At 71.9% G+C, this 452,907-nt stretch carries 403 protein-coding genes, 5 tRNA genes, 1 other RNA gene, 7 pseudogenes and 1 riboswitch (2 of these 417 only partly in view); of the genes and pseudogenes, 208 read left to right on the top strand and 208 right to left on the bottom strand.

Features of this window, described 5'->3' with window-relative positions; genetic code table 11:
• The 4 genes in view from OG462_RS14050 to OG462_RS14065 are tightly spaced (at most 25 nt apart) and all read right to left on the bottom strand, a layout consistent with a single transcriptional unit that may run on beyond the window.
• On the bottom strand, window positions 1-13 hold the beginning of the coding sequence (locus tag OG462_RS14050; RefSeq protein WP_406057766.1) for a spherulation-specific family 4 protein. Its footprint begins 605 nt before the window's first position; 13 of the gene's 618 nt are visible here — the first part of the coding sequence; the start codon lies at window positions 11-13; its stop codon lies off the left edge, out of view.
• Window positions 14-25: 12 nt separating this feature from the next.
• On the bottom strand, window positions 26-1,495 hold the full coding sequence (locus OG462_RS14055; RefSeq protein WP_406057767.1) for a hypothetical protein: 1,470 nt from the start codon (window positions 1,493-1,495) through the stop codon (window positions 26-28).
• Complete coding sequence (gene pelF, locus OG462_RS14060) at window positions 1,492-3,051, bottom strand: GT4 family glycosyltransferase PelF (protein ID WP_406057768.1); 1,560 nt, start codon at window positions 3,049-3,051, stop codon at window positions 1,492-1,494. The genes OG462_RS14055 and pelF overlap by 4 nt, the downstream gene beginning before the upstream one ends.
• 25 nt (window positions 3,052-3,076) lie before the next feature.
• Window positions 3,077-5,170 carry a hypothetical protein gene (locus OG462_RS14065; protein ID WP_406057769.1) on the bottom strand — a complete coding sequence of 698 codons (2,094 nt, stop codon included), beginning with the start codon at window positions 5,168-5,170 and terminating at the stop codon, window positions 3,077-3,079.
• A 315-nt stretch (window positions 5,171-5,485) separates the two neighbouring features.
• On the opposite strand from OG462_RS14065, the gene OG462_RS14070 reads away from it, so the two are divergent.
• The 6 genes from OG462_RS14070 to OG462_RS14095 all read left to right on the top strand — a co-directional run bounded on the left by OG462_RS14070 (window position 5,486) and on the right by OG462_RS14095 (window position 15,262).
• Window positions 5,486-6,994, top strand: a complete 1,509-nt coding sequence (locus OG462_RS14070; protein ID WP_406057770.1) for a leucyl aminopeptidase — start codon at window positions 5,486-5,488, stop codon at window positions 6,992-6,994.
• A 303-nt stretch (window positions 6,995-7,297) separates the two neighbouring features.
• Entirely contained in the window at window positions 7,298-8,686 is a 1,389-nt protein-coding gene (gene lpdA / locus OG462_RS14075; protein WP_056560364.1) for a dihydrolipoyl dehydrogenase, read from the top strand.
• A gap of 62 nt (window positions 8,687-8,748) precedes the next feature.
• Window positions 8,749-10,494 (top strand): 2-oxoglutarate dehydrogenase, E2 component, dihydrolipoamide succinyltransferase, encoded by a 1,746-nt coding sequence (gene sucB, locus OG462_RS14080; protein ID WP_406057771.1) that lies wholly within the window; start codon window positions 8,749-8,751, stop codon window positions 10,492-10,494.
• A gap of 131 nt (window positions 10,495-10,625) precedes the next feature.
• Complete coding sequence (locus tag OG462_RS14085; RefSeq protein WP_266891056.1) at window positions 10,626-11,249, top strand: GntR family transcriptional regulator; 624 nt, start codon at window positions 10,626-10,628, stop codon at window positions 11,247-11,249.
• Window positions 11,250-11,553: 304 nt separating this feature from the next.
• Window positions 11,554-14,259 (top strand): pyruvate dehydrogenase (acetyl-transferring), homodimeric type, encoded by a 2,706-nt coding sequence (gene aceE / locus OG462_RS14090; protein WP_406057772.1) that lies wholly within the window; start codon window positions 11,554-11,556, stop codon window positions 14,257-14,259.
• Window positions 14,260-14,299: 40 nt separating this feature from the next.
• Window positions 14,300-15,262, top strand: a complete 963-nt coding sequence (locus OG462_RS14095; protein ID WP_406057773.1) for a helix-turn-helix transcriptional regulator — start codon at window positions 14,300-14,302, stop codon at window positions 15,260-15,262.
• A gap of 46 nt (window positions 15,263-15,308) precedes the next feature.
• Here OG462_RS14095 and OG462_RS14100 read toward each other — a convergent pair whose 3' ends face one another.
• On the bottom strand, window positions 15,309-16,238 hold the full coding sequence (locus tag OG462_RS14100) for an SDR family oxidoreductase (RefSeq protein ID WP_406057774.1): 930 nt from the start codon (window positions 16,236-16,238) through the stop codon (window positions 15,309-15,311).
• A gap of 99 nt (window positions 16,239-16,337) precedes the next feature.
• Here OG462_RS14100 and OG462_RS14105 point away from each other — a divergent pair, with 99 nt between their 5' ends.
• A complete protein-coding gene (locus OG462_RS14105) occupies window positions 16,338-16,859 on the top strand; it encodes a DUF4240 domain-containing protein (RefSeq protein ID WP_406066531.1) in 522 nt (173 codons plus the stop codon).
• Window positions 16,860-17,057: 198 nt separating this feature from the next.
• Here OG462_RS14105 and OG462_RS14110 read toward each other — a convergent pair whose 3' ends face one another.
• On the bottom strand, window positions 17,058-17,852 hold the full coding sequence (locus tag OG462_RS14110; protein WP_406057775.1) for an SDR family NAD(P)-dependent oxidoreductase: 795 nt from the start codon (window positions 17,850-17,852) through the stop codon (window positions 17,058-17,060).
• Window positions 17,853-18,017: 165 nt separating this feature from the next.
• Between OG462_RS14110 and OG462_RS14115 the strand changes: the two genes are divergently transcribed.
• The gene (locus OG462_RS14115; protein WP_406057776.1) at window positions 18,018-18,707 is read left to right on the top strand and encodes a TetR/AcrR family transcriptional regulator; all 690 of its coding nucleotides are present in this window, start codon (window positions 18,018-18,020) and stop codon (window positions 18,705-18,707) included.
• On the opposite strand, the gene OG462_RS14120 is transcribed toward OG462_RS14115, so the two are convergent.
• Complete coding sequence (locus OG462_RS14120) at window positions 18,679-19,182, bottom strand: GNAT family N-acetyltransferase (protein ID WP_406057777.1); 504 nt, start codon at window positions 19,180-19,182, stop codon at window positions 18,679-18,681. The genes OG462_RS14115 and OG462_RS14120 overlap by 29 nt on opposite strands.
• Before the next feature lie 38 nt (window positions 19,183-19,220).
• On the opposite strand from OG462_RS14120, the gene OG462_RS14125 reads away from it, so the two are divergent.
• On the top strand, window positions 19,221-20,141 hold the full coding sequence (locus tag OG462_RS14125) for a TIGR01777 family oxidoreductase (protein WP_406057778.1): 921 nt from the start codon (window positions 19,221-19,223) through the stop codon (window positions 20,139-20,141).
• A 197-nt stretch (window positions 20,142-20,338) separates the two neighbouring features.
• A complete protein-coding gene (locus tag OG462_RS14130; protein WP_406057779.1) occupies window positions 20,339-21,730 on the top strand; it encodes an NAD(P)/FAD-dependent oxidoreductase in 1,392 nt (463 codons plus the stop codon).
• A gap of 440 nt (window positions 21,731-22,170) precedes the next feature.
• On the opposite strand, the gene OG462_RS14135 is transcribed toward OG462_RS14130, so the two are convergent.
• Entirely contained in the window at window positions 22,171-23,697 is a 1,527-nt protein-coding gene (locus OG462_RS14135; protein WP_406057780.1) for a regulator, read from the bottom strand.
• A 312-nt stretch (window positions 23,698-24,009) separates the two neighbouring features.
• On the opposite strand from OG462_RS14135, the gene lipB reads away from it, so the two are divergent.
• The 4 genes from lipB (at window position 24,010) to OG462_RS14155 (ending at window position 27,075) form a co-directional block, all read left to right on the top strand.
• Window positions 24,010-24,819 carry a lipoyl(octanoyl) transferase LipB gene (gene lipB, locus OG462_RS14140; protein WP_406057781.1) on the top strand — a complete coding sequence of 270 codons (810 nt, stop codon included), beginning with the start codon at window positions 24,010-24,012 and terminating at the stop codon, window positions 24,817-24,819.
• 102 nt (window positions 24,820-24,921) lie between these two features.
• Complete coding sequence (gene lipA, locus OG462_RS14145) at window positions 24,922-25,890, top strand: lipoyl synthase (RefSeq protein ID WP_406057782.1); 969 nt, start codon at window positions 24,922-24,924, stop codon at window positions 25,888-25,890.
• Between the two features lie 254 nt (window positions 25,891-26,144).
• Window positions 26,145-26,360, top strand: coding sequence for a hypothetical protein (locus tag OG462_RS14150; protein ID WP_030208220.1), 216 nt, complete (start codon window positions 26,145-26,147; stop codon window positions 26,358-26,360).
• Between the two features lie 10 nt (window positions 26,361-26,370).
• A complete protein-coding gene (locus OG462_RS14155) occupies window positions 26,371-27,075 on the top strand; it encodes a DUF4191 domain-containing protein (RefSeq protein WP_406057783.1) in 705 nt (234 codons plus the stop codon).
• A 98-nt stretch (window positions 27,076-27,173) separates the two neighbouring features.
• On the opposite strand, the gene OG462_RS14160 is transcribed toward OG462_RS14155, so the two are convergent.
• Window positions 27,174-27,641: an RDD family protein gene (locus OG462_RS14160; RefSeq protein WP_406057784.1), complete on the bottom strand. Its 468-nt coding sequence runs from the start codon at window positions 27,639-27,641 to the stop codon at window positions 27,174-27,176.
• A 255-nt stretch (window positions 27,642-27,896) separates the two neighbouring features.
• Between OG462_RS14160 and glnA the strand changes: the two genes are divergently transcribed.
• The 3 genes from glnA to OG462_RS14175 all read left to right on the top strand — a co-directional run bounded on the left by glnA (window position 27,897) and on the right by OG462_RS14175 (window position 31,469).
• Window positions 27,897-29,321: a type I glutamate--ammonia ligase gene (gene glnA, locus OG462_RS14165; protein WP_406057785.1), complete on the top strand. Its 1,425-nt coding sequence runs from the start codon at window positions 27,897-27,899 to the stop codon at window positions 29,319-29,321.
• A 235-nt stretch (window positions 29,322-29,556) separates the two neighbouring features.
• Window positions 29,557-30,282 (top strand): tRNA-dependent cyclodipeptide synthase, encoded by a 726-nt coding sequence (locus OG462_RS14170; protein WP_406057786.1) that lies wholly within the window; start codon window positions 29,557-29,559, stop codon window positions 30,280-30,282.
• Window positions 30,279-31,469 carry a cytochrome P450 gene (locus OG462_RS14175; protein WP_406057787.1) on the top strand — a complete coding sequence of 397 codons (1,191 nt, stop codon included), beginning with the start codon at window positions 30,279-30,281 and terminating at the stop codon, window positions 31,467-31,469. The genes OG462_RS14170 and OG462_RS14175 overlap by 4 nt, the downstream gene beginning before the upstream one ends.
• A 57-nt stretch (window positions 31,470-31,526) precedes the next feature.
• On the opposite strand, the gene OG462_RS14180 is transcribed toward OG462_RS14175, so the two are convergent.
• Window positions 31,527-31,802, bottom strand: coding sequence for a hypothetical protein (locus tag OG462_RS14180; protein WP_406057788.1), 276 nt, complete (start codon window positions 31,800-31,802; stop codon window positions 31,527-31,529).
• 148 nt (window positions 31,803-31,950) lie between these two features.
• Between OG462_RS14180 and OG462_RS14185 the strand changes: the two genes are divergently transcribed.
• Entirely contained in the window at window positions 31,951-32,310 is a 360-nt protein-coding gene (locus OG462_RS14185; protein ID WP_406057789.1) for an arsenate reductase family protein, read from the top strand.
• Window positions 32,311-32,326: 16 nt separating this feature from the next.
• On the opposite strand, the gene OG462_RS14190 is transcribed toward OG462_RS14185, so the two are convergent.
• Window positions 32,327-33,160 (bottom strand): alpha/beta fold hydrolase, encoded by an 834-nt coding sequence (locus OG462_RS14190; RefSeq protein ID WP_406057790.1) that lies wholly within the window; start codon window positions 33,158-33,160, stop codon window positions 32,327-32,329.
• A gap of 74 nt (window positions 33,161-33,234) precedes the next feature.
• On the opposite strand from OG462_RS14190, the gene OG462_RS14195 reads away from it, so the two are divergent.
• Both OG462_RS14195 and OG462_RS14200 read left to right on the top strand, forming a co-directional pair.
• Window positions 33,235-33,669, top strand: coding sequence for a MarR family transcriptional regulator (locus tag OG462_RS14195; protein ID WP_406066533.1), 435 nt, complete (start codon window positions 33,235-33,237; stop codon window positions 33,667-33,669).
• A complete protein-coding gene (locus OG462_RS14200) occupies window positions 33,666-35,075 on the top strand; it encodes a PLP-dependent aminotransferase family protein (protein ID WP_406057791.1) in 1,410 nt (469 codons plus the stop codon). Before OG462_RS14195 ends, OG462_RS14200 begins: the two co-directional genes overlap by 4 nt.
• Window positions 35,076-35,105: 30 nt before the next feature.
• Here the strand turns inward: OG462_RS14200 and OG462_RS14205 are convergent, their stop codons facing one another.
• A complete protein-coding gene (locus OG462_RS14205; RefSeq protein ID WP_406057792.1) occupies window positions 35,106-36,071 on the bottom strand; it encodes a Gfo/Idh/MocA family protein in 966 nt (321 codons plus the stop codon).
• 268 nt (window positions 36,072-36,339) lie between these two features.
• On the opposite strand from OG462_RS14205, the gene OG462_RS14210 reads away from it, so the two are divergent.
• The 4 genes from OG462_RS14210 to OG462_RS14225 all read left to right on the top strand — a co-directional run bounded on the left by OG462_RS14210 (window position 36,340) and on the right by OG462_RS14225 (window position 41,109).
• Window positions 36,340-37,749, top strand: coding sequence for a hypothetical protein (locus OG462_RS14210; RefSeq protein WP_406057793.1), 1,410 nt, complete (start codon window positions 36,340-36,342; stop codon window positions 37,747-37,749).
• On the top strand, window positions 37,746-38,990 hold the full coding sequence (locus OG462_RS14215; RefSeq protein WP_406057794.1) for an ARPP-2 domain-containing protein: 1,245 nt from the start codon (window positions 37,746-37,748) through the stop codon (window positions 38,988-38,990). Before OG462_RS14210 ends, OG462_RS14215 begins: the two co-directional genes overlap by 4 nt.
• Window positions 38,991-39,128: 138 nt before the next feature.
• Window positions 39,129-40,160 carry a glutamine synthetase gene (gene glnII / locus OG462_RS14220; protein WP_406057795.1) on the top strand — a complete coding sequence of 344 codons (1,032 nt, stop codon included), beginning with the start codon at window positions 39,129-39,131 and terminating at the stop codon, window positions 40,158-40,160.
• A 394-nt stretch (window positions 40,161-40,554) separates the two neighbouring features.
• Entirely contained in the window at window positions 40,555-41,109 is a 555-nt protein-coding gene (locus OG462_RS14225) for a winged helix-turn-helix domain-containing protein (RefSeq protein ID WP_406057796.1), read from the top strand.
• A 6-nt stretch (window positions 41,110-41,115) separates the two neighbouring features.
• Here OG462_RS14225 and OG462_RS14230 read toward each other — a convergent pair whose 3' ends face one another.
• Together OG462_RS14230 and OG462_RS14235 are read right to left on the bottom strand one after the other, a co-directional pair.
• Window positions 41,116-42,546, bottom strand: coding sequence for a PepSY-associated TM helix domain-containing protein (locus OG462_RS14230; RefSeq protein WP_406057797.1), 1,431 nt, complete (start codon window positions 42,544-42,546; stop codon window positions 41,116-41,118).
• A gap of 52 nt (window positions 42,547-42,598) precedes the next feature.
• Window positions 42,599-43,264, bottom strand: a complete 666-nt coding sequence (locus tag OG462_RS14235) for a hypothetical protein (RefSeq protein ID WP_406057798.1) — start codon at window positions 43,262-43,264, stop codon at window positions 42,599-42,601.
• A 276-nt stretch (window positions 43,265-43,540) separates the two neighbouring features.
• On the opposite strand from OG462_RS14235, the gene OG462_RS14240 reads away from it, so the two are divergent.
• From OG462_RS14240 to OG462_RS14260, 5 genes are all read left to right on the top strand, one after another.
• Window positions 43,541-44,542, top strand: coding sequence for an NAD-dependent epimerase/dehydratase family protein (locus OG462_RS14240; RefSeq protein ID WP_406057799.1), 1,002 nt, complete (start codon window positions 43,541-43,543; stop codon window positions 44,540-44,542).
• 177 nt (window positions 44,543-44,719) lie between these two features.
• Entirely contained in the window at window positions 44,720-45,520 is an 801-nt protein-coding gene (locus OG462_RS14245) for a tyrosine-protein phosphatase (RefSeq protein WP_406057800.1), read from the top strand.
• A 148-nt stretch (window positions 45,521-45,668) separates the two neighbouring features.
• Window positions 45,669-48,023 carry a hypothetical protein gene (locus tag OG462_RS14250; protein ID WP_406057801.1) on the top strand — a complete coding sequence of 785 codons (2,355 nt, stop codon included), beginning with the start codon at window positions 45,669-45,671 and terminating at the stop codon, window positions 48,021-48,023.
• Between the two features lie 152 nt (window positions 48,024-48,175).
• Window positions 48,176-49,060, top strand: coding sequence for a metal-dependent hydrolase (locus OG462_RS14255; RefSeq protein WP_406057802.1), 885 nt, complete (start codon window positions 48,176-48,178; stop codon window positions 49,058-49,060).
• Entirely contained in the window at window positions 49,060-50,127 is a 1,068-nt protein-coding gene (locus OG462_RS14260) for a PDR/VanB family oxidoreductase (RefSeq protein ID WP_406057803.1), read from the top strand. The genes OG462_RS14255 and OG462_RS14260 overlap by 1 nt, the downstream gene beginning before the upstream one ends.
• 8 nt (window positions 50,128-50,135) lie before the next feature.
• On the opposite strand, the gene OG462_RS14265 is transcribed toward OG462_RS14260, so the two are convergent.
• Entirely contained in the window at window positions 50,136-50,657 is a 522-nt protein-coding gene (locus tag OG462_RS14265; protein ID WP_406057804.1) for a hypothetical protein, read from the bottom strand.
• 37 nt (window positions 50,658-50,694) lie between these two features.
• Between OG462_RS14265 and OG462_RS14270 the strand changes: the two genes are divergently transcribed.
• Window positions 50,695-51,426, top strand: a complete 732-nt coding sequence (locus OG462_RS14270) for a TetR/AcrR family transcriptional regulator (RefSeq protein ID WP_406057805.1) — start codon at window positions 50,695-50,697, stop codon at window positions 51,424-51,426.
• On the opposite strand, the gene OG462_RS14275 is transcribed toward OG462_RS14270, so the two are convergent.
• Window positions 51,411-51,743: a 5-carboxymethyl-2-hydroxymuconate Delta-isomerase gene (locus OG462_RS14275; RefSeq protein ID WP_406057806.1), complete on the bottom strand. Its 333-nt coding sequence runs from the start codon at window positions 51,741-51,743 to the stop codon at window positions 51,411-51,413. The two genes, OG462_RS14270 and OG462_RS14275, sit on opposite strands and share 16 nt — an antisense overlap.
• Window positions 51,744-51,808: 65 nt before the next feature.
• Between OG462_RS14275 and OG462_RS14280 the strand changes: the two genes are divergently transcribed.
• Entirely contained in the window at window positions 51,809-52,327 is a 519-nt protein-coding gene (locus OG462_RS14280; protein WP_406057807.1) for a GNAT family N-acetyltransferase, read from the top strand.
• A 3-nt stretch (window positions 52,328-52,330) separates the two neighbouring features.
• Here OG462_RS14280 and pulA read toward each other — a convergent pair whose 3' ends face one another.
• The 7 genes from pulA to OG462_RS14315 all read right to left on the bottom strand — a co-directional run bounded on the left by pulA (window position 52,331) and on the right by OG462_RS14315 (window position 65,576).
• A complete protein-coding gene (gene pulA, locus OG462_RS14285) occupies window positions 52,331-57,631 on the bottom strand; it encodes a pullulanase-type alpha-1,6-glucosidase (RefSeq protein WP_406057808.1) in 5,301 nt (1,766 codons plus the stop codon).
• Window positions 57,632-57,713: 82 nt separating this feature from the next.
• Window positions 57,714-59,444 (bottom strand): carbohydrate-binding module family 20 domain-containing protein, encoded by a 1,731-nt coding sequence (locus OG462_RS14290; RefSeq protein ID WP_406057809.1) that lies wholly within the window; start codon window positions 59,442-59,444, stop codon window positions 57,714-57,716.
• 122 nt (window positions 59,445-59,566) lie between these two features.
• Window positions 59,567-60,652, bottom strand: coding sequence for a LacI family DNA-binding transcriptional regulator (locus tag OG462_RS14295; protein WP_406057810.1), 1,086 nt, complete (start codon window positions 60,650-60,652; stop codon window positions 59,567-59,569).
• Window positions 60,640-62,307 carry a glycoside hydrolase family 13 protein gene (locus tag OG462_RS14300; RefSeq protein ID WP_406057811.1) on the bottom strand — a complete coding sequence of 556 codons (1,668 nt, stop codon included), beginning with the start codon at window positions 62,305-62,307 and terminating at the stop codon, window positions 60,640-60,642. The genes OG462_RS14295 and OG462_RS14300 overlap by 13 nt, the downstream gene beginning before the upstream one ends.
• Window positions 62,308-62,369: 62 nt before the next feature.
• On the bottom strand, window positions 62,370-63,269 hold the full coding sequence (locus tag OG462_RS14305; RefSeq protein WP_406057812.1) for a sugar ABC transporter permease: 900 nt from the start codon (window positions 63,267-63,269) through the stop codon (window positions 62,370-62,372).
• Window positions 63,266-64,279: a carbohydrate ABC transporter permease gene (locus OG462_RS14310; protein WP_406057813.1), complete on the bottom strand. Its 1,014-nt coding sequence runs from the start codon at window positions 64,277-64,279 to the stop codon at window positions 63,266-63,268. The genes OG462_RS14305 and OG462_RS14310 overlap by 4 nt, the downstream gene beginning before the upstream one ends.
• A 22-nt stretch (window positions 64,280-64,301) precedes the next feature.
• Window positions 64,302-65,576, bottom strand: coding sequence for an extracellular solute-binding protein (locus OG462_RS14315; protein ID WP_406057814.1), 1,275 nt, complete (start codon window positions 65,574-65,576; stop codon window positions 64,302-64,304).
• Window positions 65,577-65,934: 358 nt separating this feature from the next.
• Here OG462_RS14315 and OG462_RS14320 point away from each other — a divergent pair, with 358 nt between their 5' ends.
• Entirely contained in the window at window positions 65,935-66,963 is a 1,029-nt protein-coding gene (locus OG462_RS14320) for a LacI family DNA-binding transcriptional regulator (protein ID WP_266965325.1), read from the top strand.
• 186 nt (window positions 66,964-67,149) lie between these two features.
• The gene (locus tag OG462_RS14325; RefSeq protein WP_406057815.1) at window positions 67,150-68,112 is read left to right on the top strand and encodes a phosphatase PAP2 family protein; all 963 of its coding nucleotides are present in this window, start codon (window positions 67,150-67,152) and stop codon (window positions 68,110-68,112) included.
• Here OG462_RS14325 and OG462_RS14330 read toward each other — a convergent pair.
• Both OG462_RS14330 and OG462_RS14335 read right to left on the bottom strand, forming a co-directional pair.
• A complete protein-coding gene (locus tag OG462_RS14330; protein WP_406057816.1) occupies window positions 68,096-69,667 on the bottom strand; it encodes an amidohydrolase in 1,572 nt (523 codons plus the stop codon). The two genes, OG462_RS14325 and OG462_RS14330, sit on opposite strands and share 17 nt — an antisense overlap.
• Complete coding sequence (locus OG462_RS14335; protein WP_406057817.1) at window positions 69,574-71,154, bottom strand: APC family permease; 1,581 nt, start codon at window positions 71,152-71,154, stop codon at window positions 69,574-69,576. Before OG462_RS14335 ends, OG462_RS14330 begins: the two co-directional genes overlap by 94 nt.
• A gap of 99 nt (window positions 71,155-71,253) precedes the next feature.
• On the opposite strand from OG462_RS14335, the gene OG462_RS14340 reads away from it, so the two are divergent.
• Window positions 71,254-71,865, top strand: a complete 612-nt coding sequence (locus OG462_RS14340; protein WP_406057818.1) for a TetR/AcrR family transcriptional regulator — start codon at window positions 71,254-71,256, stop codon at window positions 71,863-71,865.
• 123 nt (window positions 71,866-71,988) lie between these two features.
• Here OG462_RS14340 and OG462_RS14345 read toward each other — a convergent pair whose 3' ends face one another.
• A complete protein-coding gene (locus OG462_RS14345; protein ID WP_406057819.1) occupies window positions 71,989-74,976 on the bottom strand; it encodes a bifunctional [glutamine synthetase] adenylyltransferase/[glutamine synthetase]-adenylyl-L-tyrosine phosphorylase in 2,988 nt (995 codons plus the stop codon).
• 302 nt (window positions 74,977-75,278) lie between these two features.
• Here OG462_RS14345 and OG462_RS14350 point away from each other — a divergent pair, with 302 nt between their 5' ends.
• From OG462_RS14350 to OG462_RS14360, 3 genes are all read left to right on the top strand, one after another.
• Entirely contained in the window at window positions 75,279-77,384 is a 2,106-nt protein-coding gene (locus OG462_RS14350) for a PIG-L family deacetylase (protein WP_406057820.1), read from the top strand.
• A gap of 112 nt (window positions 77,385-77,496) precedes the next feature.
• Window positions 77,497-77,997 carry a pyridoxamine 5'-phosphate oxidase family protein gene (locus tag OG462_RS14355; RefSeq protein ID WP_406057821.1) on the top strand — a complete coding sequence of 167 codons (501 nt, stop codon included), beginning with the start codon at window positions 77,497-77,499 and terminating at the stop codon, window positions 77,995-77,997.
• Between the two features lie 11 nt (window positions 77,998-78,008).
• On the top strand, window positions 78,009-78,440 hold the full coding sequence (locus OG462_RS14360) for a VOC family protein (RefSeq protein WP_406057822.1): 432 nt from the start codon (window positions 78,009-78,011) through the stop codon (window positions 78,438-78,440).
• On the opposite strand, the gene OG462_RS14365 is transcribed toward OG462_RS14360, so the two are convergent.
• The 3 genes from OG462_RS14365 to OG462_RS14375 form a co-directional block, all read right to left on the bottom strand.
• On the bottom strand, window positions 78,367-79,056 hold the full coding sequence (locus OG462_RS14365) for a histone deacetylase (protein WP_406057823.1): 690 nt from the start codon (window positions 79,054-79,056) through the stop codon (window positions 78,367-78,369). The genes OG462_RS14360 and OG462_RS14365 overlap by 74 nt on opposite strands.
• Window positions 79,057-79,090: 34 nt before the next feature.
• Window positions 79,091-79,585 (bottom strand): GNAT family N-acetyltransferase, encoded by a 495-nt coding sequence (locus tag OG462_RS14370; RefSeq protein WP_406057824.1) that lies wholly within the window; start codon window positions 79,583-79,585, stop codon window positions 79,091-79,093.
• Between the two features lie 164 nt (window positions 79,586-79,749).
• Entirely contained in the window at window positions 79,750-81,111 is a 1,362-nt protein-coding gene (locus OG462_RS14375) for a glutamine synthetase family protein (RefSeq protein WP_015033133.1), read from the bottom strand.
• A gap of 303 nt (window positions 81,112-81,414) precedes the next feature.
• On the opposite strand from OG462_RS14375, the gene OG462_RS14380 reads away from it, so the two are divergent.
• From OG462_RS14380 to OG462_RS14395, 4 genes are all read left to right on the top strand, one after another.
• Window positions 81,415-81,756 (top strand): hypothetical protein, encoded by a 342-nt coding sequence (locus tag OG462_RS14380; RefSeq protein WP_406057825.1) that lies wholly within the window; start codon window positions 81,415-81,417, stop codon window positions 81,754-81,756.
• Between the two features lie 72 nt (window positions 81,757-81,828).
• On the top strand, window positions 81,829-82,476 hold the full coding sequence (locus OG462_RS14385) for a DUF3105 domain-containing protein (RefSeq protein WP_406057826.1): 648 nt from the start codon (window positions 81,829-81,831) through the stop codon (window positions 82,474-82,476).
• Between the two features lie 17 nt (window positions 82,477-82,493).
• Window positions 82,494-83,144, top strand: coding sequence for a DUF305 domain-containing protein (locus OG462_RS14390; protein ID WP_406066535.1), 651 nt, complete (start codon window positions 82,494-82,496; stop codon window positions 83,142-83,144).
• Window positions 83,145-83,326: 182 nt separating this feature from the next.
• The gene (locus tag OG462_RS14395) at window positions 83,327-83,746 is read left to right on the top strand and encodes a CBS domain-containing protein (RefSeq protein ID WP_406057827.1); all 420 of its coding nucleotides are present in this window, start codon (window positions 83,327-83,329) and stop codon (window positions 83,744-83,746) included.
• On the opposite strand, the gene OG462_RS14400 is transcribed toward OG462_RS14395, so the two are convergent.
• The 3 genes and pseudogenes from OG462_RS14400 to OG462_RS14410 all read right to left on the bottom strand — a co-directional run bounded on the left by OG462_RS14400 (window position 83,731) and on the right by OG462_RS14410 (window position 86,879).
• Window positions 83,731-84,576, bottom strand: coding sequence for an alpha/beta fold hydrolase (locus OG462_RS14400; RefSeq protein WP_406057828.1), 846 nt, complete (start codon window positions 84,574-84,576; stop codon window positions 83,731-83,733). The two genes, OG462_RS14395 and OG462_RS14400, sit on opposite strands and share 16 nt — an antisense overlap.
• Window positions 84,573-85,387 (bottom strand): annotated as a pseudogene (locus OG462_RS14405) (DUF998 domain-containing protein). Before OG462_RS14405 ends, OG462_RS14400 begins: the two are co-directional and overlap by 4 nt.
• 13 nt (window positions 85,388-85,400) lie before the next feature.
• Entirely contained in the window at window positions 85,401-86,879 is a 1,479-nt protein-coding gene (locus OG462_RS14410) for an APC family permease (RefSeq protein ID WP_406057829.1), read from the bottom strand.
• A gap of 128 nt (window positions 86,880-87,007) precedes the next feature.
• Between OG462_RS14410 and OG462_RS14415 the strand changes: the two genes are divergently transcribed.
• Entirely contained in the window at window positions 87,008-88,771 is a 1,764-nt protein-coding gene (locus OG462_RS14415) for an NAD+ synthase (RefSeq protein ID WP_406057830.1), read from the top strand.
• Here OG462_RS14415 and OG462_RS14420 read toward each other — a convergent pair.
• From OG462_RS14420 to OG462_RS14435, 4 genes are all read right to left on the bottom strand, one after another.
• Window positions 88,734-89,975 carry an MFS transporter gene (locus OG462_RS14420; protein WP_406057831.1) on the bottom strand — a complete coding sequence of 414 codons (1,242 nt, stop codon included), beginning with the start codon at window positions 89,973-89,975 and terminating at the stop codon, window positions 88,734-88,736. The two genes, OG462_RS14415 and OG462_RS14420, sit on opposite strands and share 38 nt — an antisense overlap.
• A 93-nt stretch (window positions 89,976-90,068) precedes the next feature.
• A complete protein-coding gene (locus OG462_RS14425) occupies window positions 90,069-91,094 on the bottom strand; it encodes an endonuclease/exonuclease/phosphatase family protein (protein WP_406057832.1) in 1,026 nt (341 codons plus the stop codon).
• A 203-nt stretch (window positions 91,095-91,297) separates the two neighbouring features.
• Entirely contained in the window at window positions 91,298-91,957 is a 660-nt protein-coding gene (locus OG462_RS14430; RefSeq protein ID WP_406057833.1) for a TetR/AcrR family transcriptional regulator, read from the bottom strand.
• A 25-nt stretch (window positions 91,958-91,982) separates the two neighbouring features.
• Window positions 91,983-93,698, bottom strand: coding sequence for an MFS transporter (locus tag OG462_RS14435; RefSeq protein ID WP_406057834.1), 1,716 nt, complete (start codon window positions 93,696-93,698; stop codon window positions 91,983-91,985).
• Window positions 93,699-93,930: 232 nt separating this feature from the next.
• On the opposite strand from OG462_RS14435, the gene panB reads away from it, so the two are divergent.
• From panB to OG462_RS14450, 3 genes are all read left to right on the top strand, one after another.
• On the top strand, window positions 93,931-94,794 hold the full coding sequence (gene panB, locus OG462_RS14440; RefSeq protein WP_406057835.1) for a 3-methyl-2-oxobutanoate hydroxymethyltransferase: 864 nt from the start codon (window positions 93,931-93,933) through the stop codon (window positions 94,792-94,794).
• Window positions 94,795-94,950: 156 nt separating this feature from the next.
• A complete protein-coding gene (locus tag OG462_RS14445; protein ID WP_406057836.1) occupies window positions 94,951-95,943 on the top strand; it encodes an ATP-binding cassette domain-containing protein in 993 nt (330 codons plus the stop codon).
• Complete coding sequence (locus tag OG462_RS14450; RefSeq protein WP_406057837.1) at window positions 95,940-96,794, top strand: ABC transporter permease; 855 nt, start codon at window positions 95,940-95,942, stop codon at window positions 96,792-96,794. Before OG462_RS14445 ends, OG462_RS14450 begins: the two co-directional genes overlap by 4 nt.
• Before the next feature lie 39 nt (window positions 96,795-96,833).
• Here the strand turns inward: OG462_RS14450 and OG462_RS14455 are convergent, their stop codons facing one another.
• Window positions 96,834-100,166, bottom strand: coding sequence for a BTAD domain-containing putative transcriptional regulator (locus tag OG462_RS14455; RefSeq protein ID WP_406057838.1), 3,333 nt, complete (start codon window positions 100,164-100,166; stop codon window positions 96,834-96,836).
• Between the two features lie 114 nt (window positions 100,167-100,280).
• Between OG462_RS14455 and OG462_RS14460 the strand changes: the two genes are divergently transcribed.
• Entirely contained in the window at window positions 100,281-101,075 is a 795-nt protein-coding gene (locus OG462_RS14460) for a site-2 protease family protein (protein WP_406057839.1), read from the top strand.
• On the opposite strand, the gene OG462_RS14465 is transcribed toward OG462_RS14460, so the two are convergent.
• Both OG462_RS14465 and npdG read right to left on the bottom strand, forming a co-directional pair.
• Window positions 101,072-101,266: a hypothetical protein gene (locus OG462_RS14465; protein WP_406057840.1), complete on the bottom strand. Its 195-nt coding sequence runs from the start codon at window positions 101,264-101,266 to the stop codon at window positions 101,072-101,074. The genes OG462_RS14460 and OG462_RS14465 overlap by 4 nt on opposite strands.
• Window positions 101,267-101,412: 146 nt before the next feature.
• Window positions 101,413-102,126: an NADPH-dependent F420 reductase gene (gene npdG / locus OG462_RS14470; RefSeq protein ID WP_406057841.1), complete on the bottom strand. Its 714-nt coding sequence runs from the start codon at window positions 102,124-102,126 to the stop codon at window positions 101,413-101,415.
• Window positions 102,127-102,232: 106 nt separating this feature from the next.
• Between npdG and OG462_RS14475 the strand changes: the two genes are divergently transcribed.
• Together OG462_RS14475 and OG462_RS14480 are read left to right on the top strand one after the other, a co-directional pair.
• Entirely contained in the window at window positions 102,233-102,835 is a 603-nt protein-coding gene (locus OG462_RS14475; protein WP_406057842.1) for a hypothetical protein, read from the top strand.
• Between the two features lie 77 nt (window positions 102,836-102,912).
• Window positions 102,913-104,232, top strand: a complete 1,320-nt coding sequence (locus OG462_RS14480) for an MFS transporter (RefSeq protein WP_406057843.1) — start codon at window positions 102,913-102,915, stop codon at window positions 104,230-104,232.
• A gap of 37 nt (window positions 104,233-104,269) precedes the next feature.
• Here the strand turns inward: OG462_RS14480 and OG462_RS14485 are convergent, their stop codons facing one another.
• Window positions 104,270-104,500 carry a hypothetical protein gene (locus OG462_RS14485; protein ID WP_406057844.1) on the bottom strand — a complete coding sequence of 77 codons (231 nt, stop codon included), beginning with the start codon at window positions 104,498-104,500 and terminating at the stop codon, window positions 104,270-104,272.
• Window positions 104,501-104,561: 61 nt separating this feature from the next.
• Here OG462_RS14485 and map point away from each other — a divergent pair, with 61 nt between their 5' ends.
• Both map and OG462_RS14495 read left to right on the top strand, forming a co-directional pair.
• Complete coding sequence (map, locus tag OG462_RS14490; RefSeq protein WP_406057845.1) at window positions 104,562-105,419, top strand: type I methionyl aminopeptidase; 858 nt, start codon at window positions 104,562-104,564, stop codon at window positions 105,417-105,419.
• Window positions 105,420-105,569: 150 nt separating this feature from the next.
• Window positions 105,570-106,220 carry a heme oxygenase (biliverdin-producing) gene (locus OG462_RS14495; RefSeq protein ID WP_406057846.1) on the top strand — a complete coding sequence of 217 codons (651 nt, stop codon included), beginning with the start codon at window positions 105,570-105,572 and terminating at the stop codon, window positions 106,218-106,220.
• 79 nt (window positions 106,221-106,299) lie between these two features.
• Here the strand turns inward: OG462_RS14495 and OG462_RS14500 are convergent, their stop codons facing one another.
• The 3 genes from OG462_RS14500 to OG462_RS14510 form a co-directional block, all read right to left on the bottom strand.
• Window positions 106,300-106,980, bottom strand: coding sequence for a PhzF family phenazine biosynthesis protein (locus OG462_RS14500; protein WP_406057847.1), 681 nt, complete (start codon window positions 106,978-106,980; stop codon window positions 106,300-106,302).
• Between the two features lie 103 nt (window positions 106,981-107,083).
• On the bottom strand, window positions 107,084-108,733 hold the full coding sequence (locus OG462_RS14505) for an HtaA domain-containing protein (RefSeq protein ID WP_406057848.1): 1,650 nt from the start codon (window positions 108,731-108,733) through the stop codon (window positions 107,084-107,086).
• A 64-nt stretch (window positions 108,734-108,797) separates the two neighbouring features.
• Window positions 108,798-110,240 carry an HtaA domain-containing protein gene (locus tag OG462_RS14510; protein WP_406057849.1) on the bottom strand — a complete coding sequence of 481 codons (1,443 nt, stop codon included), beginning with the start codon at window positions 110,238-110,240 and terminating at the stop codon, window positions 108,798-108,800.
• 65 nt (window positions 110,241-110,305) lie between these two features.
• Between OG462_RS14510 and OG462_RS14515 the strand changes: the two genes are divergently transcribed.
• From OG462_RS14515 to OG462_RS14545, 7 genes are all read left to right on the top strand, one after another.
• A complete protein-coding gene (locus OG462_RS14515; protein WP_406057850.1) occupies window positions 110,306-111,391 on the top strand; it encodes a hemin ABC transporter substrate-binding protein in 1,086 nt (361 codons plus the stop codon).
• Window positions 111,388-112,485: a FecCD family ABC transporter permease gene (locus OG462_RS14520; RefSeq protein ID WP_406057851.1), complete on the top strand. Its 1,098-nt coding sequence runs from the start codon at window positions 111,388-111,390 to the stop codon at window positions 112,483-112,485. The genes OG462_RS14515 and OG462_RS14520 overlap by 4 nt, the downstream gene beginning before the upstream one ends.
• Window positions 112,486-112,499: 14 nt before the next feature.
• Window positions 112,500-113,360 carry a heme ABC transporter ATP-binding protein gene (locus OG462_RS14525; protein WP_406066537.1) on the top strand — a complete coding sequence of 287 codons (861 nt, stop codon included), beginning with the start codon at window positions 112,500-112,502 and terminating at the stop codon, window positions 113,358-113,360.
• A gap of 195 nt (window positions 113,361-113,555) precedes the next feature.
• Entirely contained in the window at window positions 113,556-114,710 is a 1,155-nt protein-coding gene (gene efeO / locus OG462_RS14530) for an iron uptake system protein EfeO (RefSeq protein WP_406057852.1), read from the top strand.
• 28 nt (window positions 114,711-114,738) lie between these two features.
• Window positions 114,739-116,013, top strand: a complete 1,275-nt coding sequence (gene efeB, locus OG462_RS14535; protein WP_406057853.1) for an iron uptake transporter deferrochelatase/peroxidase subunit — start codon at window positions 114,739-114,741, stop codon at window positions 116,011-116,013.
• Between the two features lie 30 nt (window positions 116,014-116,043).
• Window positions 116,044-116,925, top strand: coding sequence for an iron uptake transporter permease EfeU (gene efeU / locus OG462_RS14540; RefSeq protein WP_406057854.1), 882 nt, complete (start codon window positions 116,044-116,046; stop codon window positions 116,923-116,925).
• Window positions 116,882-117,949, top strand: coding sequence for a hypothetical protein (locus OG462_RS14545; RefSeq protein WP_406057855.1), 1,068 nt, complete (start codon window positions 116,882-116,884; stop codon window positions 117,947-117,949). Before efeU ends, OG462_RS14545 begins: the two co-directional genes overlap by 44 nt.
• Window positions 117,950-118,104: 155 nt before the next feature.
• On the opposite strand, the gene OG462_RS14550 is transcribed toward OG462_RS14545, so the two are convergent.
• Window positions 118,105-118,884: a bifunctional DNA primase/polymerase gene (locus OG462_RS14550; RefSeq protein WP_406057856.1), complete on the bottom strand. Its 780-nt coding sequence runs from the start codon at window positions 118,882-118,884 to the stop codon at window positions 118,105-118,107.
• 114 nt (window positions 118,885-118,998) lie between these two features.
• Window positions 118,999-119,619, bottom strand: a complete 621-nt coding sequence (locus OG462_RS14555) for a TetR/AcrR family transcriptional regulator (protein WP_406057857.1) — start codon at window positions 119,617-119,619, stop codon at window positions 118,999-119,001.
• Window positions 119,620-119,801: 182 nt separating this feature from the next.
• On the opposite strand from OG462_RS14555, the gene ddaH reads away from it, so the two are divergent.
• Window positions 119,802-120,632 (top strand): dimethylargininase, encoded by an 831-nt coding sequence (gene ddaH / locus OG462_RS14560; RefSeq protein ID WP_406057858.1) that lies wholly within the window; start codon window positions 119,802-119,804, stop codon window positions 120,630-120,632.
• 97 nt (window positions 120,633-120,729) lie between these two features.
• Window positions 120,730-121,176, top strand: coding sequence for a hypothetical protein (locus tag OG462_RS14565; RefSeq protein ID WP_406057859.1), 447 nt, complete (start codon window positions 120,730-120,732; stop codon window positions 121,174-121,176).
• A gap of 13 nt (window positions 121,177-121,189) precedes the next feature.
• Here the strand turns inward: OG462_RS14565 and OG462_RS14570 are convergent, their stop codons facing one another.
• Window positions 121,190-122,179, bottom strand: coding sequence for a small ribosomal subunit Rsm22 family protein (locus OG462_RS14570; RefSeq protein WP_406057860.1), 990 nt, complete (start codon window positions 122,177-122,179; stop codon window positions 121,190-121,192).
• A 173-nt stretch (window positions 122,180-122,352) separates the two neighbouring features.
• Between OG462_RS14570 and OG462_RS14575 the strand changes: the two genes are divergently transcribed.
• The gene (locus OG462_RS14575; protein WP_406057861.1) at window positions 122,353-122,694 is read left to right on the top strand and encodes a hypothetical protein; all 342 of its coding nucleotides are present in this window, start codon (window positions 122,353-122,355) and stop codon (window positions 122,692-122,694) included.
• A gap of 30 nt (window positions 122,695-122,724) precedes the next feature.
• On the opposite strand, the gene OG462_RS14580 is transcribed toward OG462_RS14575, so the two are convergent.
• Window positions 122,725-124,041: a Bcr/CflA family multidrug efflux MFS transporter gene (locus OG462_RS14580; RefSeq protein ID WP_406057862.1), complete on the bottom strand. Its 1,317-nt coding sequence runs from the start codon at window positions 124,039-124,041 to the stop codon at window positions 122,725-122,727.
• A 70-nt stretch (window positions 124,042-124,111) separates the two neighbouring features.
• On the opposite strand from OG462_RS14580, the gene OG462_RS14585 reads away from it, so the two are divergent.
• Window positions 124,112-125,146, top strand: a complete 1,035-nt coding sequence (locus OG462_RS14585; protein WP_406057863.1) for a Gfo/Idh/MocA family protein — start codon at window positions 124,112-124,114, stop codon at window positions 125,144-125,146.
• On the opposite strand, the gene OG462_RS14590 is transcribed toward OG462_RS14585, so the two are convergent.
• The gene (locus OG462_RS14590; protein ID WP_406057864.1) at window positions 125,133-126,773 is read right to left on the bottom strand and encodes an alkaline phosphatase D family protein; all 1,641 of its coding nucleotides are present in this window, start codon (window positions 126,771-126,773) and stop codon (window positions 125,133-125,135) included. The genes OG462_RS14585 and OG462_RS14590 overlap by 14 nt on opposite strands.
• 102 nt (window positions 126,774-126,875) lie before the next feature.
• Between OG462_RS14590 and OG462_RS14595 the strand changes: the two genes are divergently transcribed.
• Complete coding sequence (locus tag OG462_RS14595; RefSeq protein ID WP_406057865.1) at window positions 126,876-127,652, top strand: SDR family oxidoreductase; 777 nt, start codon at window positions 126,876-126,878, stop codon at window positions 127,650-127,652.
• Between the two features lie 32 nt (window positions 127,653-127,684).
• On the opposite strand, the gene OG462_RS14600 is transcribed toward OG462_RS14595, so the two are convergent.
• Window positions 127,685-128,008: a nuclear transport factor 2 family protein gene (locus OG462_RS14600; RefSeq protein WP_406057866.1), complete on the bottom strand. Its 324-nt coding sequence runs from the start codon at window positions 128,006-128,008 to the stop codon at window positions 127,685-127,687.
• Window positions 128,009-128,110: 102 nt separating this feature from the next.
• Complete coding sequence (locus OG462_RS14605) at window positions 128,111-129,169, bottom strand: excalibur calcium-binding domain-containing protein (protein ID WP_406057867.1); 1,059 nt, start codon at window positions 129,167-129,169, stop codon at window positions 128,111-128,113.
• 224 nt (window positions 129,170-129,393) lie between these two features.
• Between OG462_RS14605 and OG462_RS14610 the strand changes: the two genes are divergently transcribed.
• Window positions 129,394-129,840: a hypothetical protein gene (locus OG462_RS14610; RefSeq protein ID WP_406057868.1), complete on the top strand. Its 447-nt coding sequence runs from the start codon at window positions 129,394-129,396 to the stop codon at window positions 129,838-129,840.
• 127 nt (window positions 129,841-129,967) lie between these two features.
• Here OG462_RS14610 and OG462_RS14615 read toward each other — a convergent pair whose 3' ends face one another.
• On the bottom strand, window positions 129,968-130,705 hold the full coding sequence (locus OG462_RS14615; protein ID WP_406057869.1) for a response regulator: 738 nt from the start codon (window positions 130,703-130,705) through the stop codon (window positions 129,968-129,970).
• Window positions 130,702-132,018 (bottom strand): histidine kinase, encoded by a 1,317-nt coding sequence (locus tag OG462_RS14620; protein WP_406057870.1) that lies wholly within the window; start codon window positions 132,016-132,018, stop codon window positions 130,702-130,704. Before OG462_RS14620 ends, OG462_RS14615 begins: the two co-directional genes overlap by 4 nt.
• A gap of 137 nt (window positions 132,019-132,155) precedes the next feature.
• Here OG462_RS14620 and OG462_RS14625 point away from each other — a divergent pair, with 137 nt between their 5' ends.
• Window positions 132,156-133,337 (top strand): serine hydrolase domain-containing protein, encoded by a 1,182-nt coding sequence (locus OG462_RS14625; protein ID WP_406057871.1) that lies wholly within the window; start codon window positions 132,156-132,158, stop codon window positions 133,335-133,337.
• 863 nt (window positions 133,338-134,200) lie between these two features.
• Here OG462_RS14625 and OG462_RS14630 read toward each other — a convergent pair.
• Window positions 134,201-134,662: a VOC family protein gene (locus OG462_RS14630; protein ID WP_406057872.1), complete on the bottom strand. Its 462-nt coding sequence runs from the start codon at window positions 134,660-134,662 to the stop codon at window positions 134,201-134,203.
• A 130-nt stretch (window positions 134,663-134,792) separates the two neighbouring features.
• On the opposite strand from OG462_RS14630, the gene OG462_RS14635 reads away from it, so the two are divergent.
• Window positions 134,793-135,785, top strand: a complete 993-nt coding sequence (locus OG462_RS14635) for a helix-turn-helix transcriptional regulator (protein WP_406057873.1) — start codon at window positions 134,793-134,795, stop codon at window positions 135,783-135,785.
• A 130-nt stretch (window positions 135,786-135,915) separates the two neighbouring features.
• Window positions 135,916-136,299 carry a VOC family protein gene (locus tag OG462_RS14640; RefSeq protein ID WP_406057874.1) on the top strand — a complete coding sequence of 128 codons (384 nt, stop codon included), beginning with the start codon at window positions 135,916-135,918 and terminating at the stop codon, window positions 136,297-136,299.
• A gap of 69 nt (window positions 136,300-136,368) precedes the next feature.
• Here the strand turns inward: OG462_RS14640 and OG462_RS14645 are convergent, their stop codons facing one another.
• A complete protein-coding gene (locus OG462_RS14645; RefSeq protein ID WP_406057875.1) occupies window positions 136,369-137,109 on the bottom strand; it encodes a hypothetical protein in 741 nt (246 codons plus the stop codon).
• 226 nt (window positions 137,110-137,335) lie between these two features.
• Between OG462_RS14645 and OG462_RS14650 the strand changes: the two genes are divergently transcribed.
• A complete protein-coding gene (locus OG462_RS14650) occupies window positions 137,336-137,857 on the top strand; it encodes a DUF1203 domain-containing protein (protein ID WP_406057876.1) in 522 nt (173 codons plus the stop codon).
• A 52-nt stretch (window positions 137,858-137,909) separates the two neighbouring features.
• Here OG462_RS14650 and OG462_RS14655 read toward each other — a convergent pair whose 3' ends face one another.
• Window positions 137,910-138,869, bottom strand: a complete 960-nt coding sequence (locus OG462_RS14655) for an SMP-30/gluconolactonase/LRE family protein (RefSeq protein ID WP_406057877.1) — start codon at window positions 138,867-138,869, stop codon at window positions 137,910-137,912.
• 119 nt (window positions 138,870-138,988) lie between these two features.
• Here OG462_RS14655 and OG462_RS14660 point away from each other — a divergent pair, with 119 nt between their 5' ends.
• Entirely contained in the window at window positions 138,989-139,453 is a 465-nt protein-coding gene (locus OG462_RS14660) for an Lrp/AsnC family transcriptional regulator (protein ID WP_406057878.1), read from the top strand.
• 73 nt (window positions 139,454-139,526) lie between these two features.
• On the opposite strand, the gene rnpB is transcribed toward OG462_RS14660, so the two are convergent.
• Window positions 139,527-139,925: RNase P RNA component class A (gene rnpB / locus OG462_RS14665), an RNA gene on the bottom strand.
• A gap of 61 nt (window positions 139,926-139,986) precedes the next feature.
• Complete coding sequence (locus tag OG462_RS14670) at window positions 139,987-140,565, bottom strand: Uma2 family endonuclease (RefSeq protein ID WP_406057879.1); 579 nt, start codon at window positions 140,563-140,565, stop codon at window positions 139,987-139,989.
• Window positions 140,566-140,700: 135 nt separating this feature from the next.
• On the opposite strand from OG462_RS14670, the gene OG462_RS14675 reads away from it, so the two are divergent.
• Together OG462_RS14675 and OG462_RS14680 are read left to right on the top strand one after the other, a co-directional pair.
• Complete coding sequence (locus OG462_RS14675) at window positions 140,701-141,474, top strand: MerR family transcriptional regulator (protein WP_406057880.1); 774 nt, start codon at window positions 140,701-140,703, stop codon at window positions 141,472-141,474.
• Window positions 141,471-142,313 carry a hypothetical protein gene (locus tag OG462_RS14680; protein WP_406057881.1) on the top strand — a complete coding sequence of 281 codons (843 nt, stop codon included), beginning with the start codon at window positions 141,471-141,473 and terminating at the stop codon, window positions 142,311-142,313. Before OG462_RS14675 ends, OG462_RS14680 begins: the two co-directional genes overlap by 4 nt.
• A 9-nt stretch (window positions 142,314-142,322) precedes the next feature.
• Here OG462_RS14680 and OG462_RS14685 read toward each other — a convergent pair whose 3' ends face one another.
• Entirely contained in the window at window positions 142,323-143,765 is a 1,443-nt protein-coding gene (locus OG462_RS14685; protein WP_406057882.1) for an RNB domain-containing ribonuclease, read from the bottom strand.
• Window positions 143,766-143,914: 149 nt separating this feature from the next.
• Here OG462_RS14685 and yaaA point away from each other — a divergent pair, with 149 nt between their 5' ends.
• Both yaaA and eda read left to right on the top strand, forming a co-directional pair.
• Window positions 143,915-144,682 (top strand): peroxide stress protein YaaA, encoded by a 768-nt coding sequence (yaaA, locus tag OG462_RS14690; RefSeq protein ID WP_406057883.1) that lies wholly within the window; start codon window positions 143,915-143,917, stop codon window positions 144,680-144,682.
• 63 nt (window positions 144,683-144,745) lie between these two features.
• Window positions 144,746-145,393: a bifunctional 4-hydroxy-2-oxoglutarate aldolase/2-dehydro-3-deoxy-phosphogluconate aldolase gene (eda, locus tag OG462_RS14695; protein WP_406057884.1), complete on the top strand. Its 648-nt coding sequence runs from the start codon at window positions 144,746-144,748 to the stop codon at window positions 145,391-145,393.
• 77 nt (window positions 145,394-145,470) lie between these two features.
• Here eda and OG462_RS14700 read toward each other — a convergent pair whose 3' ends face one another.
• The 5 genes from OG462_RS14700 to OG462_RS14720 all read right to left on the bottom strand — a co-directional run bounded on the left by OG462_RS14700 (window position 145,471) and on the right by OG462_RS14720 (window position 149,886).
• On the bottom strand, window positions 145,471-146,934 hold the full coding sequence (locus OG462_RS14700; protein ID WP_406057885.1) for a bifunctional RNase H/acid phosphatase: 1,464 nt from the start codon (window positions 146,932-146,934) through the stop codon (window positions 145,471-145,473).
• Window positions 146,934-147,677, bottom strand: a complete 744-nt coding sequence (locus OG462_RS14705; protein WP_406066539.1) for a zinc ribbon domain-containing protein — start codon at window positions 147,675-147,677, stop codon at window positions 146,934-146,936. The genes OG462_RS14700 and OG462_RS14705 overlap by 1 nt, the downstream gene beginning before the upstream one ends.
• The gene (locus OG462_RS14710; RefSeq protein WP_406057886.1) at window positions 147,674-148,492 is read right to left on the bottom strand and encodes a Nif3-like dinuclear metal center hexameric protein; all 819 of its coding nucleotides are present in this window, start codon (window positions 148,490-148,492) and stop codon (window positions 147,674-147,676) included. Before OG462_RS14710 ends, OG462_RS14705 begins: the two co-directional genes overlap by 4 nt.
• Before the next feature lie 9 nt (window positions 148,493-148,501).
• Entirely contained in the window at window positions 148,502-148,729 is a 228-nt protein-coding gene (locus OG462_RS14715; RefSeq protein ID WP_406057887.1) for a hypothetical protein, read from the bottom strand.
• A 119-nt stretch (window positions 148,730-148,848) separates the two neighbouring features.
• Window positions 148,849-149,886 carry an ABC transporter substrate-binding protein gene (locus tag OG462_RS14720; protein WP_406057888.1) on the bottom strand — a complete coding sequence of 346 codons (1,038 nt, stop codon included), beginning with the start codon at window positions 149,884-149,886 and terminating at the stop codon, window positions 148,849-148,851.
• Between the two features lie 261 nt (window positions 149,887-150,147).
• Between OG462_RS14720 and OG462_RS14725 the strand changes: the two genes are divergently transcribed.
• Both OG462_RS14725 and OG462_RS14730 read left to right on the top strand, forming a co-directional pair.
• Window positions 150,148-151,341 (top strand): hypothetical protein, encoded by a 1,194-nt coding sequence (locus OG462_RS14725; RefSeq protein WP_406057889.1) that lies wholly within the window; start codon window positions 150,148-150,150, stop codon window positions 151,339-151,341.
• Between the two features lie 48 nt (window positions 151,342-151,389).
• On the top strand, window positions 151,390-151,518 hold the full coding sequence (locus tag OG462_RS14730; protein WP_406057890.1) for a hypothetical protein: 129 nt from the start codon (window positions 151,390-151,392) through the stop codon (window positions 151,516-151,518).
• A gap of 145 nt (window positions 151,519-151,663) precedes the next feature.
• On the opposite strand, the gene OG462_RS14735 is transcribed toward OG462_RS14730, so the two are convergent.
• The 3 genes from OG462_RS14735 to OG462_RS14745 are packed head-to-tail and all read right to left on the bottom strand — an operon-like array spanning window position 151,664 to window position 154,598.
• Window positions 151,664-152,608 carry a 3-oxoacyl-ACP reductase gene (locus OG462_RS14735; RefSeq protein ID WP_406057891.1) on the bottom strand — a complete coding sequence of 315 codons (945 nt, stop codon included), beginning with the start codon at window positions 152,606-152,608 and terminating at the stop codon, window positions 151,664-151,666.
• A gap of 14 nt (window positions 152,609-152,622) precedes the next feature.
• On the bottom strand, window positions 152,623-153,699 hold the full coding sequence (locus OG462_RS14740; RefSeq protein WP_406057892.1) for a Zn-dependent alcohol dehydrogenase: 1,077 nt from the start codon (window positions 153,697-153,699) through the stop codon (window positions 152,623-152,625).
• A 44-nt stretch (window positions 153,700-153,743) separates the two neighbouring features.
• Window positions 153,744-154,598, bottom strand: coding sequence for a MaoC/PaaZ C-terminal domain-containing protein (locus tag OG462_RS14745; RefSeq protein WP_406057893.1), 855 nt, complete (start codon window positions 154,596-154,598; stop codon window positions 153,744-153,746).
• A 274-nt stretch (window positions 154,599-154,872) separates the two neighbouring features.
• Here OG462_RS14745 and OG462_RS14750 point away from each other — a divergent pair, with 274 nt between their 5' ends.
• The 4 genes from OG462_RS14750 (at window position 154,873) to OG462_RS14765 (ending at window position 158,382) form a co-directional block, all read left to right on the top strand.
• Window positions 154,873-155,811: an ATP-binding cassette domain-containing protein gene (locus OG462_RS14750; protein WP_406057894.1), complete on the top strand. Its 939-nt coding sequence runs from the start codon at window positions 154,873-154,875 to the stop codon at window positions 155,809-155,811.
• Window positions 155,808-156,530, top strand: a complete 723-nt coding sequence (locus OG462_RS14755) for an ABC transporter permease (RefSeq protein WP_406057895.1) — start codon at window positions 155,808-155,810, stop codon at window positions 156,528-156,530. The genes OG462_RS14750 and OG462_RS14755 overlap by 4 nt, the downstream gene beginning before the upstream one ends.
• 62 nt (window positions 156,531-156,592) lie before the next feature.
• The gene (locus OG462_RS14760) at window positions 156,593-157,780 is read left to right on the top strand and encodes a sensor histidine kinase (protein WP_406066540.1); all 1,188 of its coding nucleotides are present in this window, start codon (window positions 156,593-156,595) and stop codon (window positions 157,778-157,780) included.
• Complete coding sequence (locus OG462_RS14765) at window positions 157,777-158,382, top strand: response regulator (protein WP_406057896.1); 606 nt, start codon at window positions 157,777-157,779, stop codon at window positions 158,380-158,382. Before OG462_RS14760 ends, OG462_RS14765 begins: the two co-directional genes overlap by 4 nt.
• A gap of 10 nt (window positions 158,383-158,392) precedes the next feature.
• Here the strand turns inward: OG462_RS14765 and OG462_RS14770 are convergent, their stop codons facing one another.
• From OG462_RS14770 to OG462_RS14785, 4 genes are read right to left on the bottom strand one after another with little or no spacing between them, the layout of a single operon-like run.
• Window positions 158,393-159,679, bottom strand: coding sequence for a phospholipase D-like domain-containing protein (locus OG462_RS14770; protein WP_406057897.1), 1,287 nt, complete (start codon window positions 159,677-159,679; stop codon window positions 158,393-158,395).
• Window positions 159,680-159,709: 30 nt separating this feature from the next.
• On the bottom strand, window positions 159,710-161,173 hold the full coding sequence (locus OG462_RS14775; protein WP_406057898.1) for an MFS transporter: 1,464 nt from the start codon (window positions 161,171-161,173) through the stop codon (window positions 159,710-159,712).
• 60 nt (window positions 161,174-161,233) lie between these two features.
• Window positions 161,234-162,427 (bottom strand): lipid-transfer protein, encoded by a 1,194-nt coding sequence (locus tag OG462_RS14780; protein ID WP_406057899.1) that lies wholly within the window; start codon window positions 162,425-162,427, stop codon window positions 161,234-161,236.
• A 13-nt stretch (window positions 162,428-162,440) separates the two neighbouring features.
• Window positions 162,441-164,603 carry an acyl-CoA dehydrogenase gene (locus tag OG462_RS14785; protein ID WP_406057900.1) on the bottom strand — a complete coding sequence of 721 codons (2,163 nt, stop codon included), beginning with the start codon at window positions 164,601-164,603 and terminating at the stop codon, window positions 162,441-162,443.
• 207 nt (window positions 164,604-164,810) lie between these two features.
• Between OG462_RS14785 and OG462_RS14790 the strand changes: the two genes are divergently transcribed.
• Window positions 164,811-165,302: a DUF2716 domain-containing protein gene (locus tag OG462_RS14790; RefSeq protein ID WP_406057901.1), complete on the top strand. Its 492-nt coding sequence runs from the start codon at window positions 164,811-164,813 to the stop codon at window positions 165,300-165,302.
• Here the strand turns inward: OG462_RS14790 and OG462_RS14795 are convergent.
• Window positions 165,288-166,310 (bottom strand): GlxA family transcriptional regulator, encoded by a 1,023-nt coding sequence (locus OG462_RS14795; protein ID WP_406057902.1) that lies wholly within the window; start codon window positions 166,308-166,310, stop codon window positions 165,288-165,290. The two genes, OG462_RS14790 and OG462_RS14795, sit on opposite strands and share 15 nt — an antisense overlap.
• A gap of 203 nt (window positions 166,311-166,513) precedes the next feature.
• Entirely contained in the window at window positions 166,514-166,840 is a 327-nt protein-coding gene (locus OG462_RS14800) for an FKBP-type peptidyl-prolyl cis-trans isomerase (RefSeq protein ID WP_395360347.1), read from the bottom strand.
• A gap of 125 nt (window positions 166,841-166,965) precedes the next feature.
• Here OG462_RS14800 and OG462_RS14805 point away from each other — a divergent pair, with 125 nt between their 5' ends.
• Window positions 166,966-167,382, top strand: a complete 417-nt coding sequence (locus OG462_RS14805) for a cupin domain-containing protein (protein WP_406057903.1) — start codon at window positions 166,966-166,968, stop codon at window positions 167,380-167,382.
• Between the two features lie 59 nt (window positions 167,383-167,441).
• Here OG462_RS14805 and OG462_RS14810 read toward each other — a convergent pair whose 3' ends face one another.
• Both OG462_RS14810 and OG462_RS14815 read right to left on the bottom strand, forming a co-directional pair.
• Window positions 167,442-168,605, bottom strand: coding sequence for a hypothetical protein (locus OG462_RS14810; protein ID WP_406057904.1), 1,164 nt, complete (start codon window positions 168,603-168,605; stop codon window positions 167,442-167,444).
• A 329-nt stretch (window positions 168,606-168,934) separates the two neighbouring features.
• Window positions 168,935-169,912, bottom strand: coding sequence for an endonuclease/exonuclease/phosphatase family protein (locus tag OG462_RS14815; protein WP_406057905.1), 978 nt, complete (start codon window positions 169,910-169,912; stop codon window positions 168,935-168,937).
• Between the two features lie 147 nt (window positions 169,913-170,059).
• On the opposite strand from OG462_RS14815, the gene OG462_RS14820 reads away from it, so the two are divergent.
• Window positions 170,060-170,464, top strand: a complete 405-nt coding sequence (locus OG462_RS14820) for a DUF4259 domain-containing protein (RefSeq protein ID WP_406057906.1) — start codon at window positions 170,060-170,062, stop codon at window positions 170,462-170,464.
• A gap of 175 nt (window positions 170,465-170,639) precedes the next feature.
• Here the strand turns inward: OG462_RS14820 and OG462_RS14825 are convergent, their stop codons facing one another.
• The 5 genes from OG462_RS14825 to OG462_RS14845 all read right to left on the bottom strand — a co-directional run bounded on the left by OG462_RS14825 (window position 170,640) and on the right by OG462_RS14845 (window position 177,991).
• The gene (locus OG462_RS14825; RefSeq protein WP_406057907.1) at window positions 170,640-171,311 is read right to left on the bottom strand and encodes a hypothetical protein; all 672 of its coding nucleotides are present in this window, start codon (window positions 171,309-171,311) and stop codon (window positions 170,640-170,642) included.
• 10 nt (window positions 171,312-171,321) lie between these two features.
• Complete coding sequence (locus OG462_RS14830) at window positions 171,322-175,971, bottom strand: ricin-type beta-trefoil lectin domain protein (RefSeq protein WP_406066542.1); 4,650 nt, start codon at window positions 175,969-175,971, stop codon at window positions 171,322-171,324.
• A gap of 496 nt (window positions 175,972-176,467) precedes the next feature.
• The gene (locus OG462_RS14835; RefSeq protein ID WP_406057908.1) at window positions 176,468-176,896 is read right to left on the bottom strand and encodes a hypothetical protein; all 429 of its coding nucleotides are present in this window, start codon (window positions 176,894-176,896) and stop codon (window positions 176,468-176,470) included.
• Between the two features lie 2 nt (window positions 176,897-176,898).
• Window positions 176,899-177,183: a DUF397 domain-containing protein gene (locus OG462_RS14840; protein ID WP_406057909.1), complete on the bottom strand. Its 285-nt coding sequence runs from the start codon at window positions 177,181-177,183 to the stop codon at window positions 176,899-176,901.
• Window positions 177,143-177,991 (bottom strand): Scr1 family TA system antitoxin-like transcriptional regulator, encoded by an 849-nt coding sequence (locus OG462_RS14845; RefSeq protein WP_406057910.1) that lies wholly within the window; start codon window positions 177,989-177,991, stop codon window positions 177,143-177,145. Before OG462_RS14845 ends, OG462_RS14840 begins: the two co-directional genes overlap by 41 nt.
• Window positions 177,992-178,075: 84 nt before the next feature.
• Here OG462_RS14845 and OG462_RS14850 point away from each other — a divergent pair, with 84 nt between their 5' ends.
• Together OG462_RS14850 and OG462_RS14855 are read left to right on the top strand one after the other, a co-directional pair.
• Window positions 178,076-178,483, top strand: a complete 408-nt coding sequence (locus OG462_RS14850; protein WP_406057911.1) for an ATP-binding protein — start codon at window positions 178,076-178,078, stop codon at window positions 178,481-178,483.
• A gap of 46 nt (window positions 178,484-178,529) precedes the next feature.
• Entirely contained in the window at window positions 178,530-179,162 is a 633-nt protein-coding gene (locus OG462_RS14855; protein WP_406057912.1) for a class I SAM-dependent methyltransferase, read from the top strand.
• On the opposite strand, the gene OG462_RS14860 is transcribed toward OG462_RS14855, so the two are convergent.
• The 3 genes from OG462_RS14860 to OG462_RS14870 form a co-directional block, all read right to left on the bottom strand.
• On the bottom strand, window positions 179,125-180,009 hold the full coding sequence (locus OG462_RS14860; protein WP_406057913.1) for a methyltransferase domain-containing protein: 885 nt from the start codon (window positions 180,007-180,009) through the stop codon (window positions 179,125-179,127). The genes OG462_RS14855 and OG462_RS14860 overlap by 38 nt on opposite strands.
• Window positions 180,006-181,301, bottom strand: coding sequence for a hypothetical protein (locus OG462_RS14865; protein ID WP_406057914.1), 1,296 nt, complete (start codon window positions 181,299-181,301; stop codon window positions 180,006-180,008). Before OG462_RS14865 ends, OG462_RS14860 begins: the two co-directional genes overlap by 4 nt.
• 138 nt (window positions 181,302-181,439) lie before the next feature.
• Window positions 181,440-182,912 carry a hypothetical protein gene (locus tag OG462_RS14870; protein WP_406057915.1) on the bottom strand — a complete coding sequence of 491 codons (1,473 nt, stop codon included), beginning with the start codon at window positions 182,910-182,912 and terminating at the stop codon, window positions 181,440-181,442.
• Between the two features lie 663 nt (window positions 182,913-183,575).
• Between OG462_RS14870 and OG462_RS14875 the strand changes: the two genes are divergently transcribed.
• From OG462_RS14875 to OG462_RS14885, 3 genes are all read left to right on the top strand, one after another.
• Window positions 183,576-184,514, top strand: coding sequence for an N-acetylmuramoyl-L-alanine amidase (locus OG462_RS14875; RefSeq protein WP_406057916.1), 939 nt, complete (start codon window positions 183,576-183,578; stop codon window positions 184,512-184,514).
• A 109-nt stretch (window positions 184,515-184,623) separates the two neighbouring features.
• The gene (locus OG462_RS14880) at window positions 184,624-185,487 is read left to right on the top strand and encodes a DUF5336 domain-containing protein (protein ID WP_406057917.1); all 864 of its coding nucleotides are present in this window, start codon (window positions 184,624-184,626) and stop codon (window positions 185,485-185,487) included.
• 118 nt (window positions 185,488-185,605) lie between these two features.
• Window positions 185,606-186,616 carry an LLM class F420-dependent oxidoreductase gene (locus tag OG462_RS14885; RefSeq protein ID WP_406057918.1) on the top strand — a complete coding sequence of 337 codons (1,011 nt, stop codon included), beginning with the start codon at window positions 185,606-185,608 and terminating at the stop codon, window positions 186,614-186,616.
• 45 nt (window positions 186,617-186,661) lie between these two features.
• Here OG462_RS14885 and OG462_RS14890 read toward each other — a convergent pair whose 3' ends face one another.
• From OG462_RS14890 to OG462_RS14905, 4 genes are all read right to left on the bottom strand, one after another.
• Window positions 186,662-187,222 carry a hypothetical protein gene (locus OG462_RS14890; protein WP_406057919.1) on the bottom strand — a complete coding sequence of 187 codons (561 nt, stop codon included), beginning with the start codon at window positions 187,220-187,222 and terminating at the stop codon, window positions 186,662-186,664.
• A gap of 161 nt (window positions 187,223-187,383) precedes the next feature.
• Window positions 187,384-188,469, bottom strand: coding sequence for a prenyltransferase (locus tag OG462_RS14895; RefSeq protein WP_406057920.1), 1,086 nt, complete (start codon window positions 188,467-188,469; stop codon window positions 187,384-187,386).
• On the bottom strand, window positions 188,466-189,200 hold the full coding sequence (locus tag OG462_RS14900; protein ID WP_406057921.1) for a class I SAM-dependent methyltransferase: 735 nt from the start codon (window positions 189,198-189,200) through the stop codon (window positions 188,466-188,468). Before OG462_RS14900 ends, OG462_RS14895 begins: the two co-directional genes overlap by 4 nt.
• Before the next feature lie 184 nt (window positions 189,201-189,384).
• Entirely contained in the window at window positions 189,385-190,728 is a 1,344-nt protein-coding gene (locus tag OG462_RS14905; RefSeq protein WP_406057922.1) for a glycosyltransferase family 4 protein, read from the bottom strand.
• A 228-nt stretch (window positions 190,729-190,956) separates the two neighbouring features.
• Here OG462_RS14905 and OG462_RS14910 point away from each other — a divergent pair, with 228 nt between their 5' ends.
• Window positions 190,957-191,583, top strand: coding sequence for a TetR family transcriptional regulator (locus OG462_RS14910; RefSeq protein ID WP_406057923.1), 627 nt, complete (start codon window positions 190,957-190,959; stop codon window positions 191,581-191,583).
• Between the two features lie 174 nt (window positions 191,584-191,757).
• Here OG462_RS14910 and OG462_RS14915 read toward each other — a convergent pair whose 3' ends face one another.
• The 5 genes from OG462_RS14915 to OG462_RS14935 all read right to left on the bottom strand — a co-directional run bounded on the left by OG462_RS14915 (window position 191,758) and on the right by OG462_RS14935 (window position 195,156).
• Window positions 191,758-192,306, bottom strand: a complete 549-nt coding sequence (locus tag OG462_RS14915; RefSeq protein ID WP_406057924.1) for a hypothetical protein — start codon at window positions 192,304-192,306, stop codon at window positions 191,758-191,760.
• Between the two features lie 99 nt (window positions 192,307-192,405).
• Window positions 192,406-192,993, bottom strand: a complete 588-nt coding sequence (locus OG462_RS14920; protein WP_406057925.1) for a hypothetical protein — start codon at window positions 192,991-192,993, stop codon at window positions 192,406-192,408.
• A gap of 109 nt (window positions 192,994-193,102) precedes the next feature.
• Window positions 193,103-193,336 (bottom strand): ferredoxin, encoded by a 234-nt coding sequence (locus tag OG462_RS14925; RefSeq protein ID WP_406066544.1) that lies wholly within the window; start codon window positions 193,334-193,336, stop codon window positions 193,103-193,105.
• Window positions 193,336-194,799 (bottom strand): aldehyde dehydrogenase, encoded by a 1,464-nt coding sequence (locus OG462_RS14930; protein ID WP_406057926.1) that lies wholly within the window; start codon window positions 194,797-194,799, stop codon window positions 193,336-193,338. The genes OG462_RS14925 and OG462_RS14930 overlap by 1 nt, the downstream gene beginning before the upstream one ends.
• 171 nt (window positions 194,800-194,970) lie before the next feature.
• The gene (locus OG462_RS14935) at window positions 194,971-195,156 is read right to left on the bottom strand and encodes a hypothetical protein (RefSeq protein WP_406057927.1); all 186 of its coding nucleotides are present in this window, start codon (window positions 195,154-195,156) and stop codon (window positions 194,971-194,973) included.
• Between the two features lie 367 nt (window positions 195,157-195,523).
• On the opposite strand from OG462_RS14935, the gene OG462_RS14940 reads away from it, so the two are divergent.
• From OG462_RS14940 to OG462_RS14975, 8 genes are all read left to right on the top strand, one after another.
• The gene (locus tag OG462_RS14940; protein WP_406057928.1) at window positions 195,524-196,051 is read left to right on the top strand and encodes a GNAT family N-acetyltransferase; all 528 of its coding nucleotides are present in this window, start codon (window positions 195,524-195,526) and stop codon (window positions 196,049-196,051) included.
• Window positions 196,052-196,410: 359 nt separating this feature from the next.
• Window positions 196,411-197,448: an MBL fold metallo-hydrolase gene (locus OG462_RS14945; protein ID WP_406066546.1), complete on the top strand. Its 1,038-nt coding sequence runs from the start codon at window positions 196,411-196,413 to the stop codon at window positions 197,446-197,448.
• Window positions 197,449-197,520: 72 nt separating this feature from the next.
• Window positions 197,521-197,599: riboswitch (cobalamin riboswitch) on the top strand.
• A 95-nt stretch (window positions 197,600-197,694) separates the two neighbouring features.
• Entirely contained in the window at window positions 197,695-198,945 is a 1,251-nt protein-coding gene (locus OG462_RS14950) for a prenyltransferase/squalene oxidase repeat-containing protein (RefSeq protein WP_406057929.1), read from the top strand.
• Window positions 198,942-199,625, top strand: a complete 684-nt coding sequence (locus OG462_RS14955) for an SCO2322 family protein (RefSeq protein ID WP_406057930.1) — start codon at window positions 198,942-198,944, stop codon at window positions 199,623-199,625. Before OG462_RS14950 ends, OG462_RS14955 begins: the two co-directional genes overlap by 4 nt.
• A gap of 7 nt (window positions 199,626-199,632) precedes the next feature.
• Complete coding sequence (locus tag OG462_RS14960) at window positions 199,633-200,769, top strand: energy-coupling factor transporter transmembrane component T (protein ID WP_406057931.1); 1,137 nt, start codon at window positions 199,633-199,635, stop codon at window positions 200,767-200,769.
• A complete protein-coding gene (locus OG462_RS14965; RefSeq protein ID WP_406057932.1) occupies window positions 200,766-202,490 on the top strand; it encodes an ABC transporter ATP-binding protein in 1,725 nt (574 codons plus the stop codon). Before OG462_RS14960 ends, OG462_RS14965 begins: the two co-directional genes overlap by 4 nt.
• A complete protein-coding gene (locus OG462_RS14970) occupies window positions 202,487-203,359 on the top strand; it encodes an ECF transporter S component (RefSeq protein ID WP_406057933.1) in 873 nt (290 codons plus the stop codon). Before OG462_RS14965 ends, OG462_RS14970 begins: the two co-directional genes overlap by 4 nt.
• Window positions 203,360-203,645: 286 nt before the next feature.
• On the top strand, window positions 203,646-204,047 hold the full coding sequence (locus tag OG462_RS14975) for a transglycosylase SLT domain-containing protein (RefSeq protein ID WP_406057934.1): 402 nt from the start codon (window positions 203,646-203,648) through the stop codon (window positions 204,045-204,047).
• 166 nt (window positions 204,048-204,213) lie between these two features.
• Here OG462_RS14975 and OG462_RS14980 read toward each other — a convergent pair whose 3' ends face one another.
• On the bottom strand, window positions 204,214-205,383 hold the full coding sequence (locus tag OG462_RS14980) for a steroid 3-ketoacyl-CoA thiolase (protein ID WP_406057935.1): 1,170 nt from the start codon (window positions 205,381-205,383) through the stop codon (window positions 204,214-204,216).
• Between the two features lie 310 nt (window positions 205,384-205,693).
• Between OG462_RS14980 and OG462_RS14985 the strand changes: the two genes are divergently transcribed.
• From OG462_RS14985 to OG462_RS14995, 3 genes are read left to right on the top strand one after another with little or no spacing between them, the layout of a single operon-like run.
• Window positions 205,694-206,941 carry a cytochrome P450 gene (locus OG462_RS14985; RefSeq protein ID WP_406057936.1) on the top strand — a complete coding sequence of 416 codons (1,248 nt, stop codon included), beginning with the start codon at window positions 205,694-205,696 and terminating at the stop codon, window positions 206,939-206,941.
• 57 nt (window positions 206,942-206,998) lie between these two features.
• Window positions 206,999-208,096: a DUF2330 domain-containing protein gene (locus OG462_RS14990; protein WP_406057937.1), complete on the top strand. Its 1,098-nt coding sequence runs from the start codon at window positions 206,999-207,001 to the stop codon at window positions 208,094-208,096.
• Window positions 208,093-208,797, top strand: coding sequence for an O-methyltransferase (locus OG462_RS14995; protein ID WP_406057938.1), 705 nt, complete (start codon window positions 208,093-208,095; stop codon window positions 208,795-208,797). The genes OG462_RS14990 and OG462_RS14995 overlap by 4 nt, the downstream gene beginning before the upstream one ends.
• A 119-nt stretch (window positions 208,798-208,916) precedes the next feature.
• Here OG462_RS14995 and OG462_RS15000 read toward each other — a convergent pair whose 3' ends face one another.
• Window positions 208,917-209,789 (bottom strand): alpha/beta hydrolase, encoded by an 873-nt coding sequence (locus OG462_RS15000; protein ID WP_406057939.1) that lies wholly within the window; start codon window positions 209,787-209,789, stop codon window positions 208,917-208,919.
• A gap of 301 nt (window positions 209,790-210,090) precedes the next feature.
• The gene (locus tag OG462_RS15005; protein ID WP_406057940.1) at window positions 210,091-211,266 is read right to left on the bottom strand and encodes a serpin family protein; all 1,176 of its coding nucleotides are present in this window, start codon (window positions 211,264-211,266) and stop codon (window positions 210,091-210,093) included.
• Window positions 211,267-211,278: 12 nt separating this feature from the next.
• Between OG462_RS15005 and OG462_RS15010 the strand changes: the two genes are divergently transcribed.
• Together OG462_RS15010 and OG462_RS15015 are read left to right on the top strand one after the other, a co-directional pair.
• Entirely contained in the window at window positions 211,279-211,605 is a 327-nt protein-coding gene (locus OG462_RS15010) for an antibiotic biosynthesis monooxygenase family protein (RefSeq protein ID WP_406057941.1), read from the top strand.
• 58 nt (window positions 211,606-211,663) lie between these two features.
• A complete protein-coding gene (locus OG462_RS15015) occupies window positions 211,664-212,149 on the top strand; it encodes a GNAT family N-acetyltransferase (protein WP_406057942.1) in 486 nt (161 codons plus the stop codon).
• A 32-nt stretch (window positions 212,150-212,181) separates the two neighbouring features.
• On the opposite strand, the gene OG462_RS15020 is transcribed toward OG462_RS15015, so the two are convergent.
• Both OG462_RS15020 and OG462_RS15025 read right to left on the bottom strand, forming a co-directional pair.
• A complete protein-coding gene (locus OG462_RS15020) occupies window positions 212,182-212,973 on the bottom strand; it encodes a hypothetical protein (RefSeq protein WP_406057943.1) in 792 nt (263 codons plus the stop codon).
• Between the two features lie 89 nt (window positions 212,974-213,062).
• Complete coding sequence (locus OG462_RS15025) at window positions 213,063-215,132, bottom strand: DHA2 family efflux MFS transporter permease subunit (RefSeq protein WP_406057944.1); 2,070 nt, start codon at window positions 215,130-215,132, stop codon at window positions 213,063-213,065.
• A gap of 172 nt (window positions 215,133-215,304) precedes the next feature.
• Here OG462_RS15025 and OG462_RS15030 point away from each other — a divergent pair, with 172 nt between their 5' ends.
• From OG462_RS15030 to OG462_RS15050, 5 genes are all read left to right on the top strand, one after another.
• Window positions 215,305-216,531, top strand: coding sequence for a peptidoglycan-binding protein (locus OG462_RS15030; RefSeq protein ID WP_406057945.1), 1,227 nt, complete (start codon window positions 215,305-215,307; stop codon window positions 216,529-216,531).
• A gap of 211 nt (window positions 216,532-216,742) precedes the next feature.
• Window positions 216,743-217,411 carry an HAD-IA family hydrolase gene (locus tag OG462_RS15035; protein ID WP_406057946.1) on the top strand — a complete coding sequence of 223 codons (669 nt, stop codon included), beginning with the start codon at window positions 216,743-216,745 and terminating at the stop codon, window positions 217,409-217,411.
• 302 nt (window positions 217,412-217,713) lie between these two features.
• Window positions 217,714-218,364, top strand: coding sequence for an HNH endonuclease family protein (locus tag OG462_RS15040; RefSeq protein ID WP_406057947.1), 651 nt, complete (start codon window positions 217,714-217,716; stop codon window positions 218,362-218,364).
• 186 nt (window positions 218,365-218,550) lie between these two features.
• Window positions 218,551-219,093, top strand: coding sequence for a DoxX family protein (locus tag OG462_RS15045; protein ID WP_406057948.1), 543 nt, complete (start codon window positions 218,551-218,553; stop codon window positions 219,091-219,093).
• 344 nt (window positions 219,094-219,437) lie between these two features.
• Complete coding sequence (locus tag OG462_RS15050) at window positions 219,438-220,061, top strand: DedA family protein (protein WP_406066548.1); 624 nt, start codon at window positions 219,438-219,440, stop codon at window positions 220,059-220,061.
• Here OG462_RS15050 and OG462_RS15055 read toward each other — a convergent pair.
• On the bottom strand, window positions 220,021-220,281 hold the full coding sequence (locus OG462_RS15055) for a DUF2277 domain-containing protein (RefSeq protein WP_406057949.1): 261 nt from the start codon (window positions 220,279-220,281) through the stop codon (window positions 220,021-220,023). The two genes, OG462_RS15050 and OG462_RS15055, sit on opposite strands and share 41 nt — an antisense overlap.
• A gap of 35 nt (window positions 220,282-220,316) precedes the next feature.
• Window positions 220,317-220,541, bottom strand: coding sequence for a hypothetical protein (locus OG462_RS15060; protein WP_406057950.1), 225 nt, complete (start codon window positions 220,539-220,541; stop codon window positions 220,317-220,319).
• A 188-nt stretch (window positions 220,542-220,729) separates the two neighbouring features.
• Here OG462_RS15060 and OG462_RS15065 point away from each other — a divergent pair, with 188 nt between their 5' ends.
• Window positions 220,730-221,488 carry a GntR family transcriptional regulator gene (locus tag OG462_RS15065; protein ID WP_406057951.1) on the top strand — a complete coding sequence of 253 codons (759 nt, stop codon included), beginning with the start codon at window positions 220,730-220,732 and terminating at the stop codon, window positions 221,486-221,488.
• On the opposite strand, the gene OG462_RS15070 is transcribed toward OG462_RS15065, so the two are convergent.
• Window positions 221,430-222,236, bottom strand: a complete 807-nt coding sequence (locus OG462_RS15070) for an MBL fold metallo-hydrolase (protein ID WP_406057952.1) — start codon at window positions 222,234-222,236, stop codon at window positions 221,430-221,432. The genes OG462_RS15065 and OG462_RS15070 overlap by 59 nt on opposite strands.
• 126 nt (window positions 222,237-222,362) lie before the next feature.
• Between OG462_RS15070 and OG462_RS15075 the strand changes: the two genes are divergently transcribed.
• Window positions 222,363-222,812 carry a lamin tail domain-containing protein gene (locus OG462_RS15075; RefSeq protein WP_406057953.1) on the top strand — a complete coding sequence of 150 codons (450 nt, stop codon included), beginning with the start codon at window positions 222,363-222,365 and terminating at the stop codon, window positions 222,810-222,812.
• Window positions 222,813-222,888: 76 nt separating this feature from the next.
• Here OG462_RS15075 and OG462_RS15080 read toward each other — a convergent pair whose 3' ends face one another.
• A complete protein-coding gene (locus OG462_RS15080; RefSeq protein WP_406057954.1) occupies window positions 222,889-223,425 on the bottom strand; it encodes a DUF4231 domain-containing protein in 537 nt (178 codons plus the stop codon).
• Between the two features lie 114 nt (window positions 223,426-223,539).
• Between OG462_RS15080 and OG462_RS15085 the strand changes: the two genes are divergently transcribed.
• The 5 genes and pseudogenes from OG462_RS15085 (at window position 223,540) to OG462_RS15105 (ending at window position 227,601) form a co-directional block, all read left to right on the top strand.
• Window positions 223,540-223,734: a hypothetical protein gene (locus OG462_RS15085; RefSeq protein ID WP_406057955.1), complete on the top strand. Its 195-nt coding sequence runs from the start codon at window positions 223,540-223,542 to the stop codon at window positions 223,732-223,734.
• Between the two features lie 246 nt (window positions 223,735-223,980).
• On the top strand, window positions 223,981-224,331 hold the full coding sequence (locus OG462_RS15090) for an effector-associated constant component EACC1 (protein ID WP_406057956.1): 351 nt from the start codon (window positions 223,981-223,983) through the stop codon (window positions 224,329-224,331).
• Window positions 224,332-224,346: 15 nt separating this feature from the next.
• Window positions 224,347-225,033, top strand: a pseudogene (locus OG462_RS15095) (caspase domain-containing protein); the annotation flags it as partial.
• A gap of 183 nt (window positions 225,034-225,216) precedes the next feature.
• Window positions 225,217-225,522: pseudogene (locus OG462_RS15100) on the top strand (STAS domain-containing protein); the annotation flags it as partial.
• A gap of 1,737 nt (window positions 225,523-227,259) precedes the next feature.
• The gene (locus OG462_RS15105; protein ID WP_406057957.1) at window positions 227,260-227,601 is read left to right on the top strand and encodes a hypothetical protein; all 342 of its coding nucleotides are present in this window, start codon (window positions 227,260-227,262) and stop codon (window positions 227,599-227,601) included.
• A 536-nt stretch (window positions 227,602-228,137) separates the two neighbouring features.
• Here the strand turns inward: OG462_RS15105 and OG462_RS15110 are convergent.
• Window positions 228,138-228,236, bottom strand: a pseudogene (locus OG462_RS15110) (IS5/IS1182 family transposase); the annotation flags it as partial.
• 95 nt (window positions 228,237-228,331) lie between these two features.
• Here OG462_RS15110 and OG462_RS15115 point away from each other — a divergent pair.
• Window positions 228,332-229,852, top strand: a complete 1,521-nt coding sequence (locus OG462_RS15115; RefSeq protein WP_406066549.1) for a serine/threonine-protein kinase — start codon at window positions 228,332-228,334, stop codon at window positions 229,850-229,852.
• Window positions 229,853-229,861: 9 nt separating this feature from the next.
• On the opposite strand, the pseudogene OG462_RS15120 reads toward OG462_RS15115, so the two are convergent.
• Together OG462_RS15120 and OG462_RS15125 are read right to left on the bottom strand one after the other, a co-directional pair.
• Window positions 229,862-230,431: pseudogene (locus tag OG462_RS15120) on the bottom strand (GntR family transcriptional regulator); the annotation flags it as partial.
• 240 nt (window positions 230,432-230,671) lie between these two features.
• Window positions 230,672-230,746, bottom strand: a tRNA-Val gene (locus OG462_RS15125).
• A gap of 168 nt (window positions 230,747-230,914) precedes the next feature.
• Here OG462_RS15125 and OG462_RS15130 point away from each other — a divergent pair.
• From OG462_RS15130 to OG462_RS15140, 3 genes are all read left to right on the top strand, one after another.
• Window positions 230,915-231,679 (top strand): DUF4097 family beta strand repeat-containing protein, encoded by a 765-nt coding sequence (locus tag OG462_RS15130; RefSeq protein WP_406057958.1) that lies wholly within the window; start codon window positions 230,915-230,917, stop codon window positions 231,677-231,679.
• A 332-nt stretch (window positions 231,680-232,011) separates the two neighbouring features.
• Window positions 232,012-233,292 carry a hypothetical protein gene (locus tag OG462_RS15135; protein WP_406066551.1) on the top strand — a complete coding sequence of 427 codons (1,281 nt, stop codon included), beginning with the start codon at window positions 232,012-232,014 and terminating at the stop codon, window positions 233,290-233,292.
• Window positions 233,293-233,392: 100 nt separating this feature from the next.
• Window positions 233,393-233,608 carry a zinc ribbon domain-containing protein gene (locus tag OG462_RS15140; protein ID WP_406057959.1) on the top strand — a complete coding sequence of 72 codons (216 nt, stop codon included), beginning with the start codon at window positions 233,393-233,395 and terminating at the stop codon, window positions 233,606-233,608.
• A gap of 13 nt (window positions 233,609-233,621) precedes the next feature.
• Here OG462_RS15140 and OG462_RS15145 read toward each other — a convergent pair whose 3' ends face one another.
• Genes OG462_RS15145 through OG462_RS15155 form a run of 3 tightly spaced genes read right to left on the bottom strand, consistent with a single transcriptional unit; the run spans window position 233,622 to window position 238,348 of the window.
• Window positions 233,622-234,458, bottom strand: a complete 837-nt coding sequence (locus OG462_RS15145; protein WP_406057960.1) for an HAD family hydrolase — start codon at window positions 234,456-234,458, stop codon at window positions 233,622-233,624.
• Window positions 234,455-237,133 carry a phosphoribosyltransferase domain-containing protein gene (locus OG462_RS15150; protein ID WP_406057961.1) on the bottom strand — a complete coding sequence of 893 codons (2,679 nt, stop codon included), beginning with the start codon at window positions 237,131-237,133 and terminating at the stop codon, window positions 234,455-234,457. Before OG462_RS15150 ends, OG462_RS15145 begins: the two co-directional genes overlap by 4 nt.
• 18 nt (window positions 237,134-237,151) lie before the next feature.
• Window positions 237,152-238,348 carry an HpcH/HpaI aldolase/citrate lyase family protein gene (locus OG462_RS15155; RefSeq protein ID WP_406057962.1) on the bottom strand — a complete coding sequence of 399 codons (1,197 nt, stop codon included), beginning with the start codon at window positions 238,346-238,348 and terminating at the stop codon, window positions 237,152-237,154.
• A 186-nt stretch (window positions 238,349-238,534) separates the two neighbouring features.
• On the opposite strand from OG462_RS15155, the gene OG462_RS15160 reads away from it, so the two are divergent.
• Complete coding sequence (locus tag OG462_RS15160; protein WP_406057963.1) at window positions 238,535-239,461, top strand: TerD family protein; 927 nt, start codon at window positions 238,535-238,537, stop codon at window positions 239,459-239,461.
• A gap of 33 nt (window positions 239,462-239,494) precedes the next feature.
• Here the strand turns inward: OG462_RS15160 and OG462_RS15165 are convergent, their stop codons facing one another.
• From OG462_RS15165 to OG462_RS15190, 6 genes are all read right to left on the bottom strand, one after another.
• Entirely contained in the window at window positions 239,495-240,235 is a 741-nt protein-coding gene (locus tag OG462_RS15165; protein ID WP_406057964.1) for a Tellurium resistance, read from the bottom strand.
• A 151-nt stretch (window positions 240,236-240,386) separates the two neighbouring features.
• Window positions 240,387-241,535 (bottom strand): DUF475 domain-containing protein, encoded by a 1,149-nt coding sequence (locus tag OG462_RS15170; protein ID WP_406057965.1) that lies wholly within the window; start codon window positions 241,533-241,535, stop codon window positions 240,387-240,389.
• Between the two features lie 29 nt (window positions 241,536-241,564).
• Window positions 241,565-242,140, bottom strand: coding sequence for a TerD family protein (locus OG462_RS15175; RefSeq protein ID WP_406057966.1), 576 nt, complete (start codon window positions 242,138-242,140; stop codon window positions 241,565-241,567).
• Window positions 242,141-242,224: 84 nt separating this feature from the next.
• Entirely contained in the window at window positions 242,225-242,800 is a 576-nt protein-coding gene (locus OG462_RS15180) for a TerD family protein (protein ID WP_229314349.1), read from the bottom strand.
• Between the two features lie 207 nt (window positions 242,801-243,007).
• A complete protein-coding gene (locus tag OG462_RS15185; RefSeq protein WP_406057967.1) occupies window positions 243,008-243,466 on the bottom strand; it encodes a peroxiredoxin in 459 nt (152 codons plus the stop codon).
• A 164-nt stretch (window positions 243,467-243,630) separates the two neighbouring features.
• Window positions 243,631-244,053 (bottom strand): DUF3052 domain-containing protein, encoded by a 423-nt coding sequence (locus OG462_RS15190; RefSeq protein WP_266891447.1) that lies wholly within the window; start codon window positions 244,051-244,053, stop codon window positions 243,631-243,633.
• Between the two features lie 417 nt (window positions 244,054-244,470).
• Between OG462_RS15190 and aceE (OG462_RS15195) the strand changes: the two genes are divergently transcribed.
• Together aceE (OG462_RS15195) and OG462_RS15200 are read left to right on the top strand one after the other, a co-directional pair.
• Window positions 244,471-247,203 carry a pyruvate dehydrogenase (acetyl-transferring), homodimeric type gene (aceE, locus tag OG462_RS15195; protein WP_406057968.1) on the top strand — a complete coding sequence of 911 codons (2,733 nt, stop codon included), beginning with the start codon at window positions 244,471-244,473 and terminating at the stop codon, window positions 247,201-247,203.
• Window positions 247,204-247,338: 135 nt separating this feature from the next.
• Complete coding sequence (locus OG462_RS15200) at window positions 247,339-248,199, top strand: potassium channel family protein (protein ID WP_406057969.1); 861 nt, start codon at window positions 247,339-247,341, stop codon at window positions 248,197-248,199.
• Here OG462_RS15200 and OG462_RS15205 read toward each other — a convergent pair.
• Complete coding sequence (locus OG462_RS15205; protein ID WP_406057970.1) at window positions 248,180-248,548, bottom strand: peptidase inhibitor family I36 protein; 369 nt, start codon at window positions 248,546-248,548, stop codon at window positions 248,180-248,182. The two genes, OG462_RS15200 and OG462_RS15205, sit on opposite strands and share 20 nt — an antisense overlap.
• A 162-nt stretch (window positions 248,549-248,710) precedes the next feature.
• Window positions 248,711-250,204 carry an MFS transporter gene (locus OG462_RS15210; RefSeq protein WP_406066553.1) on the bottom strand — a complete coding sequence of 498 codons (1,494 nt, stop codon included), beginning with the start codon at window positions 250,202-250,204 and terminating at the stop codon, window positions 248,711-248,713.
• A gap of 245 nt (window positions 250,205-250,449) precedes the next feature.
• Between OG462_RS15210 and OG462_RS15215 the strand changes: the two genes are divergently transcribed.
• The 7 genes from OG462_RS15215 (at window position 250,450) to OG462_RS15245 (ending at window position 257,955) form a co-directional block, all read left to right on the top strand.
• The gene (locus tag OG462_RS15215; RefSeq protein ID WP_406057971.1) at window positions 250,450-251,085 is read left to right on the top strand and encodes a TetR/AcrR family transcriptional regulator; all 636 of its coding nucleotides are present in this window, start codon (window positions 250,450-250,452) and stop codon (window positions 251,083-251,085) included.
• A gap of 47 nt (window positions 251,086-251,132) precedes the next feature.
• Complete coding sequence (locus tag OG462_RS15220) at window positions 251,133-252,356, top strand: alpha/beta hydrolase (RefSeq protein WP_406057972.1); 1,224 nt, start codon at window positions 251,133-251,135, stop codon at window positions 252,354-252,356.
• Between the two features lie 65 nt (window positions 252,357-252,421).
• Window positions 252,422-253,318, top strand: coding sequence for a DUF4429 domain-containing protein (locus tag OG462_RS15225; protein WP_406057973.1), 897 nt, complete (start codon window positions 252,422-252,424; stop codon window positions 253,316-253,318).
• Window positions 253,319-253,495: 177 nt separating this feature from the next.
• Window positions 253,496-254,902, top strand: coding sequence for a sensor histidine kinase (locus OG462_RS15230; protein WP_406057974.1), 1,407 nt, complete (start codon window positions 253,496-253,498; stop codon window positions 254,900-254,902).
• Window positions 254,899-255,579 (top strand): response regulator transcription factor, encoded by a 681-nt coding sequence (locus tag OG462_RS15235; RefSeq protein ID WP_318211013.1) that lies wholly within the window; start codon window positions 254,899-254,901, stop codon window positions 255,577-255,579. Before OG462_RS15230 ends, OG462_RS15235 begins: the two co-directional genes overlap by 4 nt.
• A 181-nt stretch (window positions 255,580-255,760) precedes the next feature.
• Window positions 255,761-256,741 (top strand): alpha/beta hydrolase, encoded by a 981-nt coding sequence (locus tag OG462_RS15240; RefSeq protein ID WP_406057975.1) that lies wholly within the window; start codon window positions 255,761-255,763, stop codon window positions 256,739-256,741.
• The gene (locus tag OG462_RS15245; RefSeq protein WP_406057976.1) at window positions 256,738-257,955 is read left to right on the top strand and encodes an acyltransferase; all 1,218 of its coding nucleotides are present in this window, start codon (window positions 256,738-256,740) and stop codon (window positions 257,953-257,955) included. Before OG462_RS15240 ends, OG462_RS15245 begins: the two co-directional genes overlap by 4 nt.
• Window positions 257,956-258,035: 80 nt before the next feature.
• Here OG462_RS15245 and OG462_RS15250 read toward each other — a convergent pair whose 3' ends face one another.
• Window positions 258,036-259,052: an aldo/keto reductase gene (locus tag OG462_RS15250; RefSeq protein WP_406057977.1), complete on the bottom strand. Its 1,017-nt coding sequence runs from the start codon at window positions 259,050-259,052 to the stop codon at window positions 258,036-258,038.
• Window positions 259,049-259,480 carry a MerR family transcriptional regulator gene (locus OG462_RS15255; protein WP_406057978.1) on the bottom strand — a complete coding sequence of 144 codons (432 nt, stop codon included), beginning with the start codon at window positions 259,478-259,480 and terminating at the stop codon, window positions 259,049-259,051. The genes OG462_RS15250 and OG462_RS15255 overlap by 4 nt, the downstream gene beginning before the upstream one ends.
• 51 nt (window positions 259,481-259,531) lie before the next feature.
• Here OG462_RS15255 and OG462_RS15260 point away from each other — a divergent pair, with 51 nt between their 5' ends.
• The gene (locus OG462_RS15260; protein ID WP_406057979.1) at window positions 259,532-260,362 is read left to right on the top strand and encodes a serine hydrolase domain-containing protein; all 831 of its coding nucleotides are present in this window, start codon (window positions 259,532-259,534) and stop codon (window positions 260,360-260,362) included.
• 19 nt (window positions 260,363-260,381) lie between these two features.
• Here the strand turns inward: OG462_RS15260 and OG462_RS15265 are convergent, their stop codons facing one another.
• The 5 genes from OG462_RS15265 to OG462_RS15285 form a co-directional block, all read right to left on the bottom strand.
• Window positions 260,382-261,011: a hypothetical protein gene (locus OG462_RS15265; RefSeq protein ID WP_406057980.1), complete on the bottom strand. Its 630-nt coding sequence runs from the start codon at window positions 261,009-261,011 to the stop codon at window positions 260,382-260,384.
• A gap of 68 nt (window positions 261,012-261,079) precedes the next feature.
• A complete protein-coding gene (locus OG462_RS15270; protein WP_406057981.1) occupies window positions 261,080-262,621 on the bottom strand; it encodes an ATP-binding protein in 1,542 nt (513 codons plus the stop codon).
• Window positions 262,618-263,310: a response regulator gene (locus tag OG462_RS15275; RefSeq protein ID WP_406057982.1), complete on the bottom strand. Its 693-nt coding sequence runs from the start codon at window positions 263,308-263,310 to the stop codon at window positions 262,618-262,620. Before OG462_RS15275 ends, OG462_RS15270 begins: the two co-directional genes overlap by 4 nt.
• Window positions 263,311-263,358: 48 nt before the next feature.
• Window positions 263,359-265,065 (bottom strand): murein biosynthesis integral membrane protein MurJ, encoded by a 1,707-nt coding sequence (gene murJ / locus OG462_RS15280; protein ID WP_406057983.1) that lies wholly within the window; start codon window positions 265,063-265,065, stop codon window positions 263,359-263,361.
• Window positions 265,062-266,237 carry a lipid II:glycine glycyltransferase FemX gene (locus OG462_RS15285; RefSeq protein WP_406057984.1) on the bottom strand — a complete coding sequence of 392 codons (1,176 nt, stop codon included), beginning with the start codon at window positions 266,235-266,237 and terminating at the stop codon, window positions 265,062-265,064. The genes murJ and OG462_RS15285 overlap by 4 nt, the downstream gene beginning before the upstream one ends.
• A 210-nt stretch (window positions 266,238-266,447) precedes the next feature.
• Here OG462_RS15285 and OG462_RS15290 point away from each other — a divergent pair, with 210 nt between their 5' ends.
• Window positions 266,448-267,626: an Ig-like domain-containing protein gene (locus OG462_RS15290; RefSeq protein WP_406057985.1), complete on the top strand. Its 1,179-nt coding sequence runs from the start codon at window positions 266,448-266,450 to the stop codon at window positions 267,624-267,626.
• A 19-nt stretch (window positions 267,627-267,645) separates the two neighbouring features.
• On the opposite strand, the gene OG462_RS15295 is transcribed toward OG462_RS15290, so the two are convergent.
• The gene (locus OG462_RS15295; RefSeq protein ID WP_406057986.1) at window positions 267,646-268,314 is read right to left on the bottom strand and encodes a pirin family protein; all 669 of its coding nucleotides are present in this window, start codon (window positions 268,312-268,314) and stop codon (window positions 267,646-267,648) included.
• 232 nt (window positions 268,315-268,546) lie between these two features.
• Here OG462_RS15295 and OG462_RS15300 point away from each other — a divergent pair, with 232 nt between their 5' ends.
• From OG462_RS15300 to fabF, 5 genes are all read left to right on the top strand, one after another.
• Window positions 268,547-269,728, top strand: a complete 1,182-nt coding sequence (locus OG462_RS15300; RefSeq protein WP_406057987.1) for a PucR family transcriptional regulator — start codon at window positions 268,547-268,549, stop codon at window positions 269,726-269,728.
• Window positions 269,729-269,817: 89 nt separating this feature from the next.
• Window positions 269,818-270,735, top strand: a complete 918-nt coding sequence (locus OG462_RS15305; protein ID WP_406057988.1) for an ACP S-malonyltransferase — start codon at window positions 269,818-269,820, stop codon at window positions 270,733-270,735.
• Window positions 270,736-270,753: 18 nt separating this feature from the next.
• Complete coding sequence (locus OG462_RS15310; RefSeq protein ID WP_406057989.1) at window positions 270,754-271,785, top strand: ketoacyl-ACP synthase III; 1,032 nt, start codon at window positions 270,754-270,756, stop codon at window positions 271,783-271,785.
• Between the two features lie 56 nt (window positions 271,786-271,841).
• Window positions 271,842-272,090: an acyl carrier protein gene (locus OG462_RS15315; RefSeq protein WP_030220891.1), complete on the top strand. Its 249-nt coding sequence runs from the start codon at window positions 271,842-271,844 to the stop codon at window positions 272,088-272,090.
• A gap of 79 nt (window positions 272,091-272,169) precedes the next feature.
• Window positions 272,170-273,432 (top strand): beta-ketoacyl-ACP synthase II, encoded by a 1,263-nt coding sequence (gene fabF, locus OG462_RS15320; protein ID WP_406057990.1) that lies wholly within the window; start codon window positions 272,170-272,172, stop codon window positions 273,430-273,432.
• Window positions 273,433-273,535: 103 nt separating this feature from the next.
• On the opposite strand, the gene OG462_RS15325 is transcribed toward fabF, so the two are convergent.
• Complete coding sequence (locus OG462_RS15325) at window positions 273,536-274,030, bottom strand: DUF3145 domain-containing protein (protein WP_073807023.1); 495 nt, start codon at window positions 274,028-274,030, stop codon at window positions 273,536-273,538.
• Window positions 274,031-274,289: 259 nt separating this feature from the next.
• Here OG462_RS15325 and OG462_RS15330 point away from each other — a divergent pair, with 259 nt between their 5' ends.
• Window positions 274,290-275,183: an SGNH/GDSL hydrolase family protein gene (locus OG462_RS15330; RefSeq protein WP_406057991.1), complete on the top strand. Its 894-nt coding sequence runs from the start codon at window positions 274,290-274,292 to the stop codon at window positions 275,181-275,183.
• 58 nt (window positions 275,184-275,241) lie between these two features.
• Here OG462_RS15330 and OG462_RS15335 read toward each other — a convergent pair.
• A pseudogene (locus tag OG462_RS15335) lies at window positions 275,242-277,703 on the bottom strand (glycoside hydrolase family 3 protein).
• Between the two features lie 151 nt (window positions 277,704-277,854).
• Between OG462_RS15335 and OG462_RS15340 the strand changes: the two are divergent.
• Both OG462_RS15340 and OG462_RS15345 read left to right on the top strand, forming a co-directional pair.
• Window positions 277,855-278,430: a TetR/AcrR family transcriptional regulator gene (locus tag OG462_RS15340; RefSeq protein WP_406057992.1), complete on the top strand. Its 576-nt coding sequence runs from the start codon at window positions 277,855-277,857 to the stop codon at window positions 278,428-278,430.
• A 71-nt stretch (window positions 278,431-278,501) separates the two neighbouring features.
• Window positions 278,502-279,215 carry a carbon-nitrogen hydrolase family protein gene (locus OG462_RS15345; protein ID WP_406057993.1) on the top strand — a complete coding sequence of 238 codons (714 nt, stop codon included), beginning with the start codon at window positions 278,502-278,504 and terminating at the stop codon, window positions 279,213-279,215.
• A gap of 179 nt (window positions 279,216-279,394) precedes the next feature.
• On the opposite strand, the gene OG462_RS15350 is transcribed toward OG462_RS15345, so the two are convergent.
• Complete coding sequence (locus OG462_RS15350; protein ID WP_406057994.1) at window positions 279,395-281,581, bottom strand: M4 family metallopeptidase; 2,187 nt, start codon at window positions 281,579-281,581, stop codon at window positions 279,395-279,397.
• A 146-nt stretch (window positions 281,582-281,727) separates the two neighbouring features.
• Between OG462_RS15350 and OG462_RS15355 the strand changes: the two genes are divergently transcribed.
• On the top strand, window positions 281,728-282,690 hold the full coding sequence (locus OG462_RS15355) for a LysR family transcriptional regulator (RefSeq protein WP_406057995.1): 963 nt from the start codon (window positions 281,728-281,730) through the stop codon (window positions 282,688-282,690).
• A gap of 28 nt (window positions 282,691-282,718) precedes the next feature.
• On the opposite strand, the gene OG462_RS15360 is transcribed toward OG462_RS15355, so the two are convergent.
• The 4 genes from OG462_RS15360 to OG462_RS15375 all read right to left on the bottom strand — a co-directional run bounded on the left by OG462_RS15360 (window position 282,719) and on the right by OG462_RS15375 (window position 286,004).
• Window positions 282,719-283,537 (bottom strand): pectate lyase, encoded by an 819-nt coding sequence (locus tag OG462_RS15360; protein WP_406057996.1) that lies wholly within the window; start codon window positions 283,535-283,537, stop codon window positions 282,719-282,721.
• A gap of 11 nt (window positions 283,538-283,548) precedes the next feature.
• Entirely contained in the window at window positions 283,549-284,388 is an 840-nt protein-coding gene (locus OG462_RS15365; protein WP_406057997.1) for an EI24 domain-containing protein, read from the bottom strand.
• A gap of 109 nt (window positions 284,389-284,497) precedes the next feature.
• Window positions 284,498-284,920, bottom strand: a complete 423-nt coding sequence (locus OG462_RS15370; RefSeq protein ID WP_406057998.1) for an organic hydroperoxide resistance protein — start codon at window positions 284,918-284,920, stop codon at window positions 284,498-284,500.
• 64 nt (window positions 284,921-284,984) lie between these two features.
• A complete protein-coding gene (locus OG462_RS15375; RefSeq protein WP_406057999.1) occupies window positions 284,985-286,004 on the bottom strand; it encodes an NADP-dependent oxidoreductase in 1,020 nt (339 codons plus the stop codon).
• Between the two features lie 105 nt (window positions 286,005-286,109).
• On the opposite strand from OG462_RS15375, the gene OG462_RS15380 reads away from it, so the two are divergent.
• On the top strand, window positions 286,110-286,535 hold the full coding sequence (locus OG462_RS15380) for a MarR family winged helix-turn-helix transcriptional regulator (protein WP_406058000.1): 426 nt from the start codon (window positions 286,110-286,112) through the stop codon (window positions 286,533-286,535).
• 47 nt (window positions 286,536-286,582) lie between these two features.
• Here the strand turns inward: OG462_RS15380 and OG462_RS15385 are convergent, their stop codons facing one another.
• Window positions 286,583-286,993, bottom strand: a complete 411-nt coding sequence (locus OG462_RS15385; protein WP_406058001.1) for a MerR family transcriptional regulator — start codon at window positions 286,991-286,993, stop codon at window positions 286,583-286,585.
• A 59-nt stretch (window positions 286,994-287,052) separates the two neighbouring features.
• Between OG462_RS15385 and OG462_RS15390 the strand changes: the two genes are divergently transcribed.
• Window positions 287,053-287,937, top strand: a complete 885-nt coding sequence (locus OG462_RS15390) for an NAD(P)-dependent oxidoreductase (protein ID WP_406058002.1) — start codon at window positions 287,053-287,055, stop codon at window positions 287,935-287,937.
• 99 nt (window positions 287,938-288,036) lie between these two features.
• Here OG462_RS15390 and OG462_RS15395 read toward each other — a convergent pair whose 3' ends face one another.
• The gene (locus OG462_RS15395; protein ID WP_406058003.1) at window positions 288,037-288,963 is read right to left on the bottom strand and encodes a hypothetical protein; all 927 of its coding nucleotides are present in this window, start codon (window positions 288,961-288,963) and stop codon (window positions 288,037-288,039) included.
• Between the two features lie 252 nt (window positions 288,964-289,215).
• Between OG462_RS15395 and OG462_RS15400 the strand changes: the two genes are divergently transcribed.
• The 4 genes from OG462_RS15400 to OG462_RS15415 all read left to right on the top strand — a co-directional run bounded on the left by OG462_RS15400 (window position 289,216) and on the right by OG462_RS15415 (window position 294,755).
• On the top strand, window positions 289,216-290,277 hold the full coding sequence (locus tag OG462_RS15400; protein ID WP_406058004.1) for a rod shape-determining protein: 1,062 nt from the start codon (window positions 289,216-289,218) through the stop codon (window positions 290,275-290,277).
• 95 nt (window positions 290,278-290,372) lie between these two features.
• Window positions 290,373-291,914 (top strand): GAF domain-containing protein, encoded by a 1,542-nt coding sequence (locus tag OG462_RS15405; RefSeq protein WP_406058005.1) that lies wholly within the window; start codon window positions 290,373-290,375, stop codon window positions 291,912-291,914.
• A gap of 87 nt (window positions 291,915-292,001) precedes the next feature.
• Entirely contained in the window at window positions 292,002-293,237 is a 1,236-nt protein-coding gene (locus OG462_RS15410) for a nitrate/nitrite transporter (RefSeq protein WP_406058006.1), read from the top strand.
• Window positions 293,238-293,300: 63 nt separating this feature from the next.
• Window positions 293,301-294,755: an acyl-CoA synthetase gene (locus OG462_RS15415; protein ID WP_406058007.1), complete on the top strand. Its 1,455-nt coding sequence runs from the start codon at window positions 293,301-293,303 to the stop codon at window positions 294,753-294,755.
• Between the two features lie 63 nt (window positions 294,756-294,818).
• On the opposite strand, the gene OG462_RS15420 is transcribed toward OG462_RS15415, so the two are convergent.
• The 4 genes from OG462_RS15420 to OG462_RS15435 all read right to left on the bottom strand — a co-directional run bounded on the left by OG462_RS15420 (window position 294,819) and on the right by OG462_RS15435 (window position 303,869).
• Entirely contained in the window at window positions 294,819-298,508 is a 3,690-nt protein-coding gene (locus OG462_RS15420; protein WP_406058008.1) for a S8 family serine peptidase, read from the bottom strand.
• Window positions 298,509-298,663: 155 nt separating this feature from the next.
• Window positions 298,664-299,938, bottom strand: a complete 1,275-nt coding sequence (locus tag OG462_RS15425; protein WP_406066555.1) for an MFS transporter — start codon at window positions 299,936-299,938, stop codon at window positions 298,664-298,666.
• A 38-nt stretch (window positions 299,939-299,976) separates the two neighbouring features.
• Window positions 299,977-300,423, bottom strand: coding sequence for a GNAT family N-acetyltransferase (locus tag OG462_RS15430; protein ID WP_406058009.1), 447 nt, complete (start codon window positions 300,421-300,423; stop codon window positions 299,977-299,979).
• A 104-nt stretch (window positions 300,424-300,527) separates the two neighbouring features.
• Window positions 300,528-303,869 (bottom strand): BTAD domain-containing putative transcriptional regulator, encoded by a 3,342-nt coding sequence (locus OG462_RS15435; protein ID WP_406058010.1) that lies wholly within the window; start codon window positions 303,867-303,869, stop codon window positions 300,528-300,530.
• Between the two features lie 144 nt (window positions 303,870-304,013).
• On the opposite strand from OG462_RS15435, the gene OG462_RS15440 reads away from it, so the two are divergent.
• From OG462_RS15440 to OG462_RS15450, 3 genes are all read left to right on the top strand, one after another.
• Window positions 304,014-304,781 carry an SDR family oxidoreductase gene (locus OG462_RS15440; protein WP_406058011.1) on the top strand — a complete coding sequence of 256 codons (768 nt, stop codon included), beginning with the start codon at window positions 304,014-304,016 and terminating at the stop codon, window positions 304,779-304,781.
• 108 nt (window positions 304,782-304,889) lie between these two features.
• Entirely contained in the window at window positions 304,890-305,570 is a 681-nt protein-coding gene (locus tag OG462_RS15445; RefSeq protein ID WP_406058012.1) for an NAD(P)H oxidoreductase, read from the top strand.
• On the top strand, window positions 305,567-307,048 hold the full coding sequence (locus OG462_RS15450) for an MFS transporter (RefSeq protein ID WP_406058013.1): 1,482 nt from the start codon (window positions 305,567-305,569) through the stop codon (window positions 307,046-307,048). The genes OG462_RS15445 and OG462_RS15450 overlap by 4 nt, the downstream gene beginning before the upstream one ends.
• A 109-nt stretch (window positions 307,049-307,157) precedes the next feature.
• On the opposite strand, the gene OG462_RS15455 is transcribed toward OG462_RS15450, so the two are convergent.
• Entirely contained in the window at window positions 307,158-308,435 is a 1,278-nt protein-coding gene (locus tag OG462_RS15455) for a wax ester/triacylglycerol synthase domain-containing protein (protein ID WP_406058014.1), read from the bottom strand.
• 54 nt (window positions 308,436-308,489) lie between these two features.
• Between OG462_RS15455 and OG462_RS15460 the strand changes: the two genes are divergently transcribed.
• From OG462_RS15460 to OG462_RS15480, 5 genes are all read left to right on the top strand, one after another.
• Complete coding sequence (locus OG462_RS15460; RefSeq protein WP_406058015.1) at window positions 308,490-309,764, top strand: cytochrome P450; 1,275 nt, start codon at window positions 308,490-308,492, stop codon at window positions 309,762-309,764.
• Entirely contained in the window at window positions 309,761-310,261 is a 501-nt protein-coding gene (locus OG462_RS15465) for an NUDIX domain-containing protein (protein WP_406058016.1), read from the top strand. Before OG462_RS15460 ends, OG462_RS15465 begins: the two co-directional genes overlap by 4 nt.
• Before the next feature lie 62 nt (window positions 310,262-310,323).
• Complete coding sequence (locus OG462_RS15470) at window positions 310,324-311,994, top strand: prenyltransferase/squalene oxidase repeat-containing protein (protein WP_406058017.1); 1,671 nt, start codon at window positions 310,324-310,326, stop codon at window positions 311,992-311,994.
• Window positions 311,991-312,221, top strand: a complete 231-nt coding sequence (locus OG462_RS15475) for an acyl carrier protein (RefSeq protein ID WP_406058018.1) — start codon at window positions 311,991-311,993, stop codon at window positions 312,219-312,221. The genes OG462_RS15470 and OG462_RS15475 overlap by 4 nt, the downstream gene beginning before the upstream one ends.
• Window positions 312,221-313,492 carry a beta-ketoacyl-[acyl-carrier-protein] synthase family protein gene (locus OG462_RS15480; protein ID WP_406058019.1) on the top strand — a complete coding sequence of 424 codons (1,272 nt, stop codon included), beginning with the start codon at window positions 312,221-312,223 and terminating at the stop codon, window positions 313,490-313,492. Before OG462_RS15475 ends, OG462_RS15480 begins: the two co-directional genes overlap by 1 nt.
• Window positions 313,493-313,517: 25 nt before the next feature.
• On the opposite strand, the gene OG462_RS15485 is transcribed toward OG462_RS15480, so the two are convergent.
• Window positions 313,518-314,000, bottom strand: a complete 483-nt coding sequence (locus OG462_RS15485; protein ID WP_406058020.1) for a MarR family winged helix-turn-helix transcriptional regulator — start codon at window positions 313,998-314,000, stop codon at window positions 313,518-313,520.
• Between the two features lie 118 nt (window positions 314,001-314,118).
• Between OG462_RS15485 and OG462_RS15490 the strand changes: the two genes are divergently transcribed.
• Both OG462_RS15490 and OG462_RS15495 read left to right on the top strand, forming a co-directional pair.
• Window positions 314,119-314,535: an organic hydroperoxide resistance protein gene (locus OG462_RS15490; RefSeq protein WP_189829493.1), complete on the top strand. Its 417-nt coding sequence runs from the start codon at window positions 314,119-314,121 to the stop codon at window positions 314,533-314,535.
• A gap of 233 nt (window positions 314,536-314,768) precedes the next feature.
• A complete protein-coding gene (locus OG462_RS15495; protein ID WP_406066557.1) occupies window positions 314,769-316,826 on the top strand; it encodes a phosphocholine-specific phospholipase C in 2,058 nt (685 codons plus the stop codon).
• A gap of 92 nt (window positions 316,827-316,918) precedes the next feature.
• Here the strand turns inward: OG462_RS15495 and OG462_RS15500 are convergent, their stop codons facing one another.
• Window positions 316,919-318,130 carry a hypothetical protein gene (locus OG462_RS15500; protein WP_406058021.1) on the bottom strand — a complete coding sequence of 404 codons (1,212 nt, stop codon included), beginning with the start codon at window positions 318,128-318,130 and terminating at the stop codon, window positions 316,919-316,921.
• 389 nt (window positions 318,131-318,519) lie between these two features.
• Here OG462_RS15500 and OG462_RS15505 point away from each other — a divergent pair, with 389 nt between their 5' ends.
• Genes OG462_RS15505 through OG462_RS15515 form a run of 3 tightly spaced genes read left to right on the top strand, consistent with a single transcriptional unit; the run spans window position 318,520 to window position 320,830 of the window.
• On the top strand, window positions 318,520-318,975 hold the full coding sequence (locus OG462_RS15505; RefSeq protein ID WP_406058022.1) for a hypothetical protein: 456 nt from the start codon (window positions 318,520-318,522) through the stop codon (window positions 318,973-318,975).
• 48 nt (window positions 318,976-319,023) lie between these two features.
• Window positions 319,024-319,350, top strand: a complete 327-nt coding sequence (locus OG462_RS15510) for a carboxymuconolactone decarboxylase family protein (RefSeq protein WP_406058023.1) — start codon at window positions 319,024-319,026, stop codon at window positions 319,348-319,350.
• A 49-nt stretch (window positions 319,351-319,399) separates the two neighbouring features.
• Window positions 319,400-320,830, top strand: coding sequence for a DUF2252 domain-containing protein (locus tag OG462_RS15515; RefSeq protein ID WP_406058024.1), 1,431 nt, complete (start codon window positions 319,400-319,402; stop codon window positions 320,828-320,830).
• Window positions 320,831-320,861: 31 nt separating this feature from the next.
• Here the strand turns inward: OG462_RS15515 and OG462_RS15520 are convergent, their stop codons facing one another.
• A complete protein-coding gene (locus OG462_RS15520) occupies window positions 320,862-321,443 on the bottom strand; it encodes a potassium channel family protein (RefSeq protein WP_406058025.1) in 582 nt (193 codons plus the stop codon).
• A 249-nt stretch (window positions 321,444-321,692) separates the two neighbouring features.
• On the opposite strand from OG462_RS15520, the gene OG462_RS15525 reads away from it, so the two are divergent.
• The 4 genes from OG462_RS15525 (at window position 321,693) to OG462_RS15540 (ending at window position 324,706) form a co-directional block, all read left to right on the top strand.
• A complete protein-coding gene (locus tag OG462_RS15525) occupies window positions 321,693-322,115 on the top strand; it encodes an SHOCT domain-containing protein (protein ID WP_406058026.1) in 423 nt (140 codons plus the stop codon).
• A gap of 21 nt (window positions 322,116-322,136) precedes the next feature.
• On the top strand, window positions 322,137-322,823 hold the full coding sequence (locus OG462_RS15530) for a GAP family protein (RefSeq protein ID WP_406058027.1): 687 nt from the start codon (window positions 322,137-322,139) through the stop codon (window positions 322,821-322,823).
• Window positions 322,824-322,932: 109 nt separating this feature from the next.
• Window positions 322,933-323,307 carry an amphi-Trp domain-containing protein gene (locus tag OG462_RS15535; protein WP_406058028.1) on the top strand — a complete coding sequence of 125 codons (375 nt, stop codon included), beginning with the start codon at window positions 322,933-322,935 and terminating at the stop codon, window positions 323,305-323,307.
• A 22-nt stretch (window positions 323,308-323,329) separates the two neighbouring features.
• Window positions 323,330-324,706, top strand: coding sequence for a chloride channel protein (locus OG462_RS15540; RefSeq protein WP_406058029.1), 1,377 nt, complete (start codon window positions 323,330-323,332; stop codon window positions 324,704-324,706).
• 762 nt (window positions 324,707-325,468) lie between these two features.
• On the opposite strand, the gene OG462_RS15545 is transcribed toward OG462_RS15540, so the two are convergent.
• On the bottom strand, window positions 325,469-326,953 hold the full coding sequence (locus tag OG462_RS15545; protein WP_406058030.1) for an ice-binding family protein: 1,485 nt from the start codon (window positions 326,951-326,953) through the stop codon (window positions 325,469-325,471).
• Between the two features lie 673 nt (window positions 326,954-327,626).
• Here OG462_RS15545 and OG462_RS15550 point away from each other — a divergent pair.
• From OG462_RS15550 to OG462_RS15565, 4 genes and pseudogenes are all read left to right on the top strand, one after another.
• Window positions 327,627-328,091 (top strand): annotated as a pseudogene (locus tag OG462_RS15550) (IS5 family transposase); the annotation flags it as partial.
• Between the two features lie 103 nt (window positions 328,092-328,194).
• Window positions 328,195-328,413 carry a hypothetical protein gene (locus OG462_RS15555; protein WP_406058031.1) on the top strand — a complete coding sequence of 73 codons (219 nt, stop codon included), beginning with the start codon at window positions 328,195-328,197 and terminating at the stop codon, window positions 328,411-328,413.
• A 20-nt stretch (window positions 328,414-328,433) separates the two neighbouring features.
• On the top strand, window positions 328,434-328,742 hold the full coding sequence (locus OG462_RS15560; protein ID WP_406058032.1) for a hypothetical protein: 309 nt from the start codon (window positions 328,434-328,436) through the stop codon (window positions 328,740-328,742).
• A gap of 343 nt (window positions 328,743-329,085) precedes the next feature.
• On the top strand, window positions 329,086-329,697 hold the full coding sequence (locus tag OG462_RS15565) for a tyrosine-type recombinase/integrase (RefSeq protein ID WP_406058033.1): 612 nt from the start codon (window positions 329,086-329,088) through the stop codon (window positions 329,695-329,697).
• A 111-nt stretch (window positions 329,698-329,808) separates the two neighbouring features.
• Here the strand turns inward: OG462_RS15565 and OG462_RS15570 are convergent.
• The 3 genes from OG462_RS15570 to OG462_RS15580 form a co-directional block, all read right to left on the bottom strand.
• Window positions 329,809-329,885, bottom strand: a tRNA-Ile gene (locus OG462_RS15570).
• A gap of 166 nt (window positions 329,886-330,051) precedes the next feature.
• Window positions 330,052-330,124 (bottom strand) — tRNA-Asn (locus OG462_RS15575).
• Window positions 330,125-330,129: 5 nt separating this feature from the next.
• Window positions 330,130-330,202: transfer RNA gene (locus OG462_RS15580), tRNA-Asn, on the bottom strand.
• A gap of 170 nt (window positions 330,203-330,372) precedes the next feature.
• Here OG462_RS15580 and OG462_RS15585 point away from each other — a divergent pair.
• From OG462_RS15585 to OG462_RS15605, 5 genes are all read left to right on the top strand, one after another.
• Window positions 330,373-330,684: a YtxH domain-containing protein gene (locus OG462_RS15585; protein WP_406058034.1), complete on the top strand. Its 312-nt coding sequence runs from the start codon at window positions 330,373-330,375 to the stop codon at window positions 330,682-330,684.
• Window positions 330,685-330,714: 30 nt separating this feature from the next.
• Window positions 330,715-332,154, top strand: coding sequence for an FGGY family carbohydrate kinase (locus tag OG462_RS15590; RefSeq protein WP_406058035.1), 1,440 nt, complete (start codon window positions 330,715-330,717; stop codon window positions 332,152-332,154).
• A 74-nt stretch (window positions 332,155-332,228) separates the two neighbouring features.
• The gene (locus OG462_RS15595; protein ID WP_406058036.1) at window positions 332,229-333,962 is read left to right on the top strand and encodes an ABC transporter ATP-binding protein; all 1,734 of its coding nucleotides are present in this window, start codon (window positions 332,229-332,231) and stop codon (window positions 333,960-333,962) included.
• The gene (locus tag OG462_RS15600; RefSeq protein WP_406058037.1) at window positions 333,962-335,887 is read left to right on the top strand and encodes an ABC transporter ATP-binding protein; all 1,926 of its coding nucleotides are present in this window, start codon (window positions 333,962-333,964) and stop codon (window positions 335,885-335,887) included. Before OG462_RS15595 ends, OG462_RS15600 begins: the two co-directional genes overlap by 1 nt.
• 33 nt (window positions 335,888-335,920) lie before the next feature.
• On the top strand, window positions 335,921-337,126 hold the full coding sequence (locus OG462_RS15605) for a TerD family protein (RefSeq protein WP_406058038.1): 1,206 nt from the start codon (window positions 335,921-335,923) through the stop codon (window positions 337,124-337,126).
• On the opposite strand, the gene OG462_RS15610 is transcribed toward OG462_RS15605, so the two are convergent.
• From OG462_RS15610 to OG462_RS15635, 6 genes are all read right to left on the bottom strand, one after another.
• A complete protein-coding gene (locus tag OG462_RS15610; protein WP_406058039.1) occupies window positions 337,123-338,232 on the bottom strand; it encodes an RNA polymerase sigma factor in 1,110 nt (369 codons plus the stop codon). The genes OG462_RS15605 and OG462_RS15610 overlap by 4 nt on opposite strands.
• A 48-nt stretch (window positions 338,233-338,280) precedes the next feature.
• A complete protein-coding gene (gene dnaG / locus OG462_RS15615) occupies window positions 338,281-340,173 on the bottom strand; it encodes a DNA primase (RefSeq protein ID WP_406058040.1) in 1,893 nt (630 codons plus the stop codon).
• 29 nt (window positions 340,174-340,202) lie between these two features.
• On the bottom strand, window positions 340,203-341,462 hold the full coding sequence (locus tag OG462_RS15620) for an NAD(P)/FAD-dependent oxidoreductase (protein ID WP_406058041.1): 1,260 nt from the start codon (window positions 341,460-341,462) through the stop codon (window positions 340,203-340,205).
• 120 nt (window positions 341,463-341,582) lie between these two features.
• Window positions 341,583-342,911 (bottom strand): deoxyguanosinetriphosphate triphosphohydrolase, encoded by a 1,329-nt coding sequence (locus OG462_RS15625; protein WP_406058042.1) that lies wholly within the window; start codon window positions 342,909-342,911, stop codon window positions 341,583-341,585.
• A 35-nt stretch (window positions 342,912-342,946) separates the two neighbouring features.
• Window positions 342,947-343,813: a sirohydrochlorin chelatase gene (locus OG462_RS15630; RefSeq protein ID WP_406058043.1), complete on the bottom strand. Its 867-nt coding sequence runs from the start codon at window positions 343,811-343,813 to the stop codon at window positions 342,947-342,949.
• Between the two features lie 139 nt (window positions 343,814-343,952).
• Complete coding sequence (locus OG462_RS15635) at window positions 343,953-344,639, bottom strand: hypothetical protein (RefSeq protein WP_406058044.1); 687 nt, start codon at window positions 344,637-344,639, stop codon at window positions 343,953-343,955.
• A gap of 79 nt (window positions 344,640-344,718) precedes the next feature.
• Between OG462_RS15635 and OG462_RS15640 the strand changes: the two genes are divergently transcribed.
• The 3 genes from OG462_RS15640 to OG462_RS15650 all read left to right on the top strand — a co-directional run bounded on the left by OG462_RS15640 (window position 344,719) and on the right by OG462_RS15650 (window position 348,362).
• On the top strand, window positions 344,719-345,441 hold the full coding sequence (locus OG462_RS15640) for an aquaporin (RefSeq protein ID WP_406058045.1): 723 nt from the start codon (window positions 344,719-344,721) through the stop codon (window positions 345,439-345,441).
• A gap of 38 nt (window positions 345,442-345,479) precedes the next feature.
• On the top strand, window positions 345,480-346,166 hold the full coding sequence (locus OG462_RS15645; protein WP_406058046.1) for a vancomycin high temperature exclusion protein: 687 nt from the start codon (window positions 345,480-345,482) through the stop codon (window positions 346,164-346,166).
• A 75-nt stretch (window positions 346,167-346,241) separates the two neighbouring features.
• A complete protein-coding gene (locus OG462_RS15650; RefSeq protein WP_406058047.1) occupies window positions 346,242-348,362 on the top strand; it encodes a molybdopterin oxidoreductase family protein in 2,121 nt (706 codons plus the stop codon).
• Here OG462_RS15650 and cutA read toward each other — a convergent pair.
• Genes cutA through OG462_RS15670 form a run of 4 tightly spaced genes read right to left on the bottom strand, consistent with a single transcriptional unit; the run spans window position 348,349 to window position 353,350 of the window.
• Window positions 348,349-349,068: a divalent cation tolerance protein CutA gene (gene cutA, locus OG462_RS15655; protein ID WP_406058048.1), complete on the bottom strand. Its 720-nt coding sequence runs from the start codon at window positions 349,066-349,068 to the stop codon at window positions 348,349-348,351. The two genes, OG462_RS15650 and cutA, sit on opposite strands and share 14 nt — an antisense overlap.
• On the bottom strand, window positions 349,065-350,993 hold the full coding sequence (locus OG462_RS15660) for an ABC transporter ATP-binding protein (RefSeq protein WP_406058049.1): 1,929 nt from the start codon (window positions 350,991-350,993) through the stop codon (window positions 349,065-349,067). Before OG462_RS15660 ends, cutA begins: the two co-directional genes overlap by 4 nt.
• Window positions 350,990-352,723 carry an ABC transporter ATP-binding protein gene (locus OG462_RS15665; protein ID WP_406058050.1) on the bottom strand — a complete coding sequence of 578 codons (1,734 nt, stop codon included), beginning with the start codon at window positions 352,721-352,723 and terminating at the stop codon, window positions 350,990-350,992. Before OG462_RS15665 ends, OG462_RS15660 begins: the two co-directional genes overlap by 4 nt.
• Window positions 352,724-352,735: 12 nt before the next feature.
• The gene (locus tag OG462_RS15670) at window positions 352,736-353,350 is read right to left on the bottom strand and encodes an NADPH-dependent FMN reductase (RefSeq protein WP_406058051.1); all 615 of its coding nucleotides are present in this window, start codon (window positions 353,348-353,350) and stop codon (window positions 352,736-352,738) included.
• A gap of 92 nt (window positions 353,351-353,442) precedes the next feature.
• Here OG462_RS15670 and OG462_RS15675 point away from each other — a divergent pair, with 92 nt between their 5' ends.
• The 5 genes from OG462_RS15675 (at window position 353,443) to OG462_RS15695 (ending at window position 357,840) form a co-directional block, all read left to right on the top strand.
• Entirely contained in the window at window positions 353,443-354,204 is a 762-nt protein-coding gene (locus tag OG462_RS15675; RefSeq protein ID WP_406058052.1) for an aminotransferase class IV, read from the top strand.
• 42 nt (window positions 354,205-354,246) lie between these two features.
• Complete coding sequence (locus OG462_RS15680; protein WP_406058053.1) at window positions 354,247-355,968, top strand: right-handed parallel beta-helix repeat-containing protein; 1,722 nt, start codon at window positions 354,247-354,249, stop codon at window positions 355,966-355,968.
• Entirely contained in the window at window positions 355,965-356,369 is a 405-nt protein-coding gene (locus tag OG462_RS15685; RefSeq protein ID WP_406058054.1) for a hypothetical protein, read from the top strand. Before OG462_RS15680 ends, OG462_RS15685 begins: the two co-directional genes overlap by 4 nt.
• 254 nt (window positions 356,370-356,623) lie before the next feature.
• Window positions 356,624-357,130, top strand: a complete 507-nt coding sequence (locus tag OG462_RS15690; RefSeq protein WP_406058055.1) for a hypothetical protein — start codon at window positions 356,624-356,626, stop codon at window positions 357,128-357,130.
• An 80-nt stretch (window positions 357,131-357,210) separates the two neighbouring features.
• The gene (locus OG462_RS15695; protein WP_406058056.1) at window positions 357,211-357,840 is read left to right on the top strand and encodes a class F sortase; all 630 of its coding nucleotides are present in this window, start codon (window positions 357,211-357,213) and stop codon (window positions 357,838-357,840) included.
• Window positions 357,841-357,843: 3 nt separating this feature from the next.
• On the opposite strand, the gene OG462_RS15700 is transcribed toward OG462_RS15695, so the two are convergent.
• The 3 genes from OG462_RS15700 to OG462_RS15710 are packed head-to-tail and all read right to left on the bottom strand — an operon-like array spanning window position 357,844 to window position 360,182.
• The gene (locus OG462_RS15700; protein WP_406058057.1) at window positions 357,844-358,629 is read right to left on the bottom strand and encodes a sulfite exporter TauE/SafE family protein; all 786 of its coding nucleotides are present in this window, start codon (window positions 358,627-358,629) and stop codon (window positions 357,844-357,846) included.
• Between the two features lie 37 nt (window positions 358,630-358,666).
• Window positions 358,667-358,882 (bottom strand): hypothetical protein, encoded by a 216-nt coding sequence (locus tag OG462_RS15705; RefSeq protein ID WP_406058058.1) that lies wholly within the window; start codon window positions 358,880-358,882, stop codon window positions 358,667-358,669.
• Complete coding sequence (locus tag OG462_RS15710; protein WP_406066558.1) at window positions 358,875-360,182, bottom strand: ferric reductase-like transmembrane domain-containing protein; 1,308 nt, start codon at window positions 360,180-360,182, stop codon at window positions 358,875-358,877. The genes OG462_RS15705 and OG462_RS15710 overlap by 8 nt, the downstream gene beginning before the upstream one ends.
• A 367-nt stretch (window positions 360,183-360,549) precedes the next feature.
• On the opposite strand from OG462_RS15710, the gene OG462_RS15715 reads away from it, so the two are divergent.
• The 6 genes from OG462_RS15715 (at window position 360,550) to OG462_RS15740 (ending at window position 367,621) form a co-directional block, all read left to right on the top strand.
• The gene (locus tag OG462_RS15715; RefSeq protein ID WP_406058059.1) at window positions 360,550-361,740 is read left to right on the top strand and encodes an NAD(P)/FAD-dependent oxidoreductase; all 1,191 of its coding nucleotides are present in this window, start codon (window positions 360,550-360,552) and stop codon (window positions 361,738-361,740) included.
• A gap of 14 nt (window positions 361,741-361,754) precedes the next feature.
• A complete protein-coding gene (gene nirB, locus OG462_RS15720; protein ID WP_406058060.1) occupies window positions 361,755-364,322 on the top strand; it encodes a nitrite reductase large subunit NirB in 2,568 nt (855 codons plus the stop codon).
• Window positions 364,319-364,672, top strand: coding sequence for a nitrite reductase small subunit NirD (gene nirD, locus OG462_RS15725; protein ID WP_406058061.1), 354 nt, complete (start codon window positions 364,319-364,321; stop codon window positions 364,670-364,672). Before nirB ends, nirD begins: the two co-directional genes overlap by 4 nt.
• Before the next feature lie 37 nt (window positions 364,673-364,709).
• Window positions 364,710-365,294 carry a TetR/AcrR family transcriptional regulator gene (locus tag OG462_RS15730; RefSeq protein ID WP_406058062.1) on the top strand — a complete coding sequence of 195 codons (585 nt, stop codon included), beginning with the start codon at window positions 364,710-364,712 and terminating at the stop codon, window positions 365,292-365,294.
• A gap of 83 nt (window positions 365,295-365,377) precedes the next feature.
• Window positions 365,378-366,829: an MFS transporter gene (locus OG462_RS15735; protein WP_406058063.1), complete on the top strand. Its 1,452-nt coding sequence runs from the start codon at window positions 365,378-365,380 to the stop codon at window positions 366,827-366,829.
• A 30-nt stretch (window positions 366,830-366,859) separates the two neighbouring features.
• A complete protein-coding gene (locus OG462_RS15740) occupies window positions 366,860-367,621 on the top strand; it encodes an SDR family NAD(P)-dependent oxidoreductase (protein ID WP_406058064.1) in 762 nt (253 codons plus the stop codon).
• A 12-nt stretch (window positions 367,622-367,633) separates the two neighbouring features.
• Here the strand turns inward: OG462_RS15740 and OG462_RS15745 are convergent, their stop codons facing one another.
• Both OG462_RS15745 and OG462_RS15750 read right to left on the bottom strand, forming a co-directional pair.
• Window positions 367,634-368,047, bottom strand: coding sequence for a VOC family protein (locus OG462_RS15745; RefSeq protein WP_406058065.1), 414 nt, complete (start codon window positions 368,045-368,047; stop codon window positions 367,634-367,636).
• Window positions 368,048-368,148: 101 nt separating this feature from the next.
• Complete coding sequence (locus OG462_RS15750; RefSeq protein ID WP_406058066.1) at window positions 368,149-368,598, bottom strand: group III truncated hemoglobin; 450 nt, start codon at window positions 368,596-368,598, stop codon at window positions 368,149-368,151.
• Between the two features lie 266 nt (window positions 368,599-368,864).
• On the opposite strand from OG462_RS15750, the gene OG462_RS15755 reads away from it, so the two are divergent.
• Window positions 368,865-370,025, top strand: a complete 1,161-nt coding sequence (locus OG462_RS15755) for an alkaline phosphatase PhoX (RefSeq protein WP_406058067.1) — start codon at window positions 368,865-368,867, stop codon at window positions 370,023-370,025.
• 35 nt (window positions 370,026-370,060) lie between these two features.
• Here OG462_RS15755 and OG462_RS15760 read toward each other — a convergent pair whose 3' ends face one another.
• From OG462_RS15760 to dusB, 3 genes are all read right to left on the bottom strand, one after another.
• Complete coding sequence (locus OG462_RS15760) at window positions 370,061-371,083, bottom strand: helix-turn-helix domain-containing protein (RefSeq protein ID WP_406058068.1); 1,023 nt, start codon at window positions 371,081-371,083, stop codon at window positions 370,061-370,063.
• A 567-nt stretch (window positions 371,084-371,650) separates the two neighbouring features.
• Entirely contained in the window at window positions 371,651-374,362 is a 2,712-nt protein-coding gene (ppdK, locus tag OG462_RS15765) for a pyruvate, phosphate dikinase (protein WP_406058069.1), read from the bottom strand.
• Between the two features lie 355 nt (window positions 374,363-374,717).
• On the bottom strand, window positions 374,718-375,854 hold the full coding sequence (gene dusB, locus OG462_RS15770; RefSeq protein ID WP_406058070.1) for a tRNA dihydrouridine synthase DusB: 1,137 nt from the start codon (window positions 375,852-375,854) through the stop codon (window positions 374,718-374,720).
• A gap of 52 nt (window positions 375,855-375,906) precedes the next feature.
• Between dusB and OG462_RS15775 the strand changes: the two genes are divergently transcribed.
• On the top strand, window positions 375,907-377,406 hold the full coding sequence (locus OG462_RS15775) for an MFS transporter (RefSeq protein WP_406058071.1): 1,500 nt from the start codon (window positions 375,907-375,909) through the stop codon (window positions 377,404-377,406).
• Here the strand turns inward: OG462_RS15775 and OG462_RS15780 are convergent.
• A complete protein-coding gene (locus OG462_RS15780) occupies window positions 377,393-378,277 on the bottom strand; it encodes a helix-turn-helix domain-containing protein (RefSeq protein WP_406066560.1) in 885 nt (294 codons plus the stop codon). The genes OG462_RS15775 and OG462_RS15780 overlap by 14 nt on opposite strands.
• Window positions 378,278-378,387: 110 nt before the next feature.
• Here OG462_RS15780 and OG462_RS15785 point away from each other — a divergent pair, with 110 nt between their 5' ends.
• On the top strand, window positions 378,388-379,830 hold the full coding sequence (locus tag OG462_RS15785; RefSeq protein WP_406058072.1) for an MFS transporter: 1,443 nt from the start codon (window positions 378,388-378,390) through the stop codon (window positions 379,828-379,830).
• Window positions 379,831-379,943: 113 nt separating this feature from the next.
• Here OG462_RS15785 and OG462_RS15790 read toward each other — a convergent pair whose 3' ends face one another.
• Entirely contained in the window at window positions 379,944-380,171 is a 228-nt protein-coding gene (locus OG462_RS15790) for a DUF6243 family protein (protein ID WP_406058073.1), read from the bottom strand.
• Window positions 380,172-380,410: 239 nt separating this feature from the next.
• Here OG462_RS15790 and OG462_RS15795 point away from each other — a divergent pair, with 239 nt between their 5' ends.
• From OG462_RS15795 to OG462_RS15805, 3 genes are all read left to right on the top strand, one after another.
• Complete coding sequence (locus tag OG462_RS15795; RefSeq protein ID WP_406058074.1) at window positions 380,411-381,448, top strand: aldo/keto reductase; 1,038 nt, start codon at window positions 380,411-380,413, stop codon at window positions 381,446-381,448.
• A 44-nt stretch (window positions 381,449-381,492) separates the two neighbouring features.
• Window positions 381,493-382,083 carry a TetR family transcriptional regulator gene (locus tag OG462_RS15800; protein WP_406058075.1) on the top strand — a complete coding sequence of 197 codons (591 nt, stop codon included), beginning with the start codon at window positions 381,493-381,495 and terminating at the stop codon, window positions 382,081-382,083.
• A 145-nt stretch (window positions 382,084-382,228) separates the two neighbouring features.
• Window positions 382,229-382,930, top strand: coding sequence for a VC0807 family protein (locus tag OG462_RS15805; RefSeq protein WP_406058076.1), 702 nt, complete (start codon window positions 382,229-382,231; stop codon window positions 382,928-382,930).
• A gap of 72 nt (window positions 382,931-383,002) precedes the next feature.
• On the opposite strand, the gene OG462_RS15810 is transcribed toward OG462_RS15805, so the two are convergent.
• The gene (locus OG462_RS15810) at window positions 383,003-384,385 is read right to left on the bottom strand and encodes a glycine--tRNA ligase (protein ID WP_406058077.1); all 1,383 of its coding nucleotides are present in this window, start codon (window positions 384,383-384,385) and stop codon (window positions 383,003-383,005) included.
• A 211-nt stretch (window positions 384,386-384,596) separates the two neighbouring features.
• Between OG462_RS15810 and OG462_RS15815 the strand changes: the two genes are divergently transcribed.
• From OG462_RS15815 to OG462_RS15830, 4 genes are all read left to right on the top strand, one after another.
• Window positions 384,597-385,586: a zinc ABC transporter substrate-binding protein gene (locus OG462_RS15815; protein ID WP_406058078.1), complete on the top strand. Its 990-nt coding sequence runs from the start codon at window positions 384,597-384,599 to the stop codon at window positions 385,584-385,586.
• A 26-nt stretch (window positions 385,587-385,612) separates the two neighbouring features.
• Entirely contained in the window at window positions 385,613-386,380 is a 768-nt protein-coding gene (locus OG462_RS15820; RefSeq protein WP_406058079.1) for a metal ABC transporter ATP-binding protein, read from the top strand.
• 16 nt (window positions 386,381-386,396) lie between these two features.
• Window positions 386,397-387,290, top strand: a complete 894-nt coding sequence (locus tag OG462_RS15825) for a metal ABC transporter permease (protein WP_406058080.1) — start codon at window positions 386,397-386,399, stop codon at window positions 387,288-387,290.
• A 71-nt stretch (window positions 387,291-387,361) separates the two neighbouring features.
• Window positions 387,362-387,772, top strand: a complete 411-nt coding sequence (locus tag OG462_RS15830) for a Fur family transcriptional regulator (RefSeq protein ID WP_030317431.1) — start codon at window positions 387,362-387,364, stop codon at window positions 387,770-387,772.
• Window positions 387,773-387,847: 75 nt separating this feature from the next.
• Here OG462_RS15830 and OG462_RS15835 read toward each other — a convergent pair whose 3' ends face one another.
• Window positions 387,848-388,393 carry a YcxB family protein gene (locus OG462_RS15835; RefSeq protein WP_406058081.1) on the bottom strand — a complete coding sequence of 182 codons (546 nt, stop codon included), beginning with the start codon at window positions 388,391-388,393 and terminating at the stop codon, window positions 387,848-387,850.
• A gap of 98 nt (window positions 388,394-388,491) precedes the next feature.
• Between OG462_RS15835 and OG462_RS15840 the strand changes: the two genes are divergently transcribed.
• Together OG462_RS15840 and OG462_RS15845 are read left to right on the top strand one after the other, a co-directional pair.
• Complete coding sequence (locus OG462_RS15840) at window positions 388,492-389,532, top strand: hypothetical protein (RefSeq protein WP_406058083.1); 1,041 nt, start codon at window positions 388,492-388,494, stop codon at window positions 389,530-389,532.
• Window positions 389,533-389,676: 144 nt separating this feature from the next.
• Complete coding sequence (locus tag OG462_RS15845) at window positions 389,677-392,397, top strand: M4 family metallopeptidase (RefSeq protein WP_406058085.1); 2,721 nt, start codon at window positions 389,677-389,679, stop codon at window positions 392,395-392,397.
• 59 nt (window positions 392,398-392,456) lie between these two features.
• Here OG462_RS15845 and OG462_RS15850 read toward each other — a convergent pair whose 3' ends face one another.
• The 4 genes from OG462_RS15850 to OG462_RS15865 all read right to left on the bottom strand — a co-directional run bounded on the left by OG462_RS15850 (window position 392,457) and on the right by OG462_RS15865 (window position 394,622).
• Window positions 392,457-393,281, bottom strand: coding sequence for an isoprenyl transferase (locus OG462_RS15850; protein WP_406058087.1), 825 nt, complete (start codon window positions 393,279-393,281; stop codon window positions 392,457-392,459).
• A gap of 17 nt (window positions 393,282-393,298) precedes the next feature.
• Window positions 393,299-394,048 carry a DNA repair protein RecO gene (gene recO, locus OG462_RS15855; protein WP_406058088.1) on the bottom strand — a complete coding sequence of 250 codons (750 nt, stop codon included), beginning with the start codon at window positions 394,046-394,048 and terminating at the stop codon, window positions 393,299-393,301.
• 140 nt (window positions 394,049-394,188) lie between these two features.
• Window positions 394,189-394,404, bottom strand: a complete 216-nt coding sequence (locus OG462_RS15860; protein WP_231074811.1) for a hypothetical protein — start codon at window positions 394,402-394,404, stop codon at window positions 394,189-394,191.
• Window positions 394,401-394,622: a hypothetical protein gene (locus tag OG462_RS15865; RefSeq protein WP_406058090.1), complete on the bottom strand. Its 222-nt coding sequence runs from the start codon at window positions 394,620-394,622 to the stop codon at window positions 394,401-394,403. Before OG462_RS15865 ends, OG462_RS15860 begins: the two co-directional genes overlap by 4 nt.
• A 132-nt stretch (window positions 394,623-394,754) precedes the next feature.
• On the opposite strand from OG462_RS15865, the gene OG462_RS15870 reads away from it, so the two are divergent.
• The 4 genes from OG462_RS15870 (at window position 394,755) to OG462_RS15885 (ending at window position 399,844) form a co-directional block, all read left to right on the top strand.
• Window positions 394,755-395,054, top strand: a complete 300-nt coding sequence (locus OG462_RS15870) for a hypothetical protein (RefSeq protein WP_406058092.1) — start codon at window positions 394,755-394,757, stop codon at window positions 395,052-395,054.
• Window positions 395,055-395,170: 116 nt separating this feature from the next.
• The gene (locus OG462_RS15875) at window positions 395,171-396,541 is read left to right on the top strand and encodes an FAD-dependent oxidoreductase (protein WP_406058094.1); all 1,371 of its coding nucleotides are present in this window, start codon (window positions 395,171-395,173) and stop codon (window positions 396,539-396,541) included.
• A 70-nt stretch (window positions 396,542-396,611) separates the two neighbouring features.
• On the top strand, window positions 396,612-398,345 hold the full coding sequence (locus tag OG462_RS15880; RefSeq protein ID WP_406058096.1) for a LuxR C-terminal-related transcriptional regulator: 1,734 nt from the start codon (window positions 396,612-396,614) through the stop codon (window positions 398,343-398,345).
• Window positions 398,346-398,473: 128 nt separating this feature from the next.
• Window positions 398,474-399,844: an FAD-binding oxidoreductase gene (locus tag OG462_RS15885; protein ID WP_406058098.1), complete on the top strand. Its 1,371-nt coding sequence runs from the start codon at window positions 398,474-398,476 to the stop codon at window positions 399,842-399,844.
• Window positions 399,845-399,865: 21 nt separating this feature from the next.
• Here OG462_RS15885 and OG462_RS15890 read toward each other — a convergent pair whose 3' ends face one another.
• On the bottom strand, window positions 399,866-400,558 hold the full coding sequence (locus tag OG462_RS15890; RefSeq protein ID WP_406058100.1) for a TerB family tellurite resistance protein: 693 nt from the start codon (window positions 400,556-400,558) through the stop codon (window positions 399,866-399,868).
• Window positions 400,559-400,906: 348 nt separating this feature from the next.
• Entirely contained in the window at window positions 400,907-402,670 is a 1,764-nt protein-coding gene (leuA, locus tag OG462_RS15895; RefSeq protein ID WP_406058101.1) for a 2-isopropylmalate synthase, read from the bottom strand.
• 296 nt (window positions 402,671-402,966) lie between these two features.
• On the opposite strand from leuA, the gene OG462_RS15900 reads away from it, so the two are divergent.
• Both OG462_RS15900 and OG462_RS15905 read left to right on the top strand, forming a co-directional pair.
• Window positions 402,967-404,037, top strand: coding sequence for a M4 family metallopeptidase (locus OG462_RS15900; RefSeq protein ID WP_406058103.1), 1,071 nt, complete (start codon window positions 402,967-402,969; stop codon window positions 404,035-404,037).
• A gap of 21 nt (window positions 404,038-404,058) precedes the next feature.
• Window positions 404,059-404,322: a protealysin inhibitor emfourin gene (locus tag OG462_RS15905; protein ID WP_406058105.1), complete on the top strand. Its 264-nt coding sequence runs from the start codon at window positions 404,059-404,061 to the stop codon at window positions 404,320-404,322.
• A 16-nt stretch (window positions 404,323-404,338) separates the two neighbouring features.
• Here OG462_RS15905 and OG462_RS15910 read toward each other — a convergent pair whose 3' ends face one another.
• From OG462_RS15910 to OG462_RS15950, 9 genes are all read right to left on the bottom strand, one after another.
• The gene (locus tag OG462_RS15910) at window positions 404,339-405,229 is read right to left on the bottom strand and encodes a hypothetical protein (protein WP_406058106.1); all 891 of its coding nucleotides are present in this window, start codon (window positions 405,227-405,229) and stop codon (window positions 404,339-404,341) included.
• Between the two features lie 4 nt (window positions 405,230-405,233).
• Window positions 405,234-405,590: a peptidase inhibitor family I36 protein gene (locus OG462_RS15915; RefSeq protein ID WP_406058108.1), complete on the bottom strand. Its 357-nt coding sequence runs from the start codon at window positions 405,588-405,590 to the stop codon at window positions 405,234-405,236.
• A 98-nt stretch (window positions 405,591-405,688) separates the two neighbouring features.
• Window positions 405,689-406,714, bottom strand: coding sequence for a helix-turn-helix domain-containing protein (locus tag OG462_RS15920; protein ID WP_406058109.1), 1,026 nt, complete (start codon window positions 406,712-406,714; stop codon window positions 405,689-405,691).
• A 74-nt stretch (window positions 406,715-406,788) separates the two neighbouring features.
• The gene (gene era / locus OG462_RS15925; protein ID WP_406058111.1) at window positions 406,789-407,739 is read right to left on the bottom strand and encodes a GTPase Era; all 951 of its coding nucleotides are present in this window, start codon (window positions 407,737-407,739) and stop codon (window positions 406,789-406,791) included.
• 21 nt (window positions 407,740-407,760) lie between these two features.
• On the bottom strand, window positions 407,761-408,738 hold the full coding sequence (locus OG462_RS15930) for a WxL protein peptidoglycan domain-containing protein (protein WP_406058113.1): 978 nt from the start codon (window positions 408,736-408,738) through the stop codon (window positions 407,761-407,763).
• 61 nt (window positions 408,739-408,799) lie between these two features.
• Window positions 408,800-410,134 (bottom strand): beta-xylosidase, encoded by a 1,335-nt coding sequence (locus OG462_RS15935; RefSeq protein WP_406058114.1) that lies wholly within the window; start codon window positions 410,132-410,134, stop codon window positions 408,800-408,802.
• 215 nt (window positions 410,135-410,349) lie between these two features.
• Window positions 410,350-410,829: a hypothetical protein gene (locus OG462_RS15940; RefSeq protein WP_406058116.1), complete on the bottom strand. Its 480-nt coding sequence runs from the start codon at window positions 410,827-410,829 to the stop codon at window positions 410,350-410,352.
• A 304-nt stretch (window positions 410,830-411,133) separates the two neighbouring features.
• Window positions 411,134-411,496: a cytidine deaminase gene (locus tag OG462_RS15945; RefSeq protein ID WP_406058118.1), complete on the bottom strand. Its 363-nt coding sequence runs from the start codon at window positions 411,494-411,496 to the stop codon at window positions 411,134-411,136.
• A gap of 28 nt (window positions 411,497-411,524) precedes the next feature.
• A complete protein-coding gene (locus tag OG462_RS15950) occupies window positions 411,525-412,346 on the bottom strand; it encodes a helix-turn-helix transcriptional regulator (RefSeq protein WP_406066562.1) in 822 nt (273 codons plus the stop codon).
• Window positions 412,347-412,503: 157 nt separating this feature from the next.
• On the opposite strand from OG462_RS15950, the gene OG462_RS15955 reads away from it, so the two are divergent.
• Entirely contained in the window at window positions 412,504-413,919 is a 1,416-nt protein-coding gene (locus OG462_RS15955) for an MFS transporter (protein WP_406058120.1), read from the top strand.
• Window positions 413,920-413,954: 35 nt separating this feature from the next.
• Here the strand turns inward: OG462_RS15955 and OG462_RS15960 are convergent, their stop codons facing one another.
• The 5 genes from OG462_RS15960 to OG462_RS15980 all read right to left on the bottom strand — a co-directional run bounded on the left by OG462_RS15960 (window position 413,955) and on the right by OG462_RS15980 (window position 419,504).
• Entirely contained in the window at window positions 413,955-414,308 is a 354-nt protein-coding gene (locus tag OG462_RS15960; RefSeq protein ID WP_266891739.1) for an MmcQ/YjbR family DNA-binding protein, read from the bottom strand.
• Window positions 414,305-415,600: a hemolysin family protein gene (locus tag OG462_RS15965; RefSeq protein ID WP_406058122.1), complete on the bottom strand. Its 1,296-nt coding sequence runs from the start codon at window positions 415,598-415,600 to the stop codon at window positions 414,305-414,307. Before OG462_RS15965 ends, OG462_RS15960 begins: the two co-directional genes overlap by 4 nt.
• A gap of 5 nt (window positions 415,601-415,605) precedes the next feature.
• On the bottom strand, window positions 415,606-416,103 hold the full coding sequence (ybeY, locus tag OG462_RS15970; protein WP_406058124.1) for an rRNA maturation RNase YbeY: 498 nt from the start codon (window positions 416,101-416,103) through the stop codon (window positions 415,606-415,608).
• Window positions 416,104-416,115: 12 nt separating this feature from the next.
• A complete protein-coding gene (locus OG462_RS15975; RefSeq protein WP_406058125.1) occupies window positions 416,116-418,266 on the bottom strand; it encodes a PhoH family protein in 2,151 nt (716 codons plus the stop codon).
• Window positions 418,267-418,385: 119 nt separating this feature from the next.
• Complete coding sequence (locus OG462_RS15980) at window positions 418,386-419,504, bottom strand: carbohydrate kinase family protein (RefSeq protein WP_406058127.1); 1,119 nt, start codon at window positions 419,502-419,504, stop codon at window positions 418,386-418,388.
• A 269-nt stretch (window positions 419,505-419,773) separates the two neighbouring features.
• Here OG462_RS15980 and OG462_RS15985 point away from each other — a divergent pair, with 269 nt between their 5' ends.
• Window positions 419,774-421,102, top strand: a complete 1,329-nt coding sequence (locus OG462_RS15985; protein ID WP_406058128.1) for an MFS transporter — start codon at window positions 419,774-419,776, stop codon at window positions 421,100-421,102.
• A gap of 136 nt (window positions 421,103-421,238) precedes the next feature.
• Here the strand turns inward: OG462_RS15985 and OG462_RS15990 are convergent, their stop codons facing one another.
• The 9 genes from OG462_RS15990 to hrcA form a co-directional block, all read right to left on the bottom strand.
• Window positions 421,239-422,237 carry an adenosine deaminase gene (locus OG462_RS15990; RefSeq protein WP_406058130.1) on the bottom strand — a complete coding sequence of 333 codons (999 nt, stop codon included), beginning with the start codon at window positions 422,235-422,237 and terminating at the stop codon, window positions 421,239-421,241.
• Window positions 422,238-422,250: 13 nt separating this feature from the next.
• Window positions 422,251-423,153 carry a ribonuclease Z gene (locus OG462_RS15995; protein ID WP_406058131.1) on the bottom strand — a complete coding sequence of 301 codons (903 nt, stop codon included), beginning with the start codon at window positions 423,151-423,153 and terminating at the stop codon, window positions 422,251-422,253.
• A 3-nt stretch (window positions 423,154-423,156) separates the two neighbouring features.
• Window positions 423,157-423,516, bottom strand: a complete 360-nt coding sequence (locus tag OG462_RS16000; RefSeq protein WP_406058133.1) for a histidine triad nucleotide-binding protein — start codon at window positions 423,514-423,516, stop codon at window positions 423,157-423,159.
• A gap of 76 nt (window positions 423,517-423,592) precedes the next feature.
• A complete protein-coding gene (locus OG462_RS16005) occupies window positions 423,593-424,675 on the bottom strand; it encodes a tetratricopeptide repeat protein (protein ID WP_406058135.1) in 1,083 nt (360 codons plus the stop codon).
• A complete protein-coding gene (locus tag OG462_RS16010; RefSeq protein WP_406058137.1) occupies window positions 424,672-425,994 on the bottom strand; it encodes an ATP-binding protein in 1,323 nt (440 codons plus the stop codon). The genes OG462_RS16005 and OG462_RS16010 overlap by 4 nt, the downstream gene beginning before the upstream one ends.
• 75 nt (window positions 425,995-426,069) lie before the next feature.
• Complete coding sequence (locus OG462_RS16015; protein WP_406058139.1) at window positions 426,070-426,813, bottom strand: 16S rRNA (uracil(1498)-N(3))-methyltransferase; 744 nt, start codon at window positions 426,811-426,813, stop codon at window positions 426,070-426,072.
• Entirely contained in the window at window positions 426,810-427,889 is a 1,080-nt protein-coding gene (locus tag OG462_RS16020) for a nitronate monooxygenase (RefSeq protein ID WP_406058141.1), read from the bottom strand. The genes OG462_RS16015 and OG462_RS16020 overlap by 4 nt, the downstream gene beginning before the upstream one ends.
• A gap of 132 nt (window positions 427,890-428,021) precedes the next feature.
• Window positions 428,022-429,158 (bottom strand): molecular chaperone DnaJ, encoded by a 1,137-nt coding sequence (gene dnaJ, locus OG462_RS16025; protein ID WP_406058143.1) that lies wholly within the window; start codon window positions 429,156-429,158, stop codon window positions 428,022-428,024.
• Window positions 429,159-430,178, bottom strand: a complete 1,020-nt coding sequence (hrcA, locus tag OG462_RS16030; RefSeq protein ID WP_266891771.1) for a heat-inducible transcriptional repressor HrcA — start codon at window positions 430,176-430,178, stop codon at window positions 429,159-429,161.
• A 148-nt stretch (window positions 430,179-430,326) separates the two neighbouring features.
• Between hrcA and OG462_RS16035 the strand changes: the two genes are divergently transcribed.
• Together OG462_RS16035 and OG462_RS16040 are read left to right on the top strand one after the other, a co-directional pair.
• The gene (locus OG462_RS16035) at window positions 430,327-431,055 is read left to right on the top strand and encodes an MBL fold metallo-hydrolase (protein ID WP_406058145.1); all 729 of its coding nucleotides are present in this window, start codon (window positions 430,327-430,329) and stop codon (window positions 431,053-431,055) included.
• A 121-nt stretch (window positions 431,056-431,176) separates the two neighbouring features.
• Window positions 431,177-431,977: a DUF3097 domain-containing protein gene (locus OG462_RS16040; RefSeq protein ID WP_406058147.1), complete on the top strand. Its 801-nt coding sequence runs from the start codon at window positions 431,177-431,179 to the stop codon at window positions 431,975-431,977.
• Window positions 431,978-431,989: 12 nt separating this feature from the next.
• Here OG462_RS16040 and hemW read toward each other — a convergent pair whose 3' ends face one another.
• From hemW to lepA, 3 genes are all read right to left on the bottom strand, one after another.
• Window positions 431,990-433,222: a radical SAM family heme chaperone HemW gene (gene hemW, locus OG462_RS16045; RefSeq protein WP_406058149.1), complete on the bottom strand. Its 1,233-nt coding sequence runs from the start codon at window positions 433,220-433,222 to the stop codon at window positions 431,990-431,992.
• A 65-nt stretch (window positions 433,223-433,287) separates the two neighbouring features.
• Window positions 433,288-435,165: an AMP-dependent synthetase/ligase gene (locus OG462_RS16050; RefSeq protein ID WP_406058151.1), complete on the bottom strand. Its 1,878-nt coding sequence runs from the start codon at window positions 435,163-435,165 to the stop codon at window positions 433,288-433,290.
• 199 nt (window positions 435,166-435,364) lie between these two features.
• A complete protein-coding gene (gene lepA, locus OG462_RS16055) occupies window positions 435,365-437,230 on the bottom strand; it encodes a translation elongation factor 4 (protein WP_406058152.1) in 1,866 nt (621 codons plus the stop codon).
• Window positions 437,231-437,414: 184 nt separating this feature from the next.
• Between lepA and rpsT the strand changes: the two genes are divergently transcribed.
• Window positions 437,415-437,681, top strand: coding sequence for a 30S ribosomal protein S20 (gene rpsT, locus OG462_RS16060; protein WP_030217470.1), 267 nt, complete (start codon window positions 437,415-437,417; stop codon window positions 437,679-437,681).
• A gap of 479 nt (window positions 437,682-438,160) precedes the next feature.
• Here the strand turns inward: rpsT and holA are convergent, their stop codons facing one another.
• Window positions 438,161-439,147 (bottom strand): DNA polymerase III subunit delta, encoded by a 987-nt coding sequence (gene holA / locus OG462_RS16065; protein ID WP_406058154.1) that lies wholly within the window; start codon window positions 439,145-439,147, stop codon window positions 438,161-438,163.
• Window positions 439,148-439,276: 129 nt separating this feature from the next.
• Here holA and OG462_RS16070 point away from each other — a divergent pair, with 129 nt between their 5' ends.
• Window positions 439,277-439,537 carry a hypothetical protein gene (locus OG462_RS16070; RefSeq protein WP_406058156.1) on the top strand — a complete coding sequence of 87 codons (261 nt, stop codon included), beginning with the start codon at window positions 439,277-439,279 and terminating at the stop codon, window positions 439,535-439,537.
• A 26-nt stretch (window positions 439,538-439,563) separates the two neighbouring features.
• Here OG462_RS16070 and OG462_RS16075 read toward each other — a convergent pair whose 3' ends face one another.
• From OG462_RS16075 to OG462_RS16120, 10 genes are all read right to left on the bottom strand, one after another.
• Window positions 439,564-440,457, bottom strand: coding sequence for a YceI family protein (locus OG462_RS16075; RefSeq protein ID WP_406058157.1), 894 nt, complete (start codon window positions 440,455-440,457; stop codon window positions 439,564-439,566).
• A 98-nt stretch (window positions 440,458-440,555) separates the two neighbouring features.
• Window positions 440,556-441,401 (bottom strand): arylamine N-acetyltransferase, encoded by an 846-nt coding sequence (locus OG462_RS16080; RefSeq protein ID WP_406058159.1) that lies wholly within the window; start codon window positions 441,399-441,401, stop codon window positions 440,556-440,558.
• Between the two features lie 38 nt (window positions 441,402-441,439).
• A complete protein-coding gene (locus OG462_RS16085) occupies window positions 441,440-442,702 on the bottom strand; it encodes an MFS transporter (protein WP_406058161.1) in 1,263 nt (420 codons plus the stop codon).
• A 5-nt stretch (window positions 442,703-442,707) separates the two neighbouring features.
• Window positions 442,708-443,331: a winged helix-turn-helix domain-containing protein gene (locus OG462_RS16090; protein ID WP_406058163.1), complete on the bottom strand. Its 624-nt coding sequence runs from the start codon at window positions 443,329-443,331 to the stop codon at window positions 442,708-442,710.
• 56 nt (window positions 443,332-443,387) lie between these two features.
• Window positions 443,388-445,985, bottom strand: coding sequence for a ComEC/Rec2 family competence protein (locus OG462_RS16095; protein WP_406058165.1), 2,598 nt, complete (start codon window positions 445,983-445,985; stop codon window positions 443,388-443,390).
• Entirely contained in the window at window positions 445,982-447,034 is a 1,053-nt protein-coding gene (locus OG462_RS16100; protein WP_406058167.1) for a helix-hairpin-helix domain-containing protein, read from the bottom strand. The genes OG462_RS16095 and OG462_RS16100 overlap by 4 nt, the downstream gene beginning before the upstream one ends.
• A gap of 138 nt (window positions 447,035-447,172) precedes the next feature.
• On the bottom strand, window positions 447,173-448,018 hold the full coding sequence (locus OG462_RS16105; RefSeq protein ID WP_406058169.1) for a DegV family protein: 846 nt from the start codon (window positions 448,016-448,018) through the stop codon (window positions 447,173-447,175).
• 121 nt (window positions 448,019-448,139) lie between these two features.
• Complete coding sequence (locus OG462_RS16110; protein ID WP_406058171.1) at window positions 448,140-448,901, bottom strand: hypothetical protein; 762 nt, start codon at window positions 448,899-448,901, stop codon at window positions 448,140-448,142.
• 122 nt (window positions 448,902-449,023) lie between these two features.
• On the bottom strand, window positions 449,024-451,900 hold the full coding sequence (leuS, locus tag OG462_RS16115) for a leucine--tRNA ligase (protein ID WP_406058173.1): 2,877 nt from the start codon (window positions 451,898-451,900) through the stop codon (window positions 449,024-449,026).
• A gap of 252 nt (window positions 451,901-452,152) precedes the next feature.
• Window positions 452,153-452,225, bottom strand: a tRNA-Ala gene (locus OG462_RS16120).
• A gap of 121 nt (window positions 452,226-452,346) precedes the next feature.
• On the opposite strand from OG462_RS16120, the gene OG462_RS16125 reads away from it, so the two are divergent.
• Window positions 452,347-452,907: the 5' portion of a glycosyltransferase 87 family protein gene (locus tag OG462_RS16125; RefSeq protein WP_406058174.1), read on the top strand. 660 nt of this gene lie beyond the right edge of the window; 561 of the gene's 1,221 nt are visible here — the first part of the coding sequence; it begins with the start codon at window positions 452,347-452,349; its stop codon lies off the right edge, out of view.

Consider the following 452,907-nt stretch of genomic DNA (forward strand, 5'->3'; position numbering starts at 1 on the left):
GGAAACGATTCACGGGCCGAATCCCCTAGAGACGGTGGGCGGTCGGTCGGACCAGCAGGACACAGGTGAGGACGGCGAGCACGGCCGCCGCTCCCCCGGCCGCCACCGGGCCCGCCGCGGGTTCCAGCGTCTGCGCCGCCGCCGCGAGCAGGCAGACGGCGGCCGCGCTGAGCACCGCGCCGAAGGCCTGGAGCAGCAGCCCCAGCCAGAGCACGGTCCCGATCAGGAGCAGGGTGACGAGCCGCGGGAGCGTCGACCAGGGCGCCCCGGGCCACGCCAGGGTCACGGCGAGGGTGAGCGCGACGAGGACGCCGAGGTAGCCGCCGAGGCAGAGCACGAGGGTGCCGGTGACCGCGCGGCGGAACTCGCGCGCGGTGGCGAGGGTCCGCAGCCGGGTCAGGCTCTCGCCCCGGAAGCGGTGCAGCAGCCACTCGGCGGGCCCCATGGAGAGCGTGAGCGCTATGACGGCGCCCGCGCCACCGACCAGGGTGTCCCCCACGCCCGCGTGGAGCACGAGCAGCCCGCTTCCGAGGCCGAAGAGGCCGTACGGGAGGGAGGCCGCGCGCGGGGGGCCGCCGCGTCCCGCCGCGCCGCGCCGCGCGCCCGGCCGGAGGACGAGCCCGGCGAAGGCGACGCTCGCGGTGAGCGCGGTGAGGAGGAGCGCGGCGCGCAGGAGGTCGGGCAGGTCCCAGCGGAAGGCGGGGACGGCTCCGGCGAGCGGCATCAGGGCACAGAGCAGGGCCCGTTCGCGGCCGAGGACCAGGAGGACGGTCGCGGCGGCGAGGTAGACCGACTGTCCGGCGGCGAACAGGGCCGCCGGGGTCTCGCCGGGCGCGGCCGCCGCGAGGGCGACGGCCGTACCGGCGAGGGCGCCGGCCGGGGCACCGAGGAGCAGGGCGCGGGCGGCGGCGGGACGGTCGCCGAGACCCAGCCAGGTGTACGCGCGGTGGGCGAGGGCTTGGTTCCACACCCAGCCGGTGACGGCGCCCGCGAGCAGCGGAACCGTTCCGCCGGGGAGCCCGAACCGGCCCTGCTCCCCGGCGAGCAGGGGCGCGGCGAGGACGTACGCGAGGCCGGGCAGCGCGAAGACGAGCCCGCGCAGGAGGCAGCCCGCGAGTCCGGCGGGCCAGGCACCGCCGGGTGGCGCCTGGGGGGCGGGGTGGCGCCGCTCCACGCGCGCGTAGAGGTCCTCGGCGAGCTCGAAGGAGTCGGCGCGACCGTAGGTGAGCCGGATGTGGTCGTCGGTCATGCCGTCGGACTCGAGGATGGCGGCGATCTCGTCGGGGTGCACGGCGACGGCGGCGAGCGCCCCGATCCGTTCGGCGAGCTCGTCGAGGGGATCGTCGGCGAGGGCGTCCGGGATGCGCGTGTCGTGACCGGGCCCAGGACCGGGGCCGGCGCCGGGCGCGCCCGGGGCCGTCTCCCGTCGCGGCCTCGGGATCATCGGCATCGGGGTGTCCGTCGTCGGGCGTTTCAGCCAGAGGGAGCCGCTCATGCCGGGGTGCCTCCCGCTACCAGGGTCGGGGTGATGCGGCGCGGGGCCGGGAGGCGGGCCGGCCAGGGCTTCGGGAGGGGCTGCACGGGCTGTTCGGGCCGTACCCGCTCGCCCGACAGCTCCCGGTAGATCTGCCGGAAGCCGTCCACCGAGCGGTGCAGGGTGAACCGGTCGACGACCCGCTGCCGGGCCCGGCGGCCGAGTTCTCCACGGCGGGCGCCGTCGCGGAGGAGGGCGGTGACGGCGGCGGCCATGACGGCCGGTTCGCGGGGCGGGACGACGATCCCGGTGTCGCCGACGGCCTCCCGTACCCCGCCGACGTCCGTGGAGACGGTGGCGCGGCCGCAGGACATGGCCTCGATGAGGGAGAAGGGGAAGCCCTCGCTGATGGAGGAGAGCATCACCACGCTGCCGGCCCCGTAGGCCCGTGCCACTTCGGAGACCCGGCCCTCGAAGGTGATCCCGTCGGTGACGCCGAGTTCGGCGGCGAGCTTCTCCAGGCGGGTCAGGTAGTCCTCGTTGCCGGCGGGGACCGGGCCGAACAACCGGAGCCGGAGCGCGGGGAGTTCGGCGCGGCAGATCGCGTACGCCCGGATCAGGGTTTCGAGGTCCTTGATGGGGTCGACGCGCCCGCACCAGCTGAGGGTGGGGGTCTCGGGCTCGGGCCCGGCCTCGGGGAAGGCGGCCGGGTCGACGCCGTTGTAGACGGTGCGGATGCGGTCGGCGGGGGCGCCGCCGCGCTCCTCCCAGCGCCGGTTGTACTGGTTGCAGGGGGTGATGAGGTCGGCCTTGCGGTAGCCGAGGGTGTTGAGCTCGCGGTAGAAGCCGAGCATGAGGGCCTTGACGGGCCAGCGTTGCGTCTCGGTGCGGTAGCCGAGATAGCGCTCGCGGAGGTAGATGCCGTGTTCGGTGAGCAGGAAGGGCACCCCTTCGAAGTGCTGTGCGGCGAGCGCCGGCAGCGTGGCGAGGCCGCTGGAGACGGCGTGGGCGACGCCGCCGTCGGCTATCCGGGCGGCGAGCGGGCGCAGGGCGTGTTCGAGGAGGTCGGTGGCGGTGAGCGCGTCGTGGACGGTGGGGCGGGCCGCGAGCGTCGGCAGATGCGGCATGGTCCAGATCCACATGAGGGAGCGCAGGGCGGCCTCGGAGCGCAGGGCGGTGGTCAGGCGGCCCTGCCGGGCGAGTTCGGCGAGTTCGTACAGGCCGGTGCCGAAGTCGTAGCCCGCCTCCGGGTCGAGGAGGGCCAGCAGCAGACGCTCGTAGGCGTCGAGGAAGCGGCGGCGCGTACGCCCCCGCAGGGGCCGGCGCGCTCCGGCGAACAGGCCGGGCGCGGCCGGCCCCTGCGGGAGTCCCCAGAGGGGGTACGCGGTGTGCCGGGTGACGTTGGACGGCAGCTCCCAGGTGACGGGTTCGCGGCCGCTGCCGGTGAGGGCGAGGATCTCGAAGTCGACCTCGGGCATGCCGCGGACGAGCTGGTCGCACCAGGTGCTGACTCCTCCGTGGACATGCGGGTAGGTGCCTTCGGTGAGCATGGTGACGTGACGGCCACTGCTCGGCATGTGCGTTCCCCCCAGAACGTGCTGGTCAGGCGGTCGGGAGCGTGAGTGTGACGCTGGTCTGGAGCAGTTCGGGCGCGGTCCATGCGGAGCGGGTCCCGGCGTAGGCCGTGCCGAAGACGGTGGTGCCGAGGAGGAGGCGCTTGCGGGTGCCCTCGGGGGCGGTGACGGGTGCGACGAGACCGGCGGGGGCCTTGACGGTGACCGCGGTGCCGATGCGGTAGGCGGTGACCTTTCCGGCGGCGAGGGCCTGGTCCCAGGCGGCACGGCGGGTCAGTTCGGTGCCGGCGTCCCGCTGGGCGGGGTTCACCAGGGGGGCGCTGGGTGCGAACAGGCCCCGGTAGTCGGCGAGCACCCGGTCGAGGACGGGGTAGAGGAGGCGCTCCTCGGCGAGGTTGGACTGGTGCACGTAGTGCGGCCGGGGGTCGTTGCCCAGGACGTGGGAGAGGGCGGTGCGGGCTTCCTGCGGCACGATGTGGTCGGCGTAGCCGGTGGCCGTGGGGAGCGGGGCGGGCAGGCAGGTGGAGGCCGGGTTGGACTCGCAGATGCCGCTGCCGCCGTCGGCGCGTGACGTGTAGATCCAGTTGTACTCGTCGGCCATCTCGGCGGCGGTGCCCACGTTGTAGTACACGTTCATGGGGTGGCGGGGCACGGTCTTCGCGGCGCCGGACGCGGTGCCGACCGACCGCTGCTGCGGTTCGCGGGAGTTGTCGCTGCCGGTCCACTTGACGCCGTTGTCGGCGAGGGCGCCGGCCAGGTTGGGGTTGTCGACGGGCTGCTGGGGCAGGGTCCTCAGCCCGGAGTGCTCGCCGGTGACGAGTTCGGAGCGGTCGACGGAGATGCCCTTGCGGACGGCCCAGTTGTGGTTGTCGCGGATCTGGGCGGAGAGCTCGGCGCGGCTGACCCAGAGGGTGCCGCCCTGGGTGTCCTTGGCGCACTGCCAGGGGACGACGGCGTTGTCCTGGAGGCAGCCGAGGAAGGGGTGAGTGTACGTGTGGTTGATCCACCGGTACTGGGCGCGGTCGGCGACGAGCCGGTCGGTGAGCGGGTCGGAGCCGGCGTGTTCGGTCTTCCACTGCTCGCCCTGGCCACCGTTGTAGACCATGTCGAGGGTGAAGCCGGAGGACTTCTGCCAGGCGGCGGCGTACTGGGCGTCGGCGACCGTCATCCGGATCGGGTCGGCCCCCTCGCCGTCGTCGCCGACGCAGTCGAAGTCGCCGGGCGTGCAGTCGAGTCCGGTGTCCCAGCGGGCGTCGGGGGCGAAGACGTCGTCGACGTGCACGGAGAGGTAGTTGCGGCTCTGGCCGAGGTGGACGCCCTGGGTGAGCCATTCGACGATGCCGCGGGCGAGGGCCCGGAACTGCCGCTGGTACTGGTTGTAGGCGAAGGTGACGACCAGTTCGCGGCGTCCGTCGGCGGTGTACTCGCCGACGAGGCTGGCCCGGCCGCCGCCGGCGCCGTCGATGGGGATGTCGACGTAGCTGGTGTAGCCGGCCCGGGGGCGGCCCGCGTAGCCGTAACTCTCGGCGATCGACGGGTCGTTGTCCTCGAAGGTGAGCGCCCCGGCCAGGTACCGGAAAGGGCCCGCCCTCCCCGCGGTGGTGATGCCGGCCGTGGTCCCGTCGAGGACGCCGGACCAGCCGCCCTCGTTGGTGTAGTCGAGGCCGACGCCGGGGTGCGACCAGGTGTAGGCGTCGACCTGCGGGATCCCGAAGGTCCGCTCGTACGTCTGGAGGGCGGTGTGCTCGGCCGAGTCGGGGCCGAAGGCGCTCTCGTGGGGCAGGACGACGCCCTGGTACTTGGCACGGGGGCGCCCGTCGAGCGTGTCGCTGAGGAAGGCCGTGTCGAGGACCGGCCGGTTCGGGTCGTTCAGGTCGATCCTGCGGAACGGGACACCGGAGCCCTTCAGCTCGGCGGTGATCGCCCCGACCGCGCTGCCGCCGTCGTCGACGACGAGGACGGTGAGGTCGACCCGGGGCACGGGGGCCGCGAGGGCCTGCGCGGACGGGACGACGGTGGCGAGCAGCGCGGCGGCGGCGAGAGCGGCGACCCGGGCGGCTCGGGGTGCGACGCGGCTGGTGCGGGGCGCGGTTCTGGGCGTACGGATTCGGCCGGAGTCCATCAGGTGGTGTCCCCCCTCGGCAGGTCCCCGCGCACCGGGGGCCGGGGCGGCGAACCTGTAGAGATGATGCAGATGATGCGAAGACGAGCGGGTCGTCCTTGCGTGACTGAGGCGAGTGTGACGAAGCGCTCCGAGCCTGAACGGTAAACATGAAAGAGACACCACGGATGAGTGAATCAACGCCGCCGTGAGCGAACAGGGCGAGCGAGCGTAGGCTCGTTCTCGGCGCTCTCCGGGCCGAAATACGATGTGGCGGGCACGGTCGGCCCATCCCTCGACCGCCACAGAACTCAATGGAAGCGAGATTTCACCACCGTGACTGCTCTCACTCTCAGCACTGCCGGTGCGGCGACGCTCCGCGCCGACGCCCTCGTCGTCGGCGTCGCGAAGTCCGGGAAGACGCTCGTCGTCGCCCCGGGCGCCGAGGCCGTCGACAAGGCCTTCGACGGCCGGCTCGCCACCGTCCTGGAGACGCTGGGCGCCTCGGGTGCCGAGGGTGAGGCGACCAAGCTGCCCGCCCCCGCCGGCCTCAAGACCCCGGTCGTCCTGGCCGTCGGCCTGGGCTCCGCCCCCGAGGACGGCGCGTCCTTCGGCACGGAGACGCTCCGTCGTGCCGCCGGCGTCGCCGCCCGCATCCTGACCGGCTCGAAGAAGGCCGCGTTCGCACTGCCGATCTCCGGCGCCGAGGACGCCTCCGCCATCGCGGAGGGCGCGCTGCTGGGCGCGTACGCCTTCACGCAGTACCAGGAGCAGGGCAAGGACGCGAAGAAGCCGCTGGGCGAGGTCGCCCTGCTCGGCGCCAAGCCGCGCGACAAGGCCCACAAGGCCGCCGCCGAGCGCGCCCAGGCCGTCGCGGAGGAGATGAACCGCGCCCGCGACCTGATCAACATGCCGCCGAACGACCTGACCCCGGCCGCCTTCGCCGCCGCCGCCCAGGCCGCCGGCAAGGAGCACGGCCTCAAGGTCCAGGTCCTCGACGAGAAGGCGCTCGCCAAGGGCGGCTACGGCGGCATCCTCGGTGTCGGCGCCGGCTCGGAGAACCCGCCGCGCCTGGTCCGGATCGGCTACACCCACCCGAAGGCGGAGAAGACCCTCGCCCTGGTCGGCAAGGGCATCACCTACGACTCGGGCGGCATCTCGCTGAAGCCGGCCGGCCACAACGAGACGATGAAGTGCGACATGAGCGGCGCCGCCGCCGTGTTCTCCTCCGTCGTCGCCGCGGCCCGCCTCGGTCTCGAGGTCAACGTCACGGGCTGGCTCGCCCTCGCCGAGAACATGCCGTCCGGCTCCGCCACCCGCCCGGGTGACGTGCTGCGCATGTACAGCGGCAAGACCGTCGAGGTCCTGAACACCGACGCCGAGGGCCGTCTCGTCCTCGCCGACGCGCTGACCAAGGCCTCCGAGGAGCACCCGGACGCGATCGTCGACGTGGCGACCCTGACCGGCGCGATGGTCCTGGCGCTCGGCAACCGCACGTTCGCCATCATGGCCAACGACGACGACTACCGCTCCGCGATCCACGAGATCGCGGACGAGGTCGGCGAGCAGTCCTGGCCGATGCCGCTCCCCGCGGACCTGCGCAAGGGCATGGACTCCCCCACCGCCGACATGGCCAACATGGGTGAGCGGATGGGCGGCGGCCTGGTCGCCGGTCTCTTCCTGCAGGAGTTCGTCGGCGAGGGCATCACCTGGGCCCACCTGGACATCGCCGGCCCCGCCTTCCACGAGGGCGCCCCGTACGGCTACACCCCCAAGGGCGGCACCGGCTCCTCGGTCCGCACCCTGGTGAAGCTGGCCGAGCTCACGGCGGCCGGCGAGCTCTGAGCGGTGCTGTGACGGTACGGCCCCGAGGACTCCGGTCCCCGGGGCCGTACCGTTCGCGCGACCTGCGCCCACCGTTCGCCCGCGACGAAATCCGTACGTTCGTACCCGCTGGTCACCCCTGCGTACGGACGATCGGCCGATCTCACACACCGGCCCCGCGTCCCGCCATCCGTCAACAAGTGCGAAGATGGGTTCTCGGCAGGACAGGGCCCCCACCACAGGGCCGAAAATAAGCGGCCGAACACCAGCCGCCGCCCGGTCATCGAGGACCGGCGACGAGCGCACATGCATGGAGGACGTGACGTGGCGAACGACGCCAGCACCGTTTTCGACCTAGTGATCCTCGGCGGCGGTAGCGGCGGTTACGCCGCGGCGCTGCGCGGAGCGCAGCTGGGCCTGGACGTCGCACTGATCGAGAAGAACAAGCTCGGCGGCACCTGCCTGCACAACGGCTGCATCCCGACGAAGGCCCTGCTCCACGCCGGCGAGGTCGCCGACCAGACCCGCGAGGCGGAGCAGTTCGGTGTCAAGGCCTCCTTCGAGGGCATCGACATCAAGGCCGTGCACAAGTACAAGGACGACGTGATCTCGGGCCTGTACAAGGGTCTGCAGGGTCTCGTCGCCTCCCGCAAGGTGACCTACATCGAGGGCACCGGCCACCTCTCCTCCCCGACCTCCGTCGATGTCGACGGCCGTCGCGTCGAGGGCCGTCACATCCTCCTGGCCACCGGTTCCGTGCCGAAGTCCCTCCCCGGCCTGGAGATCGACGGCAACCGGATCATCACCTCGGACCACGCGCTGACCCTCGACCGGGTCCCGGAGTCCGCGATCATCCTCGGTGGCGGTGTCATCGGCGTCGAGTTCGCCTCCGCGTGGAAGTCCTTCGGCACCGACGTCACGGTGATCGAGGGCATGAAGCACCTCGTCCCGGTCGAGGACGAGAACAGCTCGAAGCTTCTTGAGCGCGCGTTCCGCAAGCGCGGCATCAAGTTCAACCTCGGCACCTTCTTCCAGTCCGCCGAGTACACCGACAACGGCGTCAAGGTCACCCTGGCCGACGGCAAGACGTTCGAGGCCGAGGTGCTGCTCGTCGCCATCGGCCGCGGCCCGGTCTCCGCCGGTCTCGGTTACGAGGAGCAGGGCGTCGCGATGGACCGCGGCTACGTCCTGGTCGACGAGTACATGCGCACCAACGTGCCGACGATCTCGGCCGTGGGCGACCTCGTCCCGACGCTCCAGCTCGCGCACGTCGGCTTCGCCGAGGGCATCCTCGTCGCGGAGCGGCTGGCCGGCCTGAAGGCCGTCCCGATCGACTACGACGGCGTGCCCCGGGTGACGTACTGCCACCCCGAGGTCGCCTCCGTCGGCATCACCGAGGCCAAGGCCAAGGAGATCTACGGCGCGGACAAGGTCGTGGCCCTGAAGTACAACCTCGCGGGCAACGGCAAGAGCAAGATCCTCAAGACCGCGGGCGAGATCAAGCTCGTCCAGGTCAAGGACGGTGCCGTGGTCGGCGTCCACATGGTCGGTGACCGCATGGGCGAGCAGGTCGGCGAAGCGCAGCTGATCTACAACTGGGAGGCGCTGCCGGCCGAGGTCGCGCAGCTCATCCACGCCCACCCGACGCAGAACGAGGCGCTCGGCGAGGCCCACCTGGCCCTGGCCGGCAAGCCTCTGCACTCCCACGACTGACGCTCACGTCATCACAGGGCGCGACGACCACTTCCCGCAATTCGTTAGGAGCAACTGAAACCATGTCGGTTTCCGTAACCCTGCCGGCGCTCGGCGAGAGCGTCACCGAGGGCACCGTCACCCGCTGGCTCAAGGCCGAGGGTGAGCGTGTCGAGGCCGACGAGCCGCTGCTCGAGGTCTCGACCGACAAGGTCGACACCGAGATCCCCGCCCCCGCCTCGGGCATCCTCGCCTCCATCAAGGTCGCCGAGGACGAGACGGTCGAGGTCGGCGCCGAGCTGGCCATCATCGACGACGGCACGGGCGCCCCCGCGGCCGCTCCGGCTCCGGCCGCCGAGCCCGTCGCGGCCCCGGCCGCCCCGGCGCCGGTCGCCGAGGCCCCGGCCGCTCCGGCCCCCGTGGCCGAGGCCCCCGCCGCGGCTCCGGCCGGTGGCGCCACCGGTACGGACGTCGTGCTGCCCGCGCTGGGCGAGTCCGTCACCGAGGGCACCGTGACCCGCTGGCTGAAGTCGGTCGGCGAGACCGTCGAGGCCGACGAGCCGCTGCTCGAGGTCTCCACGGACAAGGTCGACACCGAGATCCCCGCCCCGGCCTCCGGTGTCCTCCTGGAGATCGTCGTCGCCGAGGACGAGACCGCCGAGGTCGGCGCCAAGCTCGCCGTCATCGGTGCCGCGGGTGCCGCTCCGGCCGCCGCCCCGGCTCCGGCTCCGGCCGCCCCCGTGGCCGCCCCGGCTCCGGTCGCCCCGGCCGCTCCGGCTCCGGCCCCCGCGCCGGTCGCTCCGGCCGCCCCGGTCGCCGCTCCGGCTCCGGTCGCCCAGACCCCGTCGATCGCCCCGGCCCTGGTCACCCCGGTTCCGGCGGCCCCGGCCGCTCCGGCCGAGGACGGCGCGTACGTGACCCCGCTCGTCCGCAAGCTCGCCACCGAGAACGGTGTCGACCTGGCGGCCGTCAAGGGTTCGGGCGTCGGCGGTCGTATCCGCAAGCAGGACGTCCTCGCGGCCGCCGAGGCCAGGAAGGCCGCCGCCGCTGCCCCGGTCGCGGCTGCTCCGGCCGCCGCCAAGGCTCCGGCCCTGGAGGTCTCCCCGCTGCGCGGTCAGACCGTCAAGATGACCCGCATGCGCAAGGTCATCGGCGACAACATGATGAAGGCGCTGCACGGCCAGGCCCAGCTGACCTCGGTCGTCGAGGTCGACATCACCAAGCTGATGAAGCTGCGCGCCCGCGCGAAGGACGCCTTCGCCGCCCGTGAGGGCGTCAAGCTCTCCCCGATGCCGTTCTTCGTGAAGGCGGCGGCCCAGGCGCTGAAGGCCTTCCCGGTCATCAACGCCCGGATCAACGAGGACGAGGGCACGATCACCTACTTCGACACCGAGAACATCGGTATCGCGGTGGACTCCGAGAAGGGTCTGATGACCCCGGTCATCAAGGGTGCGGGCGACCTCAACATCGCCGGCATCTCGAAGAAGACCGCGGAGCTGGCCGGCGCCGTGCGCGCCAGCAAGATCACCCCGGACGACCTGGCCGGTGCGACCTTCACCATCTCCAACACCGGTTCGCGCGGCGCGCTCTTCGACACGATCATCGTGCCGCCGAACCAGGTCGCCATCCTGGGCATCGGCGCCACCGTGCGCCGTCCGGTCGTCATCAACCACCCGGACCTGGGTGAGACGATCGCGATCCGCGACATGACGTACGTCGCGCTGTCCTACGACCACCGTCTGGTGGACGGCGCCGACGCCGCCCGCTACCTGACGGCCGTCAAGGCGATCCTCGAGGCCGGCGAGTTCGAGGTCGACCTCGGCCTGTAAGCCGTACGCCGAAAGGCATACGCCGAGGCAACGTAACGAGCCTCACCTGCGGCGCCCCCGTCCGGAAGTGTTTCCGGACGGGGGCGCCGCCGTATTGTCTTTAGAGTCAACACTCCCCGAGGAGCCGCTTCATGACCGTCCCCGTCGTCCACTCGCTGCGCGAGCAGATCCGCGAGCACATCGTGGAGGGGATCGTCAGCGGCCGCTGGAAGCCGGGCGAGCGCATCGTGGAGCGCCGGATCGCGACCGAACTCGAGGTCAGCCAGACGCCCGTGCGCGAGGCGCTGCGCGAGCTGGAGTCGCTGCGGCTGATCGAGTCTGCGCCGAACAAGGGCGTCCGGGTCCGCAATCTGACCGCCGCCGACCTGGAGGAGAGCTACCCCGTACGGGCCGGTCTGGAGCAGATCGCGGCCGAGCTGGCGGCCGGGCGGCTCGCGACGGACTGCTCGGCCCTGGAGCCCCACGTGGCGGCCCTCTACGAGGCGGACGCGACCTCCGACGGGACCGCGCAGGTGCGGCACACGGTGGCCTTCCACCGGGAGCTGGTGAAGGCGGCCGGGAACGCCGTCCTGCTGCACACCTGGGAGACGCTCGGCATCGAGGTCTTCACGGCCCTGTCGATCCGGTGGCTGGGCACGGTCCAGAAGTCGTACGCGGAGGAGCACCAGGAGCTGGTGGAGGCCTTCCGGCGTGGCGACCCGAACATCGGCGCCCTGGTGAAGGCGCATGTGCTGGGCTGCGCGCCGCGCGCCTGACTCCGTTCGCCGTCACGGAACGTAGCGGGTCCGCCCCTTCGGGTGGGCCCGCTCATTCGTGCGCGCACCCCCTCAGAAAGCGGCTCCCACCTGCGAAAACAGGGCGAAAACGAGGCACCGGGTGCCCCATTTCGCGGCACCCTGTGCCGACTTTCTCGATCTGAAGAGGTTTTCCCCTTCAACCCTTTGATCGATCATCGATCGCCGGTTTACAGTCTTCGGCGGGCCGCTACCCGGCCCTTCGCCCTGTCCTGCCAGACAAGGCACCCCATCTCCACCCCCACCTGTCCGGAAGGCGGCGATCATGACCGATCCCGTAGGCAAGATTCCGAGCGAGCTCGACCAGCTCCCGGACCGTGACACCGAGGAGACCGCCGAGTGGGCGGCCTCCCTGGACGCCGTCACCAAGGCCGCCGGCCCCCACCGGGCCGCCTACCTGATGCGCCGCACGCTCCAGCACGCCGAGGGCGCGGGCCTCGCCCTGCCCAAGCTGCTGGAGACGGATTACGTCAACACCATCCCGACCTCCGCCGAGCCGACGGGCGCCGCCTTCGACGGCGACGAGGCCATGGAGCGCCGGATCACCGCCTGGAACCGCTGGAACGCGGCCGCGATGGTCACCCGCGGCTCGAAGTACGGCGTCGGCGGTCACATCGCCACCTTCGCGTCGGCGGCCTGGCTGTACGAGACCGGCTTCAACCACTTCTTCAAGGGCAAGGAAGCCGACGGTTCCGGCGACCAGCTCTACATCCAGGGTCACGCCGCCCCCGGCATCTACGCCCGCGCGTTCCTGGACGGGCGCCTGAACGAGGCCCACCTCGACAACTTCCGGCAGGAGTCCGGCGGCAACGGTCTGCCCTCCTACCCGCACCCGCGCCGCCTTCCCTGGCTGTGGGAGTTCCCGACCGTCTCCATGGGTCTGGGCCCGCTCTCCGCGATCTACCAGGCGCGCTTCAACCGCTACCTGACCAACCGCGCCATCAAGGACGTCTCCGCCTCGCACGTGTGGGCGTTCCTCGGTGACGGCGAGATGGACGAGCCCGAGTCGACCGCGGCCCTCGCCCTGGCCGCCCGCGAGGGTCTGGACAACCTGACCTTCGTCATCAACTGCAACCTGCAGCGCCTCGACGGCCCGGTCCGCGCCAACTTCAAGATCGTGCAGGAGCTGGAGGCCCAGTTCCGCGGCGCCGGCTGGAACGTCGTGAAGTCGCTGTGGGGCAACGCCTGGGACGAGCTGTTCGCGCTCGACACCACCGGCGCCCTCGTCCGCCGCCTCCGCGAGGTGCCGGACGCGCAGGTCCAGACGTACCAGACCCGCGACGCCGCCTACATCCGCCAGGACTTCTTCGGCAAGGACCCGGCGCTCGTCGCGATGGCGCAGCTGCTGAGCGACGACAAGATCCTGGAGTGCTTCCACCTCTCGCGCGGTGGCCACGAGCCGCGCAAGGTGTACGCCGCGTACAAGGCCGCCGTCGAGTTCAAGGGCGCGCCGACGGTCATCCTCGCGCAGACCGTCAAGGGCTTCACCCTCGGTGAGGGCTTCGCGTCGAAGAACGCGAACCACCAGATGAAGAAGCTCTCGAACGACGAGTTCAAGAACATGCGTGACCTGCTCGAGCTGCCGATCTCGGACGCGCAGTTCGCCGACGGCCAGGTGCCGTACGGCCACCCCGGCGCCGACTCCCCCGAGGTCCGCTACCTGCAGGAGCGCCGCGCGGCGCTCGGCGGTCCGGCCCCGGCCCGTCGTACCCACGCGCTCGCCCCGCTGCCGGCCCCGGCCGAGAAGGCCTTCACCGCCTTCGACAAGGGCTCCGGCTCCCAGTCGATGGCCACGACGATGGCCTTCGTCCGTCTGATCAAGGACCTGATCCGCGACAAGGAGACCGGCAAGCGCTGGGTCCCGATCGTCCCGGACGAGGCCCGCACCTTCGGTATGGAGTCGCTGTTCCCGTCACTCGGCATCTACTCGCCGAAGGGCCAGACGTACGAGCCGGTCGACCGCGACCAGCTGATGTACTACAAGGAGGCCGTCAACGGCCAGATCCTCAACGAGGGGATCACCGAGGCCGGTTCGATGGCCGACTTCATCGCCGCTTCCACCGCGTACTCCACGCACGGCGAGGCGATGATCCCGTTCTACATCTTCTACTCGATGTTCGGCTGGCAGCGGACCGCCGACCAGATGTGGCAGCTCGGCGACCAGCTCGGCCGCGGCTTCCTCGTCGGCGCCACCGCGGGCCGTACGACCCTGACCGGTGAGGGCCTCCAGCACGCCGACGGCCACTCGCCGGTGATCGCGGCGACCAACCCGGCCGCCCTGACGTACGACCCGGCGTTCGCCTACGAGGTCGCGGCCATCGTCAAGGAGGGTCTGCGCCGGATGTACGGCGAGGCCGCCGAGGGCGAGGACCAGAACGTCTTCTACTACCTCACCGTCTACAACGAGCCGATGCCGCAGCCGGCCAAGCCGGCCGGGATCGACGAGGGCATCGTCAAGGGCCTCTACCGCTTCAACACGGCGGAGTCGGCCGGTCTCGACCTTCCCGCGAACGCCTCGCGGATCCAGCTGCTCTCCTCCGGCACGGCCATCCACTGGGCCCTGGAGGCGCAGAAGCTGCTCGCCGCCGAGTGGGGCGTGGGCGCCGACGTGTGGTCCGCGACCTCCTGGACGGAGCTGCGGCGCGACGCGCTGGAGGCCGACGCGGCGCTGCTGCGCGGCGAGGAGCAGGTGCCGTACATCCGCAAGGCCCTGGAGGGCGTCGAGTCCCCGGTCCTCGCGGTATCCGACTACATGCGCCAGGTCCCGGACCAGATCGCGCAGTGGGTCGAGCAGGACTGGTCCTCGCTCGGTGCGGACGGCTTCGGACTCTCGGACACCCGCGACGCGGCCCGCCGCCACTTCGGTGTCGACGCGCAGTCGATCGTCGTCGCGGCCCTCGCCCAGCTCGCCCGCCGCGGCGAGGTCCCGGCCTCGGCCGTGAAGGAGGCGCGCGAGCGCTACGGCCTGTAGGCCATGCCCGGTTGTCGGTGCGGGCACGCATGATGGGTTCATGCGTGCCGCCCGACTGATCAAGATGGTCCTGCTGCTCCAGTCCCGTCCTTCGATGACGGCGGCCGAACTGGCCGAGGAGCTGGAGGTGTCCGAGCGGACCATCACCCGCGATGCCCTCGCCCTCTCGGAGGCGGGGGTTCCGGTGTATGCGGACCGGGGCAGGACCGGTGGGTACCGGCTCGTCGGCGGCTACCGCACGCGACTCACGGGCCTGGCGCGCGGCGAGGCCGAGGCGCTGTTCCTGTCCGGACTGCCCGGCGCGCTGCGGGACATGGGCCTGGAGGACGCGGCGTCGGCGGCCCGGCTCAAGGTGTCCGCGGCGCTGCTGCCCTCGCTGCGCGACGCCCCGGACTCGGTGGCGCAGCGCTTTCTGCTCGACGCGCCCGGCTGGTACCAGGAGCCGGAGACCCCGGAGATGCTGCCGCCGATCGCAGAGGCGGTCTGGGACGACCGGATGCTCTCCGCCCGCTACCGGCGCGGTGACCGTGAGGTGGAGCGCGAGCTCGCCCCGTACGGCCTCGTCCTGAAGGCCGGCGTCTGGTACCTGTGCGCGCGCTCCGGTACGGCCTTCCGCACCTACCGGGTCGACCGCTTCACGGCCGTCGCCCTCTCCGGGGAACGCTTCGTACGGGACGAGGAGTTCGCCCTGCCGGACTTCTGGGCCCAGCGCGCGGCGGAGTTCGCCCGGTCGATCCTGCGCGCCGAGGTCGTCGTACGGCTCACGGAGGCGGGGGCCCGCAGACTCCCGTACGTGACCGACCGCGCGGCCGCCGAGGAGTCCCTGGCGGCGGGGACGCGGGACGCGGAGGGCGGGGTGACGGCGACGCTCCCCGTGGAGAGCGAGGAGGTCGCCTTCTCCCAGCTGATCACGCTCGGCGCGGAGGCCGAGGTACTGGCCCCGGCCTCCTTGCGCGCCCGGTTCGGGGAGGCGGCCCGGGGCCTCTCGGACCTGTACTCCTGACCGGTGCCTACCGGTCGTCGCGCACGTCCGGCACTCCTGGCTGTGCCTACCGGTAGTCGTGCACGTCCGGCTTCCCCGTCTCGCCCGCGATGATGAAGCCCCAGGCGTCCGGCCGTGACCCGTCGGCGTCGGTGAAGCCGTACTCCCCCGCGAGCTGTCCGCTCGACAGCGACCGGCCGTTCCAGCGGTGCCGGTCGGGGTCGGCGGCGAGGGCCGCGATCGCCCTCCCCACGTACACCGGGGACTCGGCGATCGCGAAGTCCGGGATCTTCTCCACGGCGTCGCGCCAGTTCTCCTCGGTGACGCCGAACCCGGCGAGCATCTGCTCGGACCTGAGCCAGCCGGGGGTGACGGAGACCGCCGTGCCGCCGTACTCCGCCAGTTCCCTGCCGAGTCCGAAGGCCATCCGGATCGGGGCGTTCTTGGCGAGGTCGTAGAAGAGGTTCTCGCGGAAACGGGTGCCGTTGTACTCGGACGTGCCGTCGGTGACCTCGACGACGAGCCCGCCACGGTTCCGGATGAGCAGCGGGATGGCCGTGTGCGAGGTGATGGCGTGCGTCCGCACCCCGAGTTCCAGCATCCGCAGGCCGCCGGTGAGGTCGTTCTCCCAGGTCTTCTTCCCGAAGGCGAGGAGGTGCTCCCCGCCCCAGACGTCGTTCACGAGGACGTCGAGCCGCCCGCGCTCCCGGTCGATCCGGTCGACCAGCGCCCGCACCTGCTCCACCTCCAGGTGGTCGGTGGGGACGGCGATGCCCTCGCCGCCGGCGGCCGTCACCAGTTCGGCGGTCTCCTCGATGGTCTCGGTGGCCCGGCCGACCTCGCTGACGTTCTCGCGGGTGGTCCGCCCGGTGACGTACACCGTCGCTCCCGCCGCGCCGAGCTGGACGGCGATGCCCCGCCCGGCGCCCCGGGTGGCCCCCGCGACCAGGCAGATCCGTCCCCGCAGGGCCTTCGTTTCGTTCGTCTCGGTCGTCATGAGTATCAGACTGGCAGGAAAGTACGACACCTTCTGTCCGGATTCATTTCGGGCTTTCCGGGTGCGTCGCACCCCCCGAACCAGGATGCTGGTCCCGTGATGGACGAGACCGAGTTCTGGGAGATCATCGACGCCAGCCGCGAGGACGCCGAGGGCGACCCCGAGGAACAGGCCGACCTGCTCGTGGAACGGCTGACCCGGCTGGACCCCGACTCCGTGCTCGACTACGCACGCCATTTCGAGGCCCGCTACAACCGCGCGTACCTGTGGGATCTGTGGGGCGCGGCGGCGGTGCTCTTCGACGGGGCCGGCGACGAGACCTTCGACTCGTTCCGCTGCTGGCTCATCGGCCAGGGCCGGGAGGTCTACGAGGGCGCGGTGCACGAGCCCGACGCGCTCGCGGAGCTGCTCGGCGACTTCGACCTGGAGATCGACGGGGACGGTGAGGAGATCGGTTTCGCGGCGGACGAGGCGTACGAACAGCTGACCGGCGCCGAGACCCCGGACCTGGGCATTCCGATGCCGGGCGGGGAGCCTCTGGGCGCGCCGTTCGACCTGGAGGACGACGACGTCCTCGCGGCTCGCTTTCCCCGGCTGTGGGGGCGCTTCGGAGCAGCCTGAGAACAGGGGCGGTACGGACCCCGGGGCCGTCGGAGGCACGGCCCCGGGGGTCTTCGGAGGCACGGCCCCGGGGGTCTTCGGAGGTACGGACCCGGGGGCCGTCCCACCCCGGGTCCGTACCGGCTCTGCGTCCCGCTCAGCCCGGCTGCGGGCGCGGGTTCTCCCGACGGTCTCGGCCTCCGGCCGGGTGCCGGTCGCTCAGAAGTGCGTGCCGCCGTCGATGCGGACCTCGGTGCCGGTGATGAACTTCCCGTCCTCTGACGCCAGCATCGCGACGACGCCGGCGACGGTCTCGGGGCCCGCGAAGCCCTGACCGAGGGCGGGGGCGAGCTTCGCGAAGAGGGACCAGTCGGCGTCCTCGGGGAGGCCGGGGCCGACGCTCTGGCGGCTGGCGCCGGTGCCGTCGGTCATGCCGGAGGAGATGGAGCCGGGCTGGACGGCGGTGAAGCGGATGCCCTGCTTGGCGTACTCGGCGGCGAGCGCGTGGGTCATGGACTGGATGCCGCCCTTGCTGGCCGCGTAGGCCGCCATGTAGGGGTGCGCGAACATCGCCGAGGTGGAGGAGAAGTTCACGACGGCGGAGCCGTCGCCCTCCAGCAGGGCGGGGATCGCCTCGCGGATCATCAGGAACGTGCCGGTGAGGTTGATCCGTATGACCTGCTCGAACGAGTCGAGGCTCGTCTCGTGGGTGTGCGAGGAGCGCAGGATGCCGGCGGCGTTGACCAGGACGTCCAGGCCACCGAGCGCCTCGACGGCGGCGGCGACGCCGGCGCGTACGGAGGCCTCGTCGGCGACGTTCAGGACGACGGTGGTGAGGCGGTCGGCGGCGTCGCCGGCCTTGGCGACGGTGTCCTTGAGGCCGTCCTCGCTGATGTCGGCGGCGACGACCCGGCCGCCCTCGGCGAGCACGCGGAGGACGGTGGCCTGGCCGATGCCGGAGCCGCCGCCGGTGATGAGGGCGCGGCGTCCTTCGTAACGGGTCAGCTGGTTCATGGCGGCAACCTCTCGATGTCGAGCTTCCGACCGGATCTTCCGGGGGACTTCCCGCGGGACTTCCGGGGGACGCTGCCACCGTACGCCCAAGTGGCACGTTTTGCCATAGTTGCATGACGTGCACATCGTGCACGTCTGACAGCCGGCAGGCGTACGCTTCGTACGGTGAGCACCAAGCCCGAGGGCGCCACGCCCCCCACCCGGACGCTGACGGAGCGCCGCAAGGCCGCCACCCAGCTGGACATCGCGCGCGCCGCCGCCGAACTCTTCACCGAGCACGGCCCCGACGGCACCACGGCCGAGGACATCGCCCTGCGGGCCGGGGTCGCGCTGCGCACCTTCTACCGGTACTTCCGCTCCAAGCAGGACGCCGTGGCCCCGCTCCTCGCGGGCGGCGGCGACCGCTGGCGCGAACTCCTCGCCGCGACGGCCGCGACGGAACCGGGCGCGGGACTGCCCGAGGCCCTGGAGCGCTCGATCGCCACGTCACTGACGCCCGGGGACGCGGCGGCGGAGGAGGGGCTGCGCTGGACGCGCGGACTGCTGCGCGCGGCCGCCGAGGACCCGGCGCTCCGGGCCGTCTGGTACCGGGTCAACCAGGAGTCGGAGGAGCGGCTGCGGGAGGTCGTCGCCGGGCTCGCGGGGCCGGGCGCGGACCCGCTGGAGGTACGGCTCGCGGCGGCGGCGGCCACGGACGCGATCCGGATCGCGCTGGAGAGCTGGGCGGAGACGGACGCGCCGGTACGGGGCGCGGGCGCCCCGGCGGAGCTCGCGGTCCGGTGCCTGCGGGAACTGATGGGCGGGATGCGGCTCTTGAACCCCGGCTTCAGCGGACGGTCAGTGAGCGGCCCATGAGGATGTCGTCCACGTACGCCCCGGCCAGGAAGAGCTCCCCCGGCAGGACGCCCTCGACCGCGAAGCCCTCGGAGGCGTAGAGCGCGCGGGCGGGGGCGTTGTGGCCGAGCACGCGGAGGGTGATGCGCACGGCGCCGTCCGCGCGCGCCCTGTCCATCGCGGCCCGCAGCAGAGTCCGCGCCACACCGCACCCGCGGGCGGACTCGGCGACGGCGAGACCCTGGATCTGGCGGACGTGGGCGGTGGCGGCGAGCGGGGTCGGCGGCGCGACCCGGATGTAGCCGACGATCACGCCCTCACGTACCGCGAGGAGGTAGTCCTCGGGCAGATGACGGTCGTCGAAGAAGGGCTCGTACGGCGGGGTCGGGGCGGGCAGCACCGCGTGCAGGGTCGACCAGGCGGCCCGGTCGAGCGCGGCGAGGGCCTCCTCGTCCTCCTGGGCGGCCGTACGTATCAGCGTCTCCGGCACGATCATGGCAGCCACTGTGCCACGCCCCCGCCCGGGAGGGCAGGATGGTGGCCATGCAGCGTTCCGCCACCCGCAAGCGTGTCGCCGTCACCGGTGCCTCCGGGCTCATCGGCTCCGCCCTCGTCCGCTCCCTGCGCGCCGACGGCCATGACGTGCTCCGGCTCGTCCGCCGTCCCGCCCGCACCGCCGACGAGGTCGAGTGGGACCCGAAACGGCTGTACGTGGACGCCGCCGGGCTCGTCGGCGTCGACTCCGTCGTGCACCTGGCGGGCGCCGGGGTCGGCGAGCGCCGCTGGAACGAGGCGTACAAGCAGGAGATCCGGGACAGCCGGGTGCTCGGCACGAGGGCGATCTCCCAGGCCCTCGCCTCGCTCGCGGAGCCGCCGGAGAGCCTGGTGTGCGGCACGGCGCTCGGCTGGTACGGGGACACCGGCAGCCGCGCGGTCGACGAGAGCGCCCCGGCGGGCACGGGCTTCCTGCCCTCGGTCTGCGTGGAGTGGGAGGCCGCCGCGGCCCCCGCCGAGGAGGCCGGCATCCGGGTCACCTACGCCCGTACGGGCCTGGTGGTGGCGCGCGAGGGCGGGGCGTGGGGGCGGCTGTTCCCGGTCTTCCGGGCCGGGCTCGGCGGACGCATGGGCGACGGCCGCCAGTACTGGTCGTTCATCTCCCTCCACGACGAGGTGGCCGCCCTGCGCCATCTCGTCGACACCCCGTCGCTCTCGGGCCCGGTGAACCTGACCGCCCCCGACCCGGTCACCAACCGCGAGGTGACGGCGGCGATGGGCCGGGTGCTGGGCCGGCCGACCCTCTTCACGGTGCCCGCGCCCGCCCTGCGGCTGGTGCTCGGGGACTTCGCGCAGGACGTGCTGGGCAGTCAGCGGGTGCTGCCGGGGCGCCTGTTGGAGACCGGATTCGACTTCGCGTTCCCGACGATCGACGACTCGATCAGGGCGGCGGCGCGCTGAGCCACCCGCGCCCCCGCACCTCCCACCCCCTCCTTCCTCCCCCTCTGCGCGCCCCCGTGCCGCACGCACCCCGGTGCGCGCGGCTGGCACCCGTGGGAGCGCTGCCTAGGCTCGACACGAACGGCGAACTCGGGCATTCCGGAGGCCTGTTGGGGGCATAGGCCTCCCACTGGCCGCGCCGACCTGGGGAGGGGCACGTGCTCAACAGCGCAGACAGCGCAAGGACCGCACAGCGTACGGACGTCGACGTCGCGCAGACTGTCGACGTCGTCATCGTGGGAGCGGGGGTCGCGGGGCTCGCCGCCGCCCGCCGGCTGACCGACGCCGGGCTCTCCACGGTCGTCCTGGAGGCGGAACCCCGGATCGGGGGCCGGATGGCGACCGAGGCCGTCGACGGCTTCCTGCTCGACCGGGTCGGGCCGCTGCTCACCTTGTCGTACGAGGAACTGCGGGCCGTTCCGGGGCTCGACGGCCTGGTGCTGCGGCCGTTCGCCCCGGGGGTGCTCGTGCACAGCGACGGCCGGTACGCGCGGTGGGGCGCCCCGCACCCGCGCCGGACGGCCGGAGGACACCGGGGTGCGGGCCACCGAAGCGTGGGGGGAGCGTTCAGCGTGGCGCGCGCCCTCGCGAGCGCCCCCCGACATCCGGCCGCCTCGCTCGACCAGGCGCGGCTCGGGGCCTCCCTCGTCCGGCTCGCGGCGACCCCGACCCAGCGGATCCTGGCACGGCCCGAGCGGACCGCGCGCGAGGCGCTGACCGCGCGGCTGCCCGCCAGGACCGTGCAGGGGGTGCTGCGGCCGCTGCTCGCGGCGCTCCTCGGCGACCCGGACCTCGGCATGTCGAGCCGCCGCGCGGACCTGGCGCTGCGCGCCTTCGCCCGGGGCAGGCTGGCGGTGCCCGAGGGCGGTTCGGCGGCGCTCCCGGAGCGGCTCGCGGCGGCGCTGCCGCCGGGCACGGTCCGTACCGGCGTCCGGGTCACGGAGGCCTCGATCTCGCGGGTCACGACGGCCGACCACGGAGTCTTCCGCTGCCGTTCGGTCGTCCTCGCCACCGGGGCGCGTACGGCCGCCGACCTGCTGCCCGGCCTGCGGAGGCCGGCCTTCCACTCCGTGACGGTGCTTCACCACACGGCGCCGGCGGCACCGACCGGGGACCCGACGCTGCTCCTGGAGTCCGACCCGGGCGGGCCGGTGGCCCACACCGCCGTGATGAGCGCGGTCGACCCGCGCCGGGCGCCGGAGGGGCGGACCCTGATCACCTCGACGGTGCTCGGAACGCCACCGGACGACACGGAACGGCGGGTCCGCAAGCACCTCGCCACCTTGTACGGCACGTCGACCGACGAGTGGGAACTGCTCGCCCTGCACCACACTCCGGACGCGGTCCCGGCGATGACACCCCCACACGACGCCGGCCGCTCGGTCCGCCTGCTGTCGGGCCTGTACGTCTGCGGCGACCACCGCGCGACGAGCACGCCCCAGGGCGCACTGACCTCGGGCCGGCGCGCCGCCCGCGCGCTCCTGACGGACCTGGGGCTGCGCCCGCCGGGCGAACTCGCGACGGAGGAGGCCTGCGGGGAGGCGGCCTGACCATCCGGTGGCCGGGGCTTCGCAGGGCCGGGGGAGCCCCCCGCCCACCCCGTTGTGGGCATTCGTTCCGCAGGGGCGGAAGGGGTGGGCACAACGGACGACGCCCCTTGCCGGGCCCAGGCTTCCGCGCCTGGACCCGCGCCACAGGTGCGCCGCACGCGGTGGTGCGGGTCCAGGCACGAGGGGCGGAGGCGCCGCCAGGCGCGCCGTCCCGTGTGCCCACCCGTCCCGCCCCAGCGGGACGATTGCCCACACGGCGGGCAGGCGGGCGCGGGCCGCACGGCGTGGGGGCGGGCGCGGGCCGCGCACGGCGGGGCGGGCGCGGGCCGCACCGGCAGGGCGCGGCGGGTCGCACCGGCAGGGCGCTGCCCGCACAGGACGGAGCGCGGCCCGCACGGGCGGGAGCGCAGGGCCCGGGCTGGGGCGGGGCAGGGCCCGGGTCAGCCGATCGCTGCTACCCGGTCTCGGTACGTGCGGGCCGCCGCCGCGTCCCGGTACGGCTCCAGACGGCGTTCGAAGTCCCGTACGTACTCCACCGCCCTCGCCGACCGCATCTCCGACGCCTGTTGCGCGGCCTCCGCGCCCAGCGCGCACGCCTGGTCCAGTTCGCCGAGGGCCAGCCGCGAGGTCGCGAGGACCACCCTGCAGAAGAGGCGGCTGCGGGCGAAGGCGGGGGCGCGGAGCTGGAGGGCGCGTTCGGCGTGCTGGGCCGCCGGCCGGTACTGCTGGAGGTCGCGGTGGCAGTGCCCCAGTTCGTCGGCGAGCTGTGCCTCGTCGAACATCCGGGCCCAGTAGGGCACCTCGTCGCCGGGGCGGGCCGCTTCGAGGGCCCGCTCGGCCCGGACGAGCGAGGCACTGCACGCGCGTGCCTCGCCGAGGACCGCGTGCCCCCGCGCCTCCACCGCGTGCAGCATCGCCTGCACGACCGGCGGCGCGGCCGGCCCGACGCCCTGCTGGGCGACCCGGGCGAGCTGCACGGCCTCCCGCCCGTGACCGAGGTAGACGGCCTGGCAGCTCATGGTGAGGAGCACGTACGAGCCGTAGGCCCGGTCCCCCGCGGCCTGGGCGAGGCGCAGCGCCTGGACGAAGTAGCGCTGGGCCAGGCCGTGCGCGGCGATGTCGTACGAGGTCCAGCCGGCCAGCCGGGTGAGGTCGGCGGCCGCGGCGAAGAGACGGCGGCCCACGGACTCCCCGTACGTCCCGCGCAGCATCGGCTCGGCCTCGTGCTCCAGATAGCGGACGAGGGCCTGGCGGGCGTGCCCGCCGCCGTAGGCGTGGTCGAGCGTGCGGAAGAGTTCGCCGACGGAGCGGAGGGCCGCGATGTCCCCGCTGGAGACCCGCTGGCCGGGCCCCCGGTCCGTACCGCGCTGCCGGGGCACGGAGAAGCGGCCCTGGGACGGCACCCGGGGATCGTGCGCGAGCCGGGGGTCGGGCGCGAGGCGCGGCTCGTGCGCGAGGCGGGCCTCGGCGGTGACGGCCGCCGAGGAGGAGCGGGGGGCCTGCGGCACGTCCCCGCGCGCCACCCGGTCGTCGGCGCGGCCGATCAGCCAGTCGCGGCTGGGAACGACCAGACCCGCCGGGGTGAAGGCGATCTTGCGGAGTTCGGCGTGGCTGCCGGAGTCCTTGCGCCAGAGCCCGCTGACGATGTCGACGGCCTCTTCGGGGGTCGCGGCGAACTCCAGGCCCGCGTAGACCGGCGCGCAGGCGTCGAGACCGAGGTCCTGGGCGGAGAGCCGGCGGCCGAGACGACGGGTGAAGACCTCGGCGATCAGCGCGGGTGTGGTGCCGCGCGGCTGCTGGCCGCGGAGCCAGCGGGTCACCGAGGTCTTGTCGTACCGCAGATCGAGGCCGTGTTCCAGACCGAGCTGGTCCACCCGTCTCGCGAGGCCCGCATGGGAGAACCCCGCTTCGGCGATGAGCGCGGCGAGCTGGCGGTTCGGGATGCGCTGCGGTGGTCGTTCCGTCATCAGCTGTGCGGTCTCCTGCCTTCCGGGTCCGGACGGCAGCCCCGTCGGACCCTCATGGAACGGCGCGAATTTAGCGGTCCTCACGGCCCGTACCGCCGCCTTCGCCCCACATTCATCCGATCGTGTGAGGATTGACGGCATCGCTGACGTAGGTGCCTTCGCCCACCTGCCGGACGGTGTCCCCGTCCACCTGCCGGATGGCGCTCACCGGCACCGCCGTACAGTGGCATGGGCGCGAATGACGCATGGTGCCGCGCCGGCCCGGGATGATCCCCGGAGTCCGGCCCCCGGCACCCAGGAGGAGGCATGGCCGTGAGTGAGCTGCGATTCGTCCGCCTTGGGTTCGGCGAGGAAGCCGTCGACTACCAGGTGGCCTGGGACAAGCAGCGCGAAGTGCACGCCGCACGGTTCGCCGACGAGGTCGACGACACGTGTCTGCTCCTCGAGCACCCGCCGGTCTACACGGCCGGCCGGCGTACGGCGGAGAACGAGCGCCCGCTCGACGGAACGCCCGTGGTGGACGTCGACCGCGGCGGCAAGATCACCTGGCACGGCCCCGGCCAGCTGGTCGGCTACCCGATCATGAAGCTGCCCCGCCCGGTGGACGTCGTCGCGCACGTCCGCCGTCTGGAGGAGGCGCTGATCCTCACCGCCGCCGAGTTCGGCGTGGAGACGAGCCGGGTCGAGGGCCGCAGCGGGGTGTGGGTGCTCGGTGATCCGGTGGAGCAGCGGCCGTCGTTCGGCGGCCTGTCGCTGGACTTCGACCCGCGTCTGAACGACGAGGAGTTCGACCCGCGTCTGAACGGCCCCGAGTACGCCCCGTCCAACGCCGGCCAGCGCCGCGAGGACCGCAAGCTCGCCGCGATCGGCATCCGGGTCGCCAAGGGCGTCACCATGCACGGCTTCGCCCTCAACGTGAACCCGGACAACGCCTGGTTCGACCGGATCATCCCGTGCGGCATCCGCGACGCGGGCGTCACCTCGCTCGCCAACGAGCTGGGCCGTGACGTCACGATCGAGGAGGTGCTGCCGGTGGTGGAGAAGCACCTGCGGGCGGTCCTGGAGCAGGCGGAGCTGAAGCCCCGCGAGATCGAGCGTCCGGTGGAAACGGCCTCGGCCTGAGGAATGCAGGGCGCTGGCCAGAGGTTGGCCAGACGTAGTAAGGCATGGGAAGCAACGGCGTACCCTGGTGTACGCCGAAGAATCGAAGCTACAGGAGCCGATGTGTCCGCAGTCGCACCCGACGGACGCAAGATGCTGCGCCTGGAGGTCCGGAACGCCCAGACCCCCATCGAGCGCAAGCCCGAGTGGATCAAGACGCGGGCGAAGATGGGGCCCGAGTACACGAAGATGCAGGGCCTCGTGAAGAGCGAGGGCCTGCACACGGTCTGCCAGGAGGCGGGCTGTCCCAACATCTTCGAGTGCTGGGAGGACCGCGAGGCGACCTTCCTCATCGGCGGTGACCAGTGCACCCGGCGCTGCGACTTCTGCCAGATCGACACGGGCAAGCCCGAGGCGCTGGACCGTGACGAGCCGCGCCGCGTGGGCGAGTCGGTCGTCACCATGGACCTGAACTACGCCACCATCACCGGCGTCGCGCGCGACGACCTGGAGGACGGCGGCGCCTGGCTGTACGCGGAGACCGTGCGCCAGATCCACCAGCAGACGGCGGAGCGCGCCGAGGGCCGCACCAAGGTCGAGCTGCTCGCGCCCGACTTCAACGCGGTGCCGGAGCTCCTGGCGGAGGTCTTCGCCTCCCGCCCCGAGGTCTTCGCGCACAACGTGGAGACGGTGCCGCGGATCTTCAAGCGGATCCGCCCGGGCTTCCGCTACGAGCGTTCGCTGGACGTCATCACGCAGGCGCGTGACTACGGTCTGGTCACGAAGTCGAACCTGATCCTCGGCATGGGCGAGACCCGCGAGGAGGTCAGCGAGGCGCTCCAGCAGCTGCACGACGCGGGTTGCGAGCTGATCACGATCACGCAGTACCTGCGCCCCTCCGTCCGGCACCACCCCGTGGAGCGCTGGGTGAAGCCGCAGGAGTTCGTGGAGCTGAAGGAGGAGGCCGACGAGATCGGTTTCTCCGGTGTGATGTCGGGCCCGCTGGTCCGTTCCTCGTACCGCGCGGGCCGTCTGTTCCAGCAGGCGATCGAGAAGCGCGGTGCCGTCGACAACGCCACCCAGGCTGTGTGAATCCGAGCACAAGCAGTTACCGGCCGGTAATGGCCGGATCGGACGCGGCCCGTACGCCCCCGCAGCTCAGCGGGGATGTACGGGCCGCGTCGGCGTTTCCCGTGCCCTCCACATGGCCGCATCAACGTTTCATCAGTGTTTGACCACCGGGTCACGCCCTGGTAACACCAGTCTGTGAGCCTGGATTCACTCACCGCCACGACTCGCTCACACCCCCCGCCTCGTCTCACCCGCAATCGAGGGAGGACCCCGCCATGCCGGCCGCATCGACGCACGTCCGCGTCACCGCGATCCCGTCCGTCACCGACGCACTGAAGGCCGTGGAGGCACTGCTCCTCGGCGCCGGGCAGCGCACCGCCCGGCGCAACGCCTGGAACTCCGTCCTGGAGGACCGCCGCCGCGCCAAGGACCGGGTCGAGGCCCAGCACGTGATGGAGGTCGCGTCGGGCCGGACTTCCCGGGCCACGTAAACTTCAGGACATGGCGAGGAAGGCAAACACGGGCAGCGCTGACGCTGCGAACCAGGGGCGACTGAAGCAGATCGCCCTCACGTACAAGATGACCCGAAAGGCTGACCCCAAGGTCGGGCTTGTCGTCGCAGGCGTGGGCATCGTCGTACTCGGTGTCCTCCTCGCGATCGGCTTCCTGATCGGTCACCCGGTCTACCTGGGAATCCTGGGCTTCGTCCTGGCGCTCCTGGCGGCGGCCATCGTGTTCGGGCGGCGCGCCGAGCGCGCGGCGTTCGGGCAGATGGAGGGCCAGCCGGGCGCGGCCGCGGCGGTGCTGCAGAACGTCGGGCGAGGCTGGACGACGACCCCCGCGGTCGCGATGAACCGCAACCAGGACGTCGTGCACCGGGCGGTCGGCCGGGCCGGCATCGTGCTGGTGGCCGAGGGCAACCCGAACCGGGTGAAGACCCTGCTCGCGGCCGAGAAGAAGCGCATGAACCGCGTCGTGGTGGACGTGCCGGTGACCGACATCATCGTCGGCGACGGCGAGGACCAGGTGCCGCTCAAGAAGGTGCGCACGACCATGCTCAAGCTGCCTCGGGTGCTCACCGGCCCGCAGGTGACGGCGGCCAACGACCGGCTGCGGGCGATGGGTGACCTGATGAGCAACATGCCGCTTCCGAAGGGTCCGATGCCGAAGGGCATGCGGATGCCGCGAGGCGGAAAGATGCGCTGACGCGCCCGACCGGAAACAATTGTTTCCAGAACCGCTTCACGAGGAAGGCCCCGGACCGTTGTCACGGTCCGGGGCCTTCCTCGTGCGTTTCCTACGGGTCAGATGCGGACCTGGACCGCGCCGGAGAGGCGGTCGTGGAGGCCGCGGCCGTCGCGGTCCCAGATGAGGGCCGGGATCGCGAGGCAGACGAGCAGGGAGCGGAGCGCGACGCGCGGGAGGCCGAGGCGGCCGCCGTTCACGGAGACGACCTGGAGGCCGAAGAGGCGCTTGCCGGGGGTCGAGCCGATGGTGCCGACGGTCAGCACGCTCAGGACGAGGAGGATGCCGAGGGCCCAGTTGCCGGTGGCCTGGTTGTAGCCGTCGGTGATCAGGCCGTATGCGATCAACGTGCAGAGGGCCCAGTCGACGGCGAGGGCGCCGAGGCGCCGCCCGGGGCGGGCGATCGAACCGGGGCCCTCCTCGGGCAGCCCCAGCTGCTGACCGCGGTAGCCGAAGTCGACGCCTGCGTCCTCGGCCGCCGCGCGGGGGCCGGAGAGCCAAGATCCGAGTGCTTGCCTGTTGTCCACGCGACCACGGTACTGCGCCCGTTTTTGATCACTTCGGCCCGGGTCGGCGAAGTGGGGGCGGAGAGCGGGCGAAGAGGTCGTACGGGGGCGCCGGACCCCGAATCGACACCCACCCCGGTTAACTTCGACGAAACAATTGGGTCATGCTTGAGAAATCCCGTCTGCCTATGGTCGGGTCCAGCGTGTGCCACCGCACTGGCCGCACAACCGAGCTGCAACCCCGCCCCTCCCCGGGCCGGGAGTAGGAGGAGTGGGATGTCCGAGAAGCACGGGTTCCAGAACGCCGACGAGGTCAACAAGTTCATCAAGGACAACGACGTCAAGATGGTCGACGTCCGTTTCTGTGACCTTCCGGGCGTGATGCAGCACTTCACGATCCCGGCGACGGCCTTCGACCCGGCGGAGGAGCTCGCCTTCGACGGCTCGTCGATCCGCGGCTTCCAGGCCATCCACGAGTCCGACATGGCGCTCCGCGCCGACCTGTCGACGGCGCGCGTGGACCCCTTCCGCCGCGACAAGACGCTGAACATCAACTTCTTCATCCACGACCCGATCACGGGCGAGCAGTACAGCCGTGACCCGCGGAACATCGCGAAGAAGGCCGAGGCGTACCTCGCCTCCACCGGCATCGCCGACACCGCGTACTTCGGCCCCGAGGCCGAGTTCTACGTCTTCGACTCGGTGCGCTTCGAGACCTCGGCGAACCAGGGCTTCTACCACATCGACTCCGAGGCCGGCGCCTGGAACACCGGTGCGGAGGAGAACAACCGCGGTTACAAGGTCCGCTACAAGGGCGGCTACTTCCCGGCCCCGCCGGTCGACCACTTCGCCGACCTGCGCTCGGAGATCTCCCTGGAGCTGGAGAACGTCGGCCTGCAGGTCGAGCGCCAGCACCACGAGGTCGGCACCGCCGGCCAGGCCGAGATCAACTACAAGTTCAACACGCTGCTCGCCGCGGCCGACGACCTGATGCTCTTCAAGTACATCGTGAAGAACGTCGCCTGGCGCAACGGCAAGACCGCGACCTTCATGCCGAAGCCGATCTTCGGCGACAACGGCTCGGGCATGCACGTCCACCAGTCGCTGTGGGCGAACGGCGACCCGCTGTTCTACGACGAGACGGGCTACGCGGGCCTCTCGGACACCGCCCGCTACTACATCGGCGGCATCCTCAAGCACGCCCCGTCGCTGCTCGCCTTCACCAACCCGACGGTGAACTCGTACCACCGCCTGGTCCCGGGCTTCGAGGCCCCGGTCAACATGGTGTACTCGCAGCGCAACCGCTCCGCCGCCATGCGCATCCCGATCACGGGCTCGAACCCGAAGGCCAAGCGCGTCGAGTTCCGCGCGCCGGACCCGTCCTCGAACCCGTACCTCGCCTTCTCGGCGCTGCTCCTCGCGGGCCTCGACGGCGTCAAGAACAAGATCGAGCCCATGGAGCCGATCGACAAGGACCTGTACGAGCTGGCTCCCGAGGAGCACGCCAACGTCCCCCAGGTCCCGACCAACCTGGAGGCCGTCCTCTCCGCCCTGGAGGACGACAACGAGTACCTCCAGGCCGGCGGTGTCTTCACCTCCGACCTGATCGAGACCTGGATCGACTACAAGCGCACGAACGAGATCGCCCCGATCCAGCTGCGCCCGCACCCGCACGAGTTCGAGCTCTACTTCGACCTCTAGGCCGTACCGCGCGAGCGAGGTTCTCCCGAGGCCCGTCGTCCCCTTCGAGGGGGCGGCGGGCCTCGCCGTTTCCGGCCAAGATCACAGGAATGCGAACAGGTGACGAACTCTCGTACGTACCTATGAGTAAGGGGTTCACGCTCCGCGACTGATCGATAGCGTGTGGTCGTCGCCGCCGCCACACCCGGAGCACTGGGCTCCGCTGGGACTAGCTGGCGCGATGAGGACTGCCGACGTGACTCAGGCGGCTTTCGCCCCTGCAGAGACGCTCCGACTCCAGCCGTACACCGATCACTGCCGCGTCATCGCCGACGAGGGCGCGCACGTGGTCATCGGCGTCTCTCCGGGAAACAGTTATTTCACCGCCCAGCGGCTGCGCGAGCTGACGCGCTGGGGCTTGGACCACTTCGACCAGGTCGATCTCGTCTACACCGATCTGCATGTTTCCGACATGTACGAGGCGCTGGGGTACGGGGCCGACGAGGCGCGACGGAAGGCCGTCAAGAACCTGCGGGGGGTGCGGGCGAAAGTCGGGGCGGCCGTCGCTGAGGCCGATCCCACGGGGGTGCGGGTACGGGCCCGCGGGATGTCGGAGTTCGGCGACGTCCCGGCCTACCGCGAGCTGCACCGCACGGTGCTCGACGCGGTGGCGACGGACCCGGTGGTGCGCGAGACCTGTGACGCGCTGACCGGGATCTTCCTGGCCGGGAAGCTGGCGCCGGGGCAGCGGACCGACGAGCGGCAGCGGGAGGTGTGCCGCGCGTACATCTGCGCCGAGGTGCCGCTGTTCCTGGACACGCCCGCGATCCTCGGGGTCCCGTCCTCGCTCAACTGCTACCACCAGGCACTGCCGCTGGCCGATCTGCTGTACGGCCGCGGGTCCGGGCTCCGGGCCTCCCGCAATCAGGGCCACGGCATCCTCACACCCACCGGAACCACTGTCCAAGGAGCCACGCGATGAGCGTCGCCGTCGAGACCCTGCCGGCCTTCCCCTTCGACTGGGACGGGACCCGGCTGCCCGCCGAGATCACAGCGCTGCGCGCCGCGCCGGTCCGGAAGGTCCGCACGATCGCCGGGGCCGAAGCCTGGCTCGTCTCCTCGTACGAGCTGTGCAGAGAGGTCCTGGAGGACCCGAGGTTCAGCCTGAAGGACACCTCGGCGCCTGGAGCGCCGCGGCAGTACGCGCTGACGATCCCGCCGCACGTGGTGAACAACATGGGCAACATCACCGGGGCCGGGCTGCGTAAGGCCGTCATGAAGGCGATCAACCCGAAGACGCCCGGCCTGGAGGAGTGGCTGCGGGCGCGGGCCGGGGCACTGGTGGACGCGCTGGTCGCCGAGGGGGCACCCGGGGAGCTGCGGGGCGCCTACGCCGATCCGTACTCGGCGGGGCTGCACTGCCGGATGCTGGGCATTCCGGAGGAGGACGGGCCTCGGCTGCTGCGCAGTCTGGACGTGGCCTTCATGAACGCCCCGCACGAGATCGAGGCGGCCCGGCTCCACTGGGACCGGGACATCGCGTACATGACCGAGCGCCTCGACGATCCGGCGACGGGTGGGCTGATGGCGGAGCTCGCGGCGCTGCGCGAGGACCCCGACTACGCACATCTGACGGACGAGATGCTGGCAACGGTGGGCGTGACGCTGTTCGGGGCCGGGGTGATCTCCACCGCCGGGTTCCTGACGATGGCGCTCGTGTCGGTGCTGACCCGGCCGGACGTGCGGGAGGCACTGACCGCCGGCGCGCGGGGGGTCGCCGGGGCGATGGACGAACTGCTGCGGGTGAATCTGTCGATCGGCGACGGGCTGCCGCGGCTGGCCCTGGAGGACGTGCGGCTCGGCGAGGTCGAGGTGCGGGCCGGTGAACTGGTCCTGGTGCTGGTGGAGGCCGCGAACCACGATCCGGAGCACTTCCCGGACCCGCTGGCCTTCCGGCCGGACCGGGAGAACGCCGCCGAGCATCTCTCCTTCGGCGGCGGGCGGCACTACTGCCCGGCGACGGCCCTCGGCAAGCGGCACGCCGAGATCGCCCTGGAGACGCTCCTCGACCGGCTTCCGGAGCTGCGGCTCGCGGTGCCGGTCGAACAGCTGGTGTGGCGCACCAACTTCATGAAGCGGCTCCCCGAGCGGCTGCCGGTGGCCTGGTAACGGGCGGGATCCGACGACGGCGCTGCCCGGCCCTGGCCGGGCAGCGCCCCTCGGCTGTCAGCGGCCGTAGCGGATCATGGCTCGGACCATGCGGCAGGTGGTGTCCGAGGGCGGGTGGATGCCGATGTGGTGGGCCGTGGTGCGTATCGTCGTGTTCGTGGCCTTCGACGGGACGTAGACGCCGGCGTCGAGAAGGGCGATCGCGAGGCGCATGGCCTTCAGGCGGCGGTTGTGTGTCACGTACCACTCGCGGGGGCGGCCCGCAGGGAGCGGCTTCTTCTGGAGCGGCTTCCAGGGTTCGAGGGACGGTGTCCGGATCACGGCGAGAGCCATGGGCTACCTCCTGGCGAACGGCGGGGTGCGGGCCCTCCCCGGGACCCTCACCTTCACCCCCTATTTTAGAGGTCCCCACTGACAATCGCCCCTGGCCAGAGGGGGTTTAGGGGGTGGTGGAGAGAGGTCTGGGGGGTACCGTGGGGGCATGGAGATCTGGATCAATCCCGCCTGTTCCAAGTGCCGCAGCGCCCTCACCCTTCTCGACGCCGAAGGCGCCGACTACACCGTGCGGCGCTACCTGGAGGACGTGCCCTCGCCGGAGGAGATCCGGCAGGTGCTCGGGCGGCTCGGGCTCGAGCCGTGGGACATCACGCGGACGCAGGAGGCCGTCGCCAAGGAGCTCGGGGTGAACGACTGGCCCCGGGACGCCGAGAACCGCGACCGGTGGATCGAGGCGCTCGCCGGGCACCCCAAGCTCATCCAGCGGCCGATCATCACCGCCGAGGACGGCACGGCCGTCGTCGGGCGGTCCGACGAGGCCGTTCGGGACGCGCTCTCCCGTTGAGGCGGCAAGACACCCGCTAGGTCGGCTTCAGGAAGCGTGTGATGGCGGTCAGGGCCTGGTGCGGCAGCGTCGCCGGGAGGGTGTGGTGGGTCGCGCCGGTCAGGAACTCCGTCCGCAGGCGGAGTGCCGTCGCGTTCGCCGCCACCCTTCGCGGGTCGTGCGCCCTGCTGCCCTCCGCCAGGAGCAGCAGTGTCTGCGGTCTCAGCCCCGCGAGTCCGGTGGGGGTGGGGCGTGGGCCCGTGACCGGGCGGTGGCGGGGAAGCTCCGCCGCCAGGGCGTCGAGGCGCCGTACCTCCCGGTCGTGTTCCGCCCCGCCCGTCTCCCAGGCCAGGAACGCCGCCGTCCGCGCGGCCGTCGGGCGCAGCAGCATCGGCAGCGCCCGCAGCAGGTAGCCCGCGCGGAAGCCCGCGAAGCAGCCGGTCGGGTCGAGCAGGACCAGGCGGTCGGTCCGGTCCGGGGCCGCCAGGGCGTACCGGAGCGCGATCCACCCTCCGTACGAGTGGCCGCAGAGGGCCGCCGAGGTGAGGCCGAGGCCGTCGAGTACGGCGTCCAGCCAGGCTGTGAGGTCGGCGACCGTACGGATCGGGCGGCCGTCCGTCCTGCTGCGGCCCGGTCCGCCGACGAGGTCCACGGCGTGCACCCGGTGCGTCGCGCCGAGCGCGGCGGCCGTGGTGCGCCAGGAGCAGGCGGTCGCGCCGCCGCCGGGCAGCAGGAGGATCGGCGGGCCGTCTTCCACACCGTGACTCAGGAGGTGTGTGGTGCCGTAGGGGGTGGGGAGTTCCGAGACCGTCGTGGGATGCGGCCAGGTCGCGAGGAGCGCGTCGTACGCGGCCTCGAAGGTGACGGACATGGCGCAGTCCTCTCGTTCGGCGATATTCTCGCTCAGCGAGATAATAGGAGGCTGTGGTGGCCGAGTCATCCGAGATGCTCATCTTCCATCTGCTGCGTGAGGTCACCGTCGAATACGGTCTCCGCCAGGGCGAGTTCGCCGCCCGCAACGGCATGCACCCCACCGACGTGCGCGCCCTGATCTGTCTCCTCGACGCCGAACGCGCCGGCACCGACGCCACCGCCGGATGGCTCGGCGAGCGGCTCGGCCTCAACTCGGCCGGCACGACCGCCGTCGTCGACCGGCTCGAACACCTCGGCCACGTGGCCCGCGTCCGGGACACCCGCGACCGGCGGCGCGTACACCTCACCGTGGAGGAGCGGGCGAAGGAGCTCGGCCGGGCACACTTCGGGCCCCTCGTCGAAGGGGCCGTGACGCTGCTCGGCAGGTTCGAGGAGAGCGAGAAGGAGGCCGTTCGGCGGTTCCTGACCGGCGTACGGGACCTCATGAGCGACGGGGAGGGGCGGTGACCGGTACGGACGCCGGGGGTGGGCTCGGGGTCGATCTGCATCTGGAGCTGAGCGCCGCCGGTGGACGGCGGGCCGTGCTCATCGCCGCCCTGCGCGACGCCGTACGCGGCGGGCGGCTGGCTCCCGGGACCAGGCTGCCGCCCTACCGTTCGCTCGCCGCCGACCTCGGCATCGCCCGGAACACCGTCGCCGACGCCTACGCCGAACTCGTCGCCGAAGGCTGGCTCACCTCCCGCCAGGGCTCCGGGACCCGCGTCGCCGACCGGGTCGCCGCGCCCACCCCCGGGCCCGTACGCCCGACCGCGCCGCCACCCCTCCCGTACGACCTCGTCCAGGGCAAGCCCGACCCCGGCACCTTCCCTCGCGCCGCCTGGCTGGCGGCGGCCCGGCGGGCCCTCACGGCCGCGCCGCACGAGGCCTTCGGGATCGGCGACCCGCAGGGCCGGATCGAACTGCGCCTGGAACTCACCGAGTACCTCGCACGGGTGCGGGGCGTCCGCACCACCCCGGACCGGATCGTGATCTGCTCGGGCGCCGCACACGCGCTGCGGCTCCTCGCGCGCGTGCTCGGCACGGCGGAACCGTGGGCCGTCGAGGCGTACGGGCTGCCCTTCCACCGCGGACTCCTCGCCGAGGCAGGCATCACCACCGTGCCGGTACCCGTCGACGAGGACGGGGCGCGGGTCGCCGAAATCCCCCGCCACGCGCGCGCGGTGCTGCTCACCCCCGCCCACCAGTTCCCCACCGGCGGGCCGCTGCACCCCGAGCGCCGGGCCGGCGTCCTGGAGTGGGCGCGGGCCTCCGGCGGGCTGGTGATCGAGGACGACTACGACGGGGAGTTCCGCTACGACCGGCGGCCCGTGGGCGCCGTCCAGGGCCTCGACCCCGAGCGGGCCGTCCTCATCGGCTCCGTCAGCAAGAGCCTCTCCCCCACGCTGCGGATCGGCTGGATGTGCCTGCCGTCGGCGCTCGTGGACCGGGTGGTCGCGGCGAAGGGCGAGCGCGAGCCGTACGCCTCCGCGACGGAACAGCTCACCCTCGCGGACCTCATCGGCTCCGGCGCGTACGACCGGCACGTCCGGCGGATGCGCCAGCGGCACCGCCGGCGGCGCGACCGGCTGACGACGCTGCTCGCCGAACGGGCTCCGGCGGTACGGGTGACGGGCATCGCCGCCGGGCTGCACGCCGTCCTCGAACTGCCCTCCGGCACGGAACGGGCGGCTCTCGCCTCGGCTTCCCGGCGCGGGGTGGCGGTGGAGGGCCTGGCCCCCTATCGCCATCCCGACGCCCGGGGCCCGGCCCACCCGGACGGACTTGTCGTCGGCTACGCCACACCGCCGGAGCGGTTGTACGGGGCCGCCCTCGACGCGTTGTGCGGGGCGCTGTCCGAGGTGGTCGGGGACTGAGGCACTCGGTGACGGTCCGAGGCAGGGGCTTCAGCCGCCCGACGCCTCGCGCCCCGCCGTCGCCTTCGCCTTCGCCTTCCCCGTCGCCTTCGCCTTCCCCGTCGCCTCCGCTTCCGCCGTCGTCAGGATTTCCGTGAGGCGGAGGCCGAAGCGGGCGTCGCAGGCGTCGGGCTCGCCCGTGCGGGCCGATCCGATCAGGGCGTCCACGGCCGCACCGAAGGCTCCCACCGCCCCGTCCCAGCGGGGCATTTCGGCCCGGCCCCCGGTGCCGTACAGGGTGAGGGCCGCCTCCGCCACCTCCGGCGGGGCGCTGAGGGTGAGCGTCGCCGTGCTGCTCGCGCCCGAGGTGTGGCGCAGCACCAGGTGGTGGGTGTCCGCCGGGCCCGGCACCGCCGTGATCTCCGTGACGTCGCCGAGGACCGGCAGGAAGACGGAGAGGACGTGCGGGCCCACGTCCCACAGCCCGCCCTTCTCCCGGCGCCAGGGGGAGGCCGCGTACGCGCTGCTCGAACCGGTCCCGTAGAGCGAGCCCAGCCAGTGCGCCTCGCCCAGGAACCAGCCGGCGACCGCCGTCTGTTCCTCGATCCAGCGGGCCGTCGGCTCCGCGAACCGCAGGGTGCAGAAGACCACCGAGGCGACCCCGGCGGCCTCGACCGCCTCGGCCACCTCGCGCGCCCCGGCCACCGTCGTGGCGACCGGCTTGTCCAGGAGGACGTGGCAGCCGGCCTCCGCGGCCCGTACCGCCAGCGGTGCCTGGACGTCCGGCGGGAGCGCGAGGGCGACGGCGTCGCTGGCCGCGAAGAGGGCGTCCACGTCGTCGTACGCGCGCGTGCCCGACGCGGCGGCGAGCGCGGCCGCCGCCTCGGGGCGTCTGCCCCACACCCCACTGAACTCGATCCCCGGATGCCCGGCCAACGCGGGCGCGTGCGTGCGGCCGGCCCAGGGGCCGGTGCCGAGGAGTCCGATGCGGGGCTTCGCGCCCAGGTGCTTCGCCATGCCCCCAGTCTGCCGGGTGGCTCAGACAACCGGCTCCGACACCGGTTCTGGCACACGCTCCGGCACCTGCTCCGACAACCAGCTCTGACAACCGGCCCCGGACCGGGAACCCGCCCCAAATCCACTCGCGTCCCACCCCCCGCCCGGTGTTAGCTTTTCAGGGCCGGCCGCGGGACTTCGGTGCGACTTCCGGAACCTGCCTCTGAAGCAACGTCTTCGCTGTTCGTGCCCTCATTCCCCGGCCGGCGCCCACGAGAAGGGGAGAACCTTGTCCGAGCTCGTCGCCGCCGAGGACGTGCTCCTCTTCGTCAACGCCGCCGTGACCGCCACCGGCCAGCGGGAGTTCCGTTCCTCCGCCACCGCGCAGCAGTTCTCGCTCCGCTTCGTCCACGAGTACGTACGCGTCAACTACCGGCCCGTGTACGCCGCCGCCCTCGCGCTCGACATCAACCACCACAACGCCGCCCTCATCGTCGAGCAGCTCCTGCGCACCGCCGACGAGGCCGGCGGGCCCGAGGAGAAGCGGGCCGAGGGGCAGCTGATCGGGGCGCGGCTCGCGCTGCTGCCGCCGCAGCGGGTCTACCGGCTGTTCCGCGCGCTGCGCGCGGCCGGGGTCAACAACCGGCGTACGCGCGCGATCGTACGCGCGTGGCTCGCGGCCCGCCCCGATCCCGCCCTGGACGCGGTGAAGTACCGAAGCGGTCTGAAGGCCGCCCTCCGGCACGTCCACGGGCGGCTGCCCGATCCCGAGACCGGCGACTTCCTCTTCGCACCGGGCCGCCGGGTCCGGTACGAGAACCCGACGCTCGACGCCTTCCGCCGGGCCCGTTACGAGCAGGGCGCGCTGTACGAGCTGCCGTTCACCGTCGCCGAGGGCTTCGCCGCCCGGCACGACGTGCCGCGCGCGGTGTTCCTGGAACGGATCGCGCCCAGGATGACCCGGCTCGAACAGCTCAGGACGGAGCGGGCCGCCGACCTGTCCGTCATGCCGCTGACCCGGCTCGCCCTGTACGTCCTCTCGCTGCCGTTCGGCGAGCGGGTGGAGCGGCGGGCCGAGCTGACGGGCGCACTGCGGGCCGCGGCCCGGCGCGCGGCGGGGCCGTACGCCGGGAGCTGGGGACGGGTCACGGCCGTGCTCGACGACAGCTTCTCCTCCTCGGGTTCGGCGGTGAAGCGGCGCCGCCCGCTGGCCGTCGCGCTCGGCTGCCACCACCTCCTGGAGGCCCTCGCGGCGCCGGGGGCGTACACCCCGCTCTGGACCTCGGGCGGCAGTGATCCGCTGCTCGTCCGGCCGTACGGGCCGACCCCCCTGGGCCTGCGGATCCTCGACGGCCTGGAGACCGGCCCCGACCGGCTCGTGATCGTCTCGGACGGCTGGGACAACGCCCCGCCGGGGCTCGCGGGCGAGGTGCTGCGGGTGTGGCGGTCGCGGCTGGATCCGGAGCGCCGGACGAGCGTGGTGCACCTGAACCCCGTATACGACGCGCAGGGTTTTGACGTACGCCGACTCGCCCCGAGCGTGCCGGCCGCCGGCATCCGGGACGCGGAGGATCTGGCGGCGCTGGTGGAGATCGCTCAGTTCGCCGAGGGGCGGACGGGGTTCGCGGAACTGCGGGCCTATCTGGACCGGCGGGTGGAGCTGTTCCTGGACGGAACGGGAAAGGGGGCCGGGGGATGATCCGGATCGATCTCACCGGGCTCGACGTCCGGCCCGCGCAGGTGTGGGGCGGGGTGCGGATCGTCCCGCTCGTCCGGGCCGAGCCGGTCCCCGGGCTGCGCCTGCACCGGGAGGTGTACGGCGGTTTCGGTGCGGTCGACCTGCCCGACCGCACCACCTACACCTCGTACATCCCGCACGGCTTCGTCGCCGACTGGACGGGATCGGGGACGGGGTCGGGCGCGGAGTCCGCGGCGTACGGGACCCGGCTCGGCGGAACCGGAAGCGGAAGCGGGAACGGAGGCAAAGGCGAAGGCCGAGGCGGGAACGGAAGCGGAAGCGGAAGCCGCGAGGCACCGCCGGCCTGCGTGCCCGTGCGCCGGATCCACCGCATGGCCAAGCGGCGGCGCGCCCAGGACGGGCACACCGAGCGGCGGCTCCGTTTCCTGCCGCTGCACCTCGCCCTGGAGGGCTACCTCGCGCTGCACTTCGGCGGTCCGTCGATCGTCTGGGACGAGTGGTCCCGCGAGGCGGTGCGGCACGGGCTCTCGCCGCGTGCCGAGGCGGCGTACGCGGGGTGGAGCGTGCCCGGACTCACGGAGGCGCTGCGGATCTTCGAGGTCCACCCGGGCCAGTGCGGACTGCTCCTGTACGTGGCCGACGCGCTCGCCGCGGCCTTCGTGGTGCCGCACCCGGACGACTACCGCCTTCTGCACCCGACGCTCGTCGAGGACCTGTACGGGGAGCTGGTCCACCAGTACGCGTACTACGGCGGTCCCGTGCCCGAGTTCACGGCGCGGATCAGGGACGGGGCCGGTGGCATCCGGACCCTCGCGGATCTGCGGGCGGCGGCGCGGGAGCAGGAGCGGGTCTGGGCGGTGGCGCACGACGGGCTGATGGCCCGGGACCTCCTGGAGACCTCGTACGCCTTCGAGCGGGTGCAGCGGATGGGACCGTTCGATCTGTACCGGTTCCTGCCGCCGTTCGAGCGGGGCGGGCGGGAGCAGCACATCGGCGAGGTGATCACCGACCGCAAGGGCCGGACGGTGTATCTGAAGACGTTCCGGCTCTCGGAGAACCAGATCCGGAAGGGACACCTGCTGCGGCGGCTCGCCGACTGCGACTGGCACCTGGAGCGGACCGCGGAAGCGCTCGGCACGTCGTACGCGGAGGTGGTGCGGCGTATCCGGGGAGCGGGTCTGGATTCGCTCCTGAACGCCCACACGGTCGCACAGCGGCTCCGGGAAAATCAGGAAAGCTGAGTAACACGGGGTTCACATTCGGGCAACCGACGGGAAATCCCGTGTTGCGAAGCTGCGACCGGACACAGACACCGCAGCTTCTCGCAGCGCCGCGAGCCGCCGCGACACCCGCAGCAGCACGCCCAAAGGATGAGGCCAGTGACCTTCAAGGCTGAGTACATCTGGATCGACGGCACCGAGCCGACCGCGAAGCTTCGCTCGAAGACGAAGATCCTCGCCGGCGAGGGCGCCACGCTGGAGGAGCTGCCGATCTGGGGCTTCGACGGATCCAGCACGAACCAGGCCAAGGGCCACGCCTCGGACCGTGTCCTCAAGCCGGTCTTCGTCTGCCCGGACCCGATCCGCGGCGGCGACGACATCCTGGTGCTGTGCGAGGTCCTCAACACGGACATGACGCCGCACGACTCGAACACCCGCGCCGCGCTCGCCGAGGTGCAGGCGAAGTACGCCTCGCAGGAGCCGATCTTCGGCATCGAGCAGGAGTACACCTTCTTCGAGGGCACCCGCCCGCTCGGCTTCCCGACCAACGGCTTCCCGGCCGCTCAGGGTGGCTACTACTGCGGCGTCGGCGCGGACGAGATCTTCGGCCGCCCGATCGTCGAGGCGCACCTGGAGAACTGCCTCAAGGCCGGCCTCGGCATCTCCGGCATCAACGCCGAGGTCATGCCGGGCCAGTGGGAGTTCCAGGTCGGCCCGCTGGCGCCGCTCGAGGTCTCGGACCAGCTGTGGATCGCCCGCTGGCTGCTGTACCGCACCGCCGAGGACTTCAACGTCTCCGCGACGCTGGACCCGAAGCCGGTGAAGGGCGACTGGAACGGTGCGGGCGCGCACACCAACTTCTCGACGAAGGCGATGCGCGAGGGCTACGACGCGATCATCACCGCCGCCGAGTCCCTCGGCGAGGGCTCGAAGCCGCTCGACCACGTCAAGAACTACGGCGCCGGCATCGACGACCGCCTCACGGGCCTGCACGAGACCGCCCCGTGGGACCAGTACTCCTACGGCGTCTCGGACCGCGGCGCCTCGGTCCGCATCCCGTGGCAGGTCGAGCAGGACCAGAAGGGCTACATCGAGGACCGCCGCCCGAACGCGAACGTGGACCCGTACACGGTGACCCGCCTCCTGGTGGACACCTGCTGCGAGGCCCTCGCGAAGGCCGGCCAGGTCTGATCCGCACCTCTTCGGAAGGGGCGCCCACCGGTCACGGTGGGCGCCCCTTTCCGTTGTCCGGGTGGGGGCGACTCTCGGGCGGCTCTCCCGGCATGTGGGAAGGACTACACGGGGTTTGGCCGGTGAAGGGGTCGTCGGAGGCATTCCCTTCTGGTTCAATAGGGATATGGCCATCACACAGAACGACACCGCGACGGGTCGTCACGACCTCGAGCCGTTCTGGCCTTCCCGGCAGCATCACGACTTCGACCGGGTGTGTTGCCGCGCGAGGAACGCGTCGGCCCTCTAAAGCCCTGATCGGTACGGTCCGATCCACGGCCTTCGGCCGACGCGCACGACGTATGACGTACGACTCCTGTCCGTCCGTTCCTCCGCGCGAAAGAGCTGACTTCTCATGGCCCAGACCGCTCACAGCACCCCCACCGCCGTTCGTCCCGGCCGTCATCGACTGCGTGCCGTCGATCCCAACGAGGTCGTCGACTTCTCGCACGTCGCGGACTTCCTGCCGCCCGGCGCCACCCTGCTGCCCGCTCCCCCGCACACCCTGCCGACGCTGCCGGGGCGGCCGCCGATGGTCGGTTACCTCGTGCTCGTACCGGCCGATCAGCAGTCGAGGTTGCCCGTCGCCGGGCCGGTGGCCGCGCCCGTCGCCGCCGCGGTGGACGAGCAGGGGCCCGTGGCCATCGACAGTGTGCAGCGGATCGCCGTCGTGGACGGGCAGGCGCTCGACCTGACATATCTGGAGTTCGAGCTGCTCGCCCATCTGGTGGCGCACCCTCACCGGGTGCACACCCGCGACCAGTTGGTCACCACGGTGTGGGGGTACGGGCACGTCGGCGACGGACGCACCGTCGATGTGCACGTGGCCCGGCTGCGACGCAAGCTGGGCGCCGAGCACCGCCACACGATCCAGACCGTGCGGCGGGTCGGCTACAAGTACACGCCCTGACCCCGATCAGGGAGTCAGGGACCTGGTCCTTGCCTTGGTCACCAGCGCCAGGGCAAGGTCCACGGCCAGGAACAGCAGCAGGCTGACGCCGAGCAGCGGGACGAACCACGCCACGACGGCCGTGACCGCGAGGAGCGGGAGCAGCATCGTCACCGGGACCTTGCGCCATGCCCCGCGTGCCGCCGGGCGGCCCGGGCGGCGGAGCCACCACATGCGGTAGCCCCAGACGATCAGCAGGATCAGCGAGAGCGCGAGGGCCGCGAGGGCCAGCTGGTTGAACAGGCCCAGGAACACACCCGTGTGCGCGTCGATGCCTATGCGGGTGAGCTTCGCGAGGAGCGGGAAGTCGGCGAAGCGGAGGTGGTCGATGACCACGCCGTCCGACGGGTTCAGCGCCACCGAGTCCAGCTGCAGCGGGAACTGCGTGTCCGTCTCCTTGACCACATAGCCCTTGCCCTCGCTCGGCAGGATCACGGAGATCCTCGGGCTGTCGATGCCGGCCGCGCGGGCCGCCTCAAGTGCCTTGTCGAGGCCGATGTCCGGACCCTGGGTGGTGGAGCCGCCGGTGTGGCCGCCGCCGTGGCCCTCGTGCTCCGAGGAGCCGCCTGCCGCGCCGCCGACGGTCGCGGTGAGCTTGGGCGTCGCGCCGCCGAGACCGTCCTGGACGGCCCCGATGTTCTCGCCCGCGTACCGCGACCAGGTCAGACCGGTCGCCGAGAGCAGGACGAGTCCGGTCACCGCCCACAGGCCGACCGAGCCGTGCCACGAGAGGGTGCGGCGGCGCGAGGCCGGACCGCCCTCCGGTACGAAGAGCGCACGGCGGTTCTTCCGGCGTCGGCCGAGCCAGAGCAGCAGACCGCCGAGGGCGATCACCCACAGCCAGCTCGCGGCGAGCTCACTGTAGTTGCGGCCGATTTCACCGAGGTGCAGATCGCGGTGCAGGCCGTCGATCCAGGTGCGCAGCGGGAGGGCGCCGGAGCTTCCGTAGCTGGGCAGCTGCCCGCGTACGTCCCCGGTGTACGGGTCCACGAAGACGGCCAGCGAGGTGTCCTCGGGGACGTCCGGGTCGGCCATCAGGACCCGGGTGGTCGCCCCGGGTTCGGCGCCGGGCCAGACGGCGGTGACGGTGCCGTTCGGGTTGACCTTGCGGGCGATGTTCACCTGCTGGGAGAGCGGCAGGGTCGACTCGCCGACGGGGACCTCCAACTCGTGCGCGTACACCACCTTCTCGGCCTGGAAGGAGAGCGCGTACAGCAGGCCGCTCGCGGCGGCCACGAGGAGGAAGGGGGCGACGAGGACGCCCGCGTAGAAGTGGAGGCGGAGGACGAGGGGGCGCAGTGCGCTCCAGGTTCCCGCCTTCTGCGGGGTGGTGGCCGGGGTGGCTTCCGACGGTGGCGCCTCGGACGTGTCCGGGCGTGCGGGATCGTCGATGGTCATGACTGTGACTGTCCTTGGAGTCGGTGCAGACAGGGGGAAAGGACCCCCGGGGTCAGACGTGTGCTCCGAGGGCCGTGGCGCGGGGTACGGACAGCCGGGGCGGGCCGCGCCGGGAGAGGGTGTGCGCGAGGACGACGGTGTGCGGCCGGTGGGCGCTCCGCCGGGCCCGGCGGACGGGGCGACGCGGGGCGTCGGGGACCTGCACGCGCGCGAAGAGCAGGCGCAGCGGGGTGAAGGCGTACGCGAGGGCGGCTCGGGCGAGCGTGAAGAACGCGGCCTCTCCGTGGGCCAGCCAGAGGCCGCAGAGGAGGGCGGCGAGGAGGTGGGCCGCGAGCATGCCGATGCTCATGTCCATGGACATCGCGGTGGTGGGGGCGACGCTCATGTCGTGCATCCCGGTCACGCCGTCGGCGCCGGTCATCCCTTGCATCCCGGTCATCCCGCGCATGCCGTCGGCGCCGGTCATCCCGTGCATCGCCTGCATGCCGGTCGTGGCACTCGCACCGGTCTCGTGCGCGGGTGTCGCCACCGGGTGGCCCGTGTCCCCCGCGTGGGAACCGGCCATCGAGAAGATCAGGTGCAGTCCGCCCTGGAGGACGAACAACGCGCCCGCGATCGTCGGGGCACCCCGGCGCCGGCCTGCCGCGGCCCACGCGGCGGCCGCCGTCACGGCGAAGGCGCCGAGCAGGGTGACCGCCGGAAGCTGGTGCGCAGACATGGACGAATGCCCCACGGCAGCCAAGGTCACGCACACCACCGCGAACAGGGCGGCTCGCAACGCGCGCAGGGGCGACCGGGCATCCGTCATCGCCCGTCATGGTGTCACCCCGCCCGGCGGGGTACGAGACCCCCTCCCGTACCGATGACGTTCCGACCGAGCCGATGACGTTCCCCCACGCCCCGCCGACCGTTCCTCCGGCGTTCCTCCCGTGGCGGAATCCTCCGGGAGCGAAAGCCCTGGTCCCGTGCGGTACGGCCCGGGCACGCTCTGATCATGAAACTACTGATGCTCGGTGGTACGGAGTTCGTCGGCCGCGCGGTCGTCGAGGCGGCGCTCGACCGGGGCTGGGAGGTGACCGTCTTCCACCGTGGCCGGCACGCGCCGCCGGCGGGGGTCACGTCGCTGATCGGCGACCGCACGACCGGCCCGGACGGTCTCGCCGCCCTCGCCGCTGGCTCCTGGGACGCCGTCGTGGACACCTGGTCGGCGGCTCCCTCCGCGGTACGGGACGCGGCGCGGCTGCTCGCCGACCGGGTCGGGCGGTTCGCGTACATATCGAGCCGTTCCGTGTACGCATGGCCGCCGGCGGCCGGACTCGCGGAGGACGGCCCGCTGGTGGAGGGTTCGCCGGACGACGGGGACGTGCCGTACGCGGAGGCCAAGCGGGGCGGTGAGCTCGCCGCCACGGCCGCCTTCGGTGCGGACCGGACGCTGCACGTGCGCGCGGGCCTCATCCTCGGCCCGTACGAGAACGTGGGCCGGCTCCCCTGGTGGCTGGGCCGGATCGCGCGTGGCGGCCAGGTCATCGCCCCCGGGCCCGCCGCGCTGTCGGTCCAGTACGTCGACGTCCGCGACCTGGCCGAGTGGACGCTCGACGCGGTGGCCGCGGGGCTCTCGGGGCCGTACAACATCGTCTCGCCGCCCGGGCAGGTGACGATGGGCGAACTGCTCGACGCGTGCGTACGGGTCACCGGCTCGGACGCCGAACTCCGCTGGACGGACCCGGAGGCGCTGGTCAAGGCGGGGGCGGCACCGTGGTCGGAGCTGCCCGTATGGCTGCCGCCGGGCGAGATGTACGACGCGATGCACACCGCCGACGTCTCCCGCGCCGTCGCGGCGGGGCTGCGCTGCCGGTCCGCGGCGGAGACGGTCGCGGACACGTGGGCGTGGCTGGAGTCGCTCGGCGGCACGGCACCTCAGCGTCCGGACCGGCCGCAGGTCGGCCTCTCCCCGGAACGGGAGGCGGAGGTGCTGGCCGCGCTCGCGGAGGGGTGATGCCGGCGAGGTGAAGGGGTGAGGGGGTGGGGTGAGGGCGGCCTCACCCTCACCCTCGGTCGGGTCGGCGACGCCCTCACCCCGGCCGGGATCCGCAGGAAAACGTCAGAAACTGCCCACATCGGGGTGATCCACTACCGTCGACACGAACACGTACGTACCGGAGGAGTCGACGTCATGCCCGCCATCCCCGCCACCTCCGTCGCCAACCTCCGCGATCTCGGCGGTCTGCCGCTCGGTGCCGGGCGTTCCGTCCGTCCCGGGCTCGTCCTGCGTTCGGCGCAGCTCGACCGGCTCGACCGGGCCGAGCCCGCCGTGGCCGCGCTGGGCATCCGTACCGTCGTCGACCTCCGTACGGACACCGAACGCGCGGACCGGCCCGACCGGCTCCCCTCCGGAGCCCGCCTCCTCGTCGCCGACGTGCTCGCCGACCACCTGGCCATCAGCGGGCTGCCGCCGGCCGCCCGCCTCAAGGCTCTGCTCTCCGACCCGACGCTCGCCGAGGAACACCTCGGCGGGGGCCAGGTCCGGGCGGCCTTCGCCCGGACCTACCGGACCTTCGTCGCCGGCGACTCCGCCCGCGCCTCCTACCGCACCCTCCTCACCGAGCTGGGCGCACCGGGCGCCGGGCCGCTGCTCTTCCACTGCTCGGCGGGCAAGGACCGGACGGGGTGGGCGGCGACGGTCGTCCTGACGCTGCTCGGCGCGGACGCGGGGACCGTGCGGGAGGAGTACCTGTCGGTCAACACGGCTGTACGGCAGGCGTTCGCGCCGATGATCGAGGGGTTCACGGCCCAGGGCGGCGACCCGGACCTCGCGCTCGATCTCATCGGGGTCGTGCCGGAGTACCTGGACGCGGCGCTCGACGAAGTGGCGGTCCGGCACGGGTCGATGGAGCGGTACGTACGGGAGGGGCTCGGCGTCCCGGACGAGGTGACGGCGCGGATCCGCGAGCGGCTGACGGTACGCACGGACTGATCGGCCGAACAGCCGAACGAGCGGATCGACGGATCCGTCTGCCGCGCCCGCTTCAGACGGATCCGTCTGCCGCGCCCGCTTCCTGCCTGCCGGCCGACAGGCCGACCGGCCGGGGTGACCATCGGAAGAATCGCTCGTTCTGCTGAACGTGAGCACCAAGGATCTCGTTCCCTCGCCCGTGGGCCCCGTCGACGTCGAGCAGGCCGAGGCCGCGCTCGTCGAGCGCTATCCGCGCCTCGTCCGCATCGCCTACCTCGTGCTGCCGCCGTCGCTGGGCCGCAACCGCCGGGTGCTGACCGCGCACGCGCTCGTCCAGCGCGCGCTGCCCCGCCGCCGGGTCCCGGGTCCGGCCGTGCCGGAGCCCCGGCTGTCCGAGGACGCGGTCGATCCCGGTTACGCCTATGTACGGGGCGAGGTGCTGCGGCAGGCGCTCATCGCGGGGCTGCCGTTGCGGCGCCTCGCGCTGCCGCGCCGGGCACAGTTCCCGCCGCTGCTGCCGCACGTGTGGGGACTGCGGCTGTTCCCCCGGGTCGGCGGCGCGGACGAACTCGCCCTGGACCAGCGACTGTCCCGCCTCTCCGGCCCGGGTCGCGCGGCCTACGTCCTGCGCGGCCTGGAACGCCAGGGCGACGCGGAGGTCCTGCGGGTGCTCGCGGCGGCGGGGGTGGAGGACCCGACGTCGGCACTGGCGGAGGCGGACGCGCTGGACGCACCGGACGCCCTGGAGGACGGGCCGACCGGGGTTCTCGCCCCGGAGGCCCGGCCCGGCGGACCGGACGGCCCTCGCCCCCCTGCCGGGTACGGGAGCGACCCCGCAGCGCGCGGCGGGGCCGGGCTTACGGGCCGGGTCGGCGAGCAGGGCGGGCCGGGCCGGGGCGGTTCCGGGGCCGGGCCGGGGACCGGGGGCCCGACCGGCGCCGATCGCCTCGGCGGTCCCGGCGCGGCGGGCCGGGACGACGCCGGCGGCAGCACCGGCTCCGCAGACCGGAACGGCACCGGCGGTACGGGCCCGTACGGCCGCTCCGACCGAGTCGGCGAAGCCGACGCCACAGACGGCGAGTTCGGGCTTCCAGGCGGAGCAGGCGGTGCCCGTGCCGCCCGCCCCGAGCCCGGCTCCGGCACTCGGCCCCCCTTCGCCCCCGGTCGACGCCGCAGTGGCGTCGCCCTGCTCGAGTCCGATGAGTTCGATCCCTGTGCGCTGCAGGCGCGGCCCACCGATCTTCTGCGGCGGCGGCAGCACGGGCGGGCCGCGCTTGTCGCCGTCGCCGCGCTTCTCGTGTGCGGGGCGCTGCTCGGGCTGCCCGGGGACGGGTGGGGCAGAAACGGTGCTGCTGCGCCCTCCTACGCACGTAACCCCGCCGCCGAGGCCGCCCTCGATCCCGGCGGCCTCAAGCGGGTCTCTCCGGCCGACTGGCCCGGTTCCACCCGGCAGGACTTCTCCGTGTGGCCCGCGCGCGGTGGGCTCGTCGGGGACCGCGCGCTGCTGCGGCGGGCGCTCGCCGTGTGGGCGCGGCCCGGTGCGTCCGTGCATTCCTCCGCCACGCCCGGGACGCCGGTGGGTCCGCCCATGGGACCGCCCCAGCTGCTCTTCGCCGGTGTGGTCGACGGGGCCCGGGTGGTGCTCCTGCACGACGGGCTGCGGGCCGTGCGGTACGCGGAGCCGATCGAGGGTACGGCCGGTGCCGCGCTCGACTTCGCGCGGACCGACGGGGCCGACACCGTCGGTTCGGCGGCACTCGTCGTGTCCCGCACGGCGGGCAACGTCCGTTATCTGACGGCCCCTTGGGTGAAGGAGACCGCCGTACGGGATCTCCTCGCGCCCGGCAGGGATCCGAGGCCGCTGCCGCGCGACGCCGGCGGGGTGACCGAGCCGATGACCAGCCCGGCCCTCGCGAAGACCTGCACCCGCTGGAACACCCTTCAGGTGCGGGACGGTTCCGGGCTGCGGCTCCTCGCCGATCTCGGCGAGCTCGCCCCCGCCCGGCTCCTCTGGGGCCCGCCCGCCGCTCCCGCCGACGTGACGGGCTCCGCGGCACGGGAGGCGTGGGCGCGGACCGCGTGCCAGCTGACGGCGGTACGGGCGCACGGCGTCCGGTCCGTGAACGCCTGGCAGTTCGCCCGGCAGCCCCTGCCCGAGGGCGCGGGGCGCGGCACCTGGCTGTGCACCCGCGCGGAGACCTGGCGCGGCACCGGCAGCCGGGTCCTCGCCCAGTTCCTGGCCCCGTCGCCCACCGTGCCCGCCGCGCTCGTGGCCCGCTCCGAGGGGTCGCCCGCCTGCGGCGTACGCGATCCCCGGGTCCTGGCCGGTGTGCTCTGGCAGGCCCCCGGCGGCGGCTGGTACGTCCTGGCGGCCGGCAGTCCGGACTTCACCGCCCTGGAGACCTCCGGTGGGGTGGAGGGGCGTTCCGACGGACCTGTTCTGGCGGTGAAGGCGGCGGCCGGGGCGCGCGCCGACCTCGACGGCATCCTGCGGGACGGGACCCGGGTGGGCGCCCTGAGGTGACCTGAGATGGCCTGAGGGGACTGAGATGCCTGAGGTGGTCCGGGGTGATGCGAGGGCGCCCTGAGGCGGCTCCGGGCGTCAGGTCCCGTACCGGCCAGAAAGACCGTGCACACACCTGTTGCCACCGCCCTACCCCTCAGTACATTGACGTCATGTCTAATACGCAGCCTGCACCGGTGGCGTCGGAGCACGTCGAGCTCAAGGCCCGAAAGGTCTCCTTCGACTGGGAGGAGACCCCGCTCCACTGGGTACCCGGCGATCCCTTCACCACGCACACCATCAACGTGCTGCACCTGCTGCTCCCGGCCGGCGAACGCTGGTTCGTGCACGTCTACAAGCAGGCGCTGCCGTACATCACCGACGACCGGCTGCGCGCGGACGTCATCGGCTTCATCGGCCAGGAGGCCATCCACTCCCAGGCCCACGACGACGTCCTCCCCCACCTCAGGGAGCAGGGCCTCGACCCCACCCCGTACACCGCGCAGGTCGACTGGTTCTTCGAGAAGCTGCTCGGGGACCGGACCCTGCCGCCGGGCCGGCCGCGCCGCTGGTGGCTGATGGAACGGGTCGCGATGATCGCCGCGATCGAGCACTACACCGCCTTCCTCGGCAACTGGGTCCTCAACGCCGACGAGCTCGACCGGGTCGGCGCCGACCCCACCATGCTCGACCTGCTGCGCTGGCACGGCGCAGAGGAGGTCGAGCACCGCTCGGTCGCCTTCGAGCTCTTCATGCACCTCGACGGCGGCTACCGGCGCCGCGCCCGCACCTGGGCGCTCGCCTTCTCCGCGCTCGTCTTCCTCTGGCAGCGGGGCGTCCGCTTCTTCATGGAGAACGACCCCAGCCTCCTCGACGGCAAGGCCTCGTTCGGCCAGTTCGTCCGCAAGGGCCGGCAGGGCGTGCTGCCCTCCACCCCGGACATGCTGCGCTCGATACCCCGCTACCTCAGCCGCGCCTACCACCCCTCCCAGGAGGGTGACACCGCGCAGGCGATGGCCTACCTGGCCTCCTCCCCCGGCGCCAACGGAGGCCGCTGATGCCCCGGTTCACCACCGTCGCGCTCGTCGCCGGGGCCGCGCTGCTCGTCCGCCGCGCCGTCCGCAGCCGCATGACCACCGCCCCGCTGTGGCCGATGCCCGCCCTCGACGAGCCCGTGTCCGGATACGGCCGGGGCAGCACCGTCCCCCGCAAGGTCGTCGTCACCGGACGCGCCACGCCCGCCGAGGGCGTCGTCGAACTGCGCCTGGAGGGCAACGGTCTGCCGTCCTGGCAGCCCGGCGCCCATGTCGACCTCGTCCTGCCCACCGGACTCGTACGGCAGTACTCGCTCTGCGGCGACCCGGCGGACCCCACCGCGTACACCGTGGCAACCCGGCTGATCGAGGCCGAGCAGGGCGGCCGGGGCGGCTCGCGCGAGGTCCACGAGCAGCTCCACGCGGGCGTGGAGATCGAGATCCGGGGCCCGCGCAACCGCTTCCCGCTCGTCGACTCCCCCGCGTACGTCTTCGTCGCCGGCGGCATCGGCATCACCCCGGTCCTGCCGATGCTGCGCGCCGCCGAGGCGGCCGGTGCGGACTGGCGGCTGGTGTACTGCGGCCGCAGCCGCGCCACCATGCCGTACCTGGAGGAGATCGAGGCGCTGGGCCGCGGCGGCGACCGCGTGACCGTCGCCGCCGAGGACGAGTCCGGCTACCCCGACCTGGGCTTCCTCGCCCACGTACCGGCCGAGACCCCTGTCTACTGCTGCGGCCCCGACGGACTCATGGACGCCGTGACGGCGGCGATGCCGGAGGGCCGGACCCCGCGCCTCGAACGCTTCTCGGCCGCCGCGACGACCGGCGGCACCGCCTTCGAGGTCGAACTGCGCCGCTCCGGACGCACGGTGAAGGTGGCGGCCGACCAGTCGGTCCTCGCGGCCGTCCGCGAGGAGGTCCCGGGCCTCATGTACTCCTGCCGACAGGGCTTCTGCGGGACCTGCCAACAGCGGGTCCTGGAGGGCGAGATCGACCACCGGGACGAGCTGCTCACCGACGCCGAGCGGAACGACACGATGCTGATCTGCGTCTCGCGCTGCGCGGGAAAGCGGCTCGTCCTCGATCTCTAGGGGTCAGGTCAGGGCAGGACCAGCCAGTCGAGGGCGAGCGCGCTGACGAGGCCACCCACCAGGAGCCAGGTGCCGAGCCGCGTACGGCCGTTGCGGGACAGCTCGATCACGATCCCGCAGAGGATCATCGCGAGCCCGTACACGCCGACGACCAGGACGGACGTCCGGCTCGCGAGGCGGATCACCAGGACGACGGCCATCGCCACGAGAAGCACGGAGGCGGCGGCGACACGCAGCCGCCGCGCCTGCTTGGGCGTGAGCCCGGCGGTCCGGACCTCGTCGGCCTCGTCGGCCTCGTCGTCCCCCTCAGCCTCGTCGGCCTCGTGGTCCCCCGCCACCTCGTCGAGTTCGTCGGCCTCGGAGGTCTCGGAGGTCTCGTCGGCAGCCTTCTCGGCGACCTTCACAGCGACCCTCACAGCGGCCTTCTCGGCGACCTTCTCAGCGGTCTCCGCAGGGGTCTTGTCGGCCGCGACGGCCTCGGGGGCCTCCGGGGCCTTGGTGGCCGGGGTGTCCCGGTCGGAAGCGCTCATGGAGCAGCAGCGTAACGGACCCCGTTAGGCTGTTCGTATGACGACCGGGGTACGCCGCAGGATGGGCGTCGAGGAGCGCAAGCAGCAGTTGATCGGGGTGGCTCTCGAACTGTTCAGCCACCGCTCTCCCGACGAGGTGTCCATCGACGAGATCGCCGCGGCCGCGGGGATCTCGCGGCCGCTGGTCTACCACTACTTCCCCGGCAAGCAGAGCCTCTACGAGGCGGCCCTCCGGCGTGCGGCCGACGAGCTGGCGGCCCGGTTCGTGGAGCCGCCGCAGGGGCCGCTCGGGGCGCGGCTGTTGCGGGTGATGGGCCGGTTCTTCGACTTCGTCGACGACCACGGGCCGGGTTTCGCGGCGCTGATGCGGGGCGGGCCCGCGGTGGGTTCCTCCACGACGAACGCGATGATCGACGAGGTGCGGCACGCCGCGTACGTGCAGATCCTCTCCCATCTCGGGGTCGAGAAGCCGTCCGCCCGCCTGGAGTTGGTCGTGCGTTCCTGGGTGTCGCTCGCCGAGTCGACGGCGCTGATCTGGCTGGACGGGCGCCGGGTCCCGCGTGCCGAGCTGGAGTTGCAGCTCGTGCACGACTTCGCGGCCCTCGCGGCCGTGAGTGCCGCGTACGACGCGGACATGGCGGCGATCCTGGTCGGCATCCTCGCGGACGAGCCGGCCGACGGCCCCTTCGGGGAGCTGGTGGCCCGGCTCGCGGCGCTGGTGCCGGTGGCCGGAGCGGCGCCCGTCGTCCCCGATCAGCGCTTGCGGTAGGACGATTCGAGGTCGCGGATCTCGACGGAGAGGCGGACGCCCTCCGTCGACGTGAGGTACTTCGGCAGCAGGTCGAGGACGGCCTTCGAGAGGCGCGCCTTGAGGTCGTCCGTGCGGCCGAACAGCAGGGCGATCTCGACGTGCACGATGACGTCCTCGCCGGAGCCGTCCCCGACGACCGTCTCCCCGACCTCGCGGAACCGGGTCTTGCAGGCGTCGAGCGTCGTGTCGACCGTCTCCACGACGAGCGGGTGGAGGGCGAGCGCGAAGCCGCGCCGGTCGAGGGGCGCGGAGTGGTCGACGGTGATCTGCGGCATGAGGGCACTCCCGGCCAGAGGGATACGGCTGTCGGATGTCTGGCCACACCTTTACGGTGTACGCCATGACGGCACAAGTGACCTTCCGGCAGGCGGACGACCGCGATCTGGACCTTCTGGTGGGAATGTACGACGGCGCTGCCCGGTGGATGCTGCGGAACGGCATCGACCAGTGGAAGCCCGGCGGGAAGAGCGCGGGGCATTTCCGGGAGCGCCTCGCCGGCGGTGAGGTGTGGCTGGCCTCCCACGGCGACCGGGCGGTCGGGGCGTACGAGCTGTGGTGGGAGGACGAGCAGGCCTGGGGCCCGCAGCCGCCGGTCGCCGGGTACGTGCACCGGCTGATGGCCGTCCGGGAGACGGCTCCGGCCGGCACCGGGCGGGCGTTGCTCGCGCACGCGGAGGGCCGGATCGCGGCCGGCGGTCGGGCCGTCGCCCGGCTGGACTGTCTGTCGAACAACCCGCGGCTCCGTACGTACTACGAGGCCGCGGGCTACCGTGCCGTCGGCGAGGAGCCGGGAAAGCTCGCCGCCGACGGCACGCGTTACGGGGTGACCCTGATGGAGCGGGCGATCACCGAGTCGTGACGGTCAGCTCGCCCTGAACACCGCCACCGTCCGCGCCGGGACCGAGAAGGTGCCCGAGCCCGGCTCGTAGGACGCCGACTTCACGACCCTGTCCGAGCCCGCCGCCTGCACAGGGTGCAGGGCGTACGACGTACCGGCCAGGCCGGAGACCCGCTGAGTCTGCTGCCGGGTGCTGGCGTTGAAGACCACCACCAGGTCGCCCAGGCGCATCGTGATCACGCCCGGGGTCTCCTCGCTGCCCGAGAGCGGGAAGGACAGGGCGTCCTGCACCTGCCCCGCGGTGGCGAGGGAGAACGCCGGCTCGGTGGTGCGGATCTTCTGCAGGTCGCGGTACGCGGCGGAGGCGCCGTCGATCTGCTCGCAGCCGGCCGTCAGGGTCGGATTCACCAGGAGCGGCTTTCCGTAGCCCCACTTGGCCTTGTTGTCGGCGGCCGGCGGGAGACCCCGCCCAAAACCGTTGCCGTCGCCGCAGTTCCAGTGGATCGCGTTGAACCAGTCGCCGCTGTCGTACGAGTTGCGGTCGAGGGACTTGGAGCGCAGCAGGTCCGAGCCGGCCTGGGAGAGCGCCGGGCCCTGCGAGAGGGTCGCGGTCGCCATGGCGAGGACCTGCATGCGGGCCCGGTCGGCGGCCGGCGTGCCCGCCGGGAGCTTGAAGGCGAGCGCGTCGTACAGGGCCTCGTTGTCGTGGGCGTCCGCGTAGGAGAGAGCGTCCCCGGGGGCGGCGGCGTATCCGGCGGGGGCACCGTTGTAGTCGACCTGGCTGCCCTTGACCGTACGCCCGGAGGTGTCGGTGAAGGAGTAGTCGGCGAGGTTGCCGGTCAGGCCGACCTTGATCAGGTCCTGGTAGTGGAGGAGCCGTGCCTTCTGCTGTTCCGGGGTGCCGTTGGCGGTGGACGCGTTGGGGTCGGTGAAGAGGCCGGAGGCGAAGCCCTGGACGCCCGGGTCCTCGTCGAAGGGTCCGCCGCCGCGCACGGCGTCGCGGGCCCGGTCGGAGAAGGTCGCGATGCCCGTACCGGCCATGTTCTTCTGGGTGGCCTGGACGAAGCGGGCGTCGTCGGCGATCTCGCCGAAGTTCCAGCCCTCGCCGTAGAGGATGATCGCCTTGCCGTCGACGCCGTCGCGCGCGACGGTCAGCTCGTCCAGGGCCTTCCGCACGGCCAGGATGTTGGCCTTCGGGTGGTGGCCCATGAGGTCGAAGCGGAAGCCGTCGACCTTGTAGTCCTTGGCCCAGGTGACGATCGAGTCGACGACGAGCTTGCCCATCATCGCGTTCTCGGGCGCGGTGTTGGCGCAGCAGGTGGAGTTGGCGACGGTGCCGTCGGCCTGGAGGCGCTGGTAGTAGCCGGGCACGATCCGGTCGAGGACGGACTTGTCGGCTTGTCCGGCGGCGACGGTGTGGTTGTAGACGACGTCCATGACCGTGCGCAGGCCGTTGCCGTTGAGGGCCTTGACCATCTGCCGGAACTCGACGGTGCGCCGGGTGCCTTCGGGGTCGGTGGCGTAGGAGCCCTCGGGGACGGTGTAGTGCAGCGGGTCGTAGCCCCAGTTGTACGCGTCCTTGGCCGCGGCGGCGGTCACGCAGGCCTGCTGCTCCTCGGAGTCGGGGGCGTGGACCTTCAGGTCACAGGCGGGCTCCGCCTGGTCGGACTTCTTCTCGGGGATGGTGCCGATGTCGAAGGCCGGGAGGAGGTGGACGTAGGAGGTGCCGGAGGCGGCCAGGTCCTTCAGGTGCTTCACGCCGGCGCTGCCGGAGTCGGTGAAGGCGAGGTAGGTGCCCCGGTGGTCGGCCTCGGCCGTCGGGTCCGCGACGGAGAAGTCGCGGATGTGGAGTTCCTGGATCTGGGCGTCGCGCAGCGGCACGGCGGCGGGCTTCTTCAGGCCGCGCCAGCCGGACGGGGCGAGCTTCGGGTCGGTGAGGTCGACGGCGAGGCTGCGGGCGGAGTCGGTGGTGAGGGCGGTGGAGTAGGGGTCGGTGACCTTGTTGACCACGATCTTCTGGACGGTCGGCGCCCAGACCTTCACCACGTACCGGTACGGCTTGCCCGTCCAGGACTTCGGGCCGGTGACGGACCAGACGCCGGAGGCGTCGTCGCGCCGCATGGGCACGGTCCGGCCGTCGAGTTCGAGGGCCACGGACCGGGCGGTGGGGGCCCACAGGGAGAGAGTGGTGCGGCCGCCCGTGAAGACCGGGCCGAGGGCCGCCTTCGTCGCCTTCGCCGCGTACAGGTCGTCGAGAATGCCCGCCGTCTGGACGCCGGTGGCGGCGAGCAGGGCGCCGTTGGCCGCGCGCTGGGTCGCGATGAGCTGGCCGCGCAGGGAGTCGCGGACGCGGTCGGCGTCGCGGGGGTCGACGGTGAAGGCCGGGTACTCCTTGAGGTGCGGGTACTTCGCCTTCTGGGCGTCGGTGAGCGTGGTCTGGTTGAGCCGGAGCCACCGGCCCTCGGTGTTGAGGGCGCCGTCGGTGACGGTGATCCCGCCGTCCTCGGCGTACACGAGCTGCTGGCTGGTGGCCTCGGTGGCCTTGACCTTCCAGACGACGGTGTCGCGGTCGATCCACTGGGCCTCGGCCTTGCCGAGGTCGAGGTTCGGGGCGCCGCCGACGGTCGGGAGCAGGTACTTCTGCTGTCCGGAGAGCATCCAGGCCTCGTGGCCGAGGCTCGCGAGGTCGAGGGACTGGTCGGTGGGCAGGTCCTTCTCGTCGCCCTTGTGGAGGATGTACGAGAGGGAGCTCGCGCCCTCGGTGAGCGGGACCTCGTAGACGGCGCCGTAGGCGTCGGCCCGGGTCGGCATCAGGGGCTTGGACCAGTCGGTGGGCTGGGCGGCGCCGGTCCAGGTGTGGAGGCCCCAGCCGTCGTAGTCGCCGTCGGCGCGCTGGTAGTGGAGGACGGCCTTGGTCTTGTCCTGCGGCGGGCCGGCGGGGGCGGTGTCGGACTGGCCGTCCTGGCCCTGGGTGATCCAGACCTCGCCGGTGCGGCCGAGGTCGACGCTGCGCTGCGGGCCGTCGGCGGTGCCGTTCTTCTCGACGGTGTACGTGACGGTGGACGCGCCTTCGGGGACCTTGACCCAGGCGAAGGCGCCGTGGGCGTCGCGACCGGTGAACGCGGCTTCCTGGCCCGCGCCCTTCAGGGTCCAGCCGTCGTAGTTCCCGTCCTCGCGCTGGTAGTGCACGACGGCGTACGTCCGCTCGACGGCGACCGGCTTCTCGGGCGCGGGGGCCTGGCCCGCGGTACTGGCGGCGGTGGCGCTCGCGGTGCGGCCGGTGCTGTCGACGACGACGGCCTTGTAGCGCAGGGCCGTGCCGGCGGGGGCGGTCACGTGCTGGGTGACCTTGTAGGGGGCGTGATCGGCGGTGCCGAGGGTCTGCCAGCGGCCGTTGCCGGTCTGGGCGGCGAAGACGACCCGGTTGAGGCCGCCGCCGCTGACGTCGGCGGTGAGCTCGACGGTGCCGGTGGCTCCGGCGGCGGGGGCCTTGAGGCTGACGGACGGCTTCACGGCGGGGGCCGGGAGGGGCTTGTCGGCCTTGAGGACCAGGGAGGAGAGCGCGGGGACGGTGACGGTGACCTTGCCGTTCGCGGCGGCCACGGCACCCTGGCTTCCGTACAGGGCACGGAAGTTCGCCGAGTCGACGGGCACGGTCACCGTCTTGTCGGTGGTGGCGCTGTTGGTGGCGACGAGGTACTCGGTCCGCGTCTTGCTGTCCGTACGGGAGGAGGCGTAGACGGAGCCCTCGGCGTACCGTTCCTGCTGGACGCCGTCGCGGAGGGCCGGGTTGTCGCGGGTCAGCTTCGACAGGGCGGCGACGGACTTGTACACCGGGTGCGTGGGGTCGTACGCGTCGGTGGCGTGGGTGCGGTCGGTGCCGAGCTGGTCGTCGTCGAGGTAGTCGGCGGTCCTGGAGGCGAAGAGGGTCTGGCGGGCGTCCTTGTCGCCGCCGGGGCCGGTGAAGCCCTGCTCGTCGCCGTAGTAGATCACCGGGTTGCCGCGGGAGAGGAACATCAGCTCGTTGGCGAGGGTGGCCCGGCGGACGAGTTCGGTGTCGGAGGCGTTCGGGTTGTCCTGCTTGAGGAAGGTCCCGATGCGGCCCATGTCGTGGTTGCCGAGGAAGGTCACCTGCTCGTAGGCGTTGGCCTTGTCGGTGGTGTACCGGTAGTCCTCGGCGAAGACCTTGGCGAGGCGGTCGGCTCCGGCGCCCTGGGAGGCGAAGGCGCGGGCGGCGTCCTGGAAGGGGAAGTCGAGGGTGGCGTCGAGCCGGCCCCGGGTGACGTACGGGGAGGTGACGGTGGTGTCGGCGGAGTAGACCTCGCCGAACATGAAGAAGTCCTCGCGGCCCTGCTTCTTGGCGTAGGCGTCGAGGGCGGTGGCCCACTGGGTCCAGAAGTCCAGGTCGACGTGCTTGACGGTGTCGATGCGGAAGCCGTCGATCTTGAAGTCGCGGACCCACTTCTCGTAGATCTTCTTCATGCCGTCGACGACCTCGGGGCGCTCGGTCCACAGGTCGTCGAGGCCGACGAAGTCGCCGTACTCGGCGGACTCGCCGGCCCAGGTGGAGTCGCCCCGGTTGTGGTACATCGTCGGGTCGTTGAGCCAGGCCGGGACCTTGGCGTCCGCCTTCTCGGCGGAGGCGACTGGGGTGTACGGGAAGGAGCCGGCGTCGACCTTGCCGAGGGCGTCGCGGTCGTCGAAGGGCCGGCCGTCCTTGTCGAGGTACGGGTAGGCACCCTTGGGGCGGTAGCCGTACTTCTGCTCGGCGTAGTCGACGGTGTCGGCGGTGTGGTTGGTGATGACGTCGAAGAAGACCTTCATGCCCTTGCGGTGGGCGGCGGCGATCAGCTTCTCCAGGTCCGCGTTGGTCCCGAAGTGCGGGTCGACCTGGGTGAAGTCGGTGATCCAGTAGCCGTGGTACCCGGCGGAGGCGTCCTTCCCCTCCCCCTGCACGGGCCGGTTCTTGAAGATCGGCGCCATCCAGATGGCGGTGGTGCCGAGGCCCTTGATGTAGTCGAGCCGATCCGTGAGGCCCTTGAGGTCTCCGCCCTGGTAGAAGCCCTTGTCGGTGGGGTCGAAGCCGGTCTGCGTACGGCTGCCGGTGAGTCCGCCCCGGTCGTTGGAGGTGTCGCCGTTGGCGAAGCGGTCGGGCAGGACGAAGTAGAACTGCTCGCGGGTGAGGTCCTGGCGGGCGGGCTCGGCCGCGAGCGCCCGGTCGGAGGGCGGGGCGGGGGGCCGGGGCGCGGCGGACGCGGGGACGGCCGGCACGAGGGCGGCGCACAGGGCGGCGGCCAGTGCGACCGCCGTTCTCTTGCGTGTCACGGGGGTGCTCCCTGGAGGAGGGACGGGGGTACGGGTGGGAGGACCGCCCCGGTGGAGGGGCGGCCCTGGAGAGGAAGGGAGGTCAGCTGCGGAAGGTGTCGTTCAGGGCGATCTGGCCCGAGGCGGGGACGGTCGCGGTGCGGTTGGCGCCGGACTCCCAGGTGACGTTTCCGGCGGCGTCCTTGCGGATGTACTTGTACTCGAAGGCCGTTCCGGCGGGCAGGCCGACGGTGAGCTTCCAGACGGGGTACGCGGCCGGGTCGAGCTTGAGGGCGGCCGCCGGGGACCAGGTGCCGAGTTCGGCGCGGTTGCCGGTGACGTAGATGTCCTGGCCGACCGCGGTGGTGGCGGTGACGTTGAAGGCGGCGCCCGCGGTGGCGGGCGGCGTCGTCGGCGGGGTCGTCGGCGGCGGCGTGGTCGGGGTGGCACCGCCGCAGTTCGTCGCGTTCACGTGCAGGGCCAGGGCCGTGTTGGCGGCGAGGGTGGCCGTGAACTGGCCGGACGCGTTCACCGTCACGGGCCTGTTCGACTGGACGTCGCAGTAGGCGCCGCCGGGCAGCGAGGTCTGGAAGGTGCGGGTGAGCGCCGAGGTCTCGTGGTTGATGGCCACGTACGCCTTGGTGCCGCGGCCGAACGCGATCGCGTTGCTGCCGTTGTCCCACCAGCCGGTGACGGCCTGCCCGCGCGCGGTGTTGCGGAAGGCGACCATGGAGGAGATCTCGCGCCAGGCGTGCTGGCACTTCCAGCCGTCTGCGTAACAGGCGTTCACCTGGCCGCCGTTGGGCGGACCGGCGTCCTTGTCGGTCCACTCGTAGCCGGAGTGGACGTCCGGGGAGCCGTAGGGCCAGGCGAGGGCGAAGACGGAGGCGAGGGTGTAGTTCGCGCCGTCCTTGTAGGAGAGGGTGTCGCCGCCGCGCTCGGTGTCGTGGTTGTCGACGAAGACGCCGGACTGGCCGGAGGGCATGTAGCCCCATGCCTCGCCGAAGTTCTTGAGGTAGGCGAGCTTCTCGCTCTGGAGGACGCGCTTGAGGTCGCGGGCGTAGCGGAACTCCTGGACGTCTCCGCTGCCGAGGTACTCGCTCGGGGAGACGGCCTCGCCGGCGCCGTGGATGGCCTCCTGCTTCCAGTACACGCCGGGGTTGGTGAGCCGCGACTTGATGTTGGCGAGGTCGGCGGCCGGCATGTGCTTGGCGGCGTCGATGCGGAAGCCGTCGACGCCGAGGGAGAGCAGGTCGTTGAGGTAGCCGGCTATCTTCCCGCGGACGTACTCCTCGCCGGTGTCGAGGTCGGGGAGCTGGACGAGTTCGCAGTTCTGGACGTTGCCGCGGTCCTGGTAATTGGAGATCGAGGAGCGGCAGTCGTCCATGTCGGAGCCGGAGTAGAGGCCCGGGTAGTCGTACTTGGAGAACGAGGTCCCGCCCGTTCCCGTGCCGGAGCCGTTCGCCATGTGGTTGATGACGGAGTCGGCCACGACCTTGACGCCGGCCGCATGGCAGGTGTCGACCATGCTCTTGAAGGCGGTGCGGTCGCCGAGACGTCCGGCGATCTTGTAGCTGACGGGCTGGTACGAGGTCCACCACTGGCCGCCCTGGAGGTGTTCCTGGGGCGGGGAGACCTGGACGTATCCGTATCCGGCGGGGCCGAGGCGCTCGGTGCACTCGCGGGCGATGGAGGCGAAGTTCCATTCGAACATCACCGCGGTGACGTCCTTCTCGCCGGGCGGGGCGGCCTGCGCCGGGGCGTTTCCCGTGACGGCCACAGCGGCAGCTCCCGCCGCGAGGGCGAGTGCAGCGGCCACGGTTTTTCTGGCCATGATTCCTCCTGCTGACTTCACTGTCGCAAGAAGTTGCCGAAAACTTCAGCAACTGTTTTCAGCCGTGACCGTACGAGTGCCCCGACGCCCGGTCAACCCTCCGGACACCCCGACGCAAGTTGTTACGAAAGGACTTGCGGCAGCGCTGCCCGGGCGGGCGGCTGTGCCGTGGAGCCGCGCACCACCAGCTCCGGCTGGAAGACGAACTCCGTGCGCTGCACGGGATTCCCCTCGATCTCCTCCAGGAGCGCGCCGACGGCCGCCGTCGCCATGGCCTGGACGGGCTGGCGCACGGTGGACAGCGGCGGGCTGGTGAAGGCGATCAGCGGCGAGTCGTCGAAACCGACGACGGAGACGTCCCCGGGCACGTCGAGGCCCCGGGCCCGGACGGCGCGGATCACGCCGAGCGCCATCAGGTCGGAGCCGCAGACGATGCCGGTGCAGCCCTCGCGGAGCAGGATGTCGGCGGCCGCGTGCCCGCCCTCGACGCCGAAGAGCGTGGGTCTGATGAACCGTTCCGCGTCCGCGCGTTCGACTCCGAGGAGCTCGTACAACTCGGCGGTGAAACCCTCGGCCTTGCGGCGCGAGGGCACGTAACGGGTGGGGCCGATGGCGAGGCCGATGCGCTCGTGGCCGAGCTCGACCAGGTGCCGTACGGCCATGCGGGCCGCCGCCCGGTCGTCCGGGGAGACGAAGTTGGCGTCGATGTGCTCGTTGTAGCCGTTGATGAGGACGTACGGCACGCCCCGGGCGGTCAGCCGGGCGTAGCGGGCCGGGTCGGCGGACGCGTCCGCGTGCAGCCCGGAGAGGAAGACGATGCCGGCCACCCCGCGCTCCACGAGCTGCTCGACGAGCTCGTCCTCGGTGGCGCCGCCGGGCATCTGGGTGCAGAGCACCGGGGTGTAGCCGTGCCCGGCGAGGACCTGTTCGACGACCTGCGCGAACGCCGGGAAGATCGGGTTGGTCAGCTCGGGCACGACGAGCCCGACGAGGCCCGCGCTGCGCCGTTTCAGCCGTACGGGGCGCTCGTAGCCGAGCACGTCGAGCGCCGCGAGCACCTTGTGCCGGGTCGCGCCGGCCACCCCCGCCTTGCCGTTGAGGACCCGGCTGACGGTGGCCTCGCTGACCCCGGACTGGGCCGCGATGTCCGCGAGCCGCGGGGCGCCGTTCCCGGCGCCCCGCGGCAGGGGGATCGTCACACCGCCCACCAGGCGGTGGTGTCGGCGGGCAGGACCGCCTCATCGTCGACGATCGTGATCTCCTCGTTGGAGAGAAGGAACCGGCCGGGCAGCGGGACGGAGATGCCCCGGCCGGTGGTGTTGGCGACGCAGACGAAGCCGTCGCGGCGGAAGGAGAGCACACCCTCGGGTGCCTCCAGCCACTCCACGGCCTCGCCCGCGCCGAGTCCGGGCTGTGCGCGCCGCACGGCGAGCGCACTGCGGTACAGCTCCAGGGTGGAGCCGGGGTCGCCGGTCTGCGCCTCGACGCTCAGACCGCCCCAGGTGGTGGGCTGCGGCAGCCAGGAGCCGCCGTCGCCGAAGCCGTACGAGCTGCCCTCGACGGTCCACGGGATCGGCACCCGGCAGCCGTCGCGGAAGCCGTCCTGGCCGGACGCCCGCCAGAACGACGGGTCCTGGCGGACCTCGTCGGGCAGGTCGGTGACGTCCGGCAGGCCGAGCTCCTCGCCCTGGTAGACGTACGCCGAGCCGGGCAGCGCCAGCATGAGCAACGTCGCCGCGCGGGCCCGGCGCAGGCCGAGTTCGCGGTCGCCGGGCTCACGGAGCTGGGTGCCGAGGCCCGCCGGGTTGGCGAAGCGGGTGGCGTGCCGGGTGACGTCGTGGTTGGAGAGCACCCAGGTGGTGGGGGCGCCGACCGGGCGCATCGCTTCGAGCGATTCGTCGATGCCGCGGCGCAGCTCGGCGGCGTCCCAGTGGGTGCCCAGGTACTGGAAGTTGAAGGCCTGGTGCATCTCGTCGGGGCGCACGTAGTTCGCGGTGCGCTCGACGGTGGGGGTCCAGGCCTCGGCGACGAGGACGCGCTCCCCGTCGTACTCGGAGAGCACCTTCCGCCAGGAGCGGTAGATCTCGTGGACGCCGTCCTGGTCGAAGAACGGCATGACGTCGTTGCCGAGCAGCTTCAGCTGGTCGTGGGCGCCGAGGTCGGGCAGGCCCTCGGCCTTGACCAGGCCGTGGGCGACGTCGACGCGGAAGCCGTCGACGCCCATGTCGAGCCAGAAGCGCAGGATCGAGCGGAACTCGTCGCGTACGGCGGGGTGTTCCCAGTTGAAGTCGGGCTGCTCCGGGGCGAAGAGGTGGAGGTACCAGTCGCCGGGGGTGCCGTCCGGGTTCTCGGTGCGGGTCCAGGCCGGGCCGCCGAAGATGGACTCCCAGTCGTTGGGCGGCAGTTCGCCGTTCTCGCCCTTGCCGGGGCGGAAGTGGTAGCGCTCGCGCAGCACCGACCCGGGGCCCTCGCGCAGGGCGCGCTGGAACCACTCGTGCTGGTCGGAGGAATGGTTGGGGACCAGGTCGACGATGATGCGCAGGCCCAGTTCGTGGGCCTCGCGGATCACGGCGTCGGCGTCGAGGAGCGAGCCGAACATGGGGTCGATGGCCCGGTAGTCGGCGACGTCGTAACCGGCGTCGGCCTGCGGCGAGGCGTAGAACGGGGAGAGCCAGACGGCGTCGACGCCGAGTTCCTTGAGGTACGGCAGCCGGCTGCGGATGCCCTCCAGGTCGCCCATGCCGTCACCGTTGCCGTCGGCGAAGCTGCGCGGGTAGACCTGGTAGATCACCGCGTCTCTCCACCAGCCCGTGTGCGTGCCGGTGGTCGGGGCGTCGGCCGGGGTGGCGAGATGCTGGGTCATGTCTTCCCTGGGAGGTAAGGAGAGGCGTACAGAGGTGCGTACAGAAGGCGGGCGCAGGGCCGTCAGCCCTTGACGGCACCGGCGGACATGCCGGTGACCAGGTGCCGCTGGGCGACGAGGAACACCAGGGCGGCGGGGACGGCGATGAGCACGGAGGCCGCGGCCATCGGGCCCCACTGGGCGCCGTACTGGTTGACGAACTTCTGCAGTCCGCCGGCCAGGGTGAGGTTCTCGTCGCCGACCATGAAGGCGGAGGCGTAGGCGACCTCGCCCCAGGCGGTGATGAAGGAGTAGAAGGCGGTGACGGCGATGCCCGGCTTCGCGAGCGGCAGGATCAGCCGCCAGAACGTGCCGAACGGGTTGAGGCCGTCGACGTAGCCGGACTCGTCGATCTCGCGCGGGATGGTGTCGAAGAAGCCCTTCATCATCCACGCGCAGAACGGGACGGCGATGGTCAGGTACGTGATGACCAGGCCGGCCGGCTGGTTGAGCAGGCCCATCGACGCCATGATGTTGTAGATCGGCACGATCAGGACGGCGACCGGGAACATCTGGGTGATGAGCAGCGTCCACATCAGGCCGCGCTTGCCGGGGAAGCGGAAGCGGCTGACGGCGTAGCCCGTGGTGGCGGAGATGAAGACGCCGACGACGGTGGTGAGACCGGCGACCAGCAGCGAGTTGCCGAACCAGGTGAGGAACGGGGTGTCCCTCAGCAGGTTCGTGTAGTTCTCGAGCGTCGTCTCCTTGAAGAAGTCCGTGGTGATCGCGTACTTGGCCGGCTTGAGCGAGGTCAGCAGGACCCACAGCACGGGGAAGACGGCGATCACGGACGCCACGATCAGTGTGACGTGCAGCGCGACCGAGGCGAACGGCGAACGACGGCCGCGGAGGGGCGTGTTGGCCGGAGCCCGGTGGGCGGGGGCCGCGGCCCGGCGGGTGGGCGTCGTGGTCGTGGTCGTCACCAGACTTCTCCCTGCTTGCGGAGGACTCGCCGGTAGACCGCGGCGAAGAGCATCAGGAGGACGAGGATGAGCACGCCCCACGTGGACGACTGGGCGAAGTCGCGCGGACTGACCTCGAAGGAGAACTTGTAGGCCTGGGTGACGAGGATCTGAGTGGCCTCGCCGGGCCCGCCCCGGGTGAGCAGGAAGATCACCGGGAACATGTTGAAGGTCCAGATGGTCGACAACAGGATCACCGTCGTCGACACCGAGCGCAGCCCGGGCATGGTGATGTGCCGGAAGCGCTGCCAGGCGCTGGCGCCGTCCATCTCTGCGGCCTCGTACAGCTCGCCGGGGATGGACTGGAGCCCGCCGAGGAGGGCGACCATCATGAAGGGGATGCCGAGCCAGACGTTGACGGCGATGACCGAGAACTTGGCCCAGGTCGGGTCGTTGAGCCACGGGACGGCGTCGATGCCGCCGCCCGCGAGGATCTTGTTGAGCAGGCCGTTGTCCTGGTTGTAGAGGAAGCGCCAGGCGAAGACGGAGACGAAGCCGGGCACGGCCCAGGGCAGGATCAGCAGCAGCCGGTAGAAGGAGCGGCCGGCGATCCTGCGGTTGAGGATGTTGGCGAGGGCCAGGCCGAGGGCGAAGGTGATCGAGACACAGGACACCGTCCACACCAGCGTCCAGCCCAGGGTAGAGAGGAACTGGGTGCCCGTGAGCGCGTCGACGTAGTTGTCGAGACCGACGAACTCGTAGCTCGACGGGATGTGGTTGACGCCGATGGACCGCTCGACGTTCCGCTCGTTCGCGTCGGTCAGCGACAGGTAGATGCCGCGGACCAGCGGGTAACCGATGATCACGCCGATCACGACGATCACGGGGGCGACCATCGCCCAGGCGTACCAGTAGGTGGAGAGGGAGCGCTTCGCCGCGCCCCGGGGCTTACCAGTTCCGCGGCTCCGGCCGGGGGCGACAGAGTCGCCCGCGGCCTTCGCCACCGACTGGCTGGGGGTGTCCACAGCCATCAGCCGGCCTGCCTTCCTTCTTTTACTTCCAGTCCTTCAGGAGCTTGCGGTAGGCGTCGCCCGTCGCCTTCGCTCCCTTGTCCGGGGTGGTCTGGCCGGTGAGGACCTTGGTGTACTCGGTGACGAGCGGCGCGAAGAGGCTGCCGGTCTCCGGGATCCACGGGCGCTCGACGGCCTTGTCGACGACCGGCTTGAAGAAGGTGATCATCTCGTTGGTCGCGACGTCCGGCTTGATGTAGACGGACTCACGGGTCGGGAGGAGGCTGAGCTCCTTCGCGACCGTCGCCTGGGTCTCGGCCGAGGTCATGTACTCGGCGAAGGCGTAGGAGGCGTCGAGGTTCTTGGAGCCCGCGTAGACGGCGAGGTTGTGACCGCCCTGCGGGGCGCCCTGGCTGGCCGAACCGGCCGGCACCGGGGCGATGCCCAGGTTGGCCTTGTCGGTGAACTCCTTGCCGGCGAAGGTGTCGGCGACGGCCCAGGGGCCGTTGATCATCATGGCGACCTTGCCGTCCTTGAAGGCCGTCTGCATGTTGTTCCAGCCGTCGGTGGCGTCGGTCTTGGCCGCACCGGAGTCGACCAGGTCCTTGACGACCGTGAAGGCCTTCACGCCGGCGGGGTTGTCGACGGTGATCGTCTTCTTCTCGGCGTCGACGAGGTCGCCGCCCTCGCCGTAGAGGAAGGAGAGGAACCAGTAGGCGTCGTCGCCGCGCAGGTAGAGGCCGGGGTTGCCGGTCTTCTGCTTGATCTTGGCGGAGACGGTCTTGAGCTCGTCGATGGTCTTGGGGACCTCGACGCCGGCCTCCTTGAAGATCTTCTTGTTGTAGAAGATGCCCATGGAGTCGATGACCTGCGGGACCGCGTAGGTCTTGCCCTTGTACTGGGTGGAGGCGGCGGCCTGCTTCAGGAAGTCCTCGGACTCCTTGAGGGCGGGGGTGCCGTCGAGCGGGGCGAGGTAGCCGAGGTCCGCGAACTCGGGGGTCCAGGCGACCTCGGAGCGGATGACGTCGGGGGCGCCGGAGCCGGACTGCGCGGCGTTCTTGAACTTGTTCTGCGCCTCACCGAACGGCACGTTCACGTACTTGACGGTGACCTTGGGGTGCTTCTTCTTGAAGTCCTCGGCGACCTTCTTGAAGACCTTGTCCTCGGAGCCGACCGTGGAGGTGTCCCACCAGGTCACCGTGCCGGAGAGCTCGCCCGAGCTCTTCGAGCCGCCGTCCGAACCGCTGTCACTACCGCACGCCGCCAGGGTCACGCCCAGGGCCGCGACCAGCGCGGTGGCCGCTATGCCACGCCGCATGTGAACTCCTTCGAAGATCCCGGGGGGACGAGGGGCTGGAACCTTCCTCATGCGACCGCTCCCTCGCGGCGCTCCGGGTTGCCAGGAACGTAACAGGGATGAAAACGAGCCGAAAGACCTTGCGAGAACTTTCTGCAAGGACCGGGGATCGTTACATCCACGTGTCCCTAAGGTTGCCGTCGAATCGCTTGACAGCAGCTGACACACGCCCCCTGCGCGCCGTACGCCCCCGCGCGCACGCCCCGGGCACACCACGCACGCCCCGCAAAACCTGCAAGACCTTGCGGAGTGGCTTGCATCACGCGGGCGTCATCCGTGCGGTGGGCAATACGCCCCGTGACCGGTACAGTCCATCCTCATGACCGCGCGGCTCTCCGACATCGCAGCCCAGGCGGGGGTCAGTGAGGCCACAGTCAGCCGCGTGCTCAACGGCAAGCCCGGTGTGGCCGGGGCCACCCGCGAATCCGTCCTTGCCGCGCTCGACGTGCTCGGCTACGAGCGGCCCGTACGACTGCGCCAGCGCAGCGCGGGGCTCGTCGGCCTCATCACCCCCGAACTGGACAACCCGATCTTCCCCGCGCTCGCGCAGGTCATCGGGCAGGCCCTGACCCGGCAGGGATACACCCCGGTGCTCGCCACCCAGACCCCCGGCGGGTCCACCGAGGACGAGCTCACCGACATGCTGGTGGAACGGGGCGTCGCCGGCATCATCTTCGTCTCCGGACTGCACGCCGACACCACCGCCGACATGACGCGCTACGACCAGCTGCGCGGCAAGGGTGTCCCGTACGTCCTCCTCAACGGCTTCTCCCCCAAGGTGCAGGCGCCCTTCGTCTCCCCCGACGACCGGGCCGCGATGCGGCTGGCGGTGACGCACCTGGCCGCGCTCGGGCACACCAGGATCGGGCTCGCCGTCGGACCGAAGCGGTTCGTGCCGGTGCTCCGCAAGATAGAGGGCTTCCAGCAGGGCATGGAGGAGCGGCTCGGGCTCGGCTTCGAGGAGTCCGAGGCGCTGATCCAGCACTCCCTCTACACCCTGGAGGGCGGCCAGGCCGCGGCCGGGGCGCTGATCTCCCGCGGCTGTACGGCGGTGGTCTGCGCGAGCGACATGATGGCGCTCGGCGCGATCCGGGCCGCGCGGCAGCAGGGGCTCGACGTGCCGAGGGACGTCTCCGTCGTCGGTTTCGACGACTCTCCCCTCATAGCGTTCACCGATCCGCCGCTGACCACCATCCGGCAGCCCGTGCAGGCGATGGGGCAGGCGGCGGTCCGCGCGCTGCTCGAAGAGGTCGGGGGCACTCCCGCCCCGCACTCCGAGTTCGTCTTCATGCCCGAGCTGGTCGTCCGCGGTTCGACCGCCTCGGCCCCGCCGGCCGCGCGCGCCTGACCCCGTGCGCGTCTGACCCCTCGGGCGCCTGACCCCGTGCACGCCTGACCCCGTACCCGCCTGACCCCGTACCCGACCCCTACGGCACCCCCCTTACGACCTCCTTCCTGAGGTGGACCGGGTGCGCTCCGAACCCGTCCGGGGGATGATCGGTCGGGGGGCAGGCATCTGGCAGACTCTCTCCCTATGGGTGAAACGACCGTGAAGAGTTTGGACGACCGGACGACCCCGTCGTCACCCATCGTGACCGACGGCAGGTTCGCACGCCTGCGTGCGCGCGCGCCCCGGCGACCCACGATCTGGTTCGAGATCCTGCTCATCGCGGTGAGCTACTGGACGTACTCGCTCATCCGCAACGCGGTACCGGAGCAGAAGACCCAGGCGCTCAAGAACGCCGACTGGATCTGGCAGGCGGAGGAGTCCCTCGGCCTGGCCTTCGAGCACGCCGTCAACCACGCCGTGAACTCGGTGACGTGGCTGATCGTGTCGATGAACTACTACTACGCGACGCTGCACTTCATCGTGACCATCGGTGTGCTCGTGTGGCTGTACCGATGGCACCCGGGCCGTTACGCGGCGTTCCGTACCGTCCTGTTCGCCACCACCGGTGTGGCCCTGGTCGGTTACTACCTGTACCCGCTCGCGCCGCCCCGGCTCATGAACGGCCAGGACTTCGTCGACACGGTGCTCGTCCACCACACCTGGGGCTCGATGGCCTCGGGCAACCTCAAGCACGTGTCGAACCAGTACGCGGCGATGCCGTCGATGCACATCGGCTGGTCCCTCTGGTGCGGCCTGACGATCTTCCTCCTGGCCAAGGCGCCCTGGGCGAAGATCCTGGGCCTGCTCTACCCGACGGCGACCCTCGTCGTGATCGTCGCCACCGCGAACCACTTCTGGCTGGACGCGGTCGGCGGCATGATCTGCCTCGCCTTCGGTTTCCTCGTCTCGTACTTCTGGTACGGCTCCCGCCCGCACCGCCTGCCCAAGCTGGTCGAGCCGATGCCCGGCGCGGTGACGCGGAGCGGCCCGCCCCCGAAGGTGGAGGCGGACCGCGAGGACGCGAAGGCCGAGGCGCTCGATGCGGCCGCAGTGACGGATGGGACCGAGAAGGCCGATACGGAGCGCTCGGTCAGTTCCCGTAGGTGATCCGGCCGCCGGCGACCGTGAGACGGATCGGGGCGCTCTCCGTCTCGCCCGCCGGGGCCTGCACCGGGTCCACCGCGAAAGCGGTCAGATCGGCGCGGCAGCCCGGGGTGATCCGGCCCGCGACCTGCTCCTCCCCCGCCGCGACCGCCGCGTGCGTGGTCATGCCCTCCAGGGCCATCAGGCCCGTGAGCCCGTGCCGGGCCGAGGCGGCGCCGCGCGGGGCCTGTGCGGTGGCGAGGACCTGCCGGGCGTCGTAGTGGGCGATGGGCCAGTCCGAGCCGAGCGCGAGATACGCCCCGGCGTCCCGCAGGTCACGGCAGCGCCAGGCGCGGGCCGCCCGCTCCTCGCCGAGCCGCTTGGACCACTCGTCGGTGTGGTCGGCGCGGGTGTACGCGGTGTGCGGGGGCTGCATCGAGGCGACGACGCCGAGCGCGGCGAAGCGCCCGAGCTGGTCGTCGGGGACCGTCTCGATGTGCTCGATGCGGTGGCGGGGACCACCCGCGCCGAGGCCTTCCACCGTGTCGAGGACGTGCCGTACGGCGGCGTCGCCGATGGCGTGGGTGGCGGTGCCGACCCCGGCGCGGTGGAGACGGCGTACAGCGGCGGAGTACGCGGCCGGGTCCGGCCAGAAGGCATCGGTGCCCCGGCCGTGGCAGTCGGCGTGTTCCAGCCAGGCGGTGCCGCCCTCGACGGTGCCGTCCATGAAGAACTTCACGCCCCCGATCGCCCACATCCGTCCGGCCCGCCCCTGGAGCTCCACGAACCCGTCCAGCTCCTCCTCGGTGGCACCGGGCATGCACCAGGGGGCGAGACGGAGGCGCAGCGGCAGCTCACCGCCCTCCTCCAGGGCGGTGAGCAGACCGGGTACGTCGTGTCCGCCGAGGTCCATGACGTGGGCGGAGGTGAGTCCGGTGGCGGCCATGCCGGTGAGCAGGTCGACGAGCCGGTCGCGGCGCTCGGCGTACGGCTGGGTGGGCAGGACCGGGGTCATCAGGTCCATGGCGGCGTGCTCGACCAGATGGCCGGTGGGGCGCCCGTCGGCGTCGCAGACGATCTCGGAGTGCTGGGCGAAGGCGCGCGGGCCGTCGATGCCGGCGGCCTTGAGGGCGGCCGCACTGGCCAGGACCGAGTGACCGTCGTAGAGGCGGAGGTGGGCGGGGGCGCCGTCGAGGACGTCCTCGATCAGGTCGCGATGGACGGGGCGGCCGCCGAAGGCGTTGTGGTCGAGGCCGAAGCCGATGATCCAGCCGTCGCGGCGCTCGGCGCCGCGGAGGGCGGCCCGAAGTTCGTCGAGGTCCCTGACGCCGGACAGGTCGGTGCCGGTGAACATCTCCAGGCCCCAGACGGGGTGACTGTGGGCGTCGGTGAGGCCGGGTGTGAGGGTGGCACCGCCGAGGTCGACGACCTGGGTGCCGGGGCCGCGCCAGGCGCGGGCGTCGGTGGCGTCGCCGAGGGCGGTGATCAGTCCGTCGCGGACGGCGACAGCGGTGTGGCCGCTCGGTTCGGGGGTGCGGACGCGGGCGTCGACGAGGAGGAGGTCGGGGGCTGCGGACACGAGGGGTCGGCTCCTTCGGCGTGCGGGTGGGGGTGCGGCTCGGCGTGCGGCTCTGTGGGCGGCTCTTCGGCGAAGTGGGCGTAGACCTCGGGGCGCGTGCGGCGCAGCCGGTACGCGAGGAGGAGCCCCAGGGCGAGGACGGTGGGGACGACGGCGACGAGGACCGTGTTGACGGTCGGGGACGCGCCGGTGAAGAGCGCGACCTTGGAGGCGACGAGCCAGATCGCCACGGCGAGCAGGGCTGCGGCGGCGACGGGGGCGACGAGGGTGCGCAGGGCGCCCTCCTGGTGCGGGACGCGCCGGAAGTAGCGCACGACGGCGAGGGCGGCGAGCAGCATCAGCGCCATGAGCCCGAGCATCCCGGGGGTGTTCACCCAGAGCAGCAGCTGGGTGTACGGGTCGGCGCCGGCGGCCGCGAAGCCGAGGACGACGCCCGCGCCGAGCACGGTCTGGGTGAGGCCCGCGACGTACGGGGAGCGGTGGCGGGGGTGGATCCGGCCGAGGGCGGCGGGCAGAACACCCTCCTCGGCGAGGGCGAGGCCGTAGCGGTTGATCGCGTTGTGGAAGGCGAGCAGCGAGGCGATGATGCTGGTCACGATGAACACGTGCATCAGGTCGGCGGCCCAGGGGCCCACGTAGGTGGTGATGGCGGCGAAGAACAGTCCGCCGGTGTCGCCGGCGGCGGCCGCGACGACCTGGTCGTCGCCGAAGGCCTGGATCACGGTCCAGACGACGAAGGCGTAGAACAGGCCGAGGAAGGCGACCGCGATGTAGGTGGCGCGGGGGATGGTGCGGGCGGGGTCGCGGGCCTCGCGGCGGTAGATCACGGTGGACTCGAAGCCGGTGAAGGCCGAGAAGGCGAAGGCGAGTACGGCCGCCGTGCCGGGCACGAGGACGTTGCCGGGGGCGAAGGAGGCGAGGGAGAGCCCGTCGGCGCCGCCCTTGAGGAGCACGCCGCCGGCGAGGAGGACGAGTATGCCGGTCTCGGCGACGAGCAGGACGCCGAGCACCTTGGCGCCGAAGTCGATGGAGCGGTAGCCGCCGTACCAGATGAGCACCAGGCCGGCGAGGGCGATCGGAAGCCAGGGCAGGTCGACGCCCCACAGGGCGTCGGCGGTGTCGGCGGTGGCGGAGCCGAGGAGCCCGTAGACGCCGATCTCCATGCCGTTGTAGCCGACCATGGCGACGAGCGCGGCGGCGATGCCGAGCGGTTTGCCGAGCCCTTGGGCGATGTACGCGTAGAAGGCGCCGCCGCTGCGGACGTGGCGGCTCATGGTGGTGAAGCCGACGGCGAAGATCGCCAGGGTGATGCCGGCGAGGAGGTAGCCGGCCGGGGCGCCGATGCCGCCGAGGACGAGGGCGATGGGGGCGACGCCGGCCATCACGGTGAGGGGTGCGGCGGCGGAGACGACGAAGAAGGAGATGTCGGCGGTGGTGAGGGTGCCGGTGCGCAGGCCGGGCGGCTTGTCGGAGGTGCTGGAGGACATGCGGGAGAAGCCCTTCTCGTAAACCTAAAGGCTTTCGGTTGGCGCAATGTAGCCTCGTGCCCAACGATTCGGGAAGACCTGAACAGCGGGAGAACGTCCATGGGCCGGCCGCACAAGCCCCTCCTCGACCGGGCGCGCATCACCACCACGGCGCTCGAACTCGTCGACGAGCAGGGCGACTTCAGCGTCCCGCAGATCGCGCGACGACTCGGGGTGCAGACGGCGTCGGTGTACCACCATGTGGACGGCAGGGACGGCATCGTGGAGCTGCTGCGGGAGCGGGTCTGTGCCGCCATCGACGGCGGCACGCTCGTCGGGCAGCCCTGGGACGCGGCCTTCACCGCCTGGGCGCGCTCCTACCGGGCCGCCTTCGCCGCCCACCCGAAGGCGATCCCGCTGCTCACCGGCTCACCGGTGCGCGCCCCCCGGGTCCTTGAGCAGTACGAGCAGGCGGTCGCCCTCCTCCTCGACGCGGGCTTCGCCCTCCCGGACGTCATGCCGGTGATCATCGCCCTGGAGAACCTGGTCCTGGGCTCGGCCCTCGACATGGCCGCCCCGGAGGCGATGTGGGAGCTGGCCGACGACACGGCGACCCCGCGCCTCGCGCGGGCCCTGGCCGCCTTCCCCGAGGGCGGCCGCACCGACACCGCCTTCGAACTGGCCCTGGCCGGCTACCTGGCCCACATCCGGGGCATGCCGGACAGGGCGTAGGGCGTGCCTTGTGGATCAGGCCGGACCTAGGCCGGGCAGGGGCCGGCACTCGTCGCCCGCCGGCCGGGCCCGGGCGCGGGCACGGGCCGGCACTCGTCGCCCGCACGGTCGGCACCATGGGGCCTACGCCCCGTAGAACAGCTCCTCGACGACCGCCCTGGCCCGGCGGGTGATGCGCCGGTAGTCGTCGACCATCTCGCCGACATGGCCGGCCTCGTACCCCAAGTACCGCCCGACCGCCGCGAGTTCGCGCGGGTCAGAAGGGAAGGTGTCGCCGGGGCGGCCGCGGACCAGCATCACCGCGTTGCGGACGCGGGTGGCGAGGACCCACGCCTCGTCCAGGGTCTGCGCCTCCTCCGTCGGGATGAGGCCGGCCGCGTGCGCCGCCCCGAGCGCCTCGCGGGTACGGGTCGTCCGCAGCCCCGACTCCACCCAGCCGTGCCGCATCTGGAGCAGCTGGACCGTCCATTCGACGTCGCTCAGGCCGCCGCGCCCCAGCTTGGCGTGGAGCGTCGGGTCGGCGCCGCGCGGCAGCCGCTCGGACTCCATCCGGGCCTTGAGGCGGCGGATCTCGCGGACTGCGTCCTCGCCGAGACCCTCGGCCGGGTAGCGCAGCGGGTCGACGAGTTCGAGGAAGCGGTCCCCCAGCTCGCGGTCGCCCGCGATGGGTTCGGCGCGCAGCAGCGCCTGGCTCTCCCAGACGAGGGACCAGCGGTGGTAGTAGGCCGCGTACGACTTCAGCGTACGGACCAGGGGACCGCTCTTGCCCTCCGGCCTGAGGTCCGCGTCGATCAGCAACGGCGGGTCGGCCGTGGGGAGTTGGAGGAGCCTCCGCATCTCGGCGACCACCCGGCCGGCGGCCCTGGCCGCCTCCTGCTCGTCGACGCCCTCGCGCGGCTCGTGCACGAACAGGACGTCGGCGTCGGAGCCGTACCCCACCTCGTGACCGCCGAAGCGGCCCATGCCGATGACCGTGAACCGGGTGGGCAGTTCGTCGCCCCACTCGGCGCGGACGGCGGCCCGCAGGGCGCCCGCGATGGTCGCCGCGTTGAGGTCGGTGACGGCCTCCCCCACCCGGTCGACCAAGGCGCCCGGGTCGGGTTCGCGCGGGCTGTCCTCGGTGCCGTACGAGCCGATGAGATCGGCCGCGGCGGTACGGAACAGCTCCCTGCGGCGCACCCCGCGGGCGGCCGCGACCGCCTGCTCGGCGTCGGCCGCGCGGCCCACCGCCGCCAGGACCTCCTGCTCCAGATGCTCCCGGCCGCGCGGCTTGAGCCCCTCCGGGTCGCCGAGCAGCGCGACCGCCTCGGGGGCGCGCAGCAGCAGGTCGGGGGCGAGGCGTCCGGCGGAGAGGACCCGGGCGAGGTTCTCGGCGGCGGCACCCTCGTCCCGGAGCAGCCGCAGGTACCAGGGGGTCTTGCCGAGGGCGTCGGAGACCTTGCGGAAGCCGAGCAGGCCGGCGTCCGGGTCGGCCGAGTCCGCGAACCAGCCGAGCAGCACGGGGAGCAGGGTCCGCTGGATCGCGGCCTTCCGGCTCACTCCGGAGGACAGCGCCTCCAGGTGGCGCAGGGCGGCGGCGGGGTCCTCGTAACCCAGCGCTTCGAGCCGCTGTCCGGCCGCCTTCGGGCTGAGCCGGATCTCGCCGGGAGCGAGCTGGGCGACCGCGTCGAGCAGCGGGCGGTAGAAGATCTTCTCGTGCAGCCGGCGGACGACGGCCGCGTGCCGCTTCCACTCCTTGTTGAGCGCGGCGACCGGGTCGGTGCGCAGCCCGAGCGAACGGCCGAGGCGGCGCAGGTCGGTCTCGTCCTCGGGGACGAGGTGGGTGCGGCGCAGCCGGTACAGCTGGATGCGGTGCTCCATGGCCCGCAGGAAGCGGTAGGCCTCGTCGAGCTGGGAGGCGTCGGCGCGCCCGACGTAGCCGCCGGCGGCGAGGGCGGCGAGCGCGTCGAGGGTGGTGCCGCTGTGCAGCGTGGCGTCACTGCGGCCGTGCACCAGCTGGAGGAGCTGGACGGCGAACTCGACGTCCCGCAGGCCGCCGGGGCCGAGCTTGAGCTCGCGGTCGACCTGGGCGGCGGGGATGTTGTCGACGACCCGGCGGCGCATCTTCTGCACGTCGGGGACGAAGTTCTCGCGCTCGGCGGCCTGCCAGACGAGCGGGGAGACGGCGTCGATGTACTGGGCGCCGAGCTCCGGGTCCCCCGCCACCGCGCGCGCCTTGAGCAGGGCCTGGAACTCCCAGGTCTTCGCCCAGCGCTGGTAGTACGCGAGGTGGGAGGAGAGCGTACGGACGAGGGGGCCGTTGCGGCCCTCGGGGCGCAGATTGGCGTCGACCGGCCAGATGGTGCCCTCGACGGTGGTCTCCGAGCAGATCCGCATGAGGTGCGAGGCGAGGCGGGTCGCGGCCTGGAGGGCCTTGCCCTCGTCGGCGCCCTCGACCGGCTCCCCCACGAAGATCACGTCCACGTCGGAGACGTAGTTGAGCTCGTGGCCGCCGCACTTGCCCATCGCGATCACGGCGAGCCGGCACATGGCGGCGTCGGCGGGCGCGGCGGTCCGGGCGATGGCGAGCGCCGCCCGCAGGGTCGCCGTCGCCAGGTCGGCGAGCTCGGCGGCGGCCTGGGCGACATCGGTGGTGCCGCACACGTCACGGGCCGCTATGGCCAGCAGACACCGGCGGTAGGAGACCCGCAGTGACACCGCGTCGACGGCATCGGCGAGGCCCTGCTCGAATTCGGCGACCCCGGGGTGCAGGTCGGCGGCCTCGTACGTGACGAGGGACTCCCAGTCGCGCGGGTGCCGGGCCAGGTGGTCGGCGAGCGCCTCGGAGGCGCCGAGCACCCCGAGGAGCCGGTCCCGGAACGGCTTGGCGGCGAGCAGGGTGGCCGTGAAGGTCTGCCGCTCGGTCTCGGGCTGCGCCTCGGCGAGGCGGACGAGGCCGCGCAGGGCGAGGTCGGGGTCGGCGGTGGCGCCGAGGGCGTCGAGGAGGACGGAGTCACCGCGCAGGGCGGACAGCTCGGGCACGTCCAGGAGCCGCTCTGCCCCGGAGGGGTCGGTGAATCCGTGCCGCAACAGACGTGAGAACGTGCTGCTCCTGCGTCCCGGCACCGTCATTCCGCCGCTCCCTCCGAGCAGGTCCGCCCCGGGGTGGAGCCGAGGTGGATCGAGCCTATCCGGAGCGGTGGACGGGGGCGTTCAGGCCTTCGGTTCGCAGCGGATCACACGTGATGTCTCGCACATTGATCGCTTTTCGAGGCCGATGAACCGTATTTCTTGAAAGTCCGTCTTGCTCGGGGCGGACACTTCCGCCTGCCCGAACCCGTTCCGCCCTGCCCGCACCACGCCTCTTCCGCCTGCCCGAACCATGTGTCTCTCCGCCCGCCCGAACCACCTCTGTCGAAAGCGCGCCGCCGAACATGCCCGTCCGTCCCCGCCGCCGTCTCCTCCCGTTCCGCCGCAGGACCGTCTCCACGGCGGTGACGGCCGTCCTGGTGAGCGGCACCTTCGCCGGGCTGCTCTCGGTGACGGGGGCGCCGAGCACACCGGAGGCACACGCGGCGGCGGAAGCGAAGGCCCCGAAGCCTCCGTCCCCGACGGCTTCGTCACCGGAGCCTTCGTCCCCGGCGCCGGTGCGGGCTCCCGCCGCCGTTCCGCAGGCCAAGGCCCCCGCGTCCGTGGTCCAGGTCGTCGCCCACCCGGACGACGACCTGTTCTTCATGAACCCGGACATATCCCAGACCCTGCACTCCGGCACCCCCCTGACCTCGGTCTATCTCACGGCCGGTGAGTCGGACGGTGTCAACGCGCGCCCGCACGACGCCGCCGACGCCGAGCCCGACAAGGCGGGCTACGCCGAGGCCCGGCAGAACGGCATCCGGGCCGCGTACGCCGAAATGGTGACCGGCAGCCGGACCAGCCCCTGGGACCGCGTGGCGATCCCCACGGCCGGCGGCGGAACGGCCGAGATGGACACCCTGCGCGCGAAGCCGCGGGTCAGGCTGGTGTGGCTGCAGATCCGCGAGGCGGGCTCGATCAGCGACGACCGCCCGCACAGCCTCAACGGTCTCTGGCACGGCCGGATCGACGCGCTCGAATCCCAGCGCTCCTCCGGCACCCCGGTCGCCGCCGACTTCACGTACACGAAGGACCAGGTCGTGGCCACGGTCGCCGGGCTGCTCGACCGGTTCCGGCCGACCTTCGTCCGCATGCAGGACCCGAGCCCGGGCACGTACCCGGACACGGGGAAGCTCCGGGACCACCAGGACCACCTGTACGGGGCGCGGTTCACACAGGCCGCGCTCGCCCGGTACGCGGAGGTGCCCGGGCATCCGCACGTCGTCGTGCAGAACTACCTCGGCTACCCCACCAGCCTCCTGCCGCACACCCTCGACCCCGAGACTGCAGGCGCCAAGCTGAAGACCCTGGAGACCTACGCCTGGCTCGACGGGGTCAACGACTGCGGGACCGCCGCGGGCTGCGGCGACCTGAAGGTGGCCGCGCGGCCCGGCGGGCGCGGCTGGACCGCGACCGTGCGGTACGCCCGGGGCACCTCCACCTCCTGGGTGCAGCGGGACCCGGCCGGCGGGCTGTACGCCTTCTCCGTGCTCGACGGCCATCTCGCGGCCTGGCGGAAGCCGGCGGACGGCGGCGCGTGGCGCGGCCCGACGCTGCTGCCCGGCGGCGGCCTGGACAGCGGGGTCACGTCGGTGACGCTGCCCGACGGCCGTATCGCGGTCTACGGCACCCGGACGGTGCTCGCGGCCGGCCCGGCGGGCTACCACCGGGAAGTGGTGACCACCGAGCAGGCGGCGCCCGGCGGTGTCTTCGGCGCGTGGCGTTCGCTCGGAACCCCCGAGAAGGACGACGCGAGCGGCACCTCGGACATCAGCGCGCCCGCCGTGACCGTGGGCGGCGACGGCCGGGCGACCCTGCTCCTGCGGGACAGCCGGCACCGGCTGACCGCCCGCGAGCAGGGCGCGGACGGCGGCTGGGGGCCGTGGCGGGTGCTCGGCGGCAGGGACGTGTACGGCGACCCGGTCGCGGCGACGGACGGGACGGGCCGGGGGTACGTCTTCGCGAGCACCCCGAGCACCGTCCTCGCGTGGGCGCAGCAGCACCCCGGCGGGCCGCTGACCGGCCCCGTACGGACCGGGCTCCCGCCGACGACCCTGGCGCTGAGCGCGAGCGCGGCGCCGGACGGCGACGGTGTACGGCTCTGGTTCCGCAAGCCGGCCTCCGGCGACCTGCGCAGCGCCGACTTCTCGGGCGTGGGCCCGGTCTCCCCGGTCACGGAGCTGCCGGGCGGCGTGGCGGGCTTCGGCCCGGTGAGCGGCGGCGACGGGCTGCTCGCGGTCCGGTCCCGTACCGGCTTCCTGGCGACGGCGCCGCACGGCAGGGCGGGGACGGGGCCGGTGTGGACGCTGGAGAAGTTCCTGTTCGCGGGGGCGCCGGACGCGGGGACGGACGGGGTGGCGGCGATCGGTCTGGACGGCCGTCTGCACTGGACGCCTGCGGACCGATGAGTTCCGCGGGCCGGGCCGGTCGTTATCCGTGGACCCGCGGGTGGAGGTAGCCGCGGGCACAGGTGGCCGTCGGCGCGGGTAGCCGTCGGCGTACGCGACGAAGGGAACGGCGATGAAACCGCAGACTGCCCTCGATCCCCGGTACAGCGACGACAAGGCGGGCCCGGTGCCCTGGTCGGAGGCCGAGGCACGGCTCGCGGCGGCCGAGGTCTTCTGGCTGACGACCGTACGGCCCGACAACCGCCCGCACGTGACCCCGCTGATCGCCGTCTGGTCGGAGGGCGCGCTCCACTTCTGCACCGGCCCCGACGAGCGCAAGGCCCGCAACCTGGCGGGCAACCCCTCCGTGGTCCTCACGACGGGCACGCCCGCGCTCGGCGAGGGCTTCGACCTGGTGGTCGAGGGCGAGGCGGCACGGGTGACCGACGAGGACCGGCTGGCGGCGCTCGTGGAGGCGTACGTCGAGAAGTACGGCGAGGACTGGCGCTTCGACGTGCGCGACGGGGCGTTCCAGGGGGACGGTGGTACGGCCCTGGTGTTCGCGGTCGCGCCTCGCACGGCCTTCGGCTTCACCAAGGGCGACCCCTTCGGACAGACCCGCTGGCGTTTCTGAGGAGATCACCCGTGAACTGGACACTGGAAGTCGTCCCGGTCCCCGTCACCGACATGGACCGGGCGAAGGAGTTCTACGGCGAGAAGTGCGGCTTCACGATCGACCTCGACGACGAGGTGGCGCCGGGCATGCGCATCATCCAGGCGACGCCGCCGGGCTCGCGCTGTTCGATCGCGATGCTGAGGGGGATGCCGCCGATGCCGGGCACGAAGGACATGGCACCGGGCACCCTGCAGGGCCTCCAGCTCTGTGTCACGGACATCGAGGCGGCACGGAAGGAACTGGTGGACCGGGGTGTCGACGCGTCGCCGATCCGGCACGTGGGGGCGACGGGCTGGGAGGACGGCAAGGGCGAGACCTGGAACTCCTTCATGACCTTCGAGGACCCGGACGGGAACGGCTGGGTCGTCCAGGAGGCCCCGTCGGAACTGTCGGAGCGTTGAGGGCGGCGATGTCCTCGGGCGCCCAGTGGCCGGCCGCGCCGGGGCGGGCCGCGAGATAGGCCGCCACCTCGGCGGGCCGCCACGCCCCGGTGTCGCCGAGCCCGGCCACGAGGTGCCGCAGATAGGCGGCGGAAGGCCGGCGGAGCCCGTCCGCCGCCGGCATCGGCCAGGGCGCGGTGAAGGTGAGCACGGGAACGCGGTCGATGTGGCCCGGGCAGACGAGGGTCTCGTACCGTCCGGGTCCGAGGACGCACCGGCCGGTGGCGAGGACCTCGGTCAGATCGAGGTCGGTGCCGGGCTCGCGGTACATCTCCTGGGCGGCGATGTCGGAGAACTGACCGGCCGTGAGGAGATGTGCGACGGCCCACGCGGTGCCGTCCGCCCCCGGGTCGTAGAACGCCCGGCCCCCGGTCCACACGGCCGACTCGGTCGCGAAGTACACCTGCCCGGTCAGCACGACGGCCACGGACCGGTCGGGCCCCCGCGGGTCCCGGCACCCGGGAAACTCCCGCGCGCCCCCGGCCGGCCGGCCCCCGGCGAGATAACAACCGAGGCGGTCGGCATGCATGTTGGAGCCGTAGGCGGCGTACCAGACGCGGGGACGGGGTTCCGGCATGGAACCCGACGCTAGCGCGGACGGACCGTCACACCTAGAACCCCAGGTAGAAGTGCCGGAGCTGCTCGTCCTCCGCCACGCACGGCATCCCGGCGGCCTCCATCACCCGATGGGAGGCGGGATTGTCCAGGTCGGCGTCGCCCTTCACCCCGGAGACACCGGCCCGCCGGGCGATCTCGAGGAGCGCCCGCAGCGCCTCGGAGGCGTACCCCCTGCCGCGCGCGGAAGGCACGAGCCCGTACCCCACGGTGACGACCCCGATCTCGTCGGGCGGCCCGTGGAACCCGATCCCCCCAACGGTGACCCCGCTCTCCGCGAGCCGTATCCCGTACCCCCGGAACACCCCCGGATCCCCCCGCTCGGCAACCCCCCGCAGAAACCCGGTGGCCGCACGAACGTCCCCGTCCCCGGGATACCCCTCTTCCCACAGCTCCCCGGTCCCGGGCTCCCGAGCGACGATGCGCTCGGCCTCGGCAACGGTCAACGGATGGAGCAGGAGCCGCTCGGTGGCGACGGATTCGATCTTCACGGGCGTGAGTGTGGACCACCGGTCAGGGACCGGGCAAAGGGATTACTCCGCGAGCGAGGGAAGGCCCTCAGGCGGCCCACGCCCGCCGGGACGGCTCAGGGCCGGCGGTCGTCGACCGTCGGCCCTGAGTGGCGGTTCCGGGATCTGCCGGGTCCGAGCCGGGCTTACAGCACCGGGAGGTTCTTGCGGAGTTCGAAGGCGGTGACCTCGCTCCGGTACTCCTCCCACTCCTGCTTCTTGTTGCGGAGGAAGAAGTCGAAGACGTGCTCGCCCAGCGTCTCCGCCACCAGTTCGCTCTTCTCCATCAGGGCGATCGCCTCTCCCAGGTTCTGCGGGAGCGGTTCGATGCCCATCGCCCGGCGTTCCGCGTCGGAGAGGGCCCAGACGTCGTCGTCGGCGCCGGCCGGGAGTTCGTAGCCCTCTTCGATGCCCTTGAGGCCGGCGGCGAGGAGGACCGCGTAGGTGAGGTAGGGGTTGGCGCCCGAGTCGATGGAGCGGACCTCGACGCGGGAGGAGCCCGTCTTGCCCGGCTTGTACATGGGGACGCGGATCAGGGCCGAGCGGTTGTTGTGGCCCCAGCAGATGTACGAGGGGGCCTCGCCGCCCGAGCCGGCCGTGCGGGACGAGCCGCCCCAGATGCGCTTGTACGAGTTGACCCACTGGTTGGTGACCGCGGAGATCTCGCCCGCGTGCTTCAGGAGGCCCGCGATGAAGGAACGGCCGACCTTCGAGAGCTGGTACTCGGCGCCCGACTCGTAGAAAGCGTTCCGGTCGCCCTCGAAGAGGGACAGGTGGGTGTGCATCCCCGAGCCCGGGTAGTCCGAGAACGGCTTCGGCATGAAGGTGGCCTGGACGCCCTGCTCCAGAGCGACCTGCTTCATGACCAGGCGGAAGGTCATGATGTTGTCCGCCGTGGAGAGCGCGTCCGCGTAACGGAGGTCGATCTCCTGCTGGCCCGGCGCGCCCTCGTGGTGGCTGAACTCCACCGAGATGCCCATCGATTCGAGCATCGTGATCGCCTGGCGGCGGAAGTCCATCCCCACGTTCTGCGGGGTGTGGTCGAAGTAGCCCGAGTTGTCCGCCGGGGTGGGGCGGGTGCCGTCGAGCGGCTTGTCCTTGAGGAGGAAGAACTCGATCTCGGGGTGCGTGTAGAAGGTGAAGCCCAGATCCGAGGTCTTGGCCAGCGCCCGCTTCAGGACGTAGCGCGGGTCCGCGAACGACGGCGAACCGTCCGGCATCAGGATGTCGCAGAACATCCGCGCCGTCCCCGGCGCCTCGGCACGCCACGGCAGGATCTGGAAGGTCCCCGGGTCCGGCTTGGCGATCATGTCCGACTCGTATACACGGGCGAAGCCCTCGATCGCGGAGCCGTCGAAACCGATGCCCTCGTCGAAGGCCTGCTCAAGCTCGGCGGGCGCCACGGCCACCGACTTGAGGAAGCCGAGCACGTCGGTGAACCACAGACGTACGAAGCGGATGTCGCGCTCCTCGAGCGTACGGAGCACAAATTCCTGCTGCTTGTCCATTTCCACACCCATCCTCGCTGGTCAGGCCGCCTGCTCCCACCGCCTCGGGCAACATCGGGGGGCACCTGAGCATCCCACCACATGGTTTCGCGCACGTTGCACACCCATAGTGCCTGCTCGGGTGTGACTCAGGTAACGCGGGAAGGGTCGCATTCGGGTGTCTGTTCGCCGCTCCGCTGCCCTCCCGTCGGTACCGGGTGGTACCCCGTTCGGCCCACAGAGCCCCCGCGCCCACTACGATCTCCGCCCATGGGGGCCCCACGGCTCGTACGCCCGTCCCGACATGCGCGTCCCATGGCACTGATGAGTGCCGTGGCGACGCTCCTCGCCGCGCTCTTCTTCTGCCTGGGCACCGGACCCGAGCAGCATCACGAGGCCGGTACCCCGTCGAGCTCCCGGGCCACGCACACCGCCGCTGCCTCCGCCGCCGTGGCCGAGTACATCTGCCCGTACGACCGCGGTGGCTGCTCCCTCTTCCCCAGCCTCTCCCCCGCGGTGCTCAGCGCGCCCCCGCTCGACCCTCCGCTGCACGCGGCCGACGGTCTCCCGCGCTTCGAGCCGCCGTCCGGTGACGGCCCCGCGCGCCGTTCCGGCGCCCAGCCGCGCGCGCCGGATCTGCACGTCCTTCAAGTTCTTCGGACGTAACGGCGGCGGGCGTCCCGCCCCCGCACGTCCACCCCCGAACTCCACCCCATCCCTGAGAAGGACGACATCACCATGGCCGCCAAGAGCTCCTCCAACGCCGACCGCCGCGCCCGAATAGAGGAGATGCGCCGCGCCGAGCAGGCCCGTGAGCGCCGCAACCGCTTCGTCACGATCGGCGTCTCGGGCGTCGTCGTCCTCGGCCTCGTCGGCTTCGGCGCCTTCGTGCTGATGAAGAAGTCCGACGAGCAGGACCAGAAGGAAGCGGCCGCGAAGGCCCCCATCACCGCCGAGAAGTCCTGGGACGTCAAGAAGCTCGGCCGCAACCACGTCGAGACGGCCGTGAAGTACGACATGAAGCCGCCGGTCGGCGGTGACCACAACCCGGTCTGGATGAACTGCGACGGCGTCGTCTACAAGAAGGCCATCGCCGAGGTGAACGCCGTGCACTCCCTGGAGCACGGCGCCGTCTGGGTGACGTACAACAAGAAGGCCGCCGCCGCCGACGTGAAGAAGCTGGAAGACAAGGTCGGCAAGACCAAGTACACGCTGATGAGCCCCGTGGACGACCAGGCCGGCTCCATCATGCTGTCCGCCTGGGGCAAGCAGGTCACCGTGGACAACGCGAGCGACCCCCGCGTCGACGCCTTCTTCACCAAGTACGTCCAGGGTCCGCAGACCCCTGAGCCGGGCGCCGCCTGCACCGGCGGGATCGGCCAGTGAGCGGGGACGAGGACGACCTGACGCTCCCGGCCCCGGCCCGGCGTCCGAACCGGACGCAGTGGGCGGCGGTCACCGCCGTCGCGCTGGCCCTGCTCTTCGCCGGGGGCGCCGTCACCGTCGCCTCCGCCGAGCGCGAGGAGGCACCGCGTACGCCCTCGTCGCTGTCCGCGGACGCCGGATTCGCCCGGGACATGGCCGTCCACCACCAGCAGGCCGTCGAGATGTCGTTCATCGTCCGGGACCGCACCCAGGACGAGGAGGTGCGCCGCCTCGCGTACGACATCGCCAACACCCAGGCCAACCAGCGGGGCATGATGCTCGGCTGGCTCGACCTGTGGGAGCTCCCCAAGATCGAGTCCGGCGTCGAGCCGATGGTCTGGATGGGCATGGGCGGCTCCGGCGACACCGGTCCGCTCGACGGCGCGCTCATGCCGGGCATGGCGACCAACGCCCAGCTGGACGAGTTGCGCAAGGCCGACGGCCGCGAGGCCGAGATCCTGTACCTGAAGCTCATGACCGAGCACCACAGGGGCGGGGTCCACATGGCCGAGGGCTGTGTCCAGAAGTGCTCGGTGGACATCGAGCGCAATCTCGCCCAGGGCATGGTCGACGCCCAGAAGTCCGAGATGCTGCTGATGGCGGACATGCTCAAGAAGCGTGGCGCCTGAGGACGCCGGTCGGTGACCTGTCGGCCCCCGTGACCCGCCGCGGTCACGGGGGCCGTGTCGTACGCCGACAGGCGAGGCGGTCGCTCCGTGCGCCGACAAGTCGCGGCGGTCGGGCCGTGCGCCGACAATGAGTGGGCTCGGGGACGTACGTGTGACCACGTTCGACGAAAGGTACGCACCCCATGACCACGGCGAAGGACATCATGCACCCCGGGGCCCAGTGGATCCCGGCACACGAGACGCTCGACCGTGCCGCGCAGCTGATGCGCAACCTGAACGTCGGCGCGCTGCCCATCGCCGACGAGAACGAACGGCTCTGCGGCATCATCACGGACCGCGACATCGTCATCGGCTGTGTGGCCATGGGCCACGACCCCGCGAAGATCACCTGCGGTGAGATGTCCAAGGGCACGCCGCGCTGGGTCGAGTCGGGCGCGGACGTCGGCGCCGTCCTGGAGGAGATGCAGAGCCACCAGATCCGGCGTCTCCCCGTCATCGAGGACAAGCGGCTCGTCGGCATGATCAGCGAGGCCGATCTGGCCCAGCATCTGTCCGACGAGCAGATCAAGACGTTCTGCGCGAGCGTCTACGCGCCTTCCTGACCGGGACGGCCGGAGCGACCGGAGCGACCGGAGCGATCCGATCCCAGGACCGCCCGGGCCACCGCGTCCGGGCGGTCCTTCATGACCAGATGGCCCGACGGTACGGCCGCCTCGTAGCGGGCGCCGAGCCGTCGGGCCAGCGCGTGTTGGCGCCGCTCCCAGCGGGCGGAGCCCTCGGGGGCGGCGAGCACGGTGACGGGGAGGCCCGGCGGGAGCGGGCGCGTGGCGCGCAGGGCGAGGAGTTCGGCGGCGACGGCTCCGTAGTGGGCGTTCTCCAGGAGGGTGCCGCGAAGCACCCGTGAGGTGCGGTAGACCCTGCGCACGAGGGCGACGGGGGCCGGGTCGTGGCGTACGGCCGCACGGCGCACCGCGGGGCCGAGGGCGGCCGGGACCCCGGCGGCGGAGAGTACGGCGCCGAGGACCCGGGTGACCGCCCCCGGGGAGGTACTCACCCGGGGGTGCTCCTCCACCGACGAGTCCACGAGCACCAGGGCGGCGGTCCGGTCCGGATGGAGCCGGGCGAAGGCCTCGGCGTGGAATCCGGCGATCGAGTGCCCCACGACGGTGGCGGGGCCGGGGAGCCCGAGCGCGTCGAGGAGGGCGGCGATCCGGTGGGCCTCGCCGGCGGCGGTGGGCGGGACGGCGGCGGGCTGGGAGAGCCCGTGTCCGGGACGGTCGAAGCGGACGACCGTACGGTGCGGGGCGAGGAGCGGGACGACCGGGTCCCAGTCGAACCAGCTCATGCCGAGTCCCGCGCTCAGGACGCAGACGGGTCCCGAGCCCTCGACGACGACGTGGTGGGCGACGCCGTCGACGCGTACGAACGTCATCGCTCCTCCTCCGGGGCGGGCGGGGAGGTCGCGAGGGAGTACGCGAGGACCGCGAGCCACACCGCCACCAGGAGCACCTGGAGCCGCTGGCCGGCGCCGAGCGCCCAGGTGCCCTTCCCCGCCTCGAAGGCGGCGACGGCGGCCAGGGTCCAGAGGGTGGCGGCGAGCTCCAGGGCGACCAGGACCGGGCCCGTACGGGCGAGGGGCCGCCAGCGGCGGTAGCGGCGGGCGGCCACGGTCAGGGCGACCAGGGCGACGAGGGCGCCGGTCATGGCGAGACCGGAACTGACGGCATGGGCCGTATGGGTGGCGGGCACGAGCCCGGCGTCTCGCGCGCCGCGCACGCCGGGTCGGCGGTGGCGGCGCAGCTGAGCGGGAGGCGCGAGTCGGCGACGGTGGCGGCCCCGAAGAGGGCGAGCGCGCCCCAGCCGACGAGCGCCCAGGGCTCGCGGAAGCGGAAGCGGAGGGGGGAGCGGGAACGGGAGCGGAGGGGGGAGCGGGAGCGGAGGCGGGAGCCGGCACGGGACCTGGAGCCGTCGCCGGAGCCGGCGCCGTGGGCCTCGGGTTCGGCTCCCGAGCGCCTCGTCCCCGCCCACCCCAGCACCGCCCCCGCCAGGACCAGCGCCCCCGCCACCAGGTCCGTGGCCCGGAAGAAGGCGCCGAACGGCTGGTCCGACGCCGCGAGTTCGGAGACGTACGTCCGCACCGGGTCGAGCCCGGTCCGGACGAGGACTTCGAGGACCCACGCGGTGTACGTGAGCGCGCCGAGGGCCGGCAGGGCGGCCGAGGCTCGCGTCACGTTTCCGGGCATGGTGGATCTGACGCTACGGGGTTCCGGAGGGTTGCCGGTGATCGGGGTGGATCCAGCTCGGTTTGCGGTACTTGAGGAGTGCGGCCGGAATGGCGACGCCGAGGAGCAGCAGTCCGCCGCCGACGATCAGCAGATAACGCCAGAGCGGCTGGTCGCCGAACTGGTCGGGCGGTACGAAGCCGATGGCGAGCGCGGCGACCGAGGCGACGAAGCCGATGCCGGCGACCCATTGGACGGCGGGGACGCGGAAGCCGCGTTCGACTCCGGGCTGGGTCCTGCGGAGCTTCACGACGGCCACGAACATCAGCAGGTACGCGATCAGGTAGATCTGCACGGTGATGACGGAGAACATCCAGTACGCGCTGGAGACGTTGTCGCTGAAGGCGTAGAGGACGCCGATCAGGGTCGTGACGACGCCCTGCGCGATCATGATGTTCTGCGGGGCGCCGTCCTTGTTGAACTTCTGCAGCGCGGGCGGGAGATAGCCCTCCTGCCGGGAGAGCAGCACCAGGCCCTTCGCGGGTCCCCCGAGCCAGGTGAGCATGCCGCCGAGGGCCGCGCAGACCAGCATGACGCCGACGACCTTCGTCATCCAGCCGATGGAGAAGTGGTCGAAGAAGGCCTGGAAGGCCTGCATCAGACCGGCGGTGAGGCTGAGCTGGGAGGCCGGCATGACCCAGGCGATGGCCAGGGCCGGAAGGATGAAGATCAGCAGGACGAGGCCGGTCGCCAGGAACATCGACTTCGGGTACTCGCGCTTGGGGTCGCGCAGCGAGGAGACGTGGACGCCGTTCATCTCCATGCCCGCGTAGGACAGGAAGTTGTTGACGATGAGGACCAGGCTCGCGAGGCCGGTCCACGGCGGGAGCCAGTGGTCGGCGCTCATGGGCTGCGCGGAGGGGTTGCCCTGGCCGAGGAAGACCATGCCGAGGGCGACCAGGAGCACGCCCGGGATGAGGGTGCCGATGATCAGGCCGAACGAGGAGAGGCCGGCGATCGTCTTCGTACCGCGCGAGGAGATCCAGACCCCGGACCAGTAGACGACGATGATGACGATCGCGACGTAGAGACCGTTCTCGGCGAGGGAGGGGTCGATGACGTACGCGAAGGTCGAGGCGACGTACGCCAGGAGGCTCGGGTAGTACGCGATGGTCATGGCGAACTGGCACCAGACCGCGAGGAAGCCCAGCGGCTTGCCGAGGGCCTCGCTCACCCAGCGGTAGATGCCGCCGTTCCAGCCGGAGGCGAGCTCCGCGCCGACGAGGGCGGTGGGGAGCAGGAAGACGAGGGCGGGGAGCAGGTAGAGGAAGATCGCGGCGAGGCCGTAGATGGCCATGGCCGGTGAGGGCCGCAGGCTGGCGACGGACGCGGTGGTCATGAACGCGAGCGTCAGCCATGAGATGAACTGTCTCTTGGTGCCGTCGTCATGGAGGGCCGGCGCGTCGGTCGCGGCGGGCCGTGCCGACTCTGCCGGATCGTCAGTGGTCGTCATGGAGACATGATCAATGGGGCGGAACGGGGCCGCATGTCGAGCGGGAGACGTGCACGGGGAGGGGCGGCGCCGTTCCCCGGGGCACGTTTCCCAGGACATCGCGTCGGTCTGACGATTACACTGGCCGGGTGCCTCAACTACGCCTCGCCCTGAATCAGATCGACTCGACCGTCGGAGACATCGCCGGGAACGCCGAGGCGATCGTGCACTGGACCCGGCACGCCGCCGGACAGGGCGCGCATCTCGTCGCGTTCCCCGAGATGGCGCTGACCGGATACCCCGTCGAGGACCTCGCGCTGCGCCCCTCCTTCGTCGAGGCGTCGCGGGTGGCCCTGCGCGCTCTCGCCCGCCGGCTCGCGGACGAGGGCTTCGGGGAGCTGCCGGTCGTCGTCGGTTATCTGGACCGCTCCGAGCGGGCGGAGCCGAAGCTCGGCCGGCCGGCCGGTTCGCCGGAGAACGCCGCCGCCGTGCTGTACCGGGGCGAGGTGGTGCTGCGCTTCGCCAAGCACCACCTCCCGAACTACGGCGTCTTCGACGAGTACCGCTACTTCGTCCAGGGCGACACGCTGCCGGTCGTCCGGGTCCACGGGGTCGACGTGGCCCTGGCGATCTGCGAGGACCTGTGGCAGGAGGGCGGCAGGGTCCCGGCGGCGCGCAGCGCGCGGGCGGGGCTGCTGCTTTCGGTCAACGCCTCGCCGTACGAGCGGAACAAGGACGACACGCGGCTCGACCTGGTCCGCACGCGGGCCCGGGAGGCGGGGTGCGTGACCGCGTATCTGGCGTCGACGGGCGGCCAGGACGAGCTGGTCTTCGACGGCGACTCGATCGTGGTGGACGCGGACGGCGAGGTCGTCGCGCGTGCCCCGCAGTTCGTCGAGGGCAGCGTGATCCTCGACCTGGAGCTGCCGGCGGCCGAGTCCGAGGCTCCGGAGGGCCTCGTGAACGACGGGCTGACGATCGACCGTGTGGTGCTCTCGGAGGAGCCGCTGCCCTCGTACGAGCCGGAGCTGACGGGCGGTTACGCGCACCGGCTCGACGACGACGAGGAGGTGTACTCGGCGCTGGTCATCGGCGTCCGGGCGTATGCCGCGAAGAACGGTTTCCGCTCGGTCCTCGTCGGCCTCTCGGGCGGCATCGACTCGGCGCTCGTCGCGGCCATCGCCTGCGACGCGCTCGGCGCGGAGAACGTGTACGGGGTGTCGATGCCCTCGAAGTACTCGTCCGACCACTCGCGCGGCGACGCGGCCGAACTGGCCCGCCGCACCGGGCTCCACTACCGCACGGTGTCGATCGAGCCGATGTTCGACGCGTACATGGGTGCGCTCGGCCTCACCGGCCTCGCCGAGGAGAACCTCCAGTCCCGGCTGCGCGGCACGACGCTGATGGCGCTCTCCAACCAGGAGGGGCACATCGTCCTCGCGCCGGGCAACAAGTCCGAGCTGGCGGTGGGCTACTCGACGCTGTACGGCGACTCCGTCGGCGCGTTCGGGCCCATCAAGGACGTCTACAAGTCGACCGTGTTCCGGCTGGCGCGCTGGCGCAACCGGGCGGCCGAGGAGCGCGGCCAGACACCGCCGATCCCGGAGAGCTCGATCACCAAGCCGCCGAGCGCCGAGCTCCGCCCCGGCCAGGTCGACACGGACTCGCTGCCGGACTACGACACCCTGGACGCGATCCTGGCCCTGTACGTGGACCAGGACCGGGGCCGGGACGAGATCGTCGCCGCGGGCTTCGACGAGGAGCTGGTCACGCGGACGCTGCGGATGGTGGACACGGCGGAGTACAAGCGGCGCCAGTACCCGCCGGGCACCAAGATCTCGGCCAAGGGTTTCGGCAAGGACCGTCGCCTCCCGATCACGAACCGCTGGCGGGAGACACCGGCACCTCGCTGACCTGCCGGTCGGACGTCAGGGGGCTTTGCGCGACCACGCGCGAGGCCCCCTCGCTCGTGCCCCTGTCGCGGTCGAGCAGACCCGCCACCACCGCGATGGCCAGGCCCACGACCGTGAGGACCGCGCCGACGAGGGTCGGGGAGGTCCAGCCCCAGCCGGCGGCCACGGCGGCGCCGCCCGCCCAGGCGCCGCCCGCGTTGGCGAGGTTGAAGGCGGAGTGGTTGGACGCGGAGGCGAGGGTGGGGGCGTCCTTGGCCTTGTTCATGACCAGCATCTGGAGCGGCGTGGTGGTCATGAAGCCGACCGCGCCGAGCACCACCACCGTGACCAGGGCCAGCAAGGGCACGTGGATCGTGAAGCGGAAGGCGACCAGGGCGAGGACGAGGGCGGCGAGCGAGCCGTACAGGGTCGGGCGGAGCGCCCGGTCGGTCAGCGGGCCCGCGGCGAGCGCGCCGCCGGTCATGCCGAGGCCGAAGAGGGCGAGCACGACGGTGACGGTGGAGTCGCCGAAGCCCATCACCTCGGTCGTCATCGAGGCCAGGTACGAGTAGACGGCGAAGACGCCCGCGAAGCCGAACACGGCGGTGAGCAGGCCGAGCAGCACCTGCGGGCGGCCGAGCGCGCGCACCTCGCGACCCAGGCTCTGCCGCTCGTCCACGGGGACGTGCGGCACGAGGCGGGCGAGCGCGGCCATGGCGAGCAGGCCGATGACGGAGACGACGAGGAAGGTGGCCCGCCAGCCGAGGTGCTGCCCGAGCAGGGTCGCGGCGGGTACGCCGAGGATGTTGGCGACGGTCAGGCCGAGGAACATCGTGGCCACTGCCCGCGCCTGCCGGCCCTCGCGCACGAGCCGGGCGGCGACGACCGCGCCGAGGCCGAAGAACGCGCCGTGCGGGAGCCCGGCGAGGACCCGGCCGGCTATCAGCCAGCCGAAGCCGGGAGCGAGCGCGGAGGCCAGGTTGCCGACGGTGAAGAGGGCCATGAGCAGGAGCAGCATCCGCTTGCGCGGGATGCGGGAGCCGAGGGCGGTGAGCAGCGGGGCGCCGACGACGACGCCGATCGCGTACGCCGAGACGAGGTACCCGGCGGTGGGGACGGAGGTGCCGAGGTCGTCGGCGACCTGCGGGAGCAGGCCCATCATCACGAATTCGGTGGTGCCGATGCCGAAGGCGGAGACGGCGAGCGCGAGCAGCGCCAGGGGCATGGGGAGGGCCTTTCCGGAAGATAGTTCTTCAACGGAACAAAGCCTCTCAGATGTTTTCTTCCCGGTTTCCCGAAGTGACCTCGGAGCCGGGTCTCAGAGCTTCACGCGGGCCGCGACCGGGAGGTGGTCGCTGTTCGTCTCCGGGAGGGCCCAGGACGACATCGGCTCGACTCCCTTGACCAGGATCTGGTCGATGCGGGCCATCGGGAACGAGGCCGGCCAGCTGAAGCCGAAGCCGTCGCCCGCCGCGCCCTGGGTGGAGCGGAGCTGCGAGGTGATGCCGTTGAGCGCGCGGTCGTTCATGGTGCCGTTGAGGTCGCCGAGGAGGACGATCCGCTCGTGCCGGTCGTCGAAGATGGCCTCGCCGAGGGCGTTCGCGCTGGCGTCGCGCTGGTTGGCGGTGAAGCCGGCGTTCAGCTTGACCCGGACGGACGGCAGGTGGGCCACGTACACGGCCAGGTCGCCCTTAGGGGTCACGACGGTGGCGCGCATGGCGCGGGTCCAGCCCATCCGGATGTCGACCGGCTGCGCGTCGCGCAGGGGCAGCTTGCTCCACAGCCCGACCGTGCCCTGGACGGAGTGGTACGGGTACGCCTCCGCCAGGCCCTTCTCGTACGCCGGGACCATGTCGCCCTTCAGCTCCTCCAGGGCCAGGACGTCGGCGCCGGACGCGGCGAGCTGCTCGGCCGTGCCGGCGGGGTCGGGGTTGTCGGCGTTCACGTTGTGGGTCGCGACGGTCAGGTCACCACCGGACGCCGACTTGTCGGCGACGAGCCCGCCGAAGAGGTTCAGCCACACCACGGCCGGCAGCACCAGGGCGATCAGCGCGGTGGCGGAGCGGCGCAGCAGGGCGAGGACGAGGAGGACGGGCACGAGGAGGCCGAGCCAGGGCAGGAAGGTCTCGGTCAGGCTGCCGAGGTTGCCGATCCGGTTGGGGATGTCGGCGTGGAAGACCATCAGCAGGGTCAGGCCCACCGCGCACAGCGCGAGCAGGATGCCCCGGCGCCAGATCCCTGGGTCGCGGCGGAGCCCGCCGAGGGCGGTCCGGAATCGGGAGGAGGTCGGGGGCTCGTTCCCCGCGTCGCCCTGCTCGGTCTCCGTCATGTCCACCCGCGCCATCGCCCGTCCTCACTGCCTTGCTGCCGTGCTGCCTTGCTGCCTTGCTCCGTGACCCGACATCGACACTAGGGGATGACGGGTCCGTCGTACGTCCTGAGGGACGACAGCTACGGCGTGGCGGGTTCCTGCAGGTGGCGCGCTCGGGCGGGCTGTGACAGAACGCGCACATTTGGCCGGGTCCGGTCTTGTCTCACAGGCGCCGGTCAGTCGCGCGGGCGCAGGCCCTCCATGACGGTGTCGACGACCCGCTCGGCGAGGCCGGGCTCAAGGGAGGCGCCGGGGCGGATGACGGTGCGCAGGAGCAGGGGGCCCACGAGGAGGTCGTTGACGAACTCGATGTCGAGGTCGTCGCGGATCTCCCCCTGTTCCATCCCGCGCCGCACGGTGTCCAGACCGAGGAGGCGGCGCGGTTCGATGACGGTGTGGTGGTAGACCTCCCACAGCCGGGGATACAGCTGCATCTGCGCGAACACGTTGTGGAGCAGGCTGGAGGTCCGCTTGGCGACGCCGCGTTCGCGCAGCGACTCCAGGAGGACGACGAGGTCGCCCCGGACCGAGGTGCCGGAGAGCACCGGGTCCTGGGGTTCCACCGAGCGGAGCAGGTCGACGAAGAGCTCCTCCTTGCCGGTCCAGCGGCGGTAGATGGTGGCCTTGCCGACGCCGGCGGTGCGGGCGATCCGCTCGATGGACAGCTCGGCGAGCGGGACGCCCTCGTCCAGGAGCCCCACGACCGCGTCGAAGACGGCCCGCTCGACGCCCTCGCTCCGGGGCCGGCCCCGCCGGGCGCCGGTCGCGGCGCCGGTCGCGGCCCCGTCGTCGTGGGTTTCCGGGGTTCCGGGGGTCCCGCCGTCCTGCCGCGACACGTGCGCTCCACCTCTCGTTCGGGTCCTACCGTCGGGCCGATTCTCCCGCCTCGGACGCCGGCCCCGGCACCGAGCCCCGCCGGGCGTCACCTTCGGGTCCGGTTCCGGGTGCCGCGGCGCCCGGTTCCGCCGCGTCCGGTCCCGCCGCGCCCGGTTCCGCCGCGCCCGTCGGCGTACGGCCCGGGAGGAAGACCGCGACGACCACCGCGCCGATCACGCCGATCACCGCCGAGGCGAGCGCCGTGACGTGCATGGCGGTCAGGAAGGCGTCGTACGCGGGGGCCACCAGGCCCCGGCCCGCCGGGCCGAGCTTCTCCGCGACCGCGAGCGTGGCCTCGACGGACTCGCCCGCCGTGGCGCGCAGGGCCTCCGGGACCCCGCCGAGGTGCCCCTCGATCTCCCCGCGGTACGTGGAGGAGAGCAGCGAGCCGAGGACGGCGACCCCGAGCGCGCCGCCGACCTGCCGGAAGGTGTTGTTGATCGCCGAGCCGGAGCCCGCCTTCTCGCGGGGCAGCGCCTGCATGACCGCGACCGTGACCGGCGGCATGATGTGCGCCATTCCCGCGCCCTGGACGAAGAAGACGACCTCCATGACCCAGACCGGGGTCGAGGCGTCGAAGAAGGCGAAGGCCGCGAGGCCGAGGGCGACGAGCAGCATGCCGCCGGTGCACACGGCCTTGGCGCCGAAGCGTTCGACGACGAGCCGCGCGCGGGGCGCGAACACCATCTGCGCGGCGGCCAGCGGCAGGATGAGCAGCCCGGACTGGAGGGCGCTGTAGCCGCGCACGCTCTGCAGGTAGAAGGCGGAGAAGAAGGTCACGCCCATCAGCGCGAAGAAGACGAGCGCGATGGCGGCGACGGCCGCCGAGAACGCGGGTTTCTTGAAGTACGTCATGTCGATCGCCGGGTGGTCGCTGCGCCGCTCGTGGAGGACGAAGAGGACCAGGACGGCGAGGCCGCCGAGGACCGGGGCGAGGACGGTGACGTCGGTGAAGTCCGCCAGCTCGCCGCCGCGGATGATCCCGTAGACGAGGAGGACGAGTCCGACGACGGAGAGCAGCACACCGGGGATGTCGATCCGGCCGGGCCTGGGGTCCCTGGAGTCGGGGACGAGCCACATCATCAGCGCGAGGGCGACGAGTACGACCGGCACGTTGATGAGGAAGATCGATCCCCACCAGAAGTGTTCGAGCAGGATGCCGCCGGTGATCGGGCCGATCGCGATGGCGAGGCCGACGCTGCCGGCCCAGATGCCGATGGCCTTGGGCTGCTCGTCGCGCTCGAAGACGTTCATGAGGACGGCGAGGGTCGCGGGCATGACGAACGCGGCGCCGAAGCCCATGACGGCCCGGAAGGCGATGAGCTCGCCCGGGGAGCCGGAGAGCGCGGCGAGGGCCGAGCCGATGCCGAAGACGGTGATGCCGAAGAGCAGCACCTTCTTGCGGCCGAGGCGGTCGCCGAGCAGGCCGGAGGTGAAGAGGAGGCCGGCGAAGACGAGCGTGTAGGAGTTGATCGCCCACTCCAGCTCGCTCTGGGTGGCGCCGATGCCGGTGGGCGCGGGGGCGGCGATCGTCTTGACGGCGACGTTCAGGATCGAGTTGTCGAGGACGACGATCAGCAGGCTGAGCATCAGGACGCCGAGGACGGCCCAACGGCGCCGGTGGACGGCCTCGGGGACACGGGGTCCGGCAGGCATGGCGGGCCCGGCGGCTGCGGCGGGTGCGGAGTGCGACTGTGGCATGCCCACACCCTAGGGCAATTTCGATACGAGACCGTCTCGTATCGAAAAACCTGACCGAGCCTTTACGTCGCCCCAGCCGCGGCCTCATGAACGCCCTGGACGCCCGACCGCCGCGCCGGTGTGAACAGCGCCACTCCGGCCCACTTCCCCGCCCGCCCGGCGAAGTGCCACCATGGATGTGGTCCGGGGACGCCGTAAGGGCGCCTCGAGATGACACAAGGAGCCGTGCACCATGACGCTTCAGGCTGCCCAGAAACCGCCCGCCGACAGCAGCAAGGCGCTGTACGGCGGCAAGGGCACGCGCCGCATCACCGTCCACGACATCGCCGCCGCCAAGACCCGCGGCGAGAAGTGGCCCATGCTCACCGCCTACGACGCGATGACGGCGTCCGTCTTCGACGAGGCCGGCATCCCCGTGATCCTCGTCGGCGACTCGATGGGCAACTGTCACCTCGGTTACGAGACCACCGTGCCCGTCACGATGGACGAGATGACGATCCTCTCCGCCGCCGTCGTCCGGGGCACCAAGCGCGCCCTCGTCGTCGGCGACCTCCCCTTCGGTTCGTACCAGGAAGGGCCCGTCCAGGCCCTGCGCAACGCCACCCGGCTGGTCAAGGACGCGGGCGTCGGCGCGATCAAGCTGGAGGGCGGCGAGCGCTCCCTGCCGCAGACCGAGCTGCTCGTCCAGGCCGGCATCCCCGTCATGTCCCACCTGGGCCTCACTCCGCAGTCCGTGAACACCATGGGCTACCGGGTGCAGGGCCGCTCCGACGAGGCCGCGCACAAGCTGCTCCGCGACGCGAAGGCGGCGCAGGACGCGGGCGCGTTCGCGGTCGTCCTGGAGCTCGTACCGGCCGAACTGGCCGCCGAGGTCACCCGCTCGCTGCACATCCCGACCATCGGGATCGGCGCGGGCGCCGGCACCGACGCCCAGGTGCTCGTCTGGACCGACATGGCCGGCCTGACCGGCGGCAAGGTCCCGCGCTTCACCAAGCAGTACGCCAACCTCCGCGAGACGCTCGGCGACGCCGCGCGCGCCTTCGCCGAGGACGTCAGCGGCGGGGCGTTCCCCGCCGAGGAGCACACCTTCCACTAGGGGTTCGTCCGAGCCTGATCCCTCGGACGAACCCGGCCCACCGTGGATACCCCGTAGCCACCGCGGCACCACCCGACAGCCCGCCGACATCCCCCATCGGCGGGCTGTCGGTCGTCTGTCGGAGGATTGTCGGTGGCGGCTGGTCTAGTGAGGGCCATGACGCGATCACACACCAACGCCGTCGAGGTCCGGGGCCTCGTGAAGCACTTCGGCGCCACCAAGGCCCTCGACGGGGTCGACCTGGACGTACGGGAGGGCACCGTCCTCGGCGTGCTCGGCCCCAACGGGGCCGGGAAGACCACCCTCGTCCGCTGTCTCTCCACCCTCCTCGTCCCGGACGCCGGGACCGCCACCGTCGCCGGCTACGACGTGGTGAAGCACCCCCGCCAGCTGCGCCGCACCATAGGGCTCACCGGTCAGTACGCCTCGGTCGACGAGAAGCTGTCGGGCTGGGAGAACCTGTACATGATCGGGCGGCTGCTCGACCTCTCCCGTGCCGACGCCCGCCGCAGGGCCGACGAGATGCTGGAGCGCTTCTCCCTCACCGACGCCGCCAAGCGGCCCGCCATGAACTACTCCGGCGGCATGCGGCGCCGGCTCGACCTCGCCGCCTCGATGATCGGGCAGCCCGCCGTGCTCTACCTGGACGAGCCGACCACCGGTCTCGACCCCCGTACCCGTAATGAGGTGTGGGACGAGGTCCAGCGGATGGTCTCCGAGGGCGTCACCGTCCTCCTCACCACCCAGTACATGGAGGAGGCGGAGCAGCTCGCGAGCGAGCTGACCGTCATCGACAAGGGCAAGGTCATCGCCAAGGGCGGCGTCGACGAGCTCAAGGCCAAGGTCGGCGGCCGGACCCTGAAGGTCCGCCCGGTGGACCCGGACCAGCTGTCGGCGATGGCCGCCGCGCTCCGCGAGACCGGTCTCGACGGGATCGCCGGCGCGACCGTCGTGCCCGACGAGGGCGCGCTGTACGTGCCGATCCTCTCCGACCAGCAGCTGACCGCCGTCGTGGCCCTGTTCGGCGCGCGCGGCTTCGGCATCGCGCACATCGGCACCCATCTGCCCAGCCTGGACGAGGTGTTCCTGGCGATCACCGGCGAGAAGACCGCCGTTTCCGACGAGATCAACGAGGAGGTCGCCGCGTGAGCACGACCACGGTCACCAAGTCCCCCGTCGGATCCCCGAGTCCGGCCGCGGCGCGGCGCGCGCCCACCGCCGAGGGCCGGATCGGCCTGCGGGCCAACCTGCGCCACATCGGCGCCCTGGCCCGGCGCAACGCGCTCCAGATCAAGCAGGACCCGGAGTCGATGTTCGACGCCGTCCTGATGCCGATCATCTTCATCCTGCTCTTCGTGTACGTCTTCGGCGGCGCCATCGCCGGCAAGGGCAACAACGGGGTCTACGTCAACTACGTGACCCCGGGCCTGATGGCGATGATGGGCATGAACATCGCCATGGCCGTCGGTGTCGGCATCAACGACGACTTCAAGAAGGGGGTCATGGACCGGTTCCGGACGATGCCGATCGCCCGGTCCTCCGTCCTGATCGCGAAGATCGTCGTCGAGGTCGGCCGGATGCTGATCGCCACCTCGATCCTGCTCGGCATGGGCTTCCTGCTCGGCCTGGAGATCCACACCTCGTTCTTCCACCTCCTCGCCGCCATCGGACTCTCGATGGTCTTCGGAGCGTCGCTGATGTGGATCTTCATCCTGCTCGGTCTCACCATGAAGACCGCCCAGGCGGTCCAGGGCATGGCCATGCTCGTCCTGATGCCGCTGCAGTTCGGTTCCTCGATCTTCGCCCCGCCGATCTCGATGCCCGGCTGGCTGAAGACCTTCACCGACTACAACCCGCTGTCGAACCTCGCCGACGCCGCCCGGAACCTGATCAACGGCGGCCCGGTCGCCCACTCCGTGTGGATGACCCTCGGCTGGGCTCTGGTGATCACGGTCGTCACGGCGCCCCTGGCGGTGACCAAGTTCCGCAAGAAGACCTGAGTCCACCACAGGGGTCCCGGCGGGGATCCCCACGGGGGTTCAGGACTCGGCGCGCTCACTGATCGCGTCGGCGGCGCGACCGAGCAGGGCGGCGGCCTCTTCCAAGGAGAGGCCGTCGCCTTCGTCGTATGCCGCCGCGAACGCTTCCCCGCCGAGGACGGACCGGGTCAGCTCCGTGGCCCGCGCCAGGTTCTCCCTCTCCATGGGCGGCGCCAGGTGTCCCGGCGGGACCAGGCCTTCCCTGGCCCCGAGCAGCACCGCCCCGGTCCGCGCCTCCGGACCGCCGAGCCCGGCGAGCGCCCAGGCGGCGGTGACCAGATGGACCCCGGGCATCTGCGGGGCGACCATCATCGACAGCGCGCCGAGGGAGCGCCCGTACGCCTCCGTGGCGAGGGCGAGCGCGGAGTCGTACCGGCCGTCGAGGTCGTCGAGCCAGCCCAGGCTGCCGAGCGTGAAGCCCTCGAAGATGGAGAGGGTCTCGGAGCCGAACTCCCCCCGCAGCGCGTGCAGATGCTCGCGGGCCTCGGTGGTGCGGCCGCTGCGGCCGAGCGCCAGGGCGAGGAAGATGCGGGCGCCGAGCAGGGGTTCGTGGCCCCAGCCGTGGCCGCCGTCCACGATCTCGCGCAGGATCGTCTCGCCCTCGTCCAGCCGCCCGGTCTCGACGAGCGTGCCGGCGTACCGGGCCCGCAGCAGCGCCATCTGCGACTGGGCACCGATCCGTTCCGCGTAGTCGATGGCGGCGGCGAAGTCATCGGCCGCCTCCTCGAACGCGAGCCGCCGCTCGTGGGCCTCCGCGCGGGAGGAGAGCGCCTCGGCCGCGCCCCAGGCGTCCCCGAGCCGGACGAAGAGCTCCAGGCTCTCGTCGGCGTCGGTGATCGCCTCGACGGCCTGGTCGCCCCGGTTGGCGAACATGTTGGCCCGCATCTGGAGGGCGTTGGCGAGCTCCCAGTCGTAGCCGTAGCGGCGGCAGGTGTCGACGGTCGTGTCGAGGAGATCGCGGAGCCGGCCGGCCTCGCCGATGAGGAGGACGGCGAAGACGGCGAGGGAGCCGGGCAGCCGGGAGGACTGGGGCAGGCCGGGCTCGTAGACGGCGGTCATCTCGCGGAGCCGCTCCACGCCCCCGGGGCTGGTCCAACGCCCGGTCTCGTGGTCCATGTTGGTCAGCTCGACCAGCCGCACCCCGCGCCGGGCCTCCCAGCGCTGCTCCTCGGAGAGCGGCGGCGGCGCGGCCGTGCACGGCTCGTGCAGGGGTACGACGGGGGCGGCGGGCGCCGCGAACGGGTCGGGTCCGAGGGAGGCGGCGGCCCGCGCCCAGTGCAGGGCGTCGGTGCGCAGGTCGCGCATCTGCCAGTACCAGAGCAGGGAGTGGACGAGGACGAGCGCTTCGTCCTCGTCGTGGGCGTCGACGGCACGGCGCAGGGCGGTACGCAGGTTGCCGTACTCGCGGGCGAAGAGGGCCATGGCGGCGACCTGTCCGGCGCCGCGCAGTTCGGGATCGGTGCGGCGGGCGAGTTCCCGGTAGTACGTGAGATGGCACCGCTCGGCCGAGGCCCGCTCCCCGGACTCGTCGAGCCGCTCCCCCGCGTACTCCGCCACCGTCTCCAGCAGCCGGAACCGCATGCCCTCACCGTCCCCGCCCGGACCCGCCACCACCAACGACTTGTCCACCAGAGCACCCAGCACGTCGAGCACCTCCCCGCCCCCTCCACCGTCGCCCGCACACACCGCCTCCGCCGCCGACAGATCCGCCCCACCCGTGAACACCGCCAGCCGCCGCAACACCCCCCGCTCCGACTCCTCCAACAGCTCCCACGACCAGTCCACCACCGCCCGCAACGTCTGCTGACGCGGCAACACCGTCCGCGCCCCCGACGTCAACAAACGAAACCTGTCGTCCAACCGATCCGCGATCTGCCGCACCGACAACAACCGCAACCGCGCCGCCGCCAACTCGATCGCCAACGGCAACCCGTCCAGACGACGACACACCTCCTCCGCCGCCCCCGCATCCTCCGCCACCACAAACCCAGGACGCGCCGCCGCACCCCGCTCCCCCAACAACCGCAACGCCATCCCCACCGACAACGGCCCCAACGGCCGCACCACCTCCCCCGGCACCCCCAACGGCTCCCGGCTCGTCGCAAGGACCCGCAGGTCCGGGCAGCGGGCGAGCAGGGTCTCGGCGAGCGCGGCGGCGGCCGCCACGAGGTGCTCGCAGTTGTCGAGGAGCAGCAGCATCCGCCGCCCCGCGCAGTGCTCGACGAGCCGGACGAGCGGGTCGTCCCCGGCCCGCAGCTCCTCGGCTCCGGCGCCGCGCAGCACCGTCTCCCGGGCGCCGACGGCCGCGAGGACGGCCTCCACGACCGCCTCCGGGTCGGTGACGGGCGCGAGTTCGGCGACCCAGACACCGTCCGGCCAGGCCCCGTCGGCGGCCCCGCGCTCGGCCGCCTCCTGCGAGAGTCGGGTCTTCCCGGCGCCCCCGGGCCCGAGCAGCGTGACGAGCCGGGCCGTGCGCAGGTCGCCCTGGAGGGCGGCGATCTCCTCGTCGCGCCCGACGAAGCTGGTGAGCCGCGCGCGCAGGTTCCCCCGGACGACGGGCTCCTCCCTCTTCGCCGGCGCCCCCGGCTTCGGGACGGGCCCGGGCACCTTCGGTCCCGCGAGCAGCTCCGCGTGGAGGGCACGCAGGGCCGGCGACGGGTCCGTACCGAGACGGTTGGCGAGCGCACGCCGGACCGCGTCGTACGCGGCGAGGGCCTCGGCCGCCCGTCCGGTGTCCCGCAGGGCGCGGATCCGCAGGGCCTGAAGGGTCTCGTCCAGGGGATGGGCGGCGCAGAGGGCGGTCAGTTCGGGGAGGGCCGCGGGCGCCTCGCCGAGGCCGAGGGCCGCGTCGAGCCTGGCCCGGCGGACGTCGAGACGGCGCGCCTCCCAGCGGGGGGCCTCCGCGTCCCGGTCCGGCAGATCGGCGAGGGCGGGCCCGCGCCAGAGCCCGAGCGCCTCGTCGAGGAGGCCGGCGGCACGGGCCGGATCCCCGGCGCCGAGCGCGGCGACGCCCTCGACGGCGAGGTGCTCGAAGCGGCGGGCGTCCACGTCCTCGGGCCGGGCGTCGAGCCGGTAGCCGCCCTCGGCGGAGATCACCCGGTCCCGGCCGAGGGCCTTGCGGAGCCGTCCGACGAGGGCCTGGAGCGCCGCGACGGCGTCGGCGGGCGGCTCGTCGCCGTGCCACACCTCGTCGACGAGGTCCGGTACGGGCACGGTCCGGCCCGCCCGCAGGGCGAGGACGGTGAGGAGCGCACGGACCCGCGGGCCGCCGACGGCCACGTCGGTGCCGTCGGGCGTGCGGGCGAGCGTCGGGCCGAGGACGGAGTAGTGCACGGGCCCATTCTCCGCGAGAGGGTCCCCGACTCCGGAACTCGCCCCGTCACCCGATACGTTTCCCGCACATCAGGCACCGAAAGACGCCACCTCCGTCCCCTGGGAGCTTCCGCGATGACCACGGCCACCACCCGGCGCCACGAGCGGCGGATCAGCCCCGTCTTCCTGGCGATCCTCGCCGTCATGGCCGTCACCGGCTGGGCGGTGTGGACGGACTTCGCCGCCTCGCCCGGCCTGGCGATCTTCCTCTTCGTGACGTCGGCGTGGGTGGTGTCGCTCTGTCTGCACGAGTACGCGCACGCCCGTACCGCCCTGCACGGCGGTGACATCACGGTCGGCGCGAAGGGCTATCTGACCCTCAACCCGCTGGCGTACACCCATGCCGTCCTCAGCATCATCCTGCCGGTGCTGTTCGTGATCATGGGCGGGATCGGTCTGCCGGGCGGCGCGGTCTTCATCGAGCAGGGCCGGATCAAGGGCCGCTGGAAGCACAGCCTGATCTCGGCGGCGGGCCCGCTGGCGAACGTGCTGTTCGCGCTCGTCTGCACGGCCCCGTTCTGGCTGGACGCGCTCGACGGCGTCCCGCTCGCGTTCCAGTTCGCGCTGGCCTTCCTGGCGTTCCTCCAGGTGACCGCGGCGCTCCTGAACTTCCTGCCGGTGCCGGGCCTGGACGGCTACGGGGTCCTTGAGCCCTGGCTGTCGTACAAGGTGAAGCGGCAGATCGAGCCGTACGCGCCGTACGGCTTCTTCATCGTGATCGCGCTGCTGTTCGTGCCGGCGATCAACGAGGGCTTCTTCGACGCGATCGACGCACTGCTGCGGTCGCTCGGGGTTCCGGAGCTCTCGCGCTACTGCGGCTCGCAACTGTTCCGGTTCTGGCAGGACTCGCCGGAGTTCTGCCAGGTCTAGGCCTCGACGGCCTCGGCGCCCGCGGTCTTCTCGACCTTCGCGCGGCGGATGTAGTACCAGGCCATGTTGGAGGAGAGGCCGGCGAGCAGGACCCAGACGATGCCGAGGAAGCTGCCCTCGACGAAGGAGACGACGGCCGCGGCGACGGCGAGCGCGCAGACCACGAGGGCGTAGAGGGCGAGGCGGGGCATGGGGGTCGGCTCCTGTCCGGGTACGGCTGCTGTGCCCGTCCAGTGTCCCCCATGCCCTCCGTCCCGCCGGGACCGGCTCGGTCGCCCCGCCGGGACCGGCTCTCGTGTCCTGCCGGGACCGGCTCGGGTGTCCTGCCGGGACCGGCTCAGATGTCAGTGACGCGGAGCCCGGCGTGGGCCTTGTAGCGGCGGTTGACCGAGATCAGGTTGGCGACGAGCGACTCGACCTGGTGGGCGTTGCGCAGCCGGCCGGCGAAGACGCCGCGCATGCCGGGGATGCGGCCGGCGAGGGCCTGGACGAGCTCGACGTCGGCGCGCTCCTCGCCGAGGACCATCACGTCCGTGTCGATCTCCTCCAGGGAGGTGTCCTGGAGGAGGACGGCGGAGAGGTGGTGGAAGGCGGCGGCGACGCGGGAGTCCGGGAGCAGCGCGGCGGCCTGCTCGGCCGCCGAGCCCTCCTCGGGCTTGAGGGCGTAGGCGCCCTGCTTGTCGAAGCCGAGCGGGTTGACACAGTCCACGACGAGCTTGCCCACGAGCTCCTCGCGCAGGGACTCCAGAGTCTTGGCGTGCCCGTCCCACGGCACGGCGACGATCACGATGTCGCTGCGGCGGGCGCACTCGGCGTTGTCGGCGCCCTCGACGCCGTGGCCGATCTCGTCGGCGGCCTCCTGGGCGCGGTCGGCGGCACGGGAGCCGAGGATCACCTTCTGGCCGGCCTTGGCGAGCCGGTAGGCGAGGCCGCGGCCCTGGTCGCCGGTGCCACCGAGGACGCCGACGACGAGGCCGGAGACGTCGGGCAGGTCCCACGGGTCCTTGGGCGCGGCCTTGGGGGCGGGGGTGCTGGGAGTCGAGGAAGTCATGGCCCCGACATTACCGACCGGTCGGGCCGTCAGGACCGCTCCCGTACGGGTGGAACCACCGCAACCGGCCGCGCGCGGGCCCCGGTCTGGTGCAGGATGCGGGCCCATGGATGCCGTACGGGTCGCGTTGCTGCGGGAAGTGCTCGCCGGGACCGAGTGGCCGCGGGCGGCCCGCCGGTTCGCGGGAGCGCTCCGGTCCTCGGTCGTCCCGCACCGGGGCGGGCTGCTCCTGGTCGGCACGGAGGAGTACGAGCCCTGGCACCTGGCGGCGCATCTCGTCGACGAGTCGGCCTGGTCGGGGATCCCGGAGCTGGCGCCGACGCTGGTACGGCACCGGGTGCGGCCGGGTGATCCGGCGCATCTGGCGGTCGGTCTCGGCCGTCTGGAGGCGGCGGGGCGCGGGGCGACGCTGCTGATGGTGGCGCCGGAGCGGCCGGACGCGGGCCTGCTGCAGCGGGTGCACGACGCCCGGCGGGCGGGGGCGACGGTCCTCTCGCTCGACGGGGGCGACGAGGAGGTACGGGGGCTCGCGCACGAGACGCTCACGGTGGCGGAGGGGGCGGAGGTCGACCTGGACACGGTGCAGCACCTGGTGAGTGCGGCGGCCGGCGAGAACAGCCTGCCGTCACCGCGCGGGAACCGCCGCTTCCGCGACCGCCTCTCGCACCTCGCGGACCGTCTGACGGCCCCGCCGCCGGCGCGCTGGTAGCGGGGCGGCGGGAACCCCGGTCCCTCGGCCGCAAAATCGTTTGCCTCGTGTGGTTCTCCGTCGGAGCATGGCCCCTCGTGTCCCCTGCCCTCGCGAAGCTTTCCGCGCTCCTGCCCGATCTGGCGCCGTGGCGCGCGTCCCGCGACTTCCGGCTGCTCTGGGTCCAGGGGCTCGTCACGTACTTCAGCAGCGCGATGGCGATGATCGCCCTGCCGCTGCAGATCAAGGAACTCACGGGTTCGCCGCTCGCCGTCGGCGCGATGGGCGCGGTCGAGCTGGTGCCGCTGGTGGTGTTCGGCCTGTACGGCGGGGCGCTCGCCGACGCGGTCGACCGGCGGAAGGTGATCCTCGCGACCGAGGCGGGTCTCGGCCTGCTCGCCGCGATCCTGCTGGTCAACGCCGTGCTCCCGGAGCCGGTGCTCTGGCCGCTGTACGTGGTCGCGGCCGGCGTCTCGGCGCTCGCGGGGCTCCAGCGCCCGGCCCTGGACTCCCTCCTGGCCCGGATCGTGTCGCACGAGCACCAGACCGCGGCGGCCGCGCTGAACTCGCTGCGCTGGCAGATGGGCTCGATCGCGGGCCCGGCGCTCGCGGGCCTGGTCGTGGCCTACGCGGGTCACGCGCCGGCGTACGGGGTGACGATCGTCGGTTTCGCCGCCTCGGTGCTGCTGTGCCGCCGTCTCTCCCCCGCGCCGCCCGCGCACGACGCGGAGAAGCCCTCGCTGCGGGGCATCGCGGAGGGCGCCCGGTACGCCTGGTCACGGCCGGTGCTGCTCGGCACGTACGCGATCGACCTCGCGGCGATGTTCTTCGCCTTCCCGAACACGATCTTCCCGTTCCTCGCGGACGAGCTGGACGCGGACTGGTCGCTGGGCCTGATGTACGCGGCGGGTTCGGTCGGCTCGCTGGTGCTCGGCCTGACCAGCGGCTGGACCTCGAAGGTGCGCCGGCACGGCCTGCTCGTGGTCGCGGGCGCCGCCGGCTGGGGCCTGGCGATCGCGGCGGCCGGCTGGTTCGGGAACATCTGGATGGTCCTGCTCTGCCTGGCCTTCGCCGGGGCCGGCGACATGCTGAGCGGTCTGGGCCGGGCGACCATCTGGAACCAGACGATCCCGGAGGAGCTGCGCGGCCGGCTCGCCGGCATCGAGGTGCTCTCGTACAGCGTCGGCCCGCAGCTGGGCCAGGTCAGGGCGGGCGCGATGGCGGGCTGGACCGGCACCCGGTCGGCCGTCTGGACGGGTGGCGTGGCCTGTGTCGCCTCGGTGGGCCTGCTCTGCCTCGCGCTGCCGAGGCTCCTCACGTACGACTCCGAGACCGACGAGGACTCGCTGCGGCGCAAGGCCCAGCAGGAGGCCGCGCAGGCGGAGGCCGCGCGGCAGGAGGCGGCCGGGACCGTGTGAGTGACCGGCCCCGACGGCGTCCCTGCCCCGACAGGCCCTAGTCGGGGCTCTCCTCGCTACGGCTCTTGTCGTGCCAGCGCGGGTCGGTCTCCCACTCCAGGTTCCGCTCGCGGGCGGTCTCCATCGCGTGGGAGGCCTCCTCACGGGTGGCGTACGGGCCGAATCGGTTCTTCGCCGGGCAGTCGGGGCCCTCTTCGACCTTCTTGTGCTCCAGGCAGTAGTACCACTCACCCGGTTTGCCCACGGTGCGCTTCTTGAACAAAGCCATCGTCGTCGGCTCCTTCCTCCGAGACCATGCTGCCCCAGACCCGGTCGTTAGACTCGCTGGCATGTCTGGCCAGTCGCTTCTCGTCCCGGGGGAGCTCTCCCCCCATCGTTCCGTTCCGGGCTCCATCCGCCGCCCCGAGTACGTCGGGAAGCCCGCCCCGACCCCGTACAGCGGGCCCGAGGTGCAGGATTCCGACACCATCGAGCGGATGCGGATCGCCGGCCGCATCGCCGCTCGGGCGATGGAGGAGGCCGCCAAGCACATCGCCCCGGGTGTCACCACCGACGAGCTCGACCGGGTCGCGCACGAGTACATGTGCGACCACGGCGCGTACCCCTCGACGCTCGGTTACCGCGGGTTCCCGAAGTCGCTGTGCGCCTCGATCAACGAGGTCATCTGTCACGGCATCCCGGACTCCACCGTCCTACGGGACGGCGACATCGTGAACCTGGACGTCACGGCGTACATCAACGGCGTCCACGGCGACAACAACGCCACCTACCTCTGCGGTGACGTCGACGAGGAGTCGCGGCTGCTCGTGGAGCGGACCCGGGAGTCCCTGAACCGGGCCATCAAGGCGGTCAGGCCGGGCCGCCAGATCAACATCATCGGGCGGGTCATCGAGTCGTACGCCAAGCGGTTCGGCTACGGCGTCGTCCGTGACTTCACCGGTCACGGCATCAACTCGTCCTTCCACTCCGGCCTGATCGTCCCGCACTACGACTCGCCCCACCACACCACCGAGATCAAGACCGGCATGACCTTCACCATCGAGCCGATGCTGACGCTCGGCACCCACGACTACGACATGTGGGACGACGGCTGGACGGTCGTGACCAAGGACCGGAAGCGGACCGCGCAGTTCGAGCACACGCTCGTCGTGACGGAGAACGGGGCCGAGATCCTCACGCTCCCCTGAATCCCCATGCTCCCCCGAATCCCACGTTGGCCTGAGCTCCTCCGTGGGTAGGCCTTTTACCGACAGGACGTCGGGAACCAGTTGACTTAGGTAAGCCTAACTTGGCAGGATCGTCACTGGTTCCCGTCCCATCGGTCCCGGAGGCACGCCTTGGACACGCCCTTCTCCACGCTCATCCGTACGGCCTCGCACGAGCAGCACACGGAGGCGGAGACCTCGTCCTTCATGGGCGACCTCCTGGGCGGACGCCTGGCCGTCGACGCCTACGCGCGCTACACCGAGCAGCTCTGGTTCGTGTACCGCGCCCTGGAGGACGGCGCGGAGGCCCTGCGCGAGGACCCGGTCGCCGGGCCCTTCATACAGCCCGAACTGTTCCGCACGGCCGCCCTGGAGCAGGACCTCGCCCATCTGCGCGGCCCCGACTGGCGCGCCGGGGTCTCCCCGCTGCCCGCCACCGTCGCGTACGCCGAGCGGGTCGCCGAATGCGCCCGTGACTGGCCCGCGGGGTACGTGGCCCACCACTACACGCGCTACCTGGGCGACCTCTCGGGCGGTCAGATCATCCGCGACAAGGCGGAGCGCACCTGGGGCTTCGCGCGCAAGGGCGACGGCGTCCGCTTCTACGTGTTCGACACGATCTCCAACCCGGCCGCGTTCAAGCGGGGGTACCGGGAGCTGCTCGACGGGGTGAACGCCGACGATCTGGAGAAGCAGCGGATCGTCGACGAGTGCAAGCGCGCGTTCGCCTTCAACAGCGCGGTCTTCCACCAGCTGGGCGGGGAGTTCCCGCTCAGCGCGTGAGCGTTCCCCAGGGGGAACCTCAGCACGTCATCGCGCGAGTGTTGCCCGCGGGGACCTCAGCACGTGACGCGCGTGACTCTCAGCGCGTGAGCGTTCCCTCCAGGCGGACCCGTCCGCCGAGTTCCACGATGCCGTCAGGGCCGGGGGCAGTGAGCAGCTGCGAACCCCGGCCCTGCGTGATGTTCAGGGCCCGTCCCAGCTCCACCGTGAGCAGCAGCGCCGCCGCGCCGGTCGCCTCGTCCTCGTCGATGCCGTCGCCGCGCCCCGGGAACGCCCGCGCCCTGATCCGGCCCGCGGCCTCCTCCTCCCAGGCCCAGGCGTAGATCCACTCGCCCGGCTCGGGCACCTCCAGGGCCTCCACCTCGGCGGCGGAGCCGTACTGGCGCAGGGTCCGCGGCGGCACCCACTCGGCGCGCGCCTCGATCCAGGTGAACTCCCCGTCGCCGCGCACCCACACCTCGCCGGCGGGCGGGCAGACGACTTCCAGGTCGAGCAGCCAGGCGGCGCCGACCAGCGGGTGTCCGGCGAAGGGCAGCCGCAACCCGGGGGTGTAGATGTCGACGATCCCGCGCTCCGGGTCGTCCACGAACACCGTCTCGCTGAAGCCGAGCTCCTTGGCGAGCGCCTGCCGGGAGGCCTCGTCGGGGTGGTCACGGGCGTCCCGTACGACTCCGAGGGCGTTGCCGTACCGGCCGTCGCCCGCGCAGAAGACCCGGAGGACGTCGATGTCGGTGGCGGCGCTGGGCACGGTCGTGTTCATGGCGGAAATTGAACCATTTCGCGACGTGCCGGCAGGGCCGCACCCGGGAATCGGGTGCGGCCCTGCCTCCTTTTGGGGGGTGGCGGTCTTCGGGGCCGGGGGTTCAGGACTCCACGGCGCGGCGGCGCACGGCGACGACGACGGCCGCGCCCGCGGCGGCGAGGAGGCCCGAGGCGCCGAGCAGGAGGCCGGTCGGGGCGCCCGAGCCGGTCGCCGCGAGGGAGCCGGAGCCGCCCACGGAACCGGCGCCGCCGACCGTACCGGCGCCGCCGACGGTCCCGCCGCCGCCCGTGGTGGACGAGCCGCCGGCCGCACCGCCACCGCTGGTGCCGGAGCTGCCGGACCCGCCGGAGGTCGAGGGCAGCGTGGCGTCCTCGTCGAGCGAGAGGGTCAGGGTCAGCGGGTCCAGGACGGTGCCGGCCGGGTAGCCGCCCTGACCGCCGGGGGCGGTGAACGTGGCGGAGCCGGCCGCCGTCAGCTTCGCCGGAACGTCCGCGAGGGTGACGACCCCGCCGTCCGCCGTCCAGTCGGACTTCGACAGGTCGAGGTCGGCGAGGGCCACGTCGTTCTCGGTGCCCCGGGCGCTGGTGACGTCGGCGGTCAGGGTGCCGGTGGAGCCGGCCGCCTTCACCTTCAGGTCGCTGACGGTCCAGTTGATGTCGTGCGCGGCGCAGACGAAGGCGAGCTTGCCGGAGAACGCGGCCTCGACCTTGCGGGCGTCGGCGTCGAGGTCGGCCTTGACGAAGCCGAACTCGTACGCCGCGCCCTGCTTCCCGGCCCCGCCGGAGGCGGTGACCGAGCCGCCGCAGATCTCGCCGACGTACCTCTGCCAGCTCTGCTTCACACCCCAGGTCAGCTTCCCGTCGACGACTCCGGACGGATCGCCGGTCGGCGGCGTGGTGGTCGGGGCGGTCGTGGCGGTCGTGGCGGGGGCGGTGGGCTGCGTGGAGGTCGCGGTCGGGGCCGGGCTCGTCGGCGCGGTGGTGGTCGGGGCCGGGCTGGTGGGAGCCGTCGTGGTCGGGGCCGGGCTCGTGGGAGCCGTCGTGGTCGGGGCGGTGGTCGGCGGCTCCGTCGTCGGGGGCGGGGTGGTCGGCGGCGGGGTCGTCGGGCGGCTGCCCGCCTTCACCGTGAGCGTGGCCGCGTCGAGCGCGTCACCCTCCTTGTAGAAGCCCGCGAACGCCGCCGCGCCGTCCTTCGTCAGCTTCGCCGGTATGTCCTTGAACACCATGGCGCCGCCCGCGCCCTGGCCCGGCCGGACGCCGGTCATGTCGAGCGCGGCGAAGGCGATGTCCTCGCGGGTGCTGAAGGAGCCGTCCTTCTCCTTGGTGACGACGTCGGCGGTGATCTCGCCGGTCGGCACCGCCGAACCCTTCGTCGAGAGCCTGACGTCCGAGATCAGGATGTCGAGGGCGCCCTCGTGGGCCTCGAAGTGGACGCTGCCCTTGAAGCCGGTGGCGGTGCCGTGGGTGCCCATGTCGTACGTGCCGGTGCCGTCGACGAAGGTGAAGGCGCCGTTGTTCGCGGCCTGCGTGGCACCGCCCCCGACCGTGGTCTTCCCGTGGGCGAAGGGCATGGCGAGGTACGAGCGGAAGGACTGCTTGATGCCCCAGTCCAGCGTGCCGTCGACCAGCGCCATCGGAGGCGCGCCCTCGGCCGCCGCGGGCAGGGCGAGGACGACGGCGCCCGTGCCCAGGGCGGCGGCCGTGGCGACGGCGGCGGCCAGGGTGACGGATCTGCGCAGAGGGTTGGCCATGACGGGGTTCTCCTAGGTGGGACGCGGGGCGCAGGGGGGTGCGCGGGCAAATGAGGTGTGGGGGTCAGACCGTGGGGGTGCCGCTGACGTGACGACGGCGTACGGCGACGAAGACGGCCAGCACGGCGACGAGCAGCACGCCCGCGCCGATCGCGAGGTACGTGCCCGTGGACGACGAGGAGGACTCGGCGGCGGGGGCAGGGGCCGCGTTGGAGGCGGCGGGGGTGGCCGGCTTCGACGGGGCGGCGGACTGTGTGGCCTCGCTGCCGAGGTCCGGGAGCGCGGGCAGCCGGGCCTTGGCGTCGACGGTGACGGCGAGGGACACCGGGTCCATCGCGGTCCCGGCCCTGTACATCCCGCCGAAGGCCTCGGCGCCGCCCTCGGTGAGGGTGGCGGGGGCCTCGGTGACGACGGCGAGGCCGTTCCTCGGGGTGAAGTCGCGGGCGGCGAAGGTGACGAGGGGGACGGCCCTGTCGGTCTTCCCGGTGCTCGTGACGTCGGCGCTGAGGGTGCCGGTGCCGCCGGTGACCTTCACGGTGACCGTGCCGAGGGTGAGGTCGAGGTGGGCGCCGGTGAAGCGGACGCTGCCCGCGAAGGCGGCGTCGAGGGTGCCCTTCTTCGGGTCGTACGTGCCCTTGCCGCCGGCGAAGCGGAAGAGCGCGCCGCCGTCCTGGGCGCCGTCCGCGAGCGTCCACCTGCCCTGGGAGATGGCGCCGGTGACGTACTCGCGGAAGGTGCGGCGGACACCCCAGTCGACCGCGGCGGTGCGGAGGCTTCCGGTCGGAGCGCTCGCGGTGGCCGAGGGGGTTGCGGAGGTGGTCGCGGAGGGCATGGTGGCGGGCGGCGCGGTGGTGGGCGCCGTGGTCGGCGGGGCCTGCTGCGGCGCCTTGACGTCGACGGTGAGGCTGACGGGGTCGAGCGGGGTGCCGGCCGGGTAGTAGCCGGCGAAGGCGGAGGCACCCTGCGAGGTGAGGGTGGCGGGCACGCCGGCGAGCGAGATCGGGCTGCCGCCGCCGCGCATGTCGATGCCGCCGAGGCCGAGGGTGGCGAGCGGCACCTGCGACGAGGTGGTCACGCGGCCGCTGCCCTTGGCCTTGCTCGCCATGTCGGCGTAGAGGGTGCCGTTTCCGCCCTGGATGCGGATCCGGGGGCGGCTGATGGTGAGGTCGAGCTCGTCGGTGCCGTCGGCCTTGCGATGGCCGGTGAAGTGGACGCCGCCGGAGAAGGCGGCTTCGAGGGCGCCGGTCGCCGGGTCGTACGAGCCCTGCGCGGAGTGGAAGCGGAACTGGCTGCCGCCGACCGTGGCGGCTCCGCCGGTGAGGCCCCAGTCGCCCTGGGCGATGGGCCCGGTGACGTAGGCCTGGAAGGAGGACTTGATGCCCCAGTCGAGCCGTCCGCCCTGCACCGTGCGGCTCTCCGCGTGGGCGGCGCCAATCGGAACGAGGGCGGCGAGCAGGGCCGCGAACAGGGTCACGGCGAGCGCGCGGGCGGGTCTGGACAGCAGCATGGAACCCCTCCGAGGGCTGGCGAGTGAGGTAAGGCTAACCTAAGCTATGCCGAGCCTCGGTCGGAATGCCCCGGCACGAACGCGTCAGACCAGAACCATGGCAGCACGAAGCGGAACGAACGACAGGACGGTGTCCGGTGCGCAGAACTCGCCTCGCGGGAGCACTGACAGCAGTGCTCGCCCTCGCCCTCACGGCGGCCGGCTGTGGTGACGGGGGCGGAAACGGAAGCGGAAGCAACCCGTCCGACACCGGTACGTCCGCCACAGCCCGCGACCGGGTCGAGCCGCTCGCCGACCCGGTCGCGCCCCGACTCCCCGTCACCGTCCCCTCGGCCGACGGACGTACGGTCACCATCACCTCCACCGAGCGGATCGTCCCGCTCAGCGGCTCCCTCAACGAGATCGTCTTCACCCTCGGCCTCGGCACGAAGGTCGTCGCCCGGGACATCACCGCCACCTTCGAACAGGCCGAGAAGCTCCCGGTGGTGACCCGCGCCCACGACGTCTCCGCCGAGAGCGTGCTGTCCCTCCGGCCCACCGTCGTCCTGGCCGAGAACACCACGGGACCGGCCGAGGCCATCGCCCAGATCCGGGACGCGGGCATCCCTCTGGTCGTCGTGAAGCCCGCGAAGACGCTCGGCGACGTCGGCACGCGGATCGACGCGGTCGCCGCCGCCCTCGGCGTACCGGACTCCGGCACCGCGCTCAGGAAGCGCACGCAGGAGCGGATCGACGCCGTACGGAAGGGAATTCCGGTCCGCGAGGAGAAGCCACGGGTGGCCTTCCTGTACGTCCGCGGCTCGGCCGCCGTCTACCTGCTCGGCGGGGCCGAGTCCGGCGCGAGCTCGCTCCTCGAAGCCGCCGGGGCGATCGATGCGGGCAAGGAGTCCGGCCTGGCCAAGGACTTCACCCCGATCACCAGCGAGGCCCTGGCGAAGGCCGCACCCGACGCGATCCTCGTCATGAGCAAGGGACTCGCCTCCGTGGGCGGGATCGACGGCCTGGTGAAGGTCCCCGGCGTCGCCGAGACGCCGGCCGGCGCCGACCGCCGGGTCGTCTCCGTCGACGACGGTGTCCTCCTCAACTACGGCCCGCGCACCGACCAGGTACTGAAGTCCCTGGTCGGCCAGTTGTACGGGGAGAACAAGTGACGGCGCTCCAGAAGACCCCGCCGACACTCGGCGAGAGCCCACCGAAGGACGCACCTCCGGTCGCACGGCCTCACACCGCCTCCCTCCTCACCGTCTGCCTCCTCGGCGTCCTGCTCCTCCTCGCCCTGCTCTCCGCCGGGATCGGGGCGTACGAGATCCCGCTCGGTGACGTCCTCGCCTCCGGCCTTCACCGGATCGGGCTCGGCGGGCACGCGCTCGACCGCACGGCCGAGAGCGTCCTGTGGAACATCCGGCTCCCCCGGGTCGTCCTCGCCGTCCTCGTCGGCGCCTCGCTCGGCTGCGCGGGCGCCCTGATGCAGGGCGTGTTCGGCAACCCGCTCGCCGAGCCGGGTGTCATCGGCATCTCCGCGGGCGCGGCCGTCGGCGCGGTCGGTGCGATCGCGCTCGGCCTCACCTTCCTCGGCAACTGGACGGTGACGGTCTGCGCGTTCGTCGCCGGGCTGGCGACCGTGCTCCTCGTGTACGCGATGTCCCGCTCCGGCGGCCGTACGGAGGTGGTGACGCTGATCCTCACCGGTATCGCGGTGAACGCCTTCGCGGGCGCGCTCATCGGCCTGTTCATCTTCTTCGCCGACAACGCGCAGGTCACCCAGATCACCTTCTGGCAGCTCGGCTCGCTCGCCCAGGCCACCTGGCCGAAGGTCCTGGCCGTGCTGCCGTGCGCGCTCGTCGGCCTCGTCGTCGCCCCCTTCTACGCCCGCCGGCTCGACCTGCTCGGGCTCGGCGAGCGGCCCGCACGTCATCTCGGCGTGGACGTCGAGCGACTGCGGGTCGCCCTGATCCTGGTGGTGGCGCTGCTGACGGCGGCGGCGGTCGCGGTGGCCGGGATCATCACCTTCGTCGGTCTGCTCGTCCCGCATCTGCTGCGGATGGCGAACGGCCCGGGCCACCGCTTCCTGGTGCCGGGCAGCGCGCTCGGCGGCGCGGTCGTCCTCACGGCCGGCGACCTCGCGGCCCGTACGGTCGCGGCCCCGGCCGAACTTCCCCTGGGCGTCCTCACCGCCCTCCTCGGCAGCCCGTTCTTCTTCTGGCTGCTGCGCAGGACCCGTCGCAGGCAAGGTGGTTGGGCATGACATCCGTACCGGGCATGGCATCCGTACGGCTCCGAGGACTGCTCCCGGTCCTCCCGAACCGGCGCACGCGCGCGCTGCCCTCCCCCGCCGCGCCCGGCGAGGTGGTCGCCGAGGCCGTCGGCGTACGGGTCGAGCGCGGCGGCCGTGCCGTGCTCGACGGGGTCGGCATCGGGGTGCGGGCCGGGGAGGTGCTCGCCCTGGTGGGGCCCAACGGGGCAGGGAAGTCGACGCTGCTCGCCGCGCTCGCCGCCGATCTCGCGCCGAGCGCCGGGGAGGTACGGATAGGAGGACGGGCGGCGGGCGCCTGGACACCCGGTGAACTCGCCCTGCGGCGGGCGGTGCTGCCGCAGGACGCGGCGCTCTCCTTCCCCTTCGCCGTCGCCGACGTGGTGCGGATGGGCCGGGCCCCGTGGGCGGGGACCGAGCGGGAGGACGAGGACGAGGCGGCGGTCGCGGAGGCGATGGCGGCCACCGAGGTCGGGGCCTTCACCGAGCGCCCGTTCTCGGCGCTCTCGGGCGGCGAGCGGGCCCGGGTCGCGCTGGCCCGGGTACTGGCCCAGCGGACCGGTCTCCTGCTGCTGGACGAGCCGACGGCCGCCCTCGACCTGCGTCACCAGGAACTGGTCCTGCGGGTCTGCCGGGAGCGGGCGGCGGCCGGGGACGCCGTGGTGGTCGTGCTGCACGACCTCGGGCTCGCGGCGGCCCACGCGGACCGGGTCGGGGTGCTGCACGGCGGCGGGATCGCGGCGGAAGGACCCCCCGCGGAGGTCCTTGAGGCGGAGTTGCTGAGCCGGGTCTACCGGCAGCCGGTGGAGGTGTTCCCGCACCCGAGGACCGGCGTACCGCTCGTCGTACCGAGGCGTACCGACACGTAAGGGAAATGCGGACAATTCCCCTTCCTTGACTCGCCCTTGACCATGCCATGAGGACTCCATGAGAAGCCTGTGATCCAGCCGTGTCCGGTCTGCCGGACCTGAGAGCTGAATCACTGGACGGCCGGGTATGGCTGAGGTAAGCCTCGGTTAAGTTAGGTCCGCCTCAGTCCCCGTCCCCGCGTTTCTGGAGTCCCCATGCGAGCCGTTCGCCTCTCCGTCGTCACCGCCGCAGCGACCGCTGCGGCCCTGGCCGCCGTCACGGGCTGCACCGAGAAGAGCGACGCCAAGGCGGACGACGGCGCGATCACCGTCGTCGCGAAGGACGACTCCTGCGAGGTCTCGAAGAAGGAGTTCCCGGCCGGTCACCTGAAGCTGGCCGTCGAGAACCGCGGCTCCAAGGTCACCGAGGTCTACGTCCTCTACCCGGACGACCGGATCGTCACCGAGCGCGAGAACATCGGCCCCGGCACCAAGGCCACGATCACCGCCGAGATCAAGGCCGGTGACTACGCGATCGCCTGCAAGCCCGGCATGGTCGGCGACGGCATCCGCCAGCAGGTCAAGGCCACCGGCGGCGCCGCGGGCACCAAGCGCTCCCCCGAGATGGACGCGGCCGTCGCCGCCTACCGCCAGTACGTCCAGGCGCAGGCCGACGCGACCCTGCCGAAGGTGAAGGTCTTCACCGACGCCGTCCGCGCCGGTGACGTCGAGGCCGCCAAGAAGGCCTATGCCGAGTCCCGGATCGGCTGGGAGCGCACCGAGCCGGTCGCCGAGTCCTTCGGCGACATCGACCCCAAGGTCGACGTCCGTGAGGACGGCCTGGAGGCCGGCCAGGACCCGGCGAAGGACTGGACCGGCTGGCACCGCCTGGAGAAGGCGCTGTGGAAGGACAAGAAGCTCGGCGCCGCCGAGAAGACCCTCGCCGACACCCTGGACAAGGACCTCGCGGACTGGGCGAAGCGGGTCGGCAAGGCCGAGATCACCCCGACCTCGATGGCCAACGGCGCCAAGGAGCTCCTCGACGAGGTCGCCACCGGCAAGGTCACCGGCGAGGAGGAGCGTTACTCCCGCACCGACCTCGTCGACTTCAAGGCCAACGTCGAGGGCGCGCAGAAGTCCTTCGACCTGCTCAAGCCGGTCGCCACCAAGAACGACCCGAAGCTCGTCGCCGAACTGGACAAGCAGTTCGCCGCCCTGAACCTGCTGCTCGACAAGTACCGCACGGACAAGACCAGCTACGTCTTCACGTCCTACGAGAAGGTCGGCAAGCCCGAGCGCAAGGAGCTCTCCGACGGCGTCAACGCCCTCGCCGAGCCCCTCTCCAAGCTCGCCGCCGCCGTCGTCAAGTAACAAGCATCGAGAGCGGGGAGACGTGGACATGTCCGAGGAGACCCAGGAGACGACGGCTGCGGCCGGGGCCGACGCGCCCTCCCGCCGTACGGTCATCGGCTGGGGCGGTGCCGGGCTCGCGCTCGGTGCCGCCGCGGCCGGCGGCGGCGCCCTGCTGGCCCGGGACGGGGACACCCCCGTGCCGGTCGCCGACAGCGGAGGCGCCGTGCCGTTCCACGGCCCCCACCAGGCCGGCATCGCCACCGCCGTCCAGGACCGGCTGCACTTCGCGTCCTTCGACGTGAAGACGAAGGACCGCGCCGAGCTGATCCAGCTCCTCAAGGACTGGACGCGGGCCGCCGAGCGCATGACGGCCGGCGCCGAGGTCGGCGAGGGCGCGTACGGGGGTCTCCCCGAGGCGCCGCCGGACGACACCGGCGAGGCCCTCGGCCTCAAGCCCTCCCGTCTCACCCTCACCATCGGCTTCGGCCCCTCGCTCTTCGACGGGCGTTTCGGGCTGAAGGACAAGCGGCCCGGGGCCTTGGTGGAGCTGCCCAAGTTCCCGGGCGACAACCTGGATCCGGCACGCAGCGGCGGCGACCTGTGCGTGCAGGCGTGCGCGGACGACCCGCAGGTCGCCGTGCACGCCATCCGGAACCTGGCGCGGATCGGCTTCGGCAAGGTCGCGGTGCGCTGGTCGCAGCTGGGCTTCGGCAAGACGTCCTCGACGACCCCCGACGCCCAGACCCCGCGCAACCTGTTCGGCTTCAAGGACGGCACCCGCAACATCGCGGGCACCGAGACCGACCGGCTCGCCAAGCACGTCTGGGTGTCCGGCAAGGACACCGAGGGCGCCACGGCCTGGATGGACGGCGGCTCGTACCTCGTCGCCCGCCGCATCCGGATGAACGTCGAGACCTGGGACCGTACGCCGCTCGCCGAGCAGGAGGACATCTTCGGCCGCGACAAGCGCGAGGGCGCGCCCGTCGGCAAGGCCAAGGAGCACGACGAGCCGTTCCTGAAGGCGATGAAGCCGGACTCGCACGTCCGGCTCGCCCACCCGGACACCAACTCCGGGGCGACGCTCCTGCGGCGCGGCTACTCCTTCACCGACGGCACGGACGGCCTCGGCCGCCTGGAGGCCGGGCTGTTCTTCCTGGCGTACCAGAAGGACGTGCGGACCGGCTTCATCCCGGTGCAGACCTCCCTGTCGCGGGCCGACGCCCTCAACGAGTACATCCAGCACGTGGGTTCGGCGCTGTTCGCGATCCCGCCGGGCGTCCGGGACAAGGACGACTGGTGGGGCCGTGCGCTGTTCGCGTAGCTCTTCGTACGTCCCAGGGAGGGAACAGACGTGTTCGGTAACTATCTGATCGGCCTGCGCGAGGGCCTCGAGGCCAGCCTGGTCGTCTGCATCCTCATCGCCTATCTGGTGAAGACCGGGCGGCGGGACGCGCTGAAGCCGATCTGGATCGGCATCGGCGTGGCCGTCGGCGTGGCCCTGGCCTTCGGCGCCGGTCTCGAATTCGGCTCCCAGGAGCTGACCTTCGAGGCGCAGGAGCTGCTCGGCGGATCGCTGTCGATCGTCGCGGTCGTCCTGGTGACCTGGATGGTCTTCTGGATGCGGCGCACGGCCCGGCACCTCAAGGCCGAGCTGCACGGCAGGCTGGACGCGGCCCTGCAGATGGGCACGGGCGCGCTGGTCGCCACCGCCTTCCTGGCGGTGGGCCGCGAGGGCCTGGAGACGGCGCTGTTCGTGTGGGCTTCGGTCCGGGCGTCCTCGGACGGCACGTCCGCGCCGCTGGCCGGTGTCCTCCTCGGGCTGCTCACGGCGGTGCTCCTCGGCTGGCTGTTCTACCGGGGCGCGCTGAAGATCAACCTGGCCAAGTTCTTCACCTGGACCGGCGGGATGCTGGTCGTGGTGGCGGCGGGCGTCCTCGCGTACGGCGTGCACGACCTCCAGGAGGCCCGCTTCCTCGACGGTCTCGCGAACAAGGCCTTCGACATCTCGGCGACGATCCCGCCGGACAGCTGGTACGGCACGCTCCTCAAGGGCGTCTTCAACTTCCAGCCGAACCCGACGGTCCTTCAGGTCACGGTGTGGGCGCTGTATCTGATCCCGACGCTCGCACTGTTCCTGGCCCCGATAGGGTCGGGTCCGTCCGTGCGGGTGAAGAAGCAGAAGGCGACCGATGAGAAGGCTGACGCTGAGGCGAGCGCCGAGACGACCGCTTGAGCGGCTTTCGGTACGACGGTCCACGCGACCCACGGGACTCACGCGACCCGCGCGACTCCTCGGCGCGACGGCGGCCGCGACCGTCCTCGCGCTGACCGCGAGCGGCTGCGTCACCGTGCACGGCGAGCTCGCGCTGATGCCGCCGGCCACACAGGCCGAGGCGGCGCGGGCTCTCACCGATTTCACGACCGCCTACAACAAGGCCGACAAGGCCCACGACCCGGCCCTGGACGCGGGCCGGGTCACCGGTCCGCTCGGGGAGATCAACCAGGCGGGTCTGCGCGCGCGGGCCGTCACCGCCCCGGGCGGCAACCCGAACCACCAGCCCCTGGAACTGTCGGACGCGCGCTTCGTCCTGCCCAGGAAGGCGGGCTGGCCGCGCTGGTTCCTCGCGGACACCGACCCCAACCGGGACACCGACCAGGGTGCCGGTGACCAGCGCTGGCTCCTCGTCTTCGTACGCAACGGGCCCCAGCAGCTGTGGGAGGTGGCCCACCTGGTGATCCTCAGCCCCTCCGAGGTGCCCGAGTTCGCCGAGGAGGACGGGTACGCGGTGCCGGTCGCCGCGGACACCGACGCGCTCGCGGTCGCGCCCGAGGACCTCGGCAAGGAGTACGTGTCGTTCCTGAAGGACGGGCAGCCGGGGCCGTACGCGGCGGGGCCGCACACGACACTGCTGCGGGAGGAGCGGCAGAAGGGCGCCAAGCGGCCCGGGCTCGCCACCCAGTACCTCGACCGGGTCGCGGACCAGGGCGACTTCTCCCCCCTCGGGCTGCGGACGAAGGACGGCGGCGCGTTCGTCTTCTTCGCGACGCGGTTCTTCGAGCGGCAGACGGCGGCGCCGGGCTACCGGCCCAAGGTCGATCCCTCCGTCAAGGCGCTGCTGACGGGTGAGGTCAAGAACACCGTCACCAAGGAGTGGGTGTCCAACCAGGTGGTCCTGGTGAAGCCGGCGGGCACGGACCGCGACGGGGTCACGATCAAGGCCCGGCTCCAGGGCGTGGTGGGCGCGCAGGGCTCGTAACAGCCCCCGTACGGGCGGGGGCCACCCAGGCACGGCCCTTGCCACCGGCCGGCCCCGTGCAAGGCGGCCCTCGCCACCGGCCGGGCCCTCGGAAGGCCCGCCCTCGCCGGCCGTCAGTGGTCCGGCCGAGCCCACGGCCGGACCCGGCGGGCCTCTCAGCGGGTCAGGGGCCAGGCGATCTCGTGGGCCGTGTGCTCGCCGTCCCCCTCCGCCTCGCGCGCGGCCGCGTGCCGGGCGCAGGCGTCCTGGAGGGTCTCCAGGAGGTTCAGCGGGTCGGGCAGCGGGTGCTCGGGGCCGCGGAGCCAGGCGACGACCGGATGGGCGCTCTCGTCCCCGGGAAGCCGGGCGGGCGGTACGAGGACGTAGCTGCCGCGGCAGTGCCAGCGGAGTCCCGGATGCTCGTCCATCGTCTCGGGGTGGCAGTCGAGCTCACACGGCCACCACTCGTCCTCGTCCTCGGGGGTGCCGCGGGTGGCGGTGAAGAAGAGCATCCGCCCGCCGACCGTGTCGACGTCGGCGGACTCGGCGACGGGCCCGACCTCGACGCCCTCGGCGAGGAGGCGCTCCAGGGCGGCGCGGCCGGCGGCCATCGGTACGTCGAGGACGTCGTGGACCATGCCGGTGGCGGTGACGAAGTTGGCCTCGGGCTCGTTGCGGGCCCAGCGCTCGATCTGCGCGCGGTCGGTGGTCGACTGGGTCTGCCAGGCGAAGGAGACGGGGTGCCGGGCGGGGGTCGGACAGCCGATCCGTTCACAGGAACAGCTGTAGCCGACGGGGTACGCGGCGGGGGCCAGGGGCAGCCCTGCGGCGGCGACGGCCAGGAGCAGCTTCTCGCGGTCGTTCTCGTCGTCGGCCGCGGTGCGTTTCGGGCGCCTGCGCAGCCACTGCGCGAGTTTGCTCTCCGTGCCGCGGTAGCGGCCGATCCCGTCGCCCATCTATCCCCTCACACCTCATGCTCGCCCGTTCGGCTCTGCCCATGGTCCCACCATCCTGCGCCTCGGGTGACCGGAGTGCGGAACCGGGGTGCAGATCCGGTGTGCGGAGACGTTTCAGCCGCGCGGGGCGAGGCCTCGGAGGGCGAGGTCGACGAGGCTGTCGGCGTAGGCGTGGGTCAGCGGCAGGGTGCGGTGCAGCCAGCGGTGGTGGAGCGGTCCGACGAGGAGTTCGAGGGCGATGCGGGGGTCGACGCCGGGGTCGACGTGGCCGGCGGCCTGGGCGGCCTCGATACGGCGGGCGTAGTACTGGAGCTGGGGTTCGAGGAGCGCCTCGGTGAAGCGGGCGCCGAGCTCGGGGTCGACGATGCCCTCGGCGGCGAGGGCGCGGGTGGGGGCGTCGAAGGTGGGGTCGTTCAGCTCGTCGACGGTCGCGCGCAGGACGTACCTGAGGTCGGCGGCGAGGTCTCCGGTGTCGGGGATGAGGTTCTCGGCTCCTTCGCCCAGGCCTTCGGCGGCCCGGGCCTGGAGGTCCAGGAACGCGTCGAGGAGGACGGCCGCCTTGGAGGGCCACCAGCGGTAGATGGTCTGCTTGCCGACACCGGCGCGGGCGGCGATGCCCTCGATGGTGGTCTTCGCGTAGCCGGCCTCGGAGACGAGGGCGAGGGCTGCGTCGAAGATGGCGCGGCGGGAGCGTTCGCTGCGGCGGGAGGCGTCGGGGGCCTTGGTCTCGGACATGGCCCCAATCTAGCAGCGCGCGAGACGTCACGTCTCGCGAGGTGGGCGGGGGTGCGGCAGGGGCGCGAACCACCCGAACGGTCCACTGCGCGCAGGGCCCGGAAGGCGCACCATGGGGTCCACCGATCCGGCGGATCTTCACCCGCCGGTGACCCCGTCCGCCCGTCCGTGAGGAGCCCTCATTGCGCACCACTCCGCGCACGTCCTCGCCCCGCCGTTATCTGATGTGCCCACCCGCGCACTTCACGGTGACGTACTCCATCAACCCCTGGATGGACCCCACGAAACCGGTCGACCTGCCGCTCGCCCTCGCCCAGTGGGAGGACCTGCGCGACCGCTACCGGGCGCTCGGCCACAGCGTCGAGCTCCTCACCCCCGACCCGGCGCTGCCGGACATGGTCTTCGCGGCGAACGGCGCCACCGTCGTCGACGGCCGGGTCCTCGGCGCGAAGTTCGCCCACGCCGAGCGCGCGGCCGAGGCCCAGGCGCACCTGTCCTGGTTCCGCAGGAACGGTTGGGCGGACGACGCCGTACGGGTCCCGGAGCACGTCAACGAGGGCGAGGGCGACTTCGCCGTCACCGCGTCCTGGATCCTCGCCGGGCGCGGCTTCCGCTCCAGCCCGCTCTCCCACGACGAGGCGCAGGAGTTCTTCGGCCGGCCGGTGATCGGCCTCGAACTGGTGGACCCGCGGTACTACCACCTGGACACGGCGCTGTGCGTCCTGGACGACGCCGGCGACGAGGTCATGTACTACCCGGACGCCTTCTCCCCCGGCAGCCGCGCGGTACTCGCCCGGCTCTTCCCCGACGCCCTGATCGCGACGGCCACGGACGCGGCGGCCCTCGGCCTGAACGCGGTGAGCGACGGCCGGCACGTCCTCCTCCCCCAGGCCGCGGTGGGCCTGTTCGACCCCCTGCGCCGACGCGGCTTCGAGCCGATCGGCATGGACCTGGGCGAACTCCTCAAGGGCGGCGGCAGCGTGAAGTGCTGCACCCAGGAGCTGCGGCCCTAGGTCGGACACGGCGAGCCCCCAGGGTCGACGCCGCCAGGACGCCTCCGTAAAGTGCCCCTCCTGGTACGCGGAAACGTGACTTCGGGGGGCAAGTTCGGTGAGTGGGCACGGCAGGTACCGGTATGTCCGCGCCCTGGCGGCGGTCGCGACGGTGCTCCTCGCGGCCGGCTGCCAGAGCGGGGATCGGATCAATTGCACCCTGATCGGTGCCGAGTCCGGGGTGGCCCTCACCTGGAAGCCCGGCGACTTCCCCGCCGGGGCCCACTACCGGCTCTGCGTCGACCAGGTCTGCAAGGACCGCCAGGCCCAGCCCTCGGACGACTCCCTCGCCATGCTGCGCCTGCCCATGCCCGAGGTCACCGGAGAGAAGCAGGTGACGGTACGCCTCCAGGTCACCGACCCGGCGGCCGACCGCACGGTCTACGACCGCAGCGCCCCGTTCACCCTGCGCAAGCACGCCCCCAACGGCGAGGCCTGCGGCCCCGTCGTCTGGTCGACCGGCATCCGCGTCGACCCGGAGCGCGGCCTGGTCTCCCCCGGCTGACCGGGCCGGTCTCTCAGTCCTGGTCCTCCGGCGGCCAGGAGTCGCCCCACTCGGCGTCGCGGGCCTGCTTGTAGAGCGGCCCGTGGCGCTTGGTGACCGTGTCGCGGGTCAGGCCGTCCGGACCGCACAGGTCGAGGAGGACCAGGCCCTTGCGGATCTGCGGCCTGCGGGTGATCCGCGAGACCGTCGGCGTCGGCGGGAACCTGGTCGCCGCCACGTAGCTGTACTTCTCGTCCTCGTACGGCAGCGAACCGCCCTTCACCTGCCGGTGCAGCGAGGAGCGGCTCACCCGGGCCGAGAAGTGGCACCAGTCCGTGCCCGGCTCGATCGGGCAGGCCCCGCTGTGCGGGCAGGGCGCGGCGACGGTGAACCCGGCGTCGACGAGCAGGGTGCGGGCCGCGATGATCCGCTCGTAGCCGTCGGGGGTGCCGGGCTCGACGATCACGACCGTCTGCGCCGCGCGCGCCGCCTCGGTCACCAGCGCCGTCCGGTCGGCCTCGGTCAGCTCCTTGAGCACGTACGAGACGGTGACGAGGTCCGTGTCGGCGAGCCTCAGCGCGCCGCCGATCCGGGCCGTGCGCCACTCGGCGTCCAGGGTCCCGGCCGCCAGCTCGCGCCCCAGCGCGAGGGCCGGCTCCGCCCAGTCGAGGACGGTGGTGCGGGGCGGCTGCTCCTCCCAGGCCTCGGCGACGGCCCAGCTCGCCGCGCCCGTACCGCCGCCGACGTCGGTGTGGGTGCGCGGCTCCCAGTCGGGCGCGGCCTCGCGCAGGGCGTCGAGGGCGCTCCGTACCGCCTCGAAGGTCGCCGGCATCCGGTACGCGGCGTACGCGGCGACGTCGGAGCGGTCGCGCAGCACGGGGGCGTCCGTCGGGGTGGTCCCCCGGTAGCTGGCGATCAGCCGGTCGACGGCCTGGGCGGCCTGGCGGGGCGGCAGCCCGTCGAGGAGCCGGGCGAGGGCGACGCGCAGGGAGCCGGCGGAGGGAGGGGAAGCGGGGGCGTTCACCGCGACATTCTAAGTGGCCGGCTCGGCCCCCGGCCGCCCGGAGGTGCTGGTCACGACCGTCCCTGCGGGGCAGCGGAGTTGGTCGGTGCGGCGCCGATGATGTTGAGTGCTCATGCCAAGTTCTGGCGGACATCCGGCCGATCGGGGGTCTCGTCGCCGTCGGGGGGAAGGACATGGAGACCGCGGGTGGCTCGGACGGGACGCGCGTGGAGTTCAGGCTCTACTCGTTCGGGACGGAGGAGCAGGCGGACGCCGCCATGAAGGGCCTTGGCGCCGAGAAGCGGAAGTCCTCCGCCGAGTACGGAGAGCCGTCGAAGCCGGTGACCGTGGCCACCGTCGCCGACGAGACCGACGCGTTCGCGGACGACAGCTCCGCCGACGTGGTCATGCGCATCGGAACCGTCGTCGCGCACGTCAACGCGAACGACACCGAGCCCGCCGGCCTGGAGCACGTCTCGAACGTCCAGGTCGAGCGGGTCAGGACCGTCGCCGCGGGCAGGAACCCGGGGTACTGACCCGCCGGAGACGCCCGGGGAGCCACCCCGTCAGCCGCCCGCGACCCCCTTGCCGGTCTGCCACGGCCTGCACAGGCCCAGGAAGCAGGCCAGGGCCAGGACGGCGCAGGTCAGCTGGACGAGCGCCATCGGGACGGCGGTGTGCTCGCCCGCGATGCCGACCAGCGGGGAGGCGACGGCGCCGACGAGGAACGAGGTGGTGCCGAGCAGCGCGGACGCGGACCCGGCGGCGTGCGGGGTGCGCATCAGGGCCTGGGCGTTGGTGTTCGGCATGGCGAGGCCCATCGCGGACATGAGGACGAAGAGTCCGGCCGCGATCGGCGCGAGCCCGACCTCCCCGAAGACGCCGCTGGTCATGAGGAGCAGCGCGAGGGCGGAGACGAGGATGGTCCCGAGGCCCCAGCCGAGTGCCTTGTCCAGGCTGACGCGGCCGACGAGCAGCTTGCCGTTGATCTGGCCGACGGCGACGAGCCCGATCGAGTTGAGGCCGAAGAGCAGGCTGAAGGTCTGCGGCGAGGCCCCGTAGATCTCCTGGACGACGAACGGCGAGGCGGAGATGTACGCGAAGAGGGCGGCGAAGGCGAGCCCGCCGGTCAGCATGTACCCGGTGAAGACACGGTCGGCGAGCAGCCCCTTCATGGTGCGCAGGGCCTGGCCGACCCCGCCCTCGTGCCGGCGCTCGGCCGGCAGCGTCTCGGCGAGGAAGCGCCAGACGACGAGGGTGAGGAGGATGCCGATGACGGTGAGGACGTAGAAGACGCCCCGCCAGTCGGTGATCCGCAGGATCTGGCCGCCGATGAGGGGCGCGATGATCGGGGCGACGCCGGAGATCAGCATCAGGGTGGAGAAGAACCGGGCCATCTCCACGCCGTCGTACAGGTCGCGGACGACCGCGCGGGCGATGACGATGCCGGCGGCGCCGGCGAGGCCCTGGAGCAGCCGGAAGCCGATGAGCGTCTCGGCGGTGGGCGCGAGCGCGCAGACGGCGGTGGCGAGGACGTACACGATCATGCCGATGAGCAGCGGGCGGCGGCGCCCCCACTTGTCGCTCATGGGACCGACGACGAGCTGACCGAGGGCCATGCCGGCGAGGCAGGCGGTGAGGGTGAGCTGGACGGTGGCGGCGGGGGCGTTCAGCGCGCCGGTGACCTCCGGAAGGGCCGGGAGGTACATGTCCATGGAGAGCGGGGGCAGTGCGGTGAGCCCGCCGAGGACGAGGGTGACGAGCAGCCCGGTGCGCCGGGCGGCGGTCACACCGGCGGCGGTCGCGGCATCAGCGCCGGAAGCGCTATCGGTTATGTGTCCTTGTGTTGTTTTCTGGCCGCTCTCCGGCACCGAATGCTCCATTTCGTTGAAACCTTGCCTATGCTCTCAGCTCGATCGGCATGGTCGAACCTCTGCGGGACGGGTGGGGAACATGAATAAGGCGGGAAAGACGGTGCGCTGGGGGATCCTGGCGACGGGCGGCATAGCGGAGCGGTTCACCACGGACCTGCTGACGCTCGACGGCGCGGAGATCGTCGCCGTGGCGTCCCGGACGGAGGCGTCGGCGAAGGCCTTCGCCGAGCGGTTCGGGATCCCGCGGGCGTACGGCGAGTGGGCCGGGCTCTTCGCCGACGAGGACGTCGACGTGGTGTACGTGGCGACCCCGCACCACGCGCACCGGGAGGCGGCCGGCCGCGCCCTGGAGGCGGGCAAGGCGGTGCTCTGCGAGAAGGCTCTCACACTCAACGCGCGCGAGGCAGAGGAACTCGTCACCCTGTCCCGGGACCGTGGCCTCTTCCTGATGGAGGCCATGTGGATGTACTGCAACCCGCTGATCCGGCGCCTCGTGGAGCTGGTCCGCGACGGGGCGATCGGCGAGATCAGGACCGTACAGGCGGACTTCGGGCTCGCGGGCCCGTTCGCGGCGGACCACCGGCTGCGGGACCCGGCGGTGGGCGGCGGGGCGCTGCTCGACCTGGGCGTGTACCCGGTGTCGTTCGCCCAGCTGCTGCTCGGCGAGCCGGACACGGTCCACGCGCACGCGCTGCTCTCGCCGGAGGGCGTCGACCTGAACACCGGCATGCTGCTCGGCTGGTCGGACTCGGGGGCGTCGGCGCTGCTGTCCTGCTCGCTCGACGGGGACACCCCGCTGACGGCCTCGGTCACGGGTTCGCTGGGCCGGATCGACATCCCGCGCGGCTTCTTCTTCCCGGAGCGCTTCACCCTCCACCGCAACGGCCACGAGCCGGAGGAGTTCGTGTCGGGCAACGACCCCCACTCCCTCCGGCACGAGGCCACCGAGGTCATGCGCTGCCTGCGGGCGGGCGGGACGGAGTCCCCGCTCGTCCCCCTCGAAGGATCGCTCGCGGTGATGCGGACGCTCGACGCGGTACGGGACCGCATCGGCGTCCGCTATCCCCAGGAGGCCCTCGTCGAGCCCCGGGGAGTACAGGTCACGCGGGCCTGAGGCCCGGGTCGCCCGCCTCCGTGACGAAGGAGGCGGCCGTGGAGACGGGAGCGCCCTGGGTCGTCACGTACGGCACCGTACGGAAGTCGGCTCGGGCGCTCTCCTCGCCGAGCGCGACCGTCACATAGCCGCGCCGCCCGTTGAAGAACCTCAGGTGCGGGTTGGCCTGCATGAGCTTGTCGTAGTTCGACGGCCGGTCGGCGCCGTCCTTGCCGCTGGTGATCGAGGTGGCGACGATCTCGGTGCCGACGGTCCGGGACGCCGGGTCGCGGAAGTCGGCCTTGATGTCGAGGCCGTAACCGACGTGGACGTCCCCGGTGAGCACCATCAGGTTCTCGACCCCGGCGGCGTCCGCCCCCGCGAGGATCCGCTGCCGGGAGGCCGGGTAGCCGTCCCAGGAGTCCATGGAGAGCTTGAAGTCGGCGGTGGCGCGGTCGCGGCGCTCGGCGAAGACGACCTGCTGCGGCAGGACGTTCCAGCGGGCGCGGGAGCCGCGCCAGCCGTCGAGCAGCCACCGCTCCTGCGTGGCCCCGGTCAACGTCCGTGCCGGGTTCTCGGACTCCGGCCCCGGTACCTGCCAGCCGTCGCCGTACGCCTGGTCGGAGCGGTACTGGCGGGTGTCGAGGATGTCGAACTGGGCGAGGCGCCCGAACCGCAGCCGCCGGTAGAGCCGCATGTCGGGGCCCTGCGGCCGCTGGGAGGCGCGCAGCGGCTGGTGCTCCCAATAGGCGCGGTAGGCGGCGGCGCGGCGGAGCAGGAACTCCTCCGGCGGGACGCTGTTCTCGGGGATGCCGCCGGCGTAGTTGTTCTCGGTCTCGTGGTCGTCCCAGGTGACGACGAAGGGGTGTGCGGCGTGCGCGGCGCGCAGGTCGGGGTCCGACTTGTAGAGCGCGTACCGGAGCCGGTAGTCGTCCAGGGTGAGCGTCTCGCGGTTGAAGACGGCCGGGAGGGTGCGGTCGGTGTAGGCGCGGGCGCCGCCGGTGGCGTTGACGGCGTACTCGTACAGGTAGTCGCCGAGGTGGAAGACGACGTCGACGTCCTCCTGGGCGAGGTGGCGGTAGGCCGTGAAGTACCCGTCGTGGTACGCCTGGCAGGAGACGGCGGCGAGCTTCAGACCGGCCTTGTGGGCCCAGGGGGCGGGCGCGGTGCGGGTGCGGCCGACGGGGCTGGTCCAGTCGCCGACGCGGAAGCGGTAGAAGAACTCCCGGTCGGGGTCGAGGTGGTCGACCTCGACGTGGACGGTGTGGGAGTACTCCGGGTGCGCGGTGGCCCGGCCGCGCCGCACGGTCCGGGTGAACCGCTCGTCGCGGGCCAGTTCCCAGTGCACGGAGACCCGGTTGCCGGGCAGGCCGCCGTCGGGCTCGAAGGGGCGGGGCGCGAGCCGGGTCCAGAGCAGGACGGAGCCGGGCAGCGGGTCGCCGGACGCCACGCCGAGGGTGAACGGGTCCTCGGTGACACGCCGGCCGTCGAGCTCGGCGGCGGCCGCGGCACCGGCGGCGGGCAGCTGCGTGGCGAAGGCGAGCGCGGCGGCGGCCCCGGTGACGGTGAGGAACCGGCGGCGGCCCAAGTGGCGTGCGGCGGCGCGGAGTTCCTCGGAATGCTCGTGTACGTCGTGTACGCGGTTCATGTGTCCCTCCCCAGACGGATGCTGTCCGTCCGTCATTCGAGGGGGGCGGGACGACCTCACGTTGTCGGGTACAGAACATCCACGTGTCGGGACGATGAGTTCATGGGGCACGCGTCTCGCGTACGCTGCGCGCCCATGAGCATCGCAGTGGTGACGGGAGCGGGTTCGGGCATCGGCCGGAGTGTGGCCCTCGCCCTGGCGGCGGCCGGCTGGTCGGTGGCCCTGGCGGGACGCCGGGCGGGCGCCCTGGAGGAGACGGCGGCGGCCCTGCCGGCCGGCGACTTCCTGGTCGTCCCGACGGACGTCACGTCGGCGGAGGAGGTCGCGGCCCTCTTCACTGCGGTACGGGACCGCTACGGCCGCGTCGACCTGCTCTTCAACAACGCCGGTACGTTCGCGGGCGGCGGCGTCCCCGTCGAGGACCTGGACCCGGACACCTGGCGCGCGGTCGTCGACGTCAACCTGACGGGCGCGTTCCTGTGCGCCCAGGCGGCCTTCCGGACCATGAAGGAGCAGGACCCGCAGGGCGGCCGGATCATCAACAACGGCTCGATCTCGGCCCACGTACCGCGCCCGCACTCGATCGCGTACACGGCGACGAAGCACGCGATGACGGGCCTGACGAAGTCCCTGTCACTCGACGGACGCCCGTACCGGATCGCGTGCGGTCAGCTCGACATCGGCAACGCGGCGACGGAGATGACGGCCCGCATGCAGACCGGCATCCTCCAGGCCAACGGCGCACTGGCGGCGGAACCGGTGATGGACGCGGCGGACGTGGCGGCGACGGTGGTGCACATGGCGGCGCTGCCGCTGGAGGCGAACGTGCAGTTCGCGACGGTGATGGCTACGGCGATGCCGTACATCGGGCGGGGGTAGCTCCCCGCCCGACGCACGGAAGGGGCGGGGGGCTACGCCTGCCCGGTCTCGAAGCGGGAGATCTTCCCGCCGTCGACGGTGAACAGCCACTTGGTGCGCATCTCGCCCCAGGTGTCGTTGCGGTAGTTGGCGACGAGGGCGCGCCCGCCGTCCGACTCGGACTCGACGTCCATGTGCCCGCGCGAGCCGAACACCTCCCGGTCGAGCCACTCTCCGACATTGCGGTCGGAGCCGTCGTCGGACATGGTCGCGTCGGCGGTCAGGGCCTGGAAGAGGGCCGTCTGGTCGTTGGCGTTGAGAGCCGTGACGAACGCGCGCACGGCCGGATCGCTGAGCTGGTCCACAGGAATGGTCATGCCCTACGCGTACACCGCGCCGGGCGCCCGGCGGGTGTCGCGCGCCGAAGGGACCCGGGAGGCTGCCCCGGATGACCGACACCGGGCCGGCTCCCGGCCCGGTCAGGACCAGTCGCAGGCCTTGCCGTCGTTGTCGCGGTCGAGGCCCGAGCGGTAGCCGGGCTGACCCCGGTAGATGGGGGCCTTGCCGGCGGCGCGGACTGCGTCGCAGTTCTTGTAGTACGCGAGACCGCCGCCGGAGCCGGAGCCGCCCGAATCGGAGCCGCCCGAGCCTCCTGAGCCCGAGCCGCTGCCGCTGCCATGGCGGTTCGGGTCCGGGTCGGGATCCCCGTACAGGCGCGCGTAGTCCTCACTCGGGCAGGCGAGACCGGGCCGTGCGAGGGAGAGCCGTACGGACATGTACTCCGGGCGCTCGACGTCCTCGCCCGCCTCCGGGCTCTGGAAGCAGATCCGCCAGTCGTCGTGACGGGCGCTCAGCTCCACGTCCGTGTACACGCCGGCACCCCGGATCTCCGTGAGGCCCACTTTGCGGAGCTCGGCCGAGCCCTTCGCGAACGTCTTGCCGACGACGTTCGGCACCTTGGGGAAGACGACGGCCGCACCGTCCCGCGCCGGACACGGACTGCTCTTCTCGACGACGGCGAACTCGATCCTGATCCGCCGCCCCTTCTCGGCCGTGGCCGTCTCCCCGGCGGCCGGCTCCTGGAAGCACACCTTCCAGTTGCCGTCCACGAGCTGCATCTTGTCGGCCTCGGTCGCGTCGTGCGACCGCGTCCGGAACCCGGCCTCGTACGCCGCCCGCGACGCCGTCTCCAGGTTCTGGCCCCGGTAGTCGGCCACGACCCGCCGCACGGTGGGGGTCGGCGTGGGCGTGGGCGGGGTGTAGGGCGCGAAGGCCGTCGGGCGCGTGGTGGCGAGCGGCTTCGCGTCGGCGACCGCCGGCTTGTCCGTCGACGGCTCGCTCGTGCCCACGGCCACGAACCAGATCCCGGAGAGGACGGTGGCGAGCACCTTCCTGCCCGGCGACCACCGGGTCCGCCAGGCCAGCACGATGCCCGCCGGGGGCATCAGGAAGAGACAGAAGACGACGAACCCGGGCTGCCTCCACCAGCGCTCCCCGGCCGGCGGAGCCGCGGCCCCGCCGCCCTTGCCCGATGACACGGCCGGCCGGCCCTGAGCCCCGTACCGGGCCCCACCCTGTTCACGATCCCGACTCGGATCCCGGTCCTGCTCCACGACGCGCGGAACCTGCCCCTCCTTGACGACTTCTCAGCGCCACACAGCCTATGACCTGCGTGTTCGCTGGCGCCGGGCAGGGCCGTACGGGCACTGTCCGTGTGACTGCCTCAGTCACACGACTCAACCCACTCACCCCAGGAGGAGCGATGTCGAACGTCGGCAAGGTCGTCAGGCTGTACGCGAAGGGGGCCCCGGTCGGGGTCGAGGACGGAGCCCTGGTCGGCTTCCTCGTCGACCAGACCCGAGCCGGGGAGTGGCTGGTCACCCGGGAGGGCGAGGGCTTCCGCCTCACCGCGAAGGGCACCGAGGAGACCATCGCCTCGGAGGGCGCCGAGCGCGCGCCGGTCGCCGTCCGCCCCGACGACTCCCCCGCCTCCGTCTGGCGCTTCCAGCACGTCGAGGGCGACGGCGACACCATCACGCTCACCACGATCACCTCGCTCGCCGAACTCCGCGACGGCACGTACGTGATCGACCAGAACGGTCTGGCCCTCGGCCGCGACCTGTTCGAGGACCGCTCCCTGCTCCCCAAGCGCGTCTACATCCGCACGGACGACCGGGACCCCCAGTGGAGGATCGAGGTCCTCGCCTGACCTCGTGGAGCCGGAGCACCCACGGCCGCCCCATCCGGGACCCCCGGGTGGGGCGCGGCGGGGTGGAGCGCGGTCTGGTGGAGCACGGTCTGGTGGAGCGCGGCCGGGCGGGGCGCAGCCCTGGCGATCAGCCGGTGAACCCCGGTACCACCAGGCCGGACTCGTACGCGATGACCACCGCGTGGGTCCGGTTCTGCGCGCCGAGCTTGGTCAGCACGTTCCCGACATGCGTCTTGACCGTCTCCAGGCTCACCGTGAGCGACTCCGCGATCTCCGGGTTGGACAGACCGGTGGCCATCAGCCGCAGCACCTCTTCCTCCCGCGCCGTCAGCGCCGCCCTCGGCAGCGCCTCGGCGGAGTCCAGCGGACGGGCGGCGACCATCCGGCGCAGGGTCGCCGGGAAGAGGATCGCCTCCCCCGCGGCCACCACCCGTACGGCCTCCGCGATCTGCCGGACCGGGAGCCGCTTGAGCACGAACCCGCTGGCGCCGGCGCTGAGCGCGGCGGTGACGTAGTCGTCGTTCTCGAAGGTGGTGATCACGACGACCTTCGGCGGCGCCTGGGAAGGGCCGGCCGAAGCCGCCGACCCGGCTGACACAGCCGACTCGGCCGACTCGGCTGACTCGGCGAGGAGTTGGCGGGTGGCCTCGATCCCGTTGCGACGCGGCATCCGTACGTCCATCAGGACCACGTCCGGACGCAGCCGCCGCGCCCGCTCGACCACCTCGACGCCGTCGGCGGCCTCCCCGATCACCTCGATCCCCGGCTGCGCGCCGAGCAAGGTGCGCAGACCACTGCGGGTCACCTCGTCGTCGTCCGCGATCAGAAGTGTCGTGACGGTGTCGCTGAGGTCGGGGCCGGTCATGCCGACAACCGTACGGGCAGCCTGACCACCAGTCGCCAGTGCCTCGGCCCGTCCGGGCCGGCGTCGATCTCCCCGTGCAGGAGTCGCACCCGCTCGGCGAGCCCGGGCAGGCCGTGGCCGGACGACGGGAAGGCCCGCCGGGAGACCGGGCCCGCACTCGTTCTCGTACCGGCCCCGGTCTCGTTGACCACACCGAGCTCCAGCACGTCGGGACCGGCCGCCACCCGGACCTCGATCGGGCCGCCCGCTCCGTGCCGCATCGCGTTCGTCAGCCCCTCCTGCAGGATCCGGTACGCGGCCCGGGAGAGCGTTCCCCGCACCTGGGCCAGATCCCCCGACCGGTGCGACTCCACCACCGCGCCCGTGTGCCGCAACCGTTCGAGGAGCTCGGGCAGGTCTGCCAACGTGCGGGTCGGTGCCGTCTCGGCCCCCTGCTCGCGCAGTACGCCGAGGACGTAGTCCAGGTCCTCCAGCGCGGCCCGGGCCGACTCCTCGATGCTGCGCAGGGCGGCCCGCGCCGCCACCGGGTCGGAGGACATCAGCTCGCCCGCCACCGCGGCCTGGATCGTGGTCGTCGTCAGCGTGTGCCCGATGGAGTCGTGCAACTCGTGGGCCAGCCGGTTGCGTTCGGCGAGCCGCAGCTCCCGGTCGGCCGCGAGCGCGAGCTTCTCGGCCGTCGACGGCCCGAGCAGCCTGGGCGCCGACCAGCGCAGGGCCTTCGTCACAAGGACGCAGACGAGCGCCGCGAGCAGCAGGCATCCGAAGGCCGCCGCCCAACTCTGCCAGCCGTCCGTCACCCGTACCGAGCGGCCGAACAGGCTCAGCCCCAGCTCGGCCCGGAGCCAACCCCCAGGAAGGGCAACGGCCACGAAGAGCAGCGTGCCGCTCGCGAGCGCACCCGTCCAGCCGAGTGCCACGTGCAGCAGCAGCCAGAGGGGCGTCCGCCAACGCTCGGCGGTGGAGGGGACGGAGGTGGGGACGGGGGTGGCAGGGCCGGCGGGGGCCGGGCCCGCCTCGGGCGAACTCGTGGGCCCGCGCACGGCCGTGGGCTCCGGCAGCGCCACCCTCAACAGTCGGCGGGCGCCCACGATCAGCACCCGCCGCGTAGTGCGGGCCAGGCCGACCAGACCGATCAGGGCCGCCCAGACGAGCAGGACCACGACGAACTGCACGCCCTCGGGAGCGGATCGCCACACCAGCGCCGGCAGCAGCGCGAAGGACAGCAGGGGAAGGCTCGCCAGAACGGCCAGATAGGCGAACAGCGCACCCGAGTACGTGGAGCGGCGCAGCAGCGGCCGGAGTCCCTTGATCATCACCGGCCAGTATGAACGGGCGGCGCACGGCCGACCTCCCCCGATCGGGGGAGCATTTTCTCCCGCGTTTCCGCGATGCGCGTCCGGGCCCCCGGAAAACATGATCGTGTCCTGCCCGATCGACGGAAGGACAACTGATGAGCACGCAGGCGACGAAGGCGACGACGTCGAGGTTCCGCATCACCCGGCGGCAGGGGGGTGGCCGAGGAGGAGCCGTGGCCGCCGCGGCCGCGGTGGTCGTCGCCGTCATGACGGCGGGCGCCCTGGCGCCGCCCACGGCGTTCGCCACCACAAGGCCCGACACGGTCCAGCAGGGCCTGAACGCACTGGTACGCGACGGCCAGCCCGCCGCGCTTGCGAGCGTCGAGGACGGTGACGGCCGCACGCGCACCTACACCGCCGGCGTCGGCGACCTGGCCACGGGCGCGAGGGTGCCCAGGGACGGTCAGGTGCGCATCGGCAGCAATACGAAGACGTTCACGGCAGTGGTCGCGCTGCAGCTGGTCGGCGAGGGGAAGATCGGCCTCGACACCTCGGTCGACACGTACCTCCCGGGTCTCGTACGGGGGAAGGGAATCGACGGAAGCAAGATCACCGTCCGTCAACTGCTGCAGCACACCAGCGGAATTCCCGAGTACGGGAATGACATCAGCGACGAAGAGCTTCCGCACCGGTACTTCGAACCCCGCGACCTCGTCGACATCGCCCTCAAGCACGAGGCCGAGTTCGCCCCGGGGAAGAAGTGGAGTTACAGCAACACGAATTACGTGCTGGCCGGCCTGATCATCCAGAAGGTCACGGGCCGCCCGCTGGCCGAGGAGATCGACCGACGCGTCATCAAGAGGATCGGGCTGCGCCACACCTACTTCCCCGCACCCGGCGACAAGACCATCCGGGAAGCCCACCCGAAGGGCTACCACCGGATGACGGAGAAGGAACCCCTGCGCGACTTCACGGAGATCGACCCGTCGGCGGGCTGGGCGGCGGGCCAGATGATCTCCACCAACTCCGACCTCAACCGCTTCTTCGGCGCGCTCCTCGGCGGCGACCTCCTGCTCCGCGCGGCCCAGCGCGACCAGATGCGCACCACCGTCCCCATCGAAGGCACCGAGTTCCACTACGGACTGGGGCTCATGAGCAGGCCGCTGTCGTGCGGAGGCGTCTACTGGGGCCACGGCGGTGACATCGCGGGCTACGAGACCCGGGGCGGAGTCACCGACACCGGCCGCGCTGCCAACGTCGCGGTGACGAGCATCCCGACGGAGACGCCGGCCGTGCAGGGCGTACTGAAGGTCGTGGACACGGCTTTGTGTAGTTGATCGGGGGGGACCGGGGCGGGCGTCTTTCAGGGCCTGGGGGTGAGCCGGGTTCGTGGGCTTCTGGTGCGGCCGCCCTCTTTCCGAGTGTGGCGGCCTCGGGGCGTGGCCTACGCGTAGGGCCCGGGCAGCGTCCGGGGTCGGGGGGCGGCTGTCGGCCGGTGGGTGGGGGCTGGGTTTGTGGCGGGGGTGGGTGGGTGGGTGCGTTTCCCGTCGGCGGGTTCGGGGTGCGCGGGAGTTGAATGGGGCGGCCGGGCTCGGCTTAGCGGGTTGCGGTGGTGGGTTGGTCGGGCTTCAGGCCCCGCTGGTCGCTGTTGGTGGGTGGTCGGGGGCGCCGCCGGGAGGTTTCCTGCAGTAACTCGGGACGGAGAGGGTGATTCACCCCTTCTGAGGGGGTATTCGTGGCCTGCTTCTCGGAGAAATGCAGGGTTATCCACGCCGTATCCACGCCTTCCACCCACCGGGAGTGACCAGCGGGGCCTGAAGCCCGACCAACCGACGGCCGTCGGCCGCTAAGCCGAGCCGGGCCGCCCCATTCAACAACCGCGCACCCCGAACCCGCCGACCGGGACTCACCCACCCCTGCCGCGAACCAAGCCCCCACCCACCGACCGGCACACGCCCTCCCGCCCCGGATGCTGCCCGAAGCCCGGCGTGGACCCCGCCCCCCGGACCGCCCTCCGAGAGTGTTTTCGCTCCTGGAGGTGGTGGGTCAAGGGTGGCCGAAGGCCATCGCGCAGCGACGCGACGAAGGAGCGCCCTTGACGCACCACCGGAAGGAGCGACTCTCGGAAAGAGGGCGGTCCCACCCGCACCCCGCCAGGCACGATCACCCCAGGACCCAAGACCCCACTCGGCAGGCCGCGTCAGTCCAGGCAGAACTCGTTGCCCTCGGGGTCGGCCATCACGATCCACCCGGTACTCAGCGGCGGCTCGGGTTCGAAGCGGCGCTGCCGCTTCGCTCCCAGCGCGACCAGCCGGTCGCATTCGGCCTCCAGCGCCGCCATCCGTTCCTCCCCCTCCAGCCCGGGAGCCGCCCGGACATCGAGGTGGACCCGGTTCTTCGCGGCCTTGTCCTCCGGCACCTGCTGGAAGAACACCCGAGGTCCCTGCCCCTCCGGGTCCTCGATGGCCGATCGCGTGTTGCGCTGCTCCTCCGGTACGCCGATCTTCGCCAGGAAGTCGTCCCACGCGGCCAGCGGGTCGGCGCCCTGCGGCAGGTCGACCCCGGGCGGCGCGGGATGGACGTAACCCAGTACGTCACGCCAGAAGGACGACAGTGCCCTCGGGTCGTGTGCGTCGAACGTGACCTGGAAATGGCGGGTCATCGTGCTGCTCCGTTCGTTGCGGTGTGCGGGTGGAGGTCGCGCAGCAGTGGATCTGCCTCCGCGTCCATGGATCCACCCTGACACCCATGGCGGACAGGATCGGTCCGCCATCTCTGGCAGGCTGGGCCACATGGACGAGCGGGGTACGACGGAGCGGGTACTCACCCTGCTCGGGCTGCTCCAGCAGCGCCGAACCTGGTCGGGCCCCGAGCTGGCCGACCGGCTGGGGGTCACGCCGCGCACGGTGCGACGCGACGTCGAGCGGCTGCGCACGCTGGGCTATCCGGTGCATGCCGGCCAGGGAGTGGGCGGCGGCTACCGGCTCGGCCGGGGGCAGGACCTGCCGCCCCTCCTCCTCGACGACGAGGAGGCGATCGCCACGGCGGTCTCCCTGCTCGCCGGCGCGGCCGCAGGCACCGGCGACGCCACGCTCCGGGCGCTGACCAAGCTCGACCAGGTGCTGCCGACCCGGTTGCGGCACGAAGTGCGCACGCTGTCGGGCTCGGTGGAGTTCTTCGGCGCGGGTCGCACGCCGGTCGACCCGGAGGTCCTCATGACGCTGGCCGGAGCCTGCCGCGAAGAGGTGGAGGCGAGCTTCGACTACCCCTCGGGCTCCTCGGGCTCCTCTGTAGACACGACGCGACAGCGGAGGGTCGAGCCCCACCGCCTGGTCGCCTCCGACCGTCGCTGGTACCTCCTCGCGTACGACCTCGACCGCGACGACTGGCGCACGTTCCGCGTGGACAGGATGACGGCGGTGTCGGCCCGAACGTGGCGCTTCCGCCCCCGCGCGGCACCGGACGCGGCGGAGTACGTGCAGGAGGGCGTGACGAGCCGGGTCTACGCCCACCAGGCGCGCTTCCTCGTCCACGCACCGGCAGCCACGGTCCGCGCCCAGATCCCGCCGTCGGCAGCCGTCGTACGAGAACGAGGAACGGACCGCTGCGAGGTGCAGAGCGGCGCGGCGAGCCTCGACGCCATGCTCATGCACGTACTCCTCCTGGGACACGACTTCGAGCTCCTCGACCCCCCGGAACTCGGGACCCGCTGCCGCGCGCTTGCGGAGAAACTCCTGTCGGCCGCCGCCGCGCCCTCACCGGGCGACCGGCGAGCGGAGGCATAGGGTCAGGGGAGGACCGACCGGGGCGGCTTCGTCCCTGCGAGCCGCACCTTCCGTACCTGGTACACCGACTGGCTGTACGGCCCCGCCGTTTCCCTCTGATCATCGAGGCGGTCTCCGTACACTGACGGGCATGGCATGCCGCATCAGTGAACTGGTCATCGACTGCGCCGATCCCGACCGGCTCGCCGCGTTCTGGAGTGAGGTCCTCGGCTACGTCGAACTCGGCCGGGAGGACGACGGAAGCATCGAGATCGGGCCGCCCGACGCCGGCTTCGGCGGCCCGCAGCCCACCCTCGTCCTCAGCCCCAGCAGCGACCCGCACACCGGGAAGCTTCCACTCCACATCGACGTCAACCCCACCGACCGCGACCAGGACGCCGAGTTGGAGCGGCTGCTCGCGCTCGGCGCCGAGCGGGCCGACATCGGCCAGACCGGCACCGAGAACTGGCACGTCCTGGTCGACCCGGAGGGCAACGAGTTCTGCCTCCTGCACCGCCGGCTCCAGCCCCTCTGACCACCCACGAACGAGCAGCCACGAACGAGCACCCGCGAACGAGCACCCGCCGACGAGCACCCGCGAAACCTAACCGGGGCTCACCGACCACAGGTTGGTCGGCCCGAGGACGGCCTGCATCGCGAACGTGCCGTCGAAGGGAACGGGAGCTTCGTTCGTGATCTCCTCGATGTCCAGCACCTGACCGGAGGAGAAGGTGCCGGCCGTGACCCAGTACTCCGGATGCGGCGTGAAGGGCAGGACCGCGCCGGGCTCCGCCTGTACGGCGAAGACCGGGGCGGGCATGCCGATGGCGACCGAAGCGGTCTGCGCCGGCACGTCGGCGGAGACGTCGATCTCAAGGGTGCCCAGCTGAGCGCCCCCTCCGGCAGGCACGAACCCGTAGTTGCCGTTGTCGAAGTCGAACCCGATCCGGTTCTGGAGCTGGCTCTCCGGGTCGGCGGCCGCCTGTTCCCACGCCGAGAAGTGGATGCCGGGCATGAGCTCACCGGTCATCGCCCAGGAGAAGCTGTAGTCCAGGGACCACGTGAAGGTCACCCTTTTGGTCGGCCATGCGGGCGCGATCAGCCAGGCGAGCGACATCGTGTTCGGGACGCCGGGGTCGACCGGCTTCTGGTACAAGCAGATGTCCTGGAACTGGGTCGAATTGTTGGTGACGGTGAGGGTGTAGCTCGCCGTCGCCGTCGCAAGGCGTTGTCGTTGCGGTTGCGCGTGGGCGACCGGGGGAACTGCGAGGACGCCGGCGCACGCGGCACCGCCCATGAGGAACCCCCGCCGGGAGAGTGCGGAGCCTTGGTCGTGAGTCGGCACGCTTGCCTCCATCGAGCACGTCGCCGGCGCCGCAGGTCGGCGCGAGGGCGCGGAAATCGACCACCAGACTGGCTGCCGGAGCCGTGCCGAGAACGGTGATCGGCATGTCGGTCGTCCGGACGGTCCCGCATCTTCACCCGCCCGTGGATCGCGAGCCGGCCGCCTCCCGGACCACCGCGTCCGAATTGCGCCAGCGTGACGGCCGGCACCGCGTGACCCTGGCCCCATGACCACCCACACCACCGCCCACACCACCACCTACGCAGCCCGCGCCATCCCGCCCACCGCCCTGGCCCAGCTACGCGTCACCGATGACGCGGGCCGCGCCTGCGTTCCGTACCGCGCCACCGAGGGCGGCGATCCCCTCCGCTGCTGTCTCCGCCTCTCCGCCCCGGGCGAGCGGATCGCACTCGTCTCGTACGCTCCGTTGCGGCGCTGGGCCGCCGAGACGGGGGCCGAGCCGGGCGCGTACGACGAGCAGGGCCCCGTCTTCCTCCATGCCGAGGAGTGCGGCGGCCCGCAGCCCTCGGCGACGTACCCCTTCGCCCGGCCCGGATCGCTCCGGGCCCTCCGCCGGTACGACGCGGCGGGGCGCATCGTCGGTGGCCGGCTCCTGGAGATCCCGGAGGCGTCCGACGAGGGCTTCGACCAGGCCTTCGCGGAGGCCTTCGCCGACCCGGCCGTGGCGCTGGTCCACGTCCGGGCGGTCGAGTACGGCTGCTTCCACTTCGAGGTCCGCCGCCACTGAACGCGGCACGTCCTGAACGCGGCACGCCACGGAAGAGCCCTGCCGGGCCGGTTCAGCGGGACTGCGGGTCCAGCCAGGGCCTGCGGCCCGGTCCGGTGGGGTGCGTGCCCGAGACACCCATGACCACCGAGTAGAGGCTGGTCTCGGCGGTGATGAAGAGACGGTTGCGCTTGGCTCCGCCCCAGGCGATGTTGGCGACCGTCTCGGGGACGTCGAGCCGCCCGATCAGGGTGCCGTCGGGGTCGTAGCAGTGCACTCCGTCGTCCATCGCGGCCGCCCAGAGCCGGCCGCCGTCGTCGAAGCGGAGGTTGTCGAAGCGGGCCGTCCCCCGGGCCCCGGCTTCGGCGAAGACGTCGCCGTCCGACAGCGTCCCGTCGTCGCGTACGTCGAAGACCCGGATGAAGCCGGCCCTGGTGTCGGAGACGAAGAGCTGCCGCTCGTCGGCCGAGAAGACGAGGCCGTTGGGGGCGGCGAAGCAGTCGGCGACCAGGCGCACTTCGCCCGTGTCGGGGTCGATGCGGTAGACGTTGTTGGCGCCGATCTCGCTCTCCGCACGGTAGCCCTCGTAGTCGCTGGTGATGCCGAAGTCCGGGTCGGAGAACCAGATGGAGCCGTCGGACTTGACCGCCGCGTCGTTCGGGCTGTTCAGACGCTTGCCCTGCCAGCGGTCGGCCAGCACCGTGACCGTGCCGTCGTGCTCGGTGCGCGTCACTCGGCGGTTGCCCTGCTCACAGGTGATCAGCCGGCCCTGGCGGTCGAGGGTGTTGCCGTTGGTGTGCCCGGCGGTGCGGCGGAAGATGCCGACGGCTCCGGTCTCCTCGTCCCAGCGCAGCATCCGGTCGTTGGGGATGTCGCTCCAGATCACCTGCTTCCAGGCGGGCAGGTAGATCGGTCCCTCGGCCCAGCGGCAGCCGGTGTACAGGACCTCCAGGCTGTCGTCGCCGTTCATGCAGCGGCCGGTACGGAACCGGTCGTCGAACATCTCGTACAGTGCGGGGCGCTCGCTGGTCATGCGGGTTCTTCCCATCCGGACAGATGCCGTTCCGCCGTAAGCACCGAATGTCATACGGCCCACAGGGAAGATATCCGAATGAGGTACGGTCAACGCAAGATCAAGCCGAATGGAGAGTTGTGGATCACATCGATCGCGCCCTGCTGGCCCATCTCCAGCAGGACGCCACCCAGTCCTATGCCGCACTGGGTCAGGCCGTGGGCCTCTCGGCCGGTGCGGCCCACGAGCGCGTACGGAAGCTGAGGGAGCGCGGCGCGATCCGGCGCACCACCGTCGAGGTGGACCCGGCGGCGGTGGGCAGCGCCGTCCTGGCCTATGTGATGGTCGACTCGGTCTCCTGGATGGGCGATTCGGCGCAGGACTTCGCCGCGCTCCCCGAGATCCTGGAGGCGCACGTCATCGCGGGCAGCGCCTCGGTGCTGGTGAAGGTCAGGACCGCGACCACCGAGCAGCTGCAGGACGTCCTGCGCCGCATCTACGCGATCGACGGGGTCCGCGGAACGCAGGCCACGGTGGTCCTCGAGACCTTCTTCGAACGGCCCGTCTCCCCGGAGATCGGCGAGCCCCGTGGGCTGCCGGGATGACCGGGCCGGGCGAACGAAGAGGGCCCCCGCCCAGGCGCGTTGCCTGACCGGGGGCCCTCCCCACGTGGGCCGACAGACGAGTCGGGCTGTACGCCGGGTTCTGTGCCCCGGGACCTCGCGGTCGTCGGGGCGACGGCCATCCATCTAGGACCGACGTTGCCGCCGGCCTCCTGCGGTCTACCCGCGGACTCGGGCGAGCAGCCCTCGAACATCCGCGCAGGGACACCGGGGTGTCCCCTCTTGACCTTGCTCCGAGTGGGGTTTACCTAGCCGCCTGAGTCACCTCAGGCGCTGGTGGTCTCTTACACCACCGTTTCACCCTTACCGAGGACCGAAGTCCCCGGCGGTCTGTTTTCTGTGGCACTGTCCCGCGGGTCACCCCGGGTGGCCGTTAGCCACCACCCTGCTCTGTGGAGCCCGGACGTTCCTCGGGAAGATCCGAAGATCTCCACGCGGCCGCCCGCCCGGCTCGTCTGCCGTGCCGACCATGCTACCCGCCGATTCAGGGGCGGTCGGCCCGGAGGAAGTCGGCCTCAGAGGAAGTCGGCCGTCTCCAGGTCGAAACCGAAGGGGGCGGGAAGGGGAAGGGGCTTACCGAACGGAACAGCATGGAGTTCGCGGTAGTCGCCGCTCTCCGGGTCGGTGAAGAGCGTCACCGTGGACGTGTCCCGGTCGACCAGCAGGTAGAGCGGGATGCCGCCGCGGGCGTAGCAGCGGCGCTTGCTCTCTCGATCGGCGCTCGGCCGGCTGGAGGTGACCTCCAGGACCATAGCGACGCCGTCACCGGGCATCCAGGAGTCGGCGCCCGCGAACAGGTCGGCGCCGACAGGGGCGAACGTGAGGTCCGGGATGACGTGGTTCCTCGGTCGCTCCGGGGAGCCGGCCACCTTCAGCCCCTTGTTCCCCGATACGTCCATGTCGACCAGGGAGTTCCTGATCACCTGCCTCAGGACACGGCTGATGTACTTCTCGTGGTCCCCATCCGGTGGCGGCGTCACGACGATCTCCCCTTCGATCAGCTCCGCCCTGAAGCCCTCCGGCGTGTCCAGCGCCAGAAAGCCCTCCAACAGGACCTCGGCCTGCGTGAGTGGTGCGTGCGGCATGGCAGTCATGTCGTGATCGTCGGACATCGAGGCACCCGCCGTCCCTGTGATCGGGGTCGTTCCCCCGATCGTGGCACATGATCGGGGACGGGCCCGGGAGCGACCGCTTGACCTTGCCGCAGCGTCAGGGTTTCTACTGGGCGCATGCGTATCGGCGAGATCGCCGCCCTGGTCGGGGTCACCCCCCGCGCCGTGCGGCACTACCACCAGTCGGGCCTGCTGCCCGAGCCCGCGCGGCGGGCCAACGGATACCGGGAGTACGGCGTCCGGGACGCCGTCCTGCTCGCCCGCATCCGGCGGCTCACCGAGCTGGGTCTCGGGCTCGACGAGGTACGGGGAGTGCTCGCCGACGACGAGGGGCGGGGGCTCGCGGACGTGCTGGAGGAGCTGGCGGAGGACCTGGCGCGGCAGGAGGCGGAGATCCGGGCGCGCCGGGAGCGTCTCTCCGCGCTGCTCGACGAGGCCCGCGCCGGGCGGCTGCCCACCGACGGTCCCATGTCGCCGGAGCTCACCGCGCTGCTCGCGGGCCTGGGCGAGCTGCCCGAGTCCCCGATGGCGGCGAAGGACCGGGAGATCCTGGCCCTGCTCGACGTCGTCGTACCCGAGGAGGAGCGCGCCCGTCTGATGGGCCTGATGGCGGGAGCGGCCGAGCACGCGCGTGAGGTGTACCCGCTGCTCGACGCCCTCTCCGGGGCGGCGGCGGACGACCCACGGGTCGCCGAGGCCGCGCGGGTGCTCGCCGCCTGCCTGCCGGACGAGCTGGGGGTCGAGATCCCGGCCGCCGCGTCGGGCGGTACCGCCGACACCCCCGGCACCTCCCTCGCCGACGCCCTCTTCGCGGACCTCGCCCCGGCGCAGTCCGCGGCCGTCCACCTGGCGATGCGCCTGGTCCGGGAGCGACGGGAACAGGCCCGATGACGGGCCGCAGGAGGGGCGGCATCCGGCTCCTCCGCCTCGTCGCCTACGTCGCCCTCCCCGCCGAGGTCGTCCTCGCCGTCCTTCTCGTCGGCGGGGTCCGGATCCCTGCCGCCGTGTGGGCCGGCGCCGAGTTCCTCGTCGTCGCGCTCGTCCTCGCCGAAGGTCTCGCCTACCTGCGGCTGCGCCGGCGGGGGCTCTCCCGGCGGGAGGCCGTCGCCGAGCTCGTGCCCGAGGCCGTGCTGCGGATCATGGGGCACGAGCTTCGGATCATGGCGAGCCTGGGGCGGTGGGTGGCGCGCCGCCCGCACGGGGTCGAGGGCGTCGACGGCGTGTTCCCGCACGCGCGGGACCAGGCGGCGCTGATGTACGGCTTCGCGTTCGTGTGTCTGGTCGAGAGCGTCGGCATGTCGTATCTGCTCGCCGACTGGCCCGTCGTCCACGCGATCGTGCTCGTCCTGGACGTGTACACCGTGCTCTTCGTCTTCGGGCTCCACGCCGCCTCCGTGACCCGCCCGCACACCCTGACCGGGGACGTCCTGCGGCTCCGGCAGGCCGCGCACGTCGACGTGAGCGTGCCGCTCGACCGGATCGCGTCCGTCCGTCACGAGCTGGTGTTCTCGCACGAGAAGGCCGAGGGCGAGCTGAACCTCGCCGTCGGTTCGCAGACCTCCGTCACGATCGAGCTGACCGAGCCGGTCGACGCGCCCCGGTTCTTCGGCGCGCCCCGGCCCGTACGGCTCGTCCGCTGCCACGCCGACGACCCCCGCGCCCTGTACCGCGAGATCGGCTCGGCGCTCACGCGGGCGCGTACAGCGTCCTCGCCCACACCCACACCCTGATCGACGGCCTCACACGGGCGCGAACAGCACCTTCGCCGTTCCCGGGTCCGCTTCCGCGAGTCTGACCCGCAGCCACTCCCCCAGGGGCAGGTGGGAGTCGCCTCCCTCGATGCGGGCGACGACCGCCGGGTCGTCCAGGTGGACGGTGCCGACGGCCGGTTCGCGTTCCTTCACGTCGATCACGTACGCGTCGAAGGTCTCGCCGACCCGTTCCCGCAGGAGCGCCGCCTCGACGATGTCGACGCTCTCGCGCTCGACGGTGTTGGCGCGGCGCGAGCCGTCGGCCATCTCGTCGGGGAGCGCCGGCAGGGCGGCCCGTACCCACTCGGGCGGTTCGTCGCCCGCCACCGCCGCCACGCACAGCTCGCCCGCGAACCGGTCGACGAGGCGGCGCAGGGGCGCGGTGCAGTGGGTGTACTCGTCGGCGACGGCGGCGTGCACGGCGGGGGTGGGGATGTGGCCGTCGGTGAAGACGGTGTATCCGGCGCCGCGGAGCAGGGTGGTGCACTCCTGGAGGAAGGCGGCGTGGCGCGGGTTCGTGGGGTCGGCGGCGCGGACGACGTCGGCGTACGAGACGTGGTGCGGCCAGTCGACGCCGAGGGCCTGGGCGGAGCGGCGCAGGCGGGCGACGGCACCGTCGGGGGCGGTGGGGAGGGTGCGCAGGATGCCGGTGCCGGCCGCGGTCATGAGGTCGGCGGCGGCCATGCCGGTGAGCAGGGAGATCTGGGCGTTCCAGCCGTCGGCGGGGAGCGGGGCCCGGTAGGCGAGCGAGTAGGTGTGGCCCTGCTCGACGATCTCCTGCTCGGGGACGTTGAGGGAGATCCCGCCGCGTTCGGCTTCGAGGGCCTCGCGGAGGCGTCCGATGTCCCGGAGGAGGGCCACCGGCTCCTCCGCCGTACCCGTGTCGATCTGCTTCTGCACGCCCGCGTAGTCGAGTTTGGCGCGGCTGCGGACGAGGGCGCGGCGGACGTCGGTGGCGACGCGGCGGCCGTCGGCGTCGAGGTCGATCCGCCACAGGAGGGCGGGGCGCGGCTCGCCGGGGAGGAGGCTGGCGGCGCCCTCGGAGAGGACGGTGGGGTGCAGAGGGATCTTGCCGTCGGGGAAGTAGAGGGTGAGGACGCGCCGGTGCGCCTCGGCGTCGAGGGCGGAGCCGGGGGTGACGAAGGCGGCGACGTCGGCGATGGCGTAGTGGACGCGGTAGCCGCCGTCGGACCTGCGGGCCAGGTGCATGGCCTGGTCGAGGTCGGTGGAGGTGGGCGGGTCGACGGTGAAGAAGGGCAGGTCGGTGGCGTCGTACGCGGGGAGCCGGGGGGCTTTCGCGGCGGCCTCGGCCTCGGCGAGGACGGCGGGCGGGAAGTCCTCGGGGATCGCGAGCTCGGTACGGAGTGCGCGCAGGGCGGCCCGCAGCGGAGCCTCGGCTGCGCCGGTCACGTGAATGTGGCGGCGGGGCATGGACCGAGCGTATGGGGCGGGACGCGGGGCGGCACCTCGTGCGGCCGGGAGCGGACGGCACCTTGTCCGTACGGAGCAGGGTGCCGCACCTCGTACGCTGGGCTTCTGGGGCCGCACCCCCATCCCCGTACGGACGAAGGAGAACCACCGTGCTCGTGCTGTTGCCGCCCTCCGAGGGCAAGGCCTCCTCGGGGCGCGGGGCGCCGCTCAAGCCGGAGTCGCTGTCCCTGCCGGGGCTCGCGGAGGCGCGGGCGGCGGTCCTGGACGAGCTGGTCGAGCTGTGCGCGGCCGACGAGGAGAAGGCGCGCGAGGTGCTGGGCCTGAGCGAGGGCCTGCGCGGCGAGATCGCGAAGAACGTGGACCTTCGGACGGCGGGCGCGCGGCCGGCCGGGGAGATCTACACGGGCGTGCTGTACGACGCGCTGGGTCTGGCGACCCTGGACGCGGCGGCCAAGCGGCGGGCGGGGCGGTCCCTGCTGGTCTTCTCGGGGCTGTGGGGCGCGGTGCGGGTGACCGACCGGATCCCGTCGTACCGCTGCTCGATGGGGGTCAAGCTGCCGGGGCTCGGCGCGCTCGGCGGGCACTGGCGGGACGCGATGGCCTCCGTGCTTCCCGAGGCGGCCGGGGACGGGCTCGTCCTGGATCTGCGCTCGTCGGCGTACGCGTCCGCGTGGAAGCCGAAGGGCGAGGTGGCGGCGCGGACGGCGACGGTGCGGGTGCTGCACGCGCCGACCCGGAAGGTGGTCAGCCACTTCAACAAGGCGACGAAGGGCCGGATCGTCCGGAGCCTCCTTGAGGCGGGTGCGGCGCCGCGTTCGCCGGAGGAGCTGACGGTGGCGCTGCGGGACCTGCGGTACGTGGTGGAGGAGAGCGGGAAGCCGGGGGCGCTCGACGTCCTGGTGGACGAGATCCACTAGAGGTCGTTGCGCCCTCCGCAACGCTCGTTGCGACTGACGCTCGTCGTGGGCAGGATGACGCCCATGACGAGCGTGTTCGACCTTGCCCCGGGAGCCTCTCCCGTCCCTGTCGTCCCGGTGGTCGTGATCGACGACGCCGCCGACGCCGTGCCCCTGGCCCGGGCCCTGGTGGCCGGCGGGCTTCCGCTCGTCGAGGTCACCCTGCGCACCCCGGCCGCGCTCGACGCCGTTCGCGCGATCGCGGCCGAGGTGCCGGACGCGGTCGTCGGCGCGGGGACGGTCGTCTCGGCGGCGGGGGTCGCGGACGCGGTCGGCGCCGGGGCGCGGTTCCTCGTCAGCCCCGGCTGGACCGAGCGGCTGCTCGGCGCGATGCGGGAGTCGGGGGTGCCGTTCCTGCCGGGAGTGTCGACGACCTCGGAGGTCGTGGCGCTGCTCGAACAGGGCGTGGAGGAGATGAAGTTCTTCCCGGCCGAGGCGGCCGGCGGGATCCCGTACCTGAAGTCCCTCGCGGGACCCCTCCCCCAGGCCCGCTTCTGCCCGACCGGCGGCGTCTCCCTCGCCTCCGCCCCCGGCTACCTCGCCCTGCCGAACGTCGGCTGCGTCGGCGGTACGTGGATGCTGCCGTCCGACGCCGTCGCGGCCCGCGACTGGGCGCGGGTGGAGACGCTGGCGCGGGAGGCGGCGGCGCTGCGGGGGCCCGTCGGCGGGTAGGACCGCCTGGTGCGGCCCCTCGCGCCGCCTCTTGCCGCTCCGTGCCCTGCCCCCGCCGCGGCCCTGCCTGGCCCGGGCTACCGCAGGTGGGAGGTGTCGTTCAGGAGCCGTACGGACGCGTTGCCGTCGGCGTAGTAGGCGACCGCCGAGATCGACGCGGCCGACAGCTCCATCCGGAACAGCGACTCCGGCGGGGCGCCGAGCGCGAGCCGGACCAGGGTCTTGATCGGCGTGACGTGGGTGACGAGGAGAACGGTCCGGCCCGCGTAGGCGGCGGTCAGCCGGTCCCGGGTCGCGGCGACGCGCCGGGCGACGGTCGCGAAGCTCTCACCTCCGCCGGTGGGCGCGGCCTTCGGTGAGGCGAGCCAGGCGTCGAGGTCCTCGGGGTGACGCTCCCGCACCTCGCCGAACGTCATCCCCTCCCAGGCACCGAAGTCGGTCTCGCGCAGCCCTTGCTCGATGCGGACGTCGAGCCCGAGGCGGGCGGCGACGGCGGCGGCGGTCTGGCGGCAGCGGGTGAGCGGCGAGCTGACGATCTCCTGGACAGTGCCGCGCGCGGCCAGCGCCTCCGCGACGGCCTCGGCCTGCCGGAGCCCGGCCGCCGAAAGCTCGGGATCGGTCCCCCCGCTCCCGGAGAACCGCTTCTCGGGCGTGAGCGCGGTCTCGCCGTGCCGCAGGAGTACGAAGGTGGCGGGCGCGCTCATGTCGGGCCCCCCGGACCAGCCTTGACCGGGGGCGGCAGGGGCGGCCGTGGTGGCGGGAGCCGTGGTGGCGGCGGCCGCCTCCGCCTCGAAGTCTCCCGAGGCCGAGGTCCCGAGGGCCTCTTCGGCGGCGAACAGGCCGTCGTCCGTCCCTTCGTCGGTCCCCTCGGCGGAGTCCGACGCGTCCGAAGCCGTGCTCGGCCAGGCTCCCGTGCCCGTACGGCCTTCGGCGGTGCCGGGTCCGGTGGCTGTCGCCGTTCCGGAGGTTGCCGTCGGCCGCGGCGCGAGCGCCGCCCTCGCGCGGGCCGCGCCCGCCGTCGCGTCGCCCGGAGGGCCCGACGGGGGCAGGGCCGCGGCGTTGCGGGCGGCCGCGGCGTCCAGACCGGCCGTCGAGTCGGACGGCTCCCACTGGCGGCCCCGCTTGCCCGCGTCCATCGCCTCGTTCGCGAGCCGGTCCGCGTGCTTGTTGCGCTCGCGCGGGATCCACTCGTAGCGCACCTGGGCCGCCGGGAAGACCCGGCCCGCCTCGGCCGCCAGCGGCTTCATGTCCGGGTGCTTGATCTTCCAGCGGCCGGACATCTGCTCGACGACCAGCTTGGAGTCCATCCGGACGTGGACGGTGGCGTCGGGGAACAGCGCCCGCGCCGCCTTCAGGCCCGCCACCAGGCCCTTGTACTCGGCGACGTTGTTCGTCGCCACGCCGATGTACTCGGCCGCCTCCGCGAGCGTCTCGCCCGTCACGGGGTCCAGGACGACCGCCCCGTACCCGGCGGGCCCCGGGTTGCCCCGGGAACCCCCGTCGGCCTCGACGATCACCTCACGCGAAGACGGCGACGGCATTACAGGCCGGACTCCGACGTGCGGACGAGGATCCGGTGGCAGTTCTCGCAGCGCAGGACCTCGTCCTTGGCGGCGGCACGGACCTCGTTCACCTCGGTGATGTTGAGCTCGATGTGGCAGCCCTCGCACTTGCGCTGGTACAGCCGGGCCGCGCCGACGCCGCCCTGCTGCACGCGCAGCTTCTCGTACAGCTTCAGGAGGTCCGCCGGGACGGTGCCCGCGACGAGCTCGCGCTCCTTCTCCACGGACGCCTCCTCGGCGTCGAACTCGCCCTCGGCGGCGTCGCGGCGGGCGGTCGCGTCGTCCGTCTTGGCCTGGACGGCGGAGACCCGCTCGGTCAGCTCGGCGAGGCGCTCCTGCACGGACTCGCGGCGCTCCATGACCTCGAGGACGATCTCCTCCAGGTCGCCCTGGCGCTTGGCGAGCGAGACGAGCTCGCGCTGGAGGTTCTCCAGGTCCTTCGGGGAGGACACGGCGCCCGAGTCGAGGCGCTGCTGGTCGCGCGTGGCCCGCTGGCGGACCTGGTCGACGTCCTGCTCGGCCTTGGTCTGCTCGCGGCCGCAGTCGCTCTCCTCGGTCTGCGCGGCGACGAGCAGGTCACGCAGCTGGGTGAGGTCCTTGGTCAGCGACTCGATCTCGGCGTGCTCGGGCAGCGACCGGCGCTTGTGCGCGAGCTGCTGGAGGCGGACGTCGAGGGCCTGGACGTCGAGGAGGCGGATCTGGTCGGCGGGCGCGGCGTTCAGTTGGGGGCTCCAGGGGAGGTGTGGTGGGAGGACCAGGGGTCGGTGACCGTCTTCGAGACGTGGACGCGGAGGTCCCAGCCGTGGCGGTCGGAAATCTCGTCGAGCTGGGCGGCGGCCTGCTCGCACCAGGGCCATTCGGTGGCCCAGTGGGCGGCGTCGACCAGGCCCAGAGGTGACTGCTGCGTCGCCTCGGAGACGGGGTGGTGGCGCAGGTCGGCGGTGAGGAAGGCGTCCACGCCGGCGGCCCGTACGGCGTCGAAGAGGCTGTCGCCGGAGCCGCCGCTGACGGCGACGCGGCGCACGGTCATGCCGGGGTCGCCCGCCACTCGGATGCCCTGCGCGGTGGCGGGCAGCCGCTTCGCCGCGCGGGCGGCGAACTCGGCGAGGGTCTCGGGGTGGTCGAGCTCGCAGATCCGGCCGAGGTTGTTCTCGGGCACGAGGGGGCCGGTGACCCGGAGGTCGAGCGCGCCGGCGAGGGCGTCGGAGACGCCGGGGTCGGCGGTGTCGGCGTTGGTGTGCGCGACGTGGAGGGCGATGTCGTGCTTGATGAGGCTGTGCACGACGCGGCCCTTGAAGTGGCCGGCCGCGACGGTCGTCGTCCCGCGCAGATAGAGCGGGTGGTGGGTGACGATCAGGTCGGCGCCGAGGGCGATCGCCTCGTCGGCGATCTCCTGGACGGGGTCGACGGCGAAGAGCACACGGGTGACCTCGGCGTCGGGGTCACCGCAGACGGTGCCGACGGCGTCCCACGACTCGGCCCGCTCTGGTGGCCAGAGGGCGTCGAGCGCGGCGATGACTTCAGACAGGCGGGGCACGAGGAAAGGCTACCTGGCTGCCCTGTGCGCCTGTACCGGCGCCGCTTTCGCGGAGGTGGCGGGGTGCCCGTCGGGGTTGCTCGACGAGGGGGTCGCGGTGGTCACGGCGAGTGGCCCCGGGCCGGTCGCGGTGGTCACGGCCAGCGACCCCCCGCCGGTCGCGGTGGTCACGGCCAGCGATCCCCCGCCGGTCGAGGGGATCACGGCCAGCGACCCCCGGCCGGTCGCGGTGGTCACGGCCAGCGACCCCCCGCCGGTCGAGGGGATCACGGCCAGCGGCCCCGGCTGGTCTCGGCGAGCCACCCCCGGCGTCGCCGCTCGGCGCCAGGGGCCGCTCCTCCACCGGTTGCTTCTTGTTACTTCTTGACGAGGTAGCCGTGCAGGTCGTCGAGGACCATGTTCGCCGCCGTCACGCCGAGGCCGAGGTACCAGGTCTCGTCCGGGACGTCCTTGGCCTGGCCGGCCTTGACGGCCTTGAGGTTCTTCCAGAGCGGGTTGGCCTGGGCGGTGTCCCTCTTGGTGGCCTTGGCCTCGCCGTACACGCCGGTGAAGATCCAGTCGGCGTCGGCCTCGTCGATCTTCTCGGGGCTGATCTCGGCCGCGAGCTCGTTGATCTGCTGGTTCTTGGGCCGCGGCAGGCCGGTGTCCTCGAGGATGGTGCCGATGAAGGACGCCTTCGCGTAGAGGCGGATCTTGCCGGGGAGGTAGCGGACCATCGAGATGGTCGGCTTGTCGGCTCCGATGTCCGTGCCGAGCTGCTTCGCCTTGGTCTCGTACGCGGCGAGCTTCTCCTTCGCCTCGGCGGTCTTGTCGAGCGCGGCGGCGTTGAGGAGGTAGTTCTCCTTCCAGGTGAAGCCCGGGCGGATGGAGAACACGGTCGGCGCGATCTTCGACAGCTCGTCGTACTTGTCCGCGGCGCGCAGCTGGCTGCCGAGGATCAGGTCGGGCTGGAGGTTGGCGATGGCCTCCAGGTTGAGGTTGTTGATCGTACCGACGGACTTCGGGGTGCCGGCGTCCTTCTTGAGGTAGGCCGGGATGCCGTCGTCGCCCTCGGAGGGGGCGTAGCCGACGGGCTGGATGCCGAGGGAGACGACGTTGTCGAACTCGCCGACGTCGAGGACGACGACCCGCTTCGGGGCGGCCTTGAGCTCGGTCGTGCCGAGGGCGTGCGTCAGAGTGCGCGGGAACTGGCCGGCCTTGGCGTCCGTGCCCATGGCCGCGGTCTTCGCGGCAGCGTCGCCGAAGTCCTTGCCGCCGGTGGCGACGTCCTTCTTCTTGGTCGTGTCCTCCTTCTTGGAGGCGTCGGATCCTCCGTCGCCTCCTCCGCAGGCCGCGAGCGAGAGCGCGGCGGCGAGGGCGACGACGGCGGCGGTGCCGCGGCGGCGGAAGGACATGAGAAGGCTCCTGTACGGGTCCTGGCGGGGATCGGGGCGCGACCGGCCGGAGCAGGGGATTCCGGTCGGGGGGTCTCCGACCGGAGCCACAGGCTCCATTTAGGTTCGCCTTACCTTACTCACCACCGGAAACTCCAGCACACCCGCCCCTCACCCCTCAGCCGAATCGCCGCAGAGCCACCCTTATGTGTGAAGTGACCCTGCTCGTGTTGTTCGGCTGGAAGTGCGAAAACTAGCTTCGTGGCCGGAGGTGACGAGTCGATGACAGCGTGTGCCATCGAGACCACGGCCGAGGACGACGACCGCGACGGGGAGCGCCCCGGGCGCGGCGCCTGGCCGACGGGTTTCACGATCACGGCGAACGGCGCGTACGCGGCCAGGCTCGCGGGCGACGGGGACGCCCTGTACGTGGAGAGGTGGACGCTCGACGGCCCGGAGCCGTACGCCGTCCCGCTCCCCCTCGACCAGCCGGAGGAGCCCGGCACCCAGCTGCTGCCCCTCGCCGACGGCCGGGTCCTGGTCGCCCGCCGCGTGGACGGGCGGCGGAACACGTTCTCGCTGCTCTACCCCACGGGCCCGGCCACCGGGGAGCTCCGGCTCGGTGCCGTGGAGGCCCCGGGCTCCGAGCACCTGGTGCTGCTGCCGCCGTCGCCGGACGGCATCTGCGCGTACGCGATGTGCGTCGGCCCCGACACGACCACCCTGTGGCTGGTCGCGGGCGGGGCCTTCGGTCCCGAGCAGGTGGCGGAGGTCAAGGGCCGCTGCACGGGCGGGGTGTGGCTCGACCGTACGGGCCGGATGCTCGCGCTCGACCGGCGTCTCGACGACGGGCCGGTGAAGGCGGTCGCCGTCGACCTGGAGCGGGGCGGGGAGGTGACGCCGCTGCTGCAGATCACCGAGGACAGCAACGACCGGCTGCTCCTCGCGGACCCGGACAGCGGGCTGCTGCTGATCCGCTCCGACGCGCCGTCACCGGGGCACGACCGGCTCGGCTGGGGCGTGCTCGGGAGTCTGCTGCCGGTGCGGTTCCCGGAGTGCCTGCGGCTCGACGACGCGGCGGTGACGCCGTTCGCCGTCCAGCCGGGGCAGGTCCTGATGCCCGAGACGTGCGCGGTGGCACTGCGGATCGACGCGGCGGGCGGCAGCTGGGTGGGCACCTGGCAGCCGATGGCCCGTCGGATGGGCCAACTGGCCGCACCCGTGGGGTGGCTGGCCGGGGCGGGCCTGTGGACGGCCGGGGGCGTACTCCGGCTGCCGTACGCGACGGCCGGGGCGCCGTGCGGGCTCGCGGACGTGGAGGCTCCGCCGGAGCCCGGACCGGGGTCGGAGCCGGTGGCGACGGCGGTCGGGGCGGCGGTCGCGGTGGCGGCCGAGTCGGTCGTCGAGGAGCCCCGGGTGTGCCGTCCTGTGCCGTTGCAGCAGGCGCCTCTCACGGACGGGAAACCCGCTGGCTAGAATCTCGGGCTGCACAGCAGGACCGATGTCAACGGGGTGAGTTCGACCATGTCGGAGAACAGCAATGACGGGCAGGAGCCGAACGGCTCCGGCAAGCACCGCGGTGAGGCCGCGCCGACGGAGGACTCCGCGTCCTCCCCGCACGGCCGCCACCGCCGCGAGCCCGTCGCGCAGTAGAAGCGGCAGGAAGTAGCACGAAGCAGTACCAGGTTGGGCGAAGGGCCCCGGGTCACCCCGGGGCCCTTCGTCTTCCCCACCATCCCTCCGGCCGGGCCGCACCCCGGCCGGTGGAAACCCGCCGAGGCCCGGTGCGGCCCCGGCCTCAGCCCTTCTTCAGGCCGAGGACCTCCGACGCCGCGAAGGTCTCGCCAGCCGGGCGGGACGCGTAGTGCGGGGTCAGCAGGCCGTCCAGCTCCTCGTACGTGAACGCCTCCTTGGCCGTGTCGAACTTCGCCGCGACCTTGGGCCGGTCCACGACCGCGACCATCCCGCCGTGGACGACGAGCAGTTGGCCGTTGACCCCGGCCGCCGCCGGGGAGGCGAGGTAGCCGACGAGCGGCGCCACGTGCTCCGGGGACAGCGGGTCGAGGTCGCCCTCGGCCGTCGGCTCGGCGAAGCCCGCGAAGACGTCCTCGGTCATACGCGTCCTGGCCCGGGGGCAGATGGCGTTGGCCGTGACCCCGTACCGGGCGAGCGCGAGGGCCGACGAGGTCGTCAGGCCGACGATTCCGCCCTTGGCCGCCGCGTAGTTGGGCTGACCGGCCGAACCGGCGAGGAAGGCCTCGGAGGAGGTGTTGACGATCCGGCCGTACACGCCGGACTCCCCCGCCTTGGCCCGTCCACGCCAGTGCACCGCCGCGAAGTGGGTGGTGTTGAAGTGGCCCTTGAGGTGGACCCGGATCACCGAGTCCCACTCGTCCTCGCTCATCGAGAAGACCATCCGGTCGCGCAGGATGCCCGCGTTGTTGACCAGGACGTCCAGCTTGCCGAACTCGGCCACGGCCAGGTCGATCAGGGCCCGCGCGGCCTCGAAGTCGGAGACGTCGCCGAGGTGCGCGACCGCCCGGCCGCCCGCCGCGCGGATCTCCGTCGCGACCTCCTCGGCGGGCGCGGCGGAGGCCGCCCCCGAGCCGTCGCGGCCCGGCTGCCCGTAGTCGTTGACGACGACGGCGGCGCCGAGCCGGGCCAGTTCCAGGGCTTCGGCGCGACCGAGTCCCCGGCCCGCGCCGGTGACGATCGCACTCAGTCCCTCAAGAGGGAGTGACATCTGTCGCGGTCCTCTCAGATCTCGATGCAGGTACGGAGCGCGGCACCGGTCCGCATCTGCTCCAGGGCCTCGTTGATGCCCGCGAGCGGCACCCGGTGGGTGATGAGCGACTCCAGGTCGATGCGGCCGGCCCGCCAGAGCGCGATGGCCCGCTCGTACGAGCGGAGCACGTCCCCGCCGCCGTACATGGAGGGCAGGATCCGCTTCTCGTCGAAGAACAGCTCGAACATGCTGAGCTGGAGGTAGTCGTCGAGGGCGCCGGCGCCGACGACGCAGAGGGTGCCGCCGCGCCGGGTGTTCTCGTACGCGGTACGGGCGGTGGCGGACCTGCCGACGACCTCGAAGACGTAGTCGAAGCCCTCGCCGCCGGTGATCCGCTGCTTGGCGTCGGCGAGCGCGTCCGGGGCGACCGCCTCGGTGGCGCCGAAGCGCAGCGCGGCCTCGCGACGCGACTCGACGGGGTCGACGGCGATGATCTGGGCGGCGCCCTGGAGCTTGGCGCCCTGGATCGCGGAGATGCCGACGCCTCCGCAGCCGATGACGACGACCGACGAACCGGCCTCCACCTTGGCGGTGTTGATGGCCGCACCGAGGCCGGTGGTGACTCCGCAGCCGATGAGGGCGGCGATGTCGAAGGGCACGTCGTCGGGGATCGGGACGGCGCAGCCGGCGTCGACGACGACCTCCTCGGTGAAGGTGCCGGTGCCGGCGAAGCCGAAGACGTCGCCGCCGGGGCGCTTGAAGTTGGGCGTGCCGGCGTTCATGAACCCGGCGAGGCAGAGCTGGGTCTGGCCGCGCTTGCAGGCGGGACAGCTGCCGCAGGCGGGCAGCCAGCAGAGCAGTACCCGCTGGCCCTGGTCGAGTCCGGTGACGCCGTCGCCGACGTCGAGGATCTCGCCCGCGCCCTCGTGGCCGGGGATGAAGGGGGCGGGCTGCGGGAGGACGCCGCTCATCGCGGAGACGTCGGAGTGGCAGAGACCGGTGGCCCGGACCCGGATCTTCACCTTGCCGGGCCCAAAGCCCACCGCCTCGACGTCGTCGACGACTTCGAGCTTGTCCTGGCCGATCTCGTGCAGTACGGCTGCGCGCATGGTGCGGCTCCCTCCGGTATGGGTCTACGAGTGCCGGGCTGGATCTACGAGTGTTCGACGAGGGTTTCGGCGAGGACGGGTGCGTCGTCGCGCTCCACTGCCGTCACGGTCACCTGGACGCGGCCCTCGTCGGCCCACATCCGGATGCGCAGGGTCTCGCCGGGGAAGACGATCCCGGCGAATCGGGTGCGGTACGAGCGGACGCGGGCGACGTCTCCGCCGAGCATGGTGTCCACCACCGCCTTGAGGGTCATGCCGTACGTGCAGAGTCCGTGCAGGATGGGCCGGTCGAAGCCGGCGAGCTCGGCGAACTCGGGGTCGGCGTGGAGCGGGTTCCAGTCGCCGGAGAGCCGGTAGAGGAGCGCCTGGTCCTCGCGTACGGGTCGCTCGACGGCCTTGTCGGGCTCGCGGTCGGGGAGTTCGAGGCGTTCGGAGGGTCCGCGGTCGCCGCCCCAGCCGCCCTCTCCCCGGACGAAGATCTGCGCGTCGCTGGTCCACAGCGGGCCGTCGTCGTCGGCGACCTCGGAGCGCAGCACGAGGACCGCCGCCTTGCCCTTGTCGTGGACGGCGGCGACGCGGGAGGTGGTGACGGCCCGGCCGGCGACGGGGACGGGGCGGTGGAGGGTGATCGACTGGCCGCCGTGCAGGACGGCGGTGAGGTCGATGTCGATGCCGGGGGCGGAGAGCCCGCCGACGACGCCCATGCCGGCGCCCGCGACGGTCGCGAAGCTGGGCAGGACGTGAAGCCGGGATTCGAGGGTGTAGCGGAGCTCGTCGGGGTCGGTCGCCGGGGTGCCGGCGCCCAGTCCCAGGTGGTAGAGCTGGACGTCCTTGTGGTCCCAGGAGATCTCGGCGCTGCGGGGTTCGGCGGCGACGGCCTTGGCGGGGTCGATGGGCATCGGGCTGCTGCTCCTCGTGGCGGTGAAGACCTCGGCGCGGCCGTCCGCACCGTCGGCCGCACCGAGGCCGTGCGGGGACCGTCCCGTACGCGCCGTTCTAGAACGCGTTCTAGGTCGGTGATCCCCATGTATAGCCGAGGCGGGGAGACTTGGGAACCCTCCCGGCAGCCGCCACCTGACGGTACGTCAGGAATGCCTCCCGGTACATTTGTCACGGCCAGGTCCGTACATGTACGCCTGCCCGGCGAGGCTCCCGCTTCGTAGCGTCGTACCCATGACGAAGGACCTCACGAACGAACCCGCGGTCGCCTTCCGGGCCGCGACCAAGACATTCGGCACCGCCGGCCGCGCCGTCCGCGCCGTCGACGGGATCGACCTCACCGTCCCGCGCGGCGAGACCGTGGCCCTGCTCGGCCGCAACGGCGCCGGCAAGTCCACCACGATCGCCCTGCTCCTCGGCCTCGACGAGCCCGACAGCGGCCGGGTCGAGCTCTTCGGCGACACCCCGGACCGCGCCGTCGCCGCCGGCCGGGTCGGCGCGATGCTCCAGGAGGGCCGCCCGGTCCCCCGGGTCACCGTCCACGAGCTGATCACCTTCGTGGCCCGGACCTACCCGGCACCGATGCCGGTCGCGGAGGCCCTGGCGCTCGCCGGTCTCACCGAGCTCGCCGGCCGCCGGGTCGACCGGCTCTCGGGCGGTCAGACGCAGCGGGTCCGGTTCGCCGTCGCGCTCGTCGGGAACCCGGACCTGATCGTCCTCGACGAGCCGACGGCCGCGCTCGACGTCGAGGCGCGCCAGGAGTTCTGGGACTCGATGCGGGGCTACGCGCGCCGGGGCAACACCGTGCTCTTCTCCACCCACTACCTGGAGGAGGCCGACGCGCACGCGGACCGGATCGTCGTCCTCGACTCCGGCCGGATCCTCGCCGCGGGTACCAGCGAGGAGCTCAAGCGGGCCGCCGGCGGAAGCCTGGTCTCCTTCGACCTGGCGGGCAGCCCGACGGAGTGGCTCGGCCTGCTGCCCGGGGTCACCTCGTACGAGGTGAGGGGCGACCGCGCCCGGCTGCGCACCGGGGATTCCGACGGCACCGTACGGGCGCTGGCGGAGCGGGACGCGATCCGGGGCCTGGAGGTCGCCCCGGTCTCCCTGAACGACGCCTTCCTCACCCTGACGTCCCCCACGACCCTCGGAACCCTGGAGGTGGCCCGATGATCGCCTCGTACGTACGGCTCGAAGTGCGCCGGACCCTGCGCGACGCCGGTTTCGTGATCTCGACGATCGGTGTGCCGGTGATGATGTACCTCCTCTTCACCAACCTCGGCGGCGGGGACGACGGCGGGTACAAGAAGGCCGCGATGGTCGGGATGGCGGCGTACGGAGCACTCGGCGCCGCGCTCTCCCTCGGTACGGGCGTCGCCGAGGACAAGTCCACGGGCTGGCTGCGGCAGTTGAGGATCACCCCCATGACACCCCGGCAGGTGGTGGCGGGCCGCGCCCTGACCGGATCGGTGGTGGTCCTGCCGGCCATCGCGGGTGTGCTCGTCGCGGGCGGGCTGGCCAACGGGGTGCGGATGGCGGCCTGGCAGTGGATCGCCGTCGCCGTCACGCTCTGGCTGGGCTCGCTGCCGTTCACGCTGCTCGGCCTCGGCAACGGCTACCGGCTCACGGCCCAGACGACCGGAGTCGTGAACGTCGCCTGCAATCTGGGGCTGGCGGTCGTCGGCGGTCTGTGGTTCCCCGTCGTCCTCTTCCCCGACTGGCTGCGCACGATCTCGGAGTTCACGCCGACGAACCGTCTCGCGGAGCTCGGCGTGGCGGTGACGGAGGGGACGGCGCCGGGGGCGGCGACCCTGGCCGTACTGCTCGTGTGGGCGGCGCTGTTCGGCACGTACGCGGCGGTCTCGTACCGTCGTTCGGCGAGGACGGTATGAGGGGGCGTGACGGGCATGAGGGACATGACGGGGGCGGACGTGTACGTGAGGAGACGAACGTGATGGGCAGCTGGCGGCGGCTCGCGGCGACACGGGCCCGGGAGCGGTCGGATCAGGGCCCGAGCGGGCTCAGCCTCCTCCCGTGGCTGCTCATGGGCGTGGGCGCGTTCTCCCACCTCCTCGGCGGCGAGGCCGCGAACCCCTGGATCGGCGGTCTCGGCCTCTTCACCTTCAACACGCTCTACATCGCCATCGTCTTCCGCTCCTTCCACCCGGGCAGCCGGGAGACGCCCCTGACCTGGGGACTCCTCGGCTCCCTCGGCGCGCTGACCTTCGCGCTCGCCATCGGCTACGGGAGGGAGTGGCTGTTGCTCTTCCCGCTCCTGGGCCTCGCGGTCGGGGCGGTGGTGCGACGCGGGAAGCTCCTCACCCGGATCACCTTCCCGCTGGTCCTGGCGGTCGGAGTGGTGACCTTCTGGAAGGACGACTGGGACTCGATCGGCGTCGTGTACGGCACGTTCATCTCCGTGATGGTGACGGCGGCGATCCTCGCCCTGGACGAAACGGTCCGGCAGCTGCAGGCGACCCGGGAGGAACTGGCCAGGGCGGCCGTCGAGAAGGAACGGCTGCGGTTCTCCCGCGACCTGCACGACCTGCTCGGTCACACGCTCTCGGTGATCGTGGTGAAGTCGGAGGTCGTACGCCGCCTGGCACCGCACGACCTCGACGCGGCCCTCGCCCAGGTGGCGGACATCGAGTCGGTGGGCCGGCAGGCGCTCACCGAGATCAGGGAGGCCGTCACCGGCTACCGCGAGGGCAGCCTCGCCACGGAGCTGGACCGGGCGCGCGACGCCCTCTCCTCGGCCGGCATCGAACCGGTCGTACGCCGCTCGGGCCCGCTCCTCGAACCGCAGACGGAGGCCCTCCTCAGCTGGGTGGTGCGGGAGTCCGCGACGAACGCGGTACGCCACAGCGGCGCGTCCCACTGTGTGATCGCCCTCGACGGCACCGCCGACCGGGTCCGCCTCACGGTCACCGACGACGGGCGGGGCGCCTTCACCGACGACGGGCGGGGCCCTGCCGTCGTCGGTGGGGTATCCCCGGGAAGCGGCTTGCAGGGGCTGCGCGAGCGGGTCGCGGCGGCAGGCGGCACTCTTGAGTCGGGACCGGCTCCACAGGGCGGGTTCCGGGTCACCGCGGAGCTCCCCGTGGAGACCCCCGGCCCGCACGAGGGGGAGCCGACGACATGATCCGACTGCTGCTGGCGGAGGACCAGGGCATGATGCGCGGGGCGCTGGCCCTGCTGCTCGGGATGGAACACGACATGGAGGTCGTCGCGCAGGTGGGCCGGGGCGACGAGATCGTGGACGCGGCGCTGCTCGCCCGGCCCGACGTGGCCCTGCTCGACATCGAGCTGCCGGGCCGGTCGGGACTCGACGCGGCGGCGGACCTGCGCACGGAGGCCCCGGACTGCCGGGTCCTGATCCTCACGACCTTCGGCCGCCCGGGCTACCTCCGCCGCGCGATGGAGGCGGGCGCGGCCGGCTTCCTGGTGAAGGACGGCCCCGTGGAGGAACTCGCCGAGTCGATCCGCCAGGTCCTCCGCGGTGAGACGGTCATCGACCCCGCCCTCGCGGCCGCCGCGCTCGGCGCGGGGCCGAACCCCCTGACGGCCCGCGAACGGGACGCCCTGGCGGCCGCGGTGGACGGCGCGACGATCGCGGACATCGCGACGACCCTCCACCTCTCGGAGTCGACGGTCCGCAACTACCTGTCGTCGGCGATCGGCAAGACGGGCACGCGCAACCGCATGGAAGCGGTCAGGGCGGCCCGTCAGCAGGGGTGGCTGTAGGCCGGGGCGTCTACAGGCCCTCGATCGCCGCCGCCCGCTGGGCCTCGAAGTTCTTCACGTACGCGTCGAAGACCGTCGCGTCCTCGTACTTGAGCAGCGTCTCGTCGTTGTACCTGAGCGCCGTCGTCGTGTAGGTGTGGCTGCCGGTGAAGACGATCTTCTTGTTCACGCCGCCGTAGTACGTGCCCTCGACCAGCAGGTACTTGGTGTGGGAGTCGGAGCCGCCGCGCTTGTCGTTGTCGAGCTGGTGCAGGGTGATGCAGCCCTTCCCCGTCACCGGCCTGGTCAGCCAGTTGGCCACCTGCCCCATGGGCTTGTCGTCGGCCGTCCAGTTGTCGAGCGACCGGTAGACGATCTCGATGTCGCACCCGGCGTTGGCGAGTTCCCACAGCTTCCTGGCCACCTCGGTGCGGGTGGTGTGGCCCTGGGCGATGCGGATCTTCGTACGGCCGTCCGTCGTGCCGACGCCCGGGGAGTTGCCCCCGCAGGAGTCCGCGGTGCCGACCGGCGCCACCGTCGCGAGGATGTTGACGACCGTGTCGGTGCTGGAGCGCGGGAAGAAGTAGACCTTCGCCTTGCCCGCCTGGGTGTCGTGCGCGTAGTCCGCGACCTGCGGCGTCTGCCCGATGGCGGCTGCCGCCTGGTCGTCGAAGTACCGCGTGTACGCGTCGAACAGTTCCGTGTTGCCGGCGATCGTCAGCGCGTCGTTCCACCAGTCGTCGAGGTCGTTGCCGGTGAGGTTCCCGGAGGACTGCACCACCACGTCGTCGACGAAGGTGTCGCCCTTGCCCTTGGTACGGGAGAACAGGAAGAACTTGTTGTGGTTGACGTTGTCGTACGTGCCGTTCGGGTCCGCCTCCGTGGTGCCCGGGTCCAGGGCCAGGCAGGCTTCCCCCTCCTTGCAGCCGCGGACCCAGGAGTCGGGGCTGCCCGCCGGGTCCGCCAGCCGGCTCTTCAGGGTGTCGAGCCCCGTGGACTTGCTGTCGTTGTCGACGACGACCTGGACGGCGACGCCCCTCTTGTGGGCGTCGCCCAGCTTGTTGGCCAAGTACACCGACTGGAACAGGTACAAGGAGATCCGGATGGACGACCCCGCCTCCGCGCCGTCGACGAGGTCCCCCAGGTGGTAGAGGATCCGCCCCCTGGCGGCGGCGTCGGTGCTGTTCGGCTCGTTGAAGAGAGCGCCGGTCGTGACGGCCAGGACCGGTACCGCCGAGGCCGAGGGCGCGACCAGCAGGGAGGCGCCGACGGCCAGCGCGGTCGCGGCAGTTCTGAACTTGCTCTTGATCGATATCACGCGGGCATTGTCACCCGCGGCGCGGACCGCTCACTTCGAGGGCTGTGCGGGCTGTGCGTGCTTGGCCTGCTTCGGCAGCCAGAGGAACATCAGCAGCGCCGCCCCGATCAGGACCCCCGTCGACGCGCGGAAGGCCATCGCATAGCCCGGGACCAGCGACGACGGGTCGGCCGCGCCGGAGGTGACGACCGCGGGGGTGGCCGCCGCGGCGACCGTGGAGAGGATCGCCAGGCCCAGGGCACCGCCCATCGTGCGCGAGGTGTTGACCAGCCCCGAGACGAGACCCGCGTCGGACGGGGAGGCGCTGGAGGTGGCGAGGGTGGCCAGCGGCGTGGTGGCCAGGCCGAGCCCGGCCATCATCAGGATGCCGGGTCCGAGGATCGTCCCGAGGAAGGTGCCGTCGGCCGTGAGCGTCGACTGCCAGGCGAAGCCCGCCGCCCCGATGAGGGCGCCGAGGACGGCGAGGTTGCGGGCGCCGATCGTCGGCATCAGGTGCGGGGCCAGCTTGGAGCCCAGGATGACGCTGAGGGAGCTGGGGACCAGGGCGAGGCCGGCCTGGATCGGGGTGTACGCGAGGACGCTCTGCGCGTAGTTCGTCATGAAGAACCACATGCCGAAGGAGCTCGAACCGCACAGCAGGATCGCCACGTTGGCCGCCGTCACCGCGCGCGTACGGAAGATCTTCAGCGGCATCAGCGGCTCCGCCGCGCGGGCCTCAACCGCCACGAAGACCGCGAGGAGTGCCAGGCCGCCGAGGAGGGTGAGGAGGGTCTCCGGGGCCGTCCAGCCCGCCTCCTCGGTCTGGACGATGCCGTACGCGAGGGTGGCGAGACCCGCGGTGACGAGGACCGCGCCGGGCAGGTCGAGGCGGCGGCCCGCGCCCGTGCGGGACTCGCGGAGCCAGAGCAGCGCGCCCGCGAGGACGAGGACGCCGATCGGCACGTTGATGAGCAGGACCCAGCGCCAGGACAGCAGGTCGACGAGGAGGCCGCCGACGAACCCGCCTGCCGCGCCGCCCGCCGCACCGACCGCCGTCCAGGTGCCGATGGCCCTGGTCCGGGCGGCTCCGGCGGGGACCGCGCCGGTGACCAGGGTCAGCGTGGCGGGCGAGAGGACGGCCGCGCCGAGGCCCTGCACGGCGCGGGCGGTGACGAGTTGCCAGCCTTCCTGGGCGAGGCCGCCCGCGACCGAGGCGGCGGTGAAGAGCCCGAGACCGAGCAGGAACATCGCCTTCCGCCCGTAGAGGTCGGAGGCCCGTCCGCCGAGCAGCATGAAGCCGGCGAAGGCGATCGCGTACGCGTTGAGCACCCATTGCAGGCCGAGTGCCGAGAGTCCGAGGTCGGTCCGCATCGACGGCAGCGCGACGTTCACGACGGAGACGTCGAGGACGACGAGGAACTGGCCCGCGCAGGCGGTCAGGACGACCGCCCAGGCGCGGGGCGTGGGTAGGGAACGGGTGGCGGGGGTCGTCCGTGCGGAGTCGGTCTGCGGCATGAGTGTGATGGTCGCAGACCGCATCCGCCCCGTACATGGGGATGAGGTCCTACGCTGGTCCTACGCCCTGCGGAGCAGTGTCACCACCGCCGCCCCGCCCAGGCCGATGTTGTGCGCGAGCCCGACCCGCGCCCCCGTCACCTGACGCGCGCCCGCCTCGCCCCGCAGCTGCCACACGAGTTCCGCGGCCTGCGCCAGGCCCGTCGCGCCCAGCGGGTGGCCCTTGGAGATGAGGCCGCCGGAGGGGTTCACGACCCAGCGGCCGCCGTACGTCGTGGCGCCGGACTCGACGAGTTTGCCGGAGGCGCCCTCCTCGCACATGCCGAGCGCCTCGTACGTGAGGAGTTCGTTGATGGAGAAGCAGTCGTGGAGTTCGATCACGTCGACGTCCTCGATGCCGAGTCCGGAGCACTCGTACACCTGCCGGGCGGCGGCCCGGGACATCGGGCGACCGACCGCGTCGATGCAGGAGCCCGAGGCGAAGGACTCCTCGGTGTCGGTGGTCATGGCCTGCGCGGCGATCTCCACCGCCCGTCCCCGCAGCCCGTGTTCGTCGACGAAGCGCTCGGAGACGACGAGGGCCGCCGCCGCGCCGTCCGAGGTGGGCGAGCACTGGAGCTTGGTGAGCGGCCGGTGGACGGTCTTCGCGGCGAGGATCTCGTCGACCGTGTAGACGTCCTGGAACTGGGCGTTGGGGTTGTTCACCGAGTGCTGGTGGTTCTTGGCGCCGACGGCCGCGAGCTGCACCTCGGTCGTCCCGTACCGCTCCATGTGCTCGCGGGCCGCGTTGCCGAAGATCTGCGCGGTGGGCGGGCTCGCTTCGAAGCCGTGGCCGGCGGCCATGATCCCGTAGTGCCGGGCGACGGGGGACGTCGCGAAGTCACCGGAGCCCGATCCGCCGCCGAGCGCGCCCCGGCTCATCTTCTCGAAGCCGAGGGCGAGGACACAGTCGGCGATGCCGCCCTCGACGAACTGGCGGGCGGTCATGAGGGCGGTGGAGCCGGTGGCGCAGTTGTTGTTGAGGTTGTAGACGGGGATGCCGGAGAGCCCGAGCTCGTACACGGCGCGCTGTCCTGCGGTGGAAGCCTGGAAGCAGTAGCCGACGGCGACCTGCTCCACGCGCGCGTAGGGGACGCCCGCGTCGGCGAGGGCCGCCGTGCCGGCCTCCCGGACCATGTCCCAGTACTGCCAGTCCCGGGTCTCGGGCTTCTCGAACTTGGTCATCCCGACACCGACGACGTACGCCTTGCTCATCTTCGGTTCCCCCTCAGTCTCGCGGCAGGCCGAGCAGGCGCTCGGCGACGACATTGAGCTGTACCTGTGTGGTGCCGCCCGCGATGGTGAGGCAGCGGGACATGAGCAGGCCGTGGACGGCCCGTTCGCCGGGGCCCTCGCGCACGGCGCCTTCGGGGCCGAGGAGTTCGAGGGTGAGTTCGGCGAGTCTCTGCTGGTGGAGGGTCTGGACGAGCTTGCGGACGCTGGCGCCCGCGCCGGGTTCGAGTCCGGACACCTGGAGCAGGGTGGTGCGCAGGCCGATGCACGCGAGCGCGTGCGCCTCGGCGAGGAGGGCCCCGATCCGTACCCGTACGGAACCGTCCTGCTGTGCGGCGCGCTCGATGAGCGCTTCGAGGCCGGTGTCGAAGGCGACCTGGTCGGCCATGTGGACGCGTTCGTTGCCGAGGGTGTTGCGGGCGACCCGCCAGCCGTCGTCGACCTCGCCGACGACGGCGTCGGCCGGGAGGATCGCGTCGTCGAACCAGACCTCGTTGAAGAGGGAGTCCCCGGTGATCTCCTTGAGCGGCCGTACGTCGATCCCGGGGGTGTTCCGCATGTCGACGAGGAAGTAGGTGAGGCCCTTGTGCTTGGGGGCGGCCGGGTTCGTACGGGCGAGCAGGATGCCGTGGTGGGCCCACTGGGCGGCGCTCGTCCACACCTTCTGGCCGTTGATCCGCCAGCGCCCGTCCTCGGTGCGCTCGGCGCGGGTCCGGAGGGAGGCGAGGTCGGAGCCGGCGCCGGGCTCGGAGAAGAGCTGGCACCAGAGGCGTTCGCCGCGCAGGGTCGGGCCGAGGTGCGTCTCCTGCTGCTCGGCCGAGCCGTGGGCGAGGAGGGAGGGGACGACCCAGGCACCGATCCCGAGCCCGGCGACGGTGATCCCGGCCTCGTCCAGTTCGCGCTGGACGGCGAGCTGCTGGAGGGGCCCGGCACCGAGTCCGTACGGCTCCGGGAGGTACGGGGCCGCGTAGCCGGTGGGGGCGAGGGCGCGCCGGGCGGCGGCCGGGTCGAGTCCGACGGCGGGGGCGACGGCCTCGCAGGCCGCGCTCCTGTACGGGTCGGCCTCGGGCGGCAGGTCGAGCCGGAGGCCGCGCCGGACGCCGTCGGAGGCGTGCCGGAGGGCGGCGAGCCGGTGCCGGTCGCCGGTGCCGAGGAGCTGGCGGGCGACGAGGGCGCGGCGGAGCAGCAGGTGGGCGTCGTGCTCCCAGGTGAAGCCGGTGCCGCCGAGGATCTGGACGCAGTCCTTGGCGCAGCTGAACGCGGTGTCGAGGGCGGTGGCGGCGGCGAGCGCGGCGGTGAGGGAGCGGGCGTCGTCGTCCCCGGCCCTGGCGGCGTCCCAGGTGAGGGCGCGGGCCTGTTCGAGGCGGACGAGCATGTCGGCGCAGAGGTGTTTGACGCCCTGGAACTGTCCGATGGGGCGGCCGAACTGTTCGCGGGTGCGGGCGTGTTCGGCGGCGGTCTCGACGGCGCGGGCGGCGGTGCCGCAGGCGTCGGCGGCGAAGAGGACGGCGGCGAGGTCGTGGACGAGGGCGGTGTCGAGGGCGAGTTCACGGGCGGCGGGGACGTGACGGGCCCGGGCGGTGATCTCGGCGGTGGGCCGGGTCGGGTCGGCGCTCTCGTGGGGGCGGACGGCGAGGCCGTCGGTGTCGACGGCGAGCCAGACGCTGCCGTCGGCGGTGGCGGCCCACAGGAGCACGAGGTCGGCCTGGGCGCCGCCGGGGACGGGGGGCGCGGCACCGTCGAGGAGGTGGCCGCTCGCGGTACGAACGGCGGTGAGACTGCCCGTACCGCCGAGCGCGACGGCCGCGATCCGCTCTCCGCTCGCGATCGACGCGGCCAACTCCCCCTGCCCGGCCCGGTGAAGAACCTCGGCGGCGAGCACGGAGGGCAGGTACGGTCCCGGCAGCAGCGCCCGCGCCGCCTCCTCGACGACGACGACCAGGTCCCCGAGGTCGCCGCCCCCTCCCCCGTACTCCTCGGGAAGGTGGAGCCCGAGGAGCCCCTGCTCGACGGCGGCGTCCCAGTACGCGGGCCGCCCGACGGCGGTGCCGGGGACGTCGAGGTGCTTGCGGACTTCCTCGGGGGGTACGGCGCGGGTGAGCCAGCCCCGGACGGATCGGGCGAGCTCCCGCTGTTCGTGCGTGATGGCGATGCCCATGCGCGGCAGACTAGAACACGTTCCATTCTGACGGAAGGTCAGATGTCGATCGGATCCTGGGCCCGGTCCCACGTCCGGGTCCGGGTCTGGGTCCGGGTCCGGGCACAGGTCCACGTCCGGGCACAGGTCCACGTCCGGGTCCGGGTCCGGGTCCGGGTCCGGGTCCGGGGGGATCGTTAGGGTCGTCCCATGAGGAGAGAGATACCCGTGACCGAACTGCCGGAGGCCGAGTACCGGCGCGTCTGGGACCGCTTCGACGAGGAGTTCGCCTTCCGGCCCAGCACGAACCCGTTCCAGTGGCCGGCCATCAAGGAGCCCGCCACGTCGGCCACCTGGAGCCTTGCCGCGCTGGACGACGATCCCGACTGCCAGGGTCTGGACCGGCTCGTCGCGGTGGTCCAGGAGGCCCTGGCCTCCTGCGTCGGCCCGGAGGGCACGCTGTTCGCGCTCGACTGGCAGCACACGTCGTACCGGTTCTCGCCGCAGGACGTCGGCGGCCCCGGACGACCGGACTGGCCGCTGAGCCCGTACCCCGACGGGGACTACTACATCTACCTCTCGGACGACTTCCGGCTCGGCAGCTTCGGCCACCCCTGGGAACACACGCTCTGCCTGTTCGGCGGGGAACTCCTGGCCGGAGCGTCCCCGGAGGTCGACAAGGTCCTCGGGCCGCCGATCCGCAGGTCAGGCCAGGTCTGACGAGCCTCGTGAGCCCGGACCGGAGCCGGGGCCGAACCGGCGCCGGTACTCCGACGGGGCGAGGCCCGTCTCGCGGCGCATCAGGGCGCGCAGGTGCGCCGCCGTACCGAGGCCGCTGCTGCGCGCGACCGCGTCGAGGCGCGCCTCGCCCCGCTCGATGAGCCGGCAGGCCAGGGCGACGCGCTCCCCCGTGAGCCAGGCCAGCGGTGTCGTGCCCAACTGTGCCCGGAAGCGGCGGTGGAGGGTCGCGGGGCTGACGGTGGCGCGGGAGGCCAGGACGGCGACCGTCAGGGGTTCGTCGAGGCGCTCCTGCGCCCACGCCAGGACGGGGGCGAGGGACTCGTCGGGGATGTCGGGCACGGGCCGCTCGACGAACTGCCGCTGCCCGCCGTCCCGGTGCGCCGCGAAGACGAGCCGACGGCTGACCGCGTTGGCGATCTCCGCGCCGTGGTCACGCCGGACGATGTGCAGCCCGAGGTCGAGCGCGGCGGCGCTGCCGGCTGCGGTGAGGATGTCCCCGTCGTCGACGAACAGCACGTCCTCCTCCAGGCCCACGGCGGGGAAGCGCTCCCGGAAGGAGTCCGCCCACTGCCAGTGCGCGGTGGCCCGGCGCCCGTCGAGAACCCCGGCCTCGGCGAGCGTGAAGGCGCCGCTGCAGAAGCCGACGAGGCGCGCCCCGCGCGCGTGGGCCCGCCGGACGGCGTCGAGCACCGCCGGGCGGCGCGGCACCTCGACGTCGGGGCGATTGGGGACGATCACGGTGTCCGCCCCCTCGGTCGCCTCCAGACCCGCGACGCCGGAGAGGGTGAAGAACCCGTCCCTCATGAGGGTGTCCGGCTCGGCCGAGCAGAGGCGGAAGTCGTACAGCTCACGGCCGAGTTCGGGCCGTCGCAGACCGAAGACCTCGGTGGCGCACCCCAGCTCGAAGGGGTTGGAGTTCGCGTCCACGATCACGACGACCCGGTGGAGGCGGTCCGGGGACAGCGGCTGCGAGGATGCGTGCGACATGGGGGATTCCTAGCACTCGCACGGTTCGCGCTCCATCGGCGAGGGGGTTCCGGCCCGGGCGGTCGGACGATCCCCCGGCCCGGGCGGTCGGACGATCCCCCGGCCCGGGCGGTCGGGCGTTCCCCCGGCCCGGGCGGTCGGGCGTTCCCCCGGTCAGCACTCGCCGGGGGAACGAAGCCACGCTCGGATGGCCGCCGGGGCCACTAATTGATCTTGAGGAGCTCCACGTCGAAAATGAGCGTGGCCTTGGGCGGAATGGCGCCCGGAACACCCCTGTCGCCGTAGCCGTAGTCGGAGGTGATGGTCAGCTTGGCGCGCTCGCCCAGAGACATCTGGGGGACGCCTTCGTCCCAGCCCTTGATGAGCTCGCCGACGCCGATCTTGCTCACGAACGGCTCGCCCCTGTCCCGGGACGAGTCGAACTTCTTTCCGTTCTCCAGCGTGCCCGTGTAGTGCATCCTCACCACGTCACCGGGCTTGGGAAAGTTCTGGCCGTCCCCGGCCTCGATGACTTCTCTCGTGACTCCCATGCGTTTCCTCTTCTCGGCTGTGAGCGGTCGTAGCGATGGCGACGATACGTACCTGCGAGGATTCGTGCGACATGTGCGATTCCTGGCACTCACGCGGCCCGCGCTCCACCGGCGACGATCCCCGTATGAGCAACGGCAACGATCCCATCGCCCTCGACCAGGCCCTGGCCTCCTTCGACGCCCTGTGGAGCCCCCGCATCGTGACGCACGTCAACGACTACGACGTCCGCGTCGCCAAGGTCGCGGGCGAGCACGTCTGGCACGCCCACGACCACACCGACGAGTTCTTCCTCGTCCTCGACGGCGAGCTGCACCTCTCGCTGCGCGAGCCGGCCGGGGAACGCACGGTCCGGCTCCCCCGGGGCTCGGTCTTCACCGTCCCGCGCGGCACGGAGCACAAGCCGTACGCCCCCGGGGGCGCCGTCATCCTCATGTTCGAGCCCACGGGCACCTCGACGGTCGGCGACCGCCACGACGACCTCCCGGGCCACGTCGACGCCACGACCGGGCACGCGCTCGACGACGTCGTCGGCAGCGCCTGACACGTTGCCGGTACGGCTGCTGCTCGCAGCGAACTCGACATCGCGTGCGTCCGACCGGTTCAGGCGGGCATCGGCTTCAGCTTCTCCGGGCCGCAGCCGATCCGTTCCGCCTCCGCCGCCACGTACCCGGGGAGCAGCGCCCGTGTGAGGTCGAAAGTCCCGTCGTCGAGAGCCCGCTTCTGCTCCACCAGGAAGACCACCGAGCCCGTCCCGCACTTCGCCCGGTAGGCGGCGCGCGTCTCGCTCAACGAGCCGTACCCCTTGAGCCCCTGAACGAGCGAACCGCCCCGCATGACGTCCCGCGCGAAGACGTCGGCGAGCGCCGGGTCCACCACCGTCGTGAACCTGAGGTACGTGTTGGGCTGCATCCAACCCACCTCGCAGACCCGGGCCGGGCCGCCGTCGCCGCCGAACCGCTCCCGCGAGAGCGCCTCGCGCCGCTCGGCAGAGAAGCCGGCGGGCAGCGTGAAGCCCTTGATCCCGCAGAGCGTGTCCGTCCGCCGCGGCTCCCAGTCCGACGCCTCGGGGAGTGCGCCGGGCGCCGAGTAGGTGTCCGTGCAGCCGAGAGCCCGCATCGCCCCGTTGGCGGCGTCCACGGCCGCCCGCGCCAGCGCGTCGCGGTCCTCCTCCCAGTGAGGGAGGTCGGGGTGGCGGTCGACGCCCGCCCGGCCCGAGGCCACGTCGACGACCGTCGCCGCGGAGAAGTCGCGCCGCCGCTCGCCGAAGCAGCTCTCGGGGAGCGCCAGCCAGGCGCGGGAGGTGTTCGCCATCCCGGGCAGCCCCGCGCCGAGGGACACCATGTCCGGCTCCAGGAACTCGGCAGGCCATCGATGGGCGTCCATGCCGTACTGCCCGTCGAGTTCATGGACCCGGATCTCGACCTGGCGGCGCTCGCCGCCCTGGAGGCCGGCCATCCTGCACTGCCCGTACGTGAGCCCGTCGGCGCGCGGAGAACTTCCCAGGTCCTGCTCCTCGGACCGGATCTCGCGGTCCTCGCCGAAGAGGGCGGTCAGGGTCCCCTCGCCGAGCGAGTCCCAGCAGGGTGCGGAGCCGCTCACCAGGGGCAACGTGTCGGTCCGCCAGGCGACGGCCCCCGCCCCGAGGAGCACGCCGACGAGCCCCGCGACGACCGCCACGCGGGCGGTACGGTCCCGCATCGCGCGCCGCAGTGGCGACACGCGCCCCACGTCCTTCTCCTCGGTCGCCTCGGGCTGTTCGTGCACGTCCTGTCCCCCATGTCGAAACCGGCGCCGCCGACGGCGACGGCCCGGAAGAGCCTAGACGGGCAGGCGGGGGGCGTTGTCAGTGAGCGATAGACAACCGGAGTGGAAAACACTCTGAACTTACCCGACTTGCTGCGGCTGATCGACGAGCGGCCGACCGCCTTCCGTGCCGCGGTCGCCGCCGCGCCCAGCCTCGACGTTCAGGTGCCGACCTGCCCCGAGTGGACGCTTGTTCGGAGCCGTAGACGGGTTCGCGACCGAGCGCCACGCCCGGATCGCCGCCGGCCCGTGATTCCCGGCACTCACGCGGCCCGCGACGTCCGACGGGCCTATTGCTCCCAGGCCGCCGCGCCTCGCAGGAGGTGGTGGTCGGACATCCCCGGCGGGCAGGAAAGCGCGTCTCCCTGCACGGTCTTGAACCACTCGTAGCTCAGGAAGACGTAGTCGATCTTGCTGGTCTCGTTCGTGTGCTCCGAACAGGCCGGACTGGCGGTCGCCTCACCGCTGCGGCAGCGGTCCGCCGTCTGGGGGCAGTCGACGCCCGCGAACTGCTCCTTGTCGTTCTCGTCGACCTCCTGGAACCGGCCGGTCGAGCCCGTCCCGTGGTTGTAGAGGGAGTTCATGTCGGCATGGTCGGGAACCTGGTTGAAGTCCCCCGCGAGAACGGCGGGCTCGCCGCCCTGCCTGGCGGCCTCGACGAGCTCCGCCACCTTCGGCACCTGGAGGGCCGTGGTCGCGTCGTGGAAGTCGATGTGGGTGTTGCAGGCCCGGGCCACCCGTCCGTCGAGCTGGGCCTGGGCGCAGAGGAGGATGCGGTCCTCCGTCGGAGTCGTCGGCACCTCGGGGAGGAACGTGACGGTCCGCGTCCCGGCGACGATCGACCCCTCTCCCTTCGAGAAGATCGCAAGCCCGAAACGACGGTCGACCGGGTCCCACTGACCGCAGCCGGAGGCGGACGGCAGCGCCGCACCCCACACCGTGTCGTAGCTGACATCCCCGACGCGCCACTGCGGCGACAGCGCGTCACGGATCAGCTTCCACTGCCCGTAGCAGAGCTCCTGGAGCATGACGAGGTCGGAGTCCCAGGTGTCGATCTCCTTCACCAGGTCGAACACCCACGCGGACCTGCCCGCGTCCGTCTCCGCCGAGAGGGCGCAGCTCGCCCCGCACACGTTGTACGAGATGAAGCGCAGCGGCTTCGCGTCCTGCGGGGTGACGACGTCGGCCTGGGCGGGTCCCGTCCCGGCGGCGAGGAGCAGACCTATCGAGAAGAGCGCGGCGAGCAGCGCTCTGAACGACGCGCGCATGGGCACGTCCTTTCATGATCGGTAATGGACGGCGCATCCTCGCACGGCCGCACGCGCCCGGGGTGTTGTCGGTGGGCGTTGTCAGTGGGTCCTGTCACGATGCCCGCAGAACGCGAGCAGAGCGTGAACAGAGGGAGTGAACACACCATGGGCACCTGGGACATCGGGCCGTTCGACAACGACACGGCCGCCGACTTCTCGTACCGGGTGGACGAGGCCCCGGCGGAGAAGAAGGCGGAGGTGCTGCGCACGGCCTTCCGCGAGGTGATCGAGACCGGCGACGACTACCTGGACTCCGACCTGGCGGTGGAGGCCATCGCGTCGGCGGCGCTCGTCGCGGCGCAGTGCCCGGGCGGGGAGCCCGTCACGACCGCCTACGGCCCGAAGCAGTCGCTGCCCGAACTCCCCGCGGAGTTGCGTCCGCCGGCCGTCGCGGCGCTGGACAGGGTGCTCACCCCGGAGTCGGAGCTCCTGGAGCTGTGGGAGGAGTCGGACGGCGAGGAGTGGAAGGCGGGGGTACGGAAGCTGCGGGCGGTCCTGGCGGGGGCCTGACCCGTCAGTCCACGGGGCGGGGCTGACACGGACTCGGGTGCTTCGGGTCCTGACGCGGGGTGACTGCGGCGGGGTGACCCCGGCCACCGTCGGACGGACCGGCCGGGCCGGGGGCGGGTGAGGGGACGAAGAAGCCCCGCCGGTCGCCCGGCGGGGCTTCGGTTTCATCGAGCCGTCACGATGACTGGTCGTCGTCGTACAGCGCGGCTCGCAGGTGGGCGACCAGGTCGCCGCCCGGCACCTCGGTCCAGTCCGCCCCGGGTACCCCGACCCGCACGACCTCGTAGCGCCCCTCGTCCGGCTCGTGCACCCGAACCTGACGGCTCATCCAGTGCATCGGGTCCACCTGCAGGCGGACGGTGCGGTGGGTCATCGTCGGGAACGCGTTCCGCAGCACCTCGTCCGCGTGGAGACGGAGCAGAAGGCTCCGCTGCCCCCGGTAGTACTCGGACGACAGGAGATTCGCCCACTGCGAGGACGTGGGCTCTCCCGCTTCGAGCGCCCCGGTGAACTCGTCGAGGTCCAGGAAGTCGAACCTCTCCTTCAGTTCGCCGATCGGCACGCCCTCACGCCATGCGGCGATCGCCTCCACGAGCGTTCCGAGATCGTCCGTGGAGCCGATGTCCCAGCCGAAATCGGGGATGTGGGTGCGGAGCCGGAACAGCCGCTCCTCGGCTGCGGTGTCGACCGACAGGTAGCCCCTCGTCGTCTCGATGCCAACGGCGTCGGTGGCCCAGGGCGGCAGGCCGATGTCGCAGCCGCGCAGCTCCGCGGCCTGCCGCAGCGCCGCTACGAGGCCGCCCGAGGCGGCCACCTCCGGGTACAGATCTTCCTTGTGGGCGTTCATGTCCACCTCCTCAGCAGTGGCAGTATCCGATGATCGAGCCCTTCACCGGGGGCATGTCCCCCTTCAACCCGGACAGGTCCGGCATGCTCGTCCGAGGGGCGAGCTCCATGGCCCCGTTCGCCCCTGTCGGCGTGTAGAAGTTGATCGAACTCCACGGACGCTGGCCGTTGACGAGCGCCCTCGCGATCATGGACATCTCGTAGTCCGTGGCCGCTCCGTGCTCGCCGTACGTCAGGCCGCGCTGAGCGGCCTGCACGAACGTTCCCTTCGTGCTCAGCCCTGTCATGTTGATGTGCAGGATCACCTTCGGGTCGGCGACGGCCTTCTCCACGATCTGGGCGAAGTCCTTCGGGGACGAGATGGAGAAGGTGGCGAACTTGTTCGCCCTGGCCCACTCGTCGAGCGCACCGCCCAGCTGCCACCCCAGGGCGACGTTGCAGTTGTGGACGAGGACCGGGGTGACGCCCGCCAGCACGAAGAACGTGTGCAGGTCGTCGACCGTGAGGTCGTGGACCGTGCGCGGCGCCAGACCCGAACGGTCCAGGAGGGCGGTCACCGCGCGGACGGAGCCGTCCGGGGTGCGGAGGCGGTCACCGACGCTCAGGTCGGAGACCAGTGTCCAGCCGCGCTTCGCCACATAGAACTTGTGGCCGGCGGTGCTGGCCAGCTTCCCCCCGCCGGCGACGGTGATGTCCACCAGGCGCCGGGTGTCGTGCGCGAAGGTGTCGGTGACCCGCCGGGCCTCCACCCGGCCGGTTGCCGGGTCCGTGGCCTTGACGAGGTCTCCCACGCCCACCTGGCTGATGGGCCGCTGCGAGCCGTCGGCCATCAGCACCCGGGTGGTCCCGGGGAAGCTGTTCACCTTGCAGGCGGTGAACAGGGCTTCCTCGGCGTTGACGAGGGCGTTGAGCTTGGCGATGGTTCCCGGGTCCAGGTCGAGGGCCTGGAGGGCCTTGAACGCGTCCCGGACGCCCACGCCGGTCTTCATGGCGGCATCCAGGGCCCGGATCCCCTCGAAGACCTTGCCGAACGCCTTGCCGGGGATGAAGTTGCTCGCCGCCCAGGCGCAGCCGCTGATGCTGCCGTGCCAGCAGTCGACGAAGTCCTGGACCAGGACCGCCTTGATGAGCTTGTAGGTGAGGGTCTCCTGGATGAGTTCCAGCTTGGAGAAGTACCGGGTGACGTCCTTCTTCAGGCCCGGGATCCGCTTGCTCTCGATGAGCAGGGTGTCCGCCCTCGGGCACGTGCCGGCGCCGGCGGCCACCTCGGGATCGGTGCAGAGGAAGAAGTCGACCACCGCGCTGAAGGTGACCGTGAAGGTGGTGGTGCAGCCCTCGAAGCCGATGGTGATCACGCACGGGTCGTGCTGCTTGGCGTCGGTGATCTCGACGGTGTCCTCGTCGACGACGTACCACGTGCCGCCGACTCCGGTTCCCGCACCGGTCGAGACCTGTTGGTTCGCGGAGTCGCGCAGCGCTTCGTCGACGGCCTTCTGCGCGTCCTGGGCGTACTTCAGCGCGTCCTTGGCGGCTTCTTCGGCCTCGGTGGCCGCGGTGGCGGCGCGGTCGGCGGCGGCCCGGGCGTCCTTGGCCGACTGCTCGGCCGCGGCGGCTGCCTCGCGGGCGGCCTGGGCGTCGAGGGCCGCCTGGTCGGCGGACTCACGGGCCTGCTTGGCGTAGCCCTCGGCGCGACCGGCGGCCTGGTCGGCGGCGGCGGCGTCCTCGGCGGCCTTGCGGTCGTACTCGACGGTGCGGGCCAGTGACTGCGTGGCCTTCGCGGCGGCCGCGGCGGCGTCGGCCGCGTACCCGAGGGCCTCCTTTGAGTAGCCACGGGCGGTGGCAGCGTGTCCGGCGGCGTTGGCCGCGTACTGGTAGGCGACCTTCGCGTCCCCGGCCGCCTGGTCGGCGAGGCTCTTGGCCGCCACGGCCTCGGTCTGCGCGTTCTTGGCGTGGGCGTCGGCGACGGCCTTCTGCTGGTCGGCGATCGTCTTCGACGCCTGCCCCGTCAGGACGACCAGGCCGGCGGCCGAGTCGGTGGTGACGTAGGGGGAGCCGAGCTGGATCGCGTCGTTGGCGGGCTTGGCGACCTGTACGGCGGCGTTGCCCGCGTCCACGGCGGCCTGGGCGGTGACGTGCGCGAAGCCCGCCGCCTTCGCGGCGGCGGCCAGAGCCTTGGCGGCTTCCTTGCTCGCCGCGTCCGCTTCGGCCTTGGCCGTCCTGGCCAGCGCCTCCGCCTCCTCCGCCAGTCTGACGGAGGCCTTGGCTTCCTCGGCCGCGTGCACGGAGGCCGCAATGGCGTCGGCTGCGGCGCTGGTCGCGGTCTTCACCGCGGCGTCGGCCTTCAGCTTGGCGGCCTGGGCGGCGTCCGCGTTCGCGCGGGACCGCTTGGCGGCCGCCTCGGCGCGGGTGGCCGCGGCGTCCGCCTCGGCCGCCGCCTCGCTCGCGGCGTCCGCCGCGGTACGGGCCCGCCCCGCGGCGGCCTGGGCGTCGTTCGCGTACGTGTTGGCCGCGTCCGCCGCCGCCCTGGACTCCTGGGCGTTGTCGTCGGCCTCGTGGGCCTGGGCAAACGCCTTCTTGGCATCCGCCTTGGCGCGGGCCGCGTCCGCCTTCTGGGCGGCGTCCCACGCGTCGGCGTTGAGGTCGCGGGCGTTGTCGCGCGCCTTGACCGCGTCGTTCTTCCGCGCGACCGCGGTCGCCTCGGCGGCTTCGGCGTTCTCCTTGGCCGTCTGGGCGTTGGCCGCTTCGGTCTGGGCGGTCTGCTTGTGCTGGGCCGCTTCGTTCTGCTTGGCGGCGGCGGTGTCCTTCTCCGCCTTCGCCGTGGCCTCCTCGGCCTCGGCCGCAAGCCGCTTGGCGTGCGCGTCGGCGGCGGCCGCCTTGGCGTCGCCCTCGGCCTTCAGCGCGACGACGAGCTTGGCCTCCGCGGTCTCCTTGTCCTTCTTCGCGTTGTCGCGGTGCAGCTTGGCCCCGTCGGCCGCCGCCTTCGCCTGCAACTCGGCGGTGTGCGCGGCTTCCTTGCGGAACTCGGCGTTGACCTGCGCGGTCTGGGCGAGGGCGCGCTGCGTGATGGTCGCGCTGTCGCCCGCGGCGGCTCGCGTCGCGGCCTCGGCGGTCTCACCGGCCTTCACCATCGCCGTCAGCGCGGCGACGGCGCCCTTGGTGACCTGGGCCTTCTGCTGGCCGACCAGGAGACCACGGCCGCGCGGGGCACCGGCGGCGTCCGCGATGCCGTACGCGGCCTGTACGGCCGTGTCGGAGGAGACGGCCGACTTCTTGGCGTTCTCCAGCTGGGCCTTGACCGCGGCCAGGTGGGTCTTCGCTGCCGCCTGGGCGTCGGCGAGGCCCTTCTTCGCCGCGTCGAACTGCGTCTTGACCGGGTACGGGGTGCTGCCTGCGCCCTTCTCCCCGGTCGGCTTGATCAGGAACTTCTGCGCACTGGTGCCCTTGCAGTCCCAGAGCCGCGTGTCGGTGCTCTTGGTGAACACGCTGAGGTCCAGGCACTTGCCCGTGGTGAGGCTCTTCAGCGGCGAGGCGGCGCGGACGTCGCCCTTCCACGACTGGCCCTTGGTGCTGTAGCAGTCCGTGATCTGGATCTTCGTGCCGTTGGCCGACGCGTTCCCTGCCACGTCCAGGCACTTGAACGAGTTGACGTTGCGGAGGTGGAGGTCTTCCTCGCCGCCCTCAAGCTGCCACTTCTGCGCGGCGCTGCCGTTGCAGGTGTAGATCTGGACCGGCGTGCCGTTGGTCTTTCCGCCGCCCTGGACGTCCAGGCAGTTGCCCGGCGCGCCCGGCACCTGGATCTCCGTGTAGCCGTTGCCGATCCAGCCGACGCCGCCGGGGGTCCAGTGGTCCTGCCAGCGGGTGTAGTAGTCGGCGAGCCACGACTGGCCGAGGAGCAGGCTGAGGGCGTACGTGCCGTCCTGCAGCGCCTTCGCGGCGTCCTTGCCCGCGGTGAGGATCTGCTGCCGCTGCGCGGTCTGGCCGGCGATCTCCTGCTGCCACTCGGTGGCGGCCTGCGCCACCTGCTTGCCGAGGACCTTGTTCGGGTCGATCGGGTCGTGCCACCCACAGGCCCCGAAGCGGGCCTTCAGGTCCTCGACCGCGATCCGGAACTCCGGGCTGTCCGGTTCCGGGGCCGTACGGGGGAAGCCGCCGGAGCCGAGGAAGATGCGGGCGTCATCGGCGAACACCCGGGGCACGAAGTACTGGTTGGGTTCGATCTTCCCGGAGTTCTTCTTCCACAGCGCCCACGCCTCCTGCTCCTTCGCCGTCCCGCCACTGGTGTAGAGCGGGTCACCGATCGCGAGCGCGGCGGCCTTCGTCTTGTCGTCGGCGGTGGGCGAGGAGTCGTAGAAGGGGTTGAACACGTCGAGCGGGGCCCAGTACCCCTGGTTCAGCCACGGGTCCAGCCCGGTCTGCTCGAAGATCTTGTCCGGGTCCCGCGGCGCGTTGGGGTAGGAGTCCAGGCTCGCGGCGCTGGACCACGCGTAGCCCTGCTTCCGGACCTTGTCCAGCCACTGGTCCGTGAGGGTGCTGTCCGCGTTCCGGGCCGCGTGCAGCGGGGTCTTGTCGTCGAACATGTCCCGCTTGAGCTTCACGTGAAGCTGATCGGGCGGCAGGACGAGAGAACTCTGCGCGAGGGCGTGCAGGTTGGGCCCGCCCATGCGCAGGGCCTCGATGGCGATGCACTGGTCCTCGCGCAACTGCTGGGCCGCTTTGGCGTCGTAGCCGTCGTACGAGTCGGCCACCGCCGCCATGTTCAGCGCGGCGTTCGGCACGGCCAGGTCGGGCCGGACGGCCACACCGCTGAGGACCGCCAGGGCGGCGACGGACGTGATGGCTGTGGTGAGCGTGGTGGACGAGCGTGATCTGGAGGTGAACAACCCCGGTTTGAACCGCAAGGAGAGCATCCTTCACAGCGAACGAGGGCAGGCAGGGGTGACCTGGGCGACGTTCACAGTGAGCCGGCATCGCACCATGGCGATGCCGGCCTTCCCCGTGGCGGCACTGTCCCCCCGGACCGCCGATGACGTGCGCGCGTCTCGACGGGATGGTCAGTCCCAGACGCGTGCGACGCTACTTAACCCCGAGTAAACAACGCTCGGCAAGAGTTGACCGCAAAGTCCGGAACGCGGAGGGGAAATCCGCTGGCCGGACACCTCATTGCGCGGCAAGCCGCCGCAGGGCGAGGAAGACGCTCGTGACGGTCGCGGCGACGGCGGTCACCGCGAAGACGAGGAGCCCGGGGTTGACCCACCACGGGACGATCTCCATGCCGTGGCAGACGAGGCTGACGGGCAGCGCGCCGCTGGAGTCCGGGTAGACCTTCATCCCCGCCTTGAACCAGCACGCGTCCTCCGGGAAGAGGAACGGCATGTACGTCAGGCCGTACAGGTGCAGTACGCCGCCCGCGAGGTAGGCGAGCCCGGCGATCCAGGCGGCCTTCTTGGCGGGTGAGCGGCGGGGCCGGGGCAGTCGGGGCTGGGGCAGTTCGTCGCCCCGACGCGCCCGGACCAGTCCGACGAACGTGATCCCCGCCCAGGCCGGCAGGGCGACGGCGAGGATCACGATCCCTATGAGGGTCGCCATGATCAGCGACCGCCGATACGCCCTTCGGCGGCGGCCGTCACGAAGGCCGTGAAGGCGGCGGGGGTGGCGAGGAAGGCGGGGCCTTCGGGGTTCTTGGAGTCACGAACGGCGACGTGGGCGGTGAGGTCGGCGACCTCGATGCACTGGCCGCCGGTGGGGCCGCTGTACGAGGACTTCTGCCAGGCGGCAGTGCCGAGGGGAGCACACTCGATGCACTGGCCGCCGTTGTCGCCGCTGTACGAGGACTTACGCCAGTGCGCTCCCGCCAGGTTCTGGTTGGTCTCCATAGTGTTCCTCCATGACGCGGGTGATCAGCGTGGTCGAGTCCTCCACCGACAGAGCGGCCGCTCGGAGGTGATCGTAACGGAGCGACCCCTCCCTGAACGCGGCCGAATCCACGGTCATATGCCCCTGGACGAAGTCCTCGGTGTAGACGAGGTCGGGGTCGCTCTGGAAGCGGAGAAGGGTGAAGGAGCCGTGCGATCCCGCGTGCGCGCCGACCTCGAACGGAAGGATCTGGATCTTCACCCACTCACGCTCCTGCATCCCCAACAGGTGGGCCAGTTGCTCCCGCATCACCTCCCGCCCACCGATCTCCTGACGCAGCGCCGCCTCGCTCATGACGACCCAGAACAGCGGGGGGTGTTCACAGTCCAGGATCCGCTGGCGCTCGATGCGCGCGGCGACCAGGCCGTCGAGGTCGTTCTCGAACCTGGATCCCATGAGAGCCCGGGCATAGCCCTCCGTCTGGAGCAGGCCGTCAACCAGTTGCGCCTGGAAGATGCAAAGGTACGTCGCCTTCGCCTCCATGTCCGCGTACGGCCTGAACCACGTCGGCAGTTGGCTCTTCAGCACCAGCCCCACCAGCCGGGTGAAGAACCCGCCTGTCATCAGCGCCGCATCCAGCCGCTCCGAGAGTTCCCTGGTCGGGACCTTTCTCGCCGTCTCGATCTGGCCGATCAGCGAGCCGGTGCAGAAGAGGATGTCGCCGAGCTGCGACTGACTTAGCCCGGCGCCTTCTCTCAGGCGGCGGAGTTCGTATCCGTAGTAGTCCAGCGGCGAGGCGCTGGGATCCAAGGCGCGGATGTTGACCACGGCGAGGTCACCCCCAAGCTCACGCGGCGAAGAGTTGTGTTCGGTCCGTTGCCGAGCGTAACCAAACCCGCCCACCCTGGTGGCATGAATCAGGCAACAGACCTCTATCCTGCGGTACTTGCGTCGAGCTACCGCATGCGGTTCACCGTCGGTGAGCACTCCGCCGGTCACATGCGCCGCATCCTCCGCATGTTCCTCACGCGTTGGGAACTCGACCGCCTCGCCGACCCGGCGACCCTCGCGCTCACCGAGCTCGTCGCCAACGTCGTCCGGCACGTGCCCGGCCGCCGGTGCGCGGTCCTGATCCTGCGGGAGCCGTACGGGCTCCGGGTCGAGGTCTCCGACGACGTGCCCGGGGCCGTACACGCGAAGGCGGCTGATCCGCTGGACGCGGGCGGGCGGGGGCTGGTCCTGGTGGAGGCCGTGACGGACCGGTGGGGGGTCGACGAGACGGCCGGCGGCAAGACGGTGTGGTTCGAGTGCGACGCGTAGGGCACGATGGGCGCCCGTACCCGCGTACCCGCCAGTAGGAGTCACCATGTCCGTGCCCGAGCCCGAGATCCTTGCCGCCTTCGAGGCCGCGAAGGGGTTCATGCCCGTCGGAGAGGGGCTCGCGCTGTACGGGGCGGCCACCGAGGCGGCGAAGCTCGGGCTGCCGCTCCTGGAGGTCGGCACGTACTGCGGGCGCTCCACGATCCTGCTCGCCGACGTGGCCCGGCAGACGGGGACGGTCGCGGTGACCGTGGACCATCACCGGGGCAGCGAGGAGCAGCAGCCGGGGTGGGAGTACCACGACGAGACCGTGGTCGACCCGGAGGTCGGGCTCATGGACACGCTGCCGACGTTCCGGCGGACGCTGCGCAAGGCGGGGCTCGAAAAGCACGTGATCGCCGTGGTCGGGCGGTCGCCGCAGGTCGCGAAGGTGTGGGGCGGGCAGCTCGGCCTCGTCTTCGTCGACGGCGGGCACACCGACGAGCACGCCACCAACGACTACGAGGGCTGGGCCCCCAAGGTCGCCCCCGGGGGCCTGCTCGTCATCCACGACGTCTTCCCGAACCCGGAGGACGGCGGTCAGGCTCCGTACCGGATCTATCTCCGTGCGCTGGAGTCGGGTGACTTCGAGGAGGTCTCGGTCACCGACTCCCTGCGGGTGCTTCGCCGCCTGGGCTGACGGGGCCGACGGGACGGCGGCCCGTGACCGTGAAGGCCACCGAGTAGGTCAGTGTCTCCTCGCTGTCCAGGTGGGCGAGGAAGGTCTCGACGGCCCGGTCCGCCGCTTCCGCCGAGCCCCCGAGCGCGCGGGCGATCAGCGGGCGCGCGATGTCGAGCTTCAGGGCCCACTGTTCGCGCTCGACCGGGTCGATCCGGCCGGCGATCAGGTGGTACGGGTCGACCCGTACGTCCAGGTCGGTGAGCCCGGCCCGGCGGGCGAGGGCGAAGAGGCGGCGCCCGGTGTGCGGGTCGAAGCCGGCCGCCGCGAGCGCGTCCGTCACCGGGCCGAGCGTCGCCGTCAGTTCCGGGCCCATCGGGTCGTGCCAGACGAGCTGGCCGTCGAGGTCGAAGAGCACGACCCGGCCGCCGGGGCGGGTGACCCGGGCCATCTCGGCCACGGCCTGCTCGCGTGCGGCGACGTACTGGAGCATGAGCCGCGAGTAGACGAGGTCGAAGGAACCGTCCTCGAAGGGGAGTTCACGGGCGTCGCCCGAGCGCCGGACGAGGGCCGCGCCCTCCGTGTTCCCGGTGCCGGCGGCGAGCCGCTCCGGGTTGCCGTCGAAGGCGATGACCTCCGTCTCGGGCCTGGCTCGGAGGACGGCCTCCGCGATGTGCCCGGGGCCCGCGCCCACGTCGAGCACCCGCCCCGCGCCTGCCGGCAGGGCGGGCAGGACCGGCCCCAGGTACTCCCGTACCCAGCCGTCGGCGTCGACCTTGGCCACCAGCCGGCCGGCCTCGCGCCGGTCCTCCATCAGGTACGGAACGGCCTGCGGAATGGTCTGCGGGACGGCCTGCGGAACGCTCACGGGGTCCTCCTCGGGTGCTGCCCCCGGCCGCGCAGGCGCCGCGCGTAGAGGCTGTCGATGTGCTGGTACAGGTCGGAGTACGCCTCCGCCAGCCAGAGGGCCCTCGTGTACGGGCGGACGCGCTCGGCGCCCGCCAGGAGCAGCCGGTCCAGCGGCGTCGCGGCGGCCACGGGGACGCTGCCGGGTTCGAAGTCCTCGTAGGCGGCGCTCGCGGCACCGATCAGGGCGTCGATGGCCCGCCGTGCCTCGGGTTCTTCGAGCTCGGGCGAGACCAGCAGGTCGCAACGATTCTCCAGAAAGGAGAAGTTGAAGCCCAGCGGGCCGCGGTAGGCGAGCGCGGCGGCCCGGAGCCGGCCCGTCGCGTCGTACTGCACCCAGATCCGCCGGTAGCGGCGCAGCCCGACCAGCCGGTAGAGCCGGTCGACGTCGTCGAGCCGCAGGTCGTCCCGGTCGAGGCCCTCGGCCCGTACGTACACCTCACCGCGGCAGTGGCGGGCGAGCTCGGCGAGTTCGGGGCAGGCCCCGCCGTCGAGCTCGACCACGGGGCGGCTTGGCCGCCGGTCCCGGCCCCGGGTTCCGTCACCGCCCAGGCCCCGGGTTCCGTCACGGCCCAGGCCCCGGGTTCCGTCACGGCTCAGGCCCAGGGCCCCGTCACCGCTCAGGCCCAGGGCTCCGCCACGGCTCAGGCCCCGGGCTCCGTCGCCGCCCGGGCCCCGAGCCTCGTCGCCCTGCCCCAGGGTGCGGGCGAGTGGCAGCGGCACCGTCACGTAGTCGCCCGCGGCGACCAGGGAGCGCTCGGGGCCGAGGCTGTCGGCCATCCCGCCGAAGGCGAGGGCGGCGAAGCGGTTGCCGGGGCTGAACCAGTTCTGCTGGGCGACGTCCTGCCGCTCCGCCGTCCGCACCGCCTGGGCGGCCAGCATCACGGCCCGCCCGCCGAGCAGGGTGCCGGAGCTCACCAGGTGCTGGGTCTGCCAGCCCGCGTGGGTGGACCGCCAGGAGGTGAGGGAGGCCCAGCCGCCGTCCGGCTCGTCGTAACTGGCCACCCAGTGCAGAAGCTCGCCCGCCCGGCGGGCCCGCTGCCAGTTGTCCAGGATGCGGGGCCAGTACGGGGCGAGCCGGGCGCGCTTGGCCGGGTAGAGGAAGCGGGAGCGTTCGTACCGCTCGAAGAGCTCGGCCGGGGGGAGCGCGTTCACCCGGCAGCCGAAGTCGGACCAGGCCGAGGAGGCTAAGGACGCTAATGAGGAGGTGGGGGTGGGTTCGGTGTCGCGGTCCAGGACCGCCGTGGTGTTCATCCGGTGTGCATCCGTCTTCCGGCCCCAGGGCTCGGAGGTCACGCGATCTCGGCTGTCCCAAGATCATCGGACACTCCAACGGCCGCCCCCTCGAAAGGTGACGGCCGTCGGGATGAACATCATGTCGCGCGGGCAGGGTCAGAACCCCGAGGTGACGTACAGGCAGTTGGTGTAGCTGTACCCCGGTTCGATCTTCGCCTTGCTCGACTTGGTGTCACCGGCCGTGGCCGTGCCGGTGGAGACCCGCTTCTGGAGGAAGTGGTAGTCGCCGGCGGGCAGCAGCAGGGTCGCCTTCGGGTACTTCGAGGAGGGACCGGTGCAGGCCTTGATCTTCTTGGAGCCCGCGAAGATCGGGCTCGGGTACTTGGTGCAGGTCCCGCACGACTTCAAGGTGACCTTGCCGGTCATCGGACCGGTGTAGAGCAGCTCGACCTCACCCGGGCCGTCGTTGCTCACCACCATCACCATCCGCGAACCGCCCGGCACGTCGGCCGGGGGCAGCTTCTTGCCCGCCGCGGGCTCCTCGTCGGCGATCTCGGCGGCGATGGCGATGGAGCGGGCGTGCGCCGCGTCCGGACTGCTCGGGTAGTCCTTGGCGTACTGGGTCATGGTCTTGATCGCGTCGTCGAACTCCTTGCTCCGGAACTGCGAGGTCCCACAGGAGAAGTCGCCCCGCTGGACCGCGCCGGCGGCCTCCTTCGCCGCGTCCTCGATCGCGGGGTCCGTCATGTTGTCGAGGGAGGAGCGGAGCTCGCGGAGCTCCTCGGTGGTCTCGCACGGGGTCGCGCCGCCCGTGAGAGCGGTCGTCCGGGTCTTGATCGCCGCCCGGACGGCCGGCTCGACACGGGTCGCCTGGGCCGACTTCGGGAAGGTGTCGTACAGCACGTTGAGGCTCTCGCTGGCCGGCGGATCGGCGGCCTCCACACCGAGCGCGTCCGTCCCGCACTTGAAGAGGGCCTCGGCCAGCGGCTCGTCGGTCTTGGCGGGCCGGGTGCCGAGCAGTTCCTTGTCGACGGTGCCGGCGAGCCCGCGCAGGTGCTTGAGCGGCGCGACGGCCTCGCAGTACGCCTTCTTCGCGTACGGGCGGGAGACCGTCTCGTAGTACGTGTCGAGGCGCGCGGGGACCAGCTTCCCGGCCCGCGAGCCCGCGTGCCTGGTGCCGAGCTCCTGGTAGGTGGCGAGCGCCTTGAGGTAGGTCGGCTCGGCCTTGTCGAAGGTCAGGCCGTCGTCGGCGGACTCGACCAGCGCGTCCGCCGCCGAGAGGCGTTCGAGCAGCGCCTGCTCCTTCGCCTCGTCGCGGGCCGCACCGTACGCGAGCGAGCCGCCCGCGGGCACGGCGAGCAGCACGAGGGCCAGCGGCAGCGCGAGACGGCGGAAGGAGGCGCCGACCCGGAGGGTCGCGCGCAGCCCGCGTCTGGCCCCGTCGGCGGCGACGGCGACCAGGAAGACGCCGTAGCCGGCGAGGAGCCCGAGGGGCACGCCGTCGACGTCGGCGGGGAGGGCCATGACGAGCAGGGCGGCGGTGGCGACCCAGCAGAGCGCGGCGCCGACCCAGTTGCGCAGGAGGACGTAACCGAGGCCCAGGCAGGAGAGGTTGAGCAGGCCGATCATGGCGGCCTGTGCCCCGTTCGCCTCGCCGCGGGGCTGCGCGGGCGGCTGCCCGCCGTCGCCGGGCGGCTGCCCGTACCCGGGCGGGCCGTAGCCCGGCGGCGGCCCGTAGCCGGGCGGGGCGCCGGGCGGCGGAGGCGTCCCGGCACCGGCCCAGCCGGGCGCGGTCGCAGGACCGACGCCGGGAGCCGAGCCGGCAGCGGAATCGGAAGCCTGGCCTGAAGCCGGGCCGGAAGCCGGGCCGGAAGCGGCGGCCGCAGCGGATCCGGGCGCCGCACCCGGCGGCGGGCCGAAGGCCAGCGTGGGCGGCGAGGCAGGCGGTGTGACAGATGTCGCAGGTGGTGCGGCAGGTGCGGCCGGCGTCGCGGGCGCGGGTGGCGCTTCCCAGGGCGCCGCAGGAGTCCGCGGGTCCACCCCGCGACCGTCCCCGACAGGCCGGTCGGCCTGTTCGGGACGTGCGTCGGACGGTTCAGGACGTGCGTCGTTCGGTTCTTCCCCCACCACGGTTCCCCCTCGTGGGTCCATGCGCGGTGACACCCCACCGTCGCCTCTTGTCACCTACCCTTCACGGTCTCCCCACACGCGTCCACCGTTCTGGGAAGCCGGTGACCAAGCTGCGACGTAGGGGTGCGGGATTTCGTCTCATACAGGGCCTAGAGTCGCCGGGTGCCGTACGACCACCGGAAGACCACCCGCCGCACCCTCGCCCTCGCCCTCGCCGCCACGGGCTGCTGCGCCGCACTCGCCGGCTGCGCGGCCTCGCAGGCCTCGCCACAGGAGAACGGGAAGCAGCCGAGCCCGCCGCTCGCCTCCGACGGGCAGCCGACGCGCTCCCCCCTCCCGCCCTCCGCGGCGACCGGGACGGGCACACCGACCGGGACGACGACACCGACCGGAACGACCGCGGCGACGGGGACGAACCCGGTGAAGCCGTCCCTCGCCGGGCGGACCGTCGTCCTCGACCCCGGCCACAACTCCGGCAATTTCCGGCATTCCACAGAAATCAACCAGAAGGTGAACATCGGCGCCACCCGCAAGGAGTGCGACACCACCGGCACCTCCACGAACGCGGGCTACACCGAAGCCTCCTTCACCCTCGACGTCACCCACCGGCTCCGGGACCTCCTCACGGCGCGCGGCGCCAAGGTGGTCCTCACCCACGACGCCGACCGCCCCTGGGGGCCCTGCATCGACGAGCGGGCGAAGATCGGCAACGCGGCCCGCGCCGACGCCGTCGTCTCCGTCCACGCGGACGGATCCGCCGTCGGCAACCGCGGATTCCATGTGATCCTGCCCGCACGCGTACGCGAAGGCTCCGCCGACACCACGAAGATCGTCGACCCCTCCCGCGACCTGGGCGAGCGGATCGCCGACCGGTTCGCCCGTGCCACCGGAACGGCTCCCGCCAACTACCTTGGTTCCGGCACGGGGTTGGACGTCCGCGACGATCTCGGGGGCCTCAATCTCTCAACCGTCCCCAAGGTCTTCGTCGAATGCGGCAATATGCGTGATCCGAAGGACGCACAGCTGCTCACGTCGGCGACGTGGCGGCAGAAGGCGGCCCAGGGGATCGCGGACGGCATCGCCACCTACCTCAAGGGGTAGAACCGGCGGGCGATAGATTCGCTCCGTACGATGGGGCAGCTCCATGCCATCCCCCGTGCCATGACCTGAGCGCCACCCCGACGCGACGACCCGACGAAGGACTTCTTACGTGAATATCCGCTCCCTCACCCGAGGCGATGGCGTGCTGATCGGTGCAGCGGTGGTGCTGTTCATCGCCTCGTTCCTCGGCATTTCCGGCTGTGACGCAACTGAGGCGATCTGCGACCAGATCGAGAACCCGAACTCCTGGGAGATCTCGTACCTCGGCTGGGGGTCCTTCTTCCTGGGCTTCGCCGGCGCCGCGCTCGTCGTCTTCTCCCGCAGCCTGCCGGAGCAGCGCAAGGTGGCCGGCCTGGAGCTCGGCCAGGTCGGTGCCGCGTTCACCATCGCCTCCGCCTGGACCCTGCTCATGTGGGTCTTCGAGTCGAGCAACGCCGGTGCCGGCCTCGTCCTCGGCCTGATCGCCGCCCTGGTCCTGGCCGGTGCGGTCGTCGCAGGCCCGCTGGTCCCGGCCCTCAAGGCTCCGCTCGTCGGCGCGCCCAAGCCGCAGACCCCGCAGCCGTACGGCATGCAGCCGGGCCAGCCCGGCCCGCAGGGCGTCCCCGGTGGCTACGGCTACCCGGGCGCGCAGCACCCGCAGTACGGCGGGCCGCAGGACCCCTCGCAGGGTGCGGGCCAGCCGTTCGGCGCGCAGGCCGCCGCCCCGCAGGCTCCGCAGCAGCCCGAGCCGCAGGCCCAGGCCCAGGCTCAGACTCCGCAGGCGCAGCCGGCCGGGGACTTCACGCCGTTCTGGTTCGCGGTTCCGGTCGCCCGCCCGCTGTACGCGGAGGACGGCTCCCAGGCGCCGATCGCCGAACTGGCCCCGGGTACCTGGTACCTGGCGGTCGAGCAGCGCGGTGCCACCCTGGTGGCCCAGACGCAGGACGGCCGTCGTGGTGTCCTGCAGGACACCACAGGCATCCAGCGCGGCTGATCCACAGCCGTAGTACTGCCGACGGCCCCTCGTCCGGAATCCCTTCCGGACGAGGGGCCGTTGTCGTACAGTCCCCGCATTCGCCTGAACTGACGGAACGTCAGAAAGGATGCGGGGCATGCGACTCGGACTCGCCCTCGGCTACTGGGGCCGCGGCCCCTCCCCCGCCCATCTCGACCTCGCCCGCGAGGCCGAGCGGCTCGGCTACGACTCCGTGTGGACGGCGGAGGCCTGGGGCTCCGACGCCTTCACCGCGCTGACCTGGATCGCCGCCCACACCAGCCGGATCAAACTGGGCACCGCCGTCGCGCAGATGGCCGCCCGGGCCCCCACCACCACCGCGATGCACGCGCTCACCCTCGACCACCTCTCCGGCGGACGGGTCATGCTCGGACTCGGCCTCTCGGGGCCGCAGGTCGTCGAGGGCTGGTACGGGCGCCCCTTCCCCCGCTCCCCGCTGACCGCGACCCGCGAGTACGTGGACGTCGTCCGCCAGGTCCTGCGCCGCGAGGCCCCGGTCCGGCTCGACGGGCGCCACCACTCCCACCCGTACACCGGGACGGACGGCACCGGCCTCGGCAAGGCGCTCAAGCCGATCACCCACCCGCTCCGGGCCGGACTCCCCATCCTGCTCGGCGCCGAGGGACCGAAGAACATCGCGCAGACGCTCACCATCGCCGACGGCTGGCTGCCGCTGTACTGGACGCCCGACCGCTGGTCCGAGGTGTACGCGCTGCCCGAGCGTCTCCCCGAGGGCTTCCTGGTCGCCCCCATGGTCCGCGCCCAGCTCTGCGAGGACGTGGCGGCCGGACTGCTGCCGGTCAAGGCGATGCTCGGCTTCTACATCGGCGGCATGGGCCACGCGGCCCGCAACTTCCACGCCGACCTGATGGGGCGGATGGGGTACGAGAAGGAGGCGAGGCGCGTCCAGGAGCTGTTCGCGGCCGGGCGGCGCGAGGAGGCCGTCCTCGCCGTGCCGGATGCCTTCGCGGACGAGATCTCGCTGGTCGGCCCCCGGGAGCGGATCGCCGAACGGCTCGGGAAATGGCGGCAGGGCCCGGTGACGGACCTCCTCGTCACGTCACCGGACCCTGCCACCCTCCGCCTGCTCGCGGAGCTCAACTCCTAGTACACGCCGGGGTGTCGGTCCTCATACGCGCCGGAGTGCCGGTCATCACCCGCCGCTGAGCTCCGAGGTGCTCGGCACCTTCTCGACGACCTCGGCGCCGGCGCTCTTGCCCGCGTCCTTGACGCTGTTGATGACGTTCTCGAAGGCGCCGACGTCCGCGTCGCCCACCTCGCCCTTGCGGAGCTTCGTCCCGAGCTCCTTGAGCGACTCGATCCCGGCCGTGAGCGGCGCGACCGCCTTCGAGAGCAGCGGGTCGCCCTTGGCGTTGTTCGTCGCCGCCTTGAGCCGGTTGTACGTGAACGCGCCCGCGAGGCCCGCCTTCACCAGCGCGAAGGTCCGGCCGTCCGCACCCTTCTTGAACTTGCCCGCGCGGTAGGGCTTCACGATCCACTGGTAGGTGGCTCCCGCGGCCAGACCCGCGTTGGCCACGAACCGGGTCTTGGCGAGCTTCTGCTGCTCGAAGCTGCTCGAAGCCGTCGGGGTCGCGGCGCCGCTCGCGCTCGCGTCGTCGTCGCCGTTGCAGGCGGCGGTGGTCAGGAGCAGGGCGCAGGACAGCAAGAGGGCCACGACACCGCGGGACACGGACCGGGGTATGGATCTGGGCACGGCAGGACCTCCCTGGGGCTTGTGGCGCCAGCCTCACCCGGGGCACCGGGTGCCGCCACACGAGCGACTCCGAATGGGTCCCGCCCCCGCCCACCACGGAGATCGACTCGGTGCGCGCGTGAAGCGGCCGGTGCGGCCTTCGCCGTCGTGCCGGGCGGAGATCAGCAGCAGTCGGGCGCCAGCCCCACCGGCAGCCGTTCGCCGCCGAAGACGGCCACGGTGGCCTCCTCGCCGCCGAGCGCCGCCACCGCGAGCAGCAGGGAGCCGGCCGTCCAGCTGGTCTGCTCCTCGGGCCACATGGCCTTGTCGCTCTCCGTGTCGCCCTCGAAGACGTACCCCGTCCAGTACATGCCGTTCTCGGCGCGCAGGTGCTGGATGTCCTGGAGGATCGTGAGGGCCCGGTCCGACTCCCCCATCGCCCAGAGGGCGAGGGCGAGTTCGCAGCTCTCGCCGCCGGTGACCCACGGGTTGGGGATCACGCAGCGCACACCGAGACCGGGCACGACGAACGTGTCCCAGTCGGCCTCGATACGGGCCTTCGCCTCGGGTCCGGTGACCGCGCCGCCGAGGACCGGGTAGTACCAGTCCATCGAGTAGCGGGACTTGTCGAGGAAGCGCTCGGGATGCCGGCGGATCGCGTGGCCGAGCGCCCCGGTCGCCAACTCCCAGGCGGGCTGCGGTTCTTCGCGGGTCTCGGCGATGGCGAGGGCGCAGCGCAGAGCCTGATGGATCGACGAACTGCCGGTGAGCAGCGCGTCGTTCACCGGCGTGCCGTCGGCCTCACGCTTCCAGCCGATCTGGCCGCCGGGCTGCTGGAGCCCGAGGACGAACTCGACGGCCGCGTAGACGGCGGGCCACATCCGGTCGAGGAAGGCGTCGTCGCCGGTGGCGAGGTAGTGGTGCCAGACGCCGACCGCTATGTACGCGACGAAGTTGGACTCCCGGCTCCGGTCGGTGACCTGGTCGGGTTCGCCGTCGTGGTAGGCCGCGTACCAGGAGCCGTCGCTGTTCTGGTGCCGGGCGAGCCACTCGTAGGCGCGGGCGGCGGCGGCGTGCTCGCCGGCCGCGTCCAGGGCCATGGCGGCCTCGGTGTGGTCCCACGGGTCGAGGTGGTGGCCGCGGAACCAGGGCAGGGCGCCGTCCTCGCGCTGGACGGCGAGTATCCCGGTGACGGTCTCGGCGGCCTGCTCGGCGGTGAGCACTCCGGGCAGGACGAGGTGCTCGGCGATCCGCTCGGGAGAGGTCACTGGGTGTCGGCCTTGGGCAGGTGGGGCTTGGTCGCGTACGCCACGAAGCTCTTGCCGACGACCGGGTTGAGCAGCTGCTCGGCGACCCGGGTCAGGGCGGGCTTCTTCATGATGTCCCAGACCAGGAGCTTGTGGTACGCGCGGACCGGCAGCGCCTTGTCGTTGTCGACGCCGAAGGCGCACTTCAGCCACCAGTACGGCGAGTGCAGGGCGTGCGCGTGGTGGGTGCCGTACGGCTTGAGGCCGGCCTGCCGGATCTTGCCGAGGAGCTCGTCGGCCTTGTAGATGCGGATGTGGCCGCCCTCGACCTCGTGGTACGCGTCGGAGAGCGTCCAGCAGACCTTCTCGGGGCCGTAGCGCGGGACGGTGATCGCGATCCGGCCGCCCGGCTTGAGGACGCGGACCATCTCGGCGAGGACGCCCTTGTCGTCCGGGATGTGCTCCATGACCTCGGAGATGATCACGACGTCGAAGGACTCGTCGGGGAACGGCAGGTTGAGGGCGTCGCCCTCCATCGCGGTGGCGGTCGCGCCCGCGGGGGCCTCCCCGGCCTCCTTCATGGCCGCGAACCACTTGGCGACCTCGCGGATCTCCTCGCCGTTCTGGTCGAGGGCCACGACCTGGGCACCACGCCGGTAGCACTCGAAAGCATGCCGGCCCGCACCACAGCCCAGATCGAGCACACGGTCGCCGGGGGCGAGCGGGAAGCGGGTGAAGTCGACGGTCAGCACGGGGTCGTCCTGCTTTCGGAGTTGACGGAGGTTGTGGGCAGTCGTTCCGCCGGACCACCGGAGGGTTGTGGGCAATCGTTCCGCAAGGCGATGGGGGTCCCCCCTGCTCGAACGAAGCTGAGTGCTTGGGGGAGGGTGGGCACAACCCACCCACCGGGCCGCACCCGGCAAACGAGGCGATTCGTCACCGGGCGCCTCCGCGCACCTGGGCGCCCTGCGCAGCGATCGCCTCGCTGTACAGGTCCGCGGTGCCCTGGGCCGCCCTCGCCCAAGTGAAGTTCGCCAGGACGCGGGCGCGCCCTGCGGCGCCCAGGCGAGCCCGCAGCTCCGCGTCGCCGAGCACCCGCCCCAGTGCCGCGGCCAGTGCCCCCGCGTCGCCCGGCGGCACCGCCACGCACGTCTCGCCGTCGGCCCCCGCGACCTCGGGAATCGCACCACCGGTGGTCGCGACGAGCGCCGTCCCCGTGGCCATCGCCTCCGCGGCCGGCAGCGAGAACCCCTCGTACAACGACGGCACGCAGGACACCTGCGCCGACCGCACCAGGTCGACGAGCTCCGCGTCGCTGATGCCCTTGACGAACTCGACGGCGCCGTCGAGTCCGTACCGCTCGATCGCGGCGGCGACCGGACCGTCCTCGGCACGCTTGCCGACGACGACGAGGTGCGCGTCGGGGTTCTCGGTGCGGAGCTTGGCGAGCGCCTCGATCAGGTGGATGAGGCCCTTGAGGGGGACGTCGGCGCTGGAGGTGGTGACGATCCGGCCGGGGACCTCGGAGACGGACGGATCGGGCGACCACAGGTCGGTGTCGGCGCCGATGTGGACGACCCGGATGCGGTCGTCGCGTACCCCGAGGTGGTCGACGATCTCCTGCCGGGAGGTGCCGGAGACGGTGAGCACGGACGGCAGCCGGCGGGCGACGCGCTTCTGCATGCGGGTGAAGGCGTACCAGCGGCGGACGGAGGCGCGGCGCTTCCAGTCGGCGGCGGCGTCGATCTCGAGCTGCCGGTCGACGGTGATGGGGTGATGGATCGTGGTGACGAGCGGGGCGCCGATCGCGCGGGGGCCGCCGAGGAGCCCGTACCCGAGGGTCTGGTTGTCGTGGACGACGTCGAAGTCGCCGCGGCGGGCGGCGAGCATGCGCCGGGCCCGCAGGGAGAAGGTGAGGGGCTCGGGGAAGCCACCGGTCCACATGGTGGCGACTTCGAGCGCGTCGATCCAGTCCCGGTACTCCTCGCGCCGCGGCGTCCGGAAGGGGTCCGGCGAGCGGTAGAGGTCGAGGCTGGCGATCTCGGTGAGCGTGAGCCCGGCCAGATCCTCGCCCTCGTCGAGGACGGGGTACGGCTGGGAGCCGATGACCTCGACGCTGTGGCCGAGGCGGGCGAGCTCGCGGGAGAGGTGCCGGACGTAGACGCCCTGACCGCCGCAGTAGGGATTGCCCTTGTACGTGAGGAGAGCGATCCGCAACGGTCCGTCACCGGCAGCGGTGACGCCCTGTCGGGGGCTTGCCTCTATGGCCTCAGCGGTCATGCGCGACCCCCTTCGAGCGTGAGTTTCGCCGGAGCGTAACCGCTCGCGCTAATCTAGAACAAGTTACAGACTTGATCGTTCTTGATCTTCTGGCCTGATCTCCTTGATCCTTCAAGGAGGACAGAATCTACCGGCAGGTAGCTCCGTCGTGAGAGCCGGAACAGGTGATTCGCGCCACGGCGCCCGCACCGCCATACTGTCGCTCCCCACCGCACGGAACGGGACCTCATGACCGCAGACATCAGAGCGGACCACAGACCCGCGTCGCCGCCCCTCACGGAGCGCCAGGAGGCGCGGCGCCGCCGCATCCTGAACGCCAGCGCCCAGCTCGCGGCGCGGGGCGGCTTCGAGGCCGTGCAGATGCGGGAGGTCGCCGAGGCGGCCGGGGTGGCCCTGGGGACGCTGTACCGCTACTTCCCCTCCAAGATCCACCTGCTCGTGGCGACGATGCAGGACCAGCTCCAGCACATGCACACGACCCTGCGGAAGCGGCCGCCGGCGGGCGCGGACCCCGCGGAGCGGGTGGCGGAGACGCTGATGCGGGCCTTCCGCGCGCTCCAGCGCGAGCCGCAGCTCGCCGACGCGATGGTCCGGGCGCTGACTTTCGCCGACCGTGGCGTGAGCCCGGAGGTCGACACGGTCTCGCGGCTGACGACGGCGATCATCCTGGACGCGATGGGCACGGAGCACCCCACCCCGGAGCAGCTCTCGGCGGTCCGGGTGATCGAGCACACCTGGCACTCGGCGCTGATCACCTGGCTGTCGGGGCGCGCCTCGATCGCACAGGTGAAGATCGACATCGAGACCGTCTGCCGGCTCATCGACCTGACGGCGCCGGAGGCTGCGCGTCGCTGACGGCACCGGGGCGGCGGCGCGGCGCTGACGGCACCGTGGGCGACGACGCGCCGCTGACGGGAAGCGTCCGCGCCGACGGCAGGTCGCCCTCGGCACCGACGAGACGCACGCACCCGCGCCCCCGGCGGCTGACGTGCCGGGGACGCGGGCGGTGTCGGCGGATCAATCGGCGGATCAGGACGACGTCTTGGCCTTCGCGTTGGCCTCCGCGATGACGGCCGCGCACTCCGGGCTGCTGTCGACGGCCACGAACATCACCAGCTTCAGCGGGCCGGCGGAGTGGTTGCTGGCCTGGAGCTGCCAGCTGCTCTTCTTCAGGGACTTGATCACCGAGCCGCCCTGCCCGGAGCTCCGCTCCTCGTTCCAGCCGCCCTTGGTCAGGGTCGCGACCGTGTCCGTGTAGGACTTCGCCGGGTCCGCCGCCTTCTCGGCGTCGGCCGTCCAGCTGACCATGCAGTCCTTGGCCTCGGCCGGAATCTGCTCGCCCGAGGAGTCCTGCGTGAAGCCGGCCCCCGTCGCCGCGTCGGTGAGCTCCTTGGTGACGTCGGCCCCGGTGGGCCGCTCGTCGCCGCCCGAACCGCCGGAGCCGCCCGTCGAGGACGAACCGGCCGAGGACGAACCGCCCGAGGACGAGCCACCCTTGTCCGTACCGCCCTCGCTTCCGCAACCGGCGACCAGCAGCACCACACCGGCGGCCGCGGCCACCCACTTCGCCTTGCGCACAATACTCCCAAATACGCATGTACGACGGCCTCTTGCCCCCGTTTTTCAGGGCACAGTTTTGCACGTGGGAACGGGTGGCGTACGCAACGACGCCTTTCGTCAGCCCTGTTCGGCATCCTTCCCGAACAGGGCTTCCTTCTCCTGTTCGGTGAACCTGTTCATGCACGCGTTCTCCGTCGCCTGCAGGGAGATCATCTCCATGGTCAGCGACTGCTGCACACCGGTGTGACGGGCGTACATCGTCCAGCCCCGCTTCCTGAGCGTGATCTGGAGCGTGGTGCCGCCCTTCTCGTCGAGCTTCTCCACCTGGCGCTCACCCTGGACCCAGTCCTCGCCGACGAGGGCGGTGACCGCCTTCTCCAGGTCCCCTCGCGATCCGTCGACGGGAGGGCCGATGTACTGCCACGCGGCGGTACAGGCGGCGGCGCGCTCCGCCAGCCGCTCCCGCTCCGTGGACGGGGTGGGACGCGGCGTGGAACCCGTGGGGGTCGCCCCGCCGATCCCCGGAAGGTCGGACTTCGGCAGCCCCGCCTTCTCGACGGCGGCGACGATCTCGGCATGCGCCGTCTCACGGCCGAAGGCGGAGGCCCCTCCCCCAGTTCCCGTGCCGGCCCCGCACCCCGCCCCGAGGACCACCACCGCCGCCGCTCCCGCGACCGCCGCCCACCCTCTGCCCCGACTCCGCATGACTGCCCCGCTCCCTGCGCGTACGTATGTGTGCCGAGGGAGTCTCACACACGCGGTACGCGCAGGTCACGGCGGTTCCGGCAGCCTGTAACGGGGGCGGCCGGGCCGGCTACTCCTCCGGCGGGAAGACCGGCTCCCCTCCGTCCGCGAGGGTGATGAGGATGGCCTCGACGGGGCAGCCCTCCGCCGCCGCGAGAAGGCGTTCGCCCGCGTCCGACTCCGGTTCCCGTGCATGGGACTGCCGCGCGGTGTCGAGGCGGAAGCCGTCCGGGGCGTGGTTCACGCACATGCCGGAGCCGATGCAGACGCTCCGGTCGACCTCGACGTGCCAGCGGTCGCCCATCACGCGCCGCCGTCGTAACCGGCCGGCAGGTGGATCATCTTGTGCTCCAGGTACTCACCGAAGCCCTCGGGTCCGAACTCCCGCCCCAGGCCGGAGTTCTTGTAGCCGCCGAACGGGCCGAGCATGTCCAGGCTGAACGTGTTGACGTTGAAGGTGCCGGTGCGCACGCCCCGGGCGAAGTCGATGCCGCGCTCCACGTCCCCGGTCCAGACGCTGCCGCTGAGCCCGAAGTCGGAGTCGTTCGCGAGCCGGAGCGCCTCGGCCTCCTCCCCGTACGGCAGGAGGCAGATGACCGGACCGAAGATCTCCTCGCGGGCGATCCGCATGGAGTTGTCGACGCCGCCGAAGAGCGTCGGCTCGACGTACCAGCCGCGGTCGAGCCCGGTCGGGCGTCCACCGCCGGACAGCACCTTGGCGCCCTCCTCCTGGCCGATCCGGATGTAGTCGAGGGAGCGCTGCTGCTGACGCTGGGCGACCAGCGGCCCGACCTGGGTGGCCGGGTCGAGCGGGTCGCCGACGACGAGCGCGCCGGCCGCCGCGGCGAAGGCCTCGGCGGTCTCCTCGTACCGGGAGCGCGGGACGAGGATCCGGGTCTGGGCCACGCACGCCTGGCCGTTGTTCATCCAGGCGGCCGGGACGATGCCGGCGACGGCCGTCGCCAGGTCGGCGTCGGGCAGGATCACGGCGGCCGACTTCCCGCCGAGTTCGAGGGTGACGCGGGTGAGGTTGCGGGAGGCGACCTCCATGACGCGCTTGCCGGCGGCGACCGAGCCGGTGAAGGAGACCTTGTCGACGCCGGGGTGGCCGACGAGGTACTCGCTGACCTCACGGTCGGCGGGCAGGATGCTGAGGACACCCTCGGGCAGCCCGGCCTCGGTGGCGATGTCGGCGAGGATGTACGAGTCGAGGGGCGACTCCGGCGAGGGCTTGAGGACCACCGTGCAGCCGGCGAGCAGCGCGGGCCCCAGTTTGGCGGCGGCGGTGAACTGCGGCACGTTCCACGGAATGACCGCCGCGACCACGCCCACCGGCTCACGCCGGACGAGCAGCGGACCGAGGATGCCGCCGCGCCGCTCCTCGTACGTGAAGTCACGGGCGACGGTGATCGCCGCGTCCCAGACCATCATCGCGCCGAGCGCCTGGGCGAGGACGGACCAGGAGTACGGGGAGCCGTTCTGCGCGCTGATGGAACGGGCGATCTCCTCGTGGCGTACGGCGATCGCGTCCTTGATACGGCTGACGACGGCGATCCGCTCCTCCACCGTCATCCGGGGCCAGGGCCCTTCGTCGAAGGCCCGGCGGGCGGCGGCCACGGCCCGGTCGACATCGGCGGTGGAGGCGTGCGGGACGCGCCCGATGACCTCCTCGGTGTGCGGGGAGACGACCTCGATGACGTCCTCGCCGAGCGGGTCGGTCAACTCCCCGCCGATGAACAGCTTTCCGTGCTCCACAAGCTCGGTCATGACCGCCGCCTTCATGAGGAGATGATTCCCTGACGATGCCTCAGAACTGATACCAGTTCTAGTTATAGGGAGCAATGCCCCGGACAGGTCGTCGACGGCCTTGTGGATACGACTCTCGCTGCCAGGCGTGAGGTGCGTGTACCCGCACAGCGTGAACCCGGCGTCGGTGACTCAGGCGGGTTCGACGCCCACGCGGTGCAGATAGCTGAAGTCCTTCCGCTCGCCGAAGCGACCTGCGCCGCGGATTTCCCGCGTACCGAGATTGAGGGCCAAGCCGTTCACGGTGCCGAGCACCCAGCCCAGGTCCGGGGCGAGGAGCGAGCCTGCGGCGGCCGCAGTCACGGCGACGGTGACCATGATGGATCGTTGGACCCAGGCGAATCGGGTGCTTCGGACGATCCGGTGGTAGTCCTCTGTCGCTTCGGAGATCTCGGCTCGAAGGTGTGCGAGCACGTCGGCCGGGTGCTCGTAGCTCGGTCGGCGGTTCGATCCGCGGGTGGTAGAGCATGACTGGCACTTCGGCCCCCTGGCACGAGGTATCCACTTGCCGGCAGCGACCCGGGTGTCACCCCACCCGGCGGGGTGTGGTTCCGCCGGGTGGCGATCAGGCCGTGGTGGCCCGGACTCATCACCCTGCCCCACCGTTCGCCGCGGTCCACCGCTTTCCGGATTCCAGTGAGATCGACCCCAGAAGGCTTTGACCAAGGCACGAGTACCATCTGGCATGGCCTATGTGATCACCGCCGCCCGCCCTGACGACGCCGCGACATTGGGGCCCTTGCACCTGCGGAACTGGCTGCAGAACTACCTCAACGCAGACGCGGGGATCGATGAGTCCTGGATCCGTGAGCACCGCGGTTCGTCCGCCACAGCGGAAGGCATCACGGAGTGGCGAGACTTCATCGAGGCAGCGAACCAGGACCCGGCCCCGCACTTCTGCCGTGTCGTCCGGTCCGAGACGGAGATCGTCGGCTATCTCTGCGGTCACCGGGAGGAATCGGTCACCCTCGGACCGATGTACTTGCTGAACCACGCTCAGGGCCACGGACTCGGTGGCCGCATGATGACCGAGTTCCTCACCTGGGCAGGACCTGCACGCATCCGTTTGGGGGTCGCCGACCACAACGAACGCGCGATCCGGTTCTATCAACGCCATGGCTTCGAGATCACAGGCGAGCGCTACCTCTGGCGAGGCAGACTGCCAACCCTGCCCATGACCCGCGAGGCCCCATCGGCCGCCGACTTCAGCTGAACACAGACATCGGGCCGCGAAGTGGTCGCGGCACCGCCGTCATCTCTCGTGAACATCTCGAACCGGGTTGATCCACACCTGCCGTCGAAACGCGCGACAAAGCCCAAGCGGGCAACAGCCGGGCCGTCTGTGGGCCGTGCGAGGGGGCCGGCAGGGACCGACAACGGCCAGCCATGACGGCTCGATCACAGGTCACCGACGGGTGGAAGTATCAGTGCGGCAGGCCTCTCTGACGGACAGTCAGTTCTCGTTATAGTGGGCAATGGTCGAGCACGCTCCGTACCGCCGCGGAGAACTTCCGTACCGCCGCGGAGAACTTCCGTACCGCCGTGGAGAGATGAGGATCCATGCAGGGACCCATGCCCCAGGTGACCGAGCACGGCGGAGGCGTCTGGTCGCTCCGGGTGCCCATCCCCGACAATCCGCTCGGTCACACCCTGGTCCACGTGCTCGACACCGACCGCGGTCCGGTCCTCGTCGACACCGGCTGGGACGATCCCGCCTCCTGGGACGAACTCACCGGCGGACTCGATGCGTTGGGACTCTCCGTGCGGGAGGTCCACGGGGTCGTCATCACCCACCACCACCCCGACCACCACGGTCTCTCCGGCCGGGTCCGCGAGGAGTCCGGGGCCTGGATCGCCATGCACGCCGCCGACACCGACATCGTCCGCCGCACCCGTGAGGCCGAGCCCGGCACCTGGCTCGACTACCTCGCCCGCAAACTGGCCACCGTCGGCGCCCCCGAGGACCACCTCGCCCCGCTGCGGGCCGCCCGCGCCTCCGGCCGGATGCGGACCCTGCCCGGTCTGCGCTCCGCCCTCCCCGACCGCGAGATCGTCCCCGGCGAACTCCTCGACCTGGCCGGACGCCGCCTGCGCGCGATCTGGACCCCCGGCCACACCCCCGGCCACGTCTGCCTCCACCTGGAGGAGGAGCACCCCTCCCAGCTGCCCGGCCACGGCCGGCTCTTCTCCGGCGACCATCTGCTGCCCGGGATCACCCCGCACATCGGGCTCTACGAGGACCCCGACGACGCCACGGTCACCGATCCCCTCGGCGACTACCTCGACTCCCTCGAACGTATCGGGCGCCTCGGCGTCGCCGAGGTCCTCCCCGCCCACCAGCACGCCTTCACCGACGCCGCCAGCCGGGTCCGGGAGCTCCTCGACCATCACGAGGAACGGCTCACCGGACTCCTCGGCCTGCTCGCCGCCCCGCTCACCCCGTGGCAGCTCGCCGAGCGGATGGAGTGGAACCGCCCCTGGGAGCAGATCCCCCACGGCTCCCGGAACATCGCCGTCAGCGAGGCCGAGGCCCACCTCCGCCGCCTGGTGAAACTGGGCCGCGCGGAGGCGGTACCGGGCACGGAACCGGTGGAGTACGTGGCGGTGTGAGGCACCTCGCACCCGCCGGGCGGGGGGCGTACGGGCCGGTAGAGTGGGCCCGTCGTCATCATGCCCGTACGGGGGGAAGCCGGTGCGAGTCCGGCACTGACCCCGCAGCCGTAAGCCGACTCCCACCCGGGAGCGGCGAGTCGGAATGCCCCGTCCGGGACGTGACCGCCGGCACCGTCGAGGAATACGGAGCCGGAGCCTGGTGCCCCTGAGGCGTGCCGGTGCCCGGCCGCAGGAGAGGGCTCCATGAACACCGTCCGCCGCGGCGCCGCCGCGCTCGCCGCCGCCACCGTCCTGCTCGGCACCGGAGCGGCCGGAGCGGCCACGGCCGCCCCCTCCCCTTCGCCCTCGGCCGTCACGATCCCGCCCGGTCTGTACGGCACGAAGGACCCGACGTACGACGGTGTCTGGCGTCAGTCGCTCGCCTTCCTCGCCCAGCGCAGCACCGGCTTCCAGCCCTCCGACGAGGCCGTGGGCTGGCTGCTCGACCAGCAGTGCGAGGACGGCTCGTTCAGCTCGTACCGCGCGGACGCCGAGACGCCCTGCGACGCGAAGACCATGCGGGACACCAACGCCACCGCCCTCGCCGTGCAGGGGCTGCGCGCGGTCCGGAAGCAGTCCACCTTCCCGGAGAAGGTCGACAAGGCCGTCGAGGCGGGCACCGCCTGGCTGCGGACCGTCCAGAACAAGGACGGCGGCTGGGGCTACAGCGCCGGCGGCGCCAGTGACGCCAACTCCACCTCGGTCGTCGTCGGCGCGCTCGCCGCGACGGGGGTGAAGCCGGGCTCGTTCACCTCCGCCGAGGGCCGTACGCCCTACGACGCGCTCCTCACCTTCGCGGTGCCCTGCTCGGACAAGGGCGGCGCGGGGGCCTTCGCGTACCAGCCCGACAAGACCGGCAAGCTGCTCGCGAACGCCGATGCCACCGCCGCGGCCACCCTCGCGGGCCTCGGCAAGAACGTCGCCGCCACCAAGGCCTCCCCCGAGCAGCCGCCGGTCTGCAACGACCTGTCGAAGCCGACGGTCGAGCGGGCCGCGCTCAACGGCGCCTCCTACCTGGCGAAGGCCGTCGCCAAGACCGGCCACCTGACCCTGCCCCCGATGCCCGGCGCCACCGACACCACCGAGCAGCCCGACGTCGGCAACACCGCCGACGCCGTCGTCGCGCTCGCCGCGTCCGGCGCCGCGAAGGAGGCGAAGCCCGCCCTGGAGTGGCTGGAGAAGAACTCCGCCGCCTGGGCGAAGGAGGGCGGACCGGCCGCGTACGCGCAGCTGATCCTGGCCGCCCGCGCGACGGACACCGACCCGCGCCGCTTCGGTACGGCGGACCTGGTGGAGCAGCTCAACGCCACCGGCCCGGCGCCGAAGACCCCGGACACCTCGGCCTCCTCCACGAGCGACGACGAGGGCTCGGGCTTCGACATCTGGTGGATCATCGGCATCGGCATGGTCGTCGGCGTCGGCATCGGCTTCCTCGTGAGCGGCCGCAAGAAGTGACCGTCGCGAGAAGGAACGGCGCCCGTGTCGCGGGCGCCGCGACCGGGGCGCTGCTGACCCTCGCCTCGGTCGTGGCCGCGGCCGCTCCGGCGCAGGCCGCCGGCGGCTACCGCTACTGGTCGTTCTGGGAGAGCGGCGGCGGGAAGCCCTGGGCGTACGCCACGCAGGGACCGGCGACCGCCCGCCCCGCCGACGGTGACGCGATCGGCTTCCGCTTCGCGCTCAGCCAGGGCACCAACGACACGTCCCGGCCGTCCGTCGCCCCCGACTTCGCGGGGATCTGCGGCGGCGTGGAGAAGAAGGACGGTACGAAGCGGGTCGCGGTCGTCGTCGACTTCGGCGGCCCGGCGGACGCGCCGCCCGGTGAGACCCCGCCGGACAAGGTGATCAAGGTCGGCTGTGCGCAGGTCCGTACGGACGCGACGGGCGCGGAGGCGCTCGCCGAGGTGGCGAAGCCGCTGCGGTACGACAGCGCGGCCATGCTGTGCGGGATCGCCGGCTACCCGGCGCGGGGCTGCGGCGAGCCGGTCGGCGAGGAGGCCCCGGCGTCGGCCGCGCCGAGCGCGTCGGCGTCGGCCGGGGAGGGCGGCGGTGGCCCGTCCCTCGGCGTGCTCGTCGGCGGGGCGGCCGTCCTGACGCTGGGCGGGGCGGCGATCTGGAAGGCCCGCCGTCGCGGATGAGCCCGGAATGAAGGTGGGTTCCGCCCTCCGCGCCCCCGCGGCGACCCGGGCCAACGCCCTGCACGCCGGAGCCTGGTGGCTGTGGGCGCTCGGCCTGGCCGTCGCCGCCTCCCGGACCACCAACCCCCTCCTCCTCGGCCTGCTCGTCGGGGTCGCGGGCTATGTCGTGGCGGCCCGCCGTACGGACGCGCCCTGGGCGCGCTCGTACGGCGCGTTCGTGAAGCTCGGCCTGTTCGTCGTCTTCCTGCGCGTCGTCTTCTCCCTGCTGCTCGGCTCCCCGATCCCGGGGACGCACGTGATGTTCACGCTGCCCGAGGTGCCGCTGCCCGACTGGGCGCAGGGGGTACGGATCGGGGGGCGGGTGACGGCCGAGCAGCTGGTGTTCGCGGTGTACGACGGCCTCAAGCTGGCCACCCTGCTGATCTGCGTCGGTGCGGCGAACGCACTGGCCAACCCGTCGCGGCTGCTCAAATCGCTGCCGGGCGCGCTGTACGAGGCCGGGGTCGCCGTCGTCGTGGCGATGACCTTCGCGCCGAACATGGTCGCGGACGTGGTCCGGCTGCGTACCGCCCGCCGCCTGCGCGGCCGCCCCACGGGCGGGGTGCGGGCGGTGCTCCAGATCGGGCTGCCGGTCCTGGAGGGCGCCCTTGAGCGGTCGATCGCGGTCGCGGCGTCGATGGACGCGCGCGGGTACGGGCGGACGGCGCAGGTCCCGGCCGCCGTACGACGGACCACGACCCTCCTGACCCTGGGCGGACTGCTCGGAATCTGCGCCGGTTCGTACGGGCTCCTCGCGGCGGAGGGCGCGGGGTACGGGCTGCCGCTGCTCGGCGCCGGGCTGCTCGCGGCCATGGCGGGGCTGCGGCTCGGCGGACGCCGGACGGTCCGCACCCGGTACCGGCCGGACCGCTGGGGGCTCCGGGCCTGGCTGGTCTCGGGCTCCGGGGTGGCGGTCGCGGTCCTGATGATCTGGGCGAACGTGTACGCGCCGGAGGCGCTGCACCCCGGGGTCGTCCCCCTGGAGGCGCCGGAGCTGCCGCTCTGGCCGGCGGTGTCGGTCCTGGTGGGTCTGGTGCCGGCGTTCGTGGCCCCCGTCCCCGTCCCCGTCCCCGCCTCCGCCTCCGTTCCGAAGGAGAACGCGTGATCCGCTTCGAGAACGTCTCGGTGACATACGAGGGCGCCGACCAGCAGCACCAGCCCACTCTGCGGGACGTGAACCTCACCGTCCCCGAGGGCGAGCTGGTGCTGCTCGTCGGCCCCTCGGGCGTCGGCAAGTCGACCCTCCTCGGCGCGGTCTCCGGCCTCGTCCCCCACTTCACGGGCGGCACCCTGACCGGCCGGGTCACGGTCGACGGCCGCGACACCCGCACGCATCCGCCGCGCGAGCTCGCGGACCTGGTGGGCACGGTCGGGCAGGACCCGTCCGCGCACTTCGTCACCGACACGGTCGAGGACGAGCTGGCGTACGGCATGGAGTCCCTGGGCCTCGCGCCGGGTGTCATGCGGCGCCGCGTCGAGGAGACCCTGGACCTGCTGGGCCTCGCGGAACTCCGCGACCGCCCGATCGCCACGCTCTCCGGGGGCCAGCGGCAGCGGGTCGCGATCGGCTCGGTCCTCACCCCGCACCCGAAGGTCCTCGTCCTGGACGAGCCGACGTCCGCGCTCGACCCGTCGGCGGCGGAGGACGTCCTGGCGGTACTGCAGCGGTTGGTGCACGACCTGGGGACGACGGTGCTGCTGGCGGAACACCGCCTGGAGCGAGTCGTCCAGTACGCGGACCAGGTGCTGCTGCTGCCGGAGGGCGTGATGGGCTCCCCCGCCGAGATCATGGCGGTCTCACCGGTGCATCCGCCGGTGGTGGGGCTGGGGCGGCTGGCGGGCTGGGATCCGCTGCCGCTGACGGTGCGGGATGCGCGGCGGCGGGCGGGTGCGCTCAAGGCCCGCCTGGAGGGGCGGGTCCCTGATCTTTCAGCCCGTCCGGCGTTTGAGGACCGGGGTCTGGGGCGGAGCCCCGGTTTCACGAAGGGGGGGTCCCCCCAGGCCCTTGTGCGTGGGAGGAGGGGTGGGGGCTTCTCCCTCGCCCGACGGCGCCGCACTCACCCCACCAGTCCCACCACCCCCCTCGTCCTCACCGAACGCCTCGGCGTACGCCGCGGTCGCGTGGAGGCCCTCCGCGCGGTGGACCTCCAGGTCCGGGCCGGCGAGACACTCGCCCTCATGGGCCGCAACGGCGCCGGCAAGTCCACCCTCCTCTCCACCCTCGTCGGCATGATCGCCCCGACCTCCGGCACCGTCCGCGTCGCGGGGCGGATCCCGCACACCACCAGCCCCCGCGAGCTGATCCGCCGGGTCGGCCTGGTTCCGCAGGAGCCGCGGGACCTGCTGTACGCGGACACCGTCGCCGCCGAGTGCGCGTCGGCGGACGCGGACGCGGACGCGGCGCCCGGGACCTGCCGGGCGCTGGTGTCCGAGCTGCTGCCGGGGGTCGGGGACGACACGCACCCCCGGGACCTGTCGGAGGGACAGCGCCTGGCGCTCGCGCTGGCTGTCGTCCTGACCGGCCGCCCGCCCCTGCTCCTCCTGGACGAACCGACCCGCGGTCTGGACTACGCGGCGAAGGCCCGTCTGGTCGCCCATCTCCGTACCCTCGCCGCCGAGGGACACGCGATCGTGCTCGCGACGCACGACGTGGAGCTGGCGGCCGAGCTGGCGCACCGGGTGGTGATCATCGCCGACGGCGAGGTGGTGGCGGACGGCCCGACGGCCGAGGTGGTGGTCTCCTCCCCCGCGTTCTCACCGCAGGTGGCGAAGATCCTCGCCCCGCAGCCCTGGCTCACGGTCGAGCAAGTGGAGGAGGCGCTGTGAGTACGGCGAGCGCCCGCCCGGTCCGGCTCGGCCCCCGCTCCGTCACGGCGCTGGTCCTCGTCTCCCTCATCGGGCTGTTCGCCTTCTGCTGGCCCCTCTTCGCGGACGCCGGCTCCGCCGTCACGTCGCACGCCGGTGACGCTCCGTGGTTGTTCGCCGCGCTGCTGCCGCTCCTCGTCGCGGTGGTCGTGGCGACGATCGCCGACTGCGGGATGGACGCGAAGGCGGTGGCGATGCTGGGCGTGCTGGCCGCCGTCGGCGCGGCCCTGCGGCCGCTGGGGGCGGGGACGGCCGGTCTGGAGCCGATGTTCTTCCTGATGGTGCTGAGCGGCCGGGTCCTCGGCCCGGGCTTCGGTTTCGTCCTCGGCGCGGTCACGATGTTCGCGTCGGCCCTGCTCACGGGTGGTGTGGGGCCGTGGATGCCGTTCCAGATGCTGTCGATGGGCTGGTTCACGATGGGCGCCGGGCTGCTGCCGGGGCCGAGCGGGCTGCGGGGCCGGGGTGAGCTGCTGATGCTCTCGGCGTACGGGTTCGTGGCGGCGTTCGCGTACGGCACGATCATGAATCTGCAGGGCTGGGTGCTGCTGCAGGGCCTGAGCAGCGGGATCTCGTTCCAGCCGGGGGCCCCGCTCCACGAGAACCTGGTCCGTTTCCTCGCCTACGTCACGGCCACGTCCCTCGGCTGGGACCTGGGCCGGGCCGTTCTCACGGTCGTCCTCACCCTCACCATCGGCGGCACGCTCCTGAAGGCGTTGCGGCGGGCCACGCGGCGGGCGAACTTCGAGGCCCAGGTCACATTCAGGGGCCCTGAGAAGTCCTCTCCGGGTGAGCCGCCCCACAGGACCTACGTCACGTACGAGCCGGAATAGTAGTCGGGCGGTACCCGCCCAAACCGCCCACAGCAGGGCATGACCTGCGGAAACCTCCCACACCCACCCCCCAGGACCTTCTGCCCGGGTCCGAACCTTCCTCGTACAGGGGGTCGTTGCATCGGCGTGCCGGCCCTGGTTGTCTGGTGGACGTCGCCAGGCAGCCGGTGCTCACCACAGCGCCTCGGACGGCCGGTTCCCCCCAGTTCCCGGGTTCCCCGGGCTCTGGTTCCGGCTTGCCGAAATCGCCTGACGCAGCCCCTGTTCCCGAAGTTAGGCAGAAACCTTGATCCGCTCGATCACCACTCGTGTCGCCGCCCGCAAGAAGACCTTCGCCGCCTCCGCAGCCGTGCTGCTGGGTGCGTCGGGTGCGGTGCTCGGCACGACGGGCGCGGCCTCGGCCGCCAGCCCGCAGGATGTCGCCCGGCAGATCGTTCCCGCTTCGCAGTACCAGTCCTTCAGCAAGATCGTGTCCCACGAGTCCGGCTGGAACCCCAAGGCCACCAACTCCTCCAGCGGCGCCTACGGCCTCGTCCAGGCCCTTCCGGCCTCGAAGATGTCTTCGGCCGGTTCCGACTGGAAGACGAACCCCGCCACCCAGATCAAGTGGGGCCTCAACTACATGAACGAGCGCTACGGCTCCCCGAACGCCGCTTGGGCGTTCTGGCAGGCCAACGGCTGGTACTAAGAGTCACCGCCGCACAGCGCACCGCAAGGCCCCGCCTCCCACTCCGGGAGGGCGGGGCCTGCGGCGTTTTCCGGGCCTTGGGCGTTTTCGGGGACCGAACCGCGCGAAGGCGCTCCAGCCAATCCAGCCGGTACAGCCGCTACAGCCGCTACAGCCGCTACAGCCGCTACAGCCGCTGAATGATCGTCCCGGTCGCCACCGCCCCGCCCGCGCACATCGTGATCAGCGCGAACTCCTTGTCGGTGCGCTCCAGCTCGTGCAGGGCGGTGGTGATCAGCCGCGCCCCGGTCGCCCCCACGGGGTGGCCGAGCGCGATGGCGCCGCCGTTGACGTTGACCTTCTCCAGGTCCTGGTCGAAGACCTGCGCCCAGCTCAGCACCACCGAAGCGAAGGCCTCGTTGATCTCGACGAGGTCGATGTCCCTCAGGGACATCCCGGCCTTGCCGAGGACGGCGCGCGTGGCGTCGATCGGCCCGTCGAGGTGGAAGTGCGGGTCGGCGCCGACCAGGGCCTGGGCGACGATCCGGGCACGGGGCTTCAGCTTGAGGGCACGGGCCATGCGCTTGGAGGCCCACATGATCGCGGCGGCGCCGTCGGAGATCTGGGAGGAGTTCCCGGCGGTGTGGACGGCGGTCGGCATGACGGGCTTGAGGCGGGCGAGACCCTCCATGGTGGTGTCGCGCAGACCCTCGTCCCGGTCGACGAGCCGCCACATGCCCTGCCCGGCGGCCTGCTCCTCCTCCGTCGTGGGGACCTGGACGGCGAAGGTCTCGCGCTTGAAGCGCTCCTCGGCCCAGGCGTTCGCGGCGCGTTCCTGGGAGAGCAGGCCGAGGGAGTCGACGCGTTCGCGGCTGAGGCCGCGGTGGCGGGCGATGCGCTCGGCGGCCTCGAACTGGTTGGGCAGGTCGACGTTCCACTCGTCGGGGAAGGGCTTGCCGGGGCCGTGCTTGGACCCGGAGCCGAGCGGAACGCGGGACATGGCCTCGACACCGCAGCTGATCCCGATGTCGATGACGCCGGCCGCGACCATGTTGGCGACCATGTGACTGGCCTGCTGCGAGGAGCCGCACTGACAGTCGACGGTGGTGGCGGCCGTCTCGTAGGGGAGGCCCATGGTGAGCCAGGCCGTGCGGGCCGGGTTCATGGACTGCTCGCCGGCATGGGTGACCGTACCGCCGACGATCTGCTCGACGCAGTCGGCGTGGATGCCGGTGCGCCCGAGGAGTTCGCGGTAGGTCTCGCCCAGGAGGTAGGCGGGATGGAGGTTGGCGAGCGCGCCTCCGCGCTTGCCGATGGGGGTGCGTACGGCTTCGACGATGACGGGTTCCGCGGCCATGAGCTCGTCCTCTCCTCGACCGGACGGGGCGTCCCGGCAGCCCGTCGGTCGGCGTCACGGGGGAACTAGTACGCGTTCTAGTTCTGAGTGCAGTCTTATGACTGCTACCGCGGGTACGCAAGGGTCCGGGAGGCAACAGTTCCCGTTCCGACCCTTGCTACTTGTAGAACTCGTTACTAACTTTCCCGGCAACTCCTGACACCCCATCAGATCTACTCATCGGATCCCCCTCGGATCCTCCCTCGGATCCCCCTCTCAGATGCCTCACCAGATCCCTCGTCAGATCCCTCAGATGCGGAGTGTGTTGCCGATGCCCTGTCCCCATCTTCCCGAGGGGTTCGACGCCACCGACCCCGATCTGCTCCGCGACCGCGTCCCCTTCCCGGAGTTCACCCAGCTGCGGCAGACGGCACCCGTCTGGTGGTGCCCCCAGCCGCCCGGCATCACGGGCTTCGCGGACGGCGGGTACTGGGCCGTCACACGCCACGCGGACGTCAAGTACGTCTCCACACACCCCGAGTTGTTCTCCTCGAACGAGAACACGGCCGTCATCCGCTTCAACGAGCACATCACCCGGGACCAGATCGAGGTCCAGAAACTGATCATGCTCAACATGGATCCGCCCGAGCACACCCGGGTCCGCCAGATCGTCCAGCGCGGCTTCACTCCCCGGGCGATCCGGAACCTGGAGACCGCCCTGCGCGACCGCGCCCACTCCATCGTCGACGAGGCCAAGCGCGGCGCGGACGCCGACGGCACCTTCGACTTCGTCACCCGGGTCGCCGTCGAACTCCCCCTCCAGGCCATCGCCGAACTCATCGGCGTCCCCCAGGAGGACCGCTCCCGGATCTTCGACTGGTCGAACAAGATGGTCGCGTACGACGACCCCGAGTACGCCATCACCGAGGAGATCGGCGCCGAGGCCGCCATGGAACTCATCGGCTACTCGATGAACATGGCCGCCGCCCGCAAGGAGTGCCCCGCAGCCGACATCGTCAGCCAGCTCGTCGCCGCCGAGGGCGAGGGCAACCTCTCCTCCGACGAGTTCGGCTTCTTCGTGCTGCTGCTCGCCGTCGCCGGGAACGAGACCACCCGCAACGCCATCAGCCACGGCATGCACGCCTTCCTCACCCACCCCGACCAGTGGGAACTCTTCAAGCGGGAACGGCCGGCGACCGCCGCCGAGGAGATCGTGCGCTGGGCGACCCCCGTCGTCTCCTTCCAGCGGACCGCGACCCAGGACACCGAACTCGGCGGGCAGAAGATCGCCAAGGGCGACCGCGTCGGCCTCTTCTACTCCTCCGCCAACAACGACCCCGAGGTCTTCACCGACCCCGAACGCTTCGACATCACCCGGGACCCCAACCCGCACCTCGGCTTCGGCGGCGGCGGGCCCCACTTCTGCCTGGGCAAGTCCCTCGCCATCAAGGAGATCGAGCTGATCTTCAACGCGGTCGCGGACGCCCTGCCCGACCTCTCCCTCGTGGGCGAACCGCGCCGCCTGCGGGCCGCCTGGCTGAACGGGGTGAAGGAACTCCGGGTGCGCGCCTCGGCGTGAGTCACCCGGGGTGGGGTGGGGCGGAACCGGAATCCCACCGGGCACGTCCCACCCCGCATGCGGGGGACACACAGAATTCTGACCACCATCGTCGCGCTGCTCGCGCTCCAGCTCGGCTCGCTCGTCGCACCGGCGTACGCCTGCGGCTGCGGCGCCATGATCCCGACCAAGGACCAGCGCATCGGCGTCGACCGCGAGGAGTCGGCCGTCCACTGGGACGGCCGCACCGAGACCGTCGTCATGCGCTTCAACGTCCACGGCGACGCCCGGCACGCCGCCTGGATCATGCCGGTGCCGAGCCGCGCCGGCGTCACCCTCGGCGACCCCGAGCTCTTCGACGAGATCGAGCAGCTCACCGAGCCCGAGCAGCGCGACCGCTTCTACTTCTGGCCGCGCGCGGGCGACTGGCCGTTCGACCTCGACTACGGGGACGGGGCCGGGGCCCCGGCGCCCGGCAAGGGCGGTGTCGGAGTCGTCGGCCGCGAACGGCTCGGCCCCTTCGACGTGGCCCGGCTCACCGCCACCGACCCCGAGGCCCTCGGCGACTGGCTGCGCACCAACGGCTTCGAGCTGCCGGAACGACTGACCGGCGCGCTCCAGCCGTACGTCGAGCAGAAGTGGGAGTACGTCGCCGTCCGCCTCGCACCCCAGGAGAAGGACGCCGTCCTCCAGGGCGAGCTGACCCCGCTGCGCATCACCTTCGCCTCCCCCGAACTCGTCTACCCCATGCGGCTTTCGCGGCTCGCGAAGACCTCCCAGACCCTCGGCCTCTCCATCCTGGCCGAGCACCGGATGGAGCCCCGCTCCCCCATCGGCGGCGACGCGCCCGAGGTGACCTTCGCCGGACGGATCGAGCGGCCCGAGGGCGCCGTCGCCGAACTCGCCGGGGCGAAGCCGGTCCATCTGACCGTCCTGGAGCAGGAGTTCCCGTACCCGGAGCGGATCGACGACGACCACCATCTGCGGACCGTCGCCGACACCCCGTACCGCCGGGTCGAGTACACCGACCGGCTGCTGACCGTGGGCGACGGCATCCCCGTCTGGCTGCTGACGGTGGGCGGCGGACTGGCACTCGCGGCCGTCGCGACGCTGCTGGTCGTACGAGTGACAAGGCGCCGCCCCGTCGTGGACAGCGGTGTACGTTCGCCCGCATGACGCCTCCTCAGAACGCGCAGAACACCCCGGACGCCCAGAACCCTCGCTGGGCCGAGGTCGACCACTACTTCGGCGAGACGATCGCACCGGCCGACGAGGCGCTCACCGCCGCCCTCGCCGACTCCGCGGCGGCCGGGCTGCCCGAGATCGCCGTCGCCCCCAACCAGGGAAAGCTGCTCCACCTGCTCGCCCGGATGCAGGGCGCGCGGACCGTCCTGGAGATCGGCACCCTCGGCGGCTACAGCACGATCTGGCTGGCCCGCGCCCTGCCCTCCGACGGCCGGCTGATCACCCTCGAATACAGCCCGGCGCACGCCGACGTCGCCCGCGCCAACATCGCCCGGGCAGGCCTGGACAAGATCGTCGAGGTCCGCACGGGCGCGGCCCTGGACAGCCTGCCGCAGCTGGAGGCGGAGGGCGCGGGCCCCTTCGACCTGGTATTCATCGACGCCGACAAGGTCAACAACCCGCGCTACGTGGAGTGGGCCCTGAAGCTCTCCCGCCCCGGCACGGTGATCATCGTCGACAACGTGGTGCGGGGCGGCAGGATCACCACCCCGCAGCCGGACGACCCGGCGATCACCGGCACCCGCGAGCTGTTCGACCTCGTCGCCGCCGAACCCCGCCTGGACGCCACGGCCCTCCAGACGGTCGGCACGAAGGGCTACGACGGCCTCCTGCTCGCCCGCGTCGTGGAGTAGGCCCGGGCCGGCCCGAGTGCTCCCCGAGGGGCTCCCGAGGTTCTCCCCGAGGTGCTCCTCTCCCCGACGGAGGTGTTCCCTCTCCCCGACGCCGGGGAGAGGGAACACCGGCGGGCACGTCAGACGAGACGGGCCAGCAGCTCCGCGAAGAGCTCGGGGCGGCTGAAGTAGCCGACGTGCGAGGTGTCCAGGGTGTGCACCTCGAAGGGGTTGTCCGGGGTCAGCTCGTCCGCCTTGCGGATCATGTAGTCCTGCACCGCCGGGGTGATGCTCGCGTCCCCGGAGAGGCGGACATACGTGTGCGGGACCCGGCCCCAGCGCTCGGCCGTGACCAGTGCCCCCGGCTCCAGCACCCCGTGGTTCTCGTCCGGGTCCAGGGTGTCGAGCAGCGCTCCGAACGTGCGGTCGCCGGAGTCGGCCATGACGGCGGCCTTCAGCTCGGCGAACACGGCGGGATCGGCGTGGGCGGCCCGCCAGTTCAGCCGGACCACACCCGGATCGCCGGCCTCGCCCGTGAGCGGCACGGCGATCCGTGCCACCGCCGCGTCCAGCAGGTTCTCGTCGACCACGTCCCACGCCTCGGTGAGCATCGCCGGGTCGGCGAGACAGAACGCGGAGAGGTAGACCACCCGGTCCACCAGCTCCGGCACGGCGTCGGCGACGGCACTGATCGTCAGACCGCCGAGACTGTTGCCGACCAGCACGACCGGCCCTCGCGGGGCCAGCCGTCGCAGGACGTCCGTCACGTGCAGGACGTTGTCCTGCAGGGTGACGCCGCTCATCGGGGACGGGGCTGCCGCCAGCGCCGTCAGGTCCTGCGGCTGCCGGTAGTAGGCGGCGGGCCCTTCGGCCCGGTCGCCGTGCCCGGGCAGGTCGACGGCGTACGAGCGGTGTCCGAGCAGGGCCAGCTCGTTCTGCAACGGGCCCCAGGCCCGTGCGTTGCTGGAGCCGCCGTGGACACATACGAACGTGGGGCGCGAGTGTGCGCGCATGGTGGGATTCCTCGTCATCTTGAGGCGAACGGTGGAAGCGGGTCCGGGTGCCGGGCGCATGCCGGCACCGCGGTCAGCACCCCGAACGGGTGCGGATCGCCTGCCAGTTGTGGATGACGCAACACATGCGAACGACCCTAACAGAACGGAGCGTCTCGCGAGCGGGCGATGGCCCCGCCCCCGGCCCACAAGGACCCGGACCGCCCCATTCACCCCAAGGGCCCCGGACCGCCGCGCACGACCCGGACGCGCCTCCGGCCCACGGGGCCCGGACTCCGCCCCACGCGGCCCCGGACCTCGCCTACAGGGCTCCGGAGCCGGCCCCGCCCGGTGCGCTCTGGCGCCAGCCCGCGAAGAGCGGCACCTCTCCCGTGGTGTCCATGACGACCACGCCGAAAGGCCGGTCGAAGGCGATCCGTTCCACCACCTTGTGGCGGGGCGGAGCCGCGCTGCGGGTCATCGTCACCTGGGTGACGGCGGCCGCCTCGACGCCCTCCTCGGCCACCTCGACCACCGCCTCCTGCACCACCTTGGAGATGAAGAGGCCGGCCGCGGACAGGCCCGCGAAGTCGGCGCCGGGGCGCAGCGCCCGGGTGATGCCGAGCGCCGCCAGGTGGGCGTCGGCCTCGGTCCTCGTACGGAGGGTGAAGCGGGGCAGCGTGAGGTCGGCCGAGTCGGCGGTGAGCCGCTTGCGCGCCGCGGGCCCCGCCCAGGCGACGGGCAGCACCTCGGCCGGCCCGGCGCCCACCGGTCCGAGCACGAACCGCACGCGGGCGGCTGCCTCGTCCCCGGCGCACGGCAGCTCGACGACGGTGACCCCCTCCACGTACCAGACCCAGGCGGCCGGGATCCGCTGCCGCATGGTCGGCACCGGCCGGGTCTCTCCGTATCCGTCGGTGAAGGGCTCGTCGCGGGTGAGGTGCCCGGGGAAGGCGGTCAGCCAGGAGGCCTTCAGGGCGAGGGCGTTGACCAGGACCAGGTCCTCGGAGCCGTCCAGACCGAGCGGCAACCGCTGGATCCGCCCGCCGGTCGCCTCCGTCACCCAGGCGTCGAGCTCGTCCTGGGAATCGGGAATCTCGCCGAGGGAGATGTCGTCCGTCGCTCCGAAGACCGAGTCGGGCAGCGCGAGCCAGGCCGCACCGGGCAGCACCCCGAACCCCACGTCGGGCAGCCCGCGCCGGAAGGCGGGGAGCACCGGCATCGTGCTCCACACCCCGGTCGCCACCACCAGCCCGTCCGTCGCCGCGAGCCACCGCCCGGCACCGGTCACGGCCCCGGCGGCCGCCTCCCCCTCGACCCCGAGCAGCGCCGCCAGCTCCTCACCGGTCCGCCCCCGCGCCCCGGAGGCGACGGCACCGAGCGCCAGCCACAACCCGGCGGGCGAGCACACGAAGTCGTCGTCCCCCAGACAGGGCAACCACCGCACCGCCAGGGCCTGCACCGCGTCCGCCTCGAAGGCGATGGGACCGGGAGTCATATCCTGCCTTTCATGAGCATCGTAAAGATCAACGTCCTGACCGTGCCGGCCGAGCAGCGCGAGGTCCTGGAGCAGCGCTTCGCCTCCCGCGCCGGGGCCGTGGAGGGCTCCGACGGCTTCGAGTGGTTCGAGCTGCTGCGCCCCGTCGAGGGCACCGACCAGTACCTGGTGTACACCCGCTGGCGCAGCGAGGAGGACTTCCAGGCGTGGATGAACGGTTCCATGAAGGCCGCCCACGGCGGCGGTGGCGGCGAGGGCGCCGAGCGCCCGAAGCCCGCCGCGTCCGGCTCCACGCTCTGGTCCTTCGAGGTCGTCCAGCAGGCGTCGCCGAAGAACTGACCCTCCGGCCGGGCACCCGGAGAAACCGAGCTGCGCCCCAGGCCGTGCGCGCCGCACAATGGCGCGCATGACCTGGACCTTCTCCCCCGAGCGCGTCGACACCCCGGACGCCTCCGCCCTGCGCCGCGACTACTACGACGACGTCGCCAGCCGCTACTGGAAGCGCCCCGCGACGAAGGCGGAGATCGACGAGGGCCTGACCAACGACGGGGTCGAGCTGCTGACCCCGCCGACCGGGCAGTTCCTGGTCGCGCGGTACGACGGGAAGGCGGCCGGCTGCGGCGGGGTGCTCCTCCTCGACGAAGAGCGCGCCGAACTCACCCGCGTCTTCCTGCGCCACGCCTTCCGCGGCCTGGGCGGGGCGGGCGCGCTCCTGGGGAACCTGGAGGACGCGGCGCGCGAGCTCGGCGCCCGCCGGATGGTCCTGAACACCCGCCTCGACCTGGTGGAGGCACGCGCCCTGTACACCCGGCACGGGTACGGGGAGATCCCGGCGTACTGCACGGGCCCGTACATGGACATCTGGTACGGCAAGGACCTCTGACCGATCCGCCCCGCGGCCGACGGGGATTCCGGTCAGCGGCTCCAGACGACGACGTCGAAGACGGCGCGCGTGTCGGAGGCGAGGCCGGCCAGTTCCTTGACGGTCAGCCGGGCGAGGCGGCCGTCGTTCGTGCTCGCGCAGACGACCATGCCGGTCTTCAGCTTCATGTCCGTGTCGGTGCCCAGGGTGTCGATGTCCCGCGCGCAGTCCGCGTACGAGGGCGTCTTGTTCGTCGCGTCCTTCCACACCAGGGCCTTGGCGCCCTCCTCGGGGCGCAGCATGTGGTCGCCGAACGGGTAGACGGAGAAGTCGTTCTCCTCGCGGATCTCGGACTCCGTGGGAGGCGCGGAGTCCAGGTCCTTGGAATCCGTGTACGTGATGACCAGGGCGCCCTTCCACTCCTCCATGCCGCCCGGCTTCGCGGCCGGGGTCTGAGGGGCCTCTGTCTCCGGGGGCGCCGAGGCCTCCTGGCTCTGGGTCGACTCCGGGCTCTGCGAGGAGTCCGAGGGGGCGTCGTCGCCGCCCCGGGTCTCCGCTCCGGAGGGTGTGGCCGAGGTCGTCGCCGAGGCCTGCGCCACGGGCGGGGTGGATTTCCCGCCGCTGTTGCTGCTCACCAGGTACGTGCCGACGACGCCGATCACCGCCGCCACCAGCGTGGCTCCCGCACCGATCCAGGCCCCTCGGTGCGAGGACGTACGCGCCACGACGATCGGCGCCGGAGCGCCGTACCCGCCTCCGTACCCGTCGTATCCGCCGTTCGCCGGACCGGCCGGCGGGAGTCCCGGAGGTGCGGGCCAGCCCTGGCGTGGCTCTTCGCTGTTCATCCTGCGCGATCCCCCTGCGATGTGATCTTGGAGGGGACAGCGTACTGAGGGTTCTGAGTGACGGTCATACAGGCTTCGCAGCCCCGGAGTCAGGCGTGATGGTCGCCGGGCGGCTCCGGGTCGCGGGGGCGTTCCCCGTCCGATCCGCTGAGTTCTGCGGTCAGTTCCTCCACGAGTTTCACCAGGTCGGTGGGCCGGTCCGGTCCCCACCAGTCGCCGAGGAGCTCGGCGAGCGACTCCTCGCGGGCCGCGGCGAGCCGGGTCGCCACCTGGACGCCCTCCTCGGTGAGGAACAGCTGGACCCCCTCCCGGGTGGCCAGGAGCCGTTCCTCCACCTGCCGGGCGGCCTCGGTGATCACCCCGAGCGGCACGGGCACATGCTCGGCGAGCCCGGCGGGTTCGACCGTGCCGTGGCGGCGGATACGGAGCAGCAGCCAGCTCGAAGCGGGCAGCAGGTCGAGCCCGGCGCGGGCGGTGATCTTCTCGTATATCGCCTTGCGGCCCGCGCGGGAGCCGAGGACGGACAGGGCGCGGGCGCATTCGTCGTACGAGGAGCGTTCGACGGGGTTGGAGGCGAGCGTCTGGCTGGTGTCGGGCGCGGTGACCGACGCCCGCAGCTTGTCCTCCTTGAGGAACCAGGCGACGACGAAGGCCACGAGGACGACGGGTGCCGCGTACAGGAAGACGTCCGTGATGGAGGTGGCGTACGCGTGCAGGACGGAGGGGCGCAGGTCGGCCGGGAGTTCGGCGACGGTGCGCGGGTCGGCGGCGACCTGCTCGGGGCCGACGCCGGGCGGGATCGCCTGGCCGGAGGCGGCCGCGTCGGCGAACACGGCGTCGAGCTTGTGGGTGAGCCGGGTGGTGAAGATCGTGCCGAAGACGGCGACGCCGAAGGAGGCTCCGATGGAGCGGAAGAAGGTGGCTCCGGAGGTGGCGACGCCGAGGTCCTCGTACGCGACGGCGTTCTGCACGACCAGGACGAGGACCTGCATGACGAGGCCGAGTCCGGCGCCGAAGACGAAGAAGTAGACGCTCATCTCCCAGGTGGAGCTGGTCTCCGTCAGCTCGTTGAGCAGGAGCAGTCCGAGGCAGGTGACGGCGGTGCCGGCGATCGGGAAGACCTTCCAGCGACCGGTACGGGAGACGATCTGGCCCGATGCCGTCGACGTGATCAGCATGCCGGCGACCATCGGCAACATGTGCACGCCGGACATGGTCGGGGTGACGCCCTGCACGACCTGCAGGAACGTCGGCAGATAGGTCATCGCGCCGAACATCGCGAAGCCGACGACGAAGCTGATGACCGCGACCAGGCTGAACGTCCGGATCCTGAACAGCTTGAGCGGCAGCACGGGTTCGGCGGCCCGCCGCTCGACGTACACGAACCACACCAGGAGTACGGCTCCGAGGACGGCGAGCCCGATGATCTGCGCCGACCCCCACGCCCAGGTGGTGCCGCCCAGCGAGGCCACGAGGACCAGACAGGTGGCGACCGAGGCGATGAGGAAGGTGCCGAGATAGTCGATGGTGTGCCGGGTGGAGCGCGCCGGAATGTGCAGCACGGCGGCGATCACGAAGAGGGCGACGATGCCGATCGGCAGGTTGATGTAGAACACCCAGCGCCAGGAGAGCTGCTCGGTGAAGACCCCGCCGAGCAGCGGGCCGAGGACGCTGGTGGCGCCGAAGACGGCGCCGAAGAGCCCCTGGTACTTGCCGCGCTCCCGGGGGGACACCAGGTCGCCGACGATCGCCATCGACAGCACCATGAGACCGCCGCCGCCGAGGCCCTGGATCGCGCGGAAGCCGATGAGCTGCGGCATGTTCTGGGCGATGCCGCAGAGGGCGGAGCCGATGAGGAAGAGGACGATCGCCGTCTGGAAGAGCTTCTTGCGCCCGTACTGGTCGCCGAGCTTGCCCCACAGCGGGGTGGCCGCCGTGGCCGCCAGCATGTAGGCGGTGACCACCCAGGACAGGTGCTCCATGCCGCCGAGCTCGCTGACGATGGTCGGCAGGGCGGTGGAGACGATGGTCTGGTCGAGGGCGGCGAGCAGCATGCCGAGCAGCAGCGCGCCGATCGCGACGAGAACGGTCCGGTGGTTCTGCCCCTCCCCGGGCACGGGGGCGCCGCCGAGCTCGGAGGGGCTGACTTCCTGGGCCATGGGCGTCTCCTCGGGGCGTCACGTCGGGCGTCCCGCCGGACGGCCCATGGGACGGCCCCTCCATCCTGGTCCGAATGTCCCGATATGGCCTGCGGAGGGGCACGTCTGTTCGCCCGCAGGGAGGAGGTGGGCTGCATAATCGCCAGCAGTTGTCTCGGGGAGGGGACCCATCATGACCGGACACGTCTGTCCTGAATGCGGTGTGGAGAGACCTGGCTGCGCCTGCGCCCGGGCGGAACTGGCGGCGGCCGAGGACTTCGATCCGCTGCGGATCAGGCCGTACGTGACGCTGGACGCGACGGAGGGCGGTGCGGACGGCGGGGCGGGGGGCCCCGGCTCGTACGACGCGGGGCGCGCTGGCGCGTACAGCGTGGACAGCCCTGACTCGTACGGCGCGGGGAGTCCCGGCTCGCACGGCGCGGGGAGTCCCGGCTCGCACGGCGCGCACGCAGACGACCCGCCGACGGCACCGCTGGCGGCGATCCGGCTGGACGGGGGGCCGGGCGACGGCGGTCCGGGCGGGGCGCCGCACGGGGGTCCGAGTGGAGGCCAGGGCGGGGCGCCGTACGAGGGCCCGAGTGGAGGCCAGGGCGGGGCACCGTACGAGGGCCCGGGCGGGGATGCCGTCTCGTACGCGGCGGAGGCCTTTCCGGCCCAGCCGCACCCGGGGGGCGACCCCTCCGAGACCATGCCGCTCCTGCTGCGCGGCGTCGGCGACATCCCCCCGCCGCCCGGCCACGATCGCGGGCAGGGGCGGGGGCGCCGGCGCGGCGTGATGATCGCGGCGGTGGCCGCCGTCGCCGTGGCGGGCACCGCGGCCCTGGCGGCGGCCGTACTCGGCGGCGGGGACGAGCCCGACGACCGGGCGGCCGTACCCGAGGTGACCACGAGCGCGTCCCTGAACCTCGCCGTGTCGGAGGCTCCGTCCCCTTCCTCGGAGAGCCCGGAGCCGACCTCGTCCTCCCCGACTCCGCGCGAGACGTCCTCGGCCCCCTCGGTCACTCCCTCGCCGACCGGTACGACCGCGTCGCCGAGCGCCTCGGCGAGCACGACCGGCGTGGCGGCACCCCCGGCCGCCTCCTCCTCGTCGGCACCGGCCACCTCATCGCCGCCGACGACGAAGCCCTCGACGACGCCTCCCCCGACGGAGTCGCCGGGGGAGGGCGAGGAGGAGGCGCAGACACTCAGCGTCGGCTCCAGCGGGCACGAGGTACGGGAGCTCCAACGGCGGCTGACCGACGTGGGGGTCTACGACGGTCACGTCAACGGCCGGTACGACGACGAGGTCTGGGAAGCGGTCTCGCTCTACCAGTCGTACATGTACATCCAGGGCGACCCCGACGGCGTGTACGGACCGAACACCCGCGAGGTGCTGGAGCGGTACACCCCTCACATCTGAGTCCCGACGGGTCCAGCGGGTCGCGGCGGGGCCGGCGGGTCGCGGCGGGTCGCGGCGGATCCAGCGAGTCGCGGCGGGTCCCGGAATGCGGACCGGTTGGCCAAGACGGCCCTCGGTTTTGTATCGTAGAAAAACAAAGTGGCCCCGCCCGCAATCCCTGACCGGTGGGCGGGACCGCTTCGTTCTCCGTACCACCCCCTCTGGAGACCCGATGCCTGCCACCACCCCGGCAACGCTCACCGCCCGCGCCCTCCTCCTCGACATGGACGGCACCCTCGTCAACTCGGATGCCGTCGTCGAGCGCTGCTGGCGACGCTGGGCGGAGCGGCAGGGCCTCGACGGGGAAGCGGTACTCAAGGTGGTCCACGGCCGCCAGGGGTACGCGACGATGGCCGTCCTCCTCCCGGACCGCCCGATGGACGAGAACTACGCCGACAACCGGGTCATGCTCGCCGAGGAGACCGCCGACCTCGACGGCGTCGTGCCCGTCCCCGGCGCCCCCGCCTTCATGGCCGCGCTCGCGGAGCTGCCGCACGCCCTGGTGACCTCGGCGGACGAGGCCCTCGCGCAGGCGAGGATGGGCGCAGCGGCGCTCCCGATGCCGGAGACGCGGGTCACCGCCGAGGGCGTCGGAGCCAGCAAGCCGGACCCCGAGGGCTTCCTGAAGGGCGCTGCCGAGCTGGGCTTCGCCCCGGCGGACTGCATCGTCTTCGAGGACTCCGAGGCCGGCATCCAGGCGGGCCGTGCGGCCGGCATGCGGATCGTGGGCGTCGGCCCGCGCGCGGCGGCCTTCGCGCCGGACGTACACATCGCCGACCTCACCCGCCTGCGGGTCGAGCCGACGGCCGACGGCGGCATCGCGCTCACCGTCCTCCCGTAGGACCGCCACCGCTCAGGACACCCACCACTCCGTACGACGAGACCCCGGACCGGAAACGGCCCGGGGTCTCGTCGTATCCCCAAGCACCGTTTCGCGGGGTTCGCCCCACCCCCGTGGCGCCGGGCGGAACCTGGCGCTCCATCAGAACACGTCACACCCCTTGATGTGACGTGTTCATGTCGCCACCCTGTTACCTGGCGCACCCCCCACCGAAACCTGGCGCCGCCACGATGACCGGGCCATCGCCCGGCACCCCCACGGGGACGGCACCCGCCAAGGTCCCCCACCTCAAGGGAGTTCCCATGCCCGTCGGCAACGTCTACGCGCGTCGACTCGCCGTACTCGCCACCTCCGCCGCCCTCACCGTCACCGGCCTCCTCGCCACGGCCCCGGCCGCCCAGGCCGCCATGCCGACCCCGGTCAGCGCCGCCACCGCCCGCACGTACCTGGCCTCCCTCACCGTGAAGGCGGAAGGTTCCTCCTCGGGCTACAGCCGGGACCTGTTCCCGCACTGGATCACCCAGTCCGGCGCCTGCAACACCCGCGAGACCGTCCTCAAGCGGGACGGCGTGAACGTCGTGACGGACTCCAGCTGTGCCTCCGTCAGCGGCAGTTGGTACTCCGAGTACGACGGCGCCACCTGGACCGTCGCCTCCGACCTCGACATCGACCACATGGTCCCGCTCGCCGAGGCCTGGCGCTCGGGCGCCAACGCGTGGACCACCTCGCAGCGCCAGTCCTTCGCGAACGACCTGACCCGGCCGCAGCTGATAGCCGTGACGGACAACGTCAACCAGTCGAAGGGTGACCAGGACCCGGCGGAGTGGCTGCCCTCGCGGACCTCGTACCGCTGCACGTACGCCCGCGCATGGGTCCACGTGAAGTACTACTGGAACCTCAGCGTCGACTCCGCCGAGAAGAGCGCCCTCCAGTCCGTCCTCAACGGCTGCTGACCGCTCCACCACTGACATCGCGTCAACAACGGCCGCCGGGAAGTGAACCTCACCACACACTTCCCGGTGGCCTAATGTTGAACTTGCAAGTACTACTGAGGGGTGCCTAACCTTACGGCCTCATCGGTTTCCGTCCCCCACTCCCCGTCCACCCCACGGACGAGGCCAGGCCGAAGGAGTCCCCCCATGAACACCCTGAACACCCCGAGCAGTCAGAACGATCAGAGCGCCGCGAAGAGCCCCGGTGGCGCGAGCACCCTCGCCGGCCGCCTCGACCAGGCCCAGCCGTACGCGCTCGGCCTCTTCCGCGTGGTGATCGGCCTGCTCTTCGCCTGCCACGGCGCCGCCTCGCTCTTCGGAGTCCTCGGCGGCTCCGCCGGCGGCGGCACGATCCCCGCCGGCACCTGGCCGGGCTGGTACGCGGCCGTGATCCAGCTCGGCGCGGGCGGCCTGGTCCTGTTCGGCCTGGGCACCCGCAGCGCCGCGTTCCTCGCCTCGGGCTCGATGGCGTACGCGTACTTCAAGGTCCACCAGCCGGAGTCCCTCTTCCCGCTGCAGAACGGCGGCGAGTCCGCGGCCCTGTTCTGCTGGGCCTTCGCGCTGCTCGTGTTCACCGGCCCGGGCGCGCTGGCGCTCGACGGGCTCTTCCGCAGCCGGGTCGGCGCGGGCTCCACGACGCGCAGGACGAACGAGGACCGCGAGGAGCAGGGCGCCCCGGTCACGGCCTGAGCCATGACGCCGACGGCCTGAGGCGGCCCGAGCCACCTCAGCCTCCTCGGTCGCCGTACAGGAGAGGGCCGGAATACGCAGCACGCGTTCCGGCCCTTTCCCGTTCCCCCACCGCCCGGAACCGGCCCCTCACGCCAGGCACTTTCCCGCAAAGCCGCACACGTTCGCACGGGTTCCGGCGGACGGCGGCGGATGCCGTACGACCCTCATGCGGATCGCGTGGGGGGCGTCGGTCCGGGCTCCGGTCGGGCGCCGGTCAGGGCTCCGCTCGGGCGCGGGTCAGGGCTCCGGCACCCACCCGGCGGACGGCCCCCCGCCCCCGCGTAGGCTCTGCCCCTGTGAATCTGCTCGACAGCCTGGGCTCGCTGCGGTCGCTCACCGCCGGTCCATGGATCTACCCGGTGGTGGCGACGTCGATCCTGCTCGACGTCTTCCTGCCCGTGCTGCCGAGCGGCTTCCTGGTGATCACGGCCGCCACGGCGGCGGCGTCGGCCACCGCGGCCACCCCCGACGTACCGTCCCTCCTCCCCCTGCTCCTCTGCGCGGCCACGGCCTCGGTCCTCGGCGACTTCCTGGCGTACCGGCTGGCGCTACGAGGTGGCGCCAGGCTCGACCGGACGATCGCCCGGTCCAGGCGTCTGTCCATGGCGCAGGAACGTCTCGGCACCGCGCTGGCACGGGGCGGCGGGCTGCTCGTGGTCATCGCGCGCTTCGCCCCCGCCGGCCGCTCGGTGGTCTCGCTCGGCGCGGGCGCGGCGAAGCGGCGCGTCGAGGAGTTCCTGCCGTGGTCGGCTCTGGCGGGCGTGACCTGGGCCTCGTACAGCGTGGGGCTCGGCTGGCTGGGCGGTCAGTGGCTGGGCGCGACCTGGTTCAGCGCGGGGGTGTCGACCCTCGCACTCTTCCTGGCGGGCGGGCTCGCCGCCTATCTCATACGGCGTCCGGCTGCGGCTCCCGCGCCTGCGTCCTGACGGCGGGGTGCGCCCCTCGTACCTCCAGGCCGTCGAGAAGTCTCGCGGTCGCGTCGGCGATATCGTCCACGGCCCGCTCGAAGACCTCGCGGTTGTGGGCGGCGGGGGCGCGGAACCCGGAGACCTTGCGGACGTACTGCAGGGCGGCGGCGCGGATGTCGTCCACGGTCGCCTCCTCGGGCAGCGCGGGCGGTCGGAGCGTCTTGATGCTGCGGCACATGCCTCCAGTGTGGCGCGCCCCACTGACAACCGCCTTCAGGCCCCGAGGCCCCGCCGGCTACGCGCGTTGATCTCGGCGGCTCGGGCACGCAGCTCACGCAGAGGGGTGGCGAGCTGGACGTCGGCGGGCTCGGCCTCCCACTCGACGCCACCGTGAACGGCCCGGAGCAGAAAGCGCCCGGAGACGCTCTCCACGTAGAAGCCGACCCGCCCGCTGGCTGCGTCACGGACGAGGTCACCGACCTCGGGCAGTGGCTGCATGCATCCCCTCCGTCCCGATTCCTGAAGCCTGGGGAGAACCAGAGAAGCCCTCCGCCCGCGCCCTGTCAACGTATCTCTAGAGATGTCCCCCGATGGATGGATCGACCGGGCGGGACGGCGTACACGTGTGCACCCTGGCCGCGGGGTGCGCCGTAGGGTGTCCCGCAAATGAAGGGAGTGGTCCACCCGTGACTGACCAGGACAGCGCTCGTCGGCCCAAGTACCAGCGCATCGCCGACGAGTTGAGAACCGCGATCCAGTCAGGCGCCTTCGCGCCGGGTGACCGGCTCCCCGGCGAGAACGACCTCATGACGACCTACGCCGTGGCCCGGATGACGGCCCGCCAGGCCCTCTCCGTGCTGCGCACCGAGGGCCTCGCCGAGGCCCGCAAGGGTGCCGGGGTCTTCGTCCGCGTCTTCCGCCCGCTGCGCCGCCGGGGCATCCCGCGACTGTCCGGCGAGCAGTGGGGCAACGGGCGTTCGGTCTGGTCGGCGGACGTGGAGGACCGGGACCTGGTCGTCGACCAGATCGAGGTGGGCGAGACGGAGGCCGGAGCGCGGATCGCGGGAGCGCTGAACCTGGCGCCGGGCGCTCCCGTGTGCGTCCGCAGCCGCCGCTTCGTCCTCGACGCCAAGCCGGTGCTGCTCTCGGTCTCGTACCTCCCGGCGGAGCTGGTCCGCGGTACGCCGATCACCGAGCCGGACACGGGGCCGGGCGGGACCTACGCCCGGCTCACCGAGCTGGGCCACCGGCCGGTGCGGTTCCGCGAGGAGATCCGCTGCCGGATGCCGACGGCGGACGAGTCCGACCGGCTGGCCCTGGAGTTCGGGACGCCGGTGGTCCTCATCGGGCGTACGGCGTTCACCGGGCCGGGGATGGCGGTGGAGCTCAACGAGATGACGCTGGACTCGTCGTCGTACGTCCTGGAGTACGACTTCGACGCGTGACGTCGAACCGCCGCCCGGGATCGGCGTGGGCGATGTCCCCCGCGTACGCCTCGGCGGCCAGCGCGACGGCGTCCTCGGGCGTCACGGCCGACCCCACATGGGTCAGGACGAGTCGCCCGGCACCGGCCTGGGCCGCACTCCGGCCGGCCTGCGCGGCCGAGTGGTGCCCGGGTACTTCGCCGTCCGCCTCGCAGACGAACAGGTCGCAGTCACGGGTGAGTTCGACGAGGGAGGGGCAGGGCTCGCAGTCCCCGGAGTAGACGAGGGAACGCCCCTCCTCGTCCTCCACGCGCAGCGCGAAGGCGGGGAGCCCGTGCTCGACGGCCCGTGACGTCAGGGTCAGCCCCCCGACGCGGGCGACGTGCCCGTCGCACAACTCCTCGACGGCAAAAGCGCTTTCGACGGGGCTGCGCGCGCTCCCGTTGGTGAGGAACCCGGCGAGCCGATCGGCGATGCCGACGGGCCCGAACAGAGGCACGGGCAAGGACGGCTCAAGCCCCGAGTACAACAAGGCGTAATAGAAGGTAAGCAGGTCGGCGGAGTGATCGGCATGCAGATGGGAGATCCACACGGCGTCGACGTCACCGACGGCCACGTACCGCTGGAGCTCGGCGAGGGTGCCGCTGCCGGCGTCGACCCAGACGCGCACGCCGCCGCCCTCGACGAGATGGCCGGAGCAGGGGTTGCCCGGCCGGGCGAAGGGGGTGGCGGAGCCGAGGACCGTGATCCGCAAGGACGCGTCGAACATGAGCCAAGATTAAATTACCCCCGCGCCAACTCACGCAAAGTTGTGCGGACGGGGTGAAGGGCGTGCGTATTCTGTGTGCTCGCCGGCGCCCATCGGCGGGCTTCCGGCAGAAACTGAGGGACATTCATGCTTCGCGCACGCACGTTCGCGGCCGTGACCGCGGCCGCCGCCTCCGGCATCCTGCTGCTGCCCACGCAGGCGCAGGCCGCCGGCTCGGTCCACCTGTACAAGATCTACTACGACAGCCCCGGCACGGACCGCCGCTCGAACGCGAGCCTCAACGGCGAGTACGTGCAGATACGCAACACGACCGGCGCGGCGGTCAACCTGCGGGGCTGGACGCTGACGGACGCGGCGAACCACAAGTACACGTTCGGCAACTTCGTCCTCGGCAAGGGCAAGATCGTGACGGTCCGCACGGGCCGCGGCACGAACACGGCCGCGAACATCTACCAGAACCGCGGCGCGTACGTCTGGAACAACGACCGCGACACCGCGACCCTGAAGAAGTCGAACGGCGCGCGGATCGACACGTGCGCGTACAACTCGACGCGGGTCGACTACAAGTGGTGCTGACGCGGCACCGCACGTGAACAAAGGACGGGCCCCGGGAAACCCCCGGGGCCTTGCCCGTCCACCACTCCTCGAACTCCTACCCCTCCTTAGGCTCGGGCTCCCGGGCGGCCGGAATCCCGTGCTGCTGGACATCGGCGTTGACCTGCCCGCCGAGGGTCATCACGTTCAGGGTCGCGGAGTTCTCGCTGGCGATGGCCTTCTCGACCCGGGCGACGAGCGTCGAGAACGCCTCCCGCTTCGGCAGGTTGTGGTACGGCCCGACCTTGGCCTCGAAGTAGACGCGCTCGTGCCCGAGCAGCTGCTCGGTGGACCGGTAGTTCTTCCACTGCTCGCGGTACCGGTACACGCTCTCCAACGACACGGCGGCGACGACCACCACACTGAGCACGGTGGCGGTGACCCGGGCGAAGACCAGATCAAGATTCACGAACACGGGCACGAGAGCGCCACCGACGACGGAGACGGTCCGCATCCGCAGATGCATCGCCTTCATCCGGGTCGCCTTGACGTCGTACCAGCCCTGGTACTGCGAGAGCCTCGTCTCGATGTACCGCTGCGGCGTCATCTCGCCGCCCTGCGCCCCGGGTTCGGGCGCGTCCCCCACCTCAGCCATGCCGCGAGTACACCGGCCCTGCCAGGTCCCCGTCAACTCTTCACCCATTCCCCCACAGCCCACCACAAGGTACGTTCAACCCACCTTCGACCACAGATACTTCAGGGAGGAACCATGGCGCAGCACCACCTCACCCACCCGGCCACCGCCACCAAGGTCGGCATCACCCTCGGCATCCTCGCCGCCGCCCTGATGGCCCTGGCGGGCCACACGACCACCGGCACCACCACGGCCAGCGAACGCGAAACGGGCACGGTCAAGGTGGAAGCCGCCGCGGGCGACAAGAAGGTCGAAGTGATCAAGGCCTGAGACGGCCCCCAAACAGAAAGGACCCCTCGCCGACGACCGGCGAGGGGCCTTCTCTGTTCTGGTGGGCGGGGACGGTTTCGAACCACCGACATCTACTTCGTATGTTCGCCCGGGGCGCAGCTCTGGTGCCATCCCCTCAACCCAGGCACCCACGGGAGACCGCCCGGAGCCGCGCGCGTCCACCCCGGATGCATGCCACCCCCCTCCGGCGGAGGATGGAACTGTGCACCATCACCGAGGTGAGCCATGGACGCATACGACGTAGACGTGTACGTACCGGGTGGCGACCACATGGCGGAACTCGAAGAGCTGGTCGACTGGTTGCGCCGTGAACCGGAATTGAGGGGCGGGGTGGACCTGTTGACCGGTGCCGTCGGGGCCGAGGACCTGGGAGCGCTTCCCGAGATGATCACGGTGGCGGTGGGCGGTGCCGGGGTGTTGCCGGTCCTGTTGCAGTCGATCCAGACATGGCTGTCCCTCCGCTCCCGAAGCCACGTACGTGTCGTGATCAAGGAGAGGGGAGGCCGGAAAGTGGAAATCGAGTCCGCCCGCCCGCAGGACGTCGAGTCGATCTTGCGTGCGCTGGGGAACCACTGACCCCCTAGGCCGGCCATGAGACTTCCAGACCCGACGAGATCCAGGGCCATTCTCATCGGAGTGAGTAACTACCGTGACAAGAGGTTGCCCGATCAGTTGCAGGTCAGATCGAATGTGTTCGACCTTCATGGCGCCCTGACAGACCCGGATTACGGAATCATCTCCCCCGATCACTGTTCCACCTTCCTGAACCCAACGGACCCGGCATATGTCGGCGCAGGCCTGAACATGGCCGCGGAAGCTGCCGAGGACCTGCTCCTCCTCTACTACAGCGGCCATGGACTCATCGCGACCCGGCGGCATGAGCTGTTCCTCTCAATGGCCAAAACGGAGTTGGACTCCATCCCTTCGAGCGCCATTCCCTTCGAGCTCGTCAGGGACGTGTTCCTGACGAGTCACGCCAGAAACCGGGTGGTGATCCTCGACTGTTGCTTCTCGGGCCGAGCGATCGGCGAAACACTCTCGTCGTCGTCCGACGACTCCGTGGCTCTGCACCAGGTCCCCGTGAGCGGCGCCTACACCATCACCGCTACCTCCGGAAACGCCGTGGCCAAGAGTGGAGACGGTCGCCGGAACACCGTCTTCACGGGGTCTCTACTGAGCGTCATGAATTACGGCATCCTGGGAGAAGAGCCGCTGCTCAGCTTCGGTCGGGTATACCGGGAGCTGGCCCGCCTGGCCAAGGAGCAAGGCGAGCCTGCACCGCAATCCTCGGGCACGGACACGGCCGCCGAAACACTCGCACTGGTACCGAACCGGGCACATTCGCGCTACCGCGCGCGGACCAGCGAGTTGAACCTCTCCGAGGTTCCGGCGAAGCGCGCACCCGAGGATGAGGAAACTTCATCCGACCCGGGTTCCCCGACGCTCAATTGCTATGTTCGAGTGCGCGAAGAGAATGGTTGGGCGGTTGTTGAGATCAATGGAGAAATTGATGTATACACCGCATACAAGGTAAGGAATGAGTTTGTCCATCTGGTGCGCAGAAGGCCTGATGGAGTCGTCCTCGACCTGTCGATGACGGATTTTATCGATTCGACGGGGTTCGGGGTCATTGTTGGATTGCTAAAGCGCTGCCGCGCGCATAACATCTCACTCCGGCTCGCGATCGATACCGAGCGCATAGCCAAGCAATTTCGCATGACAGGCCTGGTGAAAGTATTTCCGATCTACGGGTCCGTGGCGGAAGCATGCTTCCGGGCGAAGCTCCCCGAGCACCTTGAAGGCGCCATCCCCGTAAAGACCTCGCAAGTGCGGCTCCCCGTACAGGCTTACACGCCCCAGGATCTCCGCGCCGTGGTGCGATGGATAGCCAGCGACGACAAGGCGAGGTCGGACGAGGACATGCTGCGGGAGATGATCCGAGTGCTGGGTTTCTCCAGGGCCGGCCCCCGCATCCGTTCCTCGCTGGAACAGGCCATAGCCGACGAACGCGTCGTCGCGGTCCTGGCTACCGTGAGGGTGTCTGACCAGGAATCCAGCGACTAGCAGGGCACACGGCCACCCTTCGTACCTCAGGGGTACTGCTTGCCCTGGTTCTTCACGGACAAGGGCCGGCCGCCGCCATGAGCCCCGCCGAACCGCCCGGCCCCCGTTGATGTCCATCGTGGAGGTCAGGGGTCGGCTATGGGGCATAGAAAACCCCTCAACCATGATCAGTTGGGGGATTTTCCCTGGTGGGCGCGGACGGTTTCGAACCGCCGACATCTGCTTTGTAAGTTCGATCCAAGCCCCTGCGGCAGCCGGCGCGGCGGCCGGACAGGGGCGCTGGTGTACGCCCTCGTCCAGCGTCGTTGATGTCAGCCGTGGATGTCAGACACCTTCGCGGTCGTTGTCACGCAGCTAGACGCGCACGATTGCGACGGGAGACAGGCACCTCGCGGTCAGTGACGGCTTTCCATCCAGAGGATCAGAACAGTAACCACTCCGCTGCCGGCCTGGTAGGCGGCGCCTCGGAGAGCCTCGTTGTTGAGATCCTGGAGGCTCACGGTCCAGAGTCGCCGGGTCCACGCTCGGAGGTTCGTAGATGTCCGGTCGGTGCGAGGTTTACCATCTTTCATGTGCTTCCCTTCTTTCCTTTTGGGTGATGGATGGGTTGCCGCATAGGAGCCCCCTCGGCCAGTGGCGTAGGAACCGTTGCCGGGATGGGGCTCCTCTTGCATGGGACCTGAGTTCAGATCCCGTGAGCTGCCAATATTGTGCCATCTGGGGCGAGTTGTCGCCGGAACGGGTCGAAGCCGCGCTCTAGCGCCGACAGACGTTCGATGCGTTTCTCGGGCACCTGTTCAGGCAGGTCAGGGTGGGGCCAACTGGGCCGGAGGAACGCTTCGACGCAGGGCTTATTCGGCCGGAGGAGGGCTTCGAACGTGGGTGATGCTGATGCCATTCGGCCGGAGAACACTGACCTTCTCCAGCCAGTGAGCGGGGATGATCTGGTCGGTGTCGACGTCCGTGTGGCGCAACCGCTCGATCCTTGGCATCGAGTGATGGAGTGACGCGAGAGGCGTCGAGGAGCCGGAGGTCAGTCCGCGCGGAACCTACACGGGCCTCGATCGGGTAGGCGAAGCTCTGGACACCTACGCGCAGTTGGAGCCATACCCTTGGGATGCTGTCACACCTGGTTCGGGCACTCCCGCCCCGAAGTGACTTGAGTGGCCGCTCGACCTTCGGGCCCGGGTCGCTCTGCGCTGCTGCGAGGCCCTTCGGCGTGCGTGAACATCCGCCACAGGCCGCCTGCGTTGACGCACAGACAGATACTTGCGGTGCGTATCACTTCTGATCCGTAGCTCCAGCCGGATCGGTCAGCGGGGGTCATACCGGCCGCTCCGAGGCCCTGGAGAGGGGCTATCGGACGGGGGCGGTTGCTGGGGTTGCGGTACCTGGCTGCTGTACCGCAGGATCCCCGCGGAGGTGACCATGGAACGGCACTTGCTGGAGAAGCTGTTGGCCGGTGGCGACGAGGCGTCCATGGGTGCTCTGGCCGCCCTCCGCAGCGGCGCCACCTACAACGCGTGGGATACGACGCATCCCTCAGAGCAACATGCCGGGGTCTTCGCACGCCGACTTCAGCGCATGCGGCTGCACGGCGTCGAACCTCTTGGGCTGGAACGAATGGTGCAGCTCCTCCGCGCGCATGGCCGACCGGTGCGCGGAGGGCTGATCGATACTGCCGATCAGAAGTGGACCTTCCTGTGCTACTTCACCGAGGACGGCAGCACGCTTGTGGCCTGCGCCCGCCTGCAGCGGTGGGTCGAGCGATCACCGCTTTAGGAGTTCGGTCGGGCGGGCCGTCCGGGGGGCCTGCTTGGGTCTCCGACCATGCCACTGCCGGCCGCCCGACACCGCCCACGTCCGGGCTCGTCGATGTCAGCCCTAGATGTCAGCCGCGCGAGCCGGCAACCCCCGTCATCGCTTCTTCCGGAGCTTCCGCATCTTCGCTTCGGCTTCCTTCTTCTTCCGCTGCTCCACCCCGTACGCGGACCACGGTCCCTGATGCTTTGCACACCGCGAGCTCCCGATGACCGCCTTGCTCCGACACCGGCCGCCGCTCTGCGTGGGAGCTCCGCACTTCGACTGCGTCATCCTGTCCCCTCTCCAGCGCCCACCGTGGGCATCCCTCGCACGGTGCCCACAACTTCGGCTCACGGCGAGGGCGCAGAGGGGTGGCGATGGAAGCACAGGCTGGCGCTCCTGTCGCGCGCAGCGGGCAGGGCTGCCTAGAACGCTCGGAACATCGCGGGATCCCACCCCTGCGGAAGAGCGTTCGCCATGAAGACGTAGACAGGCCCAAAGGATGTCTCCGTCTGACGTTTGAACTGGTGCATCCGGGCGAAGGCGCGCTCGACCACCCGGCGCACCTTGCCCAGTCCGGAGCCGTGGACGACACCGCGTCGGGCGATCACGGGCAGTGTGGTTTCGTCCCGCGGTGGCGACAGCGCCCTGGCCGAAGGCGAGCCTGCCTGGAACGGTTCTTAGTCGGCTATGGTTTGCGACCATGGCTATGCAGGGGGACTTAGATCGGGGTCGCTACGTCCTTGACCGTGACCCGATTGCGTCGGGCGGAATGGGGACCGTGTGGCGTGGCTATGACCGAAAACTGAAGCGTGCTGTCGCCGTGAAAGAGCTTCGGTTTGCCGAGGGGTTGAGCGAGTCTGAGCGTGCCCGGCAGTGGGCGCGGGTGATGGTCGAGGCGCGGGCCGCTGCTCGTCTGGACCACCCGGGGATCGTACCGGTGTACGACGTGATCGAGGATGACGGTCGTCCGTGGATCGTCATGCGCCTGGTGCCTGGGCGGTCTCTGGCGCAGGAGGTAGATGCGTCGGGGGCATTGAGTCCGCAGCGAACGGCCGAGATCGGACTGGAGATCCTCGCGGCGCTGGAAGCCGCCCACGCCGAAGGCATCTTGCACCGGGATGTGAAGCCACAGAACGTGCTCTTGGAGGCTGAGGGCAAGGCAGTGCTGACCGACTTCGGAATCGCTTCCGTCACGGGTACCACGCAGCCCTTGACCGCGACCGGAATGTTGGTGGGCACTGTGGGCTACGTTGCCCCAGAGCGGTTGTCAGGATCCGAGGTGGGTCCCAAGGCGGATCTGTGGTCGCTCGGCGCAACGTTGTACTTCACGGTCGAGGGGCGCCCGGCATACAACGCCGACGATGTCGTTGCCATGATCGCCGCGGTCGCAACCCGTGACCCCGAGCCGATGCGCCGGGCCGGTGCGCTCGCGCCCGCCATCGCGGGGTTGCTGATCCGAGACGTCGACACACGCTGGGACACGGCGGCGGCCAAGGCGTACCTGCAAGCGGTCGTCGCTGGCAGCCCGGACCTCGACACGATGGCACTTCTTCCACCGAGTCCGGAGGCGCCGACCGTGCCGGCCCCGCGCTTTTCCTGGAACCAGGGTCTCCCAGCACCCACGCCCGAAGCCGGCGACGCCCCCGCTCGCCCGCTCCGCCCACGCGGACTGACGTGGCTGGCAGCCTCCGCGGCAGCCGTGGTGCTCGTCGCCGGAGGGATAGCCATAGGTATGCGGCTGACCGGTGGAGATGGCGAGGCCGCGTCGAAGCCCCCGGAGGTCAACAGATTCACAGCGGCTCCGAAGATCTGCCAGTCAGGCCTCATGAGCACGGATCAGGTCGGCAAACTGGTGTCGCAGCCACGGGCGAGCGGCGGGCCGATCAACACCGTGGCGGTGAACCAGTGCGAGTTCAAGAGCGACGCCGACGGAGACAGTCTGCTCGTGGAAGTCATGATGCATGGCAGTGTCAAGTCGGCCACCGACCTGTTCGAGGAACCCGACGGTCCCATTGGCAGGTATCGCTATGAGACTGGTCATACAAGCCCCGCGCTTGGGGATCAGGCGGACGCCGTAGGGACATCCGAGACCGTGGTGGCCCTCGTCCGGATCAGCAACCTCACGATCGAAATCCGCCATGAGGGCAGCGGCAGCGTGGGATTCGTGATGCCCTTCGTGCGCCAGGTCGTGGCAGCGGCGGAAGCCGAGGCCCAGCCAGCCACATAGCGTGCGACCTTACTTAAGAGGAACCTCGTAGACGATCTCGCACAGGGCGGCGGGCACGACGATGTCCGCCGTCTCAACGGGCCGCCCCTGGTCGCTGTAGTACGTCCAGCGGATGTGCGTGACGAGAGCGGCCTTCTGGATCCCGAGAAGCGACGCCTCCTCGGCAGTCGCCTGCCGCGGCTCCGGCTGCTCGACGGCATGGCTGACCGTGATGCCGATCTCGGCCATCCGGTTCACGACGCCGGCCCCTGCGTGAGGCCCGCCCTCGGGAAGGACGACGAGGGTCCCGCCGGTGAGGTCGTACGGCTCCCAGCTCGTCGACAACTGCACGGGCCGCCCGTCGGCGAGGAACTCGTACACGGTCCGGACGCACAGCTCGCCCTCACCGATCCCGAGCCGTATAGCGATCTCCGCCGGCGCGGGCACCTTGGCATCGGTCCGGCTCTCCCAGCCGACATTCCGTCCCACGGCCTTCATGTCGGCCCGGAACGGCGACCCGTCGGGCTGCTCGCGCGCCGCGGACCGAACCATCCGCACCCGTTGCCGAGGCTCGGCCACGTAGGTCCCGGACCCGGCTCGCCTGGCTGACAGCACCGAAGCCCTGCAACTCGGCCGGTCGGCGGACCTTGTGTCGCACGCTCTGGAGGTTCTCGGAGACAAAGTGACCGAGCTGGAGGTTCGACAACTGACGCTGGATCGGAACACCTGTGAAGGCGTCGTCGAGGGCCCTCATCTGCCGACGGCAGCCCGACCGTCCCCGTTGATGTCAAAAGTAGATGCAAAAGGCCCCCAGCCATGATCGGCTGGGGGCCTTTTCCCTGGTGGGCGCGGACGGTTTCGAACCGCCGACATCTGCTTTGTAAGAGCAGCGCTCTACCCCTGAGCTACGCACCCGTGGAAGAGGCAACAGCCTACATGGCGCACGGGTGGGTGCTGCAAACGGATACCTCTGGTGGGGGGGTAGCCCCACCCTCGGGACGGTGGGTCGCCGGATCGTGACGTCGGGTGGTGGGGTCGTACGGTCGGGGGACTGTCCGCGTTTCTGGTGGGGGTTTCCGCGTCATGGCTGGTGTGAGTCGTCCGTTCCGGGTGTTGCTCCTCTCTGGTGGGGTCCTGCTCGCCTCTCTCGCGCTCGCCGGGTGCGGCACCACCGATGTCGAGGAGGCGCCCGTGGAGCGGAAGGCGTTCGCGTTCGACGGGGACGCGCTCACCGTCGACTCCGACAACTCCGAGCTGGTGATCACCCCCGCCGACATCGACGACGTGCGCGTCGAGCGGCAGGTCGACGGGTGGGTGTTCATGGGGTCGGGTCCCGATGCCGTCTGGAAGCTGGTCGACGGGAAGCTGACCCTCAGGGTCGACTGCGACGGCATCGCCTCCAACTGTGGAGGCGTCCACAGGATCCAGGTGCCCCGCGATGTCGCCGTCACCGTCGAGAACGACAACGGCCGCGTCACCGCCGAGGGCTTCGCCACCCCGATGAAGGTGCGCTCCGACAACGGAGACGTGTACGTCCGCAAGGCCGGCGGGCCGCTGGACCTGGGCAGCGAGAACGGCGACGTCGTCGTCGAGGCCACCGCGCCCGAGCTCGTCGCCCGGTCCGACAACGGCGACCTGCGGATCACCCTCGGCTCCGTCCCCCGCCGCGTCGACATCGTCACCGACAACGGCGACGTCGACCTCTCCCTCCCGACCGCCGAGTACGAGGTGACCGCCGCCAGCGACAACGGCGACGTCCGCGTCGATGTCCCCCGCCGCGACAAGAGCGAGCACTCCGTGAGCGTCCGCAGCGACAACGGTGATGTCTCCGTCCTCACGGCGAACTGACCGGCCCGTGTGTTCGTCCTTACCGGGTGGGAGAATGAACCGGACCGGGCACGGCGGACACAGCACGGGAGAGGTACGTGGCGGCGAGCGACGCGAGGGGGGCGAGCGGCGTCCGGCGTCGCGACGCGCCAAGCCGGGGAGAGACTCGATCCGGGCAGGGGTCGGAGCGGGCCGGGCAGGGGTCGGAGCGGGCCGGGCGGCTGACGTGGCCGGCCGAGCAAGGGTCCGAGTCGGCCGGGCAGGGGTCCACGTCCGTTGGACCAGGGCCTCGCCAGACTGATCATCGAGCTCGGCGAGGGCCTTCCGGTCTTCGGCTTGCCCTTGTTCTTCCTCTGCTCGTCGGTGCGCTGCTGCCGCACTCCTTCGCCGGTGGCGGCACCCGCCGCTGGTTCGGCGGGCGCGGCGAGAGCCAGCGCGCCGAGGCCCAGGCCGCCAAGGACGCCGCCGCCGCGGCCTTCTACGAGCTCGACACCGCCCAGCGCGGGCTGCGCATCTCCATCGAGACCATCACCGCCGTCGACAGCTCCCCCGAGACGCGCCGCGCCGTCGAGGGCTTCGAGGCCCTCGGGCGCCGGATCGACGAGGTCAGCCACACCTACATCAGCGCCGTCGACGCCCACGACCTCGACCGGGACGAGCTCGACGCGGCGACCGCCGGCCGGGCCCGCACCGAACTGACCCGTGCCAAGGACGAGCTCGACCGGGTGAAGGGCGAGCTCGACCGGTTCGAGGAGGGGCTCGGCCCCCTGCTCGGACGGGCCGAGACCCAGCTCGCCCGGCTCGCCCCGGCCGTCGAGCGTGCCCGGCAGGCCCTGCGCGGCGCGAGCGGCGCCCTCGACTCCGTACGGGAGAGCGGGCTGCGCGCCGACGACCTCGCCGCCCGGCTCGCCGCGCTCGGACCCGAACTCACCCGGCTCAACGAGGGTGCCGGCCGGCACGGCATCCCCGAGACCCTCCAGCGTGCCGACCAGGTGCTGCGCGACGCCGAAGCCGTACGGGCCGAGGCCGAGCGGCTGCCCGCGCGGGCCGCCGAGATCGACCGGCGTCTCGTCTCCCTCCGTACCCGCACCGAGGCGCTCACCACCCGCACCGGGGGCGTCGAGCCGATCCTCTCGGAGCTGCGGCGACGCTTCACCGCTCCCTGCTGGCAGGACCTCCAGCATGTGCCCGAGCAGGCCACCGCCACGCTCCGGCAGGCCGAGGAGCGGCTCGCGGAGGCCGGAAAGGCGCGTGCGGAGCAGCGCTGGCCCGACGCGACGTCGCTGCTGTCCACCGTCCGCGCGCTGCTCGACTCCACCGACGAGGCCGTCTCGGCCGCCGGTGACCGGCTGCGCCGTCTGGACGCCGTCGCCAAGGACCCGAAGGTGGAGATCGACCGCGCGCGGTTCGCGGTACGGGACGCCCAGCGCCTCGCGATGACCGGGCGCAGCACCCCCGACCCGCGCCACGCCCGGCCGCTCGACGAGGCCGTCGCCCGCCTCGACCGGGCGGTCGACACCCTGGAGGGCCGCCACCCGGACTACTGGCACTTCCTGACCGAACTGGAGGGCGTACGGGCCACGGCCGCACACGTCGTCGGCCAGATCAGGGAGGAACGCGGCGCCGGCCACTGAGCCGGACCCGGGCCGGGCCGGAGGCAGAGACCCCGCCGCGGCCCGTTCCCGTCGTACCCGCGACCTGACCCTCCTCGCCCGCAGGCTCTAGCCTGTCCCCATGCCTCGTTACGAATTTCGCTGCCGGACCTGCGGTGACACGTTTGAGCTCAGCCGTCCCATGGCCGAGTCCTCCGATCCGGCCTCCTGCCCCGCCGGGCACGACGACACCGTGAAGCTGCTCTCGGCCGTGGCCGTCGGCGGCTCGGCCGGCGCCGCCCCCGCGCCGAGCGGCGGCGGGGGCGGTGGCTGCTGCGGAGGCGGCTGCTGCGGCTAGCCCCTAGGGGGCGTCAGACCGCTGCCCTGAAGCGGCGCAGGATCTCCTCCCCCGCCGCGACCCCGCGTTCCGCGAGGACGTCGAGGTGGGGGGCGGTCCAGTCGCTGTCGGCCAGTTCGCCGTGGCCCGGGCGCCAGGCCCGGTCCGCGGCGAGCAGCAGGTCCGCGTCGAGGAGGGAGTCGCCGGCGGCCAGCGTGAGCGTGGCGCCGGTGCGGCGGGCGACCTCGCGGACGGCCGCGCTCTTGGTGAGCGGCTTCGGTACGGCGTACACCTTGCGGCCCTGGAGCGAGACCGTCCAGCCGCGCTCCCCCGCCCAGGCGCCGAAGCGCTCCATCCAGTCCTCGGGGAGCCGTTCCCGCTCGACGACGAGGTAGGCGAACAGGTCCTCGGCGACCCGGTGCTTGCGCACCCAGGACAGGTCCGTGGTGGCGGTGAGGTAGGCGCGGATCTCGGAGAGCGGCGCGCATTCCTCGGCGAGCCTGCGCACCACGGAGGCGTGCCAGTCGGCGTCGGTGACACCGTCGACGAGGATGTGTCCGCCGTTGGCGCAGATCGCGTACTTCGGCGCGGTGCCGGGGAGTTGGATGCGCTGGTACTGCTTGCGCGTCCGGGTGGTGGTGGGGACGAAGACGGCTTCGTCGGCCAGCCGCGCGAGCAGGTCGGCCGCGTCCTCGGTCATGTAGGAGAGCGGCTTGGACTCGTGGACCTCGACGCAGAGCAGCCGGGGCGCCTGGGCGTCGGGCATGCCGAGGGCGAGGGCCGCGGACGAGTAGATGAGGGTGCGGTCGAGGTCGCTCGCGACCAGTACGGGGGCCGGAGCCGTCGTCGTACCCACCGGGGTCGTACTCACTGGGACACCACCGCCTTGCCGTCGACGCCTGTCGCGCCCCTCGTGTACTGAGGGTGTATCAGACCGACGCAGCTGTACGGGAGTTCGTCGACCTCCTCGACCGGTACGCCGCGCTGCTCGGCGAGCAGCCGGACGTGCGCGAGGTCGGCGTCGGCGCCCCGCTTGGCGAGGATCTTCCAGGGGACACGGCGGAGCAGGACGCGGGTGGTCTCGCCGACGCCCGGCTTGACCAGGTTGACGTCGTGGATGCCGTACTCCTCGCTGATCCGCTCCACGGCGGCCCAGCCCTCCCAGGTCGGGGTGCGGTCGGCGGCCAGGAGCTCCTTGACATCGGCGTCGACGGCCGCTCCGACCTCGTCGAAACGGGCGGTGACCGCGTCGAGGAAGTCGTTGGAGACGTCGGCGCCGGCCAGCTCGCGGTAGAACTTGCCGCCGTGGAAGTCGTCGGGTCCGACGAGGTCGGCGCGGAGCACCGTCCGGGAAATCAGGCCGGAGACGGTGGAGTTGAGGCAGGCGGAGGGGATGAGGAAGTCCTCGCGGGTGCCGTACGTACGGACGCAGGAGCCGGGGTCGGCGAGGACCGCGATCTCCGGGTCGAAGCCCGTGACGCCCTCGGCCGTCTCGAACTCCTTGATCGCGTCGGCGAGTTCGCGGGTGATGGCGCCCTTGCCGGTCCAGCCGTCGACGAACACGACGTCGGCCGGGTCGTGGTGGGCGGCGAGCCAGCGCAGCGCGTTGCCGTCGATGCCGCGGCCGCGCACGATGGAGACGGCGTAGTGGGGCAGGTCCAGGCCGTGGCGGGCCTGCGCCCAGCGGCGCATGAGGACGCCGACGGGGGTGCCGGCCCGAGCGAGCGAGACGAGCACGGGGCGGCGGCCGGGCCGTTCGGTGAGGACGGTCTCGGTGACGGTGCCGACGGCGCGGGCGATCCGGGCGGCGGAGGTCTCCAGGGCCGCGTGGAACAGCTCCTGGTAGCGGTCGCTGGGCTGGTACTCGACGGGGAGCGACTCGGCGTAGTGCGCGCCGCCGCTCTGGATGGCTTCCTCGCGTTCCTCGGTGGGCGCCTCGAGCTCGACGTCCGAGAGGTCCTGGAGCAGCCAGCCGACCTCTTCGGGTGCGTACGAGGAGAAGGCGGGGCCGCGGAGGGGCTCGGGCAGCATGGAGCTCCTTTCGGGAGCTTCGGTGACCTGGGGCGTGGCGTCGTACGGGGAGTACGGCGCGGCCGTGGGCGTGTACGAGGGGACGACGGCGAGCACGACGCGCGGGATGTGCGCGGCGAGCTGGTCGAGCAGGCCGTCCGGGGCGTGCAGGGCCGGGGTGTCGGCGGTGGAGTCGACGACGAGGGCGACGGCGTCGAAGCCGGCGCCGGCCACGTTGTAGGCGTAGCGCTCGCCGGGGCCGTCGGCGGGGTCGTCGTGGGCGGGGAAGACGAGCCGGGTGCGTATCGCGTAGCCGGGGTCGTCGACCGCGAGGACGGGTGAGCGGGTGGTGGTGGAGTAGCGGACGTCGTGTCCGGCGTCCTCCAGGGCGGTGCCGAGGCGCAGCGGCGCGTACATCAGCTCCTCGAAGCCGAGGACGAGCACGCGGGGCCCTGCGGGCGGCGGGGCGGGGGCCTCCGGCGTCTCCGGGGCCTGTCCGGGGGTGCCGGAGCGGTCCGCGGCGGCCGGTTCGCGCAGGGCGTCGGCGATCCTGCCCGCCATCGCGGGCAGGGCCGCCTCAAGGCGCTCCCGGTGCTCGGTCGTGAAGCCGTGGCGCCCGCCGTCGGGCACTCCTCCGGGCCAGCCGAGCGCGACCCGAACGGGGGCCTGCCGGGGCGCCTGCGGGGAGGGTCCGGGGGCGGTCACGGGACCGGACGCGACGCACGGCACGGGGCCGGTCGCCGGGGCGAACGCGGGGCCGGTCGCCGGGTCGGGTGCCGAGCCGGGCGCCGTCCCTGACGCCGGGGCAGGCGTGGTCGCGCTCGCCGGCTCGTACGCACGCTCGTGTTCCGCCACCAGCGCCTGGCCCTTCTCCAGGACCCCCTCGGGGAGGCGTACGGTGCCGGCGGCGCCGGATATCAGGTCGACGCGGGCGCCTATCTCCGCCGCGAAGGCGTCCAGGCGGCCGAGGTCGGCGGCCGAGCGCATGTCGACGAGGGCGACGACCACGTACCGGTCGCGCGGGTAGCGCTCGTGCAGGGCCCGCACGGTGTTGAGGACGGTGTTGCCGGTGGAGAACTCGTCGTCGACGAGGACCAGTGGCCCGTCGCCCGCGAGCAGCTTGGGGTCCTCGGGCAGCAGCAGGTGCGAGGTGGCGTGCGAGTGGGACTCCTCGAAGCCGCCCGCGCGGGCGGCCCCGGCCACCGGCCGCCGGGTGGAGTGGAGGTACGGGGCGAGGCCGAGGCCGTCGGCGACGGCGTGGCCGAGGGCCGTGGCCGTCTCGGCGTACCCGAGGACGACCGAGCGCGCGGCCTCCTCGTCACCGAGGAGCGCGCGGACGCGCCGGCCGAGGTCGAGGCCGGAGCCGTACACCACGGAGGGCCGCTGGGGTACGTGCTTGCCGAGCACGCTGGAGACCAGCAGATGCGCGCGCTTGGGGTTGCGACGCAGTGCGAGGCCCAACAGGGCCGGTAGCGCCTCGTCGCCGATCAGTTCGACGCCCAGTCGCTCCGCGACCCACGTTCCGGTCCACACCACGTCGTCGACGTCCCTTCGTCAGCCGGCAAGTCCGGCGGTGAGCAGATCCACGAAGCCGACGTCCTCTTTCGCGACGCCGAAGAGCTCGGCGCGCAGGAGGGTGCGTTCGGCCCACGCGCGATGCGGCTTCACTTCGTTCATCTTGTTCGTGTAGGCGGAGCGGAGGACTCCGCCGCCGCCCTGTTCGGGCCGCAGGATGTCCTGGGCATCGCTCCACTCCTCGTGGCTGACCACGGAGAGCGCGTGCACCGGCACCACATGGGTGGGGTGGATGCAGGTCTTGCCGAGCAGCCCGTTGGCGCGGTCGAGTTCGATCTCGCGCAGCAGGCCGTCGAGGTCGTGTTCGATGAGGGCCGTGCGCAGGTCCTCGGCGCGGCCTTCGAGGAAGGGGCTGCGGCGCAGCTGGGGCTTGAACATGCGCTCGCCGGGCCGGAAGTACTCCCAGACGGGTCCGGTGACGGTGAAGCCGGTGCCGTCGGAGCGGCCGAGGACGTTGACGACGTCGGCGATGACGTTGGCGACGATCTTGACGTCGTAGGCGGTCATGTCGGGCGAGCGGCGGAGCCCGTAGGCGGAGCAGAAGTCGGTGACGCCGAGGCGCAGGGCGAGGACGCGGTCGCGGTACTTGTCGGTGATCGAGGCGATGCCGGCGAGGGTCTCGGCCCGGGTCTCCAGGTGGAGGAGCTCGGGGGACTCCAGAACGGGCATGGCGAAGAGCCGCCGGCCGCTCGTCCGCTCGGCCTGGGCGAGCGCTTCGAGGAAGGCGTGGCCGCGTGTCTCGGTGAACTTGGGGAGTACGAATCCGGACAGCAGGCGGACCGTTTCTCCGAGCCGGTCGACGAGGTCGGTGATCTGGCGCGGATCGCGGACCCGGATGAAGAGCAGGGGCACGTCCATGGCGGTGCCCGTGGCGGTGTCGGCGGCCGTCACGGTCCCGGCGGCGAGGTCGGCGAACTGGCGGACGAGGTTGTCCTCACCCGCCTCGACATCGGCGTCGCTGATGGAGTCCTCCAGGCAGAGCACCATGGAGACCACTCCACGGGCCGCCTGCTTGCGCACGTCGTCGGCGAGCCGAGGCCGGGTGGCCGGGCTGTAGAGCGTGGCCCCGAGGGCCACGGCGAGCGTGCGCGCGGGCGAATCTGCCGTGAATGCGGCCGGTTCCCGGTGAAAGAGACCGGTCCGTGTCGCGGACGGGATGTGCCCGAAATGACGCATATAAGTCCCCCGTCTACCTCTCGTGACCCTGACAACATGTGGCCGGTAATAGTACGTAGGTGCGGGTGTCCACAGTTCCCTTCATGTATGAAATCCAGGTAACTCGTCAGCATCCGTCCTCCCGTCCCGGTATCAAGGACGCCCCCGCGTTGTCCGCGGGTCTGCCGGGAGGGCAGGATTACGGTCATGACGCACGCGATGCTGAAGGGCTCCAACGTCCCTCTCGACACCGCGGCCGTACGGGCCGTGCTCCGCTGGACCCCGGGCTCCGGGGTCCCCGACGTGGATGCCTCGGCCCTGCTCCTGGGGCCCTCCGGCCGGGTGCGGTCCGACGAGGACTTCGTCTTCTACAACCAGCCGCGCCACCCTTCGGGCCTGGTGCGACGGCTGCCGAAGAAGCGTGACTCCAAGGGTCTCACGGACACCGTGGAGGCCGACCTGGGCAGCCTGGACCCCTCCGTCGACCGGGTGGTGATCGCGGCCTCCTCCGACGGCGGCACCTTCCGCTCCGTCTCCGACCTGCGGATCCTGCTGTACGACGCGACGGCCGGGCCCGATGCCGAGGCGCTGGCCCTGTTCTCCGTGACGGCCGAGACGGGTGAGGAGACGGCGGTCATCTGCGGCGAGCTGTACCGCCGCGGGGACGGCTGGAAGTTCCGCGCGGTGGGCCAGGGCTATCCGACCGGCCTGATCGGCCTCGCCACCGACTTCGGCATCTCGGTCGACGAGGACGCGCAGGACGCGGCACAGGAGGCCGCCCGAGCGGCCCAGAGCACCCAGGACGGCCCCCAGGAGGCCCAGGGCGGCTTCCGCGAGGTCCCGGGCGGTCACGGCTCCCCGGGCGAGGCCCAGGCGGCCACGGCGGCCACCACCGCTTCCCCGGGCTCCCCCGACCCCGATCTCGACCTGACCGTCGCGCACGCCCCCGTCCCCCCGCAGCCGACCATGCCGCCGCCCATGCCCGACCGGGCGCCCGCCTACGGCTACCCGCAACAGCAGGTGAGCGCCCCGGCCCCCGCGTACGGCTATCCGCAGCCCGTGACCGCCCCCGAGCACAACCCGGCACCGGAGTTCCGGATGCCGCCCATGGGCCCCCAGTTCGTCCGGTCCTGAGGGGTCCGAGGGCCCTGAGGGCCTGGGCAACGGCTACGCCTTGGTCTTGTAGCCGCGCCCCCACTGGAGACCCCAGCCGTACAGCCGGTCCAGTTCGGCCTGGAAGCCGTACACGAAGCGCACCTCGCGGCGGACCGTCAGCTCGCCCTTGGCGTTCTCCACGGAGAAGACCGCGCAGGAGCGGGCCTGCGGGGCGCGCTCGTCGAGCTCGATCTCGATCCGGGGGCCGTTGCTCGGGTAGAGCGTGATCTTGGCGTGCGTACGGTCGAAGGCCGGCGTCTGGTCGTAGATGTACACGAAGAACAGCAGGCGCTTGATGTCGTCCTTGTGGTCCAGGTTGACGAAGATCGTCTCCCCGGAGGAGCCGCCGAAGCGGTCGTCGCCGCTGAGCTTCACGTACGGGGCGCCGTTCAGGTCGCCGAAGAAGCCGCCGAGCGGCTGCACCACGCCCTTGCTGCCGTCGGCGAGCTCGTAGAGACAGCCCAGGTCCAGGTCGACGTTGACCATGCCCTGGGTGTGCGCCTGCACGACCTCGGGCTTGAAGAGCTGGGAGGGGTTGCGGAGCAGCCGGCCGCTCTGCCTGGAGCGTCCTTCGAGATCGGACGTCCGCATCCGCCAGGACAGGTTCACCCGGAGGTTGCCGGTGGCGGCGCCCTGCTTGGTGAGCGAGACGGACGGGCGCCGTTTCGTCAGGTCGATCGTGTTCGACGCGGCGCTGCCCGAGTCGAACTGCGTCGCCGCCCTCCCCGGAAACAGGTTGTCCCAGAAGGCCATGCCGCCTTCACCCCCCACTGATCGCCGACCCCACGGGTCGCCCACACCGCTGATCCCCGACACCACTGATCGTCCGTACCGCGCACATGCCTGCGGGGCGGCCGGGTGCACCGACCGCCCCGCAGTGAAGCGTTCCTCATTGCCGGGGGTGTCACACCCCGGACGACACCTCGGTCTTGTCCCCCGCGGAACCCGACCCGCCCTCGGCCGCCGCGATCCGCTTGTTGCGGCGGACGGAGGACCAGAAGGACCAGCCGATGAGGGCGACACCGATGCCGCCGGTGACGACCTCGGGGATCTCGTAGCGGATGGTGACCATGAGGAGCACGGCCAGGGCGCCGATCGCGTAGTGGGCGCCGTGCTCCAGGTAGACGTAGTCGTCGAGGGTGCCCTGACGGACCAGGTAGACCGTCAGCGAACGGACGTACATGGCACCGACGCCGAGGCCGAGCGCCATCAGGACGATGTCGTTGGTGATGGCGAAGGCGCCGATGACACCGTCGAAGGAGAAGGAGGCGTCGAGGACCTCCAGGTACAGGAACATGAAGAAGGCGGCCTTGCCGGCCAGCTGGACCACGGAGACCTTCTTGCCGCTGCGCTTGGCCGCTTCCTCGGCCTCGTGCTCGCGCTCTTCCTCCTCCTCCAGCTTGTTCTCGAAGTAGCTGGAGAGACCGCCGACGATGAGGTACGTGATGAGGCCGAAGACGCCCGAGAGCAGGACGGTCGCCGTCTTGTCGACGTGCATGCCGCCGTGCTGGTGCGCCTGGGTCCCGAAGGTCATGGCGCTGACCGCCAGGACGATCAGAGCGATGCAGACCGACAGCATGTCGACCTTGCCGAGCTTGGCCAGCGGGCGCTCCAGCCAGCCGAGCCACTTGATGTCACGGTCCTCGAAGATGAAGTCGAGGAAGATCATCAGCAGGAACATGCCGCCGAAGGACGCGATCGACGGGTGGGCGTCGGTCACGAGCTGCTCATAGCGCTCGGCGTCGTTGAAGGCGAGATCGACGGCCTCGATGGGGCCGATCTTGGCGCTGATCGCGACGATCACGACAGGGAAGACCAGCCGCATGCCGAAGACGGCGATGAGCACACCGACGGTGAGGAAGATCTTCTGCCAGAAGGCATTCATCTTCTTCAGGATTCCGGCGTTGACCACCGCGTTGTCGAAGGACAGCGAGATCTCGAGGACACAGAGGATCGCGACGATCCCGAAGGCCTCCCACCCCCCGTAGAGCACCGCTGCGACCAGACCGAGCGCAGTGATCGCGAACGACCAGCCGAAGGTTTTCAGAACCACTGTCTACCCCATCGTGAAATTACATGGCTTTACGAAACGTTGACCCCGAAGTCTAGAGCGATGCCCCGGAGCCCGGACGCGTACCCCTGACCGACCGCTCTGAACTTCCATTCGCCGTTGTAGCGGTAGAGCTCGCCGAAGATCATCGCGGTCTCGGTGGAGGCGTCCTCGGAGAGGTCGTACCGCGCGAGTTCCTGGCCGTCCGTCTGGTTCACCACGCGAATGAACGCGTTGCTGACCTGGCCGAAACTCTGGCTCCGGTTGTCGGCGTCATGGATCGACACCGGGAAGACGATCTTGTCGCAGTGGGCCGGCACCTTGGAGAGGTCCACGATCAGGGACTCGTCGTCCCCGTCACCCTCGCCGGTGAGGTTGTCGCCGGTGTGCTCGACGGAGCCCTCGGGGCTGCGCAGCTGGTTGTAGAACACGAAGTACTCGTCCCCGAGGACCCGTCCGGCCTGGCACAGCAGCGCGCTGGCGTCGAGGTCGAAGGGGGCTCCGGTGGTGGAGCGCGCGTCCCAGCCGAGCCCGACGAGGACCTGGGTGAGGTTGGGTGCGGCCTTGGAGAGGGAGACATTGCCTCCCTTGGCGAGCGTGACGCCCATGATTCGTTTCCTCCCCGGTGGTGATGAGGCACGTCCGGCGCCGCACGGGATGTGTGCGGCGCCGGACGGTTCGAACGGTTCGGCTCAGACTTGGACGCCGAAGTCCTGCGCGATACCGCGCAGGCCCGAGGCGTACCCCTGGCCGACGGCGCGGAACTTCCACTCGTCGCCGTTGCGGTACAGCTCGCCGAAGACCATGGCGGTCTCGGTCGAGGCGTCCTCGGAGAGGTCGTACCGGGCGATCTCGGCGCCGCCGGCCTGGTTCACGACGCGGATGAACGCGTTGCGCACCTGGCCGAAGGACTGCTGGCGGTTCTCGGCGTCGTAGATCGACACCGGGAAGACGATCTTGGTGACGTCGGCCGGCACCGTGGCCAGGCTGACCTTGACCTGCTCGTCGTCACCCTCGCCCTCGCCGGTGAGGTTGTCACCGGTGTGCTCGACGGAGCCGTCGGCGCTCTTCAGGTTGTTGAAGAAGACGAAGTCCTGGTCGTTGCGGACCTTGCCCTCCGCGCTCACCAGAATGGCGCTGGCGTCGAGGTCGAAGTCCGTACCGGTGGTGGTGCGGACGTCCCAGCCCAGACCGACGGTCACGGCGGTGAGGCCAGGGGCCTCCTTGGTCAGCGAGACGTTGCCGCCCTTGCTGAGGCTGACTCCCACGAGTCCCTCCATGTGGTTTCCAGGGGCAGCGCCCCCAGTCGTGCGTTGGCATCGGATCAACGAGTGGATCCTAGTGACGGGTTCCCGCTCGAAACAGTCGATTCGCCCGGTGAATCCAGGTGTCGGCCCCCGGAAGGCACTCGTGGCGCGCCCGGGAGGCGCCGGAGAGCTCCGGGCGGGGCTCCGGACGAAGGCTCTCGGCGGGGCTCAGACGGCGTCGAGGGCCTTGATGTACTCGCCGAGGTCCCGGGCGTCCGGCAGGGCGTTGACGACGGTCCAGCGGACCACGCCCTCCTTGTCGATGATGAAGGTGCCGCGCACCGCGCAGCCCTTCTCCTCGTCGAACACACCGTAGGCACGGGAGGCCTCGCCGTGCTTCCAGAAGTCGGAGAGCAGCGGGTACTCCAGGGACTCCTGCTCGGCGAAGACGCGCAGAGTGTGGATGGAGTCGTTGGAGACGGCGAGGAGCTGGGTGTCGTCGTTGACGAACGTCGGGAGGTTGTCGCGCAGCTCGCCGAGCTCGCCCGCGCAGACGCCGGTGAAGGCGAAGGGGTAGAAGAGCAGCACCACGTTCTTCTCGCCGCGGAAGTCGGACAGCTTCACGGTGCGCCCGTGGTTGTCCTTGAGCTCGAAGTCCGGGGCCTCGGTGCCGACCTCGATCGCCATCGCGTACGCATCCCTTCGACGGTGCCCTGACCTTGGGCCGAATCGGTGAGACCCACCCTACGGCCTGTGCGCGAAAGCCCCCGCAGGCCCCCGCGAGGCGGGGAGTCTCCGCGCACGAAAGCCCCCACCGGCGAACCGGCGGGGGCTTCTCGCAGCGTTGGTGATCAGCGCTTGGGGGCGGTCAGGCGGGTGCCCGTCCAGTCCTTGGCGACGCTGATGCTCTTGGTCTGGGAGAGACCAGCTGTCTGCGCGGCATCGTTGATGTCGCTCGGCTCGATGTAGCCGTCGCGGCCGGTCTTCGGCGTCAGCAGCCAGATGGTGCCGCCGTCCTCCAGAAGACCGATGGCGTCCACCAGGGCGTCGGTGAGATCGCCGTCCTCGTCGCGGAACCACAGCACCACGGCGTCTGCGACGTCGTCGTACTCCTCGTCCACGAGTTCGGCCCCGATGATGGACTCGATACCTTCACGGAGATCGTGGTCGACGTCGTCGTCGTAGCCGATCTCCTGGACCACCTGTCCGGGCTCGAACCCCAGCCTGACGGCCGGGTTGGTCCGCTCCTCCGCGTGGTCCGCGGTCGCGCTCACGGCTTGCCTCCTGCTCATTCGGTAAATGCTTGGGCCGCACGTGGGCGCGCGGCGCTGGCCGTAGTCCACACGTGCCGGGGTGGATCGCGCAAGTACCCGGCCGTGGAGACCGCCGAAACGGTGACGTTTGGGGCCGTCTCGCCGCAACTTCCGGCACCGTAGGGACCCCGCTCCGTGATCAGGCACACATGATTCATCCCGGTTTACGGACTTCTGAGGTTTCAGTCTGCCGAACGCCCGGACGAAACGCATGCGCGGGTTGAGCGTAAGGTTGCGATTTGACCCACCCAGACACGTGGAGGACACCGCTGGGGGTTACCCCTCGGTAAATGTGACGTCTGGCGCACACGGGGTACACGATGGACATCCCGACCACTTCGTGGCCCCGTGGGCACCACCGAACAGCGAAGGAAGAGCGTGGCTCCCGGATCCGATCGCAACCCGATCATCATTGGCGGCCTTCCCAGCCAGGTCCCGGATTTCGACCCGGAAGAGACCCAGGAATGGCTCGACTCCCTCGACGCCGCCGTCGACGAGCGGGGCCGTGAGCGGGCCCGCTACCTCATGCTCCGACTGATCGAGCGGGCCCGCGAGAAGCGCGTGGCCGTGCCCGAGATGCGCAGCTCGGACTACGTCAACACCATCGCCACCAGGGACGAGCCCTTCTTCCCCGGCAACGAGGAGATCGAGCGCAAGGTCCTCAACGCCACCCGGTGGAACGCGGCCGTGATGGTCTCGCGCGCCCAGCGCCCGGGCATCGGCGTCGGCGGCCACATCGCGACCTTCGCCTCCTCGGCCTCGCTGTACGACGTCGGCTTCAACCACTTCTTCCGCGGCAAGGACGAGGGCGACGGCGGCGACCAGATCTTCTTCCAGGGGCACGCCTCGCCCGGCATCTACGCCCGCGCGTACCTCCTGGACCGGCTGAACGACACGCAGCTCGACGGCTTCCGCCAGGAGAAGTCGAAGTTCCCGAACGGGCTTTCGTCGTACCCTCACCCGCGGCTGATGCCGGACTTCTGGGAGTTCCCGACCGTGTCGATGGGCCTCGGCCCGCTCGGCGCGATCTATCAGGCCCGGATGAACCGCTACATGGAGGCGCGCGGGATCGCCGACACCTCCAAGTCGCACGTCTGGGCGTTCCTCGGCGACGGCGAGATGGACGAGGTCGAGTCGCTCGGCCAGCTCTCCATCGCCGCCCGCGAGGGCCTGGACAACCTGACCTTCGTCGTCAACTGCAACCTCCAGCGGCTCGACGGCCCGGTGCGCGGCAACGGAAAGATCATCCAGGAGCTGGAGTCGATCTTCCGGGGCAACGGCTGGAACGTCATCAAGCTGATCTGGGACCGCTCCTGGGACCCGCTGCTCGCGCAGGACCGCGACGGCATCCTGGTCAACAAGCTGAACACCACCCCGGACGGCCAGTTCCAGACGTACGCCACGGAGACCGGCGGCTACATCCGCGACCACTTCTTCGGCGACGACCACCGGCTGCGGGCGATGGTCGAGGGCATGTCCGACCAGCAGGTGCTGCACCTGGGCCGCGGCGGTCACGACCACAAGAAGATCTACGCGGCCTACGCGGCGGCGAAGGCCCACGCCGGCCAGCCGACGGTGATCCTCGCCCAGACCGTCAAGGGCTGGACGCTGGGCCCGAACTTCGAGGGCCGCAACGCGACCCACCAGATGAAGAAGCTGACGGTCGACGACCTCAAGCGCTTCCGCGACCGGCTGCACATCCCGGTGACCGACCGGCAGTTGGAGGACGGCCTGCCGCCGTACTACCACCCGGGCCGGAACTCCGAGGAGATCCAGTACATGCACGACCGCCGCAAGGCGCTGGGCGGGTACGTCCCGACCCGGGTCGTGCGGTCGAAGCCGCTGGTCCTCCCCGACGACAAGACCTACGCGGCTGCCAAGAAGGGCTCCGGGCAGCAGTCGATCGCCACCACGATGGCCTTCGTCCGCATCCTGAAGGACCTCATGCGGGACAAGGAGATCGGCAAGCGCTTCGTGCTGATCGCCCCCGACGAGTACCGCACCTTCGGCATGGACGCGTTCTTCCCGAGCGCCAAGATCTACAACCCGCTGGGCCAGCAGTACGAGGCGGTGGACCGCGAACTCCTCCTTGCCTACAAGGAGTCGCCGACCGGCCAGATGCTGCACGACGGCATCTCGGAGGCCGGCTGCACGGCCTCGCTGATCGCCGCCGGTTCGGCGTACGCCACGCACGGCGAGCCGCTGATCCCGGTGTACGTCTTCTACTCGATGTTCGGTTTCCAGCGGACCGGCGACCAGTTCTGGCAGATGGCCGACCAGCTGGCCCGCGGCTTCGTGCTCGGCGCCACCGCCGGCCGTACGACGCTGACCGGCGAGGGCCTCCAGCACGCGGACGGCCATTCGCACCTGCTCGCCTCGACCAATCCGGCCTGTATCGCCTACGACCCGGCGTACGGCTTCGAGATCGCGCACATCGTCAAGGACGGTCTGCGCCGCATGTACGGCTCCGAGGCCGAGGACGTCTTCTACTACCTGACCGTCTACAACGAGCCGATCCAGCACCCGGCCGAGCCCGAGAACGTGGACGTGGAGGGCATCCTCCAGGGCATCCACCGCTTCAAGCCGGCCGAGGCGGGCACGATCCCGGCGCAGATCATGGCCTCGGGTGTCGCCGTGCCGTGGGCGATCGAGGCGCAGCGGATCCTCGCCGAGGAGTGGAACGTACGAGCCGACGTCTGGTCCGCGACCTCCTGGACCGAGCTGCGGCGCGAGGCCGTGGCCGTCGAGGAGCACAACCTGCTCCACCCGGACGAGGAGCAGCGCGTCCCGTACGTGACGCGCAAGCTCCAGGGCTCCGAGGGCCCGTTCGTGGCGGTCTCGGACTGGATGCGCGCGGTGCCGGACCAGATCTCCCGCTGGGTGCCGGGCACGTACGGCTCGCTGGGCGCGGACGGCTTCGGCTTCGCGGACACGCGGGGCGCGGCCCGTCGCTACTTCCACATCGACGCCCCGTCGATCGTGCTCGCGGTGCTGACCGAACTCGCCCGCGAGGGCAAGGTCGAGCGCTCGGCCCTGAAGCAGGCCGTGGACCGCTACCAGCTGCTCGACGTGGCGGCCGCCGACCCGGGCGCCGCGGGCGGCGACGCCTGATCCGGCGGGCGCCCGGGAAGCCCTCCGGGAGCGCTCCGGCAGTACCTCCGTAGCGCCCGGATAGCACAGCGCACCTGGTGAGGGGCGGTGGGACCATGGTCTCGCCGCCCTTCGGCGTTCTCTACGATTCCCGGCATGAGGGATCGCTGGGAAGAGCGCACACAGGTGCCGCTGCTCGTGCTGGCCGTGGCGTTCGGCGTCGCGTACGCCGTGCCGATCGTGGCTCCCGGCGCCGCACCCTGGGTGCACCGGCTGTGCACCCATGTCGAGTGGGCGGTCTGGGCCGCCTTCGCCCTCGACTATCTGGTCCGGCTGGCGATCGCCCCGGCCCGCTGGGCCTTCGTCCGCTCCCACCCCCTCGATCTGCTCGCGGTCCTGCTGCCGATGGTGCAGCCGCTGCGGCTGCTGCGGGTCGTCGCCACGCTTCTCCTCGTGGGCCGGCGGGCCCGGATGGCCCCGCAGATAACGCTCACCATGTATGTGGCGGGCGCGGTCGTCGGGCTGATGATGTTCGGCTCGCTGGCCGTGCTGCATGTCGAGCGGGACGCCCCGAACGGCAACATCAAGACGCTGGGGGACGCGGTCTGGTGGTCGTTCACCACGATGACGACGGTCGGCTACGGCGACCACGCCCCCACCACGGGTCTCGGCCGGGTCCTCGCGGTGGGCCTGATGCTCTCGGGCATCGCCCTGCTCGGTGTCGTCACCGCCAACATCGCGGCCTGGTTCATCTCCCGCTTCGACCGCGACGACGCGGTGGAGCGCCGTCATACCGAGCTGCTGGAAGCCCTGACCCAGGAGGTCCGCGAACTGCGCGCGGAGGTCGCCCGTCTGTCGGTCCCGGCAGGGTCGGTCCCGGTGGGCTCGGTCCCGGCAGGGTCGGTTCCGGCGGGCTCGGTCCCGGCAGGGTCCGTCCCGGCAGGGTCCGTCCCGGTGGGGGCGCCCGCGCCGGACGGGGCCCAGGACGTCCCCGCGCCTACCGCTCCCAGATCTTGAACGCTCTGACCTCGTAGGGCGTCTGCGGCACCCAGGTCCCGCGCCCCGGGTAGGTCTCGAACTCCCCCGCCTCCGCGCACTCGGCGGACTGGTAGGTGGTCACCGGCCGCCCCGTGCGGTTGGCCAGGGACTGGGCCGAGGTGCCCGGCGGCAGGGCGACGCAGCTGTCGACGTCCGTCGTGGCCAGCTCGTGGGTCTGCGCCCTGCCCTTGAAGTCGGGCTTGGACCAGAGGCAGAGCCGTCCGGGCCCGCAGGCCCCGAGAGCGGTCCCGGACGTCACGGCTGCCGCCGGGGCCGCGAGGAGCGCGGTCAGGGCGGCCGCGACGACGAGTGCGGTCTTCGTATACATGCTGACGAACCCCCGTTTGGTGACTCTCTGTAATCAAAAGCATGGCGGAGGTCACCCGACGACGGAAGAGGGGCCGCCCCCGTTCACGCGAACGGGTGACGGCCCCCTAAGGGAACCCCGATGGACGTCCGATGTGACGTCCGATGTGACGTCCGGCGGACGTCAGATGTGCCCGCCGCCCATGCCCGCCTCCGCATTCTCGCCGCGCTTGGTGAGCGTGGCGACCAGGGCCGCGACGACGGCGACGACACCGGCGACGGTGAAGGCCAGGCCCATGCCGTCGAGGAAGGTGTCGTGGATGACGCCGGTGATCTGCTGGAGGAGATCGGGGGTCATCCCCGGCGCCTGGGCCAGCTCCGGCGGGGCCATGCCGAACTCGGCGGCCTGCTCCAGCTGCGGGTTGACCGGGGCCTGGATGCCGGCGTCCTTCCAGTTGCCCTCGAAGGCGCCGGCGACCTTGGAGGACATCACGGCGCCGAGCACCGCGGTACCCAGCGCGCCGCCGACCTGCATCGCGGCCTGCTGGAGACCGCCGGCCACGCCGGAGAGCTCCAGGGGCGCGTTTCCGACGATGACCTCGGTGGCACCGACCATGACCGGGGCGAGCCCGAGGCCGAGCAGGGCGAACCAGAGGGACATGACGAAGGTGCCGGTACCGGCGGAGAGGGTGATCATGCCGAACATCGCGACGGCCGTGCAGACCATGCCGCCGACCAGTGGCACCCGCGGGCCGAACTTGGTGATCAGCGCACCCGCGAGCGGCGAGGAGACGATCATCATCGCGGTCAGCGGCAGCAGGTGCAGTCCGCTGTCCACCGGGCTGAGCCCCTTCACACCCTGGAGGTAGAACGTCACGAAGAACAGGCCGCCCATGAAGGCGAAGGCCATCAGGACCATGAGCACCACACCGGCCGAGAGCGGCACGGAGCGGAACATGGCCAGCGGGATGAGCGGCTCCTTGACCTTGGTCTCCCAGAAGGCGAAGACCGCGAAGAGCAGCACCGCGCCGAGCAGGCCGCCCCAGGTCTTGCCGCTGGACCAGCCCCAGGACTCGCCGGCCTTGATGAGGCTCCAGACGAGGGAGGCCATGGCGCCGGAGAGCAGCAGGATGCCGAGGATGTCGAAGGAGCGCGGCGCGTTCTCCGCGCGGTGGTCCTTGAGGATGACCAGGCCGAGGGCGAGCGCGACGACGCCCACCGGCACGTTGATGAAGAAGACGGACTGCCAGCTGACGTGCTCGACGAGCAGGCCGCCGACGATCGGACCGCCCGCGGTGGACGCGCCGATGACCATGCCCCAGATGCCGATCGCCATGTTCAGCTTCTCGGCGGGGAAGGTGGCGCGCAGCAGGCCGAGCGCGGCCGGCATGAGCAGGGCGCCGAAGAGGCCCTGCAGGACACGGAAGGCGATCACGGCCCCGATGGAGTCGGAGAGGCCGATGGCGCCGGAGGCGAGGGCGAAGCCCGCGATGCCGATGAGGAAGGTCTGCCGGTGGCCGAAGCGGTCACCGAGCTTGCCGGCGGTGATCAGGGCGACGGCGAGCGCGAGCAGATAGCCGTTGGTGATCCACTGGACCTGGGCGAGCGAGGCGCCGAGGTCGGTCTTGATGGCCGGGTTGGCGATGGCGACGATCGTGCCGTCGAGCGCGACCATCATCACGCCGACCGCGACGCCGAACAGCGTCAACCACGGATGGCCACGCAGTCCCTTCGCCGGGACCGGTACGGGTTCCCGGGCGTCCCCCTGACCCTGCGGGGCCTTTTCCACGGTGGTCTGACTAGTCATGCGAATGAGGCTAATGACAGTCACTGACAATTGACAAAGCGATTCACACGTCGGTAACTGTCACGTAGCTCACAGGTAGGCTGAGCTGGACGAAATGCCTGAAAAGAGGACCCGACGTGACCCTGCCCGGCCTGCGCGAGCGGAAGAAGCAACGCACGCGCGACGCGCTGATCCGGGTGGCCCTGGAGCTCTTCACCGCCCAGGGGTACGAGCGGACGACCGTCGACGAGATCGTGGACGCCGTCGAGGTCTCCCAGCGGACCTTCTTCCGGTACTTCTCCTCCAAGGAGGAGGTCGCCTTCGCCGTCCAGCAGATGGTGGAGGAGCGTTTCGTCGAGGCCCTCGGGCTGCGGCCGCCCGGCGAGGGCCCCTTCGACGCGATGCGCAACGCGGTGCTCTGCGCCTGGGACACCATCGGCGACGCCATCACCGAGGTCGTTCCGGTCGAGCTGTATCTGCGCGGCCTCCAGATGATCGAGTCGACGCCCGCGCTGCTCGCCGTCCATCTCCGCCGCTCCACCGAGATGGAGGAGACGATCGCCCGGATCATCGCCGAACGCGAGGGCCTCGACGTCGACGAGGACCCGCGCCCCCGGATCGCGGTGGCGGCGTTCAGTGGTGTGATGCGCGTCACGGGCCAGATGTGGGGCCGGGGTACGGACCAGAGCCTGGAGGCCATCCGCGCCCTCACCGAGGCGTACCTCGACCATCTCGGCCCGGCCCTCACCCCGCGCTGGCGGGACCGGACGTAGGGCCGCGCGGCCGGACCGTTCACCCGCGACCCGTAGGGTGGCGGCCCGTGACCTCCGTCGAAGCCGCCTCCCCCACGCTCGTCGTCCTGCGCACCCTGCTCGCGCTCGCCGTCGTGTTCGTGCTGCTCGCGACCACCGGCTGGACGACGATCAAGCACCGTCCCGTGCCCGGCCCGTCCCGTGAGGCCGCGCTCGCCGCCTGGGCGCGCGACCGGATCGACCACCGCCCGCTGCCGGAGCCGACCACCCCCGCCCGCGGCATCGCCGCGTTCTTCGCAGGACTCGGCCACGCGCGCGCGACCCGGCTCGCCGAGCGGCATCCGCTCGTCGTCGGCAATCTCGACGGCGCCCCGATCGCCCTGCGCTACCGCGCCAACCGGATCACCCTCGGCCGCTCGCTCGCCGTCGAGCGGGTCAGGGTCCACGACATCCGGCTCTCCGACGACGGACGGCACGAGGCGCAGCGCCGGCTCGACCGCTTCGTCTCGCTGATGCGGCCCGGCCGGCAGGTCCTCGCCTTCGACCCCACCGGTACGGGGCGGACGGCCGAGGTCCTCGGAGACCTGGAGCGGGCCCGGCACGTCTCGGTGATCGTGCCCGGCGTCGACACCAACCTCCTCACCTTCCAGAAGACCCACGGCCGATACGGGGCCCCCGTCGGCATGGCGCAGGCCCTCTACGGCGCCGAGCGGCGGGTCTCCCCCGGCGCCAGGGTCGCCGTGATCGCCTGGGCCGACTACACCGCGCCCACCGGGGTCGGCGTCGACGCGATGACCGGCCGGCTCGCCGAGGGGGGTGCCGAACGGCTCGTACGGCTGACCGAGGCGCTGCCCGGCGACGCGCGCGTGGCGCTGTTCTGCCACAGCTACGGCTCCGTGCTCTGCGGGGTCGCAGCGCCCCGGCTGCCCGCCCGGGTGACGGACCTGACGGTGGCCGGAAGCCCCGGGATGCGGGTGGAGCGGGCGGCGGAACTCGACACCCCCGCGCGCGTGTGGGCGATGCGGGACGCCGACGACTGGATCGCGGACGTGCCGCACCTGGAGGTGGGCGGAGTAGGGCACGGGGCCGACCCGGTGTCCCCGGAGTTCGGCGCCCGGCTGCTCTCGGCACACGGCGCAATCGGCCACAGCGGCTATTTCGCGCCGGGCACCGAGAGCCTCGGCAACTTCGCCGCGATAGGGGTCGGCTCCTACGGGAACCTGGTCTGCGCACGTGCCGACAGCGCTTGCCACGAGGGAATATCCGGTACGGAAGGGCGCCGACGCGCGTAGATCACGTAATTTCGGGACCTTTCACAGGGGCGACGCACGGGCGAGCGCCGCTTACGATGAGGCGTATGGGTGATGTGCTGGCCGGAATTCATGCCACCTGGGAGTTCGAGAGTGACGCCCTCGTCATCCGCTTCGACCGGGGGAACCGTGCGCCAAGGCTCTTCAACGTGCTGCGCGAACGACGGGTACCGCACGAGGCGCTGGCGTCCGTGACGCTCTCGCCCGGGAAGCGGGGCACCGTCGTGCTGCACGCCGTGCCGAGACCGGGCGCCGATCCACTGATGGAGGCGGCGGCGGGGCAGCTCGCGGAGAACTGCGATCCGTACCGCCTGGTACTCCCGGCGGACCGCGAGACGCTCGCCGAGTACTACCGGGACGAGCTGCGTGCGGGCGTCGCACGGCGGAGCCCGTACACCGAGGAGCCATCGGGCGACCCCGGCCTCTCGGGCGCCGCCGACGTGACGCCCGCCGACCGTTTTCTCGTGGCGCCGCCGCAGGGTCCGCAGTCCTTCAAGGCGTACGACGGGAAGGCGAGCTTCGACGGGCAGTCGGAGGTCACTTTCCGCTGGTCCTGGACGGGGGCGTCCTCCGAGAAGTGGAAGGCGGGTGACCAGTTCTTCCACGTACGGGATCTCTGCGGGGTCGAGTGGCGCTCGCCGGACGTCCTCGACGGGCATCTGCGACTGGTGCCGCGGGGTGGCGAGCCCCGCGCGTCCCAGCCCGACCGGGACCCCGCCTCCGTCGTCTTCGGCCTCGGTTACGGGCCGGTGCACCTGTCCCTCCCCTTCGCGGCGTCGGTCCTCGCGGCGATCAGGACCTCGGACCGCGTACCGGCCCGCACGGCCGCCGCTCCCGGGGCCGTCGCTGAAAGGATTCGGCACCTGGGTGAACTGCACCAGGCGGGACTGGTGACGGACGAGGAGTTCTCGGCGAAGAAGGCGGAACTCCTCGCGGAGCTCTGAGCACCCGACCCCTGCACGCACCCGAACGCACCCGACCCGTGCACGCACCCGACCCCTGCACGCGCCCGACCCCTGCACCCACACGGCGCGCCCCGGCGTCATACCCCGGTATCAGGTCAGAGCCCGGTCCCCGGTATGACGTCGGGGACCCGGCCCGCTGCCTACCCTGAGCTGGTCATGGCTACCGAACCGCGGCACGAGCTGCCGCCCACCCTCCGACAGCTCAGCACCCGGACACGCGAGATGTTCCAGGGGCTCGGGACCGCGCTCACCACCCCCGCCCCGGGGGCACCCCTCTTCGCCGACGCCTCCTCGCGGTGGGTGCGGCTGCTGCCGTACGCGGTCGCTCTCGCCTTCGTCGCCTCGCTCCTCCCCAGCACGGTCCTTCTCCTCGCCGGGGACTACGGCGTCAACGGCGGCCTGGCCGGGGCCATCGGCACCGCCCAGACCGCGCCCCTGCTGCTCGCCGTCGCCCGTCCCCTGCAGGCCTGGTGGGTCGTCTTCGCCGCCGATGTGCTCGGCGCGGTCGTGCTGCTCGCCGCGGACGGCCCGCGCGCCGAGCTCTGGCCCTGGACCCCGCCGATCGTCGTCGGCTACTGCGCGCTGATGATCGCGCTCGGTCTGCGCGAGTCCCGCCGGGCGCTGTTCGGCGTCTGGCTGGCCACCGGCGTCGCCGGGTACGTCCTGGAGGTCTTCAAGCCGGCCGGGTACACCAGCCTCCACACGCTGCTGCTCGTCCTGAGCGGGGTGCTGCTCCTGCTCACCTCGGCGGTACGCGCGCGTGGCGACGCCCAGCGGCGGCTTGTCGAGGTGGAGACCATCAGCGAGGCCGAGCGGGCCCGCCGCACGCTCCTGGAGGAGCGGGCCAGGATCGCGCGCGAGCTGCACGACGTGGTGGCCCACCACATGTCCGTGATCACCGTGCAGGCCGACTCGGCCCCGTACCGCATCCCTGACCTCCCGGACGCGGCCCGCGAGGAGTTCACCTCGATCGCGGCGAGCGCGCGCGAGTCGCTGGCCGAGATGCGGCGGCTGCTCTCCGTGCTGCGCAGCGACGGCAGCGAGGGCGAGCGGGCCCCGCAGCCGGGCCTCGACCGGGTCCAGCAGCTGGTCGAGGCGACCGTACGGGCCGGGGTGCCGGCCGAGCTGCGGCTCGCCGCCGACCTCGGCGTCGTACCGCAGGCGGTGGACCTGTCCGCGTACCGGATCGTGCAGGAGGCGCTCGCGAACATCGTCCGGCACGCGCCGGGGGCGTCGACCCGGGTGTCGATCCGGGCGGACGAGGGATGGCTGACGGTCCTCGTCGTCAACGGGCCCTCGACGGAGGCGGATTCCGCGGTGGAACGCGGCGCGTCCGGCACCGGGCACGGGCTCGTCGGCATGCGGGAACGCGTACGGTTGACGGGCGGCTCGCTCGACACCGGGCCGCTGCCGGACGGCGGCTTCCGGGTCGCCGCGCGGCTGCCGCTGACCGCGGACCCGATCCCCTCCGTGGCGACGGCCGACTCCGCGGGGACGACTCCCGCCGGAGCGACGGCCCCGCCCGTGGCCACCCCGCCCCCGACCGCCAAGGACTCCGAGTGACCATCCGCGTGATCATCGTCGACGACCAGGCCATGGTGCGGGCCGGTTTCGCCGCCCTGCTCGCCGCGCAGCCCGACATCGACGTCGTGGGTGAGGCCCCGGACGGACGGCAGGGCATCGACGTGGCACGCTCCACGCACCCGGACGTGGTCCTCATGGACGTACGGATGCCGGAGCTGGACGGGCTCGCCGCCGCCCGGGAGATCCTCCACCCGCCGACCGGGGTCACCCACCGGCCGAAGGTCCTGATGCTGACCACCTTCGACGTGGACGACTACGTGTACGAGGCGCTGCGCGCCGGCGCGTCCGGCTTCCTCCTGAAGGACGCGCCGCCGGCGGACCTGATCGCGGCGGTACGGGTGGTGGCGGCGGGCGAGGCACTGCTCGCCCCGTCCGTGACGCGACGGCTCATCGCCGACTTCGCCGCCTCCCGGCCCGCACCGCGCAAGGACACCACGGCGCTGCGGCTGAACGGTCTCACCCCGCGCGAGACCGAGGTCCTCGAACTCATCGCCCGCGGGCTGTCCAACCAGGAGATCGCGGACCATCTCGTCCTCGCCGAGCAGACGGTGAAGACCCACATCGGCCGGGTCCTCGCCAAGCTGGACCTGCGCGACCGGGCGCAGGCGGTGGTCTTCGCGTACGAGTCGGGCCTCGTGACCCCGGGCACGTCCTGACGTCCGGGTAGCTGTCCCCCGGGGGAAAACCCCACCCCCCGACTGGTGTTGGCTGCTCCTCCACCCCCTACTGCGGTATCGGACCGGAGTTGGCTCCCCGGTGTGACGTGCCGTCACCCGTCGTCTTCCTACCTTCCTCTCGCCAGCGAACGAGCGAGTACCGGAGAGGGAGGGCGACCCCATGCGCCGTATTTCGAGGACCCTGATCACCGCGGCCCTGGTGACCGCCGTGATCGGCGGGACGGCCGGCTGGGCGTCCGGGAACAGCCAGGAGGCCGTGACCGGGTCGCCGGTCGGGACGGCGGAGTGGCGGGCCGCGGGGCTGCCGGACCCGGAGCGGATGGACCCGGCCGAGGTGGCACGGTTCTTCGCCGGCCTGAGCCCCGTACAGCGGCAGGAGCTGGCCCGGACCCATCCGACGGTCGTCGGGAACCTGGACGGGGCACCCCTGGAGCTGCGGTACGAGGCCAACGCCCGTGCCACGCACGGGGCGTTCGGCGGGGCGCGGGTTCTCGCCCACGACACGCGCGGCCGAGGTCAGGTGACCCTGGTGTACGGGGATCTGGCGCGGGCCGAGCACGTCGCGGTGATCGTGCCCGGTTCCGACATCGACGCGGCCCACCTGCGGCCGCTCACGGACATGGCGACCTCCCTGCGGCAGGCGACCGGCGGCGCCACCGCGGTCGTCGCCTGGGCCGGGTACACCACCCCGGTCGGCGTCGGTCTGGACGCGGCCACCGGCCGGCTCGCCGAGGCCGGGGCGGACCGTCTCACCCGCTTCGTGGACGGTCTGGCGGCCGTCGGGGCGGCCGAGCCGTCCCTGTTCTGCCACAGCTACGGCTCCGTGGTCTGCGGCCTCGCCGCCCGCGATCTGAAGGCCAAGGACCTGGTGGTCTTCGGCTCCCCCGGGATGCGCGCCGAGAACGTGAACGAGCTGGGCACCTCCGCCCGCGTCTGGGCGGCGAAGGATCCCACCGACTGGATCGACCGGATCCCGAACGTCGAGCTCGGGGACCTCGGGCACGGCGCCGACCCCACCGACCCGGCATTCGGCGCCCGCCGGATCGTCGCCGACGACGCCGCCGGCCACGGCGGCTACCTCGTGCCCGGCACCGCCTCCCTCCGCACCTTCGCCGCCATCGCCGAAGGAGACGTCCGATGAGCGCCCTCGCGACCATGGCCCGCCGCACGGCCCACACGATCGAGTCGGGAACCCCGGCCCACCGCGACCGGGCCATCGACGGGCTGCGCGCCCTTGCCCTGCTCGCCGTGCCCACCGGGCACTGGCTGCTCGGCGGCTTCACGCTCTCCTCCGACGGGGCGATCCACAACGCCAGCCCACTGGGTACGTTCGCGGGCCTCGCGCCGGTCAGCTGGGTCCTCCAGATGCTGGGGATCTTCTTCCTGGTCGGCGGCTACGCCTCCGTCCTCTCGTACCGGCGCAGGAAGGGCTCCACGCGCGCGTGGCTCAGTGGCCGGCTCGCCCGGCTCGGCCGCCCGGTCCTCGGGGTCACCGCCGTCTGGGCGGCGCTCCTCCCCGTGCTGCACTTCGGGCTCGGGGTGCCCGTGGACACGCTGCGGACGGCGTCCACGCTGGTGATCCAGCCGCTGTGGTTCGTCGGGGTGTACACCGTGGTCACCGCGCTGACCCCGCTGTGCGTACGGGCGGCGCGCCGCCTCGGGGTGTGGGCCGCGGCTCCGCTGCTCGGCTCGGTCGCCGTCGTCGACTTCCTGCGGTACGGGCCGTACGCCGACGCCGTACCGTCCTGGCTCAGCCTCGTCAACATCCTGCCGGGCTGGCTCTTCGCCTATCAGCTCGGCGTCTCCTGGGGCGAGGGCCGGGTCACCAAGCGGCACGCCTGGGGGCTGCTGCTCGGCGGGGCCGCGCTCTTCGCCGCCCTTCTGCTCGCCTTCGGCTACCCGGCCTCGATGGTCGGCGTCCCCGGCGAGGCCCGCACCAACTCCCACCCGCCGTCGCTGCTCGTCCTCGCCCTCGCCGCCGCTCAGAGCGGTGCGGCGATCCTGCTCAGGGACCGGCTCGGCAAGCTCCTCAAGCGGCCCGCGCTCTGGGCGCCGGTCGTGGTCGTCAACCTCTCGGCGATGACGATCCTGTGCTGGCACCAGACGGCGATGCTCACCGCCGCCATCCCGGGCTCGTACCTCGGGGAGATCCCGGGGCTGGTCGGTGCACCGGACTCGGTCGGCTGGATCCTCGCCCGGCTGGCGTGGATGCCGGTCTTCGCTGGACTGCTCGTCCTGATCGGGCGGTACGCACGCGGGTTCGAGTCGCCGTGGGCGAAGACCGGCCCGGGCCGCCGCACCCTCGCGGGCCTGCTCGCGGCGGGATTCGCGGTCTTCGCCCTGGGTATCGCGTGAGGCGCGCCTGCGCGCCAGGGCCTGTCCGGCGGATCAGGCGCGGCCCCGATCCTGATCCGCCGGACAGGCCCCCGAGGCCCTCAGACCTCCCGCGACACCGCTGTGAAGCGCATGTCCGGGTAGCGGTCGCCCGCCACCAGGCCCGCGATCGGCTCGAGTTCGGCGAGTTCGGCCTCGGTGAGGCCGATGCGGGTGGCGGCCGCGTTCTCCTCCAGGCGGGAGCGCTTGCGGGTGCCGGGGATCGGGACGACCGTCAGGCCGTGCACGGAGGCCCGCTGCTGCACCCAGGCGAGGGCGATCTGCGCCGGGGTCGCGCCGTGCGCGGCGGCGATCTTCCGGACCGGGTCGAGCAGGGCGGCGTTCCGCTCCGCGTTCTCGCCGGTGAACCGGGGCTGGTGCCGGCGGAAGTCGCCGCCCGTCAGGTCCTTGGCGGCGTCCGCGAACGCGCCGGTCAGGAAGCCGCGGCCGAGCGGCGAGTACGGCACGAAGGTGACGCCGAGTTCGGCGGCGGCGCCGACGGCGCTGCGCTCCACGTCCCGGGAGAAGAGCGACCACTCCGACTGGAGGGCGGCGATCGGGTGGACGGCGTGGGCCTCGCGGAGTTCGGGCCCGGTGACCTCGCTGAGGCCCAGGTGGCGGACCTTGCCCTCCTGGACGAGTTCGGCCATCGCGCCGACGGACTCGGCGAACGGGATCTCCGGGTCGCGGCGGTGCATGTAGTAGAGGTCGATGGTCTCGATGCCGAGCCGGCGCAGGCTGTCCTCGGCGGCCTTCTTGATGTAGGCCGGGTCGTTGCGGACGGCCCGGTACGTGGGGTCGTCGGCGCGCCGCTCTATGGCGAACTTGGTGGCGAGGGTGACCTCGTCGCGGTGGGCGGCGAGGAACGGCGCGAGGAACCGCTCGTTGGCGCCGCTGCCGTAGACGTCGGCGGTGTCGATCAGGGTGATGCCGGCCTCCAGGGCCGCGTCGAGGGTGTCGCGGGCGGCGGCCTCGTCGGTGTCTCCGTAGAACTCGCTGATGCCCATGGCGCCGAAGCCCTGGACGCCGATCTCGGGTCCGTCCTGGCCGCCGAGTCGTACGGTGTCGATCCTGGTCATGAAGACGCTCCTCCGCTTGCGGTCCCGTAATGGCTGATCTTGATGTCGAGCACGGCGAGCGTGTCCTGGAGTTCGGTGATCCGGGAGAGGACGTCGCGCCTGGTGGTCTCCAGGAGCTCCCGTCGTTCGTCGCGGGTGTGGTCTCCCTCGCGGACGAGTTCGGCGTACCGGACCATGTCGGCGACCGGCATCCCGGTCAGCCGGAGCTTGCCGACGAACGCCAGCCAGCCGAGGTCCTGCTCGGTGAAACGGCGCTGGCCCGTGTGCGAACGGTCGACGTGCGACATGAGGCCGATCCGCTCGTACCAGCGCAGGGTGTGCGCCGAAAGGCCGGTCAGGGCCGCGACCTCGCTGATGGTGTAGTGCGTCCGGGGGATCCGGGTACCGCTCGTGCCGGTGCTCGTACTCGTGCTCGCCATCACGCTCATGCCCCCACGCTAAAACGTTGGAGTGCACTCCAAGCAAGTAGGCTCGGCTTCATGCAGAGCAGCGTGCCGAGCCTGGCGTCGATCGAGAACTGGCCCGTCCCCACCGCGGCGGCCGCCGTGGTCCGCGCGGACGGCACCCTGGCCGGGTCCCACGGCCCCACCGGGCAGCGCTTCCCGCTCGCCTCGGTCACCAAGCCGCTCGCGGCGTACGCCGTCCTCGTCGCGTACGAGGAGGGGGCGATCGACCTCGACGAGCCGGCCGGGCCCGAGGGCGCGACCGTCCGCCATCTCCTCGCCCACACCTCGGGCCTCGCCTTCGACGAGAACCGGGTCATGGCCGCGCCGGGCACCCGCAGGATCTACTCCAACACCGGTTTCGAGGCGCTCGGCGACCATCTCGCCAAGGCGACCGACATCCCCTTCGCCGAGTACCTGCACCAGGCGGTCCTGGAGCCGCTGGGCATGACGTCGACGGCGCTGGAGGGCTCGCCCGCCAAGGACGCCGTGTCGACCGTGGACGACCTGGTGCGGTTCGCGGCCGAGGTGCAGGCGCCGCGGCTGCTCGACCCGCGCACCGTCCTGGACGCGATGAGCGTCGTGTACCCCGGTCTCACCGGCATCCTGCCCGGATACGGGCACCAGCGGCCGAACGACTGGGGCCTCGGCTTCGAGATCCGCGACGGCAAGTCCCCGCACTGGACCGGCGCCACGTCCTCGCCGCGCACCTTCGGGCACTTCGGGCAGTCCGGCACGTTCCTGTGGATCGACCCGGACGCGCGCGCCGCGTGCGTGGCGCTGACCGACCGGCCCTTCGGGGCGTGGGCGGTCGAGGCCTGGCCGCCGTTCACCGACGCGGTCCTCGCCGACCTGCGCAGCGCCTGAAGAGCGGAGGATCCGGCGGCTACGCTTCGCAGCGCTGGGTGGGCAGGATCCCGTCCGGGCCGCTGAGCGACACCTCGACCAGGCCGGCCGGGTGTTCCGCGTAGGCGGTCGTGCACACCAGCTGGCGGACGGCCGCCCCGGACAGCTTCTTGACGGGGAAGGGGGTCCGGATCCAGATCAGCCGGCGCGCCGGGGTCCCCGTCGAGGCACTCCCCGTCGAGGCCTGCAGCATCGTCGGACTCCCCGCCTCCGTCCCGGGCAGGGCGGTGGTGATGCCTGCCGCGGTCTCGTTCTCCCTGGGGCCGGCGAGGAGCATGGCGAGGATCTTGTCGGTGACGATCCCGCCGCGGCGCAGATCGTCGGGGGATATCTCGTAGCCCGGACCGAATCCGTCGTAGGGGGCGCGGGCGTCTCCCGAGCCGGGCGACGAGGAGGCGGTCACCGGGTCGGGGGCGTAGACATCGCGGGTCACCGGCATCGACCGGCCGTCGGGGCCGACGAAGTACAGCACGATCCGGTCCTCGGGTATCGGCCCGACGTGCAGGGTGGCGGCCCCGCCCGCCTCGACGACGTCGGTCTTCTGTATGCCGCAGCCTGCCAGCGCCAGCAGGGCGGACAGGGCCGCGGCGACGGCCCGGGGGCGGTTCACGGCGACGGCTTTCCGGCCGCTCGCGACAACGGCTTTCCGGCGGTTCGCGGCACCGGCCTTCCGGCGGTTCACAGCGGCATCCGTACGGTGAAGACCGCCCCGCCCGCAGGGTCGTTGGCGGCCGTGACCGTGCCTCCGTGCAGGCGTACGTTCTCCAGGGTGATCGCGAGGCCGAGACCGCTGCCCGCCGAGCGGGTACGGGCCCGGTCCGCCTTGTAGAAGCGGTCGAAGACGTGCGGCAGGACGTCCGGGTGGATGCCCGGCCCCCGGTCGGCGACCTCCGTCACCAGCTGGTCCCCCTCCGCGTACAGCCGGACCGTCACCGGCGCCCCGCCGTGCCGCAGCGCGTTCCCGACGAGGTTGGCGACGACGACGTCGAAGCGGCGCGGGTCGAGCCGGGCCCTGATCCCCTCGGTGAGGTGCGGGACGACCTGCGCCGGATCGGTCCAGTGCCGGTGCTGGAGGGTCTTGCGGACGCAGTCGGCGGCGTCGACCTCGTCCGTGTGGAGCTCGGCGGCGCGCGCGTCGAAGCGGGAGATCTCCATGAGGTCCTCGACGAGCACGGCCAGCTTGCCGGTCTCGGCGCTGATCAGGCGGACGGCGCGGGCGGTGTCGCTGTCGAGGCTGTCGGCGTCCTCGTCGAGGACCTCGGTGACGGCGAGCATCCCGGCGAGCGGGGTGCGGAGTTCGTGCGAGACGTCGGAGGCGAAGCGGCGGGCGCGGGTCTCGGCGTTGCGGAGTTCCGCGACGGAACGTTCCAGCTCTGCGGCGGATTCGTTGAACGTCCGGGCGAGATCGGCGAGTTCGTCGCTGCCCTTGGCGTGGATACGGGTGTCGAGCCGGCCGCGCCCCATGCTGTGGGCCGCGTGGCGCAGTTCCCGTACGGGCCGGAGCACCCCGCGCGAGGCGATCAGCGCGGGGATCAGGGCGACGGCGAGCGCGGGCAGCGCGCCGTCGCGGGCGGCCGTGACCATCGCCTCCACGTTCGCCTCCTCCTCGGAGAGTTCCATGACGGCATAGAACACGAGGCCGGTGCGCTGCGGCGGTCCGTCGGCGGAACGGGCCAGGAAGACGGCGGGAACGGCGATCGTGAGGTACGGGGTGCCGTTCTTGACCACCCGCTGGAAACTGCCGTGCGGGACACCCTCGTCGTCGACGGCGCGGGCCCGCAGCTCCGGGGTGATGACGGAGGAGGTGGGCCGGTCGGTGGAGGAGACGCGGAGGGTGCCGTACTCGGCGTAGACGCGCCAGGCGCGGGGCTTGCCCTGGCGGGCGACGAGCATGAGCGAGTCCCGCAGCGTCTCCGGTTCGACGGGCAGAGTGGTGCCGAGGGCGTCGACCTGCTCGCGGAAGGCGGAGACGGCGGTGTCCTGGGTCTGCTCCAGGATGGCGTTGCGGGCGGCCCGGTAGGTGAGGGCGGCGGTGGTGCCGCAGCCGACGGCGGCGACGAGCAGGAAGGCGAGCACGAGGCGCGTGCGGAGCCCGAAGGGGTGCGGCCGCAGCCGCGGGCTCCGCCCCCTGCGCCGGGACGCGCGCCCGTGCCCCGTCGTCGTGTGCCCTTCGTGGCCCTCGTGCCCGGCGTCCGCGTCCGGGGTGACACAGGCCTTCACTGCGGTCCCAGCGGGCCGAAGCGGTAGCCGAAGCCGCGCAGGGTCTGGATGTAGCGGGGTTCGCCCGGGGTGTCCTCGATCTTGTTCCGCAGCCGGCGGACACAGGCGTCGACCAGTCGGGCGTCCCCGTGGTAGCTGTGCTCCCAGACGTGTTCGAGGAGCTGCTGACGGCTGAAGACCTGCTCGGGCGCGGCCGTGAGATGGAGCAGCAGCTTCAGCTCGGAGGGGGCGAGGGCGATCCGCTCGCCCGCCTTGGCGACGGTGAGACCGGCCCGGTCGATGGCCAGCTCCCCGTGGAACTCGACGGCGGACCGGCCGCCGGGCGGCTCCTCGATGCGCCGCAGCACGGCCCGTATCCGGGCCTCGATGACCTCGGTACGGGCGGGCTTGACGATGTAGTCGTCGGCGCCGGCCTCCAGGCCGATGACGACGTCGAAGTCGTCACCGCGGGCGGTCAGCATGATGATCGGCAGCTGGCTGCTCTCGCGGACCCGGCGGCAGACCTGCACGCCGTTGATGCCGGGCAGCATGAGGTCGAGCAGCAGCAGATCCGGCCGGAACTCCGCGAGCGCGTCGAGACCGGCCTCCCCCGTGGCAGCGGTGCGCACCTCGTGCCCGCGGCGCCGGAGCCCGAGCTCGACGCCTTCGCGGACGGAGGGGTCGTCTTCTATCAGGAGCACGCGGGGCATCTGTGAAGTATCCCAAGGTAGAAGGGCTCCTCCTGCCGGAGGGGTGGCTCAGGCCCGGCGGGCGAGGCCACGCAGTCGGCCGCTCCCGGTCACGAGGAGGGCCTGGACCTCGGTGAGCCGGAGGGGCCGGGCGAGGACGGCGAAGACGGCGAGGACGGTCAGCGCGCCGACGATCCCGGAGGGTACGGCTCCGGCGGGACCGGTGAGGTCGGTGACGAGGAGCCCGTAACCGGCGGCGGGCACGGCGGCGAACATCAGCCGCACGAGCCCGGAGAGCGAACCGCCGGAGGCCGAGGCGTCGGAGGCCGAACCGCCCGAGAGCGAGCCGTCGAAGGCCGAGCCGTCGCCGTCCCTCTTCGTGCCGCTCCCCTTCAGCCGCTTCCCGAGCACGTACGCCGTGACTCCCCAGCCCACCCACAGGGCGAGCGAATATCCGGCGGCCATGCCGGCGACGGCCCAGCGGGTGGGCAGGTAGTGGAACGCGGCGAACGACAGCCCCGCGTTGAGCCCGGCGATCACCAGGTTGAGCAGGAACGGGGTACGGGTGTCCCGCAGCGCGTAGAAGGCGCGGTTGCACACGTACTGCCCGGAGAGGGCGACGAGTCCGGGCGCGAAGGCCATCAGGATCCAGGACATCGCGCGGATGTCGTCGCCGCTGGTCGCCCCGTACCGGAAGACGACCGTCATCAGCGGTACGGCGAGCGCGAGGAGGGCGCAGGCCGCCGGGACGACGGCGGCCGAGCTGGTCCGCAGGGCGTACGAGACGTCCCGCCGGACCCCCACGAGGTCGCCGTCGGCGGCAGCGCCGCTCATCCGGGGCAGCAGCGCGGTGACGAGGGAGACCGTGATGATGCCGTGCGGGACGGACCACAGCAGATAGGCGTTGTTGTAGGCGGCGAGGCCGCCGCCGCTGACCGTGTCGCCCGCCGAGGTGGCGAGCAGGGTGGTCACCCAGTACGCGCCCTGGTTGGTGAGGACGAGCAGCACCAGCCAGCCGGCCGAGCGCAGCGGCTGGGCGAGGCCGCTGCCGCGCCAGTCGAAGCGGGGCCGCCAGCGGAAGCGGGCGGCGCGCAGCGAGGGCACGAGGGCGAGGGCCTGGAGCACGATGCCGGCGGTGGTGCCCCAGCCGAGCAGCGCGGTCTCGCCGGGGGTGAGGGCGCCGCCGTCGCTGACCACGAGGAAGAGGGCGAAGACGGAGACGACGACCACGTTGTTGAGGACGGGGGTCCACATCATGGCGCCGAAGCGGCCCCGGGCGTTGAGGACCTGTCCGAGCAGGGTGAAGAGCCCGAGGAAGAAGATCTGCGGCAGGCACGCGCGCGCGAAGGCGAGGGTCATCTCCCGCTGCTCGCCCACGTAGTCGGTGTACGTGTCGACGATCAGCGGCGCGGCGAACACGGCGACGGCCGTGAGGGCGACGAGGGCGAGCGCGCACAGGGTGAGCAGCCGGTCGGTGTAGGCGACTCCGCCGTCCTCGTGTTCCTTGGCGGCCTTGACCAGCTCGGGGACGAAGACGGCGTTGAGGGCGCCGCCGAGGAGGAGCGTGTAGATGATGGTGGGGACGGTGTTGCCGACCGCGTAGCCGTCGGCGACGGAGGCGGCGCCGAGCGCGGCGGCGGCGACGGAGGCGCGGACGAAGCCGGTGGCACGGGAGACGAGCGACCCGGCGGCCATGAGCGCACCGCTGCGCAGCGCGGACGGCGTGGACCTGGCCCGGCGCCTGCCGGGACGCTCGGCGGTGAGCGTGGCCGTCATCGGCGGGCCAGATACGCCTGGAACGCGCGGTACAGCGCCTGGTTGGTCGTGCCCTGCATCGGTGTCTCCCACTCCCCCAGCGTCTCGACGACCTGTCCGCCCGTACCGAGCTTCCAGCGGAGCAGCCCGTGGGCGCGGTCGCCCGGATCGAGGGTGGAGGGTACCCCGCGCAGGTCGTAGACGGCTGCGCCGAGGGCTTGGGCGTCGAGCATCATGCGCCACTGGAGGGCGTTGGAGGGCCTGACCTCGCGGCGGTGGTCGGCGGAGGCGCCGGTCTGGTACCAGACGCGTCCGCCCACGGTGACCATGGTGTGGGCGGCGAGGATCTCGCCCTCGTGGCGGGCGAGGTAGAGCTTCATGCGGCCGGGGTGCTCGGCGTTGAGGACGGCGTACTGGCGCTCGTAGTACGCGAGGGAGCGGCCGAGCCGGAACCCGTCACGTTCCTCGGTGATGCGGAGCAGCCGGTAGAACTCGGGGAGGTCGGCGGCGGAGCCGACGGTGATCTCGACCCCGGACTTGCGGGCCTTGCGGACGTTGCGCCGCCACTCCTGGTTGAGGCCGGTCCACAGGTCGTCGGGGGTGCGCCCGGTGAGCGGCACCTGGAAGACGTGCCGGGGCTGGGCGTCGGCGCCGTCCTCGGAGTCGCCGCCGCACTTGCGCCAGCCGCGGGCCCGGAGGCGTTCGGCGACGACCGTGCCGAGCGGGTCGACCTCGTCGGCGAGGACGTCGGCGAGCCGGCGGCCGGGCCCGGTGGCGGCCTTGACGGTGGCGGCGTTCCATCGCCGGTAGGCGGGCCCGGGGCCCATGCGTACGGCGAAGGCGCCGCAGGAGCGCAGATGGCCGAGCAGCGGGGCGAGCCAGCCGTCCATGTCGGGGTCGGCCCAGTCGGCGACGGGTCCTTCGGGCAGGTAGGCGAAGTACTTGCGGGTGCCGGGGAAGGGCCGCATGAGGACGAGGGCGACCCCGGTCAGCGCGCCGGAGTCCGGGCCCCAGCCCACCAGTTGGTGCTGCCAGCCGTCCTTCACCTGGGCCCAGGCCGGGACTTGGAGGAAGCTGGGCCCGTCCGCACCGGAGCGGGACGCGAGGAAGGCACGGTAGACCTCGGGGGTCACTTGGCCGAGCCGCAGGGCGCGGCGTTCGGTGGGTGCGGCCGTCACGAGCAGGGCTGACACAACGGGAGCCTCCTTGTTCCGCCCCTCGGTGGTGGGGCGCACAGCAGGCTCACAGCCGAATTCGACGGAGTCGCGCGGCGAATGTGACCGGACGATGACCGTTTTGCCGCAGCCCTTGTCATACGGGCCGCAGGCCTCCGTCAGGTGCCGGGAGCGACTTACAGTCCGAAACATCCCACCCACCACTCCCTCACTCTGCGGAGGTCTTCCGTGCTGCGAATACGCACACCCCGTCCCGTTCTCGCGGCAGTAGCGCTGACCGTCTCCCTCACGGCCTGTACGGCGCAGGCGGCGAGCGGCCCCGGCGGGACCGACGCCCCCGCGGCGGACGCGTCGAAGACTCAGCCGGCGAAGGTGACGGTCGTGAAGCCGGCGGCCGGCGTCCCGGTGACGGTGACCGCGACGGGCGGCACGATCTCCGAGGTGAAGATCGTGGACGCGGACGGCGGTTCGCTCGCGGGGCGCGCGGGCGCGGGCGGCACCCGCTGGGTCTCCGACCGCAAGGCGGCGCCGGGGACGGCGTACACGGTGGAGGTCGTCTCGCGTACGGCCGACGGCAAGGAGACGACCACCCGGTCCTCCTTCGAGACGGCCGAGGCGGACAAGGTCAACAAGCTCACCCTCGCCCCCGGCAAGAACACCACCGTCGGCGTCGCCCACCCCGTCTCGATCGTCTTCGACCTCCCGGTGACGAAGAAGGCGGACGTGGAGAAGCAGCTCAAGGTGACCACCTCGAACGCGACCGAGGGTTCCTGGGGCTGGGTCAAGGACTACTCGGGCCGGGACCGGGCGGACTGGCGCCCCCGTACGTACTGGAAGCCCGGCACGAAGGTCACCCTGGAGGCGGACCTGAACGGCACGGACTCGGGCGGCGGCTGGTTCGTGCGGGACTACCGCACCGGCTTCACGATCGGCGCCGCGCAGATCGTCAAGGTCGACCTGGACCGCCACAAGCTGACGCTGGACAAGGACGGGCGCACGGTCCGTACGATCCCGGTCTCCGGCGGCACCCCGGGCGGCGACAAGCGGTCCTGGCGGGGCACGGCCGTGCTGATGGCGAAGGAGGGCACCATCAACATGAACTCGGAGACGGTCGGGCTCGGGGACGCGTACGACAAGGACGTGGACTACTCGATGCGCCTGACCTGGTCGGGCATGTACGCGCACGCGGCCCCGTGGAACGCGGCGTACTTCGGCAACGCCAACAAGAGCTCGGGCTGCATCGGCATGAGCGACGAGAACGCCGCGTCCTTCTACGGCGCGGTGAACGTCGGCGACCCGTTCGAGATCACCGGCAAGGACACCAAGGGCACGGTCGCCGAGGGCAACGGCTACGGGGCGTGGAACCTGAGCTGGGAGCAGTGGAAGGCGAAGAGCGCGCTCGCCTGAAGCCAGACCCCGGGACTGTTCAGCCGAGGGCCTTGCGCCAGTCCCGCATCTCCCAGATCAGGACCTCCGCATCGGTCGTGGCGACGAGGGTGTGCCCCCCGGCGCCGGTGATCCGGACGGCGTCGCCGGGGGACAGCGGCTCCCCGTCGAGCCCGACGCTGCCGCGTACGACATGGACGTACGCGAAGTCGGCGGCCGGTACGACGACGGGCTCGCCCGCGGCCGGCCGGCGGACGTGCAGCCGCGCGTCCGCCTCCGGCAGGTCGTACGACCCGTCGAGGCCGCGCACCACCTCGTACGAGGGCGCGCCGCCCGGCGACAGCGGTGCGAGCCACATCTGGACGAAGACGAGCGGCACGTCGGCGTCGTTGCGCTCGACGTGCCGGACTCCCCCGGCGGAGCTGAGCCGCTGGAGGTCCCCGGGGCGGACGACCGTGGTGTGGCCGGCGGTGTCGTGGTGGGTGAGCTCCCCCTCGACGACCCAGGTGACGATCTCCGTGTGGCTGTGCGGATGCTCGTCGAAGCCCGCGCCGGGCGCGAGCCGCTCCTCGTTGCAGGCGAGCAGGGCGCCGAAGCGGAGGTTGTCGGGGTCGTAGTGCGGCCCGAAGGAGAGGGCGTGCCGGGTCTCGATCCCGGCGGCCGGGTCACCCCCGGGGTACCGCTCCACCGAGCGCTGGATGCGTGTCACGGGCTCTACGGTAGTGCGGCCTCCCGAGCCGAAGCCGGACGCCGAGCTGAACGCCGAGCCGGACGCCGAGCCGGACCCCGCCCCGAGCGACCCGGACCGCGACACCAGGGCGAACCCTGCCCCTGCCCCGAGGCCGACCCGGACGCCGTCCTGAGGCCGCCCCCGGATCCCGTCGGAGGCGAACCCGCCCCGACCCCGCACACTGCCGTCCCGATAAGGCAGTCTTGTCCACGTGCCAGAACCCACGAACGTCCCTCACTCGCACGCCGCGACCCTGAAGCGCCTCGAACAGTCCTCCGGGCGGCTCGCCGCCAACGCCATCGCCCGCATGGACGAGACGCTGCCGTGGTACCGGGCGATGCCGCCCGAGAACCGGTCGTGGATCGGTCTGGTCGCCCAGGCCGGTATCGCCGCGTTCACCGAGTGGTTCCGGCACCCGGAGACCCCGCAGGCCATCTCGACGGACGTCTTCGGCACCGCGCCCCGCGAGCTGACCCGCGCGATCACCCTGCGCCAGACCGTGGAGATGGTGCGCACCACCATCGAGGTCATGGAGACGGCGATCGAGGAGGTCGCCGCCCCCGGCGACGAGTCCATCCTCCGCGAGGCGCTCCTCGTCTACGCCCGGGAGATCGCGTTCGCGACGGCCCAGGTGTACGCGCAGGCCGCCGAGGCCCGGGGCGCCTGGGACGCGCGCCTGGAATCGCTCGTGGTGAACGCGGTCCTCTCCGGCGAGGCCGACGAGGGCGCGGTCTCGCGTGCCGCGGCGCTCGGCTGGAACTCCCCGGACCATGTGTGCGTGATCCTCGGCACGGCCCCCGACGGCGACAGCGAGCTCACCGTGGAGGCGATCCGCCGCGCGGCCCGGCACGCCAAGCTGCAGGTCCTCACCGGCGTCCTCGGCAACCGCCTGGTGGTCATCGCCGGCGGCAACGACAATCCGCTGGCCGTGGCGAAGGCCCTGATCGGCCCTTATGCCGCGGGCCCGGTCGTCGCCGGCCCCGTCGTCCCCGATCTGCTGGCCGCCACGCGCTCCGCGCAGGCCGCCGCGGCGGGCCTCAAGGCGTGCTCGGCCTGGCAGGACGCTCCCCGCCCGGTCCTCGCGGACGATCTCCTGCCGGAGCGCGCCATCGCCTCCGACCCTTCGGCCCGCGACCAGCTGGTGGAGGAGATCTACAGACCGCTGGAGGAAGCGGGCTCGGCGCTCCTGGAAACTCTCAGTGTCTATCTGGAGCAGGCCAGCAGCCTGGAAGGCGCGGCCCGGATGTTGTTCGTCCACCCCAACACCGTGCGCTACCGGCTTCGACGTGTGACCGACGTCACCGGCTGGTCACCCTCCGATGTCCGTTCCGCGTTCACGCTGCGGATCGCACTCATTCTGGGGCGCTTGGCCGACGGAGATCAGCAGTCCTAGACTTTTGTCGAACACCAACAATTCCCCCGACGGTTCTTCGTCCCTGTCCCCACGGGCGCTCGGAGCCGTCCCCAAGAGAGAGTGTGAGGGTGCTCGTACTCGTCGCTCCCGGCCAAGGCGCCCAGACGCCTGGCTTCCTGACTCCCTGGCTCGAACTCCCCGGCGCCGCCGACCGCATCGCGGCCTGGTCGGACGCCATCGGGCTCGACCTCGCCCACTACGGCACGAAGGCGGACGCGGACGAGATCCGTGACACCGCCGTGGCACAGCCGCTGCTCGTCGCCGCCGGTCTGCTGTCGGCCGCTGCCCTCGGTGACGTGAAGCCCGGTGTCGTCGCCGGTCACAGCGTCGGCGAGTTCACCGCCGCCGTGTTCGCGGGTGTCCTCGACGACACCGCCGCGCTGCGTCTCGTACGGACCCGTGGGCTCGCGATGGCCGAAGCCGCCGCGATCACGGCGACCGGCATGTCGGCGCTGCTCGGCGGCGACCCCGAGGTGACCGTCCCGCACCTGGAGAAGCTCGGTCTGACCGCGGCCAACGTGAACGGCGCCGGCCAGATCGTGGCCGCCGGCACCATGGAGCAGCTGGCCGCCCTGGAGGCGGACAAGCCCGAGGGTGTCCGCCGGGTCGTCGCGCTCAAGGTCGCCGGTGCCTTCCACACGCACCACATGGCCCCGGCCGTGGCGAAGCTGGAGGAGTCGGCGAAGGAGCTGTCCCCGGCCGCCCCCACCACCCGCTACGTGTCCAACAAGGACGGGCAGGTCGTCACCGACGGCGCCGAGGTCGTGGCCCGCCTGGTCGGCCAGGTCGCGAACCCGGTCCGCTGGGACCTGTGCATGGAGACCTTCCAGTCGCTCGGCGCGACCGCGCTGATCGAGGTGTGCCCCGGCGGCACCCTGACCGGCATCGCCAAGCGCGCCCTGCCGGGCGTGGCCACGGTCGCCCTCAAGACTCCCGACGACCTCGACGCGGCCCGTACGCTCATCGCTGAGCACGCGGCCGTCTGACAAGGAGTGTCGAGAAGCATGTCGAAGATCAAGCCCAGCAAGGGCGCCCCGTACGCACGGATCCTCGGTGTCGGCGGCTACCGCCCCACCCGGGTCGTGCCGAACGAGGTGATCCTCGAGAAGATCGACTCGTCCGACGAGTGGATCCGCTCGCGCTCCGGCATCTCCACCCGTCACTGGGCCTCTCCCGAGGAGACCGTCGCCGCCATGTCGGTGGAGGCCTCGGGCAAGGCCATCGCCGACGCCGGGATCAACCCGGAGCAGATCGGCGCCGTGATCGTCTCCACGGTCTCGCACTTCAAGCAGACCCCGGCCGTCGCCACCGAGATCGCCGACAGGATCGGCGCCGGCAAGCCGGCCGCGTTCGACATCTCCGCCGGCTGCGCGGGCTTCGGCTACGGCCTGACGCTCGCCAAGGGCATGATCGTCGAGGGTTCCGCGGAGTACGTCCTCGTCATCGGTGTCGAGCGGCTCAGCGACCTGACGGACCTGGAGGACCGCGCGACGGCCTTCCTGTTCGGCGACGGCGCCGGCGCCGTGGTCGTCGGCCCCTCGGACGAGCCGCACATCGGCCCCACGGTGTGGGGTTCCGAGGGCGACAAGTCCGAGACCATCAAGCAGACCGTGCCGTGGAACGAGTTCCACAGCGGCGACACCTCGACCCTGCCGCTCAACGAGCAGGGCGAGATCAAGTTCCCCGCCATCACGCAGGAGGGTCAGGCGGTCTTCCGCTGGGCCGTCTTCGAGATGGCGAAGGTCGCCCAGCAGGCCCTGGACGCCGCCGGCATCTCGGCGGACGACCTGGACGTCTTCATCCCGCACCAGGCCAACATGCGGATCATCGACTCGATGGTGAAGACGCTGAAGCTGCCGGAGCACGTCACGGTCGCCCGTGACGTCGAGACCACCGGCAACACGTCGGCTGCCTCGATTCCGCTCGCCATGGAACGACTCCTGGCGACCGGCAAGGCGAAGAGCGGCGACACGGCGCTCATCATCGGCTTCGGGGCGGGTCTCGTCTTCGCCGCGACGGTCGTTACCCTCCCCTAGGCACTCCGGTTCTTCCGGAAGCCTTTTCCCAAGTAATCACAAGAAGGAGCGCCACCATGGCCGCCACCCAGGACCAGATCGTCGAAGGCCTCGCCGAGATCGTCAACGAGATCGCCGGCATCCCGGTCGAGGACGTCGAGCTGGGCAAGTCGTTCACCGACGACCTGGACGTCGACTCGCTCTCCATGGTCGAGGTCGTCGTCGCCGCCGAAGAGCGCTTCGACGTCAAGATCCCGGACGAGGACGTCAAGAACCTCAAGACGGTTGGCGACGCTGCCGACTACATCCTGAAGCACCAGGCCTGATTCGGCCCTCGCTGACTCGGTCCGCCACCCGGCGGTGGCGCCGTATTCCGACCATCACACACATGGAGAACGAATTCCTGTGAGCTCGACCAATCGCACCGTGGTCGTCACCGGTATCGGCGCAACCACACCGCTGGGTGGCGACTCCGCGTCGACCTGGGAAGGTCTTCTCGCGGGGCGCTCCGGCGTCAGGCCCCTGGAGGGCGAGCGCTTCGCCGAACTGCCCGTCCAGATCGCCGCGACGGCCGCCGTCGACCCCGGTGACGTCCTGCCCCGCCCGCTCGCCCGCAAGCTGGACCGCTCGGCGCAGTTCGCGCTGATCGCGGCCCGCGAGGCCTGGGCCGACGCGGGCTACACCGCCCCCGCCGGCGAGGACGAGAAGATCGTGCCCGAGCGGCTCGGTTCCGTCATCGCCTCCGGCATCGGCGGTGTCACCACGCTGCTCGACCAGTACGACGTGCTGAAGGAGAAGGGCGTCCGTCGCGTCTCCCCGCACACCGTGCCCATGCTCATGCCGAACAGCCCGTCCGCGAACGTGGGCCTCGAGGTGAACGCCCGGGCGGGCGTCCACACCCCGGTCTCCGCGTGCGCGTCGGGCGCCGAGGCGATCGGCTACGCCGTCGAAATGATCCGTACCGGCCGTGCCGACGTGGTCGTCGCCGGCGGTACCGAGGCCGCGATCCACCCGCTGCCGATCGCCGCCTTCGCCAACATGATGGCGATGTCCAAGAACAACGACGAGCCGACGAAGGCCTCGCGTCCCTACGACACCGGCCGCGACGGCTTCGTGCTCGGCGAGGGCGCGGGCGTCGTGATCCTGGAGTCCGAGGAGCACGCGAAGGCGCGCGGCGCGCGCATCTACTGCGAGGTCCTCGGCCAGGGCCTGTCGGCCGACAGCCACCACATCGCGCAGCCCGAGCCGACCGGCCGGGGCATCGCCGCCGCGATGCAGAACCTGCTCGACGCGACGGACCTCAAGCCGTCCGAGGTCGTCCACCTCAACGCCCACGCCACGTCGACGCCGCAGGGTGACGTCGCCGAGATCAAGGCGCTGCGGAAGGTCCTGGGCGACGACCTGGACCACGTCGCGATCTCCGCGACGAAGTCGATGACCGGCCACCTCCTCGGCGGCGCGGGCGGCATCGAGACCGTCGCGACGGTCCTGGCGCTCCACCACCGCCTGGCCCCGCCGACGATCAACATCGACGAGCTGGACCCGGCGGTCGACGCGGACATCGTCCGCGACGAGCCCCGCGAACTCCCGCAGGGCACGATCGCCGCGATCAACAACAGCTTCGGCTTCGGCGGCCACAACGTGGTGCTGGCGTTCCGCACGGTGTGACCTCACGCGTGACATGACGAAGGCCCACCCCCGCGCGGGGGTGGGCTTTCGCCGCATCCGGCCGGGCGGGGTCCGGCGCGCTACCGCGCGCCGGTGGCGGTCATCAGACGACCTGGTGCAGCCAGCGCACGGGGGCTCCCTCGCCCGCGTAGCGGAAGGGCTCCAGTTCGTCGTCCCACGGCTTGCCGAGGAGCCGGGCGATCTCGGCCTCCAGCTGCGTCTCGCCCTGCGCGGAGCGCGCGAGGGCGGCCCGCAGCCGGTCCTCGGGGATCAGGATGTCCCCGTGCATGCCGGTGACGGCGTGGAAGATGCCCAGGTCGGGGGTGGCGCTGTAGCGCTCGCCCTCGGCGGTGGGGCAGGGCTCCGCGGTCACCTCGAAGCGGAGCATCTGCCAGCCGCGCAGCGCGGAGGCGAGTTCGGAGGCGGTGCCGGTACGGCCCTGCCAGGAGAACTCGGCTCTCCAGGTGCCGGGGGACGCCGGCTGGCGGATCCAGTCGAGCTGGACCCTCGCACCGAGGACACCCGCGACCGCCCATTCGACGTGCGGGCACAGCGCGCGCGGTGCGGAGTGAACGTACAGGACTCCACGTGTCGTCACCGGGACCTCCAGTGTGGGACGAGGTTCGCCTTTCCCAGCGGCCTCAGTAAACAGCATCAGGAGTAAAACATCACAAACCCTCAAAAAGGGGACAGTATGTGACGTGATGTAATTTACCGGAGCCGGTCGGCAAAGGTGCCTCTGGTTCGACGGGGGAAAAGCTACCGTGCCGCGCCGTCATCGGTGTGACGTACGGTCGGTCCGAGGGCGGGTGAACACGAAGCTTTCACCCGCCAGGACGCCGAAGGAGGGGCCGGGGATGCGCGGCCGACCGAGATTTCGTACAGCTGTCGCCGCCGCGACGGCGGCACTCCTGTGCGCGGGGGCGCTGTCCGGCTGCACCGCCGGGGAGCCCGCGGCGAAGACCCCGGCGGCGAGACCGACCCCGAAGCCGGCCCCGAAGCCGACCCCGTTGTGGGACGTCTCCCCCGCCTCCGTCGCCGCCGTCGGCGACTCCGTCACCCGTGCCTTCGACGCCTGTTCGGTCCTCACGGACTGCCCCGAGGCGTCCTGGGCGACGGGCACGGACACCACCGTGAACAGCCTCGCGCTGCGCCTCCTCGGCCCGGAGAAGGTGGCCACCCGCAGCTGGAACCTGGCGCGGACGGGGGCGCGGATGGCGGAGCTTCCGGAGCAGATGGCCGGGGCCGCGGCCGAACGGCCCGAGCTGGTCACGGTGATGATGGGCGCGAACGACGCCTGTCGGCCCACCCCGGAGCTGATGACGCCGGTCGACGACTTCCGGACGTTCTTCGAGGCGGCCCTCGCCCGGCTGCGGAAGGGTGCTCCGAAGGCGCAGGTGTACGTGGCGAGCGTGCCCTCCCTGATGCACCTGTGGTCGACGGGGCGGGTCAGTCCGATGGGTCTTGAGGTGTGGAAGCTGGGGATCTGCGGCGCGATGCTGACGGACGCGGAGGACCTGGGTGCCGCGGCGGAGCGGCGACGCGCCGAGGTGCAGGACCGGGTGGTGGCGTACAACCGGGTGCTTTCGGAGGTGTGCGCGAAGGACGAGCGCTGCCGGTACGACGGCGGGGCGGTCTTCGGATTCCGTTTCGACGGCGGGCAGTTGAGCCCCTGGGATTTCTTCCATCCGAGCAAGGACGGGCAGGCGCGGCTCGCGGAGCTCGCGTACCGGCGGATCACGAAGGAGTGAAGGACCCCGGGGCGGTTGTCAGGTGCCGCCCCGGGGCCGGTCGTGAGGGTCCTCGTGATCAGATCTCGACGGTGGTCGTCAGGCGGGCGTCCGAGAGGGAGTGGGCGGCCAGGACCTCGTACGTTCCGGTGACGAGGGTCCAGTCGTTCCGCTCCTCGTCCCAGATCTCGAAGGCCCGGCGGGGCAGGGCGATCTCGGTCTCGACGGTCTCGCCGGGGCCCGCCTCGACGCTCGCGAAGCCGGCCAGCCAGCGCGCCGGGCGCTCCACCGAGTCGCTCACGGGTGCCAGGTAGACCTGGACGACCTCACGGCCGGTGCGGGTGCCGGTGTTGGTGATCCGGACCTTCGCCGTCGCCGGGGTGACGTCCAGGGAGTCGTACGACCAGGTCGTGTAGCCGAGGCCGTGGCCGAAGGCGTACGCGGGGACGGCGCCGGCCTTGTCCCAGGCGCGGTAGCCGATGAAGACGCCCTCGGCGTAGTCGAGTTCGCCCTCGGTGGGGGTGACCTCGGTGACGGGGACGTCGGCGAGGGCGGCGGGCCAGGTGGTGGGGAGACGGCCGCCGGGCTCCTCGGCGCCGGTGAGGACGTCGGCGAGGGCGGCGCCGCCCTCCTGGCCGGGGAACCAGCTGAGCAGGATCGCGGCGACCTCCTCGCGCCAGGGCAGCTCGACCGGGGAGCCGGCGTTGACGACGACGACCGTGTTCGGGTTGGCGGCGGCGACGGCCCGTACGAGCTCGTCCTGGCGGCCGGGGAGGGCGAGGTCCTTGCGGTCGAAGCCCTCGGACTCGACGCGTTCGGTGGTGGCGACGACCACGACGGCGGTGTCGGCGGCGCGGGCGGCCTCGACGGCCTCGGCGATCAGTTCGTCGGGGTCACGGCGCGGACCGAGGTGGACGAAGGAGAACATGACGGCCGGCAGCGGGGCCGCGAACTCCTTGTCGAGGGTGTGGAGCAGGGACACCTCGACGGTCTCGCCGGCGGTGAGCGCGACCTTGGCGCGCTCGACCGGGGAGCCGAAGAAGGCCTCGAAGGGGTCGCTCTCGGGGCCCATCGTCTGGACGCCGTCGAAGACGGTCTCGCCGCCGACGGCGAGGGTGTAGGCGCCGAGGCCGCGGGTGCCGAAGGAGTGCTCGCCGGACTCGCGCGGGGTGAAGGTGCCGATGACCTCGATGGAGGCCAGGGCCTCGTGGGTGACACCGGCGGGGAGGTCGTCGCCGATCCACTGGACCTGCCCGTTGGGCAGGGAGCCTTCGCCGAGGAGGCGGCCCTCGGCGTCGCGGCAGCGGGCGCGGAGGGTGAATCCCTGGTCGGCGGGGGCGAGTTCGTCGCTGGGGTCGGCGCCGATGTGGAAGGTGAGCCGGCGCCCTTCGGGACCGCCCTCTTCGGTACCGGCGGCGAGGGCGGCGGTGAGGCCGGCGAGCGGGGAGACGACGTGGTCGGGGAAGACCTGGGCGGAGCCGCCGCCGAGGACGCGGGCGTCGCGGGCGGCGGCGCCGGAGAGGGCGACGGTCCCCCGCTTCATGGGGAGCGCGCCGTTCTCGTTGCGGACGAGGACGAAGCCGCGGTGGGCGATCTCGCGGGCGAGCGCGTCACCGTCGAGGGCGGCCGGGGGTTCGGCGACGACCGGCGGGGCGCCTTCGAGGGCGCCGACGCGGGCGGCGAGCCGCAGGACGTTGCGGACGGCGGTGTCGACCGTGGACTCCTCGACCTCGCCGCGCGGACGGCGGCGGCGAGCGCCTCGCCGTAGACGGTCTGCGGGCCGGGCATGGCGACGTCGAGGCCGCCCTCGATGTCGCCGGTGGTGGAGCGGGCGGCCATCCAGTCGGAGACGTTGTAGCCGTCGAAGCCCCACTCGCCGCGCAGGACCTCGTTCACCAGGTGGCGGTGCTCGGTCATGGTCACGCCGTTGACCTGGTTGTAGGCGGTCATGATGCCCCAGGGGTGGGCGTTCTTGACGATGGCCTCGAAGGGGGCGAGGTAGAGCTCGCGGAGGGGGCGCGGGGCGATCCTGTTGTCGACGGTGAAGCGGTCGGTCTCGGCGTCGTTGGCGACGAAGTGCTTGACGGTGGTGCCGACGCCGCCGTCCTGGACGCCCTGGACGTAGCCGGTGCCGACGGCACCGGTGAGGAAGGGGTCCTCGCTGTAGGCCTCGAAGTGGCGTCCGCCGAGCGGGGTGCGGTGCAGGTTGACCGTGGGCGCGAGCAGGACGTGGACGCCCTTGCGGCGGGCCTCCTGGGCGAGGAGGCGGCCGGCGCGGCGGGCGAGGGCGGGGTCCCAGGCGGCGGCGAGCGCGGTCGGGGAGGGCAGGGCGACGGACGGGTCGTCGGCGGTCCAGCGGACGCCGCGGACGCCGATGGGGCCGTCGGACATGACCAGGGACCGCAGGCCGATCTCGGGCAGGGCGGGCAGGGACCACATGTCCTGGCCGCCGAGCAGCCGGGTCTTGGTGTCCAGGTCGAGCTTGGCGAGCGCCGCCTCGACGACCTCTTCCCGTGCCGTGTCCGCGCTGGTCTCCGCCATGGCCGTACCTCCTCGTTGACGTACTGATGACCCCGATGGGCCCATCGTGCACCCACTTACCTGTAGATCGGTAGGTGATGTTATCTGTTTGTTATTTTATGGAGGGGGTACGGTCCTGTCGGAAGCGACGAGCCGAGAGGAGGCCGCGGCGATGGTGCGGGCCAGGAGCGAGGAGCGGCGGGCGGACATCCTGCGCGCGGCCCTCGAAGTGATCGCCGAGCGCGGCTACCGGGGCGCCACCCTCGGCTCGGTCGCCGAGCGGGTCGGCCTCACCCAGCAGGGGCTGCTGCACTACTTCCCCACGAAGGAGACGCTGCTCGTCGCCGTCCTGGAGGAGCGCGACCGCTGGGACACGAGCGGCGGCCGGGACCGCGAGGGCTGGCGGCTCGACCTGCTCGAATCGCTCGTCGAGTACAACGCGATGCGGCCCGGCATCGTGCAGACCTTCTCCGCACTGCTCGGCGAGAGCGTGACGGACGGGCACCCGGCGCGGGAGTTCTTCACCGAGCGGTACGCGCTGGTGCGGGCGAACATGGCGCAGGTGCTGCGCCTGGAGTTCGGCGACCGGCTGCCGAGCGGGCTGAGCCCGGAGCGGGCGGCGCCGCTCCTCACGGCGGTGATGGACGGGCTGCAGTACCAGTGGCTCCTGGACCCCTCGGCGGTGGACATGCCGGCCGCCTTCCGCGACTTCCTGCACCTGCTGCACGGGGGCGAGACACGGCCGTAGCCGCGAACTCGGGCCGCCGCGAACTCGGGGGCGGGAGGGTGGCGGTGGCCGTGGCGCGGGATGATGGGGGCATGATCGTCGCAGCCACCCAGTTCGCCCCGGTCGCCGGGGACATCGCCGCCAACGTGCGGACCGTCGCCGGGCTGATCCGGGCCTCCGGGGCCGAGGGCGCCCGTGTGGTCGTCTTCGCCGAGCTCTGCCTCACCGGGTACGAGCCGTCCCTGATCCGGGACACCCCCGATCTGGTCCTCGCCGAGGACGACCCCCGTCTTGAGCCCGTACGGGAGGCCTGCCGCGCGGTGTCGGCGGCGGCCGTCGTCAACGGGCCGGTGCGGACGGCGGACGGCCGGCCCGCGGTCACCACGCTGGTCATCGGGCCGGACGGCGAACTCCTCGCCCGCTACGACAAGCAGCACCTGTACGGAGTCGAGCTGGAGGCCTTCGCGCCGGGGACCTCCGACGGGCGGTTCTCGCTCGACGGGGTCCGGTTCGCGACGGCCACCTGCTACGACAACCGCTTCCCCGAGCTGGCCGAGCGGGCCGTCGCAGACAACTGCACGGTGTACCTGGCGAGTTCGGTGCTCGGCGCCGACAACGACTCGTTCGAGACGGTGTATCCGGTACGGGCCCGGGACTTCGGCCTGTACGTGGTGCTCGGCAACGTCCTCGGGACCAACGAGGACGGCGTGGGCGCCGGTGCCGCGGGGGCCTGGGGCCCGGACGGCGGGCGGATCGCGGACGCGGGAGGGACGGAGCCGGGCTTCGTGCTCGCCGAGGTCGGCTGAGCCGGGGTACGGAAGGGGGCCGGGGTACGGAACGAGCCGGCCCCTACGGAAGGGGCCGGCTCCTGAAGAAGAACCGGGCGGCCGTGGGACATTCGGCCGCCCGGCTCCGGGATCGCCGTCACGGAACCCCCGGTCCGTGACGGCGCCCCGCCCCGGTCACGGGGCGCTCGGGCCCGCGGCTACGGGGCGCTGAGGCCCAGCGTGTACGGGCCGGAGCCGCTGTACGCGTGGACCACGTACCGGTAGTAGCCCGCGGTGCCGTAGTAGCTGGTGTCCTCGTCGGCCGTCTCTGTGCCGCCGACGGCCACGTCCACCCAGCCCGACCCGTTCCACTTCTGCAGGTAGAGGTCGAAGTCGGTGCCGGCCGGGCCGCGCAGGCAGCCCACGTGGGTGCCCGAGGTCGCCGAGTAGTAGTAGGAGCCGTCCGGCTGGGCCTGGGCCTGGCCGGAGGTCAGGCTGCCCTGGTAGCTGTACTCGGTGTCGTCACAGCCGGTGGGCGGGGTCGTCGTGCCGACCGACAGCTGGTAGGTGACGGTGTGGGTGGCGGAGCCCGTACCGGTGACGGTGATCGGGTAGGTGCCGTCGGCCGTGCCCGCCGCGACCTGCACGGTCATCGTGGACGAGGAGCCGGAGGTCACCGAGCTGGGGCTGAAGGAGACGGTGACGCCGCTCGGGGCGCCGCTCGCGGAGAGCTGGACGGTCTGCGCGCTGCCGCCGGTGGTGCTGGTGTTCACCGTGGAGGTGACGGAGGCACCCGGCTGGACCGAGCCCGAGGACGGGTTCAGGGCGAGCGAGAAGTCCGGGGTGGTGGTGCCGCCGCAGTCGGTCTCACCGGACTGGGCGGGGACGCCGATCGCGTTCCAGGCCGTCTTCACGGCGTTGCACTCGGCGCTGCCGTAGGTGTTCTTGGCACTGGTCAGGGTCGCCTTGCGGGCGGCGAGGTGGTTCCAGGAGGAGGTCTTCATGAGCAGCGCGCCCATGAAGACCTTGCCGGCCTTCTGGATGCCGATGCCGGTCACGGAGGACGGACCACCGGAACATATGGGGCTGTTGGGCTTGCCGCCGCCCGGGTTGGAGCCCTCGGCGAGCAGGTAGAACCAGTGGTTCTGCGGTCCTGCCGCGGCGTGGACCTCGGTGCCGGAGCTCAACTGGGGGTAGCAGTTGGGGTCGTTGCCGATGAGCGACGGGTTGTACATGTTGCGGATCGGCTGGTTGTTGCCGGTGAAGTTCAGCTTCTCGCCGACGGTGTAGTCCGGGGTGTCGTTCGGGTTGTTGGCGTAGTGCTCGGTGAGCGCGCCGAAGATGTCGCCGGTGGACTCGTTGAGGCCGCCGTTCTCGTTGGAGGAGCCGGCGCTGCCCGGGGTCCGGTCGAAGATCTCGTGGCCGTACTCGTGCGCCACGACGTCGATGCCGGTGAGCTGGTTGGTGCCGTTCTGGTTGCGGCCGTACGTGGTCTTCGTACCGTCGTAGTACGCGTTGACCTCGCTCAGTCCGGCGCGGGCCGGGACCATGCCGCCCTGCCCGTTCTGGCCGTTGTAGCCGAACCACTCCTTGAGCATGGAGTGTTCCTTCTGCGCCGCGTACATGATGTCGACGCAGGCGGTCACCAGATCGTTGGCGCCGTTGTTGCCCCAGGGCGAGGAGCCCGTGTAGGCGCTGCCGTTCTGGCCGCCGCACTTGAAGCCGCCGCGGCTGGTGTCGGTCATGGAGCTCGCGGCGGTGTCGATGGTGACGTTGCCGTTGTGGTGGCCGCGGCCGTCGGCGTGCAGGATCTTGTCGGTGGCCCGGGCGACGGAGCCGGTACGGGCGTCGACGTAGGTGTCGAGGGCGCTCGGCGCGTTCTGCGCGGTACGGCCGGTGACCCGGGTGTGCCAGGTCAGTACGGCCTTGCCGCCCTTGAGGAGCACGGTGAGCTCGGGGACGCTCGCGCTCTCGACCGAGGCCAACTGCCTGCGGGCGGTGGCGAGGGCCGCGGCGGCGGTCACCTTCGCCGCGGTGGAGATCCTGATCGCGGGCGCCGGGGCGCCGGTGACCTCACGGACCTTGCCGGAGCTGTCGGAGACGACGACCGCGTCGCCGCCGACGACCGGGAGGCCGCGGTAGGTGCGCTCGTACGAGGCGTAGTACAGGCCGTTCGTCCACGGGGTGACGGACGTCCGGACGAGGTCCTCGTCGGCGCCGTGCCGCAGCTCGTCGAGACCACTGGCCGCGGCGCCGTCGGCGGCGGCGAGCGCGACGGACTTGCCGTGGCCCGGGGGTACGGGCTGCGCCTGCGGGGCCGCGGTGGCGGTGCCGGCGAGGGCGGTCGCGAGGCTCGCCGAGAGCGCCAGGGCGGCCACGGCCGCGGTGAGTCTGGTGGGGTGCAACGTCTGCTCCGATCGGGGTGGGATCGTGGTGGGGGAGACGGATCGTCGCGCCGAGTATGGGCGTGCACATGACTGGTTCGGGACATCTCATCCGGCATAAGACCGGGGTTATGGTGCGGCCGCGCGGTGCTGCGTACGCTGCTGAAATGCAGCTGGAGTTGAGGCATCTCGAGGCCGTCTGCCGGATAGCGGAAGCGGGCAGTCTGGGACGCGCGGCCGGGCGGCTCGGGGTCTCGCAGCCGGCGCTCTCCGCGCAGCTCCGGCGCATCGAGCGGGTCGCCGGCGGGGAGCTCTTCCTGCGCGGCCGGAACGGCGTGGAGCCCACCCCGCTGGGCGAGTTCGTCCTCTCCAAGGCGCGGCTCGTGCTCGGCGAGATGGACGCACTCGCCGCCGGGGCGCGGGCCGTCGCCCCCGACACCCCGCTGCGCCTCGGCTGCATCCTGCTCGTCCTCGTCGACGGGCTGCTCGGGCAGTTGGAACGGGTGATGGCCGGTCAGGACATCTCGGTGACCGTGGAGCACTCGGCGACCACCCTGACCCGGCAGCTCGGCGCGGGCCGGTACGACGCCGTCCTGTACGGGGAGGTCAACGAGCACGAGGTGGCCCTGCCGGAGGGCACCACCGCCAGGACGCTGGTCCCCAAGGAGCCGTTCTGCGTGCGCCTTTCGGCCGCCCACCCACTGGCCGGGAAGGAGCGGATCGCCCTGGCCGAGCTGGCCGGCGAGTCCTGGATGACGCTGGTGGAGGACGACGACGGCGGGCCCGAGGCGCTGGTCGCCGCCTGCGCGAGGGCCGGGTTCACGCCCTCGCTGCGGCACCGGGTCGCCGACCGGAAGATGCACTACGACCTGATCGCCTCGGGCCGGGCGATCTCCATGAGCCAGCCGACGGCCCCGTACGCGGAAGGCACGGTCCTGCGCCCCCTGGAGGGCGACCCTCTCCTGGGACGCATCCGGCTCGCCTGGAACAGGGCGGCGGTCCCCGCCCGGCACGCGGAGCTGCTGTACCGGGCGGCGGTCCACGCCTACCTGGCGAACGTCGACAACAACGCCTTCTACCGGACGTGGTGGGACGCCCGGCCGGAACTGCACCCGGTCCTCGAAGGCTGAGCCGGGAGGGCCGGGTGCGCTCGGCGGACTAGTCGTACGAGAGGTCGCCGGCGGAGTACCGGCAGGTGGTGCCGTCCGGTCCGGTGCCGATCTCCGTGGGCTCCTTGCCGGTGTTGTTGCCGGTGAAGCGGGTGCACGGCTTGATCTTCTTCTTGCTGTCGCCGTGGATGCGGACGTTCCGCAGGGTCGCGGTGTCGCCGTAGTTGGCGTTGACGCCGACGATCGACTTGCCGGGCGTGGTGATGTCGACGTCGTTGACCAGGATCGTGCGCGGGTACTGCTTCTTGCAGTTGCCGCAGGAGCGGACGAGCTTGCCGAAGTCGGAGACCTGGAACTTGGTCACGACCAGCTTGCCCGCGCCGTTGAACTGGAAGACCTTGTCGGACGCGCTCTTCGCTCCGCCGCCGTAGACCGCGTACACCGAGGACGCCGAGGTGCCCTTGAAGGTGGCGGCGTCCTCGCCGACGTTCTCCCACCAGACGTTCTGCAGGGTGCAGCTGCCGAGGCAGTGGACCCCGTCGGCGGCCGGGGAGCCGATGATCACGTTCTTGAGTGTCGCGCCGTCCTTGAGGACGAAGACCGGCTTCTGGCTCTCGTCCTGGCCGTCCGAGCCGAGCTCACCGGTGCCGTAGAAGCGCTGGAGCTTGCCGTCGTAGGTGCCGGAGACCTCGATGGAGGCGGGGACCGGCTTGTCGCCCTTCGCCTGCGGCCAGGCGGCCACGGCGCTCGCGGCGCCCGCCGGGGCGAGCAGGGTCGTGGTGACGATCGCCGCCCCGGTGACACCGAGGGCGCTCAGGCCTCCGATGATCGCGCGCCGGCGGCCGGTCTTCCGCTTGTGTGACGTCATGGTCTTCTTCCTTAGTGGGGGAGGTGGTGCACCCCCTGGTCGCCACCGGAGGAAGGAAGGTTGCCGCCCGCTCGATCGTTCTCCGGGGAATCCTCGTCCCGGTCGTCGCCGCCCGTCTCGCCGCCGAGCTCGCGGGCCATCAGCGTGGCGCCGGCGACGGCTCCCGGCATCAGGAAGACGGCGACGAAGGGCACGAGGAAGGCGAGGGTCAGCGGGACGCCGAAGCCGAGGACCGCCATCCGGCGCCCGCGCAGCAGCCGCAGCCGCTCCTTGAGCTCGACGCCCCGGCGCTGGAACGCGACGGCCGTCAGCTCCTCCGCGAGGAAGAAGCCGGAGACGCAGAAGCCGATGACGGGGACGGCGGTCTGGCCGATCACGGGGATGAAACCGCAGGCGAAGAGCAGAACGCCGTAGAACGCGACCCGCAGCAGGATCCGCAGGCTGTCACGGGCCGAGATCCACAGCTCGCGCCAGAGCGGAAGCCCGGACTCGGGCACGTCGCCGCCCTCGCTGCGGTCGACCTCCTCGGAGAGCGACTCGTAGAAGGGCTGGCCGACGAGCAGGGTCACGGCGGTGAAGGTGATGACCGCGAGGAACAGCCCGAGGGCGACGACCAGGGCGGTCAGGGTGCCGCGGAACATCTCGAGCCAGGGAGAGGTCCAGTCGTCGGCGAACGGGGTCGCCCAGGCGGCCAGGTCGTCGGCGCCGTAGCCGAGACCGACGAGCGCGCCCGCATAGAGCACGAGGGTCACGAGTCCGGGCAGCAGTCCGAAACCGAACCACCGTCCGTGCCGGCCCACCCACTTCTGGCCCTTTACCAGGTAACCGAAACCCACCCCGAGATCGCGCATGAGGATCACCTTATCGGGGGCTCCCGGCCGGGTACGCGGCGAGGACCGCACCCCGACGGCGGTCGGGATGCGGTCCTCGGTCAGCGCTTCCGGTGCTGCGGGTCCGGGCTCAGACCGCGAGCTCGACCGTGATGTTCCCACGGGTCGCCTTGGAGTACGGGCAGACCTGGTGGGCCTTCTCGATCAGGCTCTTCGCCGTCTCGGCGTCCACGTTCGGGATGGTCGCCGAGATCTTGACGATGATGCCGAAGCCGTCGTCGTTCTTGCCGATGCCGACCTCGGCGGTGACCGTCGAGCCGGAGATGTCGGCCTTCTCGTTACGGGCGACGACACCGAGCGCGCCCTGGAAGCAGGCACTGTAGCCCGCCGCGAAGAGCTGCTCGGGGTTGGTGCCCGCGCCGGAGCCGCCCATGACCGTGGGCGGGTTCACGACGAAGTCGATCTTGCCGTCGTCGGTGGCGACACGGCCGTCACGCCCGCCCTCGGCGGTGGCGACGGCGGTGTAGAGGACGTCGGAGTGCTGGATCGGCATGCGAGGTACTTCCTTCATGGGTTCGCCGCGACTCGCGCCCACGACCGCGACGGCTGAGGGAAGCCTAACCGGTCACCGAGACGATCATCTTTCCGGTGTTGTCGCCGCGGAGCAGTCCGAGGAAGGCGTCCACGCCGTTCTCGATGCCCTCGGCGAAGGTCTCGCGGTGCTTGAGCTCGCCGGAGGCGAGCCAGCCGCCGACCTCCTGGACGAACTGCTGCTGGAGGCCGTAGTGGTCGCCGACGAGGACGCCCTGGAGGCGCAGCCGCTTCCCGATGATCATCGCCATGTTGCGCGGGCCCGCGACCGGCTCCGTGTCGTTGTACTGGGCGATCATGCCGCAGATGGTGGCGTGGCCGTGCACGTTGAGCGAGGAGATCGCGGCTTCGAGGTGGTCCCCGCCGACGTTGTCGAAGTAGACGTCGATGCCGTCCGGGGCGGCCTCGCGGAGCTGGTCCTTGACCGGGCCGTTCCTGTAGTTGAAGGCGGCGTCGAAGCCGAGCTCCTCGACGAGGAACTTGACCTTCTCGTCGGAGCCGGCCGAGCCGATCACCCGGGAGGCGCCCTTGAGGCGCGCCATCTGGCCGACCTGGCTGCCGACGGCTCCGGCGGCGCCGGAGACGAAGACCGCGTCGCCCTCCTTGAAGGAGGCGACCTCGAAGAGGCCGGCGTAGGCGGTGAGGCCCGTCATGCCGAGGACGCCGAGGTAGGCGGAGAGGGGGGCGAGCGCCGGGTCGACCTTGGTGGCGTGCTGGGCCGGGACGTCGGCGTACTCGCGCCAGCCGAGACCGTGCAGGACGTGGTCGCCGACGGCGAAACCCTCGGCGTTCGAGGCGATGACCTCGCCGACCGCGCCGCCGTCCATGGGCTGGTCGAGCTTGAACGGGGGGATGTAGGACTTCACGTCGTTCATGCGGCCACGCATGTACGGGTCGACGGAGAAGTGCAGGTTGCGCACCAGGATGCGGCCCTCGGCGGGCTCGGCGACCGGCGTCTCGCGCAGGGCGAAGTCCGCGGGGGTGGGCCAGCCGTGCGGACGGGCGACGAGGTGCCACTCACGGCTGGACGCGGGAAGAACGGACATGAGCACGGCCTCCAGAAAAGCTTCAGGTCACAAAAGGTTCAGCTACTGAAACAACCATGCGCCTAGATATTTTATGTTGTCAAGTATCTGGGTAGCATGGACCTCATGGCCACCTCACGCACGGACCCCCTGACCCTCGAAGTCGTCGAGCTGATCGGCACGGTCGTGGCGCGCTACTACGAGGAGTACGAGCAGGCGGCCGCGCAGCACGCGCTGACCGGCGCGCAGGCACGCGTCCTCGGTCTGCTCTCGCTGGACCCGCTGCCGATGCGCCGCATCGCCCAGAAGCTGAAGTGCGAGCCGTCCAACATCACCGGGATCGTGGACCGCCTGGAGGCCCGTGGCCTGGTCGAGCGGCGCCCCGACCCGGCGGACCGCCGCGTCAAGCTGGCCGTCCCCACGGAGGAGGGCCGCGCGACGGCCCGCCGGCTGCGCGAGTCCCTGGACTTCGCACGGGAGCCGCTCGGCGAGCTGACCGAGGCCGAGCGCACGCTGCTGCGGGACCTGCTGAAGCGGATGCTCGGCGTCTAGGGAATGTCCGGCGGACCGTAGCGCAGGCCCTGGAGAGGGGTCACCGCTCAGGCCGGGACGGGCTCCCGGTCGTCGGAGCCGTCGAAGGGCGGATAGGCCTCCGCGCCCATGCGCTCGGCCGCGTCGATGTACACCGCGAGCGCGTCACGGGACCGGGCGATCCGCTCCATCTGGTCGTCGAGCCGCCGCATCCGCGACCGCATCGCGGCCAGCAGCTCGGGGCAGCCCGCCAGCTCCGGGACCTCGCCGACCGCGCAGGGCAGCAGGTACGCGATGTCCTCGGAGGACAGGCCGGCGCCGAGCAGGTGCCGGATCTGCTTCACCCGGAGCACGGCGCTCTCGTCGTACGCGCGGTACCCGTTGGTGCCCCGGTCGGCCTCAAGGAGGCCCTGTGCCTCGTAGTACCGCAACTGATGGGCGTGGACGCCCGTCCGACGGCTTAATTCCCCGATCCGCATCGCAACCCCGACCTCGCTCGCTTGACCTTCACACCGGTATCAACGTTCACGATGCTGCCATGACCGACAGAACAGCCGCACCCGTGACCATCATCGGACTCGGCCTGATGGGCCAGGCCCTCGCCGGCGCCTTCCTCAGGGCCGGACACCGCACCACCGTATGGAACCGTACGAGCTCCAAGGCCGCCGCGCTGGTGGCCGAAGGCGCACTCCTGGCGCCGTCGATCGGCGCCGCGCTCGACGCGAGCCCGCTCACGATCGTCTGCCTCACCGACTACCGGGCCGTGCGCGAGCTGCTCGACGCGAACGACGTGAAGCTCGACGGCACGACGCTGATCAACCTCACCTCGGGCGACTCGACCCAGGCCCGGGAAGCCGCCCGGTGGGCCGAGGAGCGCGGCGCCCGCTACCTGGACGGCGCGATCATGGCCGTACCGCCGGTGATCGGCACCGCCGAGGCGATGATCCTGCACAGCGGCCCGAAGGCGGACTTCGACGCCCACAGCTCCACCCTCGGAGCACTCGGCACGGTCACCCACCTCGGCGAGGACCACGGGCTCGCGTCCCTGTACGACGTGGCCGGCCTGGCCATGATGTGGAGCGTCCTGAACGCCTGGCTCCAGGGCACGGCCATGCTGAGGACGGCCGGGGTCGACGCGGCGACGTACGCGCCGTTCGCCCGGCAGATGGCCGCCGGAGTGGCCGAATGGCTGCCGGGGTACGCCGAACAGATCGACAGTGGCTCGTTCCCGGCCGAGGTGTCGGCCCTGGAGACCGACGCGCGGGCGATGGAGCACCTGATCGGGGAGAGCGAGGCGCTGGGCGTCAACGCCGAACTCCCGAAGCTGTTCAAGGCGATGGCGGACCGTGCGATCGCGGCCGGCCACGGCGGGGAGCAGTACCCGGTGCTGATCGAGGAGTTCAGCAGGCCCGAGGCCGGCTGATGCCTACCGGCGCGTCCGACCGGTCAGACGCACCGGCCGCCGACCGACGCCGTCCGGCCGGGAAGACGCACCGGACCCGACCGACGCCCGTCCGACCGGTCAGACGCACCACCACAGGAAGCGGGTGCACTCCGGGGTCGGGCTCGGGGTCGGGGTCGGGGAGCTGCTGGGGGTGGGGCCCGTCGTCGAGGGGGCGGGGCCGGTCGGGGTCGACGTGGCGGACGGGGGTGTGTCGGCCCTCGTCGCGGACGGGCTCGCGGTGGGACTGGACGGCCGGGTCACCGGGTCGGTGGGCGTCGGCGGGTCCTCGGGCGTGCCCCCGTCCCCGCTCCCCGTACCGGTGCCCGGACCCGATCCCGTACCGGAGCCGGACCCTGAACCCGAGCCAGTGCCCGTACCCCCGCCCGAGCCGGAACCCGAACCCACGCCTTTGCCCGAGCCCGTATCCGCGCTCACCTGGCGGGGGCGGGTCGGCGTGGCCGAGACCGGGGACGGCGCGCCGCCGTCCGGGACGGCGGTGGTCTCGACGGGCTCGGGGGCCAGGGGGGACTCGGTGACGTCCAGTTCCTCCACCGCCATGGCGGCGCCGCCACGCTCCGGTTCCTCCAGGGCGAGCCGCGCCAGGCTCAGCGTCCCCGCCGCGAGCACCAGGCCGAGGGTTCCCACCAGGACCGTGCGGCCCCGGCGGCTCCGCGCGCGTCGGCCCTTGCGGGTGGCGGCGCGGCCCCGGTCGGCGGCGCGGCCCCGGTCGGCCGACCGACCCCGCGCGGCCTCCCTGGCGGCGCGGCGGCCGCCGGGGGCCGGGCGGGGCGGTTCGAGGACGTCGAGCTCGTAGACGTGCTCGGGCGCCGGCCCGTACTCGGACGCGGGCACGACGGGTTCGACCGGCTGGAACGGCTGGTCGCGCTCGACCGGCCGGCCGGGTATGCGGGGGGTCTCGTACCGCAGCTCCTCGACGGGAGTCCCGCACCCGGCACAGGCGAGAGCCCCGTTGAGATGCCGCCGGCACGCGTGGCAGTAGTCCATGGGGCCCGCAGGCTATGCGGCCGGGTACGGCCACAGGTAGGCGCGGAAGTGAGGATTCTGTGAGGAAACCGCAGGTCGTCGGCAGTGCGTCGTGATTCTCCCGCTTCGGTACGTCCTGCCGGGTGAACCCGGCCGGGCCCCGGGCGGCGCAGCCCAGCGCGCGCCGCGCCCCGGACGGCCGGACGATGCGAACAGGACCGCGAAACGCGAACCACCTCGCCCGTGCCAGCACCGCACTCCGGAGGATCCGCCGTGACCGTCAGCCTTGAGCAGCTGCGTCGTTGCCATGTCGCCGTCGACCTGGGTGCCGCCCGCACCCGGGTCTTCGTCAAGGGCGCCGGACTCGTCGTCGACGAGCCGAGCGTCGCCGCCGTCAACACCCGTACCGGAGCGCTGATCGCCGTCGGCGCGCTGGCCGAGAAGATGACCGGCCGCACCCCCGACTACATCCGGGTCGTCCGCCCGGTCTCGGGCGGCACGGTCGTCGACATCGAGATGGCGCAGCGGATGCTCCGTCACCTCCTCGGCGAGAAGCTGCGCCGCCAGCTCCGCCGCAAGCCCCGGCTGCGCGCCGCCGCCTGCACCCCGCACGACAGCGACCCGCTCGCCCAGCGCGCCGCCGTGGAGACCCTCGTCGGCCTCGGGGCCCGTCGCGTCGAGCTGGTCGACACGCTGATCGCGGCGGCCGTCGGCTGCGGCCTTCCGGTCGAGCAGCCGACCGCCACCATGATCCTGGTGTGCGGGGCGGCGACCACGCAGGTCGCGGTCCTCTCGCTCGGCTCGATCGTCACGGCGGAGCGGATGCCGGTCGGTGGCAACGCCATCGACCACGCCGTCATCCAGCATCTGCGCCACCACCACGAGCTGATGCTGCCGAGCCAGTCGGTACGCCCGCTCCAACTCGCCCTCAGCGGCAACGGTCTGACGCCCCACGGCCCGGCCTGGACCGAGATCCACGGCCGTGACGTCGCCACGGGCCTGGCCCGTTCGGTGACCGTCGACACCGCCGCCGTACGGGAGGCCATCCACACGCCGCTGACAGCGGTCCTCGACGGCATCGGGAAGGTGCTGCGGGACTGCCCGCCGGACCTGGTGGCCGACCTCGCGGACCGCGGGATCATGATGGTCGGCGGCAGCGCCCTGCTGCCGGGGCTCGACCAGATGCTGCGCGAGGCGACCGGCATGCCCGTCCACATCGCCGAACGCCCGGACATCTGCGCGATCCTGGGCCTCGGCGCGATGCTGGAGGGCAAGGTCCAGCCGATGGTCCTCGACCCGCTGGCGGAGCAGAACCCGCCGGCGGACGAGGACTGAAGATCCGTCACTCCTTCCCGGTGAGCCCGTCGGACACCCCCGCGAGCCCTCGGACACTCCCGGCGAAACCTCATGATTCGTACGACAATGAGATCATGACGATCATGGATGAGGACACGGACGAGGACGCGCCCCGCCTGCCCATGCTGCTCGAAGCGGTCCTCAGCGTCGGCACGGACCTCGAACTCCGCTCCACCCTCCAGCGCATCGTGGACTCCGCCACCGAACTGACCGGGGCCCGCTACGGCGCGCTCGGGGTCGTCGACCCCGAGCGCCGCCGCGTCACCGAGCTCTTCACCTCCGGCATGACGGACGAGGAGCGGCAGCACGCCGGCCGCCTCCCCGACGGCCACACCGGGCTGCTCGGCGTCCTGATCGAGGACCCGCAGCCGCTGCGGATCGACGACCTGACGGCCGACCCGCGCTCGTCCGGCGTACCCGCCGGGCACCCCGGGATGCACAGCTTCCTCGGCGTCCCCATCCGGGTGCACACCGAGGTCTTCGGCAATCTGTACCTCACCGAGAAGCGCGACGGCGGCTTCACCGAGGAGGACCTGTCCCTGCTGCGGGTCCTCGCCTCCCAGGCCGGCATCGCCATCGGCAACGCCCGGCTGTACGAGACCGCCCGGCAGCGCGAGCGCTGGATCGAGGGCGCGGCCGCGGTGACCACGGCCCTGCTGACCGGCGCGACCGCCGAGAACGCGCTGATGACCGTCGCCGAGCAGGCCCGCATCCTCGCCGGCGCCTCGGCGGGCGTGGTCCTCCAGCCCACCCTGGAGGGCGGCATGGAGATCGTCGCCGCCTCGACGACGGACGACCCCGGCGATCTGGTCGGGACGGCCATCGCGCCCGGCTCCCCCGTGCTCGTCCAACTGCTCGGTGGTGAGCCCGTGTTCATCGAGGACTCGGCGACGGATCCCCGGATGACCACCCCGGTCCGGTCCCGTTTCGGCCCGTCGATGATGCTGCCGCTGCAGAGCGGCGGAAAGCTCATCGGCACGCTCGCCCTCCCCCGCCGGCGCGGCGACCGGCCGTACACGGCGGTCGACCGGCTCCTCGCCTCACAGTTCGCCTCGCAGGCGGCGCTCGCGCTGGTACTCGCGGACGCCCGGCACGACAGGGAGCGGCTCGCGGTGTACGAGGACCGGGACCGGATCGCCCGCGACCTGCACGACCTGGTCGTCCAGCGCCTGTTCGCCACGGAGATGATGCTGGAGTCCACCCGGCGGCGGGCGGCCGACTCCTCCGACGACGACGCGCTGCTCGGACGGGCGGTGGACGAGCTGGACTCCACGATCCAGGAGGTCCGTACGACCATCTTCGCGCTCCAGCAGCCACCGGCCGACGCGCCGACCTCCTTCCGGGGGAAGGTGCTGCGGGAGACCGGCGGGGCGGCGGTCCTGCTCGGTTTCCAGCCGTCCGTGCACTTCTCCGGCGCCGTCGACACCCTCATCGACGAGGAGACGGCGGGCAGGCTCCTCGCCACCCTGCGCGGGGCGCTCGCGGCGGCGCACCGGCGGTCCGGGATCGGCGCGATCACCGTCGAGGTGTCGGTCGGGGGGTCGGCCGGGGACGAGGGCGCCCGGCTCCGGGTCGCGGACGACGGCACCCCGCCGACGGCGGTGACCTGGCCGTAAGTCCCCGTACGGGAGACGCCTGTACGGGGACACCCGTACGGAGCAGTCCCGCGCGCCGCCCACCCCGCCCCGATCTTGACTGGTGGCGTGGACACCGAGACCAAGCCCCCGACCACGGCGGCCTACCGCAACCTGGCGACGGCCACCATCGGCTTCACGCTCACCTTCTGGGCGTGGGACCTGATCGCGCCCCTCGCCAGCTGGTACGGCGACCGGCTCGAACTCAGCTCCTTCGAGCAGTCGCTGCTCGTCGCGGTCCCCGTCCTCGTGGGCTCGCTCGGGCGCATTCCGGCCGGGGCACTGACCGACCGGTACGGGGCGAAGCTGATGTTCCCGCTGGTCTCGGCGCTGACGATCATCCCCGTCCTGCTGCTCATCGTGGTCAAGGACAGCTACGGCCTGATGCTGGTCGTCGGCTTCCTCCTCGGCCTCGGCGGCACCACGTTCGCCATCGGCATCCCGCTGGTCAACTCCTGGTTCCCGCCCGCCAAGCGCGGCCTCGCGCTCGGGGTGTTCGGCATGGGCATGGGCGGTGTGGCGCTCTCCGGCTACTTCACGCCGCGCATCGCGAAGCACGGCGAGAACCTGCCGTTCATCGTGGTGGCGGTCGCGCTCGCCGCGTACGCGGTGCTCGCCACGTTCCTCATCACCGACCGGCCCGACCGGCCCGTGCCCACCGCCTCCCTGGCGACCCGGCTCCGCGCGGCGGGGCGGTTGCGGGTGACGTGGGAGCTGTCGGCGCTGTACGCGATCGGCTTCGGCGGCATCGTCGCGTTCGGCGTCTACCTGCCGACGTACCTGAAGACCTGGTACGAGCTCGACCCGACGGACGCGGGCACCAAGGCGGCCGGCTTCGCTCTGGTCACCGTCGTCTTCCGGCCGATCGGCGGCTGGCTCTCGGACCGGATCCACCCGGCGCTCGTCACGGCCGCCGCGCTCGGCGTGGTCGCCCTGCTGGCGATCGTCCAGGCCTTCGACCCGCCGCTGAACCCGGGCGGCACGATCGCCCTGCTCATCATGGCGGCCGGGCTCGGCACGGCCAGCGGTTCCGTCTTCGCCCTGGTCTCGCAGGTCACCCCGCAGGCCAAGGTCGGCAGCGTGACCGGCATCGTCGGCGCGATGGGCGGGCTCGGCGGCTTCCTGCCGCCGCTGGTGATGGGCGCGATCTACAGCGCCAAGGGTTCGTACTCGATCGGCTTCATGCTCCTCTCCGACCTGGCACTTGCGGGCTGCGTGTACGCGTGGGGGCGGATGCGCGGGATCCGGCCGGAGGGCGAGGCGCCGACCCCCGAGGCGGCGAAGGTCACAGCGGCCAGGCCCTGACGCGACCCCCGTGCGGGCAGAATGCCTCCGGCAACCCTCGTCCCGACCCGAGGAGTACGACCGGTGAGTGCGCTCTTCCCCGCCCTGGTGACCGGAACAGATTCCGACCGGCCCGCGCTGCGCTGCGGTCCGGACACCCTGACCTACGAGGAACTGGCGCGGGCCGCCGGGGCGGTGGCGGCCCGGATCGGGGGCGCTGAGCGGGTGGCCGTCTGGGCCACGCCGACCGCGCACACGGCGGTCGCGGTGGTCGGGGCCCTGCTCGCGGGCGTGCCCGCCGTACCGCTCAATCCGCGGACCGGGGAGCGGGAGCTGGCGCACATCCTCGACGACAGCAAGCCCGCGGCCGTGCTCACGGGGGCCGACGACGTGCTGCCCGCCGGACTCGCCGGACTCCCCCGGATCGTCGTGGACCTCACGGCGAGCGGCCCGCCGGTCGCCGGGGCGGCCGAGCCCGAGTCCCCCGCCCTGATCGTCTACACCTCGGGCACCACGGGCCCGCCGAAGGGTGTCCTCCTGTCCCGGCGGGCGATCGCCGCCTCGCTCGACGCGCTCGCCGAGGCCTGGTCGTGGACGGCGGACGACGTCCTCGTGCACGCGCTGCCGCTGTTCCACGTGCATGGGCTGATCCTCGGGATCCTGGGGCCGCTGCGGCGGGGCGGCGAGGTCCGGCACCTGGGCGCGTTCTCGGTGGCGGGTGTGGCGCGGGAGCTGGGCGGCGCGGGCGGCGGCACGATGCTGTTCGGCGTACCGACCATGTACCACCGGCTCGCGGACGCGCTCGCCGAGGACACCGGCCTGGTCCGGGCGATGGCCGGGGCGCGGCTCCTCGTGTCGGGTTCGGCGGCGCTGCCGGTCCACGACCACGAGCGGATCGCGGCGGCGACGGGCCGGACGGTCGTGGAGCGGTACGGGATGACCGAGACGCTCATGAACACCAGCGTCCTGCCGGGCGCCGAGCCGCGCCCCGGGACCGTCGGGGTGCCGCTCGCGGGCGTGGAGCTGCGGCTGGTGGACGAGGACGGCTCGCTGCTCGGGGCGTACGACGGGGAGACGGTCGGCGAGGTGCAGGTGCGCGGCCCGAACCTGTTCTCCGGCTACCTCAACCGGCCCGGGGCGACGGCGGCGGCCTTCGACGGCGACTGGTTCCGCACCGGCGACATGGCGGTCCGGGAGGCGGACGGGGCGGTGCGCCTGGTGGGCCGCAGGGCGACCGACCTGATCAAGAGCGGCGGCTACAAGATCGGGGCGGGCGAGATCGAGAACGCGCTCCTCGACCACCCCGGGGTGCGGGAGGCGGCCGTCACCGGCGAGCCCGACCCGGACCTGGGCGAGCGGATCGTGGCCTGGGTGGTGCCGGAGGACGCGTCGATGCCCCCGACGGCGGCGGAGCTCGCCGACCACGTGGCGGGCCTGCTCGCCCCGCACAAGCGGCCCCGGGTGGTGCGCTATCTGGACGCGCTCCCCCGCAACGACATGGGCAAGATCCTCAAGAAGGCGCTGACCCAGGGGGGTTGAGCGAAGGCAGCCGGGCCCCCTCCCGCAGCGAGCGGGAGGGGGCCCGGTACTCCGTACGATCGGCTACTTCACGCCCACCGCGCGGATCAGTTCCTGCTTCACCGAGCCGCCCCGGTCGTCGCTCGCCCCGGCCCGCAGCGAGACGGAGCTCGCGCCGGACGGGACGCGCAGCTCGCCGTTCCAGGCGGCGTCGCCGTGCCACGCCTTCTTGAGGGCGACCTTCGTCCAGGTGGCGCCCTCGTCGTAGGAGACCTCCAGGGTGCCGCCGGCGATGGTGCCGGTGCCGGCCGCGCCCTTCACGTACTCGGCGGAGATCCCGACGGGCAGCTTGCTTCCGGCGCGGACGTCACCGTTGAGGTCGGTGTCCACGTCGAAGCCGAGGTTGAGCATCGGCAGGTAGGTGGCCCGGTCGCTCGGCGTCTCGGCGGAGCGGAAGGTCCACTCGCTGTGGCCCTTGCCCGCGAGGCGCCAGCGCGCCGGGTCGAGCGTGGTGTCGGTGACGACCTTGTAGGTCGCCTCCTCCGCCGGGGCGTCCCAGGCGTAGGCGCCGGAGCTCATCTTGCGGTCGACGCGGGTCCCGTTGACGTACACCTCGGTGTACTGGGTCATCGAGTCGTCGCTCCACACGTTGCCGAAGCCGGTGTGGTCGGTGCCGGAGTCGCCCCAGCCGGGGGTGTTGAAGCGCAGGTCGTTGCCGCTGCGCTGCTGGCCCCAGCCGAGGCCGGTGCCCAGCCACGGGTGCCAGACGGGGCCGAACCAGTCGAGGTTCACCCGGCTGCCGCCCCGGTAGGACGGGGTGCCGCCGCGCTCTTCGAGGGAGTCGCCGAGGTCGACGGACTCGTGCCAGCGCTGGCCGGTGCCGGTGGAGACGTACTCGGTGCGCTCGGTCGGGAAGGCGATCCACTCCTTGAAGCCGAAGCCGATCCGGAAGGTGTCGGTGATCGAGTAGCGGAACTCGCCGCCCAGCTCCTTGCGCTTGGTGGGCGCGTAGAAGGTGGAGCGGATGGTGGCGAGTTCGTCCTCGTCGGGACGGAAGACCAGGTCCTTGCCGATGGCGCCGGGGTGTCCCTCGGAGAGGTCGTACGTGAACGGGGTGAAGCGGGTGCCGGTCAGCTCGACGCGCTTGCCGCGGGCCGCGCCGGCGGCGAGCCGCTGCGCGTCGGCGGTGTTGACGGTGGCGACGGCGAGCGGCCGGTCCTGGTAGTCGGCGGTGCCGAACCACTTCATCAGCCGGCCCGGCTGGTCGTCGGTGACGAACAGGGCCTTGGCCCCCGCGTCCTGGGCGGCCTGGGCGAGCTGCGTCGGGTCGGCGCCCTCGGTCAGCCGGACGAGGACGGCCTTGCCGGTGACGTTCTTGCCCGTGTACTCGGCGGGGGTGCCGGTGCCCGCGTCGACGAGGCCGAGACGGTGGCTGCCCTCCAGGAGGGTGCCGCCGGCCTGCGGGGTGGCGCCGGAGAGACGGGTGCCGTCGACGCTCGCCTCCAGCAACGGCTTGCCGAGGCGCCAGACGGTCCGGTACTCGAAGGTGCCGGTGGCGGGCTTGCGGGTGGGCGCCGCGAAGATCGAGTCGTACTTCGACGGGACCTGGACGGCGCCGCCGTACGAGGCGCCGTTGGCGTCGCGGTCGAACTCCATGAGGAGCTGGCGGGTCTCGGTGCGCTTCTCGACCTCGGCGCGGATCTCGCGGAGCTGCCGGCCGTCGAGGGTGATCTCGCGGTCACGGTCGAGGGTGATCTCCGGCTCGGTGAGGAGACCGAGGCCGAGGGAGTCCTTGCCGTGGGAGCCGCGTACGTCGAGGAAGGTGTCGACGGTGTACGTGCCGGGCTTGAGGCGCAGTTCGAGGGTGCCGGACTCGCCGACCGTGGCCGGGAACGGGTCCGCGTCCGCCGCGAGCTTCTGCACGCCGAGGTAGGCGGGTGTGGGGGCGCCGTCACGGTCCTTGACGTGGACGGTGAGGGTGTAGCGCTCCTCCTCCTTCACCAGGCCGAGCGCGGTGTGCGCGACGGCGGTGCCGGCGGCGGTGGCGGTGACCCGGCCGGAGGACTGGCCGACGGGGGCCTTGGAGCCGTCACCGGTGACGGTGGTGCTCGCGGTCCCGTGGGCGGGCACGGTGAGGGTGGTGTCGGCGAGGGCGGCGACACCGGCCGGCATGCCCTCGACGGCCAGGTTCAACTCGACCGGGGCGTCCGAGGAGTTGGTGTAGGTGACGGTCTTCGTGACCGGCTTGCTCTCCTCGTACGGCCAGGAGACGAAGCCGAGGTCGGCGGAGCCGGTCGCGGTGACGTTGGCGGCGATCGCGGCGGCCACGTCGACCCGGCCGGAGCCGAGCGCGTAGGCGGAGTCGGTGAGCGTCTTCGACGAGGACATCAGCCCGTTCTTGAGCTGGGCGCCGGTCCAGTCGGGGTGCTTCTCGGCGAGCAGCGCGGCGACACCGGCGACGTGCGGGGTCGCCATCGACGTACCGCTCATGGAGGTGTAGAGGCCGCTGCCGGGGACGAGCTGGGAGCGGGCGGCGAGGATGTTCACGCCGGGCGCCGACAGGTCGGGCTTGAGGGCCTGGTCGCCGTAGCGGGGGCCCTGGCTCGTGAAGTAGGCGGCCTCGTCGGAGGAGTCGACGGCGCCGATGGTCAGCGCGGAGTCGGCGGCGCCGGGCGAGCCGATGGAGCCGGGGGCTCCGGAGTTGCCCGCGGCGATGACGAAGAGGGCACCGGTCTCGGCGGAGAGCGTGTTGACGGCCAGGGCCATCGGGTCGGTGCCGTCGCTCGGTTCGCTGGACCCCAGGCTCATCGAGACGATCTTCGCGTCGATGTCCTTGGCGGCCCACTCCATGCCGGCGATGATCTCCGACTCCGAGCCGGAGCCCTGGTCGCTGAGGACCTTGCCGACGGCGAGGGTGGCGCCGGGGGCGACGCCCTTCTCCTTGCCGTCGGAGCCGGCGCCGCTGCCGCCGACGGTGGAGGCGACGTGGGTGCCGTGGCCGTTGCGGTCGGCGACCTCCTGGCCGGCGATGAACGACTTGGTCTCGGTGACCCGGCCCGCGAGGTCGGGGTGGGCGAGGTCGGCGCCGGTGTCGAGGACGGCGACCTTCACGCCCTTGCCGGTGAGCCCGGCCTCCCAGGCCTTCGGGGTGCCGATCTGCTCGTTGGACTCGGCCATGGCGGCCTTGACCCGGCCGTCGAGCCAGACCTTGCCGGGGGCGGCGGAGCGGGCGTTCGGGGCGGCGGTGAAACCGCGCCAGAAGGCGGCGGGGTCGGTGGCGGTGACGGCGGCGCCGCCGATGCTGGGCAGCGGGCGGACGGTCTCGGCACCGCGCGGGGTCACCGCGGCGGTACGGGCGCCCTTGCCGCCGTAGCTGACGATCAGCGGCAGGTCGCCGGTGATGCCCTGCTCCACGAGGCCGGTGACGTCGAAGAGGCGCGGGTCGAGCGCGCCGGAGGCCAGGTAGGGGCGGGCCTCGTCGGGGACGACCGTGACCCGGCCGTTGACGGTCTGGCTGCGTATCGCGCCGGTGGCACCCTTGGCCCGGTCGACGGTGACGGTCTGCTGCCCGCCGCCGAGGTCGGTGAGGGTGACGCGGTCGCCGGTGACGAGGGTGACGGTGGTGCTCGCCGCCGCGCCCTTGAAGGTGTCCGGTACGGCTGAGGCGGTGGTCCCGGCAGCGGCGGTCTGCCCGGCCGAGAGCATCACGAGGGAGATGCCCGCGGCGATCAGCGCGGCTCTCCCTCTGTCGAAGGGTGCGTTCCTCGACGTCATCGTTCGAACTCCTCGCGGACCCGGGGTCGGGGGTGTTTCCGGGTGCCGCGAGGAGTCTTGGCCCTGAGGAGGGGTGTTGACTCCGCTTGATCCTGGCGGTTATGTGCCGTGGCGGCCAACCGCCAGAGCATGACGTGCCGTTCGGGGAGAATTGCTCACGGAGTCGGGTCGAGCGCGTCGTACCGGCGGAAACCGCGCCCGTACAGGGCGAGGGCACCGACCGCGAGGACACAGGCGATTCCGCCGCCCGTGACGGCGACGGCGGGCGAGGTCAGGTCGGCCACGGAGCCCGCGAGGAAGTCCCCGAGCCGGGGTCCGCCGGCGACCACCACGATGAACACGCCCTGGAGCCGGCCGCGCATCTCGTCCGGCGCCGCGACCTGCATCATGGTGTTCCGGAAGATCATCGAGACGGTGTCGGAGTAGCCGGCGAGGGCGAGCAGGAGCAGCCCCAGCCAGAGGTTCCGGGTGAGCCCGAAGACGGCGATGGCGGTGCCCCAGCAGGCGACGGCGATCAGGATCGCCTGCCCGTGGTGGCGGATACGGCCCTGCCAGCCGGACAGGATCCCGCCGAGCAGCGCCCCGAACGCGGGCGCGGCGACGAGGAGTCCGGCGGTCTTCGCGTCACCGCCGAACCAGAGCACGGCGACGGCGGGGAACAGAGCGCGGGGGTGGGCGAGGATCATCGCGCAGAAGTCCGAGAAGAACGTCATCCGCAGGTTGGGCCGGGTGGCGAGGAACCGCAGCCCGTCGAGCACGGAGGCCCTCTTGCCGCCGGTCCGTTCCGGGAGCATCGACGGCAGGCGCCACATCGCGTACAGGCTCGCGGTGAAGGCGACGGCATCGACGAGGTACGCGGTCTGGAACCCGGCGAACCCGACGATCAGCCCGCCGAGGCTCGGCCCGACGAGCATGCCGAAGGTCGTGACCATCGAGTTCAGCGCGTTGGCGGCGCGCAGCTGCTCGGGTGGCAGGAGACGGGGGATCATCGAGCTGCGCGCGGGCGAGTTGAGCGCGGCGCAGACGGCCTGGAGGGCGACGATCCCGTACAGGAACCAGACGCGGTGGAAACCGGCGAACGCGGCGGTGGCGAGCGCGACCGAGAGCACGGCGGAACCGCAGGCGCTGTAGAGCCCGAGCTTGCGGCGGTCGACCGTGTCGGCGATGGCACCGCCGTACAGCCCGAAGACGACGAGCGGGACGAGCGAGAACAGCCCGACGAGCCCGACGGAGAAGGGCGAGCGGGTGATGTCGTACACCTGGAGGGATACGGCGAGTGACGTCATCCCCTGTCCGACCCAGGAGACGGTGCTGCCGAACCAGAGGCGGCGGTAGTGGGCGGAGGTCCGCAGCGGGGTGAGGTCGGCGAAGAGCCGGCGGCGCTCGGGGGCCGGGGGCTGCGCGTCGGATCGCGGCGACGGCTGGGGCAGGGAGTCGTTCCCGGGCTGGGGCTGGGGCTCGGTGGCGGTCACGCGATGTCGTACCGGAGCTCGGGGCGGTCCCAGTGGATGTGCCCGGTGGGCGGGACGGTTCCGGTGCGGACGGCGCCGGTGCGCAGGTAGAACTCCTCGGCGGGCGGATGCGCGACGACCCGCACGGTCTTGAGCCCGGCGGCCCTGGCCTGCTCGGTCATGTGCTCCATGAGCAGCCGCCCGATGCCGAGGCCCTGGGCGCTGTCGGCGACGAAGGCGAGGTCGAGCTCGGCGTCGTCGACGAGCAGCGCGTAGAACCCGAGCACGCGGTCGCTCGCGTCGACGGCGACGAACACGGGATGGTGCTCGATGTACGCACCACCGACCTGGTACCCCGCGACCATGGCGGCGTAGTCCCCCCGATAGGCACGGGAGGTCCGGACGAGCCGGGTGAGCCGCTTGGAATCGTCGGCGGTGGCACGCCGGATGGTGAACTCGGACATGGGGCGAGTATAGGGGCGTTGGCGGATGTTGATCCTTACGTTTTGGCAAACGACAAGGTCGGGGCCGGGCGGCCCGCCTCCGTCACCGCAGCCCGGCCCCCTGCCTACCGCCCCGCCTCCGTCACCGCCGACTCGTGGGGCAGGGTCGTGCCCTGGGTGAAGGCCGTCGTGAAGGCGGTCGGGCCCAGGGTCGTACGGGCCGCCTCCTCCACTCGGTCGACGTCCAGCCGCTCCGCCGGAGGCAGCGGTGCGCCCGTCGAGGCACGGAGGGCTGACGCCGTGCCCAGGAGGAGCGCGGCCCCTCTGGCCCGGCCCCCACCCGCGTGTGCCGAGGCAAGGCCCTCCAGGGCGAGCGCGACCGCACGCGGATCACCGGAGGACAGGGCGGTGCCGTAGCCCTCCTCCTGGAGCTTCAGCGCCCCCGCCGCGTCGCCGCGCGCCAGCGCCGAGAAGCCCAACTCGGCCAGGATCAGCGCGTTGGCGGAGTCGAGACCGACCGCCCGGTGCCAGTCGAGGACCTCCCGCATGTGCCCCTCGGCCTCCTCGACCAGACCCTCCCGCCGCGCGCCGAGGCCGAGCCCGAGCACCGCGTTGATCTCGCCCGCCCGGAACCCGACCTCGACCGCCCGCTCCCGCGCCGCCGCGTGGTACGCCCGCGCCTCGGCGAGATCGCCCCTCAGCAGGGCCGTACGCCCGATCCCGGCCAGCAGGTCCGGCACCTCGGTCGTCAGGCCGAGGCCCTCCGCCGCCGCAAGACCCGCCCGCTTGAGCCGGTCCGCCCGCTCGTACTCCCCGTGGATCTCGGCGACCGTCGCCAGCGGATACACCGACCACAGCCGGCAGCACGCGTCGCCGACCTCCGCGAACAGCGTGTCCGACCGGGCCGCGTCCTCCTCCGCCCCCGTCACGTCGCCGCCGAGCAGCCGCTGCACCGAGCGGTCCGCGAGCGCCGCCGCCTCGACCCAGCGGTCCCCGTGGGCCCGGGCGCCGTCGAGCGCCTCCGCCGTCAGATGACCGCCCTCGCTCTGGCTGCCGGTCCCGCAGAGCGCGTGCGAGAGGAACCAGCGCGCCCACGCGCGGTCCGCGGGACGGCGGGGCCCGGCCTCGTCGTACGCCGTGAGCGCCTTCGCGATCCTCCCCTGCCGGTCCGTTCCGTCGCCGCCCATGACGGCGAGGCCGGTGCGCCAGACCTCCACGCGGGCGCGGAGCGCGGCCGGTTCGGGCCGGGCCGTGCCTTCCTCGACCGGCCGCAGTGCCGCCGTCGCCGAGCGGAGCGCCTCGCCGAGGCGGCCGCGCATGACCCAGTACCAGGCGAGCGCGTCGACGAGCCGGAGCGCCACCTCGCCGTTCCGCCCGGTGCCGGGCGCGGCGAGCGTCCTGTCCAGGGCGGCCCGCAGGTTCGACGTCTCCGCATCGAGGTGGGCGAGGCGGCGGCGCTGGTCCGGACCGCGCAGCGCGGGCCCGGCGTCCTCGGCGAGGCGCAGGTAGTGGGTCAGGTGCCGTTCCCGTACGGCCTCGGCCTCGTCCGCGTCCCGCAGCCGTTCGAGGCAGTACGCGGCGACGGACTCCAGGAGCCGGTAGCGGGGCCCGTCCGGCCCGTCGACGGCCACGACGAGCGAGCGGTCGACGAGGCGGGCGAGCAGACCGAGGACGTCCCCGGCGGCGACGGATCCGACGGATTCGGATCCATCGGATGCGGCGGATACAGGGGATGCGAAGGATGCGGACCCGTCGGCACCGGACACGTCGCCGTCCCCGCCCGCGCAGACCTCCTCCGCCGCCGCCAGCGAGCAGCCCTCCGCGTGAACGGCCAGTCGTCGCAGCACCGTTCGTTCCTGCTCGCCCAGGAGATCCCAGCTCCAGTCGATGACCGCCCGCAGGGTCTGCTGCCGGGCCGGCGCGCCGCGCAGCCCAGCGTCGAGCAGCCGGAAGCGGTCGTCGAGTCGCGCCAGGAGCCCGTGCACACCCAGGGCGCGGACGCGGGTCGCCGCCAGCTCCAGGGCGAGCGGGATGCCGTCGAGGCGGCGGCAGATGGCCCGTACCGCCTCCTGGGCGGCGGGATCGAGCGCCGCACCGGACCCGAACCCGGGCGCGGACGCGGCCGCCCGCGCCGTGAACAGTTCGACCGCGCCGTCCCCGTCGAGCGGCTCCACCGCCCACAGCGTCTCGCCCGCGAGGGCGAGCGGCTCCTGACTGGTCGTCAGGACGACGAGTCCGGGCGCGGTACGCAGCAGCAGCTCGGCGAGCGAGGCCGCCTCGTCGACGACGTGTTCGCAGTTGTCGAGGACGAGCAGCGTGCGCTTCCCGCGCAGGACCTCGGCGAGCCGCTCCGCCGTCGTGAGCGCCCTCTCCCCCTCGGGCCGCAGCCCCCACACCCCGTCGTCGCGGAGTTCGAGCGCGGCGGCGACGACCTCGGCGAGTTCCCCGCGCGCGCCGGCGAACTCGACGAGCCACACCCCGTCCGCGAACTCCTCGCGCGACTGCCCGGCCGCCTCCACGGCGAGCCGGGTCTTCCCGACCCCGCCGGGCCCGGTGAGCGTGAGGAGCCGCCGCTCCGTGAGCAGCCCCCGTACCTCCGCGACGGCCGCGTCCCGCCCGACGATCCCGGTGAGCGGCGCGAAGAGATTGCCCCGCACGGACCCCCCGGCCGGCGACGGGGCGGGGAGAGAGGCAGCCACCGGTGCCGGCGCCGGCGCCGAGAGCGACGCGTCCTGCCGGAGCATCGCCGCGTGGAGCGAAGCCAGTTCGGGGCTCGGGTCGAGGCCCAGCTCATCGGCGAGGAGGGCGCGCAGCTCCTCGTACCCGGCGAGCGCCTCGCTCTGCCGTCCCGCCCGGTACAAGGCCCGCAACTGCACCGCCCGCAGTCGCTCGCGCAGTGGATGACGCGCTACGAGCTCCGCCAACTCCCCTGCCAACACGTCCTGTTCGCCCGCCTCCAGCCGCGCCTCGGCCAGCGTCTCGCGTACGACGAGCCGCTCCTCCTCCAGGCGGTCCGCGGCCGCCCGCGCGAACGACTCCTCCGCGAAGTCGGCGAACGCCGGGCCCCGCCAGAGATCGAGCGCCTCACCGAGCAGTGCGGCCCTGGCGCGCGGGTCGACCGTCTCCCGGGCGAGGGCGGCGAGCCGCGCGAACTCGTGTGCGTCCAAGGCGCCTTCGGGTACGGCGAGCAGATAGCCCGGCGCCTGGGTGACGACGAGATCGCGCCCGCCGGGCTCGGCCTCCTCCAGGGCGCGGCGCAGCTGGGAGACCTTGGCCTGGAGGGCCCGCAGCGGGTTGCCGGGCGGTTCGTCGCCCCAGAGGTCGTCGACCAGCCGGAACGCGGCGACCGGCCGGCCCGCGTCGACAAGGAGCGCGGCGAGCAGGGCCCGCACCTTGAGCTCCGGGACCCGGACGGGCGTGCCGTCCTCGGTCCGTACGGCCGTCTCCCCCAGCACCGCGAATCGCATACGGCCACCGTAACCCGGCCCGAACAAGCCCTGGTCCGGGCCCGAACCCGGCCCGAACAGAACCCGAGCCGGACCCGAACAGCCTCCCGGCAGAGTCATCCCTGTCAGCAGGAAGCGACACACGAAACCACCAAGGAGCAGGACATGAGCAGCAACAAGCCCCTCGCCGGCAAGACCGCCCTCGTCACCGGCGGCAGCCGCGGTATCGGCCGGGCGATCGCCCTCCGCCTCGGCGCGGACGGCGCCCGGGTCGGCGTCCACTACGCCAGCAACGAGACCGCCGCGAAGGAGACGGTCGCCGCGATCGAGGCCGCCGGCGGCTCCGCCTTCGCCCTCCGCACCGAGCTGGGCGTCCCCGGCGACGCCGACGCGCTCTGGACGGCCTTCGACGCGGAGACCGAGGGCGACCACGGTCTCGACATCCTGGTCAACAACGCCGGGATCGCCGGCCCCGGCCTGATCCACGAGGTCGAGGAGGCCGACTACGACCGGGTGTTCGCGATCAACGCCAAGGCACCTTTCTTCATCATCCAGAAGGGCCTCGACCGGCTCCGCGACGGGGGCAGGATCATCAACATCTCCTCCGGGGTCACCAAGGTCGCCTTCCCGGGCATGACCTCGTACGCCGCCTCCAAGGGGGCCGTCGAGGTGCTGACCCTCACCCTCGCGAAGACCCTCGGCTCCCGGGACATCACGGTCAACGCGGTCTCGCCGGGCACGATCGAGACCGACATCCACCCGTGGATGGCCGACCCGGCCGCCAAGGCGCACGCCGCCGGATTCTCGGTCTTCAACCGGGTGGGACAGCCGGGTGACGTGGCCGATGTCGTCGGCTTCCTCGCCTCCGACGACGCCCGCTGGATCACCGGCCAGAACATCGACGCGAGCGGCGGCTCCGGCCTCGGCCTCTGACCGCCCCGATGCCGGCCACCCACGGGCGGGCCCGCGACCATCCCGGGCCCGCCCCACCACCCGCACGAGCCCCCTCTCCTCCCCACCCACCCGAAGGAACCTCAGGCCATGGCACCTCACACCCTCCTCGTCCACGCCCACCCCCGCACCGACTCCCTCACCGCCCAGGTCGCCGCCCGGCTGCACGCCCGCCTCAAGGACGAGGGCGGCACCGTGGACGTACTCGACCTGTACGCCGAGGGGTTCGACCCGGCGCTCCGCCCGGAGGACGAGCCTGACTGGGAGAACCGCGAGAAGGTCTACTCCCCCGAGGTCCACGCCCACATGGACCGCATCCTGGCCGCCGACGACATCGTGGTCGTCTTCCCCGTGTGGTGGTTCACCCCGCCGGCCATCCTCAAGGGCTGGATCGACCGGGTGTGGAACTACGGCTTCGCGTACGGCCGGAGCCGCCCCCGGCTCGCGGGGAAGCGGCTGCTGTGGCTGGCCCTGATGGGCGGTACGCCCGAGGAGATCGAGCGGCTCGGCATGACCGACGCCCTCGGCCTGATGCTGGTGACCGGCATCTCCGAGTTCTGCGGACTCCCGGACGCCACCCTCCGCGTCCTGCACGGCACCGAACTCTCCGGGGTGTCAGTGGAGTTGCGTGCCGGCCGGGTCGCCGACCTGCTCACCGAGGCCGAGCAGGCCCTGGCGGAGGAACTGCCCGCCACAGCCACAGCCACTGCAACGACCACCGCCGCCACCACCACCACCGAGAACACCGTGAACGAGGAGTCGGCACGATGACCACGACCCTCGCGGAGAACACCGCGACACCGCCCCGGGCCGGGGCCCGCCAGTGGCTCGGCCTCGCCGTGCTCCTCCTCCCCGTCACCCTGATGACCGCCGACCTCGGCGTGCTGTGGCTCGCCACCCCGTACCTCTCGGCCGATCTGCGGCCCAGCGGCGGCCAGTTGCTCTGGATCACCGACATCTACGGCTTCCTCACCGCCGCCACCCTCGTGATCATGGGCACGCTCGGAGACCGGCTCGGCCGCCGCAAGCTCCTGATGGCCGGTTCGGCCGGCTTCCTGCTCGCCTCCGTCCTCGCCGCGTACGCCCCGAACGCCGGGACGCTGATCGCGGCCCGCGCCCTCCTCGGCATCGCGGGGGCGGCGGTCCTGCCCTCCACGCTCGCCCTGATCAGCCACATGTTCACGGACGCCCGGCAGCGGGCCACGGCCATCGCGATGTGGGTGACCGCCCTCTCGGTCGGGCTCGCGATCGGACCGGTGATCGGCGGCGTGCTGCTCGCCTCCTGGTGGTGGGGCTCGGTCTTCCTGATGGGCCTGCCGGTCATGCTGATCGCGCTGGTCACGGCGCCGCTGCTGCTCCCCGAGTACCGCGACCCGAACCCGGGGCGCCTCGACCCGGCGAGCGTGCTGCTCTTCCTCCTCGCGGTCCTTCCGCTGGTGTACGGCGTCAAGTCGCTCGCCGCGCACGGCCCGACGGCCGAGGCCGCGATCGCGTTCGCCCTGGGCCTGACCTTCACGACCCTCTTCGTCCGCCGCCAGAACCGTCTGGAGTCCCCGCTCCTCGACCTGCGGCTCTTCAGGAACCGGGCCTTCACCGGCGCGCTGCTCACCCTGCTCCTGGGCATGACCGCGCTCAACGGCGTCGAGTACCTGGTCCCGCAGTACCTCCAGGCGGTCGCCGGACTGCCGCCGCTCGAAGCCGGGCTGTGGCTGCTGCCGGGAGCGGCCGGTCTGATCGCCGGTTCGCAGCTGACTCCCTTCGTGGCGCGGAAGATCCGCCCGGCGTACGTGCTGGCCGGCGGGCTCCTCGTCTCCCTTGCCGGCTACGCGGTGATCGCCCTGGCCGAAGGGGTGACGGTGGCCGCTCTGGCCCTCGCGGTCATCATGTTCGGCGCGGCCCCGATCAGCGTCCTCGGGACGGCCCTCGCGGTCGGCTCCGCCCCGGCCGAGAAGGCGGGCGCGGCGGCAGCGACCGGGCAGACGGCCTACGACCTGGGGCTCGCCCTGGGCATCGCGGTCACCGGCAGTGTGGCGGTCGCCGTCTATCGGGGCGGTATCCCGGCGGACGCCCCGGCCGCGGCCCACGAGAGTGTGGGCGCGGCGCTCGCCCTGCAGGACGAGGGGGTGCGGGAGCAGGCCCGGGAGGCGTTCACCACCGCCCTCCACTCCGCCTCGGCCCTGAGCGCGGTCTTCGCCCTGGTGACGGCGGCCGTGGTCCTGACCCTGCTCCGCAAGGTCCCCCGCACCTGACCTCACCCCCGCACACACTGCTCGCCGCGCCTACCGCGCGGCGAGCAGCATGCGTGGGGCCCCGACCCAGGCCCATGCCCATGCCTCGCGTCCGGCCCCGCTCCCGGCGTCACCGCGATGCCACCTCACGCGCGAACGCGCCGCCCTCGGCGAGCCGTTCGTACTCGCCCAACGCCGCCAGCCACGCCTCCGGCAGCCGGTCCGCCCCCGCCAGCGCGCTGTCGGTGAGGAAGGTGACGTGGAGGCGGCGGCGGTGGACGACCCAGGCGACGAACAGCGGCTGCCCCGGCACCATGACCGGCAGTGCGTACACCCCGGAGGCGGGGACGCCGTCGAAGCCCAGCGGCTGCCGTACCCGCAGGTCGGCGACGCTCAACGGTGTACTGCGGGCGTCGACACTCCGAGCGAGCGTCAACCGGCCGATCCGGTAAGGGAGTTTCCGGAAGACGACCCGGTGCGCGTCGGCGAGGCGGGCGAGCCGTGCGGGGTCGAGGGCGCGGCCGAGGCGGTCGAGCCGCCGGGCCCGGTCGGGTTCGCCGCAGGGGAGGCCGACCCCGGCGACGGCCACCCGGTTGCCGAGGAGGGGGTGGGGGTCCTCGGGGTCGCGGATGCCGATCCCGAGGTTGGTACGGAGCTCCCGACCGTGCCCCCGGCCGCCGGGGTCCCAGTCGTGCGGGTGCCAGGCGCGCAGGGCCTCGGTCGTCAGGGCCAGGCACAACTGCGGGACGGTGGCCCCGGTCAGCCGCCCGAGCCCGTGGAGCCGGGCGGTGTCGACGTCGGCGAACCCGGCGGCGTACGCCTGGGAGGGCGGGGTGTCGAGGGCCGACCACCAGGTGACCCGGCGCGGCGGCCGGAACTCGGGCAGTACGGCCGCCCAGGACACGGGCCGGGGCGTCCGGAAGGCGAGGGCCCGGGGGCGCGGCAACCCCTCGGACCCGAGGAGGCGTTCCAGCGTGGCGACGGCGGCGGCCCCGTCCTGGAAGGCGTGATGGGCCCGGTAGCAGAGCCCGTACCCGCCGCCCGCCCGGTGGACGAGCCAGAGCCCCCACAAGGGGCGGTCCCGTGGCAGGGGTTGGCGCAACAGCTCGGCGGTGACCGCCGCCAGGTCCGTGGAGCCGGGTAGCTCGTACAGGTGACGGTCGGGGTCGAAGCGGGGATCCGGCTCCCAGAGCGGCCGCCGGGCGCTGCCGGCCGGCCGGTGGGCAAGCTCCGGGAGCAGGTCGAGGCGGCGTCTCAGATGGTCCAAGAACCGGGCGCGGGAGGGTGGTTCTCCGTCGAGGACGACCAGGCCGCCGAGGTGCAGCGCGGAGTCCGTCGCGTGCAGCGCGGCCACGTCGAGGGAGAGCCGGTCGAGGACCGAGAGGGGTACGGCGCCGGAGGATCGCACGGGATCTGAAGATCGCACAGAGCGCTACGATACGTCATCATGCAATCGCGATGCGTGACGGATGGCATGCTCCCCGACTTCCTCGACGACGGCACCGTGACGGCCTGGACCGCCTCCGGAGCACCCCTCGTCGACCTGCTGCGCCAGGCCCACACACCGGGCCGGCTCACCGGTTTCCGCCGGGGCGGCCGCGCGGCGGTCCTGATCACGGAACCGCGGCACGTGCACCAGGTGCTCGGCGTCGGCGGTGACCGGTTCGTCAAACGCTCGCATCGGGCGAAACCCCTGCTCGGCGACGGGATGCTGACCGCGACGGGTGAAGCCTGGCGGTCCCAACGTCGGCTGCTCCAGGCGATGTTCACCGGCCGTGGCATCCAGCGCTGGGAGCACCACATCGCCGGCGCGACGACGTCCGTCGTCGACCGCTGGGCCGGGCGGGCCCGTCGCGGCGAGTCGACGGACATCGCCGAGGACGTGCAGTTCTTCACGGTCGACACGATCTGGCGCTCGCTGACCGACCACCCCCTCGACCACGAGACGTACGTCGACCTGGCGGCCGTGCAGGACATCGTCGCCGCGCTCCCCGCCGACGTGGGCGGCGCCGCCACCCTCCCGCCGGAGGTGGAGGCCGCTCTGGCGGCCCTGGACGACCGGGTGCTGCGGGCCCTGGCCGAGGCGCGGACCCGGCACAGCGGAGGCGGCGAAGGGCCGAGCGTCCTGCACCGGCTGCTCGACGCGGCCGAGACGGACCCGGCGTACACGGACCGGCTGATCCGGGACGAGCTCGTCACCCTGCTCGTCGCCGGATACGAGAGCAGCGCACGCACATTGACCTGGGCTTTCGTCCTGCTCGACCAGCATCCCGCGATCATGGAGCGGGTTGCGGGTGACGCGGCGGCCGGTGGTGCGGCGGCCGTCGAGGCGGTGCTCTCCGAGACGCTGCGGCTCTACCCGACGGGCTGGCTGCTGCCCCGCCACAGCCCGGCCGACGAGTTCGTCGACGGCTGGCAGATCCCCGCCGGTACGGACCTCCTCGTCTGCCCGTACCTGACCCATCGCGACCCGCACGTCTGGCCCGAACCCGAGACGTTCGCCCCGGACCGCTTCCCCGCCGCGGCGCCGCTGCCGCCGGGCGCGTACCTCCCGTTCGGCATCGGCCCGCGCGCCTGCCTCGGCACCCGGTTCGCGATGCGGGAGATGGAATCGCTGCTCGGCGCGCTCCTCGCCCGCTTCACCGTCGAGACGACCGCCCCGGCCGGGGAGCCCGTCTTCGGCATCAACCTGCGCCCGGCAGGCCCGCTGCCCGCGCGCGTCCGCGAGCGGACGTGAACGCGAACGCCCACGAGCGCGTCGACTACGTCGACCCCGGCGACCGGGTGGTCGCCCAGGGCGGACGGGCGGCCGGACCGCCCGCCGGTCTGCTCCGCCGGTACGCGGCGACCGTCTGCACCGACTCCGCCGGCCGGGTCCTCCTCTACCGGCGGACGCCCACGGCCCCGGCATACCCGGACCACTACGACGTCCTGATCGGCGGGGCGGTGCGAACCGGTGAGGAGTACCGCGCGGCCGCACTCCGGGAGCTCCGCGAGGAGCTGGGCTGGACGACGGTGACCGGCCTCACCGAGGCGTACCGGCTCCGCGTCGACGATCCCCACGGCGACTGCTTCCTCACCGTCCACCGCTGGGTGGCGGACCGGGCGCCCCGGCCCGACCCCCGGGAGATCGCCTGGTGCGGCTTCGTCGCGCCGCTCGCGGTCATGACGGGCGGCTACACCCCGCTGGTCCCGGCGGGCGCGGAGGCCGTACGGCGCCTCTTCCCCACCTGACCGCCGCCGCGCTGACCGCCGCCGCGCTGTCCGACGGCCGCCCCGCCCTTTCCCTCACCCCGATGAAGGACACCCCCACGATGACGTACTGCGCGCTGCCCTTGGCCAGTGCCTCGCTCGCCGCCCCGGGCCCCGCGCCGGGCCCCGCGCCGGGCCTTCCATCCGCCGTCGGCCGGCTCGACCGGGCCCGGGCCCGGCTCGCCACCCGCCTGGTGGCGGCCGCCGGACCGGACGGACTGCTCCGCGCACCCTGCGACAGCCGGATCCTGGAGTCCGCCCTCGCCCTGCGGCTGCTGACGGTGACCGGCGTCGACCCGGACGCCCAGGAGCGGCTCATGCGGCGGCTGAAGACCGCCGTGGACGAGGGCGCCCCCGACCCCGTGCAGGAGGCCGCCGCCCGCGCGGCGCTCGGCGAGTACGTGGACGGGCCGGCCGCGCTGACCCGGCTGCTCGGCGGCTTCGACCACTTCACCGCCGGACGCAAGCGGCTGATGTTCCAGACGGTGCTCGCGGAGCTGGGCGCCCACCCGTTCCCCGCCCTCGCCTCCCCCGGCCGCGTCTTCGAGGCGCGCGGCCAACAGCGGTGGCTGGCCACGGAGATGGCCGCCCTGAAGGTCCTGTACGCCTTCGGCACCGGATCGCCGCGGCTCGTCACCGAGGACGACTGGCGCACCCTCGCACCCTGCGCGCTGCCCGGCCCTCCCCCGTACGGCAACCATCTCGCCCGGACCCTCGCCCTGCTGGCGCTCCGGCACCGGCCCCGGTACGCGGCGGCCGTGGGCGCGCGGGCGCGGGAGCTGCGCGAGCTGCTCCGCGAGGACGGCGGGCTGCCCTTCATCACCGGCATGGACGTGTTCGCGACGGCCACCGGCGGTCTCGCACTGGCCGGCGCGGGAGCGCCCACGCACACGCTGCGGGCCCTCGCCGCAGCCCTGATCGAGCGTCAGAACCAGGACGGAGGCTGGGGTTTCGACCGCGCCGTCGCCCAGAGCGACGTCGACGACACCTCGTACTGCGTGGAGTTCCTGCGCGCGACGGCCCCGGAACGGTTCGGCGCCGAGGTGGCGGCCGCCGGACGGTATCTGCTGGCCCGACGGGGCGAGGACGGCGGCTTCCCGACCTTCGAGCCCGGCACGGCCTCCGAGGTGGCGATAACGGCGGCGGCCGTGAACGCGCTGGCGCCCGACCCGGCGCACCGCACCGTGGTGGAGGCCGCGGTCCGGTTCATGGTGGCCCGGCAGGAGGCCGCGGGGCCGTTCGAGCGCAGCTGGAGCCTCAACGAGAGCAACGCCCTGTTCCGTACGGTCCTGGCGTACGACTCCTTCCACACCGTGGCGCCCGGCCACCCGACGGGGACCGAGGTCCTCCGGGCCCGTGCTCGGGCGGTGGCCCGGCTGGTCGACACCCAGAACCCGGACGGCGGCTGGGGGCACGTGCCGTCCGACCCGAGCGACCCGATCAGCACCGCGTACGCGCTGATCGCCGTGGCCCGGACGCCGACCGTGCCGTCCGCCGTGGGCGCCACGGAGCGCGCGGTCCGCCACCTGCTCGACCGGCAGCGCCCGGACGGGGGCTTCGTCTCCCGCCCGGACCAGGCGGGGCCGAGGCCCCTCGCCTATCACGTACCGCTCCTGACGGACGTGTGCGTGCTGCTCGGCCTGAACCACGCGCGCGCGGCGGCCTCACGCGACCCCCGTCGCACACCCACTCCGACCGGCAAGGAAGCCGTATGACCTTCGAGGAACTGAAGAACCTGCTCGTCTCGCTCGGACTCGACCCGGAGGACGTCACACCGGAGGCGACCCGCGAGGAGGCCGGGCTCGACTCCCTCCTGCTGACCGAGCTCGCGCTCGTCCTGCGCAAGGAGCGGAGCATCCCCGTACCGGAGGAGGAGCTGTACGCGGCGCCCACCGTGGCCGCGATCGAGCGGCTGGTCGCCGTCCACGCGGGGGTGGTCTGATGCGCGGCGGGAGCGGGCCGGTGCCGGGTGGGGGCGGCCCGGTGCCGGGCCGCGCCCGCCCGGCGGGCGGCGGCGCGGCCGTCACCGGCGTCGGTCTGTTCACGCCGGCGGGTGCGGACCGGGCGACGACCTGGGAGACCGTGCGCGTCGGGAAGCCCACCGCCGGGCTCGAGGAGCGCGACGGGCTCACCTACCTCGCCTGCCGGGCGCCCGGGCTTCCCGAGGACTTCGGCCGGGCGGCGGCGGCACGGCGGCCCGACCGCAGCGCCGCCCTGGCGCTGTGCGCGGCGCGGGAGGCGCTCGCCGACGCCGGTCTGGACCCGGGCGGCTGGGACGGGACGCGGGTCGGGGTGGTCGCCGGGACCGGGGCCGGCGGCGTCCTCACGTACGAGGCGCAGCGCGGGGTGCTGGGGACGGACGGTCCCGGGGACATGTCACCGTTCGCGGTGCCGGGCGCCCTGCCGAACGCGGTCGCGGCGCAGCTGGCGGTCGAGTTCGGGATCCGGGGCCCGTCGATGGCGGTGACCACGGCGTGCGCGGCGGGGGCCACGGCGATCGGTGTGGCGCTCGACCTGCTGGCCCTGGGGCGCTGCGACCTCGTCCTCGTGGGCGGGGCGGAGGCCTCCCTGAGCCCCTTCTACATCGCGGGCTTCGACCGGCTCCGGGCGCTGTCCCGCCGCTTCCACGACCCGGCGGGCGGCCTCCGGCCGTTCGACGTGGACCGGTCGGGCTTCGTGATGGCGGAGGGCGCGGGCTTCCTGGTCCTGGAGCGGCCGGCGGACGCGGCGGCGCGCGGGGCCCGCCCCAGGGCGCTGATCAGCGGTTACGGGGCGACGTCCGACGCACACCACGTGGTGGCGCCCCGGCCGGACGGTTCGGGCCTCGCGGCGGCGGTCCTGGGCGCGCTCGCCGAGGCGGGCGCGTCACCGGAGGACGTCGACCTGGTCAACGCGCACGGGACGGGCACGCCGCGCGGGGACGCCGTGGAGGCGGCGGTCCTGGCGGCCCTGCTGCCGCACCGGCCGCCGGTGACGTCTACGAAGGGCGTGACCGGGCATCTGCTGGGTGCGGCGGGCGCGGTGGAGGCGGCGCTCACGGTGCTGTCGCTCGCGGAGAGCACGGTGCCTCCGACGGCCAATTTCACGGAGCCGGGCGAGGGCATCGACCTCGACGTCCCCACGACGGCCCGCACGGCCCGGCTGCGCCTGGCCGTCTCGACCTCGGTGGGCTTCGGTGGCCACAACGCGGCCCTGGTGATCACCGCGCCGTAACCCAGCCGCAGAAGGTGGCAGCCGGCTAGCGGCAGACGTTCAGGTCGTCCGGGTCGACGCCGTCGAGCCGGACGGCCAGGGCGTCGAGGCGTTCCCGCAGGTCGCGGATGTCGGCGAGGTCGAGGCCCGTCGCGGTGGCGATCCGGCGCGGCACGTCGCGGGCCTTCTCCTTCAGCGCGGTCCCCTCGGCGGTGGGCCGCACGGTGACGGACCGCTCGTCCTCGGGGCTGCGGCGCCGCTCGACGTATCCGGCCGTCTCCAGGCGCTTGAGCAGCGGGGACAGGGTTCCGGAGTCGAGCCGGAGGCGTTCGCCGATGCCCTTCACGGGCAGCTCGCCGTGTTCCCAGAGCACCAGCATGGCGAGGTACTGGGGGTAGGTGAGCCCGAGCTCCTTGAGGGCCTCGCGGTAGACGCCGTTGAAGGCGCGGGTCGCCGCGTGCAGCGAGAAGCAGATCTGGTGGTCGAGCCGGAGGAAGTCCTCGTCCGGGACGGTGTCGAGCGTCTCCATGGCTCCAGGATACGCGAGGACACCTCACACGCGATTGAGTTGTGCACAATTGAATAGTGCGCTATCAATAGAGAGCCACCGCAGCACACCGCACCCCGAGGACAGGAACGGAAGAACCATGGACGCGATCTACACCGCTGTCGCCACCGCCAACGGCCGCGAGGGCCGCGCCGTCAGCTCCGACGGCCACATCGACCTCCCCCTCGCCCACCCCCAGGCCCTCGGCGGCAACGGTCAGGGCACCAACCCCGAGCAGCTCTTCGCCGCCGGGTACGCGGCCTGCTTCGCCAGCGCGATGAACCTGGTCGCCCGCCAGGAGAAGATCGACATCTCCGACGCCTCGATCACCGCCGAGGTCTCCATCGGCAAGGACCCCGCGGACGGCGGCTTCGGCCTCGCGGTCATCATGCGCGCCGAGTTCCCGGACCACCTCCAGGGCGAGGCGGGCAAGTCCCTCCTGGAGAAGACCCACGCCTTCTGCCCGTACTCCAAGGCGACCCGCGGCAACATCAAGGTCGACCTCGTCGTCGAGTAGTTTTCTGTCGGTTCACGCACACCCCCGAGGGTCATCGACCACCGGGGGTGTTCGCTTGTGGGTTTTTCCGTTCGGGCACGAGGGATTCGTCTGCCGTACGACGGGCAGTCATGGAACGGCCGCCGGGCGGTGGTTCGCGGGCGCTCTCCTTGGGGCGCCCGTCGGCCGGTCCACCCGGCCGGCGCACGCGCACCCCCACCCGTGCCCGTATCGACCCGGAGGAGAACTCCCCCATGGCCGACCTCGACCGTCGCCGGTTCCTTCAACTCGCGGGCGGCACCGCCGCCTTGACGATGCTGTCGGAGAGCATCGCGCGCGCCGCCGCGATCCCGGCGCAAGGTTCCACCGGAACGATCCAGGACATCGAGCACATCGTCGTCCTGATGCAGGAGAATCGTTCCTTCGACCACTATTTCGGGTCGATGAAGGGCGTACGGGGCTTCGGCGACCCCCGCCCCGTCACGCTGCCCAGCGGGAAGTCGGTCTGGAACCAGGCGAGCGGCACGAAGGTCACCCTGCCCTTCCGGCCGGAGAGCACGAAGCTCGGCATGGAGTTCCTCCAGGGCCTCAACCACGACTGGGCGGGCGGCCAGAAGGCCTTCAACAAGGGCGCGTACGACCAGTGGATACCAGCCAAGACCCCGGCCACGATGGCGTACCTCACCCGCGAGGACATCCCGTTCCACTACGCGCTCGCCGACGCGTTCACGATCTGCGACGCCTACCACTGTTCGTTCATCGGCTCGACCGACCCGAACCGCTACTACCTGTGGACCGGCCACACCGGCAACGACGGCACGGGCGGCGGCCCGGTCCTCAACAACGCCGAGGCGGGCTACGGCTGGAAGACGTACCCCGAGCGCCTTGAGGCGGCCGGCGTCTCCTGGAAGGTCTACCAGGACATCGGCGACGGGCTGAACGCGGCCGGTTCCTGGGGCTGGATCAACGACGCCTACCGCGGCAACTACGGCGACAACTCCCTGCTGTACTTCAACACGTACCGCAACGCCCAGCCCGGCAACCCGCTGTTCGACAAGGCCCGTACGGGTACGAACGCCAAGGCGGGCGAAGGATTCTTCGACCGGCTGCGCGCCGACGTCCAGGGCGGCCGGCTGCCCGAGATCTCCTGGATCGCCGCCCCGGAGGCCTTCTCCGAGCACGCCAACTGGCCCTCCAACTACGGCGCCTGGTACATCGCCCAGGTTCTCGACGCGCTGACCTCGAACCCGGACGTGTGGGCCCGTACCGCTCTGTTCATCACCTACGACGAGAACGACGGCTTCTTCGACCACGTCGTCCCGCCCTACGTCCCGGGCTCCGCCGCCCAGGGCCTGTCCACCGTCGCGACGGGGCTCGACCACTTCCCGGGGAAGACCGGCTACGTCGCAGGCCCGTACGGCCTCGGCCCGCGCGTCCCGATGCTCGTCGTCTCCCCCTGGTCCACCGGCGGCTACACCTGCTCCGAGACCTTCGACCACACCTCGGTCATCCGCTTCATGGAGCAGCGCTTCGGGGTGAGCGAGCCCCAGATCTCGCCCTGGCGACGGGCCGTCTGCGGCGACCTGACCTCCGCCTTCGACTTCACGCGGACGGACACCTCGGCGGCCTCGCTGCCGCCCGTCGGCGGCTACTACCCGCCGGACAAGAACCGTCACCCCGACTTCCTCGCCACCGCTCCGGCGACCGGCGCCATGCCCCGCCAGGAGCGCGGCGCCAAGCCCACCCGGCCGCTGAAGTACGCCCCCTTCGTGGACGGCGCCGCCGACACCGCCGCGGGCAAGTTCGGCCTCACGTTCGGCGGCGGCCCCTCGGCGGGCGCGCAGTTCTACGTGACCTCGGCGAACCGCACCGACGCCCCCTGGACGTACACGACCGAGGCCGGCAAGTCGATCGCGGACACCTGGAACACGACGTACTCGAAGGGCGTCACCGACCTCACGGTCCACGGCCCCAACGGCTTCCTGCGCCGCTTCCGCTCCCCCGGCAAGACCGCCGTCCCCGAGGTCAAGGCCCGCCACAACGCCACCACGGGCAACCTGGACCTCACGTTCACCAACGCGGGGACGGCCGACGCCCGACTCACCGTCACCCATGCCTACGCGGGCGGCCCGCGGACCGTCACGGTCCCCCGCGGCGCCACCGTCGCCCACACCGTCGATCTGAGCACCAGCCGCGCCTGGTACGACGTGACCATCACCTCGGACACGTCCGCCGACTATCTGCGACGCCTCGCGGGCCACGTGGAGACGGGGACCTCGGGCATCACGGACCCGGGCATCCTGACGTACTGACCCGTACTGACCCGTACGTCACCCCGCCCGCCCGTCGAACGGGCGGGCGGGGTGACGGGGTGGCGTGCGCTCGCTCCCGGCTCGGAGCCGGATCAACCCTTGGGAGCCACCTTGTCCCTGCCCTCACGGCCGGTGGCCGCCAGCAGGGCGAGGACGGCGAGAACGGCGAGGAGGATGAGCACCAGCAGCAGGACGGTGAGCACCGTCGGGTGGTTCCAGAAGGCGAAGATCAGCGCCAGGACGAGCAGCACCCCGATGGTGAGCCACCGGCGGTAGGTGTCCACCCAGGTGCCCACCTTCCCGGTGTGCACTCCGTGGGCCCCGCCCCAGCGCGCCGCGGAGTCGGCCGTACGCTCGGCCGTGCCGCGCACGGCGCGCGGCAGCCGGCCCGTACCGGACAGGTAGGCGCCGAGCGCCACCATGACCCCGAGGACGAGTGCGGTGCGAATGCTGACCCGCAGGAAGCGGACCAGCGTGTCGAAGATCGCCGCGGCCGCGTCCGGCGACTGCACCTGCTCGGGCAGATGGTCGAGGTAGTAGCGGCGGGCGATCACCAGGCCGATGGCGAGCACCAGACAGGCCGCGGCCGCGCCGAGGGTCGTGGTCACCAGGGCCCGGCGACGGCGACGGGCGAGCAGCACCCCGATCGCGCCGAGCACCACCGTGAGGACGGGCAGCCAGTTGCCGACGACGTCGAGGAGATGGGCCAGGTCCCTGATCTTCTCCAGCTTGTCGGACTGGAAGAGCACCATCTGCTTGTTGACCTCGGGGATCTTCGCCGCCGGGGAGAGTCCGGCGTCCACGAGATCCTTCTTGACCTGCTCGACGGCGGCTCCCACGTCGAGGGTGACCGTGCCGCCGCTGACCTCCACGGAGCCCCGGCCCTGGCCGGTCAGCGCGTGCACCACGGCCGTATGGGCGACGCGGTTGGCCTCGGTCCAGACCTTCTCGAACCGGTCGCCCTCGACGAAGCGGGTCGCCACCTTGGTGACGGCCTGGTCGACCGCCGAATCCAGCTGCGGCCCCAGCGACTTGATCGCGTTGCCGACCCGGGGCGGCAGCCCCTGGGACTCCAGCCACGCCGCGATGTCGGACGTGACCTGCGCGCCGTCGACCCTGGCGTCGGCGGCTGCGGCGATCCGCTTGACGGCCGCCGCCTCGACCGCCGGGTCCGACGCGAGCGGGGCGACCGTCGACACGTACCGGTCGTTGTCGAGGACGATGTCGTGCACCCAGACGGTGATCAGGGACACCGGCACGAGGATGCAGGTGAGCGTGATCAGAACGGCCGAGACGGTGCTCATCGCGATCCGTCCGGCACGTGAGCCCTTCCTGCTCGGCGGCGACGGAGCGTCAGGAGCGGCGTCGGGCGGTCGGGCCGGCCTCGGCGGCTCTGGGGGCTCGGGCTGATCGGGCGGCTCGGGCGGCGTACTCATGGCACTCCCGGGGCTGCTGCGGAGAAACTGCCTGTACCCCATTAGGTACTCACGGTGGCGAGCCCCGCATTCCGGGTTGCTCCGCCGAGGTGCGGGCCGGCCGCGGACGGCGGCGGTCACATCGCCGTCGAGCACGCCGCCCCGGCGGCCGTGATACTCGAAGGGAGGCACCTTGGCCCGCCATCCCGAGGAGGCACCACCAGCTCGACGGCCGAAGGGATGCCCGGCAACGGATCGCAAGCTGCGAGGTGACTTCTATGAGCCAGCAAACACCGGCCGGAGGGCAGGGGAAGAACACCGGCACCGCGCCGGGGAACGCGCACCGGTCCGGAGGCGGCGGCATTGCCGGCGGGGGCACCGTGTTCGCCGCGGTGCTGCTGACCCTCTCGGGCGCCCTCGGCATCCTCCAGGGCATCGCGGCCATCGCCGAGGACGACGTGTACGCCCGCGTCGGCAACTACGTCTTCGAGTTCGACCTGACGGCCTGGGGCTGGATCCACCTCGTCCTCGGGATCCTCGTCGTGCTGACCGCGGTGGGCCTCTTCAAGGGCGCGAACTGGGCGCGGGCGGCGGGTATCTGCCTGGCCGGCCTCAGCATGATCGCCAACTTCATGTGGCTGCCGTACCAGCCGTGGTGGGCGATCACCATCCTGGCGATCGACGTGTTCATCATCTGGGCGCTCTGCTCCAGCTGGTCGCACGCGAGCGACTGACGGGCTCGACAACACAAGGCTCGACAACACGACAGGAGGACATACGCCATGTCCACCGCATCGGAAACCCCCGTCCTGGACACCCTCGCCGCCATGACCGTCGACTCGCTCGAACGGTGCGGACTGGCTCCGGACATGCTCATGGTCGCGCGGATCGCGGCCCTCGCCGCCTCGGACGCCCCGCCGATCTCCTACGCGGCCCACATCAACCTCGCCGTCGAGGCCGGCATGACGGCCGAGCAGCTGCAGGACGTCCTGGTCGCCATCGCGCCGATCGTGGGCACCGCCCGCGTCATGACGGCGGCGGGCAACATCTCCGCGGCGCTCGGCATCGCCATCGCCGTCGCGGACGCCGAGATGGAGGACCAGGGCTAGGGGGTGTCTTGCTCCTAGGACTCACGTCCACCCGGTAAGAGAGGTTCCGATGTCCCAGAACGCGACCACGGCGATGCGCGCGGCGCGCCACGCCACGCCGGAGGAGCGCGCGGCGCTCGGCAAGAAGGCCCGGCGCCGCTCACCGCGGTCGGGCCATGCCGTCTACCAGCCGGCCACCGACAGGCCCGACCCGCTGACGATCCTGGAAGGGCAGTCGGCGACACGCGTCCAGGAGCTCGTCCCGATCCGCTACGCCCGTATGACGGAGTCCCCGTTCCGCTTCTATCGCGGCGCCGCCGCGATCATGGCCTCCGACCTGGCCGACACCCCCCGCTCGGGACTCACCGCCCAGCTGTGCGGGGACGCGCACATGCTGAACTTCCGTCTCCTCGCCTCACCGGAGCGGCAGTTGATGTTCGACATCAACGACTTCGACGAGACGCTCCCGGGCCCCTGGGAGTGGGACGTCAAACGACTGTCGGCGAGCTTCGTCATCGCCGCCCGGGCGAACGGCTTCGACGAAGCCGAGCGCGCCCGCATCGTCCGGCGCACGGTCCGTTCCTACCGCGAGGCGATGATCCGCCTCGCGGGCATGCGCGATCTCGACGTCTGGTACGCGAAGATCGACGCGGACCGCCTTGAGGCGCTGGCCGCGGACCGGCTGCACAAACGCGGACGGAAGAACCTGGCCCACGCCATGGCGAAGGCCCGAACCCGCGACAGCCTCCAGGCCTTCGACAAGCTCACCGAGACGGTCGACGGACGGCCCGTGATCGCGGCGGATCCCCCACTGCTCGTTCCGGCGAGCGACCTGTTGCCCGACGTCGAGCGCACCGCCCTCGAACGCCAGTTCCGCAGTCTGATCGAGCGGTACGGCAGCACCCTGCAGTCCGACCGGCGCACGCTCCTGGCGGACTACCGCCTGGCGGACGTCGCCCGCAAGGTGGTCGGCGTCGGCAGCGTCGGCACCCGCTGCTGGATCTTCCTGCTCCTCGGCCGGGACGACCAGGACCCGCTCTTCCTCCAGGCCAAGGAGGCGGACACCTCCGTGCTCGCCGCGCACGTCGGCGCGAGCGCGTACCGCAATCAGGGCGAGCGCGTCGTCTCCGGCCAGCGCTTGATGCAGGCCACCAGCGACATCTTCCTCGGCTGGGAGCGCGTGGACGGGATCGACGGCAAGCGGCGCGACTTCTACATACGCCAGTTGCGCGACTGGAAGGGCATCGCCGTACCGGAGGAGATGATCCCCAGGGGCATGGAGGCGTTCGGCGACCTGTGCGGGGTCACGCTGGCGCGGGCGCACGCGCGGTCCGGCGACCGGATCGCGATCGCCGCGTACCTGGGCAGCGGCGACTCGTTCGACCGGGCGCTCGCGACCTTCGCGGAGGCCTACGCCGACCAGAACGAGCGCGACCACCAGGCCCTGGTCGACGCCGTGCGCGAGGGCCGGCTACCCGCGGAGGAGCTGCCCGAGTCCTGACCCCGGGAAGGCGGGCGGGCCGCCCACCGGGTCACCGCCCGGTGGGCGGCCCGCCGTGCTCGTCGCCCGTCCGCCCGCCGTGCTCGTCGCCCGTCCCCCCGAGGCCCCGCAGACGTCGGCCCTCCTGGACCGCCCCCAGCAGGAAGCGGGCCGCCACGCCGATCAGCAGGAAGTTGGCCGTCATCTGTCCCGTGGTCAGCAGCCGGGCGAGTTCGCTGCGCGGGGCGATGTCGCCGAAGCCGACCGTGCTGAACACGGTCATCGTGAAGTAGAGGGCGTCGGTCCGGGACATCGCCTCGGTGAAACTCCCGGGCGCACTGCGCTCCAGCAGGTAGTAGGTGGCGGAGAACAGCAGCACGAAGAACGGAAGCGCCGTCGCCACCCCCACGATGGCCCGGAGCCCCGGGCGCGCGGAACGCATGACCGTGTGCACCTGCCAGGCGAGGAGCAGCGCCACGAGTACGACACCGACGACGAGCCACACCACGGTGCCCACGGTGAAGGCCGAGTCCAACGGCAGCAGGTAGTAGGCGGCCAGAACGGCTGTCAGCGTCAGGATCGAACGCACCGCGGTGAGCACGGCCGACCGGCGGATCGTCGGATTCCCGTCCACGTCTGTTTCCCCGCTTCCCTCTCGGTCGCACGGAACGCCGAGACCGTGCGACGCCCCTGCGCCACGCCCCTGCCAGAGGGCGGCCACTATCCCAGGCGATCCCGGCACGGTGCGGCAGGCGCACCCGTGGGTCACCGGTTCGGAGTGCGGGCCGCTCGGCCGCGGCGCACGCTGGAAGCAGTTCGTCTCGCCGGACCGCGGCCCCCGAACAGGCGGCCGCGGGCCGTCACGACCGGCAGGAGATCGACCATGAAGGATTCGATGGTGAACCTGGCAGTGGACTACCCGCTGCTGAACATGTTCTGGACCATTCTGATGATCTTCATCTGGGTCCTCTGGTTCATGCTGCTCTTCCGCATCATCGGCGACATCTTCCGCGACGATGAGCTGGGCGGCTGGGGCAAGGCGGGGTGGAGCGCCCTCGTGATCCTGCTGCCCTTCCTGGGCATCTTCGTCTACCTGATCGCCCGCGGGCGCGGCATGGGCGAACGCGAGTTGAACCGGGTCCGACAGAACGAGGAGCAGTTCCGCTCGTACGTGCGCGAGACCGCCGGAACCGACGGGACCGGCAGCCAGGCGGACGAACTGGCCCGGCTCGCCGAGCTCAAGAACAGCGGCGCGATCACGGAAGCCGAGTTCGCACAGGCCAAGGCCAAGGTCCTCGCGAGCTGACCGGGCCCGACGTACGCGCCCATGCTGCTCGACCTGCTCCTCATCGGCGCGGCCATCACGCTCTACCCCCTGCCGGCCATGGCCTTCGTGCTGGTCGTGTCCGCGCCCCGCGGGGTGTACAAGGGGCTGGCCTTCATCGTCGCCTGGCTCGCCTGCCTCGTGGCCGTGATCGCCATGGTGCTGGTCTTCACGGGCGGGCAACCGCCCGCGCCCCGCTCCCCGCCCTCGATCGCGGCGCTCGCGGCCACGCTGGTCATCGGCGTGAGCCTGATCGTCTACAGCGAGCACAGGCGCCGCCGAAGCCGCCGCACCGTTGCTCCCTCCGCATCCGCCGAGGGAGCGGAGCGGCCCGGGGGCTCCGGGCGGTCGCTGACGTCCCGGATGGACCAGGCGACCGGATGGTCCGCGGCGGGACTCGCCGTTCTCCTGCAGCCGTGGGGAATGGTCAGCGCCGCGGCCGCCACCGTCGTGAAGGCCGACCTCTCCCACGTCGAGTCCTTTCTGGCTCTCCTCGGCTTCTGTGTCCTGGCCACCTCCAGCCTGCTGACCATGGAGCTGTACATGGTGTTCGCGCCCGAGAAGGCCCAGCTCAACCTGACGGGCCTGCGCACCTGGCTGACACGTCACAAGGACCCGGCGATCGTCCTCATCTGCCTCTTGCTCGGACTGTGGCTCGTCGGCAGGAGCCTGTACCAGCTCACGGGATGAGTCGCCGCCCCGGACCGGCCGTTCCGCGCAGGGCCATGAGGATGTCGGATCCGGCACCCGGCATCAGAATGGGCGATATCCACTCTTTCTACCGGATCGGAAACGGCCCATGAAGGATCTCAAGTTTGAGCAGAAGCGCTCGATGTCCCGTCTTGAGGCGGCTGATCAGCTCGCGGCGCTCGCGGCGGCGCTGAGGCAGGGCGGGGACGTCGAGCTGGAATTCGGCCTCGGGACGCTGAGCCTGCACATTCCCGACGACCTCCGCAGCGAGGTGGAGGTCGAGGTCGGCAGCGGGGAGGTCGAGCTGGAGATCGAGTTCAAGTGGCCGACCGCACCGGCCCGGAGAGCGCCGAAGGCGGCGGCGGACGCGGCGAAGCCCGCGCGGAGGCGGAAGAGCGCGCCCGCCAAGCCCACGCGGAGCAGCACCGGCGCCGGCGCCAAGAAGGGTACGAGCGCCAAGCCGTCCGCCGCGAAGAAGTCCTGAGCGGTCGGGCGGAAGGCCTCCCATGACGGAGACCGGCGCCGACCCGGCAGACCCCGCAGACCCCGTCGGCCGGGCAGACCCCGCCGCCCCCGCCGGCCCCGGCAGTGGACAGCAGCCCGAGGAGGCCGACCGGCTGCGCGACCTCCTCCTCGCCCCCGGCTACCTCAAGGTCCTCGCCTTCTCCGCCGTCATCGGCGTCCCGGTCTCGCTCGTCGCGTTCTGGTTTCTCGTCGGACTTCACGAACTCGAACACCTCGTGTGGGCGGACCTGCCGCACGGGCTGGGCTGGGACGCCCCGCCGTGGTGGTGGCCGCTTCCCCTGCTCCTGGTCGCCGGAGTCGTCGTCGGGCTGGTCGCCGCGCGTCTGCCCGGTGGCGGCGGGCACGTCCCCGCGTCCGGCCTCCACACCGGCGGGACCCCGCCGGTCATGCTGCCGGGCATCCTGCTCGCCGCGGCCGCGAGCCTGCCCCTCGGTGCCGTTCTGGGACCGGAGGCACCGCTGATCGCGCTGGGCGGCGGCCTGGCCCTGCTCTTCCGTGACCTCACCCGGGCTCCGGCGACCCCGCAGACCACCGCGCTGCTGGGCGCGGCCGGCGCCGCGGCCGCCGTCGCGGCGATCTTCGGCAACCCGCTGATCGCCGCGGTGCTCCTGATCGAGGTGGCGGGGGCCGGCGGGCCGCAGTTGTTCGCGGTCATGCTTCCCGCCCTGCTCTCCAGCGGCGTCGGGGCGCTGGTCTTCACCGGCTTCGGACACTGGACCGGACTGCAGACGGGCAGCCTCAGCCTCGAACTGCCCATGCCGTTCCCCCGTCTGGACGCGGGGGCCGTGCTCTGGACGATTCCCCTCGCCCTGGCCGTCGCCGTCCTCCTGCACCCGGTACTGACGTTCGCCCGGCGCGTCGCCGCCTTCGTCTCGGCGGGAGTGGTCGGCCGCACCGTCGTGTGCGCCGTGGCAGCGGCGGGCTGCGCGGCCCTCTACGCCCTGGTCACCGGCCGTACCCCCGCGGACGTCGCCCTGTCGGGCCAGGCCACCCTGGGCCGGCTGGCCGCCGACCCGCACGCCTGGGGCGTGGGGGCGCTGCTCGCCGTCCTGCTCTTCAAGGGGATCGCCTACGCCCTCTGCCTGGGCAGCCTGCGCGGTGGCCTCGTCTTCCCCGCCCTCTTCCTCGGGGCCACCGCGGGGGTCCTGCTGGCCCCCCTGCCCGGCCTGGGCCTCGTACCGGCCATGGCGGCGGGGATGGCGGCCGCCACGGCCAGCACCCTGCGGCTGCCGGTCAGCAGTGCGGTCCTCGTCGCCCTCCTGCTGGGCGGCTCCGCGATGATGCCGGTCGTGATCCTCGCGACGGTGATCGCCTTCGTCACGACGGAGCTGCTGCCGGAGCGCACGTCATCCGAGTGACGGAGTGACGCGGCGGCACGACTCAGCCCTGACCGTGACTCCCCGGCTCGGCGAGCCGTCCGGGTGACCCCCGGCGTGTCGTTGCCGTGAGGCGCGTCACGGGCTGTGCACCGTGGTGCGGAAGAGAGAGCCCCGTACACGGAAGAGCCCATGGCCACAGGGAAAAACCTTCCTGCGACCACGGGCAGTGGTGGGGCGGGTGGGACTCGAACCCACGGCCGACGGATTATGAGTCCTTTGGGGATCTTGGCGGCCCTTGGTTTTTGATGCCCAGGATTGACGTATTGCCTGGTCAAGCAGGGTGAAGTCGTCACCCTCTTCCCTACCCTTGGCAGTCCTTTCCTGTCCCTGTGTCCAAACGCCGTCCACACCCTGTCCCATCCGGGGCTACTCGGCGGGCCGCCCGAGCGTCGCGCCAGCTCAGCAAACGGCTTTGGACTCGCGCGCGACGGATTCACATTCCAACGCGCAGAGGCTCCGCCCCCGTGCTGGGGGCGGAGCCTCATGGCCGTTTCGTCGGCCCTACGTCTGCCCTCAGGTTATCGGGCTCGACCTCCTACACACCAAGAGGAGCTGCACGTTCTCCGACCGAGGCCTCTTGGGGCTCGCGGTGTAGACGATGAACCCTCCGCCGGGGGTGATGGCGATCTCTGAAATTGGCCAGGCGTGCTCGTCGCCCCACTCGGTCGGGATCCATGAGCAGGATCTGGAAGCGCCACGCACGCAGGGGTGCAATGTGCCGCCACCCGCGAACGCGGGGACCTAATACCAGCGCGGCCGCGGAGGCAGCCATGCTGCCGGTCCCGCATGGCGGGGAAGCGCGTGGCCCAGAGCATCGTCAAGGCTGCCCGGCAGGAAGTCGGCCCCCCACGGGGGCTTGCCCTGGTCGTGGTCGTCGTGCCCCTGACCCTGCTCGCCCTCGTCGTGACCGTGACCCTGCTCGCCCTCGTCGTGACCGTGCCCCTGCTCGCCCTCGTCGCCCTCGTGGTGGCCGTGGTCGTGATCAGGCTTTGCGGGTCCGGCGGGTCCGGCGGGTCCAGCAGGCCCCGTGGGTCCGACGGGTCCTGCGGGTCCCGCAGGGCCGGCAGAACCGGTGGGTCCGGGTGCACCGTCGGGGCCGGGTGCACCGTCGGGTCCGGGTGCACCGTCGGGGCCGGGTGCTCCGTCGGGTCCGGGTGCACCGGTCGGCCCAGGTGCTCCGGTGCTGCCGTCGGGTCCGGGTGCACCGGTCGGCCCAGGTGCTCCGGTGCTGCCGTCGGGTCCGGGTGCACCGGTCGGCCCAGGTGCTCCGGTGCTGCCGTCGGGTCCGGGTGCACCGGTCGGCCCAGGTGCTCCGGTGCTGCCGTCGGGTCCAGGTGCACCGGTCGGGCCGGGGCTGCCAGTGGGTCCGGGTGCGCCCGTCGGGCCGGGGCTACCAGTGGGTCCGGGTGCACCCGTCGGGCCAGGCGATCCCGTCGGGCCGGGAGGTCCAGGCGGGCCGACGGCGCAGGCCGGCCTCGTAATGGTGTTGTTGTCCATCGTGACCGCGGCCTCACGCGCCAGGGCGCGGCCTTCGATCACGGCGCTGTTGTTCAGCGTGATGGACTGCATGGCCAGGATGGTGCCCTTGAACTGGGTGGTCGTGCCGAGGGTGGCGGAGCTGCCCACCTGCCAGAACACGTTGCAGGCATTTGCTCCGTTGATGAATTCCACGGAACTCGACGAAGCCGTGATCAGGGTCGAGGGGGTCCGGAAGATGAAGACGGAGTTGGGGTCGTTCTGGCCGTCGAGGGTGACCGTCCCGGTGAGTTTCAGGGACGCCGGGTCCGCCGGGGCCGTGTAGACGCCGGGCGCCAGCGTCCGTCCGCCGAGCTCGTCCGAATCGAGAATGGTCCCGGGTCCCCGGCCTGCCGCGTCGTCGTAGGCGACGATGAGGTCGGACTTCGCCTGACCGGCGGCGGCGTTGGGGAATACGCGTCGCACTCCGTTGATGATGCCGGGCGGGAAGCCGGTCACGTCTGTGCCCGGATAGAGCCCCAGGTCGCCGTTGATGACGGTGGGGTTCGTGTTGGTGACCGTCGAACCGGCCAGGACCCCGTAACTGGCGGTGGTCCCCAGCAACACGGCGGATTCTGCGGCATAGGCGTGGGTCGGGACCAGGGCGGCCGCCAGGAACGATGCGGGGAGCAGGGCGAAGGCTCCCCGTTTGAGCAGATTGCGTTGCAGGCTAGAGACGGGTGGAGCCCACCGGGTGACATCCAATGCCATGGCAGAACCTTTCTTGTCGCTGGTCTGGGCCGCCGGCCTGCTGCCTGTGCCGACTCGCAGGCTCACCCCGGGCAGGGGACGCAGATCTGCCCCTGCCGGAGGTGGTGATGGGGCGTCACGTGGGAGCATTCCCGCATGTTTCACAGCAATAGACTGAAAATCAGATAAATCCTCTGCATGGGTGACGTGGCGTGAGGAAGTGAATCCGTCGTACGTCTGCGCGTATTTGTTGCGCCGTCCAAACGGTGTCACGAGCCCATCTGGCCCACTGGTGGTGTGAGCGCCGACCGTAGGAGAGGTGATCCGCATCGCGTGTCGCCCCTCCGTGGGGGTCACGTCCCTTGTCGTGGTGCAGCCGATCACGGCCCGCCGCCTCTGGTCCGACGGCTACCCGATGCCTCCGTGGCTTTCCGCAGGAACCAACGGCAGCGCGCCGACGCCTCCTCCAGGAGCGACTCGTCGCACGCCGCCGCGCTCCTGCAGACCCGGGCCCGGCACCTGCTCCACCGAGGCATCAGTCCGGGGTCCGCGTCACCCCACGAAATCGCCGGTGACGGTGCCGCTCTTTGAGGAGGCCTCGCAGGCCCGGGGGGATTCAAGACATCCGTCACCGGCGTGAAGCGGCTCGAGCCCTTGCACGAACGACTTTGAACCTCCTACAGCTCGGATTAGGGGGGCTCACACCGGACCTTCGCCGGTCGACCGGGCACGGCCGGGCAGCAAGCACCATCTGATCGTCGACCGGCACGGCACACCGCTCGCCGTCTCGCTGACCGGCGGAAACCGGCACGACGTCACCCAGCTCATTCCACTCCTGAACGCGATCCCGACCATCCGCGGGCTGGTCGGCCGGCCCCGTAGCCGCCCCCGACGCGTGTTCGCCGACCGCGGCTACGAGTTCGACAAGTACCGCCGCATCCTCCGGGCCCGCGGCATCACACCCAAGATCGCCCGTCGAGGTGTTCCGCACGGCTCAGGACTGGGCAAGACCCGCTGGGTCGTCGAGCGGACGTTCGCCTGGCTCCACCTGTTCAAACGTCTCCGCATCCGCTACGAGATACGCGCCGCCCTCCACCTCGCTCTCCTCCAACTCGCATGCAGCATCATCTGCTTGAGACGACTTCGAACCTCATTCTGAAACGATCAGTTAGGCGTGTTGGGAGCCGGAGAGCGTCGGCGAGAGGAACTCCCCCTACTGGGTGTCAGCGTTGGGCAGGATGGGAACTCGATGCCCTGCTGACGTGCGCAAATGGTTGGACCGGGCGAAGACCGGCGGCGAGCCCCGGTCGACCGAGAACTCTCTCCTTCTGGAGGAGCTCAGGGACCACCTGGCGGCCACTGACACGGACCCAGCGTGGCGCGGGCTCGCCGCGCACGAAGTGTTCGGTCTGCGTGTGTACACGTATACCGGCAACATGGAGATCATGACCGCGCTGGCGGCGGTCTCGGGGCGACAGTGACGGCCGCGATCCTGCGGTTCTTGCAGGCGATCGCCGCGCAGGCGGGCCAGCGGTCGTTCGAAGTCGCACGCGCGACCGCACGCCGCATGATCGGCCGCGGTGCGGATCTCGCCCCCGATATTCATCGCGGTCGCACGAAGGTCTTCGTGGAAGAGACCGTCGCCGGCCTGCGCTTCATTGTGCCGCCGCGTCTGCCCGACGCGGCACTCGCCGCTCTGGCTTCGGCCGACCTCGAAGCCCTGGCCGCCCCTGACGGGAGCGGCGGCACCGTGACGATCTACTGGGACGATGCAGCGGAACGGTGGTGTCGCGACGTTGCCGCCAGTTGACGGCACAAGGGCACGCAGGGCGCTCTGGACTGTACGTCTACAAAACCAGCCCCGAAGCGGCGCCCTCGCAACGGCGACCTGTTGGCTTGCCGGGTGGCCCTCCCTCGATGACGTCCACCCGTTGCTGACTGGAAACGCACGGGCCTGAAGCCCAGCCCCGTGATGGTCTGGACCCCGGAGCAGACTGGCGAGTTTCTGGACTTCCTCGCCAACGACAGGGTGGCCGCCATGTGGCACGGGTTCATCTTCCGCGGTCCCCGCCGCGGCAAGATGTGCGCGCTGCCCTGGAGTGAGGTCAGCCTGAGCGGCTCGTGGTTCCGCATCTCCGCGCAGACCGTCGAGGTTGCCTACCGGACCTACGACGAGGCGCCGAAGCAGGACAGCGTGCGCACCATCACGCTCGACGCCCAGACCAAGGCACTGTGGATCGCCTGGCGCGAGACCCAGCAGCAGGAACGCGAGCAGTGGTCCGGAGAGAAGGCGTGGGTCGACAGCGGACGGGTCTGGACCCACGAGAACGGCGAGGCGCTTCACCCCGACTGGATCAGCCGGCGGTTCAATCGGCCTCGTCGAGCTGTCCGGCCTGCCTCCCATACGTCTGCACGACACCCGACATCTGTCCGCGACGCTGGCGCTCCTCGGGAAGGCGGACATCAAGGTCGTTCAGGAGCGGCTGGGACACAGCTCCCGCCAGATCACCTCGGACACCTACACCAGCGTCCTGCCGCAGCTTCTGACGGCCGAGGCGGAGTCCACGAGCGCGGTCGTCCCCAGGTCGAAGCAGCCCAGCCCGAATCTGGTGGAGGAGAAGGGGAGCGTCAGCCGCAGCAAGGCCAAGAAGCCTGAGCCGGGTCGCGACCAGTCGCCAGGGGCCGAGGACACGGCCGTAAGATCGAATGTGACGCGGGACACGGCTGCTGGTGGGCCGAACGAGGGAACCGAACGCGCCGCGTGACCCGCGTCCAAACTTTGTCCAAGCAGATGTGATTTCCTGCTATGGACGGGCCGCCAAGGCCTTCCGCACTTACGTCCGACCGCCAAACGTGCTGGTCAGAACGTTTTTCTTTGGTGGGGCGGGTGGGACTCGAACCCACGGCCGACGGATTATGAGTCCGCTGCTCTAACCGGCTGAGCTACCGCCCCGAACGGTGAGGCGCGTACATGTGTGCGCGCCGTCTGCCGCAGCATAGCCGCTCATACGATCTCCTGCTCCGGAAGATCGGCTCTGCTCGACCATGAAGACCGCACCGCGCTCCGCATGGTTCCCCGAGACGCGAAAAAGGACCCCGAAGGGTCCTTTTCCGTTCCGCTCCCCCGACTGGACTCGAACCAGTAACCCTCCGGTTAACAGCCGAATGCTCTGCCAATTGAGCTACAGGGGATCGCGCTCCCCCGACTGGACTCGAACCAGTAACCTGCCGGTTAACAGCCGGCTGCTCTGCCAATTGAGCTACAGGGGATTGCTGCGTTGCACCGAACGTACCCACTCCGGATGCTCCGGGCGGGCGGTTGCTCGCTGCGACACATACATTAGCGCAAGCAGGGGGGTGCTCCGCCAATCGGTATCGCCGTGGGCACCACCTGGGCACCAGCGATGCATCAGGGAAGCTCTCCAGGGAAGGTGGTGGCCATGCGGTACAAGCTGACGTTCGTCGTGGGACTCGCCCTCGGTTACGTGGTCGGCACGCGGGCCGGACGCGAGCGCTACGAGCAGATGAAGAAGTCCGCGAAGGAGTTCACGCGGAACCCGGCCGTGCGCAACGCCGCCGAGTCCGCCGCCCAGACCGGGCGGCAGGTCGCGGGCAAGGCCGCGCACGTCGTGGGCGACAAAGTGGGCGACCGGTTGCCGTCCTCGGTGACCGACCGGTTCCAGGCGCTGCGCGGGCACGGCGGGGCCAATGGGAAGGTCCAGGACGACGACTGGGGCACCAGCAACACCTGAACCGGCCCGCGTGCGGCAGAATCAAGTGTCATGGGGATAGTCGCCGGACTCGACAGCTCAGCGGAGTTCACACGCATCGTCGTCTGTGACACGGACACGGGTGCCGTACTGCGGCAGGGATACGCCCCTCACCCGGGCGAACCCAAGGCCGTCGACGTCGACCCGCAGACCTGGCTGCTCTCGCTCGGGGAGGCCGCCACCGGCGGACTCCTGGAGGGCGTGCAGGCCATCGGTGTGTCCGCGCAGCAGCACGGACTCGTACCGCTCGACGCGCAGGGCGGCCTGGTGCGGCCCGCGCTCGTCCGCAACGACAAGCGGGCCCAGGTCGCCGCCGCCGACCTCGTCGAATCGCTCGGCGGCCGCCAGGCCTGGGCCGAGGCCGTCGGCTCCGTGCCCGGCGCCGGACAGCCGGTCGCCAAGCTGCGCTGGCTGGCCCGGACCGAACCCGAGCACGCCCGCCGGGTCGCGATGGTCCTCCAGCCGCACGACTGGCTGGTCTGGCAGCTCCTCGGCCGGCCCGCCCGGCGCACCACCGACCGCGGCGCCGCCTCCGGCACCGGCTACTGGTCGGCCCGCACCGGCACGTACCGCCCCGACCTGGTGGAGCTGGCCCTCGGCCACCAGGCCGTCCTGCCCGAGGTCCTCGGCCCGGCCGACGCGGCCGGCACCACGCCCGAGGGGCTCCTCATCTCCGCCGGTACGGGCGAGACGATGGCCGCCGCACTCGGCCTCGGGCTCGGCCACGGCGACGCCGTGGTCTCGCTCGGCGCCTCCGGCTCCGTGATGGCCGTCCATCACGAGGCCCTCGCCGACCCCAGCGGCATGATCACCTCGTTCGCCGACGCCACCGGCATGCACCTGCCCGTCGTCCACACCTCCAACGCGGTACGGGCGCTGCGCGGCACCGCCGAGATGCTGGGCGTCGACTCCCTCGAAGAGCTGTCCGCACTGGCCCTGAAGTCGACGCCGGGCGCCTCCGGACTCGTCCTGCTGCCCTATCTGGAGGGCGAGCGGACCCCGAACCTGCCGCACAGCGCGGGCACGCTCAGCGGGCTGCGGCGCGAGTCGATGAAGCCCGAGCATCTGGCCCGGGCGGCGTTCGAGGGGATGCTCTGCGCGCTCACCGACGCCATGGACGTGCTGCGCGGGCGGGGCGTAGAGGTGCGGCGGGTCTTCCTGCTCGGCGCGGCGGCCGCCCTTCCGGCGGTGCAGGCGCTCGCGCCCGCGCTGTTCGGCGCACAGGTCGTCGTCCCCCAGCCGGCCGATTACGCGGCGCTCGGTGCGGCCCGGCAGGCCGCCTGGGCCCTCGGGGTGGCGCGGGGCACGCTGTCGCCGTCCACTCCCCCGGCCTGGCAGGGCGCGGCCGCGCAGATCCTGGAGCCGGGCGAGGACCTGCCCGCAGGCCAGGCGGTGCGGCAGCAGTACGTGGCGACGCGGGACCAGCTCCACCCGGGTGCGTTCGGTTCGTAAAGTCTTCCCCAGGCCTCGCCCCGCACCCCAAAACCGAGTCGTAACGTCCCGGGCGTGCGGGCGATAGTGGAGCCGTGCTCATAAGACTTCTCCGAACCCACCTCGGGCCCTATCGAAAACCCATCACCCTGCTCGTGCTGCTGCAGTTCCTGCAGACCTGCGCGAGCCTCTACCTGCCGACCCTGAACGCGGACATCATCGACAACGGTGTCGTCGACGGGGACACCGGATACATCCTGCGCTTCGGCGCCCTGATGGTCGGCGTCTCCGTCGTCCAGGTCGTCTGCAACATCGGGGCCGTCTTCTACGGCGCCCGGACGGCGTCCGCCCTGGGCCGGGACGTGCGTGCCGCGGTCTTCGACCGGGTGCAGTCGTTCTCCGCGCGGGAGCTGGGGCAGTTCGGCGCGCCCTCGCTGATCACCCGTACGACCAATGACGTGCAGCAGATCCAGATGCTGGCCCTGATGGCGTTCACCCTGATGGTCTCCGCGCCCATCATGTGTGTCGGCGGCATCGTGATGGCCCTCGGCCAGGACGTGCCGCTCTCGGGCGTGCTGCTCGCCGTGGTGCCGGTCCTCGCGATCTCCGTCTCCCTGATCGTCCGGAAGATGCGGCCGCTCTTCCGGACGATGCAGGAGCGTCTCGACACGGTGAACCGGGTGCTGCGCGAGCAGATCACCGGCAACCGGGTGATCCGGGCGTTCGTGAAGGACGAGTACGAGGAGGAGCGGTTCCGCGGGGCCAACGCGGAGCTGACCGACGTCTCGATGGCGACCGGCCGGCTGATGGCGCTGATGTTCCCGGTGGTGATGACCGTCGTGAACATCTCCAGCGTGGCGGTCGTCTGGTTCGGCGCGCACCGCATCGACAGCGGCGGGATGCAGATCGGCGCGCTGACCGCGTTCCTCGCCTATCTGATGCAGATCGTGATGGCGGTCATGATGGCCACCTTCATGTTCATGATGGTGCCGCGGGCCGAGGTCTGTGCCGAGCGCATCGAGGAGGTCCTGGCGACCGAGTCCAGCGTGGAGCCGCCGGCGGAGCCGGTGACCGAGCTGCTTCTGCGGGGTCATCTGGAGGTCCGAAGCGCGGACTTCCGGTACCCGGGTGCGGAGGAGTCCGTCCTCAAGGACGTCGGGCTGGTGGCCCGGCCCGGTGAGACGACCGCGATCATCGGCTCGACCGGCAGCGGCAAGTCGACCCTGCTCGGCCTCGTCCCCCGGCTCTTCGACGCCACCGGCGGCGAAGTCCTCGTCGACGGCGTCGACGTCCGCAAGCTCGACCCGACGCTGATGGCGAAGACCGTGGGACTCGTCCCCCAGAAGCCCTACCTCTTCTCCGGGACCGTCGCCACCAACCTCCGCTACGGAAAGCCCGACGCGACCGACGAAGAGCTCTGGCACGCCCTGGAGGTCGCCCAGGCCACCGACTTCGTACGAGGACTCGAGAACGGGCTCAACGCCCCCATCGCGCAGGGCGGCACCAACGTCTCCGGCGGCCAGCGGCAACGGCTCGCCATCGCGCGGACCCTGGTGCAGCGGCCGGAGATCTATCTCTTCGACGACTCGTTCTCCGCGCTCGACTACGAGACGGACGCCCTGCTCCGGGCCGCGCTCTCCCGGGAGACGGCCGACTCGACCGTCGTCATCGTCGCCCAGCGGGTCTCCACCATCCGGGACGCCGACCGGATCGTCGTCCTCGACGAGGGCCGGGTCGTCGGCACCGGACGGCACCAGGAGCTGATGGCGGACAACGAGACGTACCGGGAGATCGTGCTCTCCCAGCTCACCGAGGCGGAGGCAGCCTGATGGCCGGTCCTGGCGGACGCATGATGGCCGGTGGCGGCCCCGACCAGCGGTCGATGGACTTCAAGGGCTCGGGCAAGCGGCTGCTCAAGCAGCTGGCGCCCGAGCGCGGCGCGCTCTGGGTGATGCTGATCGCGGGTGTGCTGTCGGTGGCGGCCTCCGTGGTCGGCCCGAAGATCCTCGGCAAGGCGACCGACCTCGTCTTCGCGGGCGTCGTCGGGCGGCAGATCGAGGGCGGCACCAAGGCGCAGGCGATCGAGAAGCTGCGCGCCGAGGGCGACTCCGGCATGGCGGACATGCTGACCGGGGTCGACTTCACGCCGGGGCAGGGGATCGACTTCTCCGCCGTCGGCGAGGTGCTGATCGTGGTCCTCGGCGTGTACGTGGCGGCGGGCCTGCTCATGCTGGTCTCCACCCGCATGTCGATCAAGGTGATCAACCGGACGGTCTACCGGATGCGGGAGGACGTCCAGAAGAAGCTGGCGCGGCTTCCCCTGTCGTACTTCGACAAGGCCAAGCGCGGCGAGGTGCTGTCGCGGGCGACCAACGACATCGACAACATCTCGCAGACCCTCCAGCAGTCGATGGGCCAGCTGATCAACTCGCTGCTGACCATCGTCGGCGTGCTGGCGATGATGTTCTGGATCTCGCCGCTGCTCGCGCTCGTGGCGCTGGTGACGGTGCCGGTCTCGGTCTTCGTCGCGGCGAAGATCGGCAAGCGCTCGCAGCCGCACTTCGTGCAGCAGTGGAAGTCCACGGGCGCGCTCAACGCGCACGTGGAGGAGATGTACAGCGGGCACACCCTGGTGAAGGTCTTCGGCCGGCAGGCGGAGTCCGCGAACGACTTCCGCGAGCAGAACGAGGCGCTGTACGAGGCCGGGTTCAAGGCGCAGTTCAACAGCGGTGTGATGCAGCCGGTGATGTTCTTCCTCTCGAACATCAACTACGTCCTGGTGGCCGTGGTCGGCGGGCTGCGGGTGGCGAGCGGCACGCTCTCCATCGGTGACGTGCAGGCCTTCATCCAGTACTCGCGCCAGTTCTCGATGCCGCTGACGCAGGTCGCGTCGATGGCGAACCTGGTGCAGTCGGGCGTGGCCTCGGCCGAGCGGGTCTTCGAGCTGCTCGACGCCGAGGAGCAGAAGCCGGACACCCCGGCCGACCAGCAGCCGAGCGATCTCAAGGGGAAGGTCGCCCTGGAGGGCGTCTCCTTCCGCTACGAGGCCGACAAGCCGCTCATCGAGGACCTGTCGGTCACGGTGGAGCCGGGCCAGACGGTCGCGATCGTCGGCCCGACGGGCGCCGGCAAGACGACCCTGGTGAACCTGCTCATGCGGTTCTACGAGGTGACGGGCGGGCGGATCACCCTCGACGGGATGGACATCGCCGAGATGTCCCGGGAGCAGCTGCGGGCCGGGATAGGCATGGTCCTCCAGGACACCTGGCTGTTCGGCGGCACGATCGCGGACAACATCGCGTACGGCGCCACGCGCGCGGTGACCCGGGCGGAGATCGAGGAGGCGGCGCGGGCCGCGCACGCCGACCGGTTCGTCCGCACCCTGCCCGAGGGGTACGACACGGTCATCGACGACGACGGGGCGGGGGTCAGCGCGGGCGAGAAGCAGCTGATCACCATCGCGCGCGCGTTCCTGTCCGACCCGGTGATCCTCGTCCTCGACGAGGCCACCAGCTCGGTCGACACCCGTACCGAGGTCCTCATCCAGAAGGCGATGGCACGCCTGGCCCACGGGCGTACGTCGTTCGTGATCGCGCACCGGCTCTCCACGATCCGGGACGCGGACGTGATCCTGGTGATGGAGAACGGCTCGATCGTCGAACAGGGCACGCACGAGGAGCTGTTGTCGTCCGGCGGGGCCTACGCCCGGCTGTACGCGGCACAGTTCGCCCAGGCGGTCGCGGAGGTCGACTGACCGGTATGTGACCCATGCCGCATGATGTGCGGCATGGGTCACATAACCAAGAATTCCTGGGTGCCGTCGGTCACCCTGCACGTGGGCGCCGAGGGCGTGGACGTGGCCGCGCTGCTGCTCGGCGCGGACGGCCGGGTCCGCGGGGACGCGGACATGGTCTTCGACGGACAGCCGGTCCATCCGTCCGGGTCGGTCCGGCACGAATCGGCAGCGCTGGTCCTCGAATTGAACGAGGTGGAGGCGGCGGTCGAGCGGATCGTGATCGCCGGCTCGGCGGGCGCCGGCGTCCTGTCGGCGGTCGCCCCGGACGGGGAGGCCGTCGCCTCGTGCACGGTGACGGGTGCGCCGGACGTCACCGCCGTCGCCTTCGGGGAGTTCTTCCGGGAGTCCGGCGGCTGGAAGTTCGGCGGGATCGGACAGGGGTACGCCTCCGGACTCGCCGGTCTGGTCACGGAGTTCGGCGTCGAGGTGGAGGGCGGCGAGCCGGAGCCGGCCGTCGCCGGGCCCGTACCCCTGGCGGGGGTCGCGAAGGTGCCGGGTCAGGCGCCGCCGGCCGACGGGAGCGCACCGGCCGTGCCCGAGGTCGTACCCGTGGCCGCGTCGCCGTTCCCGCCCGCCGACCGGCCGTACGAGCTCGTCGAGGGCTGGGAGTTCGGTCCGGTCTTCGAGCCGGTCCTCTTCGAGGGGCAGGGCAACGGCGTGATCGCTCTCGACGGCCGCGTCCAGCCCGGCCCCGTCCTCGTGGAGATCGCGCACGAGGACGACGGGTACGTCGGCCTCTTCCTGCTCGACAAGCGCAACAAGGACGGGGACTACCTGTTCAACACGCTCGTTCCCGACTACCGGGGCAGCACGGTCACTCCCGTCCCCAAGGACCGGCCGCTGCGTCTGCGGCTCGACGCGGAGAACCGCTGGGTCCTGCGGGTGAAGCCCGTCGCCGCGGCCCGTCGCCTTGAGGGCACGCTGAGCGGCTACGGCCCCGAGGCGCTCCTCTACCTCGGCGACGGGGCCGACCTCCACGTGAACTTCAAGGGCAGCCCGAACGACCGTGACGGCTACGTCGGCATCCAGAGTCACGGGGTCCGCGGACGCACCGGCGGCGGCATGTACGACTCGGATCTGCTCCTGAACAAGATCGGGCCGCTCCAGCAGACGGTCCCGGTCCCGCAGGGGCCACAGCTGCTGCTGCTCAACGCGGAAGGCGCGTGGACCCTCACCACCACCGAGCTCGGCCGCTAGTCCAGATAGCCGCGCAGCTGGTCCGCGTAGGCGTGGTCCCGCAGTTTGTTGAGGGTCTTGGACTCGATCTGGCGGATGCGTTCGCGGGTCACGCCGAAGATGCGGCCGATCTCCTCCAGGGTGCGGGGCCTGCCGTCGTCGAGGCCGTAGCGGAGCTGCACGACCTTCCGTTCGCGTTCGCCGAGGGTGGAGAGCACGTCCTCCAGGTGGCGGCGGAGCAGCAGGAAGGCGGCGGACTCCACGGGTGAGGCGGCGTCGCCGTCCTCGATGAGGTCGCCGAGGGCGACGTCGTCCTCCTCGCCGACGGGGGCGTGCAGGGAGACGGGTTCCTGGGCGAGGCGGAGCACCTCGCCGACCCGCTCGGGGGCCACGTCCAGCTGTGCGGCGACCTCCTCCGCGGTGGGTTCGTAGCCGCGCTCCTGGAGCATGCGGCGCTGGACGCGGATGACGCGGTTGATGAGTTCGACGACGTGCACGGGGACGCGGATGGTCCGGGCCTGGTCGGCGAGGGCCCGGGACATCGCCTGGCGGATCCACCAGGTGGCGTACGTGGAGAACTTGTAGCCGCGCGCGTAGTCGAACTTCTCGACGGCCCTGATGAGGCCGAGGTTGCCCTCCTGGACGAGGTCCAGCATGGTCAGGCCGCGTCCCACGTACCGCTTGGCGACGGAGACGACGAGGCGGAGGTTGGCCTCGATGAGCTTGCGCTTGGCGATCCGTCCCAGGACGACGAGCCGGTCGAGATCGCTCGCCAACCGGGAGTCCAGGTCGGGGGTGTTGGCGAGTTTCTCCTCCGCGAACAGACCGGCCTCGACGCGGCGGGCGAGGTCGACCTCCTCCTCGGCGGTGAGCAGCGGGATGCGGCCGATCTCGCGGAGGTACTGGCGGAAGAGGTCGGAGGAGGGGCTGTTGCCGCCGAGGTCGGGGCGACGGCGTTGGGGCGGTATCTCCGGCGGCTCGTCCGGTGCGGCGGCGGGCTGTTCCTGGGACACGATCCGGGTCTGCACGGCGGGCGACCTCCAGGGGGGTGATCGCTGCCGGTCCGGGGGCGTAGGGCAGCGGGACGACACCGTTACCCAGTGTGGGGTACGACACAGTGAGCCCACGAGGGGCGTGCGGTGACTTTTTGAGACCGGGGCGTGACTGACTGTGCGTCAGAGGGCGGCGGCGCCGTTGTTCCGCAGGGACTGCCCGTACTGGGTGAGGACCCAGAGTTCGTTCTGGACGGCGGCGAGCTGCTCGGGGTCGCCCTGGGCGCCGAGGCGGGCCAGGGTGCCCTGGACGTCGCGGATGCGGCGGTCGACGGCACGGAGCCGGACGGTGACGAGCTGGTCGCCGGCGTAGGCCTCGTCGACGGTCTTAGCGAAGATCGTCTCGACGGCGAGTTCGGTGACGAGGGCCCGCACGGTGTCGTTGGGCGCGGCCTCGCGGACGGCGTCGAGGTAGTCGTTGGGGGCTCCGGTGGCGCCGCCGGCGTCCTGGACGCACTGGCGGACGGCCGCGTACGGCGGGGCGGTGAACTCGTCGCCCCCGTAGGCGTCGAAGGCCGGGGAGACGAGGTCGGGGCGCTGGAGGGCGAGCTTGAGGAGTTCGCGCTCGGTGCGGTGGGCGGGGCTGCGCAGGTTGAGCGCGGGGCCGGAGGAGGCCGCGGCCGGGGTGACGGTGTCGTAGCCGCGCTGCGGGCTCTGCTGCTGCGCGGGGCCCTTGCCGCCGCGGTCGCGGGCCCAGCGGGCGAGCTGGGCGACCCGCTTGACGACGAACTGGGTGTCGAGGATGCCGAGCATGCCGGCGAGCTGGACGGCGACCTCGTGCTGCGCGCCGATGTTCTTGATCCGGGCGACGACGGGGGCGGCCTCGTCGAGGGCGGCGGCGCGGCCGGCCGGGGTCTCCAGGTCGTAGCGCTTCACGATCTGGCGGAGAGCGAACTCGAAGAGCGGGGTGCGGGGCTGGACGAGGTCGGCGACGGCCTCGTCGCCCTTGGCGAGCCGCAGGTCGCAGGGGTCCATGCCGTCGGGCGCGATGGCGATGTAGGTCTCGGCGGCGAACTTCTGGTCGTCCTCGAAGGCGCGCAGGGCGGCCTTCTGGCCGGCGGCGTCGCCGTCGAAGGTGAAGATGACCCGGGCCGAGCCGTTGTCCATGAGGAGCCGGCGGAGGATCTTGATGTGGTCGCCGCCGAAGGCGGTGCCGCAGGTGGCGATGGCGGTGGTGACCCCGGCGAGGTGGCAGGCCATGACGTCGGTGTAGCCCTCGACGACGACGGCACGGCTGACCTTGGCGATGTCCTTCTTGGCCAGGTCGATGCCGTAGAGCACCTGGGACTTCTTGTAGATCGGGGTCTCGGGGGTGTTGAGGTACTTGGGCCCGTTGTCGTCGTCGCGGAGCTTGCGCGCGCCGAAGCCGACGATCTCGCCGCCGACGTCCCTGATCGGCCACATGAGGCGGCCGCGGAAGCGGTCGATGGGGCCGCGGCGGCCGTCCTGGGAGAGTCCGGAGAGGATCAGTTCCTTGTCGGAGAAGCCCTTGCCGCGCAGGAAGCGGGTGAGGTGGTCCCAGCCGGCCGGGGAGTAGCCGACGCCGAAGTGGGCGGCGGCGGACTGGTCGAAGCCGCGCTCGGCGAGGAACTTGCGGCCGATCTCGGCCTCGGGCGAGTCGAGTTGCTCGATGTAGAACTGGGCGGCGACCTTGTGGGCCTCGACCAGGCGGATGCGCTCCCCGCGCTGGTGGCCGGGGTTGTAGCCGCCCTCCTCGTACCGCAGGGTGATGCCCGCCTTGGCGGCGAGGCGCTCGACCGTCTCCGAGAAGGAGAGGTGGTCGATCTTCATCACGAAGGCGATGGTGTCGCCGCCCTCCTGGCAGCCGAAGCAGTGGAAGAGTCCCTTGCTGGGGCTGACCTGGAAGGACGGCGACTTCTCGTCGTGGAAGGGGCAGAGTCCCTTGAGGTTTCCGCCGCCCGCGTTGCGGAGCTGGAGGTACTCGGACACGACGGCGTCGATCGGGACCGCGTCCCGGACCGCCTTCACGTCGTCATCGTTGATCCTGCCTGCCACGCATGAAGTCTACGTGCGGGCGGGGGTGATCAGATCAGGCTCTCCAGGGGTACGGAGGCGTCGGCGAGGGCGTCCGTGTCCACGGCCGTACGGGACCGGATGAGCTGCTGGATGGGATCTGTGACGTCCCACACATTCACGTTCATCCCGGCGAGGACCCGGCCCTCCTTGAGCCAGAAGGCGATGAACTCGCGCTTGCCGGTGTCACCGCGGACCACGACCTGGTCGTACGAGCCGGGGGGCGCCCAGCCGGAGTACTCCATGCCCAGGTCGTACTGGTCGGAGAAGAAGTAGGGGATGCGGTCGTAGGAGACGCGCTGCCCGAGCATGGCGCGGGCGGCGGCCGGGCCGCCGTTGAGGGCGTTGGCCCAGTGCTCGACGCGGAGCCGGGTGTGGAGCAGCGGATGGTGGGCGGCGGCCACGTCTCCGGCGGCGTAGACGTCGGGGTCGGAGGTGCGCAGCGACTCGTCGACGGCGATGCCGCCGCCGTCGGCCCGGTCGACGAGCGCGAGCCCGGAGTTCTCGGCGAGGGCGGTCCGGGGGGCGGCGCCGATCGCGGCGAGTACGGCGTGCGCCGGGTGCTCCTCGCCGTCGTCGGTGCGGACGGCGAGGACCATGCCGTCCTGGCCGACGATCTCGGTGAGCCGGACGCCGAAGTGGAAGCGGACGCCGTGGTCGCTGTGCAGGTCGGCGAAGAGCTGGCCGAGCTCGGGGCCGAGGACCCGGTGCAGCGGGGTGGGGTCGGCCTCGACGACGGTGACCTCGGCGCCGTAGCCGCGGGCGGCGGCGGCGACCTCCAGGCCGATCCAGCCGCCGCCGGCGATCACCAGGTGGCCGTTGTCCCGGCCGAGGGAGGAGATGACCTGACGGAGCCGGTCGGCGTGGGCGAGCCGGCGCAGATGGTGGACGCCGGCCAGTTCGGTGCCGGGGACGTCGAGGCGGCGCGGCTCGGCGCCGGTGGCGAGGAGCAGCTTGTCGTAGCGGATGACGGTGCCGTCGCCGAGGCGCACGGTGTGGGCCTCGCGGTCGACGGCGGTGACGGACTGCCCGAGGTGCAGCTCGATGTCGTGGCCCGCGTACCAGGCGGCCTCGTGGACGAAGACGCTGTCGCGTTCCTTGGCGCCCGTGAGGTAGCCCTTGGAGAGGGGTGGGCGCTCGTAGGGGTGGTCGCGTTCGTCGCCGATGAGGATCACCCGGCCGTTGAACCCCTCGGCACGCAGGGTCTCCGCCGCTTTGGCCCCTGCCAGGCCCCCGCCGACGATGACAAAGGTCTGATCTGCGTCGACCACGTCGTTTCCTCCTCTTTGCGACCGGTTCCAACCTACGCCCCCGGGCGTTCGTCGGGCCGTACCGCCTCGGGCCGTGCATGCGAGCGTCCCGCACGGACGGTGGCGGCGGAAGAGGGCGACTCAGGAGTGGTGGGGGCGGAGGTGGGCGTGGAGGGCTCGGGCGGAGGCGTCGGTGAGGGAGGCGATCTGGTCGACGATGACGCGCTTGCGGGCCCGGTCGTCGCGCGCATGGTCGAACAGGGACCGGAACTGCGGTTCGAGGCCGTCGGGGGCGCGGGCGACGAGGGCCTCGGCGAGTTCGGCGACGACGATGCGCTGGTCGGCGCGGAGGGCCTCCTGCTCGGCGCGCTGCATCACGTACCGGTCGGCGACGGCCTTGAGGACGGCGCACTCGTTGCGGGTCTCGCGGGGGACGACGAGTTCGGCGCCGTAGCGGGTGAGGCGGCCTGAGCCGTAGGCGTGGCGGGTGGCGCCCTCGGCGGCGAGGCAGAAGCGGCCGATGAGCTGGCTGGTGGCGTCCTTGAGGCGGGACTGGGCGACGGCCGAGCCGTCGTAGCCGTGCGGCCACCACTCCTGGTCGACGAGCCGGTCGAGGGCCTCGGCGAGTTCCTGCGGGTCGGTGTCCTCGGGGACGTAGCGGCCGATGGCGACGGCCGCGATGTCGGCGCGCTCGGGATCGGCGAGGAGGAGGTTGGGGTCGATGTGCCCGGCGTGCAGGCCGTCCTCGAAGTCGTGGACCGAGTAGGCCACGTCGTCGGACCAGTCCATGACCTGGGCCTCGAAGCACTTGCGGTGGCCGGGGGCGCCCTCCCGGATCCACGCGAAGACGGGCAGGTCGTCCTCGTACACGCCGAACTTGGACGAGCCGGGGTCGTCGGGGTGGCCGCCGCGCGGCCACGGGTACTTGGTGGCGGCGTCGAGCGTGGCCCGGGTGAGGTTGAGCCCGACGCTGACGAGCTCCCCTTCGGCGTCCTTCACGAAGCGCTTGGGCTCGATGCGGGTGAGGAGGCGGAGCGACTGGGCGTTGCCCTCGAAGCCGCCGCAGTCCTTGGCGACGTCGTTGAGCGCCTGCTCGCCGTTGTGCCCGAAGGGCGGGTGGCCCATGTCGTGGGAGAGGCAGGCGGCCTCGACGAGGTCGGGGTCGCAGCCGAGGGCGGCGCCGAGCTCGCGGCCGACCTGGGCGCATTCGAGGGAGTGGGTGAGCCGGGTGCGGGGGCTGGCGTCCCAGGCGTGCCCGCGGGTGCCGGGGGTGACGACCTGGGTCTTGCCGGCGAGCCTGCGGAGCGCGGCGGAGTGCAGCACGCGGGCGCGGTCGCGCTGGAAGGCGGTGCGTCCGGGGCGTTTGTCGGGCTCGGCGGCCCAGCGATCGGTCGCGTCGGCGTCGTAGCCGGGGGTGTCGGTGGTGTCGGGGATGTCCGGGCTGCCCTTGGTGTCTGCGATGCCTTCCATGCACCGAAGGTAACCGGAGGGACCGACAGAAGCGCTCAGACGACGGTGAGTTCCCGCGCGCGGATGGTCGCGCGGAGAGCTCCGTCGTAGCGGTGGAGGACCAGGCGGGCGAGGGCCGGGTGGGCGCCGAGGGGGGCGGAGGCGATCCAGGGGGCGTGGGCGGCGGCTCGGGTGGCGAAGAGTCCGGGGGCGGTGAAGCAGGAGGCGACGGCGACCCGGTGGCGGCCCCGGGCGGCGAGGGTGCGGACGGCCTCGGGCACGGTGGGCGCGGCGGCGGAGGCGTACGCGGGGACGACGGGGACGCCGCCGAGCCGCTCGCCGAGCAGGGTGGCGATACGGCGGAGCTCGGCGCCGGAGCGGGGGTCGCGGGAACCGGCGGAGGCGAGGACGACCCCGGTGGAGCCGGCGGTCCCGTCCTCGGCGGCCCAGCCGGCCTGGGCGAGCCGGTCGGCGAGGGCCTCGACGAGGAGGGGGTGCGCGCCGAGCGGCTCGGCCACGCGGGCGCGGAGTGCGGGCACCGCGGCGAGGGCGGCGGGCAGGTCGTGGGTGACGTGGTGTCCGGGGGCGAGGAGCAGGGGTACGAGGACGGCGTCCCGGCCTTCGGCGGCGAGCTCCGTGAGGGTGGCGTCGAGCAGCGGGGCGTTCAGCTCGATGTGCGCGAGCCGTACGTCGAGCCCGGGCCGCAGTTCTCGGACCCGTTCGAGGAGGCGGCCGAGGGTGGCGCGGGCGCGCGGGTCCCGGCTGCCGTGGCCGACGGCGACGAGGGTGGGTGCGGTCCTGGGCGGTCGCGTCCCGGGAAGGGGTCTCGGCGGCGGGAGGTGGCCGAGCTGGGTCCCGAGCTGTTCGGTGATCCTGCCGAGCAGCCCGGCGGCAGTGGCGTACGTGCTGTCCGGCTCCGTCATGCACCGATCCTGCGGGTCGCAGGTTGCCTGCCCGTTGCACGGGGGTCACGACTGTTTTCCGTGCCCTCACGTGCGTGTTTCCGTGGCCTCACGCGCGTGCCCCGGCGGGTGTCAGGCATCCGCCGGGGCACGCGCGGTGTCAGGCGTCGAGCCAGACGCGGAGCGGGCCCGCCTCCTGGAAGCCGGCGGCCAGGGCGGCGGTCAGGTCGTCGCCGGACTCGTAGCCGACGACCGGGCGGTCGGAGGCGATGAGGCCGAGGCAGCCCGACCAGACCTGGACCGGGTCCGTGTCCCCCGCCGTGAAGAGGTTGGAGACGCCGGTGACGGTGTCGCTCCCGCTGAGGACGGCTCCGCCGAGGACGCGGCCGTCCGGGCCGTATCCGGCGACGACGGTCGTCGCCGGATCGACGAGGAGTTCGGGGCGGAAGAGGGCCGCCTCGTCCTCGTCGCCGTCGCTCCAGGCCAGGGCCCAGGCGGCGAGTTCGTCCGGGGTGCGGACCGCGCGCCACTCGCCGGCCGGCGCGGCGGCCGGGAGGCCCGCCGGGCGGTGGATCCAGCTGGCCTCGAAGAGCAGGCGGAAGCCCTCGGCCGCCAGGTCGAGGCGGGCGAAGCTGTCCTTCACCGAGGCACCGGGGGTGGTGCGGTCGATGCCGTCCAGGACGTCCTTGACGTCCGCGTCCTCGGTCAGCGTCACCGCGTCCGGGTAGTAGAGCGGGGTGCGGCGGGTGCTGGTCCAGGCGCGGGCGCCGAAGGTGCCGGGGTGGCCATGGGCGGCACACATGACCTGGCACCACTCGGCGTTGTTGCGTACGGCATCGATGATCATGCGCGGAGCGTACGGGCGATTCTTCTTTCCCTCTCCCCATTTCTTCCCATATTCCACTCCACGGAATATCTTTTCCGCCATGAGAATGTCCCCGCCCGCTCTGCCCCGGCGCGTCGCCGCCGAGTTCATCGGAACCGGCGCCCTCGTCGCCGTCATCGTCGGCTCCGGGATCCGCGCCGACTCCCTGAGCCAGGACATCGGCGTCCGGCTGCTCGCCAACGCCGCCGCCTCCGCCATCGGTCTCGGGCTGCTCATCGCCCTCATCGGGCCGCTCTCCGGTGCCCACTTCAACCCCGTCGTCACCCTCTCCGAGTGGTGGTCCCGGCGCCGCGAGCGGAAAGGCCGCGAGGTCATCGCCTACATCGCCGCCCAGCTCGCCGGGGCCGTCGCGGGCGCGCTGCTCGCCGAGGCGATGTTCGGGCGGGTGCCCGGCGCCTGGGCCACCGAGTCGCGCTCGGCGGTCCATCTGCTGCTCGGTGAGGCCGTCGCCACCGCCGGGCTCGTCCTCGTCGTCCAGGGCCTGCGCCACATCGGCCGCCCCGCGCTCGCCCCGGTCGCGGTCGCGGGCTACATCGGCGCGGCGATCTGGTTCACCTCCTCCGGTTCCTTCGCCAATCCGGCCGCCACCGTCGGCCGCGCCCTCTCCGACTCGTTCACCGGGATCGCCCCCGCCTCGGTGCCCGCCTTCGCCGCCGCCCAGCTGCTCGGCATGCTGCTCGGGATGGCCCTGGCCGGTGTGTTGTACGGAACACCCGGGGCGTCCGGCGAACCGAACGCCGCCGACGCGCGTCGGACGGGGTGACAGACCGACACCCGTCCGCACTCCCCGGAGGTTCCCGCATGCCGGCACGGCTCACCCGGTTGATCCCCCGCACCACCCGGGCCCGCCGCCGTACCGTCCAGGCCGTGATGCTGGGCGCCGTCCTCGCGCTCACCCCCGTCACCTGGATGCACACCGCCGCCGCCGGGAAGCTCCGTACCACCGCCGACGTGCCCGCCCGGGACGTCGCCGTCGTCTTCGGCGCCGGCCTGTGGAAGGGGCGCCCCACCCCGTACCTCGCGCACCGGCTCGACACGGCCGCCGAGCTCTACCGGACGGGCAAGGTCCGGGTCCTCCTCGTCACCGGCGACAACAGCAGGACCGCGTACGACGAACCCAGCGCCATGCGCACGTACCTCACCGCGCGCGGGGTGCCGGCCGAGCGGATCGTCAGCGACTACGCGGGCTTCGACACCTGGGACTCCTGCGTCCGGGCCCGGAAGGTCTTCGGCGTCGACCGGGCCGTGCTCGTCACCCAGGACTTCCACATCAAGCGGGCCGTCGCGCTGTGCGGGCGGGCGGGCGTCGACGCGTACGGCGTCGGGGTCCCCGAACCCCACGACCGCACCTGGTACTACGGCACCACCCGGGAGCTCTTCGCGGCCGGCAAGGCCTCCCTCGACGCCGCTCTGCGGCCCGACCCGCAGTTCCTCGGGCCGCGGGAGAAGGGTGTCACCGAGGCGCTGGCCTCACCCCGGAAGCCGTAGCGAACGGAGGGCATGGCACCGCGCCCGTAATGAGCGGTGCCGCCCCGCGTAACACGGCCGACGCACGCTGACCGTATGTCCGAGGTCACCGCCGTTCCCACCCACTGCCCCTACTGCGCCCTGCAGTGCGGCATGTCGCTCCGCCCCACCGGCACCCCGGAGCTGCCCGCTGAGGTGGTCGACCGGACCGACTTCCCCGTCAACCGGGGTGCGCTGTGCGGCAAGGGCCGCACCGCCCCCGCCGTGCTCTCCTCCCGGGTCCGGCTCACCGAGCCCCTGGTCCGATGCCCTGACACGGGGGCCCTGGTGCCCGCGTCCTGGGAGGAGGCTCTCGCCGCCGTCGCCGACGGGCTGCGCCGGACCCGCGCCGACCACGGTCCCGATGCCGTGGGGGTCTTCGGCGGCGGCGGCCTCACCAACGAGAAGGCGTACACGCTGGGGAAGTTCGCCCGGCTCGTGCTCGGCACCTCGCAGATCGACTACAACGGGCGCTTCTGCATGTCGTCGGCGGCCGCCGCGCACGGCAGGGCCTTCGGCCTGGACCGGGGCCTCCCGTTCCCCCTGGAGGACATCCCGAGGACCGGCTGCGTGATCCTCGTCGGCTCCAACCTGGCCGAGACCATGCCGCCGGCCCTCCGCTACCTCACCGAGCTGAAGGAGAACGGCGGAAAGCTGATCGTCATCGATCCGCGCCGCACCCGGACCGCCGAACAGGCCGACCTCCACCTCGCTCCGCGCCCCGGCACGGACCTCGCGCTCGCCCTCGGCATGCTGCACCTCGTCGTCGCCGAGGGGCGGGTGGACGAGGAGTTCGTCCGGGAGCGCACCTCCGGCTGGGAGGCCGCGCGGGCCGGGGCCATGTCCCACTGGCCCGAGCAGGTCGAGCGCATCACCGGCGTGCCGGTGCCTCAGCTCCGGGAGGCCGCCGCGATGTTCGCCGACGCCGGGACCGGCATGGTGCTGACCGCGCGCGGCCCCGAGCAGCAGTCCAAGGGCACCGACACCGTCGGCGCCTGGATCAACCTCTGCCTGGCCACCGGCAAGGCGGGCCGGCCGCTCAGCGGCTACGGCTGCCTCACCGGTCAGGGCAACGGCCAGGGCGGGCGCGAGCACGGCCAGAAGGCCGACCAGCTCCCCGGCTACCGCAAGCTCGACGACCCGGCCGCACGCGCGCACGTGGCCGGGGTCTGGGGCGTGCCCCCCGAGTCGCTGCCCGGCCCCGGGCGGAGCGCGTACGAGCTCCTCGACGCGCTCGGCGGCGACGTGCGGGCCCTGCTCCTCATGGGCTCCAACCCGGTGGTCTCCGCGCCCCGCGCCGCACACGTCGAGGGACGGCTGCGCTCGCTCGGCTTCCTCGCCGTCGCCGACGTCGTGCTCTCCGAGACCGCCGCGCTCGCCGATGTCGTCCTGCCCGTCACCCAGTGGGCGGAGGAGACCGGCACCATGACCAACCTGGAGGGGCGTGTACTGCTCCGCCGGCGCGCCCTCACCCCGCCCGCCGGGGTCCGCAGCGACCTGGAGGTGCTGCACGCGCTCGCCGGGCTCCTCGGCTGGGAGAAGGGTTTCTCCGCCGAGCCGGAGGAGGTCTTCGACGAGCTGCGCCGCGCTTCGGCCGGCGGCCCCGCCGACTACTCGGGCATCGACTACCGGCGGATCGAGGAGGAGCAGGGCGTCTTCTGGCCCTGCCCCGAGACCCCGGAGGGCGCCGACGCCCACCCGGGGACGCCCCGGCTGTTCCTGGAGCGGTTCGCGACCCCCGACGGGCGGGCCCGGTTCGTGCCGGTGGTGCACCGGGCGGCGGCCGAGGAGACGGACGCCGAGTACCCGGTGGTCCTCACCACCGGCCGGGTCGTGTCCCAGTACCAGTCGGGCGCGCAGACCCGGCGGGTCGCCGAGCTGAACGCGGCGGCGCCCGGCCCCTTCGTGGAGCTCCACCCCCGGATCGCCGAGCGGATCGGGGTGGCCGAGGGCGAGCGGGTCGCGGTGATCTCGCGGCGCGGCCGGGCCGTCGCACCGGCCCGGATCACCACGGCCATCCGGCCGGACACCGTCTTCATGCCGTTCCACTGGGCGGGCGAAGGCCGGGCCAACACCCTGGTGAACCCGGCGCTCGACCCGGTCTCCCGGATGCCGGAGTTCAAGGTGTGCGCGGTGCGTCTGGAGCGCGCGGAGAGCGCGGCGGCTACGGCCGGCTGAACCAGTCGCCGCTCTCGATGACCTCGCCGAGGGGCGCGTCCGGCGCCGCCAGGAACACCCATGCGGACACCCGCGCCCCGTCCCCCGCCCGTACGACGTCCATCGCCACCCGCTCGTACCCGACGGGCAGCTCAAGACGGTCGAGCAGGCCGAACAGTTCGCCGTAGGCGCCGGGGGCGGGCGTGAGCAGGGTGCCGACCACCCGGCCCTCGTCCGCCGGGACGACGTACGGATAGCCGGGCCCGTCGTGCAGGACCGCCCCGTGCAGCACGGCGTCCGCCTCGGTGCCGATCCGGCCGGAGAGGAACCGGTCGTGGTTGTACGCGCCCGGGCGCAGCGTCCCGTACACGAAGAACGGCCGCTCGTCGCCCACCGGGCTCTCGATCACCGCCGCCGCCGCGGTCTCCCCCTCGACCCAGCGGGCGTAGCCCTCGCTGACCCGGGTCACCCGGGTGGCGAGGATCTCGGGCGTCTCGTAGTCGTGGGCGGCGAGCAGGTACGCCTCCAGGGCCGGGTAGCGGGCCTCGGTGGTCTTGAACACCACCTCCCACTCCTCGGTGGTCTCGATCGCGCCCTGCCAGTGGTAGACGGAGGTGACGGGCCCCGAGATCTGCGCGCAGGCGACGAGCCGGGCCTCGACGGCGCCGCGCGCCAGGGCATCGGCCTTGGCGCGCGCGTCGGTGGTGGTGCGGACGGTGACGATCACGTCTCCACCGTAGGGGCGAACTGGGCCGCGTGCAGCCGGGCGTACGCTCCCCCGGCGGCGAGCAGCTCCTCGTGGCTGCCCTGTTCGGCGATCGAGCCGCTGTCCATCACCAGGATGGTGTCGGCGTCCCGGATCGTGGAGAGCCGGTGGGCGACGACGAAGCTGGTGCGGCCCGCGCGGAGCGAGGACATCGCCTGCTGGACGAGGAGTTCGGTGCGGGTGTCGACGGAGCTGGTGGCCTCGTCGAGGACGAGGATCACCGGGTCCGAGAGGAAGGCGCGGGCGAGGGTGATCAGCTGCTTCTCGCCGGCGCTGAGGCCTCCCCCGTCCTCGTCGAGGACGGTGTCGTACCCGGCGGGCAGGGTGCGCACGAACCGGTCGGCGTGCGCGGCCCGGGCCGCTGCGACGATCCGCTCGCGCGAGACCTCGCCGGGCACTCCGTACGCGATGTTGTCGGCGATGGTGCCGCCGAAGAGCCAGGTGTCCTGGAGGACCATGCCGATGCCGGAGCGCAGGTCCTCCCGGGTCATCTCCGCCGTGTCGACGCCGTCGAGGGTGATCCGGCCGCCGGTCACCTCGTGGAAGCGCAGGAGCAGGTTGACCAGGGTCGTCTTGCCCGCCCCGGTGGGGCCGACGATGGCGACGGTCCTGCCCGGCTCGACCGTGAGCGACAGGTCCTCGATGAGCGGCTTTCCCTGCTCGTAGCGGAAGGCGACCTTCTCGAAGGAGACCTTGCCCCGGAGCACGTCCGGGCTCCCCCAGCCTCCGGCCGGGGGGACCCCCATCTCGCTTCGCTCGGGCTCGGCCGGGTCCGGGTCCTCCTCCTCGGCGTCGAGGAGGTCGAAGACCCGCTCGGCGGAGGCCACCCCGGACTGGAGCAGGTTGGCCATGGCGGCGACCTGGGTGATCGGGCCGTTGAAGTCGTACGAGTACTGGATGAAGGCCTGCACGTCGCCGACGGACAGCGTGCCGCTCGCCACCCGCAGTCCGCCGACCACGGCGATGACGACGTAGTTCAGGTTGCCGACGAAGGTCAGCGCGGGCTGGATGAACCCGGACACGAACTGGGCGCGGAAGCTCGCCCGGTACAGCTCCTCGCCGAGCTCGTCGAAGCGGCGGACCGCCTCGGCGCGCCGGCCGAAGGCGACGACCTCGGTGTGGCCGGTGATCATCTCCTCGACGTGACTGCCGAGCCGGCCGGTGACCGCCCACTGCTTCACGAACTGCGGCTGGGCGCGGCGGCCGACGAAGGCGGCGACGGCGACCGAGACGGGCACCGTGGCGAGGGCGACGAGGGCGAGCACCGGGGAGATCCAGAACATCATCGCGAGGACGCCCACCAGGCTGAGCAGGGCGCGGGTCATCTGGCTGAAGGCCTGCTGGAGGGTCTGGGTGATGTTGTCGATGTCGTTGGTGGTGCGGGAGAGGACCTCACCGCGCGACTGCCGGTCGAAGTGGCCGAGGGGCAGCTTCGCCAGCTTGTGCTGGGCGTGTTCGCGCAGCCGGTGGCCGGCCCGCTGGACGACAGTGGTGGCGATCCGCAGCTGGACCCAGGTGAAGAGGGAGGAGCCGGCGACGACCACGACGGAGAGGGCGAGGACCCGGCCGACGGCCGCGAAGTCGACCCCGGCCGGGCCGGTGGCGCCGGTGACGACGAGGTCGGTGGCGCGGCCGAGGAGGAGTGGGCCGAGGACGGAGAGGGCGACGGCGGTGGCGCCGGCGGCGAGGACGCCGAAGAGGCGGGCCCGGTCGGGGGCGAGGGTGCGGAGGAGGCGGAGGCCGGAGGCGCGGAAGGAGAGGGAGCGTTCGAGGGTGGGGGCGGTGGGGAGGCCGGGGCCGCGCTGCGGGGAGGGGGGACCGGTGCGGGCGGGGGCGCTGCCGGTCGGTGTCTCCTTCGTGGCGCGGCTCGCCGTGGCCGTACTCATGCGGCTTCCTCCTCGGTGAGCTGGGAGAGGACGATCTCCCGGTAGGTGGGGTTGTCCCGCATCAGGGACGTGTGGGTGCCGGTGCCGATGCTCCGGCCCCGGTCGAGGACGACGATCCGGTCGGCCTGCCGGATGGTGGAGACCCGCTGGGCGACGATCACGACGGTCGAGTCGGCCGTCTCCTCGCGGAGGGCGGCGCGGAGCCGGGCATCGGTCCGGGGGTCGAGGGCGGAGAAGGAGTCGTCGAAGAGGTAGAGGCGGGGGCGGGCGACGAGGACCCGGGCGATGGCGAGCCGTTGCCGCTGGCCGCCGGAGAAGTTGGTGCCGCCCTGGGAGACGGGCGCGTCGAGGCCCTCGTCGAGTCCTCGTACGAAGTCGGTGGCCTGGGCGACCTCCAGGGCGTGCCAGAGCTCTTCGTCGGTCGCGTCGGGCTTTCCGTAGCGGAGGTTGGTGGCGACGGTCCCGGAGAAGAGGTAGGGCTTCTGGGGGACGAGTCCCACGGTCTTCGCCATCAGCGTCGGGTCGAGCTTGCGGACGTCGACGCCGTCGACGAGGACTTCGCCGCCGGTGGCGTCGAAGAGCCGGGGGACGAGGCCGAGCAGGGTCGACTTGCCGCTGCCGGTCGAGCCGATGATCGCGGTCGTCTCACCGGGCCGGGCCACCAGCCCGACGTCCTTGAGGACGGACTCCTCCGCACCCGGGTACCGGAAGTCCGCGCTCCTGACCTCCAGATGCCCGCGGCTGACCACGGTCCGGACCGGATCGGCCGGCGGGACGACGGAGGAGCGGGTGTCGAGCACTTCGCGGACGCGCACGGCGCCCGCCTCGGCCCGGGGCATGTGCATGAGGAGGAAGAGGACCATCATCACGGACATCGAGGTCTGGAGCAGGTAGCCGAGGAAGGCGACGAGCCCGCCCGGCTGGAGGGCGCCGGAGTCGATGCGGTGGGCGCCGACGTACACGAGGGCGACGGTCGTCAGCTGCCAGATGATGAGCACCGTCGGGAACATCAGGGCCTGGAGCCGGCCGGCCCGGAGGCCGACGGAGAGGAGTTCGTCGTTGGCGGCGGCGAAGCGTTCCCGCTCGTGCCGGTCGCGGACGAAGGCACGGACCACCCGGACGCCGGTGATCTGCTCGCGCAGCACCCGGTTGGCGCGGTCGACGCGCTCCTGCATGCCTTTGAAGAGCGGCCGCATCCGCAGGACGACGGCGCCGACGGCCCCGGTCATCACGGGCACGAAGAGGAGGAGGACCAGGGCGAGCGGCACGTCCTGGCGCAGGGCCATGGCGATGCCGCCGAAGCAGAGCAGCGGCGCGGCGACCAGCATGGTCAGGGCGAGGACGGTGAACGTCTGGACCTGCTGGACGTCGTTGGTGGTACGGGTGATGAGGGAGGCGGCGCCGAAGCGGCCCCGCTCCTGCGCGGAGAACTCCTGGACGCGGCGGAAGACTTCGGACCGCAGGTCGCGGGCGACGCCCATGGCGACCCGGGCGCCGGTGTAGGTGGCGGCGGCCGCGGCCGCCGCCTGGAGGAGGGTGACGGCGACCATCGCGGCGCCGCCGCTGAGGACACGGTCGGTGTCGCCGCGCAGGACGCCCTGGTCGATGACGCCGGCGTTGAGGGTGGGCAGGGCGAGGGAGGCCAGGGACTGGACGAGCTGGAGGGCGACGAGGAGGGCGAGGAGGGGCCGGTACGGCCTGAGGCGGGGCGCGAGGAGTCGCAGCAGCATGGTGACGGTTCCTCACGCGCCGTACGGGCGGACGGACTTGGCGTCCTTGAGGGCGCGGCCCCACCAGCCGAGCTGGTCGAGGAGCGCCTTGGCCGCGCCCTCCGCGCCGGCGGGGTCCTTGTGCCGCCCGTCCTCGTCGAACAGCCCGTGGGCGTGGTGGAAGGAGACGGTGTCGCGGACGGTGACCGCGTGCATCTCGGCGTACACCTGACGGAGTTGCTCGACGGCGCGCAGGCCGCCGGAGATGCCGCCGTAGGAGACGAAGCCGACGGGCTTGGCCTGCCATTCGGTGTAGTGCCGGTCGATCAGGTTCTTGAGGGAGGCGGGGAAGGAGTGGTTGTACTCGGGGGTGACGACGACGAAGGCGTCGGCTGCCTCCAACACGGGTGCGACCTTGGCGAGTTCGGCGCTGACTGCCGGGGAGGGGCGGTAGGAGAGGGAGGTGGGGAGGTCGACCTCGGCGAGGTCGACGACGGTGACGGTGAAGTCCTCGCGCTCGGCGAGGCGGGAGCGGAACCAGTCGGTGATGACGGGGGCGAAGCGGCCTTCGCGGTCGCTGGCGACGACGACGGCGAGGGTGAGGGGCGCGGCGGAGACGGTGGCCTGAACGGCGTTCGTGATGTCCATGCCGATGATCGTGGTACCTCAAGTTTGGTTGAGGTCAAGCGACGTTCCACAGCTCTTTCCCAAGGCCGTTTCCCGGGACGTACGGTGAGTACATGACGACTCCGCCCCCCTACATCGAGATCGACGGCGTCCCCGCGGCCGACCCCGCACTGCTCGCCGCCCTCATGTCCGGCTTCGGCCACTTCACGGCGATGCAGGTACGGGACGGGCGCGTGAAGGGCCTCGACCTGCACCTCGCCCGCCTCGACCGCGCGACCCGCGAGCTCTTCGACCAGGAGCTGGACGGCAAGCGGGTCCGCACCCTGATCACCGGCGCCCTGGAGACGTCCGGGCAGCGGAACGCCTCGGTACGGGTGTACGTGTACCCGGACGTCCGCGTCATGGTGACCGTCGCCGCACCCGCCCCTGACGGCCTCGGCGCCCCGCAGCGCCTGACGACCGCCGAGTACTGGCGACCCGCGCCGCACATCAAGCACCTGGGCGGCTTCGGCCAGAGCTACCACCGCGAGGCGGCCCTGCGCGTCGGCTACGACGAGGCCGTTCTGACCTCCCCGTACGGCGAGATCGCCGAGGGGGCGATCACCAACATCGCCTTCTGGGACGGCACTTCCGTGGTCTGGCCGTCGGCGCCCTGTCTCCTGGGGATCACCATGGCCCTTCTGGAGCCCCGCCTGGAGTCGGTCCGGCGCCCGGTCACCCTGGCCGATCTGCCGGACTACCGGGCCGCGTTCGTCACCAACTCCCGTTCCATCGCGGCCGTGACGGCGATCGACGAGGTGACGTTCGCGGTGGACGAGGAGCTGATGGAGCGGGTGTACGCGGCGTTCGACTCGGTGGAGTGGGACGCGCTCTAGACAGCAGTACGGAGATCGTTACGGGGGGGGGAGTCACCGTCCATGAGATACGTCGTCTCGCCGCGCGGAGGCCGCCGCGCCCACCGCGACATCACGTCGGCGCTCCGCGCGGCGGCGGAACGGAACCGGCCGGCGGTCATCGAGATCACATCCGGTCACTACGAGGAGTCGCTGGTCGTCCGGGGCGACGTGCGACTGATCGCCACCGACGGCCCCGGCTCCGTCACGGTCAGCGGCCGGAGCCGCATCCTGCAGACCTTCGGCACGGTCCACGTCGACGGCCTCCACCTGGTGGGCGAGGGCCTGGAGGTCGTCGGCTGCGGCTCGGGAACGCTCACCCTGGAACACACGTGGATCCGGGCGCGTGCCGGCGCCGACCGTGCCGTCGGCCCCGCCGTGTTCGCCCGGCCGCACACCTCCGTCACCCTGCGGGACAGCAACGTGGCGCACGGGCGCGTCCTCTTCGACGGCAGCCAGGGGCTCGTCGAGCGGTGCCGGTTCACCGACGCGGCGAACAACGCGATCGCCGCGATCGGCGGCGCCCGGGTCGTGGTCCGCGGCAGCCGCGTGGAGGGCAGCCGCGTCCACGGGCTGCTCGTCTCCGACGCGCATGCCGAGATCAGCGATTCCGGACTGACCGGCACCGGGTCGGCGGCGCTCGCCGCCGACGCCCGGGCCGAACTCACCGTGCGGAGCTGCACGATCACCGACGTGCACGGCGAGGGAATCCTGTTCGCCGAACAGTCCAGGGGCACCGTGGACGGCACCCATGTCACCGGCGCGCGGCACGGCATCAGCGTGACGTCCGGCGCCGACCCGCTGGTACGTCACAGCAGGTTCGCCGCGTGCCGCGACACCGGCGTGTACGTCCGGGAGACTGGCCGGGGCAGGTTCCAGGACTGCGACATCCTCGACGCGGGCAACGTCGCCGTGTACTCCACCAAGGGTGGCACACCGGAGGTCCTCCGCGGCCGCATCGCCGGGGGCAACGTCGGGATCGCCGTCACCGAGGGCGCCCGGGGCCGCTTCGGTCACGTCCGGATCGAGGACCTGACGGGGGTGGCTCTGCGGGTCTTCGACGAGTCCGGGGCCGTCTTCGAGCACCTCCGCGTGGAGCGCTGCCAGGCCGGCCTCGAAGTACGGGGCAACGGCGGCACCACCGCCGACCTCACCGACACCGCCTTCCACGACTTCGGCCTGGCCACGCTGGCCGTCGCGGGCGAGGCCAGGGTCACCGCACGGAACGTGACAGGGGAGCGCGGAGTCATCGGGTTCAGCGCCGGCGAGCAGGCGCAGCTGATCCTGAACGACTGCGCGGCGACCGGGACGAGCACCGGCGGGGTCGTCGCCTTCGGCCAGGCGCGGCTCGTCGCGCGGAGACTCCGGGTGACCGGCTCGGACGGCATCGGTCTCACCGGGAGCGGATCCGCCTCCGTGGACATCGCGGACAGCGACTTCGCCGCCTGCGCGCTCGCAGGCGCGACCTTCACCGAGGAGTGCACGGGCCGCCTGGTGAACTGCTCCGTGACCGATTCGAAGGGGCGTGGCGTGGTGCACAACGGCCTCGTCGACCTGGTCTCGCTCCGTACGTCCCTGCCGGTCGTCCGGCAGGCCGAACAACCGGCCGAGCCCGCGCCGGCCCCCGTGATCGTCAACGGACTGTTGATCCAGGGCGACGTCCACGGCGGCCAGTTCGCGTGGCAGAACGACCGGGTCGAACAGCACCAGCACCGCCAGACCGAAGGAGAGGAACCCTCGCCATGAACGACCCCCAGGACACTCCCCGTCAGGACGGCCTCCACATCCAGGGCTCCGTCTCCCACTCCCAGTTCGCCTGGAGCAACGAGAAGGTCGTCCAGCGCCAGGAGGACAACCGCACGGTCGCGCCGGGGTACGAGGCACTCGCCGAGCGCGTGAACGAACTCATCCGGCAGCTGCCCGAATCCGGTCTCGGCGAGCAGGACCGCGGGGACGCCCAGGACGCCGCCGAGGAGGTCCTCGCGGTGATCACCCGGGCGGATCCCGACGAGGAGGGCAGGCTGCGGCGCGCGCTCGCCACCCTCAGGGGAGTCCTCGCCCCCGCGGCCACGGGCATCGCGGCCGGTGCGACGGCGGGGGCCCAGCAGTGGGCCCTGGAGGCGATCGGGGGGCTGACGGGGATCTGACCCGCGCGCCGGACGGGACGGACCCCGGTCACCCGTTCGGCACGGGGCGTCAGCTGACACAACGAAACCCGGCCCGACCTGCATAAACGTCGGAAATCCAGGCGACACACCGTATCGGACGGCCCAATCCTGATGCCTCATCAGGAGGCGCGGCGCGCGCGGCGGCTCTTATCTCGGTCACAGAAGGTCGTTCCGGGAAGTCCCTCCCGGGAGGACCGCCCCGCTCGACCGCTCGCGCGCCCCGGAGGCCCCCCATGCGCACCATTGCCCGCCTGTTCACCGGTACCGCGCTGACGGTCGCCGCGATCGGAGCCCTCGCCGTCCCCTCGGCCTTCGCCGGCGACTCCGAGTGGCTCGAACTCTTCCCCTCCGATGCCGAGCCCGGCACCACCGTCACCGTCAACACGCTCGCCTGCGGCAAGCACGGTCACGGCGTCGGGGACGCGAACTCGCTCGGCGCGGGCGAGTTCCAGCTGAGCCCGAGCACGCACAAGGAGGTCGTGGTCGGACAGTTCCGCGTACCGGAGCACGCCAAGGCCGGCACGTACGGCATCAGCGTGGCCTGCGACAACGGCAAGACGGCCCGGGGCGACCTGACCGTCAAGCACCGCCGTCCCAGCGGCCACGTCCAGACCGGTGTCGGGGGCAGCGTCGGCCCCGACACCGCCCAGGTCACGGCGGGCGCGGCGGTGCTGGCCGCGGCTGCCGTGGGCGGGGTCTGGCTCCTGCGCCGCCGGGCGAGCGGCGCGCAGGGCCACTGAAGACCATCCGCCTGTCCTGCCCCCGCCGGAGCGCCCGAACACGGCCCGGCGGGGGCAGGGCCACACCCTAGGGAACCCAGGTGAGCAACAGGAGCAAGGGCTGGGGCATAGCCGTGGCCGCCTGCGTCGGGCTCTGGCTCGTCCAGAACGGCTCTGAGCAGGTCACCCCGCCCGTCCCGTCGGCCGCCCAGGCCTTCGCCGCCGGGCCGAGCGTGCACACCGACGCCGCCGCCGACCCGCTGCCGCCCTCGGCGCCGGTCCGGCTGCGCATCCCCGAGACCGATGTGGACACCCCGATGATGCGGCTCGGCCTGGCCTCGGACGGTTCGCTCGACGTACCGCCGGCCGGGAACCGGAACATGGCCGGCTGGTACGAGGACGGCACCCGGCCCGGCGCCAAGGGCACGGCGATCGTCGCGGGCCATGTGGACAACGCCGACGGGCCGGCCGTCTTCTACACGCTCGGCGCCCTGAAGAAGGGCCACCGGATCGAGGTGGACCGGCAGGACGGGCGTACCGCCGTGTTCACGGTCGACGCGGTCGAGGTCTACGGGAACAAGGACTTCCCGGACCGGAAGGTGTACGACGAGGCGGACCGCGCGGAGATCCGGGTGATCACCTGCGGCGGCGGCTTCTCGAAGAAGAACGGCTACCAGGGGAACGTGGTCGCGTACGGCCACCTCATCGGGGTGCGGCAACCGGTCCGGTGAAGGTCAGGCCCACTGGTCGAAGGCGAGCTTCGCGACCAGCGAGAGCACCACGACGAGCAGCACCCCGCGCACGAACTCGGCGCCCTTGCTGAGCGCCATCCGCGCACCGACCGTCCCGCCGATCAGGTTGAAGACCGCCATGACGGCGGCGAGCTGCCAGTACACGCTGCCCTGGTACGCGAACATCACGAGCGCGCCCGCGTTGGTGCAGACGTTGACGATCTTCGCGGTGGCGGAGGCGGTCACCAGGTCGAGGTGGAGCACCGCGGTCAGCGCGAGGACCAGGAAGGTTCCGGTGCCGGGCCCGAACAGGCCGTCGTAGAAGCCGATCCCGCCGCCGACCACGACGATCGCGGTCACGATCCGGGCCCGGGTCAGCGGCGCCCGCTCCTCCCCCTCGGGCTTCGCGCCGAACGAGGGCCGCAGCATCACGAAGGCCGCCACGGCGAGCAGGACGACCATGATGACCGGGCGCAGGACGTCGCTGCTGATACCGGCGGCGAAGAAGGCACCGGCCATGGAGCCCGTGAGGGCGGCGAGCCCGATGCGTACCGCCGTCCAGACCTGCACGGGTGCCTTGCGGACGTAGGTGACCGCGGCCCCGGTGGTGCCCACGATCGCGACGGCCTTGTTGGTGCCGAGGATGTGGGCGGCCTGGACGTTCGGCAGCCCGAGCAGCAGGGCGGGCAGCAGGAGCAGCCCGCCACCGCCGACCACCGCGTCGATCCAGCCCGCCACGAGCGCGGCGAGGCACAGCAGGACAAGGGTGGTCAGCGAGATCTCGGGCATGCCCATGACCCTAGGGAGGCGATCGTTGCCCCGTCCATCAATCTCGGGAGAGTTGAGCTACGTCTGAGCTTGCGGCGCCCGGCCCACGGTCGGGGGCCGGCGGCGCGGCCGGGGAGACGGAGGCCGTGAGGAGGGTCGCGGCGAGCGCGCCGGCGCCGATGAGGACGGCGGCGAGCCGGCGGCGGGCCTGCTCCTCTCCGACGGCGCGCGGGGCACGCGGAGCTCCGTGTCTGGCCCTGGTCCGGCTACGCATGGTCGAAGTCCTCACTGTGGATGCGGGAGGCCGGCACCCCGGCCCGGATCAGGTTGGCGGTGGCGGCCCGTGCCATCGCGGGCGGACCGCACAGGTACACGTCGTGGGCGGCGAGGTCCGGCACCAGATGGCGCAGGGCGCGCGGGGCGAGGGGGTCGAAGGAGTCGTCCGAGCGGCCGAGGAGGAAGTGCAGGGCGGCCTGCCGTGCGCGGGCGATGGACTCCAGCTCCTCGCGCAGGACGAGCCCGGCCGCGTCGGAGGCCCGGTAGAGCAGGGTCACGTCGCCGGGCCCGCCGGGCAGCGTCTCGAACAGGGCGCGCAGCGGGGTGATGCCGACTCCGCCGGCGAGCAGCAGGACCTTGCGGCGGGTGCGGCGGTGGGCGGTCAGCGCGCCGAAGGGGCCCGAGGCGAGGACCCGGGTCCCGGGGCGGAGCCGTCGGATGCGGCGGGTGTGGTCGCCGAGGGCCTTGACGGTGATCCGCAGGGTGTCGTCGCGGACGGGCGCGGAGAGGGAGAAGGGCAGGGCGGTCGCCCAGAGCCCGCGCCGCAGGAAGCGCCAGCGGAAGAACTGGCCGGGTTCGGCGCGCAGTCGGGCCACTCCCCTGCCCCGGACGAGGACCGAGACGACCCCGGGGCCTTCGTCGCGGACCTCGACGACCCGCAGCTCGTGGCGCAGGGCGGCGCGGACGGGGACGACGAGCCGGTACCAGAGGAGGAGGACGGCGACGGTGCCGTGGGCCATCGACCAGAGCCAGCGGACGAGGAGGCTGTCGGCGATGTCGGGTCCGGCGAGCTGGTGGACGAAGCCGAGGGCGGCGGCGAGCAGCCCGCCGAGGTGAATCGCCCGCCAGGTCTCGTGGCGGACCCGGCGCCGTACGGCCCGTGCGGAGGTGATGCCGACGGCGACGAAGAGGGCGGTTCCGGCGGTGGCGGCGGCGATCGCCCCGTACGCGAGGAGGTCCTCGGTGGCGGTGACGAGGTCGGTACGGGTGTGCACGGCGTAGCCGCAGAGCGCGAGGAGCGCGTGGCCGCCGATCAGGCCGAGGACGTACCGGCCGCCGAGGGCGTGCCAGCGGGCGAGCCGGTCGGCACCGACGCCGTGCTCGACGGCCGGGACACGGGCCATGAGCAGCAGCAGGACGAGGACGCCGTACCCGGCGAGCAGACCGGTGAGGTGGGCACCGGACGCGAAGAAGGCGTCGAGGCGGGCGGAGGGCCGGGCCTGGGCACCCCAGAGAAGGGCGACGGCCCCGGCACCGGCGAGGATCGCGGCCCGCAGCCGCTCGGGGGCGAGCCGCAGGGCGGGAAGGGGCCGGGAAGCGGACGCGGGCACGGGCGGGGCCGGTATCAGCGGTGCGGCGGGGGACGGCGGAGCCGGTATCAGCGGTGCGGCGTGGACCGGCTCGCTGCGGAGGGATACGTAGAGAGGGTGGCTGGCCTCGGTGGTCACATCCGGCACACTAGGTCCGCCCGTATACGGGAATCCCCAGCTCAGCTCCGTCCCCCCGATCCTTAAGCCTGGCTTGAGCCGAGCCTGACCACGGGTTAATCCTGGCGGCCGCCCCGCCCGGCCTCACAGCGGACGGGCACCGGGACGGAGATCAGCGTTCCGTACGGGAAACAGTCGGGATGCCGTCGGGTAACACCGGCCGCGCACGCTTCCCGGTATGAGTACACGGATCGTGGTGGTCGGGGGCGGAACGGCGGGCGCCCGGCTCGCCCAGCGCCTGCCCGTCACCCTCCTCGGCGAGGAGCCGCACGCCCCGTACAACAGGGTGCTGCTCGCCGACGTCCTCGCCGGGCGGTACGCCCCCGAGGTGACCGCCCTGCCCGGGACCCGCGAGCCGGTACGGCTCGGGGTGCGGGCGGTGCGGATCGACCGGGCGGCACGGACGGTGGAGTGCGCGGACGGCTCGCTCGTCGGCTACGACCGCCTGGTCCTGGCCACGGGCTCCAACCCGGTGCTTCCGCCGCTGCGCGGACTGCGCGGGGCGGAGCTGCCGGAGGGCGTCCACGCCTTCCGTACGCTCGACGACTGCCTGGCGCTGCGCGACCGGGTACGGCCCGGGGCGCGGGCGGTGGTCATCGGCGGCGGACTCCTCGGAGTCTCGGCGGCGCGGGCCCTGGCGGCGCTCGGCGCGGAGGTCGTGCTCACCCAGCAGGGCGAGCGCCTCATGGAGCGCCAACTGGACGCGACGGCCTCGGCCTTGCTGCGTGAACACGTCGAGTCCCTCGGGGTCGAGGTGCACACCGAGTGCCGGGTGAGCGGGCTGCGGCAGCGGGACGGCGAGGTCACGGCGGTCGAACTGGCCGACGGCTTCGTCCTCGACGCCCAGGTCGTGGTCCTGGCCTGCGGGGTCCGCCCCAGGGTGGCCCTGGGGCGCGAGGCGGGCCTCGACGTGGCCACCGGCATCGTGGTCGACGACGAACTCCGCACCTCGGACCCCCACATCCACGCGATCGGCGACTGCGCGGAACACGCGGGCAGGGTCTACGGCCTGGCGGGCCCGGCCCTGGAACAGGCCGACGTCCTGGCGGACCTGCTCCTCGCCGAGGGTGCCGCCCCCCGCTACACCGGCACCCGTGCCCTCACCCGCCTCACCCTCGGCGGTGCCACCCCGCTGGACCTCGCCGCCTTCGGCGAAGCAACCGCCCGACCCGGCGACGACGTGGTCCAGCTCACCGACGCCACCCGCCGCGCCTACCGCAAGGTGGTCGTCCGCGGAGACCGTCTCGTCGGCGGCGTCCTCCTCGGTGACCTCGCCGCGGTCGGCGCGCTCGCCCGGGCCTGGGAGGGCGACGAAGCCCTCCCGGAGGCCCCCCTGCTCCACCTGCTCACCCACGACGGAGGCTGCTGACAATGAGCGCTGACATGACCACACGCACCCCGACGATCGTCCTGGTCGGCCACGGAATGGTCGGCCAGCGGTTCCTGGAGTCGCTCGCCGACCGTGGGGTCACCGAGCGGGCCAGGATCGTGGTCCTCTGCGAGGAGCCGCGTCCGGCTTATGACCGCGTGCAGCTGACCTCGTACTTCTCCGGAAAGACGCCCGACGACCTGTCGATGGTCGAGGCGGGCTTCATGGAGAAGCACGGCATCGAGCTCTACGTGGGCGATGCGGCGGAGTCGGTGGACCGGGAGGCCCGTACGGTCACCGCCCGCTCCGGGCAGGTCTTCGCGTACGACGCGCTCGTCCTCGCGACCGGCTCGTACCCGTTCGTTCCGCCGGTGCCCGGCAAGGACGCCCGCGGCTGTTTCGTGTACCGGACGATCGAGGACCTCCTCGCCATCGAGGAGTACGCGAAGACGGCGACGACCGGCGCGGTCGTCGGCGGCGGTCTGCTCGGCCTGGAGGCGGCCGGCGCGCTCAAGGGCCTCGGACTCGACACCCACGTGGTGGAGTTCGCGCCGCGTCTGATGCCGGTGCAGGTCGACGAGGGCGGTGGCGCCGCGCTGCTGCGCACGATCGAGCGGATGGGTCTGACCGTCCACACCGGGATCGGCACGCAGGAGGTCGTGACGGCGGACGGCGCCGTGACGGGCATGAAGCTGTCGGACGGTTCCGAACTGGCCACGGACATGGTCGTGTTCTCGGCCGGTGTACGCCCCCGGGACCAGCTGGCCCGCGACTGCGGCCTGACCGTCGGGGAGCGCGGCGGCATCGCGGTCGACGAGCAGTGCCGTACGTCGGACCCGGCGGTCTTCGCGATCGGCGAGTGCGCGCTCGCCTCCGACGGGCGGGTGTACGGCCTGGTGGCGCCGGGCTACGAGATGGCGCTGACGGTGGCCGCGACCCTGGCGGCCGAGACCGGGGACGGCGGGGGCGAGGGGGCCGGCTTCACCGGCGCCGACCTGTCGACGAAGCTGAAGCTGCTCGGTGTGGACGTGGCCTCGTTCGGCGACGCGCACGGCACGGCCGAGGGCTGCCTCGACGTCGTGTACTCCGACTCCCGCTCGGGCGTCTACAAGAAGCTGGTCGTGAGCGGTGACGGCGTCCTCCTCGGCGGTGTCCTGGTCGGCGACGCCGAGCAGTACGGCCTGCTCCGCCCTCTCACCGGCACGGTGCCGCCGGTCTCCCCCGAGCAGCTGGTGCTTCCGGCGGGCGCGGGCGCGCCGGTGGCGCTCGGCCCTTCGGCACTGCCGGACGACGCGGTGATCTGCTCCTGCCACAACGTGACGAAGCATGCGATCGGCGAGTGCTCCTCGCTCGCCGAGGTGAAGAAGTGCACCAAGGCCGGTACGGGCTGCGGCAGTTGCGTGAAGATCATCGAGAAGCTGCTGCCGGCGCCGGCCGACAAGGGGCTCTGCGGCTGCTTCTCGTACGGCCGGAGCGAGCTGTACGAGATCGCCCGCACCCTGCGGATCACCTCGTTCGCCGCGCTGCTCGACTCGCACGGGCGGCCGGAGGCGCGGGGCGGTGAGGGCTGTGAGGTCTGCAAGCCGACCGTCGGCTCGATCATCGCCTCTCTCGCCCCGACACTCGGCATCGGCGGCTACATCCTGGACGGCGAGCAGGCCTCCCTCCAGGACACCAACGACCACTTCCTCGCCAACATGCAGCGCAACGGCTCGTACTCGGTCGTGCCGCGCATCCCCGGCGGTGAGATCACCCCGGACAAGCTGATCGTGATCGGCGAGGTGGCCCGCGACTTCGGCCTCTACACGAAGATCACGGGCGGCCAGCGGATCGACCTCTTCGGCGCCCGGGTGGACCAGCTCCCCGCGATCTGGACCCGCCTGGTCGACGCGGGCTTCGAGTCGGGGCACGCGTACGGCAAGGCGCTGCGCACGATCAAGTCCTGCGTGGGGCAGACCTGGTGCCGGTACGGCGTCCAGGACTCGGTGAAGATGGCGATCCAGCTGGAGCTGCGCTACCGGGGCCTGCGCGCCCCGCACAAGCTCAAGTCGGCGGTCTCCGGCTGCGCCCGCGAGTGCGCGGAGGCGCAGTCGAAGGACTTCGGGATCATCGCGACGGCCAACGGCTGGAACCTGTACGTCGGCGGGAACGGCGGCGCGACCCCGCGCCACGCGGACCTGCTCGCCCAGGACCTCTCCGACGCCGAACTGGTGCGGCTGATCGACCGGTTCCTGATGTTCTACATCCGGACGGCGGACCGCCTGGAGCGGACGTCGACCTGGCTGGAGCGCCTGGAGGGCGGGCTCGACCACCTCAAGGACGTGGTGGTGCACGACTCGCTCGGGCTCTGCGACGAGCTGGAGGCGCTGATGGCGGCGCACGTCGCCGACTACCAGGACGAGTGGGCGCAGACCCTGGACGACCCGGACCGGCTGCGGCGCTTCGTCTCCTTCGTGAACGCGCCGGAGGCACCGGACCCCTCGGTCCGCTTCGTGCCGGAGCGCGACCAGATCAAGCCGGACCTCACGATCCTGACGCTCGGCAGGACGAACAGCACGCTGGAAGGGGCTTCCTCCCGATGACGACTCTCACGACGCGCACCACGACTTCACTCGAACTCTCGCCCGCCCCCGGCTCCTGGCTGACGGTCTGCGAGGAGTCCCGGCTGACGCCCGGCCGGGGCGCGGCGGTGCTGCTGCCGGACGGCCGGCAGGCGGCGGTCTTCCGGGACCGGTCGGGACGGCTGTACGCGATCGACAACCGGGACCCGTTCACGGGGGCTCAGGTGCTCTCCCGGGGGCTCGTCGGCTCGGCGGGCGGACGTCCGTTCGTGGCCTCGCCGCTCCTGAAGCAGCGCTTCGACCTGGAGACGGGACGGTGCCTGGACGACGACGAGGTCGCCGTGACGGTGTTCCCCGTACGCCTGACGTAACTTGACTGATCGTTCCAGATAGCCGTACGGTCTTCTTGTGGCCAGGACCAAGGAATTCGATCCCGACGCCGCGCTCCAGGCCGCACTCGAGCTGTTCTGGGCGCGCGGCTACGAGGCGACGACGATGTCGGACCTCGTGGAGCGCCTCGGTGTCGGCCGGGCCAGCATCTACGCGACCTTCGGGAACAAGCACGCGCTGTACCTGAAGGCGATGGACCGCTACCTGGAGACCCGCGACCCCCGGCTCGTCGAGGAGCTGTCCGCACCGGGCCCGGCCCTGCCGGCCGTCCGCACGCTCGTCCGCCGTTTCGCCGCCGAGGCGTCGGCCGACAAGGAGCGTCTGAACGGCTGTTTCGTCACCAACTCGGCAGCGGAACTGGGGCCGCACGACACGGCGGTGGCCCGCCGGGTCGAGCTCAGCTGGGAGCAGGTCGAGACGCTCCTGTACGCGGCGCTCACCCGGGCCCGCGCCGGGGGCGAGCTGCCGGCCGGCCGGGACCCGCGAGCCCTGGCGCGCATGCTGCTCGTGCTGCTCCAGGGGATCCGGGTGGTCGGCAAGGCGTCGAGCGACCCGACCAGGGTCCGGGACGCGGCGGAACAGGCACTGGACCTGCTGGAATGAGCCTGCAGGGATGAGGAATGGGCGCCCACGGGGGGCGCCCATTCTTCGGCGCTAATTCTGGAATGTACAGTCAAGTATAGGGGATGGGAATGCTTTCGACGAAGGCGCGGGAGCCCGGCGGGGTCACGAACGGCGGGGTCACGAACAGCGGGCGCGAACCCGGCCCCCGTACACGCGGCGGCTTCGCGCTCCTCGGGGCCGTGCAGATGACGCTCATCTTCACGCTCGCCTCCCTCGCCGTCCCCCTCCCCCGCATCGGCGCCGAATTCCGGCTCGACCGTGCCCAGTTGATCCTGCTGAGCGCCGCGTACGGGCTGACCTTCGCCGGGCTGCTGCTCTTCGGCGGGCGGCTCGCCGACCGCTTCGGCGGGCGCCGGAGCCTCACCACGGGGCTGCTGGTCTTCGGCGCCGCGTCCGCCCTCGCGCCGCTCACCCCCGGGTACGAGGCGCTGCTCGCCGCCCGGTTCGGGCAGGGCGTGGGCGCCGCGCTCGTCGCCCCGGCGGCGATGGCGGTGCTCCGGTCCCTGTTCCCCGAACCGGCCGCGTACGGCAGGGCGATGGCCACCTGGGGCGGCCTCTCCGTGCTCGGCGCGACGGCGGGGAATCTCCTCTCGGGGGTGATCGCGGGGGCCACCTCCTGGCGCGGCACCTTCGCGGTCCCGGTGGCGGTGACCGTCGCGGCCCTGCTCCTCACGCCACGCGTACTGCCCGGGACCGCACCCGACGACGCCCCCGGGCCCGCCGTCGACCGCCGGTCCCCCGACCTCCCCGGGCCCGCCGCCGACCGCAGGTCCCTCGACCTCCCCGGCGCCCTGCTCGCCACCGCCGGGATCACGCTCGCCAGTTTCGGGCTCGTCCTCACCGACGCCCACCCCTGGGGCTCCGCCCCCGTCCTCGTCCCCCTCCTCGGCGGGCTCGTCCTCCTGGCCGCCTTCGCGGCCGTCGAGCGACGCACCGCCGACCCGCTGCTGCCGCCGGACTTCCTGCGCGACGGCCGCCGGGTCCTGGGCCTCGCGGCGATCGGACTCACGGCGGCCGGTACGGCGACCGTCTTCATCCTGCTCTCCCTCGCGTTCCAGCAGCAGCGCGGCTGGAACGAGCTGGGGACCTCCGCCGCCTTCGTGCCCTTCGCGGTCGCCCTGCTCGGCTCGGGACGGCTCGCCGGCCCGCTGATCAGGCGGTACGGCCCCGGGCGCGTGACCGCGACCGGGCTCGGAACGGCGGCAGCGGGACTCGGACTGCTCGCCGCGACCGGTTTCGACACCTCGGTCCCGTACGCGTACGGGCTCCTCCCCGGCCTGCTCCTGCTGCCGGCCGGCGGCGCCCTGTCCTTCGCGGCCGCCGCCGTCCTGGCCACCGAGGGCGTCCCGGCGCACCGGGCGGGCCTGGCGGGCGGCGTCCTGAACACGGCGATGGAACTCGGCCCGACCGTGGTCTTCGCCGCACTGCTCACCCTCGGCGGGGACGCGGTGTCACTGGCGGCAGCGGCCGCCCTGTTCGCGGCGCTCGCCGCGGCCACGATCCGCGTCAAGTAACCACACACACTCACACGGGAGTCAGCTCACATGAACGCACGCTTCACCGACCGCGTCGTCCTCGTCACCGGGGCCGGTTCCGGTCTCGGCCGGGCCATCGCGCTCGCCTTCGCCGCCGAGGGCGCGAAGGTCGTCGTCGCCGGCCGTACCGCCGAGCCCCTGGAGGGGACGGTGGGCCTGATCGAGGCCGCCGGGGGCACCGCCGCGGCCGTCACGGCCGATGTGGCCCGCGCCGAGTCCGTACGGGAGCTGGTCCGGCGTACGGTCGAGGTCTTCGGCGGCCTCGACGTGGCCGTGAACAACGCGGGGGTCTTCCGGGGCGGGCACAGCGCCGCCGACTTCCCCCTGGACGACTGGCAGACCCTGCTCGACATCAACGTCACGGGGGTGCTGCACGCCCTGCAGGCCGAGGTGGCCCACATGCGGGCGCACGGGGGCGGGGCGATCGTGAACATCGCGTCGAACCTGGGCCCGCACGTCCGGATCCCCGGGGTCTTCGGCTACCAGGTCTCGAAGGCGGCCGTGTCGGCGCTGACCAGGGCCGCGGCCCTGGACCACATCGCCGACGGGGTCCGGATCAACGCGGTCAGCCCCGGCGCCTCGGAGTCCACGATGTCCCTGCGGCCCGGCGAGACGGAGGCCGATCGGGAGGTCCGGATGAAGCAGGAGTCTCCGCTGGGGCGGATCTCCTCCGCAGCCGAGGTGGCGGCGGCCGTGCTGTACCTCGCGTCGGACGCGGCCGGCTCCGCCGTCGGCACGGACCTGGTGATCGACGGCGGCGTCTCCGCCTGACACGCGCGGGGCTCAGCCCTGGGCGGCCGCCGGGTCCATCCAGAAGACCTCCCAGTGGTGGCCGTCCAGGTCGGCGAAGGAGCGGCCGTACATGAAGCCGAGGTCCATCGGCTCCTTCGCGGGGGTGCCGCCGGCGGCGAGGGCGGCGTCGGCCAGCTCGTCGCACTTCTCACGGCTCTCGGCGCTCAGGGTGACCAGGACCTCGGTGGTCCTGGTGGCGTCGGAGAGCTCCTTGCCGGGGGCCATGAAGGACTTGAACTTGGGCTCTTCGAGCAGCATCGCGAAGATCGTCTCGCTGAAGACCACACAGGCGGTGGTCTCGTCGCTGAACTGCGGGTTGTGGGAGAAGCCGAGCTTCTCGAAGAAGGCCCTGCTGGCGTCGACACTCTTGACGGGCAGGTTCACGAAGATCATCTGCGGGGCCATGATGCGCTCTCTTCCCTTGCGTTCCGGTCGTTCCGGCGCTCTCAAGAGGTAGGACGGGCGTCCCGCCCGTAACTCATCGCTCTCCCGAAGATTTTTTGCGCTCAGGCCACGGAGCGCAGCTCAAGGGCCGCCAACGGCACGAATCCCCCGCCGGAGCCCGCCGTGTCCGCCCCGGGCCCGGCGAGCCGCCGCAGCAGGGCGAGAGCGATCCGCTCGCCCTGCGCCTTGGCCCGCTCGGCCAGCGGGCCGGCGTGGAGGCCGTCGACGGTGGCGTGCCAGAGCTGCACCCAGCGTCCGAAGTGGGCGGCGGTGAGGGCCCGGGCGGAATGGAGTGCGGAGTGCGGGGCGAAGGCGTCCCGCCCGTAGTCGGCGGTACGGAAGAGGGCGCGCTCCCAGAAGTCGGTGATGCGCGGCAGATGGACCTCCAGGTCGGTCCCGGCGATCTCGGTGAAGAACGGCCCGATGAGCGGGTCGGCGAAGGCCGCGCGGTAGAAGCGCCGCAGCAGCACGTCGAGGTCGTCACGATCACGAATGTCCCGGCCGGCGCACATACCCCCAGTGTCCCCGCAGGAGCGGACAGCCCCAAGTGCCGAAGGTCCCCGAGCCCCAGGTGCCGAGGGTCACCCGAGCCCCAGGCGCCGAGGGTCCCCCGAGCCCCAGGTACCGAAGGCCCCCGCACGACCGACAGGGCCCCGCCGCTTCCTCTTCACCGCTTGTTGATGCACAGTCAATTCCGTACTCCTAGTTTCCGGAAGCGCGCGACCCCGTCGCCGACCGGCATGACGGGGCGGTTCACCACCCTTCTCAGGAGTGAGACGTGGAGCGACGCAGTTTCCTGCGCGGAGCGGTCATCGGCACGTCGGCCGCCGCCTTCGGCGGCACACTGATGCACGGCGCCGCGTACGCGGCCCCCGCCCAGCCCGGCGCCGGCCCCTACGGCGCCCTCGGCGCGGCGGACGCCAACGGCATCCTGCTGCCCGCCGGTTTCACCAGCCGGGTCATCGCACGGTCCGGCCAGACCGTGCCCGGCACCTCGTACACCTGGCACAGCGCTCCCGACGGCGGCGCCTGCTTCGCCGACGGCACCGGCTGGATCTACGTGTCCAACTCGGAGATCAACCCGAGCGGCGGCACGAGCGCGGTGCGGTTCAGCTCGACCGGCGCCGTCACCGGCGCGTACCGCATCCTGTCCGGCACCCGTCAGAACTGCGCCGGCGGCAGGACCCCGTGGAACACCTGGCTCTCCTGCGAGGAGGTCAGCCTCGGGTACGTCTACGAGACCGACCCGTACGGCGTGAACGCGGCCGTCCGCCGGGACACCATGGGCCGGTTCAAGCACGAGGCCGCCGCGGCCGACCCGGTCCGCAAGGTCGTCTACCTGACCGAGGACGAGACGAGCGGCTGCCTCTACCGCTTCATCCCCACCACCTGGGGCAACCTCTCCGCCGGCACCCTCCAGGTGATGGTCGCCGGCACCGCCACCTCCGGCTCCTTCACCTGGCAGAACGTGCCGGACCCGGACGGCTCCCCGACCGTGACCCGCAGCCAGGTCTCCGGCTCGAAGAAGTTCAACGGCGGCGAGGGCTGCCACTACGCCAACGACACCGTCTGGTTCACCACCAAGGGCGACAACCGCCTCTGGCAGCTCAACCTCACCACCAGCACCTACGAGCTGGCCTACGACGACTCGCTCGTACCGAACGGCGCCGCCCCGCTCACCGGTGTCGACAACGTCACCGGCTCCTCCTCCGGAGACCTCTTCATCGCCGAGGACGGCGGCAACATGGAGATCTGCGTCATCACCCCGGACGACGTCGTCGCCCCGTTCCTGCGGATCAGCGGCCAGTCCTCCTCGGAGATCACCGGCCCCGCCTTCTCCCCCGACGGCACGCGGCTGTACTTCTCCAGCCAGCGGGGCACGAGCGGCAGCTCCTCCGCCGGCATCACCTACGAGGTGACGGGCCCGTTCCGCGCGTGACGCCTTCGAGGTGACGGGCCCGTCCTTCGCGTCACCTACGAGGTGACCGGCCCGTTGCGCGCGTAGCACCGCAGATCCACCGTCCGTTGGGCGCCGCCGAGCAAGGCGGCGCCCAACGGCGTCAGTGTGTGCAGGACCGCGTTCCCGTGGCGCAGGGTCGCGATGAGTCCGGCCTCGCGCAGGACGCCCGCGTGCTGGCTCGCCGAGGCGAGCGACACCCCGGCCCGGCGGGCGAGCTCGCTCGTCGTACCGCCGTCGCCGATGGCGTGCAGGACCGCCGAGCGGGTCTGGCCGACCAGCTTGGCGAGCGAGGAGCCGCCCGGCGCGCGCACCGTCGGCGCCTCGCCGTGGGTGACGGGGTAGACGAGCACCGGCGGCAGCGCGGGGTCGCGCAGCACGACGGGGGTCCCCCGGCAGAAGTACGAGGGCTGGAGCAGCAGCCCCCGCCCGTCGAGGTGGACGTCCCGGTCGACCGGGTAGTCGGCCTCCAGGACGGGCGCGCGCCAGCGCAGCATCGGCGGCAGCGAGGCGAGGAGTTCGTCGGCGCCACCGTCCAGGAGCGCGCGGCCGCGGCGCGCCCGGTCGGCCTCGACGCGGGCCCGGATGTGCGGCCAGTACGGCTCCACGGCGGCCCGGTGGTAGCTCCGCAGCGCCCCCACGAGCCGGTCGAAGGGCTCCGCGCCGCCGTCGGCGAGGGCGCGCAGCGAATGCGGTACCGTCCGCCCGCCGGACCGGCCCGCGGCGAGCAGCGAGAGTTCGCCGCGCAGCCGGCCGGCAGGGGTCGCACGGATCGCCTGGAGCCCCTCGTCGAGCCCGATGACGCCCTCGGCGGGCGTCAGGAAGTCGGGGAAATAGCCCCGGCTGGGAACGAGCGCCGCGAGGAGCCGGGTCTCACCACCGAGCCGCATCCGGGTTTCGGAGCGCCATTCTCCGAAGACGACGGGGCCGCGCCGGTCCCTTAAACGGTGAAAACTGAGAATCGTTTCCCACAGAACATCGGGCCGGGCGGCGGTCCGCACCCCCGCCAGGTCGTTTCCGGTGAAATGAATCCGCAGCATGACGTCCCCACCTGTGCACTCGCAACCACCCCCGACGACGAGTATGCACAGCATCACTGCACGTTACCAGGGTGTTTCAGCCACAGTTGAAAAGCATCGCGGCAATGGGGGCGGAACCGAAAAGCTGTACGGGTCGGGCAGGAAACCTTCAGGACCGAGGTGACGTGGTGAAGACCGTGGGGGGCTTTGCCCGTCCGGCGGCGGTCGGCGAGGTTGCGGCTCACCTGCCCGGCATCGGTAAAGGGCGCGGCCTCCGGGTGGGGATCCGGGGGCCGCGCCCGTCCCATTCTTTGCGGTGAGGAACCGAACAAGTTCAATGGCCAATAATTCAATCAGGCGCAATTGAACAACTACTCACATCCGCTCAACAAACAAACGACGGGACGGACACCTCCGCACAAAGGTGTCCGTCCCGTCGCCGTGATTCCGGAGCCGCCGCCCGCCGGTGAGGGTGGTGAGGTGACCGACGGCGCCCCCGGCCGTACCGGAGTGGTTCCGGGATTCCCGCTGCTGAACGGGGGTTCAGGAGGGCCCGACCGCCGCTCCTGACCCCCCGTTCAGCAGGACTCAGCGGCTGTCGCTGCCCTTCGACTCGGCCGCCGCGCGGCCGGCCTCCAGACGCGCCACCGGGATCCGGAAGGGCGAGCAGGAGACGTAGTCGAGACCGACCTCGTGGAAGAAGTGCACCGACTCCGGGTCACCGCCGTGCTCGCCGCAGACACCGAGCTTGATGTCGGGGCGGGTGGCGCGGCCGGCCTGGACGGCGCTGCGCACGAGCGCGCCGACACCGTCCTTGTCGATGGTCTCGAAGGGGCTGACGCCGAAGATGCCCTTCTCCAGGTACGCGGTGAAGAACGAGGCCTCCACGTCGTCGCGGGAGAAGCCCCACACCGTCTGCGTCAGGTCGTTCGTGCCGAAGGAGAAGAACTCCGCGGCCTCGGCGATCTGACCGGCGGTCACGGCGGCGCGCGGCAGCTCGATCATGGTGCCGAGCGCGAGCTTCAGGTCCACGCCGGTCTGCGCCCGGACCTCCGCGATGACCGTCTCGGCCTCCTCGCGGACGATCTCCAGCTCCTGGACGGTGCCGACGAGCGGGATCATGATCTCGACGCGCGGGTCGCCCTTGGCGTCGATGCGCTGGGCCGCGGCCTCGGCGATCGCCCGGACCTGCATGGTGAACAGGCCGGGGATGACCAGGCCGAGGCGGACGCCGCGCAGACCCAGCATCGGGTTCTGCTCGTGCAGCCGGTGCACGGCCTGGAGCAGGCGCAGGTCGTTCTCGTGCGGCTCCTTGCGGGACTCGGCGAGGGCGACGCGCACCGACAGCTCGGTGATGTCGGGCAGGAACTCGTGCAGCGGCGGGTCGAGCAGCCGGACCGTGACGGGCAGCCCGTCCATGGCCTCGAAGAGCTCGACGAAGTCCGTCTTCTGCAGCGGCAGGAGGGCTTCCAGGGCCTGGTCGCGCTCGGTGTCCGTGTCGGCGAGGATCAGGCGCTCGACGAACTGGCGGCGCTCGCCGAGGAACATGTGCTCGGTGCGGCAGAGGCCGATGCCCTGGGCGCCGAAGCGGCGGGCGCGGTTGGCGTCCTCGGCGTTGTCCGCGTTGGCGCGGACGCGCAGGCGGCGGACGCGGTCGGCGTAGGCCATGATCCGGTGGACGGCCTGGACCAGCTCGTCGGCGTCGTCCGCACCGGCGTGCATGCGGCCCTCGAAGTACTCGACGACCGGGGACGGTACGACGGGTACCTCACCGAGGTAGACCTTGCCGGTGGAGCCGTCGATGGAGACGACGTCACCCTCCTCGACGACCTGGCCGTCGGAGGTGGTCATCCGGCGGCGCTTGGTGTCGACCTCGAGCTCCTCGGCGCCGCAGACACAGGTCTTGCCCATGCCGCGGGCGACGACGGCGGCGTGCGAGGTCTTGCCGCCGCGGGAGGTGAGGATGCCCTCGGCGGCGATCATGCCGTCCAGGTCGTCCGGGTTGGTCTCGCGGCGGATCAGGATGACCTTCTCGCCGGACCGGGACCACTTGACGGCGGTGTACGAGTCGAAGACGGCCTTGCCGACGGCGGCGCCCGGGGAGGCGGCGATGCCGCGCCCGATCTGGTCGACCTTCGCGTCCTCGTCGAACTTGGGGAACATCAGCTGGGCGAGCTGCGCGCCGGTGACGCGCTGGAGCGCCTCGGCCTCGTCGATCAGGCCCTGGTCCACGAGCTGCGTGGCGATGCGGAAGGCGGCACCGGCGGTGCGCTTGCCGACGCGGGTCTGGAGCATCCAGAGCTGGCCGCGCTCGATGGTGAACTCGATGTCGCAGAGATCCTTGTAGTGGGTCTCCAGCGTGTTCATGATGTGCATGAGCTGGTCGTACGACGTCTTGTCGATCGACTCGAGGTCGGCCAGCGGCACGGTGTTGCGGATACCCGCGACGACGTCCTCGCCCTGCGCGTTCTGCAGGTAGTCGCCGTAGACGCCGGCGTGACCGGAGGCGGGGTCGCGGGTGAAGGCGACGCCGGTGCCGGAGTCCGGGCCGAGGTTGCCGAAGACCATCGAGCAGACGTTGACGGCGGTGCCGAGGTCGCCCGGGATGCGCTCCTGGCGGCGGTACAGCTTCGCGCGGTCGGTGTTCCAGGAGTTGAAGACGGCCTCGATGGCGAGGTCCATCTGCTCACGCGGGTCCTGGGGGAAGTCGCGGCCGGTCTCGGCCTTCACGATCTTCTTGAAGTGATCGACGACCTTCTTGAGGTCGGCGGCGTCGAGGTCGGTGTCGCTGGCGACCTTCTTCGCGGCCTTCGCCTCGTCCAGCGCGTCCTCGAAGAGCTCGCCCTCGACGCCGAGGACGGTCTTGCCGAACATCTGGATGAGACGGCGGTACGAGTCCCACGCGAAGCGCTCGTTGTCGGCCTGGCGGGCGAGTCCGACGACGGACTCGTCGGAGAGGCCGATGTTGAGGACCGTGTCCATCATGCCCGGCATGGAGAACTTCGCTCCGGAGCGCACGGAGACGAGCAGCGGGTCGTCGGCCTGGCCGAGCTTCTTGCCCATCTGCTGCTCAAGGGCGTCGAGGTGGGCACTCACCTCGTCGCGGAGCTCGACCGGCTCCGAGCCGCTCTCGAGGTAGACCTTGCACGCTTCGGTGGTGATCGTGAACCCGGGAGGGACCGGAAGACCGAGGTTGGTCATCTCGGCCAGGTTCGCGCCCTTGCCACCGAGCAGGTCCTTCAGGTCCCTGTTGCCCTCGGTGAAGTCGTACACGAACTTCTGATCATTGTTTTCCGACACGGGTCCCGACTCCTCGATGACTCGGTTGGCTGCCCTGACGGCGAGGAACATACCCAGATCGAAGGCTTCTGGGGAGGTACGCCTAGCGGTCACGTGGCCTTAACCACCCGTCCGCCAGCACTTCGAAAGTAACCGAGAAGTAGCTTCCGTTTTCAGGCCCCGAAGGCTGTATGACCCAAAGCAGAGAGAAGTCGCTCACATGAGCGCGCATCCGAGCACTTGCGTTCAAGTCTTGAACGCAAAAAGGGTGGCACCCCGTGCCACCCTTCAGGCGATGCAGCCGTTTGTAACCTGCTCATCTGAGCACCACCCCCCTCAAGGGTGGCGAGGATCACTCCCCCGGAAAGGCCAGATCTCAGCCGCCGGACGTGTCCAGCTCGGCTTCCTCGCTCACGCCGGAGCAGTCGTACGGGTCCTTCAACCAGCCGTCCGGCAGGACAACTCGGTTGTTTCCGGACGTACGGCCCCGAGGACCGTCCGCACCCACGGGCCACGACTGGTCCAGGTCCAGCTCGCTCAACTGAGCGCTCAGTTCGTCGAGGGAAGAGGTGATCGCCAGCTTCTTGCGCATCTCGGAGCCCACCGAGAAGCCCTTCAGGTACCAGGCGACATGCTTGCGGAAGTCGATGACACCGCGTGCCTCGTCGCCGAGCCACTCCCCGAGCAGCCGCGCGTGCCGCACCATCGCGTCCGCGACCACCCGCAGCCCGGGCGCCGCGTAGGCTCCCGTGCCCTCGAAGCCGGCCACCAGGTCCGCGAAGAGCCACGGCCGCCCCAGGCAGCCACGGCCGACGACCACGCCGTCGCAGCCCGTCTCCCGCATCATCCGCAGGGCGTCGTCGGCGGACCAGATGTCGCCGTTGCCGAGCACCGGGATCTCCGGCACGTGCTCCTTGAGGCGCGCGATCGCGTCCCAGTCCGCCGTACCGCCGTAGTGCTGGGCCGCCGTCCGCCCGTGCAGGGCGATCGCCGTGACGCCCTCCTCCACCGCGATCCGGCCCGCGTCCAGATACGTGATGTGGTCGTCGTCGATGCCCTTGCGCATCTTCATCGTGACCGGCAGGTCACCCGCGTTGGTCACGGCCTCGTTGAGGATCGCGCGCAGCAGCGGCCGCTTGTAGGGCAGGGCCGAGCCGCCGCCCTTACGGGTCACCTTGGGGACCGGGCAGCCGAAGTTCAGGTCGATGTGGTCGGCGAGGTCCTCGTCGACGATCATCCGCACGGCCTTGCCGACCGTCACCGGGTCGACGCCGTACAGCTGGATCGAGCGCGGCTGCTCGGTCGCGTCGAAGCGGATGAGCTGCATCGTCTTCTCGTTGCGCTCGACCAGGGCGCGCGTCGTGATCATCTCGCTCACGAACAGCCCCTTGCCGCCGCTGAACTCGCGGCAGAGGGTACGGAAGGGGGCGTTGGTGATGCTGGCCATCGGGGCGAGCACCACCGGCGGCTGCACGATGTGCGGCCCGATGGCGAGGGGGGAGAACGCGGTCATTGGCCCATTGTCGCGCACTGCGCCGGTCATTAGTTAGCCGTACTATCCGAACATGCCAGAGCTCACACGCGCGCAGCTCCCGCGGGGCCGGCAGCTCGTCGTCCTGGCGATCTGCTGCATGAGTCTGCTGATCGTCAGCCTGGACAACACCGCGCTCAACGTCGCCCTGCCCTCCCTGCGGCGCGACCTGGGCGCCTCCGTCTCCGGCCTGCAGTGGGTCATCGACGCGTACACCCTCGTCCTGGCCTCGCTGCTCATGCTCGCGGGCTCCACCGCCGACCGCATCGGCCGCCGCAAGGTCTTCGTGACCGGCCTCGTCGTCTTCGCGCTCGGCTCGCTGCTCTGTTCCCTCGCCCCCAACCTGGAGGCGCTGATCGCCTTCCGGGCGGTGCAGGCGGTGGGCGGCTCGATGTTGAACCCGGTCGCCATGTCGATCATCACCAACACCTTCACCGAACCCGCCGCACGCGCGCGTGCCATCGGCGTCTGGGGCTCGGTCGTCGGTATCTCCCTGGCCCTGGGACCGCTGGTGGGCGGCGTGCTCGTCGAGTCGGTCGGCTGGCGGGCGATCTTCTGGGTCAACCTGCCGGTCGCCCTCGTCGCCCTGCTCCTCACCCTGCGGTACGTCCCCGAGTCCCGCGCGCCCCGGCCCCGGCGCGCCGACCCCGTCGGACAGCTCCTCGTGGCGACGCTCCTCGGCTCCCTCACGTACGCGATCATCGAGACCGACCCGCTCTTCGCCGGGATCGCGGCCGTGGCCCTCGGCGGGGTCCTCGTGTACGAGCCGAGGCGCCGAGAGCCCCTGATCGACCTGCGGTTCTTCCGCAGCGCGCCGTTCAGCGGGGCCACCGTCGTCGCGGTCTGCGCCTTCTCGGGCTTCGCCGGCTTCCTGTTCCTGAACACCCTGTACCTCCAGGAGGTGCGCGGACTCTCCCCGCTGGACGCCGGCCTGTACGTGCTGCCGATGGCGGGCATGACCTTCGTCTTCGCCCCGCTGTCGGGGCGGCTCACGGGCGCGCGTGGACCCCGTCTCCCGCTGCTCCTCGCGGGCACGGCGATGGCCACGGGCGCGCTGCTCTTCGCGGCCTTCGGCGCGGAGACCCACGATCCGCTGCTCTTCATCGGGTACGTGGCCTTCGGCATCGGCTTCGGCCTGGTCAACGCGCCGATCACCAACACGGCCGTCTCGGGGATGCCCCGCGCGCAGGCCGGGGTGGCGGCGGCGGTGGCCTCGACGAGCCGCCAGGTGGGGCAGACGCTCGGGGTGGCGGTCGTCGGCACGGTGCTCGCGACGGGGGTGGGTGCCGGGATGTCCGCGGAGGATTTCGTGACGGCGGCGCGGCCCGGCTACTGGGTGGTGACGGCCTGCGGCCTCGCCGTCCTCGCGGTCGGCGCGCTGACCAGCGGAAAGTGGGCCCGCCGCACGGCGGAACGGACGGCCCGGTGTCTGGAGGGGGAGGACGAGCGTCAGGCGGAGACCGAGGTGGGGGCGGACACGGGCACGGACTCGGGCACGGGCACGGGCACGGACTCGGGGCTCAAGCGGCGGTGAGGGCCTCGTCGTCCTGACGGATCTCCTGTTCACGTACGACGAATTCCAGGAGCCGCTCGACGCCGGCCCGGGTCTCGTCGTCGACGGGCACGTAGGTGACGAGGTGCGGTCCGGGGGTCGGGCCGAGCCAGAGGTTGGTGTGCTCGAACCTGAGCAGGCCCACGTGCGCGTTGTGGATGACCTTGGTGCGACCGCCCGGGGCGACCACGTCGCGCCGCGCCCAGATCTCCCGGAACTCCGGTGAGGCCGCTTCGAGCCGCTGGACCAGCGCCTTCCAGGCGGGCTCGGCCAGGTGCTCGGCCATGGAGGCCCGGAGCTTCCCGGCAAGGATGGGGAGGAGGTCCGGCAGGTCGGTGGCCGCGGCCTGGAAGTCCGCGTTGGTGAAGGCCAGCCAGAGGGAGTTGCGATCCTCCCGGGGCAGGGCGTCGAGGTCGCAGAAGAGCCGCCCGAAGGTCCGGTTGTGGGCGAGGAAGTCGAAGCGGCTGTTCTGGACGGCGGCGGGGACGGGCTCCAGCTGCTCCAGGATCGCGCGCAGCGCGGGGGTCACGGCCGGGCAGGGTGCGCCGGGATGCGGGTCGGCCTGTCCGGCGAGGGCGAAGAGGTGGCTCCGCTCGGTCGGGTCGAGGAGCAGCGCGTCGGCGAGGGCGTCGAGGACCTGCGGGGACACCTGGATGTCCCGGGCCTGTTCGAGCCAGGTGTACCAGGTGACGCCGACGGCGGAGAGGTGGGCGACCTCCTCGCGGCGCAGGCCGGGGGTGCGGCGGCGGCGCCCCCGGGGCAGGCCGACCTGCTCGGGGGTGATGCGCTCGCGCCGGCTGCGCAGGAAGGCGGCGAGCTCGTGTCGCCGCGTACCGGGTTCGGCCGTCGTCATGGTCGTCACGCTTCCAGGGTGCCGGGGCGGTCAGCCCATTGCCAGGTACTGCTTCTACCAGGATAAAGACACTCTGGTACCAGGCTGAGTGGCGGCGGATCGTCGGATGCGTGACTACAACCTCCGCTTCTCCCCGGGCCGGTACCCCGGCCGCCGCGCCCGGCCGTCCGGCGCTCGGTGCCCTCGGCCTGTTCACCGTCCTCCTCGGCGCCGCGCTGCCGCTGATCGACTTCTTCATCGTCAATGTCGCCCTGCCGTCCATCGACCACGACCTCGCGGCCGGCCCGGCGCTCCTCGAACTGATCGTCGCCGGATACGGCCTGTCGTACGCCGTGCTGCTCGTCCTCGGCGGGCGGCTCGGCGACCTCTTCGGGCGCCGTCGGCTCTTCCTCGCCGGCATGGCGGCCTTCGGTCTGACCTCGCTCGCCTGCGGTCTCGCCCCGGACGCCTGGACACTGGTCGGGGCACGGGTGGCGCAGGGCGCGGCGGCGGCGCTGATGCTCCCGCAGGTCCTCGCCACCATCCACTCCTCGACGGAGGGCGCCCGGCGGGCCAAGGCGCTGAGCCTGTACGGGGCGACCGCGGGGCTCTCCATGGTGACCGGCCAGATCCTGGGCGGGGTGCTCGTCGCCGCCGACCTCGCGGGCTCGGGCTGGCGTGCGGTGTTCCTGGTGAACGTGCCGGTGGCGGTGGCGGGCCTCGTCCTGGCCTTCCGTACGGTCCCGGAGACCCGCTCGGACCGCCCGGCGCCGGTGGACGTGGCGGGCACGCTGCTGCTCGCGGTCTCGCTGCTCACCCTGCTCGCACCCCTGACGGAGGGCCGGACGGCGGGCTGGCCGCTGTGGACCTGGGTGTCGCTGGCCGTGTTCCCGTTCGCGGCGGCGGCCTTCTGGTGGGTGGAACGGCGGGCGGACCGCCGGGGCCGCACCCCGCTTGTCCCACCGAGTCTGCTCGACCTGGTCTCGCTGCGGCGCGGGCTGATCCTCGTCCTGCCGCTCTCGGGCGGCTTCGGCGGCTTCATGTTCGTGATCGCGGTGGCGCTCCAGCAGGGCCTGGGCCTGGGCGCGGTGGCCTCGGGCCTGGCGCTCGTCCCGATGGCGGTGGCCTTCTTCGGGGCCTCGCTCGCGGGTCCGCGGCTCGTACGGCGCTGGGGCACGCGCGTGGTGCCGGTGGGCGCCCTGCTCCAGGCCCTCGGCCTCGCTCTGATCGCCCTGACCGCTTGGCGCTCCTGGCCGGACATGTCGGTGCTGAGCCTGCTTCCCGGCATGGCGATCGCGGGCATCGGGCAGGGTCTCCAGCTCCCGGTGCTCTTCCGGGTGGTGCTCTCCGAGGTGCCGGCGGAGCGGGCGGGCGTGGGCAGCGGCGTGATGGTGACCACCCAGCAGACGGCCTTGACCCTGGGCGTCGCCACCCTCGGCAGCCTCTATCTGAGCCTCACCGCCTCCGCCCCGGCGGACTCGGCCACGCCGCTGACGGTGACGCTCCTCCTCCAGCTGGCGATGGCCCTGCTCACGGCCCTGCTGGCGCTGCGCCTGCCGAGGACGGTGCGGTAGGCCACGGAAAGGGCCCGAGGTGTGGAGACACCTCGGGCCCTTCGTCATGCGACAGCGACTACTCCTGGCCGGTGCCGGGGTGCGGTTACTCCTGGCCGGTGCCGGGGTGTCGGTTACTCCTGGCCGGTGCCGGGGGTGTCGGTGCTGTCGGCACCCGCCGTGGTCTCGGCGGCATCGGCTCCCTGGGAGCGCTCGCGCATCTTCTTCAGGAGGTCCTGCTTGCGCTCGTCGGCCGAGCTGCGGGCGGCGGCGCGGCCCTGGGCGGTGCCGAGCTGGTCGGCGCGGGACAGCTTCTTGCGCTGTCCTCCGACGCCGAGGAGGTTGTTGCGGCTCTTGGCCACGGTGTTCTCCCGTCAGTGAGGTGGGCGGTGGTCGAGCTGGGTCTGCCGGCGACGGCTCTCACTCGTAGATCTGGAAGAACGAATACATGCCGGTGACGCTACCCCGGCCGCAGAGCGACGGCACGCGCTTTTCTCCGCACCACTCGAAGGAATGACAGATATTGAAATCTGTCATCGGTCATGTCATGGTTGTCCTGTCGCACTGTTCCACCCCTCTCACGACGCCCCAGGAGACAGCCATGACCACCACAAGCCGTCCCGTCCCCACCCGCCCGCTCGGCACCACCGGGCCCCAGGTCTCCGCTCTCGGTCTCGGCTGCATGGGCATGTCCGCGCTGTACGGCGAGAGCGACCGCGCCGAGTCGATCGCGACGATCCACGCCGCCTTGGACGCGGGGGTGACCCTGCTCGACACGGGCGACTTCTACGGGATGGGGCACAACGAGCTGCTGATCGCCGAGGCGCTGCGGACCGCGCCCGCCGCCGCCCGCGAGCAGGCGCTGACCAGCGTGAAGTTCGGCGCGCTCCGCACGGTCGAGGGCGGCTTCACCGGGTACGACGGCCGGCCCGCCGCCGTGAAGAACTTCGCGGCGTACTCGCTCCAGCGCCTGGGCACCGACCACATCGACATCTACCGGATCGCCCGCGTCGACCCCGACGTGCCGATCGAGGAGACCGTCGGCGCCATCGCCGAGCTGGTCGAGGCGGGGCACGTGCGGCACATCGGACTCTCCGAGGTCGGCGCGGACACCCTGCGCCGGGCGGCGGCCGTGGCCCCGATCGCGGACCTCCAGATCGAGTACTCGCTGATCTCCCGTTCCATCGAGGAGAAGATCCTGCCCACCGCCCGTGAGCTGGGCATAGGCATCACGGCGTACGGGGTGCTGTCGCGCGGACTGATCAGCGGGCACTTCACCCGGGACCGGGAGCTGGCGGCAAACGACTTCCGGGGCATGAGCCCGCGCTTCCAGGGCGAGAACCTCCGGCGGAACCTTGACCTGGTGGACCGACTGCGGGCGCTCGCCGAGGCCAAGGGCGTGACGGTCGCGCAGACCGCGATCGCCTGGGTCCTCGCCCAGGCCGAGCGCCAGGGCGCGGACATCGTCCCGCTGGTCGGCGCCCGGCGCCGGGACCGGCTCGCGGAGGCGCTCGGCGCCCTGGACGTCACGCTCGACGCCGCCGACCTGGCCGCGATCGAGGAGGCCGTCCCGGCGGGCGCGGCGGCCGGCGAGCGGTACCCGGCGGCACAGATGGCACACCTGGACAGCGAGCACTGACCGGCGCCCCCGGACCGCAGCGACTGACAGGTAATGTCCATTCCATGGCCGCCACCGAGACCCTGACCGCAGAGCGCATCCTCGAAGCCACCGAGGAGGTGCTGCGGCGCTACGGGCCGGCGAAGGCGACCGTCGTGGACGTGGCCCGGGTCCTCGGCGTCAGCCACGGCAGCGTCTACCGCCACTTCCGCACGAAGGCGGCACTGCGCGAGGCGGTGACCGAGCGGTGGCTGGAGCGGACGATCGTCGCGCTCCGGCCGTACGTCGAGGGGCCGGGCGCCGCGGACGAGCGGCTGACCGACTGGCTGACCGCCCTCTTCGCCCTGAAGCGCCGCAAGGCGGGCGGCGATCCGGAGCTGATGGCCACCTTCCAGGTGCTGATCGGCGAGAACAGCGCGGTGGTCCACCGGCACGAGGAGCATCTGGTGGAGCAGATCGCCCGCATCGTGGAGGACGGCCACCGCGAGGGGGTGTTCGCCGCGCCGGAGCGGGACTACGCGACGACGGCCCGCGCGGTCTTCGACGCCACGGACCGCTTCCACGATCCGGCGCATGCCGCCGACTGGTCGACCACGGACATCGAGGACGCGTTCGCGGCGGTCATCTCTCTGGCGCAGCGTGCGTTGAGAGCCTGACCCACGGCTCTGAACCACACACATCTGACCTGCGCCCCTGGCCCGCACCTTTTGAAGATCATTTGGCCTGGAGTTTTCCCTTCCCTGTCCGGTACCTCACTAGCGTTCTCCCGCACCGCGACCGTAAACGCTCCCAGGGGGAACCATGTCCACATCCGACAAGCCGCCGGCCCGCTCAGGCGCCACCTCCGCGATCGGCTGGGTCCTCACCATCAGCCTCAACGTCGTCGCGCCGATCCTCACGTACAACATCCTTATCGAGGACCACGGTTGGTCCGAGTTCACCGCCCTGCTCGCCGGCAGCGCCTGGCCGGTCCTGGACAGCGTGATCATGGTCGCTTGGCGGCGCAAGCTCGACGAGTTCGCCGTCGTCACGCTGGTCTTCCTGGTGATCACGGCCCTCGTCACGCTGATCGGCGCACACTCCGCCCGTGCGTTGCTGATCAAGGACTCGGGTGTGACGGGCCTGTTCGGGCTGCTCTGCCTCGCGACCCTGCTCGCGCCGCGACCGCTGATGTTCTACTTCGGCCGCAAGTTCGCCACCGACGACACCCCGGCGAGCACCGCCTGGTGGAACGGCCTGTGGCAGTACGAGGGCTTCCGCTCCACCATGCGCACGATGACGCTGGTGTGGGGCGTGACGTACGTCGCCGAGGCACTCGTCCGCGTCGCCCTCGCGTACGCGCTGCCGACCAAGACCATGGTCACCCTCAGCCCGGTCATGATCTACGGAGTCCTCGGCGCCCTGGGCGTGTGGACGGCCTGGTTCGGAAAGCGGCGGTCGGCCGAGGGAGCGAGGCGTCAGGCGGAGGCCGTGGCGGCCGCCGCGGCTGTCGCGTCCGCCTGACCGCACGGGAAAGCCCCCGGTTCCGAGACGGAACCGGGGGCTTTCGCATGGAGCAAGCCGAAGCGAACAGACTCAGCAGCCGAGCAGGCGGCTGCCCAGGTAGCTCTGGATCTGGTCGAGGGAGACGCGCTCCTGCTTCATGGTGTCGCGCTCGCGCACGGTCACCGCGTTGTCGTCGAGGGTGTCGAAGTCGACGGTCACGCAGAACGGGGTGCCGATCTCGTCCTGGCGACGGTAGCGGCGGCCGATGGCGCCGGCGTCGTCGAACTCGATGTTCCAGTTCTGGCGCAGGTCCGCCGCCAGGCCCTTGGCCTTCGGGGAGAGCTGCGGGTTGCGGGACAGCGGCAGGACGGCGACCTTGATGGGGGCCAGGCGCGGGTCCAGACGCAGGACGACGCGCTTCTCCATGACGCCCTTGGCGTTCGGGGCCTCGTCCTCGTTGTACGCGTCGAGCAGGAAGGCCAGCATCGCGCGGCCGACACCGGCGGCCGGCTCGATGACGTACGGCGTCCAGCGCTCGCCGGACTCCTGGTCCAGGTACGTGAGGTTGGCGCCCGAGGCCTTGGAGTGCGCGTTCAGGTCGTAGTCGGTGCGGTTGGCGACGCCTTCCAGCTCGCCCCACTCGCTGCCGCCGAACGAGAAGCGGTACTCGATGTCGGCGGTGCGCTTCGAGTAGTGGGAGAGCTTCTCCTGCGGGTGCTCGAACCAGCGCATGTTCTCCTCACGGAGACCCAGGCCCGTGTACCAGTTCCAGCGCTGCTCCATCCAGTATTCCTGCCACTGCTCGTCCTCGCCCGGCTTGACGAAGAACTCCATCTCCATCTGCTCGAACTCGCGGGTGCGGAAGATGAAGTTGCCCGGAGTGATCTCGTTCCGGAAGGACTTGCCCATCTGCGCGATGCCGAACGGCGGCTTCTTGCGCGAGGTCTGCTGCACCTGACCGAAGTTGGTGAAGATGCCCTGCGCGGTCTCGGGGCGCAGGTACGCGACGGAGCCGGTGTCCTGGGTCGGGCCGAGGTGCGTGGAGAGCAGGCCGGAGAACTGCTTGGGCTCGGTGAAGGTGCCCTTGTTGCCGCAGTTCGGGCAGTTGAGGTCGGCGAAGCCGTTCTCGGGGAGGCGGCCGTGCTTCTCCTCGTACGCCTCCTCCAGGTGGTCCGCGCGGTAGCGCTTGTGGCAGGAGGTGCACTCGGTCAGCGGGTCGGTGAAGGTGGCGACGTGGCCGGAGGCCTCCCAGACCTCGGTGGCCAGGATGACCGACGAGTCGATACCGACGACGTCCTCGCGCGAGGTGACCATGTAACGCCACCACTGACGCTTCAGGTTCTCCTTGAGTTCGACGCCCAGCGGTCCGTAGTCCCAGGCGGCCTTCTGGCCGCCGTAGATCTCACTGCACGGGTAGACGAAGCCACGGCGCTTGCTCAGGCTGACGATGGTGTCGATCTTGTCGGCGGCCACGGTGCTCTCTTCATTACGACGACGAAGTGCGAATGCCTCAGGTTACCGGCGCCCGCACCCCCCGTATCAAATCGGTTCGGTGAGCGGATCGCCCGACGGCCGCCGGACGGCCGCCCGATGGTCCCCGCGACGGCCGCCCGAGGTGCCGCGTGCGCGGAACCACACGTACGACAATTGACAATCGTTTCCAGTTTTGTTGAAAATGAGTGTCATGAACGTACGTCGCCTCATACCCACCACCGCCCTCGCCGGAGCCGTCACGCTCGGCATCGTCACCCTCTCCGCCTGCGCCGGAACCTCCGACGCGGCCGACAAGGGCAGCGACGGCAAGCTGGACGTGGTGGCGTCGTTCTACCCCATGCAGTACCTGGCCGAGCAGATAGGCGGCGGCCACGTCGCCGTCAACACGCTCACCAAGCCCGGCGTCGAACCCCACGACCTGGAGCTCAAGCCGAAGCAGATCGGCGAGCTCGGCGAGGCCGACGTCGTCCTCTACCTCAAGGGCATCCAGCCCGCCGTCGACGACGCGATCGCCCAGGCCGGCGTCAAGAACACCGTCGACGCCGCCACCCTCACGAAGCTCGAAGCCCACGGCACCGGGGTCGGCCACGAAGGCCACGACCACGCCGAGGGGGAGCACGCGGAAGAGGAGGCGGGTCACGACCACGGCTCCGAGGCCGGCGCCGACCCGCACATCTGGCTCGACCCCGTGAAGTACGCCGAGGTCGCCAAGGGTGTCGGCACCGCCCTGGAGAAGGCCGACCCGGCGAACGCCGCCGACTACAGGAAGAACACCGACGCGCTCGTCAAGAAGCTCGGCGACCTGAACACCGACTTCGAGACGGGTCTGAAGAACACCGCGACGAAGACCTTCATCACCACCCACTCCGCCTTCGGCTACCTCGCCGAGCGGTACGGCCTGGACCAGGAGGGCATCTCCGGCATCGACCCCGAGTCCGAGCCGAGCCCCGCCCGGATCAAGGAACTCCAGGACGTCGCGAAGAAGGACAAGGTCACCACCGTCTTCTTCGAGACCCTCGCGAGCGACAAGACGGCCAAGACCCTCGCCGGCGACACCGGTCTGAAGACCGACGTGCTCGACCCGCTGGAGGGAATCACGGACACGTCCAAGGGCGATGACTACATCGAGGTCATGCGCTCCAACCTCGCCGCGCTGCAGAAGGCCCTCGGCGCCAAGTGATCACAGCACAGCAGGAGGTACGAGCGATGGCAGCCAAGGAACCCGTCATTTCCGTCCGCGGAGCCACGGCGGCCCTCGGCGCCCGGCCCGTCCTCCGCGGCGTCGACCTCACCGTCCACCGCGGTGAGGTCGTCGCCCTGCTCGGCGCCAACGGCTCCGGCAAGTCCACCGCGGTCCGCTCCGTCATCGGCCAGGTGCCGCTGACCGGCGGCACGATCGAGCTGTTCGGCACGGACCGGAAGCGGTTCCGCGACTGGGCCCGGGTCGGCTACGTGCCGCAGCGCACCACGGCCGCGAGCGGCGTCCCCGCCACCATCCGCGAGGTCGTCTCCTCCGGCCGGCTCTCCCGCCGCAGGTTCGGCTGGCTGACCAAGGCCGACAAGGCCGCCGTCGAGCGGGCCATCGACCTCGTCGGACTCGCCGACCGCGCCAAGGACTCCGTCTCGGCCCTCTCCGGCGGCCAGCACCAGCGGGTCCTGATCGCCCGCGCGCTCGCCTCCGAGCCCGAGCTCCTGATCATGGACGAGCCGATGGCGGGCGTCGACCTCGCGAGCCAGGAGATCCTGGCCTCGACCCTGCGCGAGCAGGTCGCGGGCGGCACCTCCGTCCTCCTCGTCCTGCACGAGCTGGGCCCCCTGGAGCCGCTGATCGACCGCGCGGTCGTGCTCCGCGACGGCTGCGTCGTCCACGACGGCCCGCCGCCCGAGGCCCTCGGCCAGCACGCGCTGCCGGGCCACGACCACGTCCATCCGCACGCGGCCGGGGAGCCGCTCCGTACGGGTCTGCTGACCTGAGGAAGCTGACCTGATCATGGAAATGCTCGATCTCGCCTTCATGCAGCGCGCGCTCCTCGCGGCCGTGCTCGTCGGCATCACCGCACCCGCCGTGGGCATCTACCTGGTCCAGCGCCGTCAGGCGCTGATGGGCGACGGCATCGGCCATGTCGCCATGACCGGTGTCGGCCTCGGCTTCCTCCTGAACTCCAGCCCGGTCTGGATGGCGACCGCCGTCGCCGTCGTCGGCTCGGTCGCGATGGAGCTGATCCGGGCGTACGGCAAGACCCGCGGCGACCTCGCGCTCGCGCTGCTCTTCTACGGCGGCATGGCCGGCGGCGTCCTGCTGATCAACCTGTCGCCGACCGGCTCCAACGCCAACCTCAGCTCGTACCTCTTCGGCTCGCTCTCCACGGTCTCCACCGAGGACATCACCGCCATCGCGATCCTGGCCGCCTTCGTGGTCCTGGTCACGGTCGGTCTGCGCCGGCAGCTCTTCGCCGTCAGCCAGGACGAGGAGTTCGCCCGCGTCACCGGCCTCCCGGTGCGCGCCCTGAACCTGCTGATCGCGGTCACGGCCGCGGTGACCGTCACGGTCGCCATGCGGGTCGTCGGCCTGCTGCTGGTCAGCGCCCTCATGGTGGTGCCGGTCGCGGCGGCCCAGCAGCTGTCGAAGTCCTTCCGCGCGACCTTCGTCCTCGCGGTGGTGACGGGCATCACGGTCACCCTGGCGGGCACGGTCACCTCGTACTACCAGGATGTGCCGCCCGGTGCGACGATCGTCCTGTACGCGATCGGCGTCTTCGTCCTGCTCACCCTGCTCGCCACGCCGCTCGCCAAACGGCGGGCGCGGGCGGCCGAGGCGGGTGCGGAGAGCTGTGACGCACCGGTTCCGGCGACCCGGCGGCCGACGGACGACGTGAAGGTCTGATCCGGCCCGGACTCAGGGGCGTGGGGGGCTGGCAGAATGGCGGGGGCAGACAAGCATTCAAGGAGGCCCCCGTGGTGACGGCAGGACCCCCCGTACGAGGCCGCTCGACCAAGCAGCGTGCCGCCGTCTCCGCGGCGCTGAACGAGGTGGACGAGTTCCGCAGCGCCCAGGAGCTGCACGACATGCTCAAGCACCGCGGCGACTCGGTCGGCCTCACCACCGTCTACCGCACGCTCCAGTCCCTCGCGGACGCGGGAGAGGTCGACGCGCTGCGCACGAGCGAGGGCGAGACGGTGTACCGGCGCTGCTCGACCGGCGACCACCACCACCATCTGGTGTGCCGCGTCTGCGGCAAGGCCGTGGAGGTGGAGGGCCCGATGGTGGAGCAGTGGGCCGAGACGATCGCCTCGGAGCACGGCTTCGTGAACGTGGCGCACACGGTGGAGATCTTCGGCACGTGCGCGGACTGCGCCGGGAAGTGACCTGACAGCCGGAAAGTGACCTGACATACGAGAAGGCCCGTACCGCCTCGGTACGGGCCGTTTTCGCGTGGGTGCTCACACCCGGGCGGAGTTCCGGTCCAGGACCGCCCGCAGTCGGTCGACGTCGGCCGGGTCGGCGAGCCCGCTCTTGGGCAGGTACGCGAAGCCGGTGCCGGTCCGCCGGGCGGTGAGCAGGACGAAGAGCCGGGGCGTCTCGACGTACCGGGGAAGCATCGCCCACCGGATCGCGACGTCGGTGTCCCGGGTGATCCACCGCCCGCCGTTCTCGTCCACGAGGGCCCGCGCCTCGCCCTGGGACCGGATCATCAGGAAGAGGCTGCGGGCGGTCGCCCAGGGCAGCAGCTCCGCGGCGGCCACGGCCAGGAGGCCGAGCAAGGTCATCTCCACCGCCGTCCCGGGCTCAGGGTCCCGCGCGACCAGCACAGCCAGGGCCGCGGCGGCGAGGGCGAGCACGCAGGCGCAGTGGGCCGTCCACCGCAGTACCCGCCACCAGCGGGTGGCCCGCAGCCGGACGCGTACGGCCTCGCTCACCTCGGCGAGAACCGGGGGGTAGACGAGTTCGAGCCCGTCCCGGGTGCCGCTCTCCGTCGCTTCGTTCACGGCGGCGATCGTAGCCGCACGGGCAACCGGTCCCCGTACCGGTTTTCGATCATCCCGCTTACCCTGGCCCCGTCGTCGGCCGCCGGAGGGGGAAGCGCATGGAGAGCACGTCGAAAGAGCCGGCTCCGGCCCCCGACTCCTCGCTGCTCTCGCTCCTCGGTCTCGACGCCGAGCAGGACGCCGTCTACCGGCTGCTCGTCGACCGTCCCGACAGCGTCCCGGCGTCGGTCACGGAGCCCGGCGCGGACCCCGGGGCCGTCGTCCGCGCGCTGCAGGGACTTGTCGACCGGGGGCTCGCGAGTGCCGAGCGGGACGAGGACGGCGTACGGTACCGGGCCGCGTCGCCCGTCCTCGCGCTGGGCCCGCTCCTGGAGTCGCGCCGGTCCGCGCTGCACCGGGTCGAGCACTTCGTGTCCGAGCTGGCCGAGCGGCACCGGGCGGCGCAGTCCCGGACGAGCGGGGCGCCGGTGGAGGTGCTGTCGGGGGCGGCGGCGATCCGGCGGCGGCTGGTGGAGATGCAGCGGAAGGCGCGGCGCGAGGTGCGGTCGCTGGTGCCGGCGATGGACCGAGCGGTCGCGATCACCTTCGAGGACAACGTCGACGAGGTCGAGCGCGAGTCGATGCGCCGGGGTGTGGTCGTCCGGTCGGTGGTGTCGCGGGCGTGGCTGGAGGAACCCCGGGCGGCCCGGTGGCTCACCGACCTGGCGTCGGAGGGGCAGCGGATCGCGGTGACGGAGTCGCTGCCGATCAAGCTGGTGGTGGTGGACGAGGACGTGGCGCTGCTGCCGCTGGATCCCGAGCGGGAGGAGACGGAGCCGGTGGCCCTCGTGGTGCACCGCAGTGGTCTGCTCACGGCCCTGATCTCGCTGTTCGAGCAGTACTTCGCGCTCGGCCGGGAGTTGCACCCGGCCGTCCGGGGGTCGGAGTGCGACGGGCCGGGCCCGCTCGATCCGGTGGACCGGCAGATCGTGGCGCTGCTGCACGTGGGGCTCACGGACGCGGCGATCGCCCGCCAGTTGGGGATCGGGCACCGGACGGTGCAGCGGCGGCTGCACGAGCTGATGGAGTCGGTGGGGGCGGCGACCCGGTTCCAACTCGGCTGGCACGCTTCGGAGTCGGGCTGGTTGCCCGCGCCGTAGGGCAGAACGAGGCGGCTTTACGCCTGGGCGGTTTTGCGCCGCGTCTCACCCCTTGTAAGCGGAAGCTCTCCTACCGAACCATCGACCCCATCAGTCGCGAGGGTCTCTCAGGCCCTCGCGAACGTGCGTGATGGGGAGGGCTTCGTGAGGACTCAGAGAATCCGACGGATACGCCGGATGCTCGCGACCGGTGTGGTCATGGCGGCGACCGGTTCGGTACTGCTGACCGCTCCGGCGCAGGCCGAGGAGGTGAACGAGCCCACCCCGGCCGCCACGCAGGAGGCGACGGTCGCGCCCCGCATGACCCAGGGCCTCGACGGCGCCACCGCCCGCCGGGGCACCCCGGCGGAGGCGGCCCGCGCGCATCTGAAGGCCCACCAGGACACGTACCGCGTGCCGGTGACCGATCTCGCCACGGTCAGGACGAGCGCCTCCGGCGGCCAGTCCTCGGTCCGCTTCCAGCAGAAGCGGAACGGCGTGCCGGTCTTCGGTGCCGAGTACGCGGTGCAGACGGAGGCGGCCGACGGCGGTCAGCACGTGACCTCCGCGACGGGCACGCTCTACCCGGAGCTGACCGTCTCCACCACCCCGAGGGTCGCCGAGGCCACCGCCGAGCGGCGGATGTTCACCCTGGACACGCGCCTCGCGGCCGCCGAGGGCACGGCGACCGAGCGCCACGGCCTGACGGTCCTGCCGGGTGCGGACGGCGGCCGGCTCGCCTGGCACTTCACGGTGACGGGTGCGACGGCGGCCGGGGAGCCGCTGCGCCAGGAGGTCTTCGTCGACGCCCACGTCGGCGGAATCGCCCTCTCGTACAACAACATCGACGCTGCCGCCGCCGCTGCCGCCGCCTCCCCCGAGAAGGGCACGGGCGTCCGCGTCGACGGTACGGAGACCCCGCTCGACGTCGGCAAGGAGGCGGACGGCTCGTACACGCTGGTCGACTCGGCGCGGGCGATGTTCCCGGTGACCGGCGGCCAGGTCATCACGTACGACGCCAACCGGCAGAGCTACCTGGACGTCGCCAACGGCCCCGTCCGCGAGGGCACGACGATCGTCTCCTCCCCCACGAACCGTTTCGCGGGTACGGCGACCACCTCCGGCGCGGTCGACGCCCACGTCAACGCGAGCAAGGTCTACGAGTACCTCAAGGGCCGGCTCGGCCGTGACGGCGTCGACGGCAAGGGCGGCACGATCCACTCCGTCGTCAACGTCGCCAGCAACGGCAAGGACTACGCGAACGCCTTCTGGGACGGCACCAAGATGGTGTACGGCCACATGAGCGGCGTACCGCTGTCGGTCGGTCTCGACGTCGTCGGCCACGAGATGGCCCACGGGGTCACCGAGCACAGCGCGGGTCTCGTCTACCTCAACCAGTCCGGCGCCCTCAACGAGGCGATCTCCGACTACTTCGGCAACGCCATGGAGACCGCCGACAAGGGCGTCGCCATGACCGACCCGACGTCGGGCCTGATCGGCGAGTACCTCTGCAACGGCACCAAGCCGCTCGAGGAGTGCGCCCTGCGTGACATGAACGACGGCCGGGTCGCGGGCGAGGACTACCTCCCGGTCTCGCTCGACATCGACAACGGCGGGGTGCACCTCAACTCGACGGTCGTGTCCGGCGCGATGTGGGACATGCGCAAGGCCCTGGACCCGGCGCTCGCGGACAGGATCGTCTACCGGGCGGCACAGAACTACCTGACCCCGCTCTCCGGCTTCTCGGACATGCGGAACGCGGTCACCCTCGCCGCGAAGTCGCTCAAGGTCTCCCGCGCCGACCGCGAGGCGATCGCCAGGGCCTTCGACGACCACGGCATCGAGGAGGGCTGGGAGCGCGCGTCCGGCACCCATGACGGGACCACGCTCGCCGGCGACGTCCTGCCCGCGTACGAGGTGTACGCCGGCGCGATCGACGAGCAGGCCGCGCAGATCAACGGCGACGTGTACGCGATCAGCCACGGCGACGCCGTCGCGTGGGGCGCGGGCAGCGCGGGCTTCGGCATCACGGTCGGCCGCTTCGGCAAGCACCCGCAGCGTGAACTGGCCCAGAAGGACGCCTACCTCCTCGACCCGTCCCTCGACGACGACCGCATCGTCTTCACCCGCGTCACCGCCGACTCCATCGGCGTGTACTCCACCAAGGAGAACGGCCAGGGCCCGATCCGCAAGCTGGTGGACGGCCCGGGCGACGAGCTCCAGCCCGTGACCGAGGACGGCCGGCTCGTCTACATCGACAAGCGGGACGGCGAGTCCGACGTCATGCTCCTGGACCGCGACGGCACCACGGTCAATCTGACCCCGGCCGCGGGCACCAACGCCGACCGCCTGACCATGAAGCACGGCAAGGTGGCCTGGCGGGACAACGACGGCGATCACATCAACGTGTACGACCTCGCCACCGGCACCGCGCAGCGCGTGCGGATCCAGTCCTACATCTTCGGCGAGATCACGGACATCCAGCTCACCGGGGACCGGGTCTTCTGGCGCGAGACGACGTCGTTCCTCTTCAGCAGCGACGCGTTCTGGTCGGCGCCGCTGGCCGATCTCACCCAGAAGAAGAAGCTCGGCAAGCCGTCCCAGGCGTACTCCGGCCAGTTCTCCGTCAGCGACGAGTACTTCGCCTACTCGACGTACGACGCCTCGAGCGCCCTCGGCGGCTGGAACGGCACGATCGGCAAGGTGTACGCGGCCCCGCTCGCGGACGTGCTGAACGGCACTCCGGCGTACAGCAGGGTCTCCTGCTCCTCCGGCTTCCAGCTGGCCCCGTCGCTGGGCGAAGGGCAGCGGACGGCCTGGCTGGACACGTCGGCCGCCTCGACGGACGTGGTGACCCGGGCGACCTTCGTCGGCACCTGCGCGTAGGTGGCAAAAGGCCCGAGCCGTACGGACAGTCGGTCCGTACGGCTCGGGCCTCGTTCGGCTCAGCCCTTGTCGAGGACGGCCATGTCGGCCGGGTCGACACCGCCGAAGCGACGGTCGCGCTGGGCGAACTCGACACAGGCCCGCCACAGGTCGCGGCGGTCGAAGTCGGGCCACAGCACGTCCTGGAAGACCATCTCGGCGTACGCGCTCTGCCAGATCAGGTAGTTGGAGGTGCGCTGCTCGCCGCTGGGCCGCAGGAACAGGTCCACGTCCGGCATGTCCGGGTAGTAGAGGTACTTCTGGATGGTCTTCTCGGTGATCTTCGACGGGTCCAGCCGGCCCGCCTTCACGTCCTCGCCCATCGCCTGCGCCGCGTCCGTGAGCTCCGCGCGACCGCCGTAGTTCATGCAGAAGTACAGCGTGAGCTTGGTGTTGTCCTTGGTCTGCTCCTGCGCGACCTGGAGCTCCTTGGCCACCGACTTCCACAGCTTGGGCATCCGGCCGACCCAGCGCACCCGCACGCCGAGCGAGTCGAGCTGGTCGCGGGACTTGCGGATGAAGTCGCGGTTGAAGTTCATCAGGAAGCGCACCTCCTCGGGCGAGCGCTTCCAGTTCTCGGTGGAGAAGGCGTAGAGCGAGATCGACCCCACGCCCATCTCGATCGCGCCCTGGAGCACGTCGAGCACCTGCTCGGCGCCGACCTTGTGCCCCTCGGTGCGGGGCAGGCCGCGCTCCTTGGCCCAGCGGCCGTTGCCGTCCATGACGATCGCGACGTGCTCGGGGACGAGCTCCGACTGGAGCTTCGGCGGGCGGGCGCCGGACGGGTGCGGCTCGGGGGTGCTGTACTCGCGGCGCTGGCGACCGAGCAGTCGTGCGATGGCCATGACGTGGTCTCTCCTACCTAGCTTTTCTCTACGTACCGCAGCGAGCGCAGGCCGCGCTCCAGGTGCCAGTGCAGATAGGCGGACACGAGTCCGCTGCCCTCCCTGACGTGACGCGGCTCGCACGCGTCCGCCGTCGCCCAGTCGCCGGTGAGCAGCGCGCTGAGCAGGCCGATGGCCTCCGCAGAGGGTACGACGCTTCCGGCAGGCCGGCAGTCGCCGCATATGACACCACCCGCCGCCACCGAAAAGAACCGGTTGGGTCCGTGAATGCCGCATTTGGCACAGTCGTCGAAGCTCGGCGCGTAGCCGTTCACGGCGAGCGAGCGGAGGAGGAAGGCGTCCAGGATGAGGTGGGGGGCGTGCTCGCCCCGGGAGAGGGTCCGCAGGCCGCCCACGAGCAGCAGGTACTGCTGTACGGCGGGCTCGCCCTCGTGGTCGGTGAACCGTTCCGCCGTCTCCAGCATGGCGGTGCCGGCGGTGTAGCGGGCGTAGTCGGTGACGATGCCGCTGCCGTACGCGGCGATGGTCTCGCTCTGGGTGCAGAGCGGCAGGCCGCGCCCGATCAGCTCACTCCCCCGGGCGAAGAACTGCACGTCCACGTGCGAGAACGGTTCGAGCCGCGCGCCGAACTTCGACTTCGTCCGCCGGACCCCGCGCGCCACGGCGCGTACGCGCCCGTGACCGCGCGTGAGGAGCGTGATGATGCGGTCCGCTTCGCCCAGCTTCTGGGTGCGCAGCACGATGCCGTCGTCGCGGAACAGACTCATGCGCCCATTCTCGCGTACGGGAGGCGGCCTCCGGACCGGTACGGGCCCACGGGGCCATGACACTCGTGCCCTCCGCACGACGAACGCCCGGCCGGGGGTCCCCTCCCGGCCGGGCGTTCCGCGTACCACGTGGTGCGTTGTCAGGGCACCTCTCCGCGGCTTCGCGCGTTCACGTGCGCCGTGGCCGCACTCAGGCGCTCGGCCGAGGTGGCCTCCCGTACTCCGTCGGGCTCCACGTCCCATTCCCGTCCGCCGCCCAGCGGCCGGATCTGGACGTAGGGCCCTACGTGCCCCATGACCCTCCCGACCCGCCCGGTGCGGATCTCGACGACGTACGACCCGATGGGCAGTGTCATGACCGGCTCTCCTCCCCCGGCAGGACGGCGGCGGCGAGGAGCCGAGCCGTTTCCACCGTGCAGCATCCCAATGCGACGAGCGGCCTCGGAGGATCGGCGGCGAGGGTGACGACGTCGGGCCCGAGCGAGGGAAGCCTGATTCCGGCCCTCGCGAGCGCCTCGCGCAATTCCGTCACTGCCTCTTGTGCGGCTTCGATGGCCCCCGTGGTCGTCTTCATGATGTCTTCCTTCACCAACGTATGCCTTTCTGAATCCATTTCCTTCTTCGCCTCACCAGGGTGGGGCCGGATCCGTAGAATCGGCAGATGCGCAGGTCGTGCAACTGCGGCGCAGCGTTGGGGAGTTAATCCATGGCCAGCGATCCGGGCGCACGGGTGTTCGCGTCCGGCGGATACATCGGGCTGTTCGATCAGGGAATTCGAAAGCCACAGCAGCATGCGGCGAAGAGAATCGACGAGGTCCTACAAACCGGCGGTATTTTCGAACGAACGCGGCGCAAGCCCATCAACAAGTCGCCGCATGCCTCCTATTTCCATGGGACGGCGGAGCCGAAGGCGGTGTCGGCGGGGGTGGCGGCGGGGATCTGCGAGTTCGCGCCGTTCGTGGCGCCGGGCCCACTCCAGACAGCGGAGGACTTTGAGAAGTCATAAGTCCGCCTTATGGGCTCATAGACCGGGGGCGGGTACCACTCCGCTCCCGGGATTATTTAGGGTGACCTAAGTGTCGGCGGCTTCGTCGCCACGTCGCTTGCGAAGGGAACCCAGTCATGCCCCGCCCCCTCCGGGTCGCGATCGTCGGCGCCGGCCCCGCCGGAATCTACGCCGCCGATGCGCTGCTGAAGTCCGAGGCCGCCGCCGAGCCGGGTGTGTCCATCGACCTCTTCGAGCGGATGCCGGCCCCCTTCGGCCTCATCCGTTACGGCGTGGCCCCCGACCACCCGCGCATCAAGGGCATCGTCAACGCCCTCCACCAGGTCCTCGACAAGCCGCAGGTCCGCCTCTTCGGCAACATCGACTACGGCACCGACATCCACCTCGACGACCTGCGCGCCTTCTACGACGCGGTGATCTTCTCGACCGGCGCCATGGCCGACCGCCCGCTGCGCATCCCGGGTGTCGAGCTGGACGGCTCGTACGGCGCCGCCGACTTCGCCTCCTGGTACGACGGCCACCCGGACGTCCCCCGCACCTGGCCGCTCGAAGCGGAGAAGGTCGCCGTCCTCGGCGTCGGCAACGTGGCCCTCGACATCGCCCGCATCCTCGCCAAGACCGGCGACGAGCTGCTGCCGACCGAGATCCCGGCGAACGTCCACGACGGTCTCAAGGTCAACAAGGCCGTCGAGATCCACGTCTTCGGGCGCCGCGGCCCGGCCCAGGCCAAGTTCAGCCCCATGGAGCTTCGCGAGCTGGACCACTCGCCCACCATCGAGGTCATCGTCAACCCCGAGGACATCGACTACGACGAGGGCTCGATCGCCGAGCGGCGCAAGAACAAGCAGACCGACATGGTCGCCAAGACCCTGGAGAACTGGGCGATCCGCGACGTCGGCGACCGCCCGCACAAGCTCTTCCTGCACTTCTTCGAGTCGCCCGTCGAGATCCTCGGTGAGGACGGCCAGGTCGTCGGCCTGCGCACCGAGCGCACCGAGCTGGACGGCACGGGCAACGTGAAGGGCACCGGCACGACGACGGACTGGGACGTCCAGGCCGTCTACCGCGCCGTCGGCTACCTCTCCGACGAGCTGCCCAAGCTCCCCTGGGACACCACCAGCGGCACCGTCCCGGACGAGGGCGGCCGGGTCATCGAGGAGACCGGCGAGCACATGGCCTCCACGTACTGCACCGGCTGGATCCGCCGCGGCCCCGTCGGCCTCATCGGCCACACCAAGGGCGACGCCAACGAGACCGTGGCGAACCTCCTGGACGACTTCGCGAACGGCCGCCTGCTCACCCCCGACACCCCGGAGACGGACGCCGTCGTGTCCTTCCTGGAGGGCAAGGGCCTCACGTACACGACGTGGGAGGGCTGGTACGCGCTGGACGCCGCCGAGAAGGCGCTCGGCGAGCCGCAGGGCCGCGAGCGCGTGAAGATCGTCGAGCGCGAGGACATGCTGCGCGCGAGCGGAGCGATCAAGTAGGGCCTTCGCCTTCGCAGGCCCTCGCCTCTTCCCGGTCCTACTCTGAAAGGACCGGGAAGAGGCGAGAGTCATGTCCGCACCCACCACGATCGACGCGGTCGAACGCGCCAGGGGCGCCGCCGCCCGTGAGTCCTGGGCCGAGGCGTACGAGCTGCTCCACGCCCACGACCGGCATCCCTCGCGCGGCCTGACCGCCGACGACCTCTCCGTCCTCGCCGACGCCGCCTGGTGGTCCGGGCACGTCGACGAGTCCGTCACCGCCCGGCTCCGGGCGCACGCCGCCTATCTCGCGGCCGACGACCACCGGGGCGCCGGACTCGCCTCCTGGTGGCTGCACTACGAGTACGCCGGCCTCGGGCGGCCCGCGGCGGCCGCCGGCTGGCTCCACCGGGCCCGGCACCACCTGGAGGACCTGCCGGACTGCCCGGAGCAGTGCTTCCTGGTCATGACGGCGGCCGAGGAGGCCTCGGCGCACGGCGAACACCAGACCGCCCTCGCCGCGACCCGCCGCATGACCGCCCTCGCCCTCGCCTCCGGCAGCCCCGACCTCCTCGCCCTCAGCCGCCAGACCGAGTCCCGCGTGCTCCTCGCGGCCGGCCGCAGGACCGAGGGCCTCGCCCTCCTCGACGACGCGATGTGCGCGGTGTCGGCGGGCGAACTGAGCGGCATGGTCACGGGCTGGCTGTACTGCCTGGCCCTGACCCAGTGCATGGAGGCCGCCGACTTCGCCCGGGCGGTGGAGTGGACGAACGCGGCGATGGAGTGGTGCGCCCCGCCGTGGACGGGCCGCCCGCCGGACTCGGCAGAGACCCGAACCCCTACCGCCCCGCTCCCCATGACCGTCCCCTCCGGCGAGAACCCCTTCCGGGGCGTCTGCCGGGCCCACCGGGTCGAGGTCCTCGACCTCCTCGGGGCCTGGGCGCTCGCCGAGGCGGAGGCCCGGCAGGCCTGCCGCGAGGTGCCGGTGGACTGCCTGGAGTCGGCCGCCGCCGCGTACTACGCCGCCGGGGACGTCCAGCGGCATCAGGGCCGCCTCGAAGCGGCCGCCGTCTCGTACGGGCACGCCCACGAGCTCGGCAGGATCCCGCAGCCGGGCCTCGCGCTCCTGCGCCTCGCGCAGGGCCGGGCCGACGCGGCCGTGGCGGGCGTCGACCTGGCCCTGGCCTGCCGGAACGACCCCGACCACGACGTCCTGGGCCGGGCCCGCCTGCTCGCCGCCCGTACGGAGGTGGCCCTCGCCGTCCGCGACGTACCCGGGGCGGCGAGGGCGGCGGCGGACCTCGACGCACTCGCGGGACACACGGACGGAGACGTACCCCTGCTGCGGGCCCTGGCGGACACGGCCCTCGGCTCGGTGGCCCTGGCCGAGAAGAGCCCGCACGCGCTGCTCCCGCTGCGCCGGGCGCTCGCCGGGTGGCTGGAGCTCCGGGTGCCGTACGAGGCCGCACAGGTACGGATGCTGCTCGCGGCGGCCGACCGGGGGGCGGGCGACGAGGAGGCGGCCCGCCTTGAGCTGGGCACCGCGCGGGCGGTCTTCGAGCGGCTCGGGGCCGTACCGGACGCCCGGCGCGCGGCCGCGCTGCTCACCGGCGGGACACGACGGCGGCTCCCGGGCGGGCTCACCGCGCGGGAGGCGGAGGTACTGCGGCTGGTCGCCTCGGGCGGCACGAACAAGGACATCGCCCGTGAGCTGGTGATCAGCGAGCACACCGTCGCCCGGCACCTCAACAACATCTTCGCCAAGCTGGGCGTCGGCTCCCGCGCCTCCGCCACGGCGTACGCGTACGCGCACTCGATCCTCTGAGACCTGCCGAGACCTTCTGAGATCTCGTCGTCCGGCCGGCATGGTCCGAACAGCCCATACGGACCGGTTGCCGGACATGGGCGGTTCGGGCGATGCGCGGGCCGCCCCCACCGGGCTACACCGGAGACATGACCACCACAGCCGACCCCCTGGACACGCTTCGCGGTGCCGTGCGCGGCACCGTCGTGACCCGCGGTGACCCGTCGTACGACGAAGCCCGCCGGGTCTACAACGCCCTGCACGACCGCCGCCCGGCCGTCGTCGTCCACGCCGTGGACGCCGGCGACGTGATCGCGGCGGTGCTGTACGCCCGGGAGCACGACCTCCCCCTGGCGGTGCGCGGAGGCTCCCACTCGGTCGCCGGCTTCGGCACCGTGGACGACGGTCTCGTCGTCGACCTGTCCCGGATGCGCGGGGTGCGGGTCGACCCGGAGGCCCGTACGGCACGGGCCGAGGGCGGCGCCACCTGGGGCGACTTCGACCACGCCACCCACGCCTTCGGGCTCGCCACCACCGGCGGGGTGATCTCCACGACCGGCATCGGCGGCCTCACCCTCGGCGGCGGCATGGGCCACCTGGCCCGCCGCTACGGTCTGAGCTGCGACAACCTGATCGCCGCGGACGTGGTGACCGCCGAGGGCACGCTCGTGACCTGCGACGCCGAGCGGAACCCGGACCTGTTCTGGGCGCTGCGGGGCGGCGGCGGCAACTTCGGGGTCGCCGTCTCGCTCGCCTACCGGCTGCACCCGGTCGCGGACGTCTTCGGCGGCCTGAGCTGCTACCCGCTCGACGGGGACGTGGCGCGCGCCTGGCAGGCGATGATCACGGTGGCGCCCTGGGAGCTGAACTCGATCCTCGTCCTCGCGCTCGGCCCGGAGGAACCGTTCCTCCCCGAACGCTGGCACGGGCGCCCGATCTGCGCCGCGTTCACCTGCTTCAGCGGCCCGGAGGCGGAGGACGAGAAGGTCCTCGCCCGCCTGGACGGGCTCGGCCCGGTCATCGGCCGGTTCATGGAGCGCATGCCGTACCCGGTGGTCAACACCCTCTTCGACGAACAGCTGCCGGCCGGGCTCTACCACTACTGGAAGGGCAACTTCAGCCGCGAGCTCTCGGACGGAGCGATCGCGGCCCACATGACATACGGCGCGACGATGCCGTCCCTCGAATCGGACACGGCGATCTTCCCGATCGACGGCGCCTGCCACCGCATGGGCGCGCAGGACACCGCGTTCGCCTACCGCGACGCCGTCTTCTCGCACTCCTTCGGCGGCACCTGGACCGACCCGGCGGACTCGGAACACAACATCGCCTGGACCCGCGCCTACGACGCGGCCCTGCGCCCGCACACCCAGGAGGGCGGGTACGTGAATTTCATGGACACCGACGACCAGGACCGGGTACGGGTCAACTACCGCCAGAACTACGACCGGCTGCGGACGGTCAAGCGCCGGTACGACCCCGACAACGTGTTCCGGCTCAACCAGAACATCGCGCCGTAGGGCATCCGGCCCGCGAACCGGCTACGGCACCGTCCGGGCCGAGGCGAGCAGGCGGAGGACGTCGTCCGGAGCGAGTGCGAGTGCGTTGCCGACCGTCCCCAGGACCTCCCGCTCGGCCGGGCTGTAGACCCCGTCGGCGAGGGCGATCCGGGCGGCCTGGAGGAGGATCGACTCCCGCCCGGCGGACGCCAGGTGCGGGGTGAGCGGCTCCAGGGCCTCGTGCAGCTCGATCGCGAGGAGCGCGCCCTCGGGGTTCACCTCGGGCATGAAGCGCCCGGTGTCGGCCTCCAGGGCCTCGACGAGGTCGACGAGCTGGACGGCGGTGCACTCGGCGAAGCCCGCGGACCTGACCGCGCTCACGGCCCGGTCGAGGACCGCCCGCGAGTCGGTGCCGCCGGCCGCGAGCACGGCCAGGGCGACGGTGTGCACGGCGTCCCGCAGCATCGCGGAGAAGCGGCTGGTCGTGGGGTGGTCGAGCACCTCCGTACCGAAGCGCGTGTGACAGGCCGCGCATTCGACGACGGGGCCCGTACAGCCCCGGGGCAGGACCGGGACGCCCAGGACGGCGAACCTGCGGCGGCCGGTGCGGCGCCGGTAGTTCCGGTCGCCCCCGCACTCCTCGCAGAAGAACTCGCCGTCTCCGACGGTGTTCCAGGAGGTGCGGATTCCGCAGACGCCCACTTTCCCACCACGTGAATTCCGGGCAGACCGCACACGCACCTCCTCAACGGCCCGGCTGCACTGCCGGCGTTGGCGTGATGTTAGCCACATCCTTGATGTGGCGTCAGCACCCCGTCAGCACTTCACCGTGGAGATGGCCGAGACACGTCACTGTTCAGGAAGCGCGGCGACGGCGCTTTGCGAAGGCCAGGAAGCCTCCACCGACGAGGACGGCGGCCACGGCGGCGCCGATCACGCCGGGTCCGATGGCCGAACCGGTCGTCGCGAGATCACCCTCCGGGGTGGCGCTCGGCCGGAAACCTGACTCGGTCGCACATGCGCGACCGCCCCGCCCCCCTCGGAAGGGGACGGGGCGGTCGTGTGAGGAGCGGCGGGAGCGGGTCAGCGGGCGGAGCGGTTGACCGCCGAGATGACCGCCTTCAGGGAGGCGCGGGTCGTGTTGGCGTCGATGCCGATGCCCCACAGGACCTGGCCGTCGATGGCGCACTCGATGTACGAGGCGGCCTGCGCGGAGGCGCCCTCGCTCATCGTGTGCTCCTGGTAGTCCAGCAGACGGGCGTCCACGCCGATCGACTGCAGGGCGGCGAAGAACGCGGAGATCGGGCCGTTGCCGGAGCCGGACAGCACGGTCTCGGCGCCGTCGACGATCGCCTCGACGGTCAGCGTGTCCGTGCCGTCCGTGTCGGAGGTGGTCTGGCCGGAGCGCAGCTGGATCTTGCCCCAGGCGTTCTCCGGGTTGGGCAGGTACTCGTCCTGGAAGACGGCCCAGATCGCGGCCGGCGTGACCTCGCCGCCCTCGGTGTCCGTCTTCTGCTGGATGATCTTCGAGAACTCGATCTGCATCCGGCGGGGCAGGTCCAGCTTGTGGTCGTTCTTCAGGACGTACGCGATGCCGCCCTTGCCGGACTGCGAGTTGACCCGGATGACGGCCTCGTAGGAGCGGCCGACGTCCTTCGGGTCGATCGGCAGGTACGGCACGGCCCACTCGATGTCGTCGACGGTGACGCCCTTGGTGGCCGCGTCGGCCTCCATGGCGTCGAAGCCCTTCTTGATGGCGTCCTGGTGGGAGCCGGAGAAGGCGGTGTAGACCAGGTCGCCCGCGTAGGGGTGGCGCGGGTGGACCTCCATCTGGTTGCAGTACTCGGACGTCCGGCGGATCTCGTCGATCTGCGAGAAGTCGATCTGCGGGTCGACGCCCTGGCTGAACAGGTTCATGCCCAGGGTCACCAGGTCGACGTTTCCGGTGCGCTCGCCCTGCCCGAACAGGCAGCCCTCGATGCGGTCGGCGCCGGCCATGATCGCCAGCTCGGCCGCCGCCACGGCCGTACCGCGGTCGTTGTGCGGGTGGACCGACACGCAGATGTGCTCGCGGCGGGTCAGGTTCCGGGACATCCACTCGAAGCGGTCCGCGTGCGTGGACGGCGTCGAACGCTCCACGGTGGCGGGCAGGTTGAGGATGATCTCGCGGCCCGGGCCGGGCTGCCAGACGTCACAGACGGCCTCGCAGACCTCCAGGGCGAAGTCCAGCTCGGTGTCGGTGAAGATCTCCGGGCTGTACTGGTAGCCGAAGGTGGTGCGCTCGTCGAGCAGCTTCTCCGCGTACTCCATGACCAGCCGCGTACCGTCCACGGCGATCTGCTTGATCTGCTCCTTCGAGCCGCGGAAGACGACGCGGCGGAAGGTGGGCGCGGTCGCGTTGTACAGGTGGACGGTGGCGCGCTTCGCGCCGACCAGGGACTCCACGGTCCGCTCGATCAGGTCCTCACGGGCCTGCGTCAGTACGGAGATGGTGACGTCGTCCGGGATCGCGCCGTCCTCGATGATGGAGCGCACGAACGCGAAGTCGGTCTCGCCGGAGGACGGGAACCCGACCTCGATCTCCTTGTAGCCCATGCGGACGAGCAGGTCGAACATCTCGCGCTTGCGGGCCGGGGACATCGGGTCGATCAGCGCCTGGTTGCCGTCCCGCAGGTCGGTCGACAGCCAGCGCGGGGCCTTGGTGATCCGCTGCTCGGGCCAGGTGCGGTCGGGGATCTGCACGGCCTCGTACTGGCCGTACTTGTGGATCGGCATCCCGGACGGCTTCTGCAGCTGCGTCGCGTTGGTGACGGGCGTGGGGCGGCTGACGAAGGGGGACTGGCTCATTGCGTTGGGCTCCTCGAGTCCTGCTGGGGAGGGACGGCCGACTGATCGAACGCAACACCAGGTCCCGCGGGGAGGGGGTCGGCCTACGACTACAGGCCCTCGCCGCGGCAGCTAAGGAGAAGCAGCCCGAAACGCATGATGTGCCGCAGCCTAGCCCAGGGACGACGGAGGCGGACGTCCCGTATCAGTATGCGGGACGGCGCTCACGTCAAGCCCGAACAGTGACGCATCACTCCATTTCGCCAATCCTCGTCTCATCCCGTGACAGTGGGCTCACGCAGTGCCACATTGCGAGCATGACTCCCCAGACGCCTGCCTCGCACCGCTCCCCCGTGTTCTGCTCGATCGTCCCCCCGCACCTCCTGGAGCACCTGGCGCACTCCTCGAACCCGGCCGTCGCCGCCGCCGCGCGCCGTACGCTCATCGCGGACGCCTCGGCCCGTACGTTCCGGATCCTGCCGCTGCCCGGCACCGCGCCCACGCTCGGCCCCGCCGAGGCCGGCAAGCCGCACCGCACGATCTACGACTGCGAGCGCGGTACCGACCTGCCGGGGGCGAAGGTCCGCGGCGAGGGCGACGCGGCGACCGGGGACGCCACCGTCAACCGGGCGTACGCCGGCCTCGGCGCCACCTTCGACCTCTTCCTCGACGCCTTCGGGCACAACTCCATCGACGGCGCCGGGCTGCCGCTGCTCGCCTCCGTCCACTACGACGAGAAGTACGGCAACGCCTTCTGGAACGGCGAGCAGATGGTGTTCGGCGACGGCGACGACGAGATCTTCCTCGACTTCACGCTGCCCGTGGACGTCATCGGCCACGAACTGGCCCACGGCTTCACCCAGTACTCGGCGAACCTGGAGTACTTCAGCCAGTCCGGCGCCCTCAACGAGTCCGTCTCCGACGTCTTCGGCTCCCTCGTGAAGCAGTACGCGCTCGGCCAGGGCGCCGACCAGGCCGACTGGCTCATCGGCGAGGGCCTCTTCCACCCGAACGTGGAAGGGACGGCGCTGCGCTCCATGAAGGCCCCGGGGACCGCGTACGACGACGACGTCCTCGGCAAGGACCCGCAGCCCGGCCACATGGACGACTACGTCCGCACCGGCCGCGACAACGGCGGCGTGCACATCAACTCCGGCATCCCCAACCACGCCTTCTACCTGGCGGCGACCGAGCTCGGCGGGAACGCCTGGGAGCGGGCCGGGCAGATCTGGTACGACGTGATGACCGGCGGGACGCTCGCCCCCGAGGCCCGGTTCTCCGAGTTCGCGGCGGCCACCGTGGCGGCGGCGCGGGCGCGGTACGGCGACGGGGAGGAGATCCAGGCCGTCCTGAAGGCCTGGTCGGCGGTGGGCGTACCGACCGACTGATCCGGCTGGTACACAGGTGCCATGCGGATTCGAGTGCGGCGCACGGGCGGTTTCGCGGGCATCGAGCGGTCGGCGGAGGTGGACACCTCCGGCCGGCCTGACGCCGCCGAGTGGCACGCCCTGGCGATCACGGTCCTCGCGGACGGGGACGACGACGGCCGGGGCGTGCCGGACGGCTTCTCGTACGAGATCACGGTCGACGACCGCACGGTCCGCTGCGGCGATCCGCGCCTGACGGAAGCGCAGAGGGCCCTCATCACGAGGGTCCTCAAGGAAGGCGCCTGAGCCGTGGCCCCCGGGGTCACGCGCCGCCCGTCCTCCGCAGGGCTTGCTCGCGCAACTCCCTGACCTGGGTGGCCTTGGCCCACGAGGCCTTCGGCAGCCGGGCCTGGACGTCCCCCTGGGCGGCGCGCACGACCTCGGCGAGGCCGGCGCGGCCCTGACAGAGCGCGTCGCGCCGGGCCAGTTCCTGTTCGCGGCGGCCCGCCCGCAGCAGGGCCTGGCGGTCGTCGCCGGCCCGGAGCACCGCGTCCTGGACGAGGCCGCGGGCCTCCTGGAGCGTGCCGGCCTTCTCCCCCTGCTCCGCCATGCAGGCGGCCCACGTCCGCTGCGCCGCCAGGAACTCGGGGGCGGCGGCGACCCGGGCGACGACCTCCGTGCTCGCTCCGGTGGCGTCGACCTCCGCCTGCTCCCATGCCCCGCCGTAGACCTCGCGGCGGGCCAGGTAGACGCAGCCGTCGGTGTTGACGCGCAGCGAGGGAGCTCCGCTCGCCGTCAGGGTCAGCTGGCGCTTCCCCGTCCCGACGAGTGCCGCCTGCCAGGCCGTGCGCCGGGCCTCGGGCAGCTTCGCGAGGGCGGGGGCGTTGGGGTCGTCCGGGCGGCCGTCGAGGGCGGCGGACGCGAGACCGTAGCCGTCGGCCCCGGCGGCGTCCTCGGTCAGCAGCCCGTAGGGGTTGGCGGAGACGGGCCGGGCGGCGGGTACGGGCTCGTAGGCGAAGCCGCGCCGGCTCATGCACGCGTCGACGGCCCGTTCCTCGGCCTCGTACAGCGTCCCGGCCTGCCGCTCGGGGACGACGGTGGCCCCGTCCAGGGGGACGGGGAGGGTGCTCGCGTCCCGGTGGGCGGGTGCCGGGGAGCACCCGCCCACTGCCAGCAGGCACAGGACGAACAGAGCCGCTGGTCGCAGGTTCACGGCATCAGCACCAGTGGTTCGAGGCGACGTTCTTGTAGAAGGCGGTACCGGAGAGGTTCCCGATGCCGTAGCCCCTGGGGATGTTCACGGACGAGCCGGTGCGGCCGGTGCCGCTGTAGATGCGGACGCTGCAGTCGTTGCCCGAGTTCGACACCGACACCGCGTTGTTGAACTTGTTGTACTGGAGCAGGTTGCTGTTGTTGCCGTAGACCGTGCCCGGGTCGCCCGCGTAGTTCGCGGAGAGGTACGCGCAGAGCGCCCCCGACGGACACACGGCCGCGGCGGCCGGCGAGGCGGTGACGCCTGCGCCGAGCCCGGCCGCGGCGATGACGGCGACGCTCGCGATCAGCTTCTTCAGCATGGGTGCTTTCCTCCCGTTGCGGTCGGTGGGGGTTCCACCGCCGGGCAGGACGCTAGCCAGCCCACCCCGCCGGGCCATTCGCACTCCGTGCCCGGTCGTTACCTCCGCGTGCCCGCGCGGAGGAGTGCCCGGTGCCGGTACTCGCCCGGCGGCAGCCCGTACGCGGCGCGGAAGACCCGGCTGAAGACGGCGGGCCGCGGGAATCCCCAGCGGGCGCCGATGGCGTGCACGGTGAGGTGGCTGAGGTGGAGGGCGGTCAGGTCGCGCCGGCAGTGTTCGAGGCGCTGGCGCCGGATGAAGTCGGCGACCGTGGTGTTGTGGTGGGCGAAGAGCCGGTGCAGGGCTCGGACGGACATCTGGTGCGCCGAGGCGACGACGGCGGGCGTGAGGTCCTCGGAGCCCAGGTGCGCGCGGATGAACGACCCGATCCGCAGGAAGAGGACGTGCTGCTGCGTGTGGGACGGCAGGGACCGCTCCCGGTCGAGGTGGTGGGCGAGGACCGCGCCCGCCAGGTCGAGGGCGGCGCTCTGCAGTCTGCCCGTGTCCTGGGGCGTGCAGTGCGGCGCCTCCTCGCGGAGGCCGGTGAGGAAGCGGGCGAGGAGCCCGCCCACACCCTGCCGGGCGGCGAGGGGGACGGCGAGGAGTCGGGAGACGTGGGCGTCACGGAAGGGCAGGAGGCGCTTCGGGACGTTCAGGATGAGCGAGTCGGCGAGGGCGCCTTCGGCGGTGACCGAGGCCTCGTACGGCCGTGAGGAGTCGTACAGCACCATCTCGCCCCGGACCAGCGACACCCTCCGGTCGCACTGCTCCAGGTTCTGGCGCCCGCCTGTGATCAGGGCGAGCTGGTACAGCTCGGGGTCCGACCTCCTGATGAGCGCCGGGGTCCGCCGGCAGGCCAGGGAGCCGTAGGTCAGCGCCGTGAGCTGGACGCCCTCGCGCAGGGCCACGGCCTTGAGCCGGACCTTCAGACCGCCCTCGTCCGGATACCGGACCTGGGTGACGCAGAGGGCCTGGTCGGCGAGCTCCTGCCAGCCCGCGGCCCGTGCGGCGGCCGGTAACACGTCACTGTCGAAGACGACGTCCATGTGTTCCCCCATGTTCGACCGGTCGGTACGCGTCGACACGTACCGACCGGATGATGGCGCCGCGGGCAGGGGGGAACAACGCGGCGCGAGGGGTCCTCGGTAGGACCGCGGAACTAGAAGCCCAGCTTCCGCAGCTGCTTCGGGTCGCGCTGCCAGTCCTTCGCGACCTTGACGTGGAGGTCGAGGAAGACCGGGGTGCCGAGGAGCGCCTCGATGTGCTTCCGGGACTTCATGCCGACCTCCTTGAGCCGGCTGCCCTTCGGGCCGATGATGATGCCCTTCTGGCTGGGGCGCTCGATGTACACGTTGGCGTGGATGTCGAGCAGCGGCCGGTCCGCCGGCCGGTTCTCGCGCGGGATCATCTCCTCGACGACCACCGCGATCGAGTGCGGCAGCTCGTCCCGTACGCCTTCGAGCGCGGCCTCGCGGATCAGCTCCGCGACCATGACCTGCTCCGGCTCGTCCGTGAGGTCGCCCTCCGGGTAGAGCGGCGGGGACTCCGGGAGCATCGGGACCAGCAGGTCGGCGACGAGCTGGACCTGCTGGTTGCCGACGGCCGAGACCGGCACGATCTGCGCCCACTCGAAGCCCAGCTCCTTGCCGAGCTGGTCGACGGCGATGAGCTGCTCGGCGAGGGTCTTGGAGTCGACCAGGTCGGTCTTGGTGATGATGGCGACCTTGGGGGTCTTCTTGATCCCGGCGAGCTCCTTGGCGATGAACTTGTCGCCGGGGCCGAGCTTCTGGTCGGCGGGCAGGCAGAAGCCGATCACGTCGACCTCGGCCCAGGTGGTGCGCACGACGTCGTTGAGCCGCTCGCCGAGGAGGGTGCGCGGCTTGTGGAGGCCGGGGGTGTCCACCAGGATCAGCTGCGCGTCCGGGCGGTGCACGATGCCCCGGACGGTGTGCCGGGTGGTCTGCGGCCGGTTCGAGGTGATGGCCACCTTCTGGCCGACCAGAGCGTTCGTAAGGGTGGACTTGCCCGCGTTGGGGCGGCCGACGAAGCAGGCGAAGCCGGCCCGGTGGACGGCTTCGGTTTCTTGGTTGCGAGCGCTCATGGGGGCCATTGTCCCCGATGAGCGCCCGCCTCACGTACTCACGTGCGCACTCGGCTCCGTGCGGGCCGCTCTGTGCCTCCGTATCCGCAGGCCGAAGAGGCCCACGGCACCCCCCACGACCAGGGTCGCGGCCGCGAACCAGGGCAGGGCGAGGAAGGAGACCGTGCCCGTCTCGTTCACGTCCTTCGCGATGGCGGTGAGGGTGACGTCACCCCAGTCGAGCTGCGGGGAGCCGGTCCACCGCTCGGTGAGCCGGATCTTCTGCCGGGGCAGCAGCTCGGACGGCACCTTCGCCAGGTCGCGGTCGAGGAGGGTGCGCCCGAAGAGGCCCTCCGCCCGGAGGGCGACCTTGGGGTTGAGGGTCACGTTGCCCCGGTTGTGCAGCGTGTACGAGACGACCGCGCTGCTCGCACCGGTGCCGGGGACCAGCGGCCGGTCCTGGTCGAGGGTGACGTCCTCGACGGCGAGGGCGGGCACGGTCGGCCCGTTGACCCGCAGGTAGAGGCGGGCGGCGACGGCGCGCTGGACGCCGACGGCGACGGAGCCCCGCCCGCCGGGGCTGATCCGCTCGTCGAGGGCGACGAGGGCCCCGGGGTGGTCGCCGGGGTCGGCGTCGGCGGGGACGGTCAGCGTGTACGGGACGGTGACGGCGGAGCCGGGCGGGACGGTGATCCGGGTCCGCTCGGGCTTGATCCAGGCACCGGCGCCGGTCTGCTTCTCCCGCTGGGTGCGGACGGCGAAGCCGCCGTCCCGGTCGGTGTTGTAGGCGTCGGCGCCGTAGAGCCGGAAGGTCAGCGGGGCGGCCGTCTTGTTGGCGACGGTGACCCGGTCGGTGATCGTGGAGCCCGGGTCGGCGGTGAGGAAGAAGTAGGGGCGGCTGCCCAGCTGGGCGGCGGCCGGATAGACGGCCCATTCGCCGTTCTCGGCGGCCTCCGCGCTCGGCGCGGCGCCAAGCGTGACGAGGAGGGCGCTCAGGACGCTCAGGAGGAGTACGTACAGCGTGCGCACGAGTCGGAACCCCCGGGGTGCGGAGCGGGCCGGCCGGGTGCGCGCCCGGCCCGCACGGTGGTCAGGACAGGGTGAGCGTCAGCACGCCCGCGTACGAGCCCGGCGCCGTGAAGGCCGGGACGTCGAGGGAGAGCCCCGCGTCGATCGTGAACTCGCCGCCCGTGAGGGCACCGTTCGGCGTGGAGGCGAGGGTCGCGCCACCGCTGCCGACCGGACCGGACGAGCCGGCCGCGCAGGTGCTGGGGCTGCCGGCCTTGGCGGTGCATGCCGGGGTCCAGCTGAGGCTGCCGGCGCCGATGGAGCCGCCGGTGCCGGTGAAGTCGGTGACCTTGCCGGTGAGGGACCAGCCCGCGGGGCCGCCGCGGAAGTCCTTCACCGTCACCGTCTTGAGGTCGCCGGTCGCCGCGCCGCCCTGACCGAAGTCGACGGACGACAGCTCGACGGCGTCCCCGGCCTGGGTCATCGACAGCTCGCCGGCGGTGACGGCCGCGGTGATCGTCTGGCTGTTCGGCGGCGCCGGTACGACGACCTTGTACGCGGCGGGTCCTGCGCCCTTGTCGGGGTCCCAGGCCGCACCCTCGTAGGCCACGATCCCGGTGGTCGCCACGTCGTTGACCTTCAGGCGCGCGGCGAAGGAGCCCTCGCTGTCGGTGGTGACGGTCATCCGGTCGGCGGTCTCCGCCGCTCCGGCGCGGCCGACGACGGTGACGTCGGTGAGCGGGGTGAACTTGGAGCCGTTGACGGTCACCCGGACGCCGGCGTCGCCGGAGGCGGTGTCGAGCTGGAGCGCGCGGGTGTTGGGGCTGGTCACGGGGCTCGCGACGACCGTCTCGGAAACCGGGGCGGGCGGGTTGAGGACCGTACAGGGGGTGTCCAGCTCCATGAGGTAGCTGGTGTGGATGTTGTAGTCGCCGGGCGAGAGGGAGATCGACCCGGCCTGGGTGACGGTGAAGGTGCCGGTCATCGAGAAGGCCGGGAAGGAGCCCTTGCCGGGGACCGGCGGGTTCTTCTTGGGCCCGTTGACGGTGACCGCGCCGGTCTGGGCGCCGCCGAGGACGACCTTGCCGCTGGGCGTCATGATGTCGGCCGGGAGCGCGAGGTCGACCGGGTTGGACGCGGCGGGCTTGGTGATCGTGTAGGTCACGGTCACCGTGTCGCCGACCTTGGGGCTGGTCTTGTCGACCGTGATCGCGGCGGTGGTCGTGCCCTCGATGGGCGGGATGCCGGCGATCGGCGGCGGGACGCAGCGCGTGGGGAACTGGACCTCCACGGACGTGCCGGTCGCGCCGGCCGGGGCGGCGAGTGCGCCGCCGCCGGCGACCGCGAGGGCGGTGGCGCCGAGGACGGCGGTCCAGCGCCGTCTTCGGGCCGCCGCCCGGGATCGGGTGAGTGCCATGTGTGTGCCCCCTCCTGAGGGATGAGTGGGCGCCATTGACGGCTGCGGGCGGAGAGAAGTCAATGCACGTGGGAGACATCGACTGATGTCCCGTCAGATACTGTCAAGATCGCTCGCCCTTCTGCGTTTTCGCAGGTCAGCCGCCCGACCACCGCTCCGGAACACGACGGAGACCGGTGCCGCCCAGGGCGACACCGGTCCGGTTTGTGCAGGGCTCAGCTGAAGACGAACGGCCCCGGCGACTGCGACGTCACCGCGTCACAGTTCACCGTGACCCCGAAGATCACCATCTTGAGGGCGACACCCGCGAAGTACGAGTTGAGACTGTCGCCGGAGGCCACGGTCCCGCTCAGTGGGCCGATGACCACGGAACCGCCACCGGCGAGCGGCGGGTTCTTCTTGCCGGTGAAGACCCGCGTACCGCCGCCGGCCTTGGCCATCGTCAGCGTGGCGTTGATCTGGTCGGCGCCGACCGCGATCGGCGTCGTCACGGCCGAGGTGACGGTGATGGTCGCGGCCGTGCCGTTCTGCGTCGCGACGAGGGTGGCGCTGCCGCCGCCCCACGTACCGCAGTCGTACGTCGCCGTGGCCGAGCCCGGCGAGACGGCGGCGGCCGTCGGCGCGAAGGCGAGCGAGGCGGCGGCGAGTCCTCCGGCGAGAACCGCGACGGCCCCTAAGGTGCTTCTGCTTCTCATGGCGAGTTCGAACCCCTTCCGATGGCGAACGCAGGGGTGCGGACACTGCGTGAATGGTGGAGATCTGACGGTCCGTCGGGCGAACCGGTGTTCATTGAGACGCAGACCGCATGGGAAGGCAAGAGAAGGTGCGGTGATCCTTCACAAAGACACAAACGTGGTGACGCACGAGGGCCCGGCGCGTGCACGCCGGGCCCTCGATGTCCAGTTCTCGCCGCTCGGCCACTCGCCGTGCGACGCCACGCCGCTGGGCCACTCGCCCGTGCGACGCCACGCCGCTCGGCTCGGGCGGCGGCCGGCTCGCTCAGCCCGCCGTGACCGCCGCGCGCAGCTGCCCGTCCGGGCCGGCAAGCAGCACCGGGGTCTCCGGGCCGCCGAGGTCCCGTACCGCCGCGCGGTCCTCGTCCGTGGCGGACTCGGCGTTCGACACGACGGCCGCCGCCTCCAGGGACTGGGCGCCGCTCGCCACCGCCATCGCGACCGCGGTCCGCAGCGCGCTCAGCTTGAGCGACTCCAGCTCCACGGTCCCCGCCACGTACGTACGACCGGTCTCGTCCCGCACCGCGGCCCCCTCGGGCACACCGTTACGGGCGCGGGCGCTGCGCGCCAGGGTGATGATCTTGAGGTCCTCGGCGCCGAGGTCGCCGTGCTCGCTGCTGAGTGTCATGCCCCTGAGCATAGGTCCGCCCCGGAACTCAGCCCGCGACCGGGTACATCGCCCCGCGACGCCCCTCCGGCGACACCAGCCACTCCAGTTTCTGCGCCGTGCCGGCCTCCGCCAGCGGGGTGTGGAGCACGATCACCAGGTCCGGGCGGGCCGGGACCCTGAGCTGGGTCGCCTCGACGTACAGCGTGCCGACCAGCGGGTGCTCCAGCTCCTTGCGGTTCTGGCCGCCGGGGATGACGTCCCGCCGCTCCCACAGCTCCGCGAACTCCGGGCTCAGCTCCTTGACCTCCTCGACGACCGCCCGGAAACCCTCGTCCTCGGGGCTCTCCGAGCACGCCGCGCGGAACTGCGCGACGACCCGGGGCGCGAGCTCCTCCCAGTAGGCCATGCGAGTGCGGTACAGCGGCTCGGTGAAGAAGGTGACCAGGCAGTTCTGCGCGATGTCGGGACCCATCCCGAGCACGATCGCCGCCGCGTCGTTGTACAGGACGGTGTTCCAGTACACGTCCATGATGTGCGCGGGGAACGGCATCCACGCGTCGATGAGCCGCCGCAGCCCGTCGCACATGTCCCGGTCCTCCGGCGCCGTCTCCGGGGCCGGCGGGTTCAGCGCCGCCAGCACGTACAGATGGCGCCGCTCCGCCGGGCTCAGCCGCAGCACCCGCGCCACCGAGTCGAGCACCTGCGGCGAGACCGTGATGTCCCGGCCCTGCTCCAGCCACTGGTACCAGGAGACCCCGACGCCCGCGAGGACCGCGACCTCCTCCCGGCGCAGGCCCGGTGTCCGGCGCCGCGGACCGCCGTCCGGGAGCCCCGCCTCGGCCGGGCTGACCCGGGCCCGACGGCTCATCAGGAACTCGCGCAGTTCGCCCAGTCGGTGCTGCTTCGTCGTGGTGCTCTCGAGAGCGGTGGCCACGTGTGCTTCCTCCCCCTGGCTGCCTGGTGGTACGACCAACAGCATAAGTACCCGCTCCCCAGCCTTGTTCCCGAACACCGAGGGTGGGGACATGGCAACCCTGACCTCTCCCCCCACCGACACCGGCACCGGTACCGGCACCCCGGCCGCTCCCCCGGCCCTCACCGGCCGCACCCGGCTCATCCTCTTCGTGCTCTGCGCCGCCCAGTTCATGGTGGCGCTCGACTTCTCCGTACTGAACGTGGCGCTGCCCGTCCTCGGCGCCGACCTCGGCCTCGGCCAGTCCGCCCTCCAGTGGGCCGTCACCGCCTTCGCGCTGCCCTCCGGCGGCTTCCTGCTCCTCTTCGGACGCATGGGCGACCTCTACGGACGCAAGAAGCTCTTCCTCGCCGGACTCGCCCTCTTCGGCCTCGCCTCGCTGCTCGCCACCTTCGCCTGGAACCCGGCCGCCTTCCTCACGGGCCGCGCCCTCCAGGGCATCGGCGCCGCCGCGATCGTGCCCACGGGCATGTCCCTGCTGACCACGACGTTCCCCGAGGGTCCGCTGCGGGACCGGGCACTCGGCATCTCCGGCACGCTGCTCTCGCTCGGCTTCACCGTCGGCATGGTCCTCGGCGGTGTCATGACGGACACCCTCGGCTGGCGCTCCACCATGGGCCTGCTCGCCCTCTTCGCCGTCATCGTGCTGCCGCTGGCCCCGGGCCTGCTCCCCGAGTCCCGCACCCCCGAGCGGCCCCGGCTGGACGTGCCCGGCGCGGTGACCGTCACCGGTGGTCTGCTCGCCCTGATCTACGCCCTGTCGACGGCGGCCGAGCGCGGCTTCGGCGGCACGGACGTGCTGGTCACCCTGGTGGCGGGCATCGTGCTGCTCGCGGTGTTCGTGCGGGTCGAGTCCCGGCACGCGGCCCCGCTGGTCTCGCTGCCGATGCTGCGGCGCGGCACGGTCGCCTTCGGCAACCTGGGCGGTCTGATCACCTTCTCGATGATGTCGACCGTCGTCTTCGTCCTCACCCTGTACCTGCAGGAGACCCTGGACCTGTCGGCCTTCGTGACCGGTCTGATCTTCGGTGTGCAGGGCGTGATGTCGGTCGTGGCCGGCATGCTCGCGCCGAAGGTGATCGGCCGGATCGGCGCCCGCCGCACGCTGGTCGGTTCGCTGGCCGGACAGGGCGTGCTGACGGCCGCGCTGCTCGGCCTGGGCGAGGAGTCGGGCGTGATCCTGGCGACCGTCGCCGTCTCGCTGGCCTCGATGTGCCACCTCGGCGCGATCATCTCGTACGGACTGACCGTCACCTCGGGTGTGCCGGACGAGGAGCAGGGCCTGGCGACCGGACTGGTGACGACCACCCAGCAGGTCGGCCTCACGCTCGGCATCCCGCTGCTCGGCGTGCTCGCCACCACGGGCGGTGACCTGTACGGGGGCGTCCGCACGGTCCTCGTCCTGGACGCGGCGATCGTCCTCGGCACGGCGGTCCTGATCGGCCTCGGTCTGCGGCGCCGGTCCTGAACCACGCCGGCGGGAGAGCTACGGCCGGTCGAGGGCTACGGCCTGTCGAGACGGAGCCGTACGGCCTTCGGCAGACCCGCGACCACCAGGTCGTACGAGTCCTCGACGAGCTCCCGGACCATCCGGTCCGGGAGCTCTCCGACGGTCACCGTGTTCCAGTGCCGCTTGTTCATGTGATAGCCGGGGGCGACCGCCGGATGCTCCTCACGGAGCCGTACCGCCTCGTCCGGATCGCACTTGAGGTTGACCCGCAGCGGCTCGGATTCGAGCCACGAGAGCGCGAACAGCTTCCCGGCGACCTTGAAGACGGAGACGTCCGGGCCGAACGGGAACTCCTCCGTCGCGTCGTTGAAGTCCAGGCAGAAGGCGCGCAGCTCGTCGGGGGTCATGCCTGCTTCTCCTCCGGTTCCAGCGGTTCCACGAGAACAGTGACGATCTTGTTCCGGCGACCGGCCGGGGACTCGGCCGTCAGCCGCAGCGAACGCCCGTCCGGCAGCTCCACGACCGCCTTCGCGCCCGCGATCGGCACCCGGCCGAGCGCCTTCGCGAGCAGACCGCCGACGGTCTCCACGTCCTCGTCGTCGTACTCGTCGGGTCCCAGACCGTACAGCTCGCCGAGGTCGCCGATGTCGAGACGCGCGGTGACCCGGTGGCTGCCCCCGCCGAGGTCCTGGACCGGCGGCAGCTCCCGGTCGTACTCGTCGGTGATCTCGCCGACGATCTCCTCCAGGATGTCCTCGATGGTGACGATCCCGGCCGTGCCGCCGTACTCGTCGATGACGACGGCCACGTGGTTGCGCTCCTGCTGCATCTCGCGCAGCAGGTCACCGGCGTTCTTGGTGTCGGGCACGAAGGCGGCGGGCCGCATCGCCGTCGACACCAGGTCGGACTCGGAGTCCCGGTTGATGTGCGACTTGCGGACCAGGTCCTTCAGATACACGATGCCGACGATGTCGTCCTCGTTCTCCCCGGTGACGGGGATACGGGAGAAGCCGGAGCGCAGCGCGAGGGTGAGGGCCTGACGGATCGTCTTGTACCGCTCGATGCAGACGAGATCGGTACGGGGCACCATCACCTCCCGTACGAGCGTGTCGCCCAGCTCGAAGACGGAGTGCACCATGCGGCGCTCCTCGTCCTCGATGAGCGACTCCTGCTCGGCGAGGTCCACCATGGCCCGCAGCTCCGCCTCGGAGGCGAACGGGCCCTTGCGGAAGCCCTTGCCGGGCGTCAGCGCGTTGCCGATGAGGATGAGCAGCTGCGGGATCGGCCCCATGATCCGGGCCAGCGGCAGCAGTACGTACGCGGCGGCCGTCGCCGTGTTCAGCGGGTGCTGGCGGCCGATGGTGCGCGGCGAGACGCCCACGGCCACGTACGACACGAGGACCATCACGGCGATGGCGACGAGCAGCGCCTCCCAGGTCTCCGGGAAGGCTTCGAGGCAGGCGTACGTGACCAGGACGCCGGCCGCCATCTCGCAGGCGACACGGACGAGCAGCGCCACATTGAGATAGCGGGTCGGGTCGGAGGCGACCTGGGCGAGTTTCTCGGCCCCGCGCCGGCCGGAGCGTACGGCCTCGGCCGCGCGGAAGCTGGAGACACGCGCGAGACCGGCCTCGGCGCAGGCGGCGAGCCAGGCCACGACGACCAGGGCCACCGCGCCGAGGATCAGCGAAACGTCCATCGGGGTCAGGAAACGGTGGGCGCCGGAGAGGGGCCGGTCAGGCCCTTCTCCTCACGCCAGCCGTCGACGATCGCCGCCTGGAGGCCGAACATCTCGGCCTTCTCGTCGGGCTCCTCGTGGTCGTACCCGAGGAGGTGGAGCACACCGTGGACGGTGAGCAGCTGGAGCTCCTCGTCCATGGAGTGCTCCGTCGGCGCGTCCTTGCCCTGCTGGGTGGCGACCTCGGGGCAGAGCACGATGTCGCCGAGGAGCCCCTGCGGGGGCTCCTCGTCGTCCTTCGTCGGCGGGCGCAGTTCGTCCATCGGGAAGGACATGACGTCCGTCGGACCCGGCAGATCCATCCACTGGATGTGGAGCTGCTCCATCGCCTCCGCGTCCACGACGATCACCGAGAGCTCGGAGAGCGGGTGGATGCGCATGCGCGCGAGCGCGTAGCGGGCGATGTCGAGGATCGCCTGCTCGTCGACCTCGGTACCGGACTCGTTGTTGACGTCGATCGACATGTGTTCTGCGTTCTACTTCCCGTTACGGCCGCGCCGATGCTCACCGCGGCTGTCGTCGCGGCTGTCGTTGCGGAGGTCGTACTGCTCGTACGCGTCGACGATACGGCCGACGAGCTTGTGCCGGACGACATCCTGCGACGTGAGCGTCGAGAAGTGGACGTCCTGGACGCCTTCCAGGATGTCGCGGACCTGTCGCAGACCGCTCTTCGTCCCGTTCGGCAGGTCGACCTGGGTGACGTCACCGGTGATGACGATCTTCGAGTCGAAGCCCAGGCGGGTGAGGAACATCTTCATCTGCTCGGGGTTCGTGTTCTGCGCCTCGTCCAGGATGATGAACGCGTCGTTGAGCGTGTTGTGCGTCAGCAGGTAGTCCTGTGTGACGTACAGCGAGTCTTCGGCCGCGACCTGGATGCAGACCGTCTCCTCGCGCCCGGCGGGCTCGATGGAGTCGATGAACCGCATCGGCCGGCCACCGCCGCCCGCTGCGTGGTACGCGTCGCGCTTGCGGGCGAGCCGGAAGGGCTCGATGCCCTCCGGCAGACGGATGTCGACGATGTGGGCGTCGTAACGGTGCTTGCCCAGCGCTGTGCCCTGGGGACGCCCCTCTGCCGGACGACGCCGGGTGTAGGCGACACCTCCGAGCGACTGGACCAGCGCGATCACGTCGTCGCGGAGCACGATCGAGGCGGTCGAGTACTGGATCCGGCAGGTGCGGTCGGCCTGGGTGACCGGGCCGCCGTCGGAGTCCAGAAGCCCCTGGAGGAGTGCGAGCCGGACTTCGGCCGAGTTGTACAGGTAGTCGTCCGGAACGAACTTCGAGTGGGACCGGGTGGCGAGAAGGTCGAGCTGCCGGAGCATCCCCGTGACGGGATTCTCCAGCGTGACGACGTCGCCGGGGGCCTTCACGCGGTTCAGGACGTGGTCCGGACCGCTCTTCGCCCGGACCACAACCCCGGGCAGGGCCGCTTCGAGCGCCTCGGCAAGCTCGCCGTCCTCGCCGGAGAACGAGGGTGTGGTGGAGCCGGTCAGGCACCCGTCTCCAAGGAGCAGACCCAGCGCGTAGGGGTCCATGGGAACATCACGCTCGGGCAGGGCCACGGGGGCGGTGAGCAGCGGCAGCTCGTACCTGCGGGCGTGCGCGGCCCGCAGGTTGCCGATCATCTCCTGGGTCTCCAGGACCCGCCACGGCTTGTCGCGTCGCTTGTCGGAGGCCGTGCGGACCGTCCACAGGTGCTCGCCGCAGCACAGGGTCCAGGAGCCGTCCTGGGCTGAGACCCGGTAGACGTCCCGCTCGCCCTGCGGATAGACGCCGAGGACGGGAGTCGGCTCGCCGTTGGAGCCGATGACGAGGTCACCGACCTCCAGGTCGCCGATGGGGCGCCAGCCGTCCGGCGTCAGGACGTTCGTGAAGACAGGCTGGCTACGGCCACGCATATAGGCCAGGGGCGCCACCTCGATCGTGCCCGCGGCCATCAGCTTGGGGATCGAGTCCGGGTCGAGCATGTCGTGCAGCGCGTCGTAGAGCGGGCGCAGGTAGGGGTCGATCTTCTCGTAGAGCGTGCCGGGCAGGAAGCCGAGGCGCTCGCCGGCCTCGACGGCCGGGCGGGTCAGGATGATCCGGGTGACCTGCTTGGACTGCAGGGCCTGGACCGCCTTGGCCATGGCCAGGTAGGTCTTTCCCGTACCGGCCGGACCGATGCCGAAGACGATCGTGTGCTTGTCGATCGCGTCGACGTACCGCTTCTGGTTGAGGGTCTTGGGACGGATCGTGCGACCGCGATTGGAGAGGATGTTCTGCGTGAGCACCTCGGCGGGGGTCTCCTCGCCGCCCTCCGAACCGTTCTCGCTCGCCCTGAGCATGGCGATCGAGCGTTCCACCGCGTCCTCCGTCATGGGCTGACCGGTGCGGAGCACCAGCATCATCTCGTCGAACAGGCGCTGGATCAGAGCGACTTCCGCCGCGTCGCCGACCGCGCTGACCTGGTTGCCCCGGACGTGGATGTCCGCCCGCGGGAACGACCGCTCGATCACGCGGAGCAGCGCGTCACCGGAGCCGAGCAGGGTCACCATGGGGTGCTTGGCGGGGACGACGAAATGGGCGCGGGCCTGTCCGGGCGTCCCGTCCTGGGGAGCACCGTCGTGGGCTGTGGGTGTCTGCGTCATGGGCCGGCACTAGGGCCTGCACATACCTCCCGTGCAGGGGTTCTCGCTGCTCGACAACCTCTGGATCACCAAGCCTACGACTTGGCGCCGACAAGCCCGTAGCGGTTTACGCGGGGCCGTCAGGCGGGGGCCGCGCGGAAGCCGATCGTGGGCACCGCCCGGCGCAGCGGCCAGGGGCGGGCGGGGGCCGGCAGGAGCCGCTCCAGGAAGGCGTAGCGGCCGCGCAGGGCCTCGGGGTCCTGGCTGGCGTGCCCCTGGACGTGCTGCCACCAGGCGGCGATCTCGCCCCAGGTGGGGGCGGACAGGGAGCCGCCGAACTCCTGGACGGAGAGGGCGGCGGTGAGGCCGGCGAAGGCGAGGCGGTCGGCGAGCGGCCAGTCGGCGAGGGTGCCGGTGACGAACCCGGCGACGAAGACGTCCCCGGCGCCGGTCGGGTCGAGGGCGGAGACCTGGATGGCGGGGACCTCGGCGGTCTCGCCGGTGGCGCCGTCGACGGCGTAGGCGCCTTCGGAACCGAGGGTGACCACGGCGTAGCGGACCTTGTCGGCGAGGGCTCGGGCGGCGGCCCGGGGGCAGTCGGTGCGGGTGTAGCGCATCGCCTCGGCGGCGTTGGGCAGGAAGGCCTCGCAGTGCGCGAGGTCGGTGAGGCCCGCCAGGTCCCAGCGGCCGGTGTCGTCCCAGCCGACGTCGGCGAAGACCTTGGCGCCGCCGCGGGCGGCCCGGGCGACCCAGTCCTCGCCGCGGCCGGGGACGAGGGAGGCGACGGCCGCGCGCGCGTGCGGCGGGTAGGCGGGCAGGGCGCCGTCGAACGGCGGGGCCTCGTGGCCGTGGGAGACCATCGTGCGCTCGCCCTCGTAGGCCATGGAGACCGTGACCGGGGAGTGCCAGCCGGGGACGGTCCGGGAGAGCGACAGATCGATCCCCTCGCCCTGTTCGAGCGCGTCCCAGCAGTACTCGCCGTAGTGGTCGTCCCCGAATGCGGCGGCGAGGGAGGTCCGGAGCCCCAGCCGGGCGAGGGCGGTGGCCATGTTGGCGACGCCGCCGGGGCTGGAGCCCATGCCGCGGGCCCAGGACTCGGTGCCGCGGACGGGGGCGGAGTCGAGGCCGGTGAAGATGATGTCGAGGAAGACCGTGCCGGTCAGGAAGACGTCGCAGGCGGGGTCGGTGGGCTCGCGCAGGCACACCAACGGGTCGACCCCGGCGTCCTGTTGCGAGTGGTCTCCCCTTGCTGTGGTCACGGCGGACTCCCCGGTCGTGGTGCGTGGATCGGCACCGCGGTGCCGATCTGGACAGTGTGCCCGATGGGGCTCGGGAGACGGGGGTGACGCAACACGGTCTTCGCGCGATACCCAGTCCACCCGCCCCCAAACCCATTGTGACCCGTATCACGTGCTGAATCGGGGGATACTGCCTTCTCCGCTCACTCGGATGCTTGATACACATGGTGCCGCGACCCCGTGGCTCACCGGGCGCCATCTCATTTCCCTGTTCAGTTCCTGGAACGCCCATGTCGTCGCGCCCGCGCGTCCCGGGGGCCCTCGTCGCCCTCGTCACCCTCTTCACCGCCGGTTACCTCGCCCCGTACCTGCTGCCGACGGTCGTCGGCCGGCTCTCCGCCGGGCTCGGCCTCACCCCCGCACAGGCGGGCCTCGTCGGCTCCGTCCTGCTCCTCGGCTCCTCCTGCGCGGGCTTCACGCTCGCCGCGCACGGGGAACGGATCGGCCCCCGCCGGGCGGCCCGTGCGGGCCTGCTCGCGATGGCGGTCGGATACGGCTCCGCCGCCGCGACGGGCATCGTGCCCCTGGTCGTCGCCGGCGCCGTCCTCGGCGGCCTCGGCTCGGGTACGGCGACGGCGGTGGCCGCGGCCGGGATCGCCGGCCGGCCGGACCCGCACCGGGCCGCGACACTCGGCCTGCTCTCGGTCTCGGCCACGGCGGGCGGGCTCTACCTGACCCTCCCGCACCTGTCCGGCGGCCATGCGCCGCCGCTGTTCGCGATCGCCTGCGCGGCGGCCCTGGTGTGGCCGCTGACGGCCCGACTGCCGGGCTCGATCCGTGAGCCCCGGGAGGCGGCACCGACCGGCCCGCTCCCCTACCGCCGGGCGGGAGCCGTCCTCGCGGGCGGCATCCTCTTCTGGTCCCTCTCCCAGAACGCTCTGTGGGGCGTGAGCGGCCGCATCGGCCTGACGCAGGCCGGCCTCTCCGAGGTCACCGTCGGCGCAGTGTTCGCGGCGGCGCTCGGCGCGGGGCTCCTGGGAGTCACGGCGGCCGGTGCACTGGGCTCCCGGCTGGGCCGGGCGGTGCCGATCGGCATGGGCACCGTCCTCATCGCGGGCTGCGTGCTGCTCAGCTCGGCGGCCGGGAACCTGGCCTCGTTCGCGACCGGCGAGATCCTGTGGAACGCCGTCTACCCCGTGGTCCTGTCCTACCTCCTGGGCCTCGCCGCCTCACTCGACCCGCGCGGCCGCTGGGCGGTCCTGGTCGGCTCGGCGTCCTCACTGGGCGTGGCGTGCGGACCGCTGGCCGGCAGCCTGCTGTCGGAGGGGGCCGGCTACCCGGGAATGGGCATGACCCTGTGCGTCCTGCTTCTGCTGGTCGCGATCCCGATGACGGCCGTGGCCCGCCATGTCTCGGGCCGGCCGCTGGTCCCGGGGTCGGTGCGGCGCAGGGGCGGCGCGGCGGGCGCGGTCCTGGCGGGCACGGCGGCGGCGACACCGCCGACGGTCCCTCAGATGGGCGCTCCGGAGCAGGAGATCGCCCCGATCCCGGCGCCTGCGGGCCGCCGCCGCCTGGCGAAGTCGGCGTTCCGGCTGGCGAGGCCGAGCGACCGGGGCTGAAGATTCAGCCCGTCCGGTGTTCGAGGACACGGCCGCAGGCCGTACGGGGTCTGGGGCTTGCCCCCAGTTCCGGGAAGGGGCGGGGTGGGGAGGAGGCCCGCCGCAGGCGCCCCCACCCCCACTCCCGCCGCCCCTTCTACGCCCCGCCGAACTCGTACGCCCCGACCTCGGCGAGGTACCGCGCCCGACGAGCCTCGTCGTCCTCCAGGAACGACGCCTCGAACGAGTTCCGCGCCAACTCCCGAAGCTGCTCCGACGTCAGCCCGAGCGCATCCCGCACCCCGTCGAAGTTGTCCCCCACGTACCCCCCGAAGTACGCCGGATCATCGGAGTTCACGGTGACCACCAGCCCCGCCGCCATCATCGCCCGCAGCGGATGGTCACCGAGCACGTCGATCGCGCGCAGCCGGACGTTCGACAGCGGACACAGCGTGAGCGGCACACGTTCCCGCACGAGCCGCTCGACGAGCTCCGGGTCCTCCATGCAGCGCAGTCCGTGGTCGATCCGCTCCACGCCGAGCACGTCGAGCGCCTCGCGGATGTACGCGGCGGGCCCCTCCTCGCCCGCGTGGGCGACGCGACGCAGACCGAGTGCCCCGGCTGCCTCGTACACCTCCCGGAATTTGGCCGGCGGATGCCCGACCTCCGCCGAGTCCAGGCCGACGCCGGTGATCCGGTCCAGATAGGGCTTGGCGGCGTCGAGCGTCGCGAGCGCCGACTCCGCCGACTCGTCGCGCAGGAAGCACATGATGAGCCGGGTGGAGATCCCGTACCGCTCCTCGGAGCGTTCGAGGGAGGCGCTGATGCCCTCGATCACGGTGCCGATGGGGACGCCGCGGGCGGTGTGCGCCTGCGGGTCGAAGAAGATCTCGGCGTGCCGGACCCCCTGGGCGGCGGCCCGCTCCAGATAGGCGTCGGTGAGCTCGGTGAAGTCCTCGGCGGTGCGCAGGACCGCCATCAGGCCGTAGTAGAGGTCCAGGAAGGACTGGAGGTCGCTGAAACGGTAGGCCTCGCGCAGGGCGGCGGTGTCCGCGTACGGCAGGGTGACGCCGTTGCGCGCGGCGAGCGCGAAGGCCAGCTCGGGTTCGAGGGTGCCTTCGATGTGCAGGTGCAGTTCGGCCTTGGGAAGGGGCATGGTGTTTCCGGGTCTATCTCTTCGGTACGGGGACCCGCATGAGGTCCTGGGCAATGCTCAGTTCGCCGTCGAAACCGACCGCCCGCGCCTGCCGTTCGAACTCGGCCGGGTCGGAGTAGCGCTGCGAGAAGTGGGTCAGGACGAGATGCCGGACGCCCGCGTCCCGGGCGACGGCGGCGGCCTGGCCGGCCGTCAGATGGCCGTGGTCGGTGGCGAGGCGGACGTCCTCGTCGAGGAAGGTCGACTCGATGACGAGCATGTCGGCGCCCTCGGCGAGCGCGTGCACGCCGTCGCAGAGCCGGGTGTCCATGACGAAGGCGAAGCGCTGCCCGCGCCGGACCTCGCTGACGTCCTCCACCGTCACCCCGTTCAGCACGCCCTCGCGCTGGAGGCGGCCGACGTCGGGGCCCTCGATGCCGTGCGCGGCGAGCCGCTCGGGCAGGATGCGGCGCCCGTCGGGCTCGGTGAGCCGGTAGCCGTACGACTCGACGGGGTGCGAGAGCCTGCACGCGTCGAGGGTGTACGCCTCGGTGACGGCGAGCGGCCCGTCGGCGGCCACCGGGGCCTCCGCCAGCTTCACGGTCTCGCGGTAGGCCGTGGCGTACCGCAGCCGCTCGAAGAAGTGCTGCCCGCTCGCCGGGTAGTGCGCGGTGACCGGGTGCGGGACCTGATCGAGGTTGATCCGCTGGATCACCCCGGCCAGGCCGAGCGAGTGGTCGCCGTGGAAGTGCGTCACGCAGATCCGGTCGATGTCGTGCGCGGCGACCCCGGCCCGCAGCATCTGGCGCTGCGTGCCCTCACCGGGGTCGAAGAGGATGCCCTGTCCGTCCCAGCGCAGCAGATAGCCGTTGTGGTTGCGGTGCCTGGTGGGGACCTGGCTGGCGGTCCCGAGCACGACGAGTTCTCGTACGGACACGGGCTATCCGGGCGGCCAGTTGAGACCGCGGCCGCCCAGCACGTGCGCGTGGGCGTGGAAAACGGTCTGGCCCGCGCCGGCGCCGGTGTTGAAGACGGTCCGGAAGCCCGTACCGTCGACCTTCTCCTGCGCGGCGATCTCTCCGGCCTCACGCAGTATGTCGGCGGCGACGGTCGGCGCGGCGGCGGCGAGGGAGGCGGCGTCCGGGTAGTGGAGCCGCGGGATGACGAGAACGTGGGTGGGCGCCTGCGGGTTGATGTCGCGGAACGCGAGCGTCGTCTCCGTCTCGCGCACGATCGTCGCGGGCACTTCCCCCGCCACGATCTTGCAGAACAGGCAGTCGCTCTGCGGCTCTCCGGCCATGGCCCGGGTCTCCTCGCCTCGTCGGTCACTACACGCGCATGCTATCCGCCGCCCCCCGACGTCACCCCGTCCCGGCTCAGTCCTTGGGGGCGCGCCGGTTCAGGGCCGAGCGGCTCACCCAGTACGTGATGATCACGGCCCAGAACAGCGGCGTCCCAAGCCCGCCGACCACCCCGGCGTCGAAGGACCACAGGGCCATCGACACCACCGAGTAGAGCCCGAGCAGCCCCACGGCGGTGGCCATCGCTATCACCGGCCGGCAGGAGCGCGCCACCAGGAGCATCGGACGGCGCAGCCGGGGCGGCACCCGGCGGCCCATCCACAGCACCCAGCCGCCCCAGGCGCCGACGATCACGGCCACGCCGATCACGAACGGCACGACGGCCTCGGCTCCGGTGTCCCCGCCGCGGGCCGGGGCGGCGCCGAACGTCGAGGCGATGAAGCCGAGCAGGGCCACCCAGCGGGCCCCGGCGACGGTGTTCCAGGCCATGGCCTCCAGGTTGTAGCGGGCCTTGCGGTCCTGGAGGTCGAGCGCGGCGGAGGCGACGAAGCCCTCGGCGGCCTGGGTCCAGGCCCCACGCCGGAACCAGCGGCGCCGCAGCCGCAGCAGCGACAGGTTGTTGTGGGCCTCGCTGCTCTGCGGGTTGAGCCGCAGGGTGGCCTCGTAGGCCCGTTGCGCGGTGGCGTGGTCGCCCCGGCGCTGGGCGGTGAGCCCCACCAGGAAGTGGGCCGCGTCCTCCTCGGGGGCGAGGCTGACGGCGGCCCGCGCCGCCTCGTACGCCTCGACGGTACGCGCGTGCTCCGCGAACTGGGCGAGGGCGGTGCCGAGGGCGTAGTGGGTGCCCCAGTACTGCGGAGCGAGCCGGACGGCGTACCGGGCGGAGGTCTCCGCGTCCTGGAACCGCCGCAGGCCGAGCAGGATCTGGACGCGCATCAGCCAGGCCATGAGCAGCTCGGGTTCGGCGGCCAGTGCGCCGTCCACGGCGTCCAGGGCGGCCTGGTGGTCCTCGGCGCGGTGGTGGCAGCGGGCGAGCAGGACGAGCGCCTCGGCGTCCTCCGGTTCGGTCGCCAGGTGCTGGGCGACGAGCCGGCCGGCCTGCGCGTACCGGCCCGTGTCGTACAGGGCCTCGGCGCGCAGGAGCGCGGTCGGCGTGGTCACAGCTTGCGCTTCCGCTTGAGGTGGGCGAGGAGGTCGTCGTACAGACCGCCCTCGTTGGCGAACATGGCGACGTTCCGGGCGGCGGCGAACCAGGGCTCCGTGGACGGCTTGATCTGCTTGGCCGCGCCGAGCAGGTCCTTGGTGGTGATGAGGCGTATTGAGCCGCTGCGGGCGGAGTCGAGGAGCGCGGCCTCGGCGGCCGTCTCGCAGACATGGGCGAGGTCGGCGCCGGAGAAGTCCTCGGTGGCCTTGACGAGCTTGCCGAGGTCGACGGCCTCGATGGGGCGCTCGCGCAGGTGGTAGCGGAGGATCGCCTCGCGCGCGGTGGCGTCCGGCGGCAGTACGAGGAGGGTGCGGTCGAGGCGGCCGGGGCGGCGCAGCGCGATGTCCACGTCCCAGGGCACGTTGGTGGCGGCGAGCACGAAGACGCCCTCGTTGCCTGCGCCGCTGGCGATGCCGTCCAGCTCGGTGAGGAGCTGGTTGACGACGTTGCGCAGGCCGCTGTGGTGGGTGCGGGAGCGCTTGGCGCCGAGGGCGTCCAGCTCGTCGAGGAAGACGACGCAGGGGGCCTGGCGGCGGGCGGTCTCGAAGATGTCGTGGATGTTCTTCTCGGAGGCCCCGATCCACATGTCGAGGACGTCGGAGAGCGAGACGGTGAGGAAGTTCGCGCCCAGCTCGCCGGCGACGGCCCGTGCGATGAAGGTCTTGCCGCAGCCGGGAGGCCCGTAGAGGAGCAGGCCGCCGCGCAGCGACTTGCCGTACAGCCTGCGCAGTTCGGGGTTGCGCATGGGGGCGAGGAAGGCGGCCTCCAGACGGTCCTTGACCTCGTCCATGCCACCGACGTCGGCGAGACGTACGGAGCCGGGGGCGTCGATGTCCCAGGCGGCGGCGTCCCCGGCGGCGCCCTCACCGTCGGCGGCCTGCGGGTCCTCCAGGAAACGGGGCCCGACGAGGTCCTGGACCTGCTGCTCGGCGGCGTCCCAGTCGAAGGCGGCGGCCTTGCCCGCGGGCGGCTCGGAGGCGCTCTCGACGGGGGCCGGCGCGGACGCGGGCGGCTCGGGCACGTTCTCGACGGGGGTCGGCGCAGACGCGGGCGACTGGTTCCCGGCCGGTGGCAGACCCATCGCGCGGACCATCAGCGCGCGGGCGCCGGCGTCCCCCGGCGCGTGCTGGAGGGCGACGGCCGCCTCCGCGACGGCCTCGTCGTTCCGCCCCTCCGCGAGGAGGAGCTCGGCGAAGTGGAGGCGCAGGGGCACGTCGTCGGGCGCGGCGGCGACCGCGACGCGCAGACTGCGGATCAGAGGGGACTCGTCGGCCATGCGGTCAGCCTAAGGAGCACGCGGGGGCCGCTGCCCACCGGGTTCGGTCTCCCGCGGCCCAGGCAAGAACACCCCCTAGCTCCAGCGCCCCGTACGCCCCAGGACGAGCGCCGTCGCCGCCGTACCCGCCGTCGAGGTCCGCAGCACGCTCCGGCCGAGCCGGTACGGCTTCGCCCCGGCCGCCTCGAACGCGGCGAGCTCCTCCGGGGAGACACCGCCCTCGGGGCCGACGACCAGCACGATCGAGCCCTTCTCCGGGAGTTCGGCGGTGGCGAGCGCCCCGCTCGGGTGGTCGCGGTCCTCGTGCAGGACGGCCGCGAAATCGGCGGCGGCGAGCAGCGCGGCGACCTGCTTGGTCGTCATCAGGTCCGCGACCTCGGGGAACCGGGAGCGGCGCGACTGCTTGCCGGCCTCGCGCGCGGTGGACCGCCACTTGGCGAGCGCCTTGAGGCCCCGGTCGCCCTTCCACTGTGTGATGCAGCGGGAGGCGGCCCACGGCACGACGGCGTCCACCCCGGTCTCCGTCATGGTCTCGACGGCGAGTTCGCCCCGGTCGCCCTTGGGCAGCGCCTGGACGACCGTGATCCGGGGCTCCTCCTCGGGGTCCTCGTGGACCTCGTCGACGCGCACGGTGAGCTGGTCCTTGCCCTCGGCGGCGAGCACCACGCACGCGGCCCACCGGCCCCGGCCGTCGGCGAGGACGAGCTCCTCGCCCTCCCGCAGCCGCCTCACGGAGACGGCGTGCCGGCCCTCGGGGCCGTCCAGGAGGAAGCTCCCGGGGCCGGGAACGGCGTCGACGACGAAGACGGGTGCGGTCATGAGGCGCTCCTGTGAGGCAGCTCGGAGAGAGCGGTGTCGAGTTCGGCGGCCAGCACCTCGACCAGCTGCCCGGCGGGGAGTTCGCGGGCGAGCCGGTGGCCCTGACCGGCCCACAGGGCCATGCCCTGTGCGTCGCCCGCGGTCGCGGCGGCCTTGCGGATCGGGGCGGTGAGGTGGTGGATCTCGGGGTACGCGGAGGGGGCGTACGGCCCGTGCTCGCGCATGAAGCGGTTGACGAGGCCACGCGCCGGGCGCCCGGAGAAGGCCCGGGTGAGGGCGGTCCGGGTGAACAGCGGGTCGGTCAGGGCCCGCTTGTGGAGCGGGTGGGCGCCCGACTCGGGGCAGCAGAGGAAGGCCGTGCCGAGCTGGGCGGCGGCGGCACCGGCGGCCAGCACGGCGGCGATCTGCGCGCCGCGCATGATGCCGCCGGCGGCGACGATCGGCAGGGCGACGCTCTCGCGGACCTGGGTGAGGAGGGCGAGCAGTCCGGTGCCCGGGGCGTCGTCGGCGGGGTCGTCGCGGAACGTGCCCTGGTGTCCACCCGCTTCGCCGCCCTGCACGCAGACGGCGTTCGCTCCGGCCTGCTGGGCGGCGAGGGCCTCCTCGGCGGAGGTGACGGTCACGATCGTGAACGTACCCACGCGCGCGAAGGAGGCGAGGACCTCGCCCGCGGGGCAGCCGAAGGTGAAGGAGACGACGCGGACCGGGTCCTCCAGGAGGATCGCCAGTTTGGCGTCGTACGCGTCGTCACGGCAGTCGTCGGTCTCGCCGAGCGGGGTGTCGTACCAGCCGGCCTCGCCCGCGAGCTGATGGCGGTAGACCTCGACGGCGGCGGGGTCGGCGGACCGCCCGGACTCCGGCAGGAAGAGGTTGACGCCGAAGGGGCGTGCGGTGAGCCCACGCACCTGCTTGATCTCCTGGTAGAGGCCTCCGGCCGTCTTGTATCCGCCGGCCAGGAAGCCGAGCGCCCCGGCCGCGCACACGGCTCCGACCAGCTCGGGACAGGAGGCGCCACCCGCCATGGGGGCCTGCACGATCGGAAACCGAGAGAGATCGTTCAGTGCGGTGGTGGACATACGGGCATCGTCCCATGCCCCCGCTTCCCGACCGAATTCGTACGTCAGGTGCGGAATACGCCGGGTACGGAAAGGGCGGCACACGCCGCTATGCGTGTGCCGCCCTTTCCGTACAACAGATACCGGCGCTGCCTACCGCCCGTTGAAGGCATCCTTCAGCCGCGAGAACAGCCCCTGCTGCCCCGGCTGGAACTGCCCGGTGGGCCGTTCCTCGCCGCGCAGCTTGGCCAGTTCGCGCAGGAGCCTCTCCTGCTCGGCGTCGAGCTTGCCCGGCGTCATCACCTCGACGTGCACGATCAGGTCGCCCCGGCCGTTGCCGCGCAGATGGGTGACGCCACGGCCGTGCAGCGGGATCGACTGGCCGGACTGGGTGCCCGGACGGACGTCGATCTCCTCGAGGCCGTCGAGGGTCTGCAGCTGCACCTTGGTACCGAGCGCGGCCGCCGTCATCGGGAGGGTGACCGTGCAGTGCAGGTCGTCGCCGCGCCGCTGGAAGGTCTCGTGCGGGGTCTCGTGGATCTCGACGTACAGGTCGCCGGCGGGGCCGCCGCCGGGGCCGACCTCGCCCTCGCCCGCGAGCTGGATCCGGGTGCCGTTGTCGACACCGGCCGGGATCTTGACGGTGAGGGTGCGGCGGGAGCGGACCCGGCCGTCGCCCGCGCACTCGGGGCACGGGGTCGGGACGACGGTGCCGAAGCCCTGGCACTGCGGGCAGGGGCGGGAGGTCATGACCTGGCCCAGGAAGGACCGGGTGACCTGTGAGACCTCGCCACGGCCGCGGCACATGTCACAGGTCTGCGCGGAGGTGCCGGGTGCGGCACCCTCGCCCGAGCAGGTCGTACAGACGACCGCCGTGTCGACCTGGATGTCCTTGGTGGTGCCGAAGGCCGCCTCGTTGAGGTCGATCTCCAGACGGATCATGGCGTCCTGGCCGCGGCGGGTCCGCGAGCGCGGGCCGCGCTGCGATGCCGTGCCGAAGAAGGCGTCCATGATGTCGGAGAAGTTGCCGAAGCCACCGGCCCCGAAGCCGCCCGCGCCGCCTCCGCCGGAGGCCGAGAGCGGGTCGCCACCCAGGTCGTAGACCTGCTTCTTCTGCGGGTCCGAGAGGACCTCGTAGGCGGCGTTGATCTCCTTGAAGCGTTCCTGCGTCTTCGGATCGGGATTCACATCCGGGTGCAGCTCGCGCGCGAGCCTCCGGAAGGCCTTCTTGATCTCGTCCTGGGACGCGTCGCGGCGCACGCCGAGTACGGCGTAGTAGTCCGTGGCCACTTACGACTCCGCCAGGATCTGTCCGACGTAACGTGCCACTGCGCGTACCGCTCCCATCGTTCCGGGGTAGTCCATGCGGGTCGGTCCGACCACGCCGAGTTTGGCGACTGCTTCGCCGCCCGAACCGTAGCCGACCGAGACGACGGACGTGGAGCTCAGCCCCTCGTGGGCGTTCTCGTGCCCGATGCGTACGGTCATGCCCGATTCCTTGGCCTCGCCGAGCAGCTTGAGGAGCACGACCTGTTCCTCCAGAGCTTCAAGGACGGGCCTGATCATCAGGGGAAAGTCGTGTCCGAAGCGGGTGAGATTGGCGGTACCGCCGATCATCAGCCGCTCCTCGTGCTCCTCGACGAGGCTTTCGAGGAGGGTCGCGAGCACGGTCGAGACCGTGGCGCGGTCCTCGACCTCCTCGAAGGACTCGGGGAGGTCCTGCACCAGCTGCGGCACGTCGGCGAACCGGCGGCCGACGACCCGGCTGTTGAGCCGGGCCCGCAGATCGGCGAGCGAGGTCTCACCGAAGGGCGCGGGGCAGTCGATGAGTCGCTGCTCGACGCGGCCGGTGTCCGTGATGAGCACCAGCATCAGGCGGGCGGGGGCCAGCGAGAGCAGCTCCACGTGCCGGACGGTCGATCGGGTCAGCGAGGGGTACTGGACGACGGCGACCTGGCGGGTCAGCTGGGCGAGCAGCCGGACCGTACGGCCGACGACGTCGTCCAGGTCCACCGCGCCGTCGAGGAAGTTGTGGATGGCCCGGCGCTCGGGCGTCGACAACGGCTTGACGCCGGCGAGCCGGTCGACGAAGAGGCGGTAGCCCTTGTCGGTCGGGATGCGGCCGGCGCTGGTGTGGGGCTGGGCGATGAAGCCCTCCTCCTCCAGCACGGCCATGTCGTTGCGCACGGTGGCGGGCGAGACGCCGAGCTTGTGGCGCTCGGTGAGCGCCTTGGAGCCGACGGGCTCCTCCGTCCCGACGTAGTCCTGGACGATGGCGCGCAGGACCTCGAGTCTGCGTTCGCTGAGCATCGTGCGCACCTCCAGCTGTCGTCGTCGTTCCGGTTGCTCCGCTTTTGGCACTCACCCCGTCCGAGTGCCAGCGATCCCCCGGCCAGTGTACGGCGGCGGGCGTCGCTCCTGGCAAGGTGGCGACGCCTCCACCGGTTAGCGTCGCCGCATGGACGTGGATTGGGAAGCGTACGGATGGGAGCGGCTCGCGGACGGGGTGGGCCGGCGACGGCTGCCCCGGTGGGACGCCACGGTCGGACTGGTACTGGGTGAACGGGCGGTGCTGCTGTACGACACGGGCTCCTCGCTCGCGGAGGGCGCCGAGCTGCGGACGCAGATCGCGGGCCTCACGGGCGACCGCAGAGTGACGCACATCGCACTGAGCCACCCCCATTTCGACCACGTTTTCGGCACGGCGGCCTTCGCCGGCGCCGAGGTCTTCGGCGCGGTGGGCTCGGACGAGCTGCTGGGCCGGGTGCGGGACCGGGAGGCACTCCGCGCGGACGCCGTACGGCACGGGCTCGACGAGACGGCGGCGACGGAGGCGGTGGACGTCCTGGTGGCCCCCCGCCATGTGGTCTCCGGCGAGTGGACGCTCGACCTGGGCGGCCGGCAGGTCCTCCTGGCGAACGTCGGCCCCGGCCACACGGGCCACGACCTGGTGCTCCTGGTACCCGGCGAGCGGGAGGTGGTCTTCTGCGGCGACCTGGTCGAGGAGTCGGGCGAACCGCAGGCGGGTCCGGACGCGATCCCCTCCCGCTGGCCGGACGCGCTCGACCGGCTGCTGCGGCTCGGCGGCGAGGACGCGATGTACGTACCGGGGCACGGGGCGGTGGTGGACGCCCCGTTCGTACGACTCCAGCGGGAGGAACTGGCAACGCGCTTCTCCGTCGCATAACGTCGCCCGAATGCGCAGCTACAACCCGGACCTGACGCCCCCCTGACTGCATCTCCCGGGGGGCGACCCCCGGACCCCCGGCAGCACCCCCTGACACCGCGCCCTGGACAGGATCGAGCCCATGCGCAGCTACAACCCGGACCTGACGCCCCCCTGGAAGCGCTCGGCGCCCGTTCCCGAGGTCCCGGCCGACCGTGACCTCGTCGTCGAGGAGGTCACGACGGGCTTCTGCGGGGCGGTGATCCGCTGCGAGGCGGGCACGGTGACGCTGGAGGACCGCTTCGGCAAGCACCGCGTGTTCCCGCTGGACCCGCGCGGTTTCCTCCTGGAGGGCCGGGTGGTGACCCTGATCCGCCCGTCCGCGGCCCCCACCCGCCCGACCCGCACGGCGTCGGGCTCGGTGGCGGTCCCGGGCGCACGGGCGAGGGTGGCGCGGGCGGGCCGGATCTACGTGGAGGGCCGCCACGACGCGGAGTTGGTGGAACGCGTCTGGGGCGACGACCTCCGCATCGAAGGCGTGGTCGTCGAGTACCTGGAGGGCGTCGACGACCTCCCGTCGATCGTCGCGGACTTCGCCCCGGCCCAGGACGCCCGCCTGGGCGTCCTGGTGGACCACCTGGTCCCGGGCTCGAAGGAGTCGAGAATCGCCGCCCAGGTGACCTCGCCGGACGTCCTCGTCGTGGGCCACCCGTACATCGACGTCTGGGAAGCGGTGAAGCCGTCGTCGCTGGGCATCCGGGCCTGGCCGCAGGTCCCCCGCGGCCAGGACTGGAAGACCGGCGTGTGCCGGGCCCTGGGCTGGCCGGAGAACACGGGGGCGGCCTGGCAGCACATCCTCTCGAGGGTGACGTCGTACAAGGACCTGGAACCGGAGCTGCTGGGCCGGGTGGAGGAACTGATCGACTTCGTGACGTCCCCGTAGGACGGACCGGCCTCAGTCCACCAGGTCCCGCACCACCGCGTCGGCGAGCAGCCGGCCCCGCAAGGTCAGTACCGCACGCCCGGCCTCGTACGGCCCGGGGTCGAGGAGCCCGTCGGCGAGGGCCTTGCCGGCCGCCGCGAGCCCGGCGGGCTTGAGGAGGGACAGCTCGACGCCCTCCTTGAGCCGCAGCTCGAGGAGGACCCGCTCGACCCGACGGTCCTCGTCGGACAGCAGCTCCCGCCCGGCGCCGGGCGACTTCCCGCCGGCCAGCGCGGCCGCGTACGCACCGGGATGCTTCACGTTCCACCACCGGACACCGCCCACGTGCGAGTGCGCCCCGGGCCCCGCGCCCCACCAGTCCGCGCCGCGCCAGTACAGCTCGTTGTGGAGGCAGCGCCCGGCTTCGGAGGTGGCCCAGTTGGACACCTCGTACCAGGAGAACCCCGCCTCCTCGAAGGCCGCGTCAGCGATGAGGTACCGGTCGGCGTGGACGTCGTCGTCGGTCATGGGGACCTCGCCGCGCCGAATCCGCCGCGCCAGCTGGGTCCCCTCCTCGACGATCAGCGCGTAGGCGCTGACGTGGTCGGGCCCGGCGCCGATGGCCGCGTCGAGGGAGGCCCGCCAGTCGTCGTCGGACTCGCCGGGGGTGCCGTAGATCAGGTCCAGGTTGATGTGCTCGAACCCGGCGGCCCGCGCCTCGCCGACGCACGCCTCGGGGCGCCCCGGGGTATGGGTCCGGTCGAGGATCTTGAGGACGTGCTGCTTGGCGCTCTGCATGCCGAAGGAGATGCGGTTGAACCCACCGGCCCTCAGCTCGGCCAGATAGGCCGGGTTCACGGAGTCGGGATTGGCCTCGGTCGTCACCTCGGCATCGTCGGCGAGCCCGAACTCGTCCCGGACGGCCCCCAGCATCCGTACGAGATCACCGGCGGCGAGCAGCGTCGGCGTGCCCCCGCCGACGAACACGGTCCGCACCGGTCGCGGGTCGTCCCCGAGCACCTTCCGGGCCAGCCGGATCTCCTCCACGACCTGCTCGGCGTAGTTGTCCCGGGAGGCGAGCACGCCACCGGTCCCCCGCAGCTCACTGGCCGTGTAGGTGTTGAAGTCGCAGTAGCCGCAGCGCGTCGCGCAGTACGGCACGTGCAGGTAGAACCCCAGCGGCCGCTCCCCCGCCCCTTCGAGGGCGTGCGGGGGCAGCGCCCCGTCGTCGGGAACGGACTCACCATCGGGCAGTACGGAAGGCATGAGCCCATTGTCCCGTACTGCCCGAGGTAACCGGTCTACCTGTGGACAACCGGAGTCCGCGCAGGTCAGGACTCCCGCGACCCCGCGTACATCTCCTCGATGAGGCCCTTGTACTCCCGCTCCACCACCGGCCGCTTCAGCTTCAGCGACGGGGTCAGCTCGCCGTGCTCGATGTCGAGGTCGCGCGGCAGCAGGCGGAACTTCTTGATCGTCTGCCAGCGCTGGAGGCCCTCGTTGAGGCGGTCGATGTAGCCCTGGACCATCGCGACGGTCTTCGGGTCGGCGACGACCTCGGCGTACGACCTGCCGGCGAGGTCGTGCTCGGCGGCCCAGCCGAGGAGGGTCGGCTCGTCGAGGGCGATCAGCGCGGTGCAGAAGTTCCGGTCGGCGCCGTGGACGAGGACGTTCGAGACGAACGGGCAGACGGCCTTGAACTGGCCCTCGACCTCGGCCGGCGCGATGTACTTGCCGCCGGACGTCTTGATCAGGTCCTTCTTCCGGTCGGTGATCCGCAGGTAGCCGTCGGCGGACAGCTCGCCGATGTCACCGGTGTGGAACCAGCCGTCGGACTCCAGGACCTCGGTCGTCTTCTCCGGCAGGCCGTGGTAGCCCTCCATGACGCCGGGGCCGCGCAGCAGGATCTCGCCGTCGTCGGCGATCCGGACCTCGGTGCCGGGGAGCGGCTTGCCGACGGTGCCGGTGCGGTAGGCCTCGCCCGGGTTCACGAAGGAGGCGGCGGAGGTCTCGGTGAGTCCGTAGCCCTCCAGGATGTGGATGCCCGCGCCGGCGAAGAAGTAGCCGATCTCGGGGGCGAGCGCGGCGGATCCGGAGATGCACGCGCGCAGGTTGCCGCCGAAGGCCTCACGGATCTTGCTGTAGACGAGGACGTCGGCGACCCTGTGCTTGGCCGTGAGGCCGAAGGGCGCGGAGGCGGTCCCGGTGCGGCGGAAGTTGTCCTGGCTCGCCTTGGCGTACTGGCGGGAGACGTCGGCCGCCCACTGGAAGATCTTGTACTTGGCTCCGCCGGCGGCGCGGGCCTTGGCCGCGACGCCGTTGTAGACCTTCTCGAAGATGCGGGGCACGGCCGCCATGTAGGTCGGCTGGACGACCGGCAGGTTCTCGATGATCTTGTCGACGCGGCCGTCGACGGCGGTGACGTGCCCGACCTCGATCTGGCCGGAGGTGAGGACCTTGCCGAAGACGTGGGCGAGCGGCAGCCACAGGTACTGGACGTCGGCCTGGGTGACGAGACCGGTGGCGGCGATGGCCTTGGCCATGTACGACCAGTTGTCGTGCGGAAGGCGGACGCCCTTGGGGCGGCCCGTGGTGCCCGAGGTGTAGATGAGGGTGGCGAGCTGCGTGGACGTGATCGCCGCAACCCGCTCCTTGACGGCCTCGGGGTGCTTCTCCAGGTAGGCCCGGCCACGCGCCTCCAGCTCGGCGAGGGAGAGGACGAACTCACCGTCGCTCTCCACGCCCGTGGCGTCGACGACGACCACGTGGCGGAGGTGCGGCAGGTCGGCGCGGCGCTCGACGGCCTTGGCCAGCTGGGCCGCGTCCTCGGCGATGAGGACCCGGGACTCGGAGTCGGAGAGGATGAACGCCGACTCCTCGGCGTTGGTCTGCGGGTAGATCGTCGTGGTCGCGGCACCCGCACACATCACACCGAGGTCGGCGAGGATCCACTCGACCCGGGTGGAGGATGCGAGGGCGACCCGCTCCTCGGACTGCACGCCGAGGTCGACGAGGCCGGCGGCGATCGCGTAGACCCGCTCGGCGGCCTGCCCCCAGCTGAGCGACTTCCAGTCGTCCGGGCCGGCGCCGGAGGCGGCGGGCACCGGATAGCGGTAGGCCTCCGCATCCGGAGTCCGCTCGACGCGCTCAAGGAAGAGGGTCGCCACGGAGGGCGGCCGATTCTCGATCTGGGTCTGTGTGTCGCTCACGACGTCCTCCGGGCGGCGGCGGTGCCTTCTGGTGGTTCGTAACTAACTGGCGAGTAACCTTCGAGCCGGGTTCAGAGTAAAGGCCCGAGGACCGGCGCGTAAGGGGCTGCAGGAGGTCGCTTCATAACGAACGGGCCCACGCGCACTCGGCACGTGGACCCGTCGTTTCCCCTGGACAGCGATGTACGGCTCGTCCCGGTTACTTCTTCTTGCCGGAGGACTCGTCGCTGGAGAGGACGGCGATGAAGGCCTCCTGCGGCACCTCCACCGAGCCGACCATCTTCATGCGCTTCTTGCCTTCCTTCTGCTTCTCCAGCAGCTTCCGCTTACGGGAGATGTCACCGCCGTAGCACTTGGCGAGGACGTCCTTGCGGATGGCGCGGATGGTCTCCCGGGCGATGACCCGGGAGCCGATCGCGGCCTGGATCGGCACCTCGAAGGCCTGCCGCGGGATGAGCTCGCGCAGCTTGGCGACCAGCCGCACACCGTAGGCGTACGCGGCGTCCTTGTGGGTGACGGCGGAGAACGCGTCGACCTTGTCGCCGTGCAGCAGGATGTCGACCTTGACCAGGCTGGAGGCCTGCTCGCCGGTGGGCTCGTAGTCGAGGGAGGCATAACCGCGCGTCTTGGACTTCAGCTGGTCGAAGAAGTCGAAGACGATCTCGGCGAGGGGCAGGGTGTAGCGGATCTCGACCCGGTCCTCGGAGAGGTAGTCCATGCCGATCAGGGTGCCGCGGCGGGTCTGGCACAGCTCCATGATCGCGCCGATGAACTCACTGGGGGCGAGGATCGTGGCGCGTACGACGGGCTCGTACACGTCGTCGATCTTGCCCTCGGGGAACTCGCTCGGGTTGGTGACCGTGTGCTCGCTGCCGTCCTCCATGACCACGCGGTAGACCACGTTGGGGGCGGTGGCGATGAGATCGAGCCCGAACTCGCGCTCCAGCCGCTCACGGATCACGTCGAGGTGGAGGAGCCCGAGGAAGCCGACGCGGAAGCCGAAGCCGAGGGCGGCGGACGTCTCCGGCTCGTAGACCAGCGCGGCGTCGTTGAGCTGCAGCTTGTCGAGGGCCTCGCGGAGGTCCGGGTACTCCGAGCCGTCCAGCGGGTAGAGGCCCGAGAACACCATCGGCTTCGGGTCCTTGTAACCGCCGAGGGCCTCGGTGGCGCCCTTGTGCAGGGAGGTGATCGTGTCACCGACCTTGGACTGGCGGACGTCCTTCACACCGGTGATGAGGTAACCCACCTCGCCGACGCCGAGACCGTCCGACGGCGTCATCTCCGGGGAGGAGACACCGATCTCCAGGAGCTCGTGGGTGGCGCCGGTCGACATCATCTTGATGCGCTCGCGCTTGTTGAGCTGGCCGTCGATCACTCGTACGTACGTCACCACACCCCGGTACGAGTCGTACACGGAGTCGAAGATCATCGCGCGGGCGGGGGCGTCGGCGACACCGATCGGGGCCGGCACGTCCCGGACCACCCGGTCGAGCAGCGCCTCGACGCCCATGCCGGTCTTCGCGGAGACCTTGAGGACGTCCTCCGGCTGGCAGCCGATGAGGTTGGCGAGCTCCTCGGAGAACTTCTCCGGCTGGGCGGCGGGCAGGTCGATCTTGTTCAGCACGGGAACGATCGTGAGGTCGTTCTCCATGGCCAGGTAGAGGTTGGCCAGCGTCTGCGCCTCGATGCCCTGGGCCGCGTCGACCAGCAGGACCGTGCCCTCACAGGCCGCGAGCGAACGCGAGACCTCGTACGTGAAGTCGACGTGCCCGGGGGTGTCGATCATGTTCAGGATGTGCGTGTCGCCCTGAGCCGGCCCCTCGGTCGGCGCCCACGGCAGCCGGACCGCCTGGGACTTGATCGTGATGCCGCGCTCCCGCTCGATGTCCATGCGGTCGAGATACTGGGCACGCATCTGCCGCTGGTCGACCACACCGGTCAGCTGGAGCATCCGGTCGGCGAGCGTGGACTTGCCGTGGTCGATGTGCGCGATGATGCAGAAGTTGCGGATCAGAGCCGGGTCGGTACGGCTCGGCTCGGGCACGTTGGTAGGAGTCGCGGGCACGCAGGGTCTCGTCTCGGGGCGATGTCGGATCGATACGTAGGCTCCATGGTCCCATGCCTGACGCCCGACGCCCGGTTTGGGCGGGCACGAGGGTGGCTGATAGTGTGGACAGCTGTGTCTCGTGTGCCCTCTCAGCCTGCGAGACGCATCCAGAAGGAACATCGAACCTGTAAAGGCTCTTTTCGTGGCGAACATCAAGTCCCAGATCAAGCGGAACAAGACGAACGAGAAGGCGCGCCTGCGCAACAAGGCCGTCAAGTCCTCGCTCAAGACCGCGATCCGCAAGGCCCGCGAGGCCGTCGCCGCGGGTGACGTCGAGAAGGCCGTCGTGGCCACTCGCGCCGCCTCCCGCGCGCTCGACAAGGCTGTCTCGAAGGGCGTCATCCACAAGAACGCCGCCGCCAACAAGAAGTCGGCGCTGGCCACCAAGGCTGCCGCTCTCCAGGGCTGAGCTCTGATGTGATCGGCCGTACGGGACCCAGCGGGCCCTCTCTCCCGCTCCCGCCCGGCCACCCAGGACTCGCACGCGGACGCGTTCGCCACGCGGGTGCGAGCCCACCAGCTTGAACGCCGAAGGCCCCACCACCTCCTTCCCCAGGAGCGGTGGGGCCTTCGGCGTATCGCGGACGCAACGAGGGGGTGGGGCGCAGCCCGAAGGGGTCGGGGGCGCAGCTCCAAGGCGGGGACGCAGCCCAAAGGGGTCGGGGGCGCAGCCCCAAGGGGGTCGGGGGCGCAGCCCCAAGGGGGTCGGGGGCGCAGCCCCCGGAAAACTCGCCTCAGCCCCCACCCGCCCCCGGCAGGGTTTCGGGAAGGGGTGGGGTGGGGGAACCCGCTCCGGCACCAGCCACGAACCACCCGCACCGCACAAAAACCCCGGCCCCGGCCCCAGCGCACCTCACAAAGGGCGCCCGACCCCAACCCCCGACCGCGCTACCGCCGCATCCTCGCCGCCCGAGCCACCGCGACCACCGCCTTCTCCAGGGCGTACTCCGGGTCGTCCCCGCCGCCCTTCACCCCCGCGTCCGCCTCGGCGATGGCCCGCAGCGCGAACGACACCCCGTCGGGGGTCCAGCCCCGCATCTGCTGCCGCACGCGGTCGATCTTCCACGGCGGCATACCCAGCTCCCGCGCGAGATCGGCCGGCCGCCCACCCCGCGCCGACGACAGTTTGCCGATCGCCCGTACGCCCTGCGCGAGCGCGCTCGTGACGAGCACCGGCGCGACCCCGGTCGAGAGCGACCAGCGCAGGGCCTCCAGGGCCTCCGCCGCACGCCCCTCCACCGCGCGGTCCGCGATGTTGAAGGAGGAGGCCTCGGCGCGGCCCGTGTAGTAGCGCCCGACGACGGCCTCGTCGATCGTCCCGTCCACGTCGGACGTGAGCTGCGCGACCGCGGAGGCGAGCTCCCGCAGATCGCTGCCGATGGAGTCGACGAGCGCCTGGCAGGCCTCGGGCGTGGCCGAACGCCCCAGCGTCCGGAACTCCTGGCGTACGAACGTCAGCCGCTCCGCGGGCTTCGTCGTCTTCGGGCAGGCCACCTCCCGCGCCCCCGCCTTGCGCGCCGCGTCGAGCAGCCCCTTGCCCTTGGCGCCGCCCGCGTGGAGGAGGACGAGCGAGATGTCCTCGATCGGGTCGTCGAGGTAGGCCTTGACGTCCTTGATCGTGTCGGCGGAGAGATCATGGGCGTTCCGCACGACCAGCACCTTCCGCTCGGCGAAGAGCGAGGGGCTGGTGAGCTCCGCCAGCGAGCCGGGCTGGAGCTGCTCGGGCGCGAGGTCGCGCACGTCCGTGTCGGCGTCGGCGGCGCGGGCGGCCGCCACCACCTCGTGGACGACACGGTCGAGGAGCAGGTCCTCCTGTCCCACGGCGAGCGTCACGGGGCCGAGGAGGTCGTCGGGGGAAGTCTTTCTGGTGGCCATCGCGATCCAGCATCCCACGGGCCACTGACAGCGAGCCCACCGACAGCGAAGCCCATCGACGGTGATGCCCGCCGACGGCGACGCCCACCGACAGCGATGCCTGGCCGACAGCAACGCGCATCGACGGCCATGCCCGAGAATGGCGGGGTGAGCGAACGACACGTACTGGTACTCCCCGACCGCGACGCCGCCGAGGAGGTCGCCGGGGAACTCCCCGACCGTTTCGGCGTCGCCGAGGAACCGCAGCTCGTACGGGACTCCCTGGCCGGGGAGGACGACGCCGAGGACGCGCAGTGGCTGGTGGTGGTCGAGGACCCGCACGGCCGGCTCGACCCGACGGCGCTCGACGACCTGGCCGCCGAGTACGAGGGCTGGCTGGAAGCCCCGTGACGCGGCGGCCGTAACCGCAGTGTCCGTCAGCCCCGCGCGGCGGCCTGCGGCACGATCTGAATGTCGAGATCGATGCTGATGCTGGACCCCACAGCCGCGATCCCCCGCGCGAGCAGCGTCTGCCAGGTGAGGGTGAAGTCCTCCCGGTGCAGCTCGGTGGTGGCCCGGCAGGCGCACCGGGTCTCGCCTTCCAGACCGCTTCCGAGGCCCAGGTACTGGGTGTCGAGCGTCACCGTGCGGCTCACTCCGTGGAGGGTGAGCGCCCCGGTGACGGCCCAACGGCTGCCGCCCTTGTGCGTGAAGCGCTCGCTGAAGAACTCCAGCGTCGGGTACGCGCCGACGTCGAGGAAGTCACCGGAGCGCAGGTGGTCGTCGCGCATCTGCACCCCGGTGTCGATGGAGGCCGCGTCGATGACGACGTGCATCGCCGAGTGCTCCATGCGGTCACCGATCCGCACCGCCCCGGCGAAGCTGTTGAACCGGCCGTGGATCCGGGCAAGTCCGATGTGGCGTGCGGTGAAGCCGATCTGGGAATGCGTCGGGTCGATCTCCCAGTCGCCGGGCTCGGGGAGTTGGGGCTGCGGGGCGATCTGGAGCAGCACGTCGTCGAGGCCCGTGTGGCCACCCTCGGCGACCACCGCCCTGCCGTGGTGCGGTGTGTAGCCCTCGGCGGTGACCGCGAGCCGGTACTCGCCCGCCGGCACGGTCGCGAGCGCCGTGCCGTAAGGGTCGGTCTCCCCGGCGAGCACCTTGCGCCCGGCGGCGTCGCTGAGGACGAACTCGGCCTGCCGGACCGGTTCGTGCACGGGGTCGAGCACCCGGCAGCTCAGCATCCCCGCCGAGGCGGGGACGGAGAGCCCGGCGAGCGGACCACCTCGCGCGGCACCCGCCGCCCGCTTCCCGAAGAGACGATCGAACATTCTTCACGCACCCCCGTGCGACTCGTTCACTATGCAACGAAGTCGCATTCGATCACCGTTGGGGCGTTCGACGCAAACCGGTCAAGCGTGAGCAAGCGTTACCGAGGGTTCGAATCGGAAATTCCGCCACGTACGACCGGCAGTACGTCGAGCTCGATCCCGAACAGATCCCGGTAGGCCCCCCGCACCTCGTCGTCCCCTGTGAGGATCCGCTCGTCGCGCTCGCCCCGGGTACGGGTGATCAGCTTCCGGTCGCTGAGGGTGATCCGGCCCTCCTCGGTGAGCAGGGAGCAGACGAGACTGCGCGGGAAGTGCGAGTCGGGCGAGGTCCGGTGGTACCAGGCACCGACCGTGAAGTCGGCGAGCCGGCGCGTCCGTACCTCCATCCGGTACTGCGGCTTCCCGTCCCGCAGTACGTCCACATCGCCCTCGTCGGTGACCACGAGCCGGAACACACCGCCCGGGTCCTCCTGGTCGCCGTGGTCGTCGAAGCGCAGCGGGAAGTGGCTGTGGTCACCGAAGCCGACGTCCGCGATCCACTGCTCCCCGTCCACCGTCTCCACGAGCAGCGCCATGTGGTCGTACGGGATGCCCGGCTTCCCGTCCGGCCCGAAGACCCGCGCCTGGAGCAGTGAGACCCGGTAGCCGAGCCCCCGCAGCAGAACGGCGAACGCCGTGTTGACCTCGTAGCAGAACCCGCCCCTGTGCGCGCCGATCACCTTGTCGAGCAGCGCCTTCTCGTCCAGGACGATGTCCTCGCCGAGGTGGATGGAGAGGTTCTCGAACGGCACGGTGAGCAGGTGGCGCAGTTGCAGATCGCGCAGTGCGTCGGCATCCGCGCGGTCCGGCCGCTCCGCACCGATGCGCTGCAGATAGGCCTGGACGTCCCCCGGCGTGGGGGCGAAGGGCTCGGAAGGAACGGGTGCCGTCGGTCGCGTAGTCATTCCGCCAGTCTGCCCGGTCCGCCTTTCCCGCCACCCGGCTATCCGACCGGCGCCGACTCCTCTTTCGGAGAGGGCAGTTCGCGCATCCGGGGCAGCGGGGAGGGCAGCAGCCACAACACGGCGAACACGGCCCCGACGGTGGCGACCCACAGCGTCGGGTGCAGCCCGATCACGGTGCCGAGGAAACCGCCGACGAGCGCGCCGAGCGGGCGGAAGCCGTGGTTGAGCGTCCGGAAGGCACCCATGACCCGGGCCCGCACGGCGTCGGGTATCAGCGCCATCTGGAACGATCCCGCGGCGATGTCGACGATCATCACGCCGACGCAGGAGAGGAACTCCGCCACGAACAGCACGAACACCACGAGCGGAAGCGGGCCGTCGGCCAGGGGTATCAGGACCAGGGGCAGCGTGAATCCGAGGAAGCCGGACACCAGCGAGCCACCGATGCCGATCCGCCGGACGACCGCCCCGCTGACCACCGCCCCGAGGAGACCGCCCACGGCTCCCGCCGCGAGCACCAGGCCGAGCAGTCCGGCGCCGAGGCCGAGTTCGGTGGTCGCGTAGAGCACGAAGAGGGTGTGGAACATGTAGTTGAAGAACTGGACCGTGCCGGAGGCCGCGAACAGGGCGCGCATCGAACGCTCCCGCACCACCCAGCGCAGCCCCTCGGTGAAGTGCCCCTTTGCCACGGGGGCCGGCGGGGTTTCGACCGGCTTGATCCGGGCCAGGTACCCGGCCGACACCAGATAGGTCAGAGCGTCCGCGACCAGGGCGAAGGGAGCGGTGAGGAACTGCACGAGGAGTCCGCCGATCCCGGGCCCCGCCAGCCAGGCCGTCGAACGGCTGCCGTTGACCAGCGAGTTCGCCTGCACATAGCGCTCGGTCGGTACGAGTGCCACGAAGAGCGTGGTGTTGCAGACCTCGAAGAGCACGGTCAACGCACCGATCCCGAAGGCCACCACGTACAGCTGGGTGAGCGTCAGCGCGTCGAGCAGATAGGCCGCGGGGAGGGTGAGGACCAGCGCCGCCCGCCCGATGTCGGCCGCGATCATCGCGCGTCTGCGGCTCCTCTGCCGGTCGGCCCAGGCGCCGAACGGCAGGTTGAGCAGGAGCGCGGGCAGGAGTTCGGCGGCCTTGAGCCAGCCCATCGCCGCGGCGTCGGCGCCGAGGACCAGGACGGCGGCGAGCGGGATCGCCATGAGCGATATCTGGTCCCCGGCGAGGGAGATGGTCTGGCCGGTCCAGTAGCGGCGGAAGGTCCGCTCGCGCAGCAGCGCCGGTACACGATCCACGAGAGCCATCCCGCTCACTCCTTCTCGCTGTCGGGGACGTCCAGGTCCAGGTAGGCGACCCGCAGGACACTGACGGGCCGGGCACCCTCCGGCCGGAGGGACGGGTCGGACTCACGCGCCTCGTAGGGCCGGAGCAGCGCGTCGATCCTCGCTCCGAGGTCGGCCAGCTCCTCATGGGTCAGGTGAAGCAGGGAGTCGCCGAACTGTTCGGCCTCCTGCCACTCCTTGGGCAGCCTGTGCCGGTTCTCCATGGCCCGGGTGACCCGTTCGAAGTACCGCTCGGCGACCGCGGCGCTCAGCGCGTCGGCGGCCTGGGCGATCGAGGAGTCCTCGCTGTACTCCGGCCACTCCGTGTACCGGGCCGTGGCCCGCCAGGGCTTCTCCCGCCCCCGGCCGCCCGGCGCCTCTTCCACGAGCCCGTACTTGGCGAGTATCCGCAGGTGGTAGGAGCAGCTGGCCACGGACTCCCCGGTCAGCTCGGCGGCCCGGGTGGCGGTGAAGGGTCCACTGCTGCGCAGCAGCCCCACCAGCGACATCCGCAGAGGGTGGGCGTAGGCCCGCAGGGCTCGCGGGTCGGTGAGTCGGATACTGCGGGGCTGCTCGCCCTCGGGCGGCGGGTCACTGATCTCCTCCGGCATGATGGAAAGGTATCTTTAGAAAGACTTCTTTACAAGGGTTTCTCTCCATCGGCGGGTCACCCTCCCGTCGATACGGCCACGAGCCCGGATCCCGCCCCCACGACCGCGATCGCCCCGTCCCGATCCGTCCGCAGCACCCGCGCCCCACCGGCCCGCAACGACTCCACCGTCCGGGGCGAGGGATGCCCGTACGGGTTGTCGCGCCCCGTCGACACCAGCGCGAGCCGCGGCCGTACGGCCCGTATCAGTCCCGGGTCCTGATGCGCGGAGCCATGGTGAGCGACCTTGAGCACGTCCACCGGCGCGAGCCCCGGATGCACCCGCAGCAGAGCCCGCTGGGCCGGCGGCTCGAGATCGCCGAGAAGCAGCAGCGTCAGCCCACCGGCGGCCCGGACGAGCAGCGTGACACTGGCATCGTTCGCCCCACCGGAGCCGGCCGCCGCTCGCACTCCCCCGCCCGCCCCGGCACCGACCGTCGGCCAGAGCACGCTCCACTCCAAGGCCCCGGCCCTCCGCCGCTCCCCCGGCACCGCGCGGATCAGCGGCACCCGCGCGGCCGCCGCCGTACGTCGTACGAACGCCGCCTGGGCCGGCGGCTCCTCCAGCCCCGTCGTCTGGATCGCCCCCACCGACCGCCCCCGCAACACCCCCGGCAGCCCGGCCACATGGTCCGCGTGGAAGTGCGTCAGCACCAGCAACGGCACTCTCCGCACCCCGAGTTCACGCAGACATCGATCCACCGGTACGGGGTCGGGTCCCGCGTCCACCACGACGGCCGCGTCCCCACCCACCGCAAGGACCGTCGCATCCCCCTGGCCCACCTGACACATCGCGAACACCCAGCCCTGCGGCGGCCATCCGGTGGCCCACCGGGTCAGCGGAACCGGCCGCACCACCACGAGCAGCAGCAGAACGACGGCGAGCACGGCGACCGGCCCCCGGTACGGCAGCTTGCGCGCCGCGAGAACCACCAGCGCGGTCAGCAGCGCGAGGGCGAGCCCGCCCCACCACCCGCCGGGCCAGGTCAGCTCCGCCCCCGGCAGAGCAGCGCCCGTACGGGCCACGCGTGCGATCCACCCGGCCGGCCATCCCGCCACCCACGCCAACCCCTCCGCGGCCGGTATCCAGACCGCCGCCACGGCGAGCGTGGCGAAACCGAACACCGTCGCCGGCGCCACCGCCAGCTCGGCGAACAGGTTCGCCGGGATCGCTACCAGGCTCACCCTGGCGGCGAAGACCACCACGACGGGAGCGCACACCGCCTGCGCCGCAAGGGACGCCGCCAACGCCTCCGCCAGGCGCCCGGGCACTCCGCGCCGCCGCAGCGCCTCGCTCCACCGCGGGGCCACCGTCAGAAGCGCACCGGTGGCGAGGACCGAGAGCAGGAATCCGTAACTCCGCGCGAGCCAGGGGTCATAGAGCACCAGGAGGAGCACGGCGGTGGCCAGCGCGGGGATCAGCGATCTCCGCCGGCCGGTGCCGATCGCGAGCAACACGACAAGTCCGCAGGCCGCGGCGCGCAGCACGCTCGGGTCGGGCCGGCAGACGACCACGAAGGCGAGCGTCAGCGCTCCCCCGGACACCGCGGTCACCCGCAGCGACATCCCCAGCCGGGGCGCGAGCCCGCCGCGCTCCACCTGGTGCGCCCGCCCGGGACGGCCGACCAGCAGAAGCAGGACGACGGACAGATTGCTCCCTGAGACGGCGAGCAGATGAGTGAGGTCGGTGGCCTCGAAGGCGTCCCGCAGCTCGGATCCGATCCGCGAGGTGTCCCCGACGACCAGACCGGGCAACAGGGCCCGCGCGTCCGGGTCGAGGCCGTCGGTCGCCCGCCGCAGGCCGGCGCGCAGCTCCCCCGCCGTCCGTTGCAGCGCGCTCGGTGCGCCGACGGTCCGAGGGGGTCCCGCCCCACCGACCTTGAGCACCGCAGCGAAGGGATCCCCGGGGCGCGAGGGCGGCGCGAGCCGGGCGTCGACCTTCAGCCGGGTGGAGGGCAGCAGCCGCAGCCACTCCGCCCGCCCCTCCCCCGGCGGCACGATCAGCAGCACCGGCGCCCTGGTCCGGTGCACCGTGCCGTCCGACCGCTCGACCCGGGTCACCTCGCCGTCCAGGACGACGGAGACCGGTACCGTCTCGCTGCCCCGCACCCGGGGCCGGGTGAGCCGAGGGTCGGAGGTCACCGTCACCTCCAGCTGCGCCCGCGCGTATTCCCGCGCCAGGGCCGGTACGGGCCCGCGCCGCAGATCCGCCGCGTGCAGCCCCGCCGAGGCGGCCCCGGCGGCGGCACACAGCAGGACCCCGGCGCACGCGGTCGCCCGCAACCGCCACCCGGGTGTCCCCTGGCGCGCCGGCCCGTCGCCCACGGCGCGCCCGTCCTCCGCCGCGGGTCCCTCGCCCGGCCGGGCGGTCCCGCCGAGCCACCGGGCCGCGACCGGTGTCCAGAGGAGCGCGGCTCCCACCAGACAGACCCCGACACCGGCCACCGTCCACCACCCGGCGACCCCCACCGCACAGGCCGCCGCCACCCAGGCCGCCACCGCGAGCGGGACGAGCCGAAGATCGGCCGGCCCCTCCTCCCGGAACGGCTCCCGGGTCGCCCGCTCCTCGGCCGTCGTCTCGTCCCGCTCCTCGGCCGTCGTCTCGTCCCGCTTCACGGCCGCACCAGCCGTTCGAGTTCGGCGAACCGTCGCTCGCCGATGCCGTTGACCTCCCGCAGCTCCCCGACCGACCGGAAGCCGCCGTGCTCCGCACGATGGTCGACGATGTGCCGGGCAAGGACCGGGCCGACGCCCGGAAGCGTGTCCAGCTGCTCGACCGTGGACGTGTTGAGGCTCAACGGCACCCCCTGCCCACCGCCTCCGGCGCCGCCACTCCCGGGACCCGATCCGGTGCCGGTGCCGGAGCCGCCGACCGGCGTCCCCGGCAGACCGACGAGGACCTGCTCACCGTCGAACAGGACACGGGCCCGGTTGAGTCCGGTGAGATCGGCGTCGGGCTTCGCGCCGCCCGCGGCCCGCAGGGCGTCCGCCACACGCGAGCCGGCCGGCAGGGTCAGCACACCGGGCCTGCGCACTTTGCCCCCGACGTCGACGATCACCCGCGCCCCGCCCGCAGCCGACCCCGGCCCGGCCTTCGTCGCGGGCGCGGCAGATGCGGCGGGCGCGGCAGCGACAGGCGCGGCGCGGACGAGCTCCGGAGCACGCACCGGCTCCGGCCGCCCCGTCCAGAAGTAACCGCCCGCGAGACCGGCGGCCACGATCAGGATCACCGTCAACGCGGCCAGCGCCCTCGGTTCGAGCCCGAACCGCGTCTGCATCCACATCGGGGTCCGATCACGCAGCCCCGCCGTCAGCCGCTCCCGCGCCCCGGGCGGCGAACCTCGCTCGCGTACCCCAGGCGGAGAGCCCCGCTCCTCCGCCTCCGGCTCAGCCGTCGGATCAGTGATCGCATCCGGTTCCGCAACCCTCCCCGCCTCTGCCGCCGCGGGGAACAGCGCGTCCCCCCGCCGCCGCACGACGGCCTCGGGAGCCGTGCCGACCCTCCTCACCCGGGTCCGCCTCCTGGCTCGCCCGGGAGACGTGCCGCGCGCTGCGGGACGGCTCCGCCCGTCCGAGCCCGGCGCCCGGCCGGGACCACTGGTCGGAGCGCCCGCCGTGCCGAGAACGCCGGGGGTGGTCGATGCGTCGCGTGTACGAAGAGTCATGCATGTGACGGTAGGAATCACCGTCGTGCCGTGCGGGGCTCACCCACGTTCCGTGGACAGGGCCCGCACTGTGGACAACTCCATCACTCCCGCGGGGGACGGAGGCCCCCACGGCTGACGGCCCCGCGACGGACCGGCTCAGCGCGGCGAGACGACGACCGCGAGCAGCCCGGGTCCCGTGTGGGCACCGATGACCGCTCCCACCTCGCTGACATGCAGCTCCGCCATGCCCGGTACCCGCTCCCTGAGCCGTTCCGCGAGGGCGGCGGCCCGCTCGGGCGCGGAGAGGTGGTGGACGGCGATGTCGACGGCGCCGGAGCCGGCGCGCTCCACGGCGATCTCCTCGAGCCGCGCGATGGCCTTCGAGGCCGTCCGCACCTTCTCCCGCAGCTCGATCCGCCCGCCGTCGAGTTCGAGGAGCGGCTTCACCGCGAGCGCGGAGCCGAGCAGCGCCTGCGCCGCCCCGATGCGCCCGCCGCGGCGTAGATAGTCCAGGGTGTCGACGTAGAAGAACGCGGAGGTTCCCGCCGCCCGCTTCTCGGCGGCCGCGACGGCTTCGTCGAGCGATCCGCCGGCCTCGGCGACCTGGGCCGCCGCGAGAGCGCAGAAGCCCAGGGCCATGCCCATCATGCGGGTGTCCACGACCCGCACGGGCACAGGGGCGTCCTTCGCGGCGAGCACGGCCGCGTCGTAGGTCCCGGAGACCTCGGCGGACAGATGGAGGGAGACGACACCCTTCGCCCCGGCCTCTGCCGCCTCGCGGTAGGCCTCGGCGAAGGTCTCGGGACTCGGCCGCGAGGTGGTGACGGCCCGCTTCTTCTGCAGGGCCTCGGCGAGCGCCTTGGCCGAGAGTTCGGTGCCTTCCTCAAGGGCGCGGTCGCCGATGACGACGGTCAGCGGGACCGTGGTGATGGCGTGCCGCTCCCTCGTCTGGGGTGGCAGGTAGGCCGTGGAATCGGTGACGATCGCGACATGCCGGGACATGAGCGGGAGGTTACCCGCCGAGACCGGCACACGGCAGCCCGGCCCCCGTCGTGAACGCCCGGACACCACCGAGCCCCCGTCCCGCCCCGGCGCCCGGACGGACTCCCCCGTCCCCGTTCCGTCAGGTGGTGGTCTCGGGGCGGGCCGACTTCTCCCAGGGGTAGGAGGTCAGTCGGGGGTCGGGCGCCGTGATCGCGGACGGCTCACCGCCGGCCCCCGGAGCCGTGCTCCCGGCAGCGGCCCCCGGTCCCGAGCTCCCGGAACCGGCACGCGGCCCCGCGGTCCCGGAAGAGGCACCCGGTACCGTCCCCGACCTCTCGGACGTGGTCTCGGGACCCGTCGTCCAGTGCCGCAGCGCACCGGCCTCGACGTCGATCTGGGCACTGAGTGCCGAAAGGTCGTCCTCGGCGAACCTCAGGGCCCGGTCCCGGGCGGCGCGGCGCAACGCGTCGGCCGAGCTCGTGATCCGCTCGGTCCGCGCGGCGAGTTCGGGGAGCTGCCCGGCCACCCATGCCCGGTCGGGCTCCCGCTCGATCCGCTTGAGGTCCTCGTCCAGTTCGAGCCCGTGCGCGCTGAGCCGGTGGAACAGGTCGAGCGACTCCTTCAGCGAGGCGTCCTCGCCGACCCCGGCCTGCAGGGCCTCCTGGGTGGCCCGCATCGAGGTGCGCAGCGAGAGCCGCAGTCTGGCCAGCTCGCCCGCGGCCCCGGTCTGGCCGAAGCTCTTGGCCCGCAGCGTGGTGTCCTCGACCGTGCGCCGGGCCTGGTCCAGGGTGCGGTCCACCCCACGCTTGGCGGCCTTGACCGCCTTCACCGTGACGAAGACCCCCAGCGCCACGAAAGACAAGAAGAGCAGCGCCATGATCGTGATAATCGCGGCTTCCATGTGCGCCCCTCCGGCGTCCGTCCGGTCCCCACGGATGTGGTACCTCCACGGTAAACGGAACGGGCAGGCCAAGGGTTCCATCGGAACCCCCAACCTGCCCGTAGGGGAAACCCCTATGTACGTCAGCCGGCGACGATGTTGACCAGCTTCGGTGCCCGCACGATCACCTTGCGGATCTCCGCGCCGCCCAGCGCCGCGACCACGTGCGGGTCCGCCAGCGCCAGCGTCTCGAGCTCCGCGTCGGTGATCGACGGGGAGACCTCCAGGCGGGCCTTGACCTTGCCCTTGATCTGCACGACACAGGTCACGGTCTCGTCGACGACGTACGCCGGGTCGGCGACCGGGAAGCCCTGGTGGACCACCGAGTCGCTGTGGCCCAGCCTGCGCCACAGCTCCTCGCCGATGTGCGGGGCCAGCGGGGCGACGAGCAGCACCAGCTGCTCGGCGACCGACCGGGAGATCGCGCCACCGGACTTCGTCAGGTGGTTGTTCAGCTCGGTGATCTTGGCGATGGCCGTGTTGAAGCGCATCGCGGCCATGTCCTGCGCGACACCGTCGATCGCCTTGTGCAGGGCGCGCAGCGTGTCCTCGTCGGCCTCGGTGTCGACGACGGTGACCTCACCGGTCGACTCGTCGACGATGTTGCGCCACAGCCGCTGCAGCAGCCGGTACTGGCCGATCACCGCGCGCGTGTCCCAGGGACGCGACACGTCCAGCGGGCCCATCGCCATCTCGTACAGGCGCAGGGTGTCGGCACCGTACTCGGAGCAGATCTCGTCCGGCGTCACGGCGTTCTTCAGGGACTTGCCCATCTTGCCCAGGACGCGGCTGACCTTCTCGCCCTGGTACCAGAAGCCGCCGTCCCGCTCCTCGACCTCGGCCGCCGGCACGGCGATCCCGCGCGCGTCCCGGTAGACGAAGGCCTGGATCATGCCCTGGTTGTAGAGCTTGTGGAACGGCTCGGCCGAGGAGATGTGGCCCAGGTCGAACAGCATCTTGGACCAGAAGCGCGCGTACAGCAGGTGCAGCACGGCGTGCTCGGCGCCGCCGACGTACAGGTCGACGCCACCGGTCGGCATGCCCTCGCGGGGGCCCATCCAGTACTGCTCGACGGCGGGGTCGACCAGTTTCTCGGAGTTGTGCGGGTCCAGGTAGCGCAGCTCGTACCAGCAGGAACCGGCCCAGTTGGGCATGGTGTTGGTCTCGCGGCGGTAGTTCTGCGGACCGGCGCCGTCACCCAGGTCCAGGGTCACGTTGACCCAGTCCTCGTTGCGGGACAGCGGGGTCTCCGGCTGGGTGTCCGCGTCGTTCGGTTCGAAGGTGCGCGGCGAGTAGTCCTCGACCTCCGGCAGCTCCAGCGGCAGCATCGACTCGGGCAGCGAGTGGGCGACGCCGTCCTCGTCGTAGACGATCGGGAAGGGCTCGCCCCAGTACCGCTGGCGGCTGAACAGCCAGTCGCGCAGGCGGAAGTTGACCGTGCCCTCGCCGATGCCGCGGTCGGCCAGCCATGCGGTGATCTTCGCCTTGGCGTCGACGACGCCCAGGCCGTCGAGCGCCACGTCCTCGTTGGAGGAGTTGACCAGCTTGGCCTCGTACGAGGAGAAGGCCTCGTCCCAGGTCGACGGGTCGGTGCCGCGGTCGTCGCTCGGCTCCACGACGCAGCGCATGGGCAGCTCGAAGGCGCGGGCGAAGGCGAAGTCGCGGCTGTCGTGCGCGGGGACGGCCATGATGGCGCCGGTGCCGTAGCCCATCAGGACGTAGTCGGCGATGAAGACCGGGACCTGCGCGCCGCTGACCGGGTTGGTCGCGTACGCGCCGGTGAAGACGCCGGTCTTCTCCTTGGCGTCGGCCTGCCGCTCGACGTCGGACTTGGAGGCGGCCTGCTTGCGGTAGGCGTCGACGGCCTCGGACGGGGTGGCGTGTCCGCCGGTCCACACGTCGTGGGTGCCCTCGGGCCAGGTGGCCGGGACGATCTTCTCGACCAGGTCGTGCTCGGGCGCCAGGACCATGTACGTGGCGCCGAACAGGGTGTCCTGGCGGGTGGTGAAGACGGTGATCGCGTCGGTGTCGCCGACCTGGAAGTCGACTCGGGCGCCCTCGGAGCGGCCGATCCAGTTCCGCTGCTGCAGCTTGATGGCCTCGGGCCAGTCCAGCGCGTCCAGGTCGTCGAGCAGGCGGTCCGCGTAGGCGGTGATCCGCATGTTCCACTGGCGCAGCTTGGACTTGAAGACGGGGAAGTTGCCGCGCTCGGAGCGACCGTCGGCGGTGACCTCCTCGTTGGCCAGGACCGTGCCCAGGCCGGGGCACCAGTTGACGGGCGCGTCGGAGGCGTACGCCAGGCGGTACTCGCCCAGGACGTCGGAGCGCTCGGCGGCGGTCAGCTCGCTCCATGCACGCGTGGTGCCGGGGATCTCGCGGGTGCCGTTCTCGAACTGCTCGATCAGCTCGGCGATCGGACGGGCCTTGGCGGCCTCGTCGTCATACCAGGAGTTGAAGATCTGCAGGAAGATCCACTGGGTCCACTTGTAGTACTCCGGGTCGATCGTGGCGAACGACCGGCGCTTGTCGTGGCCCAGGCCCAGCCGGCGCAGCTGGACCTTCATGTTCTCCATGTTGGCCTCGGTGGACACACGCGGGTGCGTGCCCGTCTGCACGGCGTACTGCTCGGCCGGCAGGCCGAAGGCGTCGAAGCCCAGGGTGTGCAGGACGTTGTGGCCGGTCATGCGCGCGTGGCGGGCGAAGACGTCCGTGGCGATGTAGCCGAGCGGGTGGCCGACGTGCAGGCCCGCACCCGAGGGGTACGGGAACATGTCCATGATGAACTTCTTGGGCCGGGCGGCGATCGCGGGGTCGCCCGCCAGGTCACCGGTGGGGTTCGGGGCCTCGTACGTGCCCTCGGCGTCCCAGAAGTCCTGCCAGCGTGCCTCGATGTCGGCGGCCATGGCCGCCGTGTAGCGATGCGGGGCCGCCGTCTCGGCGGCCGTATTGATCTCGGTCATGGTCCTTGAAGCTCCATCGATCGTCTCTGCCCACTGCCACGGACTGCCGTGAAATGAAAAAACCCCTCGCACAGGAGGGGACGCCGCGCCGACTCCGACGGATGTCTGTCATCCGTCGGGACTGATCAGCGCGGCTCGGTAAGCAGAAGGCGTACGGCACGCATGGCGCCAGGGTACAGCAGGGCACGGCGTACCAAGAAGCGGTATACGAAGAAGCGGGCCACCCGATCCGGGTGACCCGCTTCTTTTCTGTGGAGCTAAGGAGAATTGAACTCCTGACCTCCTGCATGCCATGCAGGCGCTCTACCAACTGAGCTATAGCCCCTTGCTTTCCGTCTCCGTTTCGGTTTCCCTCGCGGCGACAGACAGAACATTAACCGGCTCCCCGGCAGAACTCCAAATCGATTCTCCGGGCCCTCCTGACCTGCCGGGTAGGGTCGCCGACTGTGTCCGTCTCCGTGCTCTCCAAGACCCGCGCCCGGCCCTGGCCCCTGGCCACCGCCGCGGCGATCTGCCTGCTCTCGTTCGCGGCCTTCTGGGTGGCGCAACGCCTCGCCCACGTGAACATGCTCGACGTGATGGTCTACCGGGCCGAGGGCGAGACGGTACGGGCCGGCGGCGACCTGTACGCGATGCGCGCGACCTCGGCGAACCTCGGCATGACCTACCCGCCCTTCGCAGCCCTGCTGTTCGTCCCGCTGACCCTGGTGAGCGTGCCCCTGATGCGGACGCTCACCACCGCGGGGAACCTGCTCCTGGTGGTCGCGCTGGTCCAGCTGTCGCTGCAGCTGGTCCGCCCGACGCTGTCCCGTACGGACCTGTGGCGTACGACGCTGTGGGTCGCCGCGGTGGTGGTCTGGTGCGAGCCGGTGTGGACGACCCTGCGGTACGGCCAGATCAACCTGCTCATAGCGGTGGCGGTGCTCTGGGACCTCACCCGACGCCAGGGCAGCCGTTGGGCCGGCCTGGGCATCGGTCTGGCGACCGCGGTAAAGCTCACACCGGGG

The sequence above is a fragment of the Streptomyces sp. NBC_01077 genome, assembly GCF_045162855.1.
GTDB lineage: Bacteria > Actinomycetota > Actinomycetes > Streptomycetales > Streptomycetaceae > Streptomyces.

What these genes read in the sequence shown, in the direction of transcription:
- OG462_RS14310 (WP_406057813.1), bottom strand. Translation starts at nt 64,279, where the DNA reads ATGGCTGTGGACACCCCCAGCCAGTCGGTGGCGAAGGCCGCGGGCGAC.
- OG462_RS15685 (WP_406058054.1), top strand. Translation starts at nt 355,965, where the DNA reads ATGAACGACCCCCAGGACACTCCCCGTCAGGACGGCCTCCACATCCAG.
- OG462_RS15965 (WP_406058122.1), bottom strand. Translation starts at nt 415,600, where the DNA reads ATGGACGTTTCGCTGATCCTCGGCGCGGTGGCCCTGGTCGTCGTGGCC.
- OG462_RS14635 (WP_406057873.1), top strand. Translation starts at nt 134,793, where the DNA reads ATGGACGAGCGGGGTACGACGGAGCGGGTACTCACCCTGCTCGGGCTG.
- OG462_RS15670 (WP_406058051.1), bottom strand. Translation starts at nt 353,350, where the DNA reads ATGGACATCACGAACGCCGTTCAGGCCACCGTCTCCGCCGCGCCCCTC.
- OG462_RS14580 (WP_406057862.1), bottom strand. Translation starts at nt 124,041, where the DNA reads ATGGAGCATTCGGTGCCGGAGAGCGGCCAGAAAACAACACAAGGACAC.
- OG462_RS14750 (WP_406057894.1), top strand. Translation starts at nt 154,873, where the DNA reads ATGACGAAGGACCTCACGAACGAACCCGCGGTCGCCTTCCGGGCCGCG.
- OG462_RS14155 (WP_406057783.1), top strand. Translation starts at nt 26,371, where the DNA reads ATGGCGAGGAAGGCAAACACGGGCAGCGCTGACGCTGCGAACCAGGGG.
- OG462_RS15660 (WP_406058049.1), bottom strand. Translation starts at nt 350,993, where the DNA reads ATGAGTACGGCCACGGCGAGCCGCGCCACGAAGGAGACACCGACCGGC.
- OG462_RS14735 (WP_406057891.1), bottom strand. Translation starts at nt 152,608, where the DNA reads ATGTCACTCCCTCTTGAGGGACTGAGTGCGATCGTCACCGGCGCGGGC.
- OG462_RS14700 (WP_406057885.1), bottom strand. Translation starts at nt 146,934, where the DNA reads ATGCCGTCGCCGTCTTCGCGTGAGGTGATCGTCGAGGCCGACGGGGGT.
- OG462_RS15060 (WP_406057950.1), bottom strand. Translation starts at nt 220,541, where the DNA reads ATGCAGCCACTGCCCGAGGTCGGTGACCTCGTCCGTGACGCAGCCAGC.
- OG462_RS14840 (WP_406057909.1), bottom strand. Translation starts at nt 177,183, where the DNA reads ATGGAGACCAACCAGAACCTGGCGGGAGCGCACTGGCGTAAGTCCTCG.
- eda (WP_406057884.1), top strand. Translation starts at nt 144,746, where the DNA reads ATGACGAGCGTGTTCGACCTTGCCCCGGGAGCCTCTCCCGTCCCTGTC.
- OG462_RS15345 (WP_406057993.1), top strand. Translation starts at nt 278,502, where the DNA reads ATGATCGTCGCAGCCACCCAGTTCGCCCCGGTCGCCGGGGACATCGCC.
- OG462_RS14680 (WP_406057881.1), top strand. Translation starts at nt 141,471, where the DNA reads ATGACGGGCCGCAGGAGGGGCGGCATCCGGCTCCTCCGCCTCGTCGCC.
- OG462_RS15205 (WP_406057970.1), bottom strand. Translation starts at nt 248,548, where the DNA reads ATGTATACGAAGACCGCACTCGTCGTCGCGGCCGCCCTGACCGCGCTC.
- OG462_RS15130 (WP_406057958.1), top strand. Translation starts at nt 230,915, where the DNA reads ATGGCTGGTGTGAGTCGTCCGTTCCGGGTGTTGCTCCTCTCTGGTGGG.
- OG462_RS14625 (WP_406057871.1), top strand. Translation starts at nt 132,156, where the DNA reads ATGAGCACGCAGGCGACGAAGGCGACGACGTCGAGGTTCCGCATCACC.
- OG462_RS14595 (WP_406057865.1), top strand. Translation starts at nt 126,876, where the DNA reads ATGGGGCACGCGTCTCGCGTACGCTGCGCGCCCATGAGCATCGCAGTG.
- OG462_RS15240 (WP_406057975.1), top strand. Translation starts at nt 255,761, where the DNA reads ATGCGCCGTATTTCGAGGACCCTGATCACCGCGGCCCTGGTGACCGCC.
- OG462_RS15590 (WP_406058035.1), top strand. Translation starts at nt 330,715, where the DNA reads ATGGGGATAGTCGCCGGACTCGACAGCTCAGCGGAGTTCACACGCATC.
- OG462_RS14920 (WP_406057925.1), bottom strand. Translation starts at nt 192,993, where the DNA reads ATGCGGAGTCGGGGCAGAGGGTGGGCGGCGGTCGCGGGAGCGGCGGCG.
- OG462_RS16070 (WP_406058156.1), top strand. Translation starts at nt 439,277, where the DNA reads ATGCCCGAGAATGGCGGGGTGAGCGAACGACACGTACTGGTACTCCCC.
- OG462_RS14395 (WP_406057827.1), top strand. Translation starts at nt 83,327, where the DNA reads ATGACCACGGCGAAGGACATCATGCACCCCGGGGCCCAGTGGATCCCG.
- OG462_RS15360 (WP_406057996.1), bottom strand. Translation starts at nt 283,537, where the DNA reads ATGACGTCACACAAGCGGAAGACCGGCCGCCGGCGCGCGATCATCGGA.
- OG462_RS16000 (WP_406058133.1), bottom strand. Translation starts at nt 423,516, where the DNA reads ATGGCCGGAGAGCCGCAGAGCGACTGCCTGTTCTGCAAGATCGTGGCG.
- OG462_RS14755 (WP_406057895.1), top strand. Translation starts at nt 155,808, where the DNA reads ATGATCGCCTCGTACGTACGGCTCGAAGTGCGCCGGACCCTGCGCGAC.
- OG462_RS14630 (WP_406057872.1), bottom strand. Translation starts at nt 134,662, where the DNA reads ATGACCCGCCATTTCCAGGTCACGTTCGACGCACACGACCCGAGGGCA.
- OG462_RS14805 (WP_406057903.1), top strand. Translation starts at nt 166,966, where the DNA reads ATGAGCAACGGCAACGATCCCATCGCCCTCGACCAGGCCCTGGCCTCC.
- OG462_RS15010 (WP_406057941.1), top strand. Translation starts at nt 211,279, where the DNA reads ATGAGCATCGTAAAGATCAACGTCCTGACCGTGCCGGCCGAGCAGCGC.
- OG462_RS14180 (WP_406057788.1), bottom strand. Translation starts at nt 31,802, where the DNA reads ATGGCTCTCGCCGTGATCCGGACACCGTCCCTCGAACCCTGGAAGCCG.
- OG462_RS15075 (WP_406057953.1), top strand. Translation starts at nt 222,363, where the DNA reads ATGCTTCGCGCACGCACGTTCGCGGCCGTGACCGCGGCCGCCGCCTCC.
- OG462_RS14550 (WP_406057856.1), bottom strand. Translation starts at nt 118,884, where the DNA reads ATGGGCGACGGGATCGGCCGCTACCGCGGCACGGAGAGCAAACTCGCG.
- OG462_RS15375 (WP_406057999.1), bottom strand. Translation starts at nt 286,004, where the DNA reads ATGTCCGTTCTTCCCGCGTCCAGCCGTGAGTGGCACCTCGTCGCCCGT.
- OG462_RS16085 (WP_406058161.1), bottom strand. Translation starts at nt 442,702, where the DNA reads ATGGCTCTCGTGGATCGTGTACCGGCGCTGCTGCGCGAGCGGACCTTC.
- OG462_RS15975 (WP_406058125.1), bottom strand. Translation starts at nt 418,266, where the DNA reads ATGACGCAGACACCCACAGCCCACGACGGTGCTCCCCAGGACGGGACG.
- OG462_RS15340 (WP_406057992.1), top strand. Translation starts at nt 277,855, where the DNA reads ATGGTGCGGGCCAGGAGCGAGGAGCGGCGGGCGGACATCCTGCGCGCG.
- OG462_RS14215 (WP_406057794.1), top strand. Translation starts at nt 37,746, where the DNA reads ATGATCCGGATCGATCTCACCGGGCTCGACGTCCGGCCCGCGCAGGTG.
- OG462_RS14235 (WP_406057798.1), bottom strand. Translation starts at nt 43,264, where the DNA reads ATGTCTGCGCACCAGCTTCCGGCGGTCACCCTGCTCGGCGCCTTCGCC.
- dusB (WP_406058070.1), bottom strand. Translation starts at nt 375,854, where the DNA reads ATGACCGCGTTCTCCCCCCTCGCCATCGGGCCGCACATCGTGCAGCCG.
- OG462_RS14105 (WP_406066531.1), top strand. Translation starts at nt 16,338, where the DNA reads ATGGACGAGACCGAGTTCTGGGAGATCATCGACGCCAGCCGCGAGGAC.
- OG462_RS15005 (WP_406057940.1), bottom strand. Translation starts at nt 211,266, where the DNA reads ATGACTCCCGGTCCCATCGCCTTCGAGGCGGACGCGGTGCAGGCCCTG.
- OG462_RS14485 (WP_406057844.1), bottom strand. Translation starts at nt 104,500, where the DNA reads ATGGCTTTGTTCAAGAAGCGCACCGTGGGCAAACCGGGTGAGTGGTAC.
- OG462_RS14940 (WP_406057928.1), top strand. Translation starts at nt 195,524, where the DNA reads ATGGCCTATGTGATCACCGCCGCCCGCCCTGACGACGCCGCGACATTG.
- OG462_RS15315 (WP_030220891.1), top strand. Translation starts at nt 271,842, where the DNA reads ATGGCCGCCACCCAGGACCAGATCGTCGAAGGCCTCGCCGAGATCGTC.
- OG462_RS14980 (WP_406057935.1), bottom strand. Translation starts at nt 205,383, where the DNA reads ATGGCCGCGGAACCCGTCATCGTCGAAGCCGTACGCACCCCCATCGGC.
- OG462_RS14135 (WP_406057780.1), bottom strand. Translation starts at nt 23,697, where the DNA reads ATGACGGAACGACCACCGCAGCGCATCCCGAACCGCCAGCTCGCCGCG.
- OG462_RS15080 (WP_406057954.1), bottom strand. Translation starts at nt 223,425, where the DNA reads ATGGCTGAGGTGGGGGACGCGCCCGAACCCGGGGCGCAGGGCGGCGAG.
- ybeY (WP_406058124.1), bottom strand. Translation starts at nt 416,103, where the DNA reads ATGTCGATCGACGTCAACAACGAGTCCGGTACCGAGGTCGACGAGCAG.
- OG462_RS15535 (WP_406058028.1), top strand. Translation starts at nt 322,933, where the DNA reads ATGAAGGATCTCAAGTTTGAGCAGAAGCGCTCGATGTCCCGTCTTGAG.
- OG462_RS14380 (WP_406057825.1), top strand. Translation starts at nt 81,415, where the DNA reads ATGAGTGCCGTGGCGACGCTCCTCGCCGCGCTCTTCTTCTGCCTGGGC.
- OG462_RS16035 (WP_406058145.1), top strand. Translation starts at nt 430,327, where the DNA reads ATGGACGTGGATTGGGAAGCGTACGGATGGGAGCGGCTCGCGGACGGG.
- OG462_RS14825 (WP_406057907.1), bottom strand. Translation starts at nt 171,311, where the DNA reads ATGAACGCCCACAAGGAAGATCTGTACCCGGAGGTGGCCGCCTCGGGC.
- OG462_RS15085 (WP_406057955.1), top strand. Translation starts at nt 223,540, where the DNA reads ATGGCGCAGCACCACCTCACCCACCCGGCCACCGCCACCAAGGTCGGC.
- OG462_RS15275 (WP_406057982.1), bottom strand. Translation starts at nt 263,310, where the DNA reads ATGCCCCGCGTGCTCCTGATAGAAGACGACCCCTCCGTCCGCGAAGGC.
- OG462_RS15885 (WP_406058098.1), top strand. Translation starts at nt 398,474, where the DNA reads ATGACCACCACAGCCGACCCCCTGGACACGCTTCGCGGTGCCGTGCGC.
- OG462_RS14945 (WP_406066546.1), top strand. Translation starts at nt 196,411, where the DNA reads ATGCCCCAGGTGACCGAGCACGGCGGAGGCGTCTGGTCGCTCCGGGTG.
- OG462_RS15850 (WP_406058087.1), bottom strand. Translation starts at nt 393,281, where the DNA reads ATGGCCATCGCACGACTGCTCGGTCGCCAGCGCCGCGAGTACAGCACC.
- OG462_RS16010 (WP_406058137.1), bottom strand. Translation starts at nt 425,994, where the DNA reads ATGGCCGACGAGTCCCCTCTGATCCGCAGTCTGCGCGTCGCGGTCGCC.
- OG462_RS15510 (WP_406058023.1), top strand. Translation starts at nt 319,024, where the DNA reads ATGTCCACCGCATCGGAAACCCCCGTCCTGGACACCCTCGCCGCCATG.
- OG462_RS15935 (WP_406058114.1), bottom strand. Translation starts at nt 410,134, where the DNA reads ATGGCACTCACCCGATCCCGGGCGGCGGCCCGAAGACGGCGCTGGACC.
- hrcA (WP_266891771.1), bottom strand. Translation starts at nt 430,178, where the DNA reads ATGCTCAGCGAACGCAGACTCGAGGTCCTGCGCGCCATCGTCCAGGAC.
- OG462_RS14780 (WP_406057899.1), bottom strand. Translation starts at nt 162,427, where the DNA reads ATGAGCAAGGCGTACGTCGTCGGTGTCGGGATGACCAAGTTCGAGAAG.
- OG462_RS15160 (WP_406057963.1), top strand. Translation starts at nt 238,535, where the DNA reads ATGACGCACGCGATGCTGAAGGGCTCCAACGTCCCTCTCGACACCGCG.
- OG462_RS16100 (WP_406058167.1), bottom strand. Translation starts at nt 447,034, where the DNA reads ATGACTCTTCGTACACGCGACGCATCGACCACCCCCGGCGTTCTCGGC.
- OG462_RS15630 (WP_406058043.1), bottom strand. Translation starts at nt 343,813, where the DNA reads ATGACGGAGCCGGACAGCACGTACGCCACTGCCGCCGGGCTGCTCGGC.
- OG462_RS14320 (WP_266965325.1), top strand. Translation starts at nt 65,935, where the DNA reads ATGACCGCGCGGCTCTCCGACATCGCAGCCCAGGCGGGGGTCAGTGAG.
- OG462_RS16110 (WP_406058171.1), bottom strand. Translation starts at nt 448,901, where the DNA reads ATGGAAGCCGCGATTATCACGATCATGGCGCTGCTCTTCTTGTCTTTC.
- OG462_RS14990 (WP_406057937.1), top strand. Translation starts at nt 206,999, where the DNA reads ATGCGGGGGACACACAGAATTCTGACCACCATCGTCGCGCTGCTCGCG.
- OG462_RS15045 (WP_406057948.1), top strand. Translation starts at nt 218,551, where the DNA reads ATGAACACCCTGAACACCCCGAGCAGTCAGAACGATCAGAGCGCCGCG.
- OG462_RS14110 (WP_406057775.1), bottom strand. Translation starts at nt 17,852, where the DNA reads ATGAACCAGCTGACCCGTTACGAAGGACGCCGCGCCCTCATCACCGGC.
- OG462_RS14120 (WP_406057777.1), bottom strand. Translation starts at nt 19,182, where the DNA reads ATGATCGTGCCGGAGACGCTGATACGTACGGCCGCCCAGGAGGACGAG.
- holA (WP_406058154.1), bottom strand. Translation starts at nt 439,147, where the DNA reads ATGGCCACCAGAAAGACTTCCCCCGACGACCTCCTCGGCCCCGTGACG.
- OG462_RS15950 (WP_406066562.1), bottom strand. Translation starts at nt 412,346, where the DNA reads ATGAGCCGTCGGGCCCGGGTCAGCCCGGCCGAGGCGGGGCTCCCGGAC.
- OG462_RS14410 (WP_406057829.1), bottom strand. Translation starts at nt 86,879, where the DNA reads ATGACGACCACTGACGATCCGGCAGAGTCGGCACGGCCCGCCGCGACC.
- OG462_RS14280 (WP_406057807.1), top strand. Translation starts at nt 51,809, where the DNA reads ATGACGGCACAAGTGACCTTCCGGCAGGCGGACGACCGCGATCTGGAC.
- OG462_RS14615 (WP_406057869.1), bottom strand. Translation starts at nt 130,705, where the DNA reads ATGACCGGCCCCGACCTCAGCGACACCGTCACGACACTTCTGATCGCG.
- OG462_RS15165 (WP_406057964.1), bottom strand. Translation starts at nt 240,235, where the DNA reads ATGGCCTTCTGGGACAACCTGTTTCCGGGGAGGGCGGCGACGCAGTTC.
- OG462_RS14260 (WP_406057803.1), top strand. Translation starts at nt 49,060, where the DNA reads ATGCCCCGGTTCACCACCGTCGCGCTCGTCGCCGGGGCCGCGCTGCTC.
- OG462_RS14620 (WP_406057870.1), bottom strand. Translation starts at nt 132,018, where the DNA reads ATGATCAAGGGACTCCGGCCGCTGCTGCGCCGCTCCACGTACTCGGGT.
- OG462_RS15690 (WP_406058055.1), top strand. Translation starts at nt 356,624, where the DNA reads ATGCGCACCATTGCCCGCCTGTTCACCGGTACCGCGCTGACGGTCGCC.
- OG462_RS15370 (WP_406057998.1), bottom strand. Translation starts at nt 284,920, where the DNA reads ATGCCGATCCAGCACTCCGACGTCCTCTACACCGCCGTCGCCACCGCC.
- OG462_RS14740 (WP_406057892.1), bottom strand. Translation starts at nt 153,699, where the DNA reads ATGCGCGCAGCCGTACTGCACGAGATCGGCCAGGACAAGCTCGAAGTC.
- OG462_RS14365 (WP_406057823.1), bottom strand. Translation starts at nt 79,056, where the DNA reads ATGCCGGAACCCCGTCCCCGCGTCTGGTACGCCGCCTACGGCTCCAAC.
- OG462_RS15365 (WP_406057997.1), bottom strand. Translation starts at nt 284,388, where the DNA reads ATGCGCGATCTCGGGGTGGGTTTCGGTTACCTGGTAAAGGGCCAGAAG.
- OG462_RS15435 (WP_406058010.1), bottom strand. Translation starts at nt 303,869, where the DNA reads ATGCGATTCGCGGTGCTGGGGGAGACGGCCGTACGGACCGAGGACGGC.
- OG462_RS15490 (WP_189829493.1), top strand. Translation starts at nt 314,119, where the DNA reads ATGGACGCGATCTACACCGCTGTCGCCACCGCCAACGGCCGCGAGGGC.
- OG462_RS14225 (WP_406057796.1), top strand. Translation starts at nt 40,555, where the DNA reads ATGGCCCAGACCGCTCACAGCACCCCCACCGCCGTTCGTCCCGGCCGT.
- OG462_RS14400 (WP_406057828.1), bottom strand. Translation starts at nt 84,576, where the DNA reads ATGACGTTCGTACGCGTCGACGGCGTCGCCCACCACGTCGTCGTCGAG.
- OG462_RS14585 (WP_406057863.1), top strand. Translation starts at nt 124,112, where the DNA reads ATGAATAAGGCGGGAAAGACGGTGCGCTGGGGGATCCTGGCGACGGGC.
- nirB (WP_406058060.1), top strand. Translation starts at nt 361,755, where the DNA reads ATGACCACACGCACCCCGACGATCGTCCTGGTCGGCCACGGAATGGTC.
- OG462_RS14125 (WP_406057778.1), top strand. Translation starts at nt 19,221, where the DNA reads ATGGTGGCCATGCAGCGTTCCGCCACCCGCAAGCGTGTCGCCGTCACC.
- OG462_RS14795 (WP_406057902.1), bottom strand. Translation starts at nt 166,310, where the DNA reads ATGTCGCACGCATCCTCGCAGCCGCTGTCCCCGGACCGCCTCCACCGG.
- OG462_RS15735 (WP_406058063.1), top strand. Translation starts at nt 365,378, where the DNA reads ATGGGAATGCTTTCGACGAAGGCGCGGGAGCCCGGCGGGGTCACGAAC.
- OG462_RS14870 (WP_406057915.1), bottom strand. Translation starts at nt 182,912, where the DNA reads ATGATCGGCCTGCTCAACCTCTCCTGCCTGGGCCTCGGTTACGTCCTC.
- OG462_RS15705 (WP_406058058.1), bottom strand. Translation starts at nt 358,882, where the DNA reads ATGCGTAGCCGGACCAGGGCCAGACACGGAGCTCCGCGTGCCCCGCGC.
- OG462_RS15825 (WP_406058080.1), top strand. Translation starts at nt 386,397, where the DNA reads ATGGAAATGCTCGATCTCGCCTTCATGCAGCGCGCGCTCCTCGCGGCC.
- OG462_RS15750 (WP_406058066.1), bottom strand. Translation starts at nt 368,598, where the DNA reads ATGTGCGCCGGCCGGGACATTCGTGATCGTGACGACCTCGACGTGCTG.
- OG462_RS15230 (WP_406057974.1), top strand. Translation starts at nt 253,496, where the DNA reads ATGGCTACCGAACCGCGGCACGAGCTGCCGCCCACCCTCCGACAGCTC.
- OG462_RS15640 (WP_406058045.1), top strand. Translation starts at nt 344,719, where the DNA reads ATGAGAATGTCCCCGCCCGCTCTGCCCCGGCGCGTCGCCGCCGAGTTC.
- OG462_RS14720 (WP_406057888.1), bottom strand. Translation starts at nt 149,886, where the DNA reads ATGTCCTTCCGCCGCCGCGGCACCGCCGCCGTCGTCGCCCTCGCCGCC.
- OG462_RS15880 (WP_406058096.1), top strand. Translation starts at nt 396,612, where the DNA reads ATGTCCGCACCCACCACGATCGACGCGGTCGAACGCGCCAGGGGCGCC.
- OG462_RS15650 (WP_406058047.1), top strand. Translation starts at nt 346,242, where the DNA reads ATGTCCGAGGTCACCGCCGTTCCCACCCACTGCCCCTACTGCGCCCTG.
- OG462_RS14865 (WP_406057914.1), bottom strand. Translation starts at nt 181,301, where the DNA reads ATGAACACCACGGCGGTCCTGGACCGCGACACCGAACCCACCCCCACC.
- OG462_RS14445 (WP_406057836.1), top strand. Translation starts at nt 94,951, where the DNA reads ATGACGCGATCACACACCAACGCCGTCGAGGTCCGGGGCCTCGTGAAG.
- OG462_RS16080 (WP_406058159.1), bottom strand. Translation starts at nt 441,401, where the DNA reads ATGACTACGCGACCGACGGCACCCGTTCCTTCCGAGCCCTTCGCCCCC.
- OG462_RS14575 (WP_406057861.1), top strand. Translation starts at nt 122,353, where the DNA reads ATGGAGACCGCGGGTGGCTCGGACGGGACGCGCGTGGAGTTCAGGCTC.
- era (WP_406058111.1), bottom strand. Translation starts at nt 407,739, where the DNA reads ATGGCCCCCATGAGCGCTCGCAACCAAGAAACCGAAGCCGTCCACCGG.
- OG462_RS16090 (WP_406058163.1), bottom strand. Translation starts at nt 443,331, where the DNA reads ATGCCGGAGGAGATCAGTGACCCGCCGCCCGAGGGCGAGCAGCCCCGC.
- OG462_RS14385 (WP_406057826.1), top strand. Translation starts at nt 81,829, where the DNA reads ATGGCCGCCAAGAGCTCCTCCAACGCCGACCGCCGCGCCCGAATAGAG.
- OG462_RS15445 (WP_406058012.1), top strand. Translation starts at nt 304,890, where the DNA reads ATGGCACCTCACACCCTCCTCGTCCACGCCCACCCCCGCACCGACTCC.
- OG462_RS15030 (WP_406057945.1), top strand. Translation starts at nt 215,305, where the DNA reads ATGACCGGACACGTCTGTCCTGAATGCGGTGTGGAGAGACCTGGCTGC.
- OG462_RS15225 (WP_406057973.1), top strand. Translation starts at nt 252,422, where the DNA reads ATGGGTGATGTGCTGGCCGGAATTCATGCCACCTGGGAGTTCGAGAGT.
- OG462_RS14350 (WP_406057820.1), top strand. Translation starts at nt 75,279, where the DNA reads ATGCCCGTCCGTCCCCGCCGCCGTCTCCTCCCGTTCCGCCGCAGGACC.
- OG462_RS14345 (WP_406057819.1), bottom strand. Translation starts at nt 74,976, where the DNA reads ATGACGGTGCCGGGACGCAGGAGCAGCACGTTCTCACGTCTGTTGCGG.
- OG462_RS14830 (WP_406066542.1), bottom strand. Translation starts at nt 175,971, where the DNA reads ATGGGCGGGCCCAACCTGCACGCCCTCGCGCAGAGTTCTCTCGTCCTG.
- OG462_RS14510 (WP_406057849.1), bottom strand. Translation starts at nt 110,240, where the DNA reads ATGCTGCTGTCCAGACCCGCCCGCGCGCTCGCCGTGACCCTGTTCGCG.
- OG462_RS15015 (WP_406057942.1), top strand. Translation starts at nt 211,664, where the DNA reads ATGGCGCGCATGACCTGGACCTTCTCCCCCGAGCGCGTCGACACCCCG.
- OG462_RS15175 (WP_406057966.1), bottom strand. Translation starts at nt 242,140, where the DNA reads ATGGGCGTCACGCTCGCCAAGGGAGGCAATGTCTCCCTCTCCAAGGCC.
- map (WP_406057845.1), top strand. Translation starts at nt 104,562, where the DNA reads ATGTCTGGCCAGTCGCTTCTCGTCCCGGGGGAGCTCTCCCCCCATCGT.
- murJ (WP_406057983.1), bottom strand. Translation starts at nt 265,065, where the DNA reads ATGACGGCCACGCTCACCGCCGAGCGTCCCGGCAGGCGCCGGGCCAGG.
- leuA (WP_406058101.1), bottom strand. Translation starts at nt 402,670, where the DNA reads ATGAGCCAGTCCCCCTTCGTCAGCCGCCCCACGCCCGTCACCAACGCG.
- OG462_RS14190 (WP_406057790.1), bottom strand. Translation starts at nt 33,160, where the DNA reads ATGTCCGTCACCTTCGAGGCCGCGTACGACGCGCTCCTCGCGACCTGG.
- OG462_RS15635 (WP_406058044.1), bottom strand. Translation starts at nt 344,639, where the DNA reads ATGATCATCGATGCCGTACGCAACAACGCCGAGTGGTGCCAGGTCATG.
- OG462_RS15585 (WP_406058034.1), top strand. Translation starts at nt 330,373, where the DNA reads ATGCGGTACAAGCTGACGTTCGTCGTGGGACTCGCCCTCGGTTACGTG.
- OG462_RS15805 (WP_406058076.1), top strand. Translation starts at nt 382,229, where the DNA reads ATGTCCACATCCGACAAGCCGCCGGCCCGCTCAGGCGCCACCTCCGCG.
- OG462_RS14820 (WP_406057906.1), top strand. Translation starts at nt 170,060, where the DNA reads ATGGGCACCTGGGACATCGGGCCGTTCGACAACGACACGGCCGCCGAC.
- OG462_RS14315 (WP_406057814.1), bottom strand. Translation starts at nt 65,576, where the DNA reads ATGCGGCGTGGCATAGCGGCCACCGCGCTGGTCGCGGCCCTGGGCGTG.
- OG462_RS15605 (WP_406058038.1), top strand. Translation starts at nt 335,921, where the DNA reads ATGGGTCACATAACCAAGAATTCCTGGGTGCCGTCGGTCACCCTGCAC.
- OG462_RS15745 (WP_406058065.1), bottom strand. Translation starts at nt 368,047, where the DNA reads ATGGCCCCGCAGATGATCTTCGTGAACCTGCCCGTCAAGAGTGTCGAC.
- OG462_RS15940 (WP_406058116.1), bottom strand. Translation starts at nt 410,829, where the DNA reads ATGAGAAGCAGAAGCACCTTAGGGGCCGTCGCGGTTCTCGCCGGAGGA.
- OG462_RS15960 (WP_266891739.1), bottom strand. Translation starts at nt 414,308, where the DNA reads ATGACCCCCGACGAGCTGCGCGCCTTCTGCCTGGACTTCAACGACGCG.
- OG462_RS16020 (WP_406058141.1), bottom strand. Translation starts at nt 427,889, where the DNA reads ATGTCCACCACCGCACTGAACGATCTCTCTCGGTTTCCGATCGTGCAG.
- glnA (WP_406057785.1), top strand. Translation starts at nt 27,897, where the DNA reads ATGTCCGAGAAGCACGGGTTCCAGAACGCCGACGAGGTCAACAAGTTC.
- OG462_RS14100 (WP_406057774.1), bottom strand. Translation starts at nt 16,238, where the DNA reads ATGACGACCGAGACGAACGAAACGAAGGCCCTGCGGGGACGGATCTGC.
- OG462_RS15760 (WP_406058068.1), bottom strand. Translation starts at nt 371,083, where the DNA reads ATGCTGCGGATTCATTTCACCGGAAACGACCTGGCGGGGGTGCGGACC.
- OG462_RS14275 (WP_406057806.1), bottom strand. Translation starts at nt 51,743, where the DNA reads ATGCCGCAGATCACCGTCGACCACTCCGCGCCCCTCGACCGGCGCGGC.
- OG462_RS14885 (WP_406057918.1), top strand. Translation starts at nt 185,606, where the DNA reads ATGCGACTCGGACTCGCCCTCGGCTACTGGGGCCGCGGCCCCTCCCCC.
- OG462_RS15780 (WP_406066560.1), bottom strand. Translation starts at nt 378,277, where the DNA reads ATGACGACGGCCGAACCCGGTACGCGGCGACACGAGCTCGCCGCCTTC.
- OG462_RS14525 (WP_406066537.1), top strand. Translation starts at nt 112,500, where the DNA reads ATGGCATCCGTACGGCTCCGAGGACTGCTCCCGGTCCTCCCGAACCGG.
- OG462_RS14085 (WP_266891056.1), top strand. Translation starts at nt 10,626, where the DNA reads ATGACCGTCCCCGTCGTCCACTCGCTGCGCGAGCAGATCCGCGAGCAC.
- OG462_RS15945 (WP_406058118.1), bottom strand. Translation starts at nt 411,496, where the DNA reads ATGACACTCAGCAGCGAGCACGGCGACCTCGGCGCCGAGGACCTCAAG.
- OG462_RS14670 (WP_406057879.1), bottom strand. Translation starts at nt 140,565, where the DNA reads ATGACTGCCATGCCGCACGCACCACTCACGCAGGCCGAGGTCCTGTTG.
- OG462_RS15485 (WP_406058020.1), bottom strand. Translation starts at nt 314,000, where the DNA reads ATGGAGACGCTCGACACCGTCCCGGACGAGGACTTCCTCCGGCTCGAC.
- OG462_RS15530 (WP_406058027.1), top strand. Translation starts at nt 322,137, where the DNA reads ATGCTGCTCGACCTGCTCCTCATCGGCGCGGCCATCACGCTCTACCCC.
- OG462_RS15525 (WP_406058026.1), top strand. Translation starts at nt 321,693, where the DNA reads ATGAAGGATTCGATGGTGAACCTGGCAGTGGACTACCCGCTGCTGAAC.
- OG462_RS14150 (WP_030208220.1), top strand. Translation starts at nt 26,145, where the DNA reads ATGCCGGCCGCATCGACGCACGTCCGCGTCACCGCGATCCCGTCCGTC.
- OG462_RS15860 (WP_231074811.1), bottom strand. Translation starts at nt 394,404, where the DNA reads ATGACACTGCCCATCGGGTCGTACGTCGTCGAGATCCGCACCGGGCGG.
- OG462_RS14910 (WP_406057923.1), top strand. Translation starts at nt 190,957, where the DNA reads ATGACCGCAGACATCAGAGCGGACCACAGACCCGCGTCGCCGCCCCTC.
- OG462_RS16040 (WP_406058147.1), top strand. Translation starts at nt 431,177, where the DNA reads ATGCGCAGCTACAACCCGGACCTGACGCCCCCCTGGAAGCGCTCGGCG.
- OG462_RS15430 (WP_406058009.1), bottom strand. Translation starts at nt 300,423, where the DNA reads ATGTCCGAGTTCACCATCCGGCGTGCCACCGCCGACGATTCCAAGCGG.
- OG462_RS15245 (WP_406057976.1), top strand. Translation starts at nt 256,738, where the DNA reads ATGAGCGCCCTCGCGACCATGGCCCGCCGCACGGCCCACACGATCGAG.
- OG462_RS14545 (WP_406057855.1), top strand. Translation starts at nt 116,882, where the DNA reads ATGAGAAGGCTGACGCTGAGGCGAGCGCCGAGACGACCGCTTGAGCGG.
- panB (WP_406057835.1), top strand. Translation starts at nt 93,931, where the DNA reads ATGACGCTTCAGGCTGCCCAGAAACCGCCCGCCGACAGCAGCAAGGCG.
- OG462_RS15330 (WP_406057991.1), top strand. Translation starts at nt 274,290, where the DNA reads ATGCGCGGCCGACCGAGATTTCGTACAGCTGTCGCCGCCGCGACGGCG.
- npdG (WP_406057841.1), bottom strand. Translation starts at nt 102,126, where the DNA reads ATGACTTCCTCGACTCCCAGCACCCCCGCCCCCAAGGCCGCGCCCAAG.
- OG462_RS14850 (WP_406057911.1), top strand. Translation starts at nt 178,076, where the DNA reads ATGAATCAGGCAACAGACCTCTATCCTGCGGTACTTGCGTCGAGCTAC.
- OG462_RS14640 (WP_406057874.1), top strand. Translation starts at nt 135,916, where the DNA reads ATGGCATGCCGCATCAGTGAACTGGTCATCGACTGCGCCGATCCCGAC.
- OG462_RS14590 (WP_406057864.1), bottom strand. Translation starts at nt 126,773, where the DNA reads ATGAACCGCGTACACGACGTACACGAGCATTCCGAGGAACTCCGCGCC.
- OG462_RS15900 (WP_406058103.1), top strand. Translation starts at nt 402,967, where the DNA reads ATGACTCCCCAGACGCCTGCCTCGCACCGCTCCCCCGTGTTCTGCTCG.
- OG462_RS14435 (WP_406057834.1), bottom strand. Translation starts at nt 93,698, where the DNA reads ATGCCACAGTCGCACTCCGCACCCGCCGCAGCCGCCGGGCCCGCCATG.
- OG462_RS15795 (WP_406058074.1), top strand. Translation starts at nt 380,411, where the DNA reads ATGACCACCACAAGCCGTCCCGTCCCCACCCGCCCGCTCGGCACCACC.
- OG462_RS15440 (WP_406058011.1), top strand. Translation starts at nt 304,014, where the DNA reads ATGAGCAGCAACAAGCCCCTCGCCGGCAAGACCGCCCTCGTCACCGGC.
- OG462_RS14650 (WP_406057876.1), top strand. Translation starts at nt 137,336, where the DNA reads ATGACCACCCACACCACCGCCCACACCACCACCTACGCAGCCCGCGCC.
- OG462_RS14065 (WP_406057769.1), bottom strand. Translation starts at nt 5,170, where the DNA reads ATGGACTCCGGCCGAATCCGTACGCCCAGAACCGCGCCCCGCACCAGC.
- OG462_RS15055 (WP_406057949.1), bottom strand. Translation starts at nt 220,281, where the DNA reads ATGTGCCGCAGCATCAAGACGCTCCGACCGCCCGCGCTGCCCGAGGAG.
- OG462_RS14745 (WP_406057893.1), bottom strand. Translation starts at nt 154,598, where the DNA reads ATGCCCATCGACCCCGCCAAGGCCGTCGCCGCCGAACCCCGCAGCGCC.
- OG462_RS15470 (WP_406058017.1), top strand. Translation starts at nt 310,324, where the DNA reads ATGAAGGACACCCCCACGATGACGTACTGCGCGCTGCCCTTGGCCAGT.
- OG462_RS15840 (WP_406058083.1), top strand. Translation starts at nt 388,492, where the DNA reads ATGGAGAGCACGTCGAAAGAGCCGGCTCCGGCCCCCGACTCCTCGCTG.
- efeB (WP_406057853.1), top strand. Translation starts at nt 114,739, where the DNA reads ATGTCCGAGGAGACCCAGGAGACGACGGCTGCGGCCGGGGCCGACGCG.
- OG462_RS14335 (WP_406057817.1), bottom strand. Translation starts at nt 71,154, where the DNA reads ATGTCCTCCAGCACCTCCGACAAGCCGCCCGGCCTGCGCACCGGCACC.
- OG462_RS14325 (WP_406057815.1), top strand. Translation starts at nt 67,150, where the DNA reads ATGGGTGAAACGACCGTGAAGAGTTTGGACGACCGGACGACCCCGTCG.
- hemW (WP_406058149.1), bottom strand. Translation starts at nt 433,222, where the DNA reads ATGCCTTCCGTACTGCCCGATGGTGAGTCCGTTCCCGACGACGGGGCG.
- OG462_RS15185 (WP_406057967.1), bottom strand. Translation starts at nt 243,466, where the DNA reads ATGGCGATCGAGGTCGGCACCGAGGCCCCGGACTTCGAGCTCAAGGAC.
- OG462_RS14685 (WP_406057882.1), bottom strand. Translation starts at nt 143,765, where the DNA reads ATGCCCCGCCGCCACATTCACGTGACCGGCGCAGCCGAGGCTCCGCTG.
- OG462_RS14420 (WP_406057831.1), bottom strand. Translation starts at nt 89,975, where the DNA reads ATGCCCCTGGCGCTGCTCGCGCTCGCCGTCTCCGCCTTCGGCATCGGC.
- recO (WP_406058088.1), bottom strand. Translation starts at nt 394,048, where the DNA reads ATGAGTCTGTTCCGCGACGACGGCATCGTGCTGCGCACCCAGAAGCTG.
- OG462_RS15870 (WP_406058092.1), top strand. Translation starts at nt 394,755, where the DNA reads ATGGCCAGCGATCCGGGCGCACGGGTGTTCGCGTCCGGCGGATACATC.
- OG462_RS14800 (WP_395360347.1), bottom strand. Translation starts at nt 166,840, where the DNA reads ATGGGAGTCACGAGAGAAGTCATCGAGGCCGGGGACGGCCAGAACTTT.
- OG462_RS15815 (WP_406058078.1), top strand. Translation starts at nt 384,597, where the DNA reads ATGAACGTACGTCGCCTCATACCCACCACCGCCCTCGCCGGAGCCGTC.
- OG462_RS15000 (WP_406057939.1), bottom strand. Translation starts at nt 209,789, where the DNA reads ATGCGCGCACACTCGCGCCCCACGTTCGTATGTGTCCACGGCGGCTCC.
- OG462_RS14300 (WP_406057811.1), bottom strand. Translation starts at nt 62,307, where the DNA reads ATGACCCAGCATCTCGCCACCCCGGCCGACGCCCCGACCACCGGCACG.
- OG462_RS14765 (WP_406057896.1), top strand. Translation starts at nt 157,777, where the DNA reads ATGATCCGACTGCTGCTGGCGGAGGACCAGGGCATGATGCGCGGGGCG.
- OG462_RS14465 (WP_406057840.1), bottom strand. Translation starts at nt 101,266, where the DNA reads ATGCCCCGCCTCGCCCTCTACGCCCTCGTGGTCTGCGCGCTCGCCGTC.
- OG462_RS15865 (WP_406058090.1), bottom strand. Translation starts at nt 394,622, where the DNA reads ATGAAGACGACCACGGGGGCCATCGAAGCCGCACAAGAGGCAGTGACG.
- nirD (WP_406058061.1), top strand. Translation starts at nt 364,319, where the DNA reads ATGACGACTCTCACGACGCGCACCACGACTTCACTCGAACTCTCGCCC.
- OG462_RS14230 (WP_406057797.1), bottom strand. Translation starts at nt 42,546, where the DNA reads ATGACCATCGACGATCCCGCACGCCCGGACACGTCCGAGGCGCCACCG.
- OG462_RS15645 (WP_406058046.1), top strand. Translation starts at nt 345,480, where the DNA reads ATGCCGGCACGGCTCACCCGGTTGATCCCCCGCACCACCCGGGCCCGC.
- OG462_RS16075 (WP_406058157.1), bottom strand. Translation starts at nt 440,457, where the DNA reads ATGTTCGATCGTCTCTTCGGGAAGCGGGCGGCGGGTGCCGCGCGAGGT.
- OG462_RS15310 (WP_406057989.1), top strand. Translation starts at nt 270,754, where the DNA reads ATGTCGAAGATCAAGCCCAGCAAGGGCGCCCCGTACGCACGGATCCTC.
- OG462_RS15955 (WP_406058120.1), top strand. Translation starts at nt 412,504, where the DNA reads ATGGCAACCCTGACCTCTCCCCCCACCGACACCGGCACCGGTACCGGC.
- OG462_RS15990 (WP_406058130.1), bottom strand. Translation starts at nt 422,237, where the DNA reads ATGCCCCTTCCCAAGGCCGAACTGCACCTGCACATCGAAGGCACCCTC.
- OG462_RS14340 (WP_406057818.1), top strand. Translation starts at nt 71,254, where the DNA reads ATGGGCCGGCCGCACAAGCCCCTCCTCGACCGGGCGCGCATCACCACC.
- OG462_RS14505 (WP_406057848.1), bottom strand. Translation starts at nt 108,733, where the DNA reads ATGGCCAACCCTCTGCGCAGATCCGTCACCCTGGCCGCCGCCGTCGCC.
- OG462_RS14855 (WP_406057912.1), top strand. Translation starts at nt 178,530, where the DNA reads ATGTCCGTGCCCGAGCCCGAGATCCTTGCCGCCTTCGAGGCCGCGAAG.
- OG462_RS15905 (WP_406058105.1), top strand. Translation starts at nt 404,059, where the DNA reads ATGCGGATTCGAGTGCGGCGCACGGGCGGTTTCGCGGGCATCGAGCGG.
- OG462_RS15115 (WP_406066549.1), top strand. Translation starts at nt 228,332, where the DNA reads ATGCAGGGGGACTTAGATCGGGGTCGCTACGTCCTTGACCGTGACCCG.
- OG462_RS14815 (WP_406057905.1), bottom strand. Translation starts at nt 169,912, where the DNA reads ATGCGCGCGTCGTTCAGAGCGCTGCTCGCCGCGCTCTTCTCGATAGGT.
- OG462_RS14375 (WP_015033133.1), bottom strand. Translation starts at nt 81,111, where the DNA reads ATGGACAAGCAGCAGGAATTTGTGCTCCGTACGCTCGAGGAGCGCGAC.
- leuS (WP_406058173.1), bottom strand. Translation starts at nt 451,900, where the DNA reads ATGACCGAGATCAATACGGCCGCCGAGACGGCGGCCCCGCATCGCTAC.
- OG462_RS14775 (WP_406057898.1), bottom strand. Translation starts at nt 161,173, where the DNA reads ATGCCGCAGACCGACTCCGCACGGACGACCCCCGCCACCCGTTCCCTA.
- OG462_RS14475 (WP_406057842.1), top strand. Translation starts at nt 102,233, where the DNA reads ATGGATGCCGTACGGGTCGCGTTGCTGCGGGAAGTGCTCGCCGGGACC.
- OG462_RS14950 (WP_406057929.1), top strand. Translation starts at nt 197,695, where the DNA reads ATGAACACCGTCCGCCGCGGCGCCGCCGCGCTCGCCGCCGCCACCGTC.
- OG462_RS15025 (WP_406057944.1), bottom strand. Translation starts at nt 215,132, where the DNA reads ATGGCCCAGGAAGTCAGCCCCTCCGAGCTCGGCGGCGCCCCCGTGCCC.
- OG462_RS15420 (WP_406058008.1), bottom strand. Translation starts at nt 298,508, where the DNA reads ATGACGTCGAGGAACGCACCCTTCGACAGAGGGAGAGCCGCGCTGATC.
- OG462_RS15155 (WP_406057962.1), bottom strand. Translation starts at nt 238,348, where the DNA reads ATGCGTCATTTCGGGCACATCCCGTCCGCGACACGGACCGGTCTCTTT.
- sucB (WP_406057771.1), top strand. Translation starts at nt 8,749, where the DNA reads ATGTCGGTTTCCGTAACCCTGCCGGCGCTCGGCGAGAGCGTCACCGAG.
- OG462_RS15985 (WP_406058128.1), top strand. Translation starts at nt 419,774, where the DNA reads ATGTCGTCGCGCCCGCGCGTCCCGGGGGCCCTCGTCGCCCTCGTCACC.
- OG462_RS16105 (WP_406058169.1), bottom strand. Translation starts at nt 448,018, where the DNA reads ATGTCCCGGCATGTCGCGATCGTCACCGATTCCACGGCCTACCTGCCA.
- OG462_RS15395 (WP_406058003.1), bottom strand. Translation starts at nt 288,963, where the DNA reads ATGGACTACTGCCACGCGTGCCGGCGGCATCTCAACGGGGCTCTCGCC.
- OG462_RS15545 (WP_406058030.1), bottom strand. Translation starts at nt 326,953, where the DNA reads ATGGCATTGGATGTCACCCGGTGGGCTCCACCCGTCTCTAGCCTGCAA.
- OG462_RS15070 (WP_406057952.1), bottom strand. Translation starts at nt 222,236, where the DNA reads ATGTTCGACGCGTCCTTGCGGATCACGGTCCTCGGCTCCGCCACCCCC.
- OG462_RS15625 (WP_406058042.1), bottom strand. Translation starts at nt 342,911, where the DNA reads ATGGAAGGCATCGCAGACACCAAGGGCAGCCCGGACATCCCCGACACC.
- OG462_RS15665 (WP_406058050.1), bottom strand. Translation starts at nt 352,723, where the DNA reads ATGCTGCTGCGACTCCTCGCGCCCCGCCTCAGGCCGTACCGGCCCCTC.
- OG462_RS14175 (WP_406057787.1), top strand. Translation starts at nt 30,279, where the DNA reads ATGAGCGTCGCCGTCGAGACCCTGCCGGCCTTCCCCTTCGACTGGGAC.
- OG462_RS14425 (WP_406057832.1), bottom strand. Translation starts at nt 91,094, where the DNA reads ATGGCGCGGGTGGACATGACGGAGACCGAGCAGGGCGACGCGGGGAAC.
- OG462_RS15700 (WP_406058057.1), bottom strand. Translation starts at nt 358,629, where the DNA reads ATGCCCGAGATCTCGCTGACCACCCTTGTCCTGCTGTGCCTCGCCGCG.
- OG462_RS15035 (WP_406057946.1), top strand. Translation starts at nt 216,743, where the DNA reads ATGCCTGCCACCACCCCGGCAACGCTCACCGCCCGCGCCCTCCTCCTC.
- OG462_RS14265 (WP_406057804.1), bottom strand. Translation starts at nt 50,657, where the DNA reads ATGAGCGCTTCCGACCGGGACACCCCGGCCACCAAGGCCCCGGAGGCC.
- pelF (WP_406057768.1), bottom strand. Translation starts at nt 3,051, where the DNA reads ATGCCGAGCAGTGGCCGTCACGTCACCATGCTCACCGAAGGCACCTAC.
- OG462_RS14205 (WP_406057792.1), bottom strand. Translation starts at nt 36,071, where the DNA reads ATGGCGAAGCACCTGGGCGCGAAGCCCCGCATCGGACTCCTCGGCACC.
- OG462_RS14290 (WP_406057809.1), bottom strand. Translation starts at nt 59,444, where the DNA reads ATGGCCAGAAAAACCGTGGCCGCTGCACTCGCCCTCGCGGCGGGAGCT.
- OG462_RS15600 (WP_406058037.1), top strand. Translation starts at nt 333,962, where the DNA reads ATGGCCGGTCCTGGCGGACGCATGATGGCCGGTGGCGGCCCCGACCAG.
- OG462_RS15505 (WP_406058022.1), top strand. Translation starts at nt 318,520, where the DNA reads ATGAGCCAGCAAACACCGGCCGGAGGGCAGGGGAAGAACACCGGCACC.
- OG462_RS14195 (WP_406066533.1), top strand. Translation starts at nt 33,235, where the DNA reads ATGCTCATCTTCCATCTGCTGCGTGAGGTCACCGTCGAATACGGTCTC.
- OG462_RS15915 (WP_406058108.1), bottom strand. Translation starts at nt 405,590, where the DNA reads ATGCTGAAGAAGCTGATCGCGAGCGTCGCCGTCATCGCCGCGGCCGGG.
- OG462_RS15820 (WP_406058079.1), top strand. Translation starts at nt 385,613, where the DNA reads ATGGCAGCCAAGGAACCCGTCATTTCCGTCCGCGGAGCCACGGCGGCC.
- OG462_RS15380 (WP_406058000.1), top strand. Translation starts at nt 286,110, where the DNA reads ATGGCCACCTCACGCACGGACCCCCTGACCCTCGAAGTCGTCGAGCTG.
- OG462_RS15475 (WP_406058018.1), top strand. Translation starts at nt 311,991, where the DNA reads ATGACCTTCGAGGAACTGAAGAACCTGCTCGTCTCGCTCGGACTCGAC.
- OG462_RS14055 (WP_406057767.1), bottom strand. Translation starts at nt 1,495, where the DNA reads ATGAGCGGCTCCCTCTGGCTGAAACGCCCGACGACGGACACCCCGATG.
- OG462_RS15775 (WP_406058071.1), top strand. Translation starts at nt 375,907, where the DNA reads ATGCCAGAGCTCACACGCGCGCAGCTCCCGCGGGGCCGGCAGCTCGTC.
- OG462_RS15680 (WP_406058053.1), top strand. Translation starts at nt 354,247, where the DNA reads ATGAGATACGTCGTCTCGCCGCGCGGAGGCCGCCGCGCCCACCGCGAC.
- OG462_RS14935 (WP_406057927.1), bottom strand. Translation starts at nt 195,156, where the DNA reads ATGGTCACCGTCGCCGTGACTGCGGCCGCCGCAGGCTCGCTCCTCGCC.
- OG462_RS15450 (WP_406058013.1), top strand. Translation starts at nt 305,567, where the DNA reads ATGACCACGACCCTCGCGGAGAACACCGCGACACCGCCCCGGGCCGGG.
- OG462_RS15715 (WP_406058059.1), top strand. Translation starts at nt 360,550, where the DNA reads ATGAGTACACGGATCGTGGTGGTCGGGGGCGGAACGGCGGGCGCCCGG.
- OG462_RS14355 (WP_406057821.1), top strand. Translation starts at nt 77,497, where the DNA reads ATGAAACCGCAGACTGCCCTCGATCCCCGGTACAGCGACGACAAGGCG.
- OG462_RS14655 (WP_406057877.1), bottom strand. Translation starts at nt 138,869, where the DNA reads ATGACCAGCGAGCGCCCCGCACTGTACGAGATGTTCGACGACCGGTTC.
- OG462_RS15210 (WP_406066553.1), bottom strand. Translation starts at nt 250,204, where the DNA reads ATGATGGTCGCGCTCGACGGCACGATCGTCGCCATCGCCAACCCGGCC.
- aceE (WP_406057772.1), top strand. Translation starts at nt 11,554, where the DNA reads ATGACCGATCCCGTAGGCAAGATTCCGAGCGAGCTCGACCAGCTCCCG.
- OG462_RS14995 (WP_406057938.1), top strand. Translation starts at nt 208,093, where the DNA reads ATGACGCCTCCTCAGAACGCGCAGAACACCCCGGACGCCCAGAACCCT.
- OG462_RS15355 (WP_406057995.1), top strand. Translation starts at nt 281,728, where the DNA reads ATGCAGCTGGAGTTGAGGCATCTCGAGGCCGTCTGCCGGATAGCGGAA.
- OG462_RS14985 (WP_406057936.1), top strand. Translation starts at nt 205,694, where the DNA reads ATGCCCTGTCCCCATCTTCCCGAGGGGTTCGACGCCACCGACCCCGAT.
- OG462_RS14185 (WP_406057789.1), top strand. Translation starts at nt 31,951, where the DNA reads ATGGAGATCTGGATCAATCCCGCCTGTTCCAAGTGCCGCAGCGCCCTC.
- OG462_RS15500 (WP_406058021.1), bottom strand. Translation starts at nt 318,130, where the DNA reads ATGAGCACCGTCTCGGCCGTTCTGATCACGCTCACCTGCATCCTCGTG.
- OG462_RS15875 (WP_406058094.1), top strand. Translation starts at nt 395,171, where the DNA reads ATGCCCCGCCCCCTCCGGGTCGCGATCGTCGGCGCCGGCCCCGCCGGA.
- OG462_RS15540 (WP_406058029.1), top strand. Translation starts at nt 323,330, where the DNA reads ATGACGGAGACCGGCGCCGACCCGGCAGACCCCGCAGACCCCGTCGGC.
- OG462_RS14600 (WP_406057866.1), bottom strand. Translation starts at nt 128,008, where the DNA reads ATGACCATTCCTGTGGACCAGCTCAGCGATCCGGCCGTGCGCGCGTTC.
- OG462_RS14960 (WP_406057931.1), top strand. Translation starts at nt 199,633, where the DNA reads ATGAAGGTGGGTTCCGCCCTCCGCGCCCCCGCGGCGACCCGGGCCAAC.
- OG462_RS16015 (WP_406058139.1), bottom strand. Translation starts at nt 426,813, where the DNA reads ATGACCGCACCCGTCTTCGTCGTCGACGCCGTTCCCGGCCCCGGGAGC.
- OG462_RS14725 (WP_406057889.1), top strand. Translation starts at nt 150,148, where the DNA reads ATGACAGCGTGTGCCATCGAGACCACGGCCGAGGACGACGACCGCGAC.
- OG462_RS15040 (WP_406057947.1), top strand. Translation starts at nt 217,714, where the DNA reads ATGCCCGTCGGCAACGTCTACGCGCGTCGACTCGCCGTACTCGCCACC.
- OG462_RS14240 (WP_406057799.1), top strand. Translation starts at nt 43,541, where the DNA reads ATGAAACTACTGATGCTCGGTGGTACGGAGTTCGTCGGCCGCGCGGTC.
- OG462_RS15515 (WP_406058024.1), top strand. Translation starts at nt 319,400, where the DNA reads ATGTCCCAGAACGCGACCACGGCGATGCGCGCGGCGCGCCACGCCACG.
- efeO (WP_406057852.1), top strand. Translation starts at nt 113,556, where the DNA reads ATGCGAGCCGTTCGCCTCTCCGTCGTCACCGCCGCAGCGACCGCTGCG.
- OG462_RS14730 (WP_406057890.1), top strand. Translation starts at nt 151,390, where the DNA reads ATGTCGGAGAACAGCAATGACGGGCAGGAGCCGAACGGCTCCGGCAAG.
- OG462_RS15385 (WP_406058001.1), bottom strand. Translation starts at nt 286,993, where the DNA reads ATGCGGATCGGGGAATTAAGCCGTCGGACGGGCGTCCACGCCCATCAG.
- OG462_RS15020 (WP_406057943.1), bottom strand. Translation starts at nt 212,973, where the DNA reads ATGAACAGCGAAGAGCCACGCCAGGGCTGGCCCGCACCTCCGGGACTC.
- OG462_RS15405 (WP_406058005.1), top strand. Translation starts at nt 290,373, where the DNA reads ATGACGATCATGGATGAGGACACGGACGAGGACGCGCCCCGCCTGCCC.
- OG462_RS14785 (WP_406057900.1), bottom strand. Translation starts at nt 164,603, where the DNA reads ATGGGCATCGCCATCACGCACGAACAGCGGGAGCTCGCCCGATCCGTC.
- OG462_RS14255 (WP_406057802.1), top strand. Translation starts at nt 48,176, where the DNA reads ATGTCTAATACGCAGCCTGCACCGGTGGCGTCGGAGCACGTCGAGCTC.
- OG462_RS14835 (WP_406057908.1), bottom strand. Translation starts at nt 176,896, where the DNA reads ATGGCGACCCTCATAGGGATCGTGATCCTCGCCGTCGCCCTGCCGGCC.
- OG462_RS14245 (WP_406057800.1), top strand. Translation starts at nt 44,720, where the DNA reads ATGCCCGCCATCCCCGCCACCTCCGTCGCCAACCTCCGCGATCTCGGC.
- OG462_RS14095 (WP_406057773.1), top strand. Translation starts at nt 14,300, where the DNA reads ATGCGTGCCGCCCGACTGATCAAGATGGTCCTGCTGCTCCAGTCCCGT.
- OG462_RS15140 (WP_406057959.1), top strand. Translation starts at nt 233,393, where the DNA reads ATGCCTCGTTACGAATTTCGCTGCCGGACCTGCGGTGACACGTTTGAG.
- OG462_RS14610 (WP_406057868.1), top strand. Translation starts at nt 129,394, where the DNA reads ATGTCGAACGTCGGCAAGGTCGTCAGGCTGTACGCGAAGGGGGCCCCG.
- OG462_RS14515 (WP_406057850.1), top strand. Translation starts at nt 110,306, where the DNA reads ATGCCCCGGCACGAACGCGTCAGACCAGAACCATGGCAGCACGAAGCG.
- OG462_RS15740 (WP_406058064.1), top strand. Translation starts at nt 366,860, where the DNA reads ATGAACGCACGCTTCACCGACCGCGTCGTCCTCGTCACCGGGGCCGGT.
- OG462_RS15495 (WP_406066557.1), top strand. Translation starts at nt 314,769, where the DNA reads ATGGCCGACCTCGACCGTCGCCGGTTCCTTCAACTCGCGGGCGGCACC.
- OG462_RS15390 (WP_406058002.1), top strand. Translation starts at nt 287,053, where the DNA reads ATGACCGACAGAACAGCCGCACCCGTGACCATCATCGGACTCGGCCTG.
- OG462_RS15255 (WP_406057978.1), bottom strand. Translation starts at nt 259,480, where the DNA reads ATGAGCGTGATGGCGAGCACGAGTACGAGCACCGGCACGAGCGGTACC.
- OG462_RS15200 (WP_406057969.1), top strand. Translation starts at nt 247,339, where the DNA reads ATGAGGGATCGCTGGGAAGAGCGCACACAGGTGCCGCTGCTCGTGCTG.
- OG462_RS15675 (WP_406058052.1), top strand. Translation starts at nt 353,443, where the DNA reads ATGACGACTCCGCCCCCCTACATCGAGATCGACGGCGTCCCCGCGGCC.
- OG462_RS14760 (WP_406066540.1), top strand. Translation starts at nt 156,593, where the DNA reads ATGGGCAGCTGGCGGCGGCTCGCGGCGACACGGGCCCGGGAGCGGTCG.
- OG462_RS14555 (WP_406057857.1), bottom strand. Translation starts at nt 119,619, where the DNA reads ATGTCCGAGACCAAGGCCCCCGACGCCTCCCGCCGCAGCGAACGCTCC.
- OG462_RS15480 (WP_406058019.1), top strand. Translation starts at nt 312,221, where the DNA reads ATGCGCGGCGGGAGCGGGCCGGTGCCGGGTGGGGGCGGCCCGGTGCCG.
- OG462_RS15800 (WP_406058075.1), top strand. Translation starts at nt 381,493, where the DNA reads ATGGCCGCCACCGAGACCCTGACCGCAGAGCGCATCCTCGAAGCCACC.
- OG462_RS14925 (WP_406066544.1), bottom strand. Translation starts at nt 193,336, where the DNA reads ATGGGCGACCGCTGGCACGTCGAGGTCGACCGGAGCGTCTGCATCGGC.
- OG462_RS15260 (WP_406057979.1), top strand. Translation starts at nt 259,532, where the DNA reads ATGCAGAGCAGCGTGCCGAGCCTGGCGTCGATCGAGAACTGGCCCGTC.
- OG462_RS14460 (WP_406057839.1), top strand. Translation starts at nt 100,281, where the DNA reads ATGACCACGGCCACCACCCGGCGCCACGAGCGGCGGATCAGCCCCGTC.
- OG462_RS14675 (WP_406057880.1), top strand. Translation starts at nt 140,701, where the DNA reads ATGCGTATCGGCGAGATCGCCGCCCTGGTCGGGGTCACCCCCCGCGCC.
- OG462_RS15250 (WP_406057977.1), bottom strand. Translation starts at nt 259,052, where the DNA reads ATGACCAGGATCGACACCGTACGACTCGGCGGCCAGGACGGACCCGAG.
- OG462_RS14270 (WP_406057805.1), top strand. Translation starts at nt 50,695, where the DNA reads ATGACGACCGGGGTACGCCGCAGGATGGGCGTCGAGGAGCGCAAGCAG.
- OG462_RS14500 (WP_406057847.1), bottom strand. Translation starts at nt 106,980, where the DNA reads ATGAACACGACCGTGCCCAGCGCCGCCACCGACATCGACGTCCTCCGG.
- OG462_RS14930 (WP_406057926.1), bottom strand. Translation starts at nt 194,799, where the DNA reads ATGACCGAGCTTGTGGAGCACGGAAAGCTGTTCATCGGCGGGGAGTTG.
- OG462_RS14905 (WP_406057922.1), bottom strand. Translation starts at nt 190,728, where the DNA reads ATGACCGCTGAGGCCATAGAGGCAAGCCCCCGACAGGGCGTCACCGCT.
- OG462_RS15090 (WP_406057956.1), top strand. Translation starts at nt 223,981, where the DNA reads ATGGACGCATACGACGTAGACGTGTACGTACCGGGTGGCGACCACATG.